This window comes from Chryseobacterium sp. PET-29 (genome assembly GCF_025736815.1).
In the GTDB taxonomy this organism is placed as follows: domain Bacteria; phylum Bacteroidota; class Bacteroidia; order Flavobacteriales; family Weeksellaceae; genus Chryseobacterium; species Chryseobacterium nepalense.
In genome coordinates this window covers 1730143-2191515 of the sequence record NZ_CP107053.1, presented here as the reverse complement: position 1 = coordinate 2191515, position 461373 = coordinate 1730143, and the positions used below count along the sequence as shown (strand labels likewise).

Sequence of the window (461373 nt, the reverse complement as noted above, 5' to 3'; positions counted from 1 at the left end):
AAAATTAGGAATCAACACGATTCAGACTTTAAAAGGGATTGGGTATAAACTTATTGTTTAATACTCAATTTCATTTTCTTACCTTTACATCAACCCATAAAAATTGTAAAATTGAAATTTTACAGACTTACCCTTGTAGCCTCTTGTCTTCTGACATTGGTGATGTTTCTTTTAGTAATCATTTTCGATTCGCTAAAAGACATGTATTACAGTACACCTTTCTTTAAGATTGGTCTTTTCATTTGCCTTATTTTTATCTTTATCATTAATTATATTGTTTTGGAGCTGCTGTTCAATTACTATGGTAAAAAACAGGTCCGCGGACTTTCGCTGCTGTTACCTCAGGAGATTGTTCACGATGATGCCGAAAACATTACCATCAAAGAACTTGGAGAAAGATTTTCAGATTTAAATCAGAAAAAGGTTACTGAGCTGGACATGATGAAGGAAATGGAAAGCTATCGTAAGGAATATATAGGAAACGTTTCTCATGAGCTTAAAACGCCTTTATTTTCCATCCAGGGGTATGTGGAAACCCTGCGGGATGGCGGAGTAGACAACCTTACCATCCGCGACAAATACCTGGAGAGAATTGATAAGTCGGTAGAAAGGCTTATTGCCATCGTTACCGATCTTGATATGATTAACCGTCTGGAGGCAGGAGAAATAAATCTTAACGTTTCAAAATTTGACGTCAACCTTCTTATCAGGGAAATTTTTGACCTCCTTGATCTTGAAGCTGAAAAGCACAATGCTACCATGCAGATTCAGACCCTCCATCCGCAGATTTTTGTAGAGGCGGATAAACAGAAGATTTCGCAGGTTTTTATCAACCTTATTTCCAATGCCATCCATTATGCCAACAGGCAGGAAGCAAAAGTAGTGGTAAAAACGAACATTCTGAAAAATAAAGTCCTGATTGAAGTTATCGACAATGGAATGGGGATCAAAGCAGAAAGTCTTCCAAGGATTTTTGAAAGATTTTACCGTGTGGAAACCAGCCGCAGCAGGAGAGAAGGTGGTTCAGGATTAGGATTGGCCATCGTAAAGCATATTCTGGAAGCTCATAATGAAAATATCACGGTTGAAAGCGTATACCTTGAAGGAACGAAATTCAGTTTTATGCTTGAAAAAAGTAAATAATTTTTGCAAAATGTAAGGAAAAAAAATATTTTAAAAAATCCTGAAATATTTTTTTGTCACATCTCATTTATTTTATATTTGCAACAGAGATTTATCATAATAACAAAGGCAAAAAAGTAATTTTAAACTGATGGTTTACAAAATCCGCGTAATATTAGATGCGAAAGAAGATATTTTCCGGGATATCGAAGTTAAAGGAAAACAGACGCTATGGAACTTACATTTAGGAATTAAAAGTGCGTTCAGCTTGCAGGGAGACGAGCTTTCAGCTTTTAATTTACTGGAAGAAGACGGAACGATCGTAAAAAGTGTTCCGTTGGAAGATATGAGTGACGATGGCGATGGAGAGATTATGTCGGATGTTTACATCGATGAAGCTTTCGAAAATAAAGGTGATAAAGCTCAGTTTCAGTACGGACTTCTCGATCTTTGGGAATTTTTCTGCGAATTGATCGAAATTATAGATGAAACAAAAGGCGTAAATTACCCGATTACCGTATACCGATTCGGAAACGTGCCTTTAAAAGCACCAAGCAAAAGCGGAACGGGAGGGTCTAAAAAGAAATCTGCCATGCCGTTGCTGGATGATGATTTCAGCTTCGAAGATGATTTTGCCGTTAGTGGTAATTTTGAAGATGAAGACGACGATAATTTCGATGATGAGGAAGAAGAAGATTACAATGACGATGTTTTTGATGATGAAGACAACGATGACGAAAGATAATAAATATACAGCCCTGAAATTCAGGGCTTTTTTATTGCCAAAATTTTCGGAATCTTATTGATATTTCCAGTCTGGTCTTTACTTTAAGGATAATTTGATATTAAGATCTTTTATTTGAAGCTTTTTGACTTCGTCGAATTGTATTATTGATATTTTTTAAAGGAGCTATTTGATTACATCGAAAAGCAATATATATTTTATTGGAAGCTATTTCCTGCTCTCCGCACTCGCTATTTTTAATTTTTCGGCGACGGCGACAGCCGCGCTGAAAAATTAAAAATGAGCTCAGACAAAGCTGCGATCAGGGCTAGGGCAGTCGACATGAAAAAATTAATACTGTTAAAAAATCAATGAAGCGGGATTTTAATCGTCTGAACTGAAAGTGAAATGTTCTGCATTCTAAAATTAGACATCCACAATTCTCTTATTCCAATCACAATTGTTATTTTTGTTAAAAGAGAAATAATGAAAAAATTAATTCTATTAACGATAATGGGCTTGGGAATCGTTTCCTGTGCCACTCAAAATACAACAAGAAAAATGACGGAACAGCCTAAAGAATGGAAGCACACCACCAATATTTATGAAGTTAATGTAAGACAATATACAAAAGAAGGAACATTCAAAGCCTTTGAAAAGGAAATGCCGAGACTAAAAGCGATGGGTGTGAAAACCCTTTGGTTTATGCCGGTTACTCCCATTGCACAGCAAAACAAAAAAGGAAGCCTGGGAAGTCAGTATGCCGCGGCAGATTACACATCTATCAATCCCGAGTTCGGAACAATGGATGATTTTAAGCATATGGTAAACGAAGCTCATCGTTTGGGATTTAAAGTCATCATCGACTGGGTAGCGAATCATACAGGATGGGATCACGTCTGGACAAAAACACATCCCGAATTTTATCTGAAAGATCCTGATGGAAGTTTTCACCGTGCATCAGGAATGGATGATATCATAGAACTGGATTATAAAAATCAGGAAATGAGGCTCGCAATGATTGATGCCATGAAATTCTGGATCCGTGAAACCGATATTGACGGTTTCCGTTGTGATCTTGCCTCTTGGGTTGAAGTAGATTTCTGGCAGCAGGCACGTCCTGAAGTTGAAAAAATAAAGCCGCTCTTCTGGATTGGGGAATATGATGAACTCGAAAACCCGGAATATGGAAAAGTCTTTGATGCAAGCTATTCATGGAAGTGGATGCACAAATCAGAAGACTATTATAAGAAAAATCTGCCCATACAGGAACTGAAAGATCTTCTTATACAATACTCCAATATCGGAGATGGTTCTATGAGAGCCTGGTTTACCTCCAATCACGACGAAAACTCATGGAACGGTACCGAATATGAAAAATATGGTGTGATCACCAAGCCAATGGCAGTCTTTTCTGCAACATGGAACGGAATTCCTTTGCTCTACTCCGGACAGGAACTTCCCAATATGAAAAGACTTGAATTCTTTGAAAAAGATCCTATAGAATGGACTAATAATTACCAGATGGCAGAGTTTTATAAGACTTTATTAAACCTTAAATCATCAAATCCTGCTTTAAGAGGCGGAGACCCTAATGTCGGAACCTATCTTCTGAATACAACTGCTAATGATAAAGTATTTGCATACCTAAGAAAAAACAGTAATCATGAAGTCTTGGTTGTTTTAAATATGTCAAAAGATCCTGTTGACTTCAATATTGAAGACGAGCATCTGTCCGGATCATTCAAAAATGTTTTCACCAAGATGAACAGAGATTTTCAGGAAGGGAAGCACTTTAATTTCCAACCCGGCGATTATGCTGTTTTTGAAAAGTAATTCATATAAAAATCTCCGCATGGACAGGCGGAGATTTTTTTGTAGAGAATGATTGGTTATCTATAGAGCAACCAGCTGTACATTATCAATAGCCCAAAGTTCAGAAGAGGCATTATTTCTTAAGCCAATTCTTATACGGAGCTGGCTCGAGTTTGGAATTCCCGTCACCGATAGCTTTGTTATTGCCTGGGTTCCGGTAAACGTAATCCCTGAAGAAGTTGAGGTGTTAGAAGAGCTAACATTAAGATTTGATGAAGAGTAACTGTTGGTGCCCGTGCCTGTGCCTGTAAATGCCCATCTTACATTTGAGCCGGTTGAAGAATTTCCTCCAAGTAGCGTAAGTTTGGTTGCATACGTTGCTCCGCCGTCAGTACTTATTTCTACCGACACAAGATCACTGCTTTCCATTCCGTTGGTAGTACTTGCTATGGAAAATGCTGCCACATCAAAACTGAAAGTAATATTATTGGTATAGCTTGACGCATCTACGGTGTTAAATTCAACATAGGTACTTGTCACTGTACCGGTCGTTGAATTAGAGTATCCATAACCTCTTGACCCTGTTGAAAATAAAGGGGACGAAGCCGGTGCATCTCCGCTTGCTGCTGTTGTCCCTGAAGTGAAGTTTAAGCCTCCTGTAAAAAATCCTGAGGTTGTATAATTTACTATATCACCTGTCTCAAATCCTTGTGAAAAAATAGTACCTGTTGTCAGATTTATTACAGGCCCTTTAAATGCAGAACCTGCTTCTGCACCCGTTGTTGTACCTGATATTGCAATAGGGGTGACATAGAATTTAATATATTTTCCAACATCACCGGGTCCTACAGCGTATGTAATTCCATTTGCCCCTGCTATTGTTGTTTCGTTAGTTCCTGATGCATCATCAGAACGTGTCCATCTGAAAGTGGAAGTTCCCTGTGCATTTCCTTCGGCATCATTGTAAGTATAGTTTCCGGTAAGAGTTTGGCCCTGTATTGCATTTCCTGAAATTGTTACACCAGTAGCAACAGGAGCCTGGTTTGCGCCAACAGGCCCGCCCCACGCAGAACATTTTTGTATGCCAGGTGAAGCCCCAACTAATGAACCTGGAGTTACACAGACCTGAATGAATTTATTAAGGTCCGAAGCGCCCGTGGTATAATTTTGAGAGGTAGCAGAACCAATCGTAGCAATATTACTACCTGTTGCATCATCTGCTCTTCTCCATACGAAAGTCGTTGCATTGTCAGGATTACTTTCCGCATCAGAGAATGTATAATTCCCTGTAAGTACAGAACCTATAGTATAATTTCCACCGATGGTTACATTGGTCGCAGAAGGAACGGTATTAATTTCTTCATAACCCAGGTTTTGCCATTTTGTTCCGTCCCATCCAATAAAAGCCTTTTTATCTTTATCAAAAACAACAAGACCCTCACTTGCCGTACTGGAGAGGTTGTTGGCCGCAGCAGTAGTAATTCTTGGTAAAAGAAGTCCTTTTGTATCTGAATTAAGATCCAATAGCGAAGATGGATGTGGTGTTTGTGTATTTATCCCTACCTGAGCTAAAGCCATGCACGAATAAATAGCTGATATTACAATAATTAATTTTTTTTTCATAGTGTTCTTATTAAAATTAACAGGTTTTATAAATGATTGTCTTTTTTTGAATTGATTATTTTATTAAAAATGATAAACATTAGTCAAATTTAGAAAATTTTCAAATAGTAGTGATAAAAATATTTTTATGTTAAATGTCTGTATTTCAAAGACCACAAAATGTACTGTGCTGAATAAGTCTACCGGAAAAAGCGGCATTAAATTTTTAAAATTAATTATTAATACATTTGGGTAATTATGTGAAATGAATTCAGTTATGGATAAATCAAAATTATTAGATATCATAAAAAATAAACTTATAGATAAAATTCAGAAATTTGAACAGCTGATCGAAGATACCCGTGCTTCAAACAATGATACTAAAAGTTCAATGGGCGACAAATATGAAACCGGCAGAGAAATGCTCCAGCAGGAAATTAATAATCTGCAGAGACAGTTGAATGAAACGCTGAATCAGCAGGCCTTGCTACAAAAAATAAGCCCCGAATCTTGCTCAAAAGTACAAAGCGGGGCGTTGGTAGAGACTGAAAAAGGTTTGTTTTATATTGTTGCTTCCATAGGAGAAGTAATTTGTGATAACCGTAAAGTAATGACCGTTTCAGGAGAGTCCCCATTAGCTAAATCAATGGCAGGATTAAGTAACGGACAAAGTTTTTCTCTGAACAGCATTACTCAGACTATTAAGCAGATTTGGTAAACGCCGGATAAGTGTTTTCTTGTTTAAATAATATTTAACCATAATTTAAGAAAATTTTATTGCTTACTTTAGAAGCAATACCGGTATTTTGTCGTAAATTGTGGTATCAATTATCACCAATTAATAAAATCAATATGGGAATTTTAGACAACAAAGTAGCACTTGTTACAGGAGCAGGATCCGGAATCGGATTAGCTGTTGCTCATTCGTATGCGAGAGAAGGAGCCAAAGTTATTGTATCCGATATTAATGAAGATCACGGTAACAAAGCAGTCGGAGACATCAAAGCACAAGGCGGGGAAGCGTCTTTTGTAAAAGCAGATACTTCAAACCCTGAAGAAGTGGAAGCTTTAGTAAAAAGAACAGTAGAAATCTACGGAAGACTTGATATTGCATGTAATAATGCGGGAATCGGTGGCGAACAGGCGCTGGCAGGCGATTACGGTCTCGACAGCTGGCGAAAAGTATTAAGCATAAATCTTGATGGCGTATTCTACGGGTGCAAATATGAGTTAGAACAAATGGAAAAAAATGGGGGCGGAGTTATTGTGAATATGGCCTCTATTCATGGTACTGTTGCTGCACCGCTTTCCTCAGCCTACACTTCTGCAAAGCACGCAGTGGTAGGGCTTACTAAAAATATAGGAGCAGAATACGGACAGAAAAATATCCGTTGCAATGCGGTGGGGCCTGCATATATTGAAACCCCGCTGTTGGAAAGTCTGACAAAGGAAATGAAGGAAGCACTGATCTCAAAACATCCGATGGGAAGACTGGGAAAACCTGAAGAAGTAGCAGAACTGGTGTTATTCCTGAGTTCAGAAAAATCATCTTTTATGACGGGAGGCTATTATCTTGTAGATGGTGGCTATACGGCAGTTTAATACAATTTGATTTTCAGCAATAGAAAGCGTCCATCAAAATGGATGCTTTTTTCATATAATTTCGGAATACTTTCTTTAAATTTGAACCTTAAAATTCTTTTTCAGATGCAGAACTATTTAGATCTTTTACAGTATATTTTAGATAACGGAACTGATAAAACCGACAGGACGGGAACCGGCACAAGAAGCGTCTTCGGATATCAGCTGAGATATGACCTTTCTAAAGGCTTTCCTTTGGTAACGACGAAAAAAGTACATCTGAAATCTATAATTTATGAATTGCTCTGGTTTCTGAAAGGCGATACCAATGTTAAATATCTTAAAAATAACGGAGTATCCATCTGGGATGAATGGGCCGATGAAAACGGAAATCTCGGACCTGTTTACGGAGCACAGTGGAGAAGCTGGAACGGCGCGGACGGTAAAGTGATCGACCAGATTACGGACGTGGTTGATCAGATCAAAAAAAATCCGGATTCCAGAAGATTAATTGTTTCTGCATGGAACGTTGCAGAAATCCCGAATATGGCTCTGGCTCCGTGTCATGCTCTATTCCAGTTTTATGTAGCGGATGGAAAATTATCTTTACAGCTTTATCAGAGAAGCGCTGATGTCTTTTTGGGAGTTCCTTTTAATATTGCAAGCTATGCGTTATTGCTGATGATGGTAGCACAGGTTTGTGATCTCGAAGTAGGAGATTATGTGCATACTTTTGGAGATGTTCATATTTATAACAATCATTTTGAACAGGTTCATAAACAGCTTTCCAGAGAGCCGCGAGCGCTTCCAACAATGAAGCTTAATCCGCAAATTAAAGACTTATTTGATTTTGATTTTGAAGATTTTACGCTGGAAAATTATGATCCGCATCCGGGAATAAAGGCTCCCGTAGCAATTTAATTTAATGAAGATTTTAATCTTAGCAGTCCTTTACTACAAGAATAGAAAAAACCAGGAGCTTACAGATGGGCTCTTATATCAAATTTCAATGCAATAAAAAATAAACCAAGTGAAGTGTAAAACTTCACTTTTTTTGTAACATCTCCTGAAAATTTTCAACTTATCCGGTAAATCTCAAGATATGTTTAAAAAGCTACTTTTTCTTTCAGCAATGGGTATTTCAGGTATGGTTTTCTCCCAGAATACGGTGAAAGATAAAATGTCCAATTATCTGGATTCTCTGTTTGTACACCATAAAATAATGGGAAGTTTTGCACTGGCAGAAGATAATCGGCCTACCTTTATAAAAGTAGTCGGATTTGCAGATGCAGAAAAAAATCAGAAGGCCAACGTAAATACGCAATATCGTATAGGCTCAATCAGTAAAACTTTTACCGCAGTTCTGATCATGAAAGCGGTTGAAGATAAAAAGATCTCTTTAGACAAAAAGCTTTCGGATTTTTATCCGGAAATTGGTAATGCAGATAAAATTACCATCGAACATTTACTGCAGCACAGAACAGGAATTCATAATTTAACGGATGAAGCCGAATTTTTACAATATTATACTCAGCCTCACACAGGAAATGATCTGGTAAATATCATTAAAAAATATAAAAGTGACTTTGAGCCGGGTTCAAAATATGAATACAGCAATTCAAACTTTATTTTACTGGGATTAATTCTTAAAAAAATCTATAAAAAAACGTACGCAGAATTAATTAAAGATAAAATTGCAAAACCATTAAAACTGACTTTAACAAGCGTTGGAGGAAAGATTGATACTTCAAAAAATCAGGCGAAATCCTATCAGTATTCTGGCGGAAGTTATATCGCAGCACCTGAAACGGATATGAGCATTCCGATTGGAGCAGGAAATATCATTTCGACTCCAAGAGAACTTTTAATCTTTATTCTAGGTCTGGAACAGGGAAAACTCATTAAAAAAGAAAACGTTGATAAAATGAAACATTTTATTAATGATTACGGATATGGCCTTGTGAAATTCCCATTTGAAAAGTATACAGGATTTGGACATAACGGCGCCATTGACGGTTTCAGATCAGAGCTGGTATACTTTCCTGAATTGAAAACAGCGGTTAGTTTTACAGTCAATCAACAGGATATGGATTCCGATGAAATTTTTTCAAGAATGATGGCCGTTGCAACCGGAAAAGATTTTGAGATCCCCAATTTTAAGACGATAACCATTCCGGAAAACATACTTCAGAAATACGCCGGAACATACGCTTCTGTTGGAGTACCTGTGAAAATTGCTATCTTTATTCAGGATAAAAAACTGATGGCGCAGGCAACCGGACAAAGCGCATTTCCTCTCGAAGCAACTTCTGTCACAAACTTTAAATGTGATATGTACGGAATAGAAATCAATTTTTATCCCGAAAAAAATCAGTTCATCATCATGCAGGGAGAATCCAAAAACACATTCACAAAAGAATAAAACAATGAAATATTTAAAAATAAATATTGAAAAAAATGCAGACATCGAAGTCCTGAAAACGGTTATCCTTCAATTAAAAGGTGTAGATTCAGCAGAAATTATCGACGACGAAAATCCCGAAAGTGAACTTAAAAAAGCCTTTGCGAAAACAAAAGAACAGTTCAAAAAAGGAGATTACGAAACGTTAGTTAATGATATTTTTGATATTTTAACCAAGAAATAATTTTTAATCATAATGAAAAAAGCCATTTTATCGATCGCTCTTTTAGGAATTTTCTTTTCCACCAATGTAGCGGCACAAACCGAAACTTCAGGAAGAGAAAAAGTCTACCGGGCTACTCATACCAAAGTAACTGAACTTAAACATACCAAACTTAAAGTAAATTTCGATTATCAGAAAGAGCAGATGAACGGTGAAGAATGGCTCACCGCATCACCGTTTTTTTACCCTTCCAACGAACTCACGCTCGATGCCAAAGGAATGCTGATTCATGAAGTAGCATTAGAATCGAATGGTAAAAAATCTCCGTTAAAATATGATTATAAGGACGATATTCTTAAAATCACTTTAGATAAAACCTACCAGAAAAACCAGGATTACACGGTTTATATTAAATATACTTCCCGTCCAAACGAAGTGAAGCAGGAAGGAAGCGCTGCTATCAATGATGCAAAAGGATTGTACTTTATCAATGCACAAGGCAAAGATCCAGATATGCCTACCCAGATATGGACGCAGGGCGAAACAGAATCTTCTTCAGCATGGTTTCCTACCATTGATAAACCCAATCAGAAGACTACTCAGGAAATCTACATGACGGTTCCTGACAAATATGTTACGCTTTCAAACGGTATCCTGAAAGATTCTCAAAAAGAATCAAACGGCCTGAGAACGGATCATTGGGTGATGGATATAAGACATTCTACCTACCTGTTTTTCATGGGTGTGGGAGAATATGCTGTTGTAAAAGATAAATGGAGAAACATTCCTGTAGATTATTATATTGAAAAAGAATATGAACCGTATGCAAAGCAGATCTACGGAAATACGCCGGAAATGATCGAGTTTTTCTCTAAAAAACTGGGTTACGATTATCCTTGGGCCAAATATGCACAGATTTCCGGGAGAAACTACGTCAGCGGCGCAATGGAAAATACAACGGCCACTCTTCACGGAAGTGATATCCTGCAGAAACCCGGGCAATTAATTGATGAAAACACCTGGGAAGATACCATTGCCCATGAATTGTTTCACCATTGGTTTGGTGATCTTGTCACAGCGGAAAGCTGGAGCAATCTTACGGTAAACGAATCTTTTGCCAACTATTCGGAGTATCTATGGAATGAATTTAAGTATGGAAAAGATCAGGCAGACTATCATCAGATGACAGATGTGAATATGTACATCCACAATCCAACTGATTTTAAAAAGAATCTTGTACGATTTGACTACGCTTCCCGCGAAGATGTTTTCGACCTCGTGACCTATCAGAAAGGAGGAGGAATACTTCACATGCTCAGAAACTATCTTGGCGATGAGGCTTTCTTTGCCGGAATGCAGGATTATCTTAAAACCAACGAATATCAGAATGCCGAAGCTCATCAGCTGAGACTTTCATTCGAAAAAGTTTCCGGAAAAGATCTGAATTGGTTCTTCAATCAATGGTATTTCGGTAGTGGAAACCCGAAAATAAATTATTCCTACACTTTCGAACCTGTTAAAAAGCAAGTTGCAGTGACCATTGAGCAGACGCAGGAACAGCCGTTCCAGTTTCCTCTGGCCATTGATGTTTACGAAAATGGAAAACCTAAAAGATATAACGTTTGGGTAAATGCGGAAGTTAAAAATACATTCAACTTTGATGTTTCTAAAAATGCAGATCTTGTCAACATTAATGCAGACGGCGTTTTACTGGCAGAAATCAACGATACCAAAACACCTGACCAGTATCTGATGCAGTTTACGGGATCTAAAGAATTCAAAAGCAGATACAATGCTTTAAATGGTATTAAAGATCAGGTCGGAAAAAATCCTGCAGCAACTAAATTATTGTCGGCAGCAATCAAAGATCCTTACTTCAGAACAAGGATAAAAGCGTTACAGCTTATGGATCTTTCCAATGCAGAGCAATTGAAGGCTTTAGGCTCAGATGTTGAAAAATTAGCTTCTAACGATCCTAAGACACTGGTTCAGGCGGCAGCTATTTCAGCATTGGCAAAAACAAAGGATAAAAAGTACATGCCGATATTTGAAAAAGGAATTAATGCGGTCTCCAATGCCGTAAAAGGAAGTTCTGTGGGAGCTATTGTTGCTATTGATCCGTCAAAAGCTGCGGCATATGCTGATAAAATTGATTTAGAAGGAGCTTCGGAAACACTGGCTGCACAAATGCTTCCGATTATTGTAAAGAATAAAGTTACTTCCCAAATGGCCAATATTGCGCAGTTTGCAGCGTTTTATCCTTTTATCAAATTCCAGAATCCTGAACTTGGAAAATCTGCAGAAGAAGGATTCAACTGGATTATGACCTCAGACAATGTAAAAGCTACAGAAAGCATCACGAAAATTCTTGGTCAGGCAAAAGGACAGATTGGTGAAAACCCTCAGGTAAAAATGATGATAAGCCAAATGCTGAAAGATGGTCTGAATAAAAAAATGGAGCTTTTAAAACAGAATCCTCAAAGTGCCGCAAGCATTAATAAACAGATCGATCTGCTGAATAAAGCGATTGAAGATTTTAAATAATGTTCAGGTAAACTTTATAATATTATAATGATGATAACCGCTATTTTATAATAGCGGTTATTTTATTGGTTAAACGATTTTAATTAAATTTTATATGTTAAATTTTTAATATTTTTGATTTATTTGTTTTTATATCATAATTTTGTTATTGAATTAACATTAAAATAATTGCTAATGAAAACAAATCTACTTTCTGAAAAAATTAAAAACCGATATGTATTTTCGGCTTTAACCATTTTTTCCGCTATTGGGCTTCATGCTCAAATTTCAACATTTCCCTGGACGGAAACTTTTGAAGACAATTCTCCTACCAGATCAGGCTGGACTCAGGTTTATGAAACAAACAACATGTCCTGGACATTCGCATCTTCTGCAACCACAGGAAGTAATGGAATAACAGCGTTTGCCGGAACAAAATTTGCCAATTTTCCGGCGAATTCTTCCGGGGCAGACAAAACAAAGCTTGTAACCCCGCCATTGAACAGTTCGGTGCTCACTTCGCCCAGACTAAGCTTTTATCTTATCAATCCGCAACAGGGATCGAATGCGAACTGGGTAAGAATTTACTACCGGATGTCAGCGTCTGATTCATGGAATATGGTGATGGGATTTCAGCCGCCTTTTAATTCCTGGTACTTCTTTGCCAACGTTAATCTTCCTCCCAATCTTTATCAGGTTGCCATAGAATGTGAAAATGCACAGGGATATTCTACATTGATTGATAATTTTACGATTACCAATGATGTTTTAGGGGTGAATGATGTAAAGGTTTCTCCGAAATCATCGATTAATTATTATCCGAACCCTGTTAATGATGTTTTGCATTATCAGGCAATAGATAAGGTACACGAAATGACCATTTATGACGCGAACGGAAGAAGAATTCAGACGCATACAGTAAATACTGAACAGGGAGATATAGATATTTCTACTTTGAGTAATGGGATATATATTATTTCAGGAAAAACTGATAAAGGAACAGAATCGTTTAAGATCATTAAAAATTAATTTATTTCTCATGGTATAAAAAGATATATAGTTAATAATTTACATCAGGACATCTCATCACGGGATGTCTTTTTTTCATATTAAAATAAGAAAATTGACGAAATTTAGGTAAAATCATATTTGATTAAACGTTTACATTTTTTAAATTCGTATTAAATTAAAAGAATATGACTTTCGGAATTGAAGCGGCAAGTTACCATGTGCCCTCATTATATTTGGAAATTAAAGATTTAGCGGAAAAAAGAGGAATTGAACCTGCAAAACTGGAAAAAGGTCTGGGCTTGCATAAAATGGGATTCCCGGATGTGCATGAAGATGCGGCAACATTTGCTGCAGAAGCCTTATTAAAACTGATTAAAGATTACCATATTAATCCAAAAGACATTGCAAGAATTTATCTGGGGACAGAAAGCGCCCTCGATGCGGCAAAGCCAACAGCTTCCTACGCGATGCAGATGATAGAAAAGGTGATGGAGGAAGAATTTGGAGAAAGGTGTTTTAAAAACTGTGATGTGGTGGATCTCACCTTCGCCTGTATCGGGGCAGTAGACGCATTTCACAATTCTTTAGACTTTGTAAGAGTAAATCCGGATAAAAAAGCAGTTGTTATCGCCAGCGATTATGCAAAATATGAACTGGCTTCTTCCGGTGAATACACGCAGGGTGGTGGAGCGGTCGCTGTTTTGGTTTCTTCAAAACCGGATTTAATTGAATTTGAAAACAATTGGGGAGTGGCGACAGAATCTGTCTTTGACTTCTTCAAGCCGAGACGTCATTTCAAAAAAGAAAATCTGAACAATGCTCCCGAAAGTTTCCCGGAAAAAATTGAAATTTTTACGGATGAACCAGTTTTCGACGGGCAATATTCCAATCAGTGTTATCAGGACAGAATCAGGGAAGCGTACAACCATTATAAAGAAATTACCGGGAAAAATAAACCGTATGAACACTGGAAATATCTGATTTTCCATCTTCCGTACGCATTTCACGGTAAAAGGGTTTTTACGGAGATTTACAGTCTGGAAAACGGACTATCCTACGAAACGCCTGAAGAGCAAAAAGCAGTCGCAAAATCAGAAGCGTATATTCAGTTTATTAATGATAAAATTGAAAAATCACAGCGTGCTTCCTCAGAAATCGGAAATATGTACACAGCATCCATTTTTATGGCTTTGCTTTCTGCATTACAGACTTCTTTTAATGAAAATGAAGAATTAACCGGAAAGGAAATTGGCTTTTTAGGATATGGAAGCGGTTCCAAATCGAAAGTTTTTGCCGGGAAAGTTTCAGCAAACTGGAAAAACGTAGTTTCAAAATGGGATGTATTTGAAGAATTAAAAAGCAGAACAGCCATCAATTTTGAAACCTATGAAAAGCTTCACAGAAAGCAGCTGGAAAATTCTGTTAATGAAAATTACAAAGGGTTCGGATTAAAATATGTGGAATTGGAAAACCCGGTCTTAAAAGGAGCAAGATATTATCATTATCAAAAATAGAAGGGCTTCTTAAGTAAGGATAATTTGAAATTTGTCATTCTGAGGGACGAAGAATCTGTTTAAATTAATTATTTGAGATTCTTCATTATATTCAGAATGACTTTTTTTAGATGGGCTTTTTTATAACCAGAAAAATAACAATAATAAAAAGCAGAATACAAAGATTAATAATCAAGTTAGCTTTTCTGCTTACTTTTACGCCAAATAGGGATATCATTCAAAAATATCTAAGGTATTTCTATCCTGATAACTTTTCGGCGTAACCCCTACCAGCTGCTTAAAAACTCTTGTAAAATAATTAGTATCCGAAAAGCCGGTCTGAAAAGCGGTTTCTTTAATGCTGTTCCTGCTTTTCAGTAACTCTTTTGCCCTGCTGATTCTTTCCTGGAGAATAAATTCATTTGGGGAAGTTCCCAGCTCATCCTTAAACATCCTGAAGAAATTCGATTTACTCACATATGCCAGTTTTGCAATGCTTTCAATAGAGAGTTTCTGATGAAGGTTTTTCCGGATATAATCTACCGCAAAACTGATTCTGGATCTGTTTTTTGCAATATTTTTCTCTACCATGCTTCTTGCCTGGGTCTGCATCAAACGGATCAGAAGTTCTTTCAAAGCAAAATCAGCCATAATATCTTTCTGTGAATTATCATCCATGGCAATACGCATAATATTGTTTGTGGCGGAAGCTAAAGACTGATTGTTGAAAAGAAAATATTCATCAAGTTCAATATTCCACTGTGAAGTTTCATCCGTTTTCGGCAGGTGATAATTAAGATGATTAAGAGATTTTTCTATAAATTCGGGATTCAGGCTCAGGGAAATGCATTGAGATGGCGTTTCGTCTGCTTCCGGAAAATCAATGATCATGGTTTCGCCCGGAGCTACCAGAACAGATTCTCCTGGATAGTAATCAAAATAGCCGGTTTTATTATCAAGCTTCATGTGTTTTTTTCCGCGAAGCATTGCCGTAAAGGCAATTGTTTCAAAATGCAGTTTTACATCAAAAGCGGCTTTATGTGTTTCATAGATACTGAATTCACAATTGTTCAGATTGAATTTGGTCTGATTTTCAACCATGCTTAAAAGCTGGTTTTCCTTTTTCAATTCAGGAGTTTTCAGTAAAAATTTGTGATCATTCATTTCTAAACAATTTATGTTTACACGTATCTCAAATATAAGAAAATATGGTATCTGCTGAATGTTAATGAATTATAAAATTATTATTCTGTACGATTTTGAAGCTTTTTTGTACGATTATGCTATTCAAATCTCAAATGTAGGTGTAATTTGGCTATTAAGAAAAATTAAAAATTGTACAAATATGAGCACTACAACACAACAACAATCAGACACATTACTTCAATGGCCTGAATTCAAAAAGAGATATGATAATTATATCAATGGTCAGTTCACGGCACCGGTAAACGGAGAGTACTTCGATGTTGTATCGCCGGTGGACGGGAAAAAGTTTACACAGGCTGCCCATTCTTCAAAAGAAGATCTGGAGATGGCTGTTAATGCTGCGGAAAAAGCATTTCAGACCTGGAAAGATACTTCATCAACAGAAAGAAGTGTTATTTTGAATAAAATTGCCGACAGGATTGAGCAGAACCTGGAATACATCGCAACCGTTGAAACCATTGACAACGGTAAGGCGGTAAGAGAAACGCTCGCGGCAGATATTCCTTTGGCAATTGATCATTTCAGATATTTCGCTTCGGTGATCAGAGCGGAAGAAGGTTCTCATAATGAATTGGACAAAGATACCGTTTCCCTTATCGTTCACGAACCACTGGGCGTTATTGCACAGATTATACCGTGGAATTTCCCGATTCTCATGGCGGTTTGGAAACTGGCTCCGGCATTGGCAGCCGGAAACTGCGTTGTACTTAAGCCCGCGGAAAGCACTCCGGTTTCTATCATGGTTTTGATGGAAATTATAGGAGATCTCCTTCCTCCGGGTGTTGTAAATATTGTCAACGGTTTCGGCGCAGAATTGGGAAGGGCATTGGTGACCAATCCGAAAGTTTCTAAAGCCGCATTTACAGGATCTACCGCAACTGGTCGTCTGGTTATGCAGTATGCAACGGAAAACATTATTCCCGTAACATTAGAATTAGGCGGGAAATCACCAAACGTTTTTTTCAATTCTGTAATGGATGCCGATGATGAGTTTTTGGATAAAGCCATTGAAGGAGCAGTTCTTTTTGCACTGAACCAGGGAGAAATCTGTACATGTCCGTCAAGATTGCTTGTTCAGGAAGATATTGCGGATGCCTTTATTGCGAAAGTGATTGAAAGAGTAAAAGCGATTAAGGTCGGGAATCCGTTGGATAAAACCGTAATGATGGGCGCACAGGCGTCGCAGATCCAGAAAGATAAGATTCTTTCCTATATCAAACTTGGAAAAGAAGAAGGTGCGGAAGTGCTCGTTGGTGGTGATGTCAACAATGTTGGAGAAGGACTTGAAGATGGCTATTATATTCAGCCTACAATTTTCAAAGGCAATAACAGGATGAGAATTTTCCAGGAAGAAATTTTCGGGCCGGTGCTGGCTTTTACAACCTTCAAAGACGAAGAAGAAGCCGTTAAAATTGCCAATGATACGATTTACGGACTGGGAGCAGGAGTCTGGACGAGAGATGCACATCAGCTGTATACTATTCCGCGTCAGATCCAGGCGGGAAGAGTCTGGGTAAACCAGTATCACTCTTACCCTGCAGGAGCGCCTTTTGGGGGCTACAAACAATCCGGAATCGGAAGGGAAAACCACAAAATGATGCTGGATCATTACCGTCAGACTAAAAATATGCTGATCTCGTACAACAAAAACAAACTAGGATTTTTTTAATTTTAAATAATAGGGCGTGCCCGTTTGCCCCGGCTTCAGCCGGAGCAAAACGGTCGGGCTATCCAGGGCTGCACTTCGTTTCGGTGCTCCGCTTCGCTCCGCACCGGCTCGTTCCTCGCCGCCCTTCCTATCCCTCACGCAATGATTCGTTGTCTTGTACATATTTATACACATAGAGATTATCGAAGTCAGAAAAGTAATATTAACAATTTATACTCTTTGCGTCAAGTAAAATCAACCTTTTATGATTCTTTAGAGTCTACAGGTAATTTATTATAGAAATAAAAGTAAAGAAAATTCTTAGCGATCTTAGTTAAGTGTAACGCTTTTGCGAACTTAAAAAACATATAGTATTAAAAAAAATCTTTGCGGACTTTGTGTTAAATTAAAGATTAATCAAATAAACTTTTTATAAATAATCCGCGAAATCTGAGGGAAATAAAAAACAACATTTCATTATAATATTAGGATATCCATTTCCAAGAGAATTCCAATGATTTCAATAAAAACTAATTCAAAACTCAGAATATGATACCAAAAACAATGAAAGCAGCAGTTGTTCAAGGCTACGGACAACCATTAAAAATACAAGAAGTTCCCGTAAGAGAACCTGGAAGATATGAAGTATTGGTAAAAGTAATCGCATGTGGCGTTTGTCATACAGATCTTCATGCCGTTGATGGCGACTGGCCGGCCAAACCCAAAATGCCTCTGATTCCCGGACATGAAGGAGTGGGAATTGTAGTCGCCTGCGGTCCTGAAGCGTATGTTAAAGAAGGAGATGCAGTAGGGGTACCCTGGCTATATTCCGCATGCGGATGCTGCGACTATTGTATTACCGGCTGGGAAACTCTGTGTGAAGCGCAGAAAAATGGCGGATATAGTGTAGATGGTGGCTTTGCAGAATATGTAATTGCAGATTCAAGATATGTGGGACATTTGAAAAGTGAGGTCAACTTTTTGGAGATCGCACCGATTCTTTGCGCCGGAGTTACCGTGTATAAAGGGTTAAAAGAAACGGAAACAAAACCTGGAGAATGGGTAGCCATTTCAGGAATCGGGGGATTGGGTCACGTAGCCGTTCAGTATGCGAAAGCAATGGGAATGCATGTGGCTGCTATTGATGTGGCGGATGATAAATTGGATTTGGCAAAAAAGCTCGGGGCAGATTTGGTAGTCAACGCAAGAAACACAGATCCTGGAGAATACCTGCATAAAGAAGTCGGCGGAATGCACGGCGCGCTCATTACGGCAGTTTCCCCTATTGCCTTCAAACAGGGAATTGATGTATTACGAAGAAAAGGAACCATTGCGCTGAACGGCCTTCCGCCGGGATCCTTTGAGCTTCCGATCTTTGAAACCGTGCTCAAGAGAATTACCGTGAGAGGTTCCATCGTCGGAACACGGAAAGATCTCCAGGAGGCACTTGATTTTGCTAATGAAGGATTGGTAAAAGCAACCGTTACCGCTGCAAAACTGGAAGATATTAACGAGGTCTTTGATAAGATGAAAAAAGGACAGATCGATGGAAGGATCGTTCTTGATATCGCCGGAAGTGCAAATTAATGATGACAATGTCTGGTTCGCCGAACTTTTTTTAACTTGTATAAAAGAATTGTAAGCACGTTTTGTATTTTGATATATTTTCGTCACTTCGAGTAGATTTTGAAAAAATCGTATCGAGAAGTTTGTTACTTCTGAAGATAATCTGTTCTCGATACATTTTTCTCCACTTTGTTACGAAAAAATACTCGAACTGACGAATTCAATAACAAAATTTTGCAAAATGCACAACTGCATATTATAAGTATAAAGTAAATTTGCTTGAGACTCAGAAAAAGCCCAGCTGCTTAAAATAATTGAAGTACCCCGAATAGCAAACTATTTAATTTGAGCTATGCCAATCAATAACAAAAGAAGAATTATGAACCCTAAAATATCAAGACTCTCCGCTACAGAAAAAGCCCTGGAAGTCATCTGGGAGCTCGAAAAAAAATACGGTGATCTCATGTTCTACCAGGCAGGAGGCTGTTGCGAAGGCACACAGCCGCAATGTTTTGAAAAAGGTGGGTTTTATCCGCGAATGAACGATGCCATGATCGGGACCATCAACGGACACGAATTCTGGATCGACCGCGACCTCTTCGAGTACTGGCAGTATTCCCATTTTACATTGGACGTTACCGATGGTTTCGGACCGGGAGGGTTTTCTTTGGAAACTCCACTGGGAAAAACATTTAAAGTTATTTATACACTCTTCACACCGGAAGAACTGGAAAATCTGGAGCCAGTAAAGCGCAGTGAATAAATCTGCCTGATCATCAAAAAAAAATTTGTGTAATCTGTGTTTAGCAAAAACAAAAAATCAGACTTTCACAAATCGGCTCACAAACATCGAAGCCACCAATTGCCCGACTGCATTCAGAACAGTAGCCAGCGGATCCACCAGGGTTCCGATAATCATCACTGCCGGAATGGCTTCCTGTGGCAGTTTATAGACTGAGATCATCAGCATCTCACCGATATATCCGCCATTGGGAATTCCGCCCGCTACAATGCTCACGAAAACCGTAATGCCTAATGCCAGAAGTAAATTTATCGGATCGAAAAAATCTCTGCCGATAATCATAAAAGCAACATAGATCTTAATGATGGATGACATGGAAGATCCGTTTTTATGCAGCGTAGTTCCGATAGGGATCACAATATTTGAAATCTGACTGGGAATTCCGATTCTGGATGCAGCTTCTAAGTTAGCAGGCATAGTAGCGAAGCTGCTGCAGGTACTCAGTGCCGTGGCTGTAGGATAAATCGCATTTTTCCAAAAACTTTTAACACCATTCGTCCCGGCGGCCATAAAAGCATAAATGGAAAAAAACAACAGAAAATAAATGACACCTGCAATATAATAAAGTCCGAGTGGCTTAGCATAAAATCCGAAAAGCTGAGGTCCCAGTGTGGCCACCTGATAAGCGAAATAGGCCCCCAAACCAATGGGAGCAGCTTTCATAATTAATAGTAACAGTTCTTTCATGACTTCATATCCGGAAGCAATAAACATCCTGAATGATTGTCCTTTTTCTCCTGCTTTTCTTGCAGAAAATCCCGTCATAAATGCAAAAATAAGCAGGGCCAGCATATTCTGCCGTGAAAAAAGCTGTGTAAATTCGCCCACAGTAAAAAAACTCACAATCCTGTTGCCCCAGCTTTCTTCGGAAGCCACTTCCTCTACCAGTTCCTTACTCCCTGAAACTCCCGAAACCGGAAATAAATACACCGCGAAGATCGTAAAAACGGCCGCTGTTAAGATGAAAAAAATAAAAGTAAACGCCATGGTTATCATGATTTTTCCAAACTTCGACCCTTGCTCCAGCGATGCAATGGAATTGGAGACTGCAAAGAAAACAAGCGGAACAACACTTACGAACAGTAAATTCAGGAAAATATCTCCTAAAGGTTTTATATAACTTACCGTTTGTGGTGCCACAATTCCGATGATACTCCCGATAACGATCCCCAGAAGCAAAAGCAGGATTCCCGAGTAGTTTTTCAACACTTCTTTCATAGAGCGCTTTTTAATCAAAGATAGCTTTATTTTTAACACTTCATTATATAAATTTCGTCTCTAAAATCCTTAAATTTGAGTAAAAAGGTTTCTATGGCTTATATAGACTACTATAAAATTTTAGGCGTAGATAAAAACGCAACGCAGGAAGATATTAAAAAAGCGTATCGCAAGCTTGCAAGAAAACTTCATCCCGACCTGAATCCAGACGATAAGGAAGCAGAAAGGAAATTCAAGGAGATCAACGAAGCCAATGAAGTTCTCAGTAATCCTGAAAACCGTGCTAAATACGACAAATATGGAGAACACTGGAAACATGGTGAAGAGTATGAAAAAGCACAACAGCAACAGCAGCAACAAAGGCAAAGTCACGGAAATGATTACAGTAGCGGATTTTCCGGTGCTGATTTCGGTGAAGGAGAAGATTTTTCGGATTTTTTCCAAAGCATGTTTGGTGGAACAGGAGGTTTCGGGAGAAGTTCGAGAGGGAGCGCTTCCGGGAAATTTAAAGGACAGGATGTTCATGCAGAGCTGAATCTAAGCTTAAAGGATGCTGCAACTACGCATCAGCAGACTTTTGATATTAACGGGAAAAAGGTGAGGATTACCATTCCGGCCGGAGTTTATGACGGACAGCAGATTAAATTAAAAGGCCATGGAAATCCCGGCTATAATGGTGGTCCGAACGGTGATTTGTACATTACTTTTACGATTCCGGCTGATCCGGATTTTGAAAGGATAGGAGATGATTTAAAAACTAAAGTCGCGATCGATTTGTATACGGCTGTTTTGGGCGGCGATGTTAATGTAAATACCCTTACCGGAAGCGTTAATCTTAAGGTGAAACCTGAAACCCAGAACGGAATGACCGTAAGGCTAAAAGGAAAAGGCTTCCCTGTCTACAAAAAGGAAGGAGAATTCGGAGATCTTTTTGTGACGTACGATGTGAAACTGCCTACAAACCTTACCAATGAGCAGAAGCAACTTTTCGAACAACTAAAAAACTCTTAAGTCATGAATGAAAGAATATCACGGGAAGAACTCGTAAAAATATACAATATTGAAATCACCTTTTTTGATGAACTGGTAGATTCCGGTTTACTGAATATTCAGACAGAGAATGAAATCCACTATCTGATGTATGAAGATCTGCCGTCTTTTGAAAGGTTTACCAACTGGTATTATGATCTGGAAATCAACCTCCCCGGACTTGAAGTAATCCACGATATGCTCAGGAAAATGGAAGACCTGAAACAGAAAAACCGTGAACTGATGAGTAAGCTTTCAGCCATCAGCGACAAATATGAGGAAGGGAGTTTTTGAGTGAGAGGGTTTTAGAGTATGAGTGTTGTAGAGTTTTAGAGGAAGTGTTTGATGTTGATCTTTAAAATGAGATTGATACAATGAAAAACTTATCTTTGCTGCAGAATTAATAATATGACTGAAGAGAAAGTAATCGTTCTGAAACCGAAAAGAAAAGATTTTGAAGAAATATATTTCAGCGGGAACCAGGGAAGCCTGTTCTTTTCTCCTACAACGAGGGGAAAAATGGTTACCACCATTATAGTTGCTGTTATCCTGTTGATTTTATTCATTTTCAAAGATGATTTCAGTAAAGAAAAATCAGGGATATTGTATTTTGTAAGCTTTTTGTTCCTGCTTTGCGCTGTTTTTTTATCGGTAAGCATTAATAAAGTTTCAAGATGGAAGAAGCAGGTAGCGCACTATTTAAATAAGATCGAAAATTGTAAGGTTTATGAAATCAGAATAGAGGAGAATTTTTTCACTGTGAATATTAACGGTGATAAAGAGACCAGCGAATGGAAAGATTTTGAGTTTTTCGACAGCAATAATGAATTTATCAGCATCGAAGGGAAGTACAGCTATATGTTTCCCAGAAAATCGATGAGCGAAAAAGACTACAGCTTTTTAAAGCAAATTTTAAAGAAAAACATCAACGAATAATTATTCAGCAGATTAAAACTTAATCCGTATAAAATAAAAAAACTCAGAACAGATGTTCTGAGTTCTTTATTTTGTAGAGTGGGACTTATTAATCCAGCCAACCCATTTCTTTCATCCATTCGTCGTTATAGATTTTTCCGACGTATCTTGAACCGTGATCATGAAGAAGTACCACAATTACATCATCTTTCGTGAACTGATCCTTCATCTGTACCAGTGAAGCAATGGCACTTCCTGCAGAATATCCGCAGAAAATTCCTTCTTCTTTTGCTAATTTTCTAGCATAAATAGCTCCGTCTTTATCTGTTACCTTCTCAAAATGATCGATAACCGCCATGTCATAATTCTCAGGAAGAATGTCTTCACCGATTCCTTCGGTAATATAAGTATAGGCGTTTCCTAAATTAATTTCCCCTGTCTCATGGATTTCTTTTAAGATCGATCCGTAGGTGTCAACTCCAATTACTTTGATATTCGGGTTTTTCTCTTTGAAGAATGTGCCACAGCCGGTAATAGTGCCTCCCGTTCCTGCTCCCACTACGAAGTGGGTCAGTTTTCCTTCGGTCTGTTCCCATATTTCAGGAGCGGTGGATTCATAATGCGCAGCCCTGTTGGATAAATTATCATATTGATTCACATACCAACCGTTTTCGGTTTCCTTTGCAAGACGCTTTGATACCGAATAATAAGAACGCGGGTCTGTAGGTTTTACGTCGGTAGGGCAAACAATGACTTCAGCACCTACAGCACGGAGAATATCGCATTTTTCTTTAGATTGTTTTGAATTGGTTACAAAAATACATTTGTATCCTTTGATGATTGCGGCAAGAGCCAACCCCATTCCTGTATTTCCTGAAGTTCCTTCGATAATGGTGCCTCCCGGCTTTAGCCTTCCGTCTTTTTCTGCGTCTTCAATCATTTTCAGGGCCATTCTGTCCTTCACGGAATTTCCTGGATTGAATGTCTCAACCTTTGCCAAAACTAGTGCCGGAAAATCTTCACCCAAAACTTTATTCAGTTTTACCAATGGTGTATTTCCTATAGTTTCGAGGATGTTGTTTGCGTATTTCATAAATGTTTTTTAAGCATGGCAAAGATACGGCTTTAAATTTTATCAGGATAAACGATCCTATCGATTCCATGAATAAGTTAATTCACAACTGAGACTTTTCACCTTTTACTTTTCACTTACTTCTAATTATATTTAATCGCCTTCACCGGAGAAATCTTACTGATGAGGTAGCTGGGAATAATTAAGGCCAGCCCTGAAATAATCAGAATGCCCACCGAGATGGAGATAATCATCAATGGATTAAGATCTACCGGAACCGTGCTTACGTAATAGTTTTCAGGATTCAGTTTGATAATGCCAAAAATCTTCTGGATGAAAATCAGGCCTAAACCAATTACATTTCCATACAAAAGCCCGGGAATCATAATGATCAGTGTATAGTTGATAAAGGTTGCACGAATCTGTGAATTGCTGGCTCCGAGTGTTTTAAGAAGGCCTATGGAATTGGTTCTTTCAATAATAAGGATTAATAGAACCATGATAATATTAATAACCACTACAATCAGCATGATGATAATAATCAATGCAATATTGGTGTCAAAAATACTGATCCAGTCGGTAATCTGCGGGAATTTCTCTGTAGCTTTTTCAGCATAGTTTTTATATCCTATCAGCTTTTCGATTTCGGGAAAATCTGCATCTGCATCATTTACATTTTTAAAGAAAATATCAATTCCACCAGCTTCTTCGGGTTTCATATCCTGAATTTTACGCACATGATTAATGTCTCCGATAACAAATTGATCATCAATCATCTTAATATCCGTTCTGTAGATTCCCAGCACTTCAAATTTTCTGTAGATAGGCTGCTGATCGGTTTTTGAAAATACCGTGACAATGCTGTCTTTTACCTTGAGATGAAGATCTTTTGCTGTTTTTTCAGAGATCACTACGCCGTTGTTATACCCTTTTTCAGTAACCTGCGGGGTAGTTCCTGCGATCAGGAATTTTTTAAATCTGACGCTGTCAAAATCTTTTCCGATTCCTTTGAAAATAATCCCTGCAAAATTATGCTCATTCCGCATTATACCCGTTAACATCGCATATTTCTGAACGCTTGCGACATCAGGAATTTCTTTTATTTTTTTAATATCAAGACCCTGGTTATCGAGTACAGAAGTGTTGTATGAAGAGTTTGATCTTGTAGATCTTACTGTAATATGGCCGCTGAAATCTGCCAGTCTTTCTTTAATCGCTTTCTTAGAACCGAACCCAGTGGATACGGTAATTAGAGAAACAATGATTCCCAGCGCTACCGAAAGCCTTCCAATGAAGATAATAACCCTTGACAAGTTATTTTTGTTATCTTTGGAAAACGCTATTTTTCTAGAGAAATATAAAGGAAATTTCAAGCTTATGAATTTAGATCTCAAAATTAAAAATTTACTTCTTATTTGCCTAATTTTTTTAGGAGTATTCCATCAATATAATTCTCAATCCAAAGCTTTGGAAGGTTTTAAAACAGGTGCCGATCAGCCAGAAATATATTTGCCGTTGCTAAAGGGTAAAACAATTGGCGTGGTGACTAATCAGACCGGATTAATGAGCGACAAAACTCATGTTGTTGATTTTTTAGTAAAAAACAGGATTAACATTAAATCTATTTTTGCTCCCGAGCATGGTTTCCGAGGCGATGCCGATGCCGGTGAAAAAGTAAAAAACGGTGTAGATGTAAAAACGGGAATTCCTATTGTTTCTTTGTATGGAAATAATAAGAAACCAAAACCTGAACAATTAAAAGGAATTGATATTGTGGTTTTTGATATACAGGATGTAGGGGTGCGCTTTTATACCTATATTTCTACATTAACATATCTTATGGAAGCCGCAGCGGAAAATAATGTTGAGGTAATTGTGCTGGACCGCCCCAATCCGCATGACGGTTATACAGACGGCCCTGTTCTGAACAAAAAATGGACAAGCTTTGTCGGAATGCATGAAGTGCCTGTAGTTTATGGCCTTACCATCGGGGAATACGGTAAAATGGTGAATGGAGAAAGATGGCTTGAAAAGGGAGTTCAGGCAAAATATACTTTGGTCCAGATGAAAAATTATCATAAAAAATTACGGTATCCAATTTTGGAAAAGCCTTCGCCGAATTTGCCCAACGAGAAATCAATCAATCTTTATCCAAGTTTATGCTTTTTTGAAGGAACTCAGGTTTCCGTAGGAAGAGGTACCGATCTGCCTTTTCAGATTTACGGTTCGCCGTGGACAAAAAGTTTACCGTATCAGTTTACACCGAAACCTAATTTTGGGGCTAAAGATCCTTTCCTCAACGGAAAACTCTGCTATGGAGAAAATCTTTCAGGTTATCCTCACGACTTAACAGAGCTTAACCTCGAATGGTTGCTTAAAGCCTATAGAAATTATAAGAATCCTGAGCTGGACTTTTTCCTTAAGCCTGCACCCGGCAAAAATTTCTGGTTTGATACTTTAGTTGGGGATGATACGCTTAGAAAACAGATCGTTTCCGGAAAGTCCATCAGGGAAATTAAAGATTCCTGGAAACCCGGTTTGGAAAAGTTCGAGAAAATAAGAAAGAAGTATATGATCTATGAAAATTGATCTGTGAATGATCAATCGTATCAGTTTGAAATTCAAAGAATGAATTTACCGTTGCTCTTTGACGTTCAATCAAAATTTTGCGGCGGCGTTTTATCGTCTTTGCCCTTATTCATGATTACTAAACCGATGGAAAGACCAATTACTCCCGCAGCACCGATCATTAAAGCTCTTTCCAGTTTATCAGCCTGGTCATTGCCCAGATAATTCATCATAAAAAGAATGATAAAAGTACCGGCACAAAGAATCAGATGATTTTTTCCGAATAATTTCATAATGATTATTTTAATTGATAAGAAATCATGACGCCTCCTCTGTAAGGAAGAATTTCACCACTTCTGTTGAATTTGTTGTCTTTTCTGTCATAGCGCTCTCCGGTAGTTCTGTCGTAACCTTTGTAAAAATCCTGTGATGATCCAATAGCTGCATACACGTCGATATTCCATCTGTCGGAAACTTTAAACTGATACCCTCCCGTTATACCAAATATAAGCGAATATCCTTTCTGGTAAAGATTTGAGGTAACGAAAACTTCTCCAAAATCATTATAATAAGGTCCGTCAGACCAATAATTCCACTTTTGCAAAACAAATGAAGAGGCAGCAATGTTGGCTCCCAGATAAAAATGTCTGAACGCTTCATTAAAGTAATATCTTCCTTCAGCTGAGACTGAATAATACTGTAGTTCATGTCCTGCAAAAGATTTCCAGGGAGAAATCAAAACATCACCCTGTACGGTAATTTTTTTGCTGAGCTGATGTTCAAGAGCAAGATTAACAATCCCTAAAGGAATAAAGGCTGCATTACCTTTTATATGGACCTTTTTTTCATTGATGTTTTCCTGTTCCTGGGCATTTAAATTTCCTAAAATAAAAAGGGTAAGAAAGCCTGCTAATAATCTGATCTTCATTATTTCTTATTAATTTGTTTTAATAACTCCTCTGCCAGTGTAGAATCTTTCTGTGCCTGAGATGCCATATTTTTTGACATTTCTGCGTAGGTCTTTGCCTGTTCCTTATTTCCGGTAAGAAAATAAAGTTTTGCGAGAATGTAAGTGTTTTCAGAAGTTTCACTACGCATAACAGATTTTTCGGCCCATTCAGCAGCTTTTTTCAGCGATGTAACATTAGTTATATGTTCAGAAAATATCCATGCTGCTTTTAATAATTCATTAGGTTCAAAAGCTTCCGAATTTTTATAGTAGACAAGGGCAGCCTTTTCATATTCCGGGAAATTGGCGTTTTGCTCGTAATAGCTTAATTTGGTCTGATTGAGTTTTACTTCAGCATCATGTTTTCCTACAAGAGGTTCTGCTGCTTTCATGAAGTAATCATCGTTAATTCTTTTATTCTGATTGTCGATTGATTGTTCAACAATTTTCCCCAGCTTAATCTGATTGTCGAATTCATGATATGTTTCTTCAAGTAAAAATTTAATGATGTCAGCTTTCCTTTCAGTAAAGACTTTATAATTTTTGTCTTCAGAAGATTTAAGGAAGTACAGTAAAAGACCCACATCATCTTTTGTGAATTCTGATGTTTTTGCTTTGTTTTCAAAATATCTTTCCGAAGCTCTTTTGGCAAAACCAAAATCTGAAGAAGAATTGAGTTTCATAATATTGATCAGGAATTCAGGATTTTTTTCACCCTTTTCAAAGCGTTCTTTCAGGGAACCTTTTTTGTTGTTGGGAGAATTAACGTCCTGTGCCATTGAGATGAACATACTTTCTTCCATATAACCGTAATTCTGGGAAACGAGCTCGCCATCGCCATTCAGAAATAGATAAGTAGGATAGGAGCGTACACCGTATTTTGCAGCAATTTCTCTTCCTTCGCCCTTTTCCATATCGAATCTGGCGTTGATAAAGTTGGCATTGTAATAATCTCCCACCGATTTTTTCGTGAAAATATTCTTTTCCATCATTTTGCAAGGGCCGCACCATGAGGTAAACGCATCAATAAATACGATTTTATTTTCTTTTTTTGCCTTTGAAACAAGATCTTTAAATGGAAGTTCCTGAAAATGAATAGCTTCCTGGGCAAAAGCTGTAATCACAAAAAATAAAAACAAAACGGAAACAATCTTCTTCATTTTTTCAATAAAAATTAGAAAAGCGAATATACTTATTTTCAGCGTAAGAATAGTTGAAAAACAAAAAAGTCATCTCAATCGAGATGACTTTTTTTGTGGTTTCTCCAGGAATCGAACCAGGGACACATGGATTTTCAATCCATTGCTCTACCAACTGAGCTAAGAAACCATTTAATTTTTACTTCTTTTTTGAAGTGGTGCAAAAGTAATAATAAAAATCACATCCTGCAACTTATCTTAAAAACTTAGAAAAGAAAACCACCTTTTTTTGAAGGTGGTTTTTGTGGTTTCTCCAGGAATCGAACCAGGGACACATGGATTTTCAATCCATTGCTCTACCAACTGAGCTAAGAAACCATTCTTTTTACTTCGTTGTTTTAAAGTGATGCAAAAGTACTAAGTTTTCGTATATGAAGCAAGTATTAATAATACTTTTTTTAACAAAAATTAAAAACCTATTGATTTTCAACAGAATTATTTTCCTGTTCCTTCCTTATTTGCTCACTCATCTCTTCTAATACTGGCTTGATCGTATTTTCAGGCAGATCACTTATTCTAATATACATTAATCCGTCAATGGCATCATTGAAGTTTGGATCTACGTTGAAGGCAATTACTTTTGCATTTTGTTTGATGTATTTTTTAATCAAAACAGGCAGTCTCAATTCAGGCTCAAGGTCATCAATAATTTTATCCAGCTTATTCAGGTCAGATTCCATTTCTTCGAAAAAAAGATGTTTATCCCTGTCGCGGAGCTTTACTTTGTATTCATTTCTGGGGGTAATATATTGTGCTACCGCAGAATCATAATAATTGGAACGCATAAACTCAATCATCAGAGATTTCGAAAACTCGGAAAATTTATTGGAAATACTTACGCCACCCATCAGGAATTTATGATCCGGATTTCTCAGGCATACATGCACAATACCTCTCCAAAGCAGAAAAAGCGGTAATGGTTTCTGCTGATAATCCTGACAGATATAAGCGCGTCCCATTTCAATAACTTTTTTAAAGAAAGGATGGATGTCCTGTTCAAATTCAAACAGTGAGCTGGTATAAAACCCTTTGATTCCGGATTTCTTCATCACCTCTCTTCCCAAAGCCATTCTATATGCTCCTACCAGTCTTTCTTCGGCACTGTCCCATAAAAAAAGATGATGATAATGTTTATCATATTCATCCAGATCGAATGGCAGGTTGTTGCCTTCTCCCACGGCACGGAAGGTAAGCTCTCTCTGCCTTCCGATTTCCCTCATAATAGAAGGGATTTCTTCATATTTGGTAAAATAGACTTCATAATTCCCGTTGCTGAAAAACATTTTGTCAGTTCCTTTCAGCTTTTGGATGTCTTTAAGAATATCTTCTTTTGGCGTCTCGTCAATAATATTCTGAACAATATTTTCTTCTTTCAGCAAAGGGAATTTCACCGAGAGATTTTTAAGATTGATGCTTTGTGCCAGTGATTTTCGTTTCTCATAGTAAGATTTCATCATGTAAACCTTACGTTTCAGGAAATCGCCGAGTTCTTCAATGCTCTCCATATCGTCCATTGCTTTTACGGCAATAGGTCTTCCGATACGAATCCTGATCGGTTTTTCCCGGTCGTTCATCATTTCTGCCGGAAGCATAAGGGTCTGTAAACTCGGATGTATTTTTGCCATCTGATAAAATAATCTGCTGTTCTTGGCATGGAAATACATAGGAACAATCGGCACTTTGGCCATTTTGATGAGCTTAAGCGCCGGTTTTTCCCATTCTTTATCTAAAATTTCTCCGTACGGATTATTCTTATTGGAGACTTCTCCTGCCGGAAAAATACCTACACAGCCTCCGTTTTGGAGATGCTTCAATGTTTCACGCATTCCTGAAGAGCTGCTGTATGCACCTTTCCTGTTTTCAAAAGGATTCACCGAAATTACATACGGTTCCATGGGTTTTATTTTTTCCAGCAGGAAATTTCCCATAACCTTAAAATCAGGACGGACTTCCGAAAGAATCTTGCACATCAGAATACCATCTATGGCACCAAGCGGATGATTGGAAACGAGAATAAACGGCCCTGTTTTCGGTATTTTTGCCAGATCCTCTTCAAAAGCGATATAGCTTAGGTTTCGCTCTCTCACAAATGAGTCGAAAAAGTCTTTGCCTTCCTTGTCTTTTAATTTATCGTATAATTTATTTACTTCATTTATTTTGGCAACGCTCATCACAGCAGATGCCACAGGATTCTTTAAAAATCCTATTTTATGTAAGCCGGAAGCATTTATCAAATCGTTTTTCGATATTAAACTCATGTGTGTTTAGTCGCAATTAGTTTTATTGTGTTACCATTTGAAGTGTATTCTTCGAAATTTGCTCCAATAATACACTTTTTTCCTGGTAAAATTGATCAATATGATCCATCTTCGCATTCCTTACCGTAAATAAAGATACGTTTTTTATCACTTCCGTGCGGAATACTTTCTGAAGTTCTTCATTCAGTTCATCAATAGTGTGGAATTTATCTTCCAGACATAAAGCCAGTGAAATGGCAGAATTCTGCATCAGGGAAACTTTGATCTTATATTTCGATAAATATCCGAAAATTAAGCTCATATGATCTTCCGCAATGAATGAAAAGTCCCTTGTTGAGATTTTTAAAAGAGTCTGGTTTTCTTTTAAAATGTAAGTTTCTTCACTCTGATTTTTCTCTGAAGCACCTACTTTGGTTCCTGCTTTGGAAGGATCAATAAAAGATTTTACATAAAAAGGAATATTCTTTTGCTGAAGCGGCTGAAGCGTTTTCGGGTGAATGACACTTGCTCCGTAATAAGCCATTTCAATAGCTTCTTCATAAGAAATATTGGAAAGCAATGTCACATCTTTGAATTTTCTCGGATCTCCGGTCATTACTCCCGGGACATCTTTCCAGATGGTCATGGCTTCAGCATTTAAGCAATAAGCGAAAATAGCTGCAGAGTAGTCTGAACCTTCTCTTCCCAGTGTTACGGTAAAATTATTATCGTCGGAACCGATAAAACCTTGTGTAACATAACAGATTTCCTTATTAAGGTTTGAAATAAATTCTTCGGTTTTAGCCCAGTCTACCACACCTTCACGGTAGGAATTGTCGGTTTTTACATAATCTCTCGCATCCAACCACTGGTTGGTAAACTGGATTTCGTTCAGGTATTCACTCACGATTTTCGTAGAAATCATTTCCCCACAGCTTACTACCTGATCATACACGAAATTGTAGTTAGGAGATTTGTTTCTTCTTAAAAAAGAATCAATATCATCAAAAAACAAGTTGATTTCCGCAAAAACTGCATGGTTTTCAGGAAAAAGCCCTTCTGCAATTTCAATGTGTTTTCGTTTTATCTTTTCAATCTCCGTTTGATAGTTATCTTTCCTGAAATAAAGCTCCACTACTTTTTCCAGTTCATTCGTTGTTTTTCCCATTGCTGAAATTACCAGCAGACACTTTGCAAATCCCTGACTTTTTAGTACCAGAGATACGTTCTTTACACTTTCGGCATCTTTTACCGATGCGCCACCAAACTTGAAAATTTTCATTAAATTGTTAATAATAAAATTGTTAGATAAAATTTGTGGGAATATTTTACGGGTGACAAAATTATAAATTTACAACGAGATATGAAATAGCGTTGAATCACAGTGACCTTAAGATTTCATTAAAATCATTAATCCAGAGAAATTATCATAAGATCATTGAGCGATTTGGGAACAGTTTTTTATGATAAGGGTTCTTTTGAAAACTGAAAAAGCTTTGTATTGCGTTGATAAACAAAGCGTAAGCTCTTTTATTAATAATTCTTTTAAAATGCGATAAATTTTACGAAATTTGAGGAAAACGTAAAAAGGAAAATATGTCAGAAAGACCATTACAGACTTTAGGAGAATTTCTTATTGACAGACAGGATGATTTTCAATATTCCACCGGTGAGTTTTCCCGGCTTCTGAGTGCGATAAGACTTGCTTCGAAAGTAGTAAACAGAGAAGTAAATAAAGCAGGAATTGTAGACATTGCAGGCGCTGCCGGAAACCAGAATATTCAAGGTGAAGAACAGCAGAAACTTGATGTTATTGCCAATGAAATTTTTATTACCGCTCTGTCTCAAAGAGAAGTGGTCTGCGGAATTGCCTCTGAGGAGAATGACGATTTTATCGATATAAAATGCGGAGAAAACGGCCATTTAAGCAAGTATGTCGTATTGATTGATCCTTTGGATGGCTCTTCAAATATTGATGTAAATGTTTCCGTGGGAACTATTTTTTCTATTTACAGAAGGGTTACAGAACCCGGAACTCCGGTTCAGCTTCAGGATTTTTTACAAAAAGGAGTCAATCAGATTGCTGCCGGATACGTGATTTACGGATCATCTACCATGATTGTATACACTACAGGAAACGGAGTAAACGGATTTACGCTTGATCCTTCGTTAGGTACTTATTATCTTTCTCACCCAAATATGACGTTTCCAAGAACAGGAAAAATTTATTCCATCAATGAAGGAAATTATATCAAATTTCCGCAAGGAGTAAAAAATTACCTTAAATATTGCCAGATGGAAGAAGGGGACAGGCCTTATACTTCCAGGTATATCGGTTCTCTTGTTGCTGATTTCCATAGAAATATGCTGAAAGGCGGTATTTATATTTATCCTTCATATTCACAGGCACCCAACGGGAAATTAAGATTGCTGTATGAATGTAATCCTATGGCATTTCTTGCAGAACAGGCGGGAGGAAAAGCAACGGACGGATTCAGAAGAATTCTTGAAATTGAACCTACAGAACTGCATCAGAGAATTCCTTTCTTCTGCGGAAGCGTTGATATGGTGGAGAAAGCGGAAGAGTTTATGAGAATTGACAGCGTAAAATAATGACAGCAGAATATTTCAGATATTTATTAGAATTCAAGCGCCCGAGTGGAACATCTCGCGGCGTTTTGTATGAAAAGGAAACTTTTATTCTTCATATTGACTCAAATGGAAAAAGAGGAACAGGAGAGTGTGCTGTTTTCAGAGGGCTCAGCTTTGACGACAGGCCGGATTATGAAGAGAAGCTTCAGTGGCTTTGTGAAAATATTCAGCAGGAGTATGAATATTTAAAAAAAGAACTGAAAGATTTTCCTTCGATATGGTTCGGTTATGAACAGGCTATTTTAAACCTGAAATATGGAGGTAATATTTATTTTCCTGGTGAATTTACTGAAGGAGATAAACCTATTGTGATCAACGGGTTGATCTGGATGGGAGATATTGGATATATGGAAGAGCAGATTCAGGATAAACTGGATCAGGGATTTCATTGTATCAAGTTAAAAATCGGCGTCGATTGGAAATCCGAATATGAAATTCTTAAAAAACTGAGACAGAAGTTTTCAAAAGAGATGCTTGAGCTCCGTGTTGACGCAAACGGAGGCTTTTCAAAAGATGAAGCCAAAATTGTTTTGCAACAATTGGCAGAACTGCAGATTCATTCTATCGAACAGCCTGTAAAAGCTGGCAATTGGGATGATATGGCTGAATTGTGTGCTGGAACTCCTACACCTATTGCTTTAGATGAAGAGTTGATAGGAATTGTTGATTTGGATAAAAAGATCAATCTCTTGGATAGCGTAAAGCCACAGTATATTATTTTAAAACCTTCATTAATTGGCGGGTTTTCAGGTTCGGACGAGTGGATTTCTTTAGCTCAAGAGCGTAATATTGATTGGTGGATTACCTCTGCGCTGGAAAGCAATATCGGGCTGAATGCCATTGCACAGTATACCTTTACCAAGAAAAATCCGATGCCGCAGGGTCTGGGTACCGGATCTTTATTTATTAATAATTTCGAATCCAATCTTGATCTGAGAGGAGAATTATTATATTTTAAAATTTAATCGGAAAGATTGGAGTTTTTCAGATGACTTTTGAATTATCCATTTAAAAATTAGATGAATAAAAAAATTTCATACTGTTAGATTCATTCCTGCTAGATAACATCTTCTACGAAAATTGCCTTTTTGATGTATTCTAAAAATGAAGAAAACGTTCTTTTAACCTTTTTCATAACAATATTATTTAGTTTGTGTGCGCTTATTTGTTTGCAATCTTTGTGCCATAATAGGGTGCCTCTTGCCATCTCTGATATGATAGATTTCATGGGTTGATTTTAAATGGCTGTTTAGCAGGAGATTTGCGTTTTTCCTGCTTTCTTTTTAACTCAAAATTAAATTAAAATTAATCTTGGGACTGAGGACTTATTATTAAAATGGAAATCTTTTGAAATATAGAATGGGGATGGACATAATGTATAATTTTAGCTATGGTTTTAGTTATTGCGAAGATAAGTTAAAATATTGGATAAGTGTCCTTAAAACCGGTAAATTATAATTCCGTAAAACTTTAAAATTTCCTAAATTTGCAAATTGTCGTAGATGCGGCATCTTTAAAGCGAATTTAATGGAAGAAGAAAAAAAATCACTCAATTTTATTGAGCAAATTATCGAAGATGATTTGGCAAACGGCCTGAAAAAAGATCAGATCCGTTTCCGTTTTCCGCCTGAACCCAACGGTTATCTGCATGTAGGTCATACAAAAGCGATCTGCATCAACTTTGGGCTGGGTGAAAAATACAATGCTCCCGTGAACCTTCGTTTCGACGATACAAATCCTGAAAAAGAAGAACAGGAATTCGTAGATTCTATCATGAAAGACGTTGAATGGCTGGGCTTCAAATGGGATAAAGTGTTGTACGCCTCCGATTACTTCCAGCAGCTTTATGATTGGGCGGTGCAGTTAATCAAAGAAGGTAAGGCTTATGTAGATGAGCAGCCGTCTGAAGTGATTACAGAGCAGCGAAAAAATCCTACCGAGCCAGGTGTTGAATCTCCATACAGAAGCCGTCCGGTAGAAGAATCCTTAGATTTATTCGAAAGAATGAAAAACGGAGAGTTTGAAGAAGGTTCAATGTCGCTCCGTGCAAAAATTGACATGACATCTCCGAATATGAACATGCGTGACCCTGTGATGTACAGGATCTTAAGAAGACCTCACCACAGAACGGGAACTGCATGGAAGATTTACCCGATGTATGATTGGGCACATGGAGAATCTGATTATATTGAACAAATTTCGCATTCTTTATGTTCTTTGGAATTTGAAAACCACAGACCGCTGTATGATTGGTATCTTGATCAGGTATACGATGAAACGAAAGTAAGAAATAAGCAGAGAGAATTCGCACGAATGAATGTCTCTTATATGATTACTTCCAAAAGAAAACTACAAAGACTGATTGCTGAAAAAGTGGTGAACGGATGGGATGATCCGAGAATGCCTACCATTTCAGGAATGAGAAGAAAAGGATATACGGCAACAGCGATCAGGAATTTTATTGAAAAAGTAGGGGTTGCCAAAAGGGAAAACCTTATTGAGCTTCAGTTGTTGGAATTCTGCGTTCGTGAAGACTTAAATAAAGTTGCAAAACGTGTTATGACCGTTGTTGATCCAGTAAAATTAGTTATTGAAAACTATCCGGAAGGAAAAGAAGAATGGCTGGATACAGAAAACAATCCGGAACAGGAAGATGCCGGAACAAGGGAAATACCTTTCTCAAGAGAATTGTATATCGAGCGTGAAGATTTCAAGGAAGAAGCCAATAATAAGTTCTTCAGATTGAAACTGGGTGGAGAAGTCCGCTTAAAATCTGCTTACATCATTAAAGGGGAAAGAGTGGAAAAAGATGAGAACGGAAATATTACAACCATCTACGCAACTTACGACGAAAAGTCCAAGTCAGGCAGCGGAACGGAAGAAAGTTTAAGAAAAGTAAAAGGAACCATTCACTGGGTTTCTGCAAAACACGCGATTCCTGTGGAAGTCAGAAATTACGATAAACTCTTTACGGTGGAGCAGCCTGATGCAGAAAAGGATGTGGATTTCCTTAATTTCATCAATCCCGAATCCGTAACCGTTGTGAAAGGATTTGCAGAACCAAGCCTTAGAGATGTTGAAGTGGGAGAACCGCTTCAGTTCCAGAGAATTGGCTATTTTACAAAAGATCAGGATTCTACTGAAGACAATTTAGTCTTCAACAGAACTGTAACTCTAAAAGACTCTTATAAGCCGGAGTAAAATTTATTTATATCAATATAAATGAACAGGGCTTATTTTTAGGCCCTGTTTTTTTGTTTAATAATTGATAATAAAAGTAGTAAAGAGTCCCGAGGGACTACTTAAACCAAAATAGGATAAAGTCCTATTAAAATATAAAATCATGAAACTTATATATTTATATACCAACTCATTCAAAGGGCTTTCCAAAGAAAGCTGGATGCTGGCGCTGGTGATGCTCATCAACCGGGCCGGTTCCATGGTACTTCCTTTTTTGGGAGTATACATGACCAATCATTTGCATTTCAGCATAGAAAATACCGGAATTGTGCTGAGCTTTTTCGGGATTGGTTCCGTTATAGGCTCCTGGCTTGGCGGATTTATTACCGATAAGATTGGGGAATATAAAGTACAGTCTTTCAGTTTACTGCTGAGTGTCCCCTTATTCTGCCTGATTCCTGTTTTCAAGACAGAAGTTGGGGTTGCAGCTATTATTTTGATTCAGAGTATTGTAAGCGACGCTTTTCGGCCGGCCAACTCCGTTGCCATCACCAAATATGCAAAACCCGAAAACATAACGCGGGCATTTTCATTAAACCGGATGGCGGTCAATTTAGGGTTTTCCATTGGTCCTGCTTTGGGTGGAATTTTATCAGCGATTTCTTACGAGTTTCTCTTCTTTGCGAATGCGTTTACAGCTTTATCAGCCGGAATTCTGTACATTGTTTTTTTTAAAAAACGAAATAAACTTGCCAGACTGAAAGCCAAAAAAATAAAAGAAGTGATTGAAATTAAAAAAGACCGCTCGCCGTACCGCGACAGTAAATTTTTACTATACTGTTTCTTCTGTATGCTCTTTTCCATCTGCTTTTTCCAGTTGTTCAGTACTTTGACTATCTTTTATAAAGACACGGCTCATCTCAGTCAGCAGAGTATCGGTTACATTCTTGGCTATAGCGGATTTCTTGTGGTTCTGCTGGAAATGGGACTCGTTCAGGTGGCGGAAAAGTATTTCAGTCTTGCGGTGACCATGTTTCTGGGAACTTTTATCTGTGGACTTTCCTATGCAATGCTGGGTTTTGATCACGGGATGCTTACTCTTGTCCTTTCAATGAGTTTGCTGTGTGTTGGTGAAATCTGGGCGCTGCCTTTTATGGTAACCATTACGGCATTGCGGTCCGGTAAAAACAACAAAGGTGCTTACATGGGACTGAACGGAATATCATTCTCCATCGCATTTATCATAACCCCATATCTTGGAACTTTAATAGCAGAAAAGCTCGGCTTTACAACATTGTGGATGGGGACCGGAATTTTAGCAACAGCGATTGCCATTGCATTTTATTTCATTGTTCCTTGGATGATTGGCGACAGAAAACACGCTGAATAATTTTGGGCGTGTCCCTCATTCCAAAGCTAAACCTCATAGGTTTAAAAACCTATGAGGTTTCCTCTACAAATTCGGGTCGGGCTGCTTTGGGGTCCGCTTCGCTTCCGTACTCGCTCGTTCCTCACTCGCACCGGCTCCTGCGTCGCCGCCCGCCGCATCCCTCACGCGAGAAGTCATATCAAAAAAGCTTGTCAAAATACAAATTGACAGGCTTTTATAAAAAAAACATGAATATATTTCAATGAATTAATTTCAAATATTAGTACAGCTTCTTATTCTGTAAAAATCTCAACAATATCTAAATTCACAATAATTAACATTAAGAAATCTAGGCTAAGAAGAATTAAGAAAATACATTAATTAAATAATCTGCGTAAATCCGTGAAATCAGCGGGAAATGCTTCGCAACGTAATTAATAAAATTTTAAAAGTATTAGAATAAAAAGAACAATTTTTGCTTACAATTAGACAATGAAAAAAGTCTACATTCTTCTACCCATCATTTCTACAACTTTCCTATCGGCGCAGAAAAGAGACTCTGCACAATTGATCTCAGAAGTACAGATTGATGCGTACAAAAAGCCGACAGCTTTTATTTCTTCCACCAAATCAGTGTCTGTCGTTTCACAAAATCTGCTCAACCAGAATCCCCCAGAAAGAATGCTGGAATCCATCAACCAGATCTCCGGTGCAAGGATGGAAGAACGTTCCCCCGGAAGTTATAGGATTTCACTTCGAGGAAGTACCCTTCGTTCGCCTTTTGGAGTGCGGAATGTAAAGGTATATCTTGACGATTTTATCCTTTCGGATGCTTCGGGCAATACTTATTTTAATATAATTTCTCCCGAACTCATCAACAGAATGGAAATTTATAAAGGTCCGGAAAGCGGCGATTACGGTGCCGTCACAGGCGGAACCGTACTGCTGAAAACATCAGATTCTGAAAAGATGTCAGCTAATCTCGCAACAGGAAGTTACGGAACATTTAACCAGAGCTTTAATCTTTCCAGGCAACTGGGAAAACATTTTGTTGAAATTTTTCAGAATTATTATCAGACAGATTCCTACCGCGAACAGTCTAAAGTTGTACGAAAACAGATATTCCTGAAAGATCATTTTCAATATGCACAGAACGGCTCGCTGAAGGCTATGATTCTGTATGCTGATCTTGATTACCAGACGCCCGGTGGACTTACTCTTGAGCAGATGCAGATGAATCGGAAACAGGCAAGACCTGCAACCAAAACACTTCCCGGTGCGGCAGATCAGGATGCAGGAATTCGTAATAAGATGATTTTGGCAGGACTTTCAAACGAGTATAGTTTTAATAGGAATTTTTCACATTTCATTCTTGTTCAGGGATCTTACGTAGATTTTGAAAATCCATTTATTACCAATTTCGAAAATCGTTTCGAGAAAAATTTTGCTCTGCGTACTCATTTCAATTATGAAAGAAACTGGGAACATATTTCATTGGCATATCGCTTTGGATTTGAAGGAGGAATCAATGATATTATCGTTAAAAACTACGATAACAACAGAGGAATTCAGGGTAATCCGCAGAATTTTGACAAGATTAAAAACACTTCAGGATTTTATTTTATTTCCCAAAAATTAAATATTGATGAAAAACTTTTTACGGATATTTCTTTAAGTCTGAATTCAAACTCTTACGATTGGGAAAGGTCTTTTCCGGATGTCGGGCAGGGAAAAGTAAGCTTTAAAAACCAGTGGCTGCCCAATTTTGGACTGAATTATTCTCTGTCCAAAGGGGTTTCAGTGCGTGCAAAAGTAGGGAAGGGCAATTCGGCACCGACGAATGAGGAGATACGTGCATCAGATCAGCAGTTTAATGCAGATCTCAAACCGGAATATGGTTGGAATAAAGAATTCGGAATCCGAAAACAGTTTGGAAATGCAGTTTTTGTGGAGGGAAGTTATTTTGATTTCAGGATGAAAGATGCAATTGTCAGACGGCAGAATGATGCTGGACAGGAATTTTTTGTTAATTCCGGGGAAACTGTTCAGAAAGGCTTGGAACTCTTGATAGAATCCAAAAGTTTTAACCTTAAAAATAATATTTTCAGCTTTTTTAAATTCAGAATGTCGGGAAGTTTTTACCGGTTTACCTTTGAAAATTACCGCCAGAACGATGCAGATTATTCAGGAAATGATCTGACAGGTGTTCCAAGAACGACTGTAAACAGCCTGCTGAACTTTGTTTTGTTTAAAAAACTTGCTGTAGATTATTCACATTTTTACACCTCAAAAATCCCACTAAACGATGCCAATTCTGTATGGTCAGAACCTAGTCTTGTTGGAAATATCCAGTTCAGATTTCCTTTTGAGTTTGACAGGACAAGACTAAATTTGTTCTTGCAGATACAGAATCTTTATAATGAAGATTATGTTTCCGGCTTTGATATCAATGCTTTCGGGAATCGCTATTATAATCCCGCTGCTAAAAGGAATTTTGTTCTTGGTGCAAAGATGGATTTTTAAGTAATTGCGAACGAGTGCTGGAATTCTTACCGTGAATTGCCTATTACTTTGAAAGAATATGCTGAACAATCATTTCCGCATGAATTCTGGAATTTTCAATAAACCAGAGATGGGTATCTTTTCCTCCGCATACAACCCCGGCAAGATATAACTTCGGAATGTTGGTTTCCATTGTTTCATTATCGTACAAAGGGTTGAGACATTCTCCCTGTAGTTCAATTCCTGAATTTCTGAGGAAGTCGAAGTCGGGAAGATAGCCTGTCATCGCCAGCACAAAATCATTTTCGATTTCATGAATTTCACCTTTTTCATTTTTAAAAATGACTGTTTTTTCCTTAATTTCAAGAAGTTCTGCATTAAAATGAGCGCTAATACTTCCTTCTGCAATTCTGTTTTCAATATCTGGTTTTACCCAATATTTTACACTCTTGGAAATTTCAGAATGACGGATAATCATTGTCACTTCTGCTCCTTTTCTGTAAGTTTCCAGGGCTGCATCAACCGCAGAATTACTGGAGCCTACAACAACGATTTTCTGTTTCGCGTATGGATAAGGTTCGGTATAATAATGTTTTACTTTAGGAAGATCTTCTCCCGGAATATTCATCAGATTCGGAATATCATAGAAACCGGTTGATATGATTACATTCTTTGCAGAATATTTTCCTTTGGTAGTTTCAATGTCAAAGAGATCATTTTCTCTGGAAACTTTTTCTACCTTTTCATAAAGATTGATATTGACATTCCGTTGTCTTGTAATTCCCTGGTAATATTCCAAAGCTTCCTGCCTTCCGGGTTTCGGAGCGGTAGAAATGAATGGGATTCCATCGATTTCAAGTTTTTCTGCGGTAGAAAAGAAACGCATATACAAAGGATAATTGTATAAAGAATTAACAATCGTTCCTTTTTCGATGATGAGATAGCTTAAATTATTTTTCTGTGCTTCCAGAGCGCAATTCAGTCCGATCGGCCCACCTCCAATGATAAGAATATCCAACGTTTCCATTTCACAAAATTACAAAAAACAAGCCATGTAAGCATTTTAACAGTCTTCAAAAATAATAATCTTGATAATTTAGATCTATCCTGCAAATCTCATAAAATAGACAATAAATGTGGTATCGTTTTTGGTGAATTTAGCCAATACTCTTAAAATCATGAGAAAAATAATGTTTTCGATTATCATTTTTGGTGTCGTTGCTTGTAAAAAAAATCCTGAAAAATTTGTCAATGATCGTCCTGATTCTGTAACTAATATTGATGATAATCAACAAAATAAAAGTGTTGTCAATACATCGTTAAACAAAGAAGAATCTCTTAAAAAACTGAATGAAGGTATTATTCAGGCATTAAAAGATAAAAATTATCAAAGATTAGCAGCATATATTCATCCTCAGAAAGGAGTGCGGTTTTCCATGTATGCATTTGTAAATCCCGAACAGGATAAGAAGTTTTCAAAATCAGATTTTGAAAAATATCTTCCTTCCAAAACAATTTTCACCTGGGGAGCACTGGACGGAAGTGGTGATCTGTATAAAGCTACAATCAGTGATTATTTAAGGAAATGGGTATATTCAGAAGATTTTGCAGCAGGCCAGGTTTCATTAAATGAATTTCAGGGCAGCGGAAACTCACTGAATAATCTAAAAAAGATTTATCCAAAAGCGGATTTCACGGAAAATTTTCTTAAAGGTTCCGATGCCAATAGCGGTATGGACTGGAAATGTCTTCGTCTTGTTTTTGAAGAATTTCAAGGGAAATATTATCTTGTGGCGGTTATTAATGACCAGTGGACGATCTAAATGATTACTTTTAAGCACTGCAGGCCAGTGTGACAAAGCTAATTCTAAAGTTTATGCATTATCACGCTGAGCTTGTCGAAGCCTTATAATTAAATAAAAATCTCTGGCTCAACTTTAATCTTATCCTTAACCTTTAGTAATTTCTTACTCTAAAATTTCGGACAGCCTCTTCGTAAGATTTCTTCTGGAAAACTGCTCAATATTTGTTGTATTTTCAGCAGAATATCCATTTTTCCAAAGGGCAAACTTCTCTAAAATAAACTCTTTGATCGTATCGGAATCCTGGTAGCTGAAATGATTTCCCGCCTGGGTTTCATTTAATATTCTTGAAACATCGGCATCATCCGGTCCAAAAGAAATAATCTGTTTTCCGGTTGCAAGATATTCGAAAATTTTTCCCGGAATAATACCTTTGGAAGATTCGTTCGGAAAATTGGTAATCAATAGAATATCGGAAGTCTGCATTTCTTCAATTGCTTTATCGTGCGACAAATAGCCAAGATTCAGGATGTGATTTTTTAAGGCTGAATTTTCTAAATCTGCTAAAATTTTATCGTCAATTCTTCCTGCAAATTTCAAGACAAAACTTTCAGCAAAATCGGCATTCTGACGTATAAGATCATTAAGTGCTTTCCAGAGGTTTTCCGGATTTCTGAGCTGTTCGAGTACACCGATATAACTCAATGTGAAAGTTGAAGTGTTTGAGGGTCGGGTCGTTTTAGAGTTTGAGCTTATTGTTGGGGAATCGGTTTCATCAAATCCATTTGTAATACAAAAAGAATTGGCTCCGTTTTTCCTGAAATTTTCTGCGTCGGTATAACTTGTAGCCAGAGTAATATCAGCATTTCTGAAGACTTCGCTTTCCATTTGGCGATGCTTCCTGTCCGAACTTTTGGTTAATTTCAGATGTTTGTAATAGGAAATTTCTGTCCAGGGATCTCTGAAATCGGCAATCCATTTTAGGTGAGGAAGCTTTTTTTTGAGGTTTAAACCAATCAGGTGTAAAGAATGCGGCGGTCCCGACGTTACAACGACATCTATTTTGTTTTCTTTTAAATAGTGTTCTAAAAATTTTACGGAAGGTTTCACCCAGAAAACTCTCGCATCAGGAATGAAAAAATTACCTCTTACCCAGATCGAAAGCCTGGATTTCCAGCTCTGGTTTTTGCCAACGTCAAATTGCCCGGCTTTGAACTTTTTATTGCTTTTGTTAAGTTTTTCGGCGAGCTGATAAGGCTCCCAGATTTTTGTCTGTACGATTTCCAGATCTTTCGGAACATCTTTTATAAGGCTGTCATCCAGCAAAGGATAACTCGGGTTTTCGGGGGTATAGACAATTGGTTTCCAACCGAATTCAGGGAGATATTTTGCAAACTTCAGCCACCTCTGAACACCGGGCCCTCCCGCCGGCGGCCAGTAATAGGTGATGATGAGTATTTTTTTCGGAGAGTTCATTTATAATTATTTTTAACCGCAAAAGATGCAAAAGATGCTTGTTGTTTTAGTGTTCAAAAGAGAGCAAAACTCAAAGAATACATTTTGCAAACTTTTGAATAAACTTTTCAATATTATCTTCTTTTATTTCTTTTGCAGTTAAATGATATATTATTTTTTAGTCATATTGATCAAAGTACTTATTTATAAATGTTTCCTGACCAAAATGATAAATATTTTTAACATTAAAATTTACAAGAATTCCTTTTGGAGCTTTTAATAAATTGATGTAATTTATAACCTGGGCTTTATGGATTTCCAAGATAGATGATACGGATTTTATTTCCAGAACAATTAAATCTTCAATTAAAAAATCGCATTTAAAATCACAATTTAAATTTTCATTTTTGTAAACCACAGGAATTTGAAATTCAGATTTGTATTCAAAATTTCTTAATTTAAATTCCTTTTCCAAAGCTCTATGATACACAATTTCTGCCAGTCCTGCACCCAAGATCTTATGAACCTCAATGCAGGCTCCGTTAATTCTATAGGTAAGATCGGTTATGTACTTTTGGGTAATCATCAATATACAGCTTTTCAGAATTTAAACCTCTAAAATACTAAATAGCCTCAACTTGTCTTTTGTCTCTTTTGCGGTAAAGAACATAAATTCCGACTCCACTCAAAAGAATAAACAATCCGAAGCAAATTAATGAAATCCACTTACCTTTTTCAATCACTTCCGGTTCGAAAACCATTCTTATATCATGTTTTCCTGCAGGAACGTGTACTGCACGAAGAAGGTAATCTGCCTTTATATACGGAACTTCTTTCTCATCAATAAAGAACTTCCAGCCATGTGGATAATAGATCTCGGAAAATACAGCGAGCTGCGGTGTTTTTGATTGAGATTTGAATTCCAGTTCGTTGGGTTGATAATTTGTTAAGTTGATAAACGCTGTTGGATCTGCCTGAACCGTTTTGCCTTCAAAATATTTTTTGTCTGAAGCGGCAATAACTGCTGTTTTCTTGCTGTCTATTACTCCAATGGATTTAATTTCCTGATTGGGCGACTCTACAAATTGAAGATTACTCACAAACCATGCATTTCCGTTGGCTTTCGGATTGGCAATAGCCTGCGGCTGTTCAGGACCACCTAACACAAGATATTTTGCATTTAAGAGATTAAGGATATTCGGAACTCTTACCGAATCCATGATCTGGAAATATTCGTTGATCACGTCATCATATCTTCTCAGTTTCACTGCGTGATATCCACCGATGGAAGATTTAAAGTAAGAGGTATTTGTTTCGCTGAACGTTCCTAAAATATTATTGAAAATCCTGTAATGTGTTTTATCCTTTTCCGCGATGGTTTCCAGCGTTTTGTTTACATTTACATTCGCAAGAATAGGTTCCAGATTCGGATTGCCCTGAACTTTTTCCGCCATTAAGTCTGAACTTTCCGTTTGGAAAGGATTTTCTGCAAAGATCTTATCCACATAATTATCGTCATTCAGATAACGCTTATTTACAGTCCATAGATCGAATAAGCTTACGACACCAATGATTACCAAAGCAATATTATGATTGAGTTTCTGCTTTAAAACCATGAATAAAACACCTGCTGCAATGGCAACATAGATGAATGCTTTAAGGGCATCAATCCTGAATAATTTAAACCGTTCTTCACTCAGATAATCCAAAAGGAAAGGAGGAAGATATGTTTTTTCATTTTCGGTATGGAAACCTAATAAAGATTTTCCGAAAATCAGTAAAATCAATACAAAACCCAGCGTTCCGCCTCCAACATAAAGAAGGATTTTCTGCTTATATTCCTGAGTTAGCTCATTGTCTTTGAAAAATCTGTATAATCCGATAATCGCAATTAAAGGAAATAAAAGCTCTACAACCACCAAAATAGATGACGGAGCCCTGAATTTATTATAAAAAGGAACGAAGTCAATAAAAAAGTCGGAAAGCGCCATAAAATTGCTTCCCCATGCTAAAAAGATCGTCAGAACCGTTGCTCCAAGAATCCAGTAACGGTATTTTTTCCAGGCAAAGAAAAACCCTAAAAGCGCTAAAAAGCAGACAATTGCTCCCTGATAAGCCGGCCCTGAGGTTCCGGGCTGATCTCCCCAGTATGTAAGACTGCCGAAACCTTTGGAGATCCTGTCCATCTCAGCCTGCGAACCTACATTTTCCTGAACGAGCTCCTGAACTCTGTTCATCATTTCTTTTCCTTCGGGCTCCTGGCTTCCGCCGCCCATCAGTCTTGGGATGAAAAGATTCAGTGTTTCAAGCTTTCCGTAGCTCCACATCAGCATACTTTCTTTATCCATCCCCGAATTTCCTCCGGTGTGGCTGTCGTTTGTTAAGATCTGCTTTCCACGAACCGTTTCTTTCACATATTCGGAGTTGGCCATAATTCTCTGGGAGTTCATCCCGACACCGATAATGCATGCAGCTGCGATAATTCCTGATGAAACAAGAAAATGTTTCATCGGTATTTTTTTCTGAATGGCGCGAATTAATTCAGACAAGAATAAAAATCCTAACGCAAGGAACAGATAATACGTCATCTGCGGGTGGTTCGCTGCAATCTGAAGTCCCATAAAAAGGGCGGTTACAATGAATCCCCAGATATATTGTCTCCTGATGTAGACGAGTAAAATTCCGGCAAGAAGCGGCGCAAAATATTCAATGGTATTGATTTTACCGTTGTGTCCTGCCGCAATGGCGATATAAAAATAGGTGGAAAGTCCGAAGAATGTGGCTCCCAGTAATGCGTATTTCCAGTTTCTGACGGCAACCATTCCTAACAGGAAAAAGCCGGCGAAAAGCATAAAAATATAATTGACCGGCCTAGGGAAAGAGTTAAGGGCAGAATCTATGTTTTTGATAAAGTCTCCTTTAAAACGGCTTCCCATCTGGTAAGTAGGCATGCCACCGAACATAGAGTCGCTCCAGTAGGTTTCCTTTCCGGTGTCGGCTCTGTAATCGATGAGTTCTTTTGCGCCTCCGCGATATTGCACGATATCATGCTGGAAAAGCTGTTTTCCCGTAAAAACAGGAGTGGAATATAAAAATGCTAAAACTATAAATACAATTATTGAAACTGCAATATAAATCAAGTTTTTATTTTTCGCCATGTGATGGTTATTATCTTTTATTTTCGGAATTACCTTTATCAGTACTGTCTTTTACTTCTTCGTAATCTACGGTTTCAGCATCCCAATTGATATTGTTTTTATTTGAGTTTCGTATGTCCTGCTGCTTATCATTTTGGTTATTATTGTTAAATCTGTAACTATAAAATGTTTTGAAAAAAATCCTTTTAAGGATATTCCATACAAAGAAAATAATGATCGCGGCTAATACCAGCTCAAAAATATATTTCATAATATTTAAATGTTTTGGTTCAGGGTTTAAAGTTTTGCGTTCAGATTTGAAAAACTTTAAACCCGAAACCCTGAATTTTAAACTTTTATTTTGCAGACGGATTTACCATCACAGAAGAATTGGAAACGCTTTTCATGGATTGCGATTCTTTTCCGTTTGAAATGGTTTCGATCTGTGTTGTTTTTACAGAAATATTCTGATTGCTGATCCATCCTGTATTCTGATCAAACTTTATGGTTCCGTTCTGGCTGAGTTCACTGCTTAAACTGTGCGTTACCTCACCCTGATTCTGCTTTTCCACTTTTTTAGGAATTCCTCCGGTTACGGCAATTTCAGCAATACCGTTTCCTACGCTTTTTAAAATATAGTTTGACGTTACTTTTATTTTTCCCTGTGCATCGGCATTTTCACTGTTGGTCCATTTTTCTCCTACTTTTACTCCTTTTTTCGGAATGATCGTCAGATTTTTATTAAACTGGTCTTTCAGAACTTTTTCATTGAATGATTCTTTCAGGCTTTCAATAATGCTTTCTTTCTGACTTTTATCTTTTACAATCGTTCCTATAGAATTTCCCACTTTATTGTAAACCGCATCAAAACCTGTGATAGAAATAACGTTTCCTTTGGTATCCATTTTCATATTCAGCTTATTTCCGGTAAGCGCTCTGTTGATATTCCAGATCATTTTCAGGTCGTCTTCCTTAGGAATAGGCAATTTGGTATCAACAACGATGGTCTTTCCCTGTGAGGTCTGAGAGTTTCTTTTTGAAATCAGGTTCAGTGTAATGTCATATACATTTCCTTTGATATCATTTACAGTAAAAGACATTTCATCTGTCGCCTCACTGGTTGCATTCAATGTTTTTCCGGTAGGGTCGGTCATGGTTTTGGTATCTCTCTGATAAGTAGTCAAAGGATAGGTTTTTCCTTTTTCCAGCTTGAAAGTCTGCTTGTAAATTCCCGCAGAATCTTTTATCGCTGGATTTTCTTCCACTTTTGCTACAGAATCGGCAGGTACTTCCACCGTAATTGTTTTTCCGGTTTTAGGATCTACTTTCGTTATTTTTGCCGTTTCTTTTTTATTACATGAAACTAAAGCTATCGTTGAGATCAGCGCTAATGCTGCTATATTTTTCATTGAATTTTTTTTAAATTTACTATTTCTTTATAGGTACTACAATCCTGCTTTTGCAGTCATTTTCTGTCTTACCGCTTCATACAGGATCGCTCCACAAGCCACGGAAACGTTCAGTGACTGGGTTTTTCCCTCAATCGGTAATTTTATTTTTTCATCCGAATGATGAAGGACTTCTTTTGAAATTCCTGTTTCCTCATTACCCATTACCACGGCACAAGGCTCGTTGAAATTAACATCATAAATGAGCTTTTCAGCTTTTTCGCTCGCTGCAAATACCGATATACCGCTCTGTTGAAGAAAATCTACCACATGAGCAAGGTTGGGTGCTTTGCAGATTTTAACATTATAAAGAGCTCCTGCAGATGTTTTTATAGCATCGGAATTAATTGGAGCGGCTCCTTTTTCAGGAATGATTACAGCGTCAACTCCCACACATTCTGCCGTTCTGCAGATCGCTCCGAAATTTCGGACGTCTGTTAACCGGTCTAAAATGAGTAAGAAAGGCGTTTTCCCTTCTTCAAATAATTGAGGAACAATATCTTCCACTTTATGAAAAGGAACATCTGAAATAAAAGCCACCACACCTTGATGGTTTTTTCTTGTAAAACGGTTCAGTTTTTCAACCGGAACGTAATTGGGACGGATTTTATTTTTGGCTAAAATTGCTTTAAGTTCAGCATAAATAGGTCCCTGAAGTGCATTCTGCACAAAGACCTTGTCAATTGTTTTTCCTGCTTCTATAGCTTCAATTACGGGACGCAGCCCGAAAATAAAATCGTCTTTCATTGAATAATTTTTATGTTTAAGGTTCAAAGTTCAATGTTTAAAGTTTAATGTTTTAAATTTTCTGTTTAAAATAATCCGGTTCACATTAATGACCTTCAACTTTAAATCATAAATCATTATGGTTTATACTTTGTTCCTTTTAAATCTGTAATATTTAAATATTTTATGAATGAGCCTATTTTTCGGCTCAAAACTTCTGTTTGATCTTTTAAGGCCTCAAACTTTTCCTGTGAAATGAAATTTCTGTCAAACACTCGGTATAATTGTGATCTTGTTTCTCCACAAGACGCTTTGGCGATAGACAGAAACTGAATAAATTCTTTATTTCCATTTCTTTCAAATCCTTCTGCAATATTATCCATAACCGAACCTGAAGAGCTGTCAATCTGATTGCAAAGTTTATTTTTAAGATTAGTAGATTCAATAATTTCGTAGATGTCTTTACACAATTCACGTGAAAGTTTCCAAATTTCTAAATCTTCAAATCTATTTACTGTTGCCATAAATCTTAAACTTTAAACTCAAAACATTGAACCTAATATTTTTCTCCTAAAATTGCTCTTTTTTGTGCCATTGCATAGCCGTAATGCAGGCTTTCGTGCATGTTGTTGAAAATGATGGCGTCCTGAATGCTTTTAAGATCCATTCCGAAACTTGTGGTGTACGGAGTGTAATCTGAAAAGAAATCGCTGTCATAATCCCTCATTAAAATCTTTGAAGTTTCCGTTAGTAAGAACTCAAGATCTTCCACTTCAGACTTCTGAACATTCAGATTGGGCAAAGTACCTTTTTTATAAGTTTCAATCCAGTATTTATCAATTCTGAAAGGATTACCGCTAAGGTAATAATGCAGAAGCTGCTGGGTAGCAACGGTATGCGCAATATTCCAGTAAATGTTGTTATTGAAACCATCCGGAATCAGCAGAAGATCTTCATGAGAAGTATTCTGTAAAATATCCAGAAGGTTCTTCCGTACTTGTCTGTGGGCTTGAAAATGATAATTCACTTTGCAAAATTTTTAATCACCAAAAATAGTTTAATAAACTGGAAATGACAATTTTTGAACAGGTGATTCAGTTAAAATTTATATATTTTTATGAAAATATCTTTATTATAGAAGGCAATCAAGATCATGTTTGTTTTTCAATATCACATTAATGCCAGAATATTTAACAAACTTTAACTCAAAAATAGCATTGTTTGGGTTGATTTATGCAAGTATTTATTAGAAATTTACCAATTATTTTAATTAGACTATGTCAGATACATATCAAGCAGAAGATATTCGTCAGCTAACTGAGCAGGTAAGAGAAGTCAATTTCCATTTTTCCCGTCTCCGCGAAGAAATCAATAAAGTAATCATCGGTCAGGAGTATATGATTGACCGTCTTTTGGTCGGTCTTTTAGGGAATGGACACGTTCTTTTGGAGGGTGTTCCCGGACTGGCAAAAACACTTGCCATAAAAACACTTGCAGATGCTGTTGACGGTGAATTCTCAAGAATTCAGTTTACTCCGGATCTGTTGCCTGCCGATGTGGTGGGAACCATGATTTACAATGTTAAAGAAAATGATTTTTCCATAAAAAGAGGTCCTGTTTTTGCCAATTTCGTACTGGCAGATGAGATCAACCGTGCCCCCGCGAAAGTTCAGTCGGCTCTTTTAGAGGTAATGCAGGAAAAGCAGGTAACCATAGGTGACGAAACGATGAAGCTGCCGAAGCCGTTCCTGGTGTTGGCGACACAAAATCCTATAGATCAGGAAGGTACTTATCTATTGCCGGAAGCACAAAGCGACCGTTTTATGCTGAAATGTACGATTGATTACCCCAAATTTGAAGATGAAAGAACGGTAATGAGAATGGTGTCAACTTCGCATCAGCCCTCGGTAAAACCTGTAATTTCTCTTGAGCATATCGTTGCTGCAAAAGAACTGATTAACCAGATTTACCTTGACGAAAAAATAGAAAAATATATCTTGGATATGGTCTTTGCAACCCGTTTTCCTGAAAATTATGGTCTTTCGGAGCTTAAAAATTATATCAGTTTCGGGGCATCGCCGAGAGCATCAATTAATTTGGCTATCGCTTCAAGAGCGTATGCATTCCTTAAAGGAAGAGCTTTTGTCATTCCTGAAGATGTAAAATCCCTGGCAAAAGATGTTTTAAGGCACAGAATTGGTCTTACCTTCGAAGCGGAAGCGGAAGAAATTTCATCAGAAGAAATCGTCAACAGAATCTTAGCGAAAATTCAGGCTCCGTAATGGATGAAGTGATGATTAGAAAGGCAGTTCCGGAAGATTGTCATTCTATGCTGGAACTTATCAAAGAACTTGCGGAATATGAAAAGGCATCGGGCGAAGTTATCCTCACATTAGATCGGTTCATCGAAGACGGATTTGGGGCATCTCCTGTCTGGGGAGCTTTTGTGGCTGAATATAATAGCGAAATTATCGGAATTTCTTTGTTTTACGACCGTTATTCAACCTGGAAAGGACGAAGACTTTATCTTGAAGACTTGGTCGTGACCGAAAGGTGCAGAGGAAAACAGGTGGGGAGAAAATTATTTGAAGCTACGATGGAATATGGAAAATCCGGTCGCTATAGCGGAATGGTTTTTCAGGTTTTAAACTGGAATGAGCCGGCGATTAATTTCTATAAAAAATACAGCCCGAAATTCGATGATGAATGGTTTAATGTTTCAATTGAGTTTAATGTTTAATGTTTTAGATTTAAAGTTTATTGATGCCATTAAGCCAATTTAAATTTTTAATAAAATGGAACATTTCAAACCAAAAACATTGAACCAAAAACCTTAAACAATTTTATGCAGATAAAAGATATTGTAAAAAAAGTCAAACAAATAGAAATCCGTACCCGAAAAAAGACGGAAGCTACTTTGATGGGGCAATATCACAGTGCTTTTAAAGGGCAGGGAATGACTTTCTCGGAAGTGCGTCCATATCAGTTCGGAGACGAGATCCGCAGGATCGACTGGAATAAAACAGCCCGTTTCCGTGAACCTTTCGTGAAAGTAATGGAGGAGGAGAGAGAACTCACCATGATGCTTTTGGTTGATATTTCTGCTTCAATGGATTACGGAACCAAGAATCAGCTGAAACGCGAATATGTTGCGGAAATTGCGGCAAGCCTGGGATTTTCCGCGGCAGGAAATAATGATAAAGTCGGTTTAATTCTTTTTGCTGACAAGGTTTACAGAGTAATCCCTCCTCAGAAAGGCAGAAAGCACATTCTTTCGATCATCAGTACGATTCTTACGGCAGAATATATTCCTGCAACGGCCAAAATTGATAAGGCTCTGGAATATATGATGGGTATTTTTAAAAGGAAATCTCTGGTTTTCATGTTCTCGGATTTTGAAGATGAATATGATTCCAAAATGCTGAAAGCAGCCGCTAAAAAACACCAGCTTTTAGGAATGAGGGTTTTTGACGAAAAAGATAATGAAATTCCGGATGTAGGATATACCTTGTTATATGATGCTGAAACCGGTAAACAGATATGGGCCAATACATCGAATGCAAGATGGAGGTATAATTTTGCGGAAGCTCAGAAGCAGAAACTGAGAGCGCTGGAAGATGATTTTGCCAACAGCTCAGCCAGTTTTCTTAATGTCGATACCGGTTCGGATTATTCGAAACTGTTGTATAATTATTTTCAGAAAAAATAAATATAAAAGTCAAAACCAGCCATTTTAAAAACTGAGTTTTGAACTTTAAACTTTGAATTAATTAAAATTGAAAAAACTAGTATTTATATTTTGTTTTTTACTCTGTGCAAACGCTTTTTCACAGATTCTTTCTTCGAATGTGGAAAAGAAAACCATTGCACTCGGAGAGGTGGATCATATTATTGTGACCATCAATAACCTTAATAACGAAAAGGTTTCTGCAGCTCCGGAAAATGAATTGCTTCCCTTTCATTTTGAGGAAGTGAAAGACAGCATCTCGCAGACGCAGGATATCTATTACAGGAGAATAGAATTTGCTGTTTTTGAAGAAGGGAAATTCACAATTCCTGAGCTGGAGTTCAAAGTGGGAGGAAAAATCCTGAAAACAATTCCTTATGAAATTGATGTTATCAATACTGCTCAGAAAGATGATCCGATTAATGATATCATGAATAATAAAGAGGTAAAACTTGAAGTTACCGATTACTGGCAGCTGTATAAGTTTTATATTCTGGCTGCTATTGCAGTTATCGCCCTGATTATTGCCATAATTATGTTCGTAAAATATGGAAGGAAACGAAAAGACTCACCGGTTGTAGCAACCAATCAAACCCTCAAGGAACTCGATTCTCTCCAGAAGAAAAAATACGTTGAAACCGGAAATTACCGTTCTTTTTACGTGGAACTGATTGACATTTCAAGAAAGTTTATCGCAAAACAATACCGTTTACCGGCAGATGTTTTACTAACCGATGATCTTGTAGACCTTATGAAGAAAAATAATACCATTTCCCAGGAAAACGAAAGGGTAGTAGAAGATGTATTCGTAAGAGGTGATCTTGTAAAGTTTGCAAAAACATTCCCGGATAAAGAAACAATGGAAAAAGACCTTGCTGATATAAGAGAATTCGTAAAGCGCTCATCAAAAGATTTGGAATTTGAAAATTTGAGAAAAGATGTTTGATTTTGAGTTTTACAGTCCCTGGTTTTTACTGCTTTTCCTGCTGTTGATTCCTGTTCTGATCCGGGACGTCAGCAGTCAGCAGAGAAAAGGAATTAAAGTTCCTACCGTTAGCAATATGGGAGAAAGCGGAGGAATCCGTTTCGTGATGTTTTTGCTGAAATTTTCAAAGTATATTATTCTTTCTGCATTAATTATCGCAATGGCAAGGCCTAGAACGTTTACCATCTCTCAGGACCGCGACGATACAAAAGGAATAGATATTATGCTTTCGGTGGATGTTTCATTGAGCATGCTTACAAAAGATCTCACTCCGGACCGTCTTACTGCTTTAAAAGATATCGCCGTTAAATTTGTCCAGAAACGTCCTAATGACAGAATCGGGCTCGTAACCTATTCGGGAGAGGCTTTTACAAAAGTTCCGGTAACTTCTGATCATCAGGTTGTTATCGATGAGCTACAGAACCTTAATCTTCAGGAACTTGAGCCGGGAACAGCAATTGGAGAAGGGCTTTCAGTAGCCGTGAATCACCTGAAAAACAGTAAAGCCAAAAGTAAAATTATTATTTTGATGACTGATGGAGTCAACACCATTGAAAATGCAATGCCTCCACCTATTGCCGCTGAACTTGCGAAAAATAACAATATAAAAGTCTATACTATCGGAATCGGAACTAATGGATATGCACTGATGCCTACACAGATTGATATTTTCGGAGATCTTGTTTTTACGGAAACAGAAGTGAAAATTGATGAACCTGTTTTAAAAGAAGTTGCCCAAATGACGGGAGGGAAATACTTCAGGGCAACATCAAATACAAGCCTTGAGGAAGTGTATGACGAAATTAATCAGCTAGAGAAATCTGATGTGAAAGTGGCTAAATTATTCAATTATCAGGAATATTTTAAAATCTTTCTTTGGATAGCGTTGGGAATGCTGTTTCTGGATGCACTGCTGAGATGGGTATTATATAAAATTTTAAGTTAATGGATTGGTACTTAGGTAATTATTGGTATTTGTTATTGCTGTTGCTTCTGCCGCTGTTAGCCATTTTTCTGGTCCGTTATTTAAAATGGAAAAAGAAAAAAAGGGAACTTTTTGCGGACAGTCGATTCCATCAGCATCTTTTTGAAAAACGTTCGGGTTTTACAAAGTTTTTTCCTGCTTTATATTTATTGGGAACACTTTTTCTTATTTTCTCGATCATCGATCTTCTGAGCGGTTCTGAAGAAATCAAAACCAACCAGAAACTGAATAATGTTATTTTTATGCTGGATGTTTCGAATTCCATGAATGCTGAAGATATCGACCCAAGCCGCCTTACAGAAGCGAAAAATCTTATTATCCAGACCATGCAGCGGATGAAGAGTGACAAAGTGGGAATTGTAATGTTTGCTGGACAGGCGACTTCTATTATGCCGCTTACAACAGACTATACTTCGGCAGAAACGTATGTTGGTGCTATTGAAACCAATTCCATGCAGATTCAGGGAACCGATTTTCTTAACGGGATGAAAGTCGCAGTTCAGAAATTTAAAAATGTAAATAAAGATGCCCGGAAAGTTGTCTTACTGAGTGATGGAGAAGATAATGAAGGAAATGATGACGCTGCCATAAGGCTGGCTAAAAAGGAAGGAATAATGATTACTTCCGTAGGGATAGGCTCTGATGAAGGTGCGCCGGTTCCCGAATATTCGTTTGGACAGCTGATGGGCTATAAAGCAGATATGTCCGGACAAACGGTAATTTCCAAGAGACAAACGGAAGCTTTGAAAAAAATGGCCGAATCTACGGGAGGAACGTATATTGACGGAAATAATATCAATGAAGCTCCAGAAAGGATTATCGAAGCTTTGAAAAAGAAAATAGGATCTTCTGAAACTATGGTAAAATCACAGAATGCCAATCATTATTATCAATATTTTCTGGCGGTTTCTATATTTTTCTTCTTCCTGATATATATGTTTAATCCGAAAAGAGATTTTAATGTATAACCGAAACTTTCGTTCAATGCCTACTTTAACCCAATTTTAACAATTAAGGCACTGTTTATTAACATATAAAGGAATAATTTTGCATCTGATGAATACTAAAATCATTTTTTTGTCGTTTATTACTGCCTTATTGAGCTCAGGACTACTTTTTGGGCAAAAAAACTATCGTACACTGGTGTATGAAGGCAATGAAAAATTTAACGGTAAAAATTATGATGCAGCTTCCGCAAAATATATGGAAGCCATAAAAACGAATGATAAGGATTTTGTAGCACACTATAATTTAGGCAATGCCCTTTATAAAAGTAAAAAATATGAAGAGGCAAAAGCGGAATTTGAAAAAGCCCAGAGACTTTCTCAGACCGTTCCTGATAAAGCTGCGGCACTACACAATCTCGGAAACGCTTATATGCAGACGAAACAGCCTGAAAAGGCAGCAGAATTCTATAAACAATCTCTGAAACAAAATCCTTACAGCGAGGCTACAAGAAAAAATTACGAGATAGCCAAACTGAAGGAAAAAGAAAACCAACAGAAAAAACAACAACAAAATAACTCCGGCAAAGGAGGCGGTGGCCAAAACCAGCAGAAAAATGATGATCAAAAAGGTCCCAAAGATCAAAAACAAGATCAGGGACAAGGGCAGCAGAATCAGGGACAGGGACAAGGAAATAATCCCGAGCAAAAACCTGATAATGAAGGAAAAATCCCAAAACAGCTTGAAAATCAGATACTCAATAAAGTAAGCGATAAAGAGAAAGAAACCGCCAGAAGAATTTTAAATAAAAATTCTTATTCGATGCCCGAAAGCAACGAGAAAGATTGGTGATGCAGAGCAGACTTACCTACATAATATTCCTTTTAGTATCCGTAATTTCTTATGGACAGGTAAATCTTAGCGTAACTCCCGATAAAACCACTTACACTGCAAGAGATGTCATCAACCTTACGATTGTGCTGGAAATTGAAGGCAGTGAATACAACAGCCAACAAACCAAGCTGAGGCTTCCGGATTTCTCAAAATTCAATCTCATTGGTACAGGTTCCATAACGAATGGTTTTATGGATCCGGAGACCAACACCGTAATTTCTCAATCTGTTACCCGGCTTGCCTTAGAGCCGAAACAAAAAGGAAAATTAAAAATAGGTTCGTTTCTGATTACCATCAATAATAAGATTTATAAAACCGAACCTTTCGATATTCTTATTAAAGATGTTGATAAAAAAGCTTCTGTCGCAGCAAGTTCCTCAAAAGATGTTTATCTGAATATGGAGGTGGAAGATCGAGAGGTATATCAGGATGAACCTACTATTGCAGTGCTGAAAGTATATTCCAGGAATATGGATAATCTGAGAAAGGTAAAGAATATCCGTCTTCCCAAAGATAATGATCTGGATGTATATCCGGTAAGTTTTGCAAAATCTGAAATTGATCCGTCAGATTACGGAAATATGTCATCTCAGGTACTGGCCATCTTTCTGATTTTCCCTAATGAATCAGGATATGTTGAGGTGCCCGGAGCTTCTGCTTCAATGAGTACTTTTGCGGGAAAAAATAAAATTATTTCCAATAAAGTTAAAATCAATGTTAAAAAACTTCCTGAAGATTCTCCTGAATCTTTTAAAAATGCAGTAGGAAATTTTAAGGTAAGTATTTCTAATATTTCTAAGGAAAAAGCCGAAGTGAAGAAACCCATCAGCGTCCTGGTAAAAGTAAGCGGTGAAGGTAACCTGAAAAATATGGACCTTCCAAAGCTTGCCGAATCGCCGGATTATGAAGTGTTTGCTCCTAAGATTACGTCCAATGTAAAAACGGAAATGACGGGAATGAAAGGGGAGATCCTCGCTAATTATCTTGTAATCCCTAAAAAAGCAGGAGGAATTTCTATTAAAACAGAAAATTTTTCTTTTTTTGATCCGTCTAAAAAAGAATATGTTGATCTTGGGCAGGAAGTGCTTAATGTTAATGCATTTTCACATGATCAAATCCTGGAATCGCGTACTACGGTTGAAAAAGTAAATGAATATACAAATACTTTCCTGGAGACGGTAAATACACCTGTTCTTAAGACAACATCTTTTAAAGTTAAGGAAAAAAGCAGACTGCATTGGAATATTCTTTTCATCAATATTGCTATATTAATTGCACTGTTTGTCGCTTATCTTATTTTCAAGAACTGGCAGAAAAAGCGCAGGTTACAGAAAACAGGTGAGCCTGTTGTTAAGCCATTAGGCACAATAGCAGAAGCAGAGAAAGAAATCAGGGAACAGCTGAAAACAGATGTGAATGATTATTTTAGTTATTTGGAAAATCTCAAGGATAAAGAAGATTATGAGAAGTTTTTTCAAACCTTTGAAGAATTGGATTCTGAAGTAAGAAATCAATATTTCCAGAGCTCTGCAGAAGATTTTGCCGGCTTCCTTGAAAACTATAAAGGTGCTGCAATTGCCGAAGAATACAGAAGTCTTACTCAGAAAATACAGATTGAAAAGTTTGCTCCTGTAAAATCTTCGGAAGGAATGGATATTCTCTTAAGTTCCATTGTGAATTTATATTCTCAAATTAGCAAATAGTTAATTTATTTTCATATTTTTGCGAAATTAATAATTTTAAAAGCATGGAGATTTTCAATGATTTTTCTATTAAAGAAATCGTTACCTGTTTTATGGTACTTTTTGCTGTGATCGATATCATAGGATCTGTTCCTATTATCGTAAGTCTTCAGCAGAAATTCGGTAAGATTGAAGCCGAAAGAGCTACTATTACTGCAGGTCTGATTATGCTTGTTTTCCTTTTCGTAGGAAATAAAATCCTCAAATTCATCGGGGTTGATGTTAATTCATTTGCCATTGCCGGTGCTTTCGTGATTTTTATTATCGCCTTGGAAATGATTCTGGGGATTGAAATTAACAAAACTTCCGAAGCAAGGTCTGCATCTATTGTTCCCATTGCTTTTCCTTTGGTAGCAGGAGCCGGAACTTTAACCACCACTTTGTCTCTTAAAGCTGAATTTCACGATATTAATATTATTTTTGGGATCATTCTCAATACAATTTTCGTATATTTGGTGCTGAAATCTGCAAACTGGCTTGAGAAGAAAATAGGTGATGCCACCCTGGCAATCCTGCAGAAAGTTTTCGGAATCATTCTGTTGGCAATTTCAATTAAATTATTTACCGCAAATTTTGCCGAATTGGTAAAAACATATATTAATTTTTAAGAATCATGCAGAAGTTTTATAAAGTATTTTTAATTGTATTTCTAGTGTTCATCGCAATTAATCTGTATGCGCTGGACTGGCAGACTGATTTATTATCAGAAGATAACCTGAAGTTTGTATTTTCAGCGGCTTCAGCGCTCATTGGTATTATTTTACTTTTTGTAATGAATACATGGAGTAAAGTAGGCGTTAAAAAATAAGAATTATATTACAAAATCTATATTAACCTCTTTCTTTCCCGAAAGAGGTTTTTTGTAAGCAACTAAAATCCTTTCAGAGTTACGTTCTGAAAGGATTATTATTAATTATTTATTGTCATTAAAGTTTCTTCCGAAACTTTATATTCACCTTTTTGATACACATCTTTGCTCGAAAGCAAAACTTCATAAGTATAAATACCCTTAGGTAAATTGTAAGTACACTCTTTTTCGTCTTTTTGAATGACGAATTCTTTTTTTATTTCTTCGTCTTCTATCTTCCCGTTTAGCTTTACGGTAATTTTCTCATCCATCTTATTTTTGAAACAAAAGCTATCAACAGTTTTGGCATTTGGATCTACGGTTTTTGTTCCGTTTCCTTTGAAAGCCATATAACCTTGCACCAAAATATTACCGATTGCTAAACCTTTGTCTAAACCGGACATTGTTGTTTGAGATTTTAAGTTAAGTGAAAATATTAGAATAAAGAATACAAAATAATATCTTAACCTCACATTTTAACTATTTGATTAAATTTAGTTTTTTAGAAAATTCTTGATAATTTATCCCTCCATCTTCTTTATAAACAACTTTTCCGTTTTTTATTATATAAGTTTTCGGAACAATATCTGTGTACAATAAATTATTTTTATCTTTCCCATCTAAAAAGTTTCTTATAGCCTTTCTGTAATTTCGGTTTTCAAAAGTGACATCATTAAGTTTATGTTTAGAAAGATAAGATTGAAGATCTGTACTATCCTTATCAATTGACAAAAATACTAACTTTACGTCTTTGTTTTCGGTAGCTATTTTTTGAAGAATAGGCATTTCTTCCAGACAAGGTTTACACCAAGTTGCCCAAAGATTTACAATAACCAAACCTTCTTTATTTAAATATTCTTTTTGAAAATTGCTGTTTGAAAGTTCTTTATTATCTTTAATACTTATCTCATCGTTGGCTTTCCCGAATGTTGTATTTCCTATTTTAAAACTAAATCGAGAGCCGATTAAGAATAATGCAACAATTACAACGATAACTATACCTATAACTTTTTTCATCATTTAATTATTTATTGCTAAATATAAAAAATTACGCTATTCCATCAAAGAGTTAATTATGTAAACCTCATCGTTTTCGTTTACAAAATAATCTCCAGCTTTTATAATATAAGTACCATTCTCATTTTTAACTGTAATATTATTTTTAAATGTAATTATATTGTTGTTTTTTCTTATCTCCTCTTTTTGAATCTCATTAAGATTTAATTTTATAGAGGTGCTTGCAGATTTTCCCCAAGATGGATAATATGCACAAACCGTTATTGTATAATCAACTTCATGACCTAAAATTGTTCCAGTAACATGTTCTTGTAGACAAACTTTTTTTATTCCGATTTTAGAAGATAAAGGATATTCAACTTGGTTGTTTGTAATTTTATATTCACCTTTTTCCATAACAAGAGGATTTCCATTTTCATCCTTAAATTGTGGCATTACTACGTCTTCTGCTAAGTTAACTGAGCCATCTCTAATTGGTGTGTTACTTTCAAAATGAGATGAATAAATATTCTGTGTAGACCCATCCTTATTTGTAACTACATAATGGCAATGTGTTGTTGAAATTAAATCAACATCGAAGAAGCCAAAACTACAACATGAAGTTGTATAACATGCAAGTTTGACTTTTCTATCAGTAGTTGATTGAGAATAAGCAAGGTTAATTAATAAAGTGAAACCTAAAATGGCAATTTTAAATAATTTTCTCATAAATTTAATTTTTAATGTTTTTTGATTTTTTTTTCAAACAATTATGTTTTCGCGATAACATATTGCAAACATAATATGATAACTAAAATTTTATACAATCAAAACTGACAAAAGATTTATCAATTTTGAACAATTTTTACCCATTTTTGAAAAGAGGCAATTTTTAAAAAATTTAAGTACATTTGTTTAAAACAAATATTAAGATGAAAATTGGTCAAAAACTAAAAGGAATGAGAATAGAAAAAGGTTTTTCAACGATAGAAGTTGCTGAGAAATTAGATATTTCAGAATCTACTTATAGAAGATTTGAAAGTGATAAAAGTTTTCCTGATATTTTTACATTAGATAAAATAGCTAAAATGTACGATAAAAGCTTTAATGAAATTTTGCCTGAAGCAATGACAATCATCAATAATAATAGTGGTGAACATCACGATAATGTAGGCTATATTTTTAATCAACAATCTGAAAAACTTATAGAACAGTATGAAATAAGATTGAAGGAAAAAGATGAATTGTATGCAATAAGAATTAAAGAGAAAGATGAGCAAATTGCTCTATTGAAAAGTCTTTTAGAAAAGCAGTAATTTAATATACAGATAAATACACTGTCCTCTTTCAGTTTTTGAGAGAGGATTTTTATGTTAAATGATAACTTGTTTGAATGTTTTAAGATCATCCGCATAACTTTGCAAATTCATCCGTATGAGTTTTTCAATTTATCCGCATAATTTAATCAATTCAAGCGTATGAATTGTAAAAATGATACGGCTAGTTTGAAAAAGTGAGATTTTTCAAAATCGCTTCCGATTTCAGCTCCGTTTCCCGCCATTCTTTTTCAGGGCTGCTCTGTGCGGTAATTCCGCCGCCTACAAATATATGCACGGCATCCTGATAAAGCTTGCAGCATCGAAGGTTGACAAAGTAAAAGATGTTTTCTTCTGTTTCAATTTTAATATATCCTGCATACAATTCGCGTGGAAATTTTTCCAGTTCACGGATCTTCTCTTTACAAAAATCCTTGGGAATGCCGCAGACTGCAGGAGTAGGATGTAATTGTTGAATAATGAGGTCAAGGTTTTCTGGTCGGATCATGGCTTTGAAATCGGTGCGAAGATGTTTGATATTTCCTGAGACATGATCATAGGTTGCAGATTCTTCAATATTATCAGAATAATTTTTCAGAATATTTCTGATGTATTCCGTAACGGGTTTTTGCTCTTCAATTTCCTTTTCAGACCAGCTTTCCGAAACAGGAAGCGTTCCTGCAAGGCTCATCGTTTCAAAGGTGTGTGTCTTTTTGTTGAATTTGCCTAAAACCTCAGAGAAAGCTCCCATCCAGGCATTTTTTTCATCAGTAAAAATATACCGGAATGCATTCGGATAAGAATCACAAAGATTTTTAAAACTTTTTGAAAGATCAATTTTGTGAAAGTCTGTTATGATCTTTCTTCTGGAATACACCAGTTTGGGAAGCTCATTTTGATTGATCACATCAATCACATTAGCGAGATTTTTAAGATATTCGTCCTTCGTTTCCGGAGTGAAATGATTGCTGTCTTGTGGAAGAGCACTGCTTACAAGTTGAGTAAGATCTGTTTCTTCAGGTTTTATTTTAATTATCTTTCCGGGATGCGCAACCGTTTCAGATCCTTCAAAAGAATGAAAAACAATATGTTGTTCATCAGAATTGTTGTTATCTGCAGAATACAGATTTTCGTCGAATGGAAGTTTAAAATAAATCATTGATAGTGCATTTCGAAGATCAGCGTCCGGATATAGCGTAGGAAATCCCAAAGTTGATTTTTCTTTCTGCAAAGGTATTATTAGTCTTAAAAATGTCAAAATCAAACGTACTGTTTTTTAAAGAAACATTTTTCATTTTATATTGTTGATATTCTAAGGATAAATATACCTTTCTGATAAGCCTGTACTGAACTCCCAAAATGAAACCGAAATTGGTTTGGTCGCTTTTAAAATCGTCCAATTTGCTAAGAATATTGTTTTCCGGAACTAAAAACTGCATTTTGTAGGTATTACGGTTAAATAAAACTCCTGCAAAAGGACGGATGTTTTTCCACTCATAAATAAATTTTAGCTGAGCTGAATATTCAAAATGCCTGTTGTTGAATTTTTGAAATAATAAAGGCTGGCTATCTTTGGTGAAATAATAGCCGTTAAGAATGGTATCATCTCTATTGGCATCGAGGTCAAATGTTGAATTCCAGTGAGAAATACCGGCGGAAATTAGCAAATAGGTCTGTGGTGATAGTATATTCTTTGAAAACCAAATGTTAAAATTCTCTCCCAACTGAGCATTCTGGTTAGAAACAGCTTTCGTCCAATCACTCATTTTTAAACCAAATCCTGTTTCAATTCCAAATGCAGACGCTCCGGATTTCTGTTTTCTGATTCTGTTTTTTGCCCTCTGTTTTTCAATATCTTCTTTATAGATATTTCGTACGAAAAATTTTTCTTCCAATCTGGGTTCCGGAAGTAGTAAACCGTTCGGTTTAAAACGGATCGGCTTAAGAAGGTAAACCGTGTCATAAACAACAACTTTTTCATAAACATATACAGTGTCTACTTTTTTTCGCCTTTGAGCATGAAAAAAACTGATCAAAAATACAAGCAAAAGAAAAAAAATCTTTTTGAAAATCATGGCCCGATTAGTTACTTTTCGATAAATATAGTGTCTCTCCTGATTACTTTTTTGACAACAATTACTTTTTGTGGAGCCTCATCAAGAGAATCTCTATGGATTACATTCTTTGTGCTTTTATGGATTCCCACGATTTTTTCATCATTAATATGTTGTTTTTGTGGAGCATGCTCTTTCTGTTCAGATTCTATATCATCAGATGTATTTTGAACTGACGGTTTTACAGATACTTCATCTGAAAGTCCGGAATTTTCATTTTGTACAGAGATTTCATCCGTCTCTTCAGAAGTATTTACGGAGCCATTCGCTGAAACTGTGTGATCTTTAAATGATAAACTTGTTTTTCGATTTACTAAAAATAAAGAAGTTATGATGATGACAAGAAACGTAAGCCCAATTACCGTTTTGTTTTGTAAAGATCTGTTTGAAGAAGAGATCATAACGCTTCCGGTTTTTATATCTGAAGGAATCTGAAGTTTCCTTGAAGAAGCTATTTTGAAATCTGCGAATTTACTCTGGAAAGTCTGCGCCCAAAGCAATCCGCCAAGTCCAAAAATAACAAGAACCTGTGCTATCTTGTTTTTCGGCGTATTTTGATTCACACAATTATTCAGCAAATAATTTTGTATTGATTTTTTTGCACGTAAAAGATGAGATTTTGAAGTGTTAACCGTAATTCCCAGCAATCCGGAAATTTCAGCATGTGATTGGTTTTCAATAAAATATAAATTAAAGACGGATTTATGGTGAGGAGGCAGGCTATCAATAGACGAAAGCAGTTCTTCATTGGTAAAATCGTAGATGAAGATATTTTTATCTTCTAAAATAGGGTGTTCCATTTCTGATGAGGTATCTGGAATTTCTGATGGTTCTGTAGAGATAAAGGTATCTTTGCTATGCTTACGGATATGCTGAAGCGCGTTATTAACTACAATTTTTTTGAGCCATGCAAATAAAGCTTTTTCATCGTTCAGCTGATCATTTTTTTGAATAGCCGTGATGAAACTATCGTGCACAATATCCTCTGCAGTATAAATATCCTGTATATATCTGCGGCAAATCCCCAAAAGTTTTGGGGATAAACCTGAATAAATTTTGTTCCAATCCGGCTTTATTTTAGACATAGATTCTAGTTTTCCACAACATAAATAGAATTAAATGTTGATGTGTAATTTACAGTTCCGTTTTGTGTACCGTTGATACTCTGGGTTTCCACGCCGTTGATAAACACTTTGCCAAGATACGCATTATTTGCCGTGCTGTATTTTATCATATATACATTATTATTCAACACAAACAAATCCTGAATATACGGCAGAGATGAAAAACCAGGACTTACAATACTGCTGTTTTTAAAGTAATCACTTCCCTGATTATAATACGTTGTATACAGATCATTGGAACCTGCATCAGAAGCAATTTTTCCGTAAAAAGGTAAAGTGATGGCGTAATTACCGATCATTGTTTCTGTATTTGAGGTAATATTTTTAGAGTAATATTTGGCATTCTTCTGGAAAAGGATATGCAATCCGTTATTATTTTTAGCAAAATTAAAAACATAATTAGGCTGTCCAAGAGAATTGAATGTTGTATTTTTAAAATACCCTCGGTCAACATTCTGATTATTGTCAACAATAAGTGCTGATACATAAATGTCTGAACCATTGATGAAAAGTCCTTCTGCAGATGGAATATACTGACTCTGGTAGAGTAGTGTTTTTACTCCGTTTTTCCAATAGCAGAGTTCATACCTTTGGTTGGGATTGGCAGGTGAAAGATTTTCAACATAACCTGCAAAATAAAGATCACCGTTGTTTACACCAAATGCGGTTATATCATTCTGTGCACCGGAAGGTATTCCAAGATACTGTTTGATTTCAGTTTTATTACCGTTTTTCCAGAAATAATGAACCGATTTAAAAGAAGTAGGCGTTACACCAAGGCTTGCCGTGACATACACATTGTTGTTTTCCTCTTTGATCTCGAGAGGTACAAGATTTTCACCGCCACTAAGATCTGTTTTAATGTTGTTTTTCCAGTAGCATGCTTTGCTGTTTTCTCTTCCCGCAATATAAACATCGTAAGACTGTGGCAAATTACCTGTTGTTTCGTCATTAATACTCGTATTACTACAAGAATTAAAAACGGATAATACAGATACAAAAAAAGGTAAAAGTAGTTTTTTCATAGAGAATTGTTTTTAAGTTTGTACCTATAAGATGCAGAATTTTGAAAAGGTTGCAGTAAAAAAATAAAAAAAGCTCAAAAAAAATTTGAGCTTCTGAAATTTATCTGTTGATAATGGTATTCGTCATGGTGGTGTGGCTGATGAGCTGACCTTTTTCATCCCGTATTTCAATTTCTGAAACATGCATTGATTTTCCTTTCCGGATAAATCTTGCTACCGCGGTTACCAATCCGTCTTTTTTGCTTCGTAGATGATTGGTGTTAATATTGGTGCCCACTCCAAAGTATTTTTCACCATCGATAAAAATGTTAGACAGGCTGGAGCCCATGGTTTCTGCCAGAACGCAGCTTGCGCCTCCGTGCATAATTCCAAAAGGCTGATGAATTCTGGGCAGCACGGGCATTGTTGCCGTTAAGGTTTCATTTTCAACATCGATATCGGTAAATTTAATATCCAGGGTTTTGGCAAAAGTTTCTCCACCCCATCCGTTGATAAACTTCAATAAATCTTCCTTATTTTTATCTTTAATATACATGTCTGCTATAAATGATGATTGATTATATTGTGAATTGTGAATCTGAATGATACGTTAATAACAATCAATAATTTTGTTAACTTCTAACTTCTAACTTCTAACTTCTTACATCTCACATCTCACTTCTCACTTCCGAATCATTCCCCATAATATTCTGGTTCCAGTTTTCAGGGACCTTCGGAACAATATCATTTTTGATGTAATATTCCTGAATCTCAGTCATGATTTCAGCAAAGGATGCCGTTTCAATTCTTTCATAAGGGATCGTATAACCGAGATAAATGATTTTTCTTTTAAAGTCTCCGGCAGCGAGAACAATCGGCACTTTTGCCGCTAATGCCATATGATAGAAACCTTTTCTCCATTTTGGTACCCAACTTCTTGTGCCTTCCGGTGTAATCACGAGGCTGAAGTCATCTTTTGCGAATTGTTTTGCTACAAAATTAACGAGATCATTTTTCTGGCTTCTGTCGATTCCGATGCCTCCCAGGCCTTTTACCAGACCGCCATACCAGGCTTTGGTATGAGCATCTTTAATGATTATTTTCAATGGCTTCTCCAGAGACCAATAGGCAAGATTTCCCAAGATATATTCCATATTGTGGGTGTGTGGTGCCACTACCAGAATACACCTGTTAAGGTTGTTTACGTCGCCCTGTAGAACGACCTTCCAGCCCATTAATTTTAACATTATTTTGCCAAAAAGCTTTCTCATATCATCTCAATTAAAAACAAAAAAGTATAACCAAAGTGGTTATACTTTACAAATATATTGAAATATTATCGCTCTTAAAATAAACCGCTGATTAAATCTACGATTTTCATTACAATTTCTAATGCCAGTTGTATCATGATTAGTTAATATTTTTTGAGTGTTTTTGGTTATAATTTTTATCTACACAAATGTAAAGTATTTTATTTACATAGCGAACTAAATTTGATTTTTTTTTCGTTAACAGTGAGAGAAGAAGGGTGTGAATTTCAAACGGTTGTGTTATCCATTCACACCTTCTGCCACTCTCTGCAGTTTAGTTATTTAGTTTGTATGGAAATTTCATTTTTACCTTCGTCTACTTTGAAGTCGATGTTCGCCCCTTTCATTTTTTTGATGCTGTGCTTCATAGAATCGATCACTTTATCTGCCTGATTGCTAGGAACTTTTTTTCCGTTTACAATAATGCTGTCTTCATCATCAGAATTATATTCAATCGTAGAGCCGTTTACCGTGATTTTGTTGTTTTCGATTTTAATTTTTCCGTCTTCATCTCTTTCCTGGTCGTTATCATTGATTCCGTCTGCATTAAGATCGCCATCGAAATTGATTCCGTCTTTTTTGGCAGGGATAACAATGGTTTTTAATGGAAGCACCAGTTCATAATCAATGCTGTAATCTCTGAATCGGTGTTCATAAGGATATTTGATGTAGTTTGGAAGGATAATTTTGTTATCTGCAACTTCCACAGGAACGGTAACACTTAATGGAAGATTATATCCTTTAGCTTCTTTCTTAATGATCAGATAAGGCGTTTTGATATCTGCTTTTCTTGTTACATCAACATGTATCCAGTCTTTTTCGTACACTGAAATTTTGTCGGAATAAATATCATCATCATACCCTTTGAAATTCTGAGGAATGGTAACCTGCTTGTAATCAACATAGAGCGTGTCTGATTTTGTGTTGATGGAAACCTCTTCCGTATCTTCTTTATGACCTTTCAGGAACATTTCTTTTTTAGCCATGCTGAATCCGAAATAAGCACCCAAAGCGATTAATGCAAGGAATAATGCTCCGATTACCCAACCTGTGTTTCTTAATTTTGTCTTAGGTGAAATTAATTTAATACTTAGTAACCCAAATAACATCGCAGGCAGTAAGCTTCCTAAAGTGATCAGCGCCATGATAACGTATTTCATATTGTCGTTATCGAAATAGAAATTCATTTCACTCACAGGAGGAAAGTCGCTGTCTGCTCCCATGAAACCGAACACTACGAATACACCGATCAGGCAGGATAAAGACATGAATGCGAAGATTCCACCTAAGATATATCGTACAACATTCCACAATCCGCTACCTGCATTGTTGATATAAGGTTTGTTTTCGATATAGATTTCTCCGACCCTCTGAGTAGACTCGTTGGCAAACTGTACCAATTTGTTAGACTCATTCTTAAGATTGTCGAAGTTCATAGGCTTTCCCTTCATTTTCAGGAAATCTGCTGCCGTTTCTGCTTTTGGCAATACCGCCCAAAGGATAATATATAATAAGAAAACCAATGTGGAAGATACAGCCGCTGTGAAAATCCCTAAGATGAAGATTCCAAGCCAGATAGCTCTCATTGCAGTAATGTCCATCCCTACATAATGGGCAAGGCCTGCGCAAACCCCAGCTATTTTTTGTCTTTCAGGATCACGGAACAGTTGTTTTTTATCTGAATATTCAGTTCCGGCGCTACCTGTTTTTTTGGTATTCTTTTCAGAATAATAAGCCTCTTCCTGCTCTTCAATGGTTTCAGGGCTTCCGATCTGGGCGATTACTCTTTCTACATCAGAGTCGTTAATTACTTCACGTTTCGCCATAGAATCTTTGAAGATCTCTACCATTCTGATTTCTATGTCGTGCATTACCTCGTCTGCTTCAGAAGCATCCAGAGAGCTTCTCAGTGCGTTCAGATAATCACTGAGCTTTATATATGCGTGTTCTTCTATTGTAAAAGAAAAACCTGCGAGTCCTATTGAGAGTGTTTTGTTCATAGCTTTGTTTTTTATTTTTTTTGAGTAATTTGGTTGACTGAATCTGTTAATTCGTTCCAGGTATTCTGAAGCTCGTCTAAGAACAGCTTACCTTTTTCAGTGATCTGGTAGTATTTCCTTGGAGGTCCTCCTGTAGATTCTTCCCATCGGTACGAAAGAAACTCGCCGTTTTTTAATCTTGTTAAAAGAGGGTAGAGTGTTCCTTCCACTACATCCAGTTTTCCTTTTTTCAGCTCATCGATTAAGTCGGAAACATACATTTCGCGATGATTGATGAGACTTAAAATACAGAATTCCAGAATTCCTTTTCGCATTTGCGCTTTGGTATTTTCAGTATTCATCTTTAATAAGTTTTGTTAATTAGTTATATCAATTTCGAAAATCGGAACCTAGCTAGATGATCCTATTTCGATTTTACATTACAAAGATATGTAATTAAAATGGTATTATGCAATACAAAGTAGTGAAAAAATATAAATTAATAAATTAACTATTTGAAAATCAAGCTAATTATTTTTAATGCTGTATTTATTAAATGAGAAGTTTGAGAAAAATTAGCTCAGATTTTTTATAATTTTACCTTTTAAGCTTGTTGTTCTTAAAGTAACCAATGCTTTTTTCTCCAAATCTTTCTGATAAGATATAAAACTGTAGTTTTTGTAGAATTTACGGACGATAAGAGCCATTTCCATCATGGCAAAATGCTCACCGATACAAAGCCTTGGACCCGCTCCGAAAGGATAGTATGCAAAATTTTTAGCATTCTCATCATCAAAACGTTCCGGAATAAAAGAGTTGGGATCACTCCAGTACTTTGGATTTCTGTGCAACCCTGTAATATAAAGGATAATTAAAGTTCCCTTTTTCCATGAATAGTCTTTAAAACTATCGTCCTCCAATGCCTGACGGTCTATAGCCCAAGCCGGAGAATGCAGTCTCATAGCTTCTTTAACGATATTAATGGTAAAAGACTTTTTCATTAAATTTTCTGTAGTGAAAACATTTTCGCCTTCTTTTCTGATTTCCTGCCGTAATTTTTTTTCTGTTTCTGGATTTTGGCTGATCTCAAAGAAGATAAAGCTTAAAGCATTCGCCGTTGTTTCATGGCCGGCAATGAAAAGGATCAGCATTTCATCCACAAGCTGTTCATCAGACATTGGAAGCTGTGTGTCTTCATATCTTGCATGAATGAGCATATCCAAAAGGTCATTCTTTTCTTCATCTGAATTCCTTCTTTTTTCCAGCACACTCTGGATAATATGCTTTGCCTGTTTGCTTTTTCTTATATTTTTATCTGTTATTCCGAGAATATTTAAAACCTGCGTATAAAGAGGTATTCTCACTTCTTTCGCAAACACTTCCTGAACTTCAGTGATAATTTTGCCCAGCTCTTTCACTTTTTCTTCATCAATATCAGAACTGAAAAGAGTTTTCGCAACAATATTAAAAGCCAGAGTATGAAAAACATCGTACAGATCAATTTCGGGTTCTTTCTCAAAAGACGAAAAAGCCGAATCAATCTCTTCTTCCATAATCGAAACCAGATTGGAAATTTTTGCTTTACTGAAACCGGGTTGAATTAATCTTCGTTGCTTAAGCCAATCTTTTCCATTGTTGGTCAGTAATCCTTTTCCGAGATATTTTCCTAAAGTGACAGATTGTATTTCAGATTTAAAATAATTCTTATGGTTTTGTTTTAAAATATATTCTGTGAACTCTTTATCCTGAGAGAAAATAAAATATTTATTCGTTAAAGTAGCTTTCAGATGATAACTGTCTCCTGAAATGGCATGATTTCCACTGATCACTCCTAAAGGATCTTTTACCCCGTTAAACAGGGAATATAATTTTCTTTTTCCTTTAATTTCAGGGGGATAATTGAATTCTGAAGCCATGATAAATATTTACAATAAAAATAAGACTAATCTGTTAATTAATATAGCTTTATATTTAAAGTATTATTTTTGCACCTCATGAAATTTGTCATTTTTTTTTAAAAAATAATTCATACTGAAGGCAATTTCAAATATTTACATATAAACTTAGAGCAATGAAGATTCAAAAGGAAATTGATTTCATCCTGGCTGTCGATGCCCTGAAAAATGTACAGCGAAGAAATTTTAATGCCGATGATTCCAGAAGGGAGAATACCGCAGAACATTCCTGGCAGATCATCATTCTTGCACAAATTTTGTTTCCCTACGCCAAAAACAGAGCGGATATTGATTTGTTGAGAGTCATCAGAATGCTTTCTATTCACGATCTGGTTGAAATTGAAGCAGGCGATACTTTCTTGTTTGATGAAGCGGCGATGGTTGGGAAGTTTGAGCGGGAAAAAGTTTCAGCACAAAAGATCTTCGGTATTCTGGATGAGCCGTTAAAAAGTGAATTTTTTAATTTGTGGCTGGAATTTGAAGAAGAACAGACACCGGATGCTATTTTTGCGTGTGCCATAGATCGGATCATGCCGTTCATTCTGAATTCGCACACTTCCGGAAAGAGCTGGACAGAAGCCGGAGTTACCGAAAAACAAATCAGAAATATGCTGGAAAATGCGATTGTAAGAGCGTCTGATGAACTAGGCGAAGCTTTTCAGTTGCTCTTAATTAAAAATCTGGAAACCGAAAAGGTGTTGAAGTAAGTTTTTAATTTCAATTGAGAATTCTCACACAGATTCCACAAATTATGCTGATGATGGTATATATTTTTAGCTGAAGATTTGATATAGACAGAATTTGTGAAGTCTGTACAATCTGTGGGAAATAAAATAAAGCTTCGGCGGCCTTTGGCCGCCGAAGCCCCTTTATAGTATTTGAATTGGTTTCTTAAATTCATCAATTGCTACAAAAGTAAAATCACCCACAATGGCTCTTTCCCTTTCATAAGAATACATTTGCTCGGTATAAATTTCCACATTCACTTTCAGGCTTGTTCTTCCGACATGCACTACTTTTCCAATAAGCTCCACAATGGTTCCGGCAGGAATTGATCTTTTAAAATCAATCTTATCGCTGCTTACCGTTACTACGCGTTTTCGGGCAAATCGTGTTGCTGCGATAAAGGCAACCTCATCCATCAGCTGCATGGCAGTACCTCCGAAAAGCGTATCGTAATGGTTGGTCGTGTTGGGGAAAACGGCTTTGAAAATTCTGGTCTCCGAGGTTTTAATTCTTTCTTCTGTAGTCATATTTCATTTAAATTAAAGCGAAATGAAAAGTTGAAAACAACAGAAAAAGCAGAGCGTAAAATCCCTGGGTTCTATAGATCAACAAACTTCAAATCGCGAAAGTTTTGTGGTGAAGAAAAAGGCAGGTCTCCTGACTTGTAACATCTTTATTTCCTTCCCGTACGTTTTACAGTGGATTATTAATAAAGACTTCAGTTACTTACAGTTGCGCGACAGTTCGTGATTTTCACACGATTCCCTTTTAATCTGCAGTTAAGCAAAACCAATTTCCAGAAAGCCAAAAGCTGGACTTTCGGCAGCAAAAGTAATGAATATTACTGAATTATTCAGGGTTTTTATAAATGATCTGGCTTTGAACTTTTCCCTGTTTGATCGTCCAGATCGTCGTATATCGGTTCTCTCCGGCGCCATTGGTCATATAAAGAAAAATATGGTCGTTATCAATGGCCGTTACGCCAACGTTATTGAAATCCATCGTCGGTTGAAACATATTTTTGATAGCATCTCTCACAAAGACAGAGCCTCTTCCCGGCTGCTGAACTCTTACTGATTTTATTTCTGTTAGTCCTTCAGGGATCTCTTTGCCAACACCCCAGGATTTTACTTTGTCGATTTTGATGATATTTCCTTCAGCATCTTTTTCCTGTTTTTTAAGCTTTGCATAAGAAGGATAAACGTCGATAATCACTTTTGTCCTTTGGTTACCCGGAATTTTAGGATTGGTATCATCCGTAAAAATAAGCGATTTTCCATTTTTTGATTTTGAAGGGGTAAATGGGGGCAGCTTATCCACGAAAACCACGCGGTTTTTGTTCACCATTCCTTCTTTTGTAATGCTGTCGTATCTTACGAAAGGCTTGTCGGTGTCATCTTTTTCAGGATATTTGATCCAGATCCATTCTGTTTCTCCCGGAGCAGGTTTCACATAAATAAAAACATCGCCGGTTTTCATTCGGATTTTATCAATGATTTTACGGTAATCGTCTTTATGAACACGCACCATGGCGTAACCTTCTTCTGCTTTTACAACACCGAAAGGAACTTTATCCTGCCCCTTGGCGAAAAACACAAAAAGAAAAGTGAAAACGGATATATATAATGTTTTATTTACGGACATCATGATTTTTTTGATTGTCAAATATATAAATTAAATATTTTTCGGCAGATAATAATGCTGTTGCAATTCTTTTAAATCTTTAATTTGTTTCAAATATGTGTTGGAAAGAAGATAAATTTCATCCGAGATTTCAGTGGCTTCCTGTACATTAAAATCTGAAATGATAAAGCCTTTTTCCTGAGATAATTCTTTTATAATCTTCATCACCTTTTCTGTTAAAATTGGTGACAGTCCGCTGTAAGGCTCTTCCAGTAAGATAAAATCAGCTTCGGAATGGATTATTATTAATACTTCTACCATTTTTCTTTCCCCTCCGGAAAGATTTCTTGTTGTCCTGTTTAGCAAAGGTTCAAGAAGATCAGAATTAAAAAGTTTTTGAGTGTTCACTTCATTACAGAATAACGAAATCAGGTTTTTAATTTTAATATCTCTTGGAAAAATCGGAGTTTGAGGAAGATAGGCAATCTTGTTTTTTCTATCGGATTGCTTTGTAAGAACCTGGTCATTGAATTTAATAAACTGAGAATCTCCCTTCAGCGTTCCGAAAATAATCTGTAACAATGTAGATTTTCCGGATCCGATTCCTCCCAATAAAGCCACAATTTTTCCTTTTTCACAACTTAAATAAACGTCCTGTAAGACTTTCTTTGAACCATACGATTTTGTGACACTGTCAATATGAAGCTTGCTCATAACAATTTGGAAATAAGGTTGATAATAAATCCGATTGAAACGGTTGTGATCCAGAGAAGCTGCCTTGAAAATCCAAAATTAGCAAAAAACAAATATTCCCTTTTCAGTCTTAATTCATAAATCAAAAAGTGAAATGCAGGTAACATCACCAGAAAACAAAATCCGAAATTTCCTATGCTAAATCCTGTCTGAAAAGCTAATAATACAGAAAACAATAAGGAAGGGATCAATAGTTTCAGATAGAAGATCCAGAGAATTTTTATGGTTTTAATCATATTCAAATATAGTAATAGAACAGAATATCTTATCACTATTTAAAAATGAAAAAAGTGCTTTTCGGCACTCTTTTCATTTTTTATTTCAATCGTTTCTGAGTTTTGCTTTCACATTATTCTTTCTGATAAGATCTCTAAGTTCTGAAATCTGGTCCTTTGTGAAAAACTTTTTAGGAACCATATTCATGGTCTGGGCAGTTTGGTAAATCAGAAACCATTCTTTTTTTTCTTTTACTTTATAAATCGAATCCCATGTAAAATATGCATCAAAGGTTTTGCCTTCCGTACGGATCTTTTCGTCCGTGAAGGTGTAAGAAATCATCTCCTGGATATTTTTGTTGGAATAAAAAATATTTTTTACACTAAAATAAGTGCGGATAATGATGAACACAAAGAAAACCAGCAACCAGACCGATGCTGATTCCATAAATTCCCGATTATCATTACCTGCATTATAATAATTTATTCCAAAAAAAATCAATGCAATTATTGGAAATACAATGATTCGTATTAATGAATTTTTTAAATGAAACATCAAAAAATCCTTAAACGTGATATGGGTTTTTACTATGATCATTAAATTCTTTCCAGCTCATCCGCATCAATGGTCGTTTTGAACGTACCATAATTCACCACCACCTTTTTCTTGGAAATCTTTTCAATGGTTCCCACACTTGTGCTTCCGGCGATACGAACTCTTTGTCCCACTTTCATCCAGAGTGAACGGTCAGTTTGCCTTTTTTCTTCCAATTTTTCATTGGTCTCGGCAATTTTTTCAATCACTTCTTCTTTTTTCAGCTGTTGGGTGATTTTCCGTTTAACAACCTGAAGGCGCTTGCTTTCATCTTTGTCAACACCCAGCTTACGGAATTTTTCCTGTTCCAGAAGTTTCACAAAATCTTTCACCACATCTTTTCTCGATTTTCCTTTGGTGTAGCTGTCGATAAACGTTTCAATCTTGTTCCCGAACTGCAGTTTACGGTGTTCTTCTTCATACAGTTTCTGGAAATTATACAATTTCTGCTGAAGCTGTTCATTCAGCTTTTGAAGGTTATCACGCTTGTCCTCAACGGATTCTTTCCTTTCTGCAAGATCAGATTTCAGCTTTTCAACCTCATACTTTTCCTGCTGAAGCTTTACAATCGTTTTATCAAGATTTACAATATCGTGTTCTACCTTTTTCTTGGCAGAATGGATAATAAACCTCGGAATCTTATTTTTCTCGGCTACTTCAAAAGTAAATGAGCTTCCTGCTTGTCCTACTTCAAGTTTATACATCGGTTCCAGCGTTTCCTCATTGAAGAGCATAGCGGCATTCTGTGCATTCGGAAGCTGTTCTACCACCAGTTTGATATTGGTGTAATGCGTGGTGATAATTGCAAAGCTCTTTTTATCATAGAAAAACTCCAAAAAACTTTCTGCTAAAGCACCTCCTAATTCAGGATCGGAGCCGGTACCGAATTCGTCAATCAGTAAAAGCGTATTGGCATCTGCTTCACGGATAATTCCCGACATTTTTCTCAATCTCGAAGAATAAGTCGATAAATGGTTTTCAATAGACTGATTGTCACCAATATCGGTCATGATCTTTTCAAAGAAAAACATTTCGGATTTCGGATGAACGGGAACAAGAATTCCGCTCTGGATCATCAGTTGAAGCAATCCTACAGTTTTCAGGGTGATTGATTTTCCTCCGGCGTTCGGTCCGGAAATACAGATAATCCTATTATGTTCCGTGAAGGTAAGCGTCTGAGGGAAAATGGTTTTATTTTCTGCTTTATTTCTTAAAAACAACAAAGGATGAAAAGCATCTCTTAACCTCAATGTTTTGTGACGGTTGATTTTCGGTAAAACACCATTGATCAGCTCTGCAAATTTCGCTTTGGCCCTCGTTAAATCAAGATCGAAGATGTATTTCTGGTATCTCCACAATTGAGGTTGGTATTCGGCCAATTCTGCAGTAAGCTGTCGTAAAATTTTATCAATTTCCTTTTTCTCTTCCTCTTCATTTTCTTTAAGCTTAAAATAATGCTTCACTACAGAGTCCGGCTGGATATAGGTAATAGACCCTGTTTTGGACAATCCCAATACTCTTCCCGGAACCCTTTTCTTAAAGCCTGATTTTACCGCTAAAACCCTCTGGTCATCAATAATCGTTTCACGGATATCATCTAGAAATTCACTCTGGCCATAATTGAACAAAGCACGGTTAAAATTTTCCTGGATTGCTTTTTTGGCATGCTGGATTTCCGTTCTCAAGCCTTTTAAAACCGGCGAGGCTTCACTTTTCACTTCACCGAAACGGTTGAAAACTTTATCAACCTTATCAATAATTTCTTTTCTGAATTCCAGTACAGAAACATCTTCCATTAAAGTAGGAAAGGTTTCCGGCATGGTTGGGAAAAACTTCTGAAGTTTCCCGATCTGTTCCGTGAGGGTTTTTATTTTGATGAAAGCACTGTTTTCCAGTCGGTAATTTTCAATCAGCATTAATTTCAGTTCGCTTTCGATATCTTCATACTCGTCGAAAGGAACGGCATTAGAGCTTTCAAAACTTGATAAATATTCTGAGGTTTTCTTCAGGGAAAGTTCGGCCTCATCAATTTTCATCGGACGAAGCTGAAGAATTTTTTCTCTTGTCTTGGGAGAATATGCAAAAGGAGAAATCTCCGCGAGCAATTGCGGAAACTCTAATTCATTTAAATCTTCTTTATTTATAAACACAGTGCAAATTTAGTGAAAAATGTGCATTTTAATTTGAAAACGAATTATTTGAGATTTATTTTTTTAATATCTGAAATGTACTTATATGAATTTATTTATAACCTAAATCGAACATATTTTTGAAATAACATCTTTGAAACAATTTTAATTATAAATATTATAGGAATATGTCTAAAAACGAATATTCAAGAATTATTTAAGTGTTATTATATTTGCAATGAAATTAAATTCACAAATGATAAAAAAATTTACATTAGTAAAAAAATTACTCGTAGCAGTAGTTTTTTGTAGTTTTTCAATAACTACCAGTGCTCAAAAAATTGGAATATTTGAAGCAGCTATTCAGTTTAATGCAAGCGGTACTAATAAATGGTACTCTTACGAAGGCACTGCAATTTCTACAACTCAGTTTAATGGAGCTAATTTAGGAAGCTTTGCTGCAAATAGTCAAACATTAAAAATTATCGGTTTAGAGCTTCAAAACTACGAACAGACAGGAACTAATTTCTGTGGAGGTACCGTTAATTACAGGATTTATAAAACCGGAGATACTCCAGGTGCTTTTTTACAAGAAGCTTTGCCTTTTAAAGAAGCTTGCTCAGGAAGTTCATTTCCCACAGGAGGAGCTTGTTCCGGTCATGACCAAAAATGGAACAAATTAGATTACAACATTGATCTAACCAAACAATGCCCCGGAGATTATACTCTTGAATTATTTCTTGAATACACTGGAAGTGAAACTTCAACAACTGCTTGTGATTTAACCCGAAAACTGGATAATACCGGAAGCAATTTCAAAGCATCTTTTACTATTACAGGAACACCTACACCAACGCCTGCAATTAAATTTCACTCACAATCTACCTGTAGTTCAAAATATGGCATTTATCAAATAAGCAATTACAATTCAAACGCTAGTTATACTTTTACACCTTCGGGACCTCAATTCAGTCCAAATCAAACATCACCTCTTGGACCAGGAATGTTGGTAGTTCCTGAAGGAACGTATACTGTAACGGCAACGGTAAATGGTTGCACTTCCTCGGCATCAACGTCTTTTACCGTTAATCCACAGCCAACTCCTCCGCCTGCTCCAGTTATGACTTTATTAAAACAGCCAACCTGTGATCCGGCCTCTCAAGGATATGGTGCATATGAAATCAGCAATTTTGACTCAAACGCAAAATATACCATAACTCCTAATCAGCCAATAATAGGATATGCTAATAATAATAAATGGATAGGAGCACCTACGGGAACCTATACCATAACAGCCACAGTTAATGGGTGTACCTCATCAGCTTCTACATTTACAGTTGATCCTAAGCCTGCTAACTGCCCCTAATTAAAAGACAGTGTAAGTCTAAGTAATAAGACAAGCCATTTTTATAGAGTGCGCCTAAAAGTTTAGACGAACCTACCTTTAATTTTGATGGTTATTGAGTCCGATAGATACCAGATCGGACTCATTTTTGTTTTTTATTCTTTCGTTTTTATAATACTCTACCTATGCCTGAATTCTCTTTTTAACTGACTATAGATTTATATTTTTAAGATAAAAGATTCTAATTTTAAAATTTTTTTAAAAAATTAGAACATAAATCTATCCAGTGCATTTCGGTAATTCTTATATATTTGTGATTGAATTAAATCTTTATGAATTAGAAAATTATAAACAGAAAATAAAAGCGAATTTCACTTAACGATACTTCAGGTATCGACTGGAAAGTGGATGAAAATTTATTTCTGAAAGAAGTTTATGATTTGAAGAGATCATTCTTTAGAAGATAAATCATCAAATGACAAATTATAAAAAGTATGATTGAAACAGAACGATTATTGTTGAAAGAAATCAACGAAAGCTATGTCAATGATATTCTGAAAATTCGCAGCAACGAAATTATCAATCAATATGTACAGAGAGTTTCTCCGAAAAATAATTACGATGCGCTGCAGTTTATTCTCACGATTAAAGAAAGAACTAAAAATAATCAGACATTTTACTGGGGGATTTCTTTAAAAGATCAGCTAAATCTTATAGGGACAATCTGTCTCTGGAATTTTTCTGAAGACCGGACGGTTGCAGAAGTGGGGTATGAATTATTGCCTGATTTTCACAACAAAGGAATCATGTCGGAGGCATTAAAAGCTGTTGTAAATTTCGCTTTTAACAATTTGTTTTTGAAAGAAATTGTGGCAATGACTCACCGTTATAATGATAATTCAAAAAAACTTCTTTTAAAACATAATTTTGTATTGGAAGAGGAAAGAATAGATGAGGGGTTTCCCGATAATCTGGTTTTTAGTCTGAAAAATGATGATTACAATTCCAAAAGCCTGCAGTAACTGAATACTGCAGACTTTATCAATCTCTAAACATTTCTTGTAATCTAAAATAACTGGTATTGTTTTATTGCGTGTTTGCAGCAAGGGCAAAAACAAGATTAAGATCATCTTTTACTACAATCATCCCACCCATTCTTTTTGGAGGTGATATGTCAAAATCGCTGAATTTAACACTTTTTCTGCCGGTAAGTTTTCCGTTTTCGAGGCACAATGTGATATTGTATATTTTACTTCTGTTTATCATCTTTACTTCTATCTGTGCATTGTATACTGCTTTATTCCTGTCTAAAGAAATAAACTTTATATGAAGGTATGGATGATCTTCCGCTAAAAGAGTTTTCTGAAAATCAGAAGTCATTATTTTGTTATGGCAATCGAAATCGTCTACTTTCAGTGCAATGTTTGGAAGATTTTTTTCACTAATCATGAAATTGCCCCCGGGCGTTCTGAATGTAGTGTTGGTGCATTTGAAAGTATTAATATTAGTGCTTCCGTTGATCTGAATGTAGTTTTCCTGGGCATTCATAAATATTCCGACTATAAACGGAATTGCTGCTAAAAAAGGTTTCATAATTCAGGTAGTGTTTTGAAAAAACTTGGGATAGCTTTTTCTGTGATTGGCATTTAGAAAGAAATGGCAGCTTCCAGAACAAATCCGTTGAATTTACCGTCATACAGGATGCTTGATGTTGGATAGCCGTCGTATTTCTGATTGACATATTCAACTTTGGTAAGGATGTTTTTGGTCATAAACCAGCCTCCGCCGATGTTGTAACGGGTTACATCTACCTTGTTTCCTGTCGCCAGTTCACCTTTTACCAGGTTGTATCTTCCCCCGAAGTACAGGTTATCATTATTTCCGAATCGGTAAATAAGTTCCGCGGCATACTGGTTCCATGTTCTGCGGTCGATTTCTGTTGTATTTCTGCCTGAAGCGTTTTCAAAAGTTCCGAAGAATTCCAGACCTTTATATCTTACAAAAGGGTTGATCATAATGGAAGTCACTTTGTTTTTAAAATCCGGTACTACCTGTCCTGATCTGAAATTGGCAGATGAGGTGGCCGCGGCATTTTCCATCACATAATAGTATCTTGATCCCGCTCTGTCTCCATCATAGAAATCCAGCCTTTGGGTATTGGCGGTGTTGTAAACGGATCCTGTAAGACGTACTCTCAGATCGCTGTTCAGCTGTTTGTCGTAGCCTATTTTAGCATATAAAGAAGGGCTTGTTCCTCCGTTGGCATTCTGGTTGAGTCTTCCGTTGGTAATACCTCCCATTCCGATGAATCCGTCTCTGCGGTAGTAATATTCAGCAAAAACCATTGTTGCATATGCGTCCATCAGGTAATTTCCCACAAACGGGTTTTGGGTGGTGTAGGCATTATCGCTTCTTCTGAAGTGCACATCCCCGTAATTAATTTCATCATGACCGAATTTTATGGTTGAATATTTCATAAAGTCACTCAAAAAATCTTTTTTGATAAAATCAAGCTTGTCAATCTGAATGTAGCCTCCTTTTACGTAGGTTTCGTTGTGGTGGCGGGAACTTAAAAATGTTCTTAAATGTAAATTGATACCGTCATATAAAGCCACATCAATATCAAGGTTGGCTGTAGCAAGGTTAAAATTATTTCCGATGTCGTACAGTTGGGTTGCCGGAACGGATTGATCTGCTCCGCTTTCATGTTTCAGACCTTGGAATTGTAAGGCGAACGCTCCGCCGATTCTTACTTTAAGTTTCTCAAAGGTTGTTACAGAATCTTTAGGATTTTCAAAAATATTGATCCCTCTCTGGTCTCTTGGTTTAAGATTATCTAAAGGAAACTGTTGAGCATGTGCGGCATTAGCAAGTAAAATAGTTCCTAAGAGTGCTGTTTTTATGTAAATGGTTTTCATAACGTTTTATTTTTTTAATATTGATTAATCATGGTTTTAATGCTGATTTCTTACTGTGCTGTAATGCTCACTTTGATGGTGACTTCATCTCCTGTTTTTATACCCATGAATCCGGGTCTGCTCATTCCGAAATCTGAAAGTTTTACGGTTTCGGTTCCATAAATGGTGTAAGTGTTTTCATTTTTAGCAACGCTTACGGGAAAAGAAACATTTCTGGAAACTCCTGCGATCGTCAGTTTTCCGCTTACATTGCTTTTACCGAAATTGATAGAAGCTGCTGTAAAGCTGATGGTGGGATATTGTGAAGATTTCAATGCTTCATAAGCTTTATTATCCATGGTGCTTCCTTTTTTGCTTTTCAGGTTTTTTACCGGCATGGTAAAAGTGGCGTTGGATATGCTGTTTCCATTCACGGTTCCTGTAAAGTAAGCTGCTGAAGAATTCATTTCCCAGTCGTGTAAAGGAGAAGTTCCGTTAACGACAATTACTGTTGTCTTCTGATTTATTTTTTGAGCTTCTGCATTTTGATAAAAAAATAATGTTCCGCATAGCGCTGTAGCATTCAAGAAAATTCTTAAAGTTTTCATATCGACAAATATTTATTAATTATGTTATGTAATATTCTTTTGTTTTGTGATATAAAGGTAGAATTTATGTTAATTTTATGATAATTTTTGAATATGATATAAATCTTTACTGTGATTGTAATTATTTAATTTCTAACAAAATTAATCTGTAAGTTAAAATTTGTTAAAGACTGAACGGTAATTGTGATTTTTCAGCCGATTATTTGCTTAAACGTATCAAAAAAAATAAATCATATAAATTTTTACAGCATAAATACTGATGAAAGTCACTGGAATTATCTTGTTGATATGACAATGAATGATTACTTTATAAATGCTGCCCAGAGCTCATTTTTGGATATCCTGATATATTTTTATATTTGACAATTATAATCGCTGATCGAGAAAAAGGTTCCATGATACTTTTTATAAATTTAAATTCATGGCAATACTTTTGATCTTACAGAGCAGTTGAGGTTTAAGCCTATCAATAAAAACATCTGATAAATTATTACAATATGACCTGGACAGAAATATTAGCCCCGATAAAAAAAACCGAATATTTTACCAATCTTTGGGAGAAAGTAAAGCAGGAATATGCAACAACAAAAGTTTTCCCACCTAAAAGACAGATTTTCAGGGCGTTGGAAATTACCCCTTTCGATGAAGTTGAGGTTGTAATTATTGGGCAGGATCCATATCATAATGATTATCAGGCGAATGGTCTTTGTTTTTCAGTTTCCGAGCAGGTTGCCGCGCCACCCTCCCTGAAGAATATTTTTATAGAGCTTAAAAATGATATCGGTGTGGAAAGAACTTCAAAAGAATTGGATGACTGGGGAAAACAGGGTGTTTTGCTGTTAAATGCAACGTTAACTGTACGTGCTCATGCTCCGAACTCTCATAAGGATCTCGGCTGGGAAAAGTTTACGGATTTTATTATCAAAGAAATTTCAGATAAGAAACAAAATGTAGTTTTTGTCTTATGGGGTGCTTTTGCACAGAAAAAAGCCGAACTTATTGATCCGGCCAAACATTTTATATTAAAGTCTGCGCACCCGTCGCCATTTTCTGTTCACAGAGGATTTTTCGGAAGCAAACCTTTTTCGAAAATTAATGAATATCTGAGTTCTAAGGGAAAGAAGCCTATTTCATATTAGCGGTGTTATCGGATTTTTTGATCATAATACCGATTCTATATTTTCCTTTAAGGTTTTTTGTGCCTTCTGCTGATCCGGGATACGGATTTACTTCTGTTAGCGTGATGGTATATCCGTTGAAATCTGCGGATTGATGATAATTTCTTCCTTTATTATCCAGGCTTGCAAGGGATAAAGTCATAGGTCTTGTTGCAGTTCCCATTACCTCTACTTCGGCTACGGCAACGCCGGCCCAAATGCAGTTAACATCTTTCGGGCAGCGGCTGTCTTCAGAAATACCTTTGAATGTTACATTCATCTGATATTCATCAAGAAATCTGTTTTCTCCTTCATTGAAGTAGATGACGGATCCTTCATTGCTGTTTTTTGTGAGATTCCCGGAATTTTCCACTTGATCTTTTTGCGGAACCTGTGTCCCTTTTTGTGTTTTGCAGTTAACTAACAATAGTCCTGTGCTTAATATAATGGCTTTATACAACATTTTTCTTGTTTTAAATAATGGAAAGCATATTTAATACTACCACCAAAAACATTGCCACACCCACCACGAAGCTGAATCCGGTGCCGTAAATAAACCCTATAAAAGCTCCTTTGGTTGATTTTAAAGCTTTGCTAATATCTTTACTGTCATGAAGAAGTTCTCCTATAAAAACACCTGCAAACATCCCTACTAAAAATCCCAAAGGAATGGGTAAAAATATCCCTACGATGGTACCGATTACCGAACCAATACTTCCCCAGCGTGTTCCGCCGTATTTCTGATTGGTCTTTGCCGGAATGACATAATTAAGTACCACTGAAGCAATGGTAAGGATTATAAATGCCCAGATATATATCATGCTGAGATCCGAATCGGTTCCGAATTTATAGATCAGAAGTCCGCAGATGCTCAATAACAGACCCGGTAAAACTGGTAAAAAAGTTCCTAAAATTCCTAAAAACAGAAGAATAAGGCAGAGAATATCAATTAAGGCTGTATCCATTTTTTTAATTTAATGAAAAGATATAAAAAAAAGTGGCTTCAAAAAAGCCACTTCCATGTTTAAGGTGAAGTTTTTATTAAAGGTTTAAAATTACATATTGTAGAATAACACCTGCATTACCAATATTTCCGGAAGCGTGGTTGTGGAAAGTGGTGTAATAAATATAGCCGCTGTTGGAAGCTCCTGAGCAAGGTCCCACTGTTGCGCCTAATGCAACAAGGAAAGGAACGGCTGCCTGAGGAACAGAAAGACTGATCTGGATATTTCCCGGAAGGGTAACACAAACCGTTACAAAAGTTGTGTTTGCAGCATTTCCTATTGGAGTAACCGGAATACCTGTTGCTGCAAAATGGTTGGTTCTGATCATCAACGCATCATTTGATGAAGTTTCCTTCACCAGTACTTCCCAGTAAGCAGGATCATAGTTGATTATTTTTTGCCATGCTCCTAAATCATAATCCAGATTAAGCGTATTGAACCCTAAAGCAGATGTTAGTCCGGCATTATTTACAGTAGCACCGATATTTCCGGAGCTTCCGATATTCTTGGAGCATAATTTTGAATCAGGTACAAATCCTCCCGGCAATCCACAGTTATTGGTATTGGTGGTTCCGCCTACTAAATAGGCAACATCCCAGTCTGAGGCATAGATACTTCCTCCGTTGGCCACAAAAATGGCTAAGTTGGCATCAATCGCTGTGTAAAGTGCGGGATTTGTCGTGCTGCTTCTGGAGCCGCAATTAAGGAATATAATATCGTACTGCGAAATTGTAGTCATATTCGCCAGGTCATTATTCGTGATTTCGGTTGCAGTATAACCTAGAATCTGGATAATATCCTCTATCTTATCATAAGTTCCTTTTACATAAGCGATTTTTGCAATTTGGTTAAGTTTTGTCTGATTTGCATCAAGAGCAGTTGTTTCATTGTCTTTAACTACTGCGGAAATTTCTGTACGGAAATTGGTCCCGTTACCGGTCTGGATGTAAATTGTGCGGTTTCCGGCCGGAGCATCAAGTAGGAAATTACCTTCTGAATCAGAAGTCGTGTAATAGATTTTATACTTGTCGTCAAAGGTAAAAACAGAAGCTCCTCCAATAGGTTTGGTTCCGTTTTTTGACATTACCTTCCCGGTAAGCTTCCCGGTTTTAACGGCCGTATTCGTATTTTCCGTAATTACCGGTGCATCGTCTCCTCCGGAGCAGTTCGTTAAAAGTGTGAATACACACAATAAAATAAAAAAGTAGTGTTTTCTCATATGTATATGGTTTTTTGATTTTATTTAGTTTATATCAAATTTAAATAATTATTAAATATAAATTCATAAAAATGTTATTTTTTTTAAATAAATTGTGGTAATATTATTTATTGTTATGAAAGTTTTATTTGTTAATCGTGCTTGTGAATGAATTGAATCGTTTTAAAAATTCTGAAAAATTTCTATTTAAAAGAATAACTTAATTAGTTTTGGGATAAAAATTGCTGAAAGATATTCTGTATAAAAATTACTTATTTTCCTAAATTTGCTGTAATGAACGACCAATTAGAAGAAACAAAGGATCTCATACAGGGATTAAGTGAGCCTCTTTACCGATACATCAGCCGCATTGCACCGTCCGGCCTGGAATTCGTATTTCATATTATTGTAAAGATTCTTTTATTGATCGCGATTTTTCTGGTTATTGACTTTATTTTTAAGCTTATAATCAACAGCGTTTTCAGTATCTTCAGAAATAAAGAAAAATATCCTGCTATAAATTCAATTTATGAATCAAGAATTACCAATTCAATTGCTCATTTAATTGCGCTTTTAATTATAGGAAGTATTCATGAATCTATATTCGCAGGTGCTTTAACCAAAACAACCACATTTATTATAAGATGTGTTAATTTAGGACTTGTAATGATCTTTGCCGGAATGCTGTATCGGGGACTGACTGCTTTCAGAAACTATTTCGTCATTAAACAGGATTTTTACAAAATCATGGCCCTGAATGCTATTTCGGAGACGGTGAAAATTTTGGGAATCTTTCTCTTCTCGGTTGTTGGGATCTGCGTAATTTTCGGGATTAAAGGAACAACTATTGTCGGCAGTCTGGGAGCAATTACGGCTGTTCTTGTTCTTGTATTCCGTGATACGATTCTGGGATTTGTTACCGGACTTCACGTGGCAACTTCTAAAAACCTCAAAGTGGGAGACTGGGTAAGTATTCCGAAGTATAATATTGAAGGAAATATTGCTGAAATCAACCTTCTGACAACAAAAATCAATAATTTCGACAGGACCTTTTCCACAATTCCTACGTATGATCTTCTCACTACAGAAATCAAAAACATGCAGGTGATTTCCGAGACCAATGCCCGAAGAATCAAGAAATCTATTTTTTTCAACATCAATTCATTTAAATTCCTTTCAGAAGAAGATATTGAGCGTCTGAAAAGCATTAATCTTATTTCTGATTATCTCGAGCAGAGATCAATTGAGCTGAAAAAAGAAAAAGAAAACATGGCGCATAAAGAAGAGATCGTGAACGGCAGGCAGCTTACCAATATTGGTGTTTTCAGGTATTATGCCCAAAAATATATAGAACGTATTCCGGAGCTCGATAAAGAGGGTCCTATCATGGTCCGTCAGCTGAACAGCACACCGCAGGGGCTTCCTCTTGAAATTTATGCGTTTACCAACGATACCGAGTGGGTGCGGTTTGAGGAAATACAGTCGGACATCTTCGATCATTTATTGGTTGCTTCAAAAGAATTTGATCTGGAGGTAATGCAGGTAAAAGTTTAATTCTGATAAAGACTGTGTATTCGGCGATCAATAATAGAATAGAATTTTTTAACGTTCTCATGCTGGTATTTTCATTTTTACTGGCATGTATATTACCTTTTGATGTTTTTCTGTTCTCATACGCAGTATTGGGGCCGCTGCATTATCTTACCGAGTTGCACTGGCTGAAAAGAAAAAATTTTTTTGTGAATAAGCTGCATGCAGGAAAGTTTTTATTTTTTGCACTATGTGTTGTAGGCTTGCTTTTTATGATATATTTAAATGTCGCTTTATTTAGGGCAAATATTATATACGGAAGTATTGTCGGTCTGTTTTTTATTTTTTCAGTCTACCTGATTTTGATATCTGAAACAAATTATGCTAAGTTTTTAGCAGTGTTTTTATTATTAATGATGATACTGTTCTCTTTTTTCAGGCCCAGTCTGATTATTATGCTGGGGCTATTTCTACCAACGCTGATCCATGTTTATGTATTTACGGCACTTTTCATGATTTCAGGTTATTTAAGATCATCACATATTACTGCACTTTTTACGATCATATTGCTATTGGCAATACCATTTATGATTGCTTTTTTACCACTGGAAAATTTCGTTTTTTCCAGGGAAAGCTCTGAAAAGGTATTTAATTCTACAGGTTTTAAAATTATTAATCAACAGCTGGCCTTTTTAACAGGGAAAAATATATCGGTTGTTTCCGGAGTTTTAAAAGTGCAGATTTTTATTGCTTTTGCTTACACTTATCATTATCTGAACTGGTTTGTGAAGACTTCAGTAATTGGATGGGCAAGATCTTTAAGACTAAAAAATACACTTTTCGTTTCTGCAATTTGGATTTTATCAATAGCTTTGTATCTGTATAATTATCAAATGGGTCTGACGGTATTATTTGTTCTCAGTATGCTGCATGTACTTGCTGAATTTCCGCTTAATGCCTTATCCATCAGGACAATATTTCAAAAACTTATCAGTAGAAATGACAAAACTTAGTGTAAACATTAATAAGATTGCAACCATAAGAAATGCCAGAGGTGGTGAAACGCCCAGTGTAACAGAAGCTGCAGTAAAGATTCAGGAATATGGAGGGCAGGGAATTACCATTCATCCGAGACCGGACGAAAGACATATTACCAGAAAAGATGTTTATGATCTTAAACCGCTTGTAACAACGGAATTCAATATCGAAGGAAATCCGCACAGACCTTTTATCGATATGGTCTTAGAAGTAAAACCGGAACAGGTAACTCTGGTTCCTGATGCTGATGATGCTATTACGTCAAATGCAGGATGGGATACCAAAAGGCATCTTGATTTTCTTACGGAGATTATTGCGGAGTTCAAGAATGCCGGAATTCGTACTTCAATTTTTTTAGATCCTAATCCGGAGCTGGTAGAATATGCCGCAAAAACCGGAACAGACAGAATCGAGTTGTACACAGAAGCATATGCGAAAAATTATACCGCTAATAAAGAACTGGCTATAAAGCCCTATTACGATACGGCAGTGGTAGCCGCAGATTTCGGACTTGGAGTGAATGCAGGGCATGATTTGAGCCTTGATAATCTAAAATATTTTGCAGATAATATTCCTAATTTACTGGAAGTTTCTATCGGTCATGCTTTAATTTCTGAAGCGTTGTACATGGGATTGGAAAATACGGTTCAGGCTTATCTGAAGAGACTTGCAAAATGGTAGAATAACAAAAATATGGAAATTTTAAATTCAAAAATATTCGGTGAAAACCTTTCGAAAACACCGCTTTTAGTATTTCACGGTTTGTTCGGAATGCTTGATAACTGGGGCTCTTTCGGCAAAGATATGGGAGAATTCCTTCCGGTACATCTTATTGATCTTCGTAATCACGGAAGAAGCTTCCATTCGGAAAACATGTCTCATGATGATCTGGCAGAAGATATTCTAAGATATATGGAATATTATGGAATTGCTAAAGCCCATATTCTGGGACATTCGCTGGGTGGAAAAGCAGTAATGCAGTTTGCGATAAAATTCCCGGAAAAAGTGGAAAGCCTCATTGTAGTTGATATCTCACCAAAAGCATATCCGCCACACCATCAGGGAATTATTAAAGCATTGGAAACGGTTGATTTTAATACGGTTTCCTCAAGAAATGACGTAGAAGCAGTGCTCAGTCAATATATTCCTGAAAAATCTACCATTCAGTTCCTGACAAAAAATTTGTACTGGGACGATCATAAAAAGCTGAACTGGAGATTTAACCTCAAAACTTTATCCGAAAAATATAATGAATTTGTATCCAATGCCATTAAATTCGGTGTTTTTGACGGGCCGGCTTTATTCATTGCCGGAGCTAAATCAAATTATATTCTTCCTCAGGACCACTTTGCGATCAGGCAGCAGTTTCCGAAAGCGGATTTTGTAACCATAAAAAATGCAGGACATTGGGTTCAGGCAGAAAATCCTGTTGATTTTGCTAATGTTGTTAAGGATTTTTTACATATTAATTAAAATAATTTCGTTATTAATTATTAATTGTTAAAATTTTCTTAAAAAATATTTTATTCTTCTTTGGGTGATTTTTTTTTAATACTTTTAGACCATTCTAAATCATTAAATATTAACATCATGGAAGGTAAAAAAACAAAAAAACCGTTCTTTGCTTCATTCTTAGAAAAGCAAATTCAGGACCCTGAAACAGTAAAAGGGGGTTCAGGAACAATTACATCTGCATTGCAGGATAGTACAACCGGAGCACTGAAAGACAGTGTTACATCAGTAACTGTTGATAACGTTACAAAACCGGGAGGCGATCATGTTACCCTGAAATATCCGTCAGACGGTGACGAAGATGCAACCGCACTTTAAGACTAAACAACCATTAAATTAAAACTCTAAATTAATTATTATGAAAAACAAAAATTCAAAAAAGAAGCCTTTCTTTGCATCATTCCTTGAAAAACAACTTCAGGATCCTGAAAAAATCAAAGGAGGAAATGAAATTACGGATATCAGGTTAGATAGTGTTACTACATCGAAACTTGCTGACACTGTAACAAAACCAACACTGGATTTATTGCAGACCATGAAATATCCATCAGACGGTGACGATGATGTTCCGACTGTATAAATGGAATTGTTGATATATAACACATTAACAAAATCATATCAAAAGGAAACTTACACTCTAAGTTTCCTTTTTTAATAAAAAACAGGCAAATGATTCTTTGCATTACACATTCACGGGATTTTTACAATATTGATCTCTTTTTTGAATACCTTACCTCGAAAAATATTCCGTATTTCAGGCTGAATTCTGATAAGCTTAACCATGCTCAGAAAATCAGCATCAGCCAGAATTCTTTTGAACTCACCGATGAATCAGGAAACAGATTAAAATCTGAAGACGTAAAAAGCGTCTGGCACAGGAAATCATGGAGAATTGATACTCCCGAAGAGCTGGATGAAGAATATAAAAAGATCTTTATTCAGGAATATTCCACCCTGCGTTACAATCTTTTCACAGCATTGGAACGTGTTCCGTGGATTAATCCTCTGGATATTGAAAACAAAATAGACGGCAATAAAATGCTACAGCTGAATATTGCTGAAAAGAACGGCCTGATTGTCCCTGAAACCCTTTTTTCAAACGATGCCGAAGCCATTACTGCATTTTTTTATACTCATTGTAACCGAAAAATGGTGGCCAAGCTTCACGGAGTCATTTCAAAATCAATGGGCGGAGAAAATTTTCTTTCAACCCATATTATTGATGAAGATTCTCTTGAAAATATTGCAGATATCGAATACTGCCCAATGATCTTTCAACCTTACATTGAAAAAGAATATGAGCTGAGGATTGTTTATCTTGACGGAGAATTCTTCACCGGTAAAATCAATAACAGCGAAAATACCGATTGGAGGATTGCAAAAGGAAACTACTTCTGGTCAGATTATGATCTTCCCGAGAATATAAAGTCAGGTCTCACAGGAATGATGAAAGAAATGGGGCTTTACCTCGGCGCCATAGACATGATCCGCGGAAAAGACGGAAAATATTATTTTCTCGAGGTCAATCCCCAGGGAGAGTGGGGAATGCTGCAGAAAGATCTCAATTTTCCTATTGCACAGAGAATTGCCGATAATCTTATAAAAAGAATGAAAACCAATGAATAAAATTTTAATAATTACCCATACCGGAGATAATTTTTCAATTGAAAAAGTAACCGAATATATCAATAAAAACGAATGCGAAGTAATTCGCTTTAATGTAGATGAATATCCATTAACCAACAAATTGTCTTCCATATTCCAGGATGGAAAATGGACAACCATTCTTGAAACCTCTGATAAAAAATACCGTCTGGACGATATTTCAGCAGTTTGGTACAGGCGTGCTTATAACATGGGACGGGGCCTGAGAGAGGAAATCGATGAGAAGTTCTACGGAGCGGCAATGGGAGAGATAAGAAATACCCTGTTCGGGTTTTTAGAATCTGTTGATGTTTATTCGCTGGGAAAACCAAGTGTTTACAGAAGGCTCGACAGTAAAGAAGAACAGCTTAAAATTGCAGATAAAATTGGACTTAAAATTCCCGAGACCTGCGTTACCAATAATCCCGAAGAAGCAAAACAGTTTATCATAAAGCATCAGAATGTGGTGGCAAAAATGCAGACTGGTTTTGCCATCTATGAAGATGGCGTGGAAAGTGTGGTGTTTACCAATGTTGTTAATGAAGACAAGCTGGAGGAGTTGGATACACTTTTGTATTGTCCGATGCAGTTTCAGAAAAAAATCGAGAAGAAAAAAGAACTCCGGGTAACGGTTGTCGGAAGAGATATTTTTGCTTTTGAAATAGATTCCCAGCAGTCGGATGCCGCAAAAATCGACTGGAGAAAAGACGGGGTCAACCTTATCGATAAATGGATTCCTACGGAGCTGCCTTCTGATATTGAAGCAAAACTGCTGGAGCTTCTGGACGTATATCATGTAGACTATGGCGCAATTGACATTATTGTTTCTCCGGAAGACGAATACTATTTTATCGAAATCAATGCGGCAGGAGAGTTTTTCTGGTTGGATAACCTCACGGAAGGAAACCTCATCTCAAAAAGCATTGCCGATATTTTGTGCGATAAAGCCCCAAGAAGAAGCAATGAAGTTTTGGCATAGCATAACAACGAAATGATTTTTTTTAATTTTTGATGAGAGCGGGCACTGCCCGTTTTTTTTTATTGACGCTTCAGATAATCTTTTGGTGCACATTTCAATTTATTGTAATTTGTTATTAATTAAAAATTGAATTCTCCTTTAAAAATCGCAAATTTGCAAACACGGAGAATGTGAGCATAAATTAGTCAACCAAGTAAAAATAACGGATGGTTTTTGTAACGGGTGCTACCGGAATTCTCGGCAGGGTAATCGTTTTGGAGCTTCTTAAAAAAGGAAGAAACGTTCGGGCTGCGAAGAGAGCGACAAGCAATTTAGACGAAGTAAAGCATTCCTATTCATTTTATACGGAAAATCCCGACGATTTTTTCAATAAGATAGAATGGGTAAATGTCGATTTTGATGATATTCAGTCGATTCAGGATGCGCTGAAAGGTGTGGATGAAGTCTATCACTGTGCAGCCAAAGTCGGTTTTAATCCGGATGATGCAAAAGAAATGTATCATACCAACGTAAAAGGAACCCAAAACCTTTTATATGCCTGTGAAAATTCGGAGGTAAAGAAATTTCTACACGTAAGTTCCGTCGCCGTTCTCGATATTGACAATGAAAACGGTGAGCTTGACGAAGATTCTGATTTTAATCCCAAAGACGACCATTCCGCCTATGCCATTTCAAAACATCTTGCCGAAATGGAGGCCTGGAGAGCATCTGCGGAAGGACTCAATGTTGTAATCGTAAATCCGGGAATGATCATCGGAAGCGGAAACTGGGGCAAGAGCAGCGGTGATATATTTCCTACCATGGAAAAAAACAGCTTTACTTTTTCCGGGGGAACCAGCTATGCGGATGTAAGGGATGTTGCTGAAATATCAGTTCAGCTCATGGAAAAGAGTATTTTCGGAGAACGGTTTATCATTATTTCCGAAAATAAAAGATATGCAGAACTGGCAAGACAGATCAGAAAAGAACTGGGTCTGAAAGAGGCAAAAGTACTTTCAAAATTCCAGCTTACTATGGGAATTGTGGCGAATATGCTTTTCGGATGGCTCATTCCGCAACTTAAGATGGTGACGAAATCGAATGTTGAAGCAATTTCCCAAATGAAAACCATATCTCATAAAAAAGTAAAGGAAAGGCTGAATTATACATTCATTCCATTGGAAGAAACCATAGACTTCCACCTTAAAAATTATATTAACGATAAAAAGGCAAAACAATGAATCTTGCGGAGGCAATCATTCAAAAAAATATAGAAAAGCATCCCTTAAAATCCGCCATTGGGTTTGAAAAAAAGAAAGAAGGATGGAAAGAGCTGAGCTGGAAGAAATTCTCGGAAATTATTTTTAAAACAGCCAATGCTCTGAAAGAAGCGGGAATAAAAGAAAACGATAAAGTTTCCATCTATTCAGATAACTCTTCAGAATGGATGATTTTTGATCTGGCGGCGATGTCACTGGGTGCAGTTACCGTGCCTATTTACTCAACCAATAATGCAGAGCAGGCAGAATATATCATTAAAGATTCCGGGGCAAAAATCATTTTGGTAGGAGACCAGGCACAGTATGATGCCTGCCTTGAAATTGTGCAAAAAAACGAATGCAGCCTCGAAACGATCATTGTTTCCAAAAAAGCAGTCTGGATCAAAAAAGAATTCAGCAGCTTCTACCTGGAAGATTTTATTGCAAAATCAGCCGCAGAAGCAGAATTCTGTCCAAAGGAAAATGACGATGTAGCAACCCTGATTTATACTTCAGGAACTACCGGTACGCCAAAAGGGGTAATACTTACCCACGGGAATTTCATCAAAGCTTTTGATGCTCATTTTAAGTTTTTTAAATTTAAAAATTTCGAAGAGGAACTTTCGCTTGCATTTTTACCACTAAGCCACGTTTTCGAACGCAGCTGGAGTCTTCTTTGTCTGTATGGAGGCGCAAGAGTATACTTTCTTGAAGATCCTAAAAATATTGCGAATACGCTTGAAGAGGTGAAACCTACTATGATGTGCGCTGTTCCGAGGTTTTTCCAGAAAATTTACGCAGGCGTGCTGGAAAAGGCAGAAGAAGGGTCGTCACTAAAGAAAAAAATCTTCGACTGGGCTGTAAAAACAGGGTGGGAGACTGCCGAATTAAAACGAAATGAAAAACACATTTCTTTAGGTCTACAAATAAAACAAAACATAGCTGAAGCTCTGGTCTTCAGCAAAATTAAAAACAGAATGGGGGGAAGACTCTGGTTTCTGCCTTGTGGTGGAGCTTCCTTATCTCCGGAGGTTACCCGTTTTTTTGAATCGGTAGGAATCCATGTTACCGTAGGGTACGGGCTCACGGAAACTACGGCTACTCTTACGCTTTTCCCTTTCACTCATTTTGAGCACGGAACAAGCGGAAAACCGCTTCCCGGAGTAGAAATCCGTATCGGAGATCGGGATGAAATCCAGGCAAGAGGAAACGGAATTATGAAAGGCTATTACAACAACCCGGAAGATACCCAAAAAGTGTTCACTGAAGACGGATGGTTCAAGACCGGTGATGCCGGAAAGATCGATGAAAAAGGAAATCTTATCATCACCGACCGTCTGAAGGATCTTATGAAAACATCAAACGGAAAATATATTGCTCCGCAGCAGATCGAAAACTTGCTCACCAATAATAATTTCATCCAGCAGATTGTAATGATCGCGGAGGGCAGACAGTTTGCTTCTGCACTTATTGTTCCTAATTTTGAGTTCCTGAAAGAGTACCTTGCCAAAAATAATATTCCTTTTACCAATTGGGAAGAAGTGGTGAAAAATAAAGAGGTAAACGATTTTTATAAAAATAAAATTAAAGAACTTCAGGAACATTTGTCCGACTTTGAAAAAGTGAAAAAGTTTACTCTAATGCCCGCAGAATTTGAAATCAACACCGGAGAAATCACGCCTACGCTGAAAGTGAAGAGAAATGTGGTTCTTAAAAAATATGCGGAGATTATTGATCAGATGTACTAAAATAGATGGATTACTAAGCTGATTGACAAAAAAAGAATTATGACAACACAGGAATTTTTAGGAAAAAAAGAATTTGCAATACAAGATCAGACGGTTTCAGAAAGCTGTCCATCAAACATAGCACTGATTAAATATTGGGGCAAATATGATAATCAGATTCCTGCAAATCCGAGTATCAGCTATACATTGAATCATTGTAAAACCAATACCAGTCTGGAATTTATAGCGAATGAAGCATTTTCCGTTCAGACTTTTTTAGCGGGTAATGAAGAACCGAAATTTGCAGCAAAAATTGAAAAATATTTCAGTAATATAGAACAATATCTTCCTTGGATTTTAAAGGGGAAATACATTATCAGAACAGAAAATACATTTCCGCACAGCTCAGGAATTGCAAGTTCGGCTTCCGGTTTTGGTGCGGTTGCAAAATGCCTGATGCATCTGGATGGAATTTTCTCTGGAAAAGCTTCGGAAGAAGAATCATTAAGAAAAGCGTCTTTTCTGGCAAGGCTGGGAAGCGGAAGTGCATGCAGAAGTTTGTATAGCGGATTGGTGGTTTGGGGAGAATGCCAGGTGAAAGAAAGTTCTGACCTTTTTGCAGTTCAATATCCCAACGACGCAGTTCATGAGATTTTTAAAGATTTTAATGATTGGGTCTTACTGATTCATGAAGGTGAGAAAAGTGTTTCTTCAACGGTAGGACACGGCCTGATGAATACCAATCCGTATGCCGACAGAAGATTTCAGGAAGCGAGGGAAAACTTCGGTCCGATGAAGGAAATTCTTGCCAGTGGGGATTTGCATCAGTTCATTAAACTCGTGGAACATGAAGCATTAACGCTCCACGCAATGATGATGATGAGCGATCCTGCATTTATCCTCATGAAAACAGGAACGCTGGAAGTCATCAATAAAATATGGGATTTCCGGAAAGAAACCGGGTTGCCTTTATTCTTTACCCTTGATGCCGGCGCCAATGTTCACCTTCTATTTCCGAATAACGGTTCCGAAGAAACAATAAAATTATTCATTGAAACGGAATTGCTGCAGCATACGCAGAAGAACGGAGTGGTAAAAGACATAATGAAATTTTAAATGAATTAGATAATATTTGAACGGACTTTTTGAAGTTCGTTTTTTTATTTATAAACTTTTTTAAATAAACGTTAAAGAAGAAAATATTGACGTTGATAAGCCAATAAGAAGCGTCATATCTTTAAATATCAAAGATATTTCCTACTTGATTTTAAAACCTTAGAAAATCTTAATGTTGAATAATTTTGCGATTTAAATTAAAGTAAACTTTTTAACAGGTACAAAGTATTTAAAAATCAATTGTAAAATCACTCTTACAGATTGAAATGCTGAAATTTGTCTTCCGAAATCTGAAATCTAATTTGTACTTTTGCAAAATGTTTAAAAACGCCATTTTTATTTTTATCGCACTGATATTGGTGTCCTGTTCCAAAGATCCTGTTCCGAAACCTTACGGTGAACTTCGTCTGGAATATCCTGCGCCGAAATATCAGAAGTTTGAAAACAACTGTGCCTATACTTTTGAATATTCCCATTTCGCAACAATTACAGATGCCAAAAGACCTTGCTGGTATTATCTGAATTATCCGAAAATGAAAGCGAAAATTTTCGTGACCTATTATCCTATCAAGAATGATTTTGCCGCCCACATCCAGGAAGCTGAAAAAATGGTGTATGAGCATACGATAAAAGCAAGTGCCATTGATACCAAATCATTCGAATATCCTGATAAAAAAGTGTACGGAAACTTCTATGAGCTTAAAGGACAAAGTGCTTCAAACCTTCAGTTTTACATTACAGACAGTACAAAACATTTTGTAACGGCCTATTTATATTTCAACACAAGACCAAAGCCGGATTCTCTGGCACCGGCGGTAGATTATATCAAGAACGATATGAAGCATCTTCTGGACACATTTGAATGGAAAAATTAATACTCTTTAAATATACTTTGAAAAAAATATGAAACTTTTAGTTGTAGGAAGTGTTGCATTCGATGCAATCGAAACACCATTTGGTAAAACAGACAAAATTTTGGGAGGTGCGGCAACCTATATCGGAATTACTTCATCCGTACTTGGAGTAAAATCAGGAATTGTTTCAGTGGTGGGAGGAGATTTTCCGCAGGAACATCTGGATATGTTCACCAACAGAAACGTAAATATAGAAGGAATTGAAATCGTGAAAGATGGCAAAACATTTTTCTGGTCCGGAAAATATCACAATGACCTTAATACCAGAGATACACTGGCAACAGAAGTGAATGTTCTGGAGAATTTTGATCCTAAAATTCCGGATTCTATGCAGGATGCGGAGATTTTATTATTGGGAAATCTTCATCCGGGGGTACAGCTTTCCGTATTGGAAAAAATGCACAAACGTCCGAAACTGGTAATCCTTGATACCATGAATTTCTGGATGGATACCGCATGGGATATTTTAATGGAAATGATTGCTAAAACGGATGTTATTACTATTAATGACGAAGAAGCAAGACAGCTTTCAGGCGAATATTCTCTCGTAAAAGCAGCTAAAAAAATCCACGAAATGGGACCGGAATACGTCATCATTAAAAAAGGAGAACATGGCGCTTTACTTTTCCATGATAATAAAGTATTCGCTATTCCGGCACTACCGTTGGAAGAAGTTTTTGACCCTACCGGAGCGGGAGATACTTTTGCAGGAGGCTTTGCAGCTTATCTGGCTAAAAAAGAAAAAACTGATTTTGAAACTATGAAATCTGCACTTATCGTAGGTTCTGCAATGGCATCTTTCACCGTTGAAAAATTCGGGACGGAAAGAATTGAAGAAGTAAATGAAGCGGATATGTTCGAAAGATTAAGACAGTTTAAAGAATTGACAACTTTTGATATAGAACTACAATAAATACGTCTTTTTTAAGAAATATTTATAATAAAAAATTTAGTGTAATTCATTAAGAATTCTAAATTTGCAACTTGTTTAAAATAGTAAAATGATAAATAAACTTAAGATCACTTTTCTTTTTGGAATTTTCATCATCTTGTTTGGTGCAAATTCGCTGAATGCTCAGCTGAAACAAGGAGATTTAGTGGATGGTATTGCTGCTGTAATCGGTGATGAAATTGTTCTGGAGTCTGACGTAAATGAGCAGATGAACTATGCAAAACAGCAGGGAACTACCAATATTGATAAGTGTGAATTTTTGGAAAACCTTCTCAATAATAAGCTTCTGGTATATGAAGCAAGAAAAGATACACTTATCGAAAACCGTTCTGCAGCAATTAAAGAACAGGCTAACGGAAAATATCAACAGTTGCTGTCACAGTTTCCTGATGAAAAAACAATGCTTGCGGCTTATAAATTCAGAAACGGCTATGAAATGAAAAATGCCATCGAGAAAATCGATACGGATCAATATTATGCACAGGCAAAATACCAGAGAATTACAGAAAAAGCAGACGTTACTCCAAATGAGGTAACCGACTTCTACAACATGTACAAAACCCAGCTTCCGGAAATAAAAGATGAGGTTTCTTTATCACAGATTATGATGTATCCTAAACTTACTGAAGCTCATAAGGAGGATCTCATCAACAGACTGAAAAAGATTAAAAAGGATATTGAAGGAGGAGAAAGCTTTGAAAGCCAGGCAAGAATCTATTCAGAAGACCCTGGATCTGCTTCAAATGGAGGACTTATGAAAAATATTTCTAAAGGACAGATGGTAAAACCTTTTGAAGCAGCTGCACTGAATCTTCAGGAAGGCGAAATTTCAGATCCGATAGAATCAGAATTCGGTTATCATATCATACAGCTGGTGAGAAAAGCAGGTAAGATCTATGATGCAAGACATATTCTTTTAATGGCAACTCCTACGGATGAAGAAATTAAAACAGCAAAAGTGAAATTAGACAGCATCAGAGGATTGATTTCCAGTGGTAAAATTACCTTCAAAGATGCTGCTTTCAGATTCTCAGACGATAAAAGAACAAAGTTCAATGCCGGAGTAATCCCTGGATCAGATGGTTCCAGCAAAATAGAAAGAGAATCTGTTCCGGGAACCATCAGTTATGAGCTGGCTGGTCTTAATAAAGGAGATATTACCAATGCATTCGATGATAAAGACGAAAGAGACAGAAAAGTTGTAAAGATCATCAAGATTGAAGATGTAATTCCTTCACACCAGATCACCCTGGAAACGGATTATGACAGAATCAAACAAATGGCTCTTAACAAGAGAAGAAGTGAAATGGTGGAAAAGTTTGTTAATTCAAAACTTCCAACAACATTTATTTCCATAGACGGACGTTATAACGACTGCGCCTTCAAAGGAAACTGGAAGAAAGACGCCATCAAAAAATAAAAAAAAGCCTTCAGAATTTTCTGAAGGTTTTTTTTTATTCGAAATTCCCGATAAATCATGGTTTTTATTATTTTTACAGCATGAGCAATTTTATAGATTTCAATTCGGCTAAAAAGCTTCATGAAATGCAGCAGGGTCAAAACAGAATCACCCAACTTTTTAATATTCAGTATCCGGTCATTCAGGGCGGGATGATCTGGCATTCGGGATGGAGACTTGCTTCGGCAGTATCTAATTGCGGCGGTCTGGGCCTTATTGGGGCAGGAAGCATGTATCCCGATGTATTACGTGAAAATATCAGAAAATGTAAACAGGCAACAGATAAACCTTTCGGGGTGAATGTTCCGATGCTTTATCCGAATATTGATGAGGTACTACAGATTATACTGGAAGAAGGGATAAAGATTGTTTTTACATCAGCCGGAAATCCTAAAACATATACTGAAACGTTACAGAAAGAAGGGTTGAAAGTAGCTCACGTAGTTTCATCCACCAAATTTGCCATCAAATGCGAAGAAGCCGGAGTAGACGCAATAGTGGCAGAAGGCTTTGAAGCCGGAGGTCACAACGGAAGGGACGAAACCACCACTTTCTGCCTGATTCCAAACGTGAAAAAACATATTTCAAAACCTTTGATCGCGGCCGGAGGTATTGCTTTAGGTTCACAGATGAAAGCAGCAATGATTCTGGGAGCAGACGCAGTACAGATCGGCTCCCGTTTTGCCGCAACTGCTGAAGCAAGTGCCCACGATAACTGGAAGAGAAAAATAACTGAGCTTCAGGAAGGAGATACACATCTTACGCTGAAGGAACTGGCTCCTGTAAGAATGGTTAAAAATAAGTTTTTCAACGAACTGGAAGATATTTATATTGCCGGAAGAAATAAAGATCTGCTGATCGCATCCCTGGGGCGTGCAAGAGCAAAAAAAGGAATGTTTGAAGGAGATATGGAGGAAGGCGAACTGGAAATCGGGCAAGTTTCCGCTTTAATTGATGAAGTACTTCCCGTAGATAAAGTATTCAATAATTTATTGGAAGAATTTAGGAACACAGGCAACCCGGTTTTGTAATAGTTTAAATTAATGGAGAAAAGGATTATTGATGTAAACGGTAAAAAATTGTATGCAGAATATAATAATTCATATGAAAATAAACCCACCATTGTTTTTTTGCATGATTCTTTAGGATCAGTGGAGCTTTGGAGGGATTTTCCTGAGAAACTGGCGGCTGAAACGGAATGCAGTATTTTAATATATGATCGTCTTGGATATGGTCAATCTTTCCCGATGCCAACTTATGAAAGGGAAAATAATTACATGGAAACCGAAGCAGATGTCCTGAATGATTTGCTGAAGGTATTAAATATAAGGGAAGCCATTCTTTTCGGTCACAGTGATGGAGGGACTATCGCACTTATAACAGCCGCAAAGTACCCGGAAAAGATAACAGCGGTCATTTGTGAAGCGGGGCATATCTTTGTGGAAGATGTAACGGTAAAAGGTGTTGCTAATGCCTTACATGCTTATAAGACAACCAATCTTTCGGATCGTCTTCGGAAATACCATGGTAATCATGTAGAAATAATGGTTAAAGCCTGGACAGAAATCTGGCTGAGTGACAGATTCCAAGACTGGAATATAGAATATTTACTTAAAGATATATATGCTCCTTTGTTTTTTATTCAGGGTGAAAATGATGAATATGGAACATTAGAGCAGGTGCAGAAAACACTTTCCGGAGTGAGCGGAACTTCTGAGAAACTGATTATTCCGGGTGTTGGCCATACTCCGCACAAAGAAGTTCCTGAAATGGTTTTGAAAAAATCGGCGGAGTTTATAAGTTCAATTATTTAACTCAATTAATATTTTAGCAACATTGCATTCCCCTTCTTTGGAAGGGTGGATCAATTTTCTCAGAAAAGTGAGACGTAGTAGTAAACAAAAGCAAAACTAAAGTCCGTCAATTTCTGACAAAATGTTTTTTCTGGCTTGCCGTTCATATTTCGCTTTAAAATACTCTGTTTTAAAAATACTTTCCGATTCCAGGAAATGCCGCAGCACTTTTTTTCTTCCCGGACTATAAAGAAAATCGGGATAAACAGAATATTCCTTTCTTATTTTTTGAGTATAGTCTTTATAATTTTCAGGCTCTTGCCCAAGAACCGAAAGGTCAGCATCCACTAGATAATCCGTATCATTATCGCCCGATTTCTGATGAAACTTGGTAGCCATAATCTGTTGTGAAATTTTTTCAATAAATCCTGCTTCTGCGCCAATTTGCTGGAGGTGCTTTTCTGAAAACCGCGCACTTTTTTCTTCATTTGATTTTGAAGAAGCATCATAAATTACATCATGGTAAAAAACAGAAAATGAGATGATATGATAATTTTCAATGTCATCTTTCACTTTGTCCAATTCAGAGAACATATTTTCCAGATGGTTAAAATTGTGATAATGTCTGCCTTTTTCGGTATATCTTTTTTCAATTTCAGTCCAAAAACCTTCAATAAGATGGAGATCCTGAGTGTATAAAAGACTGTTTTGCAGAAATCTTTCTCTTAGTTGCATTGTAAAACATTTTAAATAAAAAAAAGGAACTTTAAAAAGTTCCCTGATTTGCATCGATAGCCTGCTTCAGCTCTGCCCAGCCTCCGCCGTTATAGCCTTCCTTCAGGCCTTGTGTGTTAAGATATTCTAAAGCCTTTCCGCTTCTATTTCCGCTTCTGCAGAAAATAATTACGGGCTTCTCTATAGACAGGATTTCTTCTTGTCTGTCTTCCACTTCCCCCAAAGGAATATTTTTAGCGCCCTCAATACTTCCGTCCATTTCAAGCTCCATGGGCTCACGAACGTCGATTAATGCATAATTTCCTGATTTTAAAACTTCTGATAGAGACATAATTTGTTTTTTAGATTAAACTCATTACGAAAATACGCAAATTTCTACTGAAAATCTATGATCTAATGGTTTTTCTAGAATAGCGTATATCCTAATATAATGGATGAAGTCCTGTATCCTGTATTCAGAACGGTGTTATTTTGCAAAAGGTCTCTCTTTGTGGAAGTGCGGAATTCCACAACGAATTTGTCATTATATTTATATCCTGCACCGAAAGCAAAATTGCTTGCAGAAGCTATTTTAAGAGACTGGAAATCATAATAAATGTTTGAATTCATTTCAAAATCAACATTGTAAGCTGCATTAATAAAGATTTTTGATTTATCATTCAAAAATAAATAATATCTGATTCCAATAGGAATTTCGATCGATTTGTAATCAATACTTCTGGTTCGTATGTTTTCAGATGCCTGGCCCTGGTAAACTACAAAATCCTTTTCCGCTTTGTAATATTGATAGGTCGGTTCCGCGAAAACTGCCCATTTATTTTTGTTGAATGGAAGAATTAATTCGGCTTCTAAACCGATTCTGAATGCTATTTTATTATCAAATTTATTAGATTCACTTGTTGCAAATGAACTGTTTGAGATTTCAAAGGATGAAAGATTAATTCCGGGTCTTATGGTAAGGTTAAACAGATCTCGTTTTTCATAATTCTGATTATAATTGATTACGGTGCTGTTTGAACATTCGTTATATTTCAGGAAAACTTTAACAAGATCACTGGATTTATACTTCAGGTTATTAACATCTGTAAGATCCACCCCACAATTAAGGTTGTCCAGAATCTGTTTTTTATAATCTTCATTATAAGCTACTGCTGAAGCATTAATATAATAAGGCTTGTAAATAAGTTGTTTTACATCAGAGTCATTGGTGGAAATGAAGAATTTTTCGAGATTACCGTTTTCATAATATAAAAGATCTGCTTTTCCTTCAACAACATATTTCAGGAACACGGTCTCTTCTGTGAATTCTGGTTTTCTTTCATTAGAAAGATTGTTTAATTGTTTGGAAGAACCGTCTATCATAACGGCTTTTCTTATATATCTTTGTTCATTATCAATCCCGAATTCCTGGATATTTTTAATGGTTTCTTTTTTTATTTCTGATGAAGATTCGTCTGTTTTGAATTCAAACTCCGTAGGATTGTTTTTCCAGTCCAGGTTTTTTATTAAAGCTTCAGTTCTTTGTCCTGAATTATTTACGAAATAGCCTTTTTCAAATTTGATTTGTGCATGTAATAATCCTGCTGCAGTTATAGCGGTTAACCAAATAACTTTCTTCATGGTTATAATTTAATTGTTGTAAGAAATTTTTAGAGCGGCAAATTTATAAAATAATCTTAGTTTTGCAAGGTAAAATTATGAATTCAAACGCTGAAAAATATTCACAGTTGATAAAAGCCAGGGCAAAAAGTTTTGGCTTCCAGAGTTGTGGTATTTCTAAAGCTGATTTTCTGGAAGAAGATGCAAAGCCTCTTGAAGAATGGCTGAAGAGCAATTTTCATGGCGAAATGAAGTACATGGAAAATCATTTCGATAAAAGACTAGATCCGAGGCTATTGGTAGAAGGCTCAAAATCGGTAATTTCTCTTTCTTATAACTACTTTCCCGAAGAGAAAATTCAGACACTGGACAATTTTAAAATCTCAAAATATGCATATGCCGAAGATTATCATGAAGTCATCAAAGATATTCTCAGAGAAATGGTTTCCGGGCTGCAAGAGGAGATCGGGGAATTTGCTTTTCGGGTATTTGTAGATTCGGCGCCGGTTCTGGAAAGAAGCTGGGCCAGAAAGTCAGGAATAGGCTGGGTTGGAAAAAATGCCAACCTGATCACGAAACAGAACGGTTCATTTTATTTCCTTGCAGAAATTATTTGCGATCTGGAATTAATTCCGGACCATCCCACTACAGATCATTGCGGAACCTGCAGGAAATGTATTGATGCATGTCCCACAAATGCCATCGTTTCCGATAAGCTGATTGACGGGAGCAAATGTATTTCTTACGCTACAATTGAGCTGAAAAATGAAATTCCCGATTATTTTAAAGATAAAATGGATAATTGGATGTTTGGTTGTGATGTATGCCAGGATGTTTGCCCCTGGAATCGATTTTCAGCGCCTACGAAGCAGAAAAAATTTGCCCCGAATGATGCATTGAAAAATTTTAAAAAAGGTGAATGGAAAGAACTTACGCAGGAGCTTTTTTCGGAAATCTTCAGGAAATCTCCTGTTAAGAGAACAAAGTTTGCCGGATTAAAACGGAATATTGAATTTCTGGAAAAGAATAATAAACCTGGAGATTTTTAGAGAGACAATTTCCTGTCTGGAATTTTTTAATTTCCAAAGTAAAATGGTTAAATGGCCATTCTTTAAATTCAAAATTTAAAGAGGCGGGCTTTACAGACAAATAAGAAAATTTCCGTAAAAAAAATTGACTTCCGGAGATTATTTATCCCAACGAAAATCAACGTTTTTTTTGTACTCTTTTTGGAGCTACTTTTACTCTTATTTTAAATCTTTTGTTGGATTTAGCGTTTTTCTGCATATTTGTGAAGATTTTGTACTTAAATTTAGGGAAAAATTTATTTATATCCAATACTTTTGTGAAAATTATTATTAAATTTTATTAACTATATTTATTAGCTTGACTGTGAAAAAAATGTTGTTTATCATTCTTAAAACATTAGGAATTATCGTGGGCATTGTTGCTCTTTATGTCGCGCTCGGATATTTCCTGCCATTTATCGAAATTTCGGCTAAGGATGACGGAGAGAAAAAAGAAATTCCCATTTATATTTATACGAACGGTGTACATACAGATATTGTAATGCCCGTAAAAAATGATCTTCACGACTGGAGTGGGGAAATTCCTTTCACCAACACAAAATCAAAAAAATCAGATTTTAAATATGTAGGTATTGGCTGGGGTGATAAAGGTTTTTACCTGGATACACCTACCTGGGCCGACCTTAAGTTTTCCACCGCTTTTAAAGCTGCCTTCTGGCTCAGTGAATCCGCTATGCACTGTACCTATTACCGCGAAATGAAAGAAGGCGACGATTGTAAAATGATTATGATCAGCAAAAATCAGTACAGACAGCTGGTGAAATTTGTTGATGATAAATTTGATAAAGATTCAAATGGAAATAATATCCTTATTCCTACCAATGCAGTGTACGGAGATAACGATGCATTCTATGATGCCAAAGGGAGATACAGCTTTCTGGATACCTGTAATACCTGGGCAAATAATGCACTGAAAGCTGCAGGGCAAAAAGCTGCATTATGGACGCCTACTGATTACGGAATATTTCTGCATTATAAAAAATGAGAAAGCTCCTTTATCTTAACATTATATTTTTGTATGCATTCCTTTCCTGTCAGAAAGAACAACAGCAAAACAATTCCGGAACTTCTCTAATGCAAAATAATATCGTTGCGGATAAATCTGATCTCAAAGAGATGAGGCATAAAGCCCTTGAAGCACTACAATTCTGTAAAAAGAAGAAACTGAATACTGATATCTGTATTTTGATTGATATGAGCATTCATTCCGGGCTAAAGCGGTTTTTCATCTGGGATTTTAAAAAAGATTCTGTTTCTGCAGCATATCTTGTAGGGCATGGGTGTGAAAATAATCGCTGGAGCAGTGATGAGTCAAAGGATAAGCCGCAATTCAGTAATGAAGACGGAAGTCATCTTTCTTCTTTAGGTAAATACAAACTTGAGGGAAGAGGGTACAGTAACTGGGGAATTAATGTGAAATATTTGATGCACGGTCTGGAAAATACCAACAGCAATGCTCTGAAAAGAGTCATTGTATTTCATTCCTGGGAACTGATGAGTGATAAAGAAACTTTTCCTACAGGTTCTCCCGAAGGATGGGGCTGTCCTACCATATCAAATAATGCCATGAAAAAAATCGATCCGATTTTGCAGCAATCAGAAACTCCTGTTCTGATGTGGATTTATAATTGATAACCTGATTAAACTTTTTATTAACCTAAGGCGCAAAGATTATTATTATAATATTAAAAGTTAGTATTAAGAATTATCTGTTTCTATTGTTTATTCCTTTACAGACACTTAATTTTACTGAATTAAAAAAAATATATTAAATTTGCAATATTAGTAATTTATTTTACTTTTTTATTACAAATTTTAATGTTGTGGTACTTTAATTGTATTTGATTGAGAAAAAGATGAAACATACACTATTCCGCGAGCAGCAGCTACATTGTGATCTGAAAACAGCGTGGGAGTTTTTTTCTTCACCCGGAAATCTTTCGAAAATTACTCCTGAAGATATGAACTTCATTGTCCGTACAAAGTTTGAGACAAATGAAATATATGAAGGAATGATCATTGATTATTTCGTTTCGCCACTTTTTGGAATTAAAATGAAATGGAAAACAGAAATTACGCAGGTAAATTTCAGGAAAAGTTTTACCGATTTTCAGAAAAAAGGACCTTACAAACTCTGGAATCATCATCATGAATTTATCGAAAATGAGCAGGGTGTTTTAATGAAAGACAGGGTTGATTATGAGCTTCCGTTTGGTTTTCTCGGAGAAATTGCGCATAAACTTTTTGTTAAAAATAAGCTTGAACATATTTTTGATTACCGCTTTAAAGTTCTGGAGAAATATTTCAATCAATAACTGATCTATGTCTGAAAAAAAGAATAAAATAAACGTCTTCTGGTTCCGGAGAGACCTCAGGCTGCAGGATAATTGCGGTCTTTATTATGCTTTACAACAGAAAGAAAAAGTGCTCCCTGTTTTTATTTTCGACAAGGAAATTCTCAATAGGCTGGAAAACAAGTCGGATAAGAGAGTGGATTATTTTCATCAGACTCTGAAAGAGATTCATGGTGAACTTAAAAAACACAACAGCGGAATCACAGTATTTTATGAAAAACCTCTGGATGCTTTCAAAAAATTAATCAAAAACTATGATGTTGATACGGTTTTCTGCAATACGGATTATGAACCTCAGGCTATCAGTCGCGATCAGGAAATCGAATATTTTCTGAAAGATCATCAGATCAATTTTAAAAGTTATAAGGATCAGGTCATTTTCGAAAAAGATGAGGTCATGAAAAATGATGGGACACCATATACGGTTTACACGCCTTATTCAAAAAAATGGAAAGAACTTTTGAAGAAACATAAAATCGAAAATTTCACAATTAATTTTTCTAATTTTCTGTCGTACAAACCTTCCCAATTTCCTGAGCTTAAGGATATCGGATTCCAGAAGACAGATTTGAAAATGACGGATCCTGCATTAAAAAAATCAATCATTGATGATTATGATAAATACAGGGATTTTCCCGGAATGGATCATACGACACATCTTGGTGTAGCCCTCCGTTTCGGAACAATTTCCGTACGCAAATGTGTTCAGTTCGCCTTAGAACATAATGAGACCTGGCTGAATGAGCTGATCTGGAGAGAGTTTTTTATGCAGATTCTTTATCACTTCCCGAAAGTCGTTCACCAACCTTTCAAGCAGAAATATGAAAATATACAATGGCGAAACAATGAAAAAGAATTTCATCTCTGGTGCACGGGACAAACAGGATATCCTATTGTAGATGCAGGAATGCGTCAATTGAATGAAACAGGATTCATGCACAACAGGGTAAGAATGGTGGTTGCAAGTTTCCTTACCAAACATCTGTTAATTGACTGGAGGTGGGGAGAAGCATATTTTGCAGAAAAACTTTTGGATTATGAGCTCTCCTCCAACAATGGAAACTGGCAGTGGGCAGCAGGCTGTGGTTGCGATGCGGCACCTTATTTCAGGGTTTTTAATCCTTCGGAACAGACTAAAAAATTCGACAAAGATCAAAAATATATCAGAACGTGGCTTAATGAAAATGAAATTAATACTGAAGAAATGGTAGAACATACTTTTGCCAGGAAAAGAGCACTTGAAGTTTATGGAAAAGCAGTGAAAAGCTGATCAGGTTGCCGTATAATTGCAACTTTACGAACGAAGCCCCAGTTTCTTTAAAGCATTGGCGTTTAAAAATATTTCATCAAAAGAGGTTAATGATTCTACATCGCTGAAGTTCTGAAAGGTTTTATCGTTTTTATTAAATGAAAGCTCAATCATAGGATTGTAAATCGCGGTGATCCGCACTACGGAATATCCGTTGTAAGCAATGGAGAATCCTTCAAACAAGCATTTTTGTTCTGCATTGCGGTATATTTTATATTCCTCGAAAACAGGGCTGTCTGCTTTGCCTGCTTTTTTGTTATGCTCAAGAGATTTCCAGGAAGAATAATTTTTAGGCTCTTTCAGAATGTTTCCTTTGTTGTCTACCGGCACAAACATACCGAGTGTCAAAGTTTTTTTCAGGAAGTTAGCATAATTATTCATCAGTTTTAAGGTCTGCAGATCTGCATAACCTTCATGGGAGTAATATTCTATAACGAAATCCGTCATAGGAATTAGTTTATGGGAGGAGCTGACTGGCTTATTTACTGGTTCTTGAGACAAAATTAAAATATTAAGGTTGAAGAAACGAAGATAAATAAATTGCTAAAAACAGGAAAACTATTTATCAATCATTAATGAAAATACATAAAAAAACCTCCCACATTGTGGAAGGTTTATGACATATATAAAATAAGATTAAATCAATTCAATAATGTCTTTTCAGGTGATATATTCAGAATGAGAAAATAGATAAATTGGATATTAACTAGATTTGGCTAACTGAGAAAGCTCCGTGAATATCTTTTGTCTCAACTGTCAATACCTTGACATTCGGCATTACGCCAATTTTACGTTCACTGCGTTTAAGCCTTTTTGGCCTTGCTGAACTTCAAAAACTACTCTGTCATTTTCCTGGATAGATCTTGAGATTAATCCGGAAGAATGTACGAAAACGTCTTTGCTGCCGTCTGCTGGAGTGATAAATCCGAAGCCTTTTGCTTCATTGAAAAATTTTACTGTGCCTTCTTGCATTGTAAATGGTATTAAATTATTGTTAAGCCAAAGCCTTGTGCTGTGACCTTATTAAAAACAAATGGCTGAAAAAGTAAACTGAAAGAAAATATTATCTATGCTCTACAGAATAGCAAAGGCAGAAACCTGTTTTGTTCTGCAAATATACAAAAAATTTCCATAGTACTGTTAATTAAATTGTTGATTATCAAAAATATTTGTACATTATACAATTGAATAGGGTAGATCACTAAAATTTGTAAACCAATGCATTGATATTCATTCCTGCTCCTACGGATGCAAAAAGAATAATATCATCCTTTTGTATGGTATGTGATTCCAGTTCATCTTTAAGGATCATGGTAAGAAGGGAAGGAATTGTCGCTACACTGCTGTTCCCTAGTTTGCTGATTACCATTGGCATAATTCCCGAAGGAACATTCATGCCGTAAAGCTGATAAAATCTTTCCACAATCGCTTCGTCCATTTTTTCATTAGCCTGATGAATGATGATTTTGCTCAGGTCATTGATCGTATATCCGCTGTCATCCAGGCATTTCTGCATGGCCGTGGGAACGTTGGAGAGTGCAAATTCGTAAATTTTCCTTCCATCCATTTTAATATATTTGGTATCCGGACAGCTTTCATTGTTATAAGATTTTCCGAAGTACAGGAAATCTTTTTCATTCAAGGTATAAGAAGCTGAGAGATGCGATTTAATTCCCGAATCATCCGCTTCGTTGGCTTCCAGAATAACAGCTCCGGCTCCGTCTGCATAGATCATACTGTCCCTGTCATGAATGTCTACTACCCTAGAAAGCGTTTCAGCACCTATTACAAGACATCTTTTAGCTATTCCGGAGCGAATAAAAGCATGCGCCTGGATTACTCCTTCAATCCATCCCGGGCAGCCGAAAAGGACGTCATAAGCTACGCAGAAATTATTTTTGATTCGTAAAGTGTGCTTTACCCTTGAAGCAAGGCTCGGAACGGTATCAGACTGAATAGTGCCGAAGCGTACATCTCCAAAATTGTGGGCAAAAATAATATAATCCAGAGTCTCCGGATCAATCCCGGAATCTTCAATCGCAGACTGTGCGGCAATAAGACCAAGATCTGAAGCAACCTGCGTACTGCCGGCATATCTTCTTTCTTCGATACCTGTTATTTTCTGTAATTTTTTTGTAATAGATTCATTACTGTCTTTCAGTAAGTTTCCTTCCTCATTCAGGAATACATGTTCGCCGAAAAATAAGTTACTGATAGTTTCTGAGGGGATGTAGTTTCCTACACCTATGATTTTGCTTGTCATATCCAAAAAGATTCTAATCCTTAATACATAAATAGCTGAATTATTATTCAGCCAGTGTCCATAAAACTTCAGAATGGTGAAGCCTTTAGTATACCTGCGAAAATTATTCGCCTGAATAACAAAAATCCTGATTACAAATCTTATGATATATTTGTGGAATCCTGATCATTAAAATAATAGAAATGCAAAAAAGACAATAATAAATCATAAAATTGCATGTTTTCTATATCACCGATAAAGGTAGTTCATTAAAAATAAATACTGCTATAAATGTCTTTAATTTTGCTAAAATTTAACATTCATAGAATAATAATTGAGTAAAATTATCTAATTAAATCAGGTAGGAATAAAATTAAAAATCTTTTATTTAATTAAATTGGAAATTTATAGGAATATTGATCATAGAGTCTTACTGCCCAAATATTGTTTATAATTCTTTTTCCAGAATTTCTACAATTCTGTCAATCACGTCCTGTTTTTTCGATTTTTTATGATAGGGAGGCTTAGGTTCAGAAACAATACTCTGCTGATTTTTATTAAAAAGAGCATAGAGATCCAGATCCGGATGTTCTTCGATATACCAAACAAGAAAATTAAGAGGCATCGCGTTTTTTCCCGAAAAATAGAGCTGAATAGATTGAGGGGTTACGCCATATGCGTTTGCAATTTCCTTCATGGTTTCGCCTTTGCTCTTGCTATACTCACGGATCTTTTCGTAAATTTTCATATTAAGTGTTTCTTATCAGATTGAAAACAATAAACCATTGTTCAAATTCAATAATTTGTTGTTTTTAATATATAATTGTATATTTGTTCTTCAAATGTCTTATCAGACAGACACAAAATTACAAAAAAAGGTTAAACAAAATTTATCGTTTCTATGAACACATTGATGAAACCCTCTCATCAGGATAAAACCGGCAAAAAGCTCGATTTTATCGAACAATGGCTGCCGCCACGCTATACCACTTCAGTGAACATCATTCTTAAAAAGGAACCGAAAGACCCGGCATACATCCGAAAAGTGAGAAAGAAAAAGCTCAGCGATGAAAAGGTTATCGATGCACTTTACAAAGTATCCCTCATCAATAAATTTCAGACAGAAAATAATCAACCAAGGTTTAACAGTCAAAAATTATAAATTCATCCGGAATAATTATAACAAACACAATAATCATGGAAAAAAATGAAACCGTAATCACGGAATGCTTCAAATGCGGAACGCAATACAAAAACCATTTCAATGCATCACCCTGCTGCAAATCGCTTGTAATAAAAGTTGACGAAAGCGGAAACCGAACAACCATTACCTTTCTCAGTACATTTTCAATGCCCTGTTCTCATTCCGAAAAAAAGGAAATATCATGAATGCCGAAAACGCTGAATCCCGCATGTTCAAACGATCTGTGGGATTTTAATCTTTCCGGAAATCTGATATAAGAATAGCCGTCCAAACGTGACTTTAAAAAAATATTAAAATGTTAATTTAAAGTAATTCTAAACGAAACATTTTATAAATTTGAATGGTGAAAAAGTTGATTTCCATATTGTTCCTCTCGTTATATTTGGTTTCTACAACCGAATTGTATCAGCTTTTGAAAATCCCGAATCTCATAGAGCATTACTGTGAGCATAAAAAGCTCAATCCGGAGATGCCGCTCATCGCTTTCCTTAAAACCCATTACAACCATCCTGTTAATGACGGAGATGACGGAAAAGATCAGAAACTTCCCTTTATCATCCATTCCGCACCCTTGGCTTTGGTTTTTACCGTAATGAATCCGGGGTTTAGCTTTGAATCCAAAAATTCACATGTACAACAGATAACATCCAATAAAATCCCGTCAAAGGATGAGGACTTCCGTTTCAAAGGATTTGCAGGTTCCATCTGGGAACCTCCGCGCTTTTCCCTGGTAATTTAAAATTGATTTAAAGCAAATCAAATTATTATATCGTTAATTATAAATCATTATAAAATATACATAATGAAAACATTATTGTCAGCCATTGTAATGGTTGTATTCTCCATTGGTTTTCACGCACAGAACAGGCTGGAAACCGCAAAAAAAACGGCAGCAGAAAATAAAGAACTTATTTTACTTAACTTTTCGGGCTCAGACTGGTGCATTCCGTGTATCAAACTGCATAAAAATATCATTGAAACCGAAGACTTTAAAAAGCTGCAAGCGGATAACGTTATTCTTTACATTAATGCAGACTTTCCGAGAAATAAAAAAAACCAGCTTTCTGCGGACCTGAAGAAGGAAAATGCAGCACTTGCCGATCAATATAATCCAAAAGGGCTTTTTCCGTATACGCTGCTATTGAACCAGGAAGGAAAGGTACTGAAAACCTGGGAAGGACTTCCTTCTGAAAATGCTTTGGCTTTCAGTAACGAAATCCGCTCAGTCAAAGAAAACCAAAATAATTAACACGTATGCTAAGAGAATTCAAAAGACCTCAGAAACTCATGGGGAACGCTTTTGAAATTACCGTTGTGGGAAATGATGATAAAAAAGCACAGGAGCATATTGATGCAGCCATTGAAGAAATACGCAGGATCGAAAAACTTCTCACCACTTTCAGTGAAGAAAGCCAGACCAACCTTATCAACAAAAATGCAGGAATACAACCTGTACAGGTTGACCTAGAAATTTTTGATCTGATTGAAAGAAGTATGCGTATCAGTGCCATTACAGACGGATATTTTGATATTTCTTATGGCGGAATTGATAAAAGCTTCTGGAATTTTGACCGTACAATGAATGCACTTCCAGATCCTGAACTTATTAAAGATCATCTGAAGCTCGTGAATTACCGGAATATTATTCTTGATCGAAGTAACCAGACGGTCTTTCTCAAAGAAAAAGGAATGCGCATCGGTTTCGGGGGAATCGGGAAAGGATATGCTGCCGAAATGGCAAAGAGGCTTTTACAAAAAAGAGGGGCAACCTCAGGAATCGTCAATGCTTCCGGGGATCTTACTGCATGGGGAAATCAGGCAGACGGAAAACCCTGGACGATAGGAATTGCAGATCCAGACAATGCCGGACAGCCGTTTTCCTACATGAATATTACCGATATGGCCATAGCAACGTCCGGGAATTACGAAAAATTCGTTATCATCAACGGAAGAAGATACTCGCATACGATCAATCCCAAAACAGGGATGCCTGTTTCAGGAGTAAAAAGTGTAACCGTTTTTTGTCCTAATGCAGAAATTGCAGATGCCATGGCGACGCCTGTAAGCATTATGGGAATCACTGCGGCAATCAATATGGTCAATCAGATTAATCATCTGGAATGTATTATTATTGATGACCAGGACAAAATATATTCATCACAAAACATTAATTTAAAATGAAACCATTATCATTCTGAACAGACGGGTGAAACAAAAAATTCTCTTCTAATTCAGAATAACTTTCTAAAAACAATTCAGAACAAATGAAAAATTTCATAAAAATAATAGCGGCCATTTGCCTATTGATCACCGTGGCCTCAGTGCAATCCTGTACTACCGTCAAGGAGTACGAAAAAAATAAGCTCAATGATTCTGAAATGATTCTCGGAAACAGGCCGATCGAAAAGACCGAGCTTAGCTTCCAGTCTTACAGAGAAGGCTCTTCCGGAGCCAATGCAGGGAAAGTTGGCGGTGGCTGCGGGTGTAATTAAAAAGAGTACATATAAAATTAAAGTGATCTAAAATGAAAAAATTAATCATAAGTGTTATTGCTCTTTTCGGAATTTTTAATGCAAAAGCACAGGAAAATACAAATAATGAACACCCAAAAAAGCTGACGTTTGATGAAGCAAATTTAGTTTCAAGCTACTATAAACAGGACGGAAATAATTCTGCCGTTACAGGAGGAATTGGCACTGAAAAGTTAACCGATATTTCCAATACCATAGATGTAACAATGGTAAAATACGATAAGAAAGACCGAAAAAATAAATTCGGTTTTAGTGTGGGGATTGATCATTATACTTCCGCATCTTCGGATATGATTGATCTTAAGGCCAACTCGTCGGCCTCCCATGCAGACAACAGAATTTATCCTGCTTTAAGCTGGAGCCGTGAAAATGAATCCAAAGGAACAACCTTAATGGCGGGAGTCTCCACATCTTTTGAGTTTGATTATCAGTCTTACGGTGCAAACATCGGCTTTTCGCAGAAAACGGCAAACCGGATGGGAGAGTTTACGGCAAAATTCCAGGCCTTTCTGGATCAGGTTAAGCTTATTGCACCTATCGAATTAAGAACCAGTGAAGGCTACGGTACGAGCGGAAGAAATACCTATGCTTTATCTCTGGCCTATTCCCAAATTATCAATCAGAATTTCCAGATCGAGGTTTTGGGAGATGCTGTTCAGCAAACAGGATATTTAAGCCTGCCGTTTCACAGGGTATATTTTAATGATAATTCTGTACATCAGGAAGCTTTACCGGATAAAAGGTTTAAAATTCCAATAGGATTGAGAGCCAACTATTTTCTGGGAGATAAGGTGATTCTGAGGGCCTATTACCGGTATTATACTGATGACTGGGGACTGAAATCCAATACCTTCAGCCTGGAAACGCCGGTGAAAATTTCACCATTTATTTCGGTAAGTCCTTTCTACAGATATTATTCGCAGACGGCAACAAAATATTTCGCGCCCTATCAGCAGCATACGGCTTTTGATGATTTTTATACCAGTAATTATGATTTGTCAAAATTCGACAGCCACTTTTACGGGGCCGGAATCCGAATAAGTCCGAAGAATGGGTTATTTGGAGTGGAACGCCTGAATATGCTGGAAATAAGATATGGACATTATACAAAATCTGTAGGGATGAAATCTGATATTATTTCCTTAAATTTAAGGTTCAGATAATAACCTATGAAACCATTTATCACAATTTTCACTGCTTTGATCTTTTCTTTTTCTGTGAATGGACAGATCAAAGCAGATTCTTCCATGTCCGTTGAGTATTTTGAATATCAGGACAAAGTTTATCAGCCCAATTATAAAAAGCTAATCGTTCCGGCTGTTTTTATCGGATACGGAACGATTAGCCTTACTTCGGATGCATTGAAAAACCTCAACCGATCTACGAAATATGAAATCGGAGAACATCAGCCGAAACACATTAAACTGGATAATTATACGCAGTATCTTCCTGCAGTAATGGTATATGGATATAATCTTGCAGGAATTAAAGGAAAGCATAATTTCAAAGAACGGACAATTATCTACGGGACTTCACAGGTTATCTCGGCTGCATTTGTTCTTCCTCTGAAGCATTTGGTAAAAGAAGAACGGCCGGATGGATCCAACCACCTTTCTTTTCCTTCCGGGCATACAACAACTGCTTTTTCATCAGCTCATTTTCTTTTCAGGGAATATAAAGATGAAAATTTCTGGTTGTCTCTTTCGGGGTATCCTATTGCCATTTTTACAGGTGTTTACAGAACGCTTAATGACAAACACTGGGTAGGAGATGTGGTAGCCGGTGCAGGATTTGGGATTTTAAGCACGGAGCTTGCCTATTGGCTTTTTCCGAGAATTAATACACTATTTAATAAAAAAGATTCTAAAAGTTTTACCGTGATTTATCCGGTTGCGGATGGTAAAAATTTTGGGGCAGGAATGGTTTTAAACTTTTAATTATGCATCATCTTTTAGAAAAACATTATGTAAACAGGGTAGGGTGGCTTCGTGCAGCGGTGTTGGGAGCCAATGACGGATTGCTTTCCACTACGAGTATTGTTATTGGCGTTGCTGCAGCATCACCTGAGAGAAATACCATTATTCTTGCCGCCCTCGCAGGAATGATTGCCGGTGCCATGTCCATGGCTGCCGGAGAATATGTTTCCGTAAGCTCTCAGGAAGATACCGAAAAAGCAGATCTTTTGCGTGAAAAACGCGAGCTTGAAGAAATGCCGGAAATAGAATTGCAGGAACTTGCCAAAATCTATGAAAAACGGGGAGTAAGTAAAGAAACAGCTTTACGTGTGGCTACCGAACTTACGGAGCATGACGCATTGGCAGCCCACGCCCATGATGAGCTGGGCATCAATGAGATTACCCAGGCAAAGCCTTTACAGGCGGCTATTGCTTCGTTTGGTTCCTTTGCTCTTGGAGCACTGCTTCCTTTTATTGTTTCTCTTACAGCACCTATTAAAGAAATGGTATACTTCCAATATGGATTTTCAATTGTTTTTCTGATGATTCTCGGAGCCATTTCCGCGAAAACCGGCGGTTCAAAAACTGGCATCGCTGTCATGAGGATATGTTTCTGGGGTACTGTTGCAATGGGAGTTACAGCACTGATAGGGCATATTTTCGGGGTGAATGTTTCATGAACTCAAAATAATGAGGAGCTGAATATGAACTGCATCTAAAGTTGAAACAATATTAAAAATAGTTGTATATGAAAAGTCCGTTACTGCAACGGACTTTTTCCTTTTTAAGTTAAATATTATTCTGCCGTCACTATAATTCTACACTTTCAGGTAGCGGAGTTTCAGTTCCTGTTCTTTACATTTGTCTAAATCATGATCGTCATGGAAGAAAGATACACCAGAAACAGATTATATATCACTGAAGAAGAACAGCGGTATATAAAAAATTTCCCGATTTTATTAGGGGGAGCCGGAATTGGTAGTATCATTGCAGAATGTCTCCTGAGATTCGGATTTGAAAACCTTACCATTATCGACGGCGACGTTGTTGAATTGTCTAATCTAAACCGCCAGAATTACACCGAAAAAGATATTTCCGTACCGAAGGTGAATGCTCTGAAGGAAAGACTGCTGTCTATCAACAGCAATGCAGCGATTAAAGTCCACCATTGTTTCCTGACGCCTGAAAATGTTCAGGAATTCATTCCGGGACACAAGATTGCCGTTAATGCTTTGGATTTTACTTCAGACGTTCCTCTTATTTTTGATGAAGCCTGCCAAAAGCAGGGCATTCCGGTATTGCATCCTTATAATCTGGGATGGGGTACTCTTGTTTTTGTGATTTCCGGATTACCGGGATTACGTTATTTATCAAAAGAAGATGAAAGATTTAATGAGCTGAATGTTGTAGAATATGCAACCGGCTATTTAGCTTTCTGGGGAAATCGCCAGGTATGGATTGATGATATTATAAAAAAATACAAAGAAGAAAACGGAAGTTTTCCCCCGCCTCAGCTTGCTGTTGCTTCCTGGCTGGCCGGTGCCGTGAGTACGCATATTGCTTTTGAGATTGCAATCGGAAAGAATGTAAAGACTTTTCCGGAATTTTATCTCACAACAATACAGAATTAATTATACACTAATAACCATTTTATATATCTTCGGCGCGCTGAGAATCAGCGCGCCGAAATTTTTTGATAGCTGTCAAGTAGCAACCCGGCTCCAGCTGGTGATGAAATTTGCAGAAGATCTGTTTTGCAGAGCGCTTCAATCCTTGATCTTTTGTCTTCATCAGTTTTCATTTCTTTAAGCTGATTACTGAAAACTGAAATATTTTCAATAGCATTTCTGATGATTTTTGTTACCTGTGCAAATTCAGCTTCAGAAAGATTCATTCCGGCAAGATAATTTTCGAGCCGTGCGCCGGATCTGTATTTCGGATATTCTTCCAGCCCCATAAAAGTGAGCATCCAATGTTTCTGATAAGTTCCTGAAGCGGCAACAATTCCTATATAATCTGCAATCAGCTCATCATGAAGATTATTGGAAGCAGAACCGAACTTTTTTAATGTGTATAAATGAACGCATTCATGCTCTAACCGTATTTTTAATGAGATCTCCTTCCATTTTTCACTGTTCAGGTCTAGTGTTGCTGCGTTTACATTGCTGTAAGGTTTCATGCTCAGCAGAATAATTCTGTCTTTATATAAATGCGTGTTGGGTACAATATTTTTTAAAAATTCGTCATTCCAGGAAAGAGATGAATTGTTTTCACTCCATTTCTGTTTTAAATTATTGATCTTCTTCCAGTTATTTATTCCGCTGATCAGGCTTGCACCCATTGATTTCGGAATTTTCACGGGATTATTTTTATGAATTAAGCATTGGATAAGCGTTTCAAAATCAGTTTCGTCAGGAACTGTAAGCACTGGGATATGATAAGCCATACTTTGATGGAGTTTCAGCGTAATCTCACTTTCTTTTTGCAGCTGTAAGGCTTGATCTGAAGGGATGAATGATCCTTTCAGAACAGCATCGCGGTACATCTGCTTTTTGTCTGTTCCTTCTTCAATAGGAAAATTCAGCTGGGGATAAAACGCACGAAGCACGTGAAACGGAATATTGCCGGTAGAATGTTCAATATATTCTTCCCAAAATGTTTTATCTGATGAATTTTGAATTCCTGCATTATCAGCGGTAAATTTATTTGAAAAATAATCTTGTAGCTGTTTTGGTAAAACCATATTTTCTTTCAGCTCTGTCTTGTTTTCCATGCTATGCGATCTGACGTTTTGCCAATTCTGCAAACAGTCCGTTTTTGTCCATCAATTCGTCATAATTTCCGGATTCAACGATGCTTCCTTTATCCAGCACAAAAATTCTGTCGGCATTTTTAATGGTACTCAGCCGGTGAGCGATCACGATACGGGTAGCCTGCAATTTTTCAAGACTTTCAGACACGATATTCTGGGTTTTGTTGTCCAGGGCGCTGGTTGCCTCATCCATAAAAAGAAGTCGGGGTTTGTGGACAATTGCTCTTGCGATCATCAGTCGTTGTCTTTGCCCGCCGGAAAATGTTCCGGCTCCTTCGCTTACCATGGTGTGCATTTCCATCGGCATATGTTTGATATCTTCTTCCATTCCGGCCATACGTGCCGCTTCCCAGGCATCTTCCAGTGTAAGTTCGGAATTGCCGATAATGTTCTGGAAAATACTTCCCGCCATCAGTGCTCCGTTTTGGAGAACTACACCAATCTGTCTCCTTACCAGCTCTTTATTCATAGACTCGAAACTTTCGCCGTCGTAATAAATAGATCCCGCTTCAGGATGCTCAAAACCCAGCAGAAGTCTCATAATGGTTGATTTTCCGGAACCAGATGAACCTACAAAAGCCACCATTTCTCCCGGTTTTATTTTGAATGAAATATTATTCAGTACCAAAGGCTGATCTTCATGATACCGGAAGGAAACGGAATTCATTTCAATTTCACCGCTCAGTTCACCCGGATCTGTACTGTGTTCGGCAGATTCAGGCTCAGCTTCCAGAATCGGCTTTACCCTTTCATATAAAGGAATGACATTCATGGAAGTGATAAAGGCCATACTGATTCTTAAACTGTCATTTAAAAATTTATTAAAAGCCGTAATAAAAGCCATAAAAGCACCTACCGTAAGCATACTTGCAGCGTTATCGGCATGCAGCACGGTGTAATAAATAAATGAGAAAAAGAAAATACTCGTAAAAAGAGGGTAGGAGGCATTAAAAGTTTCTACAAAATTCTGATAACTCCCTGAGCTGAAGCCTAATTTTTTTAGTTTCGAAAATTTTTCAGCCCATAATGTGAAAATTCTTTTTTCTCCGCCTGTCATTCTTATCTTGGTAATGCCGGATAAAAATTCAAATAAAAAGCCCTGGATTTCTCCCTGTTGCTGGGAAATCTGACGGTCGTGTTTTAATTTTAACAATCCCATTCCTACTGTAAATAACGCGGCAATTACTCCCAATGCAACTCCTATCCAGGCCAGTTTGGAATCGTAATAAAACAGAAGGATCAGATTCACAAAAGAAAAAGCGCCGCTCAGTGCTGCGGTAATCAAAGTATTTGAAACGATCTGTCTGATGGAATTAATGCTTAATACCCTGTTGGTAAGATCTCCCGCAGTATAATTTTTATAGAAAGTTACAGGAAGCCGCAGGATATAATCCATGACTCCAACCTGTAAGTTGATGCTTGATTTTGATTCTACTCTTAATTGCAAAACACCCTGCACAAGCTGTAATCCGGCCGTTACAAAGCCTATGATGAGCAATATTCCGAAAATCTCGAAGTGTAAAGAACGATCTGCGGTTGGAATAACATCGTCAAACATCACTCCCGATAAAATAGGAACCAGAAGACCTATTAAGCTTCCTGCCAATGCAGCAATGATCAGGAACTTGAGGTCTCTTTTTGCACCTTGCATAGCAAACCCCAGAACTCTTTTTATGGAAGTCATTTTTACATCAAAACCCGAAAAGAACATATAAGCGATAGGTTCCAGGGTTTCTGCAACTTCATTGTTTACCGTTGTTTCTGCATTGGTCTGCAGGTTTTTAAGAATATATTGAGAAGAACTTTTCTGAATTAATGCTACCGGGACATTGCCGTCTTTCGTGAAAGCCAGCAGGTTTCCATTTTCTTCTTTCCACCAGACTCCCCGTAAAATTACTTTTCTTACGCGTATTTTAGAGCTTTTTGCAATGGCAATCAGCTGGTTGGTCACACTGTTCTGATAACTTTCGATGTGTTTAGGCTCTTCAAGATTAAACCCGTTATGCTCACCAATTAATTTACAGGTTAAAAAAAGAATATTTTTTGATTTAGACTGATGAACAGCTTCTTCCCTGGTACCTGATTTCGTTTGTCCGGTAACAATGGATCTGATCTTTTCCAGTGTATTGCTGAGGTCCGTATTTTCGTTTTCTACCTTACTTTTAAAATATTCCTGTTCTTCAGTCTGCTGATCATTAATAATAGTAATAAGCCTGCTGAAGAAATATTTTTGAATATAATCAACAGCAATCAAGAAATTAATATCATTTTCAAGTACTTCACGGGTGCTTATTACTTTTACCAGTGTTTTTGCGGATAAAGATTTAACCCATAATTTGCTGCATACCGGAACCGGAAAATCTTCATACTGACCCGCTTCCAAAATCTTATTCCCGGAGAATATTTCCAGCTTTCCTTCCGATACCTGAAGCCAGTTTAATCCTGATGAAGGGTAAGCGATGGTATTTTCCGTAATATTGATCACATTAAAATGATCCACTGCTGTGTAAACCCTCGGATTATTTGATGAATCGAGTGCGGCGGATGTTTTCAGGATCCAGTTATTGACCATTTTTTTAAGAAAAAAATGATCGATTTCCAGCAAATTGCTTTTATCTATAGAAACAAGGGTTGCATCATTGGAAAAAGCAATAAGTCTTATATTTTCGGAATTTTCTTTCGTAATTAAACTGAACAGCAATTCTCCTTTTTTTGCGGTATACAAAAATTTTAAGGCTGATAAATAGGTTCCGTCTTCTGCGATATCGGTATAAAAGACATTGACCTCACCAGACAAAATCATCCAGAATTTTTCTGAACTGTCCAAAGAAAAAGGTGCTTCAACACCGATGCGTATTTTTTCGTTAGTTGCCATTTTTCTGAATTTATTTTGTTTCAATTAATTGGGAGTATACACCGTTCATGCTCATCAATTCCTGATGTGTTCCGCGTTCTACTATTTTTCCGAATTCCATCACAATGATCTCGTCACAATCCATAATGGTGCTTAATCGGTGCGCTACAATCAGGCAGGTACATCCTCTTCTTTTGATGTTATCCATCACCATTTTTTCGGTGGCGGGATCCAGTGCGCTGGTTGCTTCATCCATTACGAGAATGGAAGGATTGCTTACTAAAGCTCTTGCGATCTCAAGCCGTTGGCGCTGTCCGCCGCTGAAATTGGCACCGCCTTCCATCACTTTACTATCGTAGGCATCATTTCTCGCAGCAATCACATCGTGAATAGCCGCATCTCTTGCAGACTGAACGATATTTTTTTCAGGAATCAATGTATCCCAGAAAGCGATGTTTTCATTAATGGTTCCGTTAAAAACCAGTACATCCTGGTCGATCACGGATAAAGATTCGGTAATGATATTTCTTGGGATTTCCTTTCTGGATCTTCCGTCCAGCAGGACTTTTCCATCCCAGGGATCATATAATCCGGAGGCAATTTTTGCTACTGTGGATTTTCCACTTCCGGATCCTCCTACCAAAGCAACCCTGCTTCCGGGTTTTAATTTTAAACTGAATTTTTCGATGAGTGGCGGAATGGTAGGATTGTACCCGAATGTAACGTTGTCCATTTCAAAATAGCCTACCAGTTTATTTTGTGTTGAAGATTTCGGTTGTACCGCATTTTCTTCTCTGAACTGATTGTCAACTTCATAATTCATTACATCATCGATACGGCCCATGTCACTTTCCGTTTCATGAAGCATTGCACCTACCGAAACCAACTGATTAACAGGATTAATAAAATTATTCATGAGGTAGGTAAAAGCCACTAAAGCTCCCAGAGTCATTTGTCCGTCCATGATTCTCAATGCACCGATTCCTAAAATGGCGCTTGTCGTTAAGGAAGTCAGCAATGGAGGGATTGTGTTCAGCCTTGTGGAAAGCCAGCCTAATTCCTGCTGGGCATTGGTTACTTTAGCAAGATACCCGATCCAGTTGGTAAAGAAATCATTTTCACGCCCTGAAGCTTTCAGGGTTTCAATCATGCTGATTCCCGAAGTGGTAGTTCCCAGCAATTTTCCGGTTTCATTGGTCAGCTGGCGGTTTCCGTCTTTTCTCGCTCTGGAAACATATTGCATGATAACAATATTAATGACCGCCATGGTAATCCCTACAAGCGTAAGGATGACATCATAGGAAAACATCAGCAATGCATAAAATATCACGACGATGACATTCAATGCGGCATTGGCAAGGTCACCACTCAGAAGTTTGGCGACTTTATCGTTCAGGGAAACCCTGTTTCCGATTTCACCGCTGTATCGTTGGGTAAAAAAAGCAATGGGTAAATGAAAAACATGCCATAGAAATTTACTCGAGGTAGCGAGGGCAAGCTTGGTTTCCAATTTTAATAAAAAATACTGCTGAATGTACACCAGAACGGAATTTACAATTAAAATCCCGGCCATAATTAATAATAACGGCATCACGAAGCCCGAGAAATTATTAACTAAATATTTATCAATAAAAACTTTAAGAAAGGAAGGAATGACCAGTCCCGGAATAACTAGGAACAGACTTGCCAGGATGATAAAGAAAATACTTTGCTTTGAATATTTAATTCTTGAAGCCAAAGAAGCCATTAAGCCGCGCTTTTCATTTCCTTTTTCAAATTTCTCAGTGGTTTCAAATGTGAGGACAACACCTGTGTAAGCATCATCGAATTCCTGATGAGTTACGGTATATCTTCCCTGGGCAGGATCACTCAGGTACACTTTATTTTTTGTAAAACCTTCCAGCACCAGAAAATGATTGAAATTCCAAAAAATAATTGCTGGCGTTTTAATCTGCATCAGTTTTTCGATGGATTTTGCATAGCCCTTTGATTCCAGTCCGTATTCTTTGGCAGCTTTAATGATATTGGTTGCTTTCAGCCCGTCTCTGGAAACGCCACATGCAATTCTCAGTTTTTCGAGAGGCACAAACTTTCCGAAATGCCCCAAAATAATACTTAAAGCTGCTGCGCCGCATTCAACGCTTTCCATCTGCAGTACAGTAGGGACTTTGGTAGGACGGGCCTGCTTCTCAATGGTTAATGTTGTATTATTTTTCATGGATGTTTTAATTTAATAAAGGTCAAAGAACTTTTTGAATGCGGGAACTACAATGGTTGCAGGTCTTTCTTCTTCGATGGTTACTTTACCCATACAGGATGTCCCCTCTTTGATGGTTACGTCCGGACCTTTTGCAGAAGTCCATTTGAATCCGCTGTAGGAGGCAGGATCTTTTTCGAAATCTACATGCACCTCGAATAATGGTCCTGAAGCCAGAAGTCCTTTTGCCAGCTGATCATTTTTAACGGAAGTCAGCATTCCTTTTTCGGTAATCGGGAAATCTGAAACGTAGGTAACTTTAGATTTAATAAATCCGTATTCCTGCGGCTGAACGGTAGAAGGAGCCACCAAAGCTTCCATTCCTTTTTTTATTTTTTTACCGTCTTTAGATGGTATGTAAAGAACACCTTTCAGCCCGGCAAGTTTTGTATTGGAGCTTCCTTCATTTTTTACTTTGAATAAAGGTGAGCCGAGACCTACAACCACGCCTCTGTCGGTAAGAACCTCAACCACTTCGCCTTCGTACGGGCTCCGGATATTTTTCTGGGTATCGTATTTTTCGGTTAAAAACTGTAAGGTTCTTTCTGCTTCAGCAATTCTCTGGTTCTGTAAGGTAACTTTCTGCTGAAGATCGTAGCCTAACGTATGTTGTTGGCTTGAAGTCTCGACCATCTGGCCCTTCAGTCTTTCGATAGTATTTTTTGATGCTTCAATCTGCTGTTTGGTATTGGCAACCTGAGATTTTACAATTAATCCTTTTGATAATAAACCGTTTTCGGATTCAAGCTGATTATTTAAAAAGGCCAGTTTCTTTTTTTCAGATTCAATTTCTCCCTGAATGCTTACTCTGGTCTGGCTGATATATTCTCCCTGAAGATGGTTTCCCTGGCTTCCATAAGAAAGCAGTTTTCCCATTTCAAATTTTCTGTCGGCAAGCACTGCTTTGGCGTCTTCAATCTGCTGGGAAAGTTCCGGCTGCTGAATGGTTGCAATGATGTCGCCTTTTTTTACTTTGTCCCCAATGGCTACTTTCAGTTCTACCAGCTGTCCCTGGGCTGTGGAAACTACCTCATGAACGTCGCCTCCCAATACAACGCCCACTACATCAAGTTTGGTTTTAACCCTGCCGAAAACAGACCATGTGATTCCTACACCCAATGCCAAAGCGATGGTGAGAAGGGCAATCCAGGCTTTCGGGCCCGTTACTTTGATGAGCTGATCCAGCTTTTCCGGAGTGGAGAGCTTTTCTAATGCTGATTTTCTAAAAAAACTTGCTGACATCGTGAATATATTTAAAGGTTATTAGTTGTTAGGTATGGTATAATATGATCTGGGATCTACGGTGAAACCGTTTTCTCCCTGTGAAATAAGCGTTCCTGTGTCGTGGCGCAGCGTCACAATCTGCGTGGCAAAAATCTGCTGTGCCTGTAGGTAATCCAATTCTGACGAGGTAAGACGTTCCTGAAATAAGATAACATTCAGAAGTGTTGTTAAACCGGTCTGGAATTTTTCCTGTTCGTTTCTGAAAGCTTCTTTGTAGAACATCAGTGCTTCTTCTGCTTTTTTCAAAATGATTACACTGCTGTTAAGATTATTGATATCAGTATTGATATTCAGTAAGATATTTCTTTTAAGGTTTTCATTATTTACAGCCTGATCTTTTGATGCGACTACTGCTTTAGCGTAATTTCCTTTAGCTAAATTATTATTTAGCGGGAAATTGAATGTTAATCTAGCGCCGCCGCCAAAATTTCTTCCGTGATAATTGGAAAATGCATTAAACGTATTGCCAAATCCGTTTCCGACACTTGCGCTTCCGTAGAAGACAAAACCCGAGAGATCAAGCTGTGGCCGCAGATTGTTGTGGGCAATATCCACTTCCATTTTAATAGCTTCGGCAACTCTCGCTACGGCTTTTATGTCGGCTCTCTTTTCAAGGGCAGTATTGATTAAAGCTTCCTTATCGATGGAATTTTCGAATCCTGATTCTGCAATGGAAGGAAAATCATTTACCGGTATATCCAGCATGGCGCTTTCTGCTTCCGAAAGGCCGATTACTCTTCCTAAATTAAGCTTTGCATTATAAAGGTTTTGCTCTGCGGCGATGGTCAACCGTTCCTGATTGGCAAGGTCTGCATTCACCTGGGCCAAATCTCCAGCAGGTTTTTTATCTGCTTTTACCAGTTCTTTCGTCATTTCCAGAACATTGCGTACTCTGGCTTCATTTTGCCGGTAAATGTCTACACTTTTATAAGCGGTGTAATAACTCCAGTACGCATTGGCGATCTGAAGAATTTCATAAGAATTTGAATATTCAAAATTATGTTTTGAGTTTTCAATATACAGCGCAGATATTTTCTCATACAGCGTATTCACATTCCCTCTCCCGCGGAGAAGCGGCTGGCTCAGGGTAAAGCTCATGTAACTGGAGTGGTTTCCGATATTAGGTCCCACATACTGGCTGAAATCGTTAAAAGGGTAATTGTTTCTGTTGTATGAATACTGCAACCCGAATTCTGCAGTCTGGCCAGTCCGGAACTTTTTGGATAAGGTGCTGGTGAGATCTACATTGTCGGTCAATATTCTGTTTAGGTATTGATTTCTGGGATCGTTTTCCAAAAGATTATAACGGCTTTTTTTGTAGGATACATCTGATCCGAGATTGAAGTCAAACATGCTTTTTTGTATAAGAAAGTTGGCTTCTGCATCTTTAATGGAAAGAAAACTTCTTTGGATGGAAGGATTTTTGTTAAAAGCCATTCCTGATAATACAAAAAGATCACTTGTAATTTTAGACTGGGCGATGGTCATACTTCCAAAACAGAATACAGAAACAATACCGGCACATTTTGCAATTACCCTTTTAAAATTTTTCATCCTTACTAATTTTAAACTTCTGAAAATCTGTTGAGTATCTGTCCGAATCTTGATCCGGCCTGAGCCACACCATCCAGAACATTAATGTCTATTAAATCTTCTTCTTCAGGTTTTCCGTAGCCCATCTGCTCGGTAGTTTTCCGAAGTCTGTTAGAAAGAAAAAGTGCCAGCGCATAGTAGAAATTTGCCCTGAAATCCGAGTTGGTGGAAAGCCTGGAATCCATTACATTTCTGGAAATTACATAAGCAACAGTGGGCTGCGTGGCAATTACCGAAACAGAGGGCGATCTTGACTCAAGGAAAGACATTTCACCTACGATTTCACCGGCTCCCAGTGTTGCAATAGTCTCATTATCCGCACCGTCTGTACACACTACAAGCTGCCCGGAAAGCACGATGTATAAGTTGTCGATAGGCTGTCCTTTCTGGATAAGTTTACTGCCTGTTTTCAATTCAATTTTACTTCCATTTTTAATCATCCACTCTACATCGATGTCGTTTAATTGTCCTAAGAAAAAAAGTACACGTTTCATTATCTTTAAGTTTAAATGGTTATGCCAAATTATTTAATTATCAGTTTACGGATTTGCCATTTTTTACGCGATAACGGACATGGCATTTTCCGTTTAAGGTTTTTTGGGTATCGTTCAGGTGTTTGCTGTTCCTGGTTTCGGTATATCGGTTCCGCCTGCTATTTTATTCAGATCTTTATCGTCCATTTCAAAATCTGAATAAGGCTTTACAGGGATATTGATGTACAGATAATCCGGGTCAGACTGATCGGTCACCATGATTTTCTTGCCATTAGGAAGGTTTCTGCCAAAGAATGCTTCTAATGTTTTTTCAGGGTCGGAGAGGAGGGATTCTTTAAACGCTTCATTATTCCATGCTTCTTCTATGATTTTAAAAAGCACTTCCTGTCCTTTCCTTTGTTCGTTTGTTAGTTTCATATTAGTTGGATGTTTTTGTAATGCTCTCTTCGCACTACCTGCATTCTTTATTTTAAAGAATGAATAAGCTCTTTCGGGGACATATTGTACTGGGCTACAAATAGTTTAGAGAAGTAATGAACATCATTGTAACCGACTGCATATGCCACCTGGGAAATTGAGTTCTGGATATAATTATCGATCAATTCTTTAGCTTTGTGCAGGCGAAGAATTCTGATATATTTGTTGGGTGAGAGATACAGCAGGCTGTTTATTTTACGATGAAGCTGTCTCTCGCTTACTGCCATTTTATAGGCAAGATCATAGATATTGATATCGTTCTGATTAATGGATCTGTAAATTTCCTTTTCGAGATTTACCAGCCAGTTTTGATCAAGTTTTGTAATTTTTGAGGGATTGATTTTTTTTGCACACATGCACTGAACGTTTTCATTGGCTTCATAAATTCCGAAAATATCTGGGCGCTCATGAAATGTCAGGCTTACCGATTTGGATTTTATTTCGGTTAAAATTTCCTCTATCAGATTATTGATTTGTTTGCTGCTGTTGAAAATAATTTCATGGCCCGGTCTTTCATGTTGTCTGCTGGCTGTAATGATGGTTTCCAGAGGATTTTTAATGTTGTGGACAATCTGGCTCAGTACATCCGGTGAAGTCCAGTCAATAGTGTTAGTCATGGTATTCATAGCTCAGTTTTTATATGGTTTGATTTGGTTAAGGTGTGTTGGTAGTGGATCGGTTTGGTGACGTAGGTGTGAATTTTATGTAGCCGGAGTAAGTTTTCTGCGATGTATTAATTTTTTGTTTTGGTGATAAAATTCTTTTAGTCCTTCATAATCCAGTGAAATAGGAATTGTTTCTGATCCAAGATAATTGATGGATTTTCCTAAAACTTTGGCTTTTATTCCCAGCAGCTTCATGGCTTTCAGAAGTTTGCTGTCGCACTCTGCAAAAGCCAGCCCTCTTTTTTTTCGGCACAAGGGAGCAATGGCGCAGACCATTAATTTTTTAAATAAAAACCGGTCTCCAATGTTTTTTCTGGTTGCAAATCTTCCGATATGCCAGATGGGCGTGCGGCGCTTTTTGTTGCTGAGCTGTAAGGGATCGATCTGGAATAATTTCTGAATTGGCAATTCCTGATGATAATCCCATTTTACAACTCTTATAACACCTTCTATTGCTCCTGAAGAATCCTTTGAAACAAAAAATTCTGAATTGAAGAATAGATTAAGGTCTTCATAATACATTTTTGTGATCATGTCCTGGATATGTTCCGTTTCGTCTGTTTCATTGTCATTGTGATGGCACATGTTTTCATTAACTACGAAATTTGCCAATTCAGACAGCTGATCCATTTCAAGCTTTTCAAAATAGTTTTGTGATTTCATGGTTATTGGTTTGTAACAAATCTATTTCATCAAAAAATGAAAACTCCTACACTAAATGGTAGTATGTACAGGCGGGATAAAAAACTATCTTTTAGTGTAGTTTTTCCTGACAGGGTGAAAAAAGTAACATTTAAAAAAATAAATATGTATCTAATAATAAAACAGATATAATTTTTCTAGAAAAATGTATAATGTAAAATTCTTTTCACTATTTTTGGAAAAAACTAAGGATATGAGTGGGAATGACATAAACTCTTTTTTTGACTCAAGGAACACGGTTGAAGCTTCATCAGATCTGGGTGATGAGACCCTTCATTATCTTGAACCCATAAAGTCTTTTGCCCGCGCTACCTACACCAGTATTTATGTGATCGACTATGAAAAACAGGGGTTTGAATTTGTTTCTGATAATGCCCTTTTTCTATGCGGAAATACCCCGGAAGAGGTACTGCAGATGGGTTACGCTTTTTATTTCAAACATGTCCCTGAAAGTGATCTGCAGATGCTGCTGAAAATCAACAATGCCGGTTTTGATTTCTATGAAAAAATTCCTGTTTCGGAAAGAAAAGAGTACAGTATTTCTTACGATTTTCATATAAAAAACAAGGAAGGAAGACTCATCCTTATTAATCATAAACTTACTCCCATGTTTTTAACCAAACAGGGGAAAATATGGAAGGCAGTATGCATCGTCTCCCTGTCATCAGGTAAAGAGGCAGGAAATGTAAAAATTTACAAAAAAGGACAAAACAAGGTCTACAACTATGATCTTGAAACAAACACCTGGATAGTGACTGAACAGGTTTCGCTCTCCAAAAGAGAAAAAGAAATTCTTCAGCTTTCTACTAGAGGCCTTACAATCAATGAAATTGCCGATACCATTTTCGTCTCGCCGGATACCGTAAAATTCCACCGAAGAAAGCTTTTTGAAAAGCTTGAAGTTACCAATATTTCAGAAGCGATTATTTTCGCAACCAATAATATGCTTATTTGATAAGATTAATGCTGTAAAAATATACCGATTTTATTCGCTAATGCATTGATGGCGCCGTTGATCAGAAGAATATAAACAGTAATGAGTAATGTTCTGATGATTAATGAAACTTTTTTATATTCATATCCTGAAAAGTACTGATAGTAAAACCAGAATATATAAATGATATTAAGAATCGGCGTAATGGCTTTAAGGTAATACAATGCATTTACATTAGTATAAAATACGGTGATGATGGGAAAAATTAAGCCAAGAATCAGCATGCCGATGGTGAGATACGTATTCAGGACAAGGTTTTCGGTGTAATTCTGTTTTGTTTTTTTAAAGATAAAGTAGCTTCCCAATGCATAAAACGGAATTCCTGATAAAATAATGAGCTTATAATACTCCCTCAATAATTTTGAATATTCGCTTAATTGTTCCTGATTGTAAATTTCACTGGCTTTCACTTTGGTTGCCCCTGTAATAACAAGCGTTATGGTAAGCACAAAAATAATGGCGGTAAACGCATTGAAATGTTTTACCCGTTTCCCCTGAACATATTCCCTGATGCTGTGGCCGGGCCTTGTAAAAAGCTCCTTAACGGTAAACAAAAACCCTTTATCCAGATGAAAAACGCCGTGCACAAGATCATGCGCCAGAAAATGCTGCAAAGAAAAACGGTGTGTAGAAGTTTTTTGTCCGCAGTGAGAACAATAGTTGTTTTCTGTTTCGCTGTTGCAGTTCAGACATTTGTTGTGATTCATGGGATATTAATTTTTATGGCGTTGCTTTAAAACAATTGTTTGCTGCAAAACTATTAAAAATTTTTATTTCGATGTTTAAGAATTGATTAATTAAATACCGTGATTTCTCATTAGGATGTAAAAATCTCGAATCTATATTTTCTGTCAAAATATAATTGTTCTTCTTCTGTTCTTTTGGTAATAATGATGCAGTTTTGTCCGTAGGTGACTGTTGAAATCTTCAATGTATTCTGGATTTTCGAAAATTCATGGTTAATCATATCCGGAAAAGAGCTTATGCTTTTCATTAAATTAAAATCCCCGACAAAACGGCCGTAAAGTCCGGCATTGGGTTTCCAGTAATTGGTTTCAATATCTTCGATAATATAAATACCGCCTTCTTCTAATAGATTTTCAAACAAATACATAAAAGTATCGAACTGATGTCTGGGATTGTGACTGCCATCATCAATGATGAGCTTTGCAGATCCTATTTTCCCTGTTATTTTTTGTAAATCTTCTTTCTTAGATTGGTCTGCTTTTATTATTCTGCATCGGTCATTGTGTACAGCTTCGGTATCGATATCAATACAGAAAAAGTTGGTGTAAGGAAAATATTCGCACCACATCTTCGCAGATTCCCCGGAACCATATCCGATTTCAAGCATGGTGAATTTCTCATTTCTTAGTTTTTCTAAAAAAGAAGGATAAAAAAAATGATAACCATGATGCATTACCTTATCGGTGCCGGCATCTTTGCACAATTCGTAAAATGATTTTTTCATGGTAATAATTTTTGTTTGGGTTTATGCTAATGCGTATTCGATAACTTTTTCTATTTTAAAACCGGACATTGTTTCTTCGATTTCAGTTTTTAGCTGATCCATCATTTCGTAATTGATTAATGTATTTCTTTCAAATTTATCTACCATATCAAGAAAAATATTCCAATAGTCAGAATTATCGTCGGGGTGAGGAATATGCGCGGAAACTCCGAGCTCCTGCAGTCTTAGCGCCACATCTTCGCGGTCGTAGCATTGCGTTCCTACTGTAAGAGAAGGAACCCGGTTCATGATAGGATAGTGGTACATACCGGAACCGCATTGGTGGATAACCAGATTCGAAATTCCGCAGATGTAATTCAGCGGAAGCAATTTATTGTAAAAAACTTCCTGCTTATATTTTTCGTTTACAGGATGATCGCAAGTTGTAATCACCGCATAATTTTTTTGAACAAAAAATTCAATATAATTTTCAATTGGTGTTTTGTCTATTGTACCCGTTGTAATAAATACAATGGGCTTTTTTTCATTTATCTTCAAAAATTCATGTAGTCTTTCGGTTAAGTTTTTTGAAGGCTTATCCATTACAATCAAAGGTCCGGAATAGAAATAAGAATCTTTGTTTTTTATATTCTCCGGCAACCGTTCGATGGTAGGTATTCCCGGGACGATTTTGGCTTTCGGCTTTGCATATTGCTGAAGAAAATACAGGTCAGATTCCATATTTGTTGCTGTTTCTGTATTGTGAGAGTCCGAAAAGCCGTCAGATTTGCTGCTGTTGTTTCCTTTTTCCAGAGAATGAACATGATTGGCATTTCTAAATTTTTTATCAATAGATCTAAAAATTCCTGTCCTTTGAATTGAAATTCGAGGTAGGTTATTTTTTTCAGCAATAAGAGGAGTAAAAAAAGAAGTGTCTTCAATAATTACTGATGGTTTCACTATTTCATATGCTTTTTTTTCCATTTCCAGCAATTGTTCTTTTATTTTCTCCGAGTTTTCGGGAATCAGCGGATTTTCTTCTAAACTATAATTTAGTGGTACACAAGCAACTCCCTGCATGGTTAGAAAATTTTGGGAACCGCTGTTTACTAAAAAATGATTTTTTATTCCGATGCTGTGTTTCAGGTATTTCTGCTGCAAAACATATAAAGGAATCAGGTGTGAAAGTCCTCCTGCAAAATAAGGTATGGTAAGAATATTCATCAGAATTAATTATAAATGTTAAAAAAGGAATGATGATTTTTGAATTTATTTAAACCTATACAGAGGTATTGATGTTCAGCCAATTATTGATGAATTCTATTTGTTCCTCTTTATGCTTTGTGGAGAATAGGTTTATTCTCTGCTCAATATTTTCAATACAGTTGTGGCTGAAGATCTTGAAAGAGCCATTTCCCCCAAGATGATGATCCTGGCTATCCAGATTGAAGAAAGGAATATCTCCTTTCAGCATTTGCTGCATTTCATGATTAAGAATGAATTTATAATTTTCACAGTCTGCTTTTTGGTAAGCTTTCGACATCAGCTCATATAATTTTGATTCGTAAGCTTCGAAACTTTTCATAAAAACAGAGCTTCTCATGTATTTTAAAATCCTGAAATACACAAATGTCGGTCGCCATACATACCTTATTTTTTGTTTTTTGAAACCCTGAATCGGAGAATCTGAAGACATTAGTTCATCTTTTGATGATACAAACAGATCATAAGCTTTTGTAAAGCCTTCAATGAAAAAAGTTCGATAATCCCCGGCAAATAGATGCTTATCTTCGTAGAAAGGAATGTTTTCCTTGACCAGTTTTCTGAATACAAAACGGGTGTCTCTTTTAGAATCTATTGTATTGGGATGCATAACCTTTTTTTCCAGATCCATTATTTCGATATTGCCTTTAATTCCGTATCCTGCATATTCTGTTGGAACTCCGGTATTCTTATTAATAATAAGCATACTTTCCAATACAGAGAAAGGAGCTATTTTATGATGCTCATCCCAAGTGCGGATGGACTGCTGTGATAAAACCGGCTGAATAATCGTTTCATGATCTATAATTACAGGATTTTTTCCTGATGCTATCACATTTTCATAATGACAATCTTTGCTTCCTAAGAGAAGGGTAACCGCTAAAAGCGCTCCGGCTTTTTGATAATACTCCTGAAGATCGGTAACAGAGTCTGCGCAATGATGATCTGCAAATTCCAGCCAGCCATAATGTTCATAATTTAGACATCTTAAAATTTTCAGATTAATATTTAATTTTTGATTTATCCAATCGATAAATACATTGTATGATTTGGCAGTATCAATATTTCTTGGTTTATAAATGAGTTTCGTATCATTGGATAATGTTACGGAAGCTGTACTTTCTCCACCGTGTCCGTCACCAAGACTCAGGTTGATATCTTTAATAGTAATATCACTGTTCAATGCTAAAGAAAATGTCTTAGAAATAAGATGAAGATCTTTGCTGAAATTTGAAAAAATATTTTGAATGTGGATGAGGTAATTGTTGACAACTGTTTTTAAAATTTTATTTAAAACAGGATATTTTATGGCTAATGTTGAATACATTGTTTCTACAAATTCACTGTAAATAGTTAAGCCATTCTTTTTTAGATCATTTAGCTCATCCTGTAACGTTACTTCTGCCACACTGCTCATTTCGTTCAAAAGTCCTATATGAAGTTTGTTTATCAATACAGCCGAAATATTTGTTTTTTTAAGTTCATTTACAAAACCTTGTGTATAGGGTACCAGAACGTCTACAAAAGGTATGTCTGCTTGCTCATCTTTAATCAGATTCATTGTCGGATTATCCATTTTCAATTGTGATTATTAGGCATTAGTAATAGGATCAATAAATAATGTAATCTATTGACAGGTAGAGTAAAAAAGATTTTATTTTAAATCTTATTTTTCAAGTTCTTTTGAGCTTTGCCCTCTGCTTCTGAACAGTAAGAAAAGACAGATGACAAGAGTGATGATGTATAAAGCATCCATCCAAGGATCTTTCAACGTCATTGTGCGAAGGTCGAGGTGCTTATATATTACAAAGCCTAAGATTATTGCAATAAGTCCTAAAACAGGTTTGAAGGCATTTTTATTCATGATTTCGGTATTATTTTTTTTGTAAATATACAGTGAAAAAACTATCAAACAACCACTCAAAAGGGTGGTTGTTTGATGATATAAAATTAAAAAAGGATTGTAGTATCTTACCAGTGAGAAACCACCCAGCTCACACCAATACCTAGAGCAACACCTGCTACATAAGCAGCAGCAATGGGAGTAGCTCCTCCGGCGATCATTTCCAGTTGCTCTTCTGTTAATTCCAATTCATCCAAGCTTACTTTTGTAGGAATGTTTAAATAGATTACAGATTCATCTGTTTGGTCTTCAACGATAATTTTCTTATCTGTTGGTACAGCCTTTCCTGTCAGCTGCTCGATTGTAGAAGCAGGATTTTTAATTAACTGCTCTTTAAAAGAAGCACTTTCCCACGCTTTTTGTGCTAAGGTTTTTAAAAGCTCAGCCCCTTTTTCTTGTTGTTCTATTGTTAAGTTCATTGTTTTGATTTTTTTTAAGTGATTAATTTTTTATTGGGCATTTTTTTATTGGTGCGTTGCAGCCCATACTGCTACACCAGCCATAAATCCGTAACCAATAGCAACGAATGTTGGCGTAAGTCCACCAGCTACCTGCTCAAGTTGCTCTTCAGTAAGCTCCAGCGCATCAAGATTCAGCTTTTTCGGGATGTTGAAATAAACTGTAGAATCATTTGATTGATCAACGACTACCAGCTTTTGTCCTTCCGGCAGGTTGATTTTATGACCTGTAAGTTTTTCCATTGCCTGTACAGGATTTGCAATTAATTCGTTTTTGAATTCAGCATCTTCCCATGCTTTTTGTACTACTTGAGCGTTCAGTTTTTGTTCTAGTGTTAATTCCATGTTTGTAATATTTTGTTGTTAGTTTTAAATTAAATTGTTGTTAAAATTGGGATAGTAGGAATGAAAGGTCCTGTTGTTCCGCCAGGGAAAGGAAACGTAGTGTCTCTTGGCGGCCAGATTGCAGCTCCTCCGGAAACTGCTTCCAGCTGCTCTTCGCTTAGTTCTGCATCAGCCGTGTTTTTCGGAGCGGCCGGAATGTTGATGTAAACCGCAGATTCATCAGACTGATCTCTTACGATTAATTTTTTTCCTTCCGGTAAATTCAGTTTTTTACCCGTTAATTTTTCGATGGCAGCTACAGGATCGTTTACCAGTTCTTTTTTGAACTCTGCATCTTCCCATGCTTTCTGTACGATTTCTGCGTACGTTTTTTGTTCTTGAGTGAATTCCATGTTTTTAATATTTTAAGTTAGTATTAGTTATTCGCTGAAAATTGGCGGAAAAGGATTGTAGGGTCCTGTGGTTCCTCCGGGAAAAGGAAAGTCCGGTATGCGTCCTCCGGCAGCAATTCCACCTGAAACGGCTTCCAGCTGCTCTTCGTTGAGTTCTGCGTCTACAGAATTTTTAGCAGGTGCAGGAATATTAATGTAAACAACCGATTCATCAGACTGATCTCTTACTACCAGTGTTTTTCCTTCCGGCAGGTTCATTTTTTTACCTGTTAATTTTTCGATGGCAGCTACGGGATCGTTTACCAGTTCTTTTTTGAACGCTGCATCTTCCCATGCTTTCTGTACGATTTCTGCATACATTTTTTGTTCTTGAGTAAATTCCATACGTATTAATTTTGTATTTGTTTGATTTTTATTTGGGTGAATAAAGGCTTAGCGAGGATAAGAAATCCACAACATCTTTTATAATTCCTGTTTCCCTGCCTCCGGCCACCATATCCAGCTGGTTCTCATTAAGCTCGATATCGTCAGTATTGGGTTTTGCCGGAATGTTGATGTATACGGACGAGTTGTCCGTCTGGTCACGTACTATGATTCTTTTTCCATCAGGCAGATTCAGTTTCGTACCTGTAAGTTTTTCAATGGCTTCTACGGGATTCTCCAAAAGTTCTTTTTTAAACCCGGCATCATCCCATGCTTTCTGTACGATCTCTGCGTACATTTTTTGTTCTTGAGTGATTTCCATAATATGAGTTCCTTTGTGTTATTATAATTTTATAAAATCGTGTAATTTCGGAAATAGCGCGTCTACAATACTCCCCATTACGTTTTGTCCTCCTGCAATAGCTTCCAACTGGCCTTCGGAAAGCTCCATGTTTTCCAAATCCGGCTCGGAGGGTATGTTCACGAAAATTTTAGAATTGTCAGACTGGTCTGCTATGATAAGCTCTTTTCCTTCCGGTAAGGTGATCTTCGCGCCGGTAAGGTTTTCAATGGCTGTTACCGGATTCTCAATTAATTCTTTTCTGAAGCTCAGGTCTTCCCAGGCTTTAGAGATCACTAATTGCAATACTTGTTGTGCAGTTTTTACTTCCATTATTTCGTTGTTCTGATATTGTAAAGCTACACTGTTTAAGAATGATAAATTTGCCAAAATCGCCGACAGGATTGTCAATTTATTTTTGTTGTTTTATTGTCCGATGAAGGCTACAGCAGCGTATGATACCGATGTTTCCTGGTTTCTTTCCACGAAATACATTTTGATTTCTCCTTTTCCCTTTACCTGGATATTTCCTCTGTAGTGAAAAGAAAAGTCTTTTTCATCTTTAATTTGTTCATATAAATATTCGCTGATGTTTACTTTTCCGGTCATCCCGTTGCTCTCCATGCGACTTGCTGTATTCACGGTGTCGCCCCAAACGTCGTACTGGAATTTTTTTACTCCGACAATTCCGGCAACTATCGGCCCGACATGAATTCCCAGGCGCATTTCGAATACCGGCTTGCCCGTTGAATTTTCCAGTTTTCTTTTCAGCATGAATTCCTGCATTTCAATACCTGCGCAGACAATATTCCGTAAAGAATCCTTATGAGGCTGGGGAATACCTCCGGCTGCCATATAAGAATCACCGATGGTTTTTATTTTTTCGATTTTATACTTTTCAGAAATACTGTCAAAAGCTTTAAAACAGATATTGATCTCTTCAACCAATTCCTGAGGCGAGAGTTTTTCAGAAGTTTCCGTGAATGATTTAAAATCGGTGAAAAGAATGGAAACCATACTGAAATTCCGGGCATCCACATAGCCTTTTTCTTTCAGCTCGTCGGCAATTTCCTGCGGAAGAATGTTTAATAATAATCTTTCGGAGTTGTCTTTCTCCACACGGATAGCCTCCCTGGACTTTTTCATGAAAGCCAGCCGGTTCCATAATCCGGCTGCAATAATCAGGATAAAGAAAAGCGTAAGCATGATGTAATTTTTCTGTCTTTCCTTTTTTTCCACTTCCTCCTTATGTCTGGTTTGGATCAGATGTTCTTTTTTAACAAAAGAAAGACTGTCTAGCAACTGTTTCTGCTGAAATTCCATTCCTAAAATTTTATTAGAAGTTTGTTCAGACTGCAGGCTGTCTTTGAACGCCTGGTTCTTTTCGTAATAATCCAGCGCTTTTTTATTGTTTCCTAAAAGTTTATATGTTTTATACAGACAATCGCAGGCATCCTTTTTTACACTCACGGCACCCAGTTTTTCAGCCATGGAAAGAGCGGTTTCACATTTTATTCTTGCTTCTTCGGCTTTTCCTTTCTGCAGAAGAATATTTCCGAGGGCAATCTGCGAGACACTTGTATATTGAAGATTACTGATTTTTACTGCAGTTTTCAGCGACTGATTATAATAATTTCTTGCCTGCTCCACATCATTCTGCATTCTGAACAGTTCCCCGAGATTAAATAAAACTTCCGTTATTTTCTGCTTATCATTTAAAGCTTCTGCAATCTGTAAGGATTTGATAAAATTTTCACGGGCATTTTTGAAATCATGCTGTTTCATATATACTTCTCCGATTCCGTTGAGATTTTGCGCTAAAGATTTCTGATCATTCAGCTTTTGATAAATCGCATTTGCCCTTTTATAATATTTCATGGCATTGCCGAAATCTTTAATATTCAAATAAATTCCGCCAATGTTCTGGGTGGTGGCTGCAATGATTTTCTGATCGCCCAGTTTTTCCTGAATTCCGACGGCTTTTTTGTAATATTCCAGTGCTTTCAGATGGTTTCCTAAATAATAATGAATAGCCCCGATATTATTCATCGCAGAAGAAACCCCTTTGATATTATTGATTTTCTGATAAACCTCAGCACACCGGTTGAAGTAATTCATGGCTTCAAGGTATTTTCCCTGGTAATAATACATGGTTCCTATTTTATTTAAAGCATTTCCGGCTCCTTTGGTGTTTCCTTTTTCTTTATAAATATCAAGGCTGTTTTCAAAAAAATGCAGTGCTTCGGCATAGTTTCCTGCATTCTGAAGCGCTTCTCCTTTCTGATAAAAATCGTCCCCGTTTTGGCCGGTTTTCGGAATCGTATTTTTTACCGGATCAGCACTTACCTGACCGAAAAATCCCAGTTTCTGAGTTCCTAAGACCAGAAAAAAGAGGAGTGTTGAAAGTATCTGAAACCTTTTCATAATTCTTTTGTACTTTAAATTGTAAGCAAAAACGTATACATTCAGAGGCTGAATATATACGTTGAATTGTTCTTTAGTAAATGAAATTTAAGATTAATTCCCACCAAATAAATCGCCATTCGAATTACTGATAATAAGAATTACCGGTGGCGGATCAGCCTGTCCCGAACCTCCGGCTACGATATCCAGCTGATCTTCGTTCAGTTCCATATCATCCATATCAGGCTCTGCCGGAATATTGATAAAAATTGTTGCCGGGTTGGATTGATCTACAACAGCAATGTTTTTGCCTTCAGGAATGTTCATGGAACGTCCTAAAAAACTTTCAATAGTCTGTTTCGGATTGGCAATCAGATTTTGTTTAAATACCGGGTCCTTCCATGCTTTCTGTACTATGGATTGCAGGGCTTCCTGTTCATTCTTAGTGCTCATTTTGATAGTTTTTGGAATGTTTACTAGTGTAAAATTACTCCGATCAGGGCTGACATACCCGCCAAATAATCTGTTTATCTGGCATAATTGCTTTCACAGCTAATGTTAAAGTTGCCGTGTATGTAAAAGAGTATTAAAATATTTGAAATTAAGATTTAGAAATCTGGAATGAAGATGTGGATTCATCTAAAATAAAAACCTTAGCAATTGATGTTAAGGCTTATTGATTAAAATGATGAATGTATGTGGAAGGCTTTAAAGTGACTGAATATTATATTTAAAAAATTAAGGTACAATTTCGGTCTATTCTAGCTATAATATCGTTTTTTAAGCCACAAGCTTATTTTTACAAGCAGAATAAGAACCGGAACTTCCACCAAAGGGCCGATGACGCCTACAAAAGCCTGTTGGGAACTGATTCCGAAAACAGCAATGGATACAGCGATGGCCAGCTCAAAATTGTTTCCTGTTGCGGTAAATGATACGGATGCATTTTTATCATAAGGGATATTCAGTGATTTGTTGATAAAGAAGCTTACAAAAAACATCAGCATAAAGTAAATGATAAGAGGAATGGCCACTTTTACAACGTCTAAAGGCAACTTGACAATGGTGTCGCCTTTAAGGCTGAACATCAATACAATTGTTAATAACAATGCATATAATGTAAGAGGAGAAACGGCAGGAATAAATTTCCTGTTGTACCATTCTGTTCCTTTCAATCTGATTAAAAAATAACGGCTTAATAAACCGGCCAGGAAAGGAATTCCCAGATAGATCAAAACACTTTTAGTAACATCTTTCACTGATACGGTGACATTGAAATGTGCAAGCCCTAATTTTTCAGGTAAAACATTAATGAAAAGCCATACCATAAAGCTGTAACTCAATACTTGAAAAATACTGTTCAGCGCTACCAGCAATGCGCCATATTCACGATTCCCTTTTGCCAGGTCGTTCCATACAAGAACCATAGCGATACATCTTGCCAAACCAATAAGAATAAGCCCGATCATATAGTCCGGTTCGTTTCTTAAAAAAACGACAGCCAGTATAAACATTAGAACAGGCCCGATTATCCAGTTTAAAATTAAAGAGATTCCGATTGCTTTTTTATCGTGAAAGATTTTAGGTAATAATGTGTAGTCAACTTTTGCCAGCGGAGGATACATCATGACGATTAGCCCGATTGCTAATGGGATATTTGTGGTTCCTGCGGACATTCTATCGGCCATTTCGGCAATTCCGGGAAAGAAATATCCTAAGCTTACTCCCAAAAACATGGCCAGGAATATCCAAAGAGTAAGGAAGTTATCGGGAAATTTTAATTTTGTTTGCATATCTTTTAATCTGTTCCTACTATTTTACTCCTTCTTTCCATCAGTACGCTATCTCTCCAAATTCCTCCCAGTCTGCCTATTTTTTCGCGATAGCCTATGATTCTGAATCCAAAAAGCTTATGCAAAGCTATGGTTGCTTCGTTTTCGGGAAACATTCCCGACTGCAAAGTCCAGATTCCGTGGGTTTCACTTTCATTAATGAGATTTTCCATTAGTATTTTTCCCACACCTTTTCCTCTGTGATTTTTGGATACATAAATACTTACTTCAGCAACACCTTCATAAACGCAACGGCTGCTTACTTTAGACAAAGCTACCCATCCCAACGCTTCGTTATTTTCTAAGGCTATCAATCTGCTGTGTTCCAATTTATTTTCATTCCAGCTTTCCCAGGAAGGAACGGAAGTTTCAAATGTTGCCATGCCTGTATCGATACCTTGCCTGTATATTTCAGCGATATCCGGATAATGATTTTTGTTGATTGATATAACTTCCATTTTATTTTTTTATCTGTGAAAAAACATAAAGCATTTCAGCGCCGATTTCCAGGCTTCTTTCATGGTAAATTCTTGTCTGTTCCGGTGTGCCATCGGAAACTTTAGGATCATCAAATGTAATGGGAATACGCTGCTCGGCACCGGCAATAAAAGGGCAGCCGCCATCGGCCTGAGAACACGTCATAACCGCCGCAAATTCCCGGAGCGGATTAAAAGAACTGTCATATTTTTTAGAAAAACCGATAATCGGATGACTGTTTTCACAGTATTTAACAGCATACACCGGATTTTCGGAATCCGAAATTTTTGTAATGAAAAAGCCTTGCCCGATAAGTGTTTCTGCTACTTTAGGAAACAATGCCGTTTCTTCTGTTCCGCCGGAATAACTGCTCAGTCCCGGAATATTATAGTAAGCCGCTGCTGTCTGTGCCCAGATCTGTGCTAAATGGCTTCTCCTTGAATTATGCGTACAGATAAAATTAATTCGGATTTCTGTTTTTTTATCCATCTTTTTCTGGATGAAATCAATTAACGGGGCAAGTGTATTTTTTCTTTCCTGACTGATTTCCTGGTGCTTCATCAGGCCAAGCGTTTCTGATAGTTTAGGATACATTGATTATTTATTTAGGATATTATTTAACAACACCCTGAGTTTGGCGTACAGCAGGAAGATGAATCAGAAGAAAGTTCAGATAATTTGATTTTTTGTTTTTCTTCAGGAATTCCACAGGCATCTTGTGCTAAACAGGCAGTGGTAGTATTGGTAAGAACAAAATTCTGACCGTTAAACTCAAGATTATATTTTCCGATAGTAGTATTCTGGTATTCTACTTCAATTTCGCCGTCTTCAAGACCAAGCTTATCTTCGGAGAGCTTAATGATATTCAGAAGTTTTGAGGGTTTCAGCCTGTGCTCAAAATCGTTCGCATTCCACAATTGGAAACTTACTGTTTTTTCTTTACGAATTGTTCCTCCGCAGTCAATAAAGTGTTTTATAACTGTTCCAACTTCTGTTACGTGGAAATGTTCCGGAACAAAGGTTCCGTCTTCCAGCTGAAATTCAACATTTTCTAATGTAGGTAAAATTGTTTTGATTTCTGATAATTTCATAATGTTATGTTTATTGGTTAAATGCAATATTGCGATGATTAAAAGTAAAAAAATACTTAACAGCACTTTTGGTTGGCAACCGTAACAATTATTTTTGAAAAATAATCTTTCAGTATGCTAAAGGTATTTTCATCAATGCAATAACAGATAGCTGTTCCTTCGATGTTTCCTTTGATAAGTCCTGCATTTTTCAGTTCTTTCAAATGCTGAGAAACGGTAGCTTGTGCCAAAGGTAATTCATTGACAATGTCGCCGCAGATACAAGTGTCTACCTTCAGCAGATACTCAATAATGGCAACTCTTGCGGGATGCCCCAGTGCTTTGGCAATGATTGCTATTTTATTCTGTTGATCTGTAAAATGATCTGTTTTAGTCGCGCCCATGAATAATTATATATTGCAATATTACGATTAAGTGATTAATTATCCTAATAAAATATATGTTTTTTAATATCACATTGCTCTTTTCAGATATTTGCTAAGACCAGTTATTGTTGCGGTCTTCTCTTTTGAGTTCTCTTTGTACCTCGTCGATTTCCTTAAGAGGAACATGAAAACTTTCGTTGATATATTGAAGAATGCCTTCATGGGTTTTATCATTCACTTTTCTGATAAAAAGCTGGTTGCTGTTTTTAAGTGATTCAATAAGGTGGATCTGATATTGATTTTTATTGAAAAAGTTTTTTTCGATAGAGACTCTTTTATCATCATTTACAATAATATCCTTGAAAACCGTATTCATGAGAACCGTCTGGAAAAATGATTCTGCAGGTAAAAGGGTATGGAGGTAATAATCCTCAAAGTCCATCACCCGTTTGTTATTAACAAGAAAAGTACAGGTTTCTCTGGTAAATATAAACCATTTGCCTCCGATATAGGGGATCACTCCATCCATAAATTCTCTTTTATAAATTAACGAAGAAATTTTATGGCTTAATTCCGTAAAATGATTCTGGATTCTTCGGAGTGTATCAGGTCTGTAAAATTTCTGGTCGTAGTAAAAAAGGTAATTTCTGCCGTTATGGGCTGTAAGAAACTGGCGGATGATGTTTTGGGACTTCAGGGGATGGTCTTCACCGCTTAAATTGATAAAGTAATCCCATTCCTTACTTACATTCAGCAGATATTCCATTGCGTTAAGCTCTGCCTGGATCATGCTGAAACCTTCCGGCATGATATTCATACTTTCCAAAACAAATGCATTCGGATATTGCATCAGATACACTTGAATTTCTTCTGTTAGCTCCGCTTTGGCCTTTCTGTCGATATGGATAAGGTAAAACTGATCCCGGGTATAGATCTTTTCAAACATGGCCCTGAAAACATCCGCTTTATGATGTACCATAATAAAATAGGCAATTCTGACTTGTCGGGGTGAATGCTGATCCTGGATTTCGGATTGGGCTTGCGGGAGGTTCATGTAGGTTTGCATCGGTGCGGAATTTAAATCATCCGCATTTTTGCAAACAATTTGTTTGAGGTGCAAGCTACGAATAAAATTTTGATAATCAATTAATTATATTTGCTATTTTATACTTTGTTTTACCGTACATTTGCAATGTGTTCATAAGACAGGTTCCTGCCTTCGCTAAAACTGGCATCGTTTAAATCATATTTAGATCTCTCAGTCTTGCTTCTACAGCTGCCCAATTATTAATCCGATTTCGAATTAACAACCGGAACTTTAATTCCGAAAATTATAAGAAATGCTATGTTATTGCAGGCTGTCCGATATTTTGAAATAACATGGAAGCTAAGCAAGAAGCTGATAAATGGAAAGAGTATCACTTGATTTATTTATCCTTACAATATTGCCTATTCAGATCCGAGAATGGATTTGCTCACAAGATACCGGAAACTCCCGAACAGTTATGATCAGTTTTAAAAGCTTACATTTAATTAATCCCATCATCCGTGCCGTAACAGAAGCCGGATATTCCAAACCTACAGAGATACAATATTCTGTAATTCCTCATATTCTGGCCGGAAAGGATATCATCGGATATGGGCAGACCGGTACCGGAAAAACTGCTGCATTTGCAATGCCTATCCTGCAACTGCTGAAAAAGTATACTCCCGATCACAATGAAATAAGAACTTTAATACTTACCCCCACAAGAGAACTGGCCATACAGATTGAAGAAAACTTAGGAATCTACAGTAAGTATCTTCCTCTTTCCCAGCTGTCTGTTTATGGAGGAGTTTCTACCGGCAGCCAGCTTGCTGCTTTAAGGAAGAGAGTGGATATTCTTGTAGCGACGCCGGGAAGACTTCTTGATCTTGCAGGGCAAAGGCATATTGACCTTTCCAAAATAGAAGTTCTCGTTCTGGACGAAGCAGACCGTATGCTGGATATGGGTTTTATCAATGATGTAAACAAAATACTGAGGATGATTCCACAGAAAAGACAAACCCTGTTTTTTTCTGCTACAATGCCTGTTGACATTCGGAAATTTGCAAAAACCATGCTGCAGAATCCTGTTGAGGTAACAGTACACCCTGTGTCGGCAAATAGCGTGGCTGCTGTAAATGATGAACCTCCGGATGTTCCGAAAACCTATATTCACCGAAATGGCAGAACGGGAAGGGCAGGGGCCGAAGGAACAGCAATTGCTCTCTGCAATGCAGAAGAACAGGTAGATTTAAAAAATATCCAAAAACTGATTGGCTTTTACCATGCCGGTTAGACAATTTCAAAAATGAGTTCTGTAAAATATACAGACCAATATACTATTAATTTTTAATAATAATTACAATGCAAAAAGGCACCGTAAAATTTTTCAATGAAGCAAAAGGCTTCGGTTTTATTTCCCCTTCAGAAGGTGGGACAGATATATTCGTACATTCTTCGGGACTGAACACAAGATCTATCCGTGAAAACGATCAGGTTGTTTTTGATGTACAGAAAGGTGACAGAGGCTTAAATGCGGTTAACGTAAAACTCGCATAATTTAATCGATATATTACTTTTATTTTCGTTATATCATCAGCCTCTCGCTCTATGCAGGAGGCTTTTAACGGTTTAAGTATTATACAGACGGAAATAATACTTATTTTATTCACTTAACAATTAAAATAATATAACAATGGTTATCATCAACAATTACGAAGAATATAAATTGCTGGAAGGTACAATGGTAGGCAGTTCTTCCTGGCATATCATAGATCAGGATCAGATCAACCGGTTTGCAGATGCGACACTGGATCATCAGTGGATTCACGTAGATTGTGAAAAAGCGGAGCACGAAGGACCATATCAGTCGACAATTGCGCACGGTTACCTTACTCTTTCACTGATACCTTATCTTTGGAAACAGATCGCAGAGGTACGTAATGTCAATCTTGAAATCAATTACGGAATAGAAAATTTCAGATTCGGGATTCCTGTAAAAGTTGATTGTGAAGTTTCTCTTCAGGCTACTATCCGGTCTGTCAATAACCTTAAAGGAACTGTTAAAGTTATTGTCGGGGCGAAGCTTCTTATTAAAAACGAGCTTAAACCTGCGTATACAGGCGATGTGGTATTTCTTTATCAGTTCAAATAGAAAATTTCATTTGAATAAACATCATTAACTTTTATAAGAAGTACATTTTTTATAGAATATCATAAAATCTTTATGTATAAAAACAAATACTTACGGACATGGACAATCATTGTTCCGCTTTTATCATGGCTCTTATATTTTGCAAGTGCTTTTTTTTCTTCAGGCTATTATTCGATCCTTTTAACTTTTTTACTGTTGGGAAGCGTTTTGGCGGCAGTTTATCACTCGGAAGTTATTGCACACCGCATTGGTGAACCTTTCGGCACATTGCTTTTGGCGTTTGCCATTACGGTGATAGAAGTGGGACTTATCATTTCCATTATGCTGGGCGCTAAAGGGCTGGAAACAATTACCCTGGCAAGAGATACTGTTTTTGCGGCCGTAATGATTATTCTTACCGGAATTATCGGGATCTGTATTGTCATAGGTTCATTGAGATACCGGGAGCAGTCTTTTACCCTGAAAGGTGTAAGCACAGCTCTTATTACTCTTACAGCAGTAGTGGTATTTCTGCTTATACTCCCGAATTATACGGTGAGCCACAGCGGCGGAGAATATACATCTTTTCAGCTGCTTTTCATTGCGCTGATCTGCCTGTCACTTTACATTGGCTTTACAATGGTTCAGACAATAAGGCACCGGAGCTTCTTTATTTCACCACAGAACAAACTTTTGGAAGATCATGGTAAAAAAAATAATTATAAAAAAAGTTCTTATAAGACGATCTACATCAGCAGTTTTTTTCTAATGCTTTGTCTTGGGATAGTAGTATTGATGGCAAAGCTGCTTTCTAAAGATGTTGAATTTCTGGTGATTGCTGTTGGTGCACCCAGATCTGCAGTTGGGATTATCATTGCCGGGATCGTGCTTTTGCCCGAAGCGCTGTCGGCGTTCAGGGCTGCAAAAAATGATCAGATCCAGACTTCTTTGAATCTTGCATTTGGCTCTGCACTGGCAAGTATCGGGCTAAGTATTCCGGCTATTGCAATTATATCTGTTATTACCGGTATAAGAATGACGCTGGGTATTGATATCAAATCAACAGTCCTTCTCGGGCTTTCTTTGTTTATTATCACTGTATCACTGGCTACCGGTAAGACTAATATTATGCAGGGGATTGTATTGGTAGGGATTTTTTTAATTTATCTTTTTATAGCCGTAGTGCCTTAAACAGTGCAATGTTTTTATGTAAATCATTTGTTATTGTTGCGTAATTTATAATTTGCGTGAGTGTCCTTTTCCGAATTTACAAGAATAGTTTCGGCTAAGCTTACTCGTGAGCAAAAGTTTGAGCTTATTCGTAATATGGCCAAACTCTATCATTTTCATATAGAATTTTTTTTCGAAAATAAGGAACCTGCCAATCTTTTAGATAGGGTAGAAAAAAATATTTCAGGTATAATAAATTTCATATAAGTTTCTGAGATTAAATAGAATACTTTGATGAGTTATCAGCAATGTTATTTAGATTTTAATTTAATAATAAAAAATTTATAGCATATACTATTTTTGTAGTTATTTTACTACATCAATGTACTGTTTAGACTACAAAATGGTCTTACTTGTCGCAGTAGATTTGTAATGTTTAAAGAGAGCAACAAACAACTATACAAATTAAATTGTGCTATAAAAAAATAGTCACTTTTGTCAATATTATAAATAAAATATTTTTATGAGAAAAATTTTACCGTACATCGCTGTACTTACTTTTCTAACAGTTCTATCTTGCCGGAATGATGGCGACGAAATTCAGGATCAGCAGGAAACGGGTCCTATTTTAAGTTCTGATGCCGGTACATTAAGCAAAAGAATCGACTTCGGAAATGCCGGTGTGCTGGATATGAAACCAAGTTCCGGTGGTAAAACAGTTCAGGCAGGTAATTTTCCCCTCGTATTGGTAGCTGAAGTAGCACCGCCGGTTTATAACGGAAAAACATTAAGAGCAACTCATGTTTCAGTGGAAGGAAATTATGCTTATGTTTCCTATAATACGGAAGGCGAGACCTATCTTGGAGCCATCGAGGTTTTAAATATCACAAATCCGAATGCTCCGCAGCTTGTCATGCAGGCAATCCTCCCGGATACAGATGTAAGCTCTGTACGATACGATAACGGTAAATTATATATTGCAGGTGCTAAAGATATTTATGCTTCGGGAGCATCATCACCTGCTTTTGTAGGAAGTATGACGCTTAACGGTGGTATGCTTACCAACACACTTCAGCAGACTGTACTTAATGGTAAGGTAGGAACGGATGTTACTTCCAGCAGCTCAAAATACTATGCTGTTTCAGGAGCGACGGGTGTTTTGGCACAGCTTAATAAAAGCAGTCAGCAAATTGAAATATCGATCCCTCTTAGTGATCTCAGAGCATTGGGATATAATAACAATAAAATTGTTGTATTGAGCGGAACGGAAGGTGTAAAAATTTATGATGCAAATGGTCTTAATTTAATCACTTCTTTCTCAACTTCCACAGATGTGGCAGAAGCTAAAAGAACAATTGATTTTATCGACGGGAAATTATTGGTTTCGGAAGGATATAATGGAGTTGGGGTTTATAACTTAACTTCAGGAACAAAACTTCAAACGCTTTCTTTACCTACACAGGTTCCGGGTGTTAATGCTTCGGATATTGTAAGCAATGCAGTATCTGTAAATTCAGGAAGGATATTTGTAGCCAATGGAGGGGCCGGTCTTTATGTTTATACTACGGATAATAATCAGCTTAAACTTATGGGTTCGCTTGATTTAACAGGTTCTTCTAATTTCGTAATGAGTAAAGGGGAGTATATCTTCGTTGCAACAGGAACCGGAGGATTAAAAATTATTAAAACCGTAGCTCCTGAAAGTGGTGCTCCCAACTGTTCTGGTTATGCAGTTTACAACGGAAGTGATTGGCTGAATGTGAACTCCGGACAAACATTAGAATACTCCGGAACAAAGAGCCTTCAGGGAATCAATGTAAACCAGACTCTTACTTGGTGCGGGGCATTAACAGCTTCTCAGGGAGTTAACCTGAACAGCAATTCAACATTCAATATGTACGGGCAGTTTTATCAGGGTACACAAAGCAACCCATGGAACTCACTTAATATCAACAGTGGTGCGCTCCTTAACCTGAAAGGTAACCTTACAACTTATGGGCATATGATCCTTAACAGCAACGCCAACTGGAAAATTGAAGGAAATGTAACGATTTTCGGAAACCTTACCATTAATCAGGGATCAAAAATTGAATTTATCGGAACCAATTCATCCATTACCATTCACGGGACAGTTACCAAAAATGGTACTTCAACCATTACCGGAACATTTACGGATGTTAATAATAAATTGTAATCAAAATTATAACACATTAATAAAGGAGACCAAAAAGGTCTCCTTTTTATATCTATCACCTGAATTTAAGTGAAAAATAATATTTACAGCGGATAAACAGTAATAATGACGCCGCTTCCAATGGTTCCCGACTGATCTTCAAACTCAAAATCCATTCCTTCGTAGAATTTATCGTTTGGCAGGTCATCATTTATCATCGTAATTTCGGCACTGATAATATCTCCGGGAAATACAAGTTCTGTCTCAGAAAAAGTCTGGCTTGCCATATACAGCTTGCTTTCGAAAGCAAATTTCAATGAAGCCCGGAAACCGGATGAAACAGGAGTGACAATGCCACCATCTTCTGTTGTTTTATAAGTCATTAATGCTTTAAAGTGGGGGCGTTTTTTCATGAGGTAAATTTTTAAACCAAGCAACCGAACATCAAAAACAGTTTAATGATCACTTGTTTGTTTTGGTGTTTCTGCAGCCTTCTCTATTTTCTTTCTGAAAGATAGTGAAATATTCGAAAACTGCTGTTATAGAAAACTGTCGTGAGATCATCCTAAACTTTATATATTTTATAAATTTGAATAAAGTTTAATGAATAATAATTATGATTAATGATTACAGAAAATATGAACTATTCGGAAAGACCCTGATGCAGAAAATCGAACTGAAAGGGCCGTTCAGATACGATTTTCCGGTGGCAGAACAAGCGTGTTTTATTTATGTAATGAAGGGAGAACTTCAATACAGATCGGATGATAAATCGGTTAATATTCCTACGGATTATTCGTTATTGCTGAATTGTATAAGTTCTGGAAAGCATATTCAGAATTCCAGTCGTGAGGAAAGCTGTCATATTGTTATCGTTACTTTTTATCCTGATATTTTAAAGAAGATTTATGACCGGGAATTGCCGTTGCTTATGCAAAAACCGGAAAATATGGTTTCAAATAAATCCAATCAGAAGATTAATAACGATTTTCTGGTTAAGAAATATGTGGAAGGCCTGCTTTTCTATTTTGAAAACCCTTCGCTCGTCAACGAAGATATCCTCATTCTTAAGCTAAAGGAAATCATTTTACTGCTGGCTCAGTCTGAAAGTGCAGCATCTGTTCAGTTGATCCTGTCCCGGCTTTTTTCTCCGGCGGCTTATTCTTTTAAGCAGATCATTGAAGCGAATTTGTTTTCACAGTTAACTATTGAGCAGCTGGCCGAACAGAACAACCTCAGTGTTTCTTCCTTCAAAAGAGAATTCGCAAGACTTTATAACGACACACCTGCCCATTATATAAGAAATAAAAAACTTGAGAAAGCAGCAGATCTACTCCTGATTTCCGATGAAAGGATTACCGATATTGCATATGATTGCGGATTTAATGATCTTGCAACATTTACGAAGAGCTTTCAGGATAAATTCCACAGCAGTCCTTCAAATTACCGTCTCAGCCACAAAGAAAGCAGATGAATAAGTATTTCTGAATATTTTCGGAGTTGATTTTTGAACCAAAATCGCAAATATCTGAACCAAATCGCAAAAACATTTTTGTCTATCTGTTGCAACTTTGCCTTGTCAGTTTCAGGGAAAAAATTTTCTCTTACAAGCCTGACAATTTTTAGTTGAAAACAAATTTTAAATAAAACAAAAATGAATTTATCGGGTTTAGGAATTTTTCATACCATCATTGGTATTTCGGCAATTGTAGCAGCAGTAACAGGATTTTTGAAATATGGCAAAATCAATCTTGCTGCGGGTTCTGGGAAAGTATATTTTTATACAACACTTGTGACTTCAGTTACGGCATTGGGTATATCAAAACACGGCGGTTTTAATGCGGGGCATGTTTTTTCATTATTTATTATTCTTCTTATTGCTGTTGCTTATTTTTTATATTCGAAAAGAAAAGGGAGCAGCAAAGCGAGGTATTTTGAAAACTTTTTGCTGTCATTCAGCTTTTTTCTTTCTCTTGTTCCCACAGTTAATGAGACATTTACAAGAGTTCCGGTTGGCCATCCTTTTGCTAAAGACATTAAAGATCCGGTAATCGGGCAGACACTTCTTTTTCTCTTTGTTCTTTTTATTGCAGGTTCTGTTTTCCAGTTTCTGAAGCAGAGGAAAATTAATATGAAAGCAATTTTGTTGAATAAAAATGAAAATGGATTTAATTCTTAATTAAGGGATTTAAATTCATATGTGCGGGGATAATTATGGTATATTTGCGGACTTAACATAATATAAAACTTAATGAAACGCAAAACTCTATTCTTTATCAGTATTTTCGCACCCATTATTGCATATTCTCAATTATCATATCTTCCTGCTTACAGTTGGGGCGGAAAGATAGGAGGAACTGGGTTTGATACTGCAGGCCACGTGACAACAGATTTATATGGTGATGTAATTGTAGACGGTAGATTTTCCGGGGCCAGTGATTTTGATATTTCATCAGTGGTAAATAACCTTTCAAGCACGGGATCTACAGATGCATTTATTGCAAAATATTCACAGAACGGATCATTAAAATGGGTAAAGTCTTTTTCATCCAACACACCTTTAGAGGATGCCCCATATATCAATTCTTCTGCAACAGACTCTTCAGGTAATATTTATGTTACGGGGCATTTTAGCGGAAGTGCAGATTTTGATCCCAGTCCTACAGGAACTAAAATCCTTACCTCCAATGGCGATGCTGATATTTTTATTGCAAAATATGACAGGAACGGCATTTTTGTATGGGCGGGAAATGTTGGTGGTGCAGAATACGACCGTGGTTTCGGTATTAGCGTTGACAGTCAGGACAGGGTATATGTAACCGGAAGTTTCAGCACTACTGCTGATTTTGATATTACCTCTGGTGTTTATAACCTGACCAGCGAATATATTGATAGCACTTTTATCATTAAAATGAATAAGGATGGACAAATAATTTGGGGTAAAGCCACACAAGGAATGGGTTCTGACGTGGGAACCTCTGTTGCGGTAGATTCTAATTTTAATGTTTTTGTTTCCGGAAATAATTTGGGAACTAATGATTTTGATCCCAGTCCAACAGGAATTTTTGAGCTTACCAGCACCTTTTCCGGGCAGGCTTATCTGTTGAAGCTTGACAGTGATGGGAATTTTGTGAATGCAGGAGTAACCATAGCACCAGCATCACCTACCCAAAGTAATCTTGCAAGAACACAGCGAGTAAAAGTTGACAGCAATAATAATGTAATTATCACAGGAACGTTTTATGGAACTGCTGATTTTAACTTTGGTGCCGCCGATAATTCAATGACCTCGTATGGTATTTACGGGCTGAATGATGCTTTCGTGCTTAAAGTAGATAATAACCTGAATTATTTATGGGCTACTAAACTGGGAGTTCAGTTTGCTGATGGTGCCAATGGGCTCGCAATAGATCAAAACAACAATATATTGACAACAGGGTATTTTGAAGGGATTATTGTTAATGATTACAGCGGCAGATATGGAGAAGAAGTTTTTGTATGGGCCCTTGATCCTTCCGGAAACCAAATTGATCTTGAGGATTATATTGGGCCGGGAAGCGGAGATATTGGGAACGATATTACTGTAGACAAAGCCGGAAATGTCTATGTATGCGGAATTTTTGATACAAGGCTTAAAGATGCAAATATTTTCGATTACCAATCCTACGGAAACAACAGAGAAGGCTTTATAGTAAAACTTGGAAGCACGCAGGTGACACAACCCGCTATTGTCCCTCCAACCGCAGTACAGGATTCTTTCACACCAAGTGGCAGCGGTTCTTTTGCGCTTAATGTACTTGCGAATGACCAGGGACTCTCAGGAACAAATTTAATAAAAATAGTATCTTCTCCTGTGTATGGTACTGTGAATGTTAATAGCGGAGCGGTAACTTATACACCAAACGGATCATCATGGATGAATGACAGTTTCAGCTATACTGTTGAGAACAGCAATGGCTTGGTTTCAAACGTTGCTACAGTAAGTCTTCTGAATGGGAATTTAAGCATTGATGAAGCAAATGCCGTTCAGCAAATAAAAATTTATCCTAATCCCGCAGATACAACACTGTCTGTTATTTCAGATTCTGAAATTCTTATTATAGAAATATTTGATCTTTCCGGTAAGAAATTACTGGAAGTAAAAGGTACACATTTGGTCGATCTTTCATCGCTCAGTACAGGAAGTTATATCATTTATGCAAAAAGTAAAAACGGAAAAACGATTCGGGAGAAGTTTATTAAGAAATAAATAATCTGAATCTATCTTCGGACTATGAATAAAAGCACTCAGATTTGAAGTGCTTTTTTTCTTATAAAAAATTTGGGATATTTTCGCTGATACTGATTGACAATGTATCCATAAAGTATATTCCCAAAATACACTTGTGCAAGAAATAGCAGCCGGATGGTTTTATTAATTTTAAATGTTTGTAAAGTTGAGTTTTTGTTAATAAACCTTAATGAATAAAAATGGGATACCTCTTTTTTTTTAAATAATTTTGATGCGTGAAAAGTGAAATATTCAATTATTTACTTATGTAAATAATTGAATGGGTGATTAATATATAACGCGTGTAATTATTTTTTTTAAAACAATGATAAGGGCAAAAAAGGAAGATATTCCTAAACTGGTAGCACTGCTGACCGCATCTTTTGAAGATAACAAATCTGCAAATTTTGCTGTAAAGAACAAAAAATCACTTCCCGGACTTTTTGAATATTCAATTGCAAAAGGGTTTCTCTTTGGTGATGTCTGGATGAATGATGATAGAACGGTCTGTGCCATTTTACTGGATCCAAAGAAAAAAAAGCCTGGCATACAATCGGTTTTGCTTGATCTTCAATTGATCTTTAAAGTGGTAGGACTATCAAGAATTAAGAAAGTTCTGAAGAAAGAGGACATTACTGAGCAAACCCTTCCTCAAAATGTAGATTATATTCATTTGTGGTTTTTGGGGGTAATCCCGAAATTACAGGGCAACGGAATAGGAACCTCGTTTTTACAGGAGCTGATTGAATATTATAAAGCTTCAAAAGAAGCCATGTGCCTGGAAACTTCTACATTAGTCAATATTCCTTTCTATGAAAAGCAGGGATTTTCCAGATATGCCACGAAATACTTCGGGTTTGAGTTCTTTTTTTATATCAAACAGTTTTAAAATAGGGAAGAATCCAGATCATTAACGGCCCTCATTTCAAGAATTTTTAATCCGTAGACAATAATAAAGGAGACTGTTTTGAAACAGTCTCCTTTGTGTTTTAACCTAAATCTTTTAATTCAGGATATTAATTAATGTAGCAATTAATTTATTTTCAAAATATTAAGACCAGACTGTCCTGTGGCAACAAATGCCAGGTTGTTATTGATATAAATGTAATTGGCAGAACCGTTTAGTTTATAATAACCAACTACTTTAAAGTTTGTTTTATTCAAAACAATGACTCCGTCTGTACCGTTTGCCAGGTAAAGGTAGCAGTTGCTTACGGCAACGGCATTGGTAAGTCCGGTCTGGCTGAAGACATTCTGATTATTAACCTTAAAGTTTCTCGGAACAAAAGTACTCATCAGCTGTCCGTCGTTTAGTCTGATTTTAGCAACCCCTTTATCGCTTAAAGCAAGATATACATATTCATCATCAAGAACAATAACATTTTTACCGTCTGTAACAGATTGAGCAAGTGTGGCATAATTGTAAACCTTCACATTTGAACCGTCATTATTGGCAATTCTTAAAGATGCACCATTGGCCTGGGTTGCTAAAAATACCTGGTATGTATTGTTGTGCGCAACATACTTGGCTCTCTCTCCTGCAAAGTTGAACTGTTCGGCCACGGAATATCCGTTGTTAGGATCCAGCTTGAAGAAACCTCCGCCGGTTGTCCCTGTAGAAGCATAAAGATAATTATTGTAGAAATAAGAATTTTTTGCGGTAGAACTCGGAAGTTTATAATTCACGAATGAAGAAAGATCCTGAGTATTGAACACATTATTGTAAAGTGGCGCCGTAACCAGTTTAGAACCGTTTTTATCTCCACCTACAGCGTATAATTTATTGTTCGCCACATCAACATTGTTAAATTCGATGTTGTTGAATAATGCTTCGCTTACAAGAGACGGAGCGCTGTAATCCGTCACATTAAGAATTCTGATAGCTCCCTGCGTATTGCTTCCGGAAAGCGCATCATTGGTATGATAAGATAGGTAAGCAAAACCGTTGTTTACCGTAACGCCTGTTGCACTAAGTGTAGTGTTGTTGATGGAAGGACTTACCACATTGGCTACTACCGTAAACTGAAGCTGACTGTCTGAACAAGGTGCAATACCTTTTTGAGGTGTACATTCTCCTGCTGCAATATACGTGTTTGAATTTAAAGTAACCTGGTTGTTGATTTTGTTATTGTTTTGAAGAACAGAATACGAAGTATTCACAAAGTTCATATCAATAAGTCCTGTGAAAGCAGGAGAAGCGTTAAGATTTCCGAAAGACATATTTGAAAAATCCATTCTTGCAAAGCTGTTTCCGGCATTGCTTACTTTTCCGTCCACAGAAACGCTTCCGCCGGTAACCTCCGTAAAGGACTGCGGCTTAAGATTCAGTATCCCCGAACCGTTTATATGAAATCCTTTTTCAAAAGTTAAATAACCTTCATTGTTAAGATTTGCGTTCAGATAGTTGTTCTGTGCATTAAAGACCATTCTGCAGTAGTTATTTACCGTGGAACTTCCGTTAAGGCTTTCAGAATTATTGAAGTTTAAATTGTTGTAATTGTTGATGATTCCGTCAACAGATCCTGTAGTATAGGTTACAAATCCATAGTTGTTTAGCATACCCCCGGAATTCAGGTGGAAATTTACGGAACTTGAAATTTTACCGTTATTTCCTACTTCTACTTTACCTCCGTTCGGAACGTTGATCCAGTTGGATCCGCCCAGTTCACCCAAAACGATGATCTTTCCTGCAGAGTTGAAATTGAATCCTCCTGTAAAGGTAGTACCTTCCGGAATATAATAGGTTTCTCCGTTGTTAATGTTATACCAGTTGTTTCCTACAGCAGCAATAGCACCGGAAAGATTAGGGGTATAGGTTACGGTTTTGTGGGAAACAGAATTTTTCTGTCCGTTTTGGTCGAATCTAATGAAATCAACCGCTGAGTTTTTTAGTTCAATACTTTTGGCAAGATCGCCTCCTCCATATCGAAGGGTAATATCTCCATTGGTAATTGAGTTGGAAGTTTCGTTATTTTCGGGAAGAAGATTATCTTCCGAAGAACATCCGGTTGCAGCAACAAGAAGGGAAAATCCTATTACTACGCTTAGTTTTTTAGTCATTGTAAGGGGAAGTTGTTTTGTTTTATAAGGTTTTTTTGAATCGTTAAGTAATTTACGCACCGAATTCACGTGCTTTTTTTGAAGTTTTCTGGGGATTCCACGGATCTTTGTAAGAATCGTAGAAGAAGAGTTCGTCGAAATAGGCAATAGTTCTTACGATGCGCATGAAGTATCCCATATATAAAGGATAAAGCGGAACGTAAATGATCTTTGATAAATATTTCTTTTTATTTTTCACTATTACCAGGCAAACGATAAACTGCATAAAATAGAGCAGCAAATATACTAAATATTTAAGAGGCAGCCAAAAAAGTAAGAATTCAGGATTTTCAATTATTATTCTTAGCATATAAATCATCCAGGTGATATCCAGCACTAATCCAAAAAAAACATTTTCAAAAAAAGCGAAAAAGTTAGACCATCTGAAATTCTTGTTAGGAATCCATATATCATAGTGTTTTCGTAACCTGAACCGCACCAGCGAGCGAGACCAGCGCAACCTCTGTCTGGCAAGTTTGCTCCATGCTACCGGAACATGGGTATTGCATATTGCATTCTGCTCAAAATGAATATTATAGCCTATTTTCCTGATCTTCACCGTAAGATCACCATCCAGACCCGGACCTACATCCCAGCCACCAACTCTTTCCAGTACTTTTCTAGGGAAAACACCAAATGCTCCTGAAATAATCTTGTAAATTCCTAAGCTGGAAAGAACAATCCTTGAGATACTGATCGACTGCTGGTATTCCAGATATTGCATGGTAGAGGTAAGGGAATCTTCATCGTTTCTCACCATGAGGTTTCCACCGACACCGCCAACATTTTTGTAAACATAAAAGGGGAGGAGGGATTTTTCGATAGCATCGGTGTCAAGGGATGAGTCTGCATCAATATGTACGATGAACTTCCCTTTAGAATATTTCAGTCCGAGATTGGCAGCCGAAGCTTTTCCGCCCCGAATTTCGGACCGGAGGAATTTTGTGATGAACCCTTTTTTCTCAAAAGATCTTCCGATAATTCCGGTATTATCCGTAGAGCCATCATCAACAACGATAATTTCAATATTCTTATACGTCTGCTTCTGCATGGAAACCACCATTTTATGAAGATGTCTTCCTTCATTATGGCCGGGAACAAGAACCGTAACCAAAGGATATTCCCTCATCATTCTTGTATGTGCTCGTTCCCATCTGTCTTTACTTAAAAAACGATTTCTGAAGGTAACAAAAAGCACGATGACCTCCAGGATAAGAAACCTTGGAATATCTATGATGAAAACATACCAGCCCCAGTTCAGGATAGTAGACCAGTTTGAATACCTTATATTAGAAAAAATAATTTCCCAGAAACTTTCCACTGATAATTCGTTAATTGAGCATTTCGCTGATGGCTTTTTGAGTAAGCTCGTAATTGTAGATCTTCTCCAGATTCAGTTCAGAAGGGGTCTGTTCTGTTTTGCAATTGATGCAATGTACGCCTATGAGAGGTTTTTGAAATTCGTGTTTACATAGGTCGTTCAGGCAGTAGAATACTTTTCCCGGTTTATCATAATCAACACCGAGATTTTTAAGTTCCATACTGCATTTCGGGCATATCATTTTTTCTCCCTGCCAGAAGCTCTGTTCTGTTGCTACATAAGCGCATCTGAAGTGATGGATCAGCACCCTTACCTGAAGGTTGTGCTGCTTGCATTTAGGACATTCCTCCCTATAATTCAGAAAGCCGGAATAGCATTTTTTACAGATATGCGAAGTATCAACATAATTCCTTCGAAGAAAGTCATTTTTGTAAGCACTGTTCAGAAGAGCCCTGCCGTTTGCATAGGATTCGGTAGTACCATCATAATATGCTTCTATTCTTGGGTAAGAATATCCGCTGAGGGAGCCTGAGCTTTCGTAAAATTCAATGTCTTTATTTCTTGAATAATAATACATCAATGTTCTTTTCAGTAAATCATCTTCAGAAAAAGAAATTGAAGGATTAAGATTTTTAACGAAATTTAAAATAAATCGTATATAGGGTATTTTGTTTTGTATATCCAGTTCTTTGATATAACCGTCACAAAGCTGTTTAAGATTATAATTTTTATATTCTTTGTAAACTTTTTTTAAGTCTTTCTGCAGGAAAACAGGCTTTAGAAAAACTTTCGGATCCGGATGTCTGATCAGTGAAACCAGGAATTTCCTTACATTCCGGGCTTTATCGTTGTTAATAATCCAGATGTCTGCATTGTCTGCATCTGGAATTTCATTTCTGTCAATACAGTCATCCAGCAATTGTGCGCTGATCCCATTTTCGAGGTTCAGTATTTTGTCAGGCATAGATTATGTAAATTTTAGTTTTCTTACTTTTACCGGAATATTACTGACCTTTACTTCTTCCCAGGATTTTCCGTCTATCGGTACAATATCAATTACAACGCCGTATTTATTGTCATTCAAGGTTTTATTAAGAAGAGTATTGTCTTTAATCTCTGAAATAGAGTAAATTTTCTTTACCTGTCCCGTAAGCGTTTTGTTAAATCCGTAAGGCAGTTTTATGGCTACCCGGTCGCCTTCTTTAAATTCATCCAGATCGCTTATATCAATATATGCCTGTACAAACTGTCTTTTGTGGACAATTGATGTAATAATGTCTGATTTATAGGCAACCTGCCCGTCTGAAATTCTGAAACGGTCGGTATTACCATTTACCGGTGAGATATAATAATTGTTAATAGTGGACGTTCTGTTTTCTTCTCTTGCCAGATTGTTTCTCTGGTTATTAATCTGGAACATCTTTGCAATTTCATCATTCAGTGCTACAATATCGGCATTTACCGAAGCGAGCTCATAGGTAAGATCGTCAATAGACCGGTCTACGTTGGCAAGTTCGTTTGGCGTAATCTGGTTGATATATACCAGTTTTTCTTTTCTTTTTTTCTCGCTTTGCCAGAAAGCCACTCTTTTTCTCAAGTCGGCTGCAAGGCTTTTCTTTTTTGAGATCTGGGCGTTGATTGATGCAATATTATTATCAAAAGACGTATTGGCTACGAGATTTTTCAGGGAATCCTGAATGCTGTTTTTACGAAGATTGGTATCATAAAATTCATAGCTGAACAAGGTATCCCCTTTTTTTACCGCAGAGCCTTCCTTTACCGTATAGTTAAGGATTCGTATATCGCTGGTAAATTTCACATCAAATTGCTGCTGCTTGAGAAATCCGTCTGCATAATCAAATATCCATGAAGAAATGATCCATTTGAGTACAGAAAAAACGATTAACAATAAAATGCCAAAGTAAATCCAACGGTCCCATCTTCTTTTTTTTACAGGTTTTTCGTAAGATTCTTCTGTTATTTTATCGTCATTAAAATTGATTTCCATTAATTATGGCTTAAAATTATTCATTTGTGATAGATCGTAATATCCTATTTTTGTAACGCCTGCTGCCTGTACATACGCTTCTGCATCCAGAAGATCACTGAATACCTGGAAATCATTAATCCGGAATACCCAGACATACAGGTCAGGACCCAGAATATTTCTTATTACCGCAGTTTTATTTAATTTTTTATCAAGAGTGAGAACGTCATAAGCCATAATATAGGTCATAATGCTGTTGTTATACAAAGCGGTGGCTACTTCTGCCGGGAGCTGCATCGGAACGCTTACTCCCAAATCCATATTGTGCTGTGTACACCAGGTCTTTGAGCTGGTAAAAAGGTTGATAAGCCTTTGTGCATAAAGGTCTATATTGGTTTTATAATCATCAAAAGTGTGAGGTTCAATATCGAGATGTACCCCGGCAAATCCCATGTTTTTCGCATCCTGCAAAGCGATCTGGAGATCATTAAAACCATCATCTGTTTTAGCATAAGAATTTTCACCGATAAGGCGGTAAACCTGGATGTTGTTTTGTGCAGCCAGCGCCATGAAATCTGAAACTTTTACAAGGTCTGTCACTTTTCCGATCGACAAGAAAACCCTGTTGATGTGCCAGTGATTCATCAGGTTGATAATGTAGGCATTGGAATAGTTTGTAAAAAAGCTGCTCCAGATATAGGTTTCATTTCCCGCGTTATCGTTATTGGTAAGTTTCTGCAGGTTTTCGGCTGTATCATCTGTTCCTGATAGCATTCTGTAATCAAGGTATTTTTCATACAGGTCTGATTTTTTATCACAAATCTGTATTTGATTATTTAATAGTTTTTCTGCGGTAGCAAGATATGCTGCAGGACTGAAAGTATTGCTTTTTTCGTTGGTGGAATTCACTTTAAGTTCTGCTTCAAGGTATTGTACCTCGCTTTCCAGGACTTCTATTTCAGATTTTGCAAGATAATAATCTCTGTATATTTCACTGAGCCTGTTGCGGTACAGCAGCTGCAGATCCTGGATTGAATTTTCTTTCAGCTTCATCTCATTTTCACTTTCAAGATCGTTTTTACTTCTGGTTACTGGCAGATTGATAGTAGCACCAACACTGGCAAAATTTCGGTCTCTTGATAATGCAGAATAATAATTGTAGCGCAATTTAAATCTGAGATCAGGCTGCTTGTCTCTTTTGCGTTTCATATCCAGGATTTCTTTCTCCATTTTTAGAGCGACTTCCTTGTCTTTTACCAGAGCACTGAAATTAATATTTTCAACCGGTATCAGATTCGGCATTTCTGAATTGATAATTTCGTTGTTAAAATTTTGATTATCAGAAGTTTTTGAAAGGCTTTCAAGTGATTTTCTTTCTATGGAAATTTTATCCAGCCTGTATTTCGACTGTGCAGCTTCTGCATCATTTTTTAATCCGATTTTATTTTGTTTAGCAGTAAAATCGTTTTGAATTTTCAGAAGTTTTTCATAATCAGATAAAAGTTTTATTTTTTTTGCATCGAAGGCAGCTCTTACCTGGTCCAGATTCTCTTTATGATTGAGTTCTTTTTTATATTTCTGTTTTTCTAAAACATCCATATTCCTCATTTTCTCATTGAGAGCGTTCTGCATTTTCTGGTTTTTGAGGCTTCCTTCTCCTAAAGCAAGCCAGTCCAGACCCGAAGATACTCTTGCGCGGTAAAAAATATTATCATCATCACCAAATCCCGGACTGAAGTTATAGCTCATATCCGAAACCCAATTCAGATGTGGCGTATTTTTAAATTTTATATTTTTGGAATCAATTGCAGGTTCAGTTTTATTCAGAGAAATATCTGATACTGAGAAATCAACATGATTTGTTTCAGCAGTTTTATTTTCTGCCAGAAGATTTGTCATGATTTCTTTGGCAGTGGTGTAAATCTCTTTGTACTCTTCTGCAAGAACGCTTAGGGATTTTGAATTTATACTTAATGTTGATTTGTTTTGAGCATTAAAAAAAATGAAGAAATTCGTTAGTAGTAGAATTTGCAAGAATTTTCGCATATAATGAAATAAATTTTTTGCAAATTTAATTATTTTTATTCAATTTATTTTAATAAAGATGTTTTGTTAAATATTTTTTAATAATCGGCATAATAGATTAAATCTGTGATCAGTTGGTATAAGATCATTTTTTTGTTACAAATTTTTATTATGCGTTCAGAACTTCTTTGGTTTCAAGAATTTTATTGATCATTTGATTTTATGGAAAAATTTATTGATCAGCCTTAAATTATTTATTACAATTTCAGCCTCGCCCTGTAATTCGTTCTTTAGGTTATAATTTTTGTTGTTTAACCCATTCAATTTTTCAGAAAAAACTACCTCAGCATAATAATTTTTATTAGAATCTGAAATTATTTTGTTGACTGTTCCTTCTGTGACTTCATATTTATTGTAATGGTTATTTTTTAACCGGATGATAACTTTTTGACCTTGTTTTATTTTATGAATTTCAGATGATGGAACAGCAATTATGCCGATTAAATTTTCTCTTTTTTCTGATGAAACGGAAATTTGCTGATTATTTTTGATTAAATCTTTTCCGGTTTTTGCATTGTTGGCGTGTAATATTTCAGTCTGATCTTGTACGGTAATTTTAATAGGGCCCTTTACGGATTCCGGGTATTTGATGAGGTAACAAGTCATTAAAACGAGCAATAAAAGAATGAGAAAAACAGTATTTCCCCAACGGATCGTCCAGTGAGGAGGTGTAGTAAGTATTTTCTGTACACTTTCTGAGCGTAGTCTTAAATTGTTTATTATTTTTTTTCTAGTTTCCAAGTTCCAATTGATTTTTTACAAGTCTAAAATATTCACCTCGTACAGCTACTAATTCAGCATGGCTGCCTTCTTCTACTACTTTGCCTTTATCCAGAACTATAATTTTATCAGCATTCTTTACCGTAGAAAGGCGGTGTGCAATTATGATTGCTGTTTTTCCTTCAAAAAATTGCTCAAGATTTTGCATAATGATCTTTTCATTATTGGCATCTAAAGCGGAAGTAGCTTCATCAAAGAAAATATATTCGGGAGATTTGTAAACGGCTCGTGCAATGAAAAGTCTTTGTCGCTGTCCGCCGCTTATTCCTATTCCTTCATTTCCTATCGGGGTATTGTAGTTGAGGGGTAATTCTTCAATAAAATCTTTTATATTGGCTATGTCTACCGCTTTTTGCAATTTCTGTTGGTCTATTTCATTTTCTCCCACGGCAATGTTTTCTGCAATCGTATCATTAAATACATACCCATCCTGCATAACCACACCGCAGTGATCTCTCCAGAATCTTGGTGAAATATTTTTAAGATTGGTGTCGTTGATTTTAATTTCTCCGGTGTTTGGTTCATAAAATTTCATGATAAGTTTGAGAAGGGTAGTTTTGCCGCTTCCACTGGTTCCAACAATTGCCGTTGTTTTTTGATAGGGAATCACCAGGTTTAAGTTTTCAAACACATATTGCTTCGAGCCCGTATATCGAAAAGAGATGTCTTTAATTTCAATATCCATATTGGGAATCTCGGTTGTATATTGTTGTTTTATATCTTCTTCGTCTTCTTTTTCATGGATTTCGCCCAATCGTTCCAGTGAAATTTTGGCATCCTGACTTTGTTTAATAAAATCAATGAGTTGTAATAGCGGGCTATTCAGCTGCCCGATAATATATTGTACCGAGAGCATCATTCCTAGCGTAAGGCTTCCATCCATTACCAATTTCGCAGATAAGAAAGTCACAAAAATATCTTTCATTTGATTAATGAAATTTCCTCCGACAGATTGCCATTGTTCTACTGATAGCGATTCTATTCTTAGTTCAAAAAGTTGTGCCTGCAAACGCTCCCAATCCCAGCGCTTTTTCTCTTCGGCATTGTGCATTTTTATTTCCTGCATTCCATTAATCAGTTCAATTACTTTGCTCTGTTCGCGCGAACTCTGGGAAAACGTTTTATAATCCAGTATCTTTCTTTTATTAAGGAAAAAGGTAATCCAGATAATATACAAAATTGCTCCTATGAGATATACTATAAAAATCCTGTAATCGTAATAAAGGAGAACGATGCTGAAAATTAAAAGATTAATTAGCGAAAATAGAGTGTTAAGAGAAGAAACGGTTAAAAGCTGTTCAATTCTATGATGGTCACCGATTCTCTGCATAATATCACCCGTCATTCTTGTATCAAAGAAGCTGATGGGTAGTCTCATTAATTTAATAAAGAAGTCGGAAATTATAGAAATATTGATTTTAGTTGAAAGATGAAGCAGTATCCAGCTTCGGACAATCTCTATTCCCATTTTGCCTAAAAAGAGCATGATCTGGGCAAGCAGGACAACATATATGAAGTTTAGATCCCGATTTTGTATTCCTACATCTACGATACTCTGGGTAAGAAACGGAAAAATAAGAGAAAGTAAACTTCCTGCGAGAAGCCCAATAGCTAATTGCCCTACCAGCGACTTGTATTCGTATAAGTAATGGGCTAAAAATCGGAGGCTGGCCATGTTTTCCTTTTTATCAAACTGGCTTTCTGAAAATTCAGGTGTGGTTTCTAAAAATAAAGCGACTCCCTCGGTTGTATTTTCGTTTGCACTTTCACCAATCCATTGTTTAATAAATTCTTCCTGATGGTATTGAATGATACCAAATCCCGGATCAGAGATGTGGAAATAATAAGTTTCATTTTTTTTTTCAATTTTGTATAAAACTACAAAGTGATTTTTGTTCCAGTGAAGAATACAGGGTAGAGGAGGATCATCCACAAGCATATTGCAGTTGATTTTTACCGCCATCGTACTGAACCCAATACTCTTTGCAGCTTCATCCAGACCCTTGAGGCTGCTTCCTTCCCGAGTTGTTTCTGAAAGGTTTCGTATTTGTGCTATAGAAAGAGTTTTTCCAAAGTATTTGGCTATGATCCGCAGGCAGGTGGGGCCACAGTCTTTGGCATCCGGCTGTCTGTAGAAGGGAAAGGCAGTATTTAGCATTCTTTATAAACTGCTTTTTGAGTTATTTAAATATTTATTAATGAAATTTACCAGAAGATTGTTATTGCTGATTTTCTTTTCTGTTTTTATTAATTGAAGTAATTCATGGCTTTTCTTCTCTATTTCGCTCTTGCCGTTATTGGTCGTAAAAATTTCTATGAATTTTATATAGTACGATATCATGGGATATGCATAATTATACTCTCCGGTTTTTGACGTAATAAATTTTTTTGCCTGGATTATATTTTCCTTTGATTTTCTATAATCACCCGCTTCAAAAAAATACAAGGCTCTGTTAAAATAAATTTTATAATAATCTTCATGTTCAGGCAAGCACTTTGACAATGCTTCATCTGTGATTAAGAGCGCTTTTTTAATATCACCGCTTTTATAGTACAGGTCCGCTATATAAACATATTCATTAGGAGATACGGTATATACTGAATCTGTTATTTTTTCTAATAGGCGATATTTTAATTGCAGATTTTTTAATATGTCATATTTATTATCTGAGATGAAATTACTTTCCAGATTGCTTATCAGCCACGGATCAAAGGCAAAATTTATTGAGTTGTAAAGTGATAACGGAATGATTGTATTATGATTTGCAGTAGGGAAATAATCATATTTCATTTTAATTGTAGAGCTCTTGAGATCATTTATTTTTTCTTTATATTTTATAGTTGCGCTTTTGAAAGAATTTTCATATTGCCCCAAACCTCCATGCGATAAATATAAACTTACATCTTGTTGCGGAATATTTATATCATTTATAGTTTCAGAAGGAGAAAATGCAATATAAACCTGAAACAGCTTACTGAAATTCGGATTGTTTAAAATGTTTAAAACAAATGATGCTGAGTTGGAATGTCCAAGTATTATGTGATAATCTGCTGCATTGAATTTATTTAAATGTACAATTGTTTTTTGCAGTATTTTGGCCAAATCATTTGCTCCTGCTCCAAAATAGGAATCGGCTCTTTCATAGATCTCCACTCTTACAAATAGTACTTCCGGGATCTCTTTACCAAAATTCTGCAAATAATTGATGTTTGATTTTACAATATCAACAATATTCTTTTCCTGAGAGTCTAAAATGAAAAAGACCGGATATTTTTTATTTTTATCTGCCGCATTTGTAGTGATCGGGATATCCGCAATTACTTTAACATTTTTGTTATTAACTATTGTATCATGCAATACAGAAGTGTTTTGGGAATATATGGTTTGAGACATTATAATAGTAATAATAAATAGACTTTTGATAAAAAAACTTCTCATTGATACTGTAATATATTAATAATTATGTTTAATTGTGACCAGCTTTCTGATATTTTTTAGAATATAAAATGCCCTACCATATAATTGTTACATAACATTATAAGAAATATTAATGACAGAAATAAATGTAAAAGTCTTAAAACATGACCGTACTGAAAGACGATGAACAAATAAAATCCAAAGTTTATCTGAAACAGCGCTTTATCATTAATTGCAATCTTAAATATGTTGATCCAGCTTTAAATCATCATTTTTTGGAATAATGAATAGCTTTATTAATTTCAATAGGATTGTTCTCTCTTAATAATGTTTCGCGGATTTGTTTTTCGTATGTCTTTAGCTGGTCTTTGCTTGTAATTTGTGTACCTCTGTAAAAATACTGTGCATTTGGATCTTTATCAAATTGTGTCATAAAATCTTTTAAAGGATCGTTATATTGTTCCAGTTTTTTCTGCTGAATTATTTTATCGCTCACTTCTAAAGGTTTACTACCGCCATAGCTTTCTATAAAACCTGTTGTGTCATAAGTTTGTTCCAATATCTTCGACTGTACCATATTATATCTGAACTGTTTTTTTGAATCATAAATTTCAAATATCAGCCCGGGTAATCCACGGAACTTATAAGGACCTTCATTGAAAGGAATATCTTTGCAAAACCAAGCAGTCCACAATCTTCCTCCAAAATTTGTGGTTGCCTTCTGGAGTAAGTATTTATCAGCCATTTTTGTTTCATTGCTTAATTTCCATTTCATAGAATCATCTGTCTGGTACACAAAAAGATCATCTATATTTTCAAAATTTTTATTTTTAAAAGAATTACGGTCTCTTGTGATAATATTTTGGAAACCCCAGGTACGGTATCGGTAATTATGGTTCGCCTTATTTATTGAATCCATTCTGAGAAATTTATATTCATAAAACTTGACATCAGTAGGATTGATATCTAAGACCATATTTGTTTTTACATAATCTGCAGAAGTAGAGTCCAGCTTGAATTGTAGCTCGTAAATAAAACGGTGTGTTTGTGCGGAAGAGAAAAAACCGCTCATTAATAGAATAAGAAAAATGTGTTTTAGCATAATGTGAGATGGTTTAATTTTGTATTACTTGAGTAAATGAATGTTGCTACCTTCAGATAATCATTAAAAATAGGCAAGAAACCTGTTGATCTCTTTTATATTATCAATATCATGTCCGTTAAAAAATTCCGGATTTTTTTGTGTTAATTTATTTAATTTTCCAAGTTGTTTTTTTGCCTGATCTATTAAATTGGTTTTTATACATATCCTTACATGCATGTACAGCAGCTTCCAGTTGTATAATTCAGATTCAATAAAAAGTAATTTTGATGGAAAAGGGTTTTTACAATGATATAATTTCAGGGATTTTTTAGAATATTGGTAAGCAAGATCAAAATTTTCATTATCAAAATGATGAGAAATGATCTTATATAAAGGCTCCGCCCTTTGCGGATCAATAGATGAGGCTTTTTTATATTCTTCCAGCACAATATCCGGGTTTTTATTTAATAAATGTGAAATGTGGGCAATAATATATTGGGAATAAAATACTTCCTCACTATACCCTTCATTTGTATAGGCCATTCTTTCTTTATAAATCTGTAAAGCATTATTTAATTTATCCATACGTTCTTCCTGATCATGCGCATAAAGAGCGGCGCTGTAATAGCTCTGAGCCAGATAAAAAAGCCATCTCGGCCTATCTTTTACATCCTCCTTCTGCAAATGGGTCTCTAAAATGTTTGCATGGCTTAAATATTTTTCTGTCAAATTACTTTGCCAGGAGTTGCCGTCATTATAGACATGGATTTTAAAATTCTCGCTTATTTCTGAAGTGAAGGTTTTTTCACACTTTAAATATTCATGAACCGGACCGTACCAAAAAAAAGGAGTTTCTAATTTTAGAAACGTTAATCTTGAGAAAACATCACCGTTCAGATAAACTTTGGAAAGGTATGCATCATGACTGAGCTCTTCCTTTTTAAAATTTTTATGTGTGGCAACTTCATCACAGTCAAGCCAATAGCCGTAAGTTTCTTTACTGCTCCAGCCTAGACTTCGGATAACTTCCCTTAATTTATGTAAAGCAAAATTCCTGCAGCTGTCAAAGCAATCAAAAGCTTTATAGAAGATAAATACCTGTATTTTATTTTTTTTTGCCCAGTTTTCAATCAATTGTACCGTATGGTCCGTAGAACCAGTATCAACACAAACGACAAGATCAGCCAAATGCAAATTACTATCAAGCATTCTCTCTATAACATGTTCTTCATTTTTAAAAATAAAATTAAGCGCCAATTTATTCATTACTCTCTCCATACATTATTATAAGGATCATATGTACATTTCAGAGGCTTATCATTATAAAGTCGGTTTTCGTCTAAAAAACCTCTGCAGTCACTGCAAATATTTCTGTATTCACAGTCTTTACAAACATTTATCTGATTTTTATTTACATTCCATATTTTTGTAAATGACTCTTTGATGACAATTTCAGATAGCCTGTTTTGCTGTACGTTGCCGAAAGAGGTTGCAAGGGTTGGGCAGTTTTTAATATTGCCGTTTGTATCAATACCAATTTTCTTATATAAACATGAATTGTATTTTATAGACTCATTAAACATTTTAAAATTTGTAGTAAAATATTCCGTTGAGATCTTACCGCAGTGTGTTTCATCTTTAATTTCCTGCATTATAAAAACAACATTACCCATATATGAAAAATATTTGGCATTGATAATCTCTATCTTATTAAAGGGTGTTGAATGAATAAAAATGCTTTTAATTCTTAAGTTTTGTTTTGTTAGTTCCAGTAAAAAATCAATACTATATGATTCGTCATATTTTATAATGAAATCTAAAGAAGTAATTCTTGATTTGCTGAGAAGGGTAATAATTTTAAATATCTCCGATTTTGATGGAGAATGGAAAAACCTGAACTGACAATTTTTACAGCCAAGCAATTCTAAGTCTGAAAAGATTTCTTCTATAAATTGTAAATTCTGAGATCTGCTGTCAAAATCTATAATTGCACTTTCAATAATCGAAGGACTTTCCATAAAATCCTCCAACGGCGGAAAATTATCCGCTGACTCGGAGAAAAATATTAAATCATTTTCATATAAAAAATCCAGGTATTCGATGATAATCTCACCGTCGTCTTTAAAATCATTAAAAAGTTTTTCTAATTTTTGATTATTATAATTTAATAAAATATCATGTAAAGAATTTGGAATATGATACCATTCTTCTCTTTGGGTATCAACTATTACGGATCTGTTTACCCCTTTTGTCATAAGACACAAGGAATATAATTGTAAAAACTTTTCTTTTAAAATTATATAATCCATTATCTGTCTTTAAGGTTTATGTCTTCATTTAATTTTTTTAAATCTATAATTTTACTTATTGGTCGGTTAGCGCCACCTTCGGGTACGCAATAAGTGCTGTTATAATCATCAATTGTAAAAGCTTCTTGTCTTTTCTTGTCTATATTGAGTTTAATCTTCGTTAAATACCGGTAGATATATGGTAGTTTTGTCATTTTGCAATTAGTTAGATAAATATTCTGCTATTTTGGATTCTAAATTATATGAACATGATTGGGATACCCATCCAAATTGACCAACCGGATTTACTTCTAAAAAATAATATTTTCCCATGGTATAGATGAAGTCCAATGAGCCGCAATTCAAGTTGATTTTATTCATGAACGAAATTATTTTTTGCTCAATGTCGGCCGGTAATTTATACCGGACAGTCCTGTTGGGCTTTTCAAAATTATATTTTCTGAAATCAGTCTGGGTTTTAGTATCTTTCTGACTAAAAATTGCCATGCTGTAGCAAACGCCATGTAAATAAAAAATCCTGATTTCATACTGCTTTTCAATTTTATCCTGAAATAAACTGGGGTAAAATTGATTCGTATCATTGATGTCATCTTCAGGAACATCTTCGGTAAAATACATGTATCGGTGTTTTTCATCCTGGGCATGAAGAATGTCCTGAATACTCTTTGTTATGATTTTATTCTTTTTAACATTTTTAAAATTTGTCAAAATTTTAGTTTCAGGAATCAGAAGACCACATTCACTTGCCAAGCTAAGTTGTTTTAATTTATTAATATGCGCAGTAGACTGGCGGCCAATGATCTTTTCACTGTTATTTTCTATAAACCAATGTATATATTCGTGCAATTCACGGGATTCTTCAAATAAATGTTCACGGGATTTAAGAGAGATTTTTTCACTTTTAAAAAGATCATAAATATTTTGCATTTCGGGTAGAGGAAACATGGGAATACCACCTCTACGATACCAACATGAGTAAATGTCATTTAAATCTAATGGCTCTCTGCCTTCAAAATAAAGAATAAATTTTGCCACTTTTCCATTTTCAAAATGCAGGCATACATCAACGAGCTTATCAGAATCTATATTTATTCTGTAAAATTTTTTTTTATAGGATAATAAGTAATCAATCACTCTATTGGTGGAAATGTCAGACTTTTGACTTAGTATTAAAATAGTTTTTTTCAATTTCGAATCAAGTTTATAATTACAAATAAAAAGCCTTAAATATAATTTATTACAATAAACTAAATATTTAAGGCTGAATGATTTAAATGTTATTTTCCTGATTTAACAATACTGAATCCAGGATCAAAGCCAATACTGGTCCCTGGGTTTGGATCTTTTTCACAGTCAGGACAAGCACTATCTGTATCGAATGTACTTTCATTTGTAGTAGAACTTGATGTGCTCGTGTTACCAGCTAAACCACCTTTAATTAATTCAGTTATTTCCAAAGTGTTTTTAGAGTACTTACCGAATTTTTCATTTTTTAAACTTTGAAGTTTCATAGTGTTGAATTTAATATTTTGAATGATTTTTTTAGCTTCCTTTAACTGCTATTTTTAATTTAAACTGCGTGCACTCAATTGTCATTGAAAAATTGTTTAAAGCGAAACTATTTCAAATATATTAAAATTAAATGTAAAAAAAGTCAATTATTAGTGATTTTTTTTATTTAAATCGTCTTTTTAATTAGGATTATCGCAAAGTAATTTCTGCATATAGATCTTTGAAATTGCTGTAATCATGCATGTTTAAGGTGATTATTACTTTGTGGTTTTTACGGATATTATTATCACGAAATATGGAAATAAATTGAATTAATTCAAAACATAAAGAAATAATTAAGACTTTTCTCGACTATGAAAAAGAGTGTTTTCAAAAAAATGTTCTGATAAAGATTGAAAACGGTAAAGAAAACAAATTAAAAAAAATGATAAAATTCGAAATTCATTTATATCTTTTGAAAAGCAGAAAATACAGCTATAAGTTAAAAAGTGAATTTAATAAATTTGATATCGGAACTGTATCGGAAAAAGTTTAAATATTTTTTTTTGCTAACTTTTTTCACAGGATCCACACCAATAGTCTCGTCAATAAAGTAAATTATCATTTTATTAAATATAAATAGTTTAATATTCTTTACCTTTAACTATAAATGGTTTGTGTTTACTCTTACAGATACAAACTATAAATAAAACAAAAAACAATGCCGATAAATAAATTACCTCCTGATGGAGGCATAATTTACACAGAAACCAATATGGCTCATCTTTTTCCCGAGCCATTAAATGCCGTTACTTCCATATTCTTTTTAGCAATAGCTGTTTTTTGGACAATTAAGATCGGTAGGGATTTTAAAACATATCCTTTTTTAGCCTATTGCTTGATTTTATTGTACATTGGAGCTTTAGGCGGAACCATTTACCACTCATTCAGGCAATGGCCGGTATTTATTTTAATGGATTGGATGCCCATTATGTTCCTTTGCATATCTGCCGGATTTTATTTTCTGGCTAAAAGTACCCGATGGTATTATGCGGTTTTAATGGTTATGGGATATTTACTGCTGATGTTTGGCTTAAGAAACTGGTTTTTTGCAGATAACCCTTTTCTTTTTATCAATCTAAATTATGCGATGATGGCTTCCCTGGTGCTTTTTTCGGTAGTAAAGTATTTGATGTATACTCATTGGAGAGCCGGTAAATGGGTAGGTTTTGCTCTCTTGTCTTTTGTTTTGGCGCTTATATTTCGTATAGCTGATCAATGGGGGTGGTTTTCATTTGGAACGCATTTTTTATGGCATACTTTCGGAGCGATCGCAACATTCTGCATGCTCAATTATATCTATATTAATCAGGATAAAATCCATAAAACATAATTTGAGATATAGAAAAATAAAAGATTAAAATGAAATAACTGAATGCACAAACAATTTAAAAATTCTGATAAAAGGTTTAATGATATGCTCTTACTATTGTTGATGGCTAATTAATCTTGCTTCCCGGAAATAAACTATGAATAATATTATAAAACTATTATCTGAAAATAGTTAAAAATAAATGGCGCCAACTTAGTTGGCGCCATTTGGCTTATGTACCCAGGACCGGGATCGAACCGGTACTCCTAAGAACTGGTGTTTGAGACCAGCGCGTCTACCAATTCCGCCACCTGGGCTACTGTTTTTCCGTGTTTGAATCGGTGTGCAAATATAGAAACTTTTTATGAATACCGAAAAAAAATTAAGCAAAAAAATTAAAAATTTATCTCAAGACCATCGTAGGCAAGATGTATTCCGGATGGAAGTTGTTTGTCTTCAACATCATGCAGACCCAAATGATGACTGATGTGTGTTAAAAATAATTGCTTAGGTTTCAGTTCTTCAAATAGTTTAAGGATGTCCGGAAGGATAAAGTGTGCCGGATGCGGATCAAACTTCCTGATGCAATTTAAAATCAATACATCCAGATTCTTTAATTTTTCTTTTTCCGTGTCGGAAATAAAACCTGCGTCAGTAATATACGCGAGATTTTTAAACTTATAGCCAAAAACGGTAATTTTATAATGAATTACTTCAACCGGAGTAATTTCTGTATCTAAAACGGTAAAGGGACTGTTCTCAATTTCATGAAGCTCAAAAGCAGGAGCTCCGGGATATCTTTCATCAGCAAATGCGTAAGGAAAACGTTTTTTTACTTCATTTCCCACTCTGGAATAGCAATAGAGAGGCATGTCATTTCCTGTTTTGAAAATCAGAGGGCGCATGTCATCAAGACCGATCACATGGTCATTATGTTCATGCGTAAGCAAAGCTATATCAACCGTATTTTCTTTATTAGCAAGCATTTGCTGTCTGAAATCGGGACCGCAATCAATCAGTATTTTTTTACTTTCATCGGTGGTCACCATGACAGAAGATCTGAGACGGCTGTCTTTGGGATTTTCTGAAGTGCATACCTCGCAGGTGCAGCCAATCACGGGTACACCCTGGGAAGTTCCCGTTCCTAAAAATTTCAACTTCATTTCTTTTGAGGTTGTTTTAATTTTGGTAAATTTACGAAAAATTTAATGTCCTAATGTATCAGAAACTAACTCCTAAACAAAAAGCATTAACAATTAATCTAGATCCTACTATTTATGGTACTTTCGCGGAAATTGGAGCAGGGCAGGAGACTGTTCGGCACTTTTTTAGAGCAGGGGGAGCTTCAGGTACAATCGCTAAGGCAATGTCGGCTTACGACAAAGATTTCAGTGATGCAATCTACGGAAAAGAAGTAAAAAACCGATACGTTACCCAAAACAGGCTTCGAAAAATGCTTCGCTATGAAGTCGCTTTGATTGAAGAACGGATTTCAAGGGAAAACCACCCGAACAGAAAGTACTTTTCTTACGCCAATACTGTTACCACCATTAATTTTGATAAAACAGTAAAAGGTCACGGCTGGGTAGGAATACGTTTTCAGGCGAATGAAAATGAAGATTACAACGAAATTGTAATTCACGTAAAATTTAAGGAAAATGATGCCACGTTACAACAGGAAACCCTTGGTAATCTTGGAGTAAACCTTATTTTCGGGGCGTTTCATTATTATGACAATCCAAGGAATTTAATAGAATCTCTATACGACGATGTAGCTAAAGATAACCTTGAAATTGATATGATCGATTTCAGCGGACCGGCTTTTACTTATGTTGATAACAGGCTGATGTCTTTACAATTGGTTAAAAACGGAATGACCGATGCGGTGATTTTCAATTCAGAGGGCAACAATATGCTTCCTGCAGATGTTTTGTACAAAAAAAATATTTTTGCCGTAAGAGGAAGCTTCAGGCCCGTAACAAAGGTAAATATCGATATGCTGAAAAACGGACTCGATATGTTTCTTAAAGATGCGATATGTACAACCGACGAAACTGAAGTTCTCATTGAAATAACCATTTCAAATCTTCGTGCAGACGGCGATATTGATGAAAGAGATTTCCTGGACAGGGTAGATATTCTCGGCAAGCTCGGCTATACCGTTATCGTTTCCAATTATTCGGAATATTATCGTCTAATTGATTATTTTGCTTCCTATACAAGCGGAAATATTGGTGTTGCGATGGGGGTAAATAATCTTCTGATGGTTTTTGATGAAAGATATTATAAAGACCTCTCAGGAGGAATTCTTGAGGCTTTCGGAAAGTTCTTCAGAAATGGAATGAGAGTATATCTTTATCCTTACAAAGACCCTGAAACACATGAACTTTTAGACTCTTCTACATTAAAAGTGGAAGAAAATCTGAAGGAACTGTATAAATATTTCAAACATAACGAGCGTATTGTGGATATTACCAATTACAATCCGGAATATCTGGAAATTTACTCAAGGGATATTCTTAAAAAAATTGCATGTAATATCAAAGGCTGGGAAACACAGGTTCCTGAAGGCGTTGCAGAAATGATCAAAGAACGCGGAATGTTCGGGTATAAAGAAGAATTTTCACTAAAACAATTCTCTTAAACAATATAAAAATGTCAGAATTAAAAAAAAGACTTTTATCCATCCTGGAAAGTCCAAAACATAATACGGAAGAAAAACTTGAAAAAGTTTGCCATCTTTTAGATCAGGAAATTTCTTATTTCAACTGGACGGGTTTTTACTTTAAAAACGGAGATAAAGATGAGTTAAAACTTGGTCCTTACGTAGGAGCTCCTACCGATCATACCATCATTCCTTATGGTAAAGGGATTTGCGGACAGGTAGCCGTTTCCAATGAAACATTTGTAGTTCCGGATGTGAATGAGGAAAGCAATTACTTAAGCTGCTCCATTGATACAAAAGCGGAAATTGTTGTTCCTATTTTTAAAGACGGGAAAAACATCGGGCAGATTGATATCGATTCCCATACCGTTGATCCATTCACGAATGAAGATAAAGAATTGCTGGAATGGCTTTGCAACGAGGTTTCCAAGATTTTGTAGTTAAAATTTTTGCTTAAAATAGAGACTCCGGCCCGAAGGGCCGGAGTCTCTTAGTTTTCGTTCTTTTTCTTTCGAATTTTTACCTGACTAATTTCTATTAATTATTATCTGCGTAATCAGTGAAATCCGCGTGAGCTAAAAAGATTAACAAAAATCATACGCTTAATACCATCCGTGTAAATCAGTGACATCCGTGGTAAATACTATTTATAAAGCATTAATCGATTATAAAAATAAGTTAAGCTACCCTCGTATTTATGTAATTCATGAAATCTGTGGGAAATAAAAAAAATAGCTGCAATCTTATCGATCACATTTTAATTGCTTCCACTTCAGCAATCAGTTCTTTAAAATAGCTTTCGCATTTGGCAATATGAGTTCCGTACCATGAAAAAGCTTCCCCATCCACGATCATGATTTTCTTATCAGGATAAAATACTTTCAGTTCCTCTATATGTTTTTCTTTAAAAGGAAAAGGTTCGGAAGAAAGCATGATAATTTCAGCTTCTTTTAAATCTTCGGTTTCAATAACAGGATAGCGATTCCGATCCTTAAAAATATTTTCAAAACCAATTTCACCAAGAATTTTATGAATAAACGTATCCGAACCTATCGTCATATAAGGGTTTTTCCAAATAAGATACGCAACCTTAACCCTGGAGCTAACTTTGGCCTCATTCAGAATATCATAAATTTTGAGATTAAAACATTGCGCTTTTTCTTCTTTGTTGAATAACCTGCCTAAAGTTTTAAGTAAATAATAATTGTCCTCAATATTTTCAACATTCGTAACAATTACCTTAAAATCGTCCATTAATGCCTCAACCTGCTCTTTTACGTTTTCTTCTTTGTTAGCTAAAATCAGATCAGGCTGTAAAGCTTTTATTTTTTCAATATTAATATTCTTTGTACCGCCTATAACAGGTATATTTTTTACTTTTTCAGAAGGATAGATACAGAATTTTGTTCTGCCAATGACTTCATTTTCAGTTAAGCCAAGATCAAATAAAGCCTCGGTGATAGATGGGACAAGAGAAATAACCTTCATAATGATATTTTAGACGTTGCCTAAAATTACAAAAGTTTACCCGTTAAGAAAAGTCCGGCAACAGAAAAATAGATAATAAGTCCCGTTACATCTACCAAAGTTGCAACGAATGGAGCCGAAGAAGTAGCGGGGTCAAGTTTTAGTTTTTTAAGAATAAACGGAACCATAGAGCCGGAAAGAGTTCCCCAAAGTACGATCATTACCAAAGAAACGCCCACACTTAGTCCAACGAAAGGCCAATACATGCCATAATTAAAAAAGCCTGCTTTATGCCAGATCATAATCCTCAAAAAGCCGATAATTCCTAAAATACCACCAAGGAAAAGCCCGGTGAATATTTCTTTTCGCATTACATACCACCAGTCTTTCAGCCCGATTTCCTGAAGGGCCATCGCTCTGATGATCAATGTTGCAGCCTGGGAACCTGAATTCCCGCCACTGGATATAATTAAAGGAACAAATAATGCCAAAACAACTGCCTTTTGGATTTCATCTTCAAAATATCCCATCGCCGAAGCAGTAAGCATTTCAGAAAAGAAAAGAATAATCAGCCACATTCCTCTCTTTTTTACCATTTCTATAAGAGAAGTCTGGGTGTACGGAACATCCAACGCTTCGAGTCCCCCGAACTTCTGGATATCTTCCGTATTCTGCTGCTCAATCTGGTCAAGGATATCGTCAATTGTTACAATGCCTACCAGAACTCCGGATTCGGTAACAATAGGAAGCGCAGCCCTGTCATATTTCTCAAAATACTGAACGGCATCTTCTTTTGAAGTGGTAGTTGTAATAGCTACGAAATGATTATCGGTGATCTCGGAAACCATGGTGTCTTCTTCGGCAAGCAATAAACTTCCTAAAGCAATGTCATCGATCAGCCGGTTTCTTTCGTCCACTACATAAAGATAATTCATCGTTTCTACCTTGCTTCCTACTTTTTTGATCTGCTGAAGGCATCTTTTAATGGTCCATTCTTTACGGATCTGGATATAATAAGGCGTCATCAGTCGGGCAATAGAATCAGAATCATAACCCAATAATTTCAGGGCAATTCTTCTTTCCTGAGGATTCAGATGATTGATGGAATATTTAATAAGCTCATCCGGAAAATCTTCAAACAATGCTGTTCTGTCGTCAGGGGTCATCGCATTGAGGATTTCGGACACTTCATCACTTCCGATACTGCGGATTGTTTCTTCCTGAAAATCAGGATCCAGGTGAGAAAAAACTTCTGCTTTGTATTCTTTCGGAACTTTCAGGAACGCCAAAAGCCTCTCGTCAGCGTGAAGTTCGCTAAGAGTTTCGGCAATGTCGGCGGGGTTAAAGATAAGTTCGTCCTTAGAATTCAAAACGTTATTTTTTGGCTATGCAAAAATAACTCAAATTTTTAAAACAAGAGAATACTGCTTTAAATTTAAGGATTAATTAAACTCGTGCATCTATTATCTAAATTAAGTGTGAAAATTTTATACATAAAAAAACACCCACAAAAACTGCGAGTGTAAGAAGAATTTTGAATTGAGATAGTTTGAATGAATTGTTTATTTAAAAATACTAAAATAAATTAAATTATTCACCATGTAATGAATATAATTTCATGAAATTCAATGATATGCATAATATCAATTAGAGATTTAAAAAAAGATTGGTGAAAAAATTTTTGATTGAATGGCTAAAAACCGTTTTCTGCGGAAGGTTTTATTTTTCGAAGCTGTTTCAGGATGTCTTTAATAGCCCCGTTAGTACCGATCTTTACGGAATTTACCGTAGATCCTAAAAGCCGCATATTTTTTCTGTAGGTGTCATAGTCTGTTTCCGTGATGAGGTTGCCCTCTGCATCGAAAAGTTTCATACTCACGATCACCTGGTTGGAAAAAACATATTTCCCGATTCCTACTTTAAAATATTTTACTTTGGGTATGACAGCGAAATCTGCATCATTATTCAGGCAGTAATCTGAAATGGTTTTTTTATCGATGCTGTCAAACGAAATCTGAGTTTCGGTTTTGAGCATTTTGTTTTTCCTTTCGCTCAGATTATCGGAAACAGCACTGAAAAAGGCTGTGTTGGTGGGTTCTTTAATTTCTTCAATATCGGGTTCTACCTGGGGATTGAAGTAAAGTATTCGCTTTACCTTTGCCTCATGGTTATTTTGCGCTTTCAGCAAAGAAGAGCCTGAAAAGATAATAATGGCGAATAGTATGAAAACAGTAGAATTTCTCATCATGAATACCATGCAAAAGTACTGCCTTTTAACACGATATCATAATTTTTTTTAAGAAATATTTAACATATTTTTCTATCAAAATCAATTTATGAAATCAATAATGTTTGTAAAATCAAAAAAATATCGTACTTTTGCAGCCGTTACATAATAATCATTTAAATAATATTGGAATGTACTTAAATACAGAAAAAAAGCAGGAAATTTTCGCAAAACACGGAAAATCTGCACAAGACACAGGGAGTGCTGAAGGACAAGTTGCACTTTTCACTTTCAGAATCAACCACCTTTCTGCTCACTTGAAGAGCAATCACAAAGATTACAACACAGAAAGATCTTTGGTGAAACTGGTAGGTAAAAGAAAAAGATTATTAGATTATCTTAAAAAGAAAGATATCGAAAGATACAGAGCAATTATTGCTGAATTAGGTTTAAGAAAGTAATCTACAAAGATTTTCAAGAGGCAGCTTCGGAAGAAGCTGCTTTTTTTTTTGCATTTTTAATTGGTAAAAGAATGCACCTATTCATTTTTTTTGGATCTCTGCAATAATCATTATTTACCCGGAAAAATGAGCGCTAGTTACTGAAAACATAAATTAGTAACCATTTTGATATGGATTTTATCCGGAAGCGGTGCTAGATCCAAATAATTACATTAAATTTGCATCGAAAATTTAAAAAGTTTAAATATTAATCGTACTCAATACGGGGTACAAGAAGACAATTTTTTATGAGTATACCTCAAGCGTTTACAGAAACGATTACTCTTGCAGACGGCAGAGAAATTACTATTGAAACGGGGAAGCTGGCAAAACAGGCAGACGGATCCGTAGTCGTAAAATGTGGCGGAACAATGCTTTTAGCGACTGTTGTTGCCAATAAAGAAGCCAATCCCGGTGTGGATTTTTTACCGTTAACGGTAGATTACAGAGAAAAATTTTATGCAGGAGGAAGAATTCCGGGAAACTTTTTCCGAAGAGAAGCAAGACCTTCTGATCAGGAGATTTTAACGATGCGTCTGGTAGACAGGGTGCTGCGTCCGCTTTTCCCTGAAGATTTCCACGCGGAAGTTCAGGTAATGATTTCACTTATTTCTTACGACGGGAAAACCATTCCTGATGATCTGGCAGGTTTGGCGGCTTCTGCAGCCATTGCCATTACCGATATTCCTTTCAACGGACCGATGTCTGAAGTAAGAGTGGTAAGATTTGACGGCCAGCTGGCTATTAACCCAAGTTATGAGCAGCTGAAAGATTCTGAGCTGGATATCATGGTGGGAGCTACTAAAGATTCTATCGTAATGGTAGAAGGAGAGATGAAAGAAATTTCCGAGCAGGAAATGCTGGAAGCCATTATCTTCGCACACGCTGAAATCAAAAAACAAATTGAAGCTCAGGAAAGATTAGCTGAAAAAGTAGGTAAGGCTTTCCCTAAAAGAGAATATTCCCACGAAGTTCATGAGGAGGCTATCCGTGAAAAAGTGTGGAAAGAGTGCTACGACAAAGTATATGAAGTAGCAAAAACACCTTCTGCAAAAGAAGAAAGACACGAAAAATTCAAGGCTGTTCTTGATGAATTCCTGGCTCAGTACGTGGATAATCCTGAGGAGCTGGAAAGAGTAACACCTTTCGCCAAAATATATTACCACGATGTAGAAAAAGAGGCTATGCGCCAGATGATCCTTGAAGACAATATCCGTCTTGACGGCCGTGATCCGCAAACGATCCGTCCGATCTGGTCTGAAATTGATTATCTTCCGGGAGCACACGGTTCTGCGATCTTTACAAGAGGGGAAACCCAGTCTTTAACAGCGGTAACTTTAGGTTCTGTAAAAGATGCCAACATGGTAGACAGTGTAATTTCTCAGCACGATGAGAAATTCTTCCTTCATTATAACTTCCCTCCATTCTCAACAGGAGAAGCAAGACCTTTAAGAGGAACTTCAAGAAGAGAGGTAGGACACGGAAACTTAGCTCAGAGAGCACTGCAGGCTGTAATTCCTGAAGAAAATCCATATACCATCAGAATTGTTTCCGATATTCTTGAATCCAACGGTTCGTCTTCCATGGCAACGGTTTGTGCAGGAACATTGGCATTGATGGATGCAGGGGTGCAGATTACAAAACCTGTTTCCGGGATTGCAATGGGATTGATCACGGATACGAAATCCGGTAAATTTACCGTACTTTCTGATATCTTAGGAGATGAGGATCACCTGGGAGATATGGACTTTAAAGTAACCGGAACTGCAGACGGTATCACGGCCTGCCAGATGGATATCAAAATCCAGGGACTTTCTATGGATATCATGGAAAAAGCGTTGATGCAGGCAAGAGACGGAAGATTACACATCTTAAATAAAATCACGGAAACAATTGCTGAACCGAGAGCCGACGTAAAACCTCACGCTCCGAAAATGGTGGTAATGGAAATTCCGAAAGACTTCATCGGTGCGGTAATCGGGCCTGGTGGAAAAATCATTCAGCAGATGCAGAAAGATACGGATACGGTGATCGCGATTGAAGAGATCGGAGAAATCGGACGTATTGAAATTGCAGGTACTGACAGAGAGAAGATCAATGCTGCTGTGGCGAAAATCAATGAGATCACTTTTGTACCGGTTGTAGGACAGGTATATAACGGAAAGGTTGTTAAGATCATGGATTTTGGTGCCTTCGTAGCGATCGCAAAAGGAACGGAAGGACTTCTTCACATCTCGGAAATCGAGTGGGCTCGTCTTGATAAAGTACCTTACAAAGAAGGAGATGAAGTGGAAGTAAAGTTTATGGGTTATGACGACCGTAAGAAAATGAAGCTTTCCAGAAAAGTTCTTTTGCCAAGACCACCAAGACCTGAGAAAAAGGAAGGTGAGCAAAGAGGTCCTAGACCGGAAGGTCAGAACAGACCTGACAGACCGGCGAGACCAGAAGGCAACAGAAGACCAGAGGGTGAAGGCGAGAAACCTGCCGGAGATCAGAATCCTTCTAACGAAGCTTAAGATTATCATCATCGATTATATGAAACCACCGAATTCCGGTGGTTTTTTGTTTGGGTAAGGTTGAGAACATGCATTGCAAATCCGCGCGATCTGCGTCTATGTATTGTATCCTTGAGATTTACAGAGATTGGACCCCTTCGGAGTCCTGCTGTTTCGTACTGTTATTTTTCTACACAGCTGCTGTTCCTACGGAAGTTGTATACTACTTTTATTGATGCCGGATTAATGGATCATACAGGCATGAAAATATAATTTACAGTTGCAAAAATATTGTTTACAGGAGCAGGAATATAAGTTGCAGGCTGAAGAATATTATTTACAGGCAAAAGAATATACATTGCAGGTGTGATATTATGGTTTGCAGGCAAAAGAATATGGTTTGCAGGCGCAAAAATATAATTTGCAGGCGGCAGAATATAAAAATATCCTGACCGAATATTCGATCAGGATGATTAAAATCAAATTATAGATTGTTGTAGAATGAATCTTTGGTTTACTGGCTTTTTCATTACAGTTTACTGATTCGAAACGACAGTAAATTTAATACCTGAAACCGTCAGATATTCCGGGGAAGTGGCACCGTAAAGGCTCTTCATATATTTTTTAACATTCATGGCAATGGAGTAGAGGCCGGTTCCTTCCGTATACAATATTTTATCTCTTTCTATCAGTTTGAGATTCAGCTCCGCCTCGGTCTGGTCTACTGCCTGTGTTGCGCTTACCAGCTCGCTTTTATAAGTGTTGAGGCTGGTTAATTTTAATTCATCTTCCTGGGGGGCATACGCCGAAATGGTTGTTAAGAGCTGCAATAGGACCCCGAAATTATCGGCCCGTTGGGTGAAAGACTGCCTGGAGGAAGAAATAGTTTTTGGGGCTTCCTTTCCTGTTTCGGTTGTTGTGACAGATTTCTTTTTGGTTCCCTGGATAGAACGATTCAATGATTTTGCCTGGTCTATGGTCCCTTGTGGTAATCCGAGGATTTCCAGTCGGTTCACAATGCGGGTACAGGTTGCTTTCAGGTTCTCAAAAGCTTCCTGACGTAAGGCGATGGCATTTTTGTTGGCATTCCGCTTATCTTCCACTTCGCTTATTTTGGCTGTTGCCATATTGTACAGTGCCTGAAGGCTGGCTACGGTAAGCTCCGGAACCGGCGGATTATAAAGGCTGTACACGGAAACCTGCCGGATGAGCTTTTGGAGGTTGGCGACATTTCGGGCATGGCCGACTTCGCTCGCGGTTTTTGGATTGTTTTTCTCGGGTTCAGGATTGCCCTGCAATTCGGGATTTGTTTCCATATGCATTTGTGTTTTAAGTTAGTGGAACAAATATAAAATTTATTTTAAAGGGAAGAAATTTTGGAGGGAAGTATTTGGGTGTTATTATTTTATGTTAAGTGAAGAGCATGTAAAACCCTGGCTGATGAGCAAGGGTTTGGTTTTGAAGACAGCATGGATTGGAAATATCTGCTATTGGGAATATTGATCGAGATTAATAATTTCATCAAACCAATTTTTTGCACTTTCAATAACTTGTGGTGAAGGATTTTGAAAAAAAACTGCTAAATTTTCTTTTGAACGAGTACAACATACATAAAATAATTTTTGAGTCCTTTCTAAAACACTCGCTTTATCTGTTCTATTGGTAAATAAATAATTGAAATTATATTTAAACCAATTTCCATTATCTAAAATTACTAGGACGTTGTCAAACTCATTTCCTTTAGTTTTATGCTGTGTAGAGAAAGGAGTTAAACCCTCTAAATAATTATATAATTTAATAAATTCTTGATATGATACTTCTTTTACTCTATCATAGATATATTCTGAAGACGTGATAAATTCATTTATTTTATCATCTTTTTTTACAATATCTAACTCATTGGCTTTATTTATTACTTCACCAATTGTGGTGTTTTGATTAGTTAATAAATTTTCAATGTTGCTTTTCAATTTTCGTTTGTCTTCAATTGTAGTGATACAAATTCCATTTCTCTTCATAACTCTAAAAAACTCAGGGAAATTTTTATCTACATAAAATCTTAAGATATTTTGAATTTTGAATAAATGCTTTACTAAATTATCTCTTTTTGAACCTTTAGTGTTTTCTTCATCTTCGTTTTGTTTTTTATCATCAATTAGAATATCGGTATCAATATAAATTTTCTTAAAAATTTCGAAAGGATATTTTTTTGCTTTTTCATATAATAATGGATTAGAGTCTATGAATTGTATAATAGAAGGTGTCTTGCTTGTCTGTATCTTTTCTATCACATTTCCAAAAGTGTCACTATCTTCTATTATAATATCTGTTTTTTCCTTTAGTTCTTTTAATATTTTGTTTTTATATTCAATTACTCTGTCTCTTCCATAGATTTCCATTAATGTTGAAAATCCAGCTTGCGCAGATATTAAGTTATGAGTTAGATTTAATTCTTTAGTTGTTTTAGCATTGTCAAAGTCCCAACCTTGATCAAGTTTTTTTAAATAATTCTTTATTTTTTCATTGTCCTTTTCTACGGAATATAAAAATAAAATATTACCATCTTTTACATTTCCATCTGGTAAAATGTTAGGAGCTCTTAAATCAGAAGAGTGTTCTTGTTTAACACTATCCGTACGGAGTTTGTTGGCAAGCTCGTAAATCTTTTTTGGATTTCTTCTGTTTTGATTTTTAATAACTTCTTTTACGTAATTTTCTTCCAAATAAGAATTTATGTTACCAACTCCATCATCGTAGATAGATTGCATTGCATCTCCAAATAAACCTATTATAGATTCTTTTTTAGATACTCGTAGATGATCTAAAAATATTCTAATTACTTGTTCATTAGTATCCTGATACTCGTCAATGAATATGAATTTGAATTTATCCTTTAAAATATCACATAACTTAGGATACTTTGCAAACATATGTTCAGAAAGAGTTAACACTTCATCGTGAGAAATTATTCCTTCTCTCAATCTGATATATTCCTTGTATTGAATTTTAATATCTCCCGATAAAATTTCTTCGGGATTATTTAAAACAATACTAGTAATACCATCTTCCTTTGCTAATTGTATTAAAGTTGACTTTAATTCTGATTGAAAGTTTTTAATGTTATCCCATAGAAAATCGTGAATTGTAGATACTTTCAGATTCTTATGATTTACACGATCCTCAATTTCTTTTACTGCTGAATTTGTATAAGTCATACAAGCAATTTTAATTGTAGGATTTTCTTTAATTACTTGCCTAATCACAGAAACTAAAGAATATGTTTTACCACTTCCTGCGCCACCACTCAATAGAAAATTGTGCCCCTTATCAATATGGTCAAAAATTGATAATACTTCTGGCTGATCTTGTATGTCTAGTCTTTCCTTAACCATAATAATCCTTCTTTAATGTAAGCTGGTATTTGCCAGTTAGAATATGTTTCATCACTGTTCAATAATATTTCTATTGCTAAAGAAGATTTACTTTCTATTCCATTTTCGGAAAGATCAAAAGCATTTTTATTTGCTTTGAAATCTTCAATCCATTTATCTGTTAATGATAGGAAGCTATTGTTTTCATCACAAATAAAATCATAATTAACGTGAAAAAAACCATCTTCAAAACTTCTTGCGTGATAGCCATTTTCTTCTATTTGAAACATTAAAAGAATTTTACCTTTTCTATTAGAATTCCATTTACCTTTTTTATTTCTTCTAATTATTTTCCAGTCAAGTCCTAACTCTTTAAAATAATTTATTTCTTTTTTTTCTTTATGAAAAAATATTAAAGCCCAATTTTTCGTGAATTGTACATTGACATCGCTAGCAGGACATTTCTTTTCTTTTACTTTAGGATTTCCATTTTGATATATTTGCTGTACTCCCTCATCATTTAAAACGGGCTCTGTATAATAGCAATCTAAATCGGTTAGAATTAGTGATTTTACACCTATGAAATCAATAAATCTTTCAAAAATATGTGAATGTGCTCCAACTTCTACAATTGAAATGTTTTGTGATAATAAATGAAGTTCATTATCTTTCAAATCGACTTCTAGATCTAATTTTTTCATCATTGCAGGTAATAGAATTCTTTCCGTATCACCTTCAATAAAAATTGCTTTATCAGCAAAAAATAATTCTGCTCTATTTATTGTTAAATATTGTTTTAAAAAACGGTAATTTTTTTCTTCTCCTGCATCAGTATATTCTTTTTCTAAATCTTTTATATTTTTTGCTTTGATGTCATTAATTGATTCTTTTTTTAAATATTTTATAGAATTAAATTCTTGACAATTAGCAACTATATGAGATGAATGTGTACTAATAATATACTGAAAAGGTTGGCTTTTTATAATCTTTCCACTTGCATCCTTCTCAAGAACAATCCCGTTCTTTAAAAGTTCAGTAATGTTTTTGATAAAAACATATTGCATTTGTGGATGAGTATGGGCTTCTGGTTCTTCAATAAAAAGTAAATTAATATCAGCTGGAGTTTCGTCTTTTCCTCTTTTGAATTCACTTACTAAAATTTCAATCTCAAAAATCATACTTATAAGATTCATATAACCCAAACCATTATAATGTTCGGGGAATTCAGAATCATTACTGTGTTTATATATAACAGTTGTATTTCCTTTTAATAGTTCTTTTCGTTGTAAAGTGGAAATTACTTTTATTACAGATTCATCTTTTCTTACTCCTCCAAATAAACTTACTTTTTCAGTAATGTCGCTGAATAAAGCTTCATAAACGTTTCCTAAAATCTCATCAGTATCTTCAATTACAGATTTAAATTCGTCAATTTTCTTTTCATCTTCATCGTTTTTCTCGCTTCTTTCATATATTTCAGATGTTTGTGTAGATAAAGTTTTTTCATTTTCTTTATTTGTAACACTTCTTTTTGCACTGATATATTTGAAATTAATAATATTACTTAAGTTGCTTTTTGTTTTATACTGTTCTAAATCATTAAAATTATTTTCATCAATTATTGAATCTTCATAATTATAATTAATACTTTTCCACCTATACTTAAAGAATTTTTCTACATTTAGTTTAAAAAAATAATCAAAGTTTTTTGGAATATATTTTTTTCTTTCTTCTTCAGGTTTATCCTTTTCTTTTTCTTCACATTCTTTTACTTTTTTAATTTCAGCGAGAATAAAAGATCTATACTCTTTTCGTAACTCTTTATATTGGTCATAATTTAAGTAATACTCGTAGCCTATAATAATTTTATTGTGATCAGGCTCTAAATCCATCATCAAATCTGAAATATTACATGTATTTTCTCCTTCTTCATAAGAAATTACAAGCCTTAATTTTATACCGTGAATAGCTTTATTATAATCTTCTTCATTAAGTTCAATAGTTGCAGAAATTAGTTTTTCAATTTCTTTTTTATAATCAAGATTGAAATCCTCAGAAACAATTTTTTTCTTATCTGAATTATTAATGAATTTGTCTAGGCAAGTTAAAAATGAAGTTTTTCCAGTATTATTTTTACCTAGAACTAACGAAAGCGACTGTTCTAGATCAATTTTAAAATCTTTGAGTAGTCTAAAGTTTTTTATGTAAATAGACTCTATCTTCATGGTTGTTAATTTTTTCTAATTTATTGATAATATTTCAACTTCAAATATATTTTTTAATCATAAAAAAACATTACGGAAAACCGTACCCTTAAATTATTAAGAGATTCCTTCGTTCCTCGGAATGACAGAACGTGTAAAAATTGATTTGACTTTTGAGGTCGTTCATTCATGTAATTTTTGCTCATATGTATACTATTTCATAAAGCTTTAGGCTAAAAACAAATTGAGATCCAATTCATTAATAGGAAGTTTGGATGTTTTTTCGTATCTTTGTATGATAATAAAAGGAAACAACCTTTCTCTGTAACAGTTTAGATTTCTATTTTCAATCGGTTTTTTTTGCTTTTACAGCTGACAGATTTTAATACTATTTCATTTTAAGCTCTTATTTAAGGCATAATCAGAGATCTTATTCAAACTTTTTATTTCTTTTCCTGCAACGGAAAAATGTATTCATGTAACAACTAAATTTTATAATAATATATGGCGGATTCTTTTTCTAAAAAAGAAAATTTCAAAAAGAAAGTTCAAAAACAAAAGGAAAAAGCTCTGAAACGTGAAGAGCGTAAATCGAGCAACAACAAAGGTAAAAGTCTTGACGAGATGTTTATGTATGTAGACGCAAACGGTCAATTGACTTCAACTCCACCGGATCAGGGGGAAAAAGCTGAGATCAACATTGATGACATCCAATTGGGTGCAGCTCCTATTGAGGCGGAGGAACTCAGAAAAACAGGAATCGTTACTTTTTTAAGCGAAAAAGGATACGGTTTTATCACGGAAGACAAAACGAAGGAAAATATTTTCTTCCACAGTAACAACTGTGCAGAACCTGTGAAAAAAGGAAACAAAGTTTCTTACGAGAAAGAAAAATCACCGAAAGGATTTTCTGCAGCGGAAATTCAGCTGGTGAAATAAAATTACCCGGAAGCTTCTTCCGGTGTACCGAATAAATTTTTAAATTTGTCGAAATTCAACCTATGAATTTCGACTTTTTTGATTTTTTAGACCTGTGTGGTAATGCACTTAACCTGTTTAATGGTGGTTCTTCAGACTCGATTCATTATGATCTGCCTGATAAGAAGAAAAGAAAATATGTCTTTGAAAAGATAAGCGCAGTATTGTATCTTATTTCAGCTGTTCTTTTCTTTTTTGTTTTTAGAAATCCTACTGTTTCAGGAAATTATATCCAGTCCGTTGCTATAGCTTCGGTTTTAGGCTTCGCAGTTTCGGTGGTTATTTTCTTTGTGCTGTATCTTTTGGGAAAATATTATTCTAAAAGCGTTTTTCAGTGGCTGTTTTTCAGTCTTTCGGTAGCCACACTGTGTGTATCTGTATTTCTGTGGATTTATTTTAAATCAGGAATATTCTGATTGTTTAATGGGGGATCTTAATGATTGGCTTAGAGATTCTTCGCTGCTCTCAGAATGACAAAAATAAATAGTTGACTTTTGAGACGGTACTATTAATATTATCTTACCAGTGACGGAGCAAAACCGTATTGTTTTTTAAAGGCATAAGAGAAATGCGAAAGATCTTCAAAGCCAACTTCCATAAAAACATCCGACGGTTTTTTACTTTTTTCAGAAAGATGATAAAATGCAAGTTCCAGCCGTTTCTGGGTAAGCCACCGTTGCGGTGTTACCTGAAAAATCTTTCTGAAATCCCTGTTAAAGGTAGACAGGCTTCTTCCTGTTAAATACCCGAATCTCTCCAGCGGCATATTGAACATGTAATTTTTTTCCATAAAGTCCACCAGATCGATTTTTCCGGGTTCTTCAAAATTACCGAGAACGGAATCAATAGTTTTATCGATTGCCCTTAAAATACTTATGGCTTCCGTAATTTTTAATGCTGCAATATTTTCGGGAAAAGATTCCGTAAGGTCGAAATAGGGAATGAGTGATGCGAGACAGCTTTCCAATAAAGGATGTTTTTCAAAACTACGAATGGTCGTTTTTTCAGATGAATCTTTTTTCAGCGTTTCAATATTAGAATAGAAATCCTTCAGCCGTTCTGTGGTGAGGTGCATGACTACCGCTTTGTGCGGAAGTCCGTTTTTTGGATAATTGATGATGGTGGCCAGATGATTTCTGGGAATCAGGAAAATGTCACCGGCTTTGAAAAGATACGATTTGTCTGCCTGAATGATTTTTGTTTCCCCTGAGATAAACCAGACCAGCATGTGAAATTCAAAAACCGTTTCTGTTTTGAAGAGTTTGTCGTCATACGTTGAAAGCTTGATATCCGGAGTGATGTATTTAATTTGAAAATCCATAGGTAAACATTTTCCTGGGTAAATTTAATTAAAAGAATTATTCCGCTTCGAATTTTATACCGGTCATCTCTTCGCTGAGGATCCAGAGCTTTTCTGCCAAATTCAAATCTATGGAGTAGGGTTGAACTCCCCTGATTGTTGATGGGTCGCCATATCTGTGTTCAATTTGTCCGCGATCAATTTCAGCGATGTCACAGTTTTCACAATACACGCCACCGATATCTTTAAGTTCCGGACTTGTAGCACACCAAATTGTTGTGGCAGCTCCTTGCGGAATGGTTTTTAATTGAGCCTGAACTTCAGGTTTTATTTTCCCGTCTGCATCATGAGTTCCCATCTGGATATACAGATCGATGGGCTCTTCTCTTCCCAGATCTGTGCCGTATACTGAACCGGGATGTACAGCATAGGCACGGACATTGAATTTTTTTGCTCTTTCATCAAGAGCCACTGCAAAAAGATTGCTGGCTGTTTTCGATTGCCCGTAACCCAGCAGTGTTTCATAGGTCCTGTGCTCGAAATTGGGATCATTAAAGTCAAATGGCGACATCTGGTGCCCGTAAGATGAAACATTGATTACTCTTGCTCCGTCTGTATTTTTCAGGCTTTCCCATAATGCTGCAGTAAGATGGAACTGCCCCAGGTAATTTGTTGCCAGTTGCGATTCGATTCCTCGGCTGTCCCTTCTCAAAGGAACCCACATAATGCCGGCGTTATTGATCAGCAGATCCAGTTTTCTGCCGGAACTTAAAAACCGGTCTGCAAAATTACTGATAGACTGCGGATCCATTAAGTCCAGTTTTTCAATTTCGATATTGTTTAAGCCTGAAAGATTTTTTCCTGCTTTTTCAAGATCTCTCGCGGGTACAATGACGTAGGCTCCGGCTTCTGTGAGTGTTTTTACTGTTTCAAGTCCGATTCCGGCATAACCTCCCGTTACAATTGCCGTTTTTCCGGATAAATTAATTCCGCTGATTACTTCTTCTGCTGTTGATTGTGCATTAAATCCCGAATTGATAGGACGTTGTGATTTACTAAGTCTCATTTTTAAATATTTTTATTAATTGAGGCAAAGGTAGATTAGACAGTTTTTTTTCGTTTTGTTTAAAATGCCAATTTATTTTGTTTAAAATTTCACAGTATCAGAAAAGTGTTTTCTAATATCCTGATCTAATTCTGTTAAATCCTGTTTTCGAGTTATAAATTATCATAAATGCGTTGCGCATTCCTTCATGAATAAGTAATTTTGAAAAATTTTCAGATTTGAGTCCTACCATTTCCATAGTTGTTGCTATTTTTAACCGTAAAGATGAGCTTTTTGAGCTCCTCACTTCCCTCACTTCCCAAACCGATAAAGACTTTGAAATAATCATTGTGGATGATGGCTCATTGGTGGATCTCCGTCCTGTGATTCAAAATTTTGAAAGCTTTTTGACAATAAAATACTTCAGGAAAGATAATTCCGGCCCGGGACTTTCGAGAAATTACGGGGCGAGGAGAGCTGCCAATGAATGGCTGGTTTTTGTAGACAGTGACGTTATTGTAGAAAAAGATTATATTGAAAATATCAAAAAGGATATTGTTGAAATTCCGTGTGATGCTTTCGGCGGGGCAGATAAGGCGCATAAAGGTTTTAACCTGATGCAGAAAGCGATTTCCTATTCCATGACTTCCGTTTTTACCACCGGCGGAATCAGAGGAAATAAAAAAGCGGTATCGAAGTTCCAGCCTAGAAGCTTTAATATGGGAGTGAAAAAAGAAGTTTTTGAAAAAGTAGGCGGTTTCTCTGAAATGCGGATAGGAGAGGATCCGGATCTTTCCATGACACTTTGGGAAAACGGATATACCACTGCTTTTTTCAATAATATTGCTGTTTATCACAAGAGAAGGGTAGACTTCGGGAAATTCTCAAAGCAGGTGTATCAGTTCGGTTGCGCAAGGCCCATCCTGAATCAGCGGCACCCGAATTATGTGAAAATATCATTTGCTTTTCCTACTTTGTTTCTATTGGGTTACATTATGGGCTTCCTGGAATATTTTATTATGGGAAAAGGAATTATCCTTGCCTTTTACGGTCTGTATACTTTTATGGTTCTCTTTCATGCATTATTTGTCACCAAAAATATCAGTATTGCCGGAATGGCGGTAATATCCACTTATATTCAGATGTTTTCTTATGGTTACGGATTTTTAAAATCATGGATATTGTTAAATGTTTTCAGGATGAAGCCGGAGGAAGCGTTCCCGAAACATTTTCATAAAAATTAATTTAAATTATTTTATAAACGTACACATTGTCATTCGGGAGAATCTCAGCAACAATTTTTATATTAAAATGCTTTACTTTAAAATATGTAAATTTTAAAATTTTGTAGGCTTTGTCTTTCAACCTTAATCATCCGTCTTTTGTTGTTTAATATTTTCAAACTCTTGATTTTTCTCCCGCAGATTCCACAGATTTTGCAGATATATGGTCTAATTTTCATTTAATGCATTAAGTTTCTCATCTTAGAAGGTATCTCAGCAATGCATTTCAAAAACTATGTCTGGGTGCTTTTAAGATAACAGTAAAGCATTAAACTTTATTAAAAAATAAAAGCTGTTGAGTGAACAACAGCTTTTTGAAAGGAAATTAAGATGTAAATATGGTTTCATGGTTGAGAACGCCTGTTTTGAGCATGCATTCCCGCATCTTTTCGTAAGTTCTTTCGATATCATGATCGAGACCGATGGAAAAACGGATCAGGCCATCTGAGATTCCCATTTCGGCACGTTCTTCCTCCGGAATTTCAGAAGAAGTTGAGCTTCCCGAACATGAGAATAAAGTTTTATAAAATCCAAGGCTTACCGCAAGATATCCCAGGTTTTCATGCTGCATCATTTCCATCAGTTCGTTGGCTTTTTCGGTAGTTCCTGCATCTACTGTCAGCAGCCCTCCAAAACCATATTCTTCATGCATCATGCTTTTCATTAATTCATGGTTTTTGTGGGATTTCAATCCGGGATATGAAACTTTCAATCCGTCATTTTCAAATCTTTCAGCAAGATACTTGGCATTGTGGCTGTGCTGTTTCATCCTGATGTGAAGGGTTCTGAGGTTTTTCAGAATACTTGCAGAACGCAGGCTGTCCATGGTAGGTCCCAACAACATGCATGCTCCGGTATTCACATTTTTGGTGTCGTTGATGAATTCCTGGGTTCCACAGTATACACCGCCCACCGTATCGCTGCTTCCGTTAATGAATTTCGTAAGAGAATGAATCACAATATCCGCTCCCAGTAATGAAGGGGAGATGGAAAGTGGTGAGAAGGTATTATCAACAATAAGTTTCAGGCTGTACTTTTTACAGATTTCCGATAATTTTCTCAGGTCAGCAACCTCAAGGAGGGGATTGCTTACACTTTCACAGTATATAATCTTTGTGTTCGGCTTTATAGCTTTTTCAATAGAATCAAAATTATTGATGTCTAAGAATGTGGTTTCAATATTAAATGGCGGAAGAAAATTTTTCATGAAAGCATAGGTTCCTCCGTAAATTGTTCTGCTGGAAATAATATGGTCTCCGCTTTTACATACCTGTAATAAAACCGAAGTAATGGCGCCCATACCTGAAGCGGTAACATTGGCTGCTTCCGTATTTTCCATTTTGGCAAGGGCCTGGGAAAGATACAGATTCATAGGAGAAGAATGCCTTGAATACAGATAACAGCCTTCCGCATTTCCCTCAAATGTATCAAACATTGTTTTTGCGGAGAGGAAGGTATAGGTAGAACTGTCTGAAATGGATGGGTTTACCCCGCCAAATTCACCGAAATACTGTAAATCCTGAATTTCATTTGCCGCGTTAAAATCTTTCATAACTATTTAATTTTTTTCCGATGCTAAAATGAAAGTATTCCTTCTTTTTTACAAGGTAAAATTGATTTTACAGTATATAAATCTATTAAATATCAATCTGATAGAAATAAAGTTTATTATATTTGATAGATGTAAATTTTTAACAAAAAAATATCTATGGCACTGGATAATACGGATAAAAAATTGCTCCTTTATTTACAGGAAGATTCAAAGCAGACCACCAAAGAGCTGTCCTACAAGCTGGGTTTGTCTGTAACCGCTGTTTATGAACGCATCAGGAAACTGGAAAATACAGGAGTTATTTCCAAATATGTCGCTATTCTCAACCGCCATAAAATCGACCGTGATTTTATTGTTTTGTGCCATGTAAAATTAACCCAGCACAAAAAAGAATATGTATTGCAGTTCGAACGGGAAATCATGAACCTGGATGAAGTTACAGAATGTTTCCACATAAGCGGAGACTATGATTATATTCTGAAAATCGCAGTAAAGGATATGGAAGATTACCGGAATTTCATGCTTTCCAAACTTACCACATTACAGCATATTGCAAGCACCCACAGCTCTTTTATGATCTCTGAAGTGAAAAATACAACGGCGATTGTTCTGTGAATATAATATTTGAAGCTATTCCCGCTTTCCGCACTCGCTATTTTTTGGTATTAGCGGCATGAAGCCGCTGCCAATACCAAAAAAATGAGCTCAGACAAAGCTGCAATCGGGGCTAGGCCGCAGTTTGTTACTTCAATAATAGTTTTAGATTATACCAGAACACCATTTTTAGAAGCAATCGGATCCGGAAGTTCTGTATCACCTGTCATTTGCAGCAGGTCGATTTCTATGGTCCTGCAGATGGACAGCATCGGAATGTCAAACATCAATCCTTCAAAAGGATTTTCAGAATAATCACCTACCAGTTCCATAATGATGTAAATCCATCCAATTGTAATGCAAAAAGGAATTGAGGCCCAGACGCCCCAGTCTCCCAGTTTGGCAAATTCGCTTACCAGACCTAGCGGAAGCAGCATGATGAAAATAACGTTAAATACAAAAGCGGTGCTGGCAAACTGTCTTGGCAACGGGAATTTCTTGATTCTCTCAGCTTGTCCCTGTAACGTATAAAATTCGTTCAGGCAGTCCTGAAGCTGCATGTGATTAAATCCTGAAATGGCACCCATATTCTTTAATTCGTTAATATCTTTCGATTGTTGTGCGATAAGATGGGTTGCAAAATTCTTGTAGTCAGACTGAATTGCTGCCTCATCTTCGGATAGATATTTATTAAGGAATATCGGAGTTCTTCCATAATCTGGAAAACCTGCTTTAATTAAACGATTACGTTTCTGATCTACACTTTTTAGCTGGTCTTCTTCCACTTTAATATGTTCCCATTCTGTAGGAATCAAAAGCTGTTCGCGCAATTGATAGAGCCACGCAATGTGTCGGTACACTATTTTTTTCCGTCGGTCTTCAAGATCGAACTTTCCGATTTCATCGTTTCCCGTGTCAAATGCAGAGACCATGGAGCCAAGCATACGGCTCGAATTTACAATTCCGCCCCATATTTTCCTGGCTTCCCACAATCTGTCGTAGGCCTGATTGTTTTTAAAACCAACCAGAAAAGCTTCTGCCGTACCGATCAATGCTACCGGAACCCAGGGAATGATCATCCAATGCCAATTGAAAAAATGAAAAAGAATGGCAATCAAAGTACACCAAATGGAAATCATAATAAGATGAAATCCCGATAAATTGAGAACCTGCCTGTAATTGACATATTTTGTAGTGATCATAAACGATATGTTTTTTTTAAAGATTATTAAAATTAACAAAAAGCATACAAAAAAGCCCCTAAAAATTTTTAGAGGCTCAATTTTATTTTTATTGTAAATTAATATTTCAGCATTTCTTCAATTTTGGCGCTCAGCTTTTCAGCGTTTGGCAACATTTCTTTTTCCAGCACAAGGTTAATAGGAACTGCCGGAACGTCAAGCGATCCCATCGTTTCTACCGGAGCATCAAGATACCTGAAACAGTTTTTGGAAATTCTGTGTGCAAAAGCTTCCGCAAAAGAGTTGTTAAGCTGCTCTTCCGTTAAAACGATACATTTTCCGTGCACTTTTACTCTTTCAAAAATCAATTCTTCATCAAGAGGAATCAATGTTCTTAAATCGATAACTTCCACTTTCCCACCGAAATTTTTCGCTGCTTCTTTAGCCCAGTAAACCCCCATTCCGTAAGTAACAACCAGTAAAGTTCTGCCTTTTTCCGTTTCATCTTTATCGGCTTCAATAATTACTTTTCCTTTACCAAAAGGTAAAATATAATCTTCCGCTGGCTCTATTGTTTTTGCATCTTCCGTTCCCGGAACTTTACTCCAGTAAAGACCTTTGTGTTCCAGCATAATTACCGGATTCGGATCGTAATAGGCCGCTTTCAGTAAACCTTTAAAATCTGCCGCATTGCTTGGATAAGCGATTTTTATTCCTTTAATGTTGGCAAGAATACTTTCTACGCTTCCGCTGTGGTAAGGGCCGCCGCCGCCATAAGCGCCGATCGGTACACGGATGATATTGCTGACCGGGAATTTTCCCTGGCTCAGATAGTTCGATTTTGAGATTTCCGTGATCAATTGGTTGATTCCCGGATAGATATAATCGGCAAACTGAACTTCAACGATCGGTTTCAGGCCAACCGCACTCATTCCGGTAGTGGAACCAATGATATAAGCTTCCTGGATAGCGGTATTAAAAACCCTTTTACTGCCGAATTTTTTTCCTAATGTTACCGTCTCACGGAAGACACCACCGATTCTTTCTCCAACATCCTGTCCGTATAACAAAGCTTCAGGATGTTTCCACATCAATTCCTGAATAGCATGTATGGCAGCATCTACCATTACAATCTTTTCACCACCTGCAGGCTCACGTGTTCCTGTTTCTTCCGTAATCGGAGTCGGTGCGAACACATGCTGCATTACCGTTTCAGGTTTCGGATCCTCGGCATTTTTTGCTCTGTCGAAGGCTTCTTCGGCTTCAAGACGGGCTTTTTTGGTAATTTGTTTTAATAATTCTTCATCAACACCGGAATCCAGCAACTGGTTTCTAAGGATTTCTCCCGGATCTTTAGCTCTGTGTTTTGCCAGATCTTCTTCATCTCTGTAAAATTCTCTTCGTACTCCGGAAGTATGATGGCCGATAAGGACAGTTTTTGCACAGACAACCAAAGGTTTTCTCTCATTACGCACAAAATCAACCGCTTTTTTCATGACTTCAAAACTTTCAATGAAATCGGTACCATCCACTCTCATTCTGCTAAGGCCTGTGAAACCTGCTACAAAATCGTAAGCGTCACAGGTTCTTGCTTCATCTTTGGTTACAGAAATTCCCCATTCGTTATCCTGTACCAGGAAAATAATCGGAAGCTGATGTAATGCTGAAAATTGAAGCGCTTCACTCACTTCGCCTTCCGTAACGGAGTTATCTCCGAGGCTGCATACAACAACAGGATTGTTTTCAAAGTGCTGCAGATTAAAGTCCTGAATATATTTTATACCTTGTGCCACTCCTGCTGTAGGAATGGTCTGCATTCCGGTTGCGGAGCTCTGATGAATGATTTTAGGTTTGTTTTCGTCCCTGCTAGAAGGATGGGAATAATAAGATCTTCCTCCTGAAAAAGGATCTTCGGCTTTAGCCAGCAATTGCAGCATCAGCTGATAGGGTTCGAAACCTATTCCTAAAAGAATACTTTCATCTCTGTAATAAGGGGATACCCAGTCTTCTTTTTTTAATTGATAAGCAGTAGCCAGCTGAATCGCTTCGTGACCTCTTGAAGTGCTATGAACATATTTGGTAACATTTCTGTTTTCTTCGTAAATGTCTGCCATTGCCTTGGCAAGCATCATATGATTATATGCTTTTAGCAGAATCTCCTGTGAAACTTTCTCGTGAAGTGTATTTTCCATAGAAAGCAAAGATAAACAAAAAAACAAAACACTAACAAGTGTTAGTGTTTTGAGCGTTTTAAATAAAAATAATGATAATGTTATTCTTTAATTACTTTTTTAGAAACAGTATCCTTCTCTGTTTTAACTTCTATAATATATACTCCTTTGATATAAGGTGTCAGGTCAATGGTTTCTTCCTCATTTTTGAAAATTCCGGTCTGAAGTTTTTTTCCGGAAAGATCATAAACATTATAAACGGATTTCTTAGGGGCTTTTAAAACTTTTACGAAATCTTTTGTAAGCGTTGGCGCTATTACCATTCCGTTGTTTTTTATAAGGTCATTGGTTGACAATGAAGATTGTGTTTGCCCGGTTACCATAATGGAATAGTTCTGTGAAGACGTACTTCCGGAATCGTTGACTAATGTACCTTTGTTTGTGATTTCAATTCTGTAGCTTCTGCCCGCAACGGGATTGTCAATGACTACCTGCTCCACATTATCCACCGTGTTGTCTGCTTTTGAAGCAGGTGTTAAAGGGCTGTTGGCGTTAAGCTTCCATGGATAATAAACGGTATTCGTAGTAAGGTCTATAATTCTCAAATCCAGATCATTAATTAATTTTGATGATCTGTTGTTGTAAACATCAGATACAAACTGATAATTGGGTTCATACTGAGGATCTATCCAGCTAATGGTGGCTTTTAATGGTTCACCTCCGCTCGCTATTATGGTTTTGCTGTTTTTAACACCGCTATTTAAAGTTTCATTATTAAAAATTACGGTATTATTGGCTTTTCCTAACAGTAATTCTGCTCCTTTTTTAGCATCAATAAAGCCCCATCCGAACCATGGGTCCGGTCCTATATTTCCAGCTTCTGAAGCGGAGTGAACGGTAAGTACTTTCGCTGAAGCAGCATCAAGTAATGCATTATTGAACAGCTGCTTGTAAATTTGGGTCCATAATCCTATAATTCCTGTAACAACAGGTGCTGAAAAAGAAGTTCCGCTTCCTTCTGCCCAAAGAGAGCTCCCCGAAGCTGAGCTAGCGGCATACAAAACGTCCGTTCCTACAGTAGAGATATCCGGTTTTATTCCACCATCATCTCTGGGACCGGCGCTACTATAGTCAGAGTGTATAACATCGGCTGGACTGGTATATCGGAAATTATTGGTGGTAATAATGTCTGTAGCTCCCACAACAATAATATTTTTTGCCAATGATCCGGGGCCTATACAGTCGTAGCCCTGTGAACAATTATTCGGTGGGGGAGTGTCGTTGCTTCCAAATGCGGCCTGGCCGTTCGAAGTGCTGTAATATTTAGGAATTGTTGCTGAAGCTCCATTCGGGCCCATACCGAATGAATTTCCTGCAGATTTTACAATAATGAAAGAAGGGTTATTGTAAACCAGAGCGTCATAATTGTAATCATTTTCATCATAAGTTCCCTGAAAATCGTAAAATGTATTACCGCTTTTAGAACCGTTGTAAACATAATATAAATTTCCGTTGCTGTCATAATCTTCATCCCAACCGGCATTAATACCATAAGAATGATTGGAAATATTGGGAGATGCAATAATAATTTTTTCAAAAACATTACTGCTGGAACTGTTGCCTGGCAAAGTGGTTGTTGCGAACATATAGCTGTCCATCGTAGAATTAATGGCAACTCCTTTTGTGTTTCCTACAACGCCGCTACTATTGGATAAAGTAACGCTTTTTCCTCCTATAAAGCTTCCTACACCTGTAGAGTGATCAGAATAAATCTGGGAACTTGCCTCCTTATTGCTTATTCTTCCGGACGCATTATTGAAAGCTGTATGTGCTCCGTAAATTCTTCCGCCGTCGAAAATGGTATATTTGATGTTTTCACCATTGAAAGCTCCTGTCAGTCCTGTTACGTTGCCGGCTGTATTCAGTAAATCAGAATTTGAATTGGATAGCTGCCTGGTGTCCTGTTCCTGTAAAAAGTAAGGAATATCAAAATGAAAACCTCCAAGCCGTGATTTCAGAGAATCTATTTTTTTCTTAGTGACTGCGTCCGGACTTTTCCCGTAGACTTTTTCAGCATACCGATCAAACTTATTCTCATTCTGAATCTTTTGCTGTTCAAATTCTCTTCTTAAAACTTCATTGTTTTTCTGTGAGTATACCAATACACCCAATAATGTACTTAATACAATTAGATTTTTCCTCATGCCGCTAGTGATTATATAAATATCGATAACAAATGTAAATAAGATTCATGATTTTTCATTAAATGTTGTTTATGCTATAATGAATATTAATTGAATTTTAATGATTCTTAAATTTTTAATAATGTGTATTTAATGATATTTAATTTAGTATGAACTGATGATTATTTAATAGGCTTAAAGTTTACAGAAATCAAAAAATGAAGTAACTTTACATTCTCTTTTTAAATAAAAGCTAGAAGATTACATGTATTTAGTTTTTGACACAGAAACCACAGGTTTACCAAAGAATTTCAATGCTCCGCTTTCAGACTCAGACAACTGGCCAAGAATGGTTCAGATTGCATGGCAGCTGCATGATGATGATGGGACACTTATTGAAAATCAGGATTATATCATAAAACCGGAAGGGTACGATATTCCCTTCAACGCCGCGAGAATTCACGGTATTACTACGAAGATTGCCAATGAAGAAGGTCGTGATCTTACTGAAATTTTAAATGAATTCTCTAAAGTTTTAGAAAAAGTAAGAGTCGTTTCCGGACACAACGTAGAGTTTGATTATAACATTGTAGGAGCAGAATTTTACCGTAAAAATATTAAAGACAACCTTCAGGAAAAGCCTAGAGCCGATACCATGGTTCTGGGTACAGATTTCTGTCAGCTCGGCGGCGGCCGCGGTGGCAGATTTAAGCCTCCAAAACTGGAAGAGTTGTACGAAAAGCTGTACGGGCACAAGTTTGATGAAGCTCACAATGCTGCTGCAGACGTAAATGCAACCGCTCAGGTTTTCTTCGAAATGATGAGAATCGGGGTTATTCCTGCGGAAGTTTTAAAGATTTCTGAAGATCAGCTTACATATTTTAAAACGCTTTATCCCGACCCGATCAAACCTTTCAATATTGTTATCAGAAGGCAGGTTGCGGATTTCCATAATAAAAAGAAACAGCAGGATTTTGGAAGTATTGATGAAATTGATCTGGGAAAATATTTCAATTTTGATAATCACAGTGTTTTTTCAACATTATCGGCGACTTCCAGCATTAATGATCTGATTAAAAAAGCCACCGATAATAACTTCCCGGCTGTCGGAATGGTAGATCTGGGAAATATGATGGGCGCTTTCAAATTTGTTTCCGCGGTGGAAGGAGCAAATTCAGATCGTGCTAAAAAGCATAAGGAATATTTAGCAAAAAAACAGGAAGCGGAAGAGAAAGGCGAAGCTTTTAATGAAGCTGAACCTGTGTCAGAGCCGTTAATTCCTGTTGTAGGCTGTGAGTTTTATATCTCTGAACGGTATGAACAGAAGCAGTTTACCAAAGATGATCCCGACCGAAGAACACAGGTTGTCCTTTTGGCAAAAGATTTTAACGGATATAAAAACCTGGCAAAACTTTCCAGTATCGGTTTCCTGAAAGGATTTTATTTTGGAGTTCCAAGAGTAAGCCGCGAGCTGATCGCACAATATAAAGAAGGAGTTATCGCTTTAACTTCAGGTATTCATGGAGATATTCCTGATGCTATATTAAATACCGGGGAACAAAAAGGAGAAGAACTTTTCAAATGGTGGAAAGATACCTTTGAAGATGATTTTTATGTTCAGATTCAGAATCATAAGCTACCCGAAGAAGAGCACTTAAATGATGTTCTCCTTCATTTTGCCGATAAATATAATGTTAAAATTTTAGCACAGAACGAAACGTTTTACACGAATAGAGACGATTCCAATATTCAGGATATTGTCAGCTGCATCAAGGATGGTGAAAAGTTGTCAACGCCCGTTGGTAAAGGTTTTGGTAAAAGAAGAGGTCTTGCTACCGGAGAATATTACATTAAAAATTCAGATGAGATCAAGGAAGCATTTCTTGCTTATCCTGATGCTTTTGATGCGTATGAAGAATTTACTGCGAAGTTCAAACCTTATACCCTTAAAAGAGATGTTTTGCTTCCGAAATTTGATATCCCTCAGGAATTTGTTCATGCGGAAGATGAGGTTGACGGAGGAAAACGTGGAGAGATGGCTTATCTCACCCATCTGACCTATGAAGGCGCAAAAAAGAGATATGGAGTTAATGGAATAACTGAAAGTATCAAAGAACGTCTCGATTTCGAACTCGAGGTTATTGCCAATACAGGATATCCGGGTTATTTCCTTATTGTACAGGATTTTTGTAATGAAGCCCGGAAAATGGGAGTTTGGGTAGGGCCGGGCAGGGGTTCTGCTGCCGGATCTGCTGTAGCATACTGTATCGGAATTACCAATGTGGATCCTATTAAATATGATCTCCTTTTTGAGAGATTCCTTAATCCTGAAAGGGTTTCCATGCCGGATATTGATATTGACTTTGATGATGAAGGCCGTGACCGGATTATTAAATGGGTAATCGATAAGTACGGACAGAGCCAGGTAGCGCAGATTATTACGTACTCTGTTCTGGGTGGTAAATCTGCTATTAAAGATGCAGGAAGAGTACTGGATGTTCCGATTCCTGATACAAATAATATTGCCAAACTGATTCCTTCCACGCCAGGGATGAATATTGCGAAAGCCTTGGCAAAATATGATAAACTAAAACCGGAAGAACAGATGCTCGTTGATGAGATGAGACTGGTTTTAGACAGTCCTTCTGATCCTCGTCATGATGTGCTTGCAAGTGCAAAAAAGATGGAGGGATGTATTCGGAATACAGGGATCCATGCCTGTGGGGTGATTATTACACCTGAAGATGTGAGTAACCTGGTTCCGGTAACGATTGCGGCAAAAGATGCGGATATTTTGGTGTCACAATTTGATAACTCTGTTGCTGAAAGTGCCGGTCTCCTAAAGATGGACTTCCTGGGCCTTAGAACACTTACCATCATTAAAGATGCCTTGAAGCTCGTAAAAGAACGACATGGCGTGGATATTGATCCAGACGAAATTCCTTTGGATGATGCTAAAACCTATCAACTTTTTAAAGAAGGACGAACCATCGGGATTTTCCAGTATGAAAGTCCCGGGATGCAAAAGTACATGAGGGAGCTTAAGCCAACAGTTTTTGCTGACCTTATTGCCATGAATGCTTTGTACCGTCCGGGTCCGATAAAATATATTCCGAACTTTATCAACAGGAAACATGGCATTGAAGAAATTGTTTACGATTTACCCGAAACTGAAGAATATTTAAAGGAAACTTACGGAATTACCGTTTATCAGGAGCAGGTAATGCTTTTGTCACAAAAATTGGCCAACTTTACGAAAGGTGAAGCTGATACCCTGAGAAAAGCAATGGGTAAAAAGCAGATAGACGTTCTTAATAAGATGTATCCGAAATTCATCGAAGGCGGAAGAAAAAACAATCTTGATGAAGAAAGATTAGAAAAAATCTGGAACGACTGGAAAGCTTTTGCTGAATATGCCTTTAATAAATCACACTCTACCTGTTATGCGTTTATTGCTTATCAGACAGCGTTTTTGAAAGCCAATTATCCGGCGGAATATATGGCAAGTGTAATGAGCAACAACATTAATAATACCGACTCGATTACCATGTTCATGGAAGATTGTAAAAGTATGGGTGTTGATGTATTGGGTCCGGATGTTAATGAATCTCAGTATAAATTTTCGGTAAACGAAAAAGGACAGATCCGTTTCGGATTAGGTGCGATTAAAGGTATTGGTGAAGGGCCGAGTGAAGCTATTACAAGGGAAAGAGCAAATGGAAGATTCAAAAATATTTATGATTTCTTTGAAAGAATTCTTCCTTCGCAGATGAATAAAAGAGTGGCGGAAAGTTTGGTGTTGGCGGGAGCTTTTGATGAGCTGGATTCTTTCCACCGGGGCCAGTATTTCGATATAGATATGGCCGGGAGAACCAATCTTGAAAGACTGATCAGATACGGACAAAGCTTTCAGGAGAGTAAAAATGAGATGGAAAATTCTCTTTTTGCAGATTTTGCTGAAGAAGTTCAGATCGAACAGCCCAAACTGCCGCCCTGCCCGGAATGGCCGAATATGCATAAGCTGAACAAAGAAAAGGAAATTATAGGATTCTATCTTTCCGCACATCCTCTGGATGAGTTCAGGTATCAATACCAGTTTATGCAGGGACAGCTTTCTAAAAAGGCTGTTTTGGAAAAAGAGCAAGAAGTAAAATTGGTAGTGGATGAAGCTCCTATCCTTGAGCAGGATGCTCCTGAAGATGTGGCTGAGCTTATAGAAATTGTTTCCGATGATATTGTTGCAGGCGAGGAGGAAGAGATTATTGAAGAAGTTACGAAAAAGGCAGAGCCAAAAGGAGTTTTTCATTTTCTTAATCTGGATGAGGTAGATGCTTATAAAGAACAAGCCTTTGCCGGCAAGCAGGAAGAATTGTTTGAAGAGAAGAAGAAAGACTGGAAAACGATCCAGAAAGAAAGAGAAAATGGCGGAGGTGGTAAAGAATATACGGTTGCGGGACTGATTACTGAATATCGTGTGCAGGATGGTTTCAGAAGCGGTGAAAAGGTTGCTTTTGTTACCCTTGAAGATTATTCTGGATCTTATTCTTTCAGGCTCGGAGACAGGGATTATATGCGTTTGAAAGAAAAGCTGGAAGTTCAGCGTTTTGTGATCTTTAAGATTAAATTTGCACAGGTAAAAGACGGAAGGGTTTTTGTGAATGTAAACGAGGTGATTGAACTTCAGGAAGCATTTGAACGGTTTGCCAAAAGCATTTCTCTGGTCATGGATGTGATGGATTTCAGGCCTGAAGATCTTACTTTTTTCAGAAGTGTTCTGGAACGTAATCAGGGAGATCAGAAACTGAAATTCTATATCAAAAATACCGAAGATGATCGGGAAGAGCATATTGAAGTTCAGTCGATGAAGCATTCGGTACATCTCAGTGGAGAACTGATTAAGGAAATTCAACTGCTTAGCAAATATGAATTTTATCTGAATTAAATATTTAAAATATTATAAAAGCGCGGCCTTCAGGCCGCGCTGTTGTTTTGTAAATACTTGGCTGATTCTTAAAAAAATGATACCACATTTAAATTATTTTTTATTCACTGTATTTTGAATTTATTTACGTTTTATGTAATTTAAATCATTTATTTTTATTTAAATTTAAAATAAATTAGCAAAAATTTACATTAAATATTTTTTATTTGCTATTTTTAAAATCTAATTTAAAAGAATCTTTATGAGAAAACTTTACACGAGTCCGTGGCAATGGTGTCTTGGCTTAAAAAAAACGGGAATTATTGCCCTTGCATTCTTTGGAGCTGTACAGACGATGAATGCGCAGGTGAATAACTATGTATTTGCTCAGACTACAGGCATATTCAATAGTATTGCTTCTTCAGGTACGGTTGTTTCCGGGAGTGAGGCTACAACATCAACTACTAATGATACAGCAGGCTGGCCGGTTACTATTCCTTTTAATTTTAATTTTAACGGGGTAGATTATACCTCAATATTTGTCAATTCAAATGGAGGGGCAACATTTGGTGCTACTACCAGTACTGCCAGTTCTTTAATATCTTCAACTACCGGATTTTCTGGAGCTGTAAGTGTTATGAACAGAGATTTGTGGGGTGTATTTATTACTTCCGGAGTTACCACAAGCGGATCTGATATCATTACCAATGTGGCTTCTTTTAAAGGTATTGAAATAGGAAAACAGCTCAATAATGTCAATGGAATTCCTTCGGGAGCCACTGTAACGGCTTTTGATGAAACTGCCGGAACCATTACCATGTCTGCTCCTGCAACATCCAGCTCTTCGTCTGCTGTAGTACGTTATGGATCAGGTAAGATTTTTACCGCTGTTGAAGGAGTTGCTCCAAACAGAGTTTTTGTTATTGAATGGATCGGATATAATGATTACAGTACAGCGGTAACCGGAAGTAATCATCTTAATTTTCAGTTAAGGCTTGCTGAAACTTCTAACCGTATTTCGATAGTTTACGGGCCGGGTTATAATATCAACACGACATCAAGAACCAATCAGGTTGGTTTGAGAGGGGCTTCAAACGCTGATTTTAATAACAGGTCCGGTGCGGCAGGCAGTCCGTGGGATTCTACAACAGCCGGAACTACCAACAGTGCAAGTGTTGCGAGAGATAATACGAGTTTTCCTGTTCCGGGATTAACATTTAACTGGGCGCCGCCAACATGCATAGTTCCTACAGGTTTAACGGTTCCTTTAGCAACGGTAACCACTAATGGAGCTGTAGTATCATGGACTCCGCCTTCAGCACTTCCGGGTAATGGTTATGAAGTATATTACAGTACGTCAAATACTGCGCCTACATCGAGCACGGTTTTGGATGCATCAAATTCTGTCACTTCAACAACGGCTTCGGCATCAATTGGTGGCTTGCTTCCTGCTACAACCTATTACGTATGGGTAAGATCGGTGTGCTCAGGATCGGATAAGAGTGTTTGGTCTACGGTATCTTCATTTGCAACGTCATGTCAGCCTCCTGCTATCATAAACGTAAATGGGGCAACTGTTTGTGGGGCTTCAGGTTCGGCTACCATATCGGCTACGGCAGATTCAGGTGCTATTGTTACATGGTATGATGCTGCTACTGGAGGAAATGTCTTAAGTACCGGGAATTCTTACACAACACCTGTGATTTCAGCAAATACTACATATTATGTATCGGCAAAAACCGGGACTAATCCTCCAAGTGCAGGATTGGCAAATGCGATATCTACGAGTGGGTATACTTTAGAGGCGGGATTGTTTTTTGATGCTACTTCCAGTTTTACAATCAATGGGGTATATGTTTATCCTATAGGCACAGGCGCGGGAACGGTTGTCATCGCTTTACAGGATGGAAATGTTAGTCCGGCAGTTACCTTGCAGACTGTTACGGTAAATCTTACAGGTACAACAGCTCCTTATGTAAAAACGTTTGTTCCTCTGAATTTTTCCGTAACACCGGGAAGCAATTATAAATTAATGATGATGAGCAGAACGGGAGGGGTTAGCAGTTTGGTAAGAGAATCGGGAGCATCTTGGGGAGCATATCCGCTTTCCGTTCCGGGTGTAATGACGATCACCAATGGTAATTGTTGTTCAGGTAATACCACTTCTACTTCATATTATTATTTTTATGATTGGCAATTAACTGCTGGTTGTGAGAGTGCAAGACAGCCGGTTAATGTAATCGTAAACTCTTCTTGCCTTGGAACTTCAGAAACTTCAGCCTTAAAAGATGGTATTAAGGTGTTTCCGAATCCTTTCTCTGATGTGCTGAATATTTCAGAGGTCGATAATGTAAAATCGGTTTCTGTTACGGATCTTTCCGGAAGATTGATAAAGACAATTGAAAAGCCAGGATCTGAGCTTAATTTAGCCGATTTAAAATCAGGAATGTACATGATTACGCTATACTTAAAAGATGGAACTCAAAAAACAGTAAAATCAATTAAAAAATAATAGCATCATCATAAATTAAATAGCGGCCATTTTTGGCCGTTATTTTTTTTGATAAATGCAGAGGTTGGGATTGATTTAATATGTATTTGAATTTTATATTATTAATAATCAATTATATAAATATATCAACAATTAGGGATAAATTGTCAAAAATCAAATATTTGTTTAGTTTTATTGAATTATCTTAGTTGATATATAAATTTTATTAAAAATTTCATTATAATATTTGATAATATATAATTAAATTAATATTTTTACCACCTAATTTTAATTAACTAAGTATGAAAAAACATTTACTTACGTACCTCTTATTTTTGGGTACATTAATGTCGGCTCAGATTACCTTAGGGTCTGGAACGACATCGGGTGGTGCCTCCACAACCGTGGCCACCGTCCCATGGAGTACTTACTACGGGTACAGCTATGCCCAGCAGATTTTGCTTAAAAGCGATATCAATGCTGCCGGAGCAGGGAATATTACAGGATTACGATTTTATTTAAGTGCTTCTGCCAGTCTTACCAACTCAAATGATGTGGTTGTTTATTTGGGACAGACTACAAAAACTTCTTTTTCCTCAACTACCGACTGGATTCCTACCAGTGCAATGACACAGGTTTACAGCGGAACAGTAACCAATAATGCGGGTATTGTGGAAATCACACTTTCATCGCCTTTTGCTTACGATAACGTAAACAACCTTGTGATTGCGGTTGATGAAAATAAAGCCGGTGATAACGGAGGTGAAGTTTTCTATACCTATAGTAGCGGGACAAACAAAACGTTGTATTACAGAAATGACACTACCAACCCGAATCCTGCCTCTATTACTCAGACCGGGACAAGATCTGCAACGCAGTCTGTAGTTACTTTGTTAGGTCTTGCTCCTAACCCTGTACCTGCATGTCCTTCGGTTACAGCTCCGACAGCTGCGGCTACAGGTGTTTCCGTGCTTCCTGCTATCAACTGGAATGCAGTGAGTGGAGCTACAGGATACAGACTTTCTGTAGGAACTACTTCAGGAGGAACTGATGTAGTCAACAATGTTGATCTGGGGAATGTTACCACGTACACTTTTGCATCTGCTTTGCAGTTTAATACACAATATTATTATACGGTAAGCTCTTACAACGGTGCCATTCCTTCTGCTGCCTGTTCGGAAAGAACTTTTACAACTGCTAATATTTCCTGTCCGGCTGTTACAGCTCCTGCAGCTGCTGCAGTAGGTCTTTCTGTAACGCCAACCATTACCTGGACGGCTTCAACGGGAGCTACAGGATATAAAATATCTGTAGGAACAACTGCCGGCGGAACGGATGTTTTAAATAATGTTGATCTGGGGAATGTAACATCATATACCTTCGGTTCAGCTTTAATGAACAGTACAAAGTATTATTATACGGTAAATGCTTATTCTGCACTTGCCACTTCATCCGGATGTACGGAAAGAAACTTTACAACTGTATGTACTCCGGTAACAGCTTTTTCTGAAAACTTTGATACTGTTACAGCGGGTTCATGGCCGAATTGCTGGGCTAAAGTAGGCGCAAACGGTAGTGCTTATACTCAGGCAAGCACCGCAATGAGTGCTCCGAATAATATGTATATTTATACCAGTTCAGTTTCTTCTCCTGCGGTAGTTTCTATGCCGCCGGTAAGTACACTTCAGTTGGGGACTTATCGTTTGAGATTTAAAATGAGAGGAAATTTTACAGCCGGAGATAAAATAGATGTAGGATATCTTACCAATCCTTCCGACGCCTCTACATTCGTGTCTTTAGGTACTACCTATACTGCGAATAGTGCAACGGTTGTAGATAATTATACAATTAATAATATTACTGCTCCTGCGGGTGTTACCACAATGGCATTTAAGCATATCGGACCATCAGGGTACAGTATTCTGATTGATGATGTTGTGTATGAATTAATGCCTTCATGTGTAGAGCCTTCAGCGGTTACGGTTTCAGCTATTGGTGCAAATAATGCAACTGTTGCATGGACAGCTCCTTTATCAGCTCCGGGCAATGGCTATGAGTTTTATTACAGTACGACAAACACGGCGCCAACAGCTTCAACTACAGCATCTGGTACAAGCGCTACTACTTCTGCGCCTTTATCAGGCTTAACAAGTTCTACAACTTATTATGTTTGGGTTCGTTCTGTGTGCAGTACTGCTGATAAGAGTGTTTGGACTACTGCTGCTACATTTACTACTGCATGTACTTCTGTTAATGTACCTTATACATTAAATTTTGACAGTGTTACCACACCTGCTTTACCGGTTTGTACATCAGCTGTAAATTCAGGATCAGGGAATGTGTGGAATACATCCACGGCTACAGGATTTACCGGGAATGTTTTAAACTATACTTATAACACTTCTAATGCTGCAAATACCTGGTTCTTTACTCAGGGAATTAATCTTACAGCGGGCGTGAGCTATAGAATTAAGTATAAATATTCTAATGCTACAGGAACAACACAGTATCCTGAAAAAATGAAAATTTCTTATGGTACTTCAGCTACCGCTGTAGGGATGACAAATCTTTTAAAAGATTATCCGGTTATTACGGGAGGTGTAATTACAAGTGATTTTGTTGATTTTACTCCTGCTTCAACAGGCACATATTACTTTGGATTCAATGCGTATTCTGCAGCTAATATGAATAGAATTTATGTAGATGATATCAATATTGATGTTACTCCTACTTGTTTTGAGCCTACTGCTTTAGTATCTTCTAATATCACGGCTACATCTGCTGATGTTGCATGGACTGCCCCTGCTCCTGCGCCGGCAAATGGTTATGAAATCTATTACAGCACAACAAATACTGCCCCTGTATCTACAACAGTTCCTACTGTTTCAGGAATCACAGGAACTTCTCAGTCTTTGAATACGCTTTCACCTGCGACAACCTATTATGTTTGGGTAAGATCGAAATGTTCTTCAGCGGATATGAGCAGCTGGTCTAATGTTCTGACCTTTAGTACACCATGTGCTTCAGTAGTGCCAACTTATACAAATGATTTTGCTTCAACAGCTGGAGCTTGTACTTCAAATGTTTCAGGAGGTTCTCCTACAGGTAGTGCACCAACAGGAACAACGGCTTATTGGATACAGAACAACTGGTTAAATTCTCCTGTTACTAATTCAGGTACCGGATCAATGAGAATGAATTTGTATTCTGTGAACAGAGCCGGATGGTTAAAAATGGCTCCTTTAAATTTATCAGCGGGAGGATACAGAGTGAAATTTGATTATGCTGTAACAACATATTCAGGTACTGCGGCTTCTGCAATGGGTTCTGATGATGTCGTTCAGTTTGTGGTATCACAGGACGGAGGAAATACCTGGACAGTTCTTCAGACCTGGAATGCAGCTAATGCTCCTTCCAATACATCGAACACATTTTCTTTGGATTTAACTGGTTATACAGGTGCCAATACAATATTCGCATTCTATGGAAATGATGGTACGGTAGATGATACTGAAGACTATAACTTCTATATTGATAATTTTGTAGTAGAGGTAAATAATGTACTTGCTGCAAACGATGTTAAGGCTAATGCTAATACTGGAATTAAATTATATCCAAACCCTTTCACTGAAGTGTTGAATATCTCTGATGCTTCAAATGTGAAAAATGTTCTGGTAACGGATATTGCCGGAAGATTGATAAAAACAATCGCAAATCCTGGTAAAGAACTTCATTTGGGAGAACTAAAACAAGGAATGTATTTGGTGACTCTGGAAATGAAAGATGGTTCCAGACAAACAATCAAAGCGATTAAAAAATAGTATTTTTAATTACTTATATTATGTAGCGGTCAAAACGGCCGCTACTTTTTTTTTATGTTAAATGAAAAGGTTGGGATTTGATTATGTTAAATTGTTTTTCGTAATTAATTGTAAATCAACAAGTTTAAATAATTTTATTTTTAAATATTTTTGATAAAAGTTAAATAAATGTTTGTTTTTTTTAAATATTGTATGATTTTCTAGCTGATTTTGTTGATAATTTGATTATATTTTTGTTTGATATTGTATAAATTGATATTTTTACCACCTAATTTTAATTCAAACAAGTATGAAAAAAATTCTATTAGTATGTATGATGGCTTTTGGGATAGGAGCTTCAGCACAAATTACAGTATCGGAAAGTTTTGAAGGTAGTACATTGCCTACTGGGTGGATAAGTACAATAACAGGTTCAGGATTTTCATCTGCTCCTTCTGGCTACGGGACTTTAGCAGGAACAGCTTGTGCTGGAACTAATGCTGTTTATAAAAACATTTACGGCACAACTTACACAAGTTGGTATATGACCTATTCTTCTACAGCTTCGAATGCAACTGCTCTGAACTATTCTTTCAAATACCTGGCGAAAGGTTATTCTACCACAGGTGATATTAATGGGAGTGTAGCGGCTGATTATTCAGTAGACGGTGGAACAACATGGAATAATTTGCTAACACCTGTTACTCTAAATAGTCCTAATGCTACTCCAATACCATGTACAACGGTTTCCGGAACTATACCCGCAGGTACCATACCGGCAGGTGCGAATTTTAAATTCAGGCTTAAAAGTACCAGCGCTACGAATGGAGATTTTTACATGGGATTTGATAATGTAGTGCTTTCGCAAGCTGCTACTACAGCTCCCAATTGTGTTGCAATCTCAAGCCCTGCAAATGCTGCTACCGGTATTTCTTTAACTCCAACAATCACTTGGCCTGCTGCGGCAGGTGCTTCCAGCTATGTTATTAATATGGGTACAACTCCAGGTGGTACTCAGGTGATGGCAGGAATGGATGTGGGTAATACTACATCGTATACGGTTCCTGCTGCTACATTGGCTTATTCAACAATGTATTATATTACCATAATACCTAAGAATAGCTTTGGGTTGGCAACAGGATGCACGGAGACAAGTTTCACAACCTTAGTTATACCTTGTCCAACTGTAACGGCTCCTGCAGCAGGCGCAACAGGTATTAGTGTAACACCTACCATTACTTGGACGGCTTTGTCCGGCGCTACTGGGTATAAATTATCGGTAGGAACTACGTCTGGAGGTACTGATATACTGAATAATCTTGATGTAGGAAATGTAACTTCTTATACATTTGCTTCTGCATTAATGTCAGGTACAAAATACTATTATAAACTAAATTCTTACTCTTCAACCTCTAATTCTTTAAGTTGTACAGAAAGAAACTTTACAACATTATGTTCAGCTGTTGCTTCTGTTCCGTATACTCTAGACTTCGAAGGTTTAACTACACCATCTCTACCTAACTGTAGTTTAGCTATAAATGCGGGCACGGGTAATAACTGGGTTACTGCATCCGCACCAACTGATTGTCCGGGCTTCACGACAAAAGTATTACAATATGGATACGATAGTTTTTCAGCAGCTAACGCATGGTTCTTTACCCAAGGTATTAATCTTACAGGAGGTACTCAGTATACAATTACTTATAAATATGGTAATAATAGCACAACCTACACGGAAAAATTAAAAGTAGCATACGGAAATTCTGCAGCGGTTGCGGCTATGACTAATGTTTTAGCAGATTATCCATCAATTAATGATAAAGTTTCTCATTCAGCATCTGTTAATTTCACGCCAACAACTTCCGGAACTTATTATTTTGGATTTAATGCATATTCGGCAGCAGATCAGTTTAACTTATATCTTGATGATATTAATATCACCGCTACGGCAGTATTAGCTACATCTGAAATAAATGATATTGCTAAAAATAACATTAAGATATATCCAAACCCATTCTCCGAAGTGTTAAATATCTCTGATGCTTCTGATATGAAAAATGTTTTGATAACAGATGTTTCAGGAAGGGTGTTGAAAACTATTGCAAATCCTGGTAAAGAACTTCATTTAGGAGACTTAAAACAAGGAATGTATCTAGTTACATTAGAAATGAAAGATGGTTCTAAACAAACTATCAAGGCAATTAAAAAATAATTTTTTAATCTTATTAAGATAAGTTAGCGGCTGGTATCGGCCGCTATTTTTTTAGGATTGATATTAATTCTAAATAATGTGAATTAATAGCGTGAATTCTGTCTTTTTGTATTGTAAAAAAGGTACTAAATTTTGATTTTAAAATTAGATTTTAATAGAATAAATGCTATTTTATGCGGATAATTAAAATGTAAAATTTTATTTATATATATTCTTATTTTTAAGTTTATTAAAATTATTAAAAAAAAGTGGTATTTATTATGAAGAAATCACGGTATTATTCATAAATTAGTGTATTAATCAGCAAAAATAAATTTATGACAAAATTTCTACTTTCATGCTTATTGTTTTTAAGTATGATGCTTAATGCACAAATAACTTTGGGTGCAGGAAGTACGAATGTCGGGACAGCCCCGATAAGTACATATTATGGTTATTCTTACACACAGCAGATTTTTACAAAACAGGAAATCAATGCTAATGCTGCAGGAAACATTACGGGATTAAAATTTTATCTGGATCCTTCCATGTCTATTGCAAGCTCATCAGAATGGGTAGTCTATCTGGGGCAGACTTCAAAAACGACATTTGCATCGGATTCTGACTGGATTCCTCTTTCCCAGCTGACACAGGTTTTTTCAGGAACTGTTACCAACAATAATGGTGTTGTTGAAATTACTTTCTCTGCACCCTTCGCATACGACAATATTGCTAATCTTGTTGTAGCAGCTGAAGAGAATTCTTCAGGCTATGATAGTAATGATTATGATGAAGTAATGTATGTTTATCCGGCAGCAGCAAATTCCACACTTAATTATAAAAATGATTATAACGACCCGGATCCTGCTTCGCCGCCTTCTTCAGGTGATCTGAAAAATTATAAATCCGTTACTACTTTTGAAGGCCTTACCGCTAATCCGATCCCTCTTTGCCCGGTAGTCTCTTATCCGTCAAATAATTCAACTTTTGTTCCTCTAGGTTCAACAATTACTTGGGTTAACTCTTCAGGAGCGACAGGATATAAAGTTTCTATCGGAACAACTTCCGGAGGAACTGACATAGCCAACCAGGTGGCTGTAACTACAAACAGCTTTACACCGGCAGCACCATTCGCACCCAATACAACACTTTATTTGAAGGTTGTGGCTGTAGGGTCTGGAGGAGAATCTTCCGGCTGCTCGGAAATAATGTTTACAACAGCACCGCCGCCGCCTACCAATGATGAATGTGCTACTGCGGTTACATTAACGGTGAATCCGGATCTTAACTGTGGTACTGTAACTCCGGGTTATACCATTGGTGCTACCGATTCTGGAATGATACCTGATCCATGCTATGGGAACCCTGATGATGATGTATGGTTTAAATTCGTGGCAACAGCTACCTCTCATAAAATCTCTCTTTTAAATATTCAGTCGGTAGGAACCGAACCGAATGATACCGATACTTATTTCCAGGTATTCAGTGGCGGATGTGGAGCATTGTCCAGTATCTATTGCTCAGATCCAGCTTCGGGAACTGTCACAGGTCTTACTGTGGGTGAAACATATCTGGTAAGAGTATACAGCTATTATGGTACGGGAAGCAATCAGAGTTTTGATGTTTGTGTAGGAACGTTCCCGCCGCCACCTGCAAATGATGAATGCAGCGGAGCTCTTGTAGCCACTACATTCCCATATACTTTCGTACAGAACGATGGAGAAGCGGCTACAAATAACGGCGGTATGGTTACTGCCTGTACCAATAACGGAATGAATGACGGTACATGGTTTACTTTCGTAGGAGACGGAGATACATTTAATATTACAGTTACGATGCCTGCAGGAAGTGATTTTGATCCTAAAATCGGAGTTTACAGCGGAACCTGCTCTGCTTTGTCATGTGAAGATTCTGAAGATTCAGGAGGAACGGGAGTTAGCGAAACACTTTCAATCCCAACACTTTCAGGAAATACGTATTATGTAAATGTTGGATACTATAGTGGATGGTCTGATGAACCGGAAGGTGCTTTTACTATTAATATTACCAAGGGTGTACTGGGAACTTCTGATGTGAAGCCGGAAAAGAAAAATATCAAAGTATATCCTAATCCGTTTACAGATCTGATAAATATTTCCGATGCTGCCAATGTAAAATCAATTTCAGTTTCCGATCTTTCCGGAAGATTGATAAAAGTGATTGATAACCCTGGAACTTCAATTCATTTGGGTGAATTAAGACAGGGGATGTATTTATTGACACTTATTATGAAAGATGGTTCTAAGCAAACAATTAAAACCATAAAAAAATAACAATACAATCATAATACAAGAAAGGCGATCTCACACAGATCGCCTTTTTTATTTTGCGCTAAATTTTAATAATTTATCTGTTTTCAGGAACAGGCTGTAGATCACCGGTATTAAGGCTCTCAAAAATCGCCGGAAAGAAGGTGACGAGAATGAAATAAATAATGACCATTAATACAATCAAAGAAAACAGTATAACTACTAAAGTATTTGGCTTATTTTTCTTTTTTGGCTCCATGATGTTGGTATTTAGTTAATAGATATTATAATATTTTACACTAAGCTAATTTCTTGCCACATTGTTTGCAGTACCTTGCATCATCATCAATATCCTCATTTCCGCACCGGTCGCATACTTTTTCAAGATTTTGCCTCTTGTTCCGCATTTCCGCCGTTACAATTCCTGTAGGGACAGCAATGATGGAATAACCGGCAAGCATAAGAATAACTGCAAAAAACTTTCCCATAGGAGTAATCGGAGAAACATCACCATAGCCAACGGTAGTTACCGTAACCACCGCCCAGTAAATCGATTGCGGAATTGTTTCGAACCCCGGCCTTCCGCCTTCCACCATAAACATCATAGAACCGACAATTACTGAAAAGATAATCAGGAATAGCAGGAAAATATAGATTTTTCTTGAGCTGTTCTTTAATGCTCTTACAATAACAAATCCGTCATTCATAAAATCCAGGAGGTTGAATACTCTGAAAACCCTCAGCATTCTGAGCATTCTGAAAATGAGGAAGTATTTTGTAACCGGAAAGAAAAAGCTCAGATAAAAAGGAATCAATGCTAAAAAATCAATAATTCCGAAAAAGCTGAAAATATAACGACGTTTGTTTTTTACAACCGTAATTCTTGAAACGTATTCTATTGAAAAAAAGATGGAAATAATCCATTCCAGAACAATAAAGGTATAATGGTAACGCTTATCAAGTTTAGGGATGCTTTCCATCATAATGATAGCGGTACTGATCAGAATGAGCAACAACAGGATAATATCAAACAGCTTTCCGAGCTTTGTATCAGAACGGTAAATAATTCTGTAAAGATATCGTTTCCACCACGCATCTTCCGGAACAAGATTATGTTCTCTTTCCATTTTTAACCTTTTTTTAAATATAACAAATTATCCTTACTTTCGTAACAAACATACAGAATAAAATGAAAATTAGAGAGGTCGTTTCAAAGATAGAAAAGCGTATTCCCCTCCAGCAGGCGGAAGATTTTGATAATGTCGGGTTACTCTGTGGTTCATGGGATCGTGATGTTAGCGGGATATTGATCTGTCATGATGCCCTTGAAAATGTTGTAGATGAAGCAATCTTTAAAAACTGCAATCTTATTGTATGCTTTCATCCGATTATTTTTTCAGGCTTAAAATCATTAACGGGAAAAAATTACGTTGAAAAAGCGGTGATCAAGGCAATTGAAAATAAAATAGCAATTTACGCCATTCACACCGCCTTCGATAATGATTTTTTTGGGGTTAATGCAGGAATCTGTCAGCAGCTCGGACTTAAAAACCTGAAAATTCTTCAGCCTAAAAAAAATGATCTGAAGCAACTCACCGTTTTTGTTCCGAAAGAATACTCTGAAAAGGTAAGAGAAGCGCTTTTCGAAGCGGGAGCGGGCAGTATCGGTTTTTATGATGAGTGCAGTTTCAGCATAAACGGAAACGGAACTTTTCGCCCTAAAGAAGGCTCAGATCCATTTTCAGGACAGTTGGGAATTCGGGAGAATGCAAATGAAGACATGATTTCCGTTATTTTTGAAGAGTACAAACAGGGGCAGGTAGTCGCAGCAATGAAATCGGCACATCCTTATGAAGAAGTAGCACATCAGATTTACAGCCTTGATAATACAAATCATTACACTGGTCTTGGTATGTACGGAGATTTTGAAGAGCCGATGGAAGAGCAGGATTTTCTGAAATTTGTTAAAGAAAAATTTAATCTTGAAGTGATCAGACATTCCGATTTTACCAGGAAAAAGATTAAAAGAGTAGGTGTTCTGGGAGGCTCCGGAGCAAGCGGTATCAAGTCTGCAATCTCCAAAAAATGTGATGCTTATCTCACGGGAGATGTAAAATACCATGATTTTTTCCTTGCCGAATCTAAAATGATGATTTGTGATATTGGTCATTTCGAATCAGAACAATTTGTTACTCAACAATTATTTGAAATTTTGTCACAAAAATTTAGTACATTTGCAATCTCAAAATCTATTGAGAAAACGAACCCGGTAAATTATTTCATTTAAAATATGGCAAAAACCAACGATATTTCAGTTGAAGAGAAGTTAAGAGCTTTATACGATTTGCAGATCATTGATTCCAGATTGGACGAAATCCGAAATACAAGAGGAGAATTGCCAATCGAAGTAGAGGATCTTGAGATTGAAATCGAAGGTCTTGAAAAAAGAGCTGAAAAATTTCATGCGGATATCAAAGATCAGGACGATCAGATCAAAACCAAGCATGAAGTAATTAACCATGCAAAAACTTTAATTGAAAAATACAAATCTCAGCAGGATAATGTAAGGAACAATAAAGAGTTTGAAGCATTAAGTAAAGAGGTTGAATATCAGGAGCTTGAAATTCAGCTTGCTGAAAAAAGAATCAAAGAATTCGGTGCTAAAATCAGCCACAAAAACGAAACGCTGGATGAGCTTAACGCAAAAATCGATGATCTTAAAAACCACCTGAAGTTCAAAAAAGAAGAATTGGAAGGTTTGATCTCTGAAACCCAGAAAGAAGAAGAATATCTGATTGAGCAGTCTAAAGAATTTGCTGCAAAAATCGATGAAAGATTGCTGGCTTCTTACAACAGAATCAGAACCAATTCTCCGAACGGACTTGCAGTAGTAGGTTTGGAAAGAGGGGCACCAAAAGGTTCATTCTTTACTATTCCGCCTCAAAAGCAGATGGAAATCGCTCAGAGAAAGAAAATCATTATTGATGAGCATTCAGGAAAAATCCTTGTGGATGACGAATTGGTAATGGAAGAAAACGAAAAAATGAAATCGGTGATTAAGTTTTAATTAGTCACCATTTTAAAAAATATAAAAGCTGTCTCATATGAGGCAGCTTTTTTGTGTTATTGCGAGAAGCATCGCGACGAAGCAATCTTTGGTCAAGAAGTTATAGAACACGTTGAAAAACTGAAATTCCACACTATACTACGTTCTGCTCTGAATGACAATTTACATTCATAATGAATTCTAAATGAATAAATAAAGTTAAAAAATTATAAAGTCACGAATATAATTCTCATCACAAAGAATTATTGTTTTTAGCATTTGATTTCTTTTTATATTTACTCCTGAAAAACACAATCGCTTATCTTCTCAAGTTGTTAAATAAATGAAAGGTATTGGATTAATATTCATTGTTGATTCATTATTAAAATATGTTGCAACGGAAGGGCAGGACTAAACCGAAAACCTGTCTCCGAAAGGAAAGCCGAAGTTTCACTGTAGAAATTTTAGCAAAATAAGTAGGTGAAAAAAAATTATTTAAGAAATGAAAAAATTTAAAAATTAACCCGTGAAGACCTTAAGACAGTAAAGGCAGGACAGGTTTGGATTGCAGTTACCAAATGTGGCTTTACAGCAACGACTACCCAAGATTGGACCGCTGAACAAGCAAATGCTTGAGTTGATGAAATTGAAAAAAATTACTGTAAGACTCCTACTTATTCCGGGTCTGATGCTCAACATTTAGCATCTAATCTTAATTAAAACAAATTAAGCACTTATAGTGGGAATTATTCTACTATAAGTGTATTTATAGATTAATCATACCTCTCATGAATTACCATAGAAAAATATTTCAATTTTTAATATTATTATACAGTGTACTATATTATACCCAATCATACAAAAATGACAGTTTAAGAGGTGAATTTACTTATCGATTAAGAGCTAAGTTCGATAAACGAACAGACAATAGATATAAAGAATTATTCACCTTACAGGTAGGAAACAGATGTGCATTTTTTGCAAGTGCTGTATCATTGAAAGGAGATTCGGTAATGGAAAATTCAAGAGTTACTACAAAAAATTATGATGGCAGCATAACTCTTAGCTACAAGGATGAGGCGGTTATTCCAAAAACAAATTTCAACTTTACTATCATCCAAACCAATGAAAATGTACAGTTTTTTGATTCCGCAGCAATGTCATTATTTACCTACAAACAACCTGTAATAGCCAACTGGAAACTTGCAGATGAAACCAGAGTAATCAACACCATTACCTGTAAAAAAGCAGAGGTCAGATTTAAAGGAAGAAACTGGATCGCATGGTATGCTCCGGAAATTCCGCTACCGTATGGTCCTATGAAATTTAGCGGTTTACCGGGATTAATCATCAAAATAACAGACGAGAAAGAGGATTATGATTTTGAACTGGTAAAATCCTTGTCTGTCTCTCAATTGAAAGGCAAGTTCATCAACATAAAAGAAAGCAGATATACCGGAGCTATAGAAACAACGCAGGCTAAATTAAAACAGGCACAAAGAAATGCAGATGCTAATGCTGCCGCTGTACTGGCAAGCTACGGAACAACGATTATACAAGGGCAGGAAATGATAAAGCAAAGAGAAAAAGCAAGGGAGGAAAATGAAAAATACAAAAATCCGCTTGAACAAAGCGAGTAAAAAAACCGCCTCAAAGAAGCGGTTGCAATTTATTCATGATGTTCATACATTTTATTGTACAGATCAATAAACTTTTCTTTAATCGCCTTTCTTTTCAGCTTTAAAGTAGGTGTTAAAAGGCCGGTATCAATACTCCAGACTTCCGGTGTCAATTCAATTTTCTTGATTTTTTCCCAGTTTCCGAGGTGTTCGTTCGTACTTTCGATTTCTTTTTCTATTCTTTCTTTGAGTTCCTTGCTGTTGGCAATTTCTTTTGGTGTAGAACCGATACTCAGGTTGTTTCTCTGAGCCCAGCTTTTGGCAAATTCAAAATCCGGTTGTATAAGTGCAGTCGGCATCTTTTCACCATCGCCAACAACCATAATCTGCTCGATAAACTTAGAGGCTTTGGCAAGATTTTCAATGGTTTGGGGAGCAATATACTTTCCGCCGGAAGTTTTAAACATTTCTTTTTTACGGTCTGTAATCTGAAGAAAGCCATCACTATCAACGTGCCCGATATCTCCTGTTTTAAAAAATCCGTCTTCGGTAAAAACTTCTTTTGTCATTTCTTCATTTTTAAAATAACCTTTAAAAATAGATGGCCCTTTTACGGTAATTTCTCCATCTTCCTGAATTTTTACCTGAACATTATCCAAAGGAAGTCCCACAGTTCCTATTTTCATTTTCCCAAAAGCATTCACGGAAATAACCGGTGAGGTTTCCGTAAGACCATAGCCTTCAAGAATAGGAATTCCGGCATTCTGAAACATCAGGTTCAGTCTTGTGGAAAGGGCTGCAGAGCCAGAAACCAGTGTGATAATTTCGCCGCCCAATCCTTCACGCCATTTTTTGAAAACCAGTTTATCTGCAATGATTTCCTGTAATCCGGAAGGTTTGGAGACTGTTTTCTTTTTAGAAATCAGATTCAGTGCCCAGAAAAATATCTTCTGCTTAAGACCTCCTGCTGAAGATCCGGTAGCATAAATTTTATCATATACCTTTTCCACAAGCCTTGGAACAACGCTCATGTAATGAGGTTTCACTTCTTTTACATTTTCTCCCATCTTCTCAATGCTTTCCGCAAAATAAATGGAAAAACCATTATATTGGAACAGGTAAAAAAGCATCCTCTCGAAAATATGGCAGATAGGCAGAAAGCTTAATACTCTCGTATCTTTATAATCCAGGTTTTTCTTTTTAGGAATTCTCGGAATTGATCCTAATACGTTGGACACAATGTTATGGTGAGTCAGCATAACTCCTTTGGGCTTTCCCGTAGTTCCGGAAGTATAAATAATGGTGGCCAGATCTTCCGGATTGATCGTATTGGAAAGATCTTCTACTTCAATCTGTGTAGAATCGTCTTCTCCAAGATCCAGCACTTCTTTCCAGTTGGCAGCTCCGCTGATATTCTCGAAGGTGAAAATTCCCTGCAGTGAAGGGATATTGTGCTTTACCTTCATTACTTTATTTAAAAGATCTTTATCAGATAAAAAGCAATATTTGATCTCGGCATTGTTGAAGATAAACTCGTAATCTTCCGGCGAAATACTCGGATATACCGGTACGGAAACCACCCCGATCTGAGAGAGCCCAAGATCCATTATGGCCCACTCTGTGCGGGAATTGGTGGTAATCAGCGCGATTTTGTCCCCAGGTTTTATCCCGAGTTTTAAAAGTCCGCGTGAGATTTTATTGCCTTCATTGATAAATTCCTGAGTAGACGTTTTCTTCCATTCCCCCTGATATTTTGTTACAAACATATCTGTTTTCGGGTAGGTCTCTAAAGCATAATGGGGAATATCGAATAATCTTTTTATAGTCATGATGGTAAAAGTAATTAGTTAAAGGATTTTAAATATAAGCATTTTTTTTAATTGGCAATACCACATTCGGAAATTTACAATTACTGAAGAATATGGCGTATTATGTATTAATTGTTGTACTTTTTAATTAAAAAAATTAATAATGTTTTAATCAATTTATTTGTTTTTTAATATTTGTTTAATTCCTGATTTTCAGAATGTAAGACTTAAGTTTTAATTCTATTTTCAGATTTGATCAAAAAGTGTAAATTAGCGTCCATCTAATTATTCAATTTTTATGGACTTTAATTTATCGGAAGAACAGCTGATGATTCAGCAGGCAGCAAGGGATTTTGCACAAAACGAACTATTACCTGAGGTAATCGAAAGAGACCGCGATCAGAAGTTTCCTGCAGAACAGGTAAAAAAAATGGGTGAAATGGGACTTTTGGGAATGATGGTAGATCCTAAATACGGCGGTGCAGGGATGGACAGTGTTTCTTACGTTTTGGCCATGGAAGAGATTGCAAAAATAGATGCTTCTGCAGCTGTGGTAATGTCTGTAAACAATTCTTTGGTATGTGCCGGACTTGAAAAATTTGCTTCTGAAGAACAGAAAGTAAAATATTTAACACCTCTTGCAAGCGGACAGGTAATCGGAGCATTTGCATTGTCTGAGCCGGAAGCAGGTTCTGATGCAACTTCACAAAAAACCACTGCAGAAGATAAAGGAGATTATTATTTGCTGAACGGAATTAAAAACTGGATCACCAACGGTGGTACAGCAAGCTATTATATTGTAATTGCACAAACGGATCCTGAGAAAAAACATAAAGGAATCAATGCTTTCATCGTTGAAAGAGGATGGGAAGGATTTGAAATCGGGCCTAAAGAAGACAAACTGGGAATCAGAGGAAGCGATACGCATTCTTTGATCTTCAACAATGTAAAGGTGCCGAAAGAAAACAGAATCGGAGAAGACGGTTTCGGGTTCAATTTTGCGATGGCTGTTCTGAACGGAGGCAGAATCGGGATTGCTTCTCAGGCATTAGGTATTGCTTCAGGAGCTTACGAACTGGCATTAAAATATGCTAAAACAAGAAAAGCTTTTAAAACCGAAATCATCAACCACCAGGCGATTGCATTTAAACTGGCAGATATGGCGACCCAAATCACGGCGGCAAGAATGCTTTGTTTCAAAGCTGCAGTAGAAAAAGATGCTGGAAAGGATATTTCAGAAAGCGGTGCGATGGCAAAATTATATGCCTCTCAGGTAGCAATGGATACAACAATTGAAGCAGTACAAATTCACGGTGGATACGGATATGTAAAAGAATACCACGTGGAAAGAATGATGAGAGATGCAAAGATCACACAGATCTATGAAGGAACTTCTGAAATCCAGAAAATCGTTATCTCAAGAAGCATTGCAAAGTAATTGCTTACTATAAAAATGAAATAGTAAAAGGCTCTCAGAAATGGGAGCCTTTTTACTTTCACACGAACCACAAAATATTAATAATATATTGTTCTAACTATTGTTTTGATTGATTTTTTTAGCTTAAGTTAAATGATAAATGTAAATTAACAATCAGTGAAGTAAAATTAGGAATATCGTTTTCCGGAATAACGTGATTCTGATTAAAATATTATTAAAATGTATCGGAATATTCTTTCTTAAAGATTTTTATCCGTAGTCTTTCTTTTTTTATAAAAATAATATCCGATTCCTGCAATCACAAATAACGGCCAAAGCGGAAGAATAAACAGAAAAATAGAAGTGATGACATTCCAGCCCGAAGATATAGCAGCAAAGGACTGTGCTCCCAATGTTTCAGGGTTTTTATCATCCGCGATATTTCCCTGCTGCCCGTAAAGGGTAATGTCGATTTCACACATTGTGTTTTCAATAATATGATGACCGGAAGTTTCAATGTTCATGTTTTCCACCGTTCCCAAATTGTAGTTGAGGTCAGACATAAGATAATCAAATTTCTGAACAGGAACTTTCACTTTCAGATAGGCGGTTTTTTTATCACTATTTTGAAGGGAAACACTTTCACTTCTTATAAAGCCGTTGTATTTGGCAACTTCATCCTTTACAATTTCTTTTGCAGTTTCAGCATCATTTACGCTAAGTTCCACTATTCCTTTTTTGATGAATCTATTCTGCTTAATCAATTCAGGATTTTCTTTCTTCGGAGAATTTTTATAAACGATTTTTGTTTCCTTAATAATTTTCGGGGCAGGAACATTTACTACAATTTTATTTTCTTTCTTTGCCGAATCTTTCTTTTCCTTCTTAGATTCCAGTTTTATGGATGATATTTTTTCGGAAAGAGAATCTACTATTTTGGAAGTACTTTCTATTTTATCTTTTACCGCATTTTTAATGTCTTCAAATTCTTTGATTTTAACATTCGCAGAGTCTAAAGCAGCATTTGCCTGATCATTGATGGTAATGATTTTTTCCGAGGCATCAGCAATGGTACTGTCGGCCGAACTGATGGTATTTTCCAGCTGCGATTTTGCAGCTTCTCCCTTTTTACACATGATGAATGTTCCCGATACGGCAACAAGTAAAATGAATTTTTTCATACGATTAATTTTTTCGATGAAGTAAAATTAGGAGTGGAATTGTTGTAAAGATTGTAAAAGGTTTGTTTTGAAGATGTAAATTGATAAAGGTTTGATTTTTATGGTTTTGTAAAATAAAATTAACGATTATACAATCTGTTTTTCAAATGAATATTGAATATAGTTCAATAAAAAATAAAAAAATCCGCAGAAAATTCCGCGGATTAAATATCTGAATTAATATTTCTCATTAAGCATTCTTAAATTCACTGATGAAATGCAGTTTCACGTTCGGGAATTTTTCCTGCGTCATATGGATGGTAAAAGAAGAATCAGCAAGAAATACCAGTTGGTTGTATTTGTCTCTTGCTAAAAACCGTTGCTTTAATCTCGCAAATTCTTTAAATTCTTCAGACTTTTCATCGGCTTCAACCCAACACGCTTTGTGCATGGAAAGCGGCTCGTAGGTACATTTTGCACCATATTCATGTTCCAGACGGTACTGGATTACCTCGTACTGAAGAGCTCCCACTGTTCCGATGATTTTTCTGCCGTTCATTTCCAGCGTAAACAGCTGTGCAACTCCCTCGTCCATTAGCTGATCGATCCCTTTTGCCAATTGTTTTGCCTTCAGCGGATCATTATTATTGATATATCTGAAATGTTCAGGCGAGAAATTCGGAATTCCTTTGAAGTTCAGTTTTTCACCTCCGGTCAACGTATCACCGATCCTGAAACTTCCTGTGTCATGAAGCCCTACGATATCTCCCGGGAAACTCTCTTCCACGACTTCTTTTTTATCTGCAAAGAATGCATTGGGTGAAGAGAACTTCATTTTTTTACCCTCTCTTACCAATAGATAATTTTCGTTTCTTTTAAACGTTCCGGAAACAATTTTTACGAAAGCCAAGCGGTCCCTGTGTTTCGGATCCATATTCGCATGGATTTTGAAAACAAAGCCGGTAAACTGATTTTCTTCAGGTTTTACCAGACGCGTATCACTTTCCTTTGGCTGGGGCATCGGTGCAATATCGATAAAGGCATCCAGCAATTCGCGCACTCCGAAATTATTCAAAGCCGATCCGAAGAAAACAGGCTGAAGATCACCTTTCATATAATCTTCACGGCTGAATTCAGGATATACCGACTGTACGAGATCAAGCTCTTCACGAAGCGTAGCTGCCGCTTTTTCACCGATTAATTCATCAATGGCAGAATCATTAATGTCATCAAACTTAATGGCTTCTCCAACCTTCTGCTTTTTCTCCTCCAAAAACAGTTGGATGTTGTTTTCCCAGATGTTGTAGATCCCTTGGAAATCACTTCCCATGCCAATCGGTAATGAAAGCGGAACAACCGTTAAACCTAATTTCTGTTCAACCTCATCCAGGAGATCAAAAGCATCCTTACCCTCACGGTCAAGTTTATTGATAAATACCAGCATCGGGATATTTCGCATTCTGCATACCTGTACAAGCTTTTCAGTTTGTTCCTCAACCCCTTTTGCCACGTCTATGACAACGATTACAGAATCTACGGCAGTCAGTGTTCTGTAGGTATCTTCCGCAAAATCCTTGTGTCCCGGAGTATCCAGGATATTGATTTTATGATCTCTGTATTCAAAAGCAAGTACGGAAGTTGCTACGGAAATCCCTCTCTGTCTTTCAATTTCCATAAAGTCGGAAGTGGCTCCTTTTTTTATTTTATTGGATTTTACCGCTCCCGCTTCCTGGATGGCCCCTCCGAAAAGAAGCAGCTTTTCCGTGAGCGTCGTCTTTCCGGCATCGGGGTGAGAAATAATCCCGAAAGTTTTTCTTTTCTCTATTTCTTTGATTAAGTCTGACATATCGTATTTTGAAGTTGCAAAAATCGTAATTTTTAATGGAATCTGAAAATGATTTCCTTCAGGAAGAGATCTGTACCTCAAAAAAATGCAGATGTTTTTCTTACTTCATTATTCAAACAATAAAGAAACTTCTCAAAAACTTTTATCTTTGCCCGATAAATCTGAGTATAAAGTATGGAAAACAGCAGGTATCCGAAATTTACATTTACATGGTTGGGCGGACTTGTCTTACTGGCCGGGCTCATAGTCGGAACCATGGCCTTATCATTTTTTAATATCTTCTGGATGTTTGCTTTCAAAGAAAACCTTCAGTATAAAGATTGGTACTTTATGCTTTCCAATGCCGCCGGATTTCTTACCGCTATCGCTTTTTTTGATTTTTTTATCGTAAGACCAAGCACCGGAAAAAAACTGAACTTCAATTTTTCACCCACCAATTTTTACACCTATTTATTGATTTTTCCTATGATGTTCGGGATGATGCTCATCGCGGAATTTATCACCTCACAAATACCTACAACAGGACCTTTTTTCGGGAAATATTATGAATTTTTCGAAAGATTGATGGAGCAGCTTACCGATGATCCGGTAGTGATGATCATTACTGCAGTGATATGTGCACCTGTTTTTGAAGAGATTGTTTTCCGTGGGATTATCCAGAAAGGGATGATTAATAAAGGCGTAAAACCTGTAAATGCGATTCTCATGGCGTCCGTGATTTTCGGTCTGGTTCATGGAAATCCGTGGCAGTTTGTGGGAGCGGTTTTATTGGGGTGCGTTCTTGGTTTGGTATACTACAAAACAAAATCTTTATTGTTGCCGATGTTGCTGCATGGCTTCAATAATTTGTGTTCCACCATATTGATTGTTTACACGAAAAATGAAAGTTTTGCAGACGCTTTTAAAATCCAGGAATGGGTAATACTTGCCGTTGGTATTATACTTTTTTCAGTCTTTTATTATCTTTTTACAAGAAAATATAAAGTACATTATTCTGAAATTTAATTACAAATTGCTTTAAGAGTCATCACAATAGATAAATGTTCCAAAAATATTGTGATTTAAAAAAAAATAAAAATAAAAAAAGGAAATGGAGTTATTGGTTGCTACCCACAATGTACATAAAAAAGAAGAAATCCAGCAGATTTTAGGGGATGGTTTTTTTGTAAAAAGCTTAACGGATTACAATATTCATGAAGAAATTGTGGAAGATGGTGATTCTTTTAACGCCAATGCTTTGATTAAAGCTAAATATTGCTTTGAAAAAACAGGAATTCCAAGCCTTGGAGACGACAGCGGCCTTGTAGTTGAAGCGCTGGACGGCAGACCGGGAATATTTTCCGCACGGTACGCAGGAGATCATGATTTTGCCAAGAATATTGAAAAAGTGTTGGGAGAAATGCAAGGCATTGAAAACAGGAAAGCCTATTTCATCACCGTTTTATGCTATTATGATGAAAACGGAGCAAAATATTTTGACGGAAGGGTTCACGGAAATCTCCTGAATGAAAATAAAGGTTTCAAAGGGTTCGGGTATGATCCGATCTTTGTTCCTGAAGGATACGATAAAACCTTTGCAGAAATGGAACCTCAGGATAAAAACAAAATCAGTCACAGAAAACAGGCCCTGGATCTTTTTCTGGATTTTCTGAAAGAATAGTAAGGTTAAGATTAAGGTTGAAGTTTTTGAAATTTCAATTGTGTTTAAAAACAGAAAGTTTAGGTAATATTAATTAAAAAGATAATATCTCTTTAAGCCAATTTTAATACATCTGCTTTATTCTCAACCTTAGGCTCAACCTTAATCTTAATCTCAATCTCAGCCTTTTCTTAACCTAAATTCCGTACATTTGTCTATATAATAAACGATAGATTTGAGTACTTATTTAACGATATTAGGCTTTAATTCGGCAATTCCTACCATCAATTCTTCTCCTACCGCACAATTCCTGGAAATGGAGGAAAGGTCTTTTCTAATTGATTGTGGAGAAGGAACACAGGTTCAGCTGAGAAAAGCAAAAGTGAAATTTTCGAGAATTAATCATATTTTCATTTCCCATCTTCACGGAGACCACTGTTTTGGTCTTCCCGGCCTTATTGCATCTTTCCGTCTTTTAGGAAGAGAAACACCGCTGCATGTATACGGACCGAAGGGAATAAAAAAAATGCTGGAAACCATTTTTACCATTACCGAAACCCATCGCGGTTTTGAAGTGGTTTATCACGAACTGGATAAGGACTATTCCGAAAAAATTTATGAAGACAACCGGGTAGAGGTATACACCATTCCTCTTGATCACAGGATTTATTGCAACGGATATCTCTTTAAGGAAAAACCTAAAGAAAGACACCTGAATATGCAGGAAATTTCAAAATACAAAGAAATTGAAACCTGCGATTATCACAATATTAAGGCAGGAAAAGATTTTGTGCTGAGCGATGGGTATGTTCTCAAAAATGAAATTCTTACAACAGATCCGGTTCCTCCGGTTTCTTATGCGTTTTGCAGCGATACACGTTATCTTGAAAATGTGATTCCCGTCATTAAAAACGTTAATGTCCTTTATCATGAATCCACTTTTTTACATGATTTAAAGGATATGGCAGATTATACCGGACATACGACCGCAGTGGAAGCAGCAATGATTGCCAGAAAAGCTGAGGTAGGAAAACTTATTTTAGGACACTTCTCAAACAGGTATGCAGATCTTACAGTATTCACTGATGAAGCGAGAACCATCTTTCCGAATACTTTCTTACCGAAGGCACTGGAGCCTGTGAAAATTTAAAATAAATGATGTTGAATTTTGAAGAACTGAAAATCTTCCTGGATGAAAAAGCAGACCAGTATAATCATCCGGATTTTATCGGGAATGATCCTATACAGATTCCGCATCGGTTCACCCTGAAACAGGATATTGAAATAGCTGGTTTTCTGGCAGCAACGATTTCCTGGGGAAACCGGAAAGCGATTATAAAATCTGCTGAAAAAATGTTGGATATTATGGGGAATACCCCTTATGATTTCGTATTGAATCATTCGGAAAAAGATTTGAGATCTATTTATGAAGATAAAAGCATTCACCGCACTTTCAATGGAGAAGATTTTGTGTATTTTATGAAACAGTTTAACAGGATTTACCGTGAAAATCAAAGTCTTGAAAGCTTATTCAGACTCCATGAATCTGAAACCAGCTTTCTGCATTCTGTTGAACGGTTCAGAAGCAGTTTTTTGGGTGCTGAAAAACACAGAAGCCACAAACATGTAAGTTCACCGTATAAAAATTCTTCCACCAAAAGGATCATCATGTTCCTGCGTTGGATGGTGCGGAAGGATAAGCGTGGCGTAGATTTTGGTATCTGGGAAAATACAGGACAGCAATATCTTTCCATTCCGCTGGATGTGCATACGGGAAATATTTCAAGGAAGTTAGGGCTTATTTCAAGAACGCAGAACGACTGGAAAACGGTAGAAGAGCTGGACGCCGTAATCAGAAAGTTTGATGAGAAAGATCCCGCAAAATATGATTTTGCATTGTTCGGATTAGGAGTTACCAAAGAATTATTATAAAAGCAGAACACAATGAAAAAGTACGAAGAAAAAACTGAGGCTTTAGAAAAAATTGCCAACGGAATTACCTGGTGGATAGGTTCCATACCGTCTCTGATTGCACATACATTGTTTTTTATTATATCATTTGTTTTACCGCTTTTGGGCTTGGTGGAATTTGATAAAATGTTGCTGATTCTTACCACGGTAGTTTCTTTGGAAGCAATTTATCTAGCTATTTTTATTCAGATGTCCGTCAATAAGAGCCATGAGAAAATTGAAGACATCCAGGAGGATATTGAGGATATCCAGGAAGATATTGAAGAGATCAGCGAAGATATAGAGGAAATCAGTGAGGATATTGAAGAAATTAACGAAGATATTGAAGATATCCAGGAAGACATTGAGGAAATTAATGAAGAAGATGAAGAAGATGATCACAGTGAGCGTGCAAAAAACGTGATGTTGAAAAGCAATGTAAGTTCAAATAAAAATGAGATCAAAGCACTTAAGGATAAAATTCAGGAGCTTCAGGAAAAAATTAATGAACTTAAGAATGAATGATTTAAATTTCGATTTATATAAATAACTCTACAAAAGGCTAATAAAAAAATTGGTCTTTTTTTTATTATTACAGATATATTATCTGATATGTATGGATTTGATGAAATAGATTAGGTTTTTACTGCAATTATTTCATTTCTTATCAAATTTTAATCAAAAAATTATTATTTTTGAACAAACAACAACAAAATGTTAAATTATAGACTGAAAAACTACTTCTTCTTTTTAGTGTTGCTTTTGATTTCAGGATCAGCTGCTGCTCAGCATGCGTCAAGAAAAAATGGTAAAGTTAAACTGACTTCCGAGAGTATGAAAGTGGGAGCTTTTATTGATGTGAATACCGCATCTTATCCGGAATCATCTTACAACATTCAGCAACTTGTTCAGCAGGTCCTTATCAACGGAACATCAAGCTGTGCAACGCCGAATGTAAGCAATGTAACGGTTACGCCCAATCATCCGGTGACTAATCCAGACAGGTTTTGGGGGTATTTTCATAAAGGAACAACCAATTTCCCTTTCGAAGACGGAATCGTTTTGACAACAGGTTACGCGAGAGAAGCCGGTAATACCGCAATTGCTACCAACCTTGCAGGTCTCATTTCCGAAGGTGGTGATGCAGATCTTGCTGCAGCAACCAATACCAATATCTCCAATCAGCGTGATGCTGTTGCTCTGGAATTTGATTTCGTACCGAATTCAAATCAGGTAAAATTTAATTATATATTTGCTTCCGAGGAATATACCGGAGGCTTTCCATGTAATTATTCGGATGCATTTGCATTACTTATCAAGCCTGTAGCGGGAGGTGCATACACAAATGTTGCTATTCTTCCTGGAGGAGCTGGTCCTGTAAGTGTTACGAATATACGTCCCGCGACGCAATTCGGGGGAGGCACACTTGCATGTGGTGCATTAAATCCTACTTATTTTGCAGGATATAACACTACAAGTATTGAAACCAATTACAACGGAAGGGTAGTACCCTTAACTGCAATTGCGGATGTAACTCCAGGCGTTGCCTATCATTTTAAGATGGTTCTTGCAGATTATAATGATCAGACTTTAGATTCTGCCGTATTCCTTGAAGGAGGTTCTTTTGATATAGGAATTAAAATTGTAGATGCCAACGGTGTTGTTTTGCCTGATACCGTAAATATGTGTGACAATACGCCACAGGTGTTAACAGCTTTGCTTACCGTATCACCAGGGATGACTTTCCAGTGGTATAAGGATGGAGTGGCAATCAATGGTGCAACCAATGTTTCTTATACAGCAACATCTCCCGGCGCTTACGAAGTGAAAGTTTCTGTACCGGGAAATCAATGTCCTGCTTCTGCAGTAATAACCATTGTTGGAGGAACTACTCCGCCTGCACAAAATGCAACCCTGAAGCTGTGTACAACTCCTTCAGTTTCTACATTTAATTTAAATGATGCAACTCCGTTAATCACCACGTCAACGACTGCTGTTGTAAGGTACTATGTTAACCAGGCTGATGCGGTTGCACAAAATAATAATTTCCTGAATGCTTCTGCAGTAAGCAGTTATAATGGTGCCGACGGACAGGTATTGTACGTTGTTGTTTCTAACGGTGCTTTTTGTAGTAAAATGGTTACATTAACTCTAAGAAAAGAGGCAACGCCAATTGCACAGCTTACGGCCACTAAAGTAAGATTATGCGTAGGTGAATCTACTACTCTTACAGCAGCCAACGGAGCTACTTACGAATGGGTAGGAATGACAGGCACCGGAGCAACCCAAACGGTTTCTCCAACTCAGACAACAACCTATTCTGTTTATGCTATCGGTGCACAAGGATGTAAATCACTTCAGCCGGCATCTATTACGATAGAAGTAGTCCCTGCTATTACTTCAAACCTTTCCGGTGGAATGATCTGCCAAGGGGATGTAATTACTCTTGATGCAGGACCTGGACCAAACTATAGTTATCTATGGAACACAGGAGATACGTCGCAAACAATTTCCGTAGGAACTCCGGGGACATATTCTGTGACAATCAATAATGGTGTTTGTTCAAAAGTATTTACAACACAGGTGATTCAGGCTATTATTCCTGAAATTATCAACGTAAATTATAATGAGAACGGAACAATGATTCTTACGGCAAGTAACCCAAGCAATGGAGCATTGGAGTATTCTATTGATAATGGTCTTACCTGGCAAAACTCCAATACATTCAGTAATGTACCGAGAAATACCGTGGTTTCAATTCGGGTAAGAGTTAAAAAAACGAGCTGTGTAGGATTCCTTCAGTATTTTACTTTTGTGATGCAGAATGTAATCACACCAAATGGAGATAATATTAATGATATCATCGATTTCAGAGGGGTGAATCAGAATAAAGATTTCAAGGCATCTATTTTCGATCGATACGGAAAAGAAGTTTACAAAGCAAGTAGTCTTCAGCCTTATTGGGACGGCTATTTCCAGGGGAAACGTCTGCCCACATCATCATACTGGTATCAGGTGAGTTTTGAGGATCCGGCAAGTAAAAAACCTGCATTGAAAACAGGATGGATCCTGCTTAAGAATATAGAATAATAATGAAATAATAATTTTTAAATATTCAAAGAAAGACCAACAATTTGTTGGTCTTTTTTTCGTTCTTATAGTAATTGAACAAATATTGTAAAATCAGATGAGTTATATTATTAATAATGTAATTTATTATGAATTGATATTTAATCAAAAAAAATAGTATTTTTGTTTAAAATAATATAAAAATGTTAAATAGGAGGACAAGAAATTTACTTTTGGCTTTATTTTTAGTTTTTATGGGATCGCTTGTATTTGCCCAGGACAGGCAAAGCAAAGTACCCGCTAAAAAACCTACGGCTGCAAGTATGAAGGCAGGGGTCTTTATTGATGTGAATGCTGCCGGTTATCCGGAATCTGCTTACAGTATTACACAATTGGTAAAAGATGTACTTATCAGCGGCGGGTCTACGTGTTCGGCTGCCAATGTAAGCAATGTAGTTGTCTCTCCGAATCTTGCAGTAACTGATCAGAACAGAAGCTGGGGGTATTTTAATAAGGCAACTACCAATTTTCCATTTGCCAAAGGTATTGTTCTTACTACCGGATATGCCAGAAAAGCAGGAAATACTTTTCAGGGAAACCTAAGTGACGGGCTTGGTTCCGGAGGAGATATAGATCTTGCAACAGCTTTAAATGTAAACAATTTAAGTTTAAGAGACGCTACTTATATAGAATTTGATTTTGTACCTGCTTCAACTAAAGTTACCTTTAGGTATTTATTTGCATCCAAAGAATATCAGAGTAATTTTACATGCAACATTTCAGACGGATTTGCGCTGTTACTGAAAAAAGTTGGAGATCCTACATACACCAATTTAGCATTGCTTCCTAACGGTGATCCCGTAAGCGTTACCAATATTATCCCTGCAAACTTGCCTTGCGGGCCTAAGAATGTTCAATATTTTGCAGGAATCAATAACCCCCAGATTGAGACTAATTTTGACGGACGTACGATTCCTCTTACAGCAACGGCAACCGTAATTCCCGGAGAAACGTATCATTTTAAAATGGTTCTGGCAGATTATCAGGATTCAAACTTTGATTCTGCTGTTTTTCTGGAAGCAGGATCTTTTGATATTGGTGTTCAGCTTCTCAACCCTGCCGGTGTTCAGTTGCCTTCATCTATAAATGTATGTGATAATGCACCACAGGTTCTTACAGCTTCGGTTCAGGGAGGTGGCGCCACCTATCAATGGCTATTGGGAACTAATCCTATTCCGGGAGCAACAAGTGCTTCATATACGGCAACGCAGCCCGGATTATATACGGTTCAGGTATTTTTACCGGGGAATACATGTCCGGGAACAGCTTCTGTAAATATTGTCGGAGGAACTTCGCCAACCGTACAGAATGCTACGTTAACGGCTTGTTATACACAGGGTAATGCAACATTCAATCTTACCTCTGCACAGACGTCAATAAGTACGACACCCGGAGCAACTTTCAGTTATTATATTAACCAGTCAGATGCTTTAGCCGGGAATGGAAACGTAATCGCCAATCCTACTGCTTTTCAGAGTGCTGGACAAACAGTGTATGTTCTGGTGAAAAATGGATTCTGTTCGAAAATTGCGGAATTACAATTGATTAAAGCTCCTCAGATAACTGCTACGATAGCAACACCTGCTACATTAACGTGTACCAACTCGCAAACCACACTCAATGCCTCCGGTTCTGTTTATCCTGCAGGGTCTACTTTCGCATGGACAACTACGAACGGAAACATCGTATCCGGAGCGAATACTCTAAATCCGGTAGTGAACACGGCAGGAATCTATACTTTAATAATTTCAAACACTTATCAGCCAGGAAACTTAACGTGTACGGCAACGGCAAACGTAACAGTAACCGGCGACAGCGCACCGCCAACAACAGGTTTAACGGCCTCTAAAATATTAATATGTTCCGGAGAATCTATAACATTAACTGCATCCGGCGGAGTAACGTATAACTGGGTAGGCCTTCCTGGCAACGGAAACACACAAACTGTTTCGCCAACTACAAACACAACTTATACGGTCACGGCAGTCGGGGCAAATGGATGTGTATCTCAGACGCCGGCAACGATTACAATACAGGTATCTCAGCCGATTACAGTTCAGAATGCCACTTTATTAAAGTGTTATCAGGCTGGTGGAATCAATTATGATTTAACGGAGGCACAAACGCAGATAACTACTGCTCCGGGTGTTACATTCTCATATTATCTGAATATTTCCGATGCAAATGCAGGAAATACGAATACTATACCCAATCCTACATTATTTAACAGTGCGGGAAATCAGACAATTTATGTGCTGGTTATAAGTGGAGGATGCAGATACGTTGTAAATTTACAGTTGCTGGCAACTCCTCAAACAACATTAACTATTGCTCAGCCTCAGCAGATTACCTGTAATACCCCACAAGTTACACTTAATGCTTCTGCTTCTGTAATTCCGGCAGGCTCTGCAATTGCCTGGACTGCAGTAGGCGGAGGAAATATTGTTTCCGGGGCCAATACATTAACTCCTGTTGTTAATGCAGGAGGAACCTATACATTAACGGTTACCAATATAAATCAGCCAGGAAATTTAAACTGTACTTACACTTCCAATGTTACGGTAACGCAGAATACTACGCTTCCGGTAGCAACGGTAACAGCACCAGTACAACAAATCTGTCCGGGTGAATCTGTCACCTTGACTGCATCCGGAGGGGCTACGTATAACTGGGTTAATCTTACAGGCAACGGAAACACACAAACGGTTTCTCCTGCAAACACTACGGTATATCAGGTTTATGCGGTAGGTGCCAATGGATGTGTGTCTGCCAATCCTGCCACTATTACGATTGTAGTAGGACCACCTGTAGCGATACTGGCCGCGTCAAAATCTAAGATTTGCGTGGGAGAATCAGTTACATTAACGGCTACGGGCGGCGTTACCTATGAATGGGTAGGTTTACCGGGAAATGGAAGTACTCAGGTTGTGTCTCCTACAGCTACCACAACGTATTCTGTTTTTGCTTTAGGTGGAAACGGATGTAGAGTGGCAACTCCTACCTCAATTACCATTGAAGTTGTACCTGCTATTGAGTCGACGTTAAAAGATGTGTACGCATGTGCCGGTGATTCAGGAACTCTGGATGCGGGTTCAGGTCCAAATTATACTTACCTATGGAATACAGGGGCCACTACTCAAACTATTTCTGTAAATACTCCTGGAACGTATTCCGTAACGATCAGCAATGGTACGTGCTCCAAAGTATTCAGTGCTCAATTAATTAACCCGACGCTTCCGCAGTTTACAAACGTTACCTACGAAAACCATGTATTAACAATATCAGCAACGAATCCTACAGGAGGAGAGCTTGAGTATTCTTCAAATGCAGGAGTGACATGGCAGGCTTCCAATATTTTTTACAATATGCTGGATAATAATAATTACAGCCTCATGGTGCGTGTGAAAGATGCGAAATGCGGTACTACATTATCTTTCTTTACTTTTGTAGTTATTAATGCTATTACTCCTAATTCCGATGGTAAAAATGATACCGTAGATTTTTCCGGAATCAGCAAGTATAATAATTTTGCAGCTTCTATATTCGACAGGTATGGACAGGAAGTATTTAAGGCAGGTAAAAATGTTACAAGCTGGAACGGATTGCTGAGAGGAAGTCTGGTACTTCCAACTGCTACATACTGGTATCGGGTACAATGGGAAAACCCTGCGAGCAAGAAACTTGAGCAGCGCAGTGGATGGATTTTGTTAAAAAACAGAAATTAATAGTTATAAATATAATAAACCTTCCAATTTGGGAGGTTTATTTGTTTTTTTGATATAAAAAAGGTTAAATAAGTATATTTATTTATAAAAAAAAATTAAATTTGTTGAAACAATTTATTTATGAAGAGATACCTACTATTGTTTTCCTTATTCGCGGTCTCGTCGTCGAGTCTCTTTTATTCACAGAACATTACTCCCAGAAAACCTCAGAAAGAAAAGGCATCCAGTCTGACAATGAAAGCAGGTGCTTTTATTGATGTGAATGCTGCAGGATATGCACCTACCGATTACACTCCTTTACAATTGGTAAAAGATATACTGATTTCTTCCGGAACAAATTCTTGTGTGACACCAACCGTATCCAACGTTCAGGTAAGCCCGAATTTACCGGCAAGTAATGTTCAGAGATCCTGGGGTTACTTTCATAAAGGAACAACCAATTTTCCTTTCAAAGATGGTATCGTGCTCACTACCGGCTATGCAAATAAAGCAGGAAATAGCTATATAAGCACCACTTTAGGAGATGATTTACCCACCGGGAGTGATCCGGATCTTGTAGCTGCTACAAACCCATCAGGAACACTTAACGATGCCGTTATTTTAGAATTTGATTTCGTTCCCACCTCTTCTCAGGTGAAGTTCAATTATTTATTTGCTTCCGAAGAATATACAGGATCGTTTCCTTGTAGTTTCTCTGATGCATTCGCATTATTATTAAGACCAACAGCAGGAGGGCCTTATGTAAATATGGCAGTATTACCTGCTCCGGGTACCGGGCCTGTAAGTGTTACCAATATTCACCCTCAAAACAGTTTTACTGGGTTTGATATGGGATGCGGTGCGCCGAATGTTGCTTTCTTCGGAGGATATAATACCTCAAATATTGAAACCAACTTTAATGGAAGAACAGTGCCATTACAGGCAACGGCAACAGTAGTGCCTGGACAGTCTTACCACTTTAAAATGGTTTTGGCGGATGCTATTGACAGCAGTTATGATTCTGCGGTATTCCTGGAAGGAGGTTCATTTAATATTGGCGTTGAATTATTAGACCCTAATGGAGGAACTTTACCGGAAGAAATTAATGTGTGTGATAATGTTCCTCAGGTAATTACAGCTTCTGTAAGTGACCCGAATATGAATTACCAATGGTTCTTCAACGGTGTTGCCATTCAGGGGGCAACCACTCCTACGATTACTGCTACACAGCCGGGAAATTATGAGATTCAGGTAACATTCCCAGGAAATCCATGCCCCGGTAAAGCAAATATCAAAATTAACGGGGGAACAACTCCTTCAGCTGTTGACGCATCACTACTACTCTGTTCAACCCCGGATGTAACCTGGTTTGACCTGACGGATGCTATGCCGTCTATTAGTACGACGCCGGGAGCAGTATTCCATTTTTATGAAGATCAGGCAGACGCTGTAGCTCAGAATAATGATTATATTCAGGATGTTTTACATTATACCGGCAATGACGGGCAGATTCTTTATGTGGTTGTTTCCAATGGAGGTTTCTGTAGTACAATGGTTGAATTAACATTATTGAAAGAAACAAGACCAACCGTAAGTTTAGTAGCATCAAAACTTAAAGTTTGTCCGGGATCAACAGTAGAACTTACTGCAACAGGAGGATCTACTTATGAATGGGCTAATTTCCAGGGAACCGGTAATGTACAAACGGCAACTGTTTATAATACAACAACTTTTTCAGTATATGCTTTAGGAGCAAAAGGATGTCAGTCTTCATTGCCGGCTAAAGTAACGGTAGAAGTTGTGCCGGAACTTACCTCTCCACTACGGGATGTTGAAATGTGCCAGGGAGACAGAATTACTCTTGATGCAGGAGCCGGGCCTAACTACAGCTACCTATGGAGCACCGGTGCAATTACTCAGACTATTAACGTAGATAGCTGGGGCGTTTATACGGTGAAAATCGATAACGGATATTGTGAAAAAACTTTCACGGTTAATGTAATGGGTGCAGCATCTCCATTTGTTTCGAATGTTGATTACAGTAACAATACCTTAACCATTACGGCAGAAGTTCCAACGATCAATAATATCCCTCAAACTGCAGAATATTCTATTGACGGAGGTATTTCTTGGCAGGATTCTAATGTATTTACGGGTATTCAGGATAATACGACGTATAACATTCAGGTTAGATCTGTAGGAACACATTGTGTGGGAGCATTAGAATTCTTTACTTTCCAGGTGAAAAATATTATCACTCCGAATGATGATGGTATTAATGATACCCTTGATCTTACAGCTCTTGGAGGTTTCAACAACTTTACAGGATCTATTTATGATCGTTATGGTTCTGAAATGTTCAGGTTCTCAAAAGAAAATCCAATCTGGAACGGTACCGTTGGGGGTAAAAAATTACCGACTGCAACATACTGGTATAAATTTAATTTCCAGTATCCGAAAACAAAATCCACGATGAGTCAATCTGGCTGGATTATGCTTAAAAACAGAGAATAATATCGGCTGATATTAATTCAATACAATAAATCCCCGAAAAGTTTAACTTTTCGGGGATTTTAATTTCATAATCAGGGAGTAATATTATAGTTTTATATAAAGAGCTTCCCGGATTGCTATCAGTATTTTTGTTGTCATTATTTTAATTTATAATGCAAAGTAAATAGTGATCTGCGCAATGTTTTACGCTGTGTGCCTGATAAAACGATCTAATATAAACTTACAAAGCAAAAATGTAAAGTTACAATAGAAGAATGTGAATTTACAATGGAAGAATATAAAGTTACAATACGAAAAAGTAAAACTACATCGAAAGAATGTAATGTTGTATCGTGCCATTGTAGAATGATATCGGATAAAAGTAAATTTACAAGGCAAAAAAATAAAGTTACATTATAAAAATGCAACCTTACTTTGAAAAAATATTGAATTACTGAGCTACAATATTATTCAGATGTAAACAAAAATTATTTTCTATTCGTAAATTCTATTGCGGAAACGGTGGTGTATTCCGGGGAAGTGGCTCCGTATAGACTTTTTACGTATTTTTTAATCTTTAGGGAGATGGCATACACTCCGGTTTCTTCCGCATAAAGAATTCTGTCGCGTTCTATGATTTTGGTGTTCAGTTCAGACTCGGTCTGGTCTACAAGTAGGGTCGCCGCTTTTAATGATTCGTGGTAGCTGCTGAGGTTTTGTAATTTTATGCTGTTTTCATTAGGCGTGTAAGCGGGTAGGGTAGACAGCATCTGTAACAGAAGACCGAAATTTTCAGCTTTTGAGGTGAAAGACTGGCGAGAAGTGGATGAGCTTTTAGGCACTTCTTTGCCATCTTTAACCGGTGTATTGCTCTTTTCTGAACTGCCCTGAATAGTCTGGATTAAAGATCTTGCCTGATTTAAGGTTCCCTTCGGTAAGCCTACAATTTCCAGCAGATTGATAATGCTGGTACAGGTTGAACTCAAATTTTTGAAAGCGGTCTGACGGGCAACGATGGCATTTTTATTTGCGCTGCGTTTTTCTCCAACTTCTGTCAGTTTTGCATTGGCATTCGTGTATAAAGTCTGAAGACTTGCCACTGTAATGTCGGCAATCGGTGGATTGTAAAGGCTGTACGTAGAAACTTGCTGGATTATTTTCTGAAGGTTCGCTACATTTTTAGCGTGCCCTACTTCTGAGGTGCTTGACATATCAATTGTGTTTTGTTGTTAATGCTTCAAATATAAAAATTATTTTGAATGTGTGGTAGGTTTGTTTAAAGATTTTATTGTTAGGATGTTATGTTAAGTTGAAAAGAATCAAAAAGACCGGAATTGCTTCTGGTCTTTTGTTGGCGTAAGTGTCTTGATTGTGATTGTTATATTTATTTGAATTGGGTACGAGCGTGACGCTCGCACCAGCGGGGGATTATCAGCCAACTCAACTTTTTAATAATCCTTTGTTATTTACATAATTGCTTGTTGAAGAGTAGATGTAATGTTGTGCTTTTTCCACAATACCTGCCCTTATTGGATTTAGATGTATATAGTTCAGCTTATCCCACATAGAATGTAGAGTGTATATTTCTTCTGCATGATTTCCATATTGCCAAAACTGATAGTTTTTATTCCTGCTATGGTTTTCTTTAGCTTTTTTAAATAAATCTAGCATCCACTGCCTTCTGCTTTCAGGCTCTGTTTGTATAGCTTCTAAAATATTTTTGCTCGTGAATTTTTTAAAATCTCTTATGAGATCTGATAATTTGCCTTCTTTCGATTGTACAATTAAATGAATGTGATTGCTCATGATAACATAACCATACAATATCATTCCTTTTTCTTTTAAACAATAATCTAAAGAGGAAACTACGATATCTTTGTAAACTTTTCTTGTAAAAATATCTATCCAATCTACTACTGTAAAAGTAATAAAGTGTGGTTTTTCCTGATCTTTTATCGTATAGCCTTCTTTCATTATTATTGTTTTTAAATTTTGTGCAAAGTCGGGAGACTTTCAGAAACGTGATAAATTTAAGAAAACTTATTTAGGCATGAAATTGCTCAAAGTCAGGAGACTTTGCGCAGCGGGTGTACGAGCGTGATGCTAGCACCAGCAGGAGATGGGTAGCTTTTCTGAAAACAAAGCTCCGAAGTCGGGAGACTTCGGAAAGCTGTGGGTCAGCTACTCGTAGTGATACTTAAAGAGGTCATCGTAATATTGTATAGTCGACAAATAATTTAACATAAAAAAATAATTCAAACGTATTTAGATTTATTTTATATTTTAGTAAAGAATTATAAAATAATATTCATGATGAAAAAATTATTATTACTTTCAGCATTTATAGTTGCTGGACTTATTAGTGCTAAAGAAAACACTTCTAACAAGTTAGAGTCTAAACAAGAAAAACAGCAAACTTTTGCACTTACTCGTTATTTGGTAACTCTCAAAACCGTTTGCGGAACTACTTATCAAACCGTGTATGATTCTGAATTTGATTCAAGTGATTGCCTTTACAATGAGTGGGAAATGTATAACAATCAGGATTGTGGACATTCCAGCTATGAAAATCCAATGACGTAATAGAAAATAATAGGTTGTTAATACAGCCTATTTAATTATGATATTTTGAGTACTTATGAAACTACTTTTTAGAATTTTTGCATTATTGCTTTGCATTTGCTATGCAAAAGGTCAAGAAAAAAAAGATTATTCAGAAATCGAAGTAGAGTATAAATATACTTTTGTACAAGACACTTTGGATAAATCATCCACAATTAATGAGCCTATGGTATTACTGACTAATGGAAAAAAATCTATTTACTATAGTGAAAATTATAAAGCTGCCGTGGATGGTTTTGGAAAAAAACTGGAAGAAGCAATGAAGACTGGAAATATTGTTGATCCCGGCTCTCTTCCGAAATCTAAAGTCAAGCATAATGTATATAAGGATGAAAGTAAAACTTATATATCAAACTATTTAGGTAGAAATTATTATACTTATGAAAGCCCCGATAAATTAGATTGGAAAGTTGATAATAAAAGTACTTCTACTATCGGTGGCTATAAATGCAATAAAGCAGTTGTAAATGTAGGAGGAAAAAAGTTTATAGCTTGGTTTACTTATGATATTCCAATAAGTGACGGGCCATACAAATTTAGAGGACTTCCTGGATTAATATTAAAGATCAATGAGGTCAATAATTATATAGGTTTTGAACTTATATCAATAAATAAAACGAGTTTACCCATTGAGCAAAAAAAAGGCTTAATTGTATCTAAAGATCAGTTTATAACAAAGAGAAAAGAATATATGAATGATCCGTATCAAGGTAAAATTAATAACCCTGAGTATAGAAAAATGATTGAAGACAATAAAAGGAAATATAATAATTCTTTAGAATAAAAGTAAAAACACTCCGCTGCGCAAAGTCTCCCGACTTTGTGCGAACTATTATTCATCTAAATTAGTCAATACTTATTCTGACAGTTACAATCAAATTGAATAACTTTAAAACAGATAAGTATTGACTAATTCACTTAAGCCTTCCTAAACTTCTTCTTTTTCTTCCACGGCGCATTCTTCTGAACATCACCTGCCATGATACAACCGTAAGGCATCACTTCATCCAAAACTTCACACAATCCGTATTCTTCGATCTGTGCCCGTACATTTTTTGCACTTTTATAAGCGGTCGGAAGTTCTGAAATATCAATATCATTCGTAAAGAAACGGACATCCAGCCCCTGGGTTTCTTCTGCAAAAACTTCTTCAATCGTTTTATGGGCCAGCGATTTTTTATGCTGGGTTCTGCTGAAGTTTCTTCCTGCTCCGTGCGGTGCAAAACCGAGATTTCTTTCGTTCGTTGTTCCCTGTACAATAAGAACGGGCTCCGCCATATTCAGAGGGATAAGTCTCGGTCCGGTAATATCCGGTAGGAATTTATCATCCAGCGGTGTTGCTCCTTTGGCATGGTAGAATAAATCTCCGTCTTTGAAAACAAAATTATGCTCATTCCAGTAACGGTTTTGTTTTTCAGTTTTCATTTTGTTTAACACTGCATCATGGATAGAAATATGGTTTTCTTTGGTCCACTGCCTGATCAGCTGTAAAGCTTCCCAATATTGTTTTCCTTCTTCAGTTTCATAAGGAATCCAGGCATTTTCTCTTAATGTTTCCGGAGAGATTTCCATTCTGAATTTGTTGGCTACTTTCATTCCTTTGTCATATAACGCTGCACCCGGAGCTCTCGATCCGTGGTGGGTCACCAACATTGTATTTCCGGTATTTTTTGAAACCCCTACGAAAAGAAAATGGTTCCCGTCTCCCTGCGTTCCCATGTGCGAACGGGCAATGCTGATGAGTTTTTCATCATTCAAAAAATGATTTTCCCTGAAAGCCTCCATTAGCTCCTGAGACATTGGCATTTGCTCACCTCTCGGTCTTCCTCCGTATCCGAAATGAGTAACCGAATGCGCAACATCCAGCACTTCTTTAGGATCTGCCTTCCCAAAATCCGTCAGCATCACAGAACAGCAGATATCGGCACTATGAAATCCAGGATGAATTGCGTTTTTTGCCACTACCACACCTCCGACAGGAATATGTCCTTCAGGTCCTGTAGGACAGGCATCCGGCATGACTGCTCCGTGAAGGAGAGTCGGCGTTTTCATTAAAACCTTCATGGTACTGATTACTTTTTCCATATTATCGTTTTCGCTTTCGTGTTCCGCTCTGATATTAATCACAAAATCTTTTGCCGTTGCGTGAAGCGGAATAGGTTCAGGCTGTTTAAACTGTTCCAGATATATTTTGATTTGATTTTCGTCTAAACTATTTTCATTAATGAATTCGATTGCTTCTTTAAACCATTTTGCAGGTCGGTATCCTAATTCAATTAAATGGGTTCCGTTAAATTCCATGTTTTTATCTTTTTGTTGATGCAAAGTAAGAACTGAAGTGTGCAATGTTTTTGCGCAGATGAAATTATTTTGATTATTTTTGAGAAAATTAAATGAAATGTTATTTGAACAATTAGAAACATCGCCGGAGAAAATCCAGTTTAAAGAAGTTATTGCCTTTATTGATGAGCATTATGATTTCACGCCTACGAAATTTATCAACGGAAATACAGTGAATGAAGCCGGACAAAGTAACGGATCTTGCAAGATCTTCAGCTTTGCTCAATTGAATGATCTTTCAAAAGAAGAAACGCTGAGTCTTTTCGGAGAATTCTACAGAGAAGATGTCCTGAAAAATCCTAACGGAGCTGATCATCAGAATATCAGAAATTTTATGGAATCCGGCTGGGAAGGAATTTCTTTTGAGGAAAAGGCTTTGGTGAGAAAATAATTTTTAGTTCACTGCAAGGAACACCATGACCAAGCAATCCCGGGAATTTCCTTGAGCCTGAAAATTGTCATTCTGATGAAAAGAAATTGAAGAGTCTCTTTTTACTGTTAAAAGTAAGTGTAAGTATTTCTTCTTCCGCGTGAGGGATACGAAGGGCCCGACTGGAAGGAGGGTTTCGGCTCGGGGCTTCGCCCCGAGCCGAAACCGAAACGAAGTGAAGCCCGAAGCAGCCCGGCCCGAATGGATAGGAATTCTGCCAAGGCAGAGGGACACGCCCAAATAAAATATAAACAATGTCATCCAACAAAAACGCCCTGATCCGCTACAAAACGCTGGATAAATGCCTGAAAAACAAGTACCGGAAATACACACTGGAAGATCTTATTGAAGAATGTTCTGATGCACTATTTGAGTACGAAGGCAAAGAATCTTTCGTAAGCAAACGCACGGTGCAGCTCGACCTGCAGAATATGCGCAGTGAAAAATTCGGGTATGAAGCTCCGATTGAAGTGTATGATAGAAAATATTACCGTTATAGCAATCCTGATTACAGTATTCACAATATTTCCGTCAATGAAAGTGACCTGAAGGCAATGAATAATGCAGTACAGATTCTGAAGCAGTTCAAAGATTTTTCCATGTTCAAAGAAATGAACGGGGTCATCCAGAAACTGGAAGATTCCATTCATGCAACCAGCCATAAATCGATTATTCATCTCGATAAAAATGAACAGCTGAAGGGCCTGGAACATATTGATGTGCTTTATGAAAGCATTGTAAGTAAAAAAGTACTTCGTATTCGTTATAAAAGTTTTACGGCGCGTGAGGCGAATATTTTTACGGTTCATCCGCAACTGTTAAAAGAATATAATAACCGCTGGTTCCTGATCTGTGTTTACAAAGGCAAAATGTATAACCTTGCTCTGGACCGCATGGAACACATTGAACAGGAAGAAAAAGCAGAATATATAGACAAAAATCTTGACGGTGATGAATATTTCAAGGATATTATAGGCGTAACCGTTTCCGGGACAATGAAACCACGACAAGTGATTTTTTTTGTAGATGCATCCAACACACCTTATGTAAAAACAAAACCATTTCATAAAAGTCAGGAAATTATAAGCGAAACAGAAGAAGGAACAGTGTTTAAAATTTGTGTACAGATCAATTATGAACTTGAACGATTGTTATTAGGTTTCGGAGACTGCCTGATCGTTCATCAGCCGAAAAAACTGAGAATAAGGATGCAGGAAAAATTCAGGTCGGGATTTAGTAATTATAAGAACCTGAATGCAGAAGATGAAGACTGAAATAAAACATCTATGGCGTGGAAATTGTATTACCCAAAATACTAAAATAATAATATGAAATCAAGAATATTAAAAGCTGTGGTAGCAGTGGTAGCACCTTTGGTGATAGAATTTATTATTAAAAAAATAGCCGAAAAGTTCGATGAAAAGCCGGCAGAAGATAAAAAACAGGTTCCCGTACAAAACTGGGAGTAGTTAGTTTAATATTGTGAAAAAAGAGGCGTTATAAAAACAGCCTCTTTTTTTATATAAAATCATAAACTCCGTTTTTCCAGCCTAAGACTTTAGAAGAATCTGCTTTGAGCCAGTTTTTGAGTACCGTAGCATAGACTTTCCTGAAATCTTCGGAATAAATAAGATCACCTTCATTGAGCTTCGTAAGATCGGGCAGCGGATTTAGTACACCTTTTTTCTTTAGTCCGCCACTGATAAAAAACATCTGGTTAGCGGTTCCATGATCAGTTCCTTTACTGGCATTTTGGGAAACCCGTCTGCCGAATTCCGAAAATGTCATCAGTAAAATATTATCAAAAAGGCCGTTACTTTTCATATCTGCTACGAAAGATTTAACGGCTTCATTAATATCATTGAAAAGTTTCTGCTGTCTTTCATTTTGATTCACATGGGTATCAAAACTTCCGATGGAAAGATAATAAACCCGTGTGTTGATATCGGATTTAATTAAAGAAGCAACGGTTTTAAAATCTTTTCCCAACTGAGAATTGGGATACGTTTCATTGGTTTTCTTAGCCTTACTTTTTTCAAAAATATATCCGGCATTGTTGATGGTTGAACCCAGGGTCTGATAAAGGTAGGAAACCGTTTCATCGTCGTGATGATGGTCATAAAGCGATTTGAAATATTTTTCCTGGCTGGTTTGGTACAGTCTTTTGGGATCTTTAAATGCAAAAGCTTTATTTTTTTCACCTTTTAAAGCAAGGCTCAGCATATCGTCAACCTCCAGAGCCTGGGTAGGATGTTCGCAACGGTAGCATTCTTCGTCGAGAAATCTTCCGAGCCAGCCGGTTTCCAGGTATTCATCACTTTTACTGGCCGAATGCCAGATATCCATACTCCTGAAATGGGATTTATCAGGATTGGGGTATCCAACATTGTTCATCACGGAAAGTTCACCGTTGTCATGCAGTTCTTTGAAATACGAAAGGGCAGGGTTAATCCCCGTTTCATCATTCAGAGTCAAAGAATTGTTAATGGCAATATTGCTTCTTTCTTTAAAATAAATATCATTCCGCACCGGAATAATCGTATTGAGCCCATCATTACCTCCTGTAAACTGCAGAACGATCAGGATTTTCTGGTTGGGTTCCAGTGCTTCATCGAACGTCATGGCTTTCAGGAAATTCGGCATTAATAATGAAGCGGTTGCCAGGGAACTTATTTTCAGGAATTCTCTTCTTTTGATTAACATAACATTAGGTTTTAAATTGAAAAAATGTGGGCTGCAGATGTCATTACATCAATTGATATTCAGGAGTGCACATCAGATTAATAACATTCATCTTAATGCTGTTGTCAGAAAAGTTTTTCACGGAATTCATGTCTAAAGATTTTGTGTTTTGAATCAGGTATTCTGTAGGGTTTTTGCCGCTGAAAACTTTTTCCACGCGATCCCAGTCGATGGTAATATTAGGATTTTTAAAAGATTTGTTTAAAATATTTTCCGGAGATTTCATTCCCATGTCAATATCATCATCCGGCCGTAGAGTATATTCTAAGGGCCGTAATCCGGACCAGATCTGCGGAATCTGAAGTCTCAGCATTAGGGTAGAGCTGTCGATCCAGGATTTTCCGTTTGGCCAGCCGGCAACATTCGGAGGGTAAAGCAACATTTGTCCCAATAGTTTCTGGTATACAATCAGGTTTTCAGGATTCTGAATATTCATCGGCAGTGTACGCATAATTCCGGCTATAAGTTCTATCGGTGATTTTATTCTGTTACCGATATTTTTTTGTTCGTAAAACCAGGAACTTGAGAATATTTCAATCATCAGTTTCCGGATATCATAACCGGATTTGTAAAAATGATCTGCAAGCTGGTCAACAATTACTTTATCTTCAGTTTCATTGACGAAGAAACGGTAAATCTTTGCGGTGATAAATCTGGAAGTTGCTTTTTGTTCAAGAATGATATTTAACACATCATTTCCTGTAAAGTTTCCGGTTTGGCCTAAAAATGTTTTGGAGCCTTCATCATGAAGTTTTTTTCGTTCCTGAAAGTTTCCTTCTTTATCATAACCCCAGCCTGTAAAAGCTCTTGCACCTTCCCGGATGTCTTTTTCAGAATAATTTCCTCTTCCCATCGTGAAAAGTTCCATCACTTCCCGCGCAAAGTTTTCGTTGGGATGATCTTTTTTATTTTGCTGATTATTAAGAAAACTCAGCATCGCCGGTGATTTGCTTACTTCAAACAGCAGTTCCCTGAAACTTCCGAGAGCATTTTTCCGGATAACATTAAGAATTTGACGGTTGAATTTCGGATTTTGTACTCTTGAAGCGAAATGTCCGTGCCAGAAGAATGCCATTTTTTCCCTGAGCTGTTCGTTACCGGTTACCATTTTATACAGAAAGTTAAGATTAAGCTCTTCATTCTGCCGGCGGTTGATCTTTTGTATTTCTTTTCTCTTTTCCGCAGGAGATTTGTCATTCATATAATCCAGCGTGTCCGTATCCGGAGTATCATAATTGATATAAGTAAAAGCTTCTTCCTTCAGCAGCTCATCAAGAAAAGTTTTAGAGCTTTTACTGTTAAGATCTTCAAACTGGTTAATCCCGGCGCCAAAGCCTGCTCGCCAAAGAAGGTGTTTATTTCGGATAACTGACTCGAGTGCCATAGCTGTATTTTATATTTTGGATGGTATTAAGATGGTAATGTTAAATAAAATAACGGTTAACAATTGTTAATATTACAGCTATAGAAATTCTTGCCCATAACAATTAAACAGGCATTTAATTTTAATTAAATTTAATATATTGAATATCATTATTTTGTGATCTGCGTTCTTTGTGAATTGTTGAAAACACCGTGGTTGGCACGATTTTTATAGTTTTCACAGTAGTAAAATTAAAAATCAGAGTTATGAAAATGTTAAAACACGCAATTTTATTTGCCGGAATTTTTACTGCTGGAGCATTAAGTGCACAAAGTGCGCAGATGAATAATATGATTAAAGTAGGAGCAAATGTAGGTTTAGCAGTTCCGTCTGATAACACTTCAATGGCTGTAGGTGTTGATGTAGCCTATCAGAATCTGGTAACGCCAGGATTCGGATTGGGTATTGCTACTGGATATACTCATTATTTTGGAAAAGATAATAACGGATACAGTAATAATGATGTAGGTGTTGTTCCTGTGGCTGCCTTATTGAGAATTTATCCAAAACAAACAGGTTTTTATTTTGGAACAGATTTAGGATATGGCTTCCTTGTTGGAGATAATAAGGTAGCATCCAATACAACCCTGGACAGGCCAAGTGGTGGTTTTTACCTAAAACCTGAAATTGGTTATCACAATCAGGACTGGAACTTCTTTGTGCAGTACCAAAAGGTATTTGTGGGAAGCAAAGGAGATTTGCCGGGTCAGGACTACAATGTGGGTAACATTGGGGTAGGATTTTCCTACAATATTCCTTTAGGAAAGTAGTTAGATTTTAATATAAGCAATTATTAGCCAAACCTTTTCGAGTTTTTGAGAAGGTTTTTTATTTCTAACGAAAATTTACGAAAAGTATTATTATATTTGATAAAATTTGAGGTTATGATTTTGAATCCGAAATTTCCGCTTTACTTACCAGGAGTAAAAAATGCTGGCAATGATAACATTTCTATCATTGGCGCAAACCTTCGTGAAGATATTACAACTTTAGGCTATTTTATTTCCGCAAACGAAGGCCTTGAACTTAAAATCCAGAATATATATCCTACCAAAGAATATGCTTCATTTGGAGATATTTTAAGGAAATTCATTCAGGATAATCAACTTGAGAACGTTAAGAGACTTAGTCTGGCAGTTCCCGGACCTGTGCTTAACGGCAAAAGTAATCCGATACGATTGGGATGGAATCTAGATATTGAAGAGCTTAAAAGAGATTTTAATTTCGAGAGAGCAGATATGCTTAATGACCAGGAAGCTTCTGCCTACGGGATGGGACTTCTGGAAGATTCTGATCTTGATCCCATCTATACCAGCGGAAATCTCGAAAAAGGAAATGTTGCCATTCTTGCTCCCGGAAACGGACTTGGGGAAGCAGGGTATTTCTTTGACGGAAAGTATATAAGACCGTTTGCAACGGAAGGAGGTCACTCAGAATTCTCTCCAAGAACAAATGTTGAGGTAGAATTCTACCAGTTTCTGAACAATATTTATGGAATTGTTAGCTGGGAAAATGTCTTGTCTAAAACAGGATTATTCAATATTTACCGTTTTTTAAGAGATGTAAAAAGACATCCTGAGCCGGAATGGCTGGCTGAAAGACTGTCAGAAGGAAATTTCGTACAGGAACTTTATAAAGCTGCCGTGGAAGATGATGTGCTGATCTGTAAAATCGCTTTAGATACCTTTATAGAGTTTCTGGCAAGAGAGGCAAATAACCTTACCTTAAAACTGAAAGCAACAGGAGGATTACTTATTTCAGGGGATATTCCTCAGGAAATCAGGTCTTATATTGATAAAGATAAGTTCTACGAAAAATTCAAGATCAGTGATAAAATGGAAGAAATGCTGAGAAATATTCCAATTTATCTTAATAAAAACGAAAATACAGCTTTGAATGGCGCAGCGCTATACACCGCTTATTATCAAGACTAACTTTAAGCTCCGGATTTCCGGAGTTTTTTTATTTATAAAAATTATTGCATTAATTGATATACATCAATGAAATCTATCATTTACGTTGATTACATTTGCACCAGTAAATAATAAACAAGCAAAAAATTTTTATCAAAATGAAAAAAATATTTTTATTAGCAGTATTAGCAAGTGGCCTAGCGTTCGGACAGGCAAAAAAAGTAGTAAGCTCTGATGTTCAGTGGTGGGGGTATAAGATCGCAAAATCTGAAGCAAGCTCTCACAACGGAACGGTAAAGGTGAAATCAGGCGATATGATTATGAAAGGAAATCAATTGGTTGGTGGTACTTTCGTTTTAGATATGACTTCTATCAACGCGACAGATCTTTCCGGTGAATATCAGCAAAAACTAAACGGACACCTTAAAAACGGTGATTTCTTTGAAGTTGAAAAATATCCTACTGCGACTTTCAAAATCACGGGTGTGAAGAAAAACAATGATAAAGTATACAATTCTTTAGTAACAGGTAATTTAACGGTAAAAGGAAAAACCAACGCAATTTCTTTCCCTGCAAAAATTACTTATGCTAACGGAGTAGTAAGCTTAATGTCAAACAAATTCTCAATTGACAGACAAAAATTTGATGTTACTTACAAATCTACCATGCAGGATGTGCTTGTGAAAGATGATATGGATTTGCAGGTAAAAGTGACAGCAAAATAATTTAATCAAAAAAAGATTGTTAAAAGTGTAGAAGTTCTACACTTTTTTTTATTTTTGTTGAATTGTAAATAAAAAAGAATGAAAAGATTACTATTGTTTGCTATGATGTGTGTATGCATGTCATTTGTTTTCGGTCAGAAGAAAGGAGATAAAGTGGTAAAAGTAACATCGTCTGAGATCAGATGGTGGGGATATAAAGTGGTGAAAACGGTTCCTACAACACATTCGGGGACTGTTAAGCTGAAAAGCGGAAAGTTTACTTTTGACAAAACCGTTCTTATCGATGGAGAATTCGTGGTTGATATGAAATCGATTATGGCAGGTGATGTTTCAAGCCAGGATGAAGATATGGTAAAACTTACGAATGATCTTAAAAGTTCAAATTTCTTTGATGTTAAAAAATTTCCGTTAGCGAAATTCCACTTAACGAAGATTATTCCATTGGCAAACAGCGAATTCAACTCTACGGTTTACGGAGATGTTACGATAAAAGGCGTTAGAAAAACCATCACTTTCCCTGCAAATGTTTACATTACACAGTTCACTGTGGTGATAGAGTCTGCAAAATTTTCCTTAAACAGAAGAGATTTTAAAGTATTCTACCAATCTTCCCTTAAAGATTATTTCATTAAAAACGAAATGGATATTCAGTTTAAGATTTCTACTGAGAAATTGGATAATGAAAACAGAACTCCTGTAAAAAAGAAATAATAATTAGATTAAATTATATTAAATAGAGTGGCTTCATTTGAAGTCACTTTTTTAGTATTTAGTGTTATTTGCTGAATACCACTCTTGTTTTTTTAAAAAGTGATTTATATTATTTTTAATAACTTAAGATTTTGTTGATTTTGTTCTGAATGTATTTTAATTTAATCCAAGTATATCTGATTTTTTTGGATTATTTTTTTGATTTCCCAATGTATTGTTACATATTTGCTATTGATAACATCAAAATAATTATATTAAAATTACACGATCATGAAAATTAAAATTATTCTTTTATTCTTATTTACAATTAAATTTACTATTAATAATGCACAGGTTGGTATTAATACAACAAATCCAAAAGGAGTTTTAGATATTACTTCTGCAAATTCTGCAGTGGTCCTTCCGAGACTTGCAGATCCTGTATCGGTTATTACTCCGGTTGCAGGGATGATATTATATGATTCTACGAACAAAGCAATAAGATATTTTGACGGTAGTACATGGAACACGGTAATATACAGTACGCAGCTCACGAAACCTAATGAAGGAGTGGTGAAAATTAATGCTGGTGGATCTAGTGGTGGCGTAAAACCAAGTTGGAGCAATACTCCGGCTAATACCACACGACAGGTTACGTATTCGTTGCCTTTAGTATATGCTTCTTCTCCTACAACAAGCTGGCCGGAAAACTCTACAGTTAGCGACATTAAGATCTATAACGGAGGTAGATTTATAGAAAATGAAGTTTTAGGGCAGGTGCATCAATGGAGAGTTATTGTCAATTACACCAAAAGCTCAAATATATTAAGTCAGGATATAAAATTCATTTTACGAAATCCTTCTTCAAGTTTCAGGCTTGAAGTAAGTGGTGTTATACCATCAGGTAAAACGAGTGGTATTCTTGTATACAATTTTACGTCAATTGCAGACCAGGCAAGCCTTCCAAGTCCTTTCGGTACAGGTAACGGGTATATATTAGAATGGGTAGCCTCTGATGATATTACAACCTTAAATATTGATAGCGTTACAAGAATTTCTAATCATAAAGATTAATTTTTACATAATATAAAAATCATGTCTTGATGCTTTTTTATATTTTAGTACTATGAAAATATATGTAGTAAGCGGTCTTGGCGCAGATTTTAAAGTACTTGAAAAAATACAGTTCCCAAAACACCATGAAGTTGTTTTTATCGACTGGCTGATTCCTGACCAGAATGAAGAATTCTTACATTATGTACAGAGAATGGCAGAGAAAATTGATGACTCGGAGCCATTTTACCTCTTGGGATATTCCTTTGGCGGAATTCTGGTTCAGGAAATAAATAAACTGAAGCCTGCGAAAAAAGTAGTTATTTTGGGGAGTATCAGGTCAGATAAGGAAAAATCAGTTTTAATTAAAACCGGGCAGGTTACCAGAATCCCGAAGCTTTTACCTGTAAGGTTTTTCAACGAAAAGACAACGAATATCTATTCTATGTTCAGAAAGTTTTTTGATCCTAAAAATCCAAGAATTTTCCAATATTTTCAGGTGAGAGATCCTTATTATCTGAAATGGTCTATTGAAAAAATATCCGACTGGAAATTTGAAGAAAACCCGGATGTCATACAAATTCTCGGAGATAAAGACATCGTCTTCCCGATTAAAAACTGCAGACCGGATTATATTATTAAAGGAGGAACTCATTTGTTTCCCGCAACAAAATCAAAAGAAGTTTCCGGAATATTAAAGGGGGTGTTTGATTAAATTTTGCATTTAAAATTATTTTTATGTTATTTTTTTAGGGGTTGTGAGGTTTTTTTAATTGTTTTTAAAAATTTATGTTTATTTTTGAAGGGGTAAAACATAAATTGTTATGACAGTTGGTTTAAAATGGATCGTTTCATTCTGTATCATTACTCTTGTTGCTGTAGGCGGACTGTTCTGGAGTCCTATTTCAGACTTTCCGAATACCGGAGAATTTCTTGGTGAAGAAAATATTGTAGGGGCCGATGTCGCATGGATTCTTGCAGCTGCAGGACTTGTCTTGCTGATGACTCCCGGACTTTCGTTCTTTTATGGAGGAATGGTCGGTAAAAAAAATGTAATTTCTACGATGCTTCAGAGCTTTATCGCATTGGGAGTAATTTCTATTCTGTGGGTGGTTATTGGTTTTTCCTTATCTTTCGGAGATTCCATTGGCTTTACTTTAAATGGGGAACATTACGGAATTATCGGTAATCCGCTGAGCTATCCTTTCTTCAGTAGAGTAGGGGTTCTTCCTCATAAATATATGGCATCTACCATCCCGTTTATCTTGTTTGCTTTATTTCAGATGAAATTTGCCGTAATTACACCTGCTTTGATTACAGGATCTTTTGCGGAAAGGGTACGTTTTATCTCTTATCTTTTATTCATGGTGCTTTTTAGCATCTTTATCTATACTCCGCTTTGTCATATGGTTTGGCATCCGGACGGGCTTCTCAATAAATATTTTGGTGTAAAAGACTTTGCAGGAGGAACAGTTGTTCATATGAGTGCAGGATTTGCAGCATTGGCCGGTGCTTTGGTAGTGGGAAACAGAAAAAGGCCGCATCATGAGCCTTCCAATATTTCCTATGTGATCCTGGGAACGGGAATGCTTTGGTTTGGATGGTTCGGATTTAATGCTGGTTCGGCACTTAGTGCCAATGCCACTGCGGCAACAGCATTCGGGACTACAACAATTGCCTCTGCTTCTGCGATGATGACCTGGATTTTCTTCGATCGCATTAACAAAAGAAAAGTTTCTGCTTTAGGGGCATGTATCGGTGCAGTGGTCGGTCTGGTGGCAATTACTCCCGGATGTGGTTTTGTTTCGGTTTCGGAAAGTTTATTTATAGGATTTATTTCGGCAATTGTTTCTAATCTGATGATGAACTGGAAAGCGCTGAAAAAAATAGACGACACACTGGATGTATTTGCCTGTCATGGTGTCGGTGGAATTATGGGAATGATTCTTACCGCAATTTTTGCTCATGGTGAAAATGCCAGTCTTCTTCATGGCGGTCTGGAAGTTTTTGCACATCACATGGCGGCACTGCTTCTGGTTTCAGTATTTACGTTTTTCGGATCATTACTTTTATATAAAATTACAAACAGCATTATTACACTGAGGGTTTCGGAGGAATCTGAAGATCTCGGATTAGATATTTCCCAGCACGAAGAAAGCCTGTGTTAGGAGTTTTAAACAGTGAATTGTCATCTTAAATAGTGAATGATTCCGGTAAATTTAAAATTGACTGCAAGCAAATTGACCGTTCACTATTGACATAAAAAGAATCTACTAGTGTTCATATAGTTTTAATTAGAAAGCCGGAGCTGATTTTTCATCTCCGGCTTTTGCATTTGGATTTATCATGTATCTTTGTGATAAAGAAAAAGGAGAATTTCTATATGGAATCAATATCGGTTTTTGAAATTATAAAAGTGGGAATTGGGCCGTCCAGTTCACATACAATGGGACCCTGGAATGCGGCCTCTGCATTCATCAGAATTATAAAAAGAGAAAGATCAATTGCGGAAGTGAAAGAAGTTTTTCTTGAATTTTTCGGTTCCCTTGCCAAAACGGGGATCGGACACGGAACTGATATTGCAGGGATGCTGGGATTAAATGGTGAAGATTTTAAAACCATTGATACCACAAAAATTGATGAAAAAATAGAACAAATTAAAAGTTCGCAAAAACTCAACCTCGGTGGTGAAAAAGAAATTCCTTTTATTTACGGGCATCATCTGGTATTAAATATGAAACAGTCGCTCGATTATCATCCGAATGGAATGATTTTTAAAGCCATTTTCGAGGACGGAACTGAATTAGCGCAGGATTTTTATTCTGTAGGAGGAGGTTTTATTATGAGCCAGGAGAAAAAATCTATTGAAAAACATTGTATCCGTACCTTATATCCTTGCCATAAATCTTCGGATATTGTAAAATATTGTGAGAAACTTAGCCTTACCAGAATTTCAGATCTTATTTTAATGAATGAAGAAAGCTGGAGGTCCCAGGAAGAAACGAAAAAAGAAGCATTGTATATCTGGCAGCAGATCAAAGAATGTATTTATAAAGGTGTGAATAAGGAAGGTATTCTTCCAGGCGGACTTAATGTTTCGCGTCGGGCTGCCGGAATTAACAGCAAGCTGCTGGGAGATAAAATCTATAAAAATAAAGACGAATGGTTTCAGCAGGTGGTAGATGCGGAAGAAAATTTCACCAACATCAATAAATGGATTTCATGTTTTGCATTGGCGGTAAATGAAGAAAATGCAAGCTTCGGAAGAATCATTACGGCACCAACGAACGGGGCCAGCGGTGTAATTCCCGCGGTTTTAATGTATGCTCAGGCTTTTACACCTTTCACGAGTGAAGATGATATCATCCGGTTTTTGCTGGTGGCAGGAGAAATCGGTACTTTATTTAAGAAAAATGCGACTATTTCTGCTGCAATGGGAGGCTGTCAGGCAGAAGTTGGGGTTTCCTCGGCAATGGCAGCGGCAGGACTTACCGAAATTCTCGGTGGCAGTGTAGGGCAGGTTCTGATGGCTGCGGAAATCGCTATGGAACATCACTTGGGAATGACCTGCGACCCGATTAAAGGATTGGTGCAGATTCCATGTATTGAAAGAAATACGATGGGCGCGATAAAGGCAATTACCGCAGCCAATATCGCTCTGGAAAGTGATCCGGCGAAAGCAAAGGTAAGTTTAGACCAAGTTATTCAAACCATGTGGGAAACTGCCCTTTCTATGAACGACCGTTTTAAGGAAACTTCCGAAGGTGGTTTGGCAATAGCTGTAAATGTAGCGGAATGTTAGGATTAGTTTAATTTATAAAGAATAAAATCCTCGGAATGAAATATTTCTGAGGATTTTCAATTAATATTGTAATTTCAGAGTTACAATACAAATAGGAACCTATAGGTTACCAATCAATTTCACAGGTATATCTTTATACTGCAATATCGCTTTAAATCTAATTTGTAGAAAAAAATCAGTCAAAGTTGTTTTAATTAAAATTATTTATCTAAAATTCCCCTAATTTTGTTGGCATTTGAAATCAGTTCTCCCAGGTAATCATAATTTTCTTTTTCTAAAGCCGATTTAAATTTTCGCAGCTGCGAGATATGCTCATTAAGGACATCAAGAACATTTTCTTTATTTTGCCGAAAGATCGGGACCCACATTTCAGGGTGTGATTTTGCGAGTCGGACCGTACTGGAAAATCCCGAACTTGCCAGCTGGAAAATCGTTTCTTCCTCACGTTCTTTTTCCAGAACAGTATTAGCAAGTGCGTAGGAAGTGATATGAGAAATATGTGAAATATAAGCCGTGTGAACATCATGGTCTTTCGCATCCATATAGATCAAATGCATATCAAGGCTTTCCACAATTTTTTCTACGGTTTTCAGGGCGTCTTCAGAAGATTCTTCCTTATTGCAGATGACTCCCGCTTTTCCGGCAAAACTTTCTGAAACAGCAGATTTCGGACCGCTGTTTTCCGTTCCCCACATCGGGTGAAAGGCAACAAATCTTGATCTTTTGGGATGGTTTTTTACAGCTTGTACAATTCCGGCTTTGGTAGACCCGGTATCCATGACAGTCTGGGTTTCAGAAATAATATCAAGAATTTTTGGAAGAAGTTTCCTTGCAGCATCCACCGGAATCGCAAGAATGATGAGATCTGCATTTCTGATTCCGTTTTCAAGATCAGCGTGGGCATCAATAATATGTAATTTCAGTGCTTCATCCAGGTGGTTACTGCTGTTGTCAATTCCACAGATAAAGTCTGCTATTCCTTTTGATTTTAGTTTTAAGGCAATTGATCCGCCGATGAGACCTACCCCTACAATACTTATTTTCATCTTTTAAATTTTTTAAAATAAAAAACCCCGTCAAAGGACGAGGTTATGTTTATCTATATAAGAAATCCTTATCCCAAAACTGAGCTAAAAATTCCGTAATAATATGTTCTGATGTTTGTAATCACAAGGCAAAGGTAACAATTTTTTTAATTGAAATTAAAAAGTGAGTGGTGAATTTTACTTCGCAGTCAATTGTCAATTTATATGATGACAGCAAACTGATTGACAATGAGCTTTAACTGCTTTTTGATATTCACCATTCACTTTTATTAAGGATTGCTGATGATCAACGTGGAAGGAATATCCGAAAGCCAGAGACTTTTACTGTCAATCAGATTTTTCCAGCTTTTATTACTGATCAGCATCAGGTCCTGAGAAGTGAGAAATTCTTTTTCAATTTTCTTCTCGTTATATAAAGTGATGTGATTGGGGGCTACCTGTTCAATACTCCTGATGAGTTCTTTTACTTCGATATTGCTCCGGATCTGTCCGGCAACATCAAGGATGATAATCTGGGAATTGTTATTGTTGATGAGCCTTTTGGCATATTCAAGGAGATAAAAATCACTGAGATTAAATATCGGAACGAATACTTTATCTGCAGCGCTGAAATTTTTATCCACCATAATACCTACGGGAATATTGGTTTTATCTAAGATCTGAAGGGTAAAATCGTCAAAAGGAGATGTGTTGAAGATGTTGCCTTTCCCTTTTACGGTATTAAGCAGCTTTTCAGGGTTAATGATCTTGGTAGTAAAACCTAAAAGCCTTCCCAATAAACTTCCCTCATACATTGATTTTCCCAACATAATGAGCAGGAGATCATAATTTCCTTTGTTTGAAATGTGGGTAAGATCACTTTCAATGTCTGTAGAAGCTTTGAAAAGTGTAGTGATTTTCAGGCTGAGTTCCTGTGAGGTATCAATGACATTTCTGAATTGTTCGTTTTCATATTCATTAATATCGTAAGCATGCATTTCGTTTACTGGAGCAATATTCATAGCGGTAATGCTTTTATTGGCATTCATTTTTTTTGTGAAATCATGCGCGAGCTTGAGGAGGGTACTACCGGATTCAGGATTATCAAAAGAGAGTAAAACTCTATACTGGGCATCATCATCTGCTTTATTTTCATCATTTCCTTTTTTCGATTTAAAAATAAAATTGATAAAATCCAGTGCAGGCCCCGTCATAAAGGTGGTAAATAAGGCCATAATCACCATCATGGCAAAAATTTCTGGACTTAAAACGCCAAGATCATATCCTATATTCAGGACAATTAATTCCATAAGGCCTCTCGTATTCATTAATGCTCCGATGGTAAGACTTTCTTTCCAGTTGATGCCTAAAAATTTAGCCGTTAAAGTGCTGCCTGCAAACTTTCCTACAACAGCGGTTAGGATAATAAATCCTGCTGTAATCCAGAGGTGCCCGTCATTTAAAAGTCCTATCTGTGTACGAAGTCCGGTGAAAACGAAGAATAACGGAAGCAAAAGCACGAGGGCCACATCTTCTATTTTTTCGATAAACATGGTTCGGAATTTAGTATTTTCAGGCATGATTGCACCAGCCATAAAAGCTCCGAACAATGCATGAATACCAATAACTTCAGTGGTATATGCTGAAAGAATTAAGGTTAAAAAAAAGATAGCGACCATCGGTTTGTTGATCGTATTTTTCCCAGCCTGAAGATCTCCGATTCTTTTTAAAAAAGGCCTCACGATTTTTATCATAATAAATACGTATGCGATTGCCATTAAAATTACATAAATCGAACTGGCAAAAGATCCTGCTTTTACAATCGCAATTACTGCTGCCAAGATACACCATGCTGTAATATCATCTGCTGCTGCACAGGTAATCACCACAGTTCCGAGCTTGGTTTTCTGAAGATTTCTTTCCTGAACGATCCTGGCTAGTACCGGAAATGCAGTAATACTCATGGCAATTGCAATAAATAGGGCAAATGAGGTAAACTGAATTCCATCAGGAGCAAATTCCCGGTAAATAAAATAAGACAGTCCTACTCCCAGCGCAAAAGGAATAATAATACTGGCATGACTGATCACTACGGCATCATGAGCCTTTTTTCTCAATACGCTTAGATCCAGTTCCATACCTACGATATACATGAAAAGGATCAGCCCGATCTGGCTTAAAAACTGTAGATTTCCTAAGGATTCTTTAGGGAAAAGGAATGCGGAAAATTCGGGGAAATACATTCCTACAAGGGAGGGGCCTAAAACGATTCCTGCAATCATTTCACCGATTACGGACGGTTGCTTGATCTTGATGCAGATCCATCCGAAAAGCCTTGCGACAAGAATGATGGTAACGATCTGTGCCAATAACAGGGCTAAAGGATGATGGAGGTTTTCGAGAAAAGATTCGGTGAAACTTTCCCACATGGTAGAGCCTGTATTTTTGGACTGGGCTATATTTTCTCCGATTTCCAGTGTTTTTCCTTCAACAAAAAACCAGTATATCAGCATCGAAAAGAATGCAATTGTGCTTACGTAAAAAATAATATTCCTATATTTTCCCAAATTCATAATCTCCTTATTTTAAAACACAAATTTCTTAAGAATATAGTGATGATGTGTTATGTTTTTTTTTAAATGTAATCAATGTTTCAAATAATGTAATGAAACCTTATCTGAAAGAATATCCCAGCCCGAGGCCTGTTTTCCACGCACCGTCCTGTGTTGCTGTTTTTGTATTATAATATAGGGGAACCTGCAATGCAAATTTTTTGTAAATGAAGGTTAATCCTGCTCCCAGCGTAGGAATGATGGTGCTGTTTTTTGCTCCTTCCGACTTATCTTCTTTAATTCTGAGCGATGGAAGCATTCCAATCAATATTTTAATATCTTTATTTTTAAAGCTGATATTTGGGCCTGTAAAATTAATAAATGCTCCATGGTCTACATAGCCTGCAGTAACGATTCCGTCAAAAAATCCGGCTTTTATTCCGTAATTTTTTTCCTGAGAAAAACAGAATCCGGATACAATGATTGCTGCAGCATAAAAAATTTTTTTCATATGATAAATTTAATCAGCTGCAAAAGTACATCGGGGAAGCGTTTTAAATAATACAGATGTAATGAAGAGAGTAACTTCTGTAATGAAATCTGTAATCTTTGAATTTTATTTTCCGAATCTATCCAGAAGGGCGTGCTTATAAGCTTCACCAATCTGCAGTTTTAAAAAACTGTCGTTTTCGGGAATAGTAGTAATAATTTCGTTGGTGGAAAAAACTTTAATGGAAGACAGTGCGACAATTTCTTTCTTGTTAACCTGTGCGAAATCCTTTGCAGGAAGCATCTCCAGAAGGTTTTTATAGTTAAGGTTTTTCAGTACGATCGTTGTTCCGTCTCTGAGTGTAATGTCCTTGTCGCGACTGTCGATTTCCGAGGTCCTGATGTAGGCAATCTGATTGGTAAAGATGATGGTTTTGCCGATATTGGTATTCCATTCGATGAAATCTTTTTTTGTTGTATTTTGTACAAGTTTCCCGGCTTTTTCGAACGCCTGCGCGAGTCTTTCTCTTTTGATAGGCTTTCGCACATAATCCACAACATTCAGGTCAAAGGCTTCTGCTGCATACTCTTTGTAGGCTGTGGTAAAAATAATTTTTTTTGAATCCGGAATGTGTTCTGCTACCTGAAGACCATTCATTCCCGGCATTTCGATATCCAAAATACAGACATTACAATCAATATTTTCTATTTCATTTAAAAAGAGGTTAGGATCATTAAATGCCTTTACCACTTCTACGTTTTCAATCTGCTCACAAAGAAGTTTAAGATAGCTGATGGCTAATAATTCATCATCAAGAATAACGCATTTTATCATAAAATTCTCCTAAATTGATGGTTAATTCTGCTGTGAAGATCCCGTTTTTTGATTGTTTATGCAGACTGTAGAAATTGTTGTAAATCATTTTCAGGCGCTGATCCAGAGACTGGCTTCCGAATCCGCTTTTTTCTTTTTCCAGCGTATTTTTAAGCGAAGCTTTATTGCTTACCTTCATCGAAAAAATTCCATCCTGCAATTCCGTCTGTATGGCAATAAATGAATCCTGAGCCAAAAAATCCGTATGTTTAAAAGCATTTTCAATTAAATCTACTGAAATAAGCGGAGCAAAAACCTTTTCCTCATACAGATGATCCGCTGTGTCTATTCTAGATTTAATTCTAAAATCAAAAAGGGGATTTACCTTTATTTTATTAATCTCAATTAAGCTTAAAGCAAAATTTAATTCTTCTTTAGGGCTTACAAATTTGCTATTGCTTTCATATAAAATATAATCTAAAACATTTGCCAGTTTATCCAGCGACATATAGGTCTGATAAGCATGTGACTGTACGGAATTGAGTATATTTTTGAATAAATGAGGATTTAGCTTTGTCCCGATGTGCTCCAGCTGAACTTCATTCAGCCGTTGCTGAATCATTTTATTGGCTTCGCTCAGTTTCGCATTGTTAATCTTAAACTTCTGGTTCTGGCCAAACAGATAAATACTTACCGTTAAAAAAAAGAAAATAGCAAAAACCCCGATGAATATCAGATAATCATGAATCATGTAGTAATTGCCGTCCATTAAGTTTTATAAAAAAATTAGATATTTTTCCGATATATTTTCTCTGAAAGAGCCGCGTTTTATAGAATCATTTTTCACATGAATTTTTTCAAGGGACTCTATCGTAAATTCTTTTGAGAGCTTATCTTTTTGCACAAGCATTTTTACTTTAGGACACTTAAAAAGACAGCTTACTAAAAAAGGAGTTGTTGTAAAGTATCCATTTTTATCGGTGTACAATCTTACCGGTTCAGAAAGTCCTTTAATAGTATACCTGAAATTATCTTTTACTCCTTTTTTTCGCAATTCTTTTCTTTTCGCAGGCGAAATGGTATCAAATTTATCTCCTGCTTCTGTTATGGTGTCTTTATTGTTGATAACCAGAGCGATATAAGCATTTTCTACGGGTTCGTTTTTATAATCATAAATATTTCCTTCGTAATGTAGTACAGCCTCGCAGGAACTGAGTATGATTGCAGATAAAAAACAAAGAAATATGGATAATCTGTTTCTTATTTTCATTCTTTTACATCAAAAATATTCTACTTCAGCTTTTTTAGAGACGTCATTGTTGCTTTTTCCTCACATTTTTCAAATGTAAGTTCATAAACCGGATTCTCTTTAGGATATATTAAAAGATAATCGGGACAAGGCTTTTTCTGGGCATGACTTTTATCGAAATCAATTGTTCCTTTGGTGATGATGCTGTCTTTTAAAAATTTTTCATTGACATTCAATGCAGCCATTTCAGCTTTAAACTGATCAGAATACGTGAAATCTTTGGAAAGCGTTTCTGCGATGACACGGCTGTTGGGAAGATATCCGCTGCAGCTTGCTCCTTTTTTGTTTAAAATAAAAAATACAATAATAAGTCCCGGAATAAGACCTATCATATAGAATTTGAGTTTTTTCATTAGAAGATTAAAAGATTGATATCGTGATACGTAAGCCCGAAACGGTCGCAGATGATCTTTTTTGTATGTCGTCCCTTGTACATATAAAGGCTTTGTTTCATTTCATTTTTGCGGACCAGCATGTTCTCAAAACCGCCCTCTTCATCATAGTGAAGAATGTAGGAAAGGAAGAAATTTGATATGGCTTTCGTTGTTGTTCTCGGCATTCTTGAGGTTAGATTCGGAAGTCCACAGTGAATCACGCCGTGTTTAATGATGTAAGGATCTTCCATGGTGGTAAGCTCGGAGGTTTCAATAACTTTTCCGTTGTCGATGGTAATATCGATAATTACGCTGCCTTTTTTCATTTTCATAACCATATCTTCGGTCACAATCGGGGTCATATTAAGTCTTGGCAAAGCGCCGATCACCACATCTGCTCTTCGTAAAGCTTTTTTTAATTCTTTGGGATCAATAATGGAAGTAGGAACCCGGCTGTCTACTAAGGTATGAAGCCTTCTGAGCTTTGAAAGTGAATTATCAAAAACCCTTACACTGGCTCCTAAACCGATGGCTGCTTTGGTGGCGAATTCCCCAACAATTCCTGCACCCAGAATAACCACTTCAGCAGGCCTTACACCTGTAATTCCTCCCAGCATCAGCCCATTTGATAAAGCTAATAATTCTGAGGCATATAAAATAGAAACTGTTCCTGCGATTTCGCCTACAAGTCTTACTAAAGCCAATTGTTTATATTCATCAACAATAAATTCGAAAGCGATGGCATTTACTTTCTTTTCTGCGAGTTTCAGGAAATAATTTTTATCTCTGAGATTAATCTGAAGGGCAGACACAAGATACGTATTGGGACGCATATACTCAATTTCCTCTTCCGTTGGAGGATTTACCTTCAGGATAAGATCCTGGGAAAAAGCTTCTTTCGGATCGTTGGTAATCTTAGCGCCCGACTCGGAATACTGAAGATCTGTAAAAAAAGAACCGAGGCCGGCACCGGCTTCTATAATGATTTCATGACCACTTTCTACCAGAACCTGTACAGCATCCGGGGTGATACAAGCTCTTCTTTCATTCAGGGAGGTTTCTTTAGGAATTCCTATGCTGAATTGTTTTCCTTTTTTGATGACCTCCAGCTTCTCTTCTTTCGGCATCAGTTCCTCTTCGGTAAAAGGAGTAAAAATATTTGTAGTACTCATCCTTTAAATAATTAAATTCTTACAGATCGTTATTTACATTCAATTTCGAAAACAAAGATACATAATATTTACTCGAATGAGATTTCTCTCTGTTCACCTGTGTTGATAATGCTCATTTCGTGGTATTTAAGACCGTGAAAGTCATCTTCGTACACTTCGGGCCACTCGATAATGCATAAAAAGGCATTGTCCAGGTATTCTTCAATTCCGATATCGTAAACTTCATCAATATTTTTTAACCGGTACAAATCAAAATGAAATACTTTTCCCTGTGGTGTACTGTATTCATTAACAATAGAATATGTGGGAGAGCTTACTTCATCTTGGCTTCCCAGTTTTTTAAGAAGAAATTGGGTAAAAGTGGTTTTTCCTGCTCCGAGATTGCCTTTGAGAAGAAGGATGTTGTGTTGTAATGCTGAACCGACTTTTTCCGCAATATCTTGCCAGTCGTCCATATGATGAATCGTGAATTGCATATTTTTAAACAAAGATAATTAATTACAATAAATTATTTATAAACAAAAAATACTAAGGGATTTTCATTTTTATTCATGATTTTAGTGGCAATTTCGAATACAGTTTTAAAACTTATTTTTTACTTTTAGAATTAATAATATAAGTCTGATTTAAATATTCGGCTCGTGTTTTTGCTCTTTCAGGATTTCTGTAACGGTTATTTTTTACAGGATTTTCATAAAGGGACACAATTTCCGACATTTCAATTGATTTTAAATCTTTAATATCCTTTTTGAATAAAGATTTAGAAAGTTTCGAAATACCTTTTCTGTTTTCCAAAAAGTCGAAATGGCTAAAATTAAATGCCAGACATTCTTCCTGACTGTAATGACGTTCAAGATATCTGGCAACAACAAACTGATCTATACTTTTTTTGTTGTCAATTGCTAAAACAGGCATCATTTGAAAAGCAGTAATATTGCAAGGGCATTCCTTTCTTTGATTATTTTTATTTATTACTGATTGCAATAACAAGTGCCACGAATTTTCATGCAACGCATTCGGATAAAGGGTGTTGTAAAAATTGGTGAAATTTTCTGGAAGTTTTTCGCTGGTTTTTATTTCGTGAGTAATCATTCGTTTATCAGAATTACCGATGATAAATCTTCCGCCAAACTCAACATAAAAGAACAGTAAAACAAGTGCTGTAAAAGCTAAAGCTGTAGAGATTTTAAAATATTTCATCATATAAAATGGAGCTATTTTATTCAAAAATAATTAAAATAAAACTCTAAAATCACCTTAGAAAGGAATTATATTGTTATTTTGTCATATTGTACTAAGAACATTTTTTTGTATATTTTTGCATCATGATTTCCAAACAGACCATTGATAAAATATTCTCAACAATCCGTGTAGAAGAGATTGTGGGAGAATATGTACAGCTGAAGAGGGCAGGGTCTAATTACAAAGGACTCAGTCCGTTTCATGATGAGAAAACGCCGAGTTTTGTGGTTTCTGCCAGTAAGCAGATCTGGAAAGATTTTTCTACGGGTAAGGGAGGAACGGCGATTTCCTTTTTGATGGAAATTGAAAATTTCACCTATCCTGAAGCACTTCGTCATGCCGCAAAAAAATACGGAATTGAAATTGAGGAAGATCAGCGTGAATATTCCGAAGAAGCCAAACAGGCACATTCGGAAAGGGATATGCTCTATAAGATCCACGAAGTAGCCAACAATTATTTCCAGGAAATACTCTGGGATTCGGAAGAAGGGAAATCCATCGGACTTTCGTACTTTAAAGAGCGGGAGCTGAAAGATGATATCATTAAAAAATTCCAGCTCGGATATTCTCCAGAACAGAAAAATGCTTTTACGGCTTATGCGCTGGAAAAAGGCTACACAAAAGAAATCCTTGAGAAATCCGGACTTTCCATATTCCCTGAAAATACACCTTCCGGAGTGGATCGGTTTCGTGAAAGGGTAATCTTCCCGATTCACAGTTTTTCAGGAAGAGTGCTGGGTTTTGGAGCGAGAATTCTCAAGAATAATGTTAAGACTGCCAAATACCTCAATTCTCCGGAGACGGAAATTTACCATAAATCCAATGTTCTGTATGGTCTGAACCAGAGCAAGCAGGCTATTTCGAGAAAAAATGTATGCCTTTTGGTAGAAGGTTATATGGACGTGATCTCACTTCATATGTCCGGAATCGAGAATGTTGTGGCCAGTTCGGGAACCTCACTTACCACAGAGCAGATCAAACTCATCAAAAGACTTACCGAGAATGTTACCATTCTTTTTGATGGTGACAATGCAGGGATAAAAGCCAGCTTCAGAAGTATCGATATGCTGCTTACCGAAGGGATGAACATCCGCGTTCTTTTGTTCCCCGATGGAGATGATCCGGATTCATTTGCCAGAAAGCACCCGCAGGAATATGTTGAAAAGTTCATTGAAAACCAGGCAATGGATTTCATTGACTTCAAAGCGGAGATTTTGCTGAAAGAAGTCGGTAACGATCCGATTAAAAAAGCGGAAGCCATCCGGGATATTGTAAAATCGGTATCTTTTGTTCAGAATGCCCTGAAAAGAGAAGTTTATTTGAAAGAAGTTTCTAATAAATTCGGACTTTCGGAGCAGAGTCTTTTCAATGAACTGGATGTTCAGAAACAGATTACACAGAACCAGACCCAAAAAGCTCAGGTGAAAGCCGAAGCGCAACAGCCTGCCAAGCTGCAGATCGTGGATGATCCGAGAGACCAGGTGGATCCAATTGTTTTTAATGTTACGAAATTGGAGAATGACCTTATCAACCACATGCTCAACTATGGCGATGTGATACTGCAGCGGACAACACCTGATGAACAGAACTATGAAATTACGGTCATTGAGGAAATTCTCCATCATTTTGAGGAAGACGGCTACGAATTCCAGGTAGAACTTAACAAAAAAATCGTAGATTATATCAAAGAGGGAATTGAAAAAGAAGAGCTGAGAAAAGGAAATTTCTTTTTTGGGTTGATGGATGAAGAGCTCAGTAAAGCAGCCGTTAATTCCATGAATATTTACAGCGAACTGAACGACTGGTCCACCCGGAATATTTTTTCGCCAAATTATGGTGACAAAATTCCCGAACAGGTTGCCGGTGACATCCTGATCCATAAATTCCGCTATGTGAATTTCCTGATTTTAAAAACCAAAAAAGAGCTTACAGAGCATGCAGATTCTGATGAGGGAAAATATTTTGAACTGATCAAAAAAATCCAGATGCTCACCCTCGTGTCAGTAGAATTATCAAAAATTCTGAATTATTCTGCAATTACCGGAATTTATTCTGACAGATAACCTTTAATTCTTTTTCTTTATAAAAAGTCTGTGACAAAAAGTCCTATAATATTTTAGGAATAAAAGTTGTAATTTAAACTTCGTAAATTTAATAATACATAACAGAAATATGGACATTAAAAAAGAATTCAGAGATTTCTCTGTAAAGCACTTAGGAAACAGCGGTCTGGCTACCGATCAGTATATGGGAATGTATGGTCCTACCAATCTTACACCGTACATCATGGAAGAAAGAAGATTGAACGTTGCTCAGATGGATGTATTTTCACGTCTCATGATGGACAGAATCATTTTCCTGGGAACAGGAATTGACGATCAGGTAGCGAATATCGTTACGGCTCAGCTCCTTTTCTTAGAGAGTGCAGATCCTTCCAAAGACATTCAGATTTATATCAACTCGCCGGGTGGAAGTGTATATGCCGGATTGGGGATTTACGATACCATGCAGATCATTAAGCCGGATGTAGCTACGATTTGTACAGGAATTGCCGCTTCAATGGGAGCTGTATTACTGGTTGCCGGAGAAAAAGGAAAACGTTCTGCATTAAAACATTCAAGAGTGATGATTCACCAGCCTTCAGGAGGTGCACAAGGGGTAGCTTCTGACATGGAAATCAACTTAAGAGAGATGTTAAAACTGAAAAAAGAATTATACGAAATCATCTCCGAACACTCCGGACAAACGTATGAATGGGTTGAAAAAGCATCAGACCGTGATTATTGGATGACCTCCGAAGAAGCGAAAGGTTTCGGAATGGTAGACGAAGTACTACAAAGATCCAAAGACAAAAAATAATTTTTGTAAAAATACAAAAGGCGCATCAATTTGTTTGGTGCGTTTTTTTATTAGGAGCTTTTTCCGGCTTTCCGCACTCGCTATTTTCAAGTTTAGAGCGGCACGAGCCGGCCGCCTCAAACTTGAAAATGAGCTCAGACAATTGCTTCAATCCGGGCTAAAACGACAGGCTTGTTAAAGTTTATAATCAAAAGGCCGATTTCGGATCAGAAATCAAGACTTTAACAAACTTTATAAAATTAAACTGTCTAATGGCATTATTTTTCCAATTAAAATGGCATAACACTTAAATCATAAAAATTATGTCAAAGAAAATTGCAATTTTAGCAACACACGGTTTTGAAGAAAGCGAATTAAAATCTCCAAAAGAACATTTAGAACAACAGGGCTGGACTGCTCATATCATCAGTCCGGAATCAGGATCAATCAAAGCCTGGGCTGAAAAAGACTGGGGGCAGGAATATCCTGTTGATAAGACATTAGATCAAGCAAACGCTTCCGATTATGACGCATTGGTTTTGCCGGGAGGTGTCATCAATCCTGATCAGTTAAGAACAAATGAAAGCGCACTGTCTTTCGTAAAAGATTTTTTCCAGCAGCAAAAGCCGGTGGCCGCCATTTGTCACGGACCGCAGATCCTTATCAACGCTGAAGTAGTTGATGGCAGAAATATGACTTCCGTAAATTCTATCAGCCAGGACCTTAAAAATGCAGGAGCACAGTGGGAAGACAGTGAAGTCGTGGTCGATAACGGATTGGTTACCAGTCGTACTCCTAAAGATCTTCCGGCTTTCAATGCCAAAATGGTGGAAGAGATCAAAGAAGGGAAACATGAAGAGCAGACTTTGTAACTCACTAATTAATAAGAATAATAAAAAATTCGGCGGCATCGAAGATGCCGCCGAAATTTTATTAATTAATGAGATTCTTTTAGTTAAAAGCCTCAATGATTTTTGAAAAATCTTCCAGCTTTAGCGCAGCACCGCCAATCAGTCCGCCATCAATATCAGGCTGGGAGAAAATTTCTTTTGCATTGTCCGGTTTTACGGAACCTCCGTACAGAATAGAAACCTCATCAGCTACTTCCTGTCCGTATTTTTCGGCAATGATGCTTCTGATATGTGCGTGAATTTCCTGAGCCTGTTCTGGAGTTGCTGTTTCTCCGGTTCCGATGGCCCAAACCGGTTCGTAAGCAATTACTACTTTTTTAATTTCCTCTGCAGAAAGAGTGAAAAGAGCAACTTCAGTCTGGTTTTTTACCACTTCAAAATGTTGTCCGGCTTTTCTCTGTTCCAGGGTTTCACCATTACAGTATACCGGAATTAAACCTTTATCTAAAGCCAGTTTCACTTTTTTGTTACAGTGGGAATCGGTTTCACCGTGATATTGTCTTCTTTCAGAATGTCCGATCAGAGAACCGGATGCATCAATTGATTCAAGCATGTCTGCAGAAATTTCTCCGGTGTAGGCACCGCTTTCATACTCACTCATATCCTGCGCAAAAACGCCGATTTCATCTTTCTCGAAAATATCTTTTGCCATCATTAAATATAAAGCTGGCGGCGCGATCCATACCTCACAGTTGGTCGCATTATTGTTTTTATAGCTTAGTAACTGAACCATCAACTGTTGTGCATCAATTACGTTTTTATTCATTTTCCAGTTTCCCGCAACTATTTTTCTTCTCATAGTTTCTTTTATTTTTGAAGTTAAATCAGACCAAAATTGAATTCCAATTTCTAATCTGATTCCAGTTAATTAATATTCCAGATTTTTTTCAAAAGAGTGTAATATGAATGCTCTTCATCGGTTACCTTATTATCGGCTTTTATAAGCGTTTTGGCAAATTGGATAAAGTTTTGACGCTCCTCTTCCGTAGAATCGTAATAGAAGCAACGGGCATGGAACTCAAAATGTCCTTTCCATTCTTCAGGTTTTAGAAGGGCAATGGTTTCAAGTTCATTATCAAGATCCATTTTGAAAGGAAATTCGTCTGCCAGATATTGCTGTACCAACATTCCTTCTTCCGGAGCAAATTCTCCGTCTACCGAAGATAAGATCATCAATAAATGGTATCCTGCAATCGATTTATTAGATTTCTGCATGAGTAAATATAAAGTTTAGTGTTTATTAAAATTTGATAGGGCTATTTAATATATTCCTTTGCGGGCTGTTTGTCGATAATTTTTCCGTTCTCTAAAACAAGCACAAAAGGATTGCTTCTCGCTATTGTTTTAATTGCGGTGCCGTCCATCATCATATTTTTAATGGTTTTGAAAGTGTTCGGTTCTGTAGAAACGCCATACACAATATTGGCTTTTTGAGCTTTTACTTTGGCTTCCACCTGTTTCAGTAATTCAGGGGAAACGTCTTTCGGGTGATAGGAGAAAACAAGAATTGCTTTCGGGGCGTTGATGATTTCTTCTGTAACCTCCATTCCTGTAGGATCTTCAATCTTAAACTTTACAATTTCAGATTTATAGCCTTCTTTGATAAGGACAGATTCATTTTTTCCTTCCTCGATTTTCCAAGGCGATCCTTCTGCCCAGTATTTTGTTTCTTTAATATAATCATCTTGGTTTACCTTCAGCGTTTCTCCGGTTTTCTCATTTTTAAGCGAATAAAAAGTCTTGTATTCCGAAGGATTTCTGTTGATTTTTTCTTTCTCCGCCTTCAGGTCGGTACCAATTTTATAGTCACGGAAATCAATCACAGGTTCATATATTATTCCATATGTTCCAATGCCGATCATTATCAAACAAAATATCGTTAACAGGATGTACCTCACCTTATTGGATTCTTCCTTTTCACCATAGCTGTACACATCTTTTTTCCTGAACTCTTTTCTGTAAAGTATAAATAAGATTATTAAAGCTAATAAGAGCACAATATCTTTGATAAAACTTTGCCATGGTGTAAATTTAATGGCATCTCCAAAGCATCCGCAATCTGTTACTACATTAAAGTATGCCGAATAAAATGTTAGGAAACCAAAGAATACACACAGGGCAATCAATGCTGAAATGGTAAATTTAAGCTTCAGTTTAAGCAACAGCATAAATCCTAACAGAAGTTCGAGAATCACAACGATTATCGAAAACAACAGCGCAAACTTTTCAAAAAACGGCATATTGAAGACAGCAGGAGAGAAGTATTCTTCCATTTTAAAGGAAAAACCGATCAGGTCCACCGCTTTTACAAACCCCGAAAGAATGAAAATAACGGCAATAACGAAACGTAATAAACCTTTAATCATATAAATTAGTTTTGAGATTCTATACTGTTTTTCTTTTCAGAAAATTTGATAAGACAGAAAACGGAATAATTCAGCATGTCAAAATAATTGGCATCCAGCCCTTCGGAAACAACGGTAACTCCTTGGTTATCTTCAATTTGTTTGGTTCTTAAAACTTTCTGGTAAATCAGGTCCGTAATCGATGAAATGCGCATATCTCTCCATGCCTCGCCGTAATCATGATTTTTTCGTTCCATCAGTTTTCTGGCCTCAGTTGCATATTGATCATACAGATTCAGAATTTCTTGCTTATTTTCATTAAAATCATTAGAAAATCCTTTCTCAAGCTGGATAAGCGCAATGATCGAATAATTGATAATCGCCACAAATTCATCTTCTTCACTTTCATCAACCATTTTTTTTCCGGTCATCTGCAGCGTACGGATTCTGTTGACTTTAATATAAATCTGATCTGTAATAGAGCTTGGTCTTAGAACCCTCCACGCCGGCCCGTAATCCTGTAATTTCTTGCTGAACAGCTCACGGCACTGGCTGATAATTTTCTCAAACTGTACTGATGTTTCTGACATAAATTTTCTTAATCTCCCAAATATACGAAATTTTGTGTGTTGCACTGTTTTGGTGGAAGAGTTTAGAATGTAGCGTTTTCGGGTAGGAGCGTATAAGCGTTTGAGTTTTTGAGTTTGAGTTTTTTGAGTGATAAAGGTTTTATTTTTTATTTTTGTAAGATAATTTCAGTTTATTTTTTAAGTCTAATCATAATTATAAGCTTTGCAAGTACCTGCACTCTCTAACTCTTCAACTCTTCCGCACTCCAATTTCATGAATTGTAACGGGAAATTGATAGACCTATCGGTTCCAAAAATTATGGGAATCCTAAACCTCACGCCGGATTCGTTTTCAGATGGCGGGAAATTCAATACGGAAAAAACGGCATTGGACCAGACTTATAAAATGCTTAAAGAAGGCGCTGAAATCATTGATATCGGTCCGCAATCCACAAGACCGCACGCTGAATTTTTAACTGCAGAAGAGGAAATCAGAAGGTTGGGAAACATGATTTCATTCATCAAAAAAGAATTTCCGGAAACATTGATCTCTCTGGATACTTTTTATGCTGAAACGGTAAAGTTTGGCTTTAATGAGGGAATTGATATTATCAACGATATTTCCGGAGGCCATTACGATGAAAAGATGTTTGATGCCGCTGCAGAAACAAAACTTCCCTATATTTTAATGCATGTAAATCCTTCTTATGAAACGATGCACGATAAAATCAAATTTGCAGATATTACACTTTCCGTCAACCGCTATTTTTCTGAAAAGACTGAAGAATTATTAAATAAAGGCGTTAAAGATATTATCCTTGATCCGGGATTCGGTTTCGGTAAAACGGTAGAAGACCAGATGAAAATGATCAATGAAACACAATATTTAGGTTTTGGAAAATTTCCTTTACTGATCGGCATTTCAAGGAAATCTTTTATCTACAAACCTTTGGGAAAGTCTCCTTTGGACATCAACGAAGAAACACAAAAACTTCACCTGAAAGTATTACAGCAGGGCGCAAAAATACTGAGGGTTCATGATGTTGCAGCAGCCCAAAAAACGGTTGACTTGTTTAAGAGTGGGAGAGTCTGAGAATGGGGTGTTTTAGGGTTAGAGATCGTTTATTAAGGATAAATTTTGTTAGAATTAATATGAAATTAACTTTCCTTTGAAAATCACCATTTAACTTTCACTCTAAACTCTAAACTCTAAACTCTAAACTCTAAACTCTAAACTCTAAACTCTAAACTCTAAACTCTAAACTCTAAACTCTAAAACTCAATTAAGATTCGCCAGTTTATCCGCAAACTGTTTCGAAAATTCCTTTCGGTCTTCCTCCAGTTTGTCCTGATTCGATGGCAGAATATAGCTGAATAATATTTTTTCTTCCTCATCCAGGAAAATAATTTCTTTCTCATTTCCGTCAATCATTTGGGCAAAAATTTCCCACATAGAAGTATCTTTTAATTTTAACAATTCAAAAAATTGTTCTGCCTGTATTTGGATGGTCTGCATTTGTTTAGTTTCTATTTTTTATTTTTATTTTAAAATTCCAGAAGCTTCAGTTTAAACTGAACGGCAAAATTTTGTTTAAAATTTCGTGTAGTGTAGTAGCCCACTCTGTAAAATAGCCCCAGATTGAAGTAAGTGGAGAGGAAATTATTCCACTCCAGGCCGACTTCCTGATAAAGATGGTCGAGCGGTTTAAATTTAAACTGATGATATTCGGGATGCTTCATATTACCTATGGTTCCTCTTAACACAAAATCAAAACTTGAAATATTCTGGCCTAAGCTTTTAAAATACCAGGGAAGTTTATGCGTAAAATAATACGCCACAAACCGGTCGTTATAGTATTTACCTCCTTCCAGAGTTGCAAATCCTAGAAATGAAGTTAAGTTAAAATTAAAATCCCTCCTCGGCGAAGCCAGTCCGTTCATCGTAAAGTTTTTCCATATCGGAGCTTCTCCGATTACCATTCCGCCGTAGAGCCGGAATCCTGTAGTTCCCAGCAGAGATTTGAAATTGTGTACAAAAAGGGCATCAAACCGGGTATAATTAAAATCACCGTTCAGCGCCTTGTAGCTTTGTTCATAATTGAAATACAGTTCCGGATATTTCTGATCGATGAGGGATTTTCCCTGAGGTGTCATAATATTAGTAGAGTTCGGGGAATATTTTAAGGTCAGTAATGTATTAAAATTATTAAAAGATGAACCACTGTTGCGGAAGGAATAATCAAACATGGCTTCTTCCAGATTGGTACGGACTGCAAAAACCAGTGTCAAGCCGTTGGTAACATCATTAAGGTAAGAAACCGAGCCTCCTCTGTAATGATAATACCGGTCATTATTAAGGTTATTTCCATAGTTAGCTGTTCTCATTTTGAAATTCCACAGTCTCCGGTAAAACTCTCCGGAAGCGGTCACGTCATCATAATAATCGATCCTGAAATAGGAATCTTTTTCCAGCGTGGTTTTAATATCAAGTCCGATTCTGTATTTCCATTTATCATCCTTGAATCCATAGGCAAAAGTATAATCAGGAGAAAAGTATGGACTGAAATTTTCATTAAGCTTCGCTTTCAAACCTACTCTGAAGCCTTCATACAGGTTATAATTCACGATCTCGTCAACCGCAAAATCCACAATACCTGCTTTTATCTGGCCATTTAGCAGCAAACCGCTTAAAACCCTTGCTTTCCGGTCAATATTGTATATTTTTCCAAGACTGTCGATGGTTTTGTAGGTGTTTCGTTCTCGTTCTGTCAGAGGATCTGTCCTGAACTGGTCAAGGGTTTTTCCGTCAATATTTTTTACGGAAAAAGTATAGCCTTTAAAGTCTTTTTTATCATTTTGGGCAGGTGACTGGTAATCAAAATACTGGGAAGTGAGAAAAGCATACGTCCCAAAACTCTGCTTCTTATTCCTTTCATGTTTTTCTTCAGGATAGTCTTTGTTTTCCTCCTGCATGACCATATTGCTCATTTTCAGCTTTACGGTTTCATGAGAAAGGAACCATTTGTTGTTGAAATAAATCCAGGTACTTGTAATGATACCGTCGTTTTTATTTTTGCTGAAATTTTCGATTTTTTTAATGCCATAAGTATCGGTATCAATATAGATGGCACCATTGTACTTCCTTTTTTTGTCCGGATTTTTATAATTGACTTCCCTGAAACGGATTACAAAATTCTTTCTTCCTTCTATTTCAATAGTGTCGGTTAAAAAGAACCGGTATAAGCCTCTGTTTTCCTGCTTCAGCTGGGTGGGAATCTGGTCTCTGTTGCTTTGCTGCAGGGCAATCATTTCGTAGATCGGCTGCTTCAGTCCGGAAATCCTGTTATCAAGGATATTGATTTTTTCACCGTATTTTTTCGAATATAAAAATTCCTGAGCTCTTTCCCAGAGGAATAATTTACTTTTGGAAAATATTTTTCTGGCAGTTACATTGTTCAGGGAATCTTTTTCTCTTTTTCTTCTGAATAATTCAGCATTTTCGAAAAACTGTCTGTATTGGGTAATACTGTCTTCATCAATATCCAGAGAAATTTTCTCATAGGATTTGTAGGAGTAGGAATCGAGCGTCTTTGGAGAGTTTTCAGTAAACTGCTGATTGACTTTTTTCAGAATTTCAAGAGCTCTGGGATCACTCTGATCTTTGATGACAACAGCTTCAATAGAAGTGACTTTTGATTGTGAGAAACCAAAAATGTACATACAGAAACATAAAATCACTAATATCCTTTTCATAAAGACCTGACAAAATTAATAATATTTATGATGCTGTAAAAGGTTTATTAATTGATATTAACAGCCGATTCCATTGATGATGTTTCTAAAACGGCGTAATCCCGGAATTTCCGGGATTACAGTTTCTGGTCTTATTATATTTATCTTAAATTTTTAACAAATAACACGTTTTTTTAACAGTAAAATATTTTAATTCTCATCTAATTTGATTTCGAACTGGTTAAATGAGTTTAACTATTAATACTAAAATATTAGTTTAAAAGATTGAATTTTATTTTAATTCCGATATTATCTTTAAATTCCGAAGTCTGGTAATATCCTAATCTATAGGAAAATCCTACGCCAAAGCTCGTTCCCAGAAACTGGTTCCAGATTAGTCCCGCTTCCTGGTAATAATGATCCAGAGCGGTAAATTCAAACTGGTGGTCCTGCCTGTTTTTAAAACCGCCGATGGCCGACTGGTATTCAAGCTCGATATCCGAATATTTTTTACCCAATGTTTTAAATTTAAAAGGTAGGTATTGTGAAATTTTAAACCCTGCAAATTTGTCTGCGAAGAAAGTTCCCGAAGGCATCGTTGCAAATCCAAGGTTTGAAGGGGTACTGATGTTGGAATACCACTTATCAATATTGGCATCGTTCTGACCGGCTATTTCAAAATTTTTCCAGATTGGTGCGCTTCCGGATGAGATTCCTCCGAAAATTTTAATGTTGGTAGATCCCAATTTTGTTCTGAACTGATGAATGAACAGCGCATCAAGCCTGTTGTAATCAAGATCTCCTCCCAATGCATTAAATCCTTTTTCATAATTCAGGAAGACTTGAGGGTAATTTTTTTCATAGGTGTATTTTCCGGTAGGCGTCATGATGTTTTTGTCATTCGGGGAAAATTTTAATGAGAGAACCGCGCTGGTATTATCGAACTTATTGCCCATGTTTTTATACTGATAATCAAAAAGAGCCTCCTGTTTCTCTTTATTCACCGCGATTTTCATGCTTAATGAATTGGAAATATCATAAAGGTAAGAAGCGCTCCATTTTTGGTTTTTATAGAAAACGGCATTGTGAAGATCCAGGTTAATATCAGAGAGCTTCATCATTTTATCCCACATATAATTGCTGAATCTTCCTGCTGCAAAAACATCGTCAAGATATTCAATTCTGAAAACGGATGTTCTTCTGTCGGAAAGTTTTACATCGAGCCCCAATCCGTATTTCCAGCGATGGTCCTTAAAACCATATCCGAAATAGCCGTCCGGAGAAAATGTTTTACTGAAGTTTTCATTAAGCTTAATACCGGCACCCAAACGGATTCCCTGGTATTTATCATAACTGAAGAATTTGGTTAGATCAAAATCGATCATTTTATAACGAAGGTTTCCCCTTAAAAGCTGGGTTAACGTATTCAATTTCTTTTCAAAATCATGCTTTTGTACAAAGCTGTCGATCTTGGTATAAGTATTACTTTCCCTTGTGGTAAGGCTGTCGGTTCTGTATTGCTGCAAAAGGCTGCCGTCTGAATTCTTCATTTCAAGCGAATATCCTTTAAAATCAGACGCTTTTTGAGGTTCATTAATATCAAAATCGAAGAACCTGTTTTTTACATACAGGTAATTTCCGAATTTTTTCTGGTTGTATTTTTTGGTGTCACCTGCTTTCAGGCTGTCTTTCTTTGAAACATCGAAGCTGGTATTGCCCATTTTAAGCCTGATATCTTCATAATCCAGGAACCATTTATTATTGATGGGTTTCCAGACAGAAACAATATTTCCCTCGTTTATTTTTTTGCTGATGCTTTCAAATTTTTTCAGGGCAAAACTTTCGGCGTCAACATATATTTTCCCGTTGAATTTTCTCGGGTTCTGTTTCTTTTTATCGGTAATTTCTTTGAATTTGATCACATAGGTCTGCCTTCCATCCAGCTGAATGGTGTCTGAAAGATAATAATGAAATAAATCCCTGTTTTCAGGTCTCAGCTGTCTGGGTGTTCTGTCAAGATTCGAAATATTGAGGGCCATCGCCTCATAAATCGGGTTTTTAAAACCGGACATCCTGTTGTCGATAATATTTGTTTTTTCACCGTATTTTTTGGAATATTTATATTCTGTAGCTTTTTCCCAAAGGAACATCTGGCCTTCCGCAGAGGCATCAATAAAATCTTCAGCGATAAGGGAATCTTTCTTTTCCTTTTCTTTTTGCTTAAAACCTTTTTGATCAACCTTTGAAATGGAATCTTTCCTGGCAGCTAAAAAATTCTTATAAATATCAATGGAATCTTTATCCAAATCAAGAGAAAATTTGGTGTAAGACTTAAAATTGTACGACTCTAAAGATTTGGGTGAATTCTCCTTCGCCCTTTTATTAAGTTCATCAAGAATCTTCAGCGCACGCGGATCACTTTTATCATTAATAATAACACGGTCAATATTCCCTCTTTTTTCGGATAACGGCTGCATTGCAACTTCCATGGTATTTCTTACCTCTGCAAGAACATCCTCAAAATTGCTGGCCAGAATTTCAACTTTCTTACATTTGGTTTTAAAGGATAAAGTTCCGTTGGTATCGGTTTTCCCGAGAAGCTCATCATCGCAGTACACTGCTGCATTGTAGATAGGTTGCCTGGTTGCCTTGCTGAAAACTTTCAACTGAGTTTGTCCGAATACCAGTGCTGTAAAAAATAAAAACAGCGGGAATAAAAGTTTTGTCATTAGTCTTTTTAATAGTTAGACAAAACTATTGATAAGAAAGTTACAATACCACAGAAGAAAATATAATGTTTTGTTAAAAATTAAATCATCTGTATCAAATTCACGACCTCCGTCGGTTCGAGTAAAAATTTTTTGAAGAATAATTTTTTACTCGAATAAAATTTCCGAGAGTTAATCTCGCCCTTCCGCGAGGCTTTTTCATTTCAAAAAATAAAATCCCAATACCATCCCATTCAAAAATATTTTTATATTTGCTGTGCGAACAACAAAAAACAAAATGATGATCTATAAAAATAATCCCGCAGTTCATTCAAAGGCATCCGGCACTAACGATTTCCACAAAAATTTCAACTTTAATAAGCAACTTACTGACCTTAAAAGCCAGTATAGTATTACGTTAGATCTTTCAAGCAGTTTGAAGACAGCTTCAATCGTTTAGAAACGGTATTCAGGCATTCAGTAGAGATCAGCAACCACTTTGTTAAGACGTTCAAGTGTTTAGTAACGGCAATCAACCGTTCCGTTGAGCCCGTCAAGCACTCCGAAGAGAAAATCAAGCGTTCCGAAGAGGCAATCAACCACTCCGAAGAGGCAATCAAGTACAATTTGTTATTTTATAATGATTTACAGCCTTTTTAAAGAGATAAATTTATTCAGCAATCCATATACATTAGACTTCAATTATATTTTTAAATACAAATAATTTATACCATTATGAAAAAAGATCAGGTAAAACGTGATTTTAATCTGGCAGATGCTGTCCTAAAACAAAAAGCAGATGAGCTGATTGCTTTAATCGAAAGAGATATTGTCGAATTTACAGAGCGTGGCTATAATGCCGCAAAAAGAAATGAATTGATCGCAGCGCGCAATGCCGTAGATAGTTTTCCCAACGATGAACAGCTGGAAGCCATCAAAATGAATCTCACCGAACAAAAAGATATTGCCAGAAATGCCCTTGAAAAAACAATGCGCAGTATTTTCAATAGGGCTGAGAACGTTTTCGGACTGTATGCTGCCAAATAGAAGGAGTTTGGCAATGCAGCAATCAGTCAGCAAAGTGATGCGGAAATCGTTCGTACCGCTAAAATAATGACTGCAACGGCTCAGAAATATCTTACCGAACTTTCGGATGAAGGACTTACTTCAGACAAAATCAATACCCTTATTGCCCAACGAGAGGCACTGGATCTCGCGATTGATGCACAGGCTCAGGGTATTTCAGACAGGGATGTCGCTGCCGAAGGACGTATTGAAGCTCTCAATAAACTGTACCAGCTGCTTACCAAATATGCAGGAACAGGCCAGGACATCTTCTATGAAACGAATGAGGCCAAATATAACGACTATATTATCTATGACACCCCAAGCGGATTGCCTGAGGTTCCACCTGTGAATCCTATATGAAAAGCCACTCGTCAGTTCGAGTGTTTTTCGCAGCGCAGCGGAGAAAATGTATCGAGAACCGGTTAATGTAACAGTCTTATAGCAATTACTTCTCGATACGCTTTTTCAAAGCTACTCGAAGTGACGTTGAGCAGAATTTTAATAATAATGTATACTCCGTCAGTTCGAGTGTTTTTCGCAGCGCAGCGGAGAAAATGTATCGAGAACCGTTGAACACGAGACACTTAAGAGTAACTTCTCGATACGCTTTTTTCAAAAGCTACTCGAAGTGACGATGAGCACGATGTTAATAATATGAATACTTCGTCAGTTCGAGTGTTTTTCGCAGCGCAGCGTAGAAAAATGTATCGAGAACCCGTTGAATGTAATGGTCTTATAGCAATCACTTCTCGATACGATTTTTTTTCAAAAATCTACTCGAAGTGACGAAGCATCAAAAAACTTTAAATTTATTATTAAACATGCAAACATCTTTCGTCTACATTCTACATTGTTCAGACAATACCTATTACACGGGAGTTACAGAGAATGTTTATAAACGTTTCGATGAACATCAGGATGGTAAGTATTTCGGATCATATACCTATTCAAGGCGTCCGCTGCAATTGGTTTATTTTAATCAATTTACTGATATTCAACAAGCTATTATTTTTGAGAAAAGGATAAAAAAATGGTCACAGGCTAAGAAATTAGCTCTGATTGAAGGAAGGTATGAAGACTTACCTAACCTTGCAAAAAAGAAATTCACTAAGAAATAATGATTCTTTCGTCAGTTCGAGTGTTTTTCGCAGCGCAGCGGAGAAAAATGTATCGAGAACCGGTGAAGGTAGTAGCCTTGTGGTAATCACTTCTCGATACGCTTTTTCAAAGCTACTCGAAGTGACGTTGAGCATGATGTTAATAATAATGAATACTTCGTCAGTTCGAGTGTTTTTCGCAGCGCAGCGGAGAAAAATGTATCGAGAACCGGTGAAGGTAGCAGACTTGTAGTAATCACTTCTCGATACGCTTTTTTCAAAAGCTACTCGAAGTGACGCTGAGCATAATTTTAATAATAATGAGTACTTCGTCAGTTCGAGTGTTTTTCGCAGCGCAGCGCAGCAAAATGTATCGAAAACACTGATTGAAAAGACTTTTAGCCATAAACTTTTGATATGTTTTTCGAAAACTCCTCAAAGTGACATATAACATAATCATCCCTTTCAAAACTGAAAGGGATGATTATTATTTAAATTTTATTAAAAATATTTTCTTAAAGATTCAGCGCTTTCTGATACGCATTTTCCAATCCGTCAAGATTTTTTCCTCCTGCTGTGGCAAAGCCAGGATTTCCGCCGCCGCCGCCCTGGATTTCTTTTGCCAAATCTTTAATCAAGGCTCCTGCCTGATAAATTCCTGCTAAATCATCAGAAACGCCAACGGTAATCATTGGTTTCCCGTCTGCGTCGGACAGAATAACCGTAATGGAAGTGGGGATTTCTTTTTTTAACTGGAAGACGATGTCTTTTACCGAACCGGCGTCCAAAGAAGTTCTTTTTACCAGAAGTAATTTATCACCTTTTTGCTCGTAAGCTCCTTTCCATTCGCCGATTTCTCCTTTTGCTTTTTCCTTTTTCATTGCGTCTACTTCAGACTTCAATGCGGTATTTTCCTCAATTAATTTTTCAATAGAACGTACAATATCTTTTGATTTCAGCAACTGTGATAGTTCGGCGATCTGTTTTTCAATATTTTTGAAATACTCTTCAGCTTTATCTCCGGAAATCGCTTCAATTCTTCTGATTCCTGCGGCTGCGGAACTTTCGGAAATGATTTTAAAATGTCCAATTTCGCTGGTGCTTTTCACATGGGTTCCTCCGCAAAGTTCCATAGAAGTTCCAAACTGGATCATTCTTACACTGTCGCCATACTTTTCCCCGAACAAAGCCATCGCTCCTCTGTCCAGCGCTTTCCGGATCGGAATATTCCTGAATTCCTGTAAAGCAATATTTTCTTTAATCTTTGCATTAACCTTTTCTTCTACTAAGGTTAATTCCTCCTCCGTCATTTTATTAAAATGAGAGAAGTCGAAACGCAGGTAATCCGGACCAACAAAAGATCCTTTCTGCTCTACGTGGGTTCCCAGAACTTCTCTTAATGCTTCATGCAGTAAATGCGTTACCGAGTGGTTGGCCTGAGAATTTTTTCTTTCCGAAACATTTACTTTAGCATAGAAAACAGCGCCTGCATCTTTCGGAAGACCGTTGATTAAAGAAATGATCAATCCGTTTTCCTTTTTTGTTTCTAATACCTCAAAGCTTTCTACAGCGTTTTCCAGGGTCCCTTTATCTCCGACCTGGCCTCCGCCTTCCGGATAAAAAGGAGATTCGCTTAAAACTACCTGGTAAAATTCTCCGTCTTTATTTTCTACTTTTCGGTATCTTGTAATATAGGTTTCAGATTCAAATTGATCATAACCTACAAAATTTTCAGGTTTTTCTTCCAACGTAACCCAATCATATACTTTTTGGGCAGAATCTGCTTTCGAACGTTTCTTTTGCTCATTTAAAGCTTGTTTAAAGCCTTCCTCATCGATGGTTAAACCTTTTTCTTCCGCAATAATTCTCGTTAAATCATCAGGGAAACCATAAGTATCATATAATTCAAAAACTTCTTCAGTTGGCAATACCTTCTGATTATTGGCAATCGTCTGCTGAATCAATTTTTCAACTCTTATCAATCCGTTTTCTATGGTTCTTAAGAATGATTCTTCTTCACTTTTGATAACTTCAGAAACCAGTTTTCCCTGTTTTTCAAGTTCAGGGAAGAAAGCTCCCATCTGCTCCTGTAAAACAGCAACCAATTGATAAAGGAATGGTTCCTTCATTCCCAGGAAACGGTAAGAATAAGAAATTCCTCTTCTTAAGATTCTTCTGATCACATAGCCTGCTCCTCCGTTGGAAGGCAGCTGTCCGTCAGCAATCGCAAACGAAACCGCTCTGATATGGTCTACCACCACGCGAATCGCAATATCTTTTTCGTCTTCTAAAATCCCGGTGTATTTTTTTCCTGAAAGTTCTTCAACTTTAGCAATTAAAGGAGTGAAAACATCAGTATCGTAATTGGAGGATTTTCCCTGAAGCGCCATACACAGACGTTCAAAGCCCATTCCCGTATCCACATGCTGTGCAGGAAGCTTTTCAAGGGTTTTGTCTGCTTTCCTGTTGAATTCCATGAAAACGAGATTCCATACTTCCACCACCTGCGGATGATCGTTGTTCACCAGTTCTAATCCTGAAACTTTCGCTTTTTCTTCAGCACTTCTCAAATCAACATGGATTTCTGAGCACGGTCCGCACGGTCCGCTTTCCCCCATTTCCCAGAAATTGTCTTTTTTATTTCCATTGATAATTCTGTCTTCGGAAATGTGAGATTTCCAGAAATCATAAGCATCCTGGTCTCTTTCAAGGTTTTCGGAAGCATCTCCTTCAAAAATGGTTACATATAGGTTTTCTTTAGGAATTCCATAGACTTCCGTAAGTAATTCCCAGGCAAAAGCAATAGCATCTTTTTTAAAATAATCCCCGAAAGACCAGTTCCCCAACATTTCAAACATGGTGTGGTGGTACGTATCACGGCCCACATCATCCAGGTCATTATGTTTCCCTGAAACCCGCAGACACTTCTGGGTATCGGCAATTCTCGGTGCAGTAGGAGTCTTGTAGCCCAGGAAAAAATCCTTGAACTGCGTCATCCCGGAATTGGAAAACATAAGCGTAGGGTCGTCTTTCAGGACAATGGGTGCTGAAGGAACGATGAGGTGGCCTTTGCTTTTAAAATAATCTAAAAATTTTTGACGAATCTCTTGTGATGTCATAATTTATATTGCTTTGCTTTTTACAGTTTTTTGATAAGATGCAAATTTAAGGTTTTTAGGGGATTTAGGTTGAAATATTTGACACTTTTGCGAAGATTTGTTTTTAATGAGCAGGAAACGTTTCAGGAGCTTTTTCCCGCTTTCCGCTACAATTCCTCATTGCGCGGCTCCGACTTGGCCTGTCTTAAGCCTGGCAAGGCTCCGCCGCTCCATTGCGGGATTTTCACTGCAATCAGGGCTAGGCTGTAGTCATCCTATTAATTGGAGTGTGTAAGCTGTTGATAATTAAATCATAAATGTTAAGATCATGTATTCTTGTTTTCAATAATTTCCACAAAGCTTATCATGCTGGAAGCATCTCAGCATAGTTGGTTTAATTGTTTAGATGTTTGACAGGATGACAATCACAAAAGCTAAAATGAATCCATAAAAAACGTTGCAGTGTATCGTCTTAACTTTATATATTCGTTTATTGTTAAAATATCTCAGGGATTTTAAATCTTCAAAACAAAAAGTTAGTATGACAAAAAACGAAACGTTCAAAGACTGGATAGAACAGTATTCTGCAGCGTTGATGAGAAGGGCAGTGTATCTGTTGTCCGATAAAGTTGAGGCGGAAGACATTGTTCAGGAAGTTTTTATTTCCGCTTTTTCGTCCTATGAATCTTTTGAAGGGAAAAGCCGGCCGCTTACATGGCTGATGACTATTTTAAACAGAAAAGTTGCTGATTTTTACCGTAAGAAATATAAATCTGAACCCAATATTAAACTGGATCATTTTTTTGATGAAGACGGAGCCTGGAAAAACAATGATATTTTGAATGACTGGAATGCAGGCAATCAGGAAACACAATTGTTAGACAATGCAGAATTCAATAAAATCCTGGAGGAATGCCTGGAAGATCTGCCTTCCCGATGGAAAATTTCCATGAAATTGTATTACCTTGAAGAAAAAAAAGCGCCGGAAGTGAGTCAGGAACTTGATATTTCCACGACTAATTTATGGAAGATTCTGCAAAGAGGCAGGATGCAATTGAGAGAATGCCTGGAAATGAACTGGTTTGCCAATCAAAACTGATCTAAAAATGCTTAAAAAACTGATTCATATTATTTTTTTACCGTGCAGCGAAGCGACGATGCTCATGGAAAAACGGAATGCGGAAGATATTTCCCCAAAAGAAAACCGTAAGCTTTCCCTGCATCTTGCCATTTGTAAATGGTGCAGAGCCTACAAAGAAAAGCTGGAAATATTGGATAAAATGTTGAAAAGAAAGCTTTCGGATAAAAGTAATGTTGAAATTAATGATTCTGATATTCATAAGGTTAAAGAAAGAGCTCTGAAAAATTTAGATATTTCATAAAATAATTTGTCAGGATTTTGAAATGGTTCCGACTATACTTTTGAAAATAATAAAGTATTCAATCAAAATCTTAAAAAATGAATGGAACTGTACTAAAAATTGATAATGAAAACCTTATCGGAAAAACGGGGTACTATCTCTCCCTTTTCGGAACCGTCATTATTCTGCTGTGGATCGGAATTTTCAAATTCACTCCTACAGAAGCAAATGCCATAAAACCTTTGGTGGAAAACCATTTCCTTACTTTTTTCGTATATGATATTGTAAGCATTCAGGCAGTGTCCGATACTATCGGAGTCATAGAAATTATCATTGCATTATTGTTACTGTTTAGTGTGAAATTTGCATCACTCAGAAAGTACGCCGCCACCGGAATGATTATTACCTTCCTGATAACGCTGAGCTATCTGTTTACGACTCCGAGACTCTGGAAAACAGTCGATGGAATTTTGATAACTGACTTCTTTATCGTAAAAGATATCATGCTTTTAGGATTTGGATTAATGATTTTAAATCTGAAAAAATGAAAAAAAATATAAAAATGAAGAACATATTGATTTTACTTGGCGTTATACTGGGAATAGCAGTATTTGCAACAAGCTGCGGAGATTCAAAAAAAATGAAGTCTGCTGAAACAAAAAAAGAAAATGGGACCATTATGGACAATAGAAATTTAAAAGAAGTGTATTTTGCAGGAGGATGCTTTTGGGGAACTGAACATTTTTTTCAACAGATTAGAGGTGTCGTTGGAACTGAAGTGGGATACGCGAATGGAAATAAAGAAAATCCTACTTATGAAGAAGTTGTAAGCCATACTACAGGTTTTGCAGAAACCGTAAAAGTGAAATATGATCCTGAAGAGGTTGATCTTACGCTTTTAATAGACCTTTATTTCAAAACCATTGATCCTACGAGTTTAAACAAACAGGGAAACGACAGGGGAGACCAGTACAGAACCGGAATTTATTCGACTGATAAAGAAACGGAAGCCATTGTAAAAGCCGAAGTGGCAAAATTGGCTAAAAATTACAGCAAACCGGTTCTTGTAGAGACTATTCCGCTTAAAAATTTCTATAAAGCCGAAGATTACCACCAGGATTACCTGGACAAAAATCCGGGCGGTTACTGTCACATTGAACCGGGATTATTTGAAATGGCGAGAAATGCGAATCCTCCAAAGAAAAAAGAAGTGAAATATCAGAAACAGGATAAAAAAGTTTTAAAAGAAAAACTGACTGCCGAACAATATAATGTAACCCAGGAAAACGGTACGGAAAGAGCTTTCCAGAATGAATACTGGGATGAAACGCGTGAAGGAATTTATGTGGACATCACTACCGGAGAGCCTTTGTTTATCTCTACTGATAAATTTGAATCCGGATGTGGATGGCCAAGTTTTTCAAAACCGATTACCAAAAAATTAGTTGAAGAAAAGCTGGACCGTTCCCATGGAATGACAAGGGTAGAGGTAAGAAGTAAAACAGGAGATGCCCATTTGGGACACGTTTTCAATGATGGTCCTGAAGATAAAGGCGGATTGCGTTACTGTATCAACAGTGCTTCTTTGAAATTTATCCCGAAAGCGGAAATGAAAGAAAAAGGATATGGCGAATATATCGCACTCCTTGACAAAAAATAAAAACTAGTGTTTTAAGTGAAGTGATTGAGGGGCTGCCGAAAGGCAGTCCTTTTTTTTTATTTCCGCGAGCTTATGGTGAAGAATCTACCTTGGATGTATTTGCAGCCTTTCTTTAATACTGAACATGGAAATATTTAAAAATAAAAGAAATCCGAAAAGTATATAATAAGCTCCGTTTGGAAGTTTTGAGAGATTTTGAAAAATACTAAGATAATATTTTTTAAAATCGGGCTTTACCTCAACAAAAGTATAAATCGTGTCATGGCATAAAAGGCAGTCTATTTCTTCTTCTTCAGTTTTTGGACTTTTATAATTCACAGTGGCAAATACATTTCCTGTTTTTTGCAGATCCAATGCATACGTTTCATGTTTTGCAATGGCCATATCATTTAATAAAGAAACAAAGTCACCGTATGTATTATTTTTGTCTAAAATAAATTCTATTCCGGTATCTTTTTCATTGCGTTTTTGAAGTGACTTAATTTCCGAAACATAAAATTTCGAATTTTCTTTAGCTTTTGAAGGATCAACTTTTATTTTTTTATAATCCCAGTTTCGTACGGATTCAAAACTAAGAGTACTATTGATTTTATCTACTGTTAATTTTGGGGGAAGCCAAATATCAACTACATTATATTTAGTTTTATCAATGTAGGGATTAATATAGTACCAAAATAAAACAGGTACAATCAAAGCGCTGATAAGCCCGGGGAAATAATATATCTTTTTCATGCAAATTTTTTTTTGAGTTGAAGATTTTCTTTAATGCTAAACATTGAAATATTTAAGAATAGCAAAAACCCAAAGATGATGTAATAAGTTTGTTTGGGAACATGATTGATGAAGGTCTCAGGTTTAAGAAAATTCAATGCAATTTTCTCTTCATAATTCTCGCCCCCTACAACGCCTCCACAAATATATTCTCTCTCTACAGCGTTCGGATCTTTGTACATATGGACCGCAAAGAAATGATTGGTTTTCTCCACGTCTACTCCGTAGGTTTCCTGCTTTGCCAGCTTCATGGCATCAATTAAGGCAATAAAATCCTGATAATTATTTTTATCTCCGATCACAAATTCAATTCCAGTTTCCTTTTCATTTCTTGCCTGAAGCTTTTTTAATTCCGAAACATAGTATTGCTGATTTTGCAGGGCCGTATTGGGCTGTACAACGATTTTCTTATAATTCCATTTTCGGTAGGGTTCAAAAGTATTTAGTGAATTTTCCATCCCTTTCTTTACTTTTGCAGGCAGTCCCAAATCCATGACGGTGTATGGTTCATGGGTTCTTTGGCTCCCGTAAAACCAAAATAAAATAGGAATAAGTAAAGCGCTGATGAGCCCGGGAACGTAATACATTCTCTTCATGCCATTAATTTTTATTAAATATAAATAAAACTTCAATAAAAATAAAAAGTGATCCGAAAAACGAATCACTTTACTATTTAATGAATAAAATTCTAAACTTTGAATTTTTGAACTTTAAATCAGGATTTACCAGTCTCTTTTTCTTAAAATCCAGTACGATCCGACAATGAAGATGGCACACCAGACCAGACACGCGATCATGCTTTCTGTAGGGTAGTGGAATTCATATTTAAGGCCCATCATTTTTGCCATATTGAGCCTTATCATAGGATTAGGAATCAGGCTGGACATACTTTCCAATGGTAAAAGATGCGTAATAAAGAAATCATTCTGAAGCACTTCATTTCTCTGAGGCCCCTGCATTCCGCGCACTTTCATGTACACCTCCACACCGGATAAAATACCTTCGCCGATCCAGAAGACAAAAAGAGCAAGAAAAACAAAAACCGATTTCCTCAACAAAATTGAAAGAAACATAAGGAAACAGAAGAACGTAAACAGCTTCACAAAGTAATTTCCGATAAAGAAGATTTCTTCAAAAACCTTCGCAGATTCCGTCGTATTGGAGTATTTGTATCCCAGAAACATTGTGATCGCAAAAACAACTACCGTAGAAACTATAGTGAAAATACTGATGGTCAGCAATTTTGAAGAGATAAATTCTTTCCTGCTCAATCCATCAATTGTATTCTGTTTAAACATCCTGTTGCTGAACTCCTGCGAAATCGAAAAAACAATGATCAATCCCAGGAAAATCTTCAGCAAAGCCACAATCCAGGTTGTGAAATTCCAGATTTCCGGGAAATTATAAATGCCCTGTTCTTTCAGGTTGATCGTTCCTCCGAAAAGATCAAAATCGATCAGTCCGATGAAAAGCAAAGCAATAAGGATCGCAAAATACAGGATTGTAAAAATCTTGAATGGTCTGTAGTTCAGATTTTTATAATATTCTAGTTTAAATAATTTTATCATGATTATTTGGTGTTTTTTACAAGTTCAAGGAATTGAGATTCAAGAGAAAGCTTTTTCTTCGTTAAATGAGAAAGAAATATCCCCTGTTCGGCCAGCTTCTGGTTTAATGCGGACGCTGAAATAGATGCATCATCGCGGATCTGGGCTTTCAGGATATCACCATCCAGATTAACAGAAGTGAACCAACCTAAAGAATTCAATGCATTCAAAAGCAATGTATTGTTGTCTGCTTTCAGTTCAAAATAGCCATTGTTGGCCGTCATTTCATCCACTCTTCCGCAGTAGATGGAATTTCCTTCCTTCAGTACAATCACGTGGCTGCAGATTTTTTCAATTTCATCAAGTAAATGACTTGCAATAATAATGGTAATTCCCTGTTTTGCAATATTGCTGATGATCTCACGGATCTGGATAATTCCTTCCGGATCAAGACCATTCGTAGGCTCGTCCAGAATCATCACTTCCGGATTATTCAGCATTGCAGAAGCAATAGCCAAACGCTGTTTCATTCCCAGTGAAAAAGTTTTGAAAGTATCTTTTTTCCTTTCCAAAAGGCCTACCGTCTGAAGAACCTCATCAACTCTGTTGTAAGGAGTACCTTTAATTTCAGCCACTATTTTCAGATTGGTTTCCGCGCTCAGGTAAGGATAAAAATTAGGCTGTTCGATGATGGCACCTATTTTTTTGAGCGTGTCCGGATCGGTTCCTTTTTTTCCAAACCAATACCAGTCACCGCTTGTAGGGTTAATAGTGGAGAGAAGCATTCCAAAGGTGGTAGACTTTCCGCTTCCGTTGGGGCCGAGTAAACCGTACACATTCCCCTTTTCTACATCAAAAGAAATATTGTTCACCACAACTCTCTTGAATTTCTTAGTAAGATTCTTTACTGACAGAATTTTTTCCATGTAATTTGTTTTACATAGTAGTAGTCTGTGTAAAAAATCATTTGTTACAGTTTTATCCTAAATCAATTTAAATTTAATTTCAAATACACTATTTTTGGTATTAAATCTGTTTAAATTAATTTAAAATTAACAACAAAACGGAAATCTGCTATACTAAAATTCAAAAGCTGTTTAAAAAATCTGTTATCAGGATTTATGAGTTTTTTATCATTGGTGCAGACGTTAGTATTTCATCAAATCTTTATTTCTTTTGTTGTTAAAAATAAAATGTTTAAACAAGTTTAGTAATAATTGAATCTTTATGAAATTAGTTGATTTGGCAAAAGAACTGAATGTTTCCGCGGAAGCAATAAAACAGTTTATTCAGGATTTCGATCTTGACCTCGTAGATTGTATCAGTATCAATTTTGAAATAAAAAAAGACTTTGAAAAGTTTGTCCGTGAAAACATCGAGTTTCTAAGGCTTTACGAAAAAGACCTTGACAAAACCAAAACCCTGGAGCAGATTGCTGAAAAGATCAATCAACCTAAAGAAGAGGTGGAGAAAGTAATCAAAGAAGCAGATCCTAATATTTTTGATAACGGTTTTTTTAAATCTTCGGTGTCCAGCTACGGCATTGATAACAGATTGGGAGGTAATTACAAATTTGTGTATGATTATTTCGGGCACAAAACAAGTCTGCAGAAAAGAGATTTTATCGGGTACAGGGATTTGTTCTTCCATATTTCCACTGTTCTGGAACCTTTCCTTAATCCGCAGCAGATCAAAGACTGGGGAATCAATAAGCCCGCAGGGATCATTTTATACGGTCCTCCCGGAAGCGGAAAAATTTTCTGGGCCAACAAAATTGCAGAAATTATCGGGTATCAATTTAAGGAAGTAAAAAAACATTATCTCGGAACTTCTTTTGTGAACGGAAATCAGACCAATTTTAATGACTTTCTCATAGCAATGATGAAGGAAGAAAAAGTTCTCCTGTTCATGGAAGATTTTGATAATATTATGATGGCCAGAAAAGCTGAAAACAACGTTGCTTCCTGTAATCTTGAAACTCAGGAGATTATTCTGCATTATATTTCAAAATTTGAACAGGAAGAACTGCTGATGGTAGGTTCTGCCAATTCTGTTTCCGAAATCGATGAAGAAATTCTGACTCCCGGAAGATTTGATGTGATGATTCCTGTTTTTCCTCCAAACCTTGCGGAAAGGTCAGAAATTATACTGTATGCGATGACCAGAAACCTCGAGAAAGATTCTCTTTTATTTAAAATCCTGAAAAACAACAAAGCCGATAAAATTCCTTTCTGGCATACCATCTCCTCTCAAATGAAGGTGTTCAGCAATACCATGCTGATCGATTTTACACAAAGTCTTAAAAAAAGAATTAAAAATCTCTACCAGAAAACCAGAAATGAAAATCTTAAGATTGATCAGAATCTTATGAAAGCTGCTCTCCGGGATTCAGCAGGAAAGCTGACGGAACAATACCTGGACCAGATCGCCAGATTTTTAACAGATGTTATTGTGAATAATTTTGACCAGTTCCAGAACAGAGTTAAAGATCTTAAATCTGAGCTCGATGCATACAGAGTGGTGGAAGAACCGAGAAGAGTCATCGGGTTTGCTCATAATGAAGAGGAAGATAAAGATGCGGGCCCAAAAAAGATTTAGGAATTCTTAATTCATCTTTATTAAAAAAATAAGATTAAAAGTAATTGAAAATAAATTTCCGATTTTATGAATTCATAAACAAGGAATAAAAATTTCCTATTTTTGTAAAAATAAAAAATCGTGATAAACAACGACCAGATAAAAGAAATTCAGTCAAGAATTGACGACCTCCATAAATATCTTCAGATCGATAAAAAGAAGATTGAAATTGCGAATGATGACGAAAAAACCGCAGCTCCTGAATTCTGGAACAACCCGAAAGAAGCCGAAGCATTCCTGAAGCAACTCCGCTCCAAGAAAAAATGGGTAGAGGCTTATGAAGAAATTCATACTCAGTTTGAAGACCTGCAGGTGTTGATGGATTTTGCCAGAGAAGATCCCGATTCTGAAAAAGAGCTTGATGAAACTTTTCCTCAATTAGTGGAGAAAATCGAAGATCTTGAATTCAAAAATATGCTTTCTAATGAAGGCGACGAGCTTTCTGCAGTACTACAGATTACAGCCGGAGCCGGAGGAACCGAAAGCTGCGACTGGGCTTCCATGCTGATGAGAATGTACACCATGTGGGCGGAAAAACAAGGCTATAAAATCCGTGAACTGAACTTTCAGGAGGGCGATGTTGCAGGTGTAAAAACGGTAACGCTTGAAATTGACGGCGAATTTGCCTTCGGGTATTTGCGAGGAGAAAACGGTGTTCATCGTCTGGTAAGGATTTCACCTTTCGATTCCAATGCTAAAAGACATACCAGTTTCGTTTCGGTGTATGTTTATCCTTTGGTAGATGATACGATAGAAATCAACATCAATCCTGCAGATATTTCCTTTGAAACGATGAGGTCTTCCGGAGCAGGTGGACAGAACGTAAACAAGGTGGAAACAGCCGTTCGTCTCCGTCACGCACCAACAGGAATTATCATTGAAAACTCCGAATCCCGTTCTCAGCTTCAGAACAAAGAGAAGGCGATGCAGTTGCTTCGTTCCAGATTATATGAAATGGAGCTTGAAGAAAGAATGAAAGCCAGAAATGAGATTGAAGCCAATAAAATGAAAATCGAGTGGGGAAGCCAGATCCGGAATTATGTGATGCATCCTTATAAACTGGTAAAAGATGTGCGTTCCGGATATGAAACTTCGGATGTGGATTCTGTAATGAACGGAAATCTTACACCATTCCTGAAAGCATTTCTCATGGCCGATGGAACCGCAGTTTCTGATGATGATATGGACTTGTAAAAGTCATGTTTAAATTTCGTTAAAATCTTATAATAAATTTCGGAATGACGTTTATTAATCCTATTTTTGTTACTTATCAAAATGTATGGAAGACTTCACTAATTGGAAAGATTTATTAAATCCTGAGTTTTATATTAAGCTTGGCGGATTTTGGCTTATTCTGTTTATTATTTTTGCTGAAACAGGTCTTTTTGTAGGATTTTTCTTACCGGGAGATTCACTTCTTTTTGTTTCGGGGATTTATTCAATTGACATTATTAGTGCAACGTTCGGATCTACAGGAAATGATTTCTTAGATACATTTATTCTGGCCTCTTCTGTAGCACTTGCCGCGATTATAGGAAATGAAGTAGGTTATTATTTCGGAAGAAAGGCGGGTTCTGCCTTATATAAGAAGGAAGACACATGGTTGTTTAAAAAAAAATATCTGTATCAGGCTCATGATTTTTTTGAGAAAAATGGAGCATTAGCCATCATTATGGCAAGATTTCTGCCGGTAGTGAGAACGTTTACACCCATTGTTGCCGGAATCGTAAAAATGGATAAAAAGGATTTCTTAAGAGATAATATCATTGGCGCAGTACTGTGGTCTTTCTTACTGATCTTTGCAGGACATTATCTTGATAAGCTTTTCATTGATCAGTTCGGGATCGATTTGAAGAAAAAACTTGAACTCATTATTATTGTTATTGTTCTGATTACAACAGTACCGGTAATCCTGAAATTTTTATTCGGCAAGAAACAGGATTTTTCAAAATATGAAAATCATAAATTTGATGAAGACGAAGAATAATTTCATTCAAAATTAAATAATACAAGCCTGCTCAAAAAAGCGGGCTTTTTTATGCATAAGATAAAATGCAAGTAAAATGCAAGTGGAAGAAATTTAAATCAATTGAAACGTTGTTTTTATCAATCAACCATCAACCATCAACTATCAACCATTATCAATCATCACTCATCGATTATTACCCATTACTCATTACTCATTTTTGTTGAATCCATTCCAGAATATTCGGATAAATTAGGGTGTCTCTTTTTTTCTTGTTGAAAAATCTTGGGGCATGTCCCGTATTTTTCATAAAGACCAGTTTGTGCAGAATTTTCCGGGCGGTTAAAGCCGAATCAAGAGCAAGTCCCTGTTTTTTATTCACCAGAAAGTCCTGGTTACCCTGGAAAATCAGAGTCGGAACATCAGAAACATTAGCTATCGGACTGGCCTTTTTGAATTCCTCCGACATATTTTTCCTGTGAAACTTTTTTCCTACAACAGCCTGAAGCGTAGGGGAAGAATATTTGGAATAGAACGAATTCAGATATTCAGCAGAATAAAAATCGGTAGGAGCACTCATGGAAATAATTTTCCGGATCTGTTCGGGATTCTTGTATCCGTACAATAAAGCAAGATGGCCGCCCGCGCTTTCACCCAAAAGAATATAATTGTTTGGCTGTAGCTCTGCCTTTTCCGCCAGTTCATTGAACTTGGTGATAACTGTATTGATATCTTCCAGCTGTTCCCGGTAGGTGATTTTTTTTGATTTTGAAACCAGCCTGTAATTCATATTGATGCTCGGAATATTATGATTAAAAAGCATTTTCTGAATGTGGATCATGTGCTCTTTTTTTCCATATTTCCAGGCCCCTCCGTGAATCAATAAGACAACCGGAGCATCATTGGGATAATCCGAAGGAAGGAAAACATCCATTTTCTGCCTTTTATTTTCACCGTACTTGAGATTGTATATTTTCTGTTCATTATTGGTTCCTACCCAGACTCTGAATTTTGTATTGCATGACTGTAATACAAAGCTGATTAATCCCAGAACGAAAAAATGATAATTAAGAATCAGCTTTTTCATAGGTTAAAAATAAGGAAAAAATAAACTAATAAGCAGCAGGGAGAACATGATTCTACTCACAGTTAAAGCTTTCTGTCTTGAATTTGGGTCTTTTAGATTCACCATTGAGTATAAAAGACTGGTTGTTGAACCTTTTAGCTTCATCATTGAGCCTTTTTGCCTGGAATTTGAAGCTTTTAGGTTTATCCGCGAGTATAAAAGGGTGATCTTTGAACCTTTTTGCTTCATCGTTGAACCTTTTTGCCTGAAATTTGAACCTAAAAGGGTCGTTTTATTATTTAACTCATGAATTTGACAATCGTTTGTCTGCAACGGCATGGTTTTAAATGTATATTTAAATTCTTTCCAAAACCTTGATCAATTCTATAACAAGTCAAATTAAATAATTATTTTTGTTTAACAATTATTAAAAAAATATTAAAATTTATGGCATCTGGTTTTTTTGCTATTTTGGATGACATCGCAGCTCTGATGGACGATGTAGCGGTAACGAGTAAAATTGCGACTCAAAAGACAGCAGGAATTCTGGGAGACGACCTGGCAGTAAATGCCGAAAAGGCAACCGGATTTCTTTCATCCCGCGAACTTCCGGTATTGTGGGCTATCACTAAAGGTTCTTTTGTCAATAAGTTAATCATTTTACCGATTGTATTTTTACTGAACTGGTTATACGCTCCGGCGATTAACTATGTGCTGATTCTCGGGGGGCTGTATCTTTCTTTTGAAGGCATGGAAAAAATTATTGAATTTTTATTCCACCGTGATAAAAAAGGCCATGAAGTAGAGAAGGAAGTTGAGGACACAAAAGGGCAGAGCCCGGAAGAAATTGAAAAAGCCAAAGTAAAATCAGCCATAACCACAGATTTTATTTTATCCATTGAGATCGTTATCATTGCGCTGGGAACGGTATTGGAAGAAAGTCATCCTTTTATCACGCAAATTCTTGTAACAAGTCTGGTTGCATTTATTGCTACGGTAGGGGTGTATGGAATTGTTGCTTTAATTGTAAGAATGGACGATGCCGGATTCAAATTGATCAAGAAAAGTAATGATAAAGGATTTTTTGGAAAGCTGGGACATTTTTTGGTAAAAGCTTTACCAATTGTCATCAAAGGATTGGGAATCATTGGTACTGTTGCTCTGATTCTTGTAGCCGGAGGAATTTTTGCACACAGAATCGATTATTTTCACCATCTGTTTCCAACGTGGCCTTCTATCCTTAAGGAACTTGTTTTCGGATTAGGTGGCGGGTTGCTTGCAGTAGCTCTTTTTACTGCCGGAAAAGGAATTTATTCGCTGGCTTTTAAAAGGAAATAGTTTATAATAAAATTCATTTTTCTTTATCGGCGGCTTCGAAGAAGCCGCCGATAAAGAAACTAAAAAAGAGGCTTAAAGCCTCTTTTTTACTATATATTAGTTGAATAGATCTTTCACCTTATCAAAAAAAGTTTTTTCTTTTCCGGATGGCTCAGCAACCATTTCACCGCTGTTCATCTGTTTTTCAAAGAAATCTTTCTGTTCTTTAGTAAGCTTTTGCGGAGTCCAGACATTGATATGGATAAACATATCGCCCTTTCCGTAACTGTCGATGCTTGGAAGGCCTTTTCCTGCTAATCTCAGGATTTTTCCGGATTGCGTTCCGGCATCGATGGTAATTTTCACCTTTCCGCCAACAGTCGGTACTTCTTTTTTTGTTCCCAAGGCTGCTTCAGCAAAAGAAATATAAAGTTCCTGGTGAAGATTATCACCTTCTCTTTTGATGGTTTTATCAACCTCTTCTTCAATAATTACCAAAAGGTCACCTGGAATACCGCCGAAAGGCGCATCATTTCCTTTACCTCTTACATTAAGCTGGATACCATCTCTTGCTCCGGCAGGGATATTAATGGTAACTTCTTCTTCGTCCTTGATAAGTCCCTGTGCATTGGCACCGGCCGGAATTTTATCAGCAACTTTACCGATTCCCTGACAGGTTCCGCAGGTAGTCTGCGTCTGCATCTGTCCGAACATCGTATTCATGACTTTCAGCTGAACTCCCGAACCGCCGCAGGTAGGACACGTTTTTGAAGTCGCCCCTTCAGCAAACTTCATTTTCTTTACTTTGATGGTCTTCTGCGTTCCGTTCACCATTTCATCAAGATTCAGCTTGATTCTGATTCGTAAATTGGAACCTTTAACCTGCTGACGTCCGCCTCCGCCACCAAAACCTCCGAAACCGCCCCCGAAAATATCTCCGAACTGACTGAAAATATCTTCCATGTTCATTCCGCCGCCAAAGCCGCCGCCTCCGAAACCACCGTTTCCGCCAACTCCCGCATGTCCGAATTGGTCATATCTGGCACGTTTCTGTTCGTCGCTCAGTACTTCGTAAGCTTCTGCAGCTTCCTTGAATTTTTCTTCAGCATCTTTATCGCCCGGATTTTTATCAGGGTGATATTTGATGGCCATTTTACGGTATGCTTTCTTTATCTCGTCGGCTGATGCAGATTTGCTGATCTCAAGAACCTCGTAATAATCTCTTTTTGACATCTCTTTTCTATAATTGATTATTGATAAATGATAATAGATATTTAAAATGGGTAAATAAATGAATATACATCAATTATCACTCATCATTTATCATTCATAAATTTTAATTTCCGGTTACTACTTTTGCAAAACGGATCACTTTATCTCCCAAAGTATATCCTGTCTCAATCACGTCTACAATTTTACCTTTAAGATCTTCTGACGGAGCAGGAATCTGCGTGATCGCTTCATGGAAGTCTACATTAAAGCTGTCTCCCGGATTTACCTCCATTGCTTTCAGTCCTTTTTCGGTCAATTTGCTTTTAAATTTATTGTAGATCAGTTCAACGCCCTGAAGATCCGAAGGATTACCATTTTTGGCAATTTCCTTTAAAGCTCTTTCAAAATCATCCAGAACGCCCAGCATAGAAACCATCATATCCTGATTGGCATACTGGAAAAATTCCATTTTTTCTTTAGACGTTCTTTTTTTATAGTTTTCAAATTCAGCGTATAATCTGATATAACGGTCTTTTTCCTCTGCCAAAAGTTCCTCCGCAGAAGGTTTTGCTGTCACATTGTCTTCTGAAATCGCTTCATTCTGAATATTCGTTTCTTCCTGATTATTGATGCTTTCTTCGTTGATATCCTGATTTTCCATAATTCAATATTTATTTGGGTTAGTATTGACAAACATTCTGCCAAAGGAGAAAGGGTGACAATTAGGCAGACGAAAGTTAGAAGTTAGAAGTTAGAGGTTAGAAGTTAGAAGTTTGCGGAAAAACTATCAACGATCAATCATCAATCATTTTTTAGGAGCTTTTTCGCGCTATCCACTCATACTCCTCGCGCAGCCGCATGCTTTCACCGCCAACGCGTGCTGTGGGGTATCCGTTACTATCGCGGCTAGGATAGTAGGCTTGGTGACTTCGGGAACCTTAGCCATCATTGAAATCACGGTTTGCAATATAAATATACTTGAACAGGGTAGTCTCCTTCTATGCAGGGTGGCGAAGATTCAAGAATTTTTGAAGGCGTGGTTTATTAGTTTAATCTAAATAATTAAATCTATTTAAATTCCTTCTCCAAAAAATGTCTGATACAGAAGATAAACATTTAAAACAATAATAATAAAAGAAATAATCCAGACACAGATTTTTAGAAAGGGTTTATTCACGAATTCTCCCATCTTCGCTTTATCACTGGTAAACATCACCAAAGGAACAACGGCAAAGCTCAGCTGCATGGATAATATGACCTGGCTCAGTACGAGAAGATCCGTAGTGCCCTGTTCACCATAAAGAATGGCGACAATCAACGCCGGGATTACGGCAATCAATCTTGTTATAAGACGTCGCAGCCAGGGTTTTAATTTAATATTCAGAAAACCTTCCATTACGATTTGCCCGGCAAGAGTTCCTGTTAAAGTAGAATTCTGCCCTGAGGCCAGTAATGCAACGGCAAAAACAATACTTGCCATGGAAGCGCCTAAAATGGGAGTTAGTAATTTATAGGCATCATGAATATCCGCTACATCATGATTTCCGGAAACATGGAAAGTAGCAGCAGCCAGAATAAGGATGGCGGCATTAATAAAAAACGCAAGCATCAGAGAAAAAGTGCTGTCTAATGTTGCAAATTTTATGGCTTCTTTTTTTCCCTCACTATTTCTTGGATAATCCCTCGTCTGAACAATGCTGCTGTGCAGGTATAAATTATGCGGCATAACAGTTGCTCCCAAAATTCCTATAGCAATATAAAGCATCGCCGGGTTCTGAACGATTTCTGCTTTCGGTACAAGTCCTCCAAAAATTTCGTTCACGGCAGGCTCTGAAATCACCAGTTCATAGACAAAACAAGCGAGGATAATAAAAATCAGCCCGCCTACAATACTTTCAATCCACCGGAATCCTTTAGACTGGAGCAGAAGAATGAAAAGCACGTCTATTGTCGTTATAACAATTCCCCAGGTAAGAGGAATCTGGAAAAGGAGATTGAGTGCAATGGCTGATCCAATCACTTCGGCAAGATCGCATGCAGCTATGGCAATTTCGCAGAATATCCATAATATAAAGTTGGTAGTGGGACTAAAATGATCCCTGCAGGCCTGAGCAAGATCTCTTTCGGCAACTACTCCAAGTTTTACGGATAAATGCTGTAACACCATCGCGAAAATATTCGAGATCAGTATTACGGAAAGCAGTGTATATCCGAATTGTGCTCCTCCCGCAATATCAGTAGCCCAGTTTCCAGGATCCATATAACCTACGGCAACCATCAGTCCCGGGCCGGCAAAGGCAAGATATTTCCTCCAGAAACTTCCGTTCTGAGGAACTTTCACCGAAGAATATACTTCAGATAGTGAATTTGAGGTTTTATCTCGTCGCCAGGCGTTCTTTAAATTCAGATTCATAAAAATGTTAGAAATGACTAACAAAAGTAATTAAATAAATGAAAACTACAAAATCATCAATAAAAGATCCCGAAACATTTCGGGATCTGTAATATATATTTAAATAAAATTATTTTGCAAAACGCACCGCCATTTTACGGTCAACGGCTCTTTCAGCATCAGAAGCAGAGGCATCAACAGTTGCAAACTCGCTTCCATATCCGTCTGCTCCGGTAATTTGTGATCCAACACCTTGTTTATCCAGCCATGATCTTATAAATTTTGCACGATCGTCAGATAATTTTTGGTTAGTGTTTTCATCTCCGGTTTTATCCGTATAACCTCCTATTTTAACCTTAACATCAGGATATGCTTTTAAAATAGCTGCCAGATTTTGAAGTTGGCCTTCAGATCCTGCTTCAAGCTGGTTGGCACTTCCCATTTTAAAATTTACATGGTCAAAATTATACCACGTATCTTTTAATGCGTCATCATTTTGTGCATTTTTATAACCGTCTGATTTCAGAAAAGCAATCATTCGGTCTTCCATACCTCCTTTGTAGCCTTTTAACGGAGTGCCGTTCAGATCAATATCTTCATCAGCCTGAGTAGTAGATATTCCTGTCGCGGTATTGTTTCCGGTAGTAGTTGCGGTATCGGTTACCACTTCGCCGGAATCAGTTACCATAGTGGTTGTCGTTGTTTCTCTTTGTTCACACTGTCTCCAAATGAAATAAGCTGCGGCAATCAGCAATAAAAAAGGCAAAAGCCATTTCCAGATAGACCCGTCCTTATCTTTATTTTTATCGGGAAAAGTTCCATTAAGGGTTGTACTTCTGGTAACTTGAATTTTAGGTTCCTCCTGAGCCGGCATGTTGATCTTATCTCTATCATTGTCAAATTTATATCTTGCATCCCAGTCTCCCATATTAAGAGAAGCAAAGGAAAGTCCTGCAGGCAATAAAGTTGAAACAATCCCTTTCTGGTCATTAAGAAGACCTGAAATTCCGGCTTTATCCAGATTATTATCTGCAGCGTATTTGCTGATGGTGCCGACAGTTGCGCCGGTAACCAAATGTAAAAGAGAGTTTGAAGAATTATTACTGATTTCTGCGTAAGTAGCAACAGAATTCACAAGTCCGTTCATCTTATCGCCGAATATCTGCGTAAGTACACTGGCAATCGATGAATTATTTGAAGAATTTCCTGAAAGGTTATTCAGGATATCCGGTGAAGAGGAATTCATGATAGCATCCAATACTAAAGGATTATCAGAGTTATTGGCCAGTCCTCCTACTACAGCAGGCAGTAATCCGCCGATCGCTTTTGAAATTCCCGATTCGCTTTCGCCAAACTGTAAAGCAGCCTGCGATACCAAAGCCGGTCCCAGCTGTCCTTTAATAAGATCAATAATGTTTAGAGACATAGTAAATTATTTTGAGATTAATGTTGTAGAATGCTATCAAAAACTCGTCCAAACGGCTGTGATAAAAAAAAATCTGCAAAAATCCATCGGATTTTTGCAGATTCAAAATCTCATTTAAGATAAGTTAATATGCTTTTGCAAACAAAACTCTTCTTTTTGAAGGTTTTCCGGAAATAAGAGATACGCCTTCCTCGATATCATCATCCAAAGGAATACATCTTATGGTTGCTTTAGTCTCTTCCTTGATCTGTTCTTCTTCTTCTGCAGTTCCGTCCCAATGTGCATATAGGAATCCTCCTTTTTCCTCCAGAACTTTTTTGAATTCATCGTATGAATCAACTTTTGTTATGTTGTTCTTTCTAAATTCGAAAGCTTTGTTATAGATATCCTGTTGTATGGTTTTCAGCAAATCTTCGATGTAAGAATCCAGTCCTTCAATAGAACGTACTTCTTTCGTAAGATTGTCTCTTCGTGCGATTTCTACCGATTTGTTCTCAAGATCTCTAGGACCCATTGCAATTCTTACAGGAACACCTTTTAACTCGTATTCTGCAAATTTCCAGCCCGGTTTGTTCTGAGTGTCATCATCAAATTTCACAGAAATTCCTTTCGCTTTTAGTTTAGCCTGAATATCCAATGCTACTTCACTGATTTCAGCAAGCTGTTCTTCACCTTTAAAGATCGGAACAATTACAACCTGAATAGGTGCCAGTGTTGGAGGAAGCACCAATCCGAAATCATCAGAATGGGTCATAATCAACGCTCCCATGAGACGTGTGGAAGTTCCCCACGAAGTGGCCCATGCGTGTTCTATTTTTCCTTCTTTATTGGTGAATTTTACATCAAAAGCTTTGGCGAAATTCTGACCTAAGAAGTGAGATGTTCCTGCCTGAAGTGCTTTTCCATCCTGCATTAATGCTTCTATACAGTAGGTTTCATCAGCTCCGGCAAATCTTTCGGAAGGTGTTTTTAATCCCTGAATGACAGGCATTGCCATAAAGTTTTCTGCAAAATCGGCATAGACTTTATTCATTTTTTCAGCCTCTTCAATCGCCTCATCTTTTGTGGCGTGAGCGGTGTGTCCTTCCTGCCAAAGAAACTCAGCAGTTCTCAGGAAAAGACGTGTTCTCATTTCCCAGCGTACAACATTCGCCCATTGGTTAATCAATATCGGTAAATCCCTGTAAGACTGAATCCAGTTTTTATAAGTATTCCAGATAATGGCTTCTGAAGTAGGTCTTACGATTAGTTCTTCCTCAAGTTTTGCATCGGGATCCACAATCAGTTTGGAAGGGTTATCAGGATCTGTTTTTAATCGATAGTGGGTAACAACGGCACATTCTTTAGCAAAACCTTCTGCATTTTTTTCTTCAGCCTCAAATAAGCTCTTGGGCACAAAAAGCGGGAAATATGCATTTACGTGACCGGTCTCCTTGAATTTTTTATCCATTTCGTCACGCATTTTCTCCCAGATTGCATAGCCATATGGTTTAATTACCATGCATCCTCTTACTCCTGAGTTTTCAGCTAAGTCGGCTTTTACTACCAACTCGTTATACCATTTGCTGTAATCTTCGCTTCTTGAGGTTAATTTTGCCATTAATTTTTTTTTAATTTTTTTAACTTTTCGCTATTATTGTTATCTAAAAATAAAAATCTATTTTTGATAGATTTTTGTACCTGTGGTAATGGTACATTTTTGGTACATTTTGCAAATATAATTTAAATAAAAAATTTTTACGTTATCATGAAAAGAAATATACATAAAAATTTGCTTGGCGCCATTAAATCCAAAGGGATTTTAGCGGTGGCAGGCGGATTATTACTTATGTCCTGCGGTGCCCAGATGGGTGGATACAGTGAGACAGATGGCGTTTATTACGACCCGAATAAAGACACCTTACCGGAAGGCGTAATTATCAACGACAGAGGAAACAGGGTAGGAGAGGATTATAATTATTATCAGGATGATTCTAATCTTATTCAGAATGCAGAGATCAATTCCAGAACAGGGCGTTATGAAGACTGGAACAACTATAACTGGAATAATACAGCAACCGACTCAGACTGGGGAATGTATGCAGGAAGTGAAACCAACTACTACGATAACTCGTGGGGCTGGGGTTGGGGTAATCCTTGGGGCTGGGGCGGCTGGTACGGAGGCTATAATCCGTATTGGGGCTACGGCGGTGGCTGGGGCATCGGACTTTCATGGGGAGGCTCATGGGGTTGGGGCGCCGGCTGGAATATGGGCTGGGGATACTCACCTTATTGGGGCTATAATCCTTATTGGGGATGGGGAGGCTATAATCCATATTGGGGCTACGGCGGCTACTGGGGAGGTAATTACTATGCTCCTTATTACAGAAGAAGCGGTGTTAACGGAAGAGGATTTAATACTTATAACGGAAGTTTTGCCAATAAATACGGAGTCACCAGTTCAAACGGTTTCAGAAGAAGTTCTACTGGTACCGGAAGTTTCAGAGACAATGCAAATAATGGAGGCTTTAGAGGATCTAATAACAGCGGTGGTTTCAGACAAGGAAATACTACCAATGGTGGTTTCAGAAATCAAAATGGGGTGAGACCTCAGGGCGGGTTCCGTAACCAGGGTCAGCCAAGACCAAATTACAATTATCAGCAGCCTTCCCAACCAAGAAATGACGGCGGTTTCAGAAATAATGGCAGCTTTAATAATTCCAACAGTGGCGGTGGCTTCAGATCAGGAGGCGGTGGCTTTGGCGGAGGAAGCGGCGGCGGTTTTAGATCCGGCGGCGGTGGAGGCGGCGGCTTCCGTGGTGGCAGATAATTTAAATTAAATAACTATTCAAAAAAATAATGTTAAAAAAATCTTTAGCAATAATGAGTATTTCTGCTGCATTTTTTGCGCAGGCTCAAGATGTTTCAGTGATAAGGAATACGACGGATGTTTATTCCAATGCACCTAATATCGGTTCAGCAAAATTTAATGCCATGGCAGGATCTAACGGTGCGCTGGGAGGGGATGCCAATTCTCTTCTTACCAACCCTGCCGGTCTTGGAGTTGCCATTTCAGGAGAAGTTTCGGGAACGCTTTCTGTTACCAGCAATAAGAACACATCTTCTTATGCCGGATCGTCTTACGGATATACGATCAACAAAGGAGATCTTGGAAATGTCGGAGCGGTAATGACCTTCCAATTGATGACCGAAAGTGCATGGAAATTCATCAACATTGGTGTGAATTACTCTAATCAATCGATAGATAATTATATTGAAACTCCCGGAAATAGTAACTTAATTTATGATTTTCCTGATGCTACGAGTTCTTCATTAGGCAGACACGCATATGACAGATATGGCTATATGTCTAAAACGAGTTTTGGTGTAGGTGCAAATTATAACAATAATTTATATCTTGGAGCGGGTCTTAATTTTTTCAATTCGTCAATTGACCAATCTGATACTGCAATTTTTAATTCTTTATCAAATGGCAGCTCAGAATACTTCAGTAAGCAAAACACTCCTTTTTATGAAAGAGGAAACGGTTTTTCGGCATCACTGGGGGTAATTGGAAAATTTGGACGAAATTTTAGACTGGGTGCTGCATTGGAAACTCCTACTTTCTGGAATATTGACAGAAGCTATAGTTTTTATAATGACCCGATTTACGGTGATGATTATGCTGTTGAAGACAGAAAGCTTACTTCGCCGATGAAAGCTACCTTGAGTGCTGCATTTATTGCTAATAAAAGTTTTGCTTTAAACGTCGATTATACATTGGGTTTAACAAAGCCTAAATATAAAGTATATGGAGATGCAGAGACTGAACTGAATGATTTCTTCAAAGACAATTACAAAAATCTTTCGGAAGTAAAGATCGGAGCAGAATACAGAATTAAGCAATTCAGATTAAGAGGAGGTTATGCGTATGCTTCAAGTCCTTTTGATGCACTAAATGTTGACAGATATACGGATAATGGCGGTATCACAGGTCAGTCTTACAATAATCTTATTTTAAATGACAGGAATGCACTTTCAGTAGGTTTGGGATATGATTTCAGATCATTTTATATTGACGCATCGTATCAGAATGTGACCTCAAAATATAGCAATCCGTTTTTATATGGAGTTGTTGATAATGCTTATGAAGCAGGATATTATTCTCCGAGCCGTTTGATCTCAAGTGATGCATATGCAGTATCGGATGTGAAAAATGTGAGAAATAACTTCTTTATTACCTTCGGATGGAAATTCTAATGTAATATAAGATTATATAAACAAAAGCTCCGATAATTTCGGAGCTTTTGTTTATTAATCAGGAAGTTATGTAATCTAATGATGATGTCCCAAATGCCCATGATCATGAAAAAGATGCATGACCAAAGCCAACGAAACTCCCAGAATTACCAAACCAATTTTCAACCAGTCGATATTATGGTTTTTGTTGCTTTCAAATATAATGACTGAAGAAATATGCAGAAAGATACCTCCTACAATAGCCAGAAAATAAGGCTGCAGATCCGGATCAAAGTAATTACCCAACAGCATTCCCATCGGCGAAGCCAGCGCAAATAAAGCTACAATCAGCAATGAAGGATAGGATGGTGCAGATCTGGATTCATTTTTTCTGTTAAATAGAAAAGCTCCCAAAATAAAGGATATAGGTAGATTGTGAAAAACAATTCCCCATAGATAAGGAGAAAGTTCATGTTCATCATTTGCCAGAGGAATTCCTTCTATAAATGCATGAATAAAAAGTCCTACCATTAATGCCGCGGGAAGAATATTATGCTCGCTATGATGATGAAAATGGCCGTGTTCAAAACCTTTGGTGAGCGCTTCCAGAATCATCTGTAGTAAAACACCAATAATGACGAAGATACCCAGACTGGTTCCTGTTTCCGCAGTATATACCTGAGGAAAGACTTCGTTAAGACAGATGGTAATCAAAAATCCGGCACTTAAAATTAATAAGTTTTTAGCCAGCTTTTCTTTTTTTCCAAAATATTTTCCTAAAAATACTCCGGAAACAACACTTAAAATCAGTAAAAGAACAGTTATCATTTTTTCTTAAATAAATTAATGCAGCGGGGGGATTTTTCTTTATCAAATTCATTCAGCTGATAATCGCCCCAGATTTTAATTCGTTCAAAACCGCATTCTTCAGCGTAACTATTTATCGCTTCCAATGTATGAAGTTTTACTTTTTCAAAAAAATGGTAAGGTTTTCCCTTATCTTCAAACCGGATATCTTTAATTATATGTCTTCCTTCTATTTTTTTTGTAATCTTAAATTCGATATCTCCACGCGTTACGACAGCTTCAGGAACAATATTCTTCCGTACGAATTCTTCGTTCAGATAATCCAGCACAAAAAAGCCTCCTGGTTTAAGAGCGTTAAAAACCGAATGAAAAACTTTTTTGTCATCATTTTCATTATCAAAATATCCAAAGCTTGTAAAGAGGTTGAATACGGCGTCCATAGGATCCGCATCAATGGGATTCCTCATATCATGGACGTCAAATGATAATGTCTGATTCTCAAATTTTTTATCAAATTCTATGCTTTTTCTGGAAAGGTCCAGACCCAAAACATCATATCCTAATGTATTAAGGAAAACAGAATGTCTTCCCTTTCCGCAGGCAAGGTCGATAATCTTAGCATTTGGCGGCAGTTGAAGGTCTGCCGTAAGTTTTGTAATGAAGTTTTCTGCTTCCGTGTAATCTCTGTTACTGTAAAGCAAATGATAATAAGGGGTATCAAACCAAGATTCAAACCATTCCATAATGCAAAAATAACTAAATTTGTGCGGTAAAAGGAAAAAGTATTTAATATTGAAAGATCGAAATATTCAATCATGCAATAATCAGAATGTCTAATCTTTTAATTCTTAAATATTTAAACTTTTAATAATAAGATATGGATACAGAAAATATACAAATTCAGATAAAAACATTTTTTGGGCTAGAACAGATTTTAGCGGAAGAAATTAAAAAACTCGGCGGAAGAAAGGTGGAAGTAAAAAACAGGGCGGTCAACTGCGAAGGGGATCTCGGCTTTTTGTATAAAATAAATTATTCTGCAAGAACGGCTTTAAAGATTCTGGTTCCCATTCATGAATTCAAAGCCTTCAATCAACATCAGTTTTACGACAGGCTTTTCAAATTCAATTGGGAAGAATTTATGGATGTTGAACAATCATTTGCGATTGACGCAACGGTAAATTCAGAAACATTTAAGCACTCACAATTCGTAACCCTGAAGATGAAAGATGCTATTGTTGATTATTTTCAGGAAAAATTCAAAAGACGCCCCAATGTTGAAACCCGAAATCCTGATATTAAATTCCATCTTCATATAGACCGGGAATTGATTACCATTTCCCTGGATTCTTCAGGAGATCCTTTGTTTAAAAGAGGATACAGACGAGAGCAGGGGGAAGCACCCATCAATGAAGTTCTGGCAAGCGGAATGCTTCAGCTTGCGGGATGGGATGGAAAGGGAAATTTCCTTGATCCGATGTGCGGCTCCGGTACACTATTAATTGAGGCAGCCATGATTGCCATGGATCTTCCGGCACAACTTTTCAGAAAGAGATTTGCTTTCCAGAACTGGAAAAATTATAATGCCGATTTATTTGCGAAAATAAAAGAATTCAGAGTCAATCGAATAAAAGAATTCACCGGAAAAATAGTAGGCTATGATATTGACGCCAGAATGCTGAATGCCGCGAGAATAAACATCGAAGCTGCAGAAATGGAAGACGTTATAGAAGTTAAGAAACAGAATTTTTTCGATTCTAAAAAAGAACTTTTCCCGCTATTAATGGTTTTCAATCCTCCATACGATGAGAGAATTTCTATTAATGATGATGATTTTTACAAAAAAATAGGAGATACCTTCAAGACCAATTATCCTAATACTCTGGCATGGCTTATTTCTTCGGATTTGGAAGCGGTAAAGAAAATAGGACTTCGCCCTTCAAGAAAAATCAAACTTTTCAACGGAAAACTGGAGACCCGTTTTTTACAGTACGAAATGTATGAAGGAACTAAAAAAGTCCACAAATTAGAAAATTAATCATACTTTGAAATAATAAAAAAAACCTCCTAATCATTATTCAGGAGGTTTTTTATGAGTTAGAATGTATTACAAATTATTTTTCCATAGTTGAGTAAATGAAATAAAATCTGCAACGCTCAGCTCTTCCGCTCTTTTGTCCATGAATTCATGGGTTTTTAAAGCCTCCGGAATATTGAGAATTTTCAGAGCATTTGAAAGTTTTTTTCTTCTCTGGTTAAACCCTGCTTTTACGATCTGTTTAAACAAAACTTCATTTCCGGAAAGTCCTTCTTTGGGATTTCTTGTAAGTCGGATAACCCCTGATTTTACTTTGGGAGGCGGGTTGAACACATTTTCATGAACCGTGAACAAATATGAAGTATCATAATAGGCCTGGATCAAAACAGTAAGGATTCCGTAATCTTTCGTTCTCGGAACCGCGGCTGTTCTTTCAGCAACTTCTTTCTGAAACATGCCCACCATTTCGGGGATCAGCTCATAATGATCTACGATCTGAAACAAAATCTGGGATGAAATATTATACGGGAAGTTCCCGATAATAGCGATTTGTTCGTTTTTGGTAAATTGAAAATCCTGTTTCAGAAAATCACCTACAAAAGTTTCTTCCGTTACTTTGGGATAATTATTTTTAAGATATTCAATGGATTCATTATCTATTTCAGCAAGATAAATATGTTGATCTTTTTCCAGTAGATATTTGGTGAGAACACCCATTCCCGGGCCCACTTCCATTACATTTTTGTAGCCATCAAAACTCAGACCTTCTACGATTTTTCTTGCGATGTTTTCATCTGTCAGGAAGTGCTGACCAAGATGCTTTTTTGCTTTTACACTCAATGTTTTTTATGATTTTATTAACAGTGATTTTCTCTTTTTCGTTCCCAAATTTCGGAAGTTTTTTTCTATTTTAGCCAAAAATTTTAATATTAATGGCTAAATCTGTAGATGAATTTAATAAGAAAAGGCTTAGGTCTAGCAATATTACAGTGGTAATAAGTATTGCCTTAGTGTTATTTTTATTGGGATTAATGGGACTTATTTTAATCAATGCTCAGAAATATTCCGATTATATCAAAGAGCAGCTTGTGGTGAATGCCTACTTCGCTGAAAATTATAATGCTAAAGATTCTGTAAAGATTGCGAAAATGGAAGCCGAAGTTTTCAAGGAAATTCAGACGCTGGCTCCGGTGAAAAAAGCAACTTATATCACCCGTGAAATGGCATCTCAGGAAGCTAAAAAAAGCATGGGAATCGATACGGATGCCCTTTTCGAAGAAAATATATTTCCATCATCTATAGAAATTGCATTAAAACCGGAATATGTAGATCCTGCCAAAATTGATGAGGCGCTGAAAGTAATCAAAGCTGTTCCGGGCATTGCTGAAGTAAAAAACGACAGTACGCTGATGGTGGATGTCTATAATAACCTGAGCAGGATTCTAAAGTGGATCTTAGGTTTTTCTATATTGTTTTTAATTTTGGCGGTTGTATTAATCAACAATTCAATCCGCTTGAAAATATTCTCCAAAAGATTTATCATTAAAACCATGCAGCTTGTAGGAGCAAAAAGAAGGTTTATTCTTAAGCCTTTTATTATTGAAGCGGTTGTTCTTGGGGCAATTGGTTCCGTAATCGGGCTTTTGGCATTGTTCGGGATCTGGTACTATTTTACAAGCCAGATCGGTTCAGCCTTCGTACAGGACAATAATCAGTATTTCTGGCTGGTATTACTGGTATTCGGAGTAGGAATTTTTATCACGGTCCTGAGTACGGTAGTTGCTACCTGGAGATTCTTAAGATCAAACGTTGACGATTTATATTATTCTTAAAATGAGCAAAAAAACAAATAAATTTTCCGCAGAAGACTTCGGAAAAGAACCCAATGAAGTACCTCAGGAAACAAACTTTTATTTCGGAAAGGAAAACTTTAAGTGGATGCTGATAGGTCTTGCATTTATCATCGTTGGATTTCTTCTGATGATGGGTGCCGATGCCAATACCGTAGACGGAAAATTTGATCCGAATTCATGGAATGACGGGATCTTTTCTATCCGTAGAATCAGAATTGCACCGCTGTTTGTAGTCATAGGATTTGTGATCGAGGTGTATGCTATTTTAAAAAGAAAATAAACAATATTTTAGGATATAAACTTTGTCAGAGTTCAGGACTTTGACAAAGTTTTTTTTGATAAATACAAAAAAAATATGGATTTAATCAAAGCAATAATTATTGCAATCATTGAAGGATTAACAGAATATCTCCCAATTTCTTCTACGGCGCACATGGGATTTACGGCCAGTTTAATGGGAATGCCGGAAGATGAATTTTTAAAAATGTTCCAGGTTTCTATTCAGTTTGGAGCCATACTTTCTGTAGTTGTTGCTTACTGGAAAAAATTTTTTGATCTGAAAAATTTACAGTTTTATTTTAAACTCGCTTTTGCAGTGATTCCTGCTCTTGTATTAGGATACCTTTTTGATGATAAAATAGAAGCGGTTTTGGGAAATCAGATCGCTATTTCGTCGGTATTAGTATTAGGAGGGGTAGTTCTTTTATTTGCGGATAAATGGTTTAAGAATCCAAGAATTGATGATGAAAAAGGAATTACCATAAAAAAAGCGGTTACTATTGGCTTTTGGCAATGTCTCGCGATGATGCCGGGAACCAGCCGGAGTGCTGCGTCTATCATCGGCGGGATGACGCAGGGTCTAACGAGAAAAGCAGCGGCAGAATTTTCATTTTTCCTTGCCGTTCCAACGATGCTGGCTGTTACAGTATATTCTGTTTTTGTAAAAACATGGGGCAAAGAAACGGCAAATCCACAGAAAGGATACGAGATGATTATGTCTTCACAGGATCATATAGTTATTTTTATTATAGGAAACATTGTTGCTTTTATTGTTGCATTGATTGCCATTAAAGCATTCATCGGAGTTTTAAATAAATATGGTTTTAAACCTTGGGGCTGGTATCGTATTTTTGTTGGAATAGCTTTGCTGATTTATTTTTATTTTTTTCAATAGGCTAGAATAAATCAAACATTACTCATTACCCATTACTCATTACCCATTACTTATTATCCATCGACATGACAGCTGAAGACTTACAGTCAGGACATCTATTTTTATTGGACAAGCCTTTGGATTGGACGTCTTTTCAGGCGGTCAATAAAATGAAATACAAGCTCAAAAGAGAGTTTAACCTCCCAAAAAAATTTAAGATCGGCCACGCAGGAACATTAGATCCGAGAGCGACCGGACTTCTGATTGTATGTTGTGGAAAATTCACGAAAAAAATTCCTGAAATCCAGGACGCACCGAAAGAATACTGGACGGAAATTAAGATAGGTGTTCAGACCGAATCCTACGATACCGAAAAGCCGGAAATTCTTCACCAGGATATTTCGCATATTACGGAAGAACATATTCATAGCGCATTAGAAAAATTTGTGGGTGAAATAGACCAGATTCCGCCGGTTTTTTCCGCTATAAAAATTGAAGGGAAAAGAGCATATGACCTGGCTAGAGCAGGTGAGGAAGTTGAAATGAAATCCCGGAAAACAACTATTTTTTATATCAATGAAATTAAAATTGACCTTCCGCTGGTGAGTTTTACCGTAGGCTGTTCAAAAGGTACTTACATCAGAAGCCTTGCACATGACATCGGGCAGGAACTGGGAGTTGGAGCATATCTTACACAGTTGAGAAGAACCAAAATCGGCGATTACAAGATTGAGGATGCAACTTCTGATTTTCTGGAAAATGATTTTAGATTTAATCTGTCATGAAAAAATTAATAATAGCATTTGCCTTACTTTCTTTTTTAAAAGCTTTTTCTCAGGAAACCAAAGCTGCAAAACAAACGATGGGATTTTATTTTAACCCCTCCCTGCATCTTGGTTTTAAATTAAATAAAGAGAAAGAAATTCCCAACAATACGCAATATATCACTTCACAGCCGCCACAGAAAATCATGTATGGCATTACGGCGATAGGCGGTTATAATTTTCTTCCTAACTTTGCTTTAGGTACAGGGTTCAGATATAGTTTTATTCAGGATAACTATCATCTGATTTATCTGATGGTACAGCCGAAATTTATTTTTGATCCCGGCGACAGGCCATTTTATATTGAACTGAATTATGGAAAGCAATTGAATCATTCGGCAGTTTCCGATGCTGAATTTTGGGGTGGAAGATTGGGGCTGCAAGTCTCTTATTCAAAAAGAATCAGCCAGGAAGGAGGTATTTTCCTGGAGGCACACAAATTAGGGAATTCGAATCCTTTTTTTGTTGGGATAAGCTATGGAGTGACGATTTTCAGTAATAAAAATTATACAGGATACGGAGAAGATTAATGGAAAAAACACGCATTAATAAATATTTATCGGAAGTTGGATACTGCTCCAGAAGAGCGGCAGATAAGCTTCTGGAAGAAGGGAGAATCAAGATCAACGGAAAAGTTCCGGAGATGGGAACCAAAGTTTCCGATGAAGACGTGATTGAAGTAGATGGAAAGCCGATCCGTGAGCCACAGGAAGACCATGTTTATATTGCATTTAATAAGCCTGTAGGAATCGTTTGTACGACAGATACCAAAAGAGAGAAAAATAATATCATCGATTACATCAGCCACCCGAAAAGAATTTTTCCCATCGGAAGGCTTGATAAACCAAGTGAAGGCCTGATTCTTCTGACGAGTGACGGTGATATTGTCAATAAAATATTGCGGTCAAGAAACAACCACGGGAAAGAATATATCGTACGGGTCGATAAGCCGATTACGCCGAAATTTCTCGAAAAAATGAGAAATGGTGTACCGATTTTAGACACGGTAACCAAAAAATGTGAGGTTGAAAAAATTGATGAAATGAACTTCCGGATTGTTCTTACACAGGGACTAAACCGCCAGATCCGAAGGATGTGCGAATACCTCGGGTATGAAGTGAAAAAACTCAAAAGGATACGTGTTTTGAATATTAAACTGGATCTGCCTATTGGAAAATGGAGAGATCTGACAGAAGAGGAATTATCATCACTTCAAAAACTGGTTGAAGGTTCCAGTAAAACTTTTGATTAAATTGTAAGGTTAGCTATTTTAAGTTTTAGCTAAGCCTTTATTTTGTCCCTATTGAAACATCGGGACTAAAGCCTGACGCTCTGTATATATTTCCATAATTTAACTTAGTAGTTTTTAACTCATTTAAGATAAAGCTTCATTTTAGCCTCATATTCCGGTTTGATCTTTAAAAGTTTCCACAATTTCTTTTCATCTTTTTCGGTAAGCCTGTAGAAAATAATTTTATCTGCGGAATATTTAAAATAGGGATGGCTTTTAAGCCATTCTTCCGGCGCTTCGGTCAAGGTATATTTTATAACATTCGATGTGTTAAGCTGAGCTGTGGAAAGAAGTTTCTCCATTAATGGTATATCGATGTTATACGTTGTTAATATCTGCTCCTTATTCATAAATCCACCCAGTTTTTTCCTGAAACCAATCATAGAACCGGCTGCTTTTTCATCGAATCCAAATTCTAAAAGCTGTCTGAAAGTAATCGAATTCAGATCAACTTTAGAAAAGTCTGTTTTTTCCTGCTGTTTAATTTCAGACGGTACAGTGTTGTGCCGGGCTGCAATGGATTCTTGATTTAATCTGATAAACGGCTTCAGTTCCTCAAATTTCTCAGTGGATATTACAAAACATTTCTGAATATCTTCCAGGTTTTTAAAGCTTCCCTTTAAATTCCGTTCACGGTAATTGACAATAATATGTGACTGCTTATCAGAAAAGCCCAGCGATTTCCAGCCGTCGGTGTCTAATAGATTCGGATCGAAAAGACGGTATTGAATTTTAGTTTTTCCGGAAATTGAATTATTCTTGTAATAATTAAATCCGGCAGGTGTTTTTTCAGGAAGAATAAGATAAAATGATAACTTTTGATAATTTTCTTCGCTAATAATAAAACACTCTTTGAATTTTTCTTTGCTTACAAAACTTCCGCCCAGATAGTTTTTATATTTAACAATAGCTTCCGCCTGCCGCTCTGAAAATCCAAGCTTTATCCAGTCAGCTACAGCATAAAAATCGGGATTAAATTTTTGTGAAACCGTTATTGATTTCTTTTTAAAATGAGCAAAACCGTTCATGTTTGCTTCCCTGTTGTTTTCAGGCAATAATATGTACGGTTCCAGTTCTGAAAATTTTTCTTCCGAGACCGCAAAGCATTTTTTAAATTGCTCTTTAGAAAGAAATTTTCCGCCTACTATTTTTTTATAATTAAAAATGGTTGCCGTCTGCTTTTTAGTGAACCCTAAATGTTGCCATTGCTTTTCATCAAGATCATTCGGATCAAATTCTGCCAAATGTAGAGCAGTTGTATTATTGACGATAAAATGCACATCGGAGAAGTTTTCCTTTTCTTTGCTCCTATATTTTTGAAATCCAAACAAAATAATCAGCAGCATTCCCATGAATGCAAGCTGTTGGTAATAATTTTTTTTCATCGCCGCAAACTTAACAATTCTGTCAGTTATTAACAATGAGCGGATTGCAATTGGATGATTTCAGAATATAAATTCAGGAAAATGATTGAAAAATATCCTGATAAAAAGAAAATCAACTTCAAATTTTACTTATTCCGAATCTTTTTCCACCAAAGAATCTTTAAGTTTCAACAGTTCAGCTTTTACAAATTCAAGCCTGTCGATTAATGTAATTGTTTCCGAGATTTTGCTGTTGGTGGTAAGGGCAATTTTGGCGCCGTCGAGCGTGTAACCTTTTTCTTTAACCAGATGATAGATGATCTGCAGATTTTTAATGTCTTCGGGAGTGAAATAACGGTTGCCCTTTTTGTTCTTTTTAGGCTTAATGATAGGGAATTCCTGTTCCCAGTATCTTATTAATGAAGTGTTTACATCAAATGCTTTCGCAACTTCTCCTATGGAATAATACAGCTTATCTGGTAAATTTATCTTCATTTTTAGAATCCTAATTTTCAAAGATAAAAATTTTTTAAATCTCATCAGCAAAACACTTCCGGAAAAGTTGGATCACGGGGTAAAAATCATTCTTAGTCAGCGTTTTTTATTTCATTCCAGTAAAAAACTAAATAACTGCAATGGATCCGTTATTAATGTCTGCAAATGAGAAAATAACTTTGAATCTGATTGTACAAATCGTAAATTGTGCCATTAAAATTAATGTTGTATGAAAAATATTCTGCGGTTTGCCCCTATTGGTTTGGTTTTAGTAGTACTCAACTGCAAATCAGTAAATACCAATACTATGTTTTATGAAGACGTACAGCCGAAAAAAATTTCGGATCAGTTTACTTTTACAGAAGGACCTTCTTCGGATAAAGAAGGAAATGTTTATTTTACCGATCAGCCCAACGATAAGATTTATTACTGGGACTGGAAAACCAACCAGATTGTTGAGTTTCTAAATAATACTGGAAGAGCCAATGGTACTCATTTCGACAAAGATGATAATCTCATCACCTGCTCGGATAATAAAGGAGAGATCTGGAAAATTTCAAAAGACAAGAAAATTGAAGTCTTGCTGACAAATGTAGAAGGCAAAAGACTGAATGGTCCTAATGATGTATGGAATGATAAATTCGGTGGAATATACTTTACGGATCCTTTATATGAAAGAGATTACTGGATCGGTTTTAAGAAGGAAACACCTCATAAAAGTTTGTATTACAGGAATAAAGATGGTGCCGTAACAAAAATTGAAACCTTTACGCAGCCGAATGGAATTGTTGGCAGTGAAAAATTCAAAAAATTGTATGTATCAGATATTGATGCCGGAAAAACATATGTTTATGATATGCTGGGTGAAGGAAAATTATCTGAAAAGAAACTTTTCTGTGAGATGGGCTCCGATGGTATGACGATCGATAAGCACGGAAACCTTTATCTTACCGGAAATGGGGTACATGTTTTCAATCATGAAGGAAAAAAGATTTACCATATTCCTATTGATGAGGACTGGACAGGAAATGTGACATTCGGAGGTAAGGATAATAATGTATTATTTATAACGGCTTCCAAATCAGTATACATTCTTCCTACAAAAGTAACGGGTGTAAGATAGATATCATTTTTGGCTAATACATTTAATAAATTACCAACCTTGTCGGAATGACAAGGTTTTTTTATTGAATATTTTTAACACCCAAAAGAGCAATGTAAAAAAAAATATATTTATTGATAAAATTTATATGCGCTACATATTAAAAAAAAGATTAATCATATATCATTAAATGGTGATAATAATTTTACTAAAATAGAATTATTGGAAAAAAAATAAATTTTTCTTTAAGTTTTAAATAATTTATTAAAATTTCGTATTGTATAATTGATAATTTAATATGCATAAATTTAAATATTATTCAATATATTACTTAAAATTGACTAAAAAAAACTGAATGATGAAAAAAAATTATGTTGCGGTTGCATTTTTGATATGCTCCGTAAGCTTATTAAAAGCACAGGAGAAAGACTCGGTGGCAACCACTAAAATTGATGAGCTTGTTATGGTCGGCACGAGAGCTGCTCCAAGATCAAGTGTAACTACGCCCCTTCCGATTGATAATATTGATGCATCTATTATTAAGTCGTCCGGATATACTCAGTTAGGGCAGACCCTACAGTATAGAATCCCTTCCTTTAATTCTACAAGTGCTGCAGTGCAGGATGCTACTTCATTGCTTGATCCTTTTGAAATAAGAAACATGGGGTCTTCCAGAACACTTGTTCTTATAAACGGAAAAAGAAAAAATCAGTCTTCTTTAATTTTTACTCAAAATACAATTGGAAAAGGTGAAACGGGAACAGATCTTTCCGCTATTCCCAGTATTGCTATAAAAAAGATAGAGATTCTTCGCGATGGAGCTTCTGCACAATATGGCTCTGATGCAATTGCAGGTGTTATCAATATTATCTTAAAGGATAAAATAGATTTTACTGAGGCCAACGCGAACTTCGGAATGTTTTCCAAAGGCGACGGATTTTCTCAAAACTTTAATATCATTACCGGAACAACATTTAAAAACGGAGGATTTGTCACTTTTTCGTCAAATATTCAAAATAATGATTATGCCTACAGAAACGGAAATGTAAATCCTTATTGGGAGGCACAAACTTTCGGGGCTGATCAAAATGTGGTAAATGCATACCTCGCAAAATATCCAGATGCGCAAAATAAGAATGCTTACCCTAAAAAAAGCAATATAAGTTTTCTTGTAAACTCATCCGTAATCTTGTCTGAACATTCGAGTCTTTATGCAAATGCTTCACTCGCAGTAAAAAAGGTGAATAGCTTTGCTAATCACAGAACTCCTTATTGGGTGAATCCTAATAATGTGATTAATTCACCGGATGGATTTACTCCGACTTTTATTGGTGATCTCACGGATTATGGAGCTACGCTCGGATATAAAAATAAAACTGAAAATGACTGGAATATAGATATGAGCGCTACCTTTGGGGGCAATAAAATTTTATATACGGTTGGAAATACTTTTAACTCCTCTTTAGGAGCATCCAGTCCTATTAATTTTAAGCCCGGTGGTTTTAGATTCAATAATATTGTGGGTAATATAGATGTTACCAAAAGGTTTTCAGAAAGTGTGGCATTGGCTTTTGGTACGGAAGCAAGAAGAGAAGAGTATGAAATCTACGCCGGTGATTACGCTTCCTATTATCAGACGGGAGCCATATCTTTTCCGGGGATTTCTCAGGATGATGCTGGAATATTTTCACGATATAATGTTGGTGTATATGCAGATGCTGCATTTGATATTTCGGATGCTACTTCGCTTAATGCTACAGCACGCTTTGAAAATTACAGTGATTTTGGAAGTGCATTGGTATGGAAGGTAAGTGCTAAACAGAATATTATAGGAAAAAAATTGATAGCAAGAGCTTCTGCGTCTACAGGATTTAAGGCTCCGTCCCTTCAACAGGTTTATCTGTCAACTATTCAGAATGTTTTTTCAAACGGAACCATTGTATCGGAAGGGCTTTTTAATAATATCGGAAAAGAGGCCAAAGCGGTAGGAATTCCTAGTCTTGATGCCGAAAAATCCCTAAACTTCACTTTTGGACTTGGTATTCAGCCCAATAAAAATTTCTCAATTACCATAGACGGTTATCTGATTAAGCTTTATGACAGAATTTTATTGAGCTCCAGAATGAGTGACCAGGCAACTATTTTAAGCCCGTTATCAGCAATTGGAATTTCCAACGTTACGGCAGCAAGCTTCTTTATTAATGGAGTAGATACCAATACTTTAGGTGTTGACCTTGTTGCAAATTACAGAAATATTAATATAGCTACAGGAAAGATGGCTCTCAACCTGGCAATGAATATTAATCACTCTGAAATTACAAAGAATTCAAGCAAGTTGGATGGATTAAACCTTGTAGCTCCTTTCAATAGAACGGAAGAAGCGCTTGCAACTACATCAAGACCTTCTTTAAAAGCAGTATTTGGAATAGATTATGCCATTAAAAAATGGAATTTTTCACTCAACAATACGCTGTTTGGAAAAGCTGTCTATGCGAATAGCGGAATGCCGGGAGCCAGCCTTGCCTGGAATGACCCTTCTGCAGCTTCGCAATCATATCTGGAATTTAGTCCCAGAGTAACCTCAGATCTAGCAATCAACTATAATATTAATGATAAAAATACCATCAATCTGAGCGTCATGAATATCTTTAATGTTATTCCTAAATGGGAGTTGATGAACCTCCCTTCCGGTACCTCGTATGACGAAATTTATAATGCCGTCACTTTTAACGGAAGGTATCAGCAGTCAAGTTATGATGCGCAGCATTTCAGCATATTTGGAACACAGTTTATGCTGGGATATAATATAAAATTTTAAATAGGTATCTTATAATACATATTTAATAGAATGTTGGTTTCAAGTTGCTTTCAGGAGAAAGCAACTTTTTTTATAAATTAATAAGCCACTTCCATTTTCACTTTTTTGCCTTTCAGCTTTTCGTTGGCCAGCTTTCGTAAAACAGAATTCACTTTATTTCTTGAAACCGCAACATAAGAAGTTGTATCTTTTACTTCGATTACGCCTACATCTTCTTTTTGAAGTTCGCCTTTTTTCAGAAGATATCCCACAATGTCCACTTTGTTTACTTTATCTTTTTTTCCGGCACTGATGTAAATAGTCTGAAAGGGTGTTTTTTCAGGAACTTTGTCAAAACCACTAACATTCTCTTCTGGGGTATCATTTTTAATAAAAGGAAAATTTTCTTCTTCTGTCATGATCAGATAAGCAAAACCTTTCGCGTTCATCCTTGCAGTACGACCGTTTCGGTGGATAAAAGCATCTTCTTTCGGAGGTAACTGATAATGTACAATGGATTCAACTTCTGGGACGTCTAACCCTCTTGCCGCCAGATCTGTCGTAATTAAAATTCTTGCCGAATCATTTCTGAACTTTAAAAGTGCCCGTTCTCTTTCATCCTGTTCCATGCCTCCGTGGAATGTTTCCCTGTCAATTCCTTTTTGATGCAAAAGCTCGGAAATTCTATCAACAGCATCGCGGTGATTACAGAAAATCAGGGTTCTCTTATTTCCTATCTTACATATTAAATTAAATAAAGTGTCCAGCTTTTCTTCCGATGTGGTCATTACTTTTTTTAATTGAATATCGGGTTTTATCTCATTTAATTTTAAAAAGTTGATGATCTTTTCGTCTTTAAGTCCGGTGAATGCAGGAATATCGTCCATTGCCGTTGCAGACGTTAATATTCTTTGCGATAGACCTTTTAACGAATTACAGATAAATTCCATATCATCATGGAATCCCAATTCCAGCGCTTTGTCAAATTCATCCAGAACCAGAACCTGAATGGTTTTCGGATCAAAATTGTTATTTCTTATATGGTAAACTACTCTTCCTGGAGTTCCTATCAACACTGCCGGAGCTTCAATAAGGTTGTTGACTTCAATTTTTTTATCATGACCGCCATAACAAACCGAAACTTTAAAATCTGTTCCCATTGATTTGAAAACCTGTTCGATCTGTAAGGCCAGTTCTCTTGCCGGAACCAAAATCAAAGTCTGAATTCCTGATGCATTTTTGCTGAGATTTCGGAGAACGGGAAATAAAAAAGCCAATGTTTTCCCCGATCCGGTAGGAGAGAGCAAAACAACGTCCTGATTATTTTCCGTAGCTTTATATGTAGATTTCTGCATCTGATTCATCTCCTGAATCTGTAGTTTTTGGTAGATCGATTGTAATTCCATGGTGCAAAGGTAGTGAATTTACATGGCGGTAATGAAGGAGTTTGAGAGACGGGATTTTGTTTATTGTTTTAGATTATTCATCCGTTTAAGAATCTCTTTCCCCCGAACAAGAGTAACATTGTAAGTCTGTTCGGGATTATGTATTGCTTTTTCATATAAATCTCTGGCTAAATTATTATTTCCCTGCACAAGATTAATGAATCCCAAGATTTCATATATAAAGTTTTGCAGTTTGATATCTGGATTGTTCTGAGCAGATAAATACGTTAAAATCCTTTGTGCTGCATCAATTTTGGAATCTTTATATTGTTTAATTTCATATCCAAGAGGCTTGCTGAACCAATAATCCCACATGCTGCCGTTATTGTGCTCATTCCATGAATATTTTATAAGTTGTAAGGCGACTTCCAGTAAGGCAGGATCTAAATTTTTATTTTTTGAAGGAGATGTTCTGCTTTCCCCAATATAACGATCAATGGTAGGCTCCATGCCTTTATCCTTCATTTCCTGGAAAATAGATTCTTTAAGGTATAGGGCGTGATTTTTTGAGAAACTTTCATAAGCAAAGGAAGCAGGAAAGTGATCTGCCAGATTTTCTATTCTGTATCCTTTTTTCAGCTCAGCTTTTAAATCAATTTTATATACTGTATTGTAATCATGGAAAAGATATACGTAGATAATGCCTCTTTTTAGATCGCATATCGTAGAATATAAAGTGTTCAGTTCTCCTTCCTGATGGGTTTTATCCAGAATGGTTTTTAGAAAATTAATGTTATTTTGCGTAGATTCCGAGAGCATTTCATTGGCGATTTCAGGCCTTCTGCATGCTAGTTTTCCATTGATCATATTACAGTTTGAATTGATCTGAAAGTCTCCTTTTTTTTCAATAATACCTTTTGGATTGATCAGTACGGAGTTTCCTTCCTTATCAGCTAATAAGACCTGAGACTGGGAGATGTAATCATATTTTTTTAAGATTACGATGGCCTCTTTTACATTTTTACATTTTCCTAAAACCTCCCACATGATATCGCCTTTATAAGGGTTTGTCAGGTTGAGCTTATTTAAATCATAATTGGCTGCTGCATAATCAAAAAACAGCCCATGTTCATTCATTGCTGAAGCAATTTGCATATCCGGTGCTCCGAAACAAACAGAAGCATAGCGGTCTTTGGTAGCCGGGTTATACCATATTCTGTTAAAAGGTGTAGTATCATCTTCATTAGCTGCTGCATATACTTCTCCGCCTCTGGAACAGGAAAAAATAGTGCATGCTTTTGCCGTACCTGAGCCGTATATAAGGATACTCATCATCATTAAAAAAATAGTTTTATTCATAATATATAGTTTTTATATTGGTTGTTTGATTGTTGTAAATAAATGTTGTTAAATGCTTAAATAAAATTTAATATAAATCACGCTTGTTTTTTAAGTATAACTTTTTTAATCATAACAGAAAGAAAATCTGCTTGTTATTATAAAATAAAACTCGTACCTTTGCACCACTTTTGTGGCGAAAAGGTTTGAAAAGTAAATAACTATAAATTAATTACTTCCGTATTTTTCAATTCACATTTATCAAACCGTTGAAAGAGAAGGAATACAAATTTTATTAGAATTATGTCAAAAGAGACAAATTCAGCAGAATTATTATTAAATCAAAACGTAGCACCTGAACAATTTGACTGGGATTCTTTCGAGTCCGGTCTTGATGCTGATGCTAGAAAAGAGAAAAGCGATCTTGAGGAAATCTACAACGGATCTTTAAACAACCTGGACGATAATGACGTATTGGTTGGTAAAGTAGTTAGATTAACTGACAAAGAGGCTATCGTAGACATCAACTTCAAATCTGAAGGTGTTATTTCTCTCAACGAATTCCGTTACAACCAAGGCCTTAAAGTAGGAGACGAGGTAGAAGTAATGGTAGACAGAAGAGAAGACAAAACTGGTCAGTTACAGTTATCTCACAGAAAAGCAAGAACGCTTAAAGCTTGGGATAAAGTAAACGAACTTCACGAAACAGGTGAAATCGTAAACGGTTTTGTAAAATCAAGAACGAAAGGAGGTATGATCGTAGACGTACACGGAATCGAAGCATTCTTACCTGGTTCTCAAATTGATGTTAAGCCAATCAAAGATTACGATCAGTTCGTAGGTAAAACTATGGAGTTCAAAGTTGTGAAAATCAACCCTGAGTTCAAAAACGTTGTAGTATCTCACAAAGCATTGATCGAAGCAGATATCGAAGGTCAGAAAAAAGAAATCATCGCTCAGCTTGAAAAAGGTCAGGTTCTTGAAGGTACTGTTAAGAATATTACTTCTTACGGTGTATTCATCGACTTAGGTGGTGTAGACGGATTGATCCACATTACAGACCTTTCTTGGTCTAGAGTGAACCACCCGTCTGAAATCCTTGAAGACGGACAGACTGTGAAAGTGGTTATCCTTGACTTCGATGATGAGAAAACAAGAATCCAGTTAGGTATGAAGCAATTAGAAGCTCATCCTTGGGATGCTCTTTCTGCTGACCTTAAAGTTGGAGATAGAGTAAAAGGAAAAGTAGTGGTTCTTGCTGACTATGGTGCATTTGTAGAAATCGCTCCAGGTGTAGAAGGATTAATCCACGTTTCTGAAATGTCTTGGTCTACTCACTTAAGATCTGCAGGTGACTTCGTGAAAGTAGGTGATGAGGTAGAAGCAGAAGTATTAACTTTAGACAGAGAAGAAAGAAAAATTTCTCTTGGTATCAAGCAATTAAGCAAAGATCCATGGGAAAATATCGAAGCTAAATATCCTGTAGGATCTAAGCATGTAGGAACAGTAAGAAACTTCACTAACTTCGGTGTATTCGTAGAATTAGAAGAAGGTATCGACGGATTAATCTACATCTCTGATCTTTCTTGGACTAAGAAAATCAAGCACCCATCTGAATTCTGTGCAGTTGGTGATAAACTGGATGTTGTAGTTTTAGAACTTGATATCCAGGCTAGAAGATTATCTCTAGGTCACAAGCAATTGACAGAAAATCCTTGGGATGCGTTTGAAACAAAGTATGCTGAAGGAACAATCCACGCTGGTAAAGCAGTAGAAGTTCATGATAAAGGAGCTTCTGTACAGTTCGAAGATGCTGAAGTTGAGGCTTTCTGCCCGTCAAGATTATTAGAGAAGGAAGACGGATCTAAAATCAAGAAAGGAGAAGAAGCTGATTTCAAAGTAATCGAATTTAACAAAGAATTCAAAAGAGTAGTAGTTTCTCACACAGGTATCTTCAGAGATGAAGAGAAAAAGAATGCAAGAGAAGCTTCTAACAACAGATCTAACAACACTTCATCTTCAAACAATGAAGAAAGATCAACTCTTGGAGATATCGATGCATTAGCAGAATTAAAAAGAAAAATGGAAGAAGGTAAATAATCTTCACATATTTTTGAAATAGGCCACTCTTTTGAGTGGCTTTTTTATTTTAATATCGTTTTATGAATAATTTTAATTTAATTAAATAAATAAGTGTAATTTATAAAATATTGTAGTTTAGTAAATTTTAATATTTTTGCCTATTTTTATAATTATATTTAATTTATTTTTGTTTTTATTGTATTTTATATTTATTTTGGCCTCTTTATTTGAAGTTATGGAAAAATATAAATTACAATTACTGGTTGCTTTTTATGCATTTTTACCCTTACTTTTTTTTGGCCAGGATAATAAGGCATTAATAAGAGATTATATTTCTAAAAATAAAATCAGAGAATACAAAAAATCTGATCTTATCAACTTCGTCATTGACAATATTGATAACTCAAAATCGATGAATGGTGAAATTGTGAAATTTCAGCAGATGTATAATGGATATCCTGTTTATAATGCTGAAGGAACGGCGCTCATCAGAGACCGTAAAATTATTTATTATTCAGATACTTTCCTGAAAGATTACAGCTTAGCAATATCAGGTAATTCTGCAATAACAAAAGCTACAGCACTACAAAAAATTTCTGAATATCTTCAACTACCGGAAATACAATCTTATTCAATATTAGAATTTAAAGATCCCGAACCTGAAAATGGGAAAATGGTAAAGCAAAGACTAACTTATGTTTATGACAGCGGGATTTTAACGTTAGCCTATCATTTTTCTTTCCCGGAACCTGATGCCTTACATTATTGGGATATTCTTATTGATGCTAATAATGGAAATATAATCAGCAAAACAGATCTTAATCTGTCGTGCAATTTCCATCATGATGCATATTCTCATGGTGCAGTCAATTCTCAAAGAGATTTAATAGGTCCGGTATTCGAACATTCTGACAATAGTTTCTCGCTCTTGGCTCCGGATAACGCAAGTTATACTATTTTTCCTTTACCCATTGAAGCTCCTACTTTCGGCTCCAGAACTATTGTGAGCAATCCCTGGATTTTGTCAGCTTCTCCGGAAGGATGGCATTACGATGGTAATACCCGGTACACTATAACAAGAGGAAATAATGTGTATGCCTATGAAGACAATGCCGCAGCAAATGTTGCCGGATTTTCCCCGGATGCTGGTGCAGCCAGAAATTTTAATTATTATTTTGGTATTAATGATGATCCTTTTACGAATCAAAGTGCTTCTATTACCAATTTATTTTATCTGAATAATAGAATCCATGATATTTTCTACACGTTTGGATTTACTCCTTCAGCAAGGAATTTTCAAAATACGAATTTCGGATTAGGAGGTGTAGGAAACGATTATGTTCAGGCTGAAGCTCAGGATGGAGGCGGTACAAATAATGCAAACTTTTCAAGTCCGGCTGATGGAAGCAGGCCAAGAATGCAGATGTTTCTTTGGTCCACTGTAAACAGGATCTTTTTCTATAATGCTCCGGGTACTGCTGTAAACCGACAGCCTATAGCCGGAACCGCGGCATTTGGAAATGCTTTGGATGCTGTAGGAGTTACCGGTAACGTTCAATTGTCCTCCGTGCTGGATGGTTGTACAGCGATACCCGCAGGTTCACTTACCGGAAAAATAGGCTTGATAGAAAGGGGAACCTGCAGTTTTACTGAAAAGGTAAAGAATGCCCAGAATGCCGGAGCGTCTGCTGTCATTATTTATAACAGTTTAGCTAATGGTAATACGGTTGGAAACATGTCTGGTACGGATGCTTCAATAACAATTCCTTCTGTTTTAATCTCGAATACTGAAGGAGAGTACATTAAAGATCAGCTTTCTGTTAATACCGTTGTTAATGTAACTTTAAAAAATGATCCTGCACTCAGTATAACTCCTGATGGAAGTTTTGATAATGGAATTGTCGTTCATGAATATGGACACGGTATTTCAAACAGATTAACGGGGACAGGTTCCGGCTGTTTAAGTTCTACTGTAAGCAAAGAACAAATGGGTGAAGGCTGGTCGGATTTTTTTGCATTAATGCTAACCAATAAACCGGGCGACAATGCATCGGTAGCGAGAGGGATCGGTACTTATGCCATAGGACAGCCTATATCAGGAGGAGGAATCAGACAGGCAAAATATTCACCGGATTTCGCAATTAATGATTATACTTATGGTGATACGAATGGTATGGAATATACAAATTCAAGCGGACAGATAGTTCCGGATGTACATTCAATAGGATTTGTATGGGCTTCAGTGCTTTGGGATCTTCACTGGCAATATGTAGCAAAATATGGCTATTCATCGGATGTTACTGCTAATACAACCAACGGAAGCTCAAGAATACTTCAGCTGGTAACAGACGCTTTGAAACTTCAGGTTTGTAACCCTACATTTATAGATGGAAGAAATGCAATTCTTAATGCCGAACTTGCTACTACACAAGGCGCGGACCGATGTATGATCTGGCGGGCTTTTGCGAAAAGAGGGCTTGGAGTTAATGCATCAGCAGGATCCAAAACAAATATTAATGATCAGATAGAAGATTTTACCACGCCGGCAGACTGTATTTTGGCAACAGGTGAGGTTAATACTTCCAATAATACAATTACGGTTTATCCTAATCCCGCTAAAAATGAGTTTTTCATTGATTTTCCAGACAACGTTTTAGGTAAAGTAAATGTCGAGATTTATGATATGTCCGGAAAACTGATTTTATCTGAAAATAAAATTTCTCCTGATATGAAAAAATCAATTTCTACCGATAAGCTGACAAACGGAACTTATCTGGTAAAAGTAAAAGGAATGGGTATTGATAAAACATCAAAACTAATAGTGAAAAAATAAGTCAGATAACAATAAAATTCTCGGGCGCAAGCGTAGCTTGCGCCCGAGAATTTATCTATACGCATCATATCGAATTATTCCATTTATAAGCCGTAACTTTGCGGGCTTTTAAAAATGAATCATGCAGAAGAAAAATGTATTGAAAGGAGTTTTGTTTGTAGGAATCGGAGCAAGCATCTACGGAATGCTTGCAACCTTTGTAAAACTTGCTTATCAGGATGGTTATACAACTTCAGAAGTTACGACATCACAGTTCGTATTAGGTTTAATCGGGCTATTGATATTGAATTTTATCCAGACCATTACTTCAAAAAAAGTACTTTCGTCACCCAGTTCCGGAGAAGTACGAAACTTACTGTTGGCGGGTACATCTTTAGGTTGTACAAGTCTGTTTTATTATATTGCCGTTCAGTATATTAATGTTTCAGTTGCGATTGTTTTGCTGATGCAGTCGGTGTGGTTCAGTGTTATTGTTGAAAGTTTCACAACCAAAAAACTGCCACAGATACGGAAAATTATATCGGTAGTCATCGTTTTGGCAGGAACAGTGTTGGCTACAGACCTGGTCAACACACAAATTGAAATTGATTTCAAAGGTGTTTTTTGGGGATTAATGGCAGCAGCCTCATACACCCTTACCATGTTTACTTCAAACAAACTGGCAACACACCTTCCGGTTTTCAGGAAAAGCATCATTATGCTTGCGGGAGGTTCTTTGGTGATCTTTTTGTTTTTGATATTTGCTCAAGTTGGTCCGTTGCATATTGACAGTTTAAAGACTTTCTATCTCAATTTTACAGAAAATACAGACCATATTCACGCTTTCAGGTATTCAATTTTATGGAAATACGGTTTTATTCTGGCATTATTCGGTACAATTATTCCACCGATTTTATTTAATATAGGTTTTCCTAATGCAGGGTTGGGTTTAGGAAGTATTGTTTCATCTCTGGAGCTGCCGGTTTCAGTAACAATGGCTTTCGTATTGTTGGGCGAAAAAGTGGCGGCTGTCCAATGGCTCGGAATTGCATTGATTCTTTTTGCGATTGTTCTGATGAATCTCCCGTCTAAAAAAGAACCTGCTGTGGTATAGTGTTTGAACAATTCATGAATCAAAATGAACTGTTCTCTCAGAAGTTTTAAGTAATTGTAAATAAACCACTATGAAATATCTTAAAAATATTCTAACTATTGTAGTACTGATTCTTGTTCCGGAATTTCTTTTTTCGCAGATAAAACCACTTGATGCCGAACTCACCAACTATCAGTACCCATTTAAAGTATATTTTCTGGATATTAAATCCCAGAATAACGATCTGAAAATGGCATATATGGATGTACAGCCTAAAGAGTCGAATGGAAAGACTATTATGCTCCTCCATGGCAAAAACTTTAATGGAGCCTATTGGGAAAAGACAGCAAAAGACCTTTCTGATAAAGGTTTCAGAGTAGTTATTCCGGATCAGATCGGATTCGGAAAATCATCTAAACCACAAAGTTATCAGTTCTCTTTTTCGCAGCTTGCCGAAAATACAAAAGCAGTTTTAGACCATCTTAATATAGATAAGGCTATCGTTTTAGGACATTCCATGGGCGGAATGGTAGCCACAAGATTTACTCTTCTTTATCCTGACAGAGTGGAAAAATTGATTCTTGAAAATCCGATTGGGCTGGAAGATTATAAAACATTCGCAGCATATCAGACCATCGATCAGGCATATCAGTCAGAGCTGAAGAACACAGCAGAATCTTATAAAAATTACCAGCTCACATTTTATTACGATAATAAATGGAAACCTGAATATCAGCCCTGGCTGGACTTAATTGCAGGCTGGACTCTCCATCCTGATTACCCCAAAGTAGCGTGGAATGCTGCTTTAACCTCGGATATGATTTACAATCAGCCTGTTTGCTACGAATTTAAGAATATTAAAGTTCCAACACTTTTGATTATCGGAACAAGAGATCGTACCGCTATAGGAAAAGACAGGACGCCAAAGGAACTGCAGCCTAAAATGGGGCAATATCAGTTGTTGGGAAAAAAAACACAGCAGGAAATCAAAGGTTCGAAATTGGTGGAACTTGAAAATGTAGGCCATTTACCGCATATCGAAGTGTATGATAAGTTCTGGAATGCGCTTTATGGTTTTATCAGATAACGCAAAAAAAATCGGCTGCAAAGTATTGACAGCCGATTTTTATTTAAATTCATTTAAATCAGGAAATGAGTTCCATAATCCGTAAAGCTACTTTCAGAGCTTCTGTTCCGTCTTCAATGGGAACTTCAACATTTTTATTTTCAATAATGGAATCCGCAAAAGAATTCAGTTCATCAAGAATTGCGTTATTCGGCTGAATATCCGGATATTCAAATAAAATCTGATTTTTTTCACCCTCTGCATTTTCAATAATCATATCAAAAGGTGTCGGATGTTCCGGTGCATCTTTCATTCGGATAACTTCGGCTTTTTTCTCAAGAAAATCTACGGAAATATAAGCATCTTTCTGGAAAAAGCGGCTTTTTCTCATGGCCTTCATGGAAATCCTGGAAGTAGTAAGGTTAGCGACGCAGCCATTTTCAAATTCAATTCTGGCATTGGCAATATCCGGAGTTTTACTCACGACACAAACACCGCTTGCGTGGATGTTTTTTACCTTAGATTTTACGATGCTTAGCAGGATATCAAGATCGTGTATCATTAAATCCAGCACTACCGAAACATCCGTTCCGCGCGGATTAAATTCCGCAAGTCTGTGGATTTCAATGAACATCGGATTTTTAATATACTCTTTTGTTGCAATGAAAGCAGGATTATATCTCTCAACGTGGCCCACCTGCGCTTTGATTCCTTTTTCCCGGCATTGTTTTAAAAGCTCTTCTGCCTGCTCAAGGGTTTGGGTAACGGGTTTTTCTATAAAAAAATGAAGGCCTTTTTCAATTGCCTGTAAAGCATAATCATAATGATAAATGGTTGGTGTCACGATATCCAGCATATCGATTTTATCCAGCAATTCAGCAAAATTTTCAAAATAAGGATATCCGAATTCCGCTTCCAGCTTTTTTCCATTTTCAATATCTTTATCATGAAAACCTACAAATTCATATTTATCCGATTGATTCAGAAGTTTTAAATGAATCTTTCCTAAATGTCCGGCACCTACCAAACCTGCTTTTAACATATGTTTATTAAATTTTTGTAAATATAAGAATTTTAAAGAACGGTAGACGGATGATCATTTTTAGGTTGATAAATACTGAATGTTTTTTTACTTTTGTAAAAAAAATTATCCCTGAAATATAAACTAAATTAAATGGCGCAAGACTCGTTTGTACACAAAGGTAAAAGAAAGATTTTGGTGGATTATCTCAGGAACAGGATCGGAATATCGGATGAAAAGGTACTTTCCGCAATGAATGAGGTTCCAAGGCACCTCTTTATAGAAAGTATTTTTGAAGATTTTGCCTATGAAGACAGAGCTTTCCCTATTCTTGCCCACCAGACGATTTCTCATCCTTCTACTGTGGCGGAACAGTCCGAACTTTTACAAATAAAAGAAGGTGAAAAAGTACTGGAAATCGGCACAGGTTGTGGTTATCAGACAGCCGTTTTACTGGCCATGAAAGCCTTGGTGTTCACCGTTGAAAGGCAAAAAGATCTTTTTGATTTTTCCAAAAAGAAATTCCGAGAAATGGGTCTTTATCCGAAATTTCAGAGTTTTGGTGACGGTTTTGCAGGGCTTCCTACTTTTGCGCCTTTTGATAAAATTATTGTGACCTGCGGGGCTTCCGTTTTACCTACGGAATTGCTGAAGCAGCTTAAAGTTGGCGGTAAGATGGTGATTCCTTTAGGTCCCACAGATGAACAGGTTTTATACAGGTTTACCAAAATTTCACCAACCGAATTTGAAAAAGAAGAATTCGGGGCTTACAAATTTGTTCCGATGCTCGGCAATACGAATTTATAGTTTTGCAATAAAATTTAGCGTTAAAATAGTGTGTCTCATTTATCAATTTTAATGGGACTTTTCTTTGGTGGTTTGTTTTTTGATGAAATATCAGCATCTAAAAAAAATCAATACATTACAATGAAGGTATTTATCAATAAACAAATTCCGGAAATAGGGATTCATATGCTAAAGGATGCGGGTTTTGAAATTTTTATTCCTGACCACGATAATCTATCAAGAGAAGAATGGATAGGGTATTGCCAGAGTCACGATATGATTTTAAGTGTTGGAACTGAATTCAAATTTGACAAAGACTTTTTCAATGAATGTCCGAATTTGAAAGCAATTGCTTTATATTCAGTAGGTTTCGATCATGTTGATATTCAGGAAGCAGACCGCAGAAAAATTCCGGTAGGAAATACACCTGATGTCTTAAGTAAAGCGACTTCGGATATTGCATTTCTTCTCATGCAATCGGTGGCAAGAAGGGCAAGTTACAATTATGAAAAGGTAAAATCAGGAAACTGGGGAGATTTTGATCCGCTTCATGCACTTGGTCAGGAGCTCTACGGAAAGACACTGGGAATTTTCGGATTGGGAAGAATCGGTTATGAAATGGCTAAAAAATCAAAGGCAGCTTTTGATATGGACATTATATATCACAATCGTCACAGAAATGAAGAAGCTGAAACTGAACTGGATGCAAAATATGTTTCCTTCGAAGAACTCATCTCACAGTCGGATGTACTAAGTATTCATGCGAATTTTAAACCCGAACAGACGGAACTTTTCAATGCATCGGTTTTTGAGAAAATGAAAGAGAATGCCATTTTTATCAATACCGCAAGGGGAGGATTTCACAATCAAAAAGACCTCTATGCAGCGCTTACAGAACATAAAATTTGGGGAGCCGGACTTGATGTAACCAATCCGGAGCCTATATACAAAGATGATCCGATTTTGGAACTGTCAAACGTTTGTGTTCTCCCGCATATCGGTTCGGCAACAGTTGAAGCGAGAAACGGAATGGCAAAAATAGCGGCAGAAAATCTCATTGCCGTTTCAAAAGGTGAAAAAATGCCTGCTGCGGCCAATCCTGAAATTTATTCAGAAAGATAGAAAAGCTAATTAAATTATTAGTAAATTTAATATGCAAATATTAATATTTAATTGCTAAATCAAACCACCTGTTTTTAGACTTGGAATTATTTTTGTTTATGTTGTAATAACACTAAATATATAATATTATGATACCCGAAAACAGCGAACAGGAACAGGAAAGAAGATTGGAACAGAGAGATTACCAACCTAATGAAGATATATTTAATCAGGAAGAACATATCCCTTTAGATGGTGATGGAAAACCAGTGTTTAATGAAAGTTCCGACGATGATAAATTAGACAAAGGACTTGACATTCCCGGAGCTGATGATCAGGCCGGAACCGATGATATCGGGGAGGATGAAGAAAACAGCTACTGGGGATATAGTGATAATGAAGATGATCACGAAGAACAAAACGACGACTTGATACGTTAACCTTGCCTTAACCGGTAAGGTTTTTTTATTTCCTGAATGTAAGAAATAATTAAATTTTTTAATTCAAAACTAATGCTGAAAGAAAATTATATAAATGTTATACATATTAATTTAGTATAAATATTTATAACTAAAGAAAATGTAACAGTTTTAATTATTAAATTTATCATTAAACAGTGATTAATTATAATTAAATTATGCTGAAATATTTACAAATTTTGTTCGTTTCTATAAGCGTATTTACATTTTCACAGGTTCCCGTGAATGTGAAGGTAAAAGATAACGCCGGAAATGAAAGTTTTAATGTTACCTGTAATAATAATCTGGACCCAAACGGATGTATTGCCTTAAGTGTTGAATATCCCGTACTCAGGCAGACAGCAAGTTATCAGGTCAGCCAGGAGCCATACAGTCCCGCGATTCCGATAAATCAGGGAACATCACTTAATGCAAACTATGATGACCTTTTTGCAGCAAAACTGGATCTGCCTTTTAAATTTTGCTTCTACAATCAATATTTTCAATCGCTGGTAATAGGATCCAACGGAATGGTGACATTTGACCTCGCTCAGCTTGGAAATATCAATTATCCAAATGTACAGTGGGCAAACCCAAGCCCAAATCTTCCTAAAAATTCTATTTTCGGAGTGTATCACGATATGGTATTTTCTGCAGGAGATGCATCGGAAATTTATTATTCTACGATCGGTACAGCACCTTACAGAAAATTTGTCATTAATTTTTTTGAGGGCCGCGTGTCCGGATGTACCGACAGATCTTCCTCACAAATTGTTTTGCACGAAACAACCAATATCATCGAAGTTTTTGTTGAAAAAAAGCCTACTCCTTGTCCTACAAGAAAATTCGAAAACGCTTTGATCGGCGTTCTCAACAGCGACGGAACACAAGGCGCATCTCCTGCAAACCGGAATACCGGCGTATGGCAGGCTCTCCAGGAAGGATGGAAATTCAGTCCGCTGGGAAATGTCATAGAACCTGAGGTTACATGGACAAATTCTGCAGGACAGAGTGTCGGTACAGGAGTTCAGACAACTGTTTGTCCTACTCAAAATGATACCTTTACAGCCAACGTAAAATTTAATATCTGCGGAAACAGTGATCTTATATTAACGGATGATTTTCCGGTAACGTTTGATCCTACTTATCCTATTGCAAAAAACTATACTCAGAATTTTTGTGGAAATACTTCTGTAAATCTTACGTTAAGCAGTTTTCAGGGGAATCTTACAACGCAGAATCCTGCAGGTTTTCAGTTTAGCTTTCATACCAGCCAGCAGGATGCGCAAAACAACGTGAATCCCCTGCCAAATAATTATACGCTTACAGCCAATACCGTTTTATATGTCAGAATTCAGAATCCGGCTGCGCCTTCCTGTTTCAGGATTGCGGTACTTACTTTAAATCTTATTTCTAAAAGTTTACTTAAAAATACAATTGAAATCTGTGATACCAATAATGATGGAATAGAGTCCAACTACGATGTTGCCTCATTTAATACAGAACTTTTTCCTCCCGGAACCACCGGGATTTCTTACTATTTGTCACAATCAGATGCCCAGAATAATACCAATGCCCTTGTTACAGTAAATATTACAGCTGCTACAAATCTCTGGATAAGGCTGCAGGAGGGTAATTGCACGTATATTTTAGGACCTGTAAATTTTCAGCTCAGCCCGGGAGTAAACTTAAATAACCCTGTAAATTTTACCTATACGGTCTGTGATATCAATGCAGATAATCAGGAACCATTCAATTATTCAACGGTTATTGGTCCGCTTATTACCACCCAAACCGGCGTTGTATTTGAAACATATAATACCTATAATGAAGCATTTACGGGAACCGGAACGGTTTTAAATACTATTAAAAGCGGGATTTATACTATTTTCATAAGGGTGGAAATTCCAAACGGATGTTTTGCAGTGGCCACAGTAAATATGAATGTAACTTTCACTAAAATTGTTGCTAATGAAAAGAAAGCTTACATCTGTTTTAACGGCACGGATGATATTGCAGTAGATCTCAATACACTTTCTGCTGGAATGCTGGTCTCTCCAACTTCGGTTCCCGTGACGGAATTTTATACCACAGCAGCAAATGCCAATGCCGGAATTAGTCCTATCAGTGCCAACCAGACGATTACGACAGACGGAAACCTCGTAACACAGACTTATTTTGTTCGTTTCGAAAATTCTGATGATTGTTATACGGTGCGGCCGTTGGTGGTAAATCTTGTACATCCGGTAATTGTACAGTCTGCATTTACGGTGTGTGATTTCAATAATGATAATTCGGAAAATGTACAGCTTTCCCAGTTTTCTCCGGCAATTATAGGAAATCAGAATGCAACAACTATTTTTTATCAGACTTCTGCAAATGCCATAGCAGGAACAAATCCGATTACAAATATTACCCTGAGCGGAACCCAGCAGATTTTTGTAAAAATAACATCCTATAATTGTGAACAGATTTATCCGGTAAATCTAAGTCTGACTTCAACACCTACAGTAAACCCTGAAGTTACTTTAACACTTAATACGATTTGCGATAATAACAATGACGGCAGCGAAAACTACAATCTTACCCAGGCCCAGGCCCAGATTTATTCAGGGTCAAATGTAAGTTTTACGTATTACCTGAATTATAACCCTGCTACCAATGTATTCTCCAATCAGATTGCAAATCCTGCGCAGTTTCCTGTTTCTGCAGGAAATGCAACAGTGTATGTAAAAGTAAAATTCAATAACAGTGAATGTTTTTCTGTATCAAAACTCAATATTCAGATCACTTTTTTACTGCCGGTTGTTTTGAATCCTGCCGTTCTGGAAAAATGTGACGAAGAATTTAATCTGAATGAAACCTTCCAGCTCAGTGATGCGGTTCCTCAGTTATTTATAGCTTCACAGAATACCTATCCGTTGTCATCAATAACAATTACTTATTACAATATAGCAGCTCAGGCTAATGCAGGAAATTCAGCCAATCAGATCGGGCCGGCGGTTACAACAACTGTTTCTTCCGTTCAGGTGTGGGCAAGATTTCAGTCGCAGACTACCGGATGTTATTCAGTGGCTCCTATTCAGCTTAAAACCTATTTTCCGCCTAAAGCCATTAATTCAACGATAACAGTCTGTGATGAAAATTTAGATGGAAACTATGAAGTAAATCTGCTGAATTTTACGAATCTCATGGTTGATATTCCAAATCCTGCCAATTCATTCTCTTTTTATCTTACCCAGCAGGATGCGGAGAACGGAACGAATGCGATTGCCAATCCCGGAAATTTTACAGCGAATCCTTTTCCTGCTCAGCTGTGGGTAAAAGTTCAGAATATTCCTGGCTGTGACGATATTGCATCTGTTAATTTCAATTTTGGAAACAAACTTGTTTTACAGAATCCCGGACCTTTCCAGATTGCGGTCTGCGACATAGGAAATAACGGAACGGAAAGCATTGATCTCACCCAATTCCAGAACCAGATCTATACAGGAGCGAATGTTACTTTCACGTATTATCCTTCTCTGGCTGATCTTAATAATGGGACGAATGCGATTACATCACCTTCAGCCTTTAATTACATTCAGGGTGCAGGTTCCAATATCATATATGTAAAAATAAGTGTTCCAGGCTCTTGTCCGAATGTTGTACAGATTAATCTTTCATTGAAACCAACTCCGGTGTTCGATATTCCTACTCTTTATTTCTGTCCGGAAGGTTCTTTGGATTATACAGTACATATTGAAGGATATACCATCACCAGCTATGTGTGGACCAATCCGGCAGGACAGATTATCTCAACAACAGATACGATAACCGGGATTACTGTATTAGGAAACTATACACTTACTGTTACAGCCCAAAACGGATGTACTTTCACCGATACATTTGAAGTCAAGCATTTTGATGTTCCCGTAATAGAAAAACTGGAGTTCAACGGAAATACGGCAGTTGTTTATGCCACAGGTCTGCAGACAATCCTTTATTCTATCGACGGAGTAACATGGCAGGCCGGAAATACGTTTTATAATTTACCGACGGGAATTACTACTTTCTATGTAAAATACGTAAACAGTGATTGTATTGTAAAACAGCAGGGCGTTGTTCTGGATATTAAAAATGCCATTACCCCGAACGGAGACGGTATCAATGATCAGTGGATTGTTAAAGACCTTCAGGTATTCGGAAACAGGATGTCAACGGTTAAAATTTACGACCGGTACCAGTATCAGGTTTTCGAACAGAGTTCAAACACGCAGTTTTTCTGGGACGGAACCATTAAGGGACGTGCAATCCCTACTTCCAGTTATTGGTACGTCATTACCCTTCCGGACGGCAGAACCTTCACCGGTTGGATCCTTGTAAAGAATAATAATTAAACCTTAATCAAATAATACAAACCTCATTGAATACTCAGTGAGGTTTTTTTTATTTTTGAAAAACACTCCTCATGCCCTCAAAAAATTTCCCTATGTGGAATTATTTTAACGAACAAAATTCCCCTCCCTTGGAAATCGAGGAACGAGATTCGCCGATTCCGATTTATAAATAAAAATGAAAGAGGCATTGGTGGATTCGACCAACGGGAGAAGACGTGGTGGTCAAAAAACATAACAAAAACAAATCAACAAATCTCACCATATAAGACCACCCCGTCAAAAATTCGAAGAATTTTTGCCACCCCTCCAAAGGAGGGGAATTAACCACTCATCAAATTTCTATTCAACACTGATAGATCAGAAACTTTTAATGTTTATAATTAAGTAATACATTTATATCAATATTTTATGATGACAAAACTCTTTACAAAGTACCTATTTCTATGGTTTATTCTTCCGATTATAATAATAGTAATCATTTTTAATTTTCCTACGACAAGATTTGAAATCGGATATTTTGGAGTCAATAGAACTGTAAATTTTAGTAAAATTGATACTATTTTTGGAAATACGATATACAATTTTTCCTTTTTTCTTATTACATATCTGGTGTATTTCCTAAGTTATCTTATTATTTTTTTAATTCGAAAACATACAGATTTTAATTATTCCATAATACATTTCAGTATGTTTATAATTAATTTTATCTTGCTCTCTGTCAATGCGGAGAATAGATTTTTAATTCCTTTATCTGTAATTTGCTTCATATTTTTTATTTTGAATATCTTTAAAACTTTAAAATATTCAATTAATATTTGATAATGGGAGATTATAAATTATCAACCGAATTATTATTTAATGAACTTAAAAATGCCATTAATAAGAATTCTGAAATTTTAGAGATTGATTCAGATCTAGAACTTGAGAATAATAAACCGAAAATACTTTCTATTGAAGAGGATAAAAATTGGGGAATTTTTAGACTTTTTTTTAAGGTGAAGGATCAAGATCTATTTTATGTAGTTAATGTAGAAAACTCAGAAAAAAATGAAGTTATTAATGGACATTATTATAATAAATATAGTTTAAATTTGGCGTTAATTTCTACAATGAATATTGATAACTTATTAAGTTTATTCAAAATTAAGCCCTCCTCTAAACAGGATTATATTTACCCTGATAATGGATTCATTGAAGGCGCCCCAGTTTCAACAGTTAGTTTTACATTCAAGTTAAAACCAAATTTCTTGCAAAATCAAATTTTAGAATTTTTAGATATCATGGATTCTGACAAAATTAACTTTCAGAAATTATTAAGCGAAAATCAAGGTCTCTTGTCAATCGGAATTCCTGAAAATGATTTGGTTAAGGATTTTATTCCACTGCCTGTAATAAGTAATGAATTGATAAAAAGGTTATCACAATATAATTTATATATTCAATTTGGTAAAATAATAAAAAATTAAAATGATTTTTCAACAACAGATACAGCAAGGCATCCCGAGCCAACTGCCACAGCCGAAACCTTACGAAACCAATATCAACCATGCTCCGAAACGGAAAGAGATTTTAGGGGAAGAAGAAAAAAAACTTGCCCTGAAGAATGCTTTGCGATACTTCGAGCCTCAGTTTCATGCAGAATTATTGCCTGAATTCAGGGAAGAGCTCGAAAAATATGGAAGAATCTATATGTACCGGTTCCGTCCGGATTATGAGATGAAGGCAAGGCCAATTTCAGAATATCCCGGTAAATCGGAGCAGGCAAAAGCAATCATGCTGATGATTCAGAACAACCTGGATTATGCAGTGGCGCAGCATCCGCACGAACTGATTACCTATGGCGGAAACGGAGCGGTTTTCTCAAACTGGGCGCAGTATCTTTTAACGATGAAATACCTGTCCGAAATGACGGATGAGCAGACTCTGGTCATGTATTCCGGGCATCCGATGGGATTGTTTCCTTCGCATAAGGATGCACCGAGAGTGGTCGTAACCAACGGAATGATGATCCCGAATTATTCCAAACCGGACGATTGGGAAAAGTTTAATGCATTAGGCGTTACGCAGTACGGACAGATGACAGCGGGAAGTTATATGTACATCGGGCCGCAGGGAATTGTTCACGGAACAACGATCACGGTACTGAATGCATTCAGAAAAATTAATAAACAACCAAAAGGCGGACTGTTCGTAACCTCAGGATTGGGAGGAATGAGCGGTGCACAGCCGAAAGCAGGAAATATCGCAGGCTGTGTTACAGTGTGCGCGGAAGTAAATCCGAAGATCACTAAAATCCGCCACGATCAGAAATGGGTAAACGAAATTCATGAAAACCTGGATGAACTTGTGGTCAGAGTAAGGAAAGCGCAGGAAAACAAAGAAACCGTTTCCCTGGCTTACCTGGGAAATATTGTTGAGGTTTGGGAAAAATTTGATCAGGAAAATATAAGAATTGATATCGGTTCAGACCAGACTTCGCTTCACAATCCGTGGGCGGGAGGCTATTATCCTGCGGGGCAGAGCTTTGAAGAATCCAATAAAATGATGGCTGAAAATCCCGAATTATTTAAAGAGAAAGTACAGGAAACGTTGAGACGACACGCAGAAGCGATCAATAAACATACCGCCAAAGGAACCTATTTCTTCGACTATGGAAATGCTTTCTTACTGGAAGCTTCCAGAGCAGGAGCCGATGTAATGGCAGAAAATCCTACACTCGGAAGAGAATTTAAATTCCCTTCTTATGTTCAGGATATTATGGGACCGATGTGTTTCGATTACGGTTTCGGACCGTTCCGTTGGGTTTGTACCAGCGGAAAACCGGAAGATCTTCAGAAAACGGATGATATTGCCTGCGCCGTTTTAGAGGAAATCCAGCAGAATTCTCCGGAGGAAATCCAGCAGCAGATGAAAGATAATATTCAGTGGATCAAAGGGGCACAGGAAAACAAACTGGTCGTGGGATCACAGGCAAGGATTCTGTATGCCGATGCGGAAGGCAGAATGAAGATTGCGGAAGCATTCAACAAAGCTATTCGCAATGGGGAGATCGGACCGGTAGTGTTGGGAAGAGATCACCATGATGTTTCGGGAACGGATTCACCGTATCGGGAGACTTCCAATATTTATGACGGATCAAGATTTACTGCAGATATGGCGATCCACAATGTGATTGGTGACAGTTTCCGCGGGGCAACCTGGGTTTCTATTCACAATGGAGGCGGAGTAGGATGGGGCGAAGTGATCAACGGAGGTTTCGGAATGCTGTTGGACGGAAGCGAGGATGCCGACCGAAGATTAAAATCCATGCTGTTCTGGGATGTTAATAACGGAATTTCCCGCAGAAGCTGGGCCCGAAATGAAGGGGCCGTTTTCGCGATCAAAAGAGCGATGGAAGCAGAACCGAAACTCAAAATAACGCTTCCTAATTTTGTGGATGAAAGTTTATTCTAACGTCATTGCGAGGAGGAACGACGAAGCAATCTGTTGAATGGTTGAAAATTATTTGAACGGATTGCTTTGCTTTGCTCGCAATCACGGACAATAATAAAACCTGCTGTAAGGCAGGTTTTTATCTATAACAAGAAAGTCGTCCCATCAAGTAGCTTTGCAAAAGCGTATCGAGAAGTTAAAGCTAAAAGTCTTCAATCAGTGGTTCTCGATACATTTTTCTGCGCTGCGAAAAACACTCGAACTGACGGAAGCCGTTACTTCTTTGCAGAGACAGTCGTCACTTCGAGTAGCTTTTGGAAAAAGCGTATCGAGAAGTTGGGTGACAGGCTCTTGATACATCCGACTGCAACAGGATAATTGATACTGGAATATAAAAAAAAACCTGCTTTTGAGCAGGTTTTCCGTTTTTAATCTATCGTTCTATTTGGGTCCGTTAAACGTTATTCCCAAAGAAAAAACAGGCTTGGTCAGTTGAGTTCCGTTGATAAAACTCCCGTTTCCCATTACAAACTGATAACCGATCCTAGACGTAAGATAGACCCCGACCTTTTCTTTGGTGATATTTCCCAGTTTGTAAGAAAGATCCAGTCCCGGCTGTATATTATAAAACAAATTGCGGCTTAATTTTCGTGGTACTTCATATTCATTCACAAACCATACTCCCTTGATTTGATTGTAAGACATTTCCGTATATGTTTCATCAGGATTTACCAGGCTTAGAAAATAAATCCCCGTAGAAATATAAACGCTTAAAGAGAAATTTTCTTTTTTGATCAGATCATTTTGGGCAAGGACGTTGAAGGTAGTATGATAAGATCTGGTTCTGTTGGCCTGATATCCAAAATCTTCCGAATGATTCTGTTGGGTATACGCCAGTTCGCCACCCAACGAAATACGGTCATTCACATATATCCTTCCATTCATTTGAAAAGCTGGCAGGTATTTTTTAAAGGCAGGTTGTAATTCTAATCCTGCAAAAAAGGCAATATGATCTTTTTGCGCAAAGAACAGATTACAGGTTGATAGAAATCCCAAAATATAAATCACTTTTTTCATACGCATATAATTTACTGTTACATAGGCTATGACCGTATTATTGTTAAAGGTTGCACATCTTTAAAAATGGTACGTTCTATATACAAGACGAAAAAAGGGTTGAATGGTTGCCTGATCACAAACGATTCTTAAAAATCAGATTTAGGTAATATAGGGTTTTAGGATAAAAATCTTTTTAGATGGTAAAAATCCCGTCACTTCGAGTAGCTTTGCAAAAGCATATCGAGAAGTCGGTGATACGTTCTCGATACATTTTCTGCGCTGCGCTGCGAAAACACTCGAACTGACGGAAGCTGTTATTTCTTTGCAGGGAAAGTCGTCACTTCGAGTAGATTTTGAAGAAATCGTATCGAGAAGCTACTGCTAAAGTCTTTTCATTCACTGGTTCTCGATACATTTTTTCTCCGCTACGCTTCGAAAAACACTCGAACTGACGGAAGCCGTTATTTCTTTGCAGGGAAAGTCGTCACTTCGAGTAGCTTTGCAAAGCGTATCGAGAGGTTGATGATGCGTTCTCGATACATTTTTCTGCGCTGCGCTGCGAAAAACACTCGAACTGACGGAAGCCGTTATTTCTTTGCAGGGAAAGTCGTCACTTCGAGTAGCTTTGCAAAAGCGTATCGAGAAGTCGGTGAAGTTCTCAATACATAGGATTACATCATAAACCCAAACTGACGGAAATGTAAATTGAAGCAGTGGTATTTATTACATGAAAATATATACAATTAACAGAACAAAAACTTCGTATCAGCTGTTTGATGACCATCAAGTTCTTGTTGGTGAAGTTCTTTTCGATTATCTGATAAGAAAGAATATACGAGTAAAAATAAACCATCAGCTTTATCAAGTGAAGTACTCCGGTTTGTTTGGAAATCCGGTGAAATTCCTTGATGATAGCGGAAAGGTGAGGGTAATGATCGATCATTCAAAAAACAGGATGTTCTATTACGGTGATTCACATACTGAAATTTATGACTTTAAAACAGAAGGGTGGTGGCATACTTCTACCCATTTGCTGAATCAGCGGGATGACAGGCTGCTGATGTCTGTGAAATTCAAAAATCTGTTTTTTACCCGGAAATATCACATGGAGATTGCAGACCCTGACTTCAAGCATGCATTAGTGATGCTCGCTTTTTTATGTTACAATATAGAAGTTATAGAAAATTAATGTTAAATAAGCGTTCCGTCACTTCGAGTAGCTTTGCAAAAGCGTATCGAGAAGCTACTGCTAAAGTCTTTTCATTCACTGGCTCTCGATACATTTTTCTCCGCTACGCTTCGAAAAACACTCGAACTGACGGAGCGACTTTCTTATGATAACCCCGCTTTGTCAAAGTTACGATCTTTGACAAAGTTTAAAAATAAGAAAATCTGCTGTTGGCAGGTTTTGTTTTATTTCTCCCACAATTTCCTAATCAGCTTTAGCAGTACCGGCACTTCGTTTCCGGAGGCTTTATCATCTTCTGTAACGGATTCTGTTGGGATGTTACTTTCTCTGTCCTGTTTTATCATTTCCAATTCAAACATTTCATCTTCATCCGGCAGCTGCTTTACTGCTGAACCTCCTTTGTGTGGAAATTGAATATAACCCTCCGGCGGTTGGGGCAATCTTTCCCGGCATTGGGTTGAACATACATTTGCTAATAACGGCAATACATCGGTTCCTACTGTTAGTGAAATCCATACCTGATTGGTTTCTTCATAGCTCATCGCTTTGCTACAAATGCTGCATTGTACGGTATCACCCGAATAACGTATAGGATTATTACTGAGATCCGGAAAAACCATTCTGTTTTTGTAATTGCCATACAATGCTCTTGTACTAACTCTGCTGTCTTTTAGGTTTTTGCAGCGGGTGATTTCATAAGGAAACCAATGTAATTGATAAGAAGTATAAGGGTCGAAATATTCCAACGATTCCATTTGCCCGATTTCCGGCGGAATACGTTTTAAATTACTTCCATACAGCCAAACTTTTTTTACTTTTTTCAGTTTTGAAATAGTTTCAGGAAGGGTATAAATTTGAGAGAACAATTCCTGTCCAAGTTCCTCTAACGGCGAAAACTCTTCTCTTTCTTCTTGGGCAACTTTATCAATATATTCGCAAAGTTTTTTCCAGGCGACAGAATGGATGTCCTGCACATTATTTTCAATTTTTTGTATTCTGTTGGCCATGTTGCTTATCCTTCAAGATTATTGTTCAAATATAAAAATTTCACAGTGTTATTAATGGAAAAACCTGCCAAAAGCAGGTTTTTGTTTTAAATTATTCTATAAAATTTATCTGATATTGGGAGATTAAACTTATATTCAACTATTGAAGGGTAGTGTGTTATATGTCCAGTATAATTAATATATTTTAAAATTAGAGTGTTAACCATAAAAAGTAAATGGCTTACAATAATAATTAGTTCAGTTTCTTTCTGTTCAAGTAAATTTTCCTCAAATGGGGAAGTTCCATGTAGGAATTTATTTCTATGATTTAAGATTTCTTTTTCAACCTCATTCAAAGTTATACCATAATATTCGAATGGAAATGCTAATTTTTTTGAATTTGTTGGGCTATTAATTTCATTAATTTTTGATGTAAGGATTTTAGTAGCTTCTTCAGAAATATCTTCTTTGTATTTACAAAGCTCATTTAGTAAACTCTGTCTTAGGTTTTTAGCAATTTGTTTGTCCGAAATTGGTTTAATTTTTTCTTTATTGTCTTCATAAACTAGTGTTGTTATCGTTTCTAGTGCAATTGATAAAATTCCAGCTTTTAATAAATATTGTTTTGTATTATTAGCTTCTATAATTAATTTACAGCATCTGGAAAATACATTATTGTTTTTAATTGAAGTACATAAATTAGAAAATATGTCGTAAGAAAAAGGATTAGAAAATTTTTCATATTGTTCCATATTACTGTCTCCTAATTCCTGTATATATCTTTTGAAATCTAAAGGATTAATAACAGGTCTTTTGACTAAAAGATTGGAATGTTTTTTTTCGAAGAAAATATTTTCAATTTCCTTGAATTCAAAATCATCAGAACTTTGATAAAAATTTTCATGCTGAATAAGAGGTCCTGCTGTAAATGCATATGCATTAATTATTGCTTCACAAGATTTTCTAAAATTAGAAAAAGGCTGTTTCTGCTGTCCCTCGATAATAAAAAAAGATTCATTTTTATCACTATCAGAATGTGTATATATATGATATTCATTTTCATCAATTTTTGCTTCAATTAAATTTGAAGAAATAACAGATTCAACTTTTGCACGTTTTCTAGAAAATACATCAAAATCAAGATCTTTTTGTATTGGTATTATTAATCGGTGAAGCTTATTATCAAAATCTTCTATTGATCCAGAATGAAATTTTTTTAGATGAATTGTAAAGATTTGTGGTACATTAAATGAGCTTTTAGCAGCAATAATTGAATCATAATCTATTGTAAATATTTGTGCTAGTTTGAGTAAAACTAAGGATTGATTATTATCAAATAAAATTTCTTTTAATTCTTGTATATCAAAGATAGGACTATCTAAAAATATTTTACATTTAAAAAAGTCATCACCATTATTTTTTCAACTGTACAAAAAACTTCGATATTTTTAGCATCATTAATTATTTTAAATACTTTTTCAGACTGAAAGCTTTTAATTTTACTGATTGAATTATAAACAACTTTTTCATAATCAAATTTGATATTATATTCCATAAATATTATTTTGATGAGATTTATTATATGCACTATAAAAACTTCAAATGTATACAAAATAGAGTTTTCTATGATTTAAAAGTCAATTTATTAGATGAGCATTATGGGCTTATATTTGGATAAATCTATATATAGTATGAATTTTGGTAATATCGATTATAGTGGTTCAGCGCTTCCCCAACCTCTCTGTGGAAAGATAGCTTTATTAGTTGTATATGATAAAGTTTCTTTATTTTTATGAGTACTAAAAATATTACAGTTAGGAACATTTTTTTTAATACAACTAATAACTGCTTTTCTTGGATGTTTTTCATTTCCTTCTGCTGATATTATAAACATATTTGGCGAAAACTTAGCTATCCAATCAGTGCTGATATTTCTTCTACTGCCATGATGTGGTAACTGAACAATATTTAGATTTTCACATTGAAAACCATTTTTTTCCATATCATCAAATGATTCAACACCTGCATCACTTGTAAGTATATAATTTCGACCTTTACTATCAGTAAGTTGGATTACTGTCGCTGAAAGATTTTCTGGTGAAGTATCATTTTTTTCATCAACGATATCACAAGGCTTCGATAATTCAAGAAATTCATTGATTTGACTAAATGATTTTTGGTAATTAACTCTTTTAAGAAAATCAATATTTGTAAATAATTGAACTTTTTCGGTATAAAAATTTCGTGAAGGTGATATAATTTTGATTTCATCATAATTGAATGAATCGGATAAAGCTTCTATTTTTTTAATATTATGCTGCTCGCATAATTCGTTTAATTCTTGTATTTTTTGAAATGATTTATATAAATGTTCAATGTCCGCATCTTCTTTCCTTAATGCGGACTGTTTAATATTATGCCTTAATTCATCTGATATAAATTTTACAGGATCATTATATATTCCCCAAGTTATCTCGTTTCCTATTTCTTTTACGATTTCGATCAAACCGTTTATGTGGTCGGCGTGAGGATGACTATTTATAAATCCGATTGTTCTGTTAACATATAAGTGTGGCTTTATCCATTTTCTATAATGTTCTACAGCTTTAGACCCAAATTCTGTACTTCCTCCATCTAAAAAGAAAACAAAATCAGATCTCTCTGGGTTTCTTCCCCATATTATTATTCCATCTCCGTCACCGACGTATAAAAAATCTATAACAAAATCCATATTTTTAAGTATTAGCATCAATTCTTTTTACTATATAATTTGTTTGTTTTCTATATGCAAATAAATAAATCATTGCAATAAAAATTAATAGTAGATATTTTTGAATATTAGTATTTAGGTTTAAGTACTCTAAATCAAAGAAATAAAATAGCTTTGAGCTAATAATTAATATAATAAGAGTAAATATAGCTCGAAACTTATTGTTAGTTTCAACAAGAATTTCTAATTTATTTTCTTTCCTATATGCATCAACAAATTTTTTGTAGTCCCTAAATTTTACAAATTTTATACTTTTTAGTAATGGTTCAACAATAACAGACGATATCCTACTTATTGTTAGACCTATGAAATAATACAAAAATGCCGAGAGTAGAATATTATCTTGTTTTATTTGATATTCAGTAAAGGAATTTAATAAAACTACAAACAAAATTCCAGGAAGTAGATTATTAAAAAGGTTATATGAGGAAAGTTTATTTAAAAAATCATTCATAAAAATTCTTTTAATTCATTTTGGTTTAACAAGTTTATAATCAAATGTATAAAACTTTGTTATGTTATCATTACGGTTTCCCGTAGCAGCATAATTTCTTGTTTATTTATCAAACAAATAGCCGTTAAAAATAAAAAACCACCACCACATTCCATTCCGTATTTCTACGTAATTTAAAACAACCCTGAAGCAAACCTCCGTACACCTCCGGAAGTCTCCAACAGTCTGCGGGACTCTTCCGTACATCTCCGGAGGTCTCCTGCAAGTTGCGGGAAACCTCCGGAGGACTTCTTTGGTCTTGCGCAAAGTGCGGGGAACTTCTGGAGGACTCCGGAGGTTTCCAACAAGTTGTTTGTAACCTAACAACTTTTTTATATATTTGGAACAGTGATCTAAAAATTAACACAAATGAAAATTGCTCTTACTAAATTGAGTACCAAAGATCTGGCTACTCTTGCCCAGCGAATTATTTCGAATGCCCAATCGGGAAAATACCCTGTTATTTCCAACCATCCTCTTGTATCAGCGATACAGACTTCTTATGCAGCGTACGATGAGGTGTATACCAAGCAGATCTACAGCGGAAAAGGAACAGATGTTGCTACCGCCGATTATGAACGGGATCTTGCGTACAAAAACCTCAAAGCATTTCTGAACGGTTACCGCAAGCTTTCCACGGCGGTTAATTATCAGCTGGCCGAAGATCTGTACCAGGTATTCAAGCAGTTCGGACTGGATCTGGACCGGCTGAGTTATTCATCCCAGACCGCCCAGATGAAAAAGCTGATTGAGGAGCTGGAACGTCCTGAAAACAAAAAGAAAGTCACCGCACTTTCCCTGGATGCAGCATTAAACGAGATGAAAACCAAGCATGACGCTTTTGAACTGATCTTTGCCGATCAGGCGGAAGCGAATGCAGATCTCCGGCAGATGTCCAGCGCATCGGCCATCCGTAAGGATCTTGAGAAAAATCTGAAATCGTATTTCAATTTGCTCACGGGCATGAAGGAAGTATCGGGATGGGAGCTCTTCTACAGCGATGTGAACGAACTGGTAAAAGCGGCCAAAAATTCTTCATCCGAAAAAGACAAAGAAAACGATCAGCCTAAGAACGAATAATGGAATTAACTCAGCACCCCGCTGAGTTTTTTTATGATTTGTACGGAAGAATTATGGGAATAAATGTTACCATTTCCAACCTTTTTAATGGATACTGCATCTTTATAAAAAAAGATCTGCTATGAAATTAACGATACCGACACCATGTCATGAAAACTGGGATCAGATGGCTCCCGCTGAACAGGGAAGATTCTGCTCTGTATGTGTAAAAACCGTAAAAGATTTTACCGCCGTTCCGGATGAAGGAATTGTTGATGCCTTTTCGCAAAATTCTGAAGATATCTGCGGCCGTTTTAAAACGTCACAGCTCAACCGCGACCTGCAGTTTTCCTATATCAACACACTGTTTGCAAAGTTTGCGGTGGGCTTTATCCTGACCGCCGGAGGATTTACGGCTGTTAAAGCCCAGCAATGCGAACCTAAGAAAGACAGTATACTGAAAGAGACAACGAAAGGAAATGTAGAGTCGGTGGTCATAAAGGATTCCGTTAAACGCGTGAATATGGTGGTAGGAGGGCTACAAACGGTAAGCATCAGAACTAATCTTCCGCTGTATGTGGTTGATGGGAAAAGAATGAACGAAAAGAAATTCAGAAATATTGATCCGAAGATGATTGAGAACATCCGGGTCGTGAGAGGAGAAGAAGCAATTGCGGCTTATGGCAGGAAAGCGAAGAACGGAGCTATTGTTGTGACCACGAAGGTAAAACAATGATTTTAAAACAATAAAATAATTGTTTTTGTTGGTTGTTGTCATTCTGAACAGAGCGAAGCGGTGTTGAAGAATCTTTTTTAACCGCAGATTTCTCGGATTTGCACGGATGATTGAGTATTTATCGTGGTGATTAGATTCTTCCTTCGTCAGAATGACATTTATTTCAAATAGAGCAAATCTATTAATTCGCTCTTTTTAAAATCAATTTTTAGGTCTACCTTTATTCTATTCAAATAATATCACTAAATAATAATACAATAAAAAAGATCTATGGAATCATCAAACACTCCTTCATTTCACGAAATATTCAAATCCTACAACGAAATTCCGGAAGAATATAAAGTTCCCGAAATCCATCAGCGCGAATATCTCCTGAATGGAGAACTGGTGGTGTGGAGCGGAGATGTACAGGAAATCTATTCGCCGGTCTGCATTCCTACGGAAAACGGACTGCAGCGAAAGCTGTTGGGAAGCGTTCCCAATATCGGACCGAAAGAAGCAATGGAAGTGCTGGATGCCTGCGTAAAAGCCTACAACAACGGGCTGGGAGAGTGGCCAACGATGTCTGTGGAAGGGAGAATTAAATGTATGCAAAAGTTTGTATACCTTATGATCCAGCAACGTGATCTGATCATCAGGCTGCTGATGTGGGAGATCGGAAAAACACTGGCCGATTCTACAAAAGAGTTTGACAGAACGGTAGATTATATCAACCAGACTATTGATGCGCTGAAAGATCTTGACCGCGAGTCGTCCCGTTTCCAGCAGGAAGAAGGTACAATTGCACAGATCAGAAGAGCTCCTCTCGGCGTAGTGTTAAGCATGGGACCGTTCAATTATCCTTTAAATGAAATATTTACCACACTTATTCCTGCACTGATTATGGGAAATACGATTTTGTTTAAACTTCCCAAACATGGTGTTCTGGCACATTATCCGCTGTTAAAAGCATTTAAGGAAGCATTTCCTAAAGGAACGGTCAATACGCTGTATGGAAAAGGTGCTGAGATCATTACCCCGATCATGGAAAGCGGAAAGGTAAATGTACTGGCTTTTATCGGTTCCAGTAAAGTAGCCAATGGTCTGAAAAAGCTTCATCCAAAGGTTAATCGTTTACGTGCTATTTTGAGCCTGGATGCAAAAAATGCTGCCATTGTTACTAAAAATGCAAATCTGGATGTTGCGGTAAGCGAATGTATCCTGGGGTCGTTATCTTTTAACGGTCAGCGTTGTACAGCTCTTAAGCTGATCTTTGTGCAGAAAGATGTTGCTGAAGAATTTACCCAAAAGCTTACGGCTGCTGTTGCTGCCATGAAACCGGGGCTGCCGTGGGAAAAAGATGTTAAAATAACACCGCTCCCTGAAGTGAATAAACCACCTTATCTGAAAGAATGTATTGAAGATGCGAAGTCGAAAGGAGCAAAAGTTCTCAATGAAAACGGTGGTTTCGGTGAAGAATCTTTCTTTTTTCCGGCCGTTGTTTATCCTGTTAACAGCGATATGAAGCTTTACCATGAAGAACAGTTTGGTCCGGTAATTCCGGTGGTTCCTTTTGAGAGCATTGATGAACCGATCGATTACCAGGTGAATGCGGATCACGGGATGCAGGTAAGCATTTTCAGTGAAGACCCAATGGAAGTATCGAAACTGATTGATCCGTTTGTTAATCTCGTAAGCCGGGTGAATATCAATTGTCAGGCACAGCGTGGTCCGGATGTTTTTCCTTTCACGGGAAGAAAAGACAGTGCTGAAGGTACGCTTTCGGTTTTTGATGCATTGCGTTCATTCTCAATCCGCTCTTTGGTGGCCGCGAAAGTAACGGAATCTAATAAAAACCTTCTGAATACAATTGTACGGGATCATGATTCTAATTTCCTGAGTACGGATTATATTTTTTAGATTGTAAATAAAGGATGGGCTATTGTCATTCTGAGCAGAGTGGAGCGGCGTGAAGAATCTTTTCTATTCATTAGCTTGTCATGCTGAAACCTTTAGGTTCGACGGAGTTAAAGCATCTCAACACTGATTTATTGTGCATTTTATTAATTGGTTTAAATTCTTACCGGATGACACAAGGAGGGATTTGTTGAAGCAATGAATGCTTGTTTTAATGATATGGTGAATAATTGTGAAGAGCGTTTTAAATCACCCCGTCGTAAATTCTTTGAATTTCCGCCAACCCTCCAAAGGAGGGGAATTGCTGAAAAATTATGTAGTTTATAATATAAAATAAATTCGCAGCACCTTTGGTGCTGCGAATTTTGATTAAATGAAATCAAAACATATATTGAAGAGAATTGTTATTGTGACGTAAGGAATCTGCTGATAATACCGTTCAGTTCTTCCGCGTGGGTTACATTAAGACCATGCGGCGCTCCTTCTATGATCATGAAATCGTTGTTGATAATTCCCTGAGCAGCCTGTTTTCCTGCAGTGTCAATAGGAACGATATTGTCTGAATCTCCATGTACGATGAGTGTTTTTACCGTTACGTTTTTCAATTCGGGACGGAAATCCGTATTGGCCCAGCTTTCTGCACATTTGATCGTCGCGATAGGATTGGCGAATGAAGCAATGGCCCAATCATAGTCTAGCTGTTTTTGGCTGACTGTTTTTGAGAGGAGTCCGACATTGTAAAAATCTTTGTGGAATGATTCCAGGAACGTAATGCGATCTGTTTTTAAAGCATTCATAATCTCATCCAGTTTTTCCTGCGGCACACCATCCGGATTATCATCTTTCTTTTTTACCAGCGGAATGATGGATGAAATTAATGCTACTTTATCGATGTTTTCGGTTCCGTAATTGGTAAGGTAACGCACTACTTCGCCGCCACCCATTGAGAATCCGAAAAGGATCACATTTTTAAGTTCGAGCTGTGTGATAATTTCATGGAGATCTTTTGCCAATCCGTCGTAATCATAGCCATCAAGGCTTGGGGATGATTTCCCAAAACCTTTTCTATCATAAGAAATAACGCGGTATCCTAGATTGAGAAGAACAGGAATCTGCATTTCCCATGATTTTCCGCTCAGCGGCCATCCGTGAATCAAAATGATGGGCTGTCCGGATCCCAAATCTTCATAATAAAGCTGGACGTTTTGATCGTCCTGTTTTGTAATAAAAGGCATATTTATATTTTTTGGTGTTACTCAGGAATCACAAATATTAAGCCATAAAATCAAATAATACTTTTATTGTCAGTTTTATTAATTGAACAGAACTGATCTATTTAGTTGTGAAAAATTCTTTTTTTTAAATAATAATTTAAATTTTTGCATCATTTGTATAAATTAGTTAAACTCAGGTTAGTCATTTTTTACCCGGAATTATTAAAAAAATGGTATTTATTGTAACATTTTTTAAGGAAGATAACTAACCTCACAGAGAGTAAGAAATTATGGCCTCAACAGAACAGGATTTTTTAGATAAAATTGAAAAACATAAAGGAATCATTTTCAAGATTTCTAAAATGTACATGGACGATAAGGACGACCGGGACGATCTTTTTCAGGAAATTACCTATCAGGTCTGGAAGGCATATCCTAATTTTAGAGGACAGAGTGAATTTTCTACCTGGCTGTATCGTATCGCTCTTAATACCGCCATTATTTTTCTTAAGAATGAGAAAAAAAGAAGTTTTATCAGCGGCGGATCTTACACCGAATATAAAATTGCCCATGAAGAATTTAATAATGAAAAAGAAGAAAAGCTGAGTGATATGTACAAAGCCATCAACCAGCTGAATTCTATCGACAAAGCCTTTATTTTCTATTATCTAGAAGATTTTTCAGGAAAAGAAATTGCCGAACAGATGGGAATCTCTGAAGGAAATGTGCGGGTAAAGATGAACCGTGCTAAAAACAAACTTAAAGATATTTTAAACTCTAATAAATCACAATAGTAAAATCAAATGTCATGAATATAGATGAATTAAAAAATACATGGAATCAGGACGATTCTTTTGACGGAACACCGGGAATCAGCATGGAGCAGAAGAATAAAATTAATCTTCCTCTTGAAAAAATCCGAAGCAATATGCGCATGGAATTCTGGTCTACGATAGGGATTTTTATTTTTGCGTTCACTGTGATCGCTTTATCTTCCGGCCCTTTTAAGTTTAAATTTTATATTACCATTCTTATTGCTTCGATGGTTTTCGTGACTTTCTTTTTTTTCAGTCAGTTTTTTAAACTGTATAACAATATGAGCAGCCCGATGATGAAGACCTACGACAGCCTGAAAGACCTGCTTCACCAGTTTGATCTCAATAAGCAGTATTATCTTTCTTTCTATCTTTGTTTTGTCCCGTTTTTAGTGTGCGAAATTATTATTGTCCTTGAGTTTATTCCAAGGCCGGTGCCCCTTTCCCATCTGAAAATCGCCGGCATTCTTATCGGCAGTATTCTTATCGTGATGCCTTTGCTGTTTTTTATCGGTAAATGGTGGTTTAGCCGACTATACGGGAAACACATCCGGCAGATTGAATCTCTTGTCAACGAGCTTACCTAGCAGTTTCGGCGGGCTGAAAGCCCGCCGAAACCTTTTATTGTGTATAATAAGCCGGAAATTCTCTTATTATGGCATATATATCCCGCCATTCGAAATAATCCGGACTTGCACTGCTTACATTTTTAAAGCCCCGATCCCTGAACAGTTTTTTCGTTCTGGAAACATGAAAGTACTGGGAAACAACAATAAGGCTGTCGAAAGACATCCGCTTTGTTAGGGTTAAGGTACTCTCCACACTGGCTCTGGTATTGTTTCCGAGATTATCGACGATAATTACGGAATCGGGAACATCATGGGCTTTCAGAAACTCTTTCATTTTATCTCCTTCATAAAAGCCTTCTTTTCCCAGTCCGCCACTTACCAGAATTTGTTTTACACGTCCTGCTTTAAATAATTGCACTCCGGTTCTCAGTCGCATTTCCAGTCGTTTGGACAAAGTTCCGTCTTCATTGACCTTATTTCCTAATATAACGGCAAGATCTGCTTTTGTACCATTGTCAGAAAGTCCATCATAAACAATGAAGATTGAATGTCCGAGAAACCATGTAAGTATTATAAAAGCAAGTATTTTAAATACCTTCAATGTGTTTTTGATCATCAGTTAATATGATTATTTTATCGTTTTTTCTTTTTCAATTTCTTTAAGAATCCAGTTGAGCTGAGGATCTCTTTTATTAATGATATCGTCCATTGTTTCCCGAACGGGAACGTTGGGAACAACGCCTTTTTTTGTATGCGTAGGGGTAATATCAGGTTGTACGAAAACAAGCCCGATCGGCAGATCTATCTTTGAATTGGGCAGAGTCTGGTATGAATAAAATCCGGCTACTGTTCCGTCATTGGCACCGCCGGTTTCTTCGCCAACGAGAATAGCTCTTTTATCATTTTTAAGTTTAGAAGTAAGAATGGATGATGCTGAAAAACTGGCTCCGTTAATCAACACGAAAACTTTTCCGGTAAAAACATTTTTATCGGGTTTTGAGAGTTTGTCAGCTTTTATTTTATAGTAAAATTTCCCGTCCTTTTTGTAAGTGCTGAAAGTCTGTGCAAAGAAAAAAGCAGGGTAAGCGAGAGTTTTGAAAGTGTATTGCAAAGCATTGCTTTTCCTGAAATAATTGGTTTTTAATGGTGTTGTTGCAGAGTTTACCTCGGAAGGTTTGATCAAAATATACGGTTCGGGAGAAAGATAGGAATACAACTTGTGAATTTCTTCCAGCGAACCTCCGTAATTGTTTCTTATATCAATAATAAGATATTTTGATTCTGCATTCTTTATGTTTTCAAAAGCATTTTTATAAAACTTTCCTGAATATACTCCCGAAAAACTCTTCACCTGAATGTAAGCAATGGTACTGTCTTTACCAAGAAACCTGAAATTTCTATTGTAAGAATCATTAAAAGCAACGTAATCATTGATTTTTTTCTCATCCGTTCTTTTTTTGTTTTCTTTTTCTTTTTTTAAATCACTCTCGGTTTTTGATTCTCGTGTCAGCTGATAGTTTTTTTTCTTGCCATTATAAACCGTTTCAATAAGGGCTTTATTTTGGAAGCCTTTTTCTGCCACGTAATAATTGAAAAAGAGGTCTTTCAGAAAATACGGCTTAAAGGTAGTGTTAAATCCGTCGGTGCTGATGAGCCTTCTGTATCTGTCGATATAATAAGAGACAGGTGTATGATCAATGGCCAGGATTTCTGTGCCGGGTTTGATATTTTCAATAGAATCTTTATTTCGGATAATAAAAAGACGGTTCCCCTGAATGTAATAATCAAAGCGGCTGAACATCCCTTTTTTATTTTCCAGGTCTCTGATTTCTTTTTTACTGATCCTTTTGGACGGAATTCTCAGCGAAAGATGACCTTCACGGATATCTGAAATTACCGGCTGCAGCTTAAAATAAAACTGAAGCGGTGTAAGTGGTGAATTAATGGTCTTTTTTACACTGTCAAATTTATGATCAAATTCCTGCTGTGAAATATACAAGAAAAGCTGGGGGTGCATTTCTTTGATCTTGGAGTAAGCAAAATCCACATCCTGTTTCAGCTTTTCAGGCGGAATAGATATTTTCTGCAGTTCGTTGTGTTTCCGGACAGATCCGCAGGCTGTAATCAACAGAAGAAATAACAGGATGAAATAATTTTTCTGCACTTTTTTTATTTCAAAATTAAAATTTTAGTTATTATGTTTAGAAAAAAGGCGTACTTTTTTCATATAAATTAAAGGTTTTATTTTCTGTAACCGTCATATATGATATTGTCATCTATTAACATTTATCAAAAAAAATGATTTACATAGTTATTAGTCTTGCTGTTTTACTTGTCTTGGTGTATTTTATCATTACCGGACAAGAGGTTTTTGGTTCAGAAGCAAAAGGAGAGCGGTTGCTTAAAATGCAACGTTCCCGATATTATAAAAATAAGCAGTTCCAGAATATTTCTTATACTCCGGCGTTGGCAGAAGGTTATTCCATGCCCAAAGTAATGTTTAATTTTCTGTTTGACAAAAAAGATCCTCATCTCAAACCTTTATCAAGAATTCCCTCAATACATACAGACCTGAAAAGTCTGCCAAAAGATCAGGACGTTTTTATATGGCTTGGGCATTCCTCTTATTATATCCAGACCGACGGAATTTCTTTTCTTATTGATCCTGTGCTCAGTTCGTACGGCTCTCCTTTTAAGTTTTTCAATAAAGCATTTCCGGGGGCAGATGTTTTTAAACCTGAAGATATTCCTGCCATTGATTATCTGGTCATCACTCACGATCATTATGATCACCTTGATTATCCTACGGTAAAAGCGATTAAAAACAGAGTTGGGAAAGTTATTCTCCCTTTGGGAGTAGGAGCACATCTTGAACGATGGGGCTATGCACCGCAACAGTTGATTGAAGAAGAATGGGGAACTGAAGTTGATCTGAAAAATGAGATTAAAATCATATTTACTCCGGCCAGGCATTTTTCGGGCCGTAAGATGAGGCGAAATGCTACTTTATGGACTTCATATGTTCTGAATACGCCTACTAAAAAACTATTTCTCGGTGGCGACAGCGGCTATGATACCCATTTTAAAAAAATTGGAGAAACTTACGGGCCGTTTGATTACGCAATCATCGAAAACGGACAGTATAATGAAGCCTGGAAATATATTCATGCTTTACCGGAAGATGTTATTCAGGCGAGTATTGATGTAAAAGCCAGAAATATTATCCCCGTACATTCTTCCAAGTTTGCCCTTGCTCTGCATTCCTGGAATGAACCTTTAAAAAAAGTGACAAGCCTGGCAGAAAGTAAGAACCTTTCTGTTGTAATACCAATGATCGGTCAGCCTGTCGATCTTAATACAGCAGAACATCATTTTGAAAAATGGTGGGAATTCGAATAATTAGGTGTGCCAGATATTTTTATAGCGTGAAGGATGATTTTCAAACTGCTGCCGTACAAAATCGCATTCAGGATCTATCAGGAGATCTTTTTCTTCTGCATAGCGTACGAGTTCATCCAGTAGCATTTTAGCATATCCCTTTCCTTCATGGTTTTCGTTAAGTTTGGTGTAATATACAATTAACAGTCTGCCATCAACCTCGATAGACATATATCCGGATTTTTTACCGTCTATCAGTATCTGCAACTCATCCTCATAGGGAGATATTTCAAATTTTATATTTTCCATGATATTTATATTTTCAGTGTTAATGAAATAATTTTGAAAATTTACCCTCTTAAAATTACAAATTAAAAATGATATACGAACGGAAACAGAACTTATTCATCATCCAACTATACATTCAATTTTTTAATAACCGGTCACGAGACCGGTTATTTTTATTTTATCTATTACTGTTATTTTTATATTAAGTGTTGTTTGATTTTTATAATTTTGATGAATGGAATTTAACGAAACAATAAAAGGTTTTTACAAACGTGTAGGACTGCAATGCATTAAAACACCGGGAGTAGGTCATTTCAATGTATTTTCACGTGAGAATTGTTCTTTAATAACACCTTATAGCAGAAGAGATTATTATAAAATTTCATTGATCATAGGAAAGGGTAAATTGCATTACGCGGATAAATGGATTTACGTAGATCGCCCTGCTATATTATTTTCAAATCCTTTAATTCCTTATTCCTGGGAAGCAGAAGATAATAACCAGAAAGGATATTTCTGCCTTTTTACCGATCATTTTGTGCATGACGGGAACCGTTTGGGAAATCTTCAGGATTCCAGCCTTTTTAAAATCGGTGGAACTCCGGTTTTCTTTATTAATGAGGAACAACAGAAAACTGTTGCGGACATCTTTATAAAGATGATGACCGAAATTCAGTCGGATTATCTGCATAAATATGATATGCTTAGGGCTTATTTGCATCTGCTGATCCATGAAGCCATGAAAATACATCCCGCGGAAAATTTCGAATCTTACCAGAATGCTTCACAGAGAATAGCTTCTTTGTTCATGGAATTACTGGAAAGACAGTTTCCTATTGACAGCCCGGAAAGGTTTTTAAAGTTAAAAAGTCCTGTTGATTATGCTGAAAGCCTTTCTATTCATGTTAATTCTTTAAACCGGTCTGTAAAGGAGATTACCGGAAAAACCACCAGTCAGCAGATTGCAGCAAGGATTATTCAGGAAGCCAATGCATTGCTGAAACATACAGATTGGAACATTGCCGAAATAGCCTATGGTTTGGGATTTGAAGAACCTTCTTATTTTACCAATTATTTTAAAAGGCAGACCGGAATATCACCCAATGCAGTAAGAACTGCTGTTGTTTGATTTTTATAATTCTTTGTTTGAATTCTATATTGAATACAAAGTAGGGCTGTTATAATTTTGTACTGTAAATTTTAAATCACAGTTATCATGAAATTTAGAACATTAGGAAAAACAGGAGAACGATTGTCTGCCATTGGATTAGGATGTATGGGAATGAGCACAGCATATGGACCAACTGACGAACAACAGAGCATAGATACATTGCATAAGGCGTTGGATTCAGGTATAAACTTTTGGGATACGGCAGATATGTATGCCAATGGCGAAAATGAGAAACTGATTTCAAAAGTGTTGGTTCCAAACCGCGATAAAATTTTTATTGCTACCAAATTCGGATTTCGCTTTAAAGACGGAAAAGCCGGCCATAGTAGAGTTCCCGGAACGTATTTTGACGGTTCACCGGGGTGGATTAAAAAAGCTGTAGATCTGAGTCTTCAACGGCTGAAAATTGATGAGATCGACTTATATTATGCACACAGGATAGACCCTAATATTCCTGTTGAAGAAACTGTCGGAGCCATGGCCGACCTGGTAAAAGCGGGAAAAGTAAAATATTTAGGATTGTCTGAGGCATCTGCAGAATCTATCAGGAAAGCGCATACAATTCATCCGATCACCGCATTGCAGTCTGAATATTCTTTACTGACAAGAGATATCGAAAAAGAAATTCTTCCAACGATCAGAGAACTGGGAATTACCTTAGTACCGTATTCTCCGTTGGCCAGAGGGCTTTTTTCGAATATTAATGAAACTGCAAATTTCGGGGACGATGATTTCAGAAAATCGCTGCCTCGCTATCAGGAAGAATATCTGGAAAATAACAGAAATCTGGCGAAAGAAATCAATGAATTTGCTCAATCCAAAGGTGTTAAAGGAACGCAAATAGCTTTAGCCTGGGTTCTGAATCAAGGGGAGGACATTATTCCTATTCCGGGCACAAAACGTATCCAATATTTAGTAGAAAATATCGAAGCATCAAATATTGAACTTTCTGCATCTGACCTGCAGACGATTGATTTAATTTTAAATAAATATCCAAACGTTGGTGCACGATATAGCGAAGGCGCAATGAAATTGGTTAATAACTAAACATTACCATCAGATTTATTAATTCAAAGTCTGAGTTTTATAGAGTCTAAAAATGATTACACTTAAAGAAAAAAATAAGTTTATTGCAACGATCCTGGCATTCGCTGTCATTCCGATGTCGGGTCTTGCAACAGACATTTATCTGCCGTCCATGCCCAGTATGGCAACAGAGCTGCACCAGCCGGAAAGCAATATTCAACTGACGCTTTCCATATTTTTAATCAGTTATGGATTAACCCAGTTTTTTGCGGGAAGTATTGTAGATTCATTCGGAAGGTACAGAATTTCCATGCTGTCCCTCGGTCTGTTTGTAGTATCTTTTCTAATTACAGCAACCACCCATAATATTTTTGTAATTTATGCCATGCGAGTTCTGCAGGGAATGTTGTCGGGATTTGCTGTTGTTGCCAAAAGAGCTTTCTTTGTCGATGTCTACGAAGGAGAGAAACGGAAACATTACCTGAGCATTATGACAATTGTCTGGTCGGTAGGTCCTATTATTGCGCCTTTTATCGGAGGATATTTACAGAAAAATTTCGGATGGCAGTCCAACTTCTATGTATTGGCAGGCTACAGCTTGTTGGTTTTAATTATGGAATTTATTTTTTCAGGCGAAACATTGAAAAAAAGAAATCCGTTCCATCTGGAATTTCTCATTAAAGAATACAATACGATGTTCAAAGCTAAAGATTTCTTTTACGGAATGATTATGTGTGGACTGAGTTATTCGATGATTATGTTTTTTAATCTCTGCGGGTCTTTCATTATTGAGCATAAAATGGGCTACTCCGAAGTCGTTGCGGGCTACGTTTCGCTGATTTTGGGATTTGCCTGGATGGCAGGAGGGTTTTTAGGAAAAGCACTCATTAATAAAGCATTTTTGCCGAAAATACGGAATGCCAATTTTATTCAGCTGCTATTAATCGTTCTGATGTTTATTGCCTCGTGTTTTTCCAATAATATTTACAGTCTGGTTGCCTTTGCATTTTTGATACACGTTACTGCAGGATTTATCTTTAATAATTACTTCTCCTACTGTATCGGAAGGTTCCCGAATTCTGCCGGCATTGCAGGAGGTCTTACCGGCGGTGTTGCTTTTATCATCACCTCGGCCATCAGCTACGGGATTGTGGCGGTTATAAAACCACAGGTTCAGCTGGAAGTTGCAGAAGGATATTTCGTGTTGGGGATCCTAGGACTGTTTATTTTAAGCATGATTAAAATAAGAAAGGCACATGCGTAGGGCATCTTTTAATTTTCTACGACATCAACAATAAATCCTCTCATTACCGGGAGGATTTATTATGATTTTTTATCAATATAAACGGGCATATCCGTTTACAGGTTAATTATAATCAAAATTGGCTTAGCCAAAAAAAGCCCCTAAAAAGGAGCTTTCATTTATATTATTTTTGACAAATTAAATTCCGTCAATGATTTCATTTAAAACCGTGCTTGGTCTCATTGCAGTATACGTTTTGTACGTATCCGTTTTGTAGTATCCTCCGATATCCTGAGGTTTACCCTGAGCACCAATCAGCTCAGCGTTGATTACTTCTTCGTTCTCTTTCATAGCCTGTGCAACCGGAGCAAACTCAGCAGCAAGTTCTGTATCAGCAGTTTGGTTCGCTAATGCTTCAGCCCAATACATGGCAAGATAGAAATGAGAACCTCTGTTATCGATCTGTCCTACTTTTCTGGCAGGAGATTTATCAGTCGCTAAGAATTTAGCATTTGCTTCATCCAATGCATCCGCCAAAACCTGAGATTTTGTGTTCCCCTGAGTTTGTGCTAAATGCTCTAAAGAAGCCTGTAATGCAAGGAATTCACCTAAAGAATCCCATCTTAAATAGCCTTCTTCCACAAACTGTTCAACGTGTTTTGGTGCAGAACCTCCGGCTCCCGTTTCAAAAAGACCGCCACCGTTCATTAATGGAACGATAGAAAGCATTTTTGCAGAAGTTCCAAGCTCAAGAATAGGGAAGAGGTCAGTAAGATAATCTCTCAATACATTTCCTGAAACGGAAATCGTATCTTTTCCTTCTCTTGCTCTCTTTAAAGTTTCGGTCATCGCATCTTTTACATCCATAATTCTGATGTCAAGACCGTTGGTATCATGATCCGCTAAGTATTTTTCAACTTTTTTGATGATTTCCCTGTCGTGTGCTCTTCCTTTATCCAGCCAGAAAATAGCAGGCGTATCGGATAATCTTGATCTGTTTACGGCTAATTTTACCCAATCCTGGATAGGTGCATCTTTCGTTTGGCACATTCTGAAAATATCACCTTCTTCCACTTTTTGAGACAGAAGAACGTTTCCGTTTTCGTCCTGAACTTCAATTGTTCCTTCAGCAGAAGCCTGGAATGTTTTATCGTGAGAACCATATTCTTCCGCTTTCTGAGCCATCAGACCAACATTCGGAACAGAACCCATTGTCGTTGGATCTAATTTTCCGTGCGCTTTCATATCATCAATAACAGACTGATAGAAACCGGCATACGAACGATCCGGAATGATACAAACCGTATCTTCTTCTTTTCCGTCTTTGTTCCACATTTTTCCGCCTCCTCTTACCAAAGCCGCCATAGAAGCATCCACAATAATGTCGGAAGGAACATGGAAATTGGTAATTCCTTTGTCAGAATTTACCATGGCCACTCTTGGTCCGTTCGCCAAAGCCGCTTCAATATCAGCCTTGATTTCAGCTTCCTGCGCATTTCCTTTAATTTTATCAAAAAGATCAGCAAGACCGTTATTAGGATTAATATCTAAAGACTTAAATGTTTCAGCATATTTAGTGAATACATCCTTAAAGAAAGTTTCCACAATAGCTCCGAAAATAATAGGATCGGAGATTTTCATCATCGTAGCCTTAAGGTGTGCGGAAAGAAGTACATTTCTGTTTTTAGCCTCTTGAATTGCCTGCTGAACAAATGCTTTCAGGGCTTTAAGGTTCATTACGGATGAATCAATAACTTCTCCAGCCTGAAGATTGGCGAAATCTTTCAGCTGAGTTTCAGAACCGTCATTTCCTTTAAATACAATTTTATATTTTGTTGCATTTTCTAAAGTGGTTGAAGTTTCCGTTCCGTAGAAGTCCCCGCTTTCCATGTGAGCAACATCTGTTTTGCTGTCAGAAGCCCAGTCGCCCATTCTGTGAGGATTTGCCTTGGCATAGTTTTTAACAGCTTTAGGAGCACGTCTGTCAGAATTTCCTTCCCTTAGCACAGGATTTACAGCACTTCCGAGAACTTTTGCATACTTCGCTTTAATGGCTTTTTCTTCATCATTTTTAGGCTCAGCCGGATAATCAGGAACTGCAAAACCTTTAGCCTGCAGTTCAGCGATTGCTGCATCAAGCTGAGGTGCCGAAGCAGATATATTAGGTAATTTGATAATATTAGCGTCAGGTTGTGTAGCCAATTGACCCAGTTCAGCCAAAGCATCACCGATTTTCTGATCTTCTTTCAGAAATTCCGGGAAGTTTGCTAAAATTCTTCCTGCCAAAGAAATATCCGGTACTGCAATCTCAATGTTTGCTGATTTTGTGAAAGCTTTTACAATCGGTAAAAACGAGTGTGTAGCCAACATCGGAGCCTCATCTGTAAGGGTGTAATAGATTTTTGATTTGTCTGACATTATACTGTTATTTATTATTTGATTTTTTAAGACTCACAAATTTAGGTAAAAATTAATTTTTTAGATGATTATAAGCCAATATTTTCCACTTTAAGATTAATTTAACCTCAAACCGGATAAAAAGCACTGTTTTTTAATTAAATTTGAGGAACTAAAAAAAGAATTATGTCAACAACAATTACTTTAAAAGGAAATGAAGTGCATACGATCGGGAAATTACCGGAAATAGGCTCCACCATCAGGGATTTTGCACTGGTAGATTCAGGTTTGCAGGTGAAAACGCTTGAAAACTTCAGCGGAAAGAAAAAAGTATTCAATATTTTCCCGAGTATTGATACGCCTACGTGTGCATCATCTGCAAGAAAATTCAATGAAGAAGCTTCTGCATTGGAAGATACTGTTGTTATTAATGTTTCTAAAGATTTACCTTTTGCTTTGGGAAGATTCTGCGCTGCGGAAGGCCTGAATAATGTTGAAACCCTTTCAGACTTCAGAAGCAACTTTGGGGACGATTATGAAGTAACTATCACGGATTCTCCAATGAAAGGACTTCTGAGCCGTGCCGTAATCATTACTGATGCCGACAATAAAGTAGTGTATACAGAACAGGTTTCGGAAATCGCCGACGAACCAAATTATGAAGCCGCTTTAGCTGCATTGAAATAATTAAAGATCATATTTTAATAATTGCCTTGTGGAATTTTCGCAGGGCTTTTTTGTTTTATTTAAACACAAATTTTTCTCTAATATTCAATAATACTGTACTATTCATCAACAATATTCTTGCTGATTCATGCTTAAAAATATTGAGCTCAATCATCAAAATTTAATTCTAATAGTCCTACCTTTACATCATGAAACGTTCCGGAACAGCAGATTTACCGCTTCACTATGGCAAAGTACCGCCGTGGTTGTATGAACGCATGTCTGTTCTCGGCCTTTCCATTATTGAGGTGATTCTCGCAGATTATGGAAAAGATGAGGTGCTGAGAAGACTCGCAGATCCGTTTTGGTTTCAGAGTTTTGGTGCTGTGATGGGGATGGACTGGCATTCTTCAGGGATTACCACTTCCGTTATGGGAGCGCTGAAACGTTCCATCAACCCAAATTCCCAGACTCTCGGATTGTATATCTGCGGCGGAAAAGGAAAGTTTTCACGAGAGACTCCTTCGGAACTGATTCAAATTGCTGACAAAACAGGTTTGAACGGAAACGAACTGGTAAGAGCCAGCAAGCTTTCGGCAAAAGTAGATAATACGGCCATTCAGGATGGTTATCAGTTATACCTGCATAATTTTATCCTGGCAGATAACGGAAACTGGAGTATCGTACAGCAGGGAATGCATGAATCCGACAGTACGGCAAGAAGATATCACTGGCATTCTGAAAATATTAAGTCATTTGTAGAAGAACCACACACGGGAATTAACGGAATTTCGAGAGGTAAAATTTTAAATCTTACTGATTCCGATGCTTCGCAAAGCAGAAAAGGCATCCTGGAAATTTCCCATACCGATTCCGCAGAAATCATGAGCGATTTTGCAAGGTTAATTCTTCCCGCGCATCATGATGTACAGGCTTCCGATGTTGACTTGAAACGTCTCGGAGCACTGTTGTATATGACCCGAGAACAGCAGCCTCAAAATTTTGAAGATTTACTGATGCTGGAAGGAGTAGGGCCAAGAACGATGCAGTCGCTGGCTTTGGTGAGTGAAGTAATTCACGGGGCGCCATCAAGGTTTAATGATCCGGCAAGATTTTCATTTGCCCACGGCGGAAAAGACGGTCATCCTTTTCCTGTTCCCACTAAAGTATATGATGAAAGCATCAGTATCATCAGAAAAGGAATCGAAAAATCAAAGCTCGGTAATTCCGATAAATTAAAAACATTAAATAAACTTCACGATATTGTTGTAAAAACCGAACAGGATTTTACCCCTGATTTTGATATTCAGGAAGTGATTGAAGAAGAGAGACAGAATTCATGGCGGTTTGGCGGGAAAACGGTTTTTGGTGACGCTCAGAAGCCTTCTCCACCAAAACCGATCCAGCTTTCTCTGTTTTAACAGAATAAAAAAGCCTTATACTTTTCAGTATAAAGCTTTTGTTTGAATGTTGGATACTGATTTTTTAAATTGCTGTGGATAAGGTTAAACTTTCCCAATCTCTGGCATCTTTTGTAATCGCTTCAATCTTATTGTTCAGGAATTCCGGAGCTCCTACCCCCAACAGCAAATGTACCGGTGGATTTTCCTCTTTACTGATCTGTATTAAAACATCAGCTGCTTTTTCAGGATCATTCGGCTGATTACCGTTAATCTCATCCAAATGTGCTTTCTCTGAATTTCTTGCAGCTTCATAGGCTTCAATAGAATTTTCAGGCGTTTTTACCGAATCTTTTGTCAGGAAGTCCGTACGGAAATAAGCAGGATAAACAACCGTTGCGTGAATTCCGAAATCTCTCGCTTCTTCGGCCAGAGCCTCTGTAAAACCGGCTACCGCAAATTTGGTGGAACAGTAAACTCCCCAGCCCGGAAAACCTCCGTAATATCCTCCAACAGATGAAATGTTGAAAATATTCCCGGATTTTTGTCCTCTGAGATAAGGCATTGCATTCCTGATCACATTCAGTGTTCCGAAAACATTAACGTCAAAATTTGCTCTTGCCTCAGCATCGCTTAATTCTTCCAGGGTACCCAATTGTCCGTATCCTGCATTGTTAACGATCACATCAATATTGCCAAAATGTCCTACCGTTTTATCCAAAGCAGATTTTACATCATTGTTATCCGTAATATTCATACTCAACGGGAGAAAAGTTTCGGAAACTTCTCCGAATGCATCTGTTAAAGATGTTACCGTACGGCTTGTTGCAGCTACTTTATAGCCATCAGATAATAATTTTTTCACCAGTTCAAACCCAAGACCTTTAGACGCTCCGGTCACGAACCATACTTTTTTTGTTTCCATTTTTAATATTTTTTATTGTTTTAAATGATGGTACAAAGGTGATAAGAAGATGGTTTTTAAAAGTAGCCTGATCCACGAATGATGTATCCAAATCGTGAATGATTCAATAATCCGCATTTTTATTATAATAGTGATACAGTTTGGAATTGAAAGTATGAGGTTAAAGCTAAGGTAAACAATCCGGCTTCCACCTCCAGCTTCATCCATAATATAATTTAGGCTTCAAGTCTCTCTTTTAATTATTATTGAAAATCTACCACGGACTGATTCCGGTTTCATCTTCAATATCATTACTGAAATATTGTCCGGTCGGCCCATTTTCATCCGTTATTGTATGTTTAATAATGAACGAAGCTGCGCTTTCGACAGAACCGGGACCGCTGTGGCCATTAAAATCGGTTGCTGTATAACCCGGATCAATTACATTAACCTTGAATGGAAGTTCTCTCAGCTCATAAGCTAAGGCAATAGTATATGCATTAAGAGCCGATTTGGAAGGGCCATACGCGGCGGTTTTTATGTGATAATATTTCCATTCAGGATCAGTATGTAAAGTAAGTGAGCCTAATCCGGAAGTAATATTGCTGATTCTTGGGCTGTCTGATTTTTTAAGCAAATCTAAAAATGCCTGGGTAACATTGATTACACCAAAAAAATTCGTATCAAAAACTTCCCGGATGTCATTAACGGATGTTTCGGCAGCGGTCTGGGGATTTACGCCCAAAATTCCTGCATTGTTGATCAGAATATCCAGTTTTCCCTGTTCGTTTTCAACCACGTTCTTTGCTTTGGCTATTGATTCAGGATTGGTAACATCGATTTCAATTGCTTTGATATTCTGAAATCCCTGCTCTATTAATCCTTTTACAGTTTCTTCTCCTTTTGCGAGATTTCTGCTTCCTAAATACACAAATAGTCCTTTTTCTGAAAGTTGTTTTGCGGTTTCAAGGCCAATACTTCTGTTGGCGCCTGTAATTAATACTGTTTTCATTTTTTATATTTTAACTGATGTAAAATTCCGATAATAAAACAGGATGACATTTGCCATTTGGCAAAAAGAGAAAAAATGATAAAACTTAAATAACACTTGGTGTTTTAAGCGCATACATACCCTCACTTAGAAGGATGTCATAAATTCTTTGAATTTTTGACGGGTGGTTTAAGAAAACTCTTTAACACCTTAATAATTAATTTTCCAGATTACAAATTTACAAAGTGATATTCTTCCTGATCCTGCTTAGAGAAGACTGGGTCACCCCAAGATAAGAAGCCACATAAGAAAGCGGAATTCTGTTGACTGCCGTAGGATAGATTTCCAGAAACTTCAGGTAACGGGTAGTCGCATCTTCTGTCACGAGTGGGCTTCTTCTTTCCACCTTCTGCATCAAAGCTCTGGAAATGATTTTATGAACGATGGCATCAAAACCTACGATGGTCTGCAGGAGTTCCATCCAGTCTTTTCTTTCAAAAACAACAAGCTTACAGTCTGTTACGGCCTGGACATAGGAGCTTGAACAAATCTGATTGTCAAAACTTTCAAGATCCACCACCAGATTATTTTCTTCGATAAAATATTTGGTAATTTCCTCGCTTTTATTGTTATAATAACATACCCGTAAAATGCCGTCAATGATAAATCCCACCTGTTTTGAAATTTTCCCTGCTTCAGAAAAATATTCTTCTTTGGGCAGACTGATCTCTGTTGCTTTTGCTGCAATAAAATCCATCTGTTGTTGGTTGAGATTCCCGAATCTGAGGATAAAGTCAAATAATTCTTTCATGGATGCAAGATAAGGAAAGAGAATATAGTGGCATTTGCCATTTGGCAAATAAAAAATCGGTTGTTATAGAATTAAACATCTTTTATAAAGTCCTCATATTCATAATAAAATCTTTCAAAGGCATCCATTTTATCAACAAAAAACTGAAAAGTTTCCTGCCATGTATTTTTATTGAAAATAGAAACGCCATGCTTTTCAATCCAGATCCTGCTGATGACTTTTCCGTTTTCCAGCGTGTAAAATTCTTCTTTATGAAAATCGCCGATAAAATCTTTCAGAATATCTTCCAGCGACCATATTTTATTATAATAGGCATCCCTGAAAACTTCATCTTTCATTTCGATATCAAGAGAGACCTCCGCCTTTTTATTATCTGCGTAAAACTTGAACGACATATCCTTAATCTTGGTATCGTATAAAATCCACTTTCTCGGGAAAGATTTTCCAAAGGCCGTCCAAAACTCTTTTTTTAGCTGTTGTGCTTCCTGTTTGCTGAACATATAGCAAAAGTAGCTATTTTGACCTTAATAGAATAAAGTAAGAAGTGAAAGTCCCTGAAAATATTCTTTACGGGACTTTGATTGATTGATGGAGCAGTATTAATTTCGCTCAGTTCTTCCTGCTGCTTCTGGCGTGACAGGGGTGAAAAAATTAACAAGATTTCCGTCAGGATCACGAAATAAAAGTGATTTATTTCCCCAAGGCATTATTGTTGGTTTCTGTACGATGCTTCCCTGAAGATAAGCAGATAATCTTTCATAATCTTGATCAACATCATCTACCTTAAATTCAATGATAATGCTGCGGTTTTGTCCCGGTTGAGCTATATCATTACCGCCAAAAAACTGTAATGTTTTTGTACTTCCGATGGCTAATGTCGTTGTTGATGTCCGTAATTCAACAAAATCAGGAGTATATCGTACAACGGACAATCCTGTGATATCTTCATAAAACTTGATTAATCGTTCTATTTCTGCAGTAATAATGCGGATTGATGATAAATTCATTTTTTAATATTTAATTATATGCCAAAATTAATCCGACCTTGTGACAACTGGATGTCAGCAGTATTTAGCCTAATCAAATAAAATTAATTAGTTCTGCAAAATACATGTGGTTTATATCCGGATCTTTCAACTTATCAGGTTATTAATGCATTTAAAACTATTTTCTTATTTTTGTAGTAATGCTGTCTAAAAAATCCCAATATGCGTTTAAAGCGCTGTCGTACCTTGTAGAAAAAAGAAACGACGGGCCTATTCTTATTTCCGAAATTGCAGATCATAAGAAGATCCCTTTGAAGTTTCTTGAAAATATCCTGCTCGAATTGAAAAAAGCCGGCATCCTTGATAGTAAAAAAGGAAAAGGAGGAGGCTATTTTTTTAAAGAGAATCCTGAAAATGTAAAGCTTGCTAAAATTATCCGCCTTGTCAACGGGCCAATTGCCCTGCTTCCCTGTGTAAGCCTGAATTTTTACGAGAAATGTGAAGACTGTACGGAAGATCACTGTGGCCTGCATGATGTGCTGATTGAAGTGAGAGATGCTTCACTTAACATTCTCGAAAGAAAAACTTTAATGGATCTTGTCGACTGACCCGATCCTTTTTTTTGAATTATTAGTCTACTTTTTTGGTGGGATAATAATTTTATTAGATATTTGCATTACTTCAAATGAATAAATTATGATTTCAAAAGAAGATGCAGAAACACTCAAACAGCTTTCAGCAGAGGAGGGATTGAAATTTATTTCTTTACGATTTCCGGAAACAGCTGTTTTTTCAACATCACTTGGTCAGGAAGATCAGGTTATCACCGATATTATTTTCAGAAATGAACTTCCGATAAAGGTTTTTACACTGGATACAGGCAGGCTTTTTTATGAACACTATGAATTGCTTTCAAAAAACAACTCGAGGTACAAAATAAAAACGCAAGTCTATTTCCCGGAACCTTCGGATGTGGAAAAATATGTGAATGAAAAAGGGATCAATGCGTTTTATCATTCTGTAGAAAACAGAAAAGAATGTTGTTTTATAAGAAAGGTTAAACCTTTAAATCGTGCTCTTGAAAATGCAGAAATCTGGATCACAGGTCTGCGTTCGGAACAGTCGGAAAACCGGGAGAATATGCCGGTTATCGAATGGGATGAAGAGCGGAAACTTTGTAAATACAATCCGCTAATTGACTGGAATTACCAGCAGGTTCTCGTTTATCTGCAACAGAATAAGGTTCAGGAGCTGCCTTTGCATAAAAAAGGATTCATCAGTGTCGGCTGTGAGCCATGCACGAGAGCTGTTGTTGAAGGAGAAAATCCGCGTGCAGGACGCTGGTGGTGGGAAAATTCACAAAAAGAATGCGGTCTTCATTCGCATTAATTCAAATATTACTTTCAAAATGAATACATATAAACTAGACTACCTGGAACAGCTGGAGGCTGAAAGTATTTATATCATGCGGGAAATTGCCGCACAGTTTGAAAAACCGGCTTTGCTTTTTAGCGGCGGAAAAGATTCCATCACATTGGTTCATCTGGCCAGGAAAGCTTTTGCACCCATGAAAATCCCTTTTCCGTTGGTTCATATCGATACAGGGCACAATTTCCCGGAAGCTTTGCAGTTCAGGGATTATCTTGCAGAAACGATCGGTGCAGAACTGATCGTACGCAGAGTGGAAGATACCATTAAAGCTAAAAAATTAGCCGAGCCTAAAGGAAAATTTGCCTCTCGAAACTGGCTGCAGACCCATACTTTACTCGATACCATTGAAGAATTCGGGTTTGATGCATGTATCGGAGGAGCAAGAAGAGACGAAGAAAAAGCAAGAGCAAAAGAACGTTTTTTCTCTGTTCGGGATGAATTCGGGCAATGGGATCCGAAACTGCAGCGTCCTGAACTCTGGAATATTTACAACGGAAGAATCAGTAAAGGTGAGAATGTGAGGGTTTTCCCGATTTCCAACTGGACCGAACTGGATGTATGGAATTATATCAAGAGAGAAAATATTCAGCTTCCATCCATTTATTTTGCGCATGATCGTGATGTGATTGAACACGAGGGGCAGCTGATTGCCGTTTCGGATTTTATCCGGATTGATGAGCACGATATGATTGTCAATAAAAAAGTCAGGTACCGAACAGTAGGAGACATGACCTGCACGGCAGCCGTAGAAAGCTATGCGGAAACTCTTGATGAGGTTGTGAACGAAATCACGGCTTCCAGAATTTCAGAACGCGGTGAAACCAGAATCGACGATAAAGTGACGGAAGCTGCCATGGAAGACAGGAAAAAGGGCGGATATTTTTAATAAGCAATGCCAATTGTGCTTCAAATTTGTTTTTAAATTTAATATAATTTCTAACACGAATGATAGGTAATGTAATTTGATGAGCTCAGAAATTACTTATTACCTATTACTCATTATTAATAAACTAAACATGGACATATTACGATTTATCACTGCAGGAAGCGTGGATGACGGTAAAAGTACCCTCATCGGAAGGCTTCTTTATGACAGTAAAAATATATTGGTCGACCAGCTGGAAGCACTGGAAAAACAATCAAAAAATAAGAATGAAAACGGAATAGATCTTGCGATTTTGACAGACGGATTACGGGCTGAAAGAGAGCAGGGAATCACTATTGATGTGGCTTACCGCTATTTTTCGACGCCCAAAAGAAAATTTATTATTGCCGATGCTCCCGGACATATTCAGTACACCAGAAATATGATTACCGGAGCTTCAAACTCACAATTGATTGTTATTCTTATCGATGCAAGGCAAGGGGTCATCGAGCAGACTAAAAGGCATTCTATTATTGCTTCATTGCTGAAAATCAAGAATGTAGCGGTTGCTATCAATAAAATGGATCTTGTTGATTATTCGCAAAGAGTTTTTAATGATATTAAAAACCAATATGAAGAAGTAGCTGCAAAATTAGGACTTGAAAATGTGAGTTATTTTCCTATTTCAGCATTTTATGGCGACAATATTGTTACTCAATCAGAAAATATGAGCTGGTATGATGGTTCTTCACTGCTTGAGTTTCTGGAAACCGTTCAGGTACACAATAGTGATGAATTTGAAAGTCCAAGATTCCAGGTTCAGTATGTGATCCGCCCACAAACCGATGCGCTTCATGATTATAGAGGTTATGCCGGAGAAATAATTTCAGGAGTCTATAAAAAGGGTGATGAAGTTACGGTACTTCCGCAAAATATCAAGTCAAAAATATCAGCAATTGAAACCGGCGGAAAACCAGTTGATGCCGTTTTTGCCGGACAGCCTGCCGTTATTCACATTGAAGATGATATTGATATCAGCCGCGGTGATTTCCTCGTTAAACCGGACAGCCTTCCAAAAACGGAAAATGAAATTGAAGCGGTTGTCTGCTGGTTGGATAAAAAGGAATTAACAGAGGGGAGTAAGTATTTTATTCAACATAAAAGTAAACTTCTGAAGACCCTTGTAAAAGAAATTGAATATAAAATTGACGTCAATACGTTAGAAAAGATACCGGTTACGGAAAATATCAGGCTTAATGAAGTGGTAAAAGTCCGATTGAAAACGGCTTCGCCTCTTGTCTTCGATAGTTTTGAGGAAAGCCAAAATACAGGAAATGCCATCCTGATCGACGAAACAAGCAATTCTACAGTTGGCGCTGTCATGATCTTGTAATGTAAATACATACTTGTTTTATCAACATAAAATAAACAGAAATGATCATCTCCAGGAAAGTTCAGTTCAGGCTTAATGTATTTTTTGTAACGGCCGCTGTGTTGTCTCTTACTGTTTTCACCATGTTCGAACTCGGATATCTGGATGAGCTTTTCACGATCCTTGCTAAAGATAACTATATTTTTTACTGGATGCTGCTGGTGGGGGTTTTAGCTGAAATTGTAGCCGGATCCATGGGAATGGGCTATGGCGTAATCTGTACTACCACCCTGTTGTTTTTGGGTATTCCGCCGCATGCGGTAAGTGCAAGTATTCACTCTGCAGAAAGTTTTACCACTGCGGCAGGAAGCATTAGTCATATAAGGCTGAAAAATGTGAGTAAAAATCTGGTGAAAAGGCTTGCGGTTCCGGCTGTGATCGGTGCTGTGATCGGTGCCGTTTCATTGACATATCTTGGCGAATATTATTCAAAAATAACCAAAACGGTTATCTCTTTTTATACACTGTATCTGGGAATTCGGATTTTCTCAAATGCCTTTAAGAAAAAACAGGATAAAAAATTAAAAAGAAAAACAAATCTTACGAGACTTGGTTTAGCAGGAGGATTTATAGATTCTTTCGCCGGCGGAGGATGGGGACCTTTGGTAACAGGAACGTTAATCAAAAATTCCTTCACGCCAAGGTTTGCAGTGGGAAGTTCTACGGTTGCCAAGTTTATTTTAACGCTTACTGCAGCCATTACGTTTATGCTTACATTGGGCATTCAGCACTGGAATATCATTCTCGGACTTTTGATCGGCGGGATCTTTACCGCACCTTTTTCTGCGATGCTTACGGCGAAACTTCCTGTAAAAAGCATGTTTGTGGTTATTGGGCTTCTCGTAATCATTATGAGTTCCATAACGATTTATAAATCTGTTTTTTAGTATAAAAAGCCTCTGTGTTGAAAAATAACGGTAATAAAAAATATTTTTGATTTGAAAATATTTTACTTTTACATCATTAAAAAAATACTATGAACATACATGTTGTTGCCGTTTTTAAATTCAATGAAAACTATTTAATGGAAGCTGTTGAGCTTTTTCAGACGCTGGTAAGAGAAACCCGAAAAGAAGAAGGCTGCCTTCAATATGACCTCATAGAAGATAAAAACAATAAAGGAACATTCTTTATGGTGGAATTATGGGAAACCGAAGACCACCTGAACCGCCACAGCGGACAGGATCATCTGCTCAATTTCAGAAAAGACGTATCTAAAATGCTGGAAAGTTCTACTGAAGTGTATAAAGGTTTTAAAACACTTTAAAAAAATAAGAATCAATTCCGTGAAATCTAAAAGGCTGTCCACTATGCGGGCAGCCTTTTATTATAGAAAAAATAGAAAGTATTATTTTGAAAGTGAATTGTGAATCGTTAATTTTAAAATTCTCAATTGATATTCACAATTGCCTATTTCACGATCAGCTTTTTCGTTTCCGTTTGTCCGCCGAACGTTATCTTCACAAGATAATGTCCTGAAGATAGGTGGGAAAGATTCAGATCCTGTTTGTAAAAACCTTCCTGGTTGGTCAGTTCAGCAGAATACACTTTTTTGCCTGATAGATCATACACTTCCACATTCCCTTTGTTGCTGAGCTTTTCTTTAACATCAAATAAAATAGTTACTTGTTTATCTGCCGTTGTCGGGTTAGGATAAATTCCGAAAGAAGCTTTTTTACCGGCAATATCGGTTGTCCCTAAAACAGAAGTGATATTTTTATACTTAAAATACATATTTCCGGTCTGTGAACCTTCATTTGATGTGAAATACATTCTATAGTATTCAGATCCCTGTTTGATATAATACACCACATCATTGTATACGCCCATCGTCGGTTTCCACGAATGGCCGATTGCTGTAATATTGTTTGAAAATGCAGCAGATGAAGGAAGAATAGTGGTGGTGGTTGCCTGTGTTTCCGGCTGTACTTTCGCTACGCTAATATTAGAATTCTGAATCACACCGGACATCCTGTACTTCATGGTAGCGGGCTGGCCTGTATTTGGATCGATGTATGGATAATCGGTCCAGTACCTGGTGAACATAAAGTCCCAATTAGTCTTTGATGGCTCAAGATTGGTCACCTTATCTCCGGTTGCAAAAGAGAAATAATTAAAATAAGCATCGTCAGTTCCGTTGGCAATGGTTTTTGAAACCGTAGTATCCCACGAGGAAGTGGTGGCATTCCATTTGGCATATTTAAAAGTATACCCTCCGAAATAGTCGTCAATCATAAATTTATAATAAGTATTGCTCGAAACATACTTCAGTATAAAAATTACTTTTCCTTCAATATGATGATTTCCCGGATTATATTCACCCCAGCCGTAAGTAGCCGTTCCCTGTTCAAAAGCGCCTTCCTGGATAGATGTTGTATTGTCAAGATTATATAATGGTGATCCATATGAAGAAACAACGTTTGTGGTAATGGAATTCCAGTCGTTCGGATTAGCGGAGGCCTGATAGACTTCTATATTTTGTGCATCATTGATTCTTGTCCCGAAATTCATGCTCGAATTTCTGAAAAACGCAATATCCCAGGTATTGGCAGGCTGGGATTGTATAGTATTGGAACTAAGATCGAAAAATACACGGTTCTGGTAACTGGCACCCATAGACATATTTACTGTAGTATATCCGTTGGCATCAACCTGTGAAAGAACAGTCTGCTGTACCCCTAATGCGAACATTGAAGCGAAAAGTAGTTTTGTTTTCATAATATCAGATGTAAATTATTATTTAGAATTATTCTACAAAAATATATTATTTATTTTTATTTGTTCTAAATAAAATATGATTTTTATCGTGTTTTAAATTTAAATTTTAATCATTTAAAGAAAATAATGAACTTCAGCCTACTCTTAAAACATAAAAAAAGACCGATCTATGAAATCATAAATCAGTCTCCCGCTGTAAGGCTGTCTAATTAATCTTATTTCTTTATAAACTTGGATTTTACTGCAGAACCTTCTGTAGTTTCAATAATGATATAATATACTCCTGCCTGCAATGTACTGATATCGAAAGATCTTCCGGCTAATTTGCCGCCCGCCACTTTTTGTCCGGATGCAGAATAAATACTGATGTTTTCCGGATCTTTTTTAGTGATAAACTGTAACACAGTATTTTCTGCATTCACTGCAAATCTTACAGATTCCTGAGATTTGATATGATCGGAAACAGCAAGATTTGAAGCAGTGTTATATACTACATTATCAATCTGTACTGCCACGTGCGTTGCCGAAGGGGTAAAGCGGAATACAATATACTGTGAAGAAGAAGCCGGAATGGTAAGGCTGATATTCTGAACGGCTCCGATTGTTGATACAGTGATTGGATTTCCAACGGCAACAAAGGTAGACATATCCGCAGGATTCGAAGCCAGTCCGATCTGTATCGTTCCCGGACCTGGCGACGGAGAAACCAGAGTAGTCTGGAAAGATAATGTTTTGTCGCCTGCAGGAGCTGTAATTTGAGGAGAAATGAGGTAAGACGGTGCAGAACCGTTGTTTCCGGCATAAGACTGTACGAACTTATTAGCAGAATTATTATTGTCTATAGCAACGATCATTCTGGGAGATACCGGTGGGAATTCCTGGGTTGGAGAAGCCGTTATGGCCGACCAGCCGCCTTGTGGGAAAGTAGTGTTCCCTGCGGTAAAGCCGTCAAAGTTTTCATTAAGTGTTGCTACCTGCGCATGTGCAGCCATTGTTGTAAAAAGTAAAGTTCCTAAAAGTAGTCTTAGTTTCATAACATTATTTTTATTTAGAATTATTCCACAAAATTATAATATTTATTTTTAACTATTCTAAATAAAATTATATATTTGTCAAAAATTTTTCGTCTATGAAAAAGAAAGTGCTTTCCATACTATCCTTATCCGTTGTTTTATGGGTGAATGCACAGGAAAAAGATTCTCTTAAGCAGAAAACAATAGATGAGGTAATTATTACCGGGCAATTTATGCAGCAATCTATTGACAAATCGATCTATAAAGTTGAAGTAATTGATGCGCAGCAGATCAAAAATATGGCGGTAACCAATGTTGCCGAAGTGCTTAATCAAAATCTTAATATTTTAATAGAACCCAGTAAAAGTTCAGGAAACTCCAGTGCGAATATTATGGGGCTCAGCGGTGAATATACCAAGATACTTATTGATAATATTCCGGTTGTAAGCGATGAAGGCATGGGAAATCTGCTAGATCTTACCAAAATCAATGTCAACAATATCGAAAGAATTGAGGTAGTAAAAGGTTCAATGGGCGTGGAATACGGAAATAATGCGGTAGCCGGAGTCATCAATATCATTACGAAAAAAAATTATAGTAAAAAGTTTACCGCGCTGGCATCCATACAGGAAGAAACGGTGGGAAAAGACTACGACTGGTTCAAAAAAGGAAATGGACGCCATATCCAGTCACTGAATCTTGGGTACAGGTTTAATGACAACTGGTCTCTTTCTGCAGATATTAATCATAATGATTTCCAGGGTTATAAAGGTTCGCTTAACGGATATAAATATTTTAGTGAAAATAACGACGGAAAGCGCGGGTACGACTGGCAGCCGAAAGATCAGCTCACCACAAACGGAACAATCCGCTACAACAAAGACAATACAAGTTTCTTTTATAAGCTGAACTTTCTTACGGAAGAAATTAATTATTATAATCCTTTAGTCACAGACCTTCCTCTGGGTGGAGGAAACAGAACATATACCGCAAACGACAAAGATTATCGTACCAACCGCTGGATTCACCAGTTTAATATTCAGACAAAATTCGGAAGAATTAACTATAACGGAGACTTCTCTTATCAAAGCCAGGAAAGAAAATCACAGGTTTATGCGTATGATGTTCCCAACCGACAGGAAATCTCCAGAGATTCTGAAATTACATTCTACAAATCCGACGTATTGTACTCAAGGGGAATGTTCAGTAATTTTTTAGATAACGAAAAAATTAATTTCCAGCTTGGATACGAATTAGACCGTACGAAGGGTTTTGCCGATGCAACTACTTTTGAAAGCAATAACAATGGAAAAAGTATTGAACGCGTTATATTCAATTATGCTAATTTCTTATCAGCTGAATGGAAAGTAAATGACTGGTTTTCATTTCGTCCCGGAGTAAGGCTGGCCCTGAGCGACAGGTTCAGTTCGCAATATAATTACTCGGGAACATTAAGATTTACAACCTCTGAAAATTCGGACATCCGTGCTGTTTTTGGTTCAGCCAACCGATTTCCAACCTACGATGAATTATACACTTTTGTAGTAGATAACAATCACGACATCAGAGGAAATGAAAATTTAAAACCTGAAACCGGTTATTCTGCTTCCGTTTTCTGGGATTATGCTTTAACCAACTCCAGCAACTGGAAATTTAATTTCAGCTTATCAGGAATGTACCTGGACGTGCAAAACAGAATACAGGATGTGATCATCAACAACAGCCCGCTGCAAATAACTTTCCTGAATGTAGACGATTACAGATCAATCTTATTCGGAGGGGGAATTAACGTAAGAAAAGGAGATCTTTCTTTGAATGCAGGAGTTTCGGTTATGGGCGTTTCACAGGTTTTAAATACAGGAAACATCACTTCACCTGATGATTATAATTATTATGCTGAAGCAAATCTTGCCGCCAACTACACTTTGCCGTTGTCAAAAACATTGTTTGCACTGTATTATAAATACACCGGAACTCAGCGACGCTATACCTACCAGGGAAAAGAAAACGATCCGGGAGATCCGGGGCAATATATTTTAGGGGAAATCGGGGATTTCAGTATGTTGAATTTCACGGTAAGCCAGCCTTTCTTTAATAATCATTTTGAAATAAGCGCAGGGATCAAAAATATCTTCGACGTGACGAGTGTGAAAAATACCATTCAGTCTGGGGATACCCACAATGCCTCTTCCGGACTGCAGAATCTGTTCTATGGACGAAGTTATTTCATGAGGTTAAATTATAATTTTTAAATACATTAAAAATGAAAAAAATACTCTATTGTTTGCTTGTAGGAGCTTCCTTTATTTCTCAATCCTGTATTAATGATAATGAAGATCCTGTATCGGTAGCCAAAATAGAAGGAGCCATTGCAGATCCAAGGGTAGGTGGGGCAACACAACCCAATCAGGTGTGGATTGATCTCAGCGAAACTGATCCGATAACGAAAGGACCTGTGCAAAAACTGACCAGAAGAACCGATTGGGATCTCGCCCTATATTCGGGACCGGAATTTAAAGTCGTGTTGAATTCTTCCATCATGATGGCTGCAGCTAAAATCCCTAATGTTACAGATTTCAGTCAGGTAACGGAAGCTAGCGTTTCCACCTTGAAAAATCAGGTTCAGGTAGCCAACTTCAATCCTGCCAACGAGGTTTATATCGATGATATTAAAGGAAATTTTCCTTCCGGATATACTGCTATTGAAGAAATTAAAGCCAATGATTCTGAGAATGCGGTTTATCTTGTCAATATGGGTAAAGAAATCTATAATGGTTCCGTACCCATTGGTTCCGTAGCTACGGGAGGTGACAGCCGCGGATGGAAAAAAGTACAGATTGTTCGTTCAGGAGAAGGATATAAAGTAAAATCTGCTGATATAGATGGAAACAATTATTTTGAAATAATGGTAGCCAAGAATACGGCTTATAACTACAATTTTATCAGCTTAAAAAATAAAAATGAAGTATCCATTCAGCCTGAAAAGAAAAAGTGGGACCTGTGTTTCACAGTATTTACCAACACGATTGCCGGAGCAGGAAGCTATATTTATGCCGACTTTGTAACGATCAATAATGTTGGTGGAACAGGCGCTTACGAGGTAATTGTTCCTGCAGGAACTTCAGGAGTGGAAGCGTATAATAATTTTAAAACTTCTGATATTAATCCTTCCAAATTCATCTACAACGATCAGCGCGTAATCGGTTCCAACTGGAGAAATCCTGTAGGTACCAATGGCCTGGAAGTTTACGGGGACCGGTTTTATATTCTCAAAGATCCCAACGGGTATTATTTCAAGCTGAGATTTACCAGACTTACCAAAGCCAATACGGACGATCAGGGAGTTAAAGACGAAAGAGGTTTTCCTTCTTTCGAATATAAACCTTTGTAAATTAATAATATTTAATATCAGTGTGCTTAGCTGAGCGCAACGCCTTTGCGAACGGAAATATTCACAATTATTTTTAACAAATCCTTTGTGGACGTTGCGTTACATCAAATTAAAATAAACAAATAATAAGTATATCTATGAAAAAATTCATCCTTGCAGCTTCTGTACTGATGGCAGTATTTTCCTGTAAAAAGGAAGGTGCTAAAACGGAAACTAAAACGGAAACAAAAGCCGAAACACCGAAATCAAGTAATAAAATAGTAACGCTTAATGGTGGAATCACGGAAATTGTAGCAGCTTTAGGCCACGAAAAAGAAATCGTGGGAACAGATGTTACCAGTACTTATCCGGAATCTCTTAAAGCGACAGCGAAAGATTTAGGGCATGTACGATCAATGACAATTGAGCCGATCATGGCCGTATCTCCGACATTGATTTTAGCTTCAGATAAAGACATTAATCCTGAACTGATGGGTAAAATCAAATCTTCAGGAATTAAAACTGAAATTTTTAAGCAGGAATTTACCGTAGACGGAACCAAAAAGCTAATTGCAGATGTTGCAAAAGCCATCGGAAATACAGATTATCAAAAGCTCAACGATAAAATTGATGCGGATTTGAAGCAGATTCAGCCTATCGCTAAAAAGCCGAAAGTACTATTCATCTACGCCAGAGGAAATATGCTGATGGTTTCAGGAAAAAATACACCAATGGCTTCTTTAATTGAAATTGCAGGAGGCGAAAATGCAGTTAATGACTTTGAAGATTTTAAACCTTTAACACCGGAGGCTGTGGTAAAAGCAAACCCTGATGTTTTATTCTTCTTCACCAGCGGACTGCAGGGTGCCGGAGGAAATGAAGGCGCGCTTAAAATGCCGGGTGTTGCCCAAACCAATGCCGGAAAAAACAAAAAAATTATCGCGATGGATGGCGGACTGGTTTCCGGTTTCGGACCAAGGCTGGGTGAGGCTGCTGTGGAATTAAACAAACTTCTCATTGAAAACGCAAAGTAAATTATACGTTTACCTTACCATAAGTGCCATACTGCTTCTCATCATAGCAGTATGGTCACTTAATACCGGAGTTTATGATTTCGCCGGCAAATCTGCTTTTGAAGTGTTGGGAAAAGTTATAAAAGATGATCCGGACTTGTCTTTAAGTGATCAATATGTAGTCTGGGACGTAAGGGCTGCCAGGATTATAATGGCCATACTTATCGGAAGTATGCTTGCCGTTTCCGGAACGAGCCTTCAGGGATTGTTTAAAAATCCGCTGGCAACAGGAGATTTAATCGGACTGACATCGGGAGCAACGTTACTTGCCGCAATTACGATTGTTTTAGGAGGACATTTCAGACAGTATCTTCCTGAAGCTGTACAATTTTCGCTGGTGGGTATTGCCGCTTTTGCCGGTTCATTATTATCAATGTTGTTGGTGTATAAAATTTCAACAAGCGGAGGAAAAACCAATGTGGTCATGATGCTGTTGTCCGGAGTTGCCATAACAGCCATTGGATTTTCTATCACCGGATTCCTGATTTATATTTCAAAAGACGAACAATTGAGGGATTTAACATTCTGGAATTTAGGAAGTTTAGCCGCTGCGACCTGGACGAAGAACATCATTTTAGGAATTGTTCTTCTGATTTCCTACAGCATTCTGTTGCCTAAAGGTAAAGCACTGAATGCAATGATGCTAGGTGAAAAAGATGCGCAACACTTGGGAATCAACGTCGAAGCCTTGAAAAAACAGATTATCATTATTACGGCATTAATGATCGGAAGCTGTGTGGCATTTTCGGGGACCATCGGTTTTGTCGGACTTATTGTGCCGTATATTTTAAGGCTTTTATTTAAATCAGATTATGCTTTTATCCTGCCTTTATCAGCAATCTGCGGAAGTATTTTATTATTAACGGCGGATACATTCAGCAGGAGCATTGTTGAACCTTCGGAGCTTCCTGTCGGGATTTTAACAGCATTAATGGGAGGTCCGATTTTCATTGCCATTTTAATTAAATTCAAAAAATCACTGTCATGATAAAGGCACATCAGATCAGTTACAGACACAAAGAATTTCATATTCTGGATTCGGTGGATGTTCACCTCGGATATGGTGAATTTTTGGCCATCGTAGGCCCGAACGGAGCCGGAAAATCAAGTTTGTTGAGTATTCTGGCGAATGAAGTAAAGTCAAAACAACAGGTTTTATTTAAAGATAAAAATATCAGCGACTGGAAAGTCAATGAGCTTTCAAAACATAAGGCAAAATTTTCACAGCATAACAGCAATGATATTCCGCTTGAGGTGAAAGATGTTGTGATGATGGGGCGCTATCCGTATTTCGATGCACAACCGGCTCAGGAAGATTATGAAGCCATGAATACGATGATGTACGAGACCGATATTTTCCATCTTAAAGAAAGAGAATACAATACGTTATCAGGAGGCGAAAAACAAAGAGTGCATTTATCCAGGGTCATGGCACAGCTTCAGAATGAAATTGCTCACAAAGTTCTTTTTCTCGATGAACCTTTGAATAATCTGGACGTAAAACATCAGTACAAAGCATTGGAAATCATCAAAAAATTTACGGGAAAAATGAATTCAGCCATTGTTGTACTCCATGATCTGAATCTGGCGGCGCAATATGCGGATAAAATCTTACTAATGAAATCAGGACGTGTGACGGCCTGCGGAACACCGGCAGAAGTTTTTACCGCAGAAAACATCAGCGAAGCCTACAATTTTCCCTGCACGATCTGTGATCATCCGATTACGGGCAGGCCAATGATTATTTTTGGATAAAATGGAAAAACAGGATTTAAAAATATTAGCACAAAACCTTGCCAATCCGCAGGGAAAGAAGGGAATTGAAATTGGTGAGATGATGAATGCCACCAATATCGGAATGACACTGGAAAGCATTCAGACGCTTTTAATAGAAGACGATGAACACATCCTTGAAATCGGGCACGGAAATGCTGACCACGTAAAAAGCATTTTAAATAAAGCCACAAATATAAAATATACCGGAATTGATATTTCCGAAACCATGCACAACGAGGCAAAAAGACTGAATAAGCATTTTGAAGGTCAGGCGGATTTTGTTTTGTATGAGGGAAAGAAATTACCATTTCAGGATAAAACTTTTGCCAAGATATTTACGGTGAACACCGTTTATTTCTGGGAGCAGCCTGTTGAATATTTAAATGAAATATACCGGGTTCTGAAGGACAACGGAACCTTTGTACTCACTTTCGGACAACGAAATTTCATGGAAAAACTGCCTTTCACACAGTTTGATTTCAAATTGTACAGCAACGCTGAAATGGAAGAAATAATCTCGAAAAGCCATTTTAAAAGAATGAAAATTTCAGAACGGGAAGAGCAGATCAAAAGCAAAACATCAGAAGAAACAATAACAAGAAATTATACAATTTTAACCATTAAAAAATAAAATAATGAGCACATTAGTACACGATCTTAAAGAAAAATGGGAAGCTCTTAAAGCGGATAATCCTCATTTGAGAATTCGCAATGCAGCTGCAGAGCTGGGCGTAAGCGAAGCAGAACTGCTGGCTACGAATGTTGGCGAAGGTGTAACGGTTTTAAAGCCGGAATTTAAAGATATTCTGACGGATGCTGAGCAATTAGGGAAAGTAATGGCGCTTACCCGCAATGATGAATGTGTTCATGAAAGAAAAGGAACTTACCTGAATGGTGATTTCAGCAGTCCTCATGCACAGCTTTTCGTGGGCGAAGATATTGACCTCAGAATTTTTCTTAACCATTGGAAGTTCGCTTTTGCAGTGGTGGAAGGTGATAAAAAAAGCCTGCAGTTCTTCGGAAAAGACGGACTGGCATTACATAAAATCTATTTAACCAAAGACAGTAATGAAGCTGCTTTTGATGCAATAGTGGAAAAATTTAAAGCAGAGGAGCAGCATTCAATCATAGAATGCGAAGCGGTAGCTCCTAAAGCGGAAGAAAAGCCGGATTCCGAAATTGATGTGGAAGGTTTCCAAAAAGCCTGGACGGACCTGAAAGATACGCATGATTTCTTCATGATGACCAGAAAATTCGGGGTGAGCAGAACGCAGGCATTACGACTGGCTCCGGAAGGTTTTACCAAAAAAATCGACAGCTCGAAAGTAGTTAACGTTTTGGAAGACGCTTCTGAAAAACAGCTGCCAATCATGATTTTTGTTGGAAACAGAGGAATTATCCAGATTCATACCGGGAATGTGAAAAAAACACTTTGGCACCAGCAATGGTTCAATGTGATGGATCCTGACTTTAACCTTCACCTTGATGTTACAAAAATCGCTGAAGCATGGATCGTGAAGAAACCTACGGAAGACGGAGAGGTTACCGCTATTGAAGTATTCAACAAAGAAGGAGATTTCATCGTACAGTTTTTTGGAAAAAGAAAGCCGGGAATTCCGGAACTGCAGGAATGGAAAAATCTTGTTGCAGACCTTGAAAAATAAATAGTTAGATCGTTTTTTTAGCCGTTTTGTTTTGTGCAGGGCGGCTTTTTTGATCTAAACAATTTGCATAAATGTTTCATAAATAACCCAAATCCTTTTATTAAATTATCATGGACCTGAAAAATCAAAAAGTATTGTGATATTTGTGAAAATTATTTGTGTTAAAAAATAAATAAAATGAAAAACATTTTCTCAATAGTATTGCTTGTTTTTTTCTGTTCATTGAATGCCCAGAATTTTAAAGCTTATCAGTTCTATAATAAAAAAGGAAAAGAAATCAGCACCGAAAAAATGGTGAAGGAACTTGCTGATTACGATGTTGTTTTCTTTGGTGAAAATCATAATAACTCTATCAATCACTGGCTCCAGCTGAAAGTTACCGAGGCGCTTTACCAAAAGAAAAACGGACAGCTGATCCTGGGTGCCGAAATGTTTGAAAGAGACAATCAAGAACAGCTTAATAAGTATCTTTCCGGAACATTCGATTCCAAAGGATTGAAAGATTCTGCCCGTTTGTGGAATAATTTTTCAACAGATTATAAACCTTTGGTTGATTTTGCGAAAGCCAAAAAACTGCCTTTCATTGCCACCAATGTTCCCAGAAGATATGCTTCCCAGACTTCAAAGGAAGGACTGAAATCTTTGAACAGTTTACCGGCGAAAGATAAAACCTATATTGCACAGCTTCCGATAACAGTCACTCTGGAAACGCCAGGTTATCAGGAAATGAAAAAAATGATGGGAGACCACGCGGAAGAAATGAAAGTAATGAATTTTGTCTCCGCACAAGCCATTAAAGATGCCACCATGGCGGAATCGATTCTTAAAAATATTCAGTCCGGAAAAACATTCATTCATTACAACGGAAATTACCACAGCAAAGAGTTTGGTGGAATTTATTGGTACATCAGACAAAAGAATCCTGATCTTAAAATGGCTGTAATCTCCGTTTTTGAATCGGAAGATCCTGAGCTGAAAATTCCGGAAAAAGGGTATGTGCCAACAGATTTTAACCTGATATTGCCTGCGGATATGACGAAAACGTATTGAAGGTAGTAAGTGAAACGTAAGATGTAAGATGTAAGAAGTGAGAAGTGAGAAGTGTTTTAATTTTAGAATTTAAATAAAACTTAAAAAAATCAATAAAGTTATTCACGATCATCTGAGAATCTATAAAATCTGTGGTCAGAGATACTAAAAAGCTGCTATGATCTTTAAATAATACGAATCGGCTTTGAAAAATTTAAAACATCTTTTATTTTTGTCTGATATTCCGGTAATATGAAAAAAATATCATTTCTCTTCATCTTTTTAATGAGTCTTTTGAACGCACAGAAACTTACTTCTGATGAGATTTTTATTATTAATCAGAGAGATACCAATACTGCACTGCCGATTTACCAGACTACTGATGAACATCAGCATAAAACTTTACTAAGTCTTTCTACGGAAATTGATCCGTTGGATAAAAATACCGCAGTTTTAGTTAAAAGGATGAAAGAATCCCTGCTGTCAACGGATGGCGGAGTAGGAATCGCGGCACCGCAAGTGGGAATCAACCGAAAAGTGATCTGGGTACAGCGTTTTGATAAGGTAGGTGAACCGTTAGAATACTTCATCAATCCTGTCATTGTCTGGAGATCTGAGCTGCAGAATCTCGGTCCGGAAGGCGACCTCTCAATTCCTGATTTCAGGGATCAGTTTTACAGAAGCAAAGTGATTCAGCTGGAATATGTTGACTTAAAAGGGCAAAAGTATTCAGAAATTGTGGAAGGTTTTACTGCCGTGATCTTCCAGCATGAGATCGACCATCTTTTCGGAATTTTAATTTCTGATAAAAAAGAGAAAGAAAAGAATAATGCGTACCAGAAAGTGGACGCTTTTAAAAAAGCAGATTCTGTGACCAGATAGTTTCTGTGATATGAAAAAATCTGCTTCCTGAGAAACAGATTTTATTTTAACCACAGAAGAAACAAAAGTTATCTTCTATAAGTTTTAAGCAATATAATTTTCAAGAGAATAAAAATCTTTTGTGTCTTTTGACTCCGTCGAACCTTCGGTTTGCGGTAAATAAGGTTTAAACTTTATTACAGGTAACAAGCTAATTTCTAATTGTTCGTTACCGAAAGTTTCACCTCGATATTATTTCTTGTAGCGTTGGAGTAAGGACAGATCTGGTGTGCTTTTTCTGTTAAAGACTGTGCTTCTTCCAGGGAAACTCCTGGAATATTGACATCAAGCTGAACAGCCAGTCCGAAACCTCCGTTTTCAATTTGTCCGATGCTCACTTCCGCAGTAACAGTTGTTTCTCCTGTCTGGACTTTTGATAAAGAGATCACCCTGTTCAGTGCACTGTCAAAACACGCTGAATATCCTGCTGCGAAAAGCATCTCCGGGTTGGCGAAATCATCGTTGGCTCCTCCGAGAGCTTTCGGCATTTTAACGTCAAGGTCAAGGACTCCGTTGTCGCTTTTTACATGTCCATTTCTTCCTCCTGTTGCTGTTACTTTTGTTGTATATAAGGTTTTCATTTATTTTTCTATTTTATTTAATATTTTTAATACACTTGTTTTAAGATCAATCCAGTCCTGCTCGGATACATCGATCTTTTTATATATTTTTTCCGGAATTTCACAGGCTTTTGCTTTTAAAGCTTTCCCTGTTTCCGTGGTGAATACTTCAACCACCCTTTCATCTTCTTTTTTTCTTTTCCTCAGGATGAAACCTTTAGTTTCCAGCCTTTTCAGTAAGGGCGTCAGTGTTCCGCTGTCGAGATACAGCTTTTCGCCGATATGGTTTACGGAGAGGCCGTCATTTTCCCATAATACCATCATTACAAGATACTGGGGATAGGTAATATCCAGCTCATCAAGGAACGGGCGGTAAAGGCCGGTGATCTCTTTTGCGATTACATACAGCGGAAAGCAGAGTTGGTTTTGCAGTTTTAAAGATTCCTGTTGTTCCATGATTTGAAAAAATTAGGGTGTTGATTATTTTTTAATAATAAATTCCTCCATTGGAATTCTCACTTTTTTCATGTGCGAAAGCCAGTCGTTTTTTTCGTCCCGGTATCCCAGATACAGTAAACTTACGCTCTTTAATCCCAACTCTTTCAGGCCTAAAATTTCATCCACTACTTCATTGCTGAACCCTTCTGCAGGGGTGCTGTCGATTTTCAGTTCTGCAGCCTGAGCCATGGCAAGTCCGAGAGCAATATAAGTTTGTCTTGCCGTATGCGCGAAATGCTGTTCAGGAGTTTGCGCTCCGTATATTTCTTTAAGTTTATCAGTGTAGCTTGAAAAACGGCCTTTAGGCAGATCTCTCACATCAGTATGATAATCATATACTTTATCGATTTTTTGATCGGAATAGCTGTCCCATGCGGCGAATACCAATACGTGGGAAGAATCTCTCATCACTTCCGGATTCAAGGCTCCCTGAACCATTTTCTCTTTTAATTCCTGATTTTCAACAACAATAACACGAAATGGCTGTAAACCCGATGAAGTGGGAGCAAGCCTTGCTGCTTCTAAAATTTTATTTAAATCTTCTTCTTTGAGTTTTTTTGTAGGATCATATGCTTTTACAGCATGTCTCCAATTTAAATCTTCTATTAATGACATTTTGCTAATTATTTTATTTGAATTAGTCTATGCAAAAATGTTGCCAAATTAAATTGTGTGCAATTTAATTTAATATTTTGATTTTTTTGCGACAAAATATTCTTTATAAATTTGAAGTTTATTTTTTCCTGGCTACGCTATAATTATAATCGTAAGTGAATCTATTTTTTGAATTTGGCTGCTTTGAAGCTTTTTAATACTGCTTTTCCCAATGCTTCATCGGTAAAAATAACTGCAGCTTTAAGATCTTTTTTATTATCAAACAAATGGTTGTAATTTACCATATGCATGGTTGCATTTTTGGAAATTGTTGCATTTAAGGTAAATTTCATAAACTCAATTCCATCAATAATTTCAGTGGTCGTAGAAGAATCAATTTTTGTTTCCGGATAGTTTTTAACTTGAGTTTCGTATATCAGCTTATTTATATTATTAATGGCAGATCTATATTCTCCTTGTGTCTCAAAATCGTAATTCTGTGTATTTAAAACAAACATATTATTGTCGTCATGACTAAAAATATTAGCTTTTTGTATGTCATTTAAAACAAATACAGAGTCATGCAAATCCTCAATGACCTTTTTACCTTTTTGAACTTTTTCAAGTTTTGTTTCTTCGTCAAGTTTTGAAAAACTATCCGGAACAATCATTGACAAGCCTATAGACTTATCAATCACTTTAAGCCCTTGTTTTTCTATTTTTTCAGAACATGATGTTAAAAGGAAAATAAGGCATATAATTAAATAAGCTCTCATACTTTAATTTGTTTGTGGTTATTAGTTAAAATTTTATTTCCGCTTCAAAAACCTCCTCAAAATGGTTTCTGATCTTTGATTTGAGATCTTCCATTTCTTCAGGTGTAAGTTCTCTTTCCAGCTCTCTTTTTAAGGAAGTTACCTGTTTGTCTTTGATCCCGCACGGAATGATGTATTCGAAATAGCGCATATCAGTATTTACATTTAGTGCAAAACCGTGCAGCGTAACCCATCGAGAAGCTTTCACGCCCATTGCGCAGATTTTCCTGGCGTAAGGTTTTCCTACATCCAGCCAGACTCCGGTTTCCCCTTCGGAACGTTCGCCTTTCAGTCCGTATTCTGCAATGGTTCTGATGATCACTTCCTCCAGATTTCGCATATATTTATGAATATCGGTGAAAAAGTTTTCAAGATCTAAAATTGGATAGCCCACAATTTGTCCGTATCCGTGATAGGTAATGTCACCGCCGCGGTTTACCTTTACAAAAGTCGCATCGATTTCCTTTAATTTGTCGATTCCGGCGAGCATATTTTCTTCATGTCCGCTTTTTCCTAAGGTATAAACATGCGGATGTTCTACTAAAAGGAAGTGGTTGGGTGTAGTAGCATGCTCTTCTGCAGGCAGATCTCGGTTTTTGATTTTAAGATCAATGATGTTTTTCATCAGAGACTCCTGATAATCCCACGCTGACTGGTAATCTCTTGTTCCCAAATCTTCAAATTCTACAACTTTATTCTGATGTGTATTCATTTTATTTTTTGATGACACAAATTTAGTGATTTTTACGCTTTGATCGAATGGATGAAATCTATAGCCTCGTTCTTCCAATTTCTATGACTGAGTAAAATATCGACAAAGGCAGTTCCTATAATTCCGCCGGCGGCTTTTTCGGTAACATTTTCAAAATCCTGTTTTGTTTTAATGCCGAAGCCGATCATCACGGGATTTTTTAAAGCTAAAGAGGAGATTTTTGAAAAATAGTTTTCATTGTTTAAATCTGCATTTTGATTTCCGGTGGTCGATGATGAGCTTACGGCGTACAGAAACCCGGAACTTAAAGAATCCAGATACAAGATCCTTTCACTTGATGTTTCAGGAGTGATCAGGAAAGTAAAATTCAAGTTGTATTTTTTAATAATTGAATGATAGTTTCTTTCAAATTCAATGGGAGGCAGGTCTGGAATAATAAGTCCTGAAACACCGCTTTCGGAACATTCTTTACAAAACCTTTCAAAGCCGAAACTTAAGACGGGGTTGATGTAACCCATTAAAATCAAAGGAATTTTGAGTTCATTTTTAATGGATTTTAATTGTGAGAAAAGCTTGTCGATGGTCATTCCGTTTTTCAGTGCCAATTCGTGAGCCTTCTGAATAACAGGTCCGTCGGCAACCGGGTCGGAATAAGGCATTCCGATTTCGATCATATCCGCACCGGAAGCCTGAATAAGTTTTATAATTTCTCCGGTGTCTTCCAGTTGAGGAATTCCTGCGGTGAAGTATATGTTTAGTTTTTTCATTTTAAACCTTTTTTAATGTTGTTGTTTTAACCGCAAAAGAGACAAAAGATATTTGTAAATATTAATCAAAACCAACAGCTTTCAAAAGTGTAAAATCTTTGATTATGTTTTCTTTAATAATTTACTTCTTTTACGGGTTGATAAAAACGTAATACGATTTATTTTATAGATGTTTCAGATATGTTTCCATATCTTTATCCCCGCGGCCGCTGAGGCAGATCACCACAAGATCATCTTTTTCGAATCTTTTTTTATCCAAAACGGCTAAAGCATGAGCACTTTCCAGAGCCGGAATAATGCCTTCGATCCTGGTGAGCTGAAACGCCGATTGCAAGGCTTCCTCATCATTAATGCTGAAAAATTCTGCCCGGTTTTCTTTAAATAAATTAGCATGGAATGGCCCAATTCCCGGATAATCCAGACCTGCGGAAATGGAATGGGGTTCAATGACCTGTCCGTCAACTGTCTGCATCACCAGACTTTTGCTTCCATGAAGAATGCCTAAAGTTCCCAGAAAAGTTGTGGCAGCAGATTTTCCCGAATCTACTCCGAAACCTCCGGCTTCGGCTGCGATCAGTTGTACATTTTTTTCCTCTACAAAATGGTAAAAAGCCCCTGCAGCATTGCTTCCGCCACCAACGCAGGCAATGACGTAATCAGGATTTTCACGGCCCGTCTGTTCCAGCAGCTGTTCTTTGATTTCTTTTGAAATAATACTCTGAAATCGGGCTACGAGATCCGGAAAAGGGTGTGGTCCCACCACACTTCCAATGACATAATGTGTGGTTGAGGGATTGTTGATCCAGTCGCGCAAGGCTTCATTCACCGCATCTTTTAATGTCTTGGAACCTGAAGTTGCGGGAATGACTTCTGCGCCAAGCATTTTCATTCGGGCAACGTTCGGGGCCTGTCGTTGAATGTCAATTTCTCCCATGTAAACAATACATTCAAGACCTAATAAAGCACAAGCTGTTGCAGTAGCTACTCCATGTTGACCTGCCCCGGTTTCTGCAATAATCCTGTTTTTCCCGAGTCGTTTTGCGAATAAAACCTGGCCGATCGCATTGTTGATTTTGTGCGCTCCGGTATGGTTCAGGTCTTCTCTTTTAAGGTATATTTGGGTATTGTATTTCTCGCTTAAATTTTTGGCAAAATACAAAGGGGTTGCACGCCCAACGTAATTTTTTAATAAGCTCTGATATTCTCGTTGAAAACTTTCGGATTCAATGATTTCAAGATAACCGGATTGTAATTCTTCTACATTGGGATAGAGCATTTCGGGGATGAAAGCTCCTCCGAATTCGCCGTAATATCCGTGTTTATCGGGATTTTTGTAATTCATATTTTGGTTTTTAAAGTTATATTATTTTGATTGGGCGAGTCCCGAAGGGACGGCATATGTCAGGATTGGATGCAGTCCAATTAAACTAATCCCATAAATATTTTTCATCATATTTCATTTTGTGTTTTTCGAGAATGCCTATCAGCTCATCTTTGTAATGGATTTGCTGGTGATGCTGTCTTTGGTTTCTGATATATTTTCTGACAACAAATACATTTTCTTCAGCTACCGAAAACGCTCCATAACCATCCTGCCAGAAGAAATTTTCATATTCTTTTCCTTTTGTTTTTATCCATTTTGATGAATTGGCTTTAATTTCCTGAACGAGTTTCATTAATGCAATTTTCTTTGAAAGTACACAGAGTATATGAATATGGTTATCTGTTCCTCCAATTTGCAGTGCTGTACTTTCTAAATTTTTACAAATGACCGCGATGTATGAAAATAATTCCTTTTCTATTTTTTCATCGATGAAATCTTCTCTGTACTTTGTACTGAAAACAATGTGTACATAATTTTTTACTAATGATTGTGACATCTGTTTGTGTTTTTAAATTGTTTTGATGTAATTTAAATCGGACTTACATCCGATTCTGTTATAGGTCGTCCCTTCGGGACTCTGTTTGGATTTTAAAAATTATTATTTTATATCGGATTCACATCCGATTTTGTTGTAGGTCGTCCCTTCGGGACTTCGTTTTCATTTGATATTATTTTTTAAAATTTTTATTTTTTCCAAATCTTTGACACCGGGTTTTATTTCAAAGCGCGAATTGATATCGATGGCGAAGGGTTTTTGTTTTAAGTGCTTTACTTTTTCAATATTCTCTGATGAAATGCCGCCGCTTAGAAAGTAGGGAAGTGAGATTTCAATGGAGTTCAAAATGTTCCAGTCGAAAGTTGTTCCGGTTCCTCCAAAGGCTGTAGAATCGGTATCAAAAAGAAGATAATCTGCTGATTGGTTTTCATGGATAATTTGTTGTAATTCATCTGATATTTGATTTACCATTCTTATGACTTTAATAATTCCGTTTTCCGGATGTATTTTTTTTCTTAATTCAATGGTAAAATCTTTGCTTTCATCGCCGTGGAGCTGGATAAAATTCAATTTTGCTTTTTCTGCGGTTTCCGCTATTCTTTCTAAACTTTCATTGACAAAAACCCCGACTTTTCCCCGATGTTTGATTTCTCCAATTTGTTTTAAACTCAAATGATTTAAAATATATCTGGGTGATTTTTCATAAAAAATAAAACCAAGAAAATCCGTTTTCATTGCAGTCAGCTCTTCGATTTGTTCCAGTTGTGTTAAACCGCAAACTTTCAGTTTCAACAGATCATTTCCGGGTAGTAGTTTTTGCCGCTCCATCATTGTTAAATTTTTAGACTGTTACATTGTTACATTCAAAACAAATTCTCTGAACTTATTTCCCGGATTTTCATCTTTCATAAAGTATTCTCCCATAAGGAAACCGTCAAACCCTTTTTCTTTCAAATACAAGAAATCTTCAATGCTGTAAATTCCGCTTTCGGCAACGGAAAAGGTCTCTTTTGGAAGCAGGTTTTTTAACTGAACGGAATGTTCGAGATCTACACGGAAATCTTTTAAATTCCGGTTGTTGATTCCAACCAGGTCAATATTTTTGTTGTAATGTTTTAATTCTTCTTCGGTATGAATTTCCAGCAAAACCTCTAATCCGAGCTGATGAGCGAGATCTGTAAATTCATCAACCTGAGAAATGGAAAGGCAGGCAGCAATAAGCAATACGATATCGGCTCCCATATTTTTAGCTTCATAAAACTGATATTCATCCACCATAAAATCTTTTCTTAAAATAGGAATACTGATCTGTTGCCGTATTTGAATGATATCATCAAAGCTTCCTCCAAAAAAATTCTGATCTGTTAATACCGAAATTGCGCTTGCTCCTGATTTTTCATACGCTGAAGTGACCTCCAGTGGAGAAATAGTATTATTTATAATTCCTTTTGACGGAGACTGCCTTTTGAATTCGGCAATGATTCCGCTTTTGGTTTTGATGGTTTTCTTCAAAGAATAGGTTTTTCTCTCAAAGAATATTGAATCTTTAAGCAGCTGAACGGAGATTTTCGACTTTGAAAACTCAATTTCCTCCTTTTTTCTCTGAACGATTTGATCAAGTATATTCATAAGGTATTATTTTAATAACAGTTCGAAGCTGTTCAGTGCTTTTCCGCTATAAAGACTTTCTTTAGTAAGGGTTAGGCATTCGTTGTAATCCCCAAATCTTTTTGTATGAAAAAGCGCAACGGCAGCATTAACCAAAACCACTGCATTTTGCTGTGACGTTCCTTTTCCTTGTAAAATGTTTTTAAATATTTCCGCTGTTTCCTGAATAGATGATCCCGCCTGAATGCTTTCAGCAGTTACAGGTTCGAAGTCCAGATCCGATGTAGAATATACTTTCTCGCCCTCTTTGGTAATGATTTTCGTGTCATGGGTGAGGCTGATTTCATCGTAACCGTCCATTCCGTGAACGATCATAAATTCACGTTCATCTTTTTGCAGCAGGTATTGATAAATTCTTGCAATCTCAAGATTATAAACACCTATTACTGAAAACCGGGGCTTGGCAGGATTCACCAACGGACCCAGAAGATTAAAAAATGTTCTTAGTCCGAGTGACTTTCTCAACGCGCCTACGGATTGAAGGGCAGGGTGAAAGTAAGGTGCGTGAAGAAAACAAATATTGGATTGATCCAGTTCTTTTTGCAGTTCTTCCGAGGTTTTTTTGAAGACATATCCTGCTTGTTCCAGAACATTTGAAGAACCTGTGAGGGTTGATGCTCCGTAATTTCCGTGTTTTGTTACTTTTTGTCCGGCACCAGCGACAACAAAGCTCGCTAATGTTGAAATGTTTATGGTATTTTTTCCGTCGCCACCTGTTCCCACAATGTCAATCGCATCATCTGCATTAATTTTTACCGGAACAGCCATTTGCAGAAGAGCTTCACGAAATCCCTGAAGTTCCGGCAGCGTAATATTCCGCATCAGGAAAATGGTTACAAAAGCGGTTACTTCAGTAGCATTAAACTTATTTTGTGCAATTTCAATCATAATGGCTTTTGCCTGCGATTTAGACAACGTATGATGATTGAAAAGGTATTCAAGAATCTCTTTCATTGATTTTGATTTAGATAAATTATTAATCCAGCAGAAAGTTTCTGATAATTACTTCTCCTTCCGGTGTCAGAATACTTTCAGGGTGAAACTGTACGCCATGAACATCATAGGTTTTATGCTGCAATGCCATGATCATTCCGTCTTTGTCTACTGCTGTTATTTCAAGCTCTTCAGGAAAATCTTTGGGATTCACTACCCAGCTGTGGTATCTTCCCACTTCCATTCCGCTTTGGAGATTTTTGAAAATTTTCGTCTCCTGTTTTATAATTTCTGCGGATGTTGCAACGCCATGGAAAATTTCCGAAAGGTTAATAAGACTTCCTCCAAAAGCCTCTGCAATAGCCTGCTGACCGAGGCAAACTCCTAAAATACTTTTTGTGGAAGCATATTTTTTAATTAATTCCAGTAAAATTCCGGCTTCTTCAGGAATTCCGGGTCCGGGTGAAAGTACAATTTTATCGTATTGATCAATCTCTTCCAGCGTAATTTCGTCGTTCTTCACTACATCTACTTTAATCTGAAGTATTCTTTCGATCATCTGAACCAGATTATAGGTGAAGCTGTCGTAATTATCGAAGACAAGAACTTTAGTTGCTGGTTGTTGGTTGTTGGTTGTTGGGTTATATTTCATTTTATTTTTTCATTAATTATTCTGCCAGCTTTTCTGCCTTTTCCACCGCTTTTTTCAACGCATTAAGCTTATTATTGACTTCCTGCAGTTCACTTTCAGGACTTGATTTCGCGACCAGTCCTGCGCCTGCCTGATAATACAACGTGTTATTTTTGCTTAAAAAGGTACGGATCATTATGGCCTGGTTGCAGGTTCCGTTTAAGCCAAAAAAACCGATGCACCCGCCGTAATAGCCACGGGAATTTTTTTCGTAGGTATTGATAAGTTGCAAAGCTTTATGTTTTGGGGCTCCACTTAAAGTTCCTTGTGGAAAGGTTGCCGCCATCATTTCAAAAGGCTTTGTATCTTGGGGTAAATCTGCTGTAACTTCACTTACCATATGAATAACATGTGAAAATAACTGTATTTCCTTGAGCTTTGTTACGGTCACATCTTTTCCCAGCTTTCCGAGATCATTTCTCGCCAGGTCAACGAGCATGGTATGTTCTGCATTTTCCTTAGGATCTTTTTTTAAAGATTCAGCCGATTGCAAATCGGTTTCAAAGTCGCCGGTTCTTTTGAAAGTTCCCGCAATAGGATGGATAATCGCTTTGTTATCTTTAATAATCAATTGGCTTTCAGGACTTGAACCGAATAATTTATAGTTTCCGTAATCAAAGAAAAATAAATAGGGCGAAGGATTGATATTTCTCAAAGCGCGATACACATTGAACTCGTCACCTTTGAATTTCTGTTCAAATCTTCTGCTCAAAACCAGCTGGAATACATCGCCTCTCATACAATGTTTCTGTGCCGTTTTTACCAAGTCAATATATTCTTCATCCGTAATATTAGAGGTTTCTTCTCCGTTTTTTTCAAACGGATAAATTGCGGGGTTTTTGTTTTTAATAAAGCTTTCCAGTGTGTATATGTCAGATCTTATTCCTTCAATTTGATTTTCAATAAGGTGCATTTCATCATTATAATGGTTAATGGCAATCACATATTGGTAGAGCCGGTAGCGCATAAGAGGAATTTCTACTTCCGGACTCTGCGGCTTAAATTCAAGTTTTTCAAAGAACTGTACGGCTTCAAAACTGGTATATCCGAAAAGACTTTGAGCGGTTTCTGCAATTGGATCATGTATTTTTTCACATTCAAACATGTTTGAAAATTCGTTAAAAATACCGGCAATATCTTTATCTAAATCACATTTTACGGGCTGTTGTCCTGGAAGTTTAACCTCATATTTATGGATGTTTTTAACTTCAATACCGGCGATGGCATTAATGGCAATAAACGAAAAATTATTTTCGATATTTTTAGAGTCCGAACTTTCCAGCAGAATGGTATCCCTGAATTTGTCACGCACTTGCAGGTAAATATTCATCGGAGTCTGAAGATCTCCGAGACTTTTTCTGGAAACGGTTTTTATTTTTATTTTTTTACTGAACATTGCAGTTTCTTTAAATGATTTAAACAAAAAAAAGACTTCAACGGAATACGTCAAAGTCTTTATTATATAATTTTAAATTATAATCGCTGTACAAGAATCACCAACACGACAATAACTTCAGACCCGACGAAGAGTTTGGAAGCCACCACCAATTTTTATTGTTGTTGATATTAAACATGCTACAAATGTAAATATTTTTTTCAATACAAAAAATAAAATCCAGAAAAATTAATTCCCATCCATTATCATTCTAATGATGACAAACCTGCTGCATAAAGTCTTAAAGAAGTAATTTATTTCTCAGAAATATTTTTAAATCGGATAATTATCATGAGTTTAAAACTTTATTTTTTATATTTTTGCTTAATAATTTTATAGAAAATGAAAAAAGTATTAGCAATCGCATTTATCGGAGGTTTATTAGTGGCTAACTGTTCTAAAAAGCCAAATCATGACTTACAAGACAGCAACACAATGTTGCCTGAGCCGGACGCACCAACTGCAGTACAGCAGGATTCCAGCGCAACCACAAGAGATACACCGGAAGCTGATGTGAATGCTGCGATGTCAGTTCCTGCCAAAGACGCAAAAGCTGATACGCTTACGAAATAATGAAAAGACTTTTTCTTACGGGGATCATGGGCTTATTCCTGATTTCCTGTTCCAAAAAAGAAAATGTACCGGTTGATACAGCATCTCCGGAAAAAAGGGTTGATGCGGGATCTGCAAAAAGCAGTCTTTCCGGAGAACAGATGATCGAAAGTCTGGACTGTTCCGGATGTCATGCGGTTAATGAAAGAATGATAGGACCTTCTTACCAGGAAATTGCAGATAAATATGCTGAAAAAGATATTGAACTGCTTGCTTCCAAAATTATAGAAGGCGGCAGTGGAGTCTGGGGCAGTGTGCCGATGGCACCTCATCCTCAGGTATCAAAAGAAGAGGCAAAAAAAATGGTGGAATATATTTTAACATTAAAGAAAAAATAATTTCATCCTGAAAAATAATAAAGCTGTTTCTCACTACGGGAGACAGTTTTTTTTATCCTTATTTAGTAATAATCTTACCCAATTTACTTTGAAATGAGACAAAATTTTGAATTTTAAGGACAAAAACCCTTATCTTTGCGCGTTATTGAAATATAGAAATAATGCAATTATCAGAACAGGAAATTATCAGAAGAGAAAAGCTGAACAAGCTTGTTGAAATGGGGATCAACGCATTCCCGGCAGATGAATATGTAATTACAGATACTACAGAATCTATAAAACAGGATTTCGCTGATAATAAACAGGTTAAGATTGCAGGAAGATTAATGTCAAGAAGAATTCAGGGAAAGGCATCTTTCGCTGAATTGCAGGATTCTACAGGCAGAATCCAGGTTTATTTCAACAGGGATGAAATCTGTACCGGTGAAGACAAAACTTTATACAATGAGGTATACAAACATCTTTTAGATATAGGAGATATTATCGGGGTTGAAGGAGAACTTTTCACAACGCAGGTTGGCGAAAAAACGGTTTTGGTAAAAAACTTCACCCTTCTTACAAAATCACTTAGACCGCTCCCTCAGGCAAAAACTGATGAAAACGGAGTGGTGCATGATGCATTCAATGATCCGGAACTAAGATACAGACAGCGTTACGTAGATTTAACGGTAAATCCTCAGATAAAGGAAGTTTTCGTGAAAAGAACCAAATTGTTTAATGCGATGAGGACATTCTTTAATGATGCCGGATATTTTGAGGTGGAAACTCCGATCTTACAGTCTATTCCGGGAGGAGCAGCGGCAAGACCTTTCATTACACATCATAATGCTTTAGACATTCCATTATATTTAAGAATTGCCAACGAATTATACCTGAAAAGATTGATCGTGGGCGGTTTCGACGGGGTATACGAATTCTCCAAAAACTTCAGAAACGAAGGGATGGACAGAACTCACAATCCTGAGTTTACAGCCATGGAAATCTATGTAGCTTATAAAGATTACAACTGGATGATGGATTTCACGGAAAAATTACTGGAATTCTGTGCTATTCAGGTAAATGGTACGACAAAGGCTACATTTGGTGAATATGAAGTAGATTTTAAAGCGCCTTACCAAAGAATTTCAATGACGGATGCAATCCTGAAATTCACAGGTTTTGATATTACAGGGAAAACAGAGCAGGAATTGTTTGATTTCGCAAAGTCTATCGGAATTGAGGTGAACGAAACAATGGGTAAAGGAAAAATTATTGATGAAATTTTCGGGGAGAAATGTGAAGGAAACTTCATTCAGCCAACTTTCATTACCGATTATCCTATCGAAATGTCTCCTTTGACGAAGAAACACAGAAGCAAAGAAGGTCTTACGGAACGTTTTGAGCTGATGGTTTGCGGAAAAGAAATAGCGAATGCTTACTCGGAGCTAAATGACCCGATTGATCAGAGAGAACGTTTTGAGGATCAGTTAAAATTGTCTGAAAAAGGGGATGATGAAGCAGGTCAGTTTATCGACGAAGATTTCTTAAGAGCCCTGGAATACGGAATGCCGCCAACATCAGGTTTAGGAATCGGAATGGACCGTCTGATCATGTTCTTAACGAATAATGCATCCATTCAGGAAGTATTGTTCTTCCCGCAGATGAGACCTGAAAAAGCAGTTCCGCAAATAGAATTAGGTGAAGACGAAAAAGTGATTCTTGAAATTTTAAATTCCCAGGAAGAACCGTTTACTTTGGCAGAAGTGAAAGAAAGAAGCCAGCTTTCCGGTAAAAAATGGGATAAAGCTTCAAAAACTCTGACAAAGAATAATCTGGTGAAAGTTGAAAAGATTGATGAGGTTTTGTTGATAAAGTTAGCATAAAACTCATTTATGAAAACTAGTACGGCATTCTTTTTTTGTTTTTTTTTTACATTTTTACTTTTAGTCAAAGACATTTAACAGATGTTTTAATTGTCAAAGAAAATAATGACTCTTTAAAAGTAAAGGTTGATATACCAATGATTAAAGAATCATCACGAGTAAATATCGACGAAGACAGCTTTTTTCGTAAAGTAAAAGTTGTTGATGATAATGGTAAAAAATTATATACAGTTCAGCCCCAAGATATTAAAGAATTATCTTTTTCAGACTTAGATGGTAAAAAAAAGATTTATCATAAAGAAATTTCCAGAAATCGTTTAATGCAGCTTTTATATGATGGAAATATTAAATTGTATAAGCAATTTATCCCTCAAATGCATTATACTGCAATTTATTATTTGTTTTTAGATTCTAAAAGGGAACCTATTAAAGTTGGCTTATTTGAAAATAATGAGAAAATTTTATTAAGAATTACAGAATCTAAACCTGAACTAATAAATAAAATTAAAGAATTGAAAGGTGGGGAAGACGCAATGATAGAAATATTAAAAGAATTTGAAGAATCTTAATAATATAAAAAGTTTATAATTTAATTTATGGGGTAGTTCGCGCTTCCCCATAATTTTTTAAAAGAATAGACAGACTATTTCTATTAATTCTCCGTTTCCATTAAAAACTATCAGATGAAAACTCTCGTATTGCTGGTTTTCTGTTGTATAAGCATCCATTCACAGATGCTCACTTCTGTCTATTTCGATTATGACAGTTATACACTCACGAAAGAATCCCGAAGAAAATTAGATAGTCTGGTAAACCTGAAAAGCAATCTGAAATTCAGGATTTTTGGAAACTGTGATATTTCCGGAAGTTCAGAGTACAATAAAAAGCTATCTGAAAGTAGAGCTAATGCAGTGAATAAATATCTTCAGGCAAGAATCGGAAATACGATTGCTCTTGAAAGCGTTGTTGGTTTGGGAAAAGAAAAGCAGATCAATGACAACAGTACCGAAGAATTGCGCCGTAAAAACAGGAGAGTAGATATTTTTATTGATCAGGTGCTGAGGGCGGGCGAAATAAAATCAGGCAGAACGTTTGAAAGCTTTTTCAGCAAGAAGGTTGCTGATATGAAAGTTGGAGAGAATTATTCTTTACCGAATGTCAATTTTATCGGAGGGCGCCATGTCTGGTTTCCAAAAGGAAATAAAGTTCTGATTCAGCTGGCTGATGTGCTGAAAAATAACCCATCTCTTGAAGTGGAGCTTCAGGGACATATCTGTTGTGATTATGATAATTTCGATGGTGAAGATCTCGATCTGAAAACTTTTAATCTTTCTTGGACAAGAGCTCATGCGATCAGAGAATTTCTCGAAAAGCAGGGAATCGATTCGCGGCGGATAAAAGTTACCGGAATGGGACATCTCAATCCCGTCGTTTATCCTGAACGTACTGAAGAAGATATGATAAAAAACAGGCGGGTGGAAATTGTAGTGCGTAAAAAGTAAAAATTTATTAATCTGTTATTTTCAAATATCTTTTCTGGTAATCGGGATTATAACAGTGATAAGAAATCAAATTTGCTGTTTTTTCCAATCCTTTATTTCCTTCGTTTTTATAAAGTAAAATTTCATCTTGAGTAAGTTGTATCCAGACTTCCCATACACCGTGAGTTCCGCAGGTTACTTCCATCAGATAAGTGTCATGATGATTTTTAAATAATCTGTAAATATACGGGCTCAATGAAATGAGTTTAAAATTTTTCAGATCAAATTCCACCATAACAAAGTTTTTATTGAATGTTGTTATTTAATATTATCTTCTTAGTTTGCTGAACGAAGCCATCAGGTAAAATAAAAACGGTAAAATAAAAATAGACCCTAAAATCAGCGCCCACCCTAAAGCGGAAATGGTTTTCGGAGCTGCAACATGCTCCAGTAAAGAAAGGTGCTGCCCGTTTCCGAAAAGAATAATATTGGGATTATGCTGGTAGGTTGCTGCAACTAAAATCATAATCACCTGAAACCCGGCTAATGCCCTTACAGGAAGAAGTTTTTTGGTATTCATAGCTCTGAGAATCAACAGGAGACAAACGGTTGCAAAAGCCGTTGCCATCATTCCCAGTGGCTTTGAAAAAACCCACATGATCAAGGGGATATCAGACAGATATGCTGTTAAGAAAACCAGTGCTCCTGTAATGACAACAAAAATCATCGTTTGTTTCGATTTTTTAATCATTAAATTAAGTTCGAGGCGGTCAACTGTTTCTCTCAAAGCAAAAACAGAAGCCAGATAAGCACAGATGGAAACTGTGAAAAGTCCTACAGCAACCCCGAACCAGTTCAGCCAGCTGAAAATATAGAGATCTAAAAATCCTTTGGCATCAGGATTAATAGAATGCGAAATAGTTGCAGCAGCAATTAATCCCAGAAAAAAAGGTGTCAGAAGACTTGAAAAATAAAAAATCTGCGTATATAGCCTCTGCCATTCATCTTTCACGGCATCATAATGCCTGAATGTAAATGCCGTTCCTCGCGCAATGATCCCGATAAGCATTAAAACCAGAGGAATATGCAGATAAGTTGATAATGTGGTATAGATTTCAGGAAACCCTACAAAAAGAATAACAATAGCGATGATCAGCCACATATGGTTGGCTTCCCACACCGGAGCAATCGATTCATACATGATCACTTGGGTTTTAGGACGGTTCTTTTTTCTCGTAAAAAGCTCTACGATTCCTGCACCAAAATCTGCTCCGCCCAAAATCACATAAAGACAGATCGACAGCCAGAGGAAACCTATAACTACGTATATCATAATTTTTTTTGTTTATCGTTAAACTGAGGATCCGTAGGATCGTAAAGTTTCGGGACCATTTTGATCTGTCTTGTCAGAAGGAAAATAATAACGAAAGACAGTGAAACAAAAACAGCGGTAAAGAAATAGAATGAATACTGAATTCCGGGCATTGGTGTTACGGCATCAACAGTTTTCATAATTCCGTAAATAATCCAGGGCTGCCTCCCCACTTCCGTTACGGTCCATCCGGCTTCCAGTGCGATATATCCAAAAGGTGTTGCTATTAAGAATGTTTTCAGCAGCCACTTCTTTTTCAGCCACCCTTTTTTGAAAAACGCAGCATATAAATAAATAATTCCTATAATAATCATCACCACTCCGAAGAAAATCATAATCTGAAAGGCAAAATGTACTACAGCAACCGGCGGCCATTCATCCCTTGGGAAATCTTTCAGTCCTTTTACTTCAGAATTAAAATCATTGCTTACGAGATAGCTTAAGACTTTAGGGATTTTTATGGCATATTTTATTTCTGCTTTTTCTTCATCCGGAATTCCGCCAATCACAAAAGCTGCACCTTTTTCCGTTTCAAAATGTGCTTCCATTGCTGCTAATTTGATAGGTTGTCTTTCCGCAACAGATTTCGCGGCAACATCTCCACTAAGAGGTGCTCCAAACGCTCCTATTAATGCGAATCCGGCAGCAATTTTAAAAGCTTTGGTATGAAATTCAATATTCTTTTTGCGAAGAATCATATAGGCATGAAGTCCTGCAACAGCGAATCCTGTGGCGCAAAATGCAGCGACTGTCATATGCAGCGACTGTGGAAACCAAGCATCATTAAACATTGCTTTAATAGGGTCTATATTCAGGTACTGTCCGTTAATATAATCAAAACCGGCAGGAGAATTCATCCATGCATTGGCTGCAACGACTAAAATTCCGGACGCTAAACCGCTTATACCAACCAGAAATCCACAGAACCAGTGAAACCATTTGTTGAATCTGTCCCAGCCGTAAAGAAAAAATCCTATGGCAATAGCTTCTATAAAAAATGCTGTTCCTTCCAGGGAAAATGGCATCCCGAAAATAGGGCCTGCATGTTTCATGAATTGTGGCCAGAGAAGTCCGAGTTCAAAAGAAAGCATCGTTCCGGAAACAGCTCCGGTAGCAAAAAGTATGGCGACGCCTTTGCTCCATGCTTTGGTGAGACCTTTGTAGATTTCATTATTTGTTTTTAAATATTTCCAGTGCGCAAACGCCATCAGAAAAGGCATAACCATTCCCACACACGAAAAAATAATATGAAAACCGAGGGACATTGCCATTTGGGCACGAGCTGCAAGGAAATCGTCCATAAATACTAAATTTTAAGTAAATAAATGTAAGGATAAATTGCCTATATACGAATATGATTTCCGACAGTTATTATTCAGATTGAAGATTTTAACTTTGTATTTTTTATGAGTAAATTCTATTCAGTTTCTGTGGAAAAGTCTCGTGGTTTTTGACATATTTTAACTTTCATAACTCGAAAAAAATCACGATATTTGTGGGTCTTTGCATTTAGCAGGATTTTTAATATTTTATATGAGTCAGAAACAATATACAGCTAGTAGTATTCAGGCATTGGAAGGGATGGAGCACGTTCGTATGCGTCCTTCAATGTACATTGGTGATGTAGGAGTAAGAGGTCTACATCATTTGGTTTATGAAGTAGTGGATAATTCTATTGACGAGGCTTTGGCAGGATACTGCGATACCATCTTTGTCAGCATTAAAGAAGGAAACGGAATTGAAGTAAGTGACAATGGTAGAGGTATTCCGGTAGACTTCCATGAAAAAGAACAAAAATCTGCTCTTGAGGTTGTAATGACAAAAATCGGGGCCGGAGGTAAGTTCGATAAAGATTCTTATAAAGTTTCCGGAGGTCTTCACGGAGTTGGGGTGTCTTGTGTAAATGCACTTTCCAATGAAATGGTAACCACCGTTTATAGAGACGGAAATATTTATCAGCAGATCTATTCCAGAGGAAAAGCACAGACCGGTGTTGAAGAAATCGGGAACAGCGACAAGCGAGGAACCAAACAGTTCTTCCAGCCGGATGATACTATTTTTACCGAACTGGTTTATAACTATGATACCTTAGCAAGCCGTTTAAGAGAACTTTCTTACCTTAACAAAGGAATTACAATTACCTTAACTGACGAAAGAGAAAAACTTGAAGACGGATCTTTCAGGTCTGAAGTTTTTCATTCCGAAGGCGGGCTAAAAGAATTTGTTGCATACATTGACGGAAACCGTGAATCCATTATGGAAAATGTGATTTTCATGGAAGGCGAAAGAGATGATATTCCGGTGGAAGTAGCCATGCGTTATAACACATCATTTACCGAAAATCTTCACTCGTATGTTAATAATATCAATACACATGAAGGAGGAACTCACTTAGCAGGTTTCAGACGTGCTTTGACGAGAACCCTTAAAAAATATGCCGATGATTTGGGTATTCCGCAAAAAGAAAAAGTAGAGGTTACCGGTGATGACTTCCGTGAAGGATTAACAGCCGTGATTTCTGTAAAAGTAATGGAACCTCAGTTTGAAGGGCAGACGAAAACAAAATTAGGGAACTCTGAAGTTTCCGGTGCCGTAGACAAAATTGTTGGTGAAATGCTGACAAACTTCCTTGAAGAAAACCCTAACGAAGCGAAATTAATCGTACAGAAAGTGGTTTTAGCGGCAAAAGCTAGACAGGCGGCAAAGAAAGCCCGTGAAATGGTGCAGAGAAAATCTCCGATGGGAGGTTCCGGGCTTCCGGGAAAACTTTCAGACTGTTCTTCAAAAGATCCTGCAGAATCTGAAATTTTCCTTGTAGAGGGAGATTCCGCAGGCGGAACGGCAAAACAGGGAAGAGACAGGTTCTTCCAGGCGATTCTTCCGTTAAGAGGTAAAATTCTTAATGTTGAAAAATCAATGCTTCATAAAGTGTATGATAATGAGGAAATAAAAAATATCTACACCGCTCTTGGAGTTTCTGTTGGAACAGAAGAGGATAGCAAAGCTTTAAACATGGCTAAGCTGAGATACCACAAGATTGTTATCATGACCGATGCCGATATCGATGGTTCTCACATTTCTACCCTGATCCTGACGTTCTTCTTTAGATATATGAAGGAGCTGATTGAAAACGGATATATTTATATTGCTCAGCCGCCTTTATATTTACTGAAAAAAGGAAATAAAAAGATCTATGCCTATAATGAGAAGGAGCGTGAAGAATTTACCCTCGAAATGTCCCCGGACGGAAAAGGAGTGGAAGTACAGCGTTACAAAGGTCTTGGAGAAATGAATCCTGAACAGCTTTGGGAAACAACCCTTAATCCTGAACACAGAATTCTTAAGCAGGTAACTATTGATAATGCAGTAGAAGCAGACAGTGTCTTCTCTATGCTTATGGGAGATGAGGTTCCTCCGAGAAGGGAATTTATTGAGAAGAATGCAAAATATGCAAAAATTGATGCATAATATAATAGCATTTAACATAATAAAGGCCTCAGTAATGAGGTCTTTTCCTTTTATTTTAAATCCTGTTTAACATAAAAAAATAATTATAAACACTTAAAGGGATTTTCTTATTTTTGCTAAATTTTAATAACCATGATTAAAATACTTTGTACCGTAGCTCTTTCCACAGCATCATTGTATTATGCACAGAGCTTTCCTGCTTCGGCAATTCCTGAAAATTTGAAGAAGAATGCAGACGCAGTTATCAGAAAAGATTTCACTACTGTCCAGATCAATAAGATCGATGATATCAAATACCAGTATTATACCGTAACAACAGTTCTCAATAAAGATGGAGATTCGGATGCGCAGGTATTCATTCCTTATGAAAAAGGAAACAGTATTTCCGATGTAAAGGTGAATATCTATGATGAAGCCGGGAAAAAAATAAAGTCCTTTTCCAAATCTGATTTCAACGATTTTGCAAATAATAATCAGGGAACATTTTATTCGGAAAACAGGGTGATGGTTTTGCCTTATATGCCGACACAATATCCTTATACCGTTGAATTTTCTTATCAGATCGGTGATGAAAATACGGTATTCTTACCTGATTTTACACCTTTCAGATCAACGAAAGTATCATTGGAAGAAGCGCAGATGAAAATTGTCAATAAATCCGGAATAGATCTTAAAACAAAAATTTATCCGTCGCCCTATAACTACACTTCGGTAACTGAAAGTGAAAACGCCGGCGAAAAAAACTATACGTATAAAAATGTTCCGGCTATAGATGATGTGTTTTTACTGCCTCAACCTGTGAAAATTTTGCCTAAAGTAAGCTTTGCTTTAACAAAATTCAATCTCGAAGGAAAACAGGGAAGTATCAATAACTGGGGAGATTTCGGAAGCTGGTATTATAATAGCATTTTACAGCCGGTTTCTGTATCTACACCTGCTATTAAAGCTGAGGTGATGAGCCTTGATCTTAAAGGAACAACAGAAGAAAAAGTAAAAAAGCTGTACCAGCATATGCAGGCTAAAACAAGATATATTTTTGTTGCGCTTGGAATAGGAGGATGGCAGCCTATGCTTCCTGATGAAGTGCAGAAAAAAGGGTATGGTGACTGTAAAGGACTTACCAATTATATGAAAACTTTGCTGGATGAAGCCGGTATTCCATCGTATTATTCAGTAGTTAATTCAGGTACTTCGCCTGTATCTTTTGATAAAGATTTCCCAAAGATGGGTGGCAATCACGTTATTTTAATGGTGCCGACAGAAAAAGGGAATATCTGGCTGGAAAATACTTCCCAGCAAGTGGCATTTAATCATTTAAGTTACAATACAACGGCAAGAAATGTTCTTTCGATCAGAAAAGAAGGAATTGAACTGATTAATACTCCGGATTATACCGCTGAACAAAGTAAAGAAAAGCAGAAGCTCACAATCAAAATTAATGAAGATAACAGTATTTCGGGTGAAGGAAGTTTTTCTTATACCGGAATTCAGTATGATAACAATCTTGTTCTTGCTTCCATGTCTTCAAAAGAACGAACCGAAGCCGTAAAAAATATGTTGGATGTTTTGCATTTTGAAAAAATCGAGATGAAAAATTTCCTGAATGATAAAGATAATGCAGTTGCGAAATACGACCTGGATTTTAAAGCCAACAATTATTCTAAAAATGCGGGAAACAGTATTATTTTCAGAGCAGTTCCTATTTTTTCTAACAATGTTTATAAAAATGAAGAAAACAGAGAATTACCATTCGAATTGAGACAGTCTTTTGAAGATGAATATGAAGTAAGCTTTATCCTTCCGCAGCAGTACAAAGTGGAAGAACTTCCGGAAAATGTTGTACTGAATTCGGAATTCGGAACGTACAAGCTGAGTTTTGTGAAAAACGGAGAATCGCTGAAGGTCACAAGATCCATCAGGATTAATAAAGGTATTTACCCGAAAGAGAAATATAACGATTATATCAATTTCAGAAAAAAAACAATTAACATAGACAACTCAAAAGTTTTAATATCTAAAATTTAACATGAAAAAAATAGTATTCATCGCTCTTTGCTCAGCTCAATTTATTTTTGTGAATGCTCAAAAACATAAATTTCTCGATCCGCCAAAATTCAATGATGCAGATTTATCTAAACAGAAATCAACTCTGGATGAAAATGCTCCGGCGGAAATTCTTTACAGATCATTACATTTCAGTATTGATAATACAACCGGTAATCTTATTAAAAATACATTCTATAGAGTAAAAATTTATGATAAAGATAAGGCTGAAGATTGGTTGAATGTTGAAATACCGCTTTATCAGAACGGAAGTGATCAGGAATCACTTGCCAAAATGAAGGCGTTTACTTATAATCTTGAAAACGGAGCTGCGGTTGCCACCAAAGTTGACAAAACATCAAAATATAAAAGTAAAGAAAGCAAAAATATTTCTATCAGCAAGCTTGCATTTCCTAATGTGAAAAACGGTTCTGTTATTGAATATCAGTATGAGGTAGTGTCTCCCTTTCTTTTTATTATTCCCGAAATTTTGATTGAAACGGATACCCCTTCCCTTTATACGGAATACATTTTGGACAGTCCTGCCAATATTGCATACAATCTTAATTATACAGGTTCTCTGCTGCCAAAATATAAAGAAGTTGATGAAAGACTATTGTATGGAGCAAACTATAGAACCTACCGCTTTGCTTATGAAAACCTGAAATCTTTCAAAACGGAAAAGTTTGTAAACAATGACAGAAATTACAGGACAAAAATTGGTGCAGAGCTTCACTCTACAAATTTTAGAGAACTGAAACTCTACTCATCATCCTGGGAGCAGATTAAAGAACGTCTTTATGAAAGTGAAGATTTTGGAGGAGAGCTCAAGAAAACAAGACTGGCCAAAGATAATATGCCTGCCAATATTGCAGGTATTTCCAATGAATTGGAGAAGGCCAATGCTATTTTTAATTATGTGAAAAATACTTTTACCTGGAACAAAGATGCGGGTCTGTATGTGGAAGACGGGATTAAAAAAATGCTCGAAACTAAAACCGGAAATGCCGCTGAGATGAATCTTTTCCTGGTAATGTTGCTTCGGGAAGCGGGTATTAAAGCAGATCCTCTTGTTATTTCTACAATAGGTAACGGATTGATCAATCTTGCGTCTCCCAATGTTTCTAAGATGAATTTTGTAATTGCAGCAATCCAGACGAAAGATGGTATTCATTTGTTTGATACTACGGTAAAGCAGTCATCTATCGATCAGCTTCCTCCCAGAGACTGGAATCAGTTCGGAATCCTTATATCTAAAGATAAAGTTCAGCAGGTTACAATGAGCAATGCCAAAGCAAGCTTTACCTATCTCACGGCAACGGCTAAAATTAATGAAGACGGAAGTATTTCCGGAAGTTATTCAGACAGAGATACCGGGACATATGCCATGTTTGCCAAGGAAAGCTATGACGATAATGCTGATAAATATAAAAAACAGTATAAAGAGAATTTCTCCATAGACTTTACAGATATCGATTCAAAAGTTATTGAAAACGGTGACTTTGAAAGCACGATGAAGTTTTCGTCCGAAAACCTTATTGATAAAGTCGGCAAAAAGATCATCATCAATCCGATGCTTTTCCTGAATAAAAACTCCAATGAATTTGATCAGACGGAAGAAAGAAAATACATGATTGATTTTATCACACCTTTTACAAGAGTGAAAAAGATCATTCTTCAGATTCCGGAAGGATATGCGATTGAAGAAATGCCGAAAAATAAAAAAATTGTTACCGAAGATAAAGAAATTGAGTATAGCTATATCGCAGAGCAAAAAGGCAATACTTTGGAAGTGATTTCCACCACAAAAGTTTTGAGCCCGAACTATCCGAAAGAATATTATCCTGCATTCAAACAGATTTGGGGGGTAGCATCCAAACAGGAGAATCAGGTAATCAGCCTGGTGAAAAAATAAAACCACATAATTTTTAAAATAAGTTTAAAACCATTCATTTTTTGAATGGTTTTTGCATGTATATAGAAAAAGAATTATGAAAAACACTATAGCCGCTCTTGCTCTTTCGGCACTTTTTATCATTTCATGTAAAAAAAACGAAAACAGCAGCACGGAAATTATTAAGAATGACTCTGTACACGCAAATACATTTACGGTAGATTCTGTAAAGGTGAGTGATTCTTTAAAATTGAGTGATTCTCTTAAAGTTAAATATTCAACTACAATGCTGGTATTTCCTGACATTAAAAACAATGCACTTCTGGACAGCATTTATTTCGAAGAAAAAAATATCCGTGATTTTTCGAAAAACGGCATTCAGGATTGGCTTGAAAAAGATAAAAACGAATATTTCAACAGCATTAAAAAAAATTCTAAAGACTGGATTTCAGATATGAATTTTTCCCAGGAGTGGTATTCTGATAAAGCTATGAAACTTAAATCAAAGCTGAATGATTATGTACATATTCAGTATATCTGGGGTTCTTATGAAGGAGGTGCTCATGACAATTATGGTTTTTCAGAAAGAGTTTTTGATGTAAAAAACGGTAAAAAGCTTCAGCTAAAAGATATCACCAGCATGTCGACCTCGAAAATTGAAGCCATGCTTCTGAAAAATATTAATAAAATAAACAGCGGAACTACAGATAATACCGGAGCAGTTAATAATTCGGAGATGCTTTTGGTAGATGTGATTCCCGCAACGGAAAATTTCTATTTTGACGAAAAAAACCTGTATTTTCACTACAGTCCTTACGAAATTTCCGCTTTTGCTGCAGGAGATATTACCATTCCTATTTCATGGACAGAGCTGAAAGGTACTATTAGTCCTGAATTCGAAAAAAGAATGGGCATAACCTATTAAGCCGATACCAAGATCGATACAAAATGATGAAAAAAATCTATTTCATATGGATATTGTCTTTCCTTTCAGTCATCTTTGCCTGCAAAGAATTTGGAAATGAGAATAAAAATTCAGAAAAAAACGGATTTGGTAGAACTACTGTAGATTCTGTCATAGAAGAAGATACCCTGAAAATTTCTGATTCTGTTGTATTGCGTTATTCATCTAAGCTGTTATGGTTCCCCGGTCTTGACAATAAAAAATTTCTTTCGGAAATTTATTCCGGCGAAGAAATATCAGATTACTCCAAAAACGGACTTCAGGTTTATATTGATAAAGAAAAAGAATCTGTTTTTGACAGAACGAAAAATTTTCGTGGCCTGCCGGATGTAAAACAGCAGCAACAATGGTCTTATATCTCCCAGATGAATGTGCGTATGAACAGAAATAATTATGTAGCTGTTCAATATTACAGCAGTCAGTTTCTGAATGAGAATAAAGTTCAATATCATTATGAAGAGAAAGTTTTCGACTTTAAAAATCACAAGAAACTTGAATTATCAGACGTATTAGTTCTTTCCGAAGAAACCATCCGCAGGATATTAAAACTGAGCCTGGAAAAAACAACCATGATGCAGCAGATTAAAACCTATGATCGGGAAGCTTATGCAGCTCTTTCTGCTATTACTTTTCCGGTGACCAGGAATTTTTATTTTGATGATTCCAACCTGTATTTTCATTACAATATGAATGAGATCAGCCATAATTATGATATCGGAGATATTATTCTCACCATTTCATGGGAAGATCTGAACGGATATATTAAGCCGGATTTTGCCAGAAGAATGAAAATTAACTGAATTTAATGCTTTCTAATCTGAAAGCATTTTTTATTTTTGCATCAATGGAAAAAGTAGCCTTCATTATCAATCCCTTTTCGGCCAAAAGAAACTATCAGCCGTTTCTTACTGAACTGCATGCCAAGGTGAAAAATCCTTTGTATTATATTTCAGAATCCATTTTGGGAACCGACGATTTTATTCATAATCATTTTGATGAAGTTGATATTTTTGTAGCGATAGGAGGAGACGGAACTATTTCAACGGTAGCCCGTAATCTCATCAGTACACAAAAAATTCTGGCTATTTTTCCGGCAGGTTCCGGAAACGGATTTTCCAACGAGACCAATTTCAGCAAGAATCTTGATGAACTTCTTGAAAAACTCAAACGAAAGAAATCCAGAAAAATTGACACTTTTACCATCAATGGAAGACTGTCCATCAACGTTTCGGGGACCGGTTTCGATGGTAAAGTGGTGAAAGAATTTGAAAAAACAACGCGGGGTTTTAAAAATTATATTAAAGTTTCCCTTAAAACATTCTTCAAATACAAGCCGAAAAAAGTTAAATTTTTGGATGAAAAGTATAAAGAATACGATGGTAAATACCTTATGGTGAATATTGCCAATACGCGCCAGTTTGGAAATAATGCATACATAGCACCACATGCAAGCAAAAGTGACGGACTGGTGGATATGGTTCTGGTAAAGAAATTTCCAATCACTTATTCTCCGTTATTTGCATTCAGAATGTTTACCAAAAAACTGAAAGATGATAACTATATTACTTATCTCCCTGTATCAGAAGTGGAATTTAAGGTAAACACCAAAAATTGGCATATTGACGGTGAGTTCAACAAGATAAAGTCACCTATTCATGTAAAAGTGCAGCCTTCGAGTTTGAATATTTTAATTTAAATTATTAATTCAGTTAAATTTATAAATGTCTCCATATCCATTGGTGCATTCCCTGAAAAATTCTTTAGGTAAACCGTTTTTAAGACTGATTTTTGATACAATATTTTTATTACAATGCAAATTTGTATTTTGAAAGATTAAAATTTTATTTATCAGCTTCGTGGGTAAATCTGTATCTACGCCAACAGTGTAATTTCCTAAATATTGATTCTCTCCGTTAAAAATAAGTATTCTATTTGTTGATCGTCGAGATAATCCCCAAATCCACGTTGAATTCATTATTTTATAAGTTTTGCCTTCATTTGTTTTAACTCTTCCAAGATAAGTAAGATGTGTTTCTGTTCCTCTCGTTTCTGTCCATTTTCCAAAGATTATTTTTTTTCCAATTAATCTTTTTGATAAGACTATTTGCTGAATTTTGTCATTGCTGATTTGTGAATTTCCAGAAAAAGGAATTAATATGCATAAAGAGGCCAAAAGCTTAATATAGAATAATTTTTTTCATCAATTAAATTTCTAATTTCTTTTCTATATCACGGGGATGATTCAGAGAATACTGCAGTTGATCCTTATCCAGTTGTTTTTCCCAGTTGGCAACCACAACTGTTGCTACGGAATTCCCGATTACATTGGTTAACGCACGGCATTCACTCATGAATTTATCAATTCCCAAAATCAGCGTCATTCCCGCAATAGGAATTTCAGGAACAACGGCCAACGTTGCAGCTAATGTCACGAACCCCGCTCCTGTAACACCTGCAGCGCCCTTTGAACTCAGCATGGCTACTAACAGCAGCATCATCTGCTTTTCAATCGGAAGATGAATATTAAGAGCCTGAGCAATAAATAATGAGGCCAGTGTCATATAAATATTGGTTCCGTCAAGATTGAAAGAATATCCCGTTGGAACCACCAAACCTACGATAGCTCTTGAACAGCCTGCTTTTTCCAATTTTTCCATAATTCCGGGAAGTGCAGATTCAGACGAACTTGTTCCTAAAACCAACAGCAATTCTTCTTTAAGGTAATACATCAGTTTGAAAATATTAAAACCATTGTACCACGCTACAGAACCTAGAACCAGCACCACAAACAATGCAGAAGTAATGTAGAAAGTTCCCACAAGAAATATGAGGTTTAAAACAGAATGAAGTCCATATTTACCAATTGTAAAAGCCATCGCTCCAAAAGCTCCAATCGGTGCCAGCTTCATCAGCATATGAACAATTTTGAAAACCGGTGTGGAAAGATCCTGCAGAAATTCGGTTACTTTCGCGCTCTTTTCTTTTGTTAACACCAAAGCAACACCCATCAGAATGGCTACCAGCAGAACCTGAAGAATATTTTCGCCCACCAGCGGACTAAAAAGTGTTTCGGGGATAATATTCATGATAAACCCGGTAAGGGTAGATTCATGTGCTTTTTGTTGGTATTGTGACACATCTCCGGACAGGGTAGTAGGATCTATATTCAGTCCATGGCCAGGCTGTAAAATATTTCCAACCACAAGTCCGATAATCAGTGCTAATGTTGAAAAGGTTAAAAAATAGATCATCGCTTTAACGGCAATTCGTCCTACTTTCTTCAGGTCTGTCATGTGAGCGATTCCCAACGTAAGGGTGATGAAGATTACCGGAGCAATAATCATTTTTACCAGTTTAATAAAGCCGTCACCCAAAGGTTTCATCTTCTCTCCCAGTTCAGGGTGAAATTTTCCTAAAAGGATTCCGGCAATTATAGCGATCACTACCTGAAAATAAAGCTGCTGATAAAGTTTTTTTGCTTTCAATGAAATTTTTTTAAAGAACGAAAATTATGAAAAAATTACTGTTTCTGATGACAAATATCAGTAAAAGTTTCGGCGGGGCTTTTAGCCCCGCCGAAACTAATTATATAAAGTCCTGGAGAATAAAAAACGTAATTGTTATTCCACTGCTACGGAATCATCACCTCTGCCATCCGCAACAGCATGAATATTCCCTTCATCGTCAATCATAATCATTTCTGTTCTCCCTATTTGTCCCCATTTTTCAGCTTTATATCCAAGCTTTTCCATATCATTAATAGTGCTTTCAGGAAAGTTCTTTTCAAAAGCAACCGTTTCCGGAAGCCACTGATGATGGAATTTTGGAGCATTGACAGACAAATTGGCACTGAGTTTAAAATCTACTACATTTACAATAGACTGATAAACAGAAGTGGGAATTGTTGTTCCTCCTGGTGTCCCTACAACCATATAAGGTTTTCCGTTTTTCAGAATAATTGTGGGAGTCATTGAAGACAGCATTCTTTTATTAGGCTGTATGGAATTTGCTTCTCCGCCCACGGCTCCGAACATATTCGGAACACCAGGCTTAATGGAAAAATCATCCATTTCATTATTTAGAAAAAAACCTGCGCCGGAAACAACAACTTTACTTCCATATAAGCCATTCAGAGTAGTGGTTACAGCAGCTGCATTACCATCTTTATCAATTACTGAAATATGCGTAGTCTCTGTTGATTCTTTAGGCTGCTTTATGATTTTTCCGACTTCTGCACTTGGGGTGGCTTTGCTAAAACTAAAATTTTTCCACCTGTTTTTTAAGTATTCATCTGAAATAAGATATGAAGTTTTATCCTGGATGAAAGCGGGATCTCCCATATATTCTGCCCTGTCAGCATAAGCTCTTCTTTCTGCTTCCACCATAATCTGAACAGCTTTTGTAGAATTCTGCTGGTATTTTTCCAGATTTTCATAAGATGCCATTTTCAGCATTTGTGCCAGAAGAATACCGCCGCTTGATGGCAGTGGCATAGATACAATCTGGTTTCCTTTATAATCAAAATCCAATGCTTTTCTTTCAATAACTTTATAGTTTATAAGATCTTCAGATGTAATAATTCCGTTTCCCTTTTTCATTTCAGCAACCAGAAGTTCAGCGGTTTTGCCTTCATAAAATCCTTTTTGCCCGGATTTCTGGATGCGTTTTAAAGTTTCTGCCAGCTCTTTCTGAATAAGCAGGTCGCCGGTTTTCCAGGGAATATTTTTTACAAAAGCAATACCTGTTTTGTTATAACGCTCAAATTTTTCTTTATTGGCGTTTAAAAGATCAGCTTCCTGGCGGGTAATGGCAAATCCTTTTTCGGCCAAATCTATTGCCGGCTGAATAAGTTGTTCCATGGGTAGTCTGCAATGCTTCAGTGTTGCAAAAAAACCGGCTATACTTCCCGGGACTCCTACTGCAAGCCTTCCGTTTTGGGAAAGGTCTGTATCTGCCTTTCCTTTTTTATCAAGATACATATCGTGGGAAGCACTTGAAGGTGCAGTCTCACGATAATCAAGTGTGAATTTTTTACCGTTATTTTTTACACCTACCAAAAAACCGCCTCCTCCGATATTTCCGGCCTGCGGATAAACCACTGCAAGCGCATACTGAGTGGCAACAATGGCATCATAAGCATTTCCCCCCATCTTCAATATTTTGGCACCTGCCTCACTTGCAAGAGGATGCGCCGAAACAACAACACCTTTATTTTTTACCTTTACTTCCTTTAGAATGTTAATGTCAGTATATTGCGCTGATACTGTGGAAGTAAATAAAATAAAAGAAATAATAATCTTTTTCATTTACAAATTTTACAACCGAATTTACGATTTTGTTTTAAGATAGACTTTAAAATATTACTTTTGCTTTTATCAACTAATAAAAATAAAATGGAATCCCACACGGAAAAAATACTCATTACGGGTGCCTTAGGGCAAATCGGTACCGAACTTACTAACAGACTTGTTGAAATTCATGGAGCAGAAAACGTAGTTGCTTCAGGTCTTGACAGATGGCAGAAAGGTATTACTTCAGCAGGATATTATGAGAGAATGGATGTAACCAATACCCAGCTGGTGAGACAGATCATTAAAGATTATGAAATCACCACAGTGTATCATCTGGCTTCATTATTATCCGGAACTTCAGAAAAACAGCCAATTTTTGCCTGGAAGCTGAATCTTGAACCTCTTCTTCACTTCTGTGAAATGGCAAAAGAAGGACTTATTCAGAAGATTTTCTGGCCAAGTTCAATTGCTGTATTTGGAAAAGGAATTCCAAAAGAAAATGTAGGTCAGGACGTAGTGTTAAACCCGACTACCGTTTACGGAATCTCCAAAATGGCGGGAGAAAAATGGTGCGAATATTATTTTGATAAGCATGGAGTAGACGTGAGAAGTATTCGTTATCCGGGTCTTATTTCCTGGAAAACTCCTGCCGGCGGAGGAACTACAGATTATGCCGTAGAGATTTTTTACGAAGCGATTGAAGAAGGAAAATATACAAGCTTCATTTCTGAAAATACCGGAATGCCAATGCTGTATATGGATGATGCGATCAATGCAACGCTTAAACTTATGGAAGCTCCGAAAGAAAATCTCAGCGTACGTTCTTCATATAATTTAGGCGGAATGTCTTTTACTCCAAAAGAATTGGCTGAAGAAATTAAGAAAGAAATACCGGGTTTTGAAATCGATTATAAGCCTGATTTCAGACAGCAGATTGCTGATTCCTGGCCGGCATCAATTGATGATTCTGTTGCGAAAAAAGACTGGGGATTGTCTTATGAATATGGAATTTCTGAAATGACAAAAGATATGATTAAAAATTTAAGAGTAAAACTTAATAAAAATCAATAGGTAAACTATAGCTTTAAATATAAATTTATTTAACATCTGATTTTTAATTACTTATATTTTTTATTTAAAATTAACTTTAAATGGTATTATTAACTTTTAACATCGTAAATATTGTAGCAAAATGTAAAGATGGCGCTGAAGTTTCCGATGAGGAAAGACTGAAAATTTCAGAAAATAATACGAAAGCTATTTTAAGAATTTTAGATATACATGATATAAAGGCAAGCTTTTTCGTGGAAATTTCCTTAGCAGAAAAGTTGCAGAATTTACTAAAAGCAATTTCATCCCAAGGGCATGAAATTGCTTTTTACAATCAGAATTCAAGTCCTGAAGAAATAGAAGATACAAAAAGAATGACTCAGGATTTTTTGGAAAAGCAGATCAAGGGAATCCGCCAAAAGGACAATAAAATTTCTTATCAAAGGTTGAAATTGATGGAGTTCAGTTATATTTCAAATATTGATAATGCCGGTATACTTTTTCCTTTCAAAAGACTTAAAAGAGATACGGAGATTATTGAGCAGGACGGATTGAGTATTGTTCCGGAGAGTATCTCACCTTATAGCCAGCTCCCATATAATGATTTTGTGTTTCAGGTTCTGCCGATGAAGTATTACCGGAATATGGTTTTTGAAACATTAAAGAATGATGACTTTGTGCTGATCTATTTAAATTCCTGGCAGTTTACCGATTTCGCAAGATATCATTTTGATGTTCCTTTTTACAGAAGGCTGAATTCTGGCAAAAAAATGGAGGACAAACTGGATAATCTCCTCAACTGGATCAACGAGAAAGAAATGGCTACTTCCCGTATGAAAGATTACATTTTTTAAAGTTCTATTCTTCGTTTTTACAAATGGCCAGAAGATCTGTAGAATATTGCATTTCTTTTTTAAATACAATATCTTCATGGGAATACTGCGATGCAAAATCAGCTGAAGTATTGTCCTCTGACCGGAGTGGATTTTTATTCCCGGTCCTGATTTTTCTTAAAAGCTCAAATATCTTTTTCTGAACATTTAAAAGGAAAACTCTCAATGAGTAAGGATAGATTGATAAAGTGGATGGAAGAACTGCTATTCGCTGTTTTTTTGTTCTTTTTATTTCTTCTAAAATTAAATCTGAATCTGAACCTATTTTTAAAATTTCAACCTGTTTAAAATACTTTTTAAGCAATTTTTCCAGGCTTTCCGGTGTATATTCTTTCAGATGAAAAATATTCCAGGGTTGCTGAATATAGTTAAATAACCTGTATTTTTTATCCGGTGTGGAAATAATCAGGATTCCGCCGGGATTTAAAAGCTGTTTTAGCGCAGAAGTATATTTTTTATCATCAGGAACATGTTCAATAACCTGAAAGGAAGTAATAACATCAAATTTTTCATTTCCTAATTCAGCAATTGTTTTGAAATTCAGATTGGGAGCTTTATATTCCTTATTTGCAAAGTCTACCGCTTCCTTGCTGATATCAACACCAGTGACGCTTGCAGCAGTCAAAGAAAGCATGTGTGAACCATACCCCGAACCGCATCCGTAGTCTAAGACTTTTTTGTCTTTTACAAGTTTTTTGGCGTATTCATAGGTTGCAATATGCATTAAGTGCAGATACAATTCAGATTTATTGGCAAATTGCTGATGTATGATATGTCTTTCTCCCGTATCTTTCATTTTAATGTCTTAATTAGATGGATAATTATGCCAGTTCGAAAAGCGTGATTTCGGGCAAAACACCCACTCTTCCCGGATAGGCCAATACTCCAAAACCTCTGTTTACATACAGCATTTTTCCTTCACTTTCATATAAATCTGCCCATTTCGGATATTTGTACTGTACCGGAGACCATTTGATATTTTTAAGGTCGAGCCCAAACTGCATTCCGTGCGTGTGCCCGGAAAGGGTCAGATGAATGTTTCCAGAGTGTTTTTTTACAACATAATCGAAATGGGTAGGATCGTGGCTCATCAGGATTTTTGTAGCCGATTCCGGAACTCCTTTCAACGCATCATCAATTCTCCCGAATTGCGGAAAAGGTTTCAATCCCCAGTTTTCAACCCCCAGAATGTAGAGCTTTTCACCGTTTTTCTCAATAATGCGGTGCTCATTCCGAAGCATATCAAAACCGGCTTGTCTCTCATAATCAATCAATGTATCAAGGTTTTTTCTCTTTTCATCCGGTGAGTTCCATTGTACATAATCGCCATAATCATGATTGCCAAGAACGGCAAATTTGCCATCTTTTGCTTTAATCTTTGAAAACAACGGGATAAAGGGTTTGAATTCTTCAGCCACATTATTCACCATATCTCCTGTGAATAGTACAAGATCAGGATTTTGTTCATTGATAAGGTTGATGGCATGTTCCAGCTTGGAAGGATCCGAAAAACTTCCGCTGTGGACATCTGAAATCTGTACAATTTTATAGCCCTTGAAACTTTTCGGAAGATTATCAAAATTAATCCTTACTCTTCTTACTTTATGACGGTATTTTCCAAAGGTGATTCCATCAATAAAAAGAGCGGAAAGTACACCTCCGAGTCCTAATCCTACGATGCTTAAAAATTTTCTTCTTTCAGGAAAGAAATTCTCTGAAGATCCTGCAAGTCCGATCAGGTAGCCTCCGGTTCTCAGGATATCATCAATTAAAAGAAATAAAACGACAAAAATTTTAGGCAGAATGAAGATCAAAAATAGTGATATCATGATCTGGGCCCTCATCATACTTCTGTCGGCTCTGCTGAAGTTAGAAATTTCGTATGCGAAAAAACCGTATACTACTAGGGTAATAACCCAATAGCCGATCCTGATCCAGGAATTATCCGTAAGGGTTCTGATCGCCTGATAAATGTATGCTTCCAGCAGGAGGAAGACGGCAGCAATAATTAAAAAGTTTCTTTGCATAATCGTTTAAAAAAAGCACAAAGAATAATTTCCCTGTGCTTTTTGTTATTTTAATTAAATATTATTAAGGAAATCTGTAAACGATAGCATTGATATTCATTCCGGCACCTACCGAAGTCATCACAATGTTACCTTTATCTTTAAACGATTGACCTTCCATTTTTCCTTTAATTATTAAATCAAACATAGTAGGAATGGTTGCCACAGAAGAATTTCCGAATTCCTGAATCGTCATTGGTGAAATAGAATGATCATAATCTTTCACATTATAAAGCTTGTGAAGTCTTTCGATCATGGCATAATCCATCTTGGCATTGGCCTGGTGAATCAGAATTTTATTGATGTCTTCTATAGAAAGTCCCGCGTCTTCAATAGTTTCTTTTATTGCTGCAGGAACGTTTTTCAGGGCATATTCGTAAATTTTTCTTCCCTGCATTCTTACAAAAATACGCGTCTGGTCAGATTCTTTATTAATCGAAGGGCCATTTGCTAAATAATCCAGTTCCGGGCCGTTGTCACAAATGGTGTTGTGGGCAATGATTCCTACATTTTCATCGTCTGTTGCTTTTACAACAACAGCACCTGCACCGTCGGCAAAAATCATTCTGTTTCTGTCGTGAGGATCAGTTACCCTGCTTAATGTTTCTGCGCCGATTACAAGAATGGTTTTAGCTACTTTAGCTTTAATTAAGTTGTCGGCCAAAATCATCGCTTCCACCCATCCCGGACACCCGAACAGCATATCATATGTTACACATTTTCTGTTTTTAATGCCGAGCTTATTCTTTACTCTTGCCGCCATGGTTGGCATGAAATCCGCATATCCGTGTACCGTGACTTCTCCGAAATTGCTGGCATAAATAATATAATCAAGTTCTTCCTGATCTATTTTCGCATCTTCAATCGCAATTTTGGCAGCCTCGTACCCGATTTGTGAATTGGATAGATCTTCTTCTATGAATCTTCTGTTCTCAATTTCTGTAATTTCTACAAATTTTGCAATCGTTTCTTCAGCAGGTTTATCAATTTTCACCCCGTCTTCTGAATAAAAATCTGAACCTAAGAAATAGTCTCTCCCGATAATTCTGCCGGGAAGGTAAGATCCAGAACCAATTATGATCGTATTCGGCATTCGTTTAAATGATTTTTTAAAGATGCAAAGTTAATAATTAATATTAATAACAGAGAATTAAAAATATTATTAAATTTGCAAAAATTGTACTTTACAATCCTATGAAAAATAATGCATCCTTAAAAGGCTTACTTATTGCAATTGCGGCATTTATCTTTGCCTTTGGGATTTACTTTCTCTTTCTGGCCAAAAGGAATTATTATGTAGTGGACAATCCTACGGCAAATACATTCTATTATAAAATAAACAACGGTTCAGAAGGAACTATCGCAGGAGGGCAGACCGTTCACGTTGACCTTAATAAAGGGAAAAATTCCATTAAAGTGTTTGACCAGAATAAAAAATTGTTGTTTGATTCTGCTTTCGAAGTTAATAAAATAAGAGGGCTTATTAATATTGCACATCAGGATTATTATATCAATGAGCAGTATTATGGCTACAATCTTAAGAAAGATTCACTACTTTTGGCATTGGATAAAACCATAATCGACGGAAAAGCCTATTTTGGAGGAGCAAGACGCTTCAACAAACTGTTTACCGACGATTTTTACTATAACGTAGATGAGGATTATGATAAAGTAATCAAAAACGTTCAGAAGGTAGAGTCAAGATCAAAGATCTTCAGAAAACAGGATTACCTTAATTATTATAAAGAATATTACAAGTTTTAAGTTTTGACAAAAGATATTACCAAAATTACGCCCTACAACTCTGAAGCTACTAAAAAAAGCCAGGTAGAGGATATGTTCGACAATATTGCACCGAAGTATGATCTGCTCAATCATGTGCTGTCCATGAAAATTGATGTTTTATGGAGAAATACTTTAGTGAACTGGATGAAAAAAGACAGCCCGCAGGAAGTGCTGGATGTCGCTACCGGCACGGGAGATCTGGCCATTGCTGTTGAAAAAGGCACAGGCTCAAAAGTGATCGGATTGGATTTATCGCAACAAATGTTAAATGTTGGCGTTATTAAAATAAAAAAACTTAAATTAGACGGCAAAATTTCCATGCAAAAAGGAGATGCGGAAAACTTACCTTTCGAGGATAACAGATTTGATGCGGTATCCGTTGCGTTTGGAGTGAGGAATTTTGAAAACCTTACCAAAGGTTTGGCAGAGTTGAGAAGAGTTGTTAAAGATAACAAGAGTGTTTATATACTGGAGTTTTCAAAGGTTGAGGGTTTCATGGCGCCATTCTATATGTTTTATTTTAAAAATATATTACCTGCTATTGGCAGACTGGTTTCCAAGGATAATAGGGCATACACATACCTTCCGGATTCTGTAAATGCTTTTCCTTTCGGGGAAAAGATGAGACAAATTCTTTTAGATACAGGATTTAAAAAAGTTGAATATAAAAAACTAAGTTTAGGTATAGCCACAATTTATAAAGCAACAAAGTAACCTATGAATAAATTTTTATTAAAAGCACTGGTTTTAGCCTCAGTAAATGTTGCGTTGTTAGCAAACGCGCAATTCAGAACCCGAAACAGAATGGATAAGTTGGAAGACTTTGATGAGCAAAAGTTCAGCTGGGGTTTTTATCTGAATGGTAACAGACTAGACTACCGTATCGTTCTGAATCCAAGATATGGCTCAAGTAATAACCAGAATCTTGTTACCTCTAAAGAGAGTTACAGTTTTGGTGCCGGATTAATTGCAAAATGGAGACTGAACGATTATTTGGATTTAAGATTAGAACCAGGGTTACAATTCGGTCAGAGACAATTAACTTTCAATACGCAGTCTAATGATCAGTATGCAGCAGGTACTTTGACAAACGATCCTTTTATTCCTATTCCTTTGGCTGAAAAAGACAGAGTAAGAGAAATTAAAACAACTTTGGTTGACGTTCCTGTGTTGCTGGAATTCCATGGACAGAGATGGTACAATTCAAGACCATATGTTGCAGCAGGGGTTAATTATATTGTTAATCTACAGTCAAATTCAGACTCTACTGATGATAACCTACAGCAGGTTTTCAGATCTACAACACACAATTTTGCATGGTCTGCAGAAATGGGCATCCAGTTTTACTTTAATAAATTTAAGCTTACACCAGCAATCAGAGGAACATTCATTATGAATAACGAGATTGTGGCAGATAATGCGACAACACCTCCGTACTGGACTGCAGCAATGTCTACCTTACAGACAAGAGCTGTTTTCTTCGTACTGAAATTTGAATAAGAAAATAGTATAAGAGATAAAAAGGAGGCGCATTTGTGTCTCCTTTTATGTTTGAAATCAAAATATAAAGACTTTTATTTTTGTTAGTGTTAATATTTTGTTATTTTTGCTACTAGTTAGAATATACAAAACCTGAAATGCTTCAAGATTTAGAAAACAATTTTTCAGAATTAGAGAAAAAGATTTTGCTATTACAAAAGAATTACAAAAGTCTTACTGAAAAATTCTCGGAATTAAGCATGGAGCATGAAGACCTGAAAAAAAGGTATGATGAAGAAAGGAAAAAAAATCAGGTATTAGCAGAAGAACAAAAAAATATAAAACTTTATTCAGCAATATCAGGAAATCCTGAACACAACAGATTGATGAAAAATCACATCAACAGGTTGGTGAAAGAAATAGATTTCTGTATTGCACAGCTTCAAAACAGTGGATTATAATGGAAGTAAGAAGAATAACCATTAATATTGCAGGAAGAGTATATCCGCTGAACGTACCCGCAGCAGAAGAAGAAACGTTGCGTAAAGTTGGGAAGCAGATTGAAAATATGATTAAAGATTTTGAACAGAATTTCGATGTGAGAGACAAACAGGATGCTTTGGCAATGTGTGCCCTGAAATTAGGAACCAATGCGGAAGTAGTGTCTATGAACTACGAAAAAACAATACAATCTACCAACGAAAGATTAACAAACATTAATCAATCGTTGAATGAAACAGGGAAATAGATTTTTTTTCCCGGAAAGTGCTGCCTACAATAATTCTAACACATTAAAGGTAAACTCAACGCTAAACAATTACCGAACAAATGTCCATTGAATGGCGTGCCGGTTCGTCCGGATTACAGACAGTGGAAATCAGTTCAAATCGTGTTGATTAGGAGTTTACTCTCAATCTCTGGATTATTGTGGGCTTTTTTTATGTAATACAATTAAAACTCAATATACATTATGATAGAAGTTATAGTCGGCGTTGTTTGTTTAGTAATCGGAGCGGCAGTAGGAGTGTTTTTCTCCAAAAGTTCACTCAATACTAAAGCAAAATTTATTATAGATGATGCAAAGAAAAATGCCGAAAACCTTATAGAAAAAGCCAACGTACAGGCCGAGTCCATAAAGAAAGAAAAAAACCTTCAGGCAAAAGAAAAATTCCTGGAGCTGAAATCACAGCATGATGCTGATATTCAGGTAAGAGAAAAGAAAATGCAGGAGGTTGAAAAAAGGATTAAGGATAAGGAACACAAACTGAACGATGAGCTTAGCAAGGCCGGAAAACTGGAAAAGGACCTCGATAAACAAATCGCGGATTATGCCAAGAAAAACGAAATTTTAGATAGGAAACAGCAGGAACTTGATCTTGCAACCGCTAAAAAAGTTGAAATTCTTGAAAAAATTTCTAACTATACGGCAGAAGAAGCAAGAGCAGAATTGGTGGAAACCATGAAAGCAGAAGCCAAAACAAGAGCTCAGGCACACGTGCAGAGCATCATGGAAGAAGCTCAGCTTAATGCTAAAAGTGAAGCAAGAAAAATCGTAATCCAAACGATTCAGAGAATCGGAACCGAGCAGGCTATTGAAAATTCCGTATCAGTTTTCAATATTGAATCAGATGAGGTTAAAGGTAGAATTATCGGTAGAGAAGGGAGAAATATCCGTGCTTTGGAAGCAGTAACAGGCGTGGAAATTATTGTAGACGATACTCCTGAAGCAATTCTTCTTTCATGTTTTGATCCGGTAAGAAGAGAAATCGCCAGATTATCCCTTCACCGATTGGTAACAGACGGTAGAATTCACCCTGCGAGAATTGAAGAAGTGGTAGAGAAAACCAGAAAACAGATTGAAGAAGAAATCATTGAAGTAGGAAAAAGAACGATCATTGATTTAGGGATCCACGGATTACATCCTGAACTGATCAAAATCGTTGGTAGAATGAAATACCGTTCTTCTTACGGTCAAAACTTACTGCAACACTCAAGAGAAGTGGCAAACATTGCCGCAACCATGGCTGCTGAATTGGGATTAAATGTAAAATTAGCGAAAAGAGCAGGTCTATTGCACGATATCGGGAAAGTTCCTGAACAGGAATCTGAACTTCCTCACGCTTTACTAGGAATGCAGTGGGCTGAAAAATACGGCGAAAATGCAGAAGTGGTAAACGCTATCGGTGCTCACCACGATGAAGTGGAAATGACATCGTTATTGTCCCCGATTATCCAGGTTGCCGATGCGATCTCAGGAGCAAGACCGGGAGCAAGAAGACAGGTGTTGGAATCCTACATTCAGAGATTGAAAGATCTTGAATCTGCAGCATTAAGCTTCGATGGGGTTTCATCAGCGTATGCAATTCAGGCGGGTAGAGAACTAAGAGTAATGGTAGAAAGCGGCAAAGTGAATGACGAAGTCGCTTCCCAGCTGTCTTATGATATTTCAGAAAAAATCCAAAACGAGCTTACATATCCTGGACAGGTAAAAGTAACCGTAATCAGGGAAACAAGAGCTGTAAATATTGCGAGATAATCGATATACAAAGATATTTCATAAAAACCTTTCAAGAAATTGAAAGGTTTTTTATTTTTAGCAAAATTAAAACTCCGAGATGCAAGAACTTTCCACTTCTTCGAAACTGAAGTACATTTTTTCGATTCCTGTTATCATTTCCGCTTTGGGATACTTTGTTGATATTTATGATTTGCTTCTGTTCGGCATTGTACGAATTCCCAGTTTAAAAGCTTTACGCCTAAATCCGGATACGGATGGAACCTTTATTCTCAATGCACAAATGGTAGGATTACTGATAGGCGGCATATTTTGGGGAGTTTTCGGCGATAAGAAAGGCAGGTTGTCGGTTTTATTCGGATCCATACTGGTTTATTCTTTAGCAAATATTGCGTGTGGTTTTTTACCTTATTTTCCAAAAGAACATTTAGTGTATCAGTATGCAGGATTAAGATTTTTGGCAGGGATAGGTCTTGCCGGAGAACTTGGAGCCGGAATTACCCTTGTTTCCGAAAGCCTGCCGAAAAATCTGAGAGCCATTGGAACTTCTGTTGTTGCCGGTTTCGGACTGATGGGCGCAGTAGTCGCGCAGCTTACGGTAGAGCTGGCTGGTGGCTGGAATATTTCTTACATCATAGGAGGAGTACTCGGTATTTTATTATTATTCCTGAGAATAAGTGTTTCGGAATCCGGGATTTATAAAAATATTGAACACAAATCTGTTTCCAAAGGTAACTTTCTTACATTTTTTACCCATAAAGATCGTCTGATAAGATATTTGAAATGCATTGCAATCGGATTACCGACCTGGTATTGTATCGGGATTCTGGCGGTACTTGCCAATCAGTTTGCTCCTGAACTGGGAATTAAAGATCTGAGTCCAGGTAAAGCTATTATGTGGGCATATGTAGGAATTTCCGTAGGTGATCTGGCAAGCGGGTTTATTTCGCATCTTCTGAAATCCCGGAAAATGGCTATTTTTTATATGCTGATTTTTACCATTATAGGTGTTGCCCTCATGCTGTTTGGCAATACGGATACGGAAACAAAATACTATATTTTCTGTATCTGGCTTGGTTTGGGCACCGGATATTGGGCTATGTTTGTCACACTGGCAGCAGAACAGTTCGGAACAAATATCAGGAATACGGCAACTACCACTGTTCCCAATATGGTTCGTGGTTTAGTTCCGGTAATGATCCTGGCTTTTGATTTTTTTAAAAATGATTTCACGGTAATTGTAAGTGCCGCATTGGTAGGTGTTATCGTTTTTACACTTGCTTTCTACTCATCGCTTACGATTTCCGAAACTCACAACAGGGATCTGGAATTTACAGAATAAATTCAGCTGTTTAAGAAATAAATTAGTATAGTTTACCGTTATAAAAATATTAAGTTGAACAAAATAAATTAATTATAAAATTTAATATTAAATTATGCTGTGAATAATTAATATTTGTTTAACTTTGAAACTGTAATTAATCACCAAAACCAAATCACAATGAAAAATTTTTTGAAAAACGCCACAAAATTAAAAAAAGCTGATCTTAAAAACATTACGGGTGGTATTAGCGGAACGCCTGATCTTTCCCTTTGCGGATGCGACTGCGCAGGATCTGTAACAGGCCCTAAATATTGCATCCAATACATAGCATGTCCACAAGTATATACTTGTAAGGATCTTGTATAAAAGAGAATTATTTCATTAGAAATAAACATTTCCACATTTAATACGCAGAAGCCTTTTGGGATTACCAAAAGGTTTTTGTAATTATTGAAACTGCTGTTCCGCATGCAGGTTTTAAAAATTAATTTTCAGGAGCTGTTCCCGCTTTCCGCACTCGCTATTTTTATAATTTTCGGCGCGGCATGAAGCCGCCGCCGAAAATTATAAAAATGAGCTCAGACAATTGCTGCAATCGGGGCTAAAGTTGCAGACATCAAAGAGATATTTAAATTAAACTATAAGTATAAAGTTTCAGGAAGTATCTTTCCGAATTGAATTATGGAATTATAATGCACCCTGAATTTGGAAATTCTGCGATCATTTTACAAATCTTCAAAATTCTTATTGTTAAAATACCTGAACCTGCTGTTTTTAGCTTCCCCGATTTTTTGTTTTGTGTAAATACTGTTATTTCCTGAAAATAAATAAGCTACAATACAGGCAATGGCAACATATATTCCACATTCTGCACCAAAAAGCTCAATTCCCATCAGAGTGCAGGCAAGGGGAGTATTGGTAGCACCTGCAAAGACTGCTACAAAACCCATTCCCGCCAGTAATCCATAGGGAAGCGGAATGAATATAGACAAAGCGCTTCCCAAAGTGGCTCCGATGAAAAATAATGGGGTAACCTCACCTCCTTTAAATCCCGCTGAAAGCGTTACGACTGTAAATAACATTTTCAGCACAAAATCATACAAAGGAAGCTGTTCTCCGAAAGCTTCTTCAATAACGGGAATTCCCAATCCGATATATCGTGTTGTTCCCATTGCAAAAACCGCTGCGGCAATAATAATTCCTCCAACAAAAGAGCGTAAAGGCGGATATGCAAATTTTGATTTAAAGATAAAACCTCCATAATGCATTAGCCTGCTGAAAGCAGCAGCACAGATCCCGAAAACAATTCCTGCTATCACAGAATAAATAAAAGGCAGAAAATCATTTTTAGGGATTACTCCGATAAGATATTCTGTATGATGAACATGCCACAATCGGGTAACCTGATCTGCCAGAATAGCGGATGCAAAAGCCGGAAAAATACCATTGTATCGAATTTTTCCTATGAGAAAAACTTCAAGCCCGAAAACCGCTCCTGCCAATGGAGTTCCGAACACAGAACCGAATCCGGCAGCAATTGCTGAGATGATAAGCACTTTTCGATCCTGCTCATTCAGCTTTAAAAGTTTTGTAAATTGGTCTGAAATAGCACCTGCCATTTGTAACGCTGTTCCTTCACGCCCTGCCGAGCCCCCGAAAAAATGGGTGGCAATAGTTCCGATATAAACAAACGGGGCCATTTTAAAAGGAATGATTTTTTTCGCCGGTTCATGAATGGTTTCGATGAGAAGGTTGTTTCCCGCTTCCACATCTTTTCCAAAGTAATAATGCAGCATTCCAACAGCAAGTCCGGCAAGCGGAAGAAAGGCAATCAGCCAGGCATGGCTTTCCCTGAAACGGGTTGCCCACGACAATGATTCCAGAAAGCCTGCGGAAGCGGTTCCTGCAGTGATTCCAATGATTAAGCTAATGAAAAGCCATTTAATGACATATAACAATGCCGGGTATTTACGTGAAAATAAACGAAGTTGAAGTTGTATTATGTGAGTATGGGTTCTTTGTTTTGGAGACATAATTTTCCTGATCAAATTATTGTTAATAATCTTTCTTAATCAGGCGTCATCAGCTTTTTGAAAGCGGTTGGGTAAGGAAGAACACCATTTCCTTTTTGTTGTACAAAGATAAAAATTATTTTAAAAAGAAACGGTTTTTAGCAATAAATTCGTTGCTGATGCAGATGCTTTCAAAAATATCTTTATCACTGGAATCCTGCTCCAGGAACCAGTATTGAAGGCCCGCCTGCTTTCCGGCTTTAAAAATCCGCTCAAAATCTATGGTTCCGTTTCCTATTTCTGTAAAATCTTTTGAACCTTCTTTCATGTCTTTAATATGCCACAGCGGAAATCTTCCGGGATATTTCTCGAAATACATCAGAGGATCAATTCCTGCCTTTGAAATCCAGTAAAGATCAAGCTCCATTTTAACCAGTTCCGGTGAAGAATTTTCTAAAATAAAATCATAAACATTTCGGTTGTCATCAAACTTTTCAAATTCAAAATCGTGATTATGGTACGCAAACTGAATTCCGGCTTCTTTTGTGACTTTTCCTGAATTTTCAAGCAGTTCAGGAAGTTTCTTATAGTTTTCCAAAGTTCGTTCTTCCGGAAAAAGGTAAGAACAAACCATATATTCTGAACCGATAAAATGAAGATCTTCCACAGATTTTTCCCAGTTATAGAGTAAAGTTCCCTGTCCTTTATTAAAATTTCCTGTTATATGATGTGAGCTGATGACTCTCAATCCTGTATTTTTAAGAATGCGCTGAAATTCCTGAGGGGTTTTTCCGAAAAAAGTACTGTTGTACGCATAGATTTCCAGTCCGGTAAAGCCCATGGCTGCCAGTCTTTCGAGTGTTTTTTCAGGGTTTGCCGACATTGCATCCCGTACGGTGTATAACTGAATTGCCAATGTATTTTGTCTTTTTTTAAATGGAGAAATTCCACAGGAATATAAACCTAAGAATCCCAAGGATGAAAGCTTGATAAAATCTTTTCTATGCATTACAGGAAGGGTTTCATTTCATCTTCAATCTGTGTACGCAGCTGCATTAGCCGTATAGCGTACTGTTCTTTCTGTCTGTCTTCTTCGGTTTCGGGAATCCATTTCGGGACCGGAAGTTTTTTTCCGTTCTCATCAACCGCCACAAATACAATGATACAGTGTGTTTTCTTATCGAATTTAGGCTGCTTAAGGTTTCTGGAGAAGACATTGATGGCGATATGCATGCTTGAAGAACCTGTGTAGATCACCTGCGCTTCCACTTTTACAATTTCCCCTATTTTTATAGGTTCATAAAACCGGATTCCGCCCACGTATACAGTAACCGAATAATTCCCGCTCCAGGTGGTGGCACATGCATAGCCGGCCTGGTCAATCCATTTCATCACGCTTCCTCCATGCACATTTCCTCCGTAATTTACGTCTGAAGGCTCAGAAATAAACTGAAAAGTCACAGGTTTGTTCTCCATTCTTTTAAAATTTGAATAAAGGTATTTATAATTTTTAAAATTTTAGATTAAATCTTACTTTTGAAGAATGAAAATGAATATTTTCTGTTAACGATTAGAATATTATTTAAATGAAAAAAGTTTTTCACCTGAATACGTGTGATACCTGCAGAAAGATTTTAGCGCAATTTGATTTATCAGACTGGGAATTGCGCGAAATCAGAAAAGAACCGGTTACGGAAGAGGAATTAGCCGAAATGTATGAGAAAACCCAATCTTATGAAACATTATTCAGTAAAAAGTCTGCGCAGATCAAATTGAGAGGCCTGGATGTAAAGTCTTTAACAGAAAAGGATTTTAAAGAATTGTTATTGGATCATTATACGTTTTTGAAGCGTCCGGTTTTTATTACCAATGATAAAATTTTCGTGGGAAATGATAAGAAAAATGTAGAAGCGTTGCAGGAGTTTTTTGGAGTGAAGTCGTAGATATACTCAAGTTCTATAATAAATCTTAATGAAAAAACTTCATTTCCTTGTCATTACAACGGTAATTTTAAATGCTTTTATATTAATTGGAGCTGGCCATGGCTTAGGGATTCTGATTATTTATGAAATTTTAAGTCCTGAATTTATTTTGACAGGCTCAAATGCTATTAATTGGGATCACTACGATGGAAGATTGGTTCCTGTTGCATTTCTGTCTTTGCTGTTTCAGCTATTGCTTTTGTTTAGTTTAAAAATTAAGAAAAGGCAGTTGCAGAAAATATGGATCAATACTTCCTGTATAACCTTAATACTCGTATTTTTTATTTTGGTTAAAGATTTTTCAGAATCTAATGTTGATACATTATCGCTAATAGGTGGAATTCCTTTTTTATTATCATCTCTGTTTCTATTATATAAAGTTAACTCAGATAAAATTTCAGATTTATAAAGAATAGCATTGTACAATTACAGAACTTTCGGTAACATTTTTTGATGTACTCTCAAACTAAACCTCACAGGTTTTCAAAACCTGTGAGGTTTTATCTTTAAAAATAACTTATAACCAAAATATTCTGCCGGAAGTCTCAAACAAGGTTGCGGGAAACAAAATGCAATTGCCGGAAGTCTCAAACAAGTTGCGGGAAACAAACTGCAACTGCCGGAAGTCTCAAACAGGTTGTGGGAAACAAAATGCAATTGACGGAAGTCTCAAACAAGTTGCACGAAACAAACTGCAGTTGCAGAATCATAATTTGGTTGACCAAATTCCAGCCCGGATAGAAACGGCATCCTTTTTCTTGGTCGGCGGGAGCAAAGCTCCCGCCGACCAAGAAAAAGATAAAGTGGATAGCCGGATCAAGCTCCTAAAAAATAAAAACCCGCTAAAGGCAGGTTTTATGGTATGTTTTGAACGTAGTCAAAATTTCGGTTTGACAAAGTAATGTCAAATTATACAAAAGGCGCTTTCACCACTTTGGCAGGAATATTTTTGTTTCTTACCTGGATGAAGATCTCAGAACCGATTTTAAAGTGAGGCTTATCTACGTAAGCAAGACCTAATCCTACTTTTTTCATTGGAGATTGTGTTCCGGAAGTTACTTTCCCGATCACGTTGCCTTCTGCGTCTACAACAGGGTAATCGTGTCTCGGAACTCCCTTGTCGGTCAATTCGAAACCAACCAGTTTTCTGGTAACGCCTTCTTCTTTTTGCTTGGCAAATGTTTCTTTCGAAAGAAAATCTTTGTCAAATTTGGTGATCCATCCCAATCCTGCTTCAATAGGCGATGTCGTATCATCAATGTCGTTTCCATACAGGCAAAACCCTTTTTCAAGACGCAGCGTATCTCTGGATGCCAGTCCGCAAGGAATGATACCTTCTTCTGCACCTGCTTCAATAATAGCATCCCAAAGCGTTACCGCATCTTCATTTTTAAAATAAATTTCAAAACCGCCACTTCCGGTGTAACCGGTATTGGATATGATGACATCATTTACTCCTGCTACGGAACCTACGGTAAAGTGATAATAAGGAATTTCTGAAAGATTGGTTTCCGTTAATTTCTGAAGAATCCCGGTAGCTTTCGGACCCTGAACTGCCAGTAAGGACATATCGTCTGAAGCGTTCGTCATTTTCGCTCCGAAAGTATTATATTTTGAGATGTGATCCCAGTCTTTATCAATGTTTGAAGCATTAACAACCACGAAATATTTGTCGTCTTCCATTTTGTAAACGATAAGATCGTCCACGATTCCTCCGTTTTCGTTAGGAAGGCATGAATACTGGGCTTTTCCATTTTCCAATGCATCTACATTATTGGTTGTAACGTACTGCAATAGTTCTTTGGAACCCGTTCCTTCAATGAAAAACTGTCCCATGTGAGAAACATCGAACAAACCTGCCTTTTCTCTTACGGCAAAGTGTTCTTCAGTAACTCCGGAATATTGTACAGGCATTTCAAAACCTGCAAAAGGTACGATTTTAGCGCCTAAAGATACGTGCTTGTCGTACAATGCTGTTTTCTTCATAGTTAATTTTTATTTCTATTTCTTTATTTTAAAACTGTCAAAAGCTTCATTGAAAAGCTTCATAAAATTGCCGTTCCAGTATTTCTGTCCGCAGTTGATGGAAATCAGGTACAGGTCTTTATCTTTCTGGTAGACTTTGGTAAGCCAAACGAGCTTTTCTTTTTCGTCAAGGTATTCGTAAAAATATTCTGTATATCCTTTTTTGCCGCTTTTAGAAATTACTTTCTTTTCGTCATCGGACGATTTGTAAAGGGCAAGGATGAATTTTTTAGTTTCGGATTTCGGCAGATTCAGGCCATGATATTCCGAAATGGTAATGGCTCCTATCTGGCTTGGTGGAAATATATTGACTATCTCGCTGTCATTGGTGACTTTCCAGCCTTGAGGATAAATGATAGAGTAGTTTTCATGATCATATACCTCTGTTGGAATTGATTGTGCCATCAATAAAGTTCCTGTTAAAAGAACAAATGCGAGAAAAATTTTTTTCATGAATTAAAATGGTGTTTATATTCATCAAGGATAATCTTGAACCACTCTGTGAAATTTTCAGGATTTCCGGCTATTTCTTTGTCGAGATCCTCCATTGAAATATATCGTATTTCTTCTACTTCATCTTTATTAAGGTGAAATTCTTCTTCAAAAATCCCTGTAAAAACGTGATCAAGTTCATGTTCCCATAGCCCGTTTCCTACATCTGCCTTATAAATAAAGCTGAATTTTTCTGAAAGTTCAGCGTCAATTCCCAACTCCTCTTTCATTCGGCGTCTGGCTCCCTCTAAATATGTTTCTTCAATTCTGGGATGAGAGCAGACCGCGTTGGTCCACTTTAATGGGGAATGATATTTTCCGGAAGCTCTTTTTTGTAAAAGCATTTCACCGTTACTGTTGAACAAAAATACAGAGAAAGCACGGTGCAGAAGGCCGTTGATGTGTGCCTGCTGCTTTTCCATTAAACCGAGAATTTGATCTTCGGGGTTTACTAAAACTACGAATTCTTCCATTTCTACAAATGTAAGCGTAATATATGTATTCTGAAAATTTTTGGTAAAACATCATGATTTTGATATTCAAAGATATCTGTAAATGGACGTTATCAAAAAAAGAAAATTTTTAACTTAAATTATATAAAAGAGTTATTGTAGTTAAAATTATTCGCTAATTGTCAAATTTTAGTTTAAAAATTTTACATTTAATAAGTTTAGCAGGGCTTATTGATGTAAAAAACGTAACTTTGCCATTCAATTTTTTATGATGGAATTAGAGTACAAAGATCACATTAGCCCTATCCTGAAAGACGGCGTAAAAAACTACCTCATTGATATCGATGGAACCATTACAGAGGACGTTCCGAACGAAGAACCAGAAAGAATGGTTACCTGCGAGCCTTTTCCCGATGCATTGGAAACCATCAACAAATGGTATGATGAAGGTCACCAGATATGTTTTTTCACATCGAGAACAGAAAACCTGAAACAGATTACCATTGACTGGCTGGATAAACACGGTTTCAAATACCACAGTGTATTATGCGGAAAGCCAAGAGGTGGAAATTACCACTGGATCGATAATCACCTGGTAAGAGCAACACGGTATAAAGGTAAATTTACTGATCTTGTTGAAAAACAGGTTACCATTGAAGTTTTTAAAGAAGACGGAGAATAAAAATTTAATTCAAAGATTAAACGATTAATTTTTGGGTTAATCGCTAGTCTTTACTTTAATCTACAAAGTTTATGAAAGTTTTAGCAAACGACGGCCTGGATCAATCCGGTATTGATGCACTCACTGAAAAAGGTTTTGAAGTAATCACTGCAAAAGTTCCTCAGGAGTTTTTGATGGATTATATTAATGAGCATAAGATCCGCACATTGCTGGTACGAAGTGCCACACAGGTCAGAAAAGATATTATTGACAATTGTCCGTCCCTCGAAATCATCGGGAGAGGTGGTGTAGGAATGGATAATATTGATGTGGATTATGCCAGAGAAAAAGGTATTCATGTAATCAATACGCCTTCAGCTTCTTCAGAATCGGTGGCAGAACTGGTTTTTGCCCATTTGTTTTCCGGAGCAAGATTTTTGCAGGATTCCAACAGGAAAATGCCTTTGGTAGGTGATTCCGAATTTGCAGCCCTGAAAAAAGCATATGCAGCCGGTATTGAACTGAAAGGAAAAACAATCGGTATTGTAGGAATGGGAAGAATCGGGCAGGAGGTTGCTAAAATTGCACTCGGCCTTGGAATGAGAGTGGTAGCAGCAGATAGCAATGTGGGAAGAGCAAGTATTAAAGTAACTTTCTATAACAACCAGTTCATCAATGTTGATATCGAAACGGAACCGCTACAGGATGTTCTTAAACATTCAGATTTTATAACGCTTCATGTGCCGGCGCAAAAAGACGGATATATGATCGGTAAAAATGAATTTGAAATGATGAAAGACGGAGTTGCCATCGTAAACTGCTCAAGAGGTGGTGTTATCGATGAAACAGCATTGATCGAAGCCTTAAATTCAGGAAAAGTGAAATTCGCAGGACTGGATGTTTTTATCAATGAGCCTACACCTTCCAAAGAAATCCTCAATCATCCGAAAATTTCCATGACACCACACACCGGTGCTTCAACACTGGAAGCTCAGGATAGAATCGGGCTTTCATTGGCAGAGCAGATATCCAGTATTTTACAGATTCAGTAGTACAATATTAATCACAATAATAAAGCACTTCATACGAAGTGCTTTTCTTTATATATTATTTTTAGTTTTAAGTAAATCTCTTATTTCTGTAAGTAATTTCTGGTCTTCAGTAAGTACCGGTGGCGAAGGTGCTGTTTCCGGTTTTTTATTAAGACTGTTTACACCTTTAATAAGAAGGAATAGAACAAAAGCAACTATAAGGAAGCTGATAACCGAAGATAAAAAATTACCATACTTTACTCCTCCCCAGGAAAGTTCTGCAATATTTTTAACATTAGCCTTTTCCAAAGCCGGATTCAGAAGAAGTGGTGTAATGATGTCATCAACAAATGACTTTACAATGGCACTGAACGCAGCACCAATGATGACACCGACTGCAAGATCAAGCACGTTCCCTTTGAACGCAAATTCTTTAAATTCTTTAACAAATCCCATATTTATATTTTTTAATTATTGTCTAAAATCAGGTTAATTTACAAAAAAATATGTAATTGTTTCATTTTAATTCCTTCTTTAGCGAATAATTTGCGTAGATAAGGGCTGCTTTCTAATATTTTATTATAAATTTTATATGTACCGGTTTTTTTAAAATTACTTTTTTGTAAATTGCTGATAGCACATTATTAAATATCAATCAATGAAAATTTTTACAGCAGAGCAGATTCGCGACTGTGATCAATACACTATAAAAAATGAGCCGGTTTCTTCTGTACAGCTTATGGAAAGAGCTGCAGAATCATGCGTGGAATGGATCTCTGAAAACTGTAATCATCACCGTAATTTTGTTGTTTTCTGTGGAAGCGGAAATAATGGGGGCGACGGTTTTGCTATTGCCAGAATGCTTTACCAGAAAGGATTCGATATAGATGTATTTACTCATACAAAAGCTAAGTTTTCTTCCGATGCTCAGGAAAATTTCAGGCACATCAAAGAAATTTCAGGAATAACAGTCAGAGAGTTTAAAGAAGTATTCAATTATCGTTTTGACAGCAGAACAGTGATTATTGATGCGCTCTTCGGCACCGGACTTTTAAGAAGTCTGGACGGTGATATGAAAAACCTGGTAGAGTTTTTAAATCAGAAAAAAAACATAAAAATTTCCATTGATCTGCCTTCTGGTCTTCTGGCTGATGCTGTTTCAGATTCAGATTCGGTTGTTTTTATCGCAGACTATACGTTAAGTTTCCAGTTCTGGAAAAAATCTTTTCTCCATGCCGAAACCGGAAAGTTTGCAGGAAGAGTTCAGGTGTTGGATATTCATTTAAGTCAGGATTATATTGATGAAACTGAAACGGAAGATTTTGTAATTGATGATGAGATCATTAAAACTATTTTTAAAATAAGAAGTGAATTTTCGCATAAAGGAACTTATGGAAAGGTAAATATTATCGCCGGAAGCTATGGGAAAATGGGAGCGGCAGTACTTTCTACCAGGTCTGCTCTGAAGACAGGTGCAGGTCTCACTTTTACACTGGCTCCAAAATGCGGATACGAAATTTTGCAGACTTCTGATCCGGAGGCCATGTTCATCGAAGGCGGAAAAGATTGTATTGAAAGTTTCGATGTTGATGAAACAGCTGTTTGCGGAATAGGTCCCGGAATCGGAACCGATGAAAAAACAGCGACAAGTCTTCTTAAGTTTTTAAAAAGCTATTCAAAATCGTTGATTCTTGATGCAGATGCTTTAAATATTATAGCTCAGGATCCTGCCAGTTTAAATTTAATTCCTAAGAAATCGATTATCACTCCCCATCCCAAAGAATTTGAAAGGCTTTTCGGAAAAACGAAAAATTCTTTTGAAAGAACGGAGTTGGCTAAAAGTAAAAGCCGGGAGATGCAGATTTATATTGTTTTAAAAGATCATCATACCCAGATTGTTACCCCGGAAGGCAAGGTTTTCTATAATATCACAGGCAATTCCGGTCTGGCCAAAGGCGGGAGCGGCGATATTCTTACGGGAATTATCACTTCATTCCTGGCACAGCAGTATACAGAGCAGGAAGCAGCAGTGTTGGGCGTATGGTTCCATGGAAAAGCAGCTGAATTTGCTTCAGAGAAACATTCCAAAGAATCCATGCTTCCATCTGATGTAATTAATGAGTTTGGGAATGTATTTTCTGAATTGAATGGTAAAGTGGAGAAGCTTTTATGAGAAGCTTTTAAAGATAATAGACGAGAGAATACGTCAGATTCCAGTCTTGAACTTTGTTTGACTATACCGAAATAACATTCACCGAGTAAAATAATATAATCTTCGATTCTAAGACAAAAGATAATTGAATAATCTTAATCAAAAAATGATAACCAAATAAAAAGCAAGCCTTCACGACTTGCTTTTACTTGTTGTAATAAAATATCTTAAGAATTATTCAGGTTTTTCATTTTCCGCCTGTGTGATTCTGAACTTTTTAGATATAATCATGATTACAACGCCGGCAATCATAAAAGGAATTGATAATACCTGTCCGGTATTCAGTCCTCCGAACTGAATGAATTCATCACCCTGTGGCTCTTTCAGGAATTCTACAAAGAATCTTATTGCCCAAAGAATGATGAAAAATAATCCGAACAACCATCCCTGCTGATATTTCTTATTGGTTTTTCTGTATAAAATCCACAACAGGACAAACAGACAGATATATCCGAATGCTTCAAAAAGCTGTGATGGATAACGTGGTACTGTCACGCCGTACTCGCTGCTTTGTTGCGGGAAAAGTAAAGCGAAAGGTGAGTTGGGATCCACCGGCTTTCCGATAATTTCGGAGTTAAAGAAATTTCCAAGTCTTACGAACGCACCGCCCAATGCTACAACAATTCCAAGTCTGTCGTACACCCATAAAGGATTTTTCTTAATAATTTTAAATGAATAATAAAGGGTGGTAAAAATCAGTGCGATGGTTGCTCCATGACTTGCCAATCCTGAAAACCCGGTAAATTTAAGGCCATTTTTGGTGCTGATCGGTAAAAATACGCTCCAGAAATCTTCTTTGAATAATTCCGGCTGGTAAAAGATGACGTGTCCCAAACGTGCCCCCAGAATTGTTCCTACCAAAGTCCAGGTAAATAATGGCTCCAGGTATTTCTGGTTGACATTGTCGATTTTAAAGATCCTGTTCATTAAAACATACCCGAAACCGAATGCGAAAATGAACATTAAGCTGTAAAAATGCAGGGTTATTGGTCCCAGTACAATTCCTTTTGTAGGATCCCAGATCTTAAAAGAAGTCTCCAGGTTTATCTGATCTGATGAAGCAATCGGTTTACTTGATTTTACCGCGTACTTGAAAGCTGCGATATTATCTTTCGTGGCCGGTGTTTCTATAAGCTTGAAATTTTTATCCAAAAACTGGTAGTGAGCTGTTTTAAGCTTATCCAGAGTAAGAGCACTGATGTTGAAATAGGCAGGTTCAAAATTAGCTTCGTTCAGAATAATCAGTATGTTTCCTTCTACTTTTCTGTCCGGGAACACGTTAAGGTCTCCAAGTTCCGTAGTACTGTAGATCTTTACAGGAATATTTGCATTGTTGATTTTTAAAGTTCCTTCCGACATTCCGTCCGGATAATTCTGCGCAAATAAACACTGGGTAATAAACGCAAAAATAACGAGGTACATTCTGAAAAAAATATTGCTCATTTCTATTCTTTTATAGTTTGTTATATTCTAAATTTTATTGTGTCGGGGCGGAACGGGATCATAGCCGCTTCCTCCCCAGGGATGACATCTTGAAATTCTTTTGATGCCCAGCCAGAATCCTTTCAAAGGCCCATGCACCTGTAACGCTTTTACCATATAATGCGAACAGGTAGGTTCATACCTGCAGTTTTTAGGCAGCAGCGGAGAAATAAACCATTGGTAGAATCTGATGAGAATTACCAAAGGAAAGGTGATGATTTTGTTGGCTGTACGTTTCAAAACATTGCAAAAATAGGGTAAAAAATCGGAAGTTGGCGGAAATATACCGGAAGTTTCAGCAGGAAAGGAGGGTGTTTATCGGAGATATTTTGGTGTTGATCGATTTGTGAAATTGCTGTAACCTAAATTATTGCGATCCGTGTTATTTTCTAAAAGAAAATTATGTATTTTTGATAAAATGCTTCTTCCCAAAACCTTATCGGCAATAAAGAAGAACATAAAAAGTTAAGAACAGGTAGAATTCTGGAAAAGCCAGGCTGAAAGCAGCAAGTAATTTCCTTTTTTCCCGAAAAGCTGTTGCACCCCTGTAATGACTTTTCGGGAACACCCGAAAGTTTGTCGCACCCTCGCAACAGCTTTTCGGGAAACCCCGAAAGCTTCCTGCAGCCTGCAGGAGATTTTCGGAAATATCCGGAAGGTAATCTTATTGATGAAGGGGGCTAACCGGAACAGATAAATAAAAAATCGTATCGTACGGTTTAAATAATAAAAATAATACACAAATGAATTTTATTGATTTACCTAAACTCCGCGATGCAGAATACCTGCAATACGTAAAAGACTTCTCAGGAATTATCGCCCTGAACAATCCTTCAACCTTACAGATCGATGCCAAACTTTCAACCTTTAACACCAGGATTGATGAGCTTGAAAACCTGTACAAAGAAACCTTGGACAACGGGAAAACGCAGGACCTTTTGCAGTTGGATGAAAGAAGAGATAGTGCCGTCAAAGGAATTTATTATTTTCTTCTGGGGCATTCTTATCATTTCGAAGCAGATAAAAAACAGAAGGCACAATTGCTTCTCGATAATATGGCTCTGTATGGAAGCGGTATTGTGCGTTTAAATTATCGGACAGAAACCGCAACGATTAATAATCTCATCAGAGATTGGGAAAATAAGCCCGAACTTACAAATGCGGTTGCCTTCTTAAATCTTTCTGTATGGATCAATGAGATGAAAACAGCCAATGACCTGTTTAATACTGCCTATCTTTCCCGCACCCAGGAATATGGTTATGCAAGTACAGAAGCTATTAAGTCTAAAAGAGAAGAGGTGGATGCCGCCTATTATGCATTGCGTGACAGCATTGATACGATTCATCTTCTGGTGGAAATGCCGCTATCACCATACGAAACAGTCATCAATCAGCAACTGAATACGCTTACGGATCAGTATAATATACTGCTGGTGAATAAAAAAAATGTTTGCCTGTAGAAGAAAAATTAAGAGCTACCTTGAGAATAAGAAATCAATTAGCCCAAAAAACCCGTCAATACATTGGCGGGTTTCTTTTATGCTGTGACAGGAATAAGATTTGTATTACTTTATTAACTTTGCATTACATATTAATACCAGTTCACAATATTTAACTTTAACAAATACTTTTACCTACCTTGAATCAAAATATTCCATTAGCAGAAAAACTAAGACCGAAGACACTGGAAGATGTTCTTGGGCAGGAGCACCTTACAGGTGAGAAGGGAACCATAAGGAAAATGCTGCAGAATAATACACTGAATTCCTTAATTTTCTGGGGGCCGCCGGGAACAGGAAAAACAACCCTGGCAGAAATTATTTCGGAACAGTCGGGAAGGAAATTCTATAAGCTTTCTGCAGTTTCTTCGGGGGTTAAAGATGTCCGTGACGTCATAGAAGATGCTAAAAAACAGAATCTTTTTTCGGGAAAGTCTCCGATTTTATTTATTGACGAAATTCACAGATTCAACAAATCACAGCAGGATTCGCTGTTGCATGCTGTAGAGAAAGGATGGATCGTCCTGATTGGGGCAACCACGGAAAATCCCAGTTTTGAAGTGGTTTCCGCATTGCTCTCAAGAAGTCAGGTTTATATTCTGAAAGCACTGAGCTATGAAAAACTTGAGGAATTAATAGATATCGCTCTTGATAAATTTAATACTGATGAAAAGTCTGATTTTAAGGTTGTTGAAAAAGAAGCATTCATACAATATTCCGGCGGTGATGCAAGGAAACTGATCAATTCTGTGGAGCTGGTGCTCAATCAATATATCAATTCTTCCAAAAAAGAGATCGGTAATGAAGATGTTCTGGAAGTACTGCAGGAAACGATGGCACTGTATGATAAAAACGGCGAACAGCATTATGATATCATTTCAGCATTCATCAAATCAATGCGCGGAAGCGATCCAAATGGAGCGGTGTATTGGCTGGCAAGGATGATTGCGGGAGGAGAAGATATTAAGTTCATAGCCCGGAGAATGCTGATACTGGCTGCTGAAGATATCGGATTGGCAAATCCTAATGCTTTGATTATGGCCAACAACTGTTTCCAGGCGGTAAATGTGATTGGGAATCCGGAGGCAAGGATTATCTTGAGTGAAACGGCAGTTTACCTGGCGGTCTCTCCAAAGAGCAATTCAACCTATATGGCTATCAATGAGGCGCTGGCACTTGTTAAAAAAACCGGAAATCTTCCTGTTCCCCTTCACCTGAGAAATGCTCCTACCAAACTGATGAAAGATCTGGATTATGGGAAGGAATATAAATATGCACATTCATATGATGGTAATTTTGTTGATCAGGATTTCCTTCCGGAAGAGATCCGTGAGGTAACATTGTATCAGCCGGGCAACAATGCAACGGAAAAGAAAATCTATGAAGAACTTAAAAAGAAATGGAACAATAGATATTAATGTTGTGCTGTAATGAATAAATAAAAAAAGGATACTTACACAAGTATCCTTTTTTATATAATATTTTAAAAAATTATTTCTTAATACCAGTTGTGATGGAAACGGCTTTTGCCCCATGGTTGTCTATAACTTCCATTTTATTCAGGATATCACCGAAAACTTTTGTATCACTGTTTTTAAATTCATAGCCGTCAATGAATACAGGTGTATCTTTGGCAAGGCCATAATGCACGTTAAGTTCGGAAAGCGGAATCCTGTCGATTGCTCCTTCGTCGCTTTTTAATTTATATACTACCAAACCGTTTTCAGCGATGAAGCTGTATTTTTTAAGGTTTTGCGGAAGTTCTGCTGCAGATTTGTAAGTCTGTGTATTCTGAATAGCGGTTTTATGATTGGCAGTAAACATATCTACTGTTCCGACAATATCATCAGCCACTGCAAATTTTGTAGAAGCATTCTTCTGTGCAAATAAAGTGACAGAAGACAATAATAAAAAGGAGTAGAGCAATTTTTTCATAATGTTTTTGGAATAAGTATCTGTTAAAAACTTGATAAATATAGTTATTTTTTAGAAAGCGTAAAGAAAATTTTATAATAATTTAATCAAATCATTAAAAATAAACCATTTTCAGGTTGTTTTGTCCGGTTCTTCCTTTTTCTCAACCATCGTTACTACTATATTTTTCAGTCGCTGGAATAAAAAAGAGCTGAGCAGTAAAATAAAACCGAGTATGATAAATGCAATGATCCTTGAAACATTATCCATTTTCCAGACATCATACAGATAGAGCTTGACAATCGTGATGCCCAATAAAGCGAAGCCGGCCTTAGCATATTCTCTGGCATCGGTTTTCAACCCCTTATAAATAAAAATACTTGCCAGTATAGCCCATATAATCGGAAGGTAAAGTAGAGTAAAGTATTCCTGAAGTTTTTTCATACCGACGATATTTTCCGAGAAGGTTAAAAGATAAATGTGATGTGTTTCCATGCTTACAGCGGTTACAATAGCAGTTACTAAAAGCCAATAGGAAAGCTTTATTGTGAAAAAAGATGAATGGGGAATGATTTTTATTATGGTAAAGATCAAAGGAATCAGATACAGCCCATACATGAAATAATACTTTAGATCAACATTTTTCATAATAATATGGGTAATAATTCCGGAGCCGGCGATGATGGTGTTCAGAATAATCAGGGAGAAAAAAATATACAAAAGTCCGTATTCAAGTATTTTTGCGATCTCAAGTTTTTTTCTGAAAAGCAGAATAATAAAAATAAAATACAAAGTGAAAAGCATTCCGATGATAAAAATAATGATCATCGGTTCGTCCGAAATATGATAAATGATTTCTGATAAAATGGCAATATAAATAACCGCATAGCTTACCGCCGAAAACAGGTTTTCAAAAAAGCTGCTGCCTTTTTGTTTCTGGTGTATTTTTCTGAGCAGGCTAAGGTTCATAAAAACGGTAATAACAGTTACCAAACTCGTTAGAAACACAGGATTGAAAATGATTTTAAGATTCCGGGAATTTATATATTCTGCCCAGGTCATTATTTGCGCAATAATCACAAGAGGGAAGAGGATATAAAAAAAGTTCCTGAAAATACTAAGGCGGGTTTTCCTCCAGATGAAAAGGAGAAGGGTACTTTCAATAGCCCAGACCGTGGTAATTAAATGAGTACTGAATTGAAGTGCAAAAGCTGCCGTAATAAGACTCACTGCAATCCCCGAAAATATGGAATGTGCGCTGCCGAATTTTTTTTCCGAATGTTCTCTGTACAACAGAATTCCATTGATTATAGCAAATGCAACGGGGAAAATAATAACGGGATCATATTGTAATTGTTTGAAAATAAATACCGTCCCGATAATTCCTGTAAAGTTCACCAGAATAAGCATCAGAATATCAGTGGGCAACAATTTCTTTTGCGTGAAATAGTTCTGTAATGCAAATGCGTAGAAAATAATATAGCTTATTACATAAAAATATACTGTGTTGATTTCAGTCTTTGTCAGCGTCCAGTAAAAAAGGTAGATACAGGTGAAAATAAATGAAATCCAGCCAATACTCTTCCATTTTTTAAGGAATGCAATCGCAAGCATTCCGGTATTAATGACGGTTATATAGATAAAAAGAAAAGGGTAATTGCTTTGTCCGGTGCTGATCATCAACGGAGCAAGAAATCCTCCGAACAGCGAAAAAATAATGAGAATTTCACTTTTGTAATAATAAGAAAGAAATATGGAAACCAGCGTTACAAAACATGTCATTGAAAATGCTGCATTCTGCGAAAACAAATGGTACTCCCGAAATGCAATGGTTGTTGTAAAATACAGTACGGAAATACCGCCACCAGTGATAATGGAAGCAAAAACGGTATAATTCTTTCTTAGAAAATGCCCGGCAGTAATTATTCCCGCACCTGCAGCAAAACCTATTGCTGCTCTTGAAACTTCACCGAGCCAGTTATTGTCAATCGCATATTTCACGAAATACCCGATTCCGAGAACCAATGTGAAAATCCCGGCTATTGCAAGGGCATTCTGCTTTAAAAAATCAAATATTGGACTGATTTTTACGTTAGGCTCTTCGGTATTCTTATTATCGTGAGATCTTTCATCTTCTTCAATAATTTCTTCTGATAATGGAAACAGTTGTCTCTCCGGAAGATCTTTTATTTCCTCTTTGCGTTTTGCGGTTTGTTCTTCCCTGATTTTCGAAATTTCGTTCTCGAGATTCCTGATCCTTTTATTCAGACTTCTGAAAAGAAGGATGATAATAATTAATAAAATGATGATCAGGATATACATCTGCTTCGGATTTGGTAACATCAAATATAATTAAATGTTTTACAAGTATGCTGACTGCAATTTGTATTTCTATGACAAAAGATTTACATTAAAAAATCTTTCGGATATAAATTAACTTTTAACTTTCTAATCCAAACTCTTTGTAATTTCCCAGGAAGTTCGTTTCTGCATCCAGCGCTTTTAATTCTTCCAAAGCATTATGATGAAGTGCAGATTCCCATTTTCCAACCACGTTAATGAAAAAGAAATAATTTCCCAGTCCTGTTTTAAGCGTTCTCGATTCTATTTTGCTGAGATTCATTTTTCGCCATGCAAATACGGATAATACCTGGTGAAGGCCTCCTGCATGATCTTCCGGAAGAGTTACCAGCAATCCTGATTTTTCACCTAAAACTTTCAGGCTGTCGTTGTCATAGCTCCCCGGATCTTTGGAAATGATAATAAATCTTGTATGATTCTGCTCAAAGTCATGGATATTGTGATGAATAATCTTCAGTCCGTACAGATTGGCTGCAAACTGATTGGCAACGGCTGCTAAATTCCTGTCCGCATTTTCTGAAACATATCTTGCAGCAGCAGCAGTTGAAGAGAAGTCCTGTTTCTGAACTTCCTTAAAATGCGTATCCAAAAAGTGGAAACTCTGCGCCAAAGCCTGCGGATGGGAATAAATCTTCTCAACAGGCCCCGAATCTGAGTCAGGATGTACCATCAGATGATGGGCAATCGGCATCACTGCTTCAGCCAGTATTTTTATTCCGGCTGTTTTATATAAATAATCCAGTGTCATGGAAACCGTACCTTCGATAGAATTTTCTAGGGGGACAACGGCTGTATTCACTTCGCCTTTTTCTACCGCTTTAAAGCAGTCGAGAATATTGGGTTGAGGAATAAGCTCTTCTCCCGGGAAAAGCTGAATCGCTGCAAGCTGTGTAAAACTGGCCTCCGGGCCCAAAAATGCAATCTTCATTATTATTTATTTATTCTTTCCAGTTTTCTTTAATCAGTGCCATGAGGTAATTCGGGCATTTTACTACTTTATTGGTTTTAGCATCAAGAAAAAAAAGTGTGGTAGAAGCCTCTGTAATTTTAATATTTTCCTCGTTAAAAATTTCATACTCGAATTCAATTCTCACACCGGGAATTTTTTTAACATAAGTATGAATTTCCAGTTTTTCATCGTAAAAAGCAGGCCGCAAATACTTAATTTTATACTCCGAAACAGGCAGCCAAATTCCTTGATTCTCAATCTCATTATAAGACATTCCTATACTGCGGAAAAGTTCTACGCGGCCAATTTCGAGGTACTCTGCATAATTACCATAATAAACGTATTTCATGGGATCTGTTTCTCCGTAACGTACTCGTAATGAGTGTTTTGTATATATCATTATTCCTGCTTAAATATACATACAAATATATTTTTAAATAATCAATAACTACAATATTTTTTTTTGAAATAAAAAATATGGACCTTTGTCTTCCTTCCAAAAACAATACTAACTAAGAACTAATCGGGGCATAAATTATGGATGAAAATTTAATGTTGACATGGCAGAAGTGCCTTCAGTTCATGCGCGATAATCTAAACGCTGCTGAAGATAATTCTGATCTTAAAAAACTTGAAAAATCTTTCGATTTACTGTTTGATAAAGTACAGCCAATTTCTTTGGTTGACAACAATCTTACATTAATGGTCCCGAGTGATTTTTACAAGGAATATATTGAGGATAATTACCTGTCCTTGCTTTCTGCTGCCCTGAAGAAAAATATAGGAAAAGGTGTAAAATTATGGTATTCGGTAATGGAGAATAAGCCTTCAGGTTTAGAAAAACCGGTTACCATGAATATGAAAGGAAAAACCGTTCCTACCCCTAAAGTTCAGGAAACAATGCCTCAGGGATTTTCATCAAATATCGTCAATCCTTTTGTAGTGCCGGGAATCAAAAAAGTAAACATTGATTCCAACTTAAAATCGGATTTCTCTTTTGATAATTATGTAGAAGGAGAAAGCAATAAATTTGCAGCAACTGTAGCAAGATCTATTGCAAAGAGACCGGGAGCAACAGCTTTCAACCCTTTATTTTTATATGGTGGTTATGGAGTTGGAAAAACCCATCTCGGCCAAGCGGTAGGACTGGAAGTAAAAAGCCAGTTTCCGGATAAAGTCGTTTTGTATCTTTCTTCCGAAAAGTTCATCCAGCAGTTTATTTCGGCTGCAAAAGCTCATAAGCAAACAGAATTTGCCAATTTTTACCAGATGGTGGATGTTTTGATTATTGATGATATTCAGTTCCTTTCCGGTAAATCTGCAACGCAGGATAGTTTCTTCCATATTTTCGATTATCTTCATCAGAACGGAAAACAGATTATCCTTACATCTGATAAAGCTCCGGCCGATATTATGGATATTCAGGACAGAATTGTTTCCCGTTTTAAATGGGGACTTTCCGCAGAAATAAAATCTCCGGATTACAGCACCCGTAAACAGATTATCGTTGATAAATTAAGCAGAGACGGTATCGTTCTTACTGAAGATATGCTCGATTTCTTAGCTTCAGAAGCCAAAACAAACGTAAGAGAACTTATTGGAGTGATCAATTCTGTAATTGCATATTCTACCATTTATAAGTCAGATTTAAGTCTTGAATTGTTAAAGGATACCATCAATAAGATTGCAGCCAATCAGAAGAAAATCATCAATATTCCGTATATCCAGGAAGTGGTTTGCGATTACTTCGGAATCAAAAGAGAGCAGCTTTTATCCAAGACAAGAAAAAGAGAAATTGCACTGCCAAGACAGCTGGCCATGTATTTTGCGAAAGAGCTTACAAACGCAACCTTTACTAAAATCGGTGAAGAAATGGGTGGAAAAGACCATTCTACGGTAATGTATGCCTGCGAAACGATTAAAGATGTTTCTAAAATCGATAAAGAGGTTAAAAAATACGTTAAGGAATTATCCGAAAGAATTAAGCAATAAAAAAAATCAATGTAGATATTAAAAATGGAGAATAATTTTATTCTTCATTTTTTATTTAGTTTTGTCTGAATTTAATTATTATCAATATTGCCATGAAAATACTGATGGTCTGTCTCGGAAATATTTGCAGAAGTCCTTTAGCAGAAGGAATTATGAAAGCTAAAGCTCCCAAAGATTTTTATATAGATTCTGCAGGAACCATTTCACTCCATGAAGGGAAACATCCCGATAAAAGAGCTATACAAACCGCAATCCGTCACGGAATTGATATTTCCCAACAAAGATCCAGACCCATTACACCAGCGGATTTTGAAAATTTTGATAAAATTTACTGTATGGATGTGGATGTATTGGCAGATGTTGTTTCCAAAGCACGGAATGAAGATCAACGAAAAAAAGTTTCCTTATTTCTGGAAGTGCTCGGCGATCATCAGAATGCTGAAGTTCCGGATCCGTATTGGGGAGATATGAAAGAGTTCGAAGAAGTTTTCCAATTACTGAACCGTGGTTGTGAAGCTATTTTAAAACAAATAATTTAGTATGAGAAAGATATTAATCTTACTTTTGCTGAGTTGTAATTTTATTTTCGGACAGACTAAAGATGAAAAGGCTATCAGACAAGTAATGACTGATTTTATGAATTGCATTAAAACGAGGGATGAAGCTAAATTTATTTCTCTTTTTCAGGAACCTGTTCTCTGGACAGGTGTATATACTGATCGGACTTACAGAAAAGTTTTAGAAAAAGATCCCAATGAAAAAAGTTTTTTTACAGATAATTATAAAGCATTTATCAAAAGTTTTAAAAACAATAAATCTGAAGAGCGGTTTGATAATGTTAAAATTATAGAAGACGGATCAATTGCTTCTGCTAATTTTGACTACAGCTTTTGGTACGATGGCAAGATGCTAAATTGGGGAAAAGAAATATGGACACTGATGAAGATCAACGGTCTATGGAAAATAACATCAGTTTCTTTTTCAATGGATATGACAGAATATTACGTACAACCTTCTTTACAAGAGAGACTTAAAAAATAATATAAATGCTTTTCTTACTTCCGGCTTACCTTTCCGAAAATACTTCTATCACGCATTTTTCACCAGTGATAAAAGATTACATCATGCAGACTGACTACTTTTTTGTGGAAAATGAAAAAACCGCAAGAAAAGTGGTGAAATTCTTTGCTCCTGAAAAAAAACAATCGGATCTTAAACTTTTTCTTTTAGATAAATACACGGAAAATGCGGATATCAAAGAAGCACAGGAACTGATGCTGAAAGGTCAGGATTTTGGATTGCTTTCAGAGGCAGGACTTCCATGTATTGCAGATCCTGGAAATCTCATGGTAAAATGGTGCCACGAAAAGAATATCCGGGTGATTCCTATTTCCGGGCCTTCGTCAATTATTCTGGCTCTAATTTCCAGCGGATTTAATGGTCAGGAATTTACATTCAACGGATATTTGCCGATTGATAAAGGAGAAAAGAAAAAACAGATTCTGCATCTCGAGACGATGGTTCAGAAGACTGGTTATTCACAGATTTTTATGGAAACGCCTTACAGGAACAATCAACTTTTTGAAGATCTCTGCAAGTTTTTGTCACCGAATACAAAATTATGTATTGCTGCCAATATCAACGATCCGGAACACGAGTTTATCAAAACCAAAACCATAAAAGAGTGGCAGAAACAGAAACCGGAACTGCATAAAATTCCGGCGGTATTTGTACTGGGGAAATAAATTTTATAATCTCACGCTGATTTTCCAGATTAATCAGATTTTTTGTCAAATTTTGATTTGCGTAATCTGTTAAAAAGATGGTTCGACGAACTCAGCATGACATCTCTAATACTAAACTATTGTTGTGTAATGGTATCAGACTGAGCCTGTCGAAGTCTGTGTAATGATCAATTTTATATATTGAAAATATCTTTATCCTTTATTTTTTCTTATTGTTCCTCCATTTTCTCCAGAGAAATACAACAACAGGAATCAGCAGAAAGAAAGGCCAAAGCGAAATAACTCCTAATAAAAAAGCTACAAAACTGTTCCAGCCTTCCGTTACAGAATCACCAAACCGGCTTCCGAAACCTATTTTTGAAGTAGCGGAACTTCTGATTTTTTCTTTGTATAAATTTACATTCAGAGTACTGTAATTCACGCGGTCATCAATAAAACGGAGCCTGCCTTCCGCAACGTCAATTTCATCTTCCAGAGCACGGATATTTTCCTGGATCTCCAGCATGTCTTTCGTTGTTTTTGCTGTTTTAAGCATCTCACGGTATTTTTCAAGATAAATTTTCTTGTTGCCGAGTTTAATGGAAACATCGGTATATTCTTCCGTTACATCATTGGATGAAATATTTTTAGACAATACAGCACCGAGTCCACTAGAAAAAGAATGGATTAAACCATCAAAATTCTGATGGTGAACCCGAATAGTAAGATCCAAATTTTCATCGTTATCCGTATTCTGAAACTCCTCTTTCTGAACATAGGCTTTATTGTTTTTAAGAATAGAATTAATATGCTCCTGTGCCTTTTTGATATCACCCACCTGAATTCTCATTTCACCATTTTTAATAATCTTCTTGGTAATTGTGATAATCTGTGAAGACGGGTTTTCAGGATCAACTTCTTGATTGGGAGGCATCATTTTTTCAGGTAAAGAAGTTGGTGTACTCACTGCAGCTACTTTATCTTCCTGAATGACATCAACAAGACTGGCATTGAGCGACTGCGCTTCATTTTTTTTACAATGGATAAGAATTAAACAGAATAAAGGGATCAGTAATTTTTTCATGAATAAAAGTTTTATTGAGCACAGCAAAAAGTGTACTGAAAATTGTATCAGACTCCAATGCTGTTTTTTCTCTGGTTTATATTAAAGATACATTGAAATAATTTTATATTTTTAGTCAATGAAAAAAAGTCTTTTAGCTATTGTATTTTCACCGTTTTTAGTATTTGCCCAGGAAGTTCCGAAACTTACCGATGAGGTGGCCATAAAACTATCTGAAAAGCCACTGCATTGCATCACCCAGGAATATCCCAACAAAACTGCACATATCATCAACAATGAAAGTGAAGTTTCTTTAAGCCCGAAGGTATTGCATCCCAGCTTTTATGGCTGTTTCGACTGGCACAGTTCGGTACACGGACACTGGATGCTGGTTCGCTTATTGAAAACAAAGCCGGGGCTTTCCATAGCAAAAGAAATTGAAAATACGCTGGATCAGTCATTCAGCAAAGAAAACCTGCAGGTGGAAGCAGATTATTTTACAAAGTATCAGCTTACCGGTACTTTTGAAAGAACCTACGGTTGGGCATGGCTGTTGAAACTTGATGAGGAACTTACGACATGGAATCACCCTAAAGCAAAAATCTGGCATCAGAACCTTAAACCGTTAACAGATAAGATTCTGGCAGCCTGGAAAGCCTACCTTCCAAGACAGACTTATCCTAACAGAACAGGTGTTCACCCTAACAGTGCTTTTGCTATGGCTTTTGCGCTGGACTGGGCCAGGTCGGGCGGAGATAAGGAATTTGAAAATCAGCTGATCGAAAAGGCAAAATATTTTTATTTAAAAGATGAAAAAACACCTGCTTATCTTGAACCGGACGGATCGGATTTCTTTTCTCCGAGCCTTGAAATAGCAGATTTAATGAGAAGAGTTCTGCCTCAGAAAGAATTTGTACAATGGCTGGACACATTTTATGAGAAACGCAGTATCGAAAATATAGAAAAGATTCCTGTTGTAAGTGATCTGTCAGATTATCAGACGGTACATCTGGTAGGACTATCTTTTTCAAAAGCATGGTGTATGAAGGGAATTGCAAAATCACTTCCGGACCGTCATCCCCTGAAAAAAGAATTTCAGAGAACAGCCGCATTATTTTTAAATAACGGCCTTCCGCTGCTTTTCCAAGGAAATTACGGAGGTGATCATTGGCTGGCCAGTTTTGCGGTGTATGCTTTAGAAGATTAATCCCATTTAAAGCGTGATGCTGATGAGGGAAGTTAAGTTATCTATCCTAAAAAATTTACTTCCATCATCCAGCTTCTGTCTTCCTTATAGGAATTCTAATATCTGATTCCTGTTTTTTTAAGAATAAAACTTAGCAGCCATATCGGCCCGACTAAGAGAAACTGTAAGTCTTTCAGAAAAGATGGTTTTTTTCCTTCAATTTTATGACCTACAAACTGGAAAATCCAGGTAACCACAAAAACCGAGAGGTAAACGATCCATGCATTTTCTTTAAACCTAATATTGATTCCGTATGCAAAGCTTTCCATGATTACCATCAGGATAAACATGATGATACTTATAACAACCGAAAGCCGCATGTAAAAAATGGTAACTAAAGCAATTGCTGCAAAACTTACATAACTGATCTCTCCAATGTAGATAAAGCCGATTGACTTTGACGGAATAAGGGAAATAAACCCTAAAATACTCCAGAAAATCAGCGGGACACAAATCCAGTGGATCAGTTTGTTGGTAGAATTCCTGTGGCTTTCACTGTATTCTGCAATAAGCAAATCAATTTTTCTCATAGCTGTAATTTGGAACACTAAAATAATAAATTTTTGTAATCACTCAGCAGATTGCTTACATTTGTTCTATGTCTGTCTTAGAAAAATTCGGGGTTGAAATTTTTACCCAACATAATATTTTCGAGAGAATTGCTGTCGACAAACCTTTCCGTCCGGAAAATCCTGCGTTTATCTTTATAAAATCAGGAACGATAAAGCTGAAACAGCATTTCCGGGATCTGGAACTTTCTGCCAATATGTTTATGGTAACAGACCCGCAGACGGTCTATGAAATGATCTCAGTAAGCGATGATTTCCAATCCAGAATGGTATCTTATAAAAGAGAATTTATCTCGGCATTATCATTAAAATTCAACAGGTTAATTACATATCGGTATTTCAGACAGCAGATGAATATCGGCGTTCCTTTTCATGCCGATGAAATGGAAGTCGTATGGAAAAGCGTTAATTTCTTAAAATATATCCTGGATTCTGAAACGGAAATGACCTATAAAAAAGAGATTGTGGAACATCTGTTTTCCGTATTCTGCTATCAGATGGCCGGAATTATTTCCAAAGAAGACAGCAGTGCCATGAACCAGATGTCGAGGCAGGAAGAAATTGTTTTTGTTTTTCTGAATGATGTGGCTAAACATCACAATGCTGAGCGAAGTGTAGAGTTTTATGCCGCACGGCAGTCGATTACAACCAGACATCTTTCATCGGTTGTTAAGCATGTTACCGGGAAATCCGCCAGTGAGATCATTGCTTTAATTGTTATCAATGAAGCAAAGGTGTTATTGAACTCGTCTAATAAGCCTGTTTCCGAAATTTCTGCACTTCTTGGTTTTAGTGATCAGTATTCTTTTTCTCACTTTTTTAAAAAACATCTGGACGAAAGTCCAACCCGGTATAGAAATCAGTTCGAATACTGAAATCCTACATTTGAACATCTTTTTCCAAAATTCAAACATTTGTTTGAGTTCGTTGGTGCCATAACTTTGCATTCGTAAAACAAGGTAAAATGGTACAGAATATAAAAACAGTGCTGTCATTAATGATGGCAGTCTTTCCTGCGCTGTTTTTTTCACAGGAAATAAAACAGATGACAGCGAATGAAGTGGCGGAACTTGCTCTGCAGAACCATCAGCAGCTGAAAGTTTCGGCACAGAATATTGATATTGCAAAGCAGAATACAAATGTTGTAAAGTTGCAGAAACTCCCGAATATAACTGCATCTACAAGTCAATTCTATTTGGGTGACGCCGTAGCAATTGACAAGGATTTCTCAAATTCAACAAATGTTGCCATGCCTCATTATGGAAGCTCGTACGCTGTTCAGGCAACCCAGCTGATCTTTAAAGGAGGATTGGTGAACAAATCTATTGAAATGGCAGGACTTCGCGAGCAGCTTTCCGAGCTTGATCTGGAGAAAAATAAACAGGATGTGAAAATTCTGGTAATTTCCAATTATCTGGATGTCTATAAAATTGTAAACCAGGAGAAAGTTTTTCAGAATAACAAAAAGCTGGCACAGGAAAGGCTTAAAAATATTCAGAAATTCTATCAGCAGGGAATGGTCACCCGTAATGAAGTGATTCGTGGTGAGCTGGCAATTAAAAACCTTGATCAGGGAATCCTGACATTAGCCAACAATAAAAAAATTCTCAATTATAATTTAAGTGTTGCCCTCGGATTAGCTCCGGATACGGAAATCGTTCCTGTAGAAAGTCTTGAGAACAAAGAATCCGGTATTGGTATTGACTATTATCTGAGTCTTTCTCACGATAACAATCCTTTACTAAAATCGGCACAGACCAACGTGAATGTTGCCGATAAGAATATCGAAATCATTAAAACGGATAAGGCACCAACCATTTCAGGTTTTGGCGGGTATAGTTTGCAAAGACCCATTACGACAAGAAATCCTGTTCTGGATATGTATTCCGGAGGATGGCAAACCGGAATTTCCCTCAGCTATAATATTGATAATTTATATAAGACTAAAGAACGGGTAAAATTGGGTGAGCTTCAGAAAAATCAGGCCAATGATGCGGTAACCCTGACACAGCAGAATGTAGATATGGCCGTAAATGCCGCTTACATTAAATATCAGGAATCCATTCAGCAGGCAGAAATTCTTAATGATGCTAAAAAATTAGCAGAAGAAAACTACAAGATTACGGAAGCGAAATATCTGAATCAGCTTGCGGTTCAGGCGGAAATGATCGATGCACAGAATCAGAAATTACAATCGGAATTAGATTATGCCAATGCAGAGATCAATGTACTGTATCAATATTACAATCTGCTGAAATCAACAGGGACATTATAATTTTTTAAGGTAAATAAAACAATGGAAAACAAGGAACAAAATATTCAGAATACAACTTCGGCACCAGTACAGACCAGTGCTGCAGCAAAGAAAAAAGAAAATAAAAAAAATAAACTCCGAGCAATTATCTCCAATATCGTAGTATTTGTGGTCATTGGTTTCGGATTATTCTGGCTGGTCCGCGAATATTTTCATGTGGGCGATAAAACGTATACGGAAGCAGCTCAGGTGGAAGAGTTTATTAATCCTATCAATACCAGGGTTTCGGCCTATATTAAAGATATTAAATTTATTGAACATCAGCCTGTAAAAAAAGGTGACACTTTGGTTATTCTGGATAACCGCGAGATTCTTACCCAGCTGGGACAGGCGGAAGCCGCCTACCAGAATGCTCTTGCCCAGAGAACGGCAACCAGTTCTTCCGTTAATACAGTATCCAATAATGTCAATGTTATGGAATCCAATATTGCCGGTGCCAAAGCCAGATTATGGAACGCAGAACAGAACCTCAACCGGTATAAAAATCTTCTGACTTCCGAAGCCGTGACCAGACAACAGTACGACCAGGTAAAAACCGAATATGACGCACAGAAAGCAGCTTATGAAACCTTAATCAACCAAAAACAATCTGCAAACCTTTCCACAACTGAGGTGAAAAGTAAACTTGGGATCAATGATGCTGAAATTAAAAGAACAAAAGCAGCTCTCGATATGGCCAAGATCAATCTTTCGTACACCGTAATTATCGCTCCTTATGACGGCGTGATGGGACGAAGAACCATCTCGGAAGGTCAGCTGATACAGCCCGGACAGCAGGTCGCTACCATTGTATTAAACGGACAGAAATGGGTAACTGCCAATTTTCTGGAAAGTCAGATGCCTGATGTGAAAATCGGAGAAAAAATGATGATGACCGTAGATGCCTTGGGCGGAAAACAGTTTGAAGGTGTGGTAACGGCAATTTCTGCGGCAACCGGATCAAGATATTCCAGTGTGCCGACCGATAATTCCACCGGAAACTTTATTAAAGTTCAGCAGAGAATTCCTGTGAGAATAGAATTTACAGAAGCCAATAAGAAAGCAGACCTCGATAAACTGAGCGCTGGAATGAATGTGAATTTAGTGAGTAAAAAGTGAGAGGTGAGAAGTGAGAAGTGAGAAGACCAAGTATAGCAGATTGTAAATTCATAAAACTCTTGAGCCTTTATAATTTTACTTCTAACTTCTAACTTCTAACTTTTTCACGTCTCCCATAATATAAAATCTATGTACAACAAAGGACTATACAACGACTGGGTTCCCAAACCACTACAGCTTTTTCTTATCGTATTGCTGCTTGCAGTAGTAATGCCGTTGGGAGGAGTGTATACCGGAAACATCAACTATCTCGTAAACGGAACCGGTGCGATGACAGAATATTTCATGTGGGCTAATTATGCAACAACCATCGGAATGGGCGCCTGTATGCCGATTGTTCTCAGGATGAAAATGAGATTTAAGGTCCGGGATAAAATGACAGTTTTGCTGGTGCTTTTAGGATTGCTAAGTTACCTAAATTCCACAACCTATGATCCTATGATCTTTGTGTTCAGTTCACTGGTAATCGGGTTTTTAAAAATGATGGTTACGATAGAGCTGTTTCTTCCGCTGATGGCGATGATTGGAAACCGCGGAATGTTTTATGGCGCATTTTATACTTTCGTTCTGGTGCTCAATCAGGTAGCAGCATACTATGCTGTGGACATTTCTATCCGGTACAACTGGCAACAGTTTTATATCATTGCTGCAGTTGGATGTTTCGTACTGGCGCTGCTGCATTGGATCTTTATGCATCATCGATACTTTGCCTTAAAAGTTCCGCTGCATTATATAGACTGGCTGAGTGTTTTGCTTTTTGTGGCAACCTTTATGTTTTCGGCCTATGTTTTTTCGTTCGGGAAACAGCAGGACTGGCTTCATTCAAACAAAATTATCAATGCAGGAATTGCAGCTTTTGCGAGTTTTTCATTGCTTGCGATACGGCAGCTTACTTTAAAAAGACCGTATTTGTCTTTTAAAATTTTCACCAAAAATAATGTTCAGCACGGTCTATTCATGCTTTTCTGCCTGGGCATGTTTTTAGGAACGACTTCGTTACAAAATACTTTTGCAGTAGGGGTGCTGGGATATGATCAGCTGACCAATGCGCAACTGAATCTCTTAATGATTCCCGGTTTGATCCTGGCAGGTGTAACGGCTATTTTCTGGTTTAAAAAAGAAATCCCGCTGAAAATGTTCATCTTTTCGGGTTTTGCCGCTATGTTGGGATATGCGATCATTATGTACTTTTCCATGGTGCTGGAGTTCAGCTATGGCTACTGGTATCTTCCCATGTTCCTGAAAGGATATGGAATGGGAGCACTTTTTATTTCCGTATGGTTTTATACGCTGGACAAACTTGAGATGGATGAAATGCTTGCTGCCATCGGTCTGGTGCTGGTCTGGAGAACATTTCTGGCAGTAGGTGTTTTTTCAGCACTGTATTCCTGGTTTCAGTACCGTTTTCAGGTAGTGGCTGTCGGTGATCTGGCGGTATATATGGATGGGATGACCGTATCGCCGCAGAATGTTGCTGCCAATATGAAGCTTATTCAGCTGAATGCCATTATCATTGCTACCAAAAAAATATTCGGATATATCATTCTGGCCGGAATCGGTGTGTTGATCTACGTGTTTACTCATCATTTCGGTAAAGAACGTTTTGTCTCTACGCGTTTTATAAGAATGCTTACAGGTAAATCGGTCATCGCCAGAAGAAGGCTCCGTGAAAGAAAAAAACTTTTAGAAGAAATAAAAGACGCAGCAGGGCCTGCGCTATAACGATACCTTGTTTTTCATTTACTTAGTCAAAGCTTCATTTTATTTATAGAATGGAGCTTTGCATTTTACGGAATTGTCTTAATAGTTTTACGCAAATTGCTATTTTTCAATGCGGTGTTGACCGTACTGTTGAAGGTGCGTTGACTGTACCTTTGAAGGTGTGTTGAACGTACCTTTGAAGATGCGTTGACCGCCCGATCTAAGCAGCGTTGACCGTACGGAGCAAGATGCTTGTGTCGAGGCTAACATGATGCTTGTGACGTACGATGCAATCATCTTGATGATACTGCCTTATTCTTAATATGCAAATTAGCATCAGAATTAATTGCATATTAGCACAGTACCTGTTGTGGTTATAAAAGTTTAAACAGACGTATTATAAATATTTTCTTGTGACCATTGCGTTCATAACTTACCTGAACAGCATTCTGAAAATACATCAAAAACAGCTATATTTACAGTCAGAATTAGCATTATGAAAGACCTTATGGGAAAGGCGATCCGGGATTATTACCATCAGGAAAATCCTCAGGATCTGCAGACTGAAACTTCAATCTCCGAACTGGATGAGCTTCCGGTTGCATATCTCTTCCGGGATTTTGAAGAAATGAATGAAATCGAACAGAAAGCTTTGGAACTGTCGCGGGGAAAAGTCCTGGATATTGGTGCCGGCGCGGGTTCACATTCTTTATATCTTCAAAATGAAAGAAACCTTGATGTAACAGCCCTGGATATTTCTCCTAGATCCATAGAAGTTTGCCGATTGAGGGGAATAAAAAAAGCAGTAGCTGAGAACATGCTGCAATTCTCCGGTGAAACTTTTGATACGATCCTTTTATTAATGAACGGAACCGGAATTTTCCAAAGCCTCCAGGTGATTGATCTCTATCTTAAAAAACTGCACTCACTTCTGAATGAAAACGGACAGATCCTGATCGACAGTACCGATATTCTCTATATGTTTGACCGTGATGAAGACGGAGGGGTGTATATTCCGGCGGAAGGCTATTATGGTGAACTGGATTATATCGTTCATTACAAAGGAGAATCGGAAGACCCGATCAAATGGCTGTATCTTGATTTTAATACCCTGAAAAATGCTGCTGAAAACAATGGTTTTAAGATCGAAAAATTGCTTAAGGATGAAGATGCTTATCTGGCGAGGCTGACTAAATAAAATATAAGTCATTGCGAGGAGCAAAGCGACGAAGCAATCTCTTAATAATCTTAACCATTTAAATAACCTTAATGTTTCAATTTTTTAACCATTAAGATTCAATTAAGATTTTAAGAAAAGTTAAGTTTAATTTTAATAATCAAATAAGTATTAGACATGTCATGGTGAGACTGTCGAAGCATTCAATAAAACAAAAAATCCACATGAGTTTTCATGTGGATTCTGTTTATTTAAGAATGATGGATTACCCAATCTCAATTCCATTTTCTACATTGCTGTCGTCAGGGGTTACAAAAGATAATTTCCCGTCTGGTTTCGTTGTTAATAATAACATTCCCTGAGACTCGATACCTCTGATTTTTCTTGGAGCAAGATTTAATAAGATCATCACCTGCTTTCCAATTACCTCTTCCGGCGTAAAGCTTTCTGCAATTCCTGAAACAACGGTTCTTACGTCAACCCCTGTATCAACAGTCAGCTTTAATAATTTATCTGCTTTTTCCACTTTTTCAGCTTCAAGGATCGTGGCTGTTCTCAGGTCGATTTTTGTAAAATCATCAAAAGTGATCTCTTCTTTCATAGGGTTGGCGTTTGGATTGGTTTTTTTATTATTCTGTTTTGTCTGCTCCAATTTCTGGATCTGGGCTTCGATTACATCATCTTCAATTTTTGAGAAAAGGAGAGATGCTTCGTTGATGGTATGTCCGGTTTCAATTAAAACAGATTTTGTTTCAACATCCTTCCAGCTTTGCTTTTCAACATTAAACATATTCAGTAACTTATCAGAACTGAAAGGCATAAACGGTTCACACAACTGTGCTAAAGCAACAGCGATCTGTGCGCCTACAAATAATGAATGAGCCGCTTTTTCAGGATTTTCCTTAATGGTTTTCCATGGCTCTTCAGTCTGAAGATACTGGTTTCCGAAACGTGCTAAATTCATTAAAGCTGTTAACGAATTTCTGAATTCATAATTTTCCAGGAAGCCTGAAATTTCTTTAGCGGATTTACTGATTTCCTGTAATTCAGGTGCATTAACATCACCTTGCGGAATAACGCCGTCATAATATTTATGAATAAGAACTGCAACCCTGTTGATAAAGTTCCCGAAGATTCCTACCAGTTCAGAATTATTTTTGGTCTGGAAATCTTTCCACGTAAAATTATTATCCTTTGTTTCCGGAGCTGATGAGAGAAGGGCATATCTCAAAACATCCTGTTGTCCGGGAAAATCTTCAACATATTCGTGTGCCCAGACGGCCCAGTTTCTTGAGGTTGAAATTTTGTCATTTTCAAGGTTCAAAAACTCAAATGCCGGTACATTGGCAGGCATGATAAAGTCACCATGCGCCTTCATCATACTTGGGAAAATAATACAGTGAAACACGATATTATCCTTTCCGATAAAATGTACAAGATCAGACGCATCGCTTTGCCAGTAGTCTTTCCAGTCTTTCCCGTTTTTCTCTGCCCATTCTTTGGTGAAAGAAATATACCCGATCGGAGCATCAAACCATACATATAATACTTTGCCTTCTGCACCGGGAAGCGGAACAGGAACGCCCCAGTTGAGGTCGCGGGTCATGGCGCGCGGTTTCAGTCCGTCATTCAGCCATGATTTTACCTGTCCGTAAACGTTTGGTTTCCAGTCGTCTTTATGGCCTTCGATGATCCACTCATTTAGGAAATTTTCATATTCATTCAATGGGAGATACCAGTTTTTTGTTTCTTTTAAAATAGGAACATTTCCGCTCAGCATTGATTTAGGATTAATCAATTCTGAAGGAGAGAGCGTAGAACCGCAACGTTCGCACTGATCACCGTAAGCATTTTCGTTACCGCAATTCGGGCATGTTCCTACAATATAACGATCTGCTAGGAATTCCCCGGCCTGCTCATCAAAATACTGTTCAGACATTTCTTCCGTGAATTTTCCTTTTTCATAAAGAACCTTAAAAAAGTCCTGACTGGTTTCATAATGATTTTTAGAGGTAGTCCTTGAATATTCGTCAAATGAAATTCCTAAATCCGCAAAAGACTTTTTAATGATTTCATGGTATTTGTCAACAATATCCTGAGGAGTGACTCCTTCTTTTTTTGCTCTTATAGTAATAGGGATTCCGTGTTCATCTGAACCACAGATAAACGCTACATCTTT

At 36.9% G+C, this 461373-nt stretch carries 426 protein-coding genes, 3 tRNA genes and 2 riboswitches (2 of these 431 cut by a window edge); of the genes, 220 read left to right on the top strand and 209 right to left on the bottom strand.

What is annotated here, in order from left to right; translation table 11 throughout:
- From ODE14_RS09670 to ODE14_RS09655, 4 genes are all read left to right on the top strand, one after another.
- A protein-coding gene (locus ODE14_RS09670) for a response regulator (protein WP_072885369.1) crosses the window boundary here: on the top strand, positions 1–61 show its 3' end. The gene continues 617 nt to the left of window position 1, outside the view; 61 of the gene's 678 nt are visible here — the last part of the coding sequence; its start codon lies beyond the left edge, outside the window; its stop codon occupies positions 59–61.
- A gap of 50 nt (positions 62–111) precedes the next feature.
- Positions 112–1143: a sensor histidine kinase gene (locus ODE14_RS09665; RefSeq protein ID WP_248391569.1), complete on the top strand. Its 1032-nt coding sequence runs from the start codon at positions 112–114 to the stop codon at positions 1141–1143.
- 130 nt (positions 1144–1273) lie between these two features.
- Positions 1274–1867 carry a plasmid pRiA4b ORF-3 family protein gene (locus tag ODE14_RS09660; RefSeq protein ID WP_248391571.1) on the top strand — a complete coding sequence of 198 codons (594 nt, stop codon included), beginning with the start codon at positions 1274–1276 and terminating at the stop codon, positions 1865–1867.
- A 465-nt stretch (positions 1868–2332) separates the two neighbouring features.
- Entirely contained in the window at positions 2333–3682 is a 1350-nt protein-coding gene (locus ODE14_RS09655) for an alpha-amylase family glycosyl hydrolase (RefSeq protein ID WP_263601301.1), read from the top strand.
- Between the two features lie 60 nt (positions 3683–3742).
- Here ODE14_RS09655 and ODE14_RS09650 read toward each other — a convergent pair whose 3' ends face one another.
- Positions 3743–5284: a hypothetical protein gene (locus ODE14_RS09650; RefSeq protein WP_263601300.1), complete on the bottom strand. Its 1542-nt coding sequence runs from the start codon at positions 5282–5284 to the stop codon at positions 3743–3745.
- A gap of 256 nt (positions 5285–5540) precedes the next feature.
- Between ODE14_RS09650 and ODE14_RS09645 the strand changes: the two genes are divergently transcribed.
- The 8 genes from ODE14_RS09645 (at position 5541) to ODE14_RS09610 (ending at position 14516) form a co-directional block, all read left to right on the top strand.
- On the top strand, positions 5541–5981 hold the full coding sequence (locus tag ODE14_RS09645; protein WP_263601299.1) for a hypothetical protein: 441 nt from the start codon (positions 5541–5543) through the stop codon (positions 5979–5981).
- Between the two features lie 134 nt (positions 5982–6115).
- The gene (locus ODE14_RS09640) at positions 6116–6865 is read left to right on the top strand and encodes an SDR family NAD(P)-dependent oxidoreductase (RefSeq protein WP_263601298.1); all 750 of its coding nucleotides are present in this window, start codon (positions 6116–6118) and stop codon (positions 6863–6865) included.
- 105 nt (positions 6866–6970) lie between these two features.
- The gene (locus ODE14_RS09635) at positions 6971–7765 is read left to right on the top strand and encodes a thymidylate synthase (RefSeq protein WP_263601297.1); all 795 of its coding nucleotides are present in this window, start codon (positions 6971–6973) and stop codon (positions 7763–7765) included.
- Between the two features lie 181 nt (positions 7766–7946).
- Positions 7947–9266: a serine hydrolase domain-containing protein gene (locus ODE14_RS09630; RefSeq protein WP_263601296.1), complete on the top strand. Its 1320-nt coding sequence runs from the start codon at positions 7947–7949 to the stop codon at positions 9264–9266.
- A gap of 4 nt (positions 9267–9270) precedes the next feature.
- Positions 9271–9489, top strand: a complete 219-nt coding sequence (locus ODE14_RS09625; RefSeq protein ID WP_248391585.1) for a hypothetical protein — start codon at positions 9271–9273, stop codon at positions 9487–9489.
- A 12-nt stretch (positions 9490–9501) separates the two neighbouring features.
- Positions 9502–12012: a M1 family metallopeptidase gene (locus ODE14_RS09620; RefSeq protein ID WP_263601295.1), complete on the top strand. Its 2511-nt coding sequence runs from the start codon at positions 9502–9504 to the stop codon at positions 12010–12012.
- Between the two features lie 174 nt (positions 12013–12186).
- Positions 12187–13020, top strand: coding sequence for a T9SS type A sorting domain-containing protein (locus ODE14_RS09615; protein WP_263601294.1), 834 nt, complete (start codon positions 12187–12189; stop codon positions 13018–13020).
- Between the two features lie 167 nt (positions 13021–13187).
- Complete coding sequence (locus ODE14_RS09610) at positions 13188–14516, top strand: hydroxymethylglutaryl-CoA synthase family protein (RefSeq protein WP_263601293.1); 1329 nt, start codon at positions 13188–13190, stop codon at positions 14514–14516.
- A 213-nt stretch (positions 14517–14729) separates the two neighbouring features.
- Here ODE14_RS09610 and ODE14_RS09605 read toward each other — a convergent pair whose 3' ends face one another.
- Positions 14730–15659: an AraC family transcriptional regulator gene (locus tag ODE14_RS09605; protein ID WP_263601292.1), complete on the bottom strand. Its 930-nt coding sequence runs from the start codon at positions 15657–15659 to the stop codon at positions 14730–14732.
- 181 nt (positions 15660–15840) lie between these two features.
- Here ODE14_RS09605 and ODE14_RS09600 point away from each other — a divergent pair, with 181 nt between their 5' ends.
- From ODE14_RS09600 to ODE14_RS09590, 3 genes are all read left to right on the top strand, one after another.
- Positions 15841–17370, top strand: coding sequence for an aldehyde dehydrogenase family protein (locus tag ODE14_RS09600; protein ID WP_263601291.1), 1530 nt, complete (start codon positions 15841–15843; stop codon positions 17368–17370).
- 528 nt (positions 17371–17898) lie between these two features.
- Positions 17899–18936: an alcohol dehydrogenase AdhP gene (gene adhP, locus ODE14_RS09595; protein ID WP_263601290.1), complete on the top strand. Its 1038-nt coding sequence runs from the start codon at positions 17899–17901 to the stop codon at positions 18934–18936.
- A 358-nt stretch (positions 18937–19294) separates the two neighbouring features.
- Positions 19295–19678: a DUF779 domain-containing protein gene (locus tag ODE14_RS09590; protein WP_263601289.1), complete on the top strand. Its 384-nt coding sequence runs from the start codon at positions 19295–19297 to the stop codon at positions 19676–19678.
- A 57-nt stretch (positions 19679–19735) separates the two neighbouring features.
- On the opposite strand, the gene ODE14_RS09585 is transcribed toward ODE14_RS09590, so the two are convergent.
- Complete coding sequence (locus ODE14_RS09585; RefSeq protein ID WP_263601288.1) at positions 19736–20935, bottom strand: dicarboxylate/amino acid:cation symporter; 1200 nt, start codon at positions 20933–20935, stop codon at positions 19736–19738.
- A 93-nt stretch (positions 20936–21028) separates the two neighbouring features.
- Here ODE14_RS09585 and ODE14_RS09580 point away from each other — a divergent pair, with 93 nt between their 5' ends.
- From ODE14_RS09580 to ODE14_RS09570, 3 genes are all read left to right on the top strand, one after another.
- On the top strand, positions 21029–21946 hold the full coding sequence (locus tag ODE14_RS09580) for a J domain-containing protein (protein WP_263601287.1): 918 nt from the start codon (positions 21029–21031) through the stop codon (positions 21944–21946).
- Positions 21947–21949: 3 nt separating this feature from the next.
- Complete coding sequence (locus tag ODE14_RS09575; protein WP_263601286.1) at positions 21950–22258, top strand: chaperone modulator CbpM; 309 nt, start codon at positions 21950–21952, stop codon at positions 22256–22258.
- Positions 22259–22372: 114 nt separating this feature from the next.
- Entirely contained in the window at positions 22373–22900 is a 528-nt protein-coding gene (locus ODE14_RS09570; protein WP_263601285.1) for a hypothetical protein, read from the top strand.
- Positions 22901–22988: 88 nt separating this feature from the next.
- On the opposite strand, the gene ODE14_RS09565 is transcribed toward ODE14_RS09570, so the two are convergent.
- Both ODE14_RS09565 and ODE14_RS09560 read right to left on the bottom strand, forming a co-directional pair.
- Positions 22989–23972 carry a PLP-dependent cysteine synthase family protein gene (locus ODE14_RS09565; protein ID WP_248391616.1) on the bottom strand — a complete coding sequence of 328 codons (984 nt, stop codon included), beginning with the start codon at positions 23970–23972 and terminating at the stop codon, positions 22989–22991.
- A 122-nt stretch (positions 23973–24094) separates the two neighbouring features.
- On the bottom strand, positions 24095–25324 hold the full coding sequence (locus tag ODE14_RS09560) for an ABC transporter permease (RefSeq protein ID WP_248391617.1): 1230 nt from the start codon (positions 25322–25324) through the stop codon (positions 24095–24097).
- 4 nt (positions 25325–25328) lie between these two features.
- On the opposite strand from ODE14_RS09560, the gene ODE14_RS09555 reads away from it, so the two are divergent.
- Positions 25329–26540 carry a DUF1343 domain-containing protein gene (locus tag ODE14_RS09555; protein WP_263601284.1) on the top strand — a complete coding sequence of 404 codons (1212 nt, stop codon included), beginning with the start codon at positions 25329–25331 and terminating at the stop codon, positions 26538–26540.
- Positions 26541–26605: 65 nt separating this feature from the next.
- On the opposite strand, the gene ODE14_RS09550 is transcribed toward ODE14_RS09555, so the two are convergent.
- The 7 genes from ODE14_RS09550 to ODE14_RS09520 all read right to left on the bottom strand — a co-directional run bounded on the left by ODE14_RS09550 (position 26606) and on the right by ODE14_RS09520 (position 32186).
- Positions 26606–26812, bottom strand: a complete 207-nt coding sequence (locus tag ODE14_RS09550) for a hypothetical protein (protein ID WP_263601283.1) — start codon at positions 26810–26812, stop codon at positions 26606–26608.
- 5 nt (positions 26813–26817) lie between these two features.
- Complete coding sequence (locus ODE14_RS09545) at positions 26818–27447, bottom strand: DUF3575 domain-containing protein (RefSeq protein ID WP_263601282.1); 630 nt, start codon at positions 27445–27447, stop codon at positions 26818–26820.
- On the bottom strand, positions 27447–28628 hold the full coding sequence (locus ODE14_RS09540; RefSeq protein ID WP_263601281.1) for a thioredoxin family protein: 1182 nt from the start codon (positions 28626–28628) through the stop codon (positions 27447–27449). Before ODE14_RS09540 ends, ODE14_RS09545 begins: the two co-directional genes overlap by 1 nt.
- A gap of 96 nt (positions 28629–28724) precedes the next feature.
- A tRNA-Phe gene (locus ODE14_RS09535) sits at positions 28725–28797 on the bottom strand.
- 115 nt (positions 28798–28912) lie between these two features.
- Positions 28913–28985 (bottom strand) — tRNA-Phe (locus ODE14_RS09530).
- 98 nt (positions 28986–29083) lie between these two features.
- Positions 29084–30925 (bottom strand): lysophospholipid acyltransferase family protein, encoded by a 1842-nt coding sequence (locus ODE14_RS09525; RefSeq protein WP_263601280.1) that lies wholly within the window; start codon positions 30923–30925, stop codon positions 29084–29086.
- A 22-nt stretch (positions 30926–30947) separates the two neighbouring features.
- Positions 30948–32186 carry an aspartate kinase gene (locus tag ODE14_RS09520; protein WP_248391624.1) on the bottom strand — a complete coding sequence of 413 codons (1239 nt, stop codon included), beginning with the start codon at positions 32184–32186 and terminating at the stop codon, positions 30948–30950.
- Between the two features lie 314 nt (positions 32187–32500).
- On the opposite strand from ODE14_RS09520, the gene fbp reads away from it, so the two are divergent.
- From fbp to ODE14_RS09495, 5 genes are all read left to right on the top strand, one after another.
- Positions 32501–33517, top strand: a complete 1017-nt coding sequence (fbp, locus tag ODE14_RS09515) for a class 1 fructose-bisphosphatase (protein ID WP_263601279.1) — start codon at positions 32501–32503, stop codon at positions 33515–33517.
- Positions 33517–34521 (top strand): o-succinylbenzoate synthase, encoded by a 1005-nt coding sequence (locus tag ODE14_RS09510; protein WP_263601278.1) that lies wholly within the window; start codon positions 33517–33519, stop codon positions 34519–34521. The genes fbp and ODE14_RS09510 overlap by 1 nt, the downstream gene beginning before the upstream one ends.
- A 562-nt stretch (positions 34522–35083) precedes the next feature.
- The gene (locus ODE14_RS09505; protein WP_263601277.1) at positions 35084–36757 is read left to right on the top strand and encodes a glutamine--tRNA ligase/YqeY domain fusion protein; all 1674 of its coding nucleotides are present in this window, start codon (positions 35084–35086) and stop codon (positions 36755–36757) included.
- A 142-nt stretch (positions 36758–36899) separates the two neighbouring features.
- On the top strand, positions 36900–38126 hold the full coding sequence (locus ODE14_RS09500) for an MFS transporter (RefSeq protein ID WP_248391630.1): 1227 nt from the start codon (positions 36900–36902) through the stop codon (positions 38124–38126).
- A 471-nt stretch (positions 38127–38597) separates the two neighbouring features.
- Entirely contained in the window at positions 38598–40628 is a 2031-nt protein-coding gene (locus ODE14_RS09495; protein ID WP_263601276.1) for a TonB-dependent receptor, read from the top strand.
- A 43-nt stretch (positions 40629–40671) separates the two neighbouring features.
- Here ODE14_RS09495 and ODE14_RS09490 read toward each other — a convergent pair whose 3' ends face one another.
- Positions 40672–41634, bottom strand: a complete 963-nt coding sequence (locus ODE14_RS09490) for a YpdA family putative bacillithiol disulfide reductase (protein ID WP_263601275.1) — start codon at positions 41632–41634, stop codon at positions 40672–40674.
- A gap of 151 nt (positions 41635–41785) precedes the next feature.
- Between ODE14_RS09490 and ODE14_RS09485 the strand changes: the two genes are divergently transcribed.
- A complete protein-coding gene (locus ODE14_RS09485) occupies positions 41786–42430 on the top strand; it encodes a hypothetical protein (protein WP_263601274.1) in 645 nt (214 codons plus the stop codon).
- A gap of 144 nt (positions 42431–42574) precedes the next feature.
- On the opposite strand, the gene ODE14_RS09480 is transcribed toward ODE14_RS09485, so the two are convergent.
- The 8 genes from ODE14_RS09480 to ODE14_RS09445 form a co-directional block, all read right to left on the bottom strand.
- Positions 42575–43885, bottom strand: a complete 1311-nt coding sequence (locus tag ODE14_RS09480) for a glycosyl transferase family 1 (protein ID WP_263601273.1) — start codon at positions 43883–43885, stop codon at positions 42575–42577.
- A gap of 157 nt (positions 43886–44042) precedes the next feature.
- Positions 44043–44450: a GxxExxY protein gene (locus ODE14_RS09475; RefSeq protein WP_263601272.1), complete on the bottom strand. Its 408-nt coding sequence runs from the start codon at positions 44448–44450 to the stop codon at positions 44043–44045.
- A 37-nt stretch (positions 44451–44487) separates the two neighbouring features.
- The gene (locus ODE14_RS09470; RefSeq protein WP_263601271.1) at positions 44488–47022 is read right to left on the bottom strand and encodes a hypothetical protein; all 2535 of its coding nucleotides are present in this window, start codon (positions 47020–47022) and stop codon (positions 44488–44490) included.
- A 10-nt stretch (positions 47023–47032) separates the two neighbouring features.
- Positions 47033–47272, bottom strand: a complete 240-nt coding sequence (locus tag ODE14_RS09465) for a hypothetical protein (RefSeq protein ID WP_072885326.1) — start codon at positions 47270–47272, stop codon at positions 47033–47035.
- A gap of 85 nt (positions 47273–47357) precedes the next feature.
- A complete protein-coding gene (locus ODE14_RS09460; protein WP_263601270.1) occupies positions 47358–48410 on the bottom strand; it encodes a DUF6263 family protein in 1053 nt (350 codons plus the stop codon).
- Positions 48411–48446: 36 nt separating this feature from the next.
- Entirely contained in the window at positions 48447–49196 is a 750-nt protein-coding gene (gene rlmB, locus ODE14_RS09455; RefSeq protein WP_248391640.1) for a 23S rRNA (guanosine(2251)-2'-O)-methyltransferase RlmB, read from the bottom strand.
- Between the two features lie 116 nt (positions 49197–49312).
- The gene (locus ODE14_RS09450) at positions 49313–49699 is read right to left on the bottom strand and encodes a four helix bundle protein (protein ID WP_263601269.1); all 387 of its coding nucleotides are present in this window, start codon (positions 49697–49699) and stop codon (positions 49313–49315) included.
- 32 nt (positions 49700–49731) lie between these two features.
- Complete coding sequence (locus tag ODE14_RS09445) at positions 49732–50202, bottom strand: DinB family protein (protein WP_263601268.1); 471 nt, start codon at positions 50200–50202, stop codon at positions 49732–49734.
- A 250-nt stretch (positions 50203–50452) separates the two neighbouring features.
- Between ODE14_RS09445 and ODE14_RS09440 the strand changes: the two genes are divergently transcribed.
- The 10 genes from ODE14_RS09440 to ODE14_RS09395 all read left to right on the top strand — a co-directional run bounded on the left by ODE14_RS09440 (position 50453) and on the right by ODE14_RS09395 (position 59261).
- The gene (locus ODE14_RS09440; protein WP_263601267.1) at positions 50453–51457 is read left to right on the top strand and encodes an AAA family ATPase; all 1005 of its coding nucleotides are present in this window, start codon (positions 50453–50455) and stop codon (positions 51455–51457) included.
- Between the two features lie 11 nt (positions 51458–51468).
- A complete protein-coding gene (locus tag ODE14_RS09435) occupies positions 51469–51915 on the top strand; it encodes a GNAT family N-acetyltransferase (protein ID WP_263601266.1) in 447 nt (148 codons plus the stop codon).
- 105 nt (positions 51916–52020) lie between these two features.
- Positions 52021–52884 (top strand): DUF58 domain-containing protein, encoded by an 864-nt coding sequence (locus ODE14_RS09430; RefSeq protein WP_263601265.1) that lies wholly within the window; start codon positions 52021–52023, stop codon positions 52882–52884.
- Positions 52885–52951: 67 nt separating this feature from the next.
- Positions 52952–53848, top strand: a complete 897-nt coding sequence (locus ODE14_RS09425; protein WP_263601264.1) for a BatD family protein — start codon at positions 52952–52954, stop codon at positions 53846–53848.
- Entirely contained in the window at positions 53841–54833 is a 993-nt protein-coding gene (locus ODE14_RS09420; protein WP_263601263.1) for a VWA domain-containing protein, read from the top strand. The genes ODE14_RS09425 and ODE14_RS09420 overlap by 8 nt, the downstream gene beginning before the upstream one ends.
- Complete coding sequence (locus tag ODE14_RS09415) at positions 54833–55840, top strand: vWA domain-containing protein (RefSeq protein ID WP_263601262.1); 1008 nt, start codon at positions 54833–54835, stop codon at positions 55838–55840. The genes ODE14_RS09420 and ODE14_RS09415 overlap by 1 nt, the downstream gene beginning before the upstream one ends.
- 88 nt (positions 55841–55928) lie before the next feature.
- Entirely contained in the window at positions 55929–56669 is a 741-nt protein-coding gene (locus ODE14_RS09410; RefSeq protein ID WP_263601261.1) for a tetratricopeptide repeat protein, read from the top strand.
- Positions 56669–58414 (top strand): BatD family protein, encoded by a 1746-nt coding sequence (locus ODE14_RS09405; protein WP_263601260.1) that lies wholly within the window; start codon positions 56669–56671, stop codon positions 58412–58414. Before ODE14_RS09410 ends, ODE14_RS09405 begins: the two co-directional genes overlap by 1 nt.
- Positions 58415–58458: 44 nt before the next feature.
- The gene (locus ODE14_RS09400) at positions 58459–59061 is read left to right on the top strand and encodes a MarC family protein (protein WP_072885314.1); all 603 of its coding nucleotides are present in this window, start codon (positions 58459–58461) and stop codon (positions 59059–59061) included.
- Between the two features lie 5 nt (positions 59062–59066).
- Complete coding sequence (locus ODE14_RS09395; protein WP_263601259.1) at positions 59067–59261, top strand: hypothetical protein; 195 nt, start codon at positions 59067–59069, stop codon at positions 59259–59261.
- Positions 59262–59362: 101 nt separating this feature from the next.
- Here ODE14_RS09395 and ODE14_RS09390 read toward each other — a convergent pair whose 3' ends face one another.
- Genes ODE14_RS09390 through ODE14_RS09380 form a run of 3 tightly spaced genes read right to left on the bottom strand, consistent with a single transcriptional unit; the run spans position 59363 to position 61025 of the window.
- Positions 59363–59773, bottom strand: coding sequence for a hypothetical protein (locus tag ODE14_RS09390; protein WP_263601258.1), 411 nt, complete (start codon positions 59771–59773; stop codon positions 59363–59365).
- A 7-nt stretch (positions 59774–59780) separates the two neighbouring features.
- The gene (locus tag ODE14_RS09385) at positions 59781–60320 is read right to left on the bottom strand and encodes a TlpA family protein disulfide reductase (protein ID WP_263601257.1); all 540 of its coding nucleotides are present in this window, start codon (positions 60318–60320) and stop codon (positions 59781–59783) included.
- A gap of 33 nt (positions 60321–60353) precedes the next feature.
- On the bottom strand, positions 60354–61025 hold the full coding sequence (locus ODE14_RS09380; RefSeq protein ID WP_263601256.1) for a hypothetical protein: 672 nt from the start codon (positions 61023–61025) through the stop codon (positions 60354–60356).
- Positions 61026–61228: 203 nt separating this feature from the next.
- Between ODE14_RS09380 and ODE14_RS09375 the strand changes: the two genes are divergently transcribed.
- On the top strand, positions 61229–61612 hold the full coding sequence (locus ODE14_RS09375; protein WP_263601255.1) for a helix-turn-helix domain-containing protein: 384 nt from the start codon (positions 61229–61231) through the stop codon (positions 61610–61612).
- A 184-nt stretch (positions 61613–61796) separates the two neighbouring features.
- On the opposite strand, the gene ODE14_RS09370 is transcribed toward ODE14_RS09375, so the two are convergent.
- From ODE14_RS09370 to ODE14_RS09330, 9 genes are all read right to left on the bottom strand, one after another.
- On the bottom strand, positions 61797–62843 hold the full coding sequence (locus ODE14_RS09370) for a chorismate-binding protein (protein WP_263601254.1): 1047 nt from the start codon (positions 62841–62843) through the stop codon (positions 61797–61799).
- Positions 62791–63687, bottom strand: coding sequence for a porin family protein (locus tag ODE14_RS09365; RefSeq protein WP_263601253.1), 897 nt, complete (start codon positions 63685–63687; stop codon positions 62791–62793). Before ODE14_RS09365 ends, ODE14_RS09370 begins: the two co-directional genes overlap by 53 nt.
- Before the next feature lie 11 nt (positions 63688–63698).
- The gene (locus tag ODE14_RS09360) at positions 63699–64811 is read right to left on the bottom strand and encodes an RNA polymerase sigma factor (RefSeq protein WP_263601252.1); all 1113 of its coding nucleotides are present in this window, start codon (positions 64809–64811) and stop codon (positions 63699–63701) included.
- A gap of 5 nt (positions 64812–64816) precedes the next feature.
- On the bottom strand, positions 64817–65875 hold the full coding sequence (locus tag ODE14_RS09355; RefSeq protein WP_263601251.1) for a hypothetical protein: 1059 nt from the start codon (positions 65873–65875) through the stop codon (positions 64817–64819).
- A 100-nt stretch (positions 65876–65975) separates the two neighbouring features.
- On the bottom strand, positions 65976–66404 hold the full coding sequence (locus ODE14_RS09350; protein WP_248394992.1) for a PaaI family thioesterase: 429 nt from the start codon (positions 66402–66404) through the stop codon (positions 65976–65978).
- Positions 66405–66522: 118 nt separating this feature from the next.
- The gene (locus ODE14_RS09345; RefSeq protein ID WP_263601250.1) at positions 66523–67125 is read right to left on the bottom strand and encodes a 1-acyl-sn-glycerol-3-phosphate acyltransferase; all 603 of its coding nucleotides are present in this window, start codon (positions 67123–67125) and stop codon (positions 66523–66525) included.
- Between the two features lie 317 nt (positions 67126–67442).
- The gene (locus ODE14_RS09340; RefSeq protein WP_248391678.1) at positions 67443–69164 is read right to left on the bottom strand and encodes a PspC domain-containing protein; all 1722 of its coding nucleotides are present in this window, start codon (positions 69162–69164) and stop codon (positions 67443–67445) included.
- Positions 69165–69175: 11 nt separating this feature from the next.
- Positions 69176–69505 carry a PadR family transcriptional regulator gene (locus ODE14_RS09335; RefSeq protein WP_248391680.1) on the bottom strand — a complete coding sequence of 110 codons (330 nt, stop codon included), beginning with the start codon at positions 69503–69505 and terminating at the stop codon, positions 69176–69178.
- Between the two features lie 213 nt (positions 69506–69718).
- Positions 69719–71059 (bottom strand): cytochrome P450, encoded by a 1341-nt coding sequence (locus tag ODE14_RS09330; RefSeq protein ID WP_263601249.1) that lies wholly within the window; start codon positions 71057–71059, stop codon positions 69719–69721.
- 155 nt (positions 71060–71214) lie between these two features.
- Between ODE14_RS09330 and ODE14_RS09325 the strand changes: the two genes are divergently transcribed.
- Complete coding sequence (locus tag ODE14_RS09325) at positions 71215–71805, top strand: HD domain-containing protein (RefSeq protein WP_248391684.1); 591 nt, start codon at positions 71215–71217, stop codon at positions 71803–71805.
- Positions 71806–71967: 162 nt separating this feature from the next.
- Here ODE14_RS09325 and ODE14_RS09320 read toward each other — a convergent pair whose 3' ends face one another.
- The 5 genes from ODE14_RS09320 to ODE14_RS09300 form a co-directional block, all read right to left on the bottom strand.
- Entirely contained in the window at positions 71968–72351 is a 384-nt protein-coding gene (locus ODE14_RS09320; protein ID WP_248391686.1) for an acyl-CoA thioesterase, read from the bottom strand.
- Positions 72352–72453: 102 nt separating this feature from the next.
- Positions 72454–72633: riboswitch (cobalamin riboswitch) on the bottom strand.
- Between the two features lie 40 nt (positions 72634–72673).
- Positions 72674–73489 (bottom strand): hypothetical protein, encoded by an 816-nt coding sequence (locus tag ODE14_RS09315; protein ID WP_263601248.1) that lies wholly within the window; start codon positions 73487–73489, stop codon positions 72674–72676.
- A gap of 9 nt (positions 73490–73498) precedes the next feature.
- Positions 73499–74161: an ATP-binding cassette domain-containing protein gene (locus tag ODE14_RS09310; protein WP_263601247.1), complete on the bottom strand. Its 663-nt coding sequence runs from the start codon at positions 74159–74161 to the stop codon at positions 73499–73501.
- 360 nt (positions 74162–74521) lie between these two features.
- Positions 74522–74863: a YcxB family protein gene (locus ODE14_RS09305; protein ID WP_263601246.1), complete on the bottom strand. Its 342-nt coding sequence runs from the start codon at positions 74861–74863 to the stop codon at positions 74522–74524.
- 149 nt (positions 74864–75012) lie between these two features.
- Positions 75013–77160, bottom strand: a complete 2148-nt coding sequence (locus tag ODE14_RS09300; RefSeq protein ID WP_263601245.1) for an endonuclease MutS2 — start codon at positions 77158–77160, stop codon at positions 75013–75015.
- A gap of 217 nt (positions 77161–77377) precedes the next feature.
- Here ODE14_RS09300 and ODE14_RS09295 point away from each other — a divergent pair, with 217 nt between their 5' ends.
- Both ODE14_RS09295 and ODE14_RS09290 read left to right on the top strand, forming a co-directional pair.
- Positions 77378–78505: a hypothetical protein gene (locus tag ODE14_RS09295; protein WP_263601244.1), complete on the top strand. Its 1128-nt coding sequence runs from the start codon at positions 77378–77380 to the stop codon at positions 78503–78505.
- A gap of 473 nt (positions 78506–78978) precedes the next feature.
- Positions 78979–79506 (top strand): GNAT family N-acetyltransferase, encoded by a 528-nt coding sequence (locus ODE14_RS09290; RefSeq protein ID WP_263601243.1) that lies wholly within the window; start codon positions 78979–78981, stop codon positions 79504–79506.
- A 64-nt stretch (positions 79507–79570) separates the two neighbouring features.
- Here the strand turns inward: ODE14_RS09290 and ODE14_RS09285 are convergent, their stop codons facing one another.
- Genes ODE14_RS09285 through ODE14_RS09275 form a run of 3 tightly spaced genes read right to left on the bottom strand, consistent with a single transcriptional unit; the run spans position 79571 to position 81989 of the window.
- Positions 79571–80077 carry a hypothetical protein gene (locus tag ODE14_RS09285; protein WP_263601242.1) on the bottom strand — a complete coding sequence of 169 codons (507 nt, stop codon included), beginning with the start codon at positions 80075–80077 and terminating at the stop codon, positions 79571–79573.
- Positions 80078–80130: 53 nt separating this feature from the next.
- Positions 80131–81402, bottom strand: coding sequence for a hypothetical protein (locus ODE14_RS09280; protein ID WP_263601241.1), 1272 nt, complete (start codon positions 81400–81402; stop codon positions 80131–80133).
- A 50-nt stretch (positions 81403–81452) separates the two neighbouring features.
- Positions 81453–81989, bottom strand: a complete 537-nt coding sequence (locus tag ODE14_RS09275; RefSeq protein WP_263601240.1) for a YceI family protein — start codon at positions 81987–81989, stop codon at positions 81453–81455.
- Between the two features lie 497 nt (positions 81990–82486).
- On the opposite strand from ODE14_RS09275, the gene ODE14_RS09270 reads away from it, so the two are divergent.
- Positions 82487–83128, top strand: a complete 642-nt coding sequence (locus ODE14_RS09270) for a uracil-DNA glycosylase (RefSeq protein WP_263601239.1) — start codon at positions 82487–82489, stop codon at positions 83126–83128.
- On the opposite strand, the gene ODE14_RS09265 is transcribed toward ODE14_RS09270, so the two are convergent.
- The 3 genes from ODE14_RS09265 to ODE14_RS09255 all read right to left on the bottom strand — a co-directional run bounded on the left by ODE14_RS09265 (position 83115) and on the right by ODE14_RS09255 (position 85369).
- Positions 83115–83609, bottom strand: a complete 495-nt coding sequence (locus ODE14_RS09265; protein ID WP_263601238.1) for a hypothetical protein — start codon at positions 83607–83609, stop codon at positions 83115–83117. The genes ODE14_RS09270 and ODE14_RS09265 overlap by 14 nt on opposite strands.
- 10 nt (positions 83610–83619) lie before the next feature.
- The gene (locus tag ODE14_RS09260; RefSeq protein WP_248391720.1) at positions 83620–84111 is read right to left on the bottom strand and encodes a DUF456 domain-containing protein; all 492 of its coding nucleotides are present in this window, start codon (positions 84109–84111) and stop codon (positions 83620–83622) included.
- Positions 84112–84187: 76 nt separating this feature from the next.
- A complete protein-coding gene (locus ODE14_RS09255; protein ID WP_263601237.1) occupies positions 84188–85369 on the bottom strand; it encodes a hypothetical protein in 1182 nt (393 codons plus the stop codon).
- 273 nt (positions 85370–85642) lie between these two features.
- Here ODE14_RS09255 and ODE14_RS09250 point away from each other — a divergent pair, with 273 nt between their 5' ends.
- The 16 genes from ODE14_RS09250 (at position 85643) to ODE14_RS09175 (ending at position 101271) form a co-directional block, all read left to right on the top strand.
- On the top strand, positions 85643–86902 hold the full coding sequence (locus ODE14_RS09250) for a mechanosensitive ion channel family protein (RefSeq protein ID WP_248391724.1): 1260 nt from the start codon (positions 85643–85645) through the stop codon (positions 86900–86902).
- A 389-nt stretch (positions 86903–87291) separates the two neighbouring features.
- A complete protein-coding gene (locus ODE14_RS09245; RefSeq protein ID WP_263601236.1) occupies positions 87292–87891 on the top strand; it encodes a hypothetical protein in 600 nt (199 codons plus the stop codon).
- A complete protein-coding gene (locus ODE14_RS09240; RefSeq protein WP_263601235.1) occupies positions 87878–88597 on the top strand; it encodes a pyridoxine 5'-phosphate synthase in 720 nt (239 codons plus the stop codon). The genes ODE14_RS09245 and ODE14_RS09240 overlap by 14 nt, the downstream gene beginning before the upstream one ends.
- A gap of 12 nt (positions 88598–88609) precedes the next feature.
- Positions 88610–89389, top strand: coding sequence for an alpha/beta fold hydrolase (locus ODE14_RS09235; protein ID WP_263601234.1), 780 nt, complete (start codon positions 88610–88612; stop codon positions 89387–89389).
- A gap of 117 nt (positions 89390–89506) precedes the next feature.
- Positions 89507–89746, top strand: coding sequence for a microviridin/marinostatin family tricyclic proteinase inhibitor (locus ODE14_RS09230; RefSeq protein ID WP_263601233.1), 240 nt, complete (start codon positions 89507–89509; stop codon positions 89744–89746).
- Between the two features lie 40 nt (positions 89747–89786).
- Complete coding sequence (locus ODE14_RS09225; protein WP_263601232.1) at positions 89787–90008, top strand: microviridin/marinostatin family tricyclic proteinase inhibitor; 222 nt, start codon at positions 89787–89789, stop codon at positions 90006–90008.
- A gap of 89 nt (positions 90009–90097) precedes the next feature.
- On the top strand, positions 90098–91054 hold the full coding sequence (locus ODE14_RS09220) for an MvdC/MvdD family ATP grasp protein (RefSeq protein ID WP_263601231.1): 957 nt from the start codon (positions 90098–90100) through the stop codon (positions 91052–91054).
- Positions 91047–92051, top strand: a complete 1005-nt coding sequence (locus tag ODE14_RS09215) for an MvdD family ATP-grasp ribosomal peptide maturase (RefSeq protein ID WP_263601230.1) — start codon at positions 91047–91049, stop codon at positions 92049–92051. Before ODE14_RS09220 ends, ODE14_RS09215 begins: the two co-directional genes overlap by 8 nt.
- A gap of 206 nt (positions 92052–92257) precedes the next feature.
- Positions 92258–93271: an NAD-dependent epimerase/dehydratase family protein gene (locus tag ODE14_RS09210; protein ID WP_263601229.1), complete on the top strand. Its 1014-nt coding sequence runs from the start codon at positions 92258–92260 to the stop codon at positions 93269–93271.
- Positions 93268–95037, top strand: coding sequence for an AMP-dependent synthetase/ligase (locus ODE14_RS09205; protein WP_263601228.1), 1770 nt, complete (start codon positions 93268–93270; stop codon positions 95035–95037). Before ODE14_RS09210 ends, ODE14_RS09205 begins: the two co-directional genes overlap by 4 nt.
- 39 nt (positions 95038–95076) lie before the next feature.
- Positions 95077–96132: a diphosphomevalonate/mevalonate 3,5-bisphosphate decarboxylase family protein gene (locus ODE14_RS09200; protein WP_263601227.1), complete on the top strand. Its 1056-nt coding sequence runs from the start codon at positions 95077–95079 to the stop codon at positions 96130–96132.
- Positions 96133–96449: 317 nt separating this feature from the next.
- The gene (gene gldD, locus ODE14_RS09195) at positions 96450–97007 is read left to right on the top strand and encodes a gliding motility lipoprotein GldD (RefSeq protein ID WP_263601226.1); all 558 of its coding nucleotides are present in this window, start codon (positions 96450–96452) and stop codon (positions 97005–97007) included.
- Positions 97008–97035: 28 nt separating this feature from the next.
- A complete protein-coding gene (locus ODE14_RS09190; RefSeq protein ID WP_248391741.1) occupies positions 97036–97959 on the top strand; it encodes a PfkB family carbohydrate kinase in 924 nt (307 codons plus the stop codon).
- An 88-nt stretch (positions 97960–98047) separates the two neighbouring features.
- Positions 98048–99418: a peptidylprolyl isomerase gene (locus ODE14_RS09185; protein WP_263601225.1), complete on the top strand. Its 1371-nt coding sequence runs from the start codon at positions 98048–98050 to the stop codon at positions 99416–99418.
- An 80-nt stretch (positions 99419–99498) separates the two neighbouring features.
- Complete coding sequence (locus tag ODE14_RS09180; protein WP_263601224.1) at positions 99499–100488, top strand: NAD(P)H-dependent flavin oxidoreductase; 990 nt, start codon at positions 99499–99501, stop codon at positions 100486–100488.
- 12 nt (positions 100489–100500) lie between these two features.
- Positions 100501–101271 carry an alpha/beta fold hydrolase gene (locus ODE14_RS09175; protein ID WP_263601223.1) on the top strand — a complete coding sequence of 257 codons (771 nt, stop codon included), beginning with the start codon at positions 100501–100503 and terminating at the stop codon, positions 101269–101271.
- A gap of 96 nt (positions 101272–101367) precedes the next feature.
- Here the strand turns inward: ODE14_RS09175 and ODE14_RS09170 are convergent, their stop codons facing one another.
- The 3 genes from ODE14_RS09170 to ODE14_RS09160 all read right to left on the bottom strand — a co-directional run bounded on the left by ODE14_RS09170 (position 101368) and on the right by ODE14_RS09160 (position 103605).
- Positions 101368–101985 (bottom strand): hypothetical protein, encoded by a 618-nt coding sequence (locus tag ODE14_RS09170; RefSeq protein WP_263601222.1) that lies wholly within the window; start codon positions 101983–101985, stop codon positions 101368–101370.
- A 31-nt stretch (positions 101986–102016) separates the two neighbouring features.
- Positions 102017–102316 carry a rhodanese-like domain-containing protein gene (locus ODE14_RS09165; RefSeq protein WP_248391756.1) on the bottom strand — a complete coding sequence of 100 codons (300 nt, stop codon included), beginning with the start codon at positions 102314–102316 and terminating at the stop codon, positions 102017–102019.
- Between the two features lie 74 nt (positions 102317–102390).
- On the bottom strand, positions 102391–103605 hold the full coding sequence (locus ODE14_RS09160; RefSeq protein ID WP_263601221.1) for an outer membrane beta-barrel protein: 1215 nt from the start codon (positions 103603–103605) through the stop codon (positions 102391–102393).
- A 77-nt stretch (positions 103606–103682) separates the two neighbouring features.
- On the opposite strand from ODE14_RS09160, the gene queG reads away from it, so the two are divergent.
- The 5 genes from queG to ODE14_RS09135 all read left to right on the top strand — a co-directional run bounded on the left by queG (position 103683) and on the right by ODE14_RS09135 (position 108296).
- Positions 103683–104633, top strand: coding sequence for a tRNA epoxyqueuosine(34) reductase QueG (queG, locus tag ODE14_RS09155; RefSeq protein ID WP_263601220.1), 951 nt, complete (start codon positions 103683–103685; stop codon positions 104631–104633).
- A gap of 343 nt (positions 104634–104976) precedes the next feature.
- On the top strand, positions 104977–105657 hold the full coding sequence (locus ODE14_RS09150; RefSeq protein ID WP_263601219.1) for a TIGR02117 family protein: 681 nt from the start codon (positions 104977–104979) through the stop codon (positions 105655–105657).
- Positions 105654–106304 (top strand): murein L,D-transpeptidase catalytic domain family protein, encoded by a 651-nt coding sequence (locus tag ODE14_RS09145; protein ID WP_263601218.1) that lies wholly within the window; start codon positions 105654–105656, stop codon positions 106302–106304. Before ODE14_RS09150 ends, ODE14_RS09145 begins: the two co-directional genes overlap by 4 nt.
- A gap of 224 nt (positions 106305–106528) precedes the next feature.
- Positions 106529–106987: an SRPBCC family protein gene (locus ODE14_RS09140; RefSeq protein WP_263601217.1), complete on the top strand. Its 459-nt coding sequence runs from the start codon at positions 106529–106531 to the stop codon at positions 106985–106987.
- Positions 106988–106994: 7 nt separating this feature from the next.
- Entirely contained in the window at positions 106995–108296 is a 1302-nt protein-coding gene (locus ODE14_RS09135) for a cryptochrome/photolyase family protein (RefSeq protein WP_263601216.1), read from the top strand.
- A 24-nt stretch (positions 108297–108320) separates the two neighbouring features.
- Here ODE14_RS09135 and ODE14_RS09130 read toward each other — a convergent pair whose 3' ends face one another.
- The 4 genes from ODE14_RS09130 to ODE14_RS09115 form a co-directional block, all read right to left on the bottom strand.
- The gene (locus ODE14_RS09130) at positions 108321–108782 is read right to left on the bottom strand and encodes a hypothetical protein (RefSeq protein ID WP_263601215.1); all 462 of its coding nucleotides are present in this window, start codon (positions 108780–108782) and stop codon (positions 108321–108323) included.
- A 330-nt stretch (positions 108783–109112) separates the two neighbouring features.
- Entirely contained in the window at positions 109113–109307 is a 195-nt protein-coding gene (locus tag ODE14_RS09125; protein ID WP_066440788.1) for a cold-shock protein, read from the bottom strand.
- Between the two features lie 229 nt (positions 109308–109536).
- A complete protein-coding gene (locus tag ODE14_RS09120) occupies positions 109537–110598 on the bottom strand; it encodes a 3-oxoacyl-ACP synthase III family protein (RefSeq protein WP_263601213.1) in 1062 nt (353 codons plus the stop codon).
- A gap of 427 nt (positions 110599–111025) precedes the next feature.
- Positions 111026–111325, bottom strand: a complete 300-nt coding sequence (locus ODE14_RS09115) for a helix-turn-helix transcriptional regulator (protein WP_248391772.1) — start codon at positions 111323–111325, stop codon at positions 111026–111028.
- Positions 111326–111478: 153 nt separating this feature from the next.
- Here ODE14_RS09115 and ODE14_RS09110 point away from each other — a divergent pair, with 153 nt between their 5' ends.
- From ODE14_RS09110 to ODE14_RS09070, 9 genes are all read left to right on the top strand, one after another.
- Positions 111479–111739, top strand: a complete 261-nt coding sequence (locus tag ODE14_RS09110) for a hypothetical protein (RefSeq protein ID WP_263601212.1) — start codon at positions 111479–111481, stop codon at positions 111737–111739.
- A gap of 382 nt (positions 111740–112121) precedes the next feature.
- Positions 112122–112520 carry a hypothetical protein gene (locus tag ODE14_RS09105; protein WP_263601211.1) on the top strand — a complete coding sequence of 133 codons (399 nt, stop codon included), beginning with the start codon at positions 112122–112124 and terminating at the stop codon, positions 112518–112520.
- 63 nt (positions 112521–112583) lie between these two features.
- Entirely contained in the window at positions 112584–113030 is a 447-nt protein-coding gene (locus ODE14_RS09100; RefSeq protein WP_263601210.1) for a thioredoxin family protein, read from the top strand.
- Between the two features lie 5 nt (positions 113031–113035).
- Positions 113036–113962, top strand: coding sequence for an FAD:protein FMN transferase (locus ODE14_RS09095; protein WP_263601209.1), 927 nt, complete (start codon positions 113036–113038; stop codon positions 113960–113962).
- An 83-nt stretch (positions 113963–114045) separates the two neighbouring features.
- A complete protein-coding gene (locus tag ODE14_RS09090; protein ID WP_248391784.1) occupies positions 114046–114273 on the top strand; it encodes a DUF4266 domain-containing protein in 228 nt (75 codons plus the stop codon).
- A 32-nt stretch (positions 114274–114305) separates the two neighbouring features.
- On the top strand, positions 114306–115475 hold the full coding sequence (locus tag ODE14_RS09085; RefSeq protein ID WP_263601208.1) for a DUF3570 domain-containing protein: 1170 nt from the start codon (positions 114306–114308) through the stop codon (positions 115473–115475).
- 6 nt (positions 115476–115481) lie between these two features.
- Positions 115482–116249, top strand: a complete 768-nt coding sequence (locus ODE14_RS09080) for a phosphatase PAP2 family protein (protein WP_263601207.1) — start codon at positions 115482–115484, stop codon at positions 116247–116249.
- A 2-nt stretch (positions 116250–116251) separates the two neighbouring features.
- Positions 116252–116947: a VIT family protein gene (locus ODE14_RS09075; protein WP_263601206.1), complete on the top strand. Its 696-nt coding sequence runs from the start codon at positions 116252–116254 to the stop codon at positions 116945–116947.
- A 201-nt stretch (positions 116948–117148) separates the two neighbouring features.
- Positions 117149–117898: a ThiF family adenylyltransferase gene (locus ODE14_RS09070; RefSeq protein WP_248391792.1), complete on the top strand. Its 750-nt coding sequence runs from the start codon at positions 117149–117151 to the stop codon at positions 117896–117898.
- Between the two features lie 44 nt (positions 117899–117942).
- Here ODE14_RS09070 and ODE14_RS09065 read toward each other — a convergent pair whose 3' ends face one another.
- From ODE14_RS09065 to ODE14_RS09025, 9 genes are all read right to left on the bottom strand, one after another.
- On the bottom strand, positions 117943–119040 hold the full coding sequence (locus tag ODE14_RS09065; RefSeq protein ID WP_263601205.1) for a DUF7005 family protein: 1098 nt from the start codon (positions 119038–119040) through the stop codon (positions 117943–117945).
- Between the two features lies 1 nt (position 119041).
- Positions 119042–121954 (bottom strand): NHLP bacteriocin export ABC transporter permease/ATPase subunit, encoded by a 2913-nt coding sequence (locus ODE14_RS09060; RefSeq protein ID WP_263601204.1) that lies wholly within the window; start codon positions 121952–121954, stop codon positions 119042–119044.
- Positions 121955–121964: 10 nt separating this feature from the next.
- On the bottom strand, positions 121965–124151 hold the full coding sequence (locus tag ODE14_RS09055) for an NHLP family bacteriocin export ABC transporter peptidase/permease/ATPase subunit (protein WP_263601203.1): 2187 nt from the start codon (positions 124149–124151) through the stop codon (positions 121965–121967).
- Positions 124152–124163: 12 nt separating this feature from the next.
- Complete coding sequence (locus ODE14_RS09050) at positions 124164–125432, bottom strand: NHLP bacteriocin system secretion protein (protein ID WP_263601202.1); 1269 nt, start codon at positions 125430–125432, stop codon at positions 124164–124166.
- A 21-nt stretch (positions 125433–125453) separates the two neighbouring features.
- Positions 125454–127028, bottom strand: a complete 1575-nt coding sequence (locus ODE14_RS09045; protein WP_263601201.1) for a TolC family protein — start codon at positions 127026–127028, stop codon at positions 125454–125456.
- A gap of 11 nt (positions 127029–127039) precedes the next feature.
- Complete coding sequence (locus ODE14_RS09040) at positions 127040–127561, bottom strand: cyclic nucleotide-binding domain-containing protein (protein ID WP_263601200.1); 522 nt, start codon at positions 127559–127561, stop codon at positions 127040–127042.
- Positions 127562–127675: 114 nt separating this feature from the next.
- The gene (locus ODE14_RS09035; protein WP_263601199.1) at positions 127676–127978 is read right to left on the bottom strand and encodes an NHLP leader peptide family RiPP precursor; all 303 of its coding nucleotides are present in this window, start codon (positions 127976–127978) and stop codon (positions 127676–127678) included.
- Positions 127979–128025: 47 nt separating this feature from the next.
- Positions 128026–128664: a helix-turn-helix domain-containing protein gene (locus ODE14_RS09030; RefSeq protein WP_248391820.1), complete on the bottom strand. Its 639-nt coding sequence runs from the start codon at positions 128662–128664 to the stop codon at positions 128026–128028.
- A 75-nt stretch (positions 128665–128739) separates the two neighbouring features.
- A complete protein-coding gene (locus tag ODE14_RS09025) occupies positions 128740–129366 on the bottom strand; it encodes a hypothetical protein (RefSeq protein WP_263603812.1) in 627 nt (208 codons plus the stop codon).
- 232 nt (positions 129367–129598) lie between these two features.
- Here ODE14_RS09025 and ODE14_RS09020 point away from each other — a divergent pair, with 232 nt between their 5' ends.
- A complete protein-coding gene (locus tag ODE14_RS09020) occupies positions 129599–130360 on the top strand; it encodes a response regulator transcription factor (protein WP_248391823.1) in 762 nt (253 codons plus the stop codon).
- 5 nt (positions 130361–130365) lie between these two features.
- Here ODE14_RS09020 and ODE14_RS09015 read toward each other — a convergent pair whose 3' ends face one another.
- The 19 genes from ODE14_RS09015 to ODE14_RS08925 all read right to left on the bottom strand — a co-directional run bounded on the left by ODE14_RS09015 (position 130366) and on the right by ODE14_RS08925 (position 144207).
- On the bottom strand, positions 130366–131106 hold the full coding sequence (locus tag ODE14_RS09015; RefSeq protein ID WP_248391824.1) for a DUF3667 domain-containing protein: 741 nt from the start codon (positions 131104–131106) through the stop codon (positions 130366–130368).
- Between the two features lie 110 nt (positions 131107–131216).
- Complete coding sequence (locus ODE14_RS09010; protein ID WP_263603811.1) at positions 131217–131870, bottom strand: class I SAM-dependent methyltransferase; 654 nt, start codon at positions 131868–131870, stop codon at positions 131217–131219.
- Between the two features lie 21 nt (positions 131871–131891).
- On the bottom strand, positions 131892–133073 hold the full coding sequence (locus tag ODE14_RS09005; protein WP_263603810.1) for a hypothetical protein: 1182 nt from the start codon (positions 133071–133073) through the stop codon (positions 131892–131894).
- A gap of 55 nt (positions 133074–133128) precedes the next feature.
- The gene (locus tag ODE14_RS09000; protein ID WP_263603809.1) at positions 133129–134688 is read right to left on the bottom strand and encodes a type 2 lanthipeptide synthetase LanM; all 1560 of its coding nucleotides are present in this window, start codon (positions 134686–134688) and stop codon (positions 133129–133131) included.
- A gap of 90 nt (positions 134689–134778) precedes the next feature.
- Positions 134779–134976 (bottom strand): hypothetical protein, encoded by a 198-nt coding sequence (locus tag ODE14_RS08995; RefSeq protein ID WP_263603808.1) that lies wholly within the window; start codon positions 134974–134976, stop codon positions 134779–134781.
- 107 nt (positions 134977–135083) lie between these two features.
- A complete protein-coding gene (locus ODE14_RS08990; protein ID WP_066440811.1) occupies positions 135084–135434 on the bottom strand; it encodes a class IIb bacteriocin, lactobin A/cerein 7B family in 351 nt (116 codons plus the stop codon).
- 45 nt (positions 135435–135479) lie between these two features.
- Positions 135480–135827, bottom strand: coding sequence for a class IIb bacteriocin, lactobin A/cerein 7B family (locus ODE14_RS08985; protein ID WP_409515161.1), 348 nt, complete (start codon positions 135825–135827; stop codon positions 135480–135482).
- A gap of 20 nt (positions 135828–135847) precedes the next feature.
- Positions 135848–136210 (bottom strand): NHLP leader peptide family RiPP precursor, encoded by a 363-nt coding sequence (locus ODE14_RS08980; RefSeq protein ID WP_263603806.1) that lies wholly within the window; start codon positions 136208–136210, stop codon positions 135848–135850.
- 27 nt (positions 136211–136237) lie between these two features.
- Positions 136238–136594 (bottom strand): NHLP leader peptide family RiPP precursor, encoded by a 357-nt coding sequence (locus tag ODE14_RS08975; RefSeq protein ID WP_263603805.1) that lies wholly within the window; start codon positions 136592–136594, stop codon positions 136238–136240.
- Positions 136595–136622: 28 nt separating this feature from the next.
- Positions 136623–136955 (bottom strand): NHLP leader peptide family RiPP precursor, encoded by a 333-nt coding sequence (locus ODE14_RS08970; protein WP_263603804.1) that lies wholly within the window; start codon positions 136953–136955, stop codon positions 136623–136625.
- A 21-nt stretch (positions 136956–136976) separates the two neighbouring features.
- Positions 136977–137306, bottom strand: a complete 330-nt coding sequence (locus ODE14_RS08965; protein WP_263603803.1) for an NHLP leader peptide family RiPP precursor — start codon at positions 137304–137306, stop codon at positions 136977–136979.
- A 93-nt stretch (positions 137307–137399) separates the two neighbouring features.
- Positions 137400–139397, bottom strand: coding sequence for an adenylate/guanylate cyclase domain-containing protein (locus ODE14_RS08960; RefSeq protein WP_263603802.1), 1998 nt, complete (start codon positions 139395–139397; stop codon positions 137400–137402).
- A 93-nt stretch (positions 139398–139490) separates the two neighbouring features.
- Positions 139491–139829: an NHLP leader peptide family RiPP precursor gene (locus ODE14_RS08955; RefSeq protein ID WP_248391841.1), complete on the bottom strand. Its 339-nt coding sequence runs from the start codon at positions 139827–139829 to the stop codon at positions 139491–139493.
- 308 nt (positions 139830–140137) lie between these two features.
- Positions 140138–141169: an ACR3 family arsenite efflux transporter gene (gene arsB, locus ODE14_RS08950; protein ID WP_263603801.1), complete on the bottom strand. Its 1032-nt coding sequence runs from the start codon at positions 141167–141169 to the stop codon at positions 140138–140140.
- 5 nt (positions 141170–141174) lie between these two features.
- Positions 141175–141666, bottom strand: a complete 492-nt coding sequence (locus ODE14_RS08945) for a GNAT family N-acetyltransferase (RefSeq protein ID WP_263603800.1) — start codon at positions 141664–141666, stop codon at positions 141175–141177.
- A 1-nt stretch (position 141667) separates the two neighbouring features.
- Positions 141668–142279, bottom strand: a complete 612-nt coding sequence (locus ODE14_RS08940) for a protein-tyrosine-phosphatase (RefSeq protein ID WP_263603799.1) — start codon at positions 142277–142279, stop codon at positions 141668–141670.
- A 23-nt stretch (positions 142280–142302) separates the two neighbouring features.
- Complete coding sequence (locus tag ODE14_RS08935) at positions 142303–142776, bottom strand: DUF6428 family protein (RefSeq protein WP_263603798.1); 474 nt, start codon at positions 142774–142776, stop codon at positions 142303–142305.
- A 56-nt stretch (positions 142777–142832) separates the two neighbouring features.
- Entirely contained in the window at positions 142833–143159 is a 327-nt protein-coding gene (locus ODE14_RS08930; RefSeq protein WP_263603797.1) for an ArsR/SmtB family transcription factor, read from the bottom strand.
- A 94-nt stretch (positions 143160–143253) separates the two neighbouring features.
- On the bottom strand, positions 143254–144207 hold the full coding sequence (locus ODE14_RS08925) for a beta-1,6-N-acetylglucosaminyltransferase (RefSeq protein WP_263603796.1): 954 nt from the start codon (positions 144205–144207) through the stop codon (positions 143254–143256).
- Between the two features lie 442 nt (positions 144208–144649).
- On the opposite strand from ODE14_RS08925, the gene ODE14_RS08920 reads away from it, so the two are divergent.
- From ODE14_RS08920 to ODE14_RS08900, 5 genes are all read left to right on the top strand, one after another.
- A complete protein-coding gene (locus ODE14_RS08920) occupies positions 144650–145462 on the top strand; it encodes a DEAD/DEAH box helicase (RefSeq protein WP_263603831.1) in 813 nt (270 codons plus the stop codon).
- A 68-nt stretch (positions 145463–145530) separates the two neighbouring features.
- Positions 145531–145725: a cold-shock protein gene (locus ODE14_RS08915; RefSeq protein ID WP_248391857.1), complete on the top strand. Its 195-nt coding sequence runs from the start codon at positions 145531–145533 to the stop codon at positions 145723–145725.
- 136 nt (positions 145726–145861) lie between these two features.
- Complete coding sequence (locus ODE14_RS08910; protein ID WP_248391862.1) at positions 145862–146320, top strand: MaoC family dehydratase; 459 nt, start codon at positions 145862–145864, stop codon at positions 146318–146320.
- A 72-nt stretch (positions 146321–146392) separates the two neighbouring features.
- Entirely contained in the window at positions 146393–147490 is a 1098-nt protein-coding gene (locus ODE14_RS08905; RefSeq protein WP_248391863.1) for a calcium:proton antiporter, read from the top strand.
- Positions 147491–147992: 502 nt separating this feature from the next.
- A complete protein-coding gene (locus ODE14_RS08900) occupies positions 147993–149663 on the top strand; it encodes a hypothetical protein (protein ID WP_263603795.1) in 1671 nt (556 codons plus the stop codon).
- Positions 149664–149746: 83 nt separating this feature from the next.
- Here the strand turns inward: ODE14_RS08900 and ODE14_RS08895 are convergent, their stop codons facing one another.
- On the bottom strand, positions 149747–150055 hold the full coding sequence (locus ODE14_RS08895; protein WP_248391866.1) for a hypothetical protein: 309 nt from the start codon (positions 150053–150055) through the stop codon (positions 149747–149749).
- Positions 150056–150258: 203 nt separating this feature from the next.
- Between ODE14_RS08895 and ODE14_RS08890 the strand changes: the two genes are divergently transcribed.
- The 4 genes from ODE14_RS08890 to ODE14_RS08875 all read left to right on the top strand — a co-directional run bounded on the left by ODE14_RS08890 (position 150259) and on the right by ODE14_RS08875 (position 154801).
- A complete protein-coding gene (locus ODE14_RS08890) occupies positions 150259–151116 on the top strand; it encodes a helix-turn-helix domain-containing protein (RefSeq protein WP_263603794.1) in 858 nt (285 codons plus the stop codon).
- 180 nt (positions 151117–151296) lie between these two features.
- Positions 151297–151821 carry a hypothetical protein gene (locus ODE14_RS08885; protein ID WP_263603793.1) on the top strand — a complete coding sequence of 175 codons (525 nt, stop codon included), beginning with the start codon at positions 151297–151299 and terminating at the stop codon, positions 151819–151821.
- Between the two features lie 72 nt (positions 151822–151893).
- Positions 151894–153891: an SBBP repeat-containing protein gene (locus tag ODE14_RS08880; protein ID WP_263603792.1), complete on the top strand. Its 1998-nt coding sequence runs from the start codon at positions 151894–151896 to the stop codon at positions 153889–153891.
- A 346-nt stretch (positions 153892–154237) separates the two neighbouring features.
- Positions 154238–154801, top strand: a complete 564-nt coding sequence (locus tag ODE14_RS08875) for a GNAT family N-acetyltransferase (RefSeq protein ID WP_263603791.1) — start codon at positions 154238–154240, stop codon at positions 154799–154801.
- Positions 154802–154944: 143 nt separating this feature from the next.
- On the opposite strand, the gene ODE14_RS08870 is transcribed toward ODE14_RS08875, so the two are convergent.
- From ODE14_RS08870 to ODE14_RS08810, 13 genes are all read right to left on the bottom strand, one after another.
- Complete coding sequence (locus ODE14_RS08870) at positions 154945–156972, bottom strand: hypothetical protein (protein ID WP_263603790.1); 2028 nt, start codon at positions 156970–156972, stop codon at positions 154945–154947.
- Positions 156973–157024: 52 nt separating this feature from the next.
- Entirely contained in the window at positions 157025–158332 is a 1308-nt protein-coding gene (locus ODE14_RS08865) for a glycosyltransferase family 2 protein (protein WP_263603789.1), read from the bottom strand.
- 10 nt (positions 158333–158342) lie between these two features.
- Positions 158343–159296 (bottom strand): hypothetical protein, encoded by a 954-nt coding sequence (locus ODE14_RS08860; protein WP_248391879.1) that lies wholly within the window; start codon positions 159294–159296, stop codon positions 158343–158345.
- Between the two features lie 3 nt (positions 159297–159299).
- On the bottom strand, positions 159300–160340 hold the full coding sequence (locus tag ODE14_RS08855) for an HlyD family secretion protein (protein ID WP_248391886.1): 1041 nt from the start codon (positions 160338–160340) through the stop codon (positions 159300–159302).
- Positions 160341–160343: 3 nt separating this feature from the next.
- Positions 160344–162353 carry a TolC family protein gene (locus ODE14_RS08850; RefSeq protein ID WP_263603788.1) on the bottom strand — a complete coding sequence of 670 codons (2010 nt, stop codon included), beginning with the start codon at positions 162351–162353 and terminating at the stop codon, positions 160344–160346.
- A gap of 201 nt (positions 162354–162554) precedes the next feature.
- On the bottom strand, positions 162555–163145 hold the full coding sequence (locus ODE14_RS08845) for an HlyD family efflux transporter periplasmic adaptor subunit (RefSeq protein ID WP_263603787.1): 591 nt from the start codon (positions 163143–163145) through the stop codon (positions 162555–162557).
- Complete coding sequence (locus ODE14_RS08840; RefSeq protein WP_263603786.1) at positions 163135–165342, bottom strand: peptidase domain-containing ABC transporter; 2208 nt, start codon at positions 165340–165342, stop codon at positions 163135–163137. Before ODE14_RS08840 ends, ODE14_RS08845 begins: the two co-directional genes overlap by 11 nt.
- Before the next feature lie 3 nt (positions 165343–165345).
- The gene (locus tag ODE14_RS08835) at positions 165346–166578 is read right to left on the bottom strand and encodes a hypothetical protein (protein ID WP_263603785.1); all 1233 of its coding nucleotides are present in this window, start codon (positions 166576–166578) and stop codon (positions 165346–165348) included.
- A gap of 292 nt (positions 166579–166870) precedes the next feature.
- On the bottom strand, positions 166871–167704 hold the full coding sequence (locus tag ODE14_RS08830) for a GLPGLI family protein (protein ID WP_263603784.1): 834 nt from the start codon (positions 167702–167704) through the stop codon (positions 166871–166873).
- Between the two features lie 63 nt (positions 167705–167767).
- Entirely contained in the window at positions 167768–168964 is a 1197-nt protein-coding gene (locus ODE14_RS08825) for a glycosyltransferase (RefSeq protein ID WP_263603783.1), read from the bottom strand.
- A complete protein-coding gene (gene gwsS, locus ODE14_RS08820; RefSeq protein ID WP_263603782.1) occupies positions 168952–169995 on the bottom strand; it encodes a grasp-with-spasm system SPASM domain peptide maturase in 1044 nt (347 codons plus the stop codon). The genes ODE14_RS08825 and gwsS overlap by 13 nt, the downstream gene beginning before the upstream one ends.
- A 201-nt stretch (positions 169996–170196) precedes the next feature.
- Complete coding sequence (gwsG, locus tag ODE14_RS08815; protein WP_263603781.1) at positions 170197–171183, bottom strand: grasp-with-spasm system ATP-grasp peptide maturase; 987 nt, start codon at positions 171181–171183, stop codon at positions 170197–170199.
- An 89-nt stretch (positions 171184–171272) separates the two neighbouring features.
- A complete protein-coding gene (locus ODE14_RS08810; protein WP_263603780.1) occupies positions 171273–171506 on the bottom strand; it encodes a hypothetical protein in 234 nt (77 codons plus the stop codon).
- Between the two features lie 701 nt (positions 171507–172207).
- Between ODE14_RS08810 and ODE14_RS08805 the strand changes: the two genes are divergently transcribed.
- Positions 172208–172879, top strand: coding sequence for a hypothetical protein (locus ODE14_RS08805; protein ID WP_263603779.1), 672 nt, complete (start codon positions 172208–172210; stop codon positions 172877–172879).
- 216 nt (positions 172880–173095) lie between these two features.
- Here the strand turns inward: ODE14_RS08805 and ODE14_RS08800 are convergent.
- Both ODE14_RS08800 and ODE14_RS08795 read right to left on the bottom strand, forming a co-directional pair.
- Positions 173096–173175, bottom strand: a tRNA-Leu gene (locus tag ODE14_RS08800).
- A gap of 78 nt (positions 173176–173253) precedes the next feature.
- Complete coding sequence (locus tag ODE14_RS08795) at positions 173254–174021, bottom strand: MBL fold metallo-hydrolase (RefSeq protein WP_248391909.1); 768 nt, start codon at positions 174019–174021, stop codon at positions 173254–173256.
- 53 nt (positions 174022–174074) lie between these two features.
- On the opposite strand from ODE14_RS08795, the gene ODE14_RS08790 reads away from it, so the two are divergent.
- Both ODE14_RS08790 and ODE14_RS08785 read left to right on the top strand, forming a co-directional pair.
- Positions 174075–175502, top strand: coding sequence for a TonB-dependent receptor (locus ODE14_RS08790; RefSeq protein WP_248391910.1), 1428 nt, complete (start codon positions 174075–174077; stop codon positions 175500–175502).
- 11 nt (positions 175503–175513) lie between these two features.
- Positions 175514–175963 carry a GAF domain-containing protein gene (locus ODE14_RS08785; protein WP_263603778.1) on the top strand — a complete coding sequence of 150 codons (450 nt, stop codon included), beginning with the start codon at positions 175514–175516 and terminating at the stop codon, positions 175961–175963.
- A gap of 310 nt (positions 175964–176273) precedes the next feature.
- Here ODE14_RS08785 and ODE14_RS08780 read toward each other — a convergent pair whose 3' ends face one another.
- The 3 genes from ODE14_RS08780 to ODE14_RS08770 all read right to left on the bottom strand — a co-directional run bounded on the left by ODE14_RS08780 (position 176274) and on the right by ODE14_RS08770 (position 179238).
- Positions 176274–177011 (bottom strand): ABC transporter substrate-binding protein, encoded by a 738-nt coding sequence (locus ODE14_RS08780; RefSeq protein WP_263603777.1) that lies wholly within the window; start codon positions 177009–177011, stop codon positions 176274–176276.
- A gap of 26 nt (positions 177012–177037) precedes the next feature.
- Positions 177038–178360, bottom strand: coding sequence for a magnesium transporter (gene mgtE, locus ODE14_RS08775; protein ID WP_263603776.1), 1323 nt, complete (start codon positions 178358–178360; stop codon positions 177038–177040).
- Between the two features lie 323 nt (positions 178361–178683).
- Entirely contained in the window at positions 178684–179238 is a 555-nt protein-coding gene (locus ODE14_RS08770) for a pyruvate decarboxylase (RefSeq protein WP_263603775.1), read from the bottom strand.
- Positions 179239–179408: 170 nt separating this feature from the next.
- Between ODE14_RS08770 and rpsO the strand changes: the two genes are divergently transcribed.
- Positions 179409–179678, top strand: coding sequence for a 30S ribosomal protein S15 (gene rpsO / locus ODE14_RS08765; RefSeq protein WP_066440668.1), 270 nt, complete (start codon positions 179409–179411; stop codon positions 179676–179678).
- Between the two features lie 287 nt (positions 179679–179965).
- Positions 179966–182233: a polyribonucleotide nucleotidyltransferase gene (locus tag ODE14_RS08760; RefSeq protein WP_263603774.1), complete on the top strand. Its 2268-nt coding sequence runs from the start codon at positions 179966–179968 to the stop codon at positions 182231–182233.
- Positions 182234–182463: 230 nt separating this feature from the next.
- Here the strand turns inward: ODE14_RS08760 and ODE14_RS08755 are convergent, their stop codons facing one another.
- From ODE14_RS08755 to ODE14_RS08740, 4 genes are all read right to left on the bottom strand, one after another.
- The gene (locus tag ODE14_RS08755; RefSeq protein ID WP_263603773.1) at positions 182464–182601 is read right to left on the bottom strand and encodes a hypothetical protein; all 138 of its coding nucleotides are present in this window, start codon (positions 182599–182601) and stop codon (positions 182464–182466) included.
- Between the two features lie 147 nt (positions 182602–182748).
- Positions 182749–183528, bottom strand: a complete 780-nt coding sequence (locus ODE14_RS08750; protein ID WP_263603772.1) for a hypothetical protein — start codon at positions 183526–183528, stop codon at positions 182749–182751.
- A 171-nt stretch (positions 183529–183699) separates the two neighbouring features.
- Positions 183700–185604: a UvrD-helicase domain-containing protein gene (locus ODE14_RS08745; protein ID WP_263603771.1), complete on the bottom strand. Its 1905-nt coding sequence runs from the start codon at positions 185602–185604 to the stop codon at positions 183700–183702.
- Entirely contained in the window at positions 185586–187808 is a 2223-nt protein-coding gene (locus ODE14_RS08740; protein ID WP_263603770.1) for an ATP-dependent nuclease, read from the bottom strand. Before ODE14_RS08740 ends, ODE14_RS08745 begins: the two co-directional genes overlap by 19 nt.
- 483 nt (positions 187809–188291) lie before the next feature.
- Here ODE14_RS08740 and ODE14_RS08735 point away from each other — a divergent pair, with 483 nt between their 5' ends.
- Together ODE14_RS08735 and ODE14_RS08730 are read left to right on the top strand one after the other, a co-directional pair.
- Complete coding sequence (locus ODE14_RS08735) at positions 188292–188726, top strand: cold shock domain-containing protein (RefSeq protein WP_072886276.1); 435 nt, start codon at positions 188292–188294, stop codon at positions 188724–188726.
- A gap of 62 nt (positions 188727–188788) precedes the next feature.
- Complete coding sequence (locus ODE14_RS08730) at positions 188789–189181, top strand: branched-chain amino acid ABC transporter substrate-binding protein (RefSeq protein WP_263603769.1); 393 nt, start codon at positions 188789–188791, stop codon at positions 189179–189181.
- A 98-nt stretch (positions 189182–189279) separates the two neighbouring features.
- Here ODE14_RS08730 and ODE14_RS08725 read toward each other — a convergent pair whose 3' ends face one another.
- Complete coding sequence (locus ODE14_RS08725; RefSeq protein WP_263603768.1) at positions 189280–190086, bottom strand: helix-turn-helix domain-containing protein; 807 nt, start codon at positions 190084–190086, stop codon at positions 189280–189282.
- 37 nt (positions 190087–190123) lie between these two features.
- Positions 190124–191131 (bottom strand): SDR family NAD(P)-dependent oxidoreductase, encoded by a 1008-nt coding sequence (locus ODE14_RS08720; RefSeq protein ID WP_263603767.1) that lies wholly within the window; start codon positions 191129–191131, stop codon positions 190124–190126.
- Between the two features lie 218 nt (positions 191132–191349).
- Between ODE14_RS08720 and ODE14_RS08715 the strand changes: the two genes are divergently transcribed.
- Positions 191350–192354: a glycosyltransferase gene (locus ODE14_RS08715; RefSeq protein WP_263603766.1), complete on the top strand. Its 1005-nt coding sequence runs from the start codon at positions 191350–191352 to the stop codon at positions 192352–192354.
- Positions 192355–192718: 364 nt separating this feature from the next.
- On the opposite strand, the gene ODE14_RS08710 is transcribed toward ODE14_RS08715, so the two are convergent.
- Entirely contained in the window at positions 192719–193945 is a 1227-nt protein-coding gene (locus tag ODE14_RS08710) for an aminotransferase class I/II-fold pyridoxal phosphate-dependent enzyme (protein ID WP_263603765.1), read from the bottom strand.
- A 156-nt stretch (positions 193946–194101) separates the two neighbouring features.
- Between ODE14_RS08710 and ODE14_RS08705 the strand changes: the two genes are divergently transcribed.
- Entirely contained in the window at positions 194102–194560 is a 459-nt protein-coding gene (locus ODE14_RS08705; protein ID WP_263603764.1) for an Lrp/AsnC family transcriptional regulator, read from the top strand.
- Positions 194561–194709: 149 nt separating this feature from the next.
- Here the strand turns inward: ODE14_RS08705 and ODE14_RS08700 are convergent, their stop codons facing one another.
- The 3 genes from ODE14_RS08700 to ODE14_RS08690 form a co-directional block, all read right to left on the bottom strand.
- A complete protein-coding gene (locus ODE14_RS08700) occupies positions 194710–195741 on the bottom strand; it encodes a bestrophin family protein (RefSeq protein WP_263603763.1) in 1032 nt (343 codons plus the stop codon).
- Positions 195742–195839: 98 nt separating this feature from the next.
- Complete coding sequence (locus ODE14_RS08695; RefSeq protein WP_263603762.1) at positions 195840–197912, bottom strand: thiamine pyrophosphate-dependent enzyme; 2073 nt, start codon at positions 197910–197912, stop codon at positions 195840–195842.
- Between the two features lie 80 nt (positions 197913–197992).
- A complete protein-coding gene (locus ODE14_RS08690) occupies positions 197993–200095 on the bottom strand; it encodes a S8 family peptidase (protein WP_263603761.1) in 2103 nt (700 codons plus the stop codon).
- A gap of 244 nt (positions 200096–200339) precedes the next feature.
- On the opposite strand from ODE14_RS08690, the gene dnaE reads away from it, so the two are divergent.
- The 5 genes from dnaE to ODE14_RS08665 all read left to right on the top strand — a co-directional run bounded on the left by dnaE (position 200340) and on the right by ODE14_RS08665 (position 215789).
- A complete protein-coding gene (gene dnaE, locus ODE14_RS08685; RefSeq protein ID WP_263603760.1) occupies positions 200340–205016 on the top strand; it encodes a DNA polymerase III subunit alpha in 4677 nt (1558 codons plus the stop codon).
- A 241-nt stretch (positions 205017–205257) separates the two neighbouring features.
- Positions 205258–207507: a T9SS type A sorting domain-containing protein gene (locus tag ODE14_RS08680; RefSeq protein ID WP_263603759.1), complete on the top strand. Its 2250-nt coding sequence runs from the start codon at positions 205258–205260 to the stop codon at positions 207505–207507.
- 281 nt (positions 207508–207788) lie between these two features.
- Complete coding sequence (locus ODE14_RS08675; protein ID WP_263603758.1) at positions 207789–211307, top strand: fibronectin type III domain-containing protein; 3519 nt, start codon at positions 207789–207791, stop codon at positions 211305–211307.
- Between the two features lie 289 nt (positions 211308–211596).
- Positions 211597–213498 carry a T9SS-dependent choice-of-anchor J family protein gene (locus tag ODE14_RS08670; protein WP_263603757.1) on the top strand — a complete coding sequence of 634 codons (1902 nt, stop codon included), beginning with the start codon at positions 211597–211599 and terminating at the stop codon, positions 213496–213498.
- A gap of 317 nt (positions 213499–213815) precedes the next feature.
- On the top strand, positions 213816–215789 hold the full coding sequence (locus ODE14_RS08665) for a T9SS type A sorting domain-containing protein (RefSeq protein ID WP_263603756.1): 1974 nt from the start codon (positions 213816–213818) through the stop codon (positions 215787–215789).
- A gap of 275 nt (positions 215790–216064) precedes the next feature.
- On the opposite strand, the gene ODE14_RS08660 is transcribed toward ODE14_RS08665, so the two are convergent.
- Positions 216065–216892, bottom strand: coding sequence for an ion transporter (locus ODE14_RS08660; protein ID WP_263603755.1), 828 nt, complete (start codon positions 216890–216892; stop codon positions 216065–216067).
- A 62-nt stretch (positions 216893–216954) separates the two neighbouring features.
- Between ODE14_RS08660 and ODE14_RS08655 the strand changes: the two genes are divergently transcribed.
- The 3 genes from ODE14_RS08655 (at position 216955) to ODE14_RS08645 (ending at position 220451) form a co-directional block, all read left to right on the top strand.
- On the top strand, positions 216955–218052 hold the full coding sequence (locus tag ODE14_RS08655; RefSeq protein ID WP_263603754.1) for a Nif3-like dinuclear metal center hexameric protein: 1098 nt from the start codon (positions 216955–216957) through the stop codon (positions 218050–218052).
- 3 nt (positions 218053–218055) lie between these two features.
- On the top strand, positions 218056–218832 hold the full coding sequence (locus ODE14_RS08650) for a zinc ribbon domain-containing protein (protein ID WP_263603753.1): 777 nt from the start codon (positions 218056–218058) through the stop codon (positions 218830–218832).
- Positions 218833–219599: 767 nt separating this feature from the next.
- Positions 219600–220451: a GLPGLI family protein gene (locus ODE14_RS08645; RefSeq protein WP_263603752.1), complete on the top strand. Its 852-nt coding sequence runs from the start codon at positions 219600–219602 to the stop codon at positions 220449–220451.
- Positions 220452–220480: 29 nt separating this feature from the next.
- On the opposite strand, the gene ODE14_RS08640 is transcribed toward ODE14_RS08645, so the two are convergent.
- On the bottom strand, positions 220481–222259 hold the full coding sequence (locus tag ODE14_RS08640; protein ID WP_263603751.1) for an AMP-dependent synthetase/ligase: 1779 nt from the start codon (positions 222257–222259) through the stop codon (positions 220481–220483).
- A 277-nt stretch (positions 222260–222536) separates the two neighbouring features.
- Between ODE14_RS08640 and ODE14_RS08635 the strand changes: the two genes are divergently transcribed.
- Positions 222537–223676, top strand: a complete 1140-nt coding sequence (locus ODE14_RS08635) for an acyl-CoA dehydrogenase (protein WP_072885762.1) — start codon at positions 222537–222539, stop codon at positions 223674–223676.
- A 239-nt stretch (positions 223677–223915) separates the two neighbouring features.
- Here ODE14_RS08635 and ODE14_RS08630 read toward each other — a convergent pair whose 3' ends face one another.
- Together ODE14_RS08630 and ODE14_RS08625 are read right to left on the bottom strand one after the other, a co-directional pair.
- The gene (locus tag ODE14_RS08630; protein WP_263603750.1) at positions 223916–224836 is read right to left on the bottom strand and encodes a DUF4349 domain-containing protein; all 921 of its coding nucleotides are present in this window, start codon (positions 224834–224836) and stop codon (positions 223916–223918) included.
- Between the two features lie 229 nt (positions 224837–225065).
- Positions 225066–226661, bottom strand: coding sequence for a peptide chain release factor 3 (locus ODE14_RS08625; RefSeq protein WP_263603749.1), 1596 nt, complete (start codon positions 226659–226661; stop codon positions 225066–225068).
- A 174-nt stretch (positions 226662–226835) separates the two neighbouring features.
- Here ODE14_RS08625 and ODE14_RS08620 point away from each other — a divergent pair, with 174 nt between their 5' ends.
- From ODE14_RS08620 to ODE14_RS08585, 8 genes are all read left to right on the top strand, one after another.
- Entirely contained in the window at positions 226836–227666 is an 831-nt protein-coding gene (locus ODE14_RS08620) for a CPBP family intramembrane glutamic endopeptidase (RefSeq protein ID WP_263603748.1), read from the top strand.
- Positions 227667–227751: 85 nt separating this feature from the next.
- A complete protein-coding gene (rdgB, locus tag ODE14_RS08615) occupies positions 227752–228321 on the top strand; it encodes an RdgB/HAM1 family non-canonical purine NTP pyrophosphatase (RefSeq protein WP_248391974.1) in 570 nt (189 codons plus the stop codon).
- 214 nt (positions 228322–228535) lie between these two features.
- Positions 228536–229450, top strand: a complete 915-nt coding sequence (locus ODE14_RS08610) for a ribonuclease Z (protein WP_263603747.1) — start codon at positions 228536–228538, stop codon at positions 229448–229450.
- A gap of 8 nt (positions 229451–229458) precedes the next feature.
- Complete coding sequence (locus tag ODE14_RS08605) at positions 229459–230232, top strand: TIGR02757 family protein (protein WP_412059354.1); 774 nt, start codon at positions 229459–229461, stop codon at positions 230230–230232.
- A 12-nt stretch (positions 230233–230244) separates the two neighbouring features.
- Positions 230245–230775 (top strand): DUF1003 domain-containing protein, encoded by a 531-nt coding sequence (locus ODE14_RS08600; RefSeq protein WP_248391978.1) that lies wholly within the window; start codon positions 230245–230247, stop codon positions 230773–230775.
- A 189-nt stretch (positions 230776–230964) separates the two neighbouring features.
- Complete coding sequence (locus ODE14_RS08595) at positions 230965–233340, top strand: choice-of-anchor L domain-containing protein (RefSeq protein WP_263603746.1); 2376 nt, start codon at positions 230965–230967, stop codon at positions 233338–233340.
- Positions 233341–233522: 182 nt separating this feature from the next.
- A complete protein-coding gene (locus ODE14_RS08590; protein ID WP_263603745.1) occupies positions 233523–237104 on the top strand; it encodes a choice-of-anchor L domain-containing protein in 3582 nt (1193 codons plus the stop codon).
- 120 nt (positions 237105–237224) lie between these two features.
- Positions 237225–239597: a choice-of-anchor L domain-containing protein gene (locus tag ODE14_RS08585; RefSeq protein ID WP_263603744.1), complete on the top strand. Its 2373-nt coding sequence runs from the start codon at positions 237225–237227 to the stop codon at positions 239595–239597.
- 467 nt (positions 239598–240064) lie between these two features.
- Here ODE14_RS08585 and ODE14_RS08580 read toward each other — a convergent pair whose 3' ends face one another.
- Positions 240065–240787, bottom strand: coding sequence for a hypothetical protein (locus ODE14_RS08580; protein WP_263603743.1), 723 nt, complete (start codon positions 240785–240787; stop codon positions 240065–240067).
- 229 nt (positions 240788–241016) lie between these two features.
- On the bottom strand, positions 241017–241550 hold the full coding sequence (locus ODE14_RS08575) for an REP-associated tyrosine transposase (RefSeq protein WP_263603742.1): 534 nt from the start codon (positions 241548–241550) through the stop codon (positions 241017–241019).
- Positions 241551–241886: 336 nt separating this feature from the next.
- Between ODE14_RS08575 and ODE14_RS08570 the strand changes: the two genes are divergently transcribed.
- Together ODE14_RS08570 and ODE14_RS08565 are read left to right on the top strand one after the other, a co-directional pair.
- Complete coding sequence (locus tag ODE14_RS08570) at positions 241887–242159, top strand: hypothetical protein (RefSeq protein WP_263603741.1); 273 nt, start codon at positions 241887–241889, stop codon at positions 242157–242159.
- A 55-nt stretch (positions 242160–242214) separates the two neighbouring features.
- Positions 242215–242982, top strand: a complete 768-nt coding sequence (locus tag ODE14_RS08565; RefSeq protein WP_263603740.1) for a GLPGLI family protein — start codon at positions 242215–242217, stop codon at positions 242980–242982.
- A 134-nt stretch (positions 242983–243116) separates the two neighbouring features.
- On the opposite strand, the gene ODE14_RS08560 is transcribed toward ODE14_RS08565, so the two are convergent.
- Positions 243117–244499, bottom strand: a complete 1383-nt coding sequence (locus tag ODE14_RS08560) for an RtcB family protein (RefSeq protein ID WP_263603739.1) — start codon at positions 244497–244499, stop codon at positions 243117–243119.
- 97 nt (positions 244500–244596) lie between these two features.
- Here ODE14_RS08560 and ODE14_RS08555 point away from each other — a divergent pair, with 97 nt between their 5' ends.
- The 3 genes from ODE14_RS08555 (at position 244597) to ODE14_RS08545 (ending at position 246437) form a co-directional block, all read left to right on the top strand.
- Positions 244597–244929, top strand: a complete 333-nt coding sequence (locus ODE14_RS08555; protein ID WP_263603738.1) for a HopJ type III effector protein — start codon at positions 244597–244599, stop codon at positions 244927–244929.
- Between the two features lie 293 nt (positions 244930–245222).
- The gene (locus tag ODE14_RS08550; protein WP_263603737.1) at positions 245223–246242 is read left to right on the top strand and encodes a helix-turn-helix transcriptional regulator; all 1020 of its coding nucleotides are present in this window, start codon (positions 245223–245225) and stop codon (positions 246240–246242) included.
- A 54-nt stretch (positions 246243–246296) separates the two neighbouring features.
- Positions 246297–246437, top strand: a complete 141-nt coding sequence (locus ODE14_RS08545; RefSeq protein ID WP_263603736.1) for a hypothetical protein — start codon at positions 246297–246299, stop codon at positions 246435–246437.
- 49 nt (positions 246438–246486) lie between these two features.
- On the opposite strand, the gene ODE14_RS08540 is transcribed toward ODE14_RS08545, so the two are convergent.
- Together ODE14_RS08540 and ODE14_RS08535 are read right to left on the bottom strand one after the other, a co-directional pair.
- Positions 246487–247671, bottom strand: a complete 1185-nt coding sequence (locus ODE14_RS08540; RefSeq protein WP_248391998.1) for a DUF1501 domain-containing protein — start codon at positions 247669–247671, stop codon at positions 246487–246489.
- A gap of 43 nt (positions 247672–247714) precedes the next feature.
- A complete protein-coding gene (locus ODE14_RS08535; RefSeq protein ID WP_263603735.1) occupies positions 247715–249094 on the bottom strand; it encodes a DUF1800 domain-containing protein in 1380 nt (459 codons plus the stop codon).
- Between the two features lie 245 nt (positions 249095–249339).
- On the opposite strand from ODE14_RS08535, the gene ODE14_RS08530 reads away from it, so the two are divergent.
- The 8 genes from ODE14_RS08530 (at position 249340) to ODE14_RS08495 (ending at position 257316) form a co-directional block, all read left to right on the top strand.
- Positions 249340–249903, top strand: coding sequence for a hypothetical protein (locus ODE14_RS08530; RefSeq protein ID WP_263603734.1), 564 nt, complete (start codon positions 249340–249342; stop codon positions 249901–249903).
- 114 nt (positions 249904–250017) lie between these two features.
- A complete protein-coding gene (locus ODE14_RS08525) occupies positions 250018–251067 on the top strand; it encodes a glucokinase (protein WP_248392004.1) in 1050 nt (349 codons plus the stop codon).
- Between the two features lie 137 nt (positions 251068–251204).
- Positions 251205–251771, top strand: a complete 567-nt coding sequence (locus ODE14_RS08520) for a YceI family protein (protein ID WP_263603733.1) — start codon at positions 251205–251207, stop codon at positions 251769–251771.
- Positions 251772–251849: 78 nt separating this feature from the next.
- Positions 251850–252482 (top strand): YceI family protein, encoded by a 633-nt coding sequence (locus ODE14_RS08515; RefSeq protein ID WP_263603732.1) that lies wholly within the window; start codon positions 251850–251852, stop codon positions 252480–252482.
- Positions 252483–252752: 270 nt separating this feature from the next.
- Positions 252753–253535, top strand: coding sequence for a hypothetical protein (locus ODE14_RS08510; RefSeq protein ID WP_248392010.1), 783 nt, complete (start codon positions 252753–252755; stop codon positions 253533–253535).
- A gap of 52 nt (positions 253536–253587) precedes the next feature.
- Positions 253588–254229, top strand: coding sequence for an alpha/beta hydrolase (locus ODE14_RS08505; protein WP_263603731.1), 642 nt, complete (start codon positions 253588–253590; stop codon positions 254227–254229).
- Positions 254230–254338: 109 nt separating this feature from the next.
- A complete protein-coding gene (locus ODE14_RS08500) occupies positions 254339–255682 on the top strand; it encodes an ammonium transporter (protein WP_248392014.1) in 1344 nt (447 codons plus the stop codon).
- A 215-nt stretch (positions 255683–255897) separates the two neighbouring features.
- The gene (locus tag ODE14_RS08495; RefSeq protein WP_263603730.1) at positions 255898–257316 is read left to right on the top strand and encodes an L-serine ammonia-lyase; all 1419 of its coding nucleotides are present in this window, start codon (positions 255898–255900) and stop codon (positions 257314–257316) included.
- A gap of 200 nt (positions 257317–257516) precedes the next feature.
- On the opposite strand, the gene ODE14_RS08490 is transcribed toward ODE14_RS08495, so the two are convergent.
- From ODE14_RS08490 to ODE14_RS08445, 10 genes are all read right to left on the bottom strand, one after another.
- Positions 257517–258362 (bottom strand): prephenate dehydrogenase, encoded by an 846-nt coding sequence (locus tag ODE14_RS08490; RefSeq protein WP_263603729.1) that lies wholly within the window; start codon positions 258360–258362, stop codon positions 257517–257519.
- Positions 258363–258631: 269 nt separating this feature from the next.
- Positions 258632–260908, bottom strand: a complete 2277-nt coding sequence (locus ODE14_RS08485) for a cation:proton antiporter (RefSeq protein WP_263603829.1) — start codon at positions 260906–260908, stop codon at positions 258632–258634.
- Between the two features lie 106 nt (positions 260909–261014).
- Positions 261015–261404: a hypothetical protein gene (locus ODE14_RS08480; protein WP_248392020.1), complete on the bottom strand. Its 390-nt coding sequence runs from the start codon at positions 261402–261404 to the stop codon at positions 261015–261017.
- Between the two features lie 105 nt (positions 261405–261509).
- The gene (locus ODE14_RS08475; RefSeq protein ID WP_248392022.1) at positions 261510–262217 is read right to left on the bottom strand and encodes a LytR/AlgR family response regulator transcription factor; all 708 of its coding nucleotides are present in this window, start codon (positions 262215–262217) and stop codon (positions 261510–261512) included.
- Entirely contained in the window at positions 262195–262965 is a 771-nt protein-coding gene (locus ODE14_RS08470; RefSeq protein WP_248392024.1) for a histidine kinase, read from the bottom strand. Before ODE14_RS08470 ends, ODE14_RS08475 begins: the two co-directional genes overlap by 23 nt.
- Positions 262966–262971: 6 nt before the next feature.
- On the bottom strand, positions 262972–263466 hold the full coding sequence (locus tag ODE14_RS08465; RefSeq protein WP_248392026.1) for a hypothetical protein: 495 nt from the start codon (positions 263464–263466) through the stop codon (positions 262972–262974).
- A gap of 20 nt (positions 263467–263486) precedes the next feature.
- On the bottom strand, positions 263487–263858 hold the full coding sequence (locus tag ODE14_RS08460; protein ID WP_248392028.1) for a hypothetical protein: 372 nt from the start codon (positions 263856–263858) through the stop codon (positions 263487–263489).
- Positions 263858–265051 carry an alanine dehydrogenase gene (locus ODE14_RS08455; protein ID WP_248392030.1) on the bottom strand — a complete coding sequence of 398 codons (1194 nt, stop codon included), beginning with the start codon at positions 265049–265051 and terminating at the stop codon, positions 263858–263860. Before ODE14_RS08455 ends, ODE14_RS08460 begins: the two co-directional genes overlap by 1 nt.
- A 68-nt stretch (positions 265052–265119) precedes the next feature.
- Positions 265120–265527, bottom strand: a complete 408-nt coding sequence (gene tsaE, locus ODE14_RS08450; RefSeq protein WP_263603728.1) for a tRNA (adenosine(37)-N6)-threonylcarbamoyltransferase complex ATPase subunit type 1 TsaE — start codon at positions 265525–265527, stop codon at positions 265120–265122.
- Positions 265528–265639: 112 nt separating this feature from the next.
- The gene (locus ODE14_RS08445; protein ID WP_263603727.1) at positions 265640–266254 is read right to left on the bottom strand and encodes a transglycosylase domain-containing protein; all 615 of its coding nucleotides are present in this window, start codon (positions 266252–266254) and stop codon (positions 265640–265642) included.
- A 122-nt stretch (positions 266255–266376) separates the two neighbouring features.
- Between ODE14_RS08445 and dnaG the strand changes: the two genes are divergently transcribed.
- From dnaG to ODE14_RS08430, 3 genes are all read left to right on the top strand, one after another.
- Positions 266377–268356, top strand: a complete 1980-nt coding sequence (gene dnaG, locus ODE14_RS08440) for a DNA primase (RefSeq protein WP_263603726.1) — start codon at positions 266377–266379, stop codon at positions 268354–268356.
- A 109-nt stretch (positions 268357–268465) separates the two neighbouring features.
- Positions 268466–269152, top strand: coding sequence for an ATP-dependent Clp endopeptidase proteolytic subunit ClpP (clpP, locus tag ODE14_RS08435; RefSeq protein ID WP_089999356.1), 687 nt, complete (start codon positions 268466–268468; stop codon positions 269150–269152).
- Positions 269153–269454: 302 nt separating this feature from the next.
- Entirely contained in the window at positions 269455–270003 is a 549-nt protein-coding gene (locus tag ODE14_RS08430; RefSeq protein WP_263603725.1) for a type 1 glutamine amidotransferase domain-containing protein, read from the top strand.
- A gap of 79 nt (positions 270004–270082) precedes the next feature.
- On the opposite strand, the gene tpiA is transcribed toward ODE14_RS08430, so the two are convergent.
- The 4 genes from tpiA to ODE14_RS08410 all read right to left on the bottom strand — a co-directional run bounded on the left by tpiA (position 270083) and on the right by ODE14_RS08410 (position 272977).
- On the bottom strand, positions 270083–270841 hold the full coding sequence (gene tpiA, locus ODE14_RS08425; protein ID WP_263603724.1) for a triose-phosphate isomerase: 759 nt from the start codon (positions 270839–270841) through the stop codon (positions 270083–270085).
- A 65-nt stretch (positions 270842–270906) separates the two neighbouring features.
- Positions 270907–271257, bottom strand: coding sequence for a TerB family tellurite resistance protein (locus tag ODE14_RS08420; RefSeq protein ID WP_263603723.1), 351 nt, complete (start codon positions 271255–271257; stop codon positions 270907–270909).
- A gap of 41 nt (positions 271258–271298) precedes the next feature.
- Complete coding sequence (locus tag ODE14_RS08415; protein ID WP_263603722.1) at positions 271299–272408, bottom strand: BT_3928 family protein; 1110 nt, start codon at positions 272406–272408, stop codon at positions 271299–271301.
- Between the two features lie 5 nt (positions 272409–272413).
- Positions 272414–272977 carry a DUF1599 domain-containing protein gene (locus ODE14_RS08410; protein ID WP_248392046.1) on the bottom strand — a complete coding sequence of 188 codons (564 nt, stop codon included), beginning with the start codon at positions 272975–272977 and terminating at the stop codon, positions 272414–272416.
- Positions 272978–273275: 298 nt separating this feature from the next.
- Here ODE14_RS08410 and folP point away from each other — a divergent pair, with 298 nt between their 5' ends.
- A complete protein-coding gene (gene folP / locus ODE14_RS08405; protein ID WP_263603721.1) occupies positions 273276–274049 on the top strand; it encodes a dihydropteroate synthase in 774 nt (257 codons plus the stop codon).
- A 186-nt stretch (positions 274050–274235) separates the two neighbouring features.
- Here the strand turns inward: folP and ODE14_RS08400 are convergent, their stop codons facing one another.
- From ODE14_RS08400 to ODE14_RS08390, 3 genes are all read right to left on the bottom strand, one after another.
- Complete coding sequence (locus ODE14_RS08400; protein ID WP_263603720.1) at positions 274236–274472, bottom strand: hypothetical protein; 237 nt, start codon at positions 274470–274472, stop codon at positions 274236–274238.
- A 29-nt stretch (positions 274473–274501) separates the two neighbouring features.
- Positions 274502–276709 carry a DUF5686 family protein gene (locus tag ODE14_RS08395; protein WP_263603719.1) on the bottom strand — a complete coding sequence of 736 codons (2208 nt, stop codon included), beginning with the start codon at positions 276707–276709 and terminating at the stop codon, positions 274502–274504.
- A 251-nt stretch (positions 276710–276960) separates the two neighbouring features.
- Entirely contained in the window at positions 276961–279417 is a 2457-nt protein-coding gene (locus tag ODE14_RS08390) for a DUF5686 family protein (RefSeq protein WP_263603718.1), read from the bottom strand.
- A 714-nt stretch (positions 279418–280131) separates the two neighbouring features.
- Between ODE14_RS08390 and ODE14_RS08385 the strand changes: the two genes are divergently transcribed.
- The 3 genes from ODE14_RS08385 (at position 280132) to ODE14_RS08375 (ending at position 281582) form a co-directional block, all read left to right on the top strand.
- A complete protein-coding gene (locus ODE14_RS08385) occupies positions 280132–280443 on the top strand; it encodes a hypothetical protein (RefSeq protein WP_263603717.1) in 312 nt (103 codons plus the stop codon).
- Positions 280444–280509: 66 nt separating this feature from the next.
- Complete coding sequence (locus ODE14_RS08380; protein WP_263603716.1) at positions 280510–280824, top strand: hypothetical protein; 315 nt, start codon at positions 280510–280512, stop codon at positions 280822–280824.
- 461 nt (positions 280825–281285) lie between these two features.
- Entirely contained in the window at positions 281286–281582 is a 297-nt protein-coding gene (locus ODE14_RS08375) for a GIY-YIG nuclease family protein (RefSeq protein WP_263603715.1), read from the top strand.
- 494 nt (positions 281583–282076) lie between these two features.
- Here the strand turns inward: ODE14_RS08375 and alaS are convergent, their stop codons facing one another.
- Positions 282077–284680, bottom strand: a complete 2604-nt coding sequence (alaS, locus tag ODE14_RS08370) for an alanine--tRNA ligase (protein WP_263603714.1) — start codon at positions 284678–284680, stop codon at positions 282077–282079.
- 520 nt (positions 284681–285200) lie between these two features.
- Here alaS and ODE14_RS08365 point away from each other — a divergent pair.
- From ODE14_RS08365 to msrB, 4 genes are all read left to right on the top strand, one after another.
- Positions 285201–285758, top strand: coding sequence for a sigma-70 family RNA polymerase sigma factor (locus tag ODE14_RS08365; RefSeq protein ID WP_263603713.1), 558 nt, complete (start codon positions 285201–285203; stop codon positions 285756–285758).
- A 7-nt stretch (positions 285759–285765) separates the two neighbouring features.
- Positions 285766–286041 (top strand): hypothetical protein, encoded by a 276-nt coding sequence (locus ODE14_RS08360; RefSeq protein ID WP_263603712.1) that lies wholly within the window; start codon positions 285766–285768, stop codon positions 286039–286041.
- Between the two features lie 77 nt (positions 286042–286118).
- Positions 286119–286568, top strand: a complete 450-nt coding sequence (locus ODE14_RS08355) for a YkgB family protein (RefSeq protein ID WP_263603711.1) — start codon at positions 286119–286121, stop codon at positions 286566–286568.
- A gap of 14 nt (positions 286569–286582) precedes the next feature.
- Entirely contained in the window at positions 286583–287680 is a 1098-nt protein-coding gene (gene msrB / locus ODE14_RS08350; RefSeq protein WP_263603710.1) for a peptide-methionine (R)-S-oxide reductase MsrB, read from the top strand.
- A gap of 84 nt (positions 287681–287764) precedes the next feature.
- On the opposite strand, the gene ODE14_RS08345 is transcribed toward msrB, so the two are convergent.
- The 4 genes from ODE14_RS08345 to ODE14_RS08330 form a co-directional block, all read right to left on the bottom strand.
- Positions 287765–288412, bottom strand: a complete 648-nt coding sequence (locus tag ODE14_RS08345) for a hypothetical protein (protein WP_263603709.1) — start codon at positions 288410–288412, stop codon at positions 287765–287767.
- Entirely contained in the window at positions 288409–289047 is a 639-nt protein-coding gene (locus ODE14_RS08340; RefSeq protein WP_263603708.1) for a hypothetical protein, read from the bottom strand. Before ODE14_RS08340 ends, ODE14_RS08345 begins: the two co-directional genes overlap by 4 nt.
- 126 nt (positions 289048–289173) lie before the next feature.
- On the bottom strand, positions 289174–290019 hold the full coding sequence (locus tag ODE14_RS08335) for an ABC transporter permease (protein WP_263603707.1): 846 nt from the start codon (positions 290017–290019) through the stop codon (positions 289174–289176).
- A 2-nt stretch (positions 290020–290021) separates the two neighbouring features.
- A complete protein-coding gene (locus ODE14_RS08330; RefSeq protein ID WP_248392075.1) occupies positions 290022–290924 on the bottom strand; it encodes an ABC transporter ATP-binding protein in 903 nt (300 codons plus the stop codon).
- A 301-nt stretch (positions 290925–291225) separates the two neighbouring features.
- Here ODE14_RS08330 and ODE14_RS08325 point away from each other — a divergent pair, with 301 nt between their 5' ends.
- The 3 genes from ODE14_RS08325 (at position 291226) to ODE14_RS08315 (ending at position 294622) form a co-directional block, all read left to right on the top strand.
- Positions 291226–292596, top strand: coding sequence for an ATP-binding protein (locus ODE14_RS08325; protein ID WP_263603706.1), 1371 nt, complete (start codon positions 291226–291228; stop codon positions 292594–292596).
- A 120-nt stretch (positions 292597–292716) separates the two neighbouring features.
- Positions 292717–293829 (top strand): peptide chain release factor 2, encoded by a 1113-nt coding sequence (gene prfB / locus ODE14_RS08320; protein ID WP_248392079.1) that lies wholly within the window; start codon positions 292717–292719, stop codon positions 293827–293829.
- A gap of 85 nt (positions 293830–293914) precedes the next feature.
- Positions 293915–294622 carry a DedA family protein gene (locus tag ODE14_RS08315; RefSeq protein ID WP_248392081.1) on the top strand — a complete coding sequence of 236 codons (708 nt, stop codon included), beginning with the start codon at positions 293915–293917 and terminating at the stop codon, positions 294620–294622.
- A gap of 193 nt (positions 294623–294815) precedes the next feature.
- Here ODE14_RS08315 and ODE14_RS08310 read toward each other — a convergent pair whose 3' ends face one another.
- The gene (locus ODE14_RS08310) at positions 294816–295688 is read right to left on the bottom strand and encodes an alpha/beta hydrolase (protein WP_263603705.1); all 873 of its coding nucleotides are present in this window, start codon (positions 295686–295688) and stop codon (positions 294816–294818) included.
- A 426-nt stretch (positions 295689–296114) separates the two neighbouring features.
- On the opposite strand from ODE14_RS08310, the gene ODE14_RS08305 reads away from it, so the two are divergent.
- On the top strand, positions 296115–297005 hold the full coding sequence (locus ODE14_RS08305; RefSeq protein ID WP_248392085.1) for a DUF808 domain-containing protein: 891 nt from the start codon (positions 296115–296117) through the stop codon (positions 297003–297005).
- A gap of 96 nt (positions 297006–297101) precedes the next feature.
- Here the strand turns inward: ODE14_RS08305 and dnaJ are convergent, their stop codons facing one another.
- From dnaJ to proS, 5 genes are all read right to left on the bottom strand, one after another.
- Entirely contained in the window at positions 297102–298217 is a 1116-nt protein-coding gene (gene dnaJ / locus ODE14_RS08300; protein ID WP_248392087.1) for a molecular chaperone DnaJ, read from the bottom strand.
- Between the two features lie 103 nt (positions 298218–298320).
- Positions 298321–298857 (bottom strand): nucleotide exchange factor GrpE, encoded by a 537-nt coding sequence (locus tag ODE14_RS08295; protein ID WP_248392088.1) that lies wholly within the window; start codon positions 298855–298857, stop codon positions 298321–298323.
- A gap of 411 nt (positions 298858–299268) precedes the next feature.
- Positions 299269–300609: an Nramp family divalent metal transporter gene (locus ODE14_RS08290; protein WP_263603704.1), complete on the bottom strand. Its 1341-nt coding sequence runs from the start codon at positions 300607–300609 to the stop codon at positions 299269–299271.
- A gap of 109 nt (positions 300610–300718) precedes the next feature.
- Positions 300719–302014: an OmpA family protein gene (locus tag ODE14_RS08285; RefSeq protein ID WP_263603703.1), complete on the bottom strand. Its 1296-nt coding sequence runs from the start codon at positions 302012–302014 to the stop codon at positions 300719–300721.
- A gap of 124 nt (positions 302015–302138) precedes the next feature.
- On the bottom strand, positions 302139–303614 hold the full coding sequence (proS, locus tag ODE14_RS08280; RefSeq protein WP_263603702.1) for a proline--tRNA ligase: 1476 nt from the start codon (positions 303612–303614) through the stop codon (positions 302139–302141).
- A gap of 147 nt (positions 303615–303761) precedes the next feature.
- Here proS and ODE14_RS08275 point away from each other — a divergent pair, with 147 nt between their 5' ends.
- Together ODE14_RS08275 and ODE14_RS08270 are read left to right on the top strand one after the other, a co-directional pair.
- Positions 303762–304823: a prolyl-tRNA synthetase gene (locus ODE14_RS08275; RefSeq protein ID WP_263603701.1), complete on the top strand. Its 1062-nt coding sequence runs from the start codon at positions 303762–303764 to the stop codon at positions 304821–304823.
- A 53-nt stretch (positions 304824–304876) separates the two neighbouring features.
- Entirely contained in the window at positions 304877–306253 is a 1377-nt protein-coding gene (locus ODE14_RS08270; protein ID WP_263603700.1) for an OmpP1/FadL family transporter, read from the top strand.
- 75 nt (positions 306254–306328) lie between these two features.
- Here ODE14_RS08270 and ODE14_RS08265 read toward each other — a convergent pair whose 3' ends face one another.
- Both ODE14_RS08265 and ODE14_RS08260 read right to left on the bottom strand, forming a co-directional pair.
- Positions 306329–307057: a ZIP family metal transporter gene (locus tag ODE14_RS08265; protein WP_263603828.1), complete on the bottom strand. Its 729-nt coding sequence runs from the start codon at positions 307055–307057 to the stop codon at positions 306329–306331.
- The gene (locus tag ODE14_RS08260) at positions 307057–307782 is read right to left on the bottom strand and encodes a class I SAM-dependent DNA methyltransferase (protein ID WP_263603699.1); all 726 of its coding nucleotides are present in this window, start codon (positions 307780–307782) and stop codon (positions 307057–307059) included. Before ODE14_RS08260 ends, ODE14_RS08265 begins: the two co-directional genes overlap by 1 nt.
- 134 nt (positions 307783–307916) lie before the next feature.
- Between ODE14_RS08260 and ODE14_RS08255 the strand changes: the two genes are divergently transcribed.
- The gene (locus ODE14_RS08255) at positions 307917–309077 is read left to right on the top strand and encodes a THUMP domain-containing class I SAM-dependent RNA methyltransferase (protein WP_263603698.1); all 1161 of its coding nucleotides are present in this window, start codon (positions 307917–307919) and stop codon (positions 309075–309077) included.
- A gap of 69 nt (positions 309078–309146) precedes the next feature.
- On the opposite strand, the gene rsmA is transcribed toward ODE14_RS08255, so the two are convergent.
- On the bottom strand, positions 309147–309917 hold the full coding sequence (gene rsmA / locus ODE14_RS08250) for a 16S rRNA (adenine(1518)-N(6)/adenine(1519)-N(6))-dimethyltransferase RsmA (protein WP_263603697.1): 771 nt from the start codon (positions 309915–309917) through the stop codon (positions 309147–309149).
- 92 nt (positions 309918–310009) lie between these two features.
- Here rsmA and ODE14_RS08245 point away from each other — a divergent pair, with 92 nt between their 5' ends.
- The 6 genes from ODE14_RS08245 (at position 310010) to rluF (ending at position 314159) form a co-directional block, all read left to right on the top strand.
- A complete protein-coding gene (locus tag ODE14_RS08245; protein WP_263603696.1) occupies positions 310010–310909 on the top strand; it encodes a cell division protein FtsX in 900 nt (299 codons plus the stop codon).
- A 1-nt stretch (position 310910) separates the two neighbouring features.
- Positions 310911–311210 (top strand): DUF3098 domain-containing protein, encoded by a 300-nt coding sequence (locus tag ODE14_RS08240; RefSeq protein ID WP_248392112.1) that lies wholly within the window; start codon positions 310911–310913, stop codon positions 311208–311210.
- Between the two features lie 75 nt (positions 311211–311285).
- On the top strand, positions 311286–312104 hold the full coding sequence (locus ODE14_RS08235; protein ID WP_263603695.1) for an undecaprenyl-diphosphate phosphatase: 819 nt from the start codon (positions 311286–311288) through the stop codon (positions 312102–312104).
- A 65-nt stretch (positions 312105–312169) separates the two neighbouring features.
- Positions 312170–312868 (top strand): tRNA pseudouridine(55) synthase TruB, encoded by a 699-nt coding sequence (gene truB, locus ODE14_RS08230; protein WP_263603694.1) that lies wholly within the window; start codon positions 312170–312172, stop codon positions 312866–312868.
- Positions 312865–313437 (top strand): hypothetical protein, encoded by a 573-nt coding sequence (locus ODE14_RS08225; protein WP_263603693.1) that lies wholly within the window; start codon positions 312865–312867, stop codon positions 313435–313437. The genes truB and ODE14_RS08225 overlap by 4 nt, the downstream gene beginning before the upstream one ends.
- The gene (rluF, locus tag ODE14_RS08220; RefSeq protein ID WP_263603692.1) at positions 313437–314159 is read left to right on the top strand and encodes a 23S rRNA pseudouridine(2604) synthase RluF; all 723 of its coding nucleotides are present in this window, start codon (positions 313437–313439) and stop codon (positions 314157–314159) included. Before ODE14_RS08225 ends, rluF begins: the two co-directional genes overlap by 1 nt.
- 119 nt (positions 314160–314278) lie before the next feature.
- Here rluF and ODE14_RS08215 read toward each other — a convergent pair whose 3' ends face one another.
- Positions 314279–315583 (bottom strand): helix-hairpin-helix domain-containing protein, encoded by a 1305-nt coding sequence (locus ODE14_RS08215; protein WP_263603691.1) that lies wholly within the window; start codon positions 315581–315583, stop codon positions 314279–314281.
- A 129-nt stretch (positions 315584–315712) separates the two neighbouring features.
- A complete protein-coding gene (locus ODE14_RS08210; RefSeq protein ID WP_029294276.1) occupies positions 315713–316057 on the bottom strand; it encodes a MerR family transcriptional regulator in 345 nt (114 codons plus the stop codon).
- 229 nt (positions 316058–316286) lie between these two features.
- On the opposite strand from ODE14_RS08210, the gene ODE14_RS08205 reads away from it, so the two are divergent.
- Positions 316287–317180, top strand: a complete 894-nt coding sequence (locus tag ODE14_RS08205) for an SMP-30/gluconolactonase/LRE family protein (protein ID WP_263603690.1) — start codon at positions 316287–316289, stop codon at positions 317178–317180.
- Between the two features lie 334 nt (positions 317181–317514).
- Complete coding sequence (locus tag ODE14_RS08200; protein WP_263603689.1) at positions 317515–319977, top strand: TonB-dependent receptor plug domain-containing protein; 2463 nt, start codon at positions 317515–317517, stop codon at positions 319975–319977.
- A 77-nt stretch (positions 319978–320054) separates the two neighbouring features.
- On the opposite strand, the gene ODE14_RS08195 is transcribed toward ODE14_RS08200, so the two are convergent.
- Together ODE14_RS08195 and ODE14_RS08190 are read right to left on the bottom strand one after the other, a co-directional pair.
- Positions 320055–321362: a DEAD/DEAH box helicase gene (locus ODE14_RS08195; RefSeq protein WP_263603688.1), complete on the bottom strand. Its 1308-nt coding sequence runs from the start codon at positions 321360–321362 to the stop codon at positions 320055–320057.
- A 60-nt stretch (positions 321363–321422) separates the two neighbouring features.
- The gene (locus ODE14_RS08190; protein WP_263603687.1) at positions 321423–322700 is read right to left on the bottom strand and encodes a carcinine hydrolase/isopenicillin-N N-acyltransferase family protein; all 1278 of its coding nucleotides are present in this window, start codon (positions 322698–322700) and stop codon (positions 321423–321425) included.
- Positions 322701–322982: 282 nt separating this feature from the next.
- On the opposite strand from ODE14_RS08190, the gene rpsA reads away from it, so the two are divergent.
- The 4 genes from rpsA (at position 322983) to ODE14_RS08170 (ending at position 329753) form a co-directional block, all read left to right on the top strand.
- Complete coding sequence (gene rpsA / locus ODE14_RS08185; protein ID WP_248392132.1) at positions 322983–324779, top strand: 30S ribosomal protein S1; 1797 nt, start codon at positions 322983–322985, stop codon at positions 324777–324779.
- Positions 324780–324996: 217 nt separating this feature from the next.
- The gene (locus ODE14_RS08180) at positions 324997–327594 is read left to right on the top strand and encodes a T9SS-dependent M36 family metallopeptidase (RefSeq protein ID WP_263603686.1); all 2598 of its coding nucleotides are present in this window, start codon (positions 324997–324999) and stop codon (positions 327592–327594) included.
- A gap of 121 nt (positions 327595–327715) precedes the next feature.
- Positions 327716–328687 carry an EamA family transporter gene (locus ODE14_RS08175; RefSeq protein ID WP_263603685.1) on the top strand — a complete coding sequence of 324 codons (972 nt, stop codon included), beginning with the start codon at positions 327716–327718 and terminating at the stop codon, positions 328685–328687.
- 70 nt (positions 328688–328757) lie between these two features.
- Positions 328758–329753: an alpha/beta fold hydrolase gene (locus ODE14_RS08170; protein WP_263603684.1), complete on the top strand. Its 996-nt coding sequence runs from the start codon at positions 328758–328760 to the stop codon at positions 329751–329753.
- 58 nt (positions 329754–329811) lie between these two features.
- On the opposite strand, the gene ODE14_RS08165 is transcribed toward ODE14_RS08170, so the two are convergent.
- Positions 329812–330774 carry a Gfo/Idh/MocA family protein gene (locus ODE14_RS08165; RefSeq protein ID WP_263603683.1) on the bottom strand — a complete coding sequence of 321 codons (963 nt, stop codon included), beginning with the start codon at positions 330772–330774 and terminating at the stop codon, positions 329812–329814.
- A 132-nt stretch (positions 330775–330906) separates the two neighbouring features.
- On the opposite strand from ODE14_RS08165, the gene ODE14_RS08160 reads away from it, so the two are divergent.
- The 6 genes from ODE14_RS08160 (at position 330907) to ODE14_RS08135 (ending at position 340930) form a co-directional block, all read left to right on the top strand.
- Entirely contained in the window at positions 330907–331560 is a 654-nt protein-coding gene (locus ODE14_RS08160; RefSeq protein WP_263603682.1) for a protein-L-isoaspartate(D-aspartate) O-methyltransferase, read from the top strand.
- 30 nt (positions 331561–331590) lie between these two features.
- On the top strand, positions 331591–332661 hold the full coding sequence (locus tag ODE14_RS08155) for a 2-hydroxyacid dehydrogenase (protein ID WP_248392147.1): 1071 nt from the start codon (positions 331591–331593) through the stop codon (positions 332659–332661).
- Positions 332662–332789: 128 nt separating this feature from the next.
- Complete coding sequence (locus ODE14_RS08150) at positions 332790–333080, top strand: hypothetical protein (RefSeq protein ID WP_263603681.1); 291 nt, start codon at positions 332790–332792, stop codon at positions 333078–333080.
- Between the two features lie 197 nt (positions 333081–333277).
- Positions 333278–337477 (top strand): T9SS type B sorting domain-containing protein, encoded by a 4200-nt coding sequence (locus tag ODE14_RS08145; RefSeq protein WP_263603680.1) that lies wholly within the window; start codon positions 333278–333280, stop codon positions 337475–337477.
- An 821-nt stretch (positions 337478–338298) separates the two neighbouring features.
- Complete coding sequence (locus tag ODE14_RS08140; RefSeq protein WP_263603679.1) at positions 338299–338943, top strand: hypothetical protein; 645 nt, start codon at positions 338299–338301, stop codon at positions 338941–338943.
- A 1-nt stretch (position 338944) separates the two neighbouring features.
- Entirely contained in the window at positions 338945–340930 is a 1986-nt protein-coding gene (locus ODE14_RS08135) for a urocanate hydratase (RefSeq protein ID WP_263603678.1), read from the top strand.
- Positions 340931–341350: 420 nt separating this feature from the next.
- Here the strand turns inward: ODE14_RS08135 and ODE14_RS08130 are convergent, their stop codons facing one another.
- On the bottom strand, positions 341351–341986 hold the full coding sequence (locus tag ODE14_RS08130; protein WP_263603677.1) for a hypothetical protein: 636 nt from the start codon (positions 341984–341986) through the stop codon (positions 341351–341353).
- A gap of 709 nt (positions 341987–342695) precedes the next feature.
- Here ODE14_RS08130 and ODE14_RS08125 point away from each other — a divergent pair.
- Positions 342696–343157, top strand: a complete 462-nt coding sequence (locus ODE14_RS08125; protein WP_263603676.1) for a hypothetical protein — start codon at positions 342696–342698, stop codon at positions 343155–343157.
- A gap of 224 nt (positions 343158–343381) precedes the next feature.
- Here the strand turns inward: ODE14_RS08125 and ODE14_RS08120 are convergent, their stop codons facing one another.
- The 4 genes from ODE14_RS08120 to ODE14_RS08105 form a co-directional block, all read right to left on the bottom strand.
- Positions 343382–344164, bottom strand: a complete 783-nt coding sequence (locus ODE14_RS08120) for a hypothetical protein (RefSeq protein WP_263603675.1) — start codon at positions 344162–344164, stop codon at positions 343382–343384.
- Between the two features lie 86 nt (positions 344165–344250).
- On the bottom strand, positions 344251–344895 hold the full coding sequence (locus ODE14_RS08115) for a hypothetical protein (RefSeq protein WP_263603674.1): 645 nt from the start codon (positions 344893–344895) through the stop codon (positions 344251–344253).
- Positions 344896–345854: 959 nt separating this feature from the next.
- Complete coding sequence (locus ODE14_RS08110) at positions 345855–346874, bottom strand: hypothetical protein (RefSeq protein ID WP_263603673.1); 1020 nt, start codon at positions 346872–346874, stop codon at positions 345855–345857.
- Between the two features lie 4 nt (positions 346875–346878).
- Positions 346879–347367 (bottom strand): hypothetical protein, encoded by a 489-nt coding sequence (locus tag ODE14_RS08105; protein WP_263603672.1) that lies wholly within the window; start codon positions 347365–347367, stop codon positions 346879–346881.
- 408 nt (positions 347368–347775) lie between these two features.
- On the opposite strand from ODE14_RS08105, the gene ODE14_RS08100 reads away from it, so the two are divergent.
- From ODE14_RS08100 to ODE14_RS08090, 3 genes are all read left to right on the top strand, one after another.
- Positions 347776–348486, top strand: coding sequence for a DUF6261 family protein (locus ODE14_RS08100; RefSeq protein WP_263603671.1), 711 nt, complete (start codon positions 347776–347778; stop codon positions 348484–348486).
- Positions 348487–348607: 121 nt separating this feature from the next.
- Positions 348608–349201 (top strand): TonB-dependent receptor, encoded by a 594-nt coding sequence (locus ODE14_RS08095; protein ID WP_263603670.1) that lies wholly within the window; start codon positions 348608–348610, stop codon positions 349199–349201.
- A 270-nt stretch (positions 349202–349471) separates the two neighbouring features.
- Positions 349472–351100 (top strand): NADP-dependent glyceraldehyde-3-phosphate dehydrogenase, encoded by a 1629-nt coding sequence (locus ODE14_RS08090; protein WP_263603669.1) that lies wholly within the window; start codon positions 349472–349474, stop codon positions 351098–351100.
- A 401-nt stretch (positions 351101–351501) separates the two neighbouring features.
- On the opposite strand, the gene ODE14_RS08085 is transcribed toward ODE14_RS08090, so the two are convergent.
- Positions 351502–352332: an alpha/beta fold hydrolase gene (locus ODE14_RS08085; protein WP_263603668.1), complete on the bottom strand. Its 831-nt coding sequence runs from the start codon at positions 352330–352332 to the stop codon at positions 351502–351504.
- A gap of 269 nt (positions 352333–352601) precedes the next feature.
- Between ODE14_RS08085 and ODE14_RS08080 the strand changes: the two genes are divergently transcribed.
- Together ODE14_RS08080 and ODE14_RS08075 are read left to right on the top strand one after the other, a co-directional pair.
- A complete protein-coding gene (locus ODE14_RS08080) occupies positions 352602–353105 on the top strand; it encodes an RNA polymerase sigma factor (RefSeq protein ID WP_263603667.1) in 504 nt (167 codons plus the stop codon).
- A 14-nt stretch (positions 353106–353119) separates the two neighbouring features.
- Positions 353120–353713 carry a hypothetical protein gene (locus tag ODE14_RS08075; RefSeq protein ID WP_248392179.1) on the top strand — a complete coding sequence of 198 codons (594 nt, stop codon included), beginning with the start codon at positions 353120–353122 and terminating at the stop codon, positions 353711–353713.
- Between the two features lie 34 nt (positions 353714–353747).
- On the opposite strand, the gene ODE14_RS08070 is transcribed toward ODE14_RS08075, so the two are convergent.
- Positions 353748–354311, bottom strand: coding sequence for a YdcF family protein (locus tag ODE14_RS08070; RefSeq protein WP_263603666.1), 564 nt, complete (start codon positions 354309–354311; stop codon positions 353748–353750).
- Positions 354312–354323: 12 nt separating this feature from the next.
- Positions 354324–355859: a S41 family peptidase gene (locus tag ODE14_RS08065; RefSeq protein WP_263603665.1), complete on the bottom strand. Its 1536-nt coding sequence runs from the start codon at positions 355857–355859 to the stop codon at positions 354324–354326.
- A 134-nt stretch (positions 355860–355993) separates the two neighbouring features.
- Between ODE14_RS08065 and ODE14_RS08060 the strand changes: the two genes are divergently transcribed.
- Positions 355994–357094: an MBL fold metallo-hydrolase gene (locus tag ODE14_RS08060; protein WP_263603664.1), complete on the top strand. Its 1101-nt coding sequence runs from the start codon at positions 355994–355996 to the stop codon at positions 357092–357094.
- Here ODE14_RS08060 and ODE14_RS08055 read toward each other — a convergent pair whose 3' ends face one another.
- Positions 357095–357382: a GNAT family N-acetyltransferase gene (locus ODE14_RS08055; RefSeq protein WP_248392189.1), complete on the bottom strand. Its 288-nt coding sequence runs from the start codon at positions 357380–357382 to the stop codon at positions 357095–357097.
- A 214-nt stretch (positions 357383–357596) separates the two neighbouring features.
- On the opposite strand from ODE14_RS08055, the gene ODE14_RS08050 reads away from it, so the two are divergent.
- The 3 genes from ODE14_RS08050 to ODE14_RS08040 all read left to right on the top strand — a co-directional run bounded on the left by ODE14_RS08050 (position 357597) and on the right by ODE14_RS08040 (position 360822).
- Positions 357597–358490 (top strand): helix-turn-helix domain-containing protein, encoded by an 894-nt coding sequence (locus ODE14_RS08050; RefSeq protein ID WP_248392191.1) that lies wholly within the window; start codon positions 357597–357599, stop codon positions 358488–358490.
- 87 nt (positions 358491–358577) lie between these two features.
- Positions 358578–359579 (top strand): aldo/keto reductase, encoded by a 1002-nt coding sequence (locus ODE14_RS08045; RefSeq protein ID WP_263603663.1) that lies wholly within the window; start codon positions 358578–358580, stop codon positions 359577–359579.
- Positions 359580–359631: 52 nt separating this feature from the next.
- The gene (locus tag ODE14_RS08040; protein WP_263603662.1) at positions 359632–360822 is read left to right on the top strand and encodes an MFS transporter; all 1191 of its coding nucleotides are present in this window, start codon (positions 359632–359634) and stop codon (positions 360820–360822) included.
- Between the two features lie 177 nt (positions 360823–360999).
- On the opposite strand, the gene ODE14_RS08035 is transcribed toward ODE14_RS08040, so the two are convergent.
- Positions 361000–363219, bottom strand: coding sequence for an NADP-dependent isocitrate dehydrogenase (locus tag ODE14_RS08035; protein ID WP_263603661.1), 2220 nt, complete (start codon positions 363217–363219; stop codon positions 361000–361002).
- 165 nt (positions 363220–363384) lie between these two features.
- Between ODE14_RS08035 and tpx the strand changes: the two genes are divergently transcribed.
- Positions 363385–363885: a thiol peroxidase gene (gene tpx, locus ODE14_RS08030; protein WP_263603660.1), complete on the top strand. Its 501-nt coding sequence runs from the start codon at positions 363385–363387 to the stop codon at positions 363883–363885.
- Between the two features lie 188 nt (positions 363886–364073).
- A complete protein-coding gene (locus ODE14_RS08025; protein ID WP_263603659.1) occupies positions 364074–365285 on the top strand; it encodes a DUF763 domain-containing protein in 1212 nt (403 codons plus the stop codon).
- A gap of 64 nt (positions 365286–365349) precedes the next feature.
- On the opposite strand, the gene ODE14_RS08020 is transcribed toward ODE14_RS08025, so the two are convergent.
- From ODE14_RS08020 to ODE14_RS08000, 5 genes are all read right to left on the bottom strand, one after another.
- Positions 365350–366189, bottom strand: a complete 840-nt coding sequence (locus tag ODE14_RS08020; protein ID WP_263603658.1) for an SDR family NAD(P)-dependent oxidoreductase — start codon at positions 366187–366189, stop codon at positions 365350–365352.
- 253 nt (positions 366190–366442) lie between these two features.
- A complete protein-coding gene (locus tag ODE14_RS08015; protein ID WP_263603657.1) occupies positions 366443–367180 on the bottom strand; it encodes an SDR family oxidoreductase in 738 nt (245 codons plus the stop codon).
- A gap of 217 nt (positions 367181–367397) precedes the next feature.
- Positions 367398–367970, bottom strand: a complete 573-nt coding sequence (locus ODE14_RS08010) for a Crp/Fnr family transcriptional regulator (protein WP_263603656.1) — start codon at positions 367968–367970, stop codon at positions 367398–367400.
- A 71-nt stretch (positions 367971–368041) separates the two neighbouring features.
- The gene (locus tag ODE14_RS08005) at positions 368042–368470 is read right to left on the bottom strand and encodes a DUF4268 domain-containing protein (RefSeq protein WP_248392215.1); all 429 of its coding nucleotides are present in this window, start codon (positions 368468–368470) and stop codon (positions 368042–368044) included.
- Positions 368471–368569: 99 nt separating this feature from the next.
- Positions 368570–368977, bottom strand: coding sequence for a VOC family protein (locus tag ODE14_RS08000; protein WP_263603655.1), 408 nt, complete (start codon positions 368975–368977; stop codon positions 368570–368572).
- 179 nt (positions 368978–369156) lie between these two features.
- Here ODE14_RS08000 and ODE14_RS07995 point away from each other — a divergent pair, with 179 nt between their 5' ends.
- The 6 genes from ODE14_RS07995 to ODE14_RS07970 all read left to right on the top strand — a co-directional run bounded on the left by ODE14_RS07995 (position 369157) and on the right by ODE14_RS07970 (position 373951).
- Positions 369157–369564, top strand: a complete 408-nt coding sequence (locus tag ODE14_RS07995) for an RrF2 family transcriptional regulator (protein ID WP_029294220.1) — start codon at positions 369157–369159, stop codon at positions 369562–369564.
- Between the two features lie 88 nt (positions 369565–369652).
- Positions 369653–370345: a phosphoadenylyl-sulfate reductase gene (locus ODE14_RS07990; protein ID WP_263603654.1), complete on the top strand. Its 693-nt coding sequence runs from the start codon at positions 369653–369655 to the stop codon at positions 370343–370345.
- A 7-nt stretch (positions 370346–370352) separates the two neighbouring features.
- Entirely contained in the window at positions 370353–371273 is a 921-nt protein-coding gene (gene cysD, locus ODE14_RS07985) for a sulfate adenylyltransferase subunit CysD (protein ID WP_263603827.1), read from the top strand.
- 130 nt (positions 371274–371403) lie between these two features.
- On the top strand, positions 371404–372645 hold the full coding sequence (locus tag ODE14_RS07980; RefSeq protein ID WP_263603653.1) for a sulfate adenylyltransferase subunit 1: 1242 nt from the start codon (positions 371404–371406) through the stop codon (positions 372643–372645).
- Between the two features lie 41 nt (positions 372646–372686).
- A complete protein-coding gene (locus ODE14_RS07975) occupies positions 372687–373571 on the top strand; it encodes a sulfite exporter TauE/SafE family protein (RefSeq protein ID WP_263603652.1) in 885 nt (294 codons plus the stop codon).
- An 89-nt stretch (positions 373572–373660) separates the two neighbouring features.
- Positions 373661–373951 carry a putative quinol monooxygenase gene (locus tag ODE14_RS07970; protein WP_248392239.1) on the top strand — a complete coding sequence of 97 codons (291 nt, stop codon included), beginning with the start codon at positions 373661–373663 and terminating at the stop codon, positions 373949–373951.
- A gap of 143 nt (positions 373952–374094) precedes the next feature.
- On the opposite strand, the gene ODE14_RS07965 is transcribed toward ODE14_RS07970, so the two are convergent.
- Both ODE14_RS07965 and ODE14_RS07960 read right to left on the bottom strand, forming a co-directional pair.
- Positions 374095–375402 carry a T9SS type A sorting domain-containing protein gene (locus ODE14_RS07965; protein ID WP_263603651.1) on the bottom strand — a complete coding sequence of 436 codons (1308 nt, stop codon included), beginning with the start codon at positions 375400–375402 and terminating at the stop codon, positions 374095–374097.
- A gap of 215 nt (positions 375403–375617) precedes the next feature.
- The gene (locus ODE14_RS07960) at positions 375618–376436 is read right to left on the bottom strand and encodes a T9SS-dependent choice-of-anchor J family protein (RefSeq protein ID WP_263603650.1); all 819 of its coding nucleotides are present in this window, start codon (positions 376434–376436) and stop codon (positions 375618–375620) included.
- Positions 376437–376531: 95 nt separating this feature from the next.
- Between ODE14_RS07960 and ODE14_RS07955 the strand changes: the two genes are divergently transcribed.
- From ODE14_RS07955 to ODE14_RS07915, 9 genes are all read left to right on the top strand, one after another.
- Positions 376532–378667: a TonB-dependent receptor plug domain-containing protein gene (locus ODE14_RS07955; RefSeq protein ID WP_263603649.1), complete on the top strand. Its 2136-nt coding sequence runs from the start codon at positions 376532–376534 to the stop codon at positions 378665–378667.
- A gap of 11 nt (positions 378668–378678) precedes the next feature.
- The gene (locus ODE14_RS07950; protein ID WP_263603648.1) at positions 378679–379806 is read left to right on the top strand and encodes an HmuY family protein; all 1128 of its coding nucleotides are present in this window, start codon (positions 378679–378681) and stop codon (positions 379804–379806) included.
- Between the two features lie 137 nt (positions 379807–379943).
- Positions 379944–380819 carry a heme/hemin ABC transporter substrate-binding protein gene (locus ODE14_RS07945; protein ID WP_263603647.1) on the top strand — a complete coding sequence of 292 codons (876 nt, stop codon included), beginning with the start codon at positions 379944–379946 and terminating at the stop codon, positions 380817–380819.
- The gene (locus ODE14_RS07940) at positions 380803–381846 is read left to right on the top strand and encodes a FecCD family ABC transporter permease (RefSeq protein WP_263603646.1); all 1044 of its coding nucleotides are present in this window, start codon (positions 380803–380805) and stop codon (positions 381844–381846) included. Before ODE14_RS07945 ends, ODE14_RS07940 begins: the two co-directional genes overlap by 17 nt.
- On the top strand, positions 381843–382613 hold the full coding sequence (locus tag ODE14_RS07935) for a heme ABC transporter ATP-binding protein (protein WP_263603645.1): 771 nt from the start codon (positions 381843–381845) through the stop codon (positions 382611–382613). The genes ODE14_RS07940 and ODE14_RS07935 overlap by 4 nt, the downstream gene beginning before the upstream one ends.
- A gap of 1 nt (position 382614) precedes the next feature.
- Positions 382615–383265 carry a class I SAM-dependent methyltransferase gene (locus ODE14_RS07930; protein ID WP_263603644.1) on the top strand — a complete coding sequence of 217 codons (651 nt, stop codon included), beginning with the start codon at positions 382615–382617 and terminating at the stop codon, positions 383263–383265.
- Positions 383266–383269: 4 nt separating this feature from the next.
- The gene (locus tag ODE14_RS07925; RefSeq protein WP_263603643.1) at positions 383270–384298 is read left to right on the top strand and encodes a hemin-degrading factor; all 1029 of its coding nucleotides are present in this window, start codon (positions 383270–383272) and stop codon (positions 384296–384298) included.
- A gap of 177 nt (positions 384299–384475) precedes the next feature.
- The gene (locus tag ODE14_RS07920) at positions 384476–385348 is read left to right on the top strand and encodes a ChaN family lipoprotein (RefSeq protein ID WP_263603642.1); all 873 of its coding nucleotides are present in this window, start codon (positions 384476–384478) and stop codon (positions 385346–385348) included.
- Between the two features lie 231 nt (positions 385349–385579).
- A complete protein-coding gene (locus tag ODE14_RS07915; protein WP_263603641.1) occupies positions 385580–386209 on the top strand; it encodes a peptide deformylase in 630 nt (209 codons plus the stop codon).
- Between the two features lie 197 nt (positions 386210–386406).
- Here ODE14_RS07915 and ODE14_RS07910 read toward each other — a convergent pair whose 3' ends face one another.
- The 13 genes from ODE14_RS07910 to ODE14_RS07850 all read right to left on the bottom strand — a co-directional run bounded on the left by ODE14_RS07910 (position 386407) and on the right by ODE14_RS07850 (position 396762).
- Positions 386407–386829 (bottom strand): organic hydroperoxide resistance protein, encoded by a 423-nt coding sequence (locus tag ODE14_RS07910; RefSeq protein WP_169229868.1) that lies wholly within the window; start codon positions 386827–386829, stop codon positions 386407–386409.
- Positions 386830–387264 carry a MarR family winged helix-turn-helix transcriptional regulator gene (locus ODE14_RS07905; protein WP_263603640.1) on the bottom strand — a complete coding sequence of 145 codons (435 nt, stop codon included), beginning with the start codon at positions 387262–387264 and terminating at the stop codon, positions 386830–386832.
- 24 nt (positions 387265–387288) lie between these two features.
- Positions 387289–387921, bottom strand: a complete 633-nt coding sequence (locus ODE14_RS07900; protein WP_263603639.1) for an NAD(P)H-dependent oxidoreductase — start codon at positions 387919–387921, stop codon at positions 387289–387291.
- Positions 387922–388082: 161 nt separating this feature from the next.
- A complete protein-coding gene (locus ODE14_RS07895; RefSeq protein WP_263603638.1) occupies positions 388083–388676 on the bottom strand; it encodes a hypothetical protein in 594 nt (197 codons plus the stop codon).
- 25 nt (positions 388677–388701) lie between these two features.
- Positions 388702–389427 (bottom strand): lipoyl(octanoyl) transferase LipB, encoded by a 726-nt coding sequence (gene lipB / locus ODE14_RS07890; RefSeq protein WP_263603637.1) that lies wholly within the window; start codon positions 389425–389427, stop codon positions 388702–388704.
- Between the two features lie 32 nt (positions 389428–389459).
- Positions 389460–390194, bottom strand: a complete 735-nt coding sequence (gene trpA, locus ODE14_RS07885; protein ID WP_263603636.1) for a tryptophan synthase subunit alpha — start codon at positions 390192–390194, stop codon at positions 389460–389462.
- 163 nt (positions 390195–390357) lie between these two features.
- Positions 390358–391536 carry a tryptophan synthase subunit beta gene (trpB, locus tag ODE14_RS07880; RefSeq protein ID WP_263603635.1) on the bottom strand — a complete coding sequence of 393 codons (1179 nt, stop codon included), beginning with the start codon at positions 391534–391536 and terminating at the stop codon, positions 390358–390360.
- Positions 391537–391621: 85 nt separating this feature from the next.
- Positions 391622–392074 (bottom strand): IS200/IS605 family transposase, encoded by a 453-nt coding sequence (tnpA, locus tag ODE14_RS07875; RefSeq protein WP_263603634.1) that lies wholly within the window; start codon positions 392072–392074, stop codon positions 391622–391624.
- 162 nt (positions 392075–392236) lie between these two features.
- Complete coding sequence (locus tag ODE14_RS07870) at positions 392237–392905, bottom strand: phosphoribosylanthranilate isomerase (protein ID WP_263603633.1); 669 nt, start codon at positions 392903–392905, stop codon at positions 392237–392239.
- Positions 392906–392923: 18 nt separating this feature from the next.
- Positions 392924–393703: an indole-3-glycerol phosphate synthase TrpC gene (gene trpC, locus ODE14_RS07865; RefSeq protein ID WP_263603632.1), complete on the bottom strand. Its 780-nt coding sequence runs from the start codon at positions 393701–393703 to the stop codon at positions 392924–392926.
- A 6-nt stretch (positions 393704–393709) separates the two neighbouring features.
- Complete coding sequence (gene trpD, locus ODE14_RS07860; RefSeq protein WP_263603631.1) at positions 393710–394696, bottom strand: anthranilate phosphoribosyltransferase; 987 nt, start codon at positions 394694–394696, stop codon at positions 393710–393712.
- Between the two features lie 22 nt (positions 394697–394718).
- Complete coding sequence (locus ODE14_RS07855) at positions 394719–395327, bottom strand: anthranilate synthase component II (RefSeq protein WP_263603630.1); 609 nt, start codon at positions 395325–395327, stop codon at positions 394719–394721.
- Between the two features lie 16 nt (positions 395328–395343).
- Positions 395344–396762, bottom strand: a complete 1419-nt coding sequence (locus ODE14_RS07850; protein ID WP_263603629.1) for an anthranilate synthase component I family protein — start codon at positions 396760–396762, stop codon at positions 395344–395346.
- 381 nt (positions 396763–397143) lie between these two features.
- Between ODE14_RS07850 and ODE14_RS07845 the strand changes: the two genes are divergently transcribed.
- The 5 genes from ODE14_RS07845 to ODE14_RS07825 all read left to right on the top strand — a co-directional run bounded on the left by ODE14_RS07845 (position 397144) and on the right by ODE14_RS07825 (position 401115).
- On the top strand, positions 397144–397374 hold the full coding sequence (locus ODE14_RS07845) for a hypothetical protein (RefSeq protein ID WP_169229170.1): 231 nt from the start codon (positions 397144–397146) through the stop codon (positions 397372–397374).
- Complete coding sequence (locus ODE14_RS07840) at positions 397374–397751, top strand: c-type cytochrome (protein WP_248392343.1); 378 nt, start codon at positions 397374–397376, stop codon at positions 397749–397751. The genes ODE14_RS07845 and ODE14_RS07840 overlap by 1 nt, the downstream gene beginning before the upstream one ends.
- 161 nt (positions 397752–397912) lie before the next feature.
- Positions 397913–399613: a lysine--tRNA ligase gene (gene lysS, locus ODE14_RS07835; RefSeq protein WP_263603628.1), complete on the top strand. Its 1701-nt coding sequence runs from the start codon at positions 397913–397915 to the stop codon at positions 399611–399613.
- Positions 399614–399750: 137 nt separating this feature from the next.
- Complete coding sequence (locus tag ODE14_RS07830; protein WP_263603627.1) at positions 399751–400182, top strand: hypothetical protein; 432 nt, start codon at positions 399751–399753, stop codon at positions 400180–400182.
- A gap of 114 nt (positions 400183–400296) precedes the next feature.
- Complete coding sequence (locus ODE14_RS07825) at positions 400297–401115, top strand: OmpA family protein (protein ID WP_263603626.1); 819 nt, start codon at positions 400297–400299, stop codon at positions 401113–401115.
- Positions 401116–401122: 7 nt separating this feature from the next.
- Here the strand turns inward: ODE14_RS07825 and ODE14_RS07820 are convergent, their stop codons facing one another.
- From ODE14_RS07820 to ODE14_RS07810, 3 genes are read right to left on the bottom strand one after another with little or no spacing between them, the layout of a single operon-like run.
- A complete protein-coding gene (locus tag ODE14_RS07820) occupies positions 401123–401389 on the bottom strand; it encodes a hypothetical protein (RefSeq protein ID WP_263603625.1) in 267 nt (88 codons plus the stop codon).
- Between the two features lie 33 nt (positions 401390–401422).
- The gene (locus tag ODE14_RS07815) at positions 401423–402427 is read right to left on the bottom strand and encodes a cytochrome d ubiquinol oxidase subunit II (RefSeq protein ID WP_263603624.1); all 1005 of its coding nucleotides are present in this window, start codon (positions 402425–402427) and stop codon (positions 401423–401425) included.
- The gene (locus ODE14_RS07810; RefSeq protein WP_263603623.1) at positions 402424–403767 is read right to left on the bottom strand and encodes a cytochrome ubiquinol oxidase subunit I; all 1344 of its coding nucleotides are present in this window, start codon (positions 403765–403767) and stop codon (positions 402424–402426) included. The genes ODE14_RS07815 and ODE14_RS07810 overlap by 4 nt, the downstream gene beginning before the upstream one ends.
- 232 nt (positions 403768–403999) lie before the next feature.
- Between ODE14_RS07810 and gyrB the strand changes: the two genes are divergently transcribed.
- The 6 genes from gyrB to ODE14_RS07780 all read left to right on the top strand — a co-directional run bounded on the left by gyrB (position 404000) and on the right by ODE14_RS07780 (position 412531).
- On the top strand, positions 404000–405934 hold the full coding sequence (gene gyrB / locus ODE14_RS07805) for a DNA topoisomerase (ATP-hydrolyzing) subunit B (RefSeq protein WP_263603622.1): 1935 nt from the start codon (positions 404000–404002) through the stop codon (positions 405932–405934).
- A gap of 132 nt (positions 405935–406066) precedes the next feature.
- Entirely contained in the window at positions 406067–407959 is a 1893-nt protein-coding gene (locus ODE14_RS07800; protein WP_263603621.1) for a DUF3857 domain-containing protein, read from the top strand.
- Between the two features lies 1 nt (position 407960).
- Positions 407961–409892 (top strand): transglutaminase-like domain-containing protein, encoded by a 1932-nt coding sequence (locus tag ODE14_RS07795; protein WP_263603620.1) that lies wholly within the window; start codon positions 407961–407963, stop codon positions 409890–409892.
- Positions 409893–409968: 76 nt separating this feature from the next.
- A complete protein-coding gene (locus ODE14_RS07790) occupies positions 409969–410796 on the top strand; it encodes an RsiV family protein (protein WP_263603619.1) in 828 nt (275 codons plus the stop codon).
- A 23-nt stretch (positions 410797–410819) separates the two neighbouring features.
- Positions 410820–411635 (top strand): hypothetical protein, encoded by an 816-nt coding sequence (locus tag ODE14_RS07785; protein WP_263603618.1) that lies wholly within the window; start codon positions 410820–410822, stop codon positions 411633–411635.
- A 5-nt stretch (positions 411636–411640) separates the two neighbouring features.
- Complete coding sequence (locus ODE14_RS07780) at positions 411641–412531, top strand: diacylglycerol kinase family protein (protein WP_322925267.1); 891 nt, start codon at positions 411641–411643, stop codon at positions 412529–412531.
- Positions 412532–412540: 9 nt separating this feature from the next.
- Here the strand turns inward: ODE14_RS07780 and ODE14_RS07775 are convergent, their stop codons facing one another.
- The 3 genes from ODE14_RS07775 to ggt form a co-directional block, all read right to left on the bottom strand.
- Positions 412541–413008: a hypothetical protein gene (locus ODE14_RS07775; RefSeq protein ID WP_263603617.1), complete on the bottom strand. Its 468-nt coding sequence runs from the start codon at positions 413006–413008 to the stop codon at positions 412541–412543.
- 31 nt (positions 413009–413039) lie between these two features.
- Positions 413040–414320: a dicarboxylate/amino acid:cation symporter gene (locus ODE14_RS07770; protein ID WP_263603616.1), complete on the bottom strand. Its 1281-nt coding sequence runs from the start codon at positions 414318–414320 to the stop codon at positions 413040–413042.
- Between the two features lie 135 nt (positions 414321–414455).
- The gene (ggt, locus tag ODE14_RS07765) at positions 414456–416141 is read right to left on the bottom strand and encodes a gamma-glutamyltransferase (RefSeq protein WP_263603615.1); all 1686 of its coding nucleotides are present in this window, start codon (positions 416139–416141) and stop codon (positions 414456–414458) included.
- A gap of 87 nt (positions 416142–416228) precedes the next feature.
- Between ggt and ODE14_RS07760 the strand changes: the two genes are divergently transcribed.
- Positions 416229–417197, top strand: coding sequence for an NAD-dependent epimerase/dehydratase family protein (locus tag ODE14_RS07760; protein WP_263603614.1), 969 nt, complete (start codon positions 416229–416231; stop codon positions 417195–417197).
- Between the two features lie 80 nt (positions 417198–417277).
- On the top strand, positions 417278–418030 hold the full coding sequence (locus tag ODE14_RS07755; RefSeq protein WP_263603613.1) for a polysaccharide deacetylase family protein: 753 nt from the start codon (positions 417278–417280) through the stop codon (positions 418028–418030).
- 4 nt (positions 418031–418034) lie between these two features.
- Here the strand turns inward: ODE14_RS07755 and ODE14_RS07750 are convergent, their stop codons facing one another.
- From ODE14_RS07750 to ODE14_RS07740, 3 genes are all read right to left on the bottom strand, one after another.
- On the bottom strand, positions 418035–418865 hold the full coding sequence (locus ODE14_RS07750; protein WP_263603612.1) for a class I SAM-dependent methyltransferase: 831 nt from the start codon (positions 418863–418865) through the stop codon (positions 418035–418037).
- Between the two features lie 25 nt (positions 418866–418890).
- Positions 418891–420096 carry a metallophosphoesterase gene (locus ODE14_RS07745; protein ID WP_263603611.1) on the bottom strand — a complete coding sequence of 402 codons (1206 nt, stop codon included), beginning with the start codon at positions 420094–420096 and terminating at the stop codon, positions 418891–418893.
- A 64-nt stretch (positions 420097–420160) separates the two neighbouring features.
- Positions 420161–421228 (bottom strand): 3-oxoacyl-ACP synthase III family protein, encoded by a 1068-nt coding sequence (locus ODE14_RS07740; RefSeq protein ID WP_248392383.1) that lies wholly within the window; start codon positions 421226–421228, stop codon positions 420161–420163.
- A gap of 101 nt (positions 421229–421329) precedes the next feature.
- Here ODE14_RS07740 and ODE14_RS07735 point away from each other — a divergent pair, with 101 nt between their 5' ends.
- From ODE14_RS07735 to ODE14_RS07705, 7 genes are all read left to right on the top strand, one after another.
- Entirely contained in the window at positions 421330–421899 is a 570-nt protein-coding gene (locus ODE14_RS07735; protein ID WP_248392385.1) for a hypothetical protein, read from the top strand.
- Between the two features lie 3 nt (positions 421900–421902).
- The gene (gene ubiE, locus ODE14_RS07730; RefSeq protein WP_066437096.1) at positions 421903–422634 is read left to right on the top strand and encodes a bifunctional demethylmenaquinone methyltransferase/2-methoxy-6-polyprenyl-1,4-benzoquinol methylase UbiE; all 732 of its coding nucleotides are present in this window, start codon (positions 421903–421905) and stop codon (positions 422632–422634) included.
- Between the two features lie 3 nt (positions 422635–422637).
- Positions 422638–423420, top strand: coding sequence for a porin family protein (locus ODE14_RS07725; protein ID WP_248392387.1), 783 nt, complete (start codon positions 422638–422640; stop codon positions 423418–423420).
- 137 nt (positions 423421–423557) lie between these two features.
- Positions 423558–423860, top strand: coding sequence for a hypothetical protein (locus ODE14_RS07720; RefSeq protein ID WP_248392389.1), 303 nt, complete (start codon positions 423558–423560; stop codon positions 423858–423860).
- On the top strand, positions 423860–424147 hold the full coding sequence (locus ODE14_RS07715) for a cell division protein ZapA (RefSeq protein ID WP_248392391.1): 288 nt from the start codon (positions 423860–423862) through the stop codon (positions 424145–424147). Before ODE14_RS07720 ends, ODE14_RS07715 begins: the two co-directional genes overlap by 1 nt.
- A 222-nt stretch (positions 424148–424369) precedes the next feature.
- Positions 424370–425935, top strand: a complete 1566-nt coding sequence (gene rny / locus ODE14_RS07710; RefSeq protein WP_248392393.1) for a ribonuclease Y — start codon at positions 424370–424372, stop codon at positions 425933–425935.
- Between the two features lie 79 nt (positions 425936–426014).
- Positions 426015–427256: an MFS transporter gene (locus ODE14_RS07705; RefSeq protein ID WP_263603610.1), complete on the top strand. Its 1242-nt coding sequence runs from the start codon at positions 426015–426017 to the stop codon at positions 427254–427256.
- A 707-nt stretch (positions 427257–427963) separates the two neighbouring features.
- On the opposite strand, the gene ODE14_RS07700 is transcribed toward ODE14_RS07705, so the two are convergent.
- The 3 genes from ODE14_RS07700 to ODE14_RS07690 form a co-directional block, all read right to left on the bottom strand.
- Entirely contained in the window at positions 427964–429271 is a 1308-nt protein-coding gene (locus ODE14_RS07700) for a voltage-gated chloride channel family protein (RefSeq protein ID WP_263603609.1), read from the bottom strand.
- Between the two features lie 33 nt (positions 429272–429304).
- A riboswitch (Fluoride riboswitch) is annotated at positions 429305–429372 on the bottom strand.
- A gap of 14 nt (positions 429373–429386) precedes the next feature.
- Positions 429387–430259 (bottom strand): sugar phosphate isomerase/epimerase family protein, encoded by an 873-nt coding sequence (locus tag ODE14_RS07695; RefSeq protein ID WP_263603608.1) that lies wholly within the window; start codon positions 430257–430259, stop codon positions 429387–429389.
- On the bottom strand, positions 430259–430726 hold the full coding sequence (locus tag ODE14_RS07690; protein WP_169229910.1) for an acyl-CoA thioesterase: 468 nt from the start codon (positions 430724–430726) through the stop codon (positions 430259–430261). The genes ODE14_RS07695 and ODE14_RS07690 overlap by 1 nt, the downstream gene beginning before the upstream one ends.
- Positions 430727–430836: 110 nt before the next feature.
- On the opposite strand from ODE14_RS07690, the gene ODE14_RS07685 reads away from it, so the two are divergent.
- The 3 genes from ODE14_RS07685 (at position 430837) to ODE14_RS07675 (ending at position 432134) form a co-directional block, all read left to right on the top strand.
- On the top strand, positions 430837–431193 hold the full coding sequence (locus ODE14_RS07685) for an arsenate reductase family protein (protein ID WP_263603607.1): 357 nt from the start codon (positions 430837–430839) through the stop codon (positions 431191–431193).
- Positions 431194–431221: 28 nt separating this feature from the next.
- Positions 431222–431641: a hypothetical protein gene (locus ODE14_RS07680; protein WP_263603606.1), complete on the top strand. Its 420-nt coding sequence runs from the start codon at positions 431222–431224 to the stop codon at positions 431639–431641.
- Positions 431642–431801: 160 nt separating this feature from the next.
- Positions 431802–432134, top strand: a complete 333-nt coding sequence (locus tag ODE14_RS07675) for a hypothetical protein (protein WP_263603605.1) — start codon at positions 431802–431804, stop codon at positions 432132–432134.
- Positions 432135–432141: 7 nt separating this feature from the next.
- On the opposite strand, the gene gcvT is transcribed toward ODE14_RS07675, so the two are convergent.
- From gcvT to idi, 3 genes are read right to left on the bottom strand one after another with little or no spacing between them, the layout of a single operon-like run.
- Positions 432142–433218, bottom strand: coding sequence for a glycine cleavage system aminomethyltransferase GcvT (gene gcvT / locus ODE14_RS07670; RefSeq protein WP_263603604.1), 1077 nt, complete (start codon positions 433216–433218; stop codon positions 432142–432144).
- Positions 433219–433233: 15 nt separating this feature from the next.
- Entirely contained in the window at positions 433234–433710 is a 477-nt protein-coding gene (locus ODE14_RS07665; protein ID WP_263603603.1) for a hypothetical protein, read from the bottom strand.
- Positions 433707–434222, bottom strand: a complete 516-nt coding sequence (idi, locus tag ODE14_RS07660; protein WP_248392415.1) for an isopentenyl-diphosphate Delta-isomerase — start codon at positions 434220–434222, stop codon at positions 433707–433709. Before idi ends, ODE14_RS07665 begins: the two co-directional genes overlap by 4 nt.
- Before the next feature lie 250 nt (positions 434223–434472).
- On the opposite strand from idi, the gene ODE14_RS07655 reads away from it, so the two are divergent.
- Positions 434473–434883 carry a phosphoheptose isomerase gene (locus tag ODE14_RS07655; protein ID WP_029294086.1) on the top strand — a complete coding sequence of 137 codons (411 nt, stop codon included), beginning with the start codon at positions 434473–434475 and terminating at the stop codon, positions 434881–434883.
- Positions 434884–434954: 71 nt separating this feature from the next.
- The gene (locus tag ODE14_RS07650) at positions 434955–435914 is read left to right on the top strand and encodes a D-2-hydroxyacid dehydrogenase (protein WP_248392416.1); all 960 of its coding nucleotides are present in this window, start codon (positions 434955–434957) and stop codon (positions 435912–435914) included.
- A 48-nt stretch (positions 435915–435962) separates the two neighbouring features.
- Here the strand turns inward: ODE14_RS07650 and mscL are convergent, their stop codons facing one another.
- The gene (mscL, locus tag ODE14_RS07645) at positions 435963–436349 is read right to left on the bottom strand and encodes a large conductance mechanosensitive channel protein MscL (RefSeq protein WP_263603602.1); all 387 of its coding nucleotides are present in this window, start codon (positions 436347–436349) and stop codon (positions 435963–435965) included.
- Positions 436350–436551: 202 nt separating this feature from the next.
- On the opposite strand from mscL, the gene ODE14_RS07640 reads away from it, so the two are divergent.
- The gene (locus tag ODE14_RS07640; RefSeq protein WP_263603601.1) at positions 436552–438066 is read left to right on the top strand and encodes an NAD(P)H-hydrate dehydratase; all 1515 of its coding nucleotides are present in this window, start codon (positions 436552–436554) and stop codon (positions 438064–438066) included.
- A 213-nt stretch (positions 438067–438279) separates the two neighbouring features.
- Here ODE14_RS07640 and lgt read toward each other — a convergent pair whose 3' ends face one another.
- The 3 genes from lgt to ODE14_RS07625 all read right to left on the bottom strand — a co-directional run bounded on the left by lgt (position 438280) and on the right by ODE14_RS07625 (position 440328).
- The gene (lgt, locus tag ODE14_RS07635; protein WP_412059353.1) at positions 438280–439146 is read right to left on the bottom strand and encodes a prolipoprotein diacylglyceryl transferase; all 867 of its coding nucleotides are present in this window, start codon (positions 439144–439146) and stop codon (positions 438280–438282) included.
- 429 nt (positions 439147–439575) lie between these two features.
- Complete coding sequence (yidD, locus tag ODE14_RS07630; RefSeq protein WP_248392420.1) at positions 439576–439827, bottom strand: membrane protein insertion efficiency factor YidD; 252 nt, start codon at positions 439825–439827, stop codon at positions 439576–439578.
- A gap of 225 nt (positions 439828–440052) precedes the next feature.
- Entirely contained in the window at positions 440053–440328 is a 276-nt protein-coding gene (locus ODE14_RS07625; RefSeq protein WP_263603600.1) for a hypothetical protein, read from the bottom strand.
- 2 nt (positions 440329–440330) lie between these two features.
- Here ODE14_RS07625 and ODE14_RS07620 point away from each other — a divergent pair, with 2 nt between their 5' ends.
- Together ODE14_RS07620 and ODE14_RS07615 are read left to right on the top strand one after the other, a co-directional pair.
- Complete coding sequence (locus ODE14_RS07620) at positions 440331–441047, top strand: DUF6261 family protein (RefSeq protein ID WP_263603599.1); 717 nt, start codon at positions 440331–440333, stop codon at positions 441045–441047.
- A gap of 179 nt (positions 441048–441226) precedes the next feature.
- Positions 441227–442504 carry a replication-associated recombination protein A gene (locus ODE14_RS07615; RefSeq protein WP_263603598.1) on the top strand — a complete coding sequence of 426 codons (1278 nt, stop codon included), beginning with the start codon at positions 441227–441229 and terminating at the stop codon, positions 442502–442504.
- 73 nt (positions 442505–442577) lie between these two features.
- Here the strand turns inward: ODE14_RS07615 and ODE14_RS07610 are convergent, their stop codons facing one another.
- The 4 genes from ODE14_RS07610 to ODE14_RS07595 form a co-directional block, all read right to left on the bottom strand.
- Positions 442578–443021 (bottom strand): hypothetical protein, encoded by a 444-nt coding sequence (locus ODE14_RS07610; protein ID WP_263603597.1) that lies wholly within the window; start codon positions 443019–443021, stop codon positions 442578–442580.
- Between the two features lie 111 nt (positions 443022–443132).
- A complete protein-coding gene (locus ODE14_RS07605) occupies positions 443133–445343 on the bottom strand; it encodes a DUF2339 domain-containing protein (protein ID WP_263603596.1) in 2211 nt (736 codons plus the stop codon).
- Between the two features lie 97 nt (positions 445344–445440).
- On the bottom strand, positions 445441–446289 hold the full coding sequence (gene pheA, locus ODE14_RS07600; RefSeq protein ID WP_263603595.1) for a prephenate dehydratase: 849 nt from the start codon (positions 446287–446289) through the stop codon (positions 445441–445443).
- 10 nt (positions 446290–446299) lie between these two features.
- Positions 446300–446710 carry an acyl-CoA thioesterase gene (locus ODE14_RS07595; protein ID WP_263603594.1) on the bottom strand — a complete coding sequence of 137 codons (411 nt, stop codon included), beginning with the start codon at positions 446708–446710 and terminating at the stop codon, positions 446300–446302.
- 137 nt (positions 446711–446847) lie between these two features.
- On the opposite strand from ODE14_RS07595, the gene dnaA reads away from it, so the two are divergent.
- From dnaA to ODE14_RS07575, 4 genes are all read left to right on the top strand, one after another.
- The gene (dnaA, locus tag ODE14_RS07590; RefSeq protein ID WP_248392431.1) at positions 446848–448302 is read left to right on the top strand and encodes a chromosomal replication initiator protein DnaA; all 1455 of its coding nucleotides are present in this window, start codon (positions 446848–446850) and stop codon (positions 448300–448302) included.
- 92 nt (positions 448303–448394) lie between these two features.
- Entirely contained in the window at positions 448395–448841 is a 447-nt protein-coding gene (locus ODE14_RS07585) for a low molecular weight protein-tyrosine-phosphatase (RefSeq protein WP_263603593.1), read from the top strand.
- Position 448842: 1 nt separating this feature from the next.
- The gene (locus tag ODE14_RS07580; protein ID WP_263603592.1) at positions 448843–449343 is read left to right on the top strand and encodes a nuclear transport factor 2 family protein; all 501 of its coding nucleotides are present in this window, start codon (positions 448843–448845) and stop codon (positions 449341–449343) included.
- 5 nt (positions 449344–449348) lie between these two features.
- On the top strand, positions 449349–450047 hold the full coding sequence (locus ODE14_RS07575) for an SAM-dependent methyltransferase (protein WP_263603591.1): 699 nt from the start codon (positions 449349–449351) through the stop codon (positions 450045–450047).
- A 199-nt stretch (positions 450048–450246) separates the two neighbouring features.
- Here the strand turns inward: ODE14_RS07575 and ODE14_RS07570 are convergent, their stop codons facing one another.
- Positions 450247–451110, bottom strand: a complete 864-nt coding sequence (locus ODE14_RS07570) for a DUF4349 domain-containing protein (RefSeq protein WP_263603590.1) — start codon at positions 451108–451110, stop codon at positions 450247–450249.
- Between the two features lie 118 nt (positions 451111–451228).
- Between ODE14_RS07570 and ODE14_RS07565 the strand changes: the two genes are divergently transcribed.
- Complete coding sequence (locus tag ODE14_RS07565) at positions 451229–452296, top strand: DUF2891 domain-containing protein (RefSeq protein WP_263603589.1); 1068 nt, start codon at positions 451229–451231, stop codon at positions 452294–452296.
- A gap of 95 nt (positions 452297–452391) precedes the next feature.
- Here the strand turns inward: ODE14_RS07565 and ODE14_RS07560 are convergent, their stop codons facing one another.
- Positions 452392–452865, bottom strand: a complete 474-nt coding sequence (locus ODE14_RS07560; RefSeq protein ID WP_263603588.1) for a DUF962 domain-containing protein — start codon at positions 452863–452865, stop codon at positions 452392–452394.
- A 68-nt stretch (positions 452866–452933) separates the two neighbouring features.
- On the opposite strand from ODE14_RS07560, the gene ODE14_RS07555 reads away from it, so the two are divergent.
- The 5 genes from ODE14_RS07555 (at position 452934) to ODE14_RS07535 (ending at position 459215) form a co-directional block, all read left to right on the top strand.
- Positions 452934–453779 (top strand): helix-turn-helix domain-containing protein, encoded by an 846-nt coding sequence (locus tag ODE14_RS07555; RefSeq protein WP_263603587.1) that lies wholly within the window; start codon positions 452934–452936, stop codon positions 453777–453779.
- Between the two features lie 89 nt (positions 453780–453868).
- On the top strand, positions 453869–455179 hold the full coding sequence (locus tag ODE14_RS07550; protein WP_263603586.1) for a TolC family protein: 1311 nt from the start codon (positions 453869–453871) through the stop codon (positions 455177–455179).
- Positions 455180–455200: 21 nt separating this feature from the next.
- Entirely contained in the window at positions 455201–456316 is a 1116-nt protein-coding gene (locus tag ODE14_RS07545; protein ID WP_263603585.1) for an HlyD family secretion protein, read from the top strand.
- A 129-nt stretch (positions 456317–456445) separates the two neighbouring features.
- Positions 456446–458038 (top strand): MFS transporter, encoded by a 1593-nt coding sequence (locus ODE14_RS07540; RefSeq protein WP_263603584.1) that lies wholly within the window; start codon positions 456446–456448, stop codon positions 458036–458038.
- 475 nt (positions 458039–458513) lie between these two features.
- Positions 458514–459215, top strand: coding sequence for a class I SAM-dependent methyltransferase (locus tag ODE14_RS07535; protein WP_263603583.1), 702 nt, complete (start codon positions 458514–458516; stop codon positions 459213–459215).
- Positions 459216–459459: 244 nt separating this feature from the next.
- On the opposite strand, the gene metG is transcribed toward ODE14_RS07535, so the two are convergent.
- A protein-coding gene (metG, locus tag ODE14_RS07530) for a methionine--tRNA ligase (protein WP_263603582.1) crosses the window boundary here: on the bottom strand, positions 459460–461373 show its 3' portion. It continues 123 nt past the right edge of the window; only the last 1914 of its 2037 coding nucleotides appear in the window; the start codon falls outside the window, past its right edge; the stop codon is at positions 459460–459462.

Excerpts from the sequence above, each read along its gene's own strand:
- ODE14_RS09660 (WP_248391571.1), top strand. The coding sequence starts at position 1,274 with ATGGTTTACAAAATCCGCGTAATATTAGATGCGAAAGAAGATATTTTC.
- ODE14_RS09655 (WP_263601301.1), top strand. The coding sequence starts at position 2,333 with ATGAAAAAATTAATTCTATTAACGATAATGGGCTTGGGAATCGTTTCC.
- ODE14_RS09650 (WP_263601300.1), bottom strand. The coding sequence starts at position 5,284 with ATGAAAAAAAAATTAATTATTGTAATATCAGCTATTTATTCGTGCATG.
- ODE14_RS09645 (WP_263601299.1), top strand. The coding sequence starts at position 5,541 with ATGGATAAATCAAAATTATTAGATATCATAAAAAATAAACTTATAGAT.
- ODE14_RS09640 (WP_263601298.1), top strand. The coding sequence starts at position 6,116 with ATGGGAATTTTAGACAACAAAGTAGCACTTGTTACAGGAGCAGGATCC.
- ODE14_RS09635 (WP_263601297.1), top strand. The coding sequence starts at position 6,971 with ATGCAGAACTATTTAGATCTTTTACAGTATATTTTAGATAACGGAACT.
- ODE14_RS09630 (WP_263601296.1), top strand. The coding sequence starts at position 7,947 with ATGTTTAAAAAGCTACTTTTTCTTTCAGCAATGGGTATTTCAGGTATG.
- ODE14_RS09625 (WP_248391585.1), top strand. The coding sequence starts at position 9,271 with ATGAAATATTTAAAAATAAATATTGAAAAAAATGCAGACATCGAAGTC.
- ODE14_RS09620 (WP_263601295.1), top strand. The coding sequence starts at position 9,502 with ATGAAAAAAGCCATTTTATCGATCGCTCTTTTAGGAATTTTCTTTTCC.
- ODE14_RS09615 (WP_263601294.1), top strand. The coding sequence starts at position 12,187 with ATGAAAACAAATCTACTTTCTGAAAAAATTAAAAACCGATATGTATTT.
- ODE14_RS09610 (WP_263601293.1), top strand. The coding sequence starts at position 13,188 with ATGACTTTCGGAATTGAAGCGGCAAGTTACCATGTGCCCTCATTATAT.
- ODE14_RS09605 (WP_263601292.1), bottom strand. The coding sequence starts at position 15,659 with ATGAATGATCACAAATTTTTACTGAAAACTCCTGAATTGAAAAAGGAA.
- ODE14_RS09600 (WP_263601291.1), top strand. The coding sequence starts at position 15,841 with ATGAGCACTACAACACAACAACAATCAGACACATTACTTCAATGGCCT.
- adhP (WP_263601290.1), top strand. The coding sequence starts at position 17,899 with ATGATACCAAAAACAATGAAAGCAGCAGTTGTTCAAGGCTACGGACAA.
- ODE14_RS09590 (WP_263601289.1), top strand. The coding sequence starts at position 19,295 with ATGAACCCTAAAATATCAAGACTCTCCGCTACAGAAAAAGCCCTGGAA.
- ODE14_RS09585 (WP_263601288.1), bottom strand. The coding sequence starts at position 20,935 with ATGAAAGAAGTGTTGAAAAACTACTCGGGAATCCTGCTTTTGCTTCTG.
- ODE14_RS09580 (WP_263601287.1), top strand. The coding sequence starts at position 21,029 with ATGGCTTATATAGACTACTATAAAATTTTAGGCGTAGATAAAAACGCA.
- ODE14_RS09575 (WP_263601286.1), top strand. The coding sequence starts at position 21,950 with ATGAATGAAAGAATATCACGGGAAGAACTCGTAAAAATATACAATATT.
- ODE14_RS09570 (WP_263601285.1), top strand. The coding sequence starts at position 22,373 with ATGACTGAAGAGAAAGTAATCGTTCTGAAACCGAAAAGAAAAGATTTT.
- ODE14_RS09565 (WP_248391616.1), bottom strand. The coding sequence starts at position 23,972 with ATGAAATACGCAAACAACATCCTCGAAACTATAGGAAATACACCATTG.
- ODE14_RS09555 (WP_263601284.1), top strand. The coding sequence starts at position 25,329 with ATGAATTTAGATCTCAAAATTAAAAATTTACTTCTTATTTGCCTAATT.
- ODE14_RS09550 (WP_263601283.1), bottom strand. The coding sequence starts at position 26,812 with ATGAAATTATTCGGAAAAAATCATCTGATTCTTTGTGCCGGTACTTTT.
- ODE14_RS09545 (WP_263601282.1), bottom strand. The coding sequence starts at position 27,447 with ATGAAGATCAGATTATTAGCAGGCTTTCTTACCCTTTTTATTTTAGGA.
- ODE14_RS09540 (WP_263601281.1), bottom strand. The coding sequence starts at position 28,628 with ATGAAGAAGATTGTTTCCGTTTTGTTTTTATTTTTTGTGATTACAGCT.
- ODE14_RS09525 (WP_263601280.1), bottom strand. The coding sequence starts at position 30,925 with ATGAGTTTAATATCGAAAAACGATTTGATAAATGCTTCCGGCTTACAT.
- ODE14_RS09520 (WP_248391624.1), bottom strand. The coding sequence starts at position 32,186 with ATGAAAATTTTCAAGTTTGGTGGCGCATCGGTAAAAGATGCCGAAAGT.
- fbp (WP_263601279.1), top strand. The coding sequence starts at position 32,501 with ATGTCAGAAAGACCATTACAGACTTTAGGAGAATTTCTTATTGACAGA.
- ODE14_RS09510 (WP_263601278.1), top strand. The coding sequence starts at position 33,517 with ATGACAGCAGAATATTTCAGATATTTATTAGAATTCAAGCGCCCGAGT.
- ODE14_RS09505 (WP_263601277.1), top strand. The coding sequence starts at position 35,084 with ATGGAAGAAGAAAAAAAATCACTCAATTTTATTGAGCAAATTATCGAA.
- ODE14_RS09500 (WP_248391630.1), top strand. The coding sequence starts at position 36,900 with ATGAAACTTATATATTTATATACCAACTCATTCAAAGGGCTTTCCAAA.
- ODE14_RS09495 (WP_263601276.1), top strand. The coding sequence starts at position 38,598 with ATGAAAAAAGTCTACATTCTTCTACCCATCATTTCTACAACTTTCCTA.
- ODE14_RS09490 (WP_263601275.1), bottom strand. The coding sequence starts at position 41,634 with ATGGAAACGTTGGATATTCTTATCATTGGAGGTGGGCCGATCGGACTG.
- ODE14_RS09485 (WP_263601274.1), top strand. The coding sequence starts at position 41,786 with ATGAGAAAAATAATGTTTTCGATTATCATTTTTGGTGTCGTTGCTTGT.
- ODE14_RS09480 (WP_263601273.1), bottom strand. The coding sequence starts at position 43,885 with ATGAACTCTCCGAAAAAAATACTCATCATCACCTATTACTGGCCGCCG.
- ODE14_RS09475 (WP_263601272.1), bottom strand. The coding sequence starts at position 44,450 with ATGATTACCCAAAAGTACATAACCGATCTTACCTATAGAATTAACGGA.
- ODE14_RS09470 (WP_263601271.1), bottom strand. The coding sequence starts at position 47,022 with ATGGCGAAAAATAAAAACTTGATTTATATTGCAGTTTCAATAATTGTA.
- ODE14_RS09465 (WP_072885326.1), bottom strand. The coding sequence starts at position 47,272 with ATGAAATATATTTTTGAGCTGGTATTAGCCGCGATCATTATTTTCTTT.
- ODE14_RS09460 (WP_263601270.1), bottom strand. The coding sequence starts at position 48,410 with ATGAAAAATATAGCAGCATTAGCGCTGATCTCAACGATAGCTTTAGTT.
- rlmB (WP_248391640.1), bottom strand. The coding sequence starts at position 49,196 with ATGAAAGACGATTTTATTTTCGGGCTGCGTCCCGTAATTGAAGCTATA.
- ODE14_RS09450 (WP_263601269.1), bottom strand. The coding sequence starts at position 49,699 with ATGGCAACAGTAAATAGATTTGAAGATTTAGAAATTTGGAAACTTTCA.
- ODE14_RS09440 (WP_263601267.1), top strand. The coding sequence starts at position 50,453 with ATGTCAGATACATATCAAGCAGAAGATATTCGTCAGCTAACTGAGCAG.
- ODE14_RS09435 (WP_263601266.1), top strand. The coding sequence starts at position 51,469 with ATGATTAGAAAGGCAGTTCCGGAAGATTGTCATTCTATGCTGGAACTT.
- ODE14_RS09430 (WP_263601265.1), top strand. The coding sequence starts at position 52,021 with ATGCAGATAAAAGATATTGTAAAAAAAGTCAAACAAATAGAAATCCGT.
- ODE14_RS09420 (WP_263601263.1), top strand. The coding sequence starts at position 53,841 with ATGTTTGATTTTGAGTTTTACAGTCCCTGGTTTTTACTGCTTTTCCTG.
- ODE14_RS09415 (WP_263601262.1), top strand. The coding sequence starts at position 54,833 with ATGGATTGGTACTTAGGTAATTATTGGTATTTGTTATTGCTGTTGCTT.
- ODE14_RS09410 (WP_263601261.1), top strand. The coding sequence starts at position 55,929 with ATGAATACTAAAATCATTTTTTTGTCGTTTATTACTGCCTTATTGAGC.
- ODE14_RS09405 (WP_263601260.1), top strand. The coding sequence starts at position 56,669 with ATGCAGAGCAGACTTACCTACATAATATTCCTTTTAGTATCCGTAATT.
- ODE14_RS09400 (WP_072885314.1), top strand. The coding sequence starts at position 58,459 with ATGGAGATTTTCAATGATTTTTCTATTAAAGAAATCGTTACCTGTTTT.
- ODE14_RS09395 (WP_263601259.1), top strand. The coding sequence starts at position 59,067 with ATGCAGAAGTTTTATAAAGTATTTTTAATTGTATTTCTAGTGTTCATC.
- ODE14_RS09385 (WP_263601257.1), bottom strand. The coding sequence starts at position 60,320 with ATGATGAAAAAAGTTATAGGTATAGTTATCGTTGTAATTGTTGCATTA.
- ODE14_RS09380 (WP_263601256.1), bottom strand. The coding sequence starts at position 61,025 with ATGAGAAAATTATTTAAAATTGCCATTTTAGGTTTCACTTTATTAATT.
- ODE14_RS09375 (WP_263601255.1), top strand. The coding sequence starts at position 61,229 with ATGAAAATTGGTCAAAAACTAAAAGGAATGAGAATAGAAAAAGGTTTT.
- ODE14_RS09365 (WP_263601253.1), bottom strand. The coding sequence starts at position 63,687 with ATGATTTTCAAAAAGATTTTTTTTCTTTTGCTTGTATTTTTGATCAGT.
- ODE14_RS09360 (WP_263601252.1), bottom strand. The coding sequence starts at position 64,811 with ATGTCTAAAATAAAGCCGGATTGGAACAAAATTTATTCAGGTTTATCC.
- ODE14_RS09355 (WP_263601251.1), bottom strand. The coding sequence starts at position 65,875 with ATGAAAAAACTACTTTTACCTTTTTTTGTATCTGTATTATCCGTTTTT.
- ODE14_RS09345 (WP_263601250.1), bottom strand. The coding sequence starts at position 67,125 with ATGAGAAAGCTTTTTGGCAAAATAATGTTAAAATTAATGGGCTGGAAG.
- ODE14_RS09340 (WP_248391678.1), bottom strand. The coding sequence starts at position 69,164 with ATGAACAAAACACTCTCAATAGGACTCGCAGGTTTTTCTTTTACAATA.
- ODE14_RS09335 (WP_248391680.1), bottom strand. The coding sequence starts at position 69,505 with ATGAATACTGAAAATACCAAAGCGCAAATGCGAAAAGGAATTCTGGAA.
- ODE14_RS09330 (WP_263601249.1), bottom strand. The coding sequence starts at position 71,059 with ATGGCTTCAGAATTCAATTATCCCCCTGAAATTAAAGGAAAAAGAAAA.
- ODE14_RS09325 (WP_248391684.1), top strand. The coding sequence starts at position 71,215 with ATGAAGATTCAAAAGGAAATTGATTTCATCCTGGCTGTCGATGCCCTG.
- ODE14_RS09320 (WP_248391686.1), bottom strand. The coding sequence starts at position 72,351 with ATGACTACAGAAGAAAGAATTAAAACCTCGGAGACCAGAATTTTCAAA.
- ODE14_RS09310 (WP_263601247.1), bottom strand. The coding sequence starts at position 74,161 with ATGAGCAAGCTTCATATTGACAGTGTCACAAAATCGTATGGTTCAAAG.
- ODE14_RS09305 (WP_263601246.1), bottom strand. The coding sequence starts at position 74,863 with ATGGAATCAGCATCGGTCTGGTTGCTGGTTTTCTTTGTGTTCATCATT.
- ODE14_RS09295 (WP_263601244.1), top strand. The coding sequence starts at position 77,378 with ATGAAATTAAATTCACAAATGATAAAAAAATTTACATTAGTAAAAAAA.
- ODE14_RS09290 (WP_263601243.1), top strand. The coding sequence starts at position 78,979 with ATGATTGAAACAGAACGATTATTGTTGAAAGAAATCAACGAAAGCTAT.
- ODE14_RS09285 (WP_263601242.1), bottom strand. The coding sequence starts at position 80,077 with ATGAAACCTTTTTTAGCAGCAATTCCGTTTATAGTCGGAATATTTATG.
- ODE14_RS09280 (WP_263601241.1), bottom strand. The coding sequence starts at position 81,402 with ATGAAAACCATTTACATAAAAACAGCACTCTTAGGAACTATTTTACTT.
- ODE14_RS09275 (WP_263601240.1), bottom strand. The coding sequence starts at position 81,989 with ATGAAAACTTTAAGAATTTTCTTGAATGCTACAGCGCTATGCGGAACA.
- ODE14_RS09270 (WP_263601239.1), top strand. The coding sequence starts at position 82,487 with ATGACCTGGACAGAAATATTAGCCCCGATAAAAAAAACCGAATATTTT.
- ODE14_RS09265 (WP_263601238.1), bottom strand. The coding sequence starts at position 83,609 with ATGTTGTATAAAGCCATTATATTAAGCACAGGACTATTGTTAGTTAAC.
- ODE14_RS09260 (WP_248391720.1), bottom strand. The coding sequence starts at position 84,111 with ATGGATACAGCCTTAATTGATATTCTCTGCCTTATTCTTCTGTTTTTA.
- ODE14_RS09255 (WP_263601237.1), bottom strand. The coding sequence starts at position 85,369 with ATGAGAAAACACTACTTTTTTATTTTATTGTGTGTATTCACACTTTTA.
- ODE14_RS09250 (WP_248391724.1), top strand. The coding sequence starts at position 85,643 with ATGAACGACCAATTAGAAGAAACAAAGGATCTCATACAGGGATTAAGT.
- ODE14_RS09245 (WP_263601236.1), top strand. The coding sequence starts at position 87,292 with ATGATGATACTGTTCTCTTTTTTCAGGCCCAGTCTGATTATTATGCTG.
- ODE14_RS09240 (WP_263601235.1), top strand. The coding sequence starts at position 87,878 with ATGACAAAACTTAGTGTAAACATTAATAAGATTGCAACCATAAGAAAT.
- ODE14_RS09235 (WP_263601234.1), top strand. The coding sequence starts at position 88,610 with ATGGAAATTTTAAATTCAAAAATATTCGGTGAAAACCTTTCGAAAACA.
- ODE14_RS09230 (WP_263601233.1), top strand. The coding sequence starts at position 89,507 with ATGGAAGGTAAAAAAACAAAAAAACCGTTCTTTGCTTCATTCTTAGAA.
- ODE14_RS09225 (WP_263601232.1), top strand. The coding sequence starts at position 89,787 with ATGAAAAACAAAAATTCAAAAAAGAAGCCTTTCTTTGCATCATTCCTT.
- ODE14_RS09220 (WP_263601231.1), top strand. The coding sequence starts at position 90,098 with ATGATTCTTTGCATTACACATTCACGGGATTTTTACAATATTGATCTC.
- ODE14_RS09215 (WP_263601230.1), top strand. The coding sequence starts at position 91,047 with ATGAATAAAATTTTAATAATTACCCATACCGGAGATAATTTTTCAATT.
- ODE14_RS09210 (WP_263601229.1), top strand. The coding sequence starts at position 92,258 with ATGGTTTTTGTAACGGGTGCTACCGGAATTCTCGGCAGGGTAATCGTT.
- ODE14_RS09205 (WP_263601228.1), top strand. The coding sequence starts at position 93,268 with ATGAATCTTGCGGAGGCAATCATTCAAAAAAATATAGAAAAGCATCCC.
- ODE14_RS09200 (WP_263601227.1), top strand. The coding sequence starts at position 95,077 with ATGACAACACAGGAATTTTTAGGAAAAAAAGAATTTGCAATACAAGAT.
- gldD (WP_263601226.1), top strand. The coding sequence starts at position 96,450 with ATGTTTAAAAACGCCATTTTTATTTTTATCGCACTGATATTGGTGTCC.
- ODE14_RS09190 (WP_248391741.1), top strand. The coding sequence starts at position 97,036 with ATGAAACTTTTAGTTGTAGGAAGTGTTGCATTCGATGCAATCGAAACA.
- ODE14_RS09185 (WP_263601225.1), top strand. The coding sequence starts at position 98,048 with ATGATAAATAAACTTAAGATCACTTTTCTTTTTGGAATTTTCATCATC.
- ODE14_RS09180 (WP_263601224.1), top strand. The coding sequence starts at position 99,499 with ATGAGCAATTTTATAGATTTCAATTCGGCTAAAAAGCTTCATGAAATG.
- ODE14_RS09175 (WP_263601223.1), top strand. The coding sequence starts at position 100,501 with ATGGAGAAAAGGATTATTGATGTAAACGGTAAAAAATTGTATGCAGAA.
- ODE14_RS09170 (WP_263601222.1), bottom strand. The coding sequence starts at position 101,985 with ATGCAACTAAGAGAAAGATTTCTGCAAAACAGTCTTTTATACACTCAG.
- ODE14_RS09165 (WP_248391756.1), bottom strand. The coding sequence starts at position 102,316 with ATGTCTCTATCAGAAGTTTTAAAATCAGGAAATTATGCATTAATCGAC.
- ODE14_RS09160 (WP_263601221.1), bottom strand. The coding sequence starts at position 103,605 with ATGAAGAAAGTTATTTGGTTAACCGCTATAACTGCAGCAGGATTATTA.
- queG (WP_263601220.1), top strand. The coding sequence starts at position 103,683 with ATGAATTCAAACGCTGAAAAATATTCACAGTTGATAAAAGCCAGGGCA.
- ODE14_RS09145 (WP_263601218.1), top strand. The coding sequence starts at position 105,654 with ATGAGAAAGCTCCTTTATCTTAACATTATATTTTTGTATGCATTCCTT.
- ODE14_RS09140 (WP_263601217.1), top strand. The coding sequence starts at position 106,529 with ATGAAACATACACTATTCCGCGAGCAGCAGCTACATTGTGATCTGAAA.
- ODE14_RS09135 (WP_263601216.1), top strand. The coding sequence starts at position 106,995 with ATGTCTGAAAAAAAGAATAAAATAAACGTCTTCTGGTTCCGGAGAGAC.
- ODE14_RS09130 (WP_263601215.1), bottom strand. The coding sequence starts at position 108,782 with ATGACGGATTTCGTTATAGAATATTACTCCCATGAAGGTTATGCAGAT.
- ODE14_RS09125 (WP_066440788.1), bottom strand. The coding sequence starts at position 109,307 with ATGCAAGAAGGCACAGTAAAATTTTTCAATGAAGCAAAAGGCTTCGGA.
- ODE14_RS09120 (WP_263601213.1), bottom strand. The coding sequence starts at position 110,598 with ATGACAAGCAAAATCATAGGTGTAGGAAACTACATCCCCTCAGAAACT.
- ODE14_RS09115 (WP_248391772.1), bottom strand. The coding sequence starts at position 111,325 with ATGAAAATTTACGAAAAGATCCGTGAGTATAGCAAGAGCAAAGGCGAA.
- ODE14_RS09110 (WP_263601212.1), top strand. The coding sequence starts at position 111,479 with ATGAACACATTGATGAAACCCTCTCATCAGGATAAAACCGGCAAAAAG.
- ODE14_RS09105 (WP_263601211.1), top strand. The coding sequence starts at position 112,122 with ATGGTGAAAAAGTTGATTTCCATATTGTTCCTCTCGTTATATTTGGTT.
- ODE14_RS09100 (WP_263601210.1), top strand. The coding sequence starts at position 112,584 with ATGAAAACATTATTGTCAGCCATTGTAATGGTTGTATTCTCCATTGGT.
- ODE14_RS09095 (WP_263601209.1), top strand. The coding sequence starts at position 113,036 with ATGCTAAGAGAATTCAAAAGACCTCAGAAACTCATGGGGAACGCTTTT.
- ODE14_RS09090 (WP_248391784.1), top strand. The coding sequence starts at position 114,046 with ATGAAAAATTTCATAAAAATAATAGCGGCCATTTGCCTATTGATCACC.
- ODE14_RS09085 (WP_263601208.1), top strand. The coding sequence starts at position 114,306 with ATGAAAAAATTAATCATAAGTGTTATTGCTCTTTTCGGAATTTTTAAT.
- ODE14_RS09080 (WP_263601207.1), top strand. The coding sequence starts at position 115,482 with ATGAAACCATTTATCACAATTTTCACTGCTTTGATCTTTTCTTTTTCT.
- ODE14_RS09075 (WP_263601206.1), top strand. The coding sequence starts at position 116,252 with ATGCATCATCTTTTAGAAAAACATTATGTAAACAGGGTAGGGTGGCTT.
- ODE14_RS09070 (WP_248391792.1), top strand. The coding sequence starts at position 117,149 with ATGGAAGAAAGATACACCAGAAACAGATTATATATCACTGAAGAAGAA.
- ODE14_RS09065 (WP_263601205.1), bottom strand. The coding sequence starts at position 119,040 with ATGGAAAACAAGACAGAGCTGAAAGAAAATATGGTTTTACCAAAACAG.
- ODE14_RS09060 (WP_263601204.1), bottom strand. The coding sequence starts at position 121,954 with ATGGCAACTAACGAAAAAATACGCATCGGTGTTGAAGCACCTTTTTCT.
- ODE14_RS09055 (WP_263601203.1), bottom strand. The coding sequence starts at position 124,151 with ATGAAAAATAATACAACATTAACCATTGAGAAGCAGGCCCGTCCTACC.
- ODE14_RS09050 (WP_263601202.1), bottom strand. The coding sequence starts at position 125,432 with ATGTCAGCAAGTTTTTTTAGAAAATCAGCATTAGAAAAGCTCTCCACT.
- ODE14_RS09045 (WP_263601201.1), bottom strand. The coding sequence starts at position 127,028 with ATGAAAAATTTTAAAAGGGTAATTGCAAAATGTGCCGGTATTGTTTCT.
- ODE14_RS09040 (WP_263601200.1), bottom strand. The coding sequence starts at position 127,561 with ATGAAACGTGTACTTTTTTTCTTAGGACAATTAAACGACATCGATGTA.
- ODE14_RS09035 (WP_263601199.1), bottom strand. The coding sequence starts at position 127,978 with ATGAAACTAACAAACGAACAAAGGAAAGGACAGGAAGTGCTTTTTAAA.
- ODE14_RS09030 (WP_248391820.1), bottom strand. The coding sequence starts at position 128,664 with ATGAATACCATGACTAACACTATTGACTGGACTTCACCGGATGTACTG.
- ODE14_RS09025 (WP_263603812.1), bottom strand. The coding sequence starts at position 129,366 with ATGAAATCACAAAACTATTTTGAAAAGCTTGAAATGGATCAGCTGTCT.
- ODE14_RS09020 (WP_248391823.1), top strand. The coding sequence starts at position 129,599 with ATGAGTGGGAATGACATAAACTCTTTTTTTGACTCAAGGAACACGGTT.
- ODE14_RS09015 (WP_248391824.1), bottom strand. The coding sequence starts at position 131,106 with ATGAATCACAACAAATGTCTGAACTGCAACAGCGAAACAGAAAACAAC.
- ODE14_RS09010 (WP_263603811.1), bottom strand. The coding sequence starts at position 131,870 with ATGAAAAAATCATTTTACGAATTGTGCAAAGATGCCGGCACCGATAAG.
- ODE14_RS09005 (WP_263603810.1), bottom strand. The coding sequence starts at position 133,073 with ATGAATATTCTTACCATACCTTATTTTGCAGGAGGACTTTCACACCTG.
- ODE14_RS09000 (WP_263603809.1), bottom strand. The coding sequence starts at position 134,688 with ATGGATAATCCGACAATGAATCTGATTAAAGATGAGCAAGCAGACATA.
- ODE14_RS08995 (WP_263603808.1), bottom strand. The coding sequence starts at position 134,976 with ATGAATAAAAATGCCTTCAAACCTGTTTTAGGACTTATTGCAATAATC.
- ODE14_RS08990 (WP_066440811.1), bottom strand. The coding sequence starts at position 135,434 with ATGAACTTAACAATAGAACAACAAGAAAAAGGGGCTGAGCTTTTAAAA.
- ODE14_RS08980 (WP_263603806.1), bottom strand. The coding sequence starts at position 136,210 with ATGGAATTCACTCAAGAACAAAAAACGTACGCAGAAATCGTACAGAAA.
- ODE14_RS08975 (WP_263603805.1), bottom strand. The coding sequence starts at position 136,594 with ATGGAATTTACTCAAGAACAAAAAATGTATGCAGAAATCGTACAGAAA.
- ODE14_RS08970 (WP_263603804.1), bottom strand. The coding sequence starts at position 136,955 with ATGGAAATCACTCAAGAACAAAAAATGTACGCAGAGATCGTACAGAAA.
- ODE14_RS08965 (WP_263603803.1), bottom strand. The coding sequence starts at position 137,306 with ATGGAAGTAAAAACTGCACAACAAGTATTGCAATTAGTGATCTCTAAA.
- ODE14_RS08960 (WP_263603802.1), bottom strand. The coding sequence starts at position 139,397 with ATGAAAAGGTTTCAGATACTTTCAACACTCCTCTTTTTTCTGGTCTTA.
- ODE14_RS08955 (WP_248391841.1), bottom strand. The coding sequence starts at position 139,829 with ATGAGCACTAAGAATGAACAGGAAGCCCTGCAATCCATAGTACAGAAA.
- arsB (WP_263603801.1), bottom strand. The coding sequence starts at position 141,169 with ATGCAAACAAAATTAAAATTTCCCGATAACTTCCTTACTCTTTGGATA.
- ODE14_RS08945 (WP_263603800.1), bottom strand. The coding sequence starts at position 141,666 with ATGGAAGTTATATCAATCAACAAAAATCATTATCCGGATATCGCTGAA.
- ODE14_RS08940 (WP_263603799.1), bottom strand. The coding sequence starts at position 142,279 with ATGTATCCTAAACTATCAGAAACGCTTGGCCTGATGAAGCACCAGGAA.
- ODE14_RS08935 (WP_263603798.1), bottom strand. The coding sequence starts at position 142,776 with ATGAAATTATCAGAAATCAAAACAATTTTACCTACATTAGAAAATGTT.
- ODE14_RS08930 (WP_263603797.1), bottom strand. The coding sequence starts at position 143,159 with ATGGGCGCGACTAAAACAGATCATTTTACAGATCAACAGAATAAAATA.
- ODE14_RS08925 (WP_263603796.1), bottom strand. The coding sequence starts at position 144,207 with ATGCAAACCTACATGAACCTCCCGCAAGCCCAATCCGAAATCCAGGAT.
- ODE14_RS08915 (WP_248391857.1), top strand. The coding sequence starts at position 145,531 with ATGCAAAAAGGCACCGTAAAATTTTTCAATGAAGCAAAAGGCTTCGGT.
- ODE14_RS08910 (WP_248391862.1), top strand. The coding sequence starts at position 145,862 with ATGGTTATCATCAACAATTACGAAGAATATAAATTGCTGGAAGGTACA.
- ODE14_RS08905 (WP_248391863.1), top strand. The coding sequence starts at position 146,393 with ATGTATAAAAACAAATACTTACGGACATGGACAATCATTGTTCCGCTT.
- ODE14_RS08900 (WP_263603795.1), top strand. The coding sequence starts at position 147,993 with ATGAGAAAAATTTTACCGTACATCGCTGTACTTACTTTTCTAACAGTT.
- ODE14_RS08895 (WP_248391866.1), bottom strand. The coding sequence starts at position 150,055 with ATGAAAAAACGCCCCCACTTTAAAGCATTAATGACTTATAAAACAACA.
- ODE14_RS08890 (WP_263603794.1), top strand. The coding sequence starts at position 150,259 with ATGATTAATGATTACAGAAAATATGAACTATTCGGAAAGACCCTGATG.
- ODE14_RS08885 (WP_263603793.1), top strand. The coding sequence starts at position 151,297 with ATGAATTTATCGGGTTTAGGAATTTTTCATACCATCATTGGTATTTCG.
- ODE14_RS08880 (WP_263603792.1), top strand. The coding sequence starts at position 151,894 with ATGAAACGCAAAACTCTATTCTTTATCAGTATTTTCGCACCCATTATT.
- ODE14_RS08875 (WP_263603791.1), top strand. The coding sequence starts at position 154,238 with ATGATAAGGGCAAAAAAGGAAGATATTCCTAAACTGGTAGCACTGCTG.
- ODE14_RS08870 (WP_263603790.1), bottom strand. The coding sequence starts at position 156,972 with ATGACTAAAAAACTAAGCGTAGTAATAGGATTTTCCCTTCTTGTTGCT.
- ODE14_RS08860 (WP_248391879.1), bottom strand. The coding sequence starts at position 159,296 with ATGCCTGACAAAATACTGAACCTCGAAAATGGGATCAGCGCACAATTG.
- ODE14_RS08855 (WP_248391886.1), bottom strand. The coding sequence starts at position 160,340 with ATGGAAATCAATTTTAATGACGATAAAATAACAGAAGAATCTTACGAA.
- ODE14_RS08840 (WP_263603786.1), bottom strand. The coding sequence starts at position 165,342 with ATGCTAAATACTGCCTTTCCCTTCTACAGACAGCCGGATGCCAAAGAC.
- ODE14_RS08835 (WP_263603785.1), bottom strand. The coding sequence starts at position 166,578 with ATGTCTCAAACCATATATTCCCAAAACACTTCTGTATTGCATGATACA.
- ODE14_RS08830 (WP_263603784.1), bottom strand. The coding sequence starts at position 167,704 with ATGCTAAAACACATTTTTCTTATTCTATTAATGAGCGGTTTTTTCTCT.
- ODE14_RS08825 (WP_263603783.1), bottom strand. The coding sequence starts at position 168,964 with ATGGAGAGAGTAATGAATAAATTGGCGCTTAATTTTATTTTTAAAAAT.
- gwsS (WP_263603782.1), bottom strand. The coding sequence starts at position 169,995 with ATGGATTATATAATTTTAAAAGAAAAGTTTTTACAATTATATTCCTTG.
- ODE14_RS08810 (WP_263603780.1), bottom strand. The coding sequence starts at position 171,506 with ATGAAACTTCAAAGTTTAAAAAATGAAAAATTCGGTAAGTACTCTAAA.
- ODE14_RS08805 (WP_263603779.1), top strand. The coding sequence starts at position 172,208 with ATGCCGATAAATAAATTACCTCCTGATGGAGGCATAATTTACACAGAA.
- ODE14_RS08795 (WP_248391909.1), bottom strand. The coding sequence starts at position 174,021 with ATGAAGTTGAAATTTTTAGGAACGGGAACTTCCCAGGGTGTACCCGTG.
- ODE14_RS08790 (WP_248391910.1), top strand. The coding sequence starts at position 174,075 with ATGTATCAGAAACTAACTCCTAAACAAAAAGCATTAACAATTAATCTA.
- ODE14_RS08785 (WP_263603778.1), top strand. The coding sequence starts at position 175,514 with ATGTCAGAATTAAAAAAAAGACTTTTATCCATCCTGGAAAGTCCAAAA.
- ODE14_RS08780 (WP_263603777.1), bottom strand. The coding sequence starts at position 177,011 with ATGAAGGTTATTTCTCTTGTCCCATCTATCACCGAGGCTTTATTTGAT.
- ODE14_RS08770 (WP_263603775.1), bottom strand. The coding sequence starts at position 179,238 with ATGATGAGAAATTCTACTGTTTTCATACTATTCGCCATTATTATCTTT.
- rpsO (WP_066440668.1), top strand. The coding sequence starts at position 179,409 with ATGTACTTAAATACAGAAAAAAAGCAGGAAATTTTCGCAAAACACGGA.
- ODE14_RS08760 (WP_263603774.1), top strand. The coding sequence starts at position 179,966 with ATGAGTATACCTCAAGCGTTTACAGAAACGATTACTCTTGCAGACGGC.
- ODE14_RS08750 (WP_263603772.1), bottom strand. The coding sequence starts at position 183,528 with ATGGAAACAAATCCCGAATTGCAGGGCAATCCTGAACCCGAGAAAAAC.
- ODE14_RS08745 (WP_263603771.1), bottom strand. The coding sequence starts at position 185,604 with ATGGTTAAGGAAAGACTAGACATACAAGATCAGCCAGAAGTATTATCA.
- ODE14_RS08740 (WP_263603770.1), bottom strand. The coding sequence starts at position 187,808 with ATGAAGATAGAGTCTATTTACATAAAAAACTTTAGACTACTCAAAGAT.
- ODE14_RS08735 (WP_072886276.1), top strand. The coding sequence starts at position 188,292 with ATGGCGGATTCTTTTTCTAAAAAAGAAAATTTCAAAAAGAAAGTTCAA.
- ODE14_RS08730 (WP_263603769.1), top strand. The coding sequence starts at position 188,789 with ATGAATTTCGACTTTTTTGATTTTTTAGACCTGTGTGGTAATGCACTT.
- ODE14_RS08725 (WP_263603768.1), bottom strand. The coding sequence starts at position 190,086 with ATGGATTTTCAAATTAAATACATCACTCCGGATATCAAGCTTTCAACG.
- ODE14_RS08720 (WP_263603767.1), bottom strand. The coding sequence starts at position 191,131 with ATGAGACTTAGTAAATCACAACGTCCTATCAATTCGGGATTTAATGCA.
- ODE14_RS08710 (WP_263603765.1), bottom strand. The coding sequence starts at position 193,945 with ATGAAAGATTTTAACGCGGCAAATGAAATTCAGGATTTACAGTATTTC.
- ODE14_RS08705 (WP_263603764.1), top strand. The coding sequence starts at position 194,102 with ATGGCACTGGATAATACGGATAAAAAATTGCTCCTTTATTTACAGGAA.
- ODE14_RS08700 (WP_263603763.1), bottom strand. The coding sequence starts at position 195,741 with ATGATCACTACAAAATATGTCAATTACAGGCAGGTTCTCAATTTATCG.
- ODE14_RS08695 (WP_263603762.1), bottom strand. The coding sequence starts at position 197,912 with ATGGAAAATACACTTCACGAGAAAGTTTCACAGGAGATTCTGCTAAAA.
- ODE14_RS08690 (WP_263603761.1), bottom strand. The coding sequence starts at position 200,095 with ATGAGGAAAAATCTAATTGTATTAAGTACATTATTGGGTGTATTGGTA.
- dnaE (WP_263603760.1), top strand. The coding sequence starts at position 200,340 with ATGTATTTAGTTTTTGACACAGAAACCACAGGTTTACCAAAGAATTTC.
- ODE14_RS08680 (WP_263603759.1), top strand. The coding sequence starts at position 205,258 with ATGAGAAAACTTTACACGAGTCCGTGGCAATGGTGTCTTGGCTTAAAA.
- ODE14_RS08675 (WP_263603758.1), top strand. The coding sequence starts at position 207,789 with ATGAAAAAACATTTACTTACGTACCTCTTATTTTTGGGTACATTAATG.
- ODE14_RS08670 (WP_263603757.1), top strand. The coding sequence starts at position 211,597 with ATGAAAAAAATTCTATTAGTATGTATGATGGCTTTTGGGATAGGAGCT.
- ODE14_RS08665 (WP_263603756.1), top strand. The coding sequence starts at position 213,816 with ATGACAAAATTTCTACTTTCATGCTTATTGTTTTTAAGTATGATGCTT.
- ODE14_RS08660 (WP_263603755.1), bottom strand. The coding sequence starts at position 216,892 with ATGGAAAGAGAACATAATCTTGTTCCGGAAGATGCGTGGTGGAAACGA.
- ODE14_RS08655 (WP_263603754.1), top strand. The coding sequence starts at position 216,955 with ATGAAAATTAGAGAGGTCGTTTCAAAGATAGAAAAGCGTATTCCCCTC.
- ODE14_RS08650 (WP_263603753.1), top strand. The coding sequence starts at position 218,056 with ATGGCAAAAACCAACGATATTTCAGTTGAAGAGAAGTTAAGAGCTTTA.
- ODE14_RS08645 (WP_263603752.1), top strand. The coding sequence starts at position 219,600 with ATGAATTACCATAGAAAAATATTTCAATTTTTAATATTATTATACAGT.
- ODE14_RS08640 (WP_263603751.1), bottom strand. The coding sequence starts at position 222,259 with ATGACTATAAAAAGATTATTCGATATTCCCCATTATGCTTTAGAGACC.
- ODE14_RS08635 (WP_072885762.1), top strand. The coding sequence starts at position 222,537 with ATGGACTTTAATTTATCGGAAGAACAGCTGATGATTCAGCAGGCAGCA.
- ODE14_RS08630 (WP_263603750.1), bottom strand. The coding sequence starts at position 224,836 with ATGAAAAAATTCATTTTACTTGTTGCCGTATCGGGAACATTCATCATG.
- ODE14_RS08625 (WP_263603749.1), bottom strand. The coding sequence starts at position 226,661 with ATGTCAGACTTAATCAAAGAAATAGAGAAAAGAAAAACTTTCGGGATT.
- ODE14_RS08620 (WP_263603748.1), top strand. The coding sequence starts at position 226,836 with ATGGAAAACAGCAGGTATCCGAAATTTACATTTACATGGTTGGGCGGA.
- rdgB (WP_248391974.1), top strand. The coding sequence starts at position 227,752 with ATGGAGTTATTGGTTGCTACCCACAATGTACATAAAAAAGAAGAAATC.
- ODE14_RS08605 (WP_412059354.1), top strand. The coding sequence starts at position 229,459 with ATGTTGAATTTTGAAGAACTGAAAATCTTCCTGGATGAAAAAGCAGAC.
- ODE14_RS08600 (WP_248391978.1), top strand. The coding sequence starts at position 230,245 with ATGAAAAAGTACGAAGAAAAAACTGAGGCTTTAGAAAAAATTGCCAAC.
- ODE14_RS08595 (WP_263603746.1), top strand. The coding sequence starts at position 230,965 with ATGTTAAATTATAGACTGAAAAACTACTTCTTCTTTTTAGTGTTGCTT.
- ODE14_RS08590 (WP_263603745.1), top strand. The coding sequence starts at position 233,523 with ATGTTAAATAGGAGGACAAGAAATTTACTTTTGGCTTTATTTTTAGTT.
- ODE14_RS08585 (WP_263603744.1), top strand. The coding sequence starts at position 237,225 with ATGAAGAGATACCTACTATTGTTTTCCTTATTCGCGGTCTCGTCGTCG.
- ODE14_RS08580 (WP_263603743.1), bottom strand. The coding sequence starts at position 240,787 with ATGTCAAGCACCTCAGAAGTAGGGCACGCTAAAAATGTAGCGAACCTT.
- ODE14_RS08575 (WP_263603742.1), bottom strand. The coding sequence starts at position 241,550 with ATGAAAGAAGGCTATACGATAAAAGATCAGGAAAAACCACACTTTATT.
- ODE14_RS08570 (WP_263603741.1), top strand. The coding sequence starts at position 241,887 with ATGATGAAAAAATTATTATTACTTTCAGCATTTATAGTTGCTGGACTT.
- ODE14_RS08565 (WP_263603740.1), top strand. The coding sequence starts at position 242,215 with ATGAAACTACTTTTTAGAATTTTTGCATTATTGCTTTGCATTTGCTAT.
- ODE14_RS08560 (WP_263603739.1), bottom strand. The coding sequence starts at position 244,499 with ATGGAATTTAACGGAACCCATTTAATTGAATTAGGATACCGACCTGCA.
- ODE14_RS08555 (WP_263603738.1), top strand. The coding sequence starts at position 244,597 with ATGTTATTTGAACAATTAGAAACATCGCCGGAGAAAATCCAGTTTAAA.
- ODE14_RS08550 (WP_263603737.1), top strand. The coding sequence starts at position 245,223 with ATGTCATCCAACAAAAACGCCCTGATCCGCTACAAAACGCTGGATAAA.
- ODE14_RS08545 (WP_263603736.1), top strand. The coding sequence starts at position 246,297 with ATGAAATCAAGAATATTAAAAGCTGTGGTAGCAGTGGTAGCACCTTTG.
- ODE14_RS08540 (WP_248391998.1), bottom strand. The coding sequence starts at position 247,671 with ATGTTAATCAAAAGAAGAGAATTCCTGAAAATAAGTTCCCTGGCAACC.
- ODE14_RS08535 (WP_263603735.1), bottom strand. The coding sequence starts at position 249,094 with ATGGCACTCGAGTCAGTTATCCGAAATAAACACCTTCTTTGGCGAGCA.
- ODE14_RS08530 (WP_263603734.1), top strand. The coding sequence starts at position 249,340 with ATGAAAATGTTAAAACACGCAATTTTATTTGCCGGAATTTTTACTGCT.
- ODE14_RS08525 (WP_248392004.1), top strand. The coding sequence starts at position 250,018 with ATGATTTTGAATCCGAAATTTCCGCTTTACTTACCAGGAGTAAAAAAT.
- ODE14_RS08520 (WP_263603733.1), top strand. The coding sequence starts at position 251,205 with ATGAAAAAAATATTTTTATTAGCAGTATTAGCAAGTGGCCTAGCGTTC.
- ODE14_RS08515 (WP_263603732.1), top strand. The coding sequence starts at position 251,850 with ATGAAAAGATTACTATTGTTTGCTATGATGTGTGTATGCATGTCATTT.
- ODE14_RS08510 (WP_248392010.1), top strand. The coding sequence starts at position 252,753 with ATGAAAATTAAAATTATTCTTTTATTCTTATTTACAATTAAATTTACT.
- ODE14_RS08505 (WP_263603731.1), top strand. The coding sequence starts at position 253,588 with ATGAAAATATATGTAGTAAGCGGTCTTGGCGCAGATTTTAAAGTACTT.
- ODE14_RS08500 (WP_248392014.1), top strand. The coding sequence starts at position 254,339 with ATGACAGTTGGTTTAAAATGGATCGTTTCATTCTGTATCATTACTCTT.
- ODE14_RS08495 (WP_263603730.1), top strand. The coding sequence starts at position 255,898 with ATGGAATCAATATCGGTTTTTGAAATTATAAAAGTGGGAATTGGGCCG.
- ODE14_RS08490 (WP_263603729.1), bottom strand. The coding sequence starts at position 258,362 with ATGAAAATAAGTATTGTAGGGGTAGGTCTCATCGGCGGATCAATTGCC.
- ODE14_RS08480 (WP_248392020.1), bottom strand. The coding sequence starts at position 261,404 with ATGAAAAAAATTTTTTATGCTGCAGCAATCATTGTATCCGGATTCTGT.
- ODE14_RS08475 (WP_248392022.1), bottom strand. The coding sequence starts at position 262,217 with ATGATAAAATGCGTTATTCTTGATGATGAATTATTAGCCATCAGCTAT.
- ODE14_RS08470 (WP_248392024.1), bottom strand. The coding sequence starts at position 262,965 with ATGGACGGCAATTACTACATGATTCATGATTATCTGATATTCATCGGG.
- ODE14_RS08465 (WP_248392026.1), bottom strand. The coding sequence starts at position 263,466 with ATGAAAATAAGAAACAGATTATCCATATTTCTTTGTTTTTTATCTGCA.
- ODE14_RS08460 (WP_248392028.1), bottom strand. The coding sequence starts at position 263,858 with ATGAAAAAACTCAAATTCTATATGATAGGTCTTATTCCGGGACTTATT.
- ODE14_RS08455 (WP_248392030.1), bottom strand. The coding sequence starts at position 265,051 with ATGAGTACTACAAATATTTTTACTCCTTTTACCGAAGAGGAACTGATG.
- tsaE (WP_263603728.1), bottom strand. The coding sequence starts at position 265,527 with ATGCAATTCACGATTCATCATATGGACGACTGGCAAGATATTGCGGAA.
- ODE14_RS08445 (WP_263603727.1), bottom strand. The coding sequence starts at position 266,254 with ATGATGAAATATTTTAAAATCTCTACAGCTTTAGCTTTTACAGCACTT.
- dnaG (WP_263603726.1), top strand. The coding sequence starts at position 266,377 with ATGATTTCCAAACAGACCATTGATAAAATATTCTCAACAATCCGTGTA.
- clpP (WP_089999356.1), top strand. The coding sequence starts at position 268,466 with ATGGACATTAAAAAAGAATTCAGAGATTTCTCTGTAAAGCACTTAGGA.
- ODE14_RS08430 (WP_263603725.1), top strand. The coding sequence starts at position 269,455 with ATGTCAAAGAAAATTGCAATTTTAGCAACACACGGTTTTGAAGAAAGC.
- tpiA (WP_263603724.1), bottom strand. The coding sequence starts at position 270,841 with ATGAGAAGAAAAATAGTTGCGGGAAACTGGAAAATGAATAAAAACGTA.
- ODE14_RS08420 (WP_263603723.1), bottom strand. The coding sequence starts at position 271,257 with ATGCAGAAATCTAATAAATCGATTGCAGGATACCATTTATTGATGATC.
- ODE14_RS08415 (WP_263603722.1), bottom strand. The coding sequence starts at position 272,408 with ATGATTAAAGGTTTATTACGTTTCGTTATTGCCGTTATTTTCATTCTT.
- ODE14_RS08410 (WP_248392046.1), bottom strand. The coding sequence starts at position 272,977 with ATGTCAGAAACATCAGTACAGTTTGAGAAAATTATCAGCCAGTGCCGT.
- folP (WP_263603721.1), top strand. The coding sequence starts at position 273,276 with ATGGGAATCCTAAACCTCACGCCGGATTCGTTTTCAGATGGCGGGAAA.
- ODE14_RS08400 (WP_263603720.1), bottom strand. The coding sequence starts at position 274,472 with ATGCAGACCATCCAAATACAGGCAGAACAATTTTTTGAATTGTTAAAA.
- ODE14_RS08395 (WP_263603719.1), bottom strand. The coding sequence starts at position 276,709 with ATGAAAAGGATATTAGTGATTTTATGTTTCTGTATGTACATTTTTGGT.
- ODE14_RS08390 (WP_263603718.1), bottom strand. The coding sequence starts at position 279,417 with ATGACAAAACTTTTATTCCCGCTGTTTTTATTTTTTACAGCACTGGTA.
- ODE14_RS08385 (WP_263603717.1), top strand. The coding sequence starts at position 280,132 with ATGAAAAAAGATCAGGTAAAACGTGATTTTAATCTGGCAGATGCTGTC.
- ODE14_RS08380 (WP_263603716.1), top strand. The coding sequence starts at position 280,510 with ATGACTGCAACGGCTCAGAAATATCTTACCGAACTTTCGGATGAAGGA.
- ODE14_RS08375 (WP_263603715.1), top strand. The coding sequence starts at position 281,286 with ATGCAAACATCTTTCGTCTACATTCTACATTGTTCAGACAATACCTAT.
- alaS (WP_263603714.1), bottom strand. The coding sequence starts at position 284,680 with ATGACATCACAAGAGATTCGTCAAAAATTTTTAGATTATTTTAAAAGC.
- ODE14_RS08365 (WP_263603713.1), top strand. The coding sequence starts at position 285,201 with ATGACAAAAAACGAAACGTTCAAAGACTGGATAGAACAGTATTCTGCA.
- ODE14_RS08360 (WP_263603712.1), top strand. The coding sequence starts at position 285,766 with ATGCTTAAAAAACTGATTCATATTATTTTTTTACCGTGCAGCGAAGCG.
- ODE14_RS08355 (WP_263603711.1), top strand. The coding sequence starts at position 286,119 with ATGAATGGAACTGTACTAAAAATTGATAATGAAAACCTTATCGGAAAA.
- msrB (WP_263603710.1), top strand. The coding sequence starts at position 286,583 with ATGAAGAACATATTGATTTTACTTGGCGTTATACTGGGAATAGCAGTA.
- ODE14_RS08345 (WP_263603709.1), bottom strand. The coding sequence starts at position 288,412 with ATGAAAAAGATATATTATTTCCCCGGGCTTATCAGCGCTTTGATTGTA.
- ODE14_RS08340 (WP_263603708.1), bottom strand. The coding sequence starts at position 289,047 with ATGAAGAGAATGTATTACGTTCCCGGGCTCATCAGCGCTTTACTTATT.
- ODE14_RS08335 (WP_263603707.1), bottom strand. The coding sequence starts at position 290,019 with ATGATAAAATTATTTAAACTAGAATATTATAAAAATCTGAACTACAGA.
- ODE14_RS08330 (WP_248392075.1), bottom strand. The coding sequence starts at position 290,924 with ATGGAAAAAATTCTGTCAGTAAAGAATCTTACTAAGAAATTCAAGAGA.
- ODE14_RS08325 (WP_263603706.1), top strand. The coding sequence starts at position 291,226 with ATGAAATTAGTTGATTTGGCAAAAGAACTGAATGTTTCCGCGGAAGCA.
- ODE14_RS08315 (WP_248392081.1), top strand. The coding sequence starts at position 293,915 with ATGGAAGACTTCACTAATTGGAAAGATTTATTAAATCCTGAGTTTTAT.
- ODE14_RS08310 (WP_263603705.1), bottom strand. The coding sequence starts at position 295,688 with ATGAAAAAGCTGATTCTTAATTATCATTTTTTCGTTCTGGGATTAATC.
- ODE14_RS08305 (WP_248392085.1), top strand. The coding sequence starts at position 296,115 with ATGGCATCTGGTTTTTTTGCTATTTTGGATGACATCGCAGCTCTGATG.
- dnaJ (WP_248392087.1), bottom strand. The coding sequence starts at position 298,217 with ATGTCAAAAAGAGATTATTACGAGGTTCTTGAGATCAGCAAATCTGCA.
- ODE14_RS08295 (WP_248392088.1), bottom strand. The coding sequence starts at position 298,857 with ATGGAAAATCAGGATATCAACGAAGAAAGCATCAATAATCAGGAAGAA.
- ODE14_RS08290 (WP_263603704.1), bottom strand. The coding sequence starts at position 300,609 with ATGAATCTGAATTTAAAGAACGCCTGGCGACGAGATAAAACCTCAAAT.
- ODE14_RS08285 (WP_263603703.1), bottom strand. The coding sequence starts at position 302,014 with ATGTCTCTAAACATTATTGATCTTATTAAAGGACAGCTGGGACCGGCT.
- proS (WP_263603702.1), bottom strand. The coding sequence starts at position 303,614 with ATGGCAAAATTAACCTCAAGAAGCGAAGATTACAGCAAATGGTATAAC.
- ODE14_RS08275 (WP_263603701.1), top strand. The coding sequence starts at position 303,762 with ATGAAAAGAAATATACATAAAAATTTGCTTGGCGCCATTAAATCCAAA.
- ODE14_RS08270 (WP_263603700.1), top strand. The coding sequence starts at position 304,877 with ATGAGTATTTCTGCTGCATTTTTTGCGCAGGCTCAAGATGTTTCAGTG.
- ODE14_RS08260 (WP_263603699.1), bottom strand. The coding sequence starts at position 307,782 with ATGGAATGGTTTGAATCTTGGTTTGATACCCCTTATTATCATTTGCTT.
- ODE14_RS08255 (WP_263603698.1), top strand. The coding sequence starts at position 307,917 with ATGGATACAGAAAATATACAAATTCAGATAAAAACATTTTTTGGGCTA.
- ODE14_RS08245 (WP_263603696.1), top strand. The coding sequence starts at position 310,010 with ATGGCTAAATCTGTAGATGAATTTAATAAGAAAAGGCTTAGGTCTAGC.
- ODE14_RS08240 (WP_248392112.1), top strand. The coding sequence starts at position 310,911 with ATGAGCAAAAAAACAAATAAATTTTCCGCAGAAGACTTCGGAAAAGAA.
- ODE14_RS08235 (WP_263603695.1), top strand. The coding sequence starts at position 311,286 with ATGGATTTAATCAAAGCAATAATTATTGCAATCATTGAAGGATTAACA.
- truB (WP_263603694.1), top strand. The coding sequence starts at position 312,170 with ATGACAGCTGAAGACTTACAGTCAGGACATCTATTTTTATTGGACAAG.
- ODE14_RS08225 (WP_263603693.1), top strand. The coding sequence starts at position 312,865 with ATGAAAAAATTAATAATAGCATTTGCCTTACTTTCTTTTTTAAAAGCT.
- rluF (WP_263603692.1), top strand. The coding sequence starts at position 313,437 with ATGGAAAAAACACGCATTAATAAATATTTATCGGAAGTTGGATACTGC.
- ODE14_RS08215 (WP_263603691.1), bottom strand. The coding sequence starts at position 315,583 with ATGAAAAAAAATTATTACCAACAGCTTGCATTCATGGGAATGCTGCTG.
- ODE14_RS08210 (WP_029294276.1), bottom strand. The coding sequence starts at position 316,057 with ATGAAGATAAATTTACCAGATAAGCTGTATTATTCCATAGGAGAAGTT.
- ODE14_RS08205 (WP_263603690.1), top strand. The coding sequence starts at position 316,287 with ATGAAAAATATTCTGCGGTTTGCCCCTATTGGTTTGGTTTTAGTAGTA.
- ODE14_RS08200 (WP_263603689.1), top strand. The coding sequence starts at position 317,515 with ATGATGAAAAAAAATTATGTTGCGGTTGCATTTTTGATATGCTCCGTA.
- ODE14_RS08195 (WP_263603688.1), bottom strand. The coding sequence starts at position 321,362 with ATGGAATTACAATCGATCTACCAAAAACTACAGATTCAGGAGATGAAT.
- ODE14_RS08190 (WP_263603687.1), bottom strand. The coding sequence starts at position 322,700 with ATGAATAAAACTATTTTTTTAATGATGATGAGTATCCTTATATACGGC.
- rpsA (WP_248392132.1), top strand. The coding sequence starts at position 322,983 with ATGTCAAAAGAGACAAATTCAGCAGAATTATTATTAAATCAAAACGTA.
- ODE14_RS08180 (WP_263603686.1), top strand. The coding sequence starts at position 324,997 with ATGGAAAAATATAAATTACAATTACTGGTTGCTTTTTATGCATTTTTA.
- ODE14_RS08175 (WP_263603685.1), top strand. The coding sequence starts at position 327,716 with ATGCAGAAGAAAAATGTATTGAAAGGAGTTTTGTTTGTAGGAATCGGA.
- ODE14_RS08170 (WP_263603684.1), top strand. The coding sequence starts at position 328,758 with ATGAAATATCTTAAAAATATTCTAACTATTGTAGTACTGATTCTTGTT.
- ODE14_RS08165 (WP_263603683.1), bottom strand. The coding sequence starts at position 330,774 with ATGTTAAAAGCAGGTTTGGTAGGTGCCGGACATTTAGGAAAGATTCAT.
- ODE14_RS08160 (WP_263603682.1), top strand. The coding sequence starts at position 330,907 with ATGGCGCAAGACTCGTTTGTACACAAAGGTAAAAGAAAGATTTTGGTG.
- ODE14_RS08150 (WP_263603681.1), top strand. The coding sequence starts at position 332,790 with ATGATACCCGAAAACAGCGAACAGGAACAGGAAAGAAGATTGGAACAG.
- ODE14_RS08145 (WP_263603680.1), top strand. The coding sequence starts at position 333,278 with ATGCTGAAATATTTACAAATTTTGTTCGTTTCTATAAGCGTATTTACA.
- ODE14_RS08140 (WP_263603679.1), top strand. The coding sequence starts at position 338,299 with ATGGGAGATTATAAATTATCAACCGAATTATTATTTAATGAACTTAAA.
- ODE14_RS08135 (WP_263603678.1), top strand. The coding sequence starts at position 338,945 with ATGATTTTTCAACAACAGATACAGCAAGGCATCCCGAGCCAACTGCCA.
- ODE14_RS08130 (WP_263603677.1), bottom strand. The coding sequence starts at position 341,986 with ATGAAAAAAGTGATTTATATTTTGGGATTTCTATCAACCTGTAATCTG.
- ODE14_RS08125 (WP_263603676.1), top strand. The coding sequence starts at position 342,696 with ATGAAAATATATACAATTAACAGAACAAAAACTTCGTATCAGCTGTTT.
- ODE14_RS08120 (WP_263603675.1), bottom strand. The coding sequence starts at position 344,164 with ATGGCCAACAGAATACAAAAAATTGAAAATAATGTGCAGGACATCCAT.
- ODE14_RS08115 (WP_263603674.1), bottom strand. The coding sequence starts at position 344,895 with ATGGAACAATATGAAAAATTTTCTAATCCTTTTTCTTACGACATATTT.
- ODE14_RS08110 (WP_263603673.1), bottom strand. The coding sequence starts at position 346,874 with ATGGATTTTGTTATAGATTTTTTATACGTCGGTGACGGAGATGGAATA.
- ODE14_RS08105 (WP_263603672.1), bottom strand. The coding sequence starts at position 347,367 with ATGAATGATTTTTTAAATAAACTTTCCTCATATAACCTTTTTAATAAT.
- ODE14_RS08100 (WP_263603671.1), top strand. The coding sequence starts at position 347,776 with ATGAAAATTGCTCTTACTAAATTGAGTACCAAAGATCTGGCTACTCTT.
- ODE14_RS08095 (WP_263603670.1), top strand. The coding sequence starts at position 348,608 with ATGAAATTAACGATACCGACACCATGTCATGAAAACTGGGATCAGATG.
- ODE14_RS08090 (WP_263603669.1), top strand. The coding sequence starts at position 349,472 with ATGGAATCATCAAACACTCCTTCATTTCACGAAATATTCAAATCCTAC.
- ODE14_RS08085 (WP_263603668.1), bottom strand. The coding sequence starts at position 352,332 with ATGCCTTTTATTACAAAACAGGACGATCAAAACGTCCAGCTTTATTAT.
- ODE14_RS08080 (WP_263603667.1), top strand. The coding sequence starts at position 352,602 with ATGGCCTCAACAGAACAGGATTTTTTAGATAAAATTGAAAAACATAAA.
- ODE14_RS08075 (WP_248392179.1), top strand. The coding sequence starts at position 353,120 with ATGAATATAGATGAATTAAAAAATACATGGAATCAGGACGATTCTTTT.
- ODE14_RS08070 (WP_263603666.1), bottom strand. The coding sequence starts at position 354,311 with ATGATCAAAAACACATTGAAGGTATTTAAAATACTTGCTTTTATAATA.
- ODE14_RS08060 (WP_263603664.1), top strand. The coding sequence starts at position 355,994 with ATGATTTACATAGTTATTAGTCTTGCTGTTTTACTTGTCTTGGTGTAT.
- ODE14_RS08055 (WP_248392189.1), bottom strand. The coding sequence starts at position 357,382 with ATGGAAAATATAAAATTTGAAATATCTCCCTATGAGGATGAGTTGCAG.
- ODE14_RS08050 (WP_248392191.1), top strand. The coding sequence starts at position 357,597 with ATGGAATTTAACGAAACAATAAAAGGTTTTTACAAACGTGTAGGACTG.
- ODE14_RS08045 (WP_263603663.1), top strand. The coding sequence starts at position 358,578 with ATGAAATTTAGAACATTAGGAAAAACAGGAGAACGATTGTCTGCCATT.
- ODE14_RS08040 (WP_263603662.1), top strand. The coding sequence starts at position 359,632 with ATGATTACACTTAAAGAAAAAAATAAGTTTATTGCAACGATCCTGGCA.
- ODE14_RS08035 (WP_263603661.1), bottom strand. The coding sequence starts at position 363,219 with ATGTCAGACAAATCAAAAATCTATTACACCCTTACAGATGAGGCTCCG.
- tpx (WP_263603660.1), top strand. The coding sequence starts at position 363,385 with ATGTCAACAACAATTACTTTAAAAGGAAATGAAGTGCATACGATCGGG.
- ODE14_RS08025 (WP_263603659.1), top strand. The coding sequence starts at position 364,074 with ATGAAACGTTCCGGAACAGCAGATTTACCGCTTCACTATGGCAAAGTA.
- ODE14_RS08020 (WP_263603658.1), bottom strand. The coding sequence starts at position 366,189 with ATGGAAACAAAAAAAGTATGGTTCGTGACCGGAGCGTCTAAAGGTCTT.
- ODE14_RS08015 (WP_263603657.1), bottom strand. The coding sequence starts at position 367,180 with ATGAAAACAGTATTAATTACAGGCGCCAACAGAAGTATTGGCCTTGAA.
- ODE14_RS08010 (WP_263603656.1), bottom strand. The coding sequence starts at position 367,970 with ATGAAAGAATTATTTGACTTTATCCTCAGATTCGGGAATCTCAACCAA.
- ODE14_RS08005 (WP_248392215.1), bottom strand. The coding sequence starts at position 368,470 with ATGTTCAGCAAACAGGAAGCACAACAGCTAAAAAAAGAGTTTTGGACG.
- ODE14_RS08000 (WP_263603655.1), bottom strand. The coding sequence starts at position 368,977 with ATGAATTTATCATCAATCCGCATTATTACTGCAGAAATAGAACGATTA.
- ODE14_RS07995 (WP_029294220.1), top strand. The coding sequence starts at position 369,157 with ATGCTGTCTAAAAAATCCCAATATGCGTTTAAAGCGCTGTCGTACCTT.
- ODE14_RS07990 (WP_263603654.1), top strand. The coding sequence starts at position 369,653 with ATGATTTCAAAAGAAGATGCAGAAACACTCAAACAGCTTTCAGCAGAG.
- ODE14_RS07980 (WP_263603653.1), top strand. The coding sequence starts at position 371,404 with ATGGACATATTACGATTTATCACTGCAGGAAGCGTGGATGACGGTAAA.
- ODE14_RS07975 (WP_263603652.1), top strand. The coding sequence starts at position 372,687 with ATGATCATCTCCAGGAAAGTTCAGTTCAGGCTTAATGTATTTTTTGTA.
- ODE14_RS07970 (WP_248392239.1), top strand. The coding sequence starts at position 373,661 with ATGAACATACATGTTGTTGCCGTTTTTAAATTCAATGAAAACTATTTA.
- ODE14_RS07965 (WP_263603651.1), bottom strand. The coding sequence starts at position 375,402 with ATGAAAACAAAACTACTTTTCGCTTCAATGTTCGCATTAGGGGTACAG.
- ODE14_RS07960 (WP_263603650.1), bottom strand. The coding sequence starts at position 376,436 with ATGAAACTAAGACTACTTTTAGGAACTTTACTTTTTACAACAATGGCT.
- ODE14_RS07955 (WP_263603649.1), top strand. The coding sequence starts at position 376,532 with ATGAAAAAGAAAGTGCTTTCCATACTATCCTTATCCGTTGTTTTATGG.
- ODE14_RS07950 (WP_263603648.1), top strand. The coding sequence starts at position 378,679 with ATGAAAAAAATACTCTATTGTTTGCTTGTAGGAGCTTCCTTTATTTCT.
- ODE14_RS07945 (WP_263603647.1), top strand. The coding sequence starts at position 379,944 with ATGAAAAAATTCATCCTTGCAGCTTCTGTACTGATGGCAGTATTTTCC.
- ODE14_RS07935 (WP_263603645.1), top strand. The coding sequence starts at position 381,843 with ATGATAAAGGCACATCAGATCAGTTACAGACACAAAGAATTTCATATT.
- ODE14_RS07930 (WP_263603644.1), top strand. The coding sequence starts at position 382,615 with ATGGAAAAACAGGATTTAAAAATATTAGCACAAAACCTTGCCAATCCG.
- ODE14_RS07925 (WP_263603643.1), top strand. The coding sequence starts at position 383,270 with ATGAGCACATTAGTACACGATCTTAAAGAAAAATGGGAAGCTCTTAAA.
- ODE14_RS07920 (WP_263603642.1), top strand. The coding sequence starts at position 384,476 with ATGAAAAACATTTTCTCAATAGTATTGCTTGTTTTTTTCTGTTCATTG.
- ODE14_RS07915 (WP_263603641.1), top strand. The coding sequence starts at position 385,580 with ATGAAAAAAATATCATTTCTCTTCATCTTTTTAATGAGTCTTTTGAAC.
- ODE14_RS07910 (WP_169229868.1), bottom strand. The coding sequence starts at position 386,829 with ATGAAAACCTTATATACAACAAAAGTAACAGCAACAGGAGGAAGAAAT.
- ODE14_RS07905 (WP_263603640.1), bottom strand. The coding sequence starts at position 387,264 with ATGGAACAACAGGAATCTTTAAAACTGCAAAACCAACTCTGCTTTCCG.
- ODE14_RS07900 (WP_263603639.1), bottom strand. The coding sequence starts at position 387,921 with ATGTCATTAATAGAAGATTTAAATTGGAGACATGCTGTAAAAGCATAT.
- ODE14_RS07895 (WP_263603638.1), bottom strand. The coding sequence starts at position 388,676 with ATGAGAGCTTATTTAATTATATGCCTTATTTTCCTTTTAACATCATGT.
- lipB (WP_263603637.1), bottom strand. The coding sequence starts at position 389,427 with ATGAATACACATCAGAATAAAGTTGTAGAATTTGAAGATTTGGGAACA.
- trpA (WP_263603636.1), bottom strand. The coding sequence starts at position 390,194 with ATGAAAAAACTAAACATATACTTCACCGCAGGAATTCCTCAACTGGAA.
- trpB (WP_263603635.1), bottom strand. The coding sequence starts at position 391,536 with ATGAATTACAAAAATCCCGATAAACACGGATATTACGGCGAATTCGGA.
- tnpA (WP_263603634.1), bottom strand. The coding sequence starts at position 392,074 with ATGTCACAATCATTAGTAAAAAATTATGTACACATTGTTTTCAGTACA.
- ODE14_RS07870 (WP_263603633.1), bottom strand. The coding sequence starts at position 392,905 with ATGATGGAGCGGCAAAAACTACTACCCGGAAATGATCTGTTGAAACTG.
- trpC (WP_263603632.1), bottom strand. The coding sequence starts at position 393,703 with ATGAATATACTTGATCAAATCGTTCAGAGAAAAAAGGAGGAAATTGAG.
- trpD (WP_263603631.1), bottom strand. The coding sequence starts at position 394,696 with ATGAAAGAGATTCTTGAATACCTTTTCAATCATCATACGTTGTCTAAA.
- ODE14_RS07855 (WP_263603630.1), bottom strand. The coding sequence starts at position 395,327 with ATGAAATATAACCCAACAACCAACAACCAACAACCAGCAACTAAAGTT.
- ODE14_RS07850 (WP_263603629.1), bottom strand. The coding sequence starts at position 396,762 with ATGTTCAGTAAAAAAATAAAAATAAAAACCGTTTCCAGAAAAAGTCTC.
- ODE14_RS07845 (WP_169229170.1), top strand. The coding sequence starts at position 397,144 with ATGAAAAAAGTATTAGCAATCGCATTTATCGGAGGTTTATTAGTGGCT.
- ODE14_RS07840 (WP_248392343.1), top strand. The coding sequence starts at position 397,374 with ATGAAAAGACTTTTTCTTACGGGGATCATGGGCTTATTCCTGATTTCC.
- lysS (WP_263603628.1), top strand. The coding sequence starts at position 397,913 with ATGCAATTATCAGAACAGGAAATTATCAGAAGAGAAAAGCTGAACAAG.
- ODE14_RS07830 (WP_263603627.1), top strand. The coding sequence starts at position 399,751 with ATGATTAAAGAATCATCACGAGTAAATATCGACGAAGACAGCTTTTTT.
- ODE14_RS07825 (WP_263603626.1), top strand. The coding sequence starts at position 400,297 with ATGAAAACTCTCGTATTGCTGGTTTTCTGTTGTATAAGCATCCATTCA.
- ODE14_RS07820 (WP_263603625.1), bottom strand. The coding sequence starts at position 401,389 with ATGGTGGAATTTGATCTGAAAAATTTTAAACTCATTTCATTGAGCCCG.
- ODE14_RS07815 (WP_263603624.1), bottom strand. The coding sequence starts at position 402,427 with ATGATATACGTAGTTATAGGTTTCCTCTGGCTGTCGATCTGTCTTTAT.
- ODE14_RS07810 (WP_263603623.1), bottom strand. The coding sequence starts at position 403,767 with ATGGACGATTTCCTTGCAGCTCGTGCCCAAATGGCAATGTCCCTCGGT.
- gyrB (WP_263603622.1), top strand. The coding sequence starts at position 404,000 with ATGAGTCAGAAACAATATACAGCTAGTAGTATTCAGGCATTGGAAGGG.
- ODE14_RS07800 (WP_263603621.1), top strand. The coding sequence starts at position 406,067 with ATGATTAAAATACTTTGTACCGTAGCTCTTTCCACAGCATCATTGTAT.
- ODE14_RS07795 (WP_263603620.1), top strand. The coding sequence starts at position 407,961 with ATGAAAAAAATAGTATTCATCGCTCTTTGCTCAGCTCAATTTATTTTT.
- ODE14_RS07790 (WP_263603619.1), top strand. The coding sequence starts at position 409,969 with ATGAAAAACACTATAGCCGCTCTTGCTCTTTCGGCACTTTTTATCATT.
- ODE14_RS07785 (WP_263603618.1), top strand. The coding sequence starts at position 410,820 with ATGATGAAAAAAATCTATTTCATATGGATATTGTCTTTCCTTTCAGTC.
- ODE14_RS07780 (WP_322925267.1), top strand. The coding sequence starts at position 411,641 with ATGCTTTCTAATCTGAAAGCATTTTTTATTTTTGCATCAATGGAAAAA.
- ggt (WP_263603615.1), bottom strand. The coding sequence starts at position 416,141 with ATGAAAAAGATTATTATTTCTTTTATTTTATTTACTTCCACAGTATCA.
- ODE14_RS07760 (WP_263603614.1), top strand. The coding sequence starts at position 416,229 with ATGGAATCCCACACGGAAAAAATACTCATTACGGGTGCCTTAGGGCAA.
- ODE14_RS07755 (WP_263603613.1), top strand. The coding sequence starts at position 417,278 with ATGGTATTATTAACTTTTAACATCGTAAATATTGTAGCAAAATGTAAA.
- ODE14_RS07750 (WP_263603612.1), bottom strand. The coding sequence starts at position 418,865 with ATGAAAGATACGGGAGAAAGACATATCATACATCAGCAATTTGCCAAT.
- ODE14_RS07745 (WP_263603611.1), bottom strand. The coding sequence starts at position 420,096 with ATGCAAAGAAACTTTTTAATTATTGCTGCCGTCTTCCTCCTGCTGGAA.
- ODE14_RS07740 (WP_248392383.1), bottom strand. The coding sequence starts at position 421,228 with ATGCCGAATACGATCATAATTGGTTCTGGATCTTACCTTCCCGGCAGA.
- ODE14_RS07735 (WP_248392385.1), top strand. The coding sequence starts at position 421,330 with ATGAAAAATAATGCATCCTTAAAAGGCTTACTTATTGCAATTGCGGCA.
- ODE14_RS07725 (WP_248392387.1), top strand. The coding sequence starts at position 422,638 with ATGAATAAATTTTTATTAAAAGCACTGGTTTTAGCCTCAGTAAATGTT.
- ODE14_RS07720 (WP_248392389.1), top strand. The coding sequence starts at position 423,558 with ATGCTTCAAGATTTAGAAAACAATTTTTCAGAATTAGAGAAAAAGATT.
- ODE14_RS07715 (WP_248392391.1), top strand. The coding sequence starts at position 423,860 with ATGGAAGTAAGAAGAATAACCATTAATATTGCAGGAAGAGTATATCCG.
- rny (WP_248392393.1), top strand. The coding sequence starts at position 424,370 with ATGATAGAAGTTATAGTCGGCGTTGTTTGTTTAGTAATCGGAGCGGCA.
- ODE14_RS07705 (WP_263603610.1), top strand. The coding sequence starts at position 426,015 with ATGCAAGAACTTTCCACTTCTTCGAAACTGAAGTACATTTTTTCGATT.
- ODE14_RS07700 (WP_263603609.1), bottom strand. The coding sequence starts at position 429,271 with ATGTCTCCAAAACAAAGAACCCATACTCACATAATACAACTTCAACTT.
- ODE14_RS07695 (WP_263603608.1), bottom strand. The coding sequence starts at position 430,259 with ATGCATAGAAAAGATTTTATCAAGCTTTCATCCTTGGGATTCTTAGGT.
- ODE14_RS07690 (WP_169229910.1), bottom strand. The coding sequence starts at position 430,726 with ATGGAGAACAAACCTGTGACTTTTCAGTTTATTTCTGAGCCTTCAGAC.
- ODE14_RS07685 (WP_263603607.1), top strand. The coding sequence starts at position 430,837 with ATGAAAAAAGTTTTTCACCTGAATACGTGTGATACCTGCAGAAAGATT.
- ODE14_RS07680 (WP_263603606.1), top strand. The coding sequence starts at position 431,222 with ATGAAAAAACTTCATTTCCTTGTCATTACAACGGTAATTTTAAATGCT.
- ODE14_RS07675 (WP_263603605.1), top strand. The coding sequence starts at position 431,802 with ATGCAATTGCCGGAAGTCTCAAACAAGTTGCGGGAAACAAACTGCAAC.
- gcvT (WP_263603604.1), bottom strand. The coding sequence starts at position 433,218 with ATGAAGAAAACAGCATTGTACGACAAGCACGTATCTTTAGGCGCTAAA.
- ODE14_RS07665 (WP_263603603.1), bottom strand. The coding sequence starts at position 433,710 with ATGAAAAAAATTTTTCTCGCATTTGTTCTTTTAACAGGAACTTTATTG.
- idi (WP_248392415.1), bottom strand. The coding sequence starts at position 434,222 with ATGGAAGAATTCGTAGTTTTAGTAAACCCCGAAGATCAAATTCTCGGT.
- ODE14_RS07655 (WP_029294086.1), top strand. The coding sequence starts at position 434,473 with ATGGAATTAGAGTACAAAGATCACATTAGCCCTATCCTGAAAGACGGC.
- ODE14_RS07650 (WP_248392416.1), top strand. The coding sequence starts at position 434,955 with ATGAAAGTTTTAGCAAACGACGGCCTGGATCAATCCGGTATTGATGCA.
- mscL (WP_263603602.1), bottom strand. The coding sequence starts at position 436,349 with ATGGGATTTGTTAAAGAATTTAAAGAATTTGCGTTCAAAGGGAACGTG.
- ODE14_RS07640 (WP_263603601.1), top strand. The coding sequence starts at position 436,552 with ATGAAAATTTTTACAGCAGAGCAGATTCGCGACTGTGATCAATACACT.
- ODE14_RS07620 (WP_263603599.1), top strand. The coding sequence starts at position 440,331 with ATGAATTTTATTGATTTACCTAAACTCCGCGATGCAGAATACCTGCAA.
- ODE14_RS07610 (WP_263603597.1), bottom strand. The coding sequence starts at position 443,021 with ATGAAAAAATTGCTCTACTCCTTTTTATTATTGTCTTCTGTCACTTTA.
- ODE14_RS07605 (WP_263603596.1), bottom strand. The coding sequence starts at position 445,343 with ATGTTACCAAATCCGAAGCAGATGTATATCCTGATCATCATTTTATTA.
- pheA (WP_263603595.1), bottom strand. The coding sequence starts at position 446,289 with ATGAAGATTGCATTTTTGGGCCCGGAGGCCAGTTTTACACAGCTTGCA.
- ODE14_RS07595 (WP_263603594.1), bottom strand. The coding sequence starts at position 446,710 with ATGATATATACAAAACACTCATTACGAGTACGTTACGGAGAAACAGAT.
- dnaA (WP_248392431.1), top strand. The coding sequence starts at position 446,848 with ATGGATGAAAATTTAATGTTGACATGGCAGAAGTGCCTTCAGTTCATG.
- ODE14_RS07585 (WP_263603593.1), top strand. The coding sequence starts at position 448,395 with ATGAAAATACTGATGGTCTGTCTCGGAAATATTTGCAGAAGTCCTTTA.
- ODE14_RS07580 (WP_263603592.1), top strand. The coding sequence starts at position 448,843 with ATGAGAAAGATATTAATCTTACTTTTGCTGAGTTGTAATTTTATTTTC.
- ODE14_RS07575 (WP_263603591.1), top strand. The coding sequence starts at position 449,349 with ATGCTTTTCTTACTTCCGGCTTACCTTTCCGAAAATACTTCTATCACG.
- ODE14_RS07570 (WP_263603590.1), bottom strand. The coding sequence starts at position 451,110 with ATGAAAAAATTACTGATCCCTTTATTCTGTTTAATTCTTATCCATTGT.
- ODE14_RS07565 (WP_263603589.1), top strand. The coding sequence starts at position 451,229 with ATGAAAAAAAGTCTTTTAGCTATTGTATTTTCACCGTTTTTAGTATTT.
- ODE14_RS07560 (WP_263603588.1), bottom strand. The coding sequence starts at position 452,865 with ATGAGAAAAATTGATTTGCTTATTGCAGAATACAGTGAAAGCCACAGG.
- ODE14_RS07555 (WP_263603587.1), top strand. The coding sequence starts at position 452,934 with ATGTCTGTCTTAGAAAAATTCGGGGTTGAAATTTTTACCCAACATAAT.
- ODE14_RS07550 (WP_263603586.1), top strand. The coding sequence starts at position 453,869 with ATGGTACAGAATATAAAAACAGTGCTGTCATTAATGATGGCAGTCTTT.
- ODE14_RS07545 (WP_263603585.1), top strand. The coding sequence starts at position 455,201 with ATGGAAAACAAGGAACAAAATATTCAGAATACAACTTCGGCACCAGTA.
- ODE14_RS07540 (WP_263603584.1), top strand. The coding sequence starts at position 456,446 with ATGTACAACAAAGGACTATACAACGACTGGGTTCCCAAACCACTACAG.
- ODE14_RS07535 (WP_263603583.1), top strand. The coding sequence starts at position 458,514 with ATGAAAGACCTTATGGGAAAGGCGATCCGGGATTATTACCATCAGGAA.